Genomic DNA, 330,196 nt, shown 5'->3' with positions numbered 1-330,196 from the left:
GTAGGTGTCCAGCGCCAGCCGGTCGCTGAAGTTCGGCTTGCGCTGCAGCCGCCCCAGCAGGTCGGTCCAGTACTGCTTCTGCGGGTAGTACGTCACCAGCTTCTCGACCGCCCACACATACGCGTTGGTGTCGTTCATGCGCTGCGTCGCATTGGCCAGCAGCTTCAGCCGGTCTTCGGCCGGGGCCTGCCCGGCCTTCTCCGACGCATTGATCTCCACCTGCAGCTCGCGCGCCGCACCGGCGAAGTCACCGCCCAGGTACTGGCTCTGGATCAGCAGCGTGCGCACCGTGCCGCTGGTGCCACCTTCCTTGAAGTAGCGCTGGCCCCACTGCATCGTCTTCGCGTAGTCCTTGGCCCGATAGGCCGTGCCCGCCAGCGATTCGAGCATGCGCTGCTTGTCGGCCTGCGCCAGCTTGCCGGTGGCCGCCAGCGCCTCGAACGACTTGCCCGCGGTGTCGGCATCGCCCGCGCCCGAGGCCGCTGCGATGCGCATGCGCTCGATCGTGTAGCTCTCGCTCGCGTTCTTGTTCGGCACCGCGTCGGCGTCGCGCACCTTGGCCAGCGCTTCCTTGTACTTGCCGGCCTTGATCAGGTCGCCCGCCGCCTGCAGCGGCTTGCCCACGTCGGGGCGCACCGCCTCTTGTGCGTTCGCGCCGAGTGCCGCGCCCAACACGAGCGCAGCCACCAGGGGTTTCAACTTCATGGCCATGCTCACTTGATGAACTGCTCGTTGCCCACCATGCCCAGCTTGCTCACCCCGAGCCGCTGCGCACTGGCCAGCACNCCAGGGGTTTCAACTTCATGGCCATGCTCACTTGATGAACTGCTCGTTGCCCACCATGCCCAGCTTGCTCACCCCGAGCCGCTGCGCACTGGCCAGCACCATCGCCACCGACTTGTACTCCACCAGCTTGTTCGGGCGGATGTGCACCTCGGGTTGATCCGCGACCGCCGCSGTCGCCGCCAGCTTCGTCTCCAGCACCGTGCGGTCGGGCACSACTTCACCGTTCCACAGGATCGTGCCGTCGAAGTCGATGTCGATCGTCACCACCACCGGGTCGCGCAGCGGCGGCGGCGGACTGCCCGTGGGCATGTTCAGGTTCACCGAGTGCAGCTGGATCGGGATCGTGATGATCAGCATGATCAGCAGCACCAGCATCACGTCGATCAGCGGCGTCGTGTTCATCTCCACCATCACGTCGGGGTCGCCACTGCCGCCCCCGGAGCCTACGTTCATTCCCATTTGCTTGGTCCTTCTCTTGGGTTCGTCGGCTCTAGCCGCGCGGCGGCGGCTCGGTCACGAACGAGATCTTCTGGATGCCCGCGCGCTGGCACGCGAACACCACCCGACCCACCGATTCGTAGCGGCTCTTCTCGTCGCCGCGGATGTGGATCTCCGGCTGCGGCGTCAACACCGACACCTTCTTCAGCCGCTCCACCAGCGCGTTGTTGTCCGCCACCGCCTGCGCGTTCCAGAACACGTCGCCGTCCTTCGTCACCGAGATCTCGATGTTCTCCGGCTTCGTCACCCGCGCGATGTTGGTCTCCTTCGGCAGGCTCACCGGCGCCGTCTGCGTCACCACMGGCACCGTGATCAGGAAGATGATCAGCAGCACCAGCATCACGTCCACCAGCGGCGTCGTGTTGATGCTGGAGACGACCTCGTCGTCGTCCCCGTCGCCACTACCCACGTTCATCGCCATTGCGTTCTCCTTCGCTCAGGAGTCAATGCGCGATCAGCGGCTGCCGCCRCGCAGCGTCGAGCGGCTGCCCAGCAGCACGCCGTGCAGGTCCGCGCCGAAGCTGCGCACCGACTCCATCGTCACCTTGTTGCGGCGCACCAGCCAGTTGTAGCCCAGCACCGCCGGCACCGCGACCGCCAGGCCGATGGCCGTCATGATCAGCGCCTCGCCCACCGGGCCGGCCACCTTGTCGATCGACGCCTGCCCCGCAATGCCGATCGCCGTCAGCGCGTGATAGATGCCCCACACCGTGCCGAACAGGCCCACGAACGGCGCCGTCGARCCCACCGTCGCGAGGAAGGCCARGCCGTCCTGCAGGCGGCTTTGCACGTTGTCGATCGCGCGCTGCACGCTCACGCCCACCCAGGTGTTGCGGTCGATGTTGGCCGTCAGCTCGCCCTCGTGGTGGTCGCCCGCCTCGATCGCCGTCTCGGCGATGAAGCGGAACGCGCTGCCGTCCTTCAGCGTCGCCACGCCGTCGTTCAGGCTCGCCGACTTGAAGAAGCTCTTGCGTGCCGCGCGCGCCTCGCCGCTGATCTTGAAGCTCTCGAACAGCTTGGTCACCAGGATGTACCAGCTGCCCATGCTCATGATCACCAGGATGATCAGCGTGCCGCGCGCGACGAAGTCGCCCTGCGCCCACAGTGCGCTCAAGCCATACGGGTTGTCCACGGACTCCTTGGTCACCGCCCCCGGCACGGCCACCGGGGCCGGCGCGGCCGCAGGSGCCGGTGCCGCCGGCGCTTCGGCCGCCGGGGCCGACGCCTGGGCGTGCACGACTTCAGGGGCCACGAACGCGGCGGAGGCAACGGCCAGGCTCAGCATGGCGGTCAGCGAGCGCAGAGAAATCAAAGACATGGTGTTTCCAATCTCTAGAGAAATAGATGCGAGTTCACGGCCCGGGTAGGGCACCGACTCGATGAAAGCAATGAAAGGTGTGACGGGGCGGATCGACGCAGGGCTCAGTCCATCTTGTAGCCAAACGGCACCTGCACCAGCACGTCGCGGCCCTGGCCCTGGCACTTGTATTCGCTGACCAGCCGCATGCTGTTGCGCGCAAAGATCGGGTGCGACGACCTCAGCACCTTCACGTCCTTGACCTCGCCGTTGGCGCTCAGCGTGAACTGGATCAGCGCCTCGCCCTTCTCGATGCCCTGGCGCACCGCTTCGCGCGGGAACACCGAGTCGCCCATCACCGTCGAGAAGTTCGAGCACACCACCGCGGCCGACACCGGCGCSGGCGGCGCTGCCGGCGCGGGCGCCGCTGCAGGCGGGGCCACCGGCGCCATCGGCGCCGCAGGCGGRGGCACCGGCGTGCTCGCCGTGATCGTCGGCTGCRCCGGCGGCGGCACCGCCACCTGCACCTCCGGCGGCGGAATGAACGGCGGCGGCGGCGCCTCCAGCTTCGGCGGCGGCGGCACCACCACCTCCGGCGGCGGCGGCGGCTTCTTGATCTCCTCGATCACCTTCGTCTCGATCGGCGCGCGAACCACGTCGACCACCTTCTTGGCCAGCCCGGTCAGCAGCGCATACACGATCGCCGCGTGAAACAAAATGACAAAGCCGATCCCGACGACATGCCGCCGGGGATCGCGTTGTCGCTGCGAAAAATTCATCGGTCGCGAACTCCTGTGCAGATAAAGGGCCCCGTTGACGCAATGCTGGATGCCCAGCTTCNCGACTGCCGGACCTCGGGCGGGATCACCTTCGTCTCGATCGGCGCGCGAACCACGTCGACCACCTTCTTGGCCAGCCCGGTCAGCAGCGCATACACGATCGCCGCGTGAAACAAAATGACAAAGCCGATCCCGACGACATGCCGCCGGGGATCGCGTTGTCGCTTGGAAAAGTCCATACGCTGGGATCTCCAGTGTGGAAACGCAAACGTTCGAGGTTAACAAAAATGCCCGCCGGCTTGTGGCCTGCGGGCAATGGGGAAGAGACCCTCGTGCGAGGGTCTCTTTCAGTCGACGACTTCGTCTATCGGATCAACCGGTGGGTCGATCAGAAGGCGTACGCGGCGCGCACGTACACGAAGCGACCGCGCGGGTCGGCGTACTGCGGGTCGTAGCCCGACTGGAACGAGAAGCTCTGGTTGGTGTACGGGGGATCCGAATCCATCAGGTTCTTCGCGCCCAGCGTCAGGCGCAAGCCCTTGATGCCCGACCAGGTGACTTGTGCGTCATAGATCTCGTACGGGCTCACGCGGCGCGGCAGAGGGTCGCCGTTTGCGTCCGAGCCCGGCACGTCGTGGTAACCACTCTGCCAGTTCAGGCCGAGGGTCACATCCCACGGACCATTCGCCCAGTTCACGAACTGGTAGGTCTTCAGGCGCGGGATCACGCCGCCGGTCGTCGCGTTCTCCAGGTTGCCGACGTTCGGCGAGAACGTGCCGTCCGGGTTCTGCGTGTCGTACTTGATGAAGTACGTGCCGCTGAAGCCCAGCGTGACGCGACCGTAGCTCTGCGTGGGCAGGCGCCATTTCAGGTCGATGTCCACACCCGACAGCTTGGTCTCGCCGGTGTTCAGGTTCGTCTGGTCGATGTTGATGATCGCGCCCGGGATCGTCACACCGTTGACGACTTCGTCCGGACCGCGGGTGACGTAGCTGCCGTACTTGGCGAGGTTGCCGAGGATGACCGCTTGCGGCAGGCCGTTGGAGATCGTGTCCTTCAGCTTGATGTGGAAGTAGTCCAGGCTGGCGGAGAAGTTCTTCGTCGGCTCGAGCACGATGCCCGTCGTGAAGTTGGTCGACTTCTCGGAAGACAGCGTGGTCTTGCCGCCGTTGGTGGTCGGGAATTGCGTCTCGCAGTCCTTCACGCCGTCGCCGGTGACTGGGCAGCGCACCGGGTCGGTCAGGCCAGTCTGCGAGACACCCGTCGTGGACGGCGAGTACAGGTCGGCCAGGCTCGGGGCACGGAAGCCCTTGCTGACGGAGCCGCGCATCAGGAACTGGTTGCTCGGCTGCCACCGCAGGCTGAGCTTCGGCGTTGTCGAATTGCCCGAGCCTTCGTACTTGTCGTAGCGGACCGCTGCGTCGGCTTCCAGGTTCTTGACGATCGGCAGCACGAGTTCACCGAACACCGAGGTCACGTTGCGCGACTTGTCGACCGCGCCCAGGTTGCCACCGTAGCCGGAGATGTCGCCTTGCGCGATCTCCTGGCTCGGGTCGAACTTGTACTTCTCCTTGCGGAACTCAGTGCCCACGGCGATCGCCACCGGACCGGCGTCGAGTTGCGCAATTTCACGCGAGGCATGGCCGCTCAGGCTCTGCAAGGTCGACGTGACCTTGAACGCATCGCCATTGAAGTTGGCGGCACGAATCTGTGCCAGCGTGTCGGCACTGTTGGGGCCGAAGAAGTTCACGGTGCCGCTGTTCAGCAGCGGCAAGATCTTCGAGTAGATCGGGTAACCGTCGTTGATCGTCTCGCGCACCTTGCTCTGGCTGTGCAGTGCAGCAACATCGAAGTCCCACCCGGCGGCCGACCCCTTGACGCCGAAGGTCAGGCGCGGTGCTTCGGCGGTGTCGGTGAGGTCACGGTTGCCGCTAAGCGCAGCGCGGTAGCGAACGCGCAGGTCCGGCAGGACGGCCCCGACGCCAATCTTGCTCTCCACCCAATCCTTAGGGTAGTTCGGATTTGCCACGCCGTTCAACAACGGCTTCAGGATGATCGTCGACGACGGGAAGGTCGTGTACTGGTTGTACGGCGCTTGGTTGGCCAGCGGGTTGCTCAGCGGAATCGTGAACTGGTCCGACAGCGGCACCGGCTGGATGATGGTGTTCGTCTTGTTCTTGTTGAACGACGCTTCGACGAAGCCTTCGATGTTGTCGCTCAACTGGAACTTGGCCGAACCGAAGATGCTGGTGCGCTCGCTATCAGGCAGCAGGGCCACCATCGACGCTGGGTCGAAACGGCACACCCCCGGACCGAACACCGGGTCGATCGACGAGTAAGGCGCCACGCAGCCTTGTGCGTTGGTCGGGTTGCCCGACACCGCGTTCACTGAACCAGGAACCGAAGAAACGTTCGCCGGGAAGGTGTTGCCCGAGGTCGTGGTGACCTGGTTGGCCTCGTTGTACGAGTGGCTCGCGAAGCCGCGGTCACGACCGTAGATCGCCGATTCCTTCTGGACCGAACCGACCAGCATCACGTTGTAGCGATCGGTCGCCAGGTTGCCCATGCCCCAGCTGATGCTGGCGCGCTTCGAGTCGCCGGCGCTGCCGCGGGTCGGGGTGCCGTACTCGGCGCTGATTTCAGTGCCCTGGAAATCGCGCTTCAGGATGAAGTTGATCACCCCGGCAATGGCGTCGGAGCCGTAGACGGCGGAGGCGCCGTCCTTCAGCACTTCAACGCGCTCGATCGCCGACAGCGGGATGCTGTTCACGTCGACCGACACCGAGTCGTTCGTGAAGCCGATGCCGTACGGCGCAATGCGGCGGCCGTTCAACAGCACCAGCGTGCGGGTCGACGACAGGCCACGCAGCGAGGTCGACGAGATGCCGCCGGTGGTGGCGCCGGAACCCGACGAGGCCGTCAGGCCGCCCGAGCTGCTCACCGCGCTGACGGTCTGCAGCAGCTGCTCGACCGTGGTGGCGCCGGTGCGTGCGATGTCTTCACGCGTCAGCACCTGGACCGGCAGTGCCGTTTCGGCATCGATCCGCTTGATCGACGAACCGGTGATCTCGACCTTTTCCATCTGCTGTTGTGCGAGAGCGGGCAACGAGCTGAGCGCGAGGCTGCCGCCGAATGCCAACATCAGGCCGGTGCAGACCTTCGTTCTTCTAAACATGTGATCTCCTAAAACACTGAAAGGTTGATCGATAAACCCACTCTCACAGCAAGTCATGTGCCGGCTTCATGAACCTGCCATGACCTGTCTGCTAAGACATGTAAAAGAATTGTCACTTAAGGGATAAGTGGTCCCTTTAGGGTATTCCTTGATCGCTTCAGAAGGCTCGCGCGTGCAGGTGCCGCGCGTGCTCGTCGCGCGCCAAGGCCCTTGTCAGAAAACCCAGCATCCATGCGGGTTTGCGGGCGGTGCATCGAGAGTCGTTCGCTCATGCGGTGACACACTTCGACGCGCGCTTAGGCGCACATCCCTAGCTTCGAATCGCGCAGTCGTTGGCCCTGTGCAACAGCCTCCGGTCGTCGATGAACGTGGCTCCGCCCGGCCCGCTGAAAGCGGGCTCTTCCTCATCGATGGCGCGATGCCATCGATGTGCGTCGACGACGAATCAGGCGCTGAGTTCGGCCCTGATCCGGGGCACCGCCGCGAGCAAGGTGCGCGTGTAGCTCGATTGCGGTGACGAGAGCACCGATTCGGTGGTGCCCGCTTCCTCGATGCGCCCCTTCTGCATCACCGCGACGTGGTCGGCGATGTACTCGACGACACCGATGTTGTGGGTGATGAAGAGGTACGACACACCCAGCTCGCGCTGCAGCTCGCGCAGCAGGTTCAGGATCTGCGCCTGCACCGACACGTCGAGGGCCGAGGTCGGCTCGTCGCAGACGATCAGCTTCGGGTTGACCGCCAGGGCCCGCGCGATCGCGATGCGCTGGCGCTGGCCGCCGGAGAACTCGTGCGGGTAGCGCTGCAGCGCATCGCGCCGCAGGCCGACCTGGTCGACCAGCTTCTCGAGCAGCGCGCGCCGCGCGCTCGGGTCGAGCTCGGGGCGCAGCGCCAGCAGGCCTTCTTCGAGCACGTCGAACACCCGCATGCGCGGGTTCAGCGACGCGAACGGGTCCTGGAAAATGATCTGCACCGCACGCCGCGCATCGCGCAGCGCATCGCCCTGCAGCGTGAACAGGTCGTGGCCCTGGAACACCGCCTGGCCCTCGATCACCGCCTGGTGGCGCAGCAGCTGCACGATGGCCTTGCCGGTGGTCGTCTTGCCGCAGCCCGATTCGCCGACCAGCGCCAGCGTCTCGCCGGGACGGATCGCGAACGAGATGCCGTCGACCGCATTGAAGTGCCCGTGCGCACGCTGCAGCAGGCCGCGGCGGATCGGGAAGCGCACCGCCAGCTGCTTCACATCCAGCAGCAGTGGCTGGTCTAGACCAGTCTCGGTGCGCTTTTCAGGCAGCGCAGCGACCGGCTCGCCCTGGATCGGGGCGGCATCGAGCGGCATCGCACCATCGCGATACAGGATGCAACGCACGTTGCGCCGCGCGCCGAGGTCGATCAGCTCGGGGATCGTCGTGTGGCACTCGGGCATCACGCGGTCGCAGCGCGGCGCGAAGCGGCAGCCGGTGAACTCCTGCCACAGCGGCGGCACGGTACCGGGGATCGCCGCGAGCCGGCCGCCGCGCTTGTCGGCGTCGGGCAACGCGCGCAGCAGCAGCTTCGCGTACGGATGCTTGGGCGCGCGGAAGAACTCGTCGCTGGTGGCCTCTTCGATGATCTGCCCGGCGTACATCAGCGCCACGCGGTGCGCCATGCCGGCCACCACCGCGAGGTCGTGCGTGATCAGCAGCAGGCCCATGCCCTGCTCGCTCTGCAGGCGCTTCAGCAGGTCGAGGATCTGCGCCTGGATCGTCACGTCGAGCGCGGTGGTCGGCTCGTCGGCGATCAGGAAATCGGGCTCGGCCGCCAGCGTCATCGCGATCATCACGCGCTGCTTCTGGCCGCCGCTCAGGCGGAACGGGTACTCGTCGATGCGGCGCTCCGGCTCGGGGATGCCGACCTTGCCGAGCCACTCGATGGCCTTGGCGCGCGCCGCGGGGCCGCGCAGTTCGGTGTGCGCCTCGATCGCCTCGACGATCTGCTCGCCGACGCGCTTGACCGGGTTCAGGCTGGTCGACGGCTCCTGGAAGATCATGCCGATCTTGCCGCCGCGCACGCTGCGCATGCGCGACTCGGGCAGCGCGAACACGTCTTCGCCTTCGACGTGCAGCGAGCCTTCGGTCACGCGGCCGTTGTCGGGCAGCAGGCGCATCAGCGCGAGCGCCGTCATGCTCTTGCCGCAGCCGGACTCGCCGACCAGCGCGAAGGTCTCGCCGCGCGCAATGGTCAGGCGCAGCCCGTCGATGGCCTTCACCAGGCCGGCCTCGGCGTCGAGCGCCACCTTCAGATCATGGACTTGCAGCATGGCGGCGGCTCAGCGGGAGGAACGGTCCACGCGGGCCAGGCGGCCCAGCGGGTTGCGGCGCGGACGGAAGCTGCGCGCACGCGGATCGAAGGCATCGCGCACGCCGTCGGCGAACAGGTTGGCCGCCAGCACCAGCGCGACCATGAAGCTGAACGCCGCGGCGAACGACCACCAGACCACCGGGTCGCGCGACATCTCGTTGCGCGCCAGGTTGATCATGCCGCCGAAGCTGTTCATCGACGGATCGACGCCGACGCCGACATACGACAGCACCGCTTCGTAGAGGATCAGCGCCGAGAAGTCGAGCACCGTCGTGATGATGATCAGGTGCACGACGTTCGGGAAGATGTGGCGCACCATGATGCGCCACGAGCTGACGCCGAATGCGGTGGCGGCCTGCACGTAGTCGAGCTCGCGCAGCTTCATCGTCTCGGCGCGCAGCAGCCGGCACAGCGTGGCCCAGCCGGTCAGCCCGAGGATCACGCACAGCAGGAAGAGGCGCACGTCGGCCCGCTCGGCGCCGGTCTCGAACAGGTCCGGGTGGGTGTCGATGAAGACCTGCATCATCAGCACGCAGGCGGCGATCAGCAGCACGTTGGGCACCGACGACAGCGTGGTGTAGAGGTACTGGATCACCTCGTCGATCCAGCCCTTGAAATAGCCGGCCAGGATGCCGAGCGCGACCGCGAGCGGGAGCGTTGCCACCGTCGACAGGCTGCCGATCACGAATGCGGTGCGGATGCTCTTGAAGGCCTGGTACAGCACGTCGTTGCCGGTGCGGTCGGTGCCGAACACGTGGTACTGCGTCGCCAGCGCGAACACCGGCCCGAAGACCGCGCACAGCGCGAGCACGGTGGTCAGCCCGGCGCGCAGCGGCAGGTCGGTGTGGTTGTGCAGCAGCTGGTGCCATGCCTGGCGCCAGGTCCAGCCGTTGACGCGCGCCACCACCGCCGCCACCGCCGACACGATGGCCAGTCCGACCAGCAGGCCGGCCGCCAGCCCGAGCAGCGCACGCGCCACCACGTCGCCGGCCCACTCGGCCGCGTCGTCCTTCAGGTGCGCGCCGCCATGGTCGAGCCGCGGGAAGATGCGCTCGGTGCGGCCGTTGACCTCGCGCGAATCCTTCGTGAAGGCGCGCGTCGCGAGCGGCGCCGAGTAGGTGGTCTCGCGGCCGTCGACCTGGGTCGCGAGGATCACGTCGAGCAGCGATTCGGTGCGCGTGCCGTAGGCCTGCGCCTGCTGTGCGCCGGCGCCAGCGGCATTCTGCAGCGCACGCCGGAAGTGCACGCTGTCGACCACCGCGACGCCGAGGAACACCAGCAGGATCACCGCCGAGCACATCGCCGGCGGGTCGCGGAACACCTTCAGCCACGACGCGCGCAGGTTCGGGCTGCGGTGGATGCGCCAGCCGTACACCAGCAATGCCAGCACGAGCAGCATCACCACCACGTCCGACCACAGGAAAACAATCTTGGGCATGATCAGCTCAGGCGGACCCGGGGATCGACCCAGGTGTACGCGATGTCGATGAGGATGTAGGTGCCGATGTACAGCAGCGAGCCGATGAAGACGATGGAGCGCAGGATCGCGAAATCCTGGCCCGAGATCGCATCGATCACGTAGGCGCCGAGGCCCGGGATGCCGAAGAAGCTCTCGAACACCAGGCTGCCGAGGAACACGTAGGGCAGGTAGCTGCCGGCGCTGGTGATGATCGGGATCAGCGCGTTCGGCAGCACGTGGCGGAACAGCACGCGCGGCTCGCTCAGGCCCTTCGCGCGCGCAGTGCGCACGTAGTCGCGGCCGATCTCCTCGAGGAACATCGCGCGGTACAGGCGCCCTTCCCCACCCAGGCGCGACAGCAGCGACAGGATCACCGGCAGGATCAGGAAGCGCACTGCGTCGAGCCCCGGTGCGAAGCCCGAGATCGGCACCAGCCGGAACATGCGCGAGAACAGGAACTGCCCGACGATGATGTAGAACAGGCTGCTGATGGACAGCATCAGCACGCAGGCCACCACGCCCCAGAAGTCGATGCGCGAGTTCTTGAAGAACACCAGCAGCAGCGCGAAGCCGACGCTCGCGAAGACCTGCAGCAGGAACAGCGGCACCGCGAGCTGCAGGCTGACCCACATGCGGGTGCGGATCTCGTGGCCGATGTCGGTCGCGCTGCGCGCATCCGAGCGGCCGAACTTCAGCGCCAGCAGCGAGACCGAGCGGTCCCAGAACACCGTGTCGGTGAAGCGCTCGACGCCGCTCGCCTTGTCGTTGACGTACAGCGGCTTGTCGTAGCCGCGCTCGGTCTTCCACTTCTCGATCTGCTCCTGCGTGACGCGCTTGCCGCCGATGTTCAGGCGCGCCATGTCGTCGGGCGTGTTGACGGTGAAGAACAGCAGGAAGGTGAACAGGTTGACCCCGAGCAGGATCAGGAAGCCGTAGAAGCCACGGCGGATCACGTAGTTCAGCATCGGTCAGGCTTTCGCGGGACGGGTGGCGACGCCGGCCAGGGCGTTGGCGCGTTCGCGCGCGATGAAGCCGCGCCGCGCGATCCAGGCGAGCAGCGCGAGCGCCGCCGCGATCAGCAGCAGCGGCCAGTACACCGGGTGGTTCCACTCGACCTGCTTCTCGGCGCGCAGCGCCGGGTCGAGCCGGTGGTAGCGCACCATGTCGCGGATCATGATGGTCGGCTTGCCGTTGTAGACCCACTGCTGGTAGGCACCGGCGGCATACGGGTAGTAGCCGAACGACCACACCGCATCCTTGCGCACGATGTCGACCATCTCGTCGATCACCTTCTGCTTCTGCGGGCCGTCTTCGAGCAGCTGCAGCTGCTTGTAGCGCTTGTCGTACTCGGGGTTCTCGTAGTTGGCGATGTTCTCGCCCTCGTGCCGGCTCTTCGAGTTGGGGCCGTACAGCAGGAACAGGAAGTTCTCCGCATCGGGGTAGTCGGCGAGCCAGCCTGCCCAGAAGATCTGGTGCTTGCCCTTCAGCGTCTTGTCCTGGTACTGGTTGAAGTCGGTCGCGCGGATCTCGAGCTGCACGCCGATCTTCGCGAACTGCTTGACCATCCAGTCGAGCTCGGCGCGGAACTCGGGCGTGATCGCGCGCTGGAAGTCGTAGTTCAGCACCAGCGGGCGCCCGGTCTTCGCATCGCGGCCGTCGGGGTAGCCGGCCTCGGCCAGCAGCTGCTTCGCCTCGTCGATCGAGCGGCGCACCGGCTTGCCGTCGACCATCTTGTGGGTGATGGGGTTGTAGCCGTCGGGCTTGCCGTGGCGCGAGCCGAACAGGCCACTCGGGATCGGGCTGTGCGCCGCGACGCCGCCCTTCTGGATGAAGATGCGGCCGTAGCCTTCTTCCCAGTCGATCGCGATCGAGACGGCCTGGCGCAGCTTGCGGTGGCGCTCGTCCTCTTCCGGCGTGGCGCCCTTGCCGACCACCGGGTCGAGCATGTTGAAGCCCAGGTACCAGATCGAGATGTCGACCGTCTGCGGGAACTGGAACGCACGCTCCTCGTAGCGCTTCTTCACCTCGTCGGAGTCGTTCGCATCGGCCAGGAAATCGGGGCCCCAGTCGACGCGCTCGACCTCGGGGATGTCGAGGTAGCCCTGCACGAACTTGGCCTTGTACGGCACCTTCTCCTTCTCGCTCGTGAAGACGACCTTGTCGATGAAGGGCATCGGCTTGCCGCAATCCTTCAGCAGGCCGGCGGCCGCATCCTGCGGCTCGCCTTCGCAGGGGTACAGGTCCTGGCGGTAGTTCGGGTTGCGCGTCAGCACGTGGCGGCGGTCCTGCACGTACTCGGTCAGCATGTACGGCCCGGTGCCGACCGGCCAGCGCGTCATCGCCAGGCCGTTCTTCGCCATGCCGGGCTGAGCATAGAACTTGTCGGCCTCCCACGGCACCGGCGCGATGAAGGGCATCGCCATCCAGTACTTCCACTGCGGGTACTTGCCCCTCACACGGATGCGCAGCGTGTGGTCGTCCAGCGCGGTGGCGCCGGCCAGCGGCCACTTGCGGAAATCGAGGAACGGCTTGTCGAGCGAGGCCGGGTCCAGGCCCTGGCGCAGCTTCGCGTCCTCGGACTTGATCAGCGTGCTGTATTCCTTCAGGCCGATCACGTACTCGGAGAAGATGCCGTAGATCGGCGCCTCGATGCGCGGGGTGGTGTGGCGCTTCAGCGCATAGACGAAGTCGTCGGCGACCAGTTCGCGCGTGCCGGTCTTCGCGAAGTCCCACGGCGAACGCTTGCCCTCGGTGTCGGCCGCCTTCAGGTCGTGGTACAGGTAGGCGCCCTTGTCGTCCTTGGCGAACGCCGGGTGCGGCGCATACAGGACACCGTGCTTGATCTTGACGTCGTAGATGCTCTCGGCCACCAGCTCGCCGGGTGCGTCATCGGGCAGCGGCTGGCCGTTCTTGTCGAGGAACTTCGGTTGCGCGATTTCCTCGGCCAGCTTCGGCACCAGCTGGAACGGGCGCTTCAGGTAGTCGTAGCCGTACAGCGGGTCGTAGACCTGGAAGACGATCGGCGTCTCGTTGTTGGCGTACGAGGCGGTCGGGTCCAGGTAGCGCGGCGAGCGTTCCTGGTACGCGGTGAACATCGTGTTCGTCAGCGCGGCACCCTTGGGCTGCGGGCTGTTGTCGCAACCGGCCAGCACGGCGCAGGTGGTGAGCAGGGCTGCAAGCCCACGGCCCAGCCACGATCCAGATCCCCGCATCCCGCGCACTCCTTCGACAGCAGACAAGCGGCGCGTGCGGGTAAGCACGGGCCGGACAAAAAACAAGAGCCTCACACAACCCGGCTTGTGGCCAGGTCGCCGCGAGGCAGTCGGCAATGATAAAGCCCGGCGAGCGGCCGGTTTGCCAGGGGTTTCCACAGGCATTCCCTGCGCAAGGCCGCAGGGCATTCGGTGCTAGCAAGAAACTTGCCGGATCACCACCCGATGAGCACGTTGCGGCCGTCGACCAGCAAGGTGACCTTGCGGCCGACCGGGAGTGTCAGCTTGGTCGGCACGTGTCCGAAGGGCAAACCGGTCAGGATCGGGACTTTCGTCACGCTTCGCAGGTGCTCGACCATGCTTTTCAGCGAGTAGCCCCGGTCCAGCGGCGACTTGCGGAATTCGGTGAAGGCGCCGAGGACAACCGCTTTCTGGGCGCCGAGCACACCGGCCTGGTGCAGCTGCAGCAGGCTGCGCTCGATCCGGTACGGGTGCTCGTTGACGTCCTCGACGAACAGGATGCCACCCTTGACCTTCGGGAAATGCGGCGTGCCCAGCAGCGCGTTCAGCACGCACAGGTTGCCGCCCCACAGCGTGCCTTTGAGCTCCAACCCGTCGAAGCCGGCTTCGGTGCGGAAGCCGACCGCCTCCAGTTCGCCGGTCATTGCTTCGGAGAAGCAGTCGGGCGTCACCTCGTCGAGCACGTCGGCGCCGAAGTCGCCGCAGGCCATCGGGCCGGCCCAGCTGGCGGCCTTGGCGTGCGCCAGCAGGCCGAGCTGCAGCGCCGTCATGTCGCTGTAGCCGACCCAGCGGGTGCCGTGCTCGACGCTGTGCGCGAGCAGCTTCCAGTCGATGCGGTCGAGCAGCCGCGTGAGGCCGTAGCCGCCACGCGCCGCCATCGCGATCGACGGCGCCTGGCGGGCCACGCGGTGCATCGCGGCCAGGCGCAGGTCGTCGTCGCCGGCAAAACGTTGATGCTTCGCGAGCGCCGATTCGTCGACGCTCACCTCGAAGCCGAGCGCCGTCAGGCGCTTGACCGCGCGACGCAGCGGTGCCGCGCTCGCGACCACGCCGGCCGGCGACAGGATCGTCAGCGAGCGGCCTGCCGGCTCATCATCGTGATGGTGATGATGGTGCGAGTGGAGGTGTGAAGGATGGTGCTGGTGTTGGGGCTGGTGCGGGCTCAATCTCGAGTACCTCTCCGGTGGGGATGCCGGACGGCTCGTCAGCCGGCTCGGGGGATGGGATCTGCAGGCCGGCGCGACGCTGCCGGTACAGCTCGCGGCGCTCGGCGAAGAACTCGCGCAGCACGCCGCCGCAGTCGTCGGCCAGCACGCCGCCTTCGACCTGCGTGTGGTGGTTCAGTTTCGCTTCGGCAAACAGGTCGATCACCGACCCGGCCGCACCGGTCTTCGGGTCGCGCGCGCCGAACACCACGCGCTTGAAGCGCGCATGCATCAGGGCCATCGCGCACATCGCGCAGGGCTCGAGCGTCACGTAGAGCTCGCATTCGGGCAGGCGGTAGTTCGCGAGCAGCGTCGCGGCATGGCGCAACGCGACGATCTCCGCATGCGCGGTCGGATCGTGCTCGGTGATCGGCCGGTTGTAGCCGGTGGCGATGACCTGGCCGGCGCGCATGATCACCGCGCCCACCGGCACCTCGCCGACCAGCCACGCATTGCGGGCCTGGTCGAGCGCGATGCGCATCGCGTGTTCGTCGGCGGCCGACGCGGTGGGCGAGATCACTTGGCGGAATCGTCCTGGCGGGCGGCGCCTTGTGCGCCCTGCTCCAGCGCCTTGGCGACGTCGTTGCGCACCTTCTGCTGCAGCTGCTGCGATTGCTCGCGCGCCGTGCCGCTCGCGGCGCCGCCGCCCTGCGACACGCTGCCGTCGGCGGCCACCACCGGCACCTTGCCGACGGCCTTCAACTGCTTGTTGATCACGATGCCGATGATCGCCAGCGCGATCAGCAACGACACGAATCCGAAGGTGGCTTTCATCTGTCATCCCCGCCCGATGCCAGTCCGGGCCTGCGGGCCGCAGGGTAGCCGGGTTCGGGGCGGTCGGCATCGTACCTCAGCGGGCGGCGCGTACCGGTGGTCGGGCGGGAGCGACAGCCGGGTGTCGTGGAACGGCGCCCGGTGACGGCATTCACGCGAGCGGCCAGGCGGCCAGCGTCTCGTGGCGGCCGAAGCCGACGTGGCTGCGAACCAGCACGAACTCGCCAGCGCGCCAGCCGATCGGTTCGATCGGATGCTCGGCGATGCTGTGCTTGTCGTACAGCAGCGTCATGTGCGGTGTGGCGCTGCGCGAGGCCTGAGCCTCGGTGTCGCCCATCGCGAGGTTCAGTTGGCGGCGGAACGCGCCGAGCGCCGGCAGGTTGTCGCTGCTGCGCAGCACGAAGGCGCCGCTGCCGGGAAAGCTGATCGCGCGGTCGAATGAAACATCGAGGCCTGCATGCACCAGGCTGGCGCCGGCGCGCATCGCCGATTCGAGCTGCGCTTCGTCGTCGACCATCGGGCGCAGCGTGACGTGCAGGCGCTCGGGCGCCAGCAGCTTGCCGGTCAGGCCGTGCTCGCCGCGCAGGCGTGCCGCGAGTTCGCCGATGCGCGCTGCGACTTCGGGCGGGGGACGCAGCGCGAAGAACAGGCTCAGGTGGGGCGCTTCGGGCGAGCTGCGGCCGGGTTTCGCGGGCGGAGGTGTCGGCGGCTCGTCGAATCCCGGCAGGCCGATTTGCTCCGGTCCGGTCTCAGTCATCTTCTTCGTTCGCATCTGCCGCTCATCTCCATCGGGATCGATCCGCCGACGATACAGGCTTCTGCGCTCGCCTTCGCCAACTGCAGCCTGCGCTGGCGGTGCGCCCATCGACTCCGGGCAGGCCGGAACTCCGCGCGGCGGCCGAACTCAGCCAGGCCGCGCAAGGCCACCTGACCGGCCGCCACCACCTCGCCTTCCAGGCGCGCGACCGCAAGATGGTGGAGGCGTTCTACCGCGCGGGCCTGGAAGCCGGCGGCCGCGACAACGGCAAGCCGGGCGAGCGGCCGTACCACCCCGGCTACTACGCCGCGTTCCTGCTCGACCCCGACGGCAACAACATCGAGGCGGTGTTCCACGGCGAGGCGAAACGCAGCGCGGAGTCGGTGGTGGTCACGTTCTAGGATGCGTCGGCCGGTCGGAACGCCTGCGCCATTCGCTGCTGCTCACTCGCTGATCCGCGTGTACGTCTGCGGATAGTTCGCTTGGAACTCCTTCGCGCGCGTGGCCCACACGTCGTCCCACAGGAACCAGACATTGGCCCAGAACGCATCGCCGCGCGGCGCGGCGTTGTTGACCTGGTTCATGATCTCGCCGTCGTTGCGGGTCTTGAAGCTCGCGCTGCCGAAGTTCGAGTTCTCCAGCGCGATGCGGTAGTTGCGGTTGGCCTGGTAGCGCGTCCACTCGTCGCCGTTCCACTGCGCGACGGCGCTGTAGTGGCTGATGATGTCCGGCGCGTAGAACTCGCCCCAGTTGCCGATGAACTCCACATGCGCATGGTCGTCGGCATTGGCGAAGCGGAAGGCGTGCGTGCCGGCGCCGTCCTTGTGGTACACGACCAGCGGGTGGCCCCAGTGGTTCTCCAGCCCGGCCATCGGACGGGTGGTGTAGTTGCCGTGGGCGCTGACCGACACGTGCGAGATGAAGTCGCCGCCGCCGTTCTTCTTGCCGGTCCAGACGATCACCGTCTCGACATCGTGCCGGTGGCCACCCAGGAAGCTCAGCCCGATCGCCTGGTCCTTCTCGAAGTACAGCTCGTACAAGTGCGCGCAGCGCTCGATGCGGTCGCTGCCCTCCACCGTCTCGCGGCAGAGCTGGCGATGGAGGGTGTTGGCATGGTTTCCCCAGCCGCCGTCGCGGCAGGCGCCCTGCACCGTGCCGGTGGCGTTCAGGCCCGGGTTCTGGCTCAGGTTGTTGTTGCGGTTGAACGGCGTCGCCGGGTAGCAGCCGTCGGAATCGAAGTCGAACATCGGATGGAAGTCGCGGACCTGCTTCTCGTTGTACTTCGTGATGGCGGTGTCCCAGCGCGGCAGCTCGTCGGCGCGGGCCGCGAGCGCGTTCACCGCGATGAGGGCAATGGCAACGACCTTCAGGGGGGCCGCAGAGAAGAAACGGTGCGTCATGGTTGGACACGGAGTGGATGGCCGGCGGACTGTGCGGCTCGCCCATGACGGCGTGTTGACGCTACAGGCGCGCCACGCCGTCGATCCAGCCTTCGAAGCGGCCATCGACATAGAGCCGCAGGCTGTCGCCATCGGCCTCGGCTTCGCGTTGAGCGGCAGCGCCCCAGCAGTGATCCATCGCGAAGCGCGATGGTGTCGATCGGCGCGAGAGCGTGCGGATCATGGTCGTGCGTTTCGTGGCAGCGCTCGGCCGTTACTGGACCTTTGCCGGCCCGCTCGATGCGGGCTACCGCCTGGGCACCATCGCGCTGGCACGGGGTGCGCAGGGACTCGACGACGCAGTGCGCGGCAAGGCGCTGCTGGCGATGTCGCACGTCGCCTACAAGCGCGGCTTCTACGACGAGGCCTTGCGCTGCGCCGACCAGGGCGGCGAGCTCGCCGCATCGGCCGACGACGCCGAGCGCACCGCGGTGGCCCTGAGCCTGCGCGCCAACGCATGGCATGCGCTCGGGCGCGCCGACGAGGCCTTGTCCGCCTATAAGCAGGCGACCGAGCTGCTGCGCTCGCGCGGTGTGCCCGACATCCGCCTGGTGGTCAGCCTGAACAACATCGCCGAGATCCACCGGGGCGTCGGCCGCCATGCGCAGGCGCAAGCGCTGTACGACGAGGCCATCGCGCTGGCGCAGCGGCTCGGGCTGCCATCGTCGGTGATCGGGCAGCTGCAGTGCAACCTGGCGCAGGTGCAGGTCACCACCGGGCAGTTGCAGGCGGCACGCGAGACGCTGCGGGTGCTGTGGCCGCTGGTGCTGCGCGATGGCCTGCCGAAGATGGGACCGCGGCTGGCGGAAGCGGCCGCGGGCCTGGCATCGGCGCTGGGGGACCATGCGCAGGCGGCCAGGCTGTTCGGGGTGGCGTTGGCGGCACGGCGCGAGGATGGAGAGCGAGCCGACCCGGTGGACGAGGCGTTCATCTCGCCGCTGATGGCGGCGTCCCGGGCAGCGCTGGGGGTGGCGCGGTTCGAGGCCGAGCAGGCTGCGGGCGAGGCGATGACGAGTGGCCTGCCGACCGAACCATGGGACACACTGGCTGCTTCATTTCCCCGCAACGGTCTGCCGACCCCCACACCATGATCTGGAGACAACCGATGTTCACACGAGCCATCGCTGGCGCCACCGTCTTCCTTGCGCTGACCGGGACCGCGCACGCGCAGCTTTCAGAAACCGAGCAGCGGATCGTCGCTGCGGTCAAGCAGCGCACGACCGCGGCGCTGGAGTTGCTCGAGAAATCGGTGCGCATCAACAGCGGCACGCTGAATCCCGACGGCGTGCGTGCCGTCGGCGAGATCTACCGCGGCGAGCTGGATGCCCTGGGCTTCAAGACCCGCTGGATCGACATGCCGCCCGCGATGAAGCGCGCGGGGCACCTGGTCGCGGCGCACGAAGGCGGCCAGGGCAAGCGCGTGCTGCTGCTGGGGCACCTGGACACGGTGTTCGAGCAGGGCAGCGCCGTGCCGCTGTGGGAACGCCGTGGCGACCGGGTGCGCGGCCAGGGCGTGAACGACATGAAGGGCGGCGACGTGATCCTGATCGAAGCCCTGCGCGCGCTGCAGAGCGTGGGTGCGCTGGAGCGTGCCAACGTCGAGATCATGTTCACCGGCGACGAGGAGCGTGGCGGCAAGCCGCTGCAGACGGCCCGTGCCGACATGGTGGCGATGGGCAAGCGCGCCGACTACGCGCTGTCGTTCGAGGGCAGCAACAAGCACGACGGCGTGGACACCGCCAGCATCGCGCGCCGCTCGTCGGGCGGCTGGACCTTGCACGTCAAGGGCAAGGCAGCGCATTCGATGGGCGTGTTCTCGCCGCAATCGGGATACGGCGCCATCTACGAGACGGCGCGCATCCTCAACGCGTTTCGCGAGCAGGTGATCGAACCCAGCCTGACGTTCAACCCAGGCCTCGTCTTCGGCGGCACCAATGTCTCGTATGCCGACGACACGGCGACGGCGAGCGCCTTCGGCAAGTCGAACGTGATCGCGCGCGACGCGGAGGTGTTGGGCGACCTGCGCTACCTGTCGCCCGAGCAGGGCGAACGCGCCCGCCAGAAGATGCAGGCCATCGTGTCGTCGGGCAACCTGCCCGGCACCTCGGCGACGATCAGCTTCAGCGAGAGCTACCCGCCGATGCCGCCGACCGAGGCGGGCCGCCAGCTGGTCGAGCTCTACTCGACCGCCAGCGTGGACGCCGGCCTGGGTCGCATCGACACGCTGGATCCGTCGCTGCGCGGCGCGGGCGACGTGCAGTTCGTCGCGCCCTACACCGTCGGCATCGACGGTCTCGGCGCGCAGGGGCGCGGCGCGCACACGGACGACGAAGACCTCGAAATCGCATCGATCGAGCGGGGCGCCATCCGGGCGGCCCTGCTGATCTACCGGCTCACGCAAGCGGCGTCGCGGTGAGACTGCGCAGGCCTGCATCGATGCGGGGATCCATCGAAAGGCGCGCGGGACCGGTCACGCCATGTCGCCCTCGATGAAGGGATTCTCGGCCTCGTAGTCGGCGCGGCTCTTCCGGCGGTGGTCACCGAGGAGAGGGACCGAGGCCATCGCACGGTCCACGTAGATCTCGGATCGAAGCGGCCAGCTGCGAGCCGCATCGAAAAGGCCGGGCATCAACTCGTAGCGCCGAGGCTCGGCCCCCTCTTCCACGTCGTTGAACCACAGGTGCGAGCCGCAGCGCGGGCAGAAGGCGCGCTCCGCGAACGCGGAAGATCGGTAGCGCGCGACCTCGCCGGCGACGGTCACGGCCGCCGCGTCGGCCTCGAAGCACAGGAACAGTCCTCCCGTCCATCGCTGGCACATCCTGCAGTGGCACGCTCCGACGCGCTCGTCGTGTTCGCCCGCCACCGTGATCGTCACGGCGCCGCAGAGGCAGTGACCGGTGATCGCAGAGCGGTCGGCTTCGGTTGTCGGTTCCATGTTCTCAGCTCCTGAATGGATGCCGGGAAGCGGCAATCGGCGTTCCCGTGCACCGATCGAGCCACGCTTCACTTCAAAAGCGTGGACGTTCCAGCCGGCGAAGCCGGTGGGCCGGGCAGGTGCGTCATCAGCCTGGCACGTGCATCAGCGGCTGCAGCGAGATGCCCATCTTCATCGCCTGCAACGGGGCGGTGTCCACGTAGACGATCTCCTCCCGGATCCGCCCGTTCTCGAGCGTCATCCTGTCCACGCCGCACCAGGAGACCACCCGCTCGCCGTAGCGGTTCGAGCTTTTCCATTCGATGTGGACGACGTCGCCCTGGCAGGTCCACGACAACAGCTCCCACACGAGGGCGGGCGTGGCCTTGCGTTGCAGCTCGTTCAGCCGCCCGAGTTCGCGGCCGTGGATCACCCGGTCGTAGATCGGCGAATGCAACTTGCCATCCGGATGCCACAGGGCCAGGAATGCATCCCCGTCCTTCGTGGCCCACGCGCGGGCAAATCGCGCCACGAAGTCTTCGGCTTCATCCTGCTGCATCGGTTTCTCCCGTTGGAAGCCGCGGATGATGAACGGCGTCCGCACAAGCGCTGGCCGCTTTCGGACATGTTCATCGGCGTGCATTGCGAACGAATGACGATGTGCTCAGAACCGCCCCGTGAAATGGTGAAAAAGGAACCTGGGGCCCAGCACCAACAGCGCGCAAAGCGAGAAGAGAAGCACGCCGAATGACAGAAGATGCAGAAGCATCGTCACCCACGTTCCAAACAGGTTCTCGGGGGCAAACACGATTGAATGCATCGCCGCTCCCGGTGTCCTTGAATAGAAGGCCTCCCCAGGCGAGTAGCTTGCCGCAAAGGCAGCAGACCGCAGTCCGGGGAATGGAAGCGGTACCACCAGATTGCCGTTTTCAGGCTCGCCTGTGACGGGCATGCCCTGTCCGCCATACTCGACCACCAGGGATTGCCGGATGACCGAGTATCCAAGCACGGAGACCAGCACGGCGCCGAGCAGCCAGCCGCGCGCACGTCGAGCCGTCTTCAGATCCGGTATGCGGATCCCGACGCCGAACCCCAGCGCGACGGCCAGCAGGATCCCCACCGTGTACAGCAGCCCGTATCCGGATGGATACGCCACGATCGCAATCGGATCGAAGCCGAGGAACCTTTCGACGATGCCCGCCTCGCTCATGACTCACAACTCAGATTGAACTTGTTGGCACCTTCTGCCAAGACCTGGACCAGGCGAATCTTGAACAACGACGTGCACTCGACGATCAAGGCGAAGTCTCCCGTCTGGTGCAGAAAGCCCGAGCCATTGGCGCGATCGCTGACCTGGGTGGCAAGAACCTTGCGCAAACCCGCCGCCTGCGCCATCGGCACGTCTGAACTTCCGGGGCGCACGAGCCCCTCCAACTTTGCCAGAGGAACGACGTAGTACGTTTTCCCTGGCGGCAGGGTCGTGACGAGGACGGTCGACTGCTGCATGGCATGTCCATAGCGAGTGGAGCAAGCTTGCAGACCGCCGAACAGCGCGATCCCGAGACTGACGAGAAGAGCGCATCTCATCGGGGGTGATACATGCTGAACAAGAACTGCGATTTCAAGAGGAACTCGTCGCCGCTGATCTTGTACGGCGATCGATCCAGTCGTGCCGGATCGACGACTTCCACCCATTCGATGTAGGTGTTGTCGTCGGGGACGTGTCCAGCTTGCTCGCGCCCGACGAGATGGTCCAGCTTGCCGCCATGGAAGCTGACGCCCGACACCAGCACGACGTGCCCATAGCCGTCATCCTTGAGTCCAGCCAGAACCGGAACGTTCATTGCCACTTCGTGCGCCAGGTGACCGCTGTGGCGAATAGGATAGATGCCACCCACCTTTCCTTTTGGTTGACCGCTGTTCTGCCACTCGACGCCTCGGTACAAGTCCATCTTCAACAGTTCGTAGATGTCACGAGAGACCGGCAGGCCTGCCCAATGGAAGACCTGTTGCGGCTCGGCCTCCGATGCGGCCCAGAACCCGATCTTCGACTTCACCATGGCCGCGAGGTTGAGATTGAGTTGCGACCAGTTCCACGACTTCGACCACCCGTCGCTGCCCTGGCACACCTCCACGTGGCGGTACAGCGCTCCGTTGTCGACGCTCGCGTTCGGATCAACTTGAACCACCGGCGCTGCGCGAGTCGCCAGCATGTTGAGAAATCGGGACTGAGGCGCGCCGTCGAGATCGACGTACCAGACTCCTCCACTGTTGAGGTGAACCTTCGTCGCCGCAAAGACGATCTGCGAAAAGGTCAGCGGCAGCGATCCTTGTCCGAAACACTCGTCCGATATGGCCTGGCGAAACTGCGCTTGGCGATACTTCACCTCCAGCGCGGCAAATGACGACACGAGCGCAGCGGCATAGCAAGAGTTCTCGTCGCCCTGTGCTTCTGCCGTTCCGGAAACCCACTCGTGGTGAATCCGTCGAAACTCGACAGGTCCGCCATTCGCAATGCCCGGATGAGGTGGATTCCGGTAGCTGTACACCACATCCAGGGTTCCCATGCATCGCTCGAGCGCCGAAGTCAGGCGGGTCTGGACGATGCATGCGCGGTTGCCATGCTCCGCAGGTGAGGTGGCGCAGCCGACCAGGCCGAGCGCCACGGCACCGATGGCTCGCAGAGATCGCACGCGGCTCATGGCCGAGAGACTTCGCAACCGGACGCAGACGGGACCGGATCGATGAGATCGGGCCTCATCGGATGGATGGAAACCGCATGGCCACATGCATCTCCTCGTCAGAGCCTTGGCTTTGCCCAGTAGAGCACCTCGACGACGAGATCGGCATCATCCACTTGGTGGACGGCATGCCGAACGGCGCGTCAAGCCGGACTCGCCTCCTCGACCACGGCCCAGAAGCGTTCGGCCGCCCGCGGCAACGGCGCGCGCGGCCGGAACAGCCGGATCTCGACCTCGATCGCCCACGGCACGCCGCCGGCGGCGACCAGGCGGCCGGCGGCCAGGTCGTCGGCGATCAGGCTGCGCGGCAGCCAGGCCACGCCGCGGCCGTCCAGCGCCATCGTCTTCAGCACGCTGGCCAGGTGCGCCGTCAGCGCCGACTGCGTTGGGGCGTCGGCCAGCGCGCCGCCCCGCAAGGCACGCACCAGGCGGCCGATGCCGGACTCGGCGCTGTACTCGAGCAGCGGCACCGGTCGGCCGGCGGCGCCGTCCAGCGAATGGCGCGGCCGGCCGGACGCATCGGGCGCCGACACCGGCAACAACGCGTCGTGACCGACCACGGCCCAGTGGTGCGATGCCGGGTCCAGCCGGCTCGGCACCTGCTCATGGCCATGGCACAGCAGGAACTGCACGCGACCCTGCTGCATCAGCGCCTCGCATTGCTGCATCACGTCGGAGATCAGCTGCACCGGACCCGGCCCCTGCCCCGATCCCTGCCCTGACCCCTGCCCTGGCCATGTCGCCAGCCGCGACTCCAGCCCCCTCAGCCAGCCCGGCAGGAAGCTGAACGACAGCGCATGGGTGGACGCGATGCGCAGCGTGGCCGAGCTCGCATCGGCCACCGCGCGCGCCTGGTCCGGGATGCCCGCGACGCGCGTGAGCAGTTCCTGCGCCACCGCGCGAAACCATTCGCCGGCCTCGGTCAGCGTGGCCGGCTGGGTGCTGCGGTCGAACAGCACCACGCCCAGCCAGTCTTCCAGCGCCCGCACGCGGCGGCTGAAGGCCGGCTGCGTCATGTGCCGCTCCTGCGCCGCGCGCGAGAAGTTGCCGCTGGCCGCCAGGGTCAGGAAATCGTCGAGCCAGATCAGGTTCATGGGTGGTGCTCACAAGGCATGGAAGAAGACCCAAGCGGCATTGGTCACGGACGGCCTCGGCGCGCAAGATCCATGGCGATTGTTCAACAAACAACAGGAGACACGACCCATGCGCACGATCCAGAACTACCGCGGCCTCATCCCCGCGATCGCCTGCCCGTTCACCAGCGACCACCGCATCGACGAGCCCGCGCTGCGCAAGCATGCCTCGTGGCTGGCCACGCAGCCCGGCGTGGTGGCGGTGATGACCAACGGCCACACCGGCGAGGTGTTCTCGCTGCTGCCGCGCGAGCGCGCCGAGGTGACGCGCATCGTCGCCGACGAATTGAAGGGCCGGCTGCCGGTGATCTCGTCGATCGTCTGCGAAGGCACGCGCGACGCCACCGAGCAGGCCGCGATGGCACGCGAAGCGGGCGCCAAGGCGCTGGACGTGATGCCGCCGCACCACTGGCTGCGCTTCGGCTTCCGGCCGGATCACGTGACGCGCTACTTCGAGGCCATCGCGTCGGTCGGGCTCGACCTGGTGGCGCACGTCTACCCGGCGTGGACGCGCGCGTCGTACTCGTCGGCGACGCTCGCGGAACTGGCCCGCCTGCCCGCCGTCGCCGCCTTCAAGGTCGGGCAGCGCGACATGAACAAGTACGCCGCCGACATCGCCGCGATCCGCCAGGCCGATGCGAGCAAGGCGATCCTCACCTGCCACGACGAATACCTGCTGGCCTCGATGGTGCAAGGCGTCGATGGCGCGCTGGTCGGCTTCGCGACCTTCATCCCGAGCCTGATCAACGACCTGTGGGAAGCCGTGAAGGCCGGCGACCTGAAGCGGGCCGTCGCGGTGCAGGCCGTCATCACGCCGCTGAAGGATGCCGTCTACGGCGGCGGCGAACCGACCGGCGAGGCCCACGCGCGCATGAAGATGGGGATGTACCTGGCCGGCGTGCTGGACTCGCCGACCGTGCGCCCGCCCACCGAAGCGCCCAACGAGGCCGAGATGGCCGCGCTGCGCGCCGCTGTTGCCCAGGCCGGCCTGCTCAAGCGCTGAGGAGACGAACATGAACCGCCAACGTTTCCTCCTGTGCGCCGCGACCGCCGCGCTGCTCGCCCTTGGCACCAGCACCGGCGCCCGCGCCGAACCCTGGCCCGCCAAGCCCATCACGATGATCATCCCCTTTCCGCCCGGCGGCACGCTCGACGTGGTGGGCCGCCTGCTGGCGCAGAAGCTGGGCCAGCAGCTCGGCCAGACGGTCATCGTGGACAACCGCGCGGGCGGTGCCGGCACCATCGGCGCCTCGGCGGTGGCCCGCGCGCCAGGCGACGGCTACACGCTGCTGTTCAGCGCGTCCACCTTCACCACCACGCCGATGACGCAGAAGACCGCGGCCTACGACGTGGTGAAGGACTTCGCGCCAGTGGCGTTGGTGGCGAAGGCGCCGCTGGCGATCGCGGTCAACAAGAACCTGCCCTTCAACGACGTCAAGGGCCTGCTGACCTATGCGCGCGCCCACCCGGGCAAGCTGACGTTCGCGATCGGCTCGACCGGCTCGGCCGGGCACCTGAGCACCGAGATGCTGCGCCGCGCCGGCCAGATGGAATACCTGATCGTGCCGTACAAGGGATCGGCACCGGCCTACCAGGACCTGATCGGCGGCAGCGTCGATGCGTTCATCGACCCGATCCTCGGCTCGGCCTCGTTCGCGAAGGCAGGCCAGCTGAAGGTGCTGGCCGTCACGTCGAAGAACCGCGTGCCCAGCCAGCCCGAGCTGCCGACCGTCGGCGAGACGGTGCCGGGCTACGAGTTCTACAGCTGGTACGGCCTGTGGGGTCCGGCCAGCCTGCCGAAGGAGATCGCGGTGCGCCTGAACGCCGAGGTCAACAAGGCGCTGGGCACCGACATGCGCGAGCAGCTGACGCCGCAGGGGCTGCTGCTGACGCCGGGTTCGATCGACGACTTCGTGCGCTTCCAGAAGGACGACATGGCGCTGTCGCAGCGCATCGTCACCGAGGGGAAGATCCGTGCCGAGTGAACGCCATGCGGTCGTGACCGGCAGCAGCTCCGGGATCGGGCGGGCCATCGCGCAGGCCTTGCTCGAAGACGGCTGGCTCGTCAGCGGCCTCGACCTCGGGCCGGCCACCCTCGACCACCTGCATTTCCACGCACTGCGCGTCGACCTGGCCGACGGTGCGGCGACCGACGCCGCGCTGCAGCACCTGGCCGTCGCCCAGGCCTTCGTGCATGCCGCCGGCGTTCTGCGCGTGGGCAGCCTCGGCAGCCTGCAGCCGGCCGACGGCGAACTGATGTGGCGACTGCACGTCGATGCCGCCGAGCGCATCGGCAACCGGCTGCTGCCGGCGATGGCGGCCGCGGGGCACGGCCGCGTCGTGCTGATCGGCAGCCGCGTCGCGCAGGGCAAGGCCGGCCGCAGCCAGTACGCGGCGACCAAGGCGGCGCTGGCCGGCCTGTCGCGCAGCTGGGCTGCCGAGGTGGTGGCGCACGGGGTGACGGTCAACGTGGTGTCGCCCGCGGCCACGCAGACCGCGATGACCAACGACCCTGCCCGGCAGGCCGCCGCGCCGGTGCTGCCGCCGATCGGCCGGCTCATCCGTCCCGACGAGATCGCGGCGATGGTCGGCTTCCTGCTCTCTCCCGCTGCGGCCGCCATCACCGGCCAGGACATCCAGATCTGCGGTGGCGCCTCGCTGCCGCGCTGACACTCCCCAGGAAACCACCATGAAGATCATCGAGATCCGCGAACAGACCAAGCCCATCCAGTCCAGCATCCGCAACGCGTACATCGACTTCTCGAAGATGACGCTGAGCCTGGTCGCCGTCGTCACCGACGTGGTCCGCGACGGCAAGCCGGTGATCGGCTACGGCTTCAATTCCAACGGCCGCTACGGCCAGGGCGCGCTGATGCGCGAACGCTTCCTGCCGCGCATCCTCGAGGCCGATCCGGCGAACCTGCGCGATGCGGAACGCGACAACATCGATCCGCACAAGGTGTGGGCCACGATGATGACCAACGAGAAGCCCGGCGGACATGGCGAACGCTCGGTGGCGGTCGGCACCATCGACATGGCGGTGTGGGACGCGGTCGCGAAGATCGAGGGCAAGCCGCTGTTCCAGCTGCTGGCCGAGCGCTACGGCACCGGCCACGCCAACCGCAAGGTGTTCGTCTACGCCGCCGGCGGCTACTACTGGCCGGGCCAGGGCCTGGAAGGGCTGGAGCGCGAGATGCGCAGCTACCTCGACCGCGGCTACTCGGTGGTGAAGAAGAAGATCGGCGGCGCGTCGCTGGCCGAAGACTGCAAGCGCATCGAGGCCGTGCTGCGCCTTCTCGGGCCGGGGCAGAAGCTGGCGGTCGACGCGAACGGGCGCTTCGACCTGAAGACCGCGATCGCGTATGCGAAGGCGCTGTCGCAGTACGACCTGTTCTGGTACGAGGAAGCCGGCGACCCGCTCGACTATGCGCTGCAGGCCGAGCTGGCGCAGCACTATGCCGGCCCGATGGCCACCGGCGAGAACCTGTTCTCGATGCAGGATGCGCGCAACCTGATCCGCTACGGCGGCATGCGGCCCGACCGCGACTGGTTGCAGTTCGACTGCGCGCTGAGCTACGGGCTGGTCGAATACCTGCGCACGCTGGAGATGCTGAAGGCGCACGGCTGGTCGGCATCGCGCTGCGTGCCGCATGGCGGGCACCAGATGTCGCTGGCCATCGCGGCCGGGCTGGGGCTGGGCGGCAACGAGTCGTACCCGGACCTGTTCCAGCCCTATGGCGGCTTCCCCGATGGCGTGAAGGTCGACAACGGGTATGTCACCCTGCCGGAGCTGCCGGGGATCGGCTTCGAGGGGAAGGCGGACCTGTACGCGCAGATGAAGGCGCTGGCGGGCTGAGCTGTCGATTCGGCCGGTCCCCGTTCGTCGTGGAGGTGAGGCGGCGGAATCGTTCCGCTGCCCACCCACCGACAAGGGGCCGAACCATGCCTTCCTGGACCGACGCGCTGCGCGCTCATTACCGCTGGATCATCGTGGCCGCCGGCGGCGTGCTCGGTTGCGTGGCGATCGGCGGGCTGTTCTCGCTGCCGGTGTTCCTGCGGCCGATCGCACAGGACGCGGGCTGGTCCACCACCGGGATCTCCGCCGCGATGACGCTGGCCTTCGCGGCGCTCGCGGTCGGCAGCATCGCCTGGGGCCACCTCAGCGACCGCGTGGGTCCGCGCAGCGTGGTGCTGGCCGGCGCCTTGCTGCTGGCCGCCGGTCTCGCGCTGTCCAGCCTGGCGACATCGCTGCTCGCGTTCCAGCTGTCGTTCGGCGCGGTCGTCGGCTTCGGCGCGGCGGCGATCTTTGCACCAATGATGGCCTGCGTCACCGGGTGGTTCGACACGCGGCGCAGCCTGGCGGTGTCGCTGGTGTCGGCCGGCATGGGCATGGCGCCGATGACCATGTCGCCGCTGGCGGCCTGGCTGGTGCAGGGGCACGGCTGGCGAACCTCGCTGCAGCTCATCGCGGCCCTGGCCGTGGCGATCATGGTGCCGGTGGCGTTGCTGGTGCGTCGCCCGCCGGCGCTCGCGCCGGCCGCATCCGCCGCGGCACCGGGCGCGACGCCCGAACCGGCCACGTCCGTCGGGAAGGCCATGCGCTCCGCGCCGTTCCTGATCCTGGTCTCGACCAGCTTCCTGAGCTGCGCCACCCACTCCGGGCCGATCTTCCACACGGTGAGCTACGCCGTCACCTGCGGCATCCCGCTGATGGCGGCGGTGTCGATCTACAGCCTGGAAGGACTCGCCGGCCTGGGCGGCCGCCTCGTGTTCGGGCTGCTCGGCGACCGCTTCGGAGCCGCGCGCGTGCTGGTGCTGGCGCTGCTCGCCCAGGCGCTCGTGGTGCTGGGGTATGTGTTCGCGCGCGAGCTCGGGAGTTTCTACACCGTCGCCGCGCTGTTCGGCTTCACCTACGCGGGCGTGATGCCGCTGTTCGCAGTGCTGGCGCGCGAGAATTTTCCGTTGCGCATGATGGGCACGGTGATCGGCGGCATCACGATGGCCAGCAGCCTCGGCATGGCGCTCGGGCCGGTGCTGGGCGGGCTGATCTACGACACGTTGTCGAGCTACCTGTGGCTCTTCGTCGGCGCGTTCTCGCTGGGCATCGGGGCCTTCCTGTCGGCGCTGGCATTCACGCGGCTGCCGCAGCGCCAGGCGATCGGCGCAGCGGCCTGAGCCTGCGCGCGGCGGGCCCTGCAGCCGTGAGTCCGGCGGTGCCGTGCCGGCCGACAGGGGCTTCGCATGGCCGCACGGCACTTCGCGCCGCCGCCCTCGCGAGGGACGTGGCGGGCCGAGCATCGCGGACACCACCACACCGCTTGCCAGCCTGAAGGAGATCCCCATGAGCGTAGGCGTCATGTCGCCGATGTCCCACTTCGGACCGATGGGTCACTATGGTTCGATGGGCCACATGGGATCTCCGGGCGCCACGCATGCCGGTGGCTGCCATCCTGTCGACGAGTCGGCCGACCTGCAACTGAGCACCGAGCTGCCGAGCGAGGATCCGTCGGTCGAAGGCGCCTGCGGTGCCGACGGCCAGGATGGCGAGATGGACCCGAACGCCACCACGATGAACCCGCAGCTGCTGGAGATGCTGGCGTACATGATGATGCAGTTCATGGCGGCCTTCCAGCAGAACCCCTCGCCGGACGGCGGCGGCGGAGAGGGCGGCGGCAGTCTCTCGGGCCTCGGCGGCGTGGGGGGTGGCGGGGGCGGCGGGTGGGGCGGCGGCGAGGCCGTGGCAGCCGCACCGGTGGAAGGGGCAAACCCCGGTGCGCAGGCGATGCCGCAGCCCGAGCAGGGCCCTGCCGCGGTGACCGAAACGCCGGCCCAGGCGGCCCAGCCGGCCAGCGGCGGCGGCGATGCCGGCCCGCTGAGCGGCGCCGCCCAGACCCAGGCGCTGCAGCCGGGCGAGAGCCTGCAGGTCGCGCAGCAGTGGAAGGACAACCTGAAGAAGGACTTCGGCCTCAACGACGCCCAGGCCGCCGGCATCGTCGGCAACCTGTGGCACGAGAGCGGCGGCATGAATTCCGGCATCACGCAAGGCGGCGGCATCGGCGGGCCGAACGGCAACATGGCCGACGACAACGGCAACGGCTACGGCATCGCCCAGTGGGGCGGGGTGCGCAAGCAGGGCCTGATCGACTTCGCCAAGGCCAACAACATCGATCCGTCGAGCCAGGCCGCCAACTACGGCTACCTGAAGCAGGAGCTGCAGGGCGACTACAAGGGCGCGATCGACGCGGTGAAGGGCACGAACGACGTGGCCGGCGCCACCGCGGCCTTCTGCAACAGCTTCGAGAAGCCGAGCGATCCGCAGCTGGCGTCGCGGGTGGAGTACGCGATGAAGCTGGGCTGAGCGGACATCAGCCCGCCTGCGTCTGCAGCAACGAACCTCGACGTCTCGATCGGCCCTCGCCTACTCGCCGCGCCGGCTGGCCGGATGCCCCGCCACCATCGTGGTGCCGCCCGAGCGCACGCAACGGCGCATCTTGTCCACATACCTGGCTCGCTGCGCTTCGCAGAGCATCGTCCGGTAGTGCCTCGCATCGAACCAGAGATCGTAGGCGTGGTGGGGCAGGTCGAGGTCGACGACGTCCCCCACCTTCCACGCGACGTACTTCGAAAGCGTGCCGAAACGCTGCTTGAGGTCTTCGATGACGGCGGCGGATCGTTCGACGACCGTCAGTTCCACATCGCATTCCATCAGCAGGTCTTCAAGATCCGCCCTGCTCTCCCCTCCGATGGCAATCACGGACAGGCGGGTCGGGCGAAGCCTCATGGCGCGGCCGCCCTCGCCGTGCTCCCACATGGCCACGGAGAGAAACCCCCATCCCGGCGTAAAGGCGCGAGCCTGGGAACGCGAGTCGTTTGCTTTGGTGTGCGGCATCGTTGCGGGATTCAGGGGAATGTGAAATTCAACTCTGCGACGGGGACCGATGTGTCCACCGCCTGCGTCTTCGAGACGCCGAAGGACGTGGCCTCCACGACGTAGTGACCCGCGGCGCCCGCGTCCGCCTTGAAGTTCAGCGACAGGGGATCGGCGGCGTAGGGCGATGCGACGGGCGCGCCGTTGGGCAGCAGCAGCTGGAAGGCGCCCGTGAGGCCATCGACGTTGCCGCCGCGGACTTCGACGGTGGTGGTGCCGCCGAGCGTTTGAAGCGCACGGACCGTGGCCGGTGCCGGCGTCACCGTTCCGCCCACCGGCCGGTCGGCCGGCGTGGAGACCGGCGGAGCAATCGGTGCACTGGCACTGGCGACGTACGTGTACGCGGCGACGGTCACGGGCACCCCCGTCATCACCGCCGTCACGCGGCCCGTGGCGCTGACCACGAGGTCGTAGCTTCCGACAGGGACGGGGTACAGCACGAACTTTCCGGTCGCGTCCGGCGCAGCGGCCTTCACCACGGTGCCGCCGCTTTGCAGCGACACCGTCGTTCCGGCGATCGACGCGGCGGGGTCCACGTAGCCGACAACCCGCTGCCCGGCGTCCGACAGGACCGTCGTCGCGGAGAGGACGGGCTTCAGGTTGTAGCGGCCGGAGTTGCCGAGTCGAACGATCGACCTGCACGCGTCGAAGTCGAGAGCCACGTCGACGACCTTCCCGACCGGGACGTCCACGTCGAGGTTCAGCTTGAGACCGCTCTGCTCAGCGCTGGGCGTCTCGAGCGCCGTCTCGTGGCCACCCGACGGCACCACCGAGTTGGCGAGCGGATGCGTCGCATCGTTGGTCGCCAGCACCAGCCGAAGCTGGGTGTACCGGCCGGCCGGCAACGTGGTCTGCCCGAGGTCTTCCAGTACGCCGTTGGTGAGCGTGAGCAGGTCGATGCGACGGGCTGGCGACAGCACCACCTCCGACCAGCCTGCGTCGCCTTCACCGGCAGTCGGGCTCTTGTTCACCCGAACCCGCTCGATGGTCACGTTCACCGCTTCGTACCCGCACGCCGGGGCGTCGCCGATCGACACCCGCATCGTGCCTGCGTCCTGTCCCGTCCCGCCGATGCCGCCGCCACCGCCACAGCCCGCAGCGATCAGGACGGACGCCACAAGACTGGCACCGGCGATTCTGAGTGTCTTCATGTCGAACCTCTTGGCGTGTCGGGAGCCGTCACCGGCTCCTCGAAGTAATAGATGCCCAGCCCGACGCGGGATCGAGGGACGGGGAGCTGGCCCGGCACGTCGTCGACGTCATGCGCCGCAAGCCAGCCGTCCAGGGTCTCGAGCAAGGCTTGAGCCTTCGCGGCACTGAGCTTGCGGAACGCCCCCAGATCGCGCGACGGGATGCTGTCGTACATCACCTTGCGCTGGTACCGCGGGTCGGTCGAGCCGTGCTGGATGTTGTGATCGATGGTGTCGATCAGGTCGGAGGTGTCGCGCCCCAGGATGCTCAGCTTTTCCAGCACGCCGGCCTGGGGCACGTAGGCGCGCTGCAAGGGCTCGATGAGCCCGTCTTCGCGCCGGCCGATCGCGCCGACGCGCAGCAATTCGTCGAGCACGGCCCGGGCAGGCATGTCGCCGCTGTACCGTTTGACAAGCGTCGCAAAGCTGCGCTCGCCGTCGAATTGAACCGGCAAGGGCTCACCGGAGGGGTCGAGGTAGTCCGCATCGCGGATCCATCCGGTGAGGACGCGGGCCGCGCGGTTGTACTCCTGCGCGGTGGCGGCGCTGTCGAGGCCTTCGCCATCCAGCAAGCGTTGAACATCCTTGCGGGAGAGGCCGGTCCTGCAAGACGACTTCGGAAATCTCGTCGCCTAACCCGGTGGAGAGACCACGGCTCTCCGGAGGGAATCCAGGTAGCCGGGTTGCATGCGTGCATCCCCGGCGAATGCCGTGTCGATCGCATCCATGACCAGGCGCGTACGCTTGGCGATCAATCTGCGGTCTGGATAGACCAAGTGGACGTCGCCGGCAGGGAGCGGATGGTGTGGCAGCAAGGCTTTGACGCGCCCAGCTCGAAGATCTTCTTCGAAGACCCAGGCCGGTGCGAGGCCGATGCCGACCCCCTGGCGCACTGCGCTCACGATCGCTTCGTGGTTGTTGAGGCGGTAGCGACCCTGCACGGTGACCTCCTCACCGAGGAAAGGCCAGAGACCCCCGGTTGGCAGTCGCGTATTCAGTATGCAGTCGTGGAGCATCAAGTCTCGTGGCGTTGCAGGCTCACCTCGGCGTTCGAGGTATTCAGTGCTCGCGAACACGGCACGCTCGGAAACGCCAACTTGTCTCGCGACCAGCATGCTGCTTTTCAAGGCGCCGACGCGTACGGCCAGGTCGAAGCGCTCTGCGACGAGATCGACGTATTCGTCGGACAGATGCAATTCGACTTCCAGTTGCGGATGTCGCATGAGCAGAGGCGCAATCAATGGCTGCACATGCAGCAAACCAACGACCATCGAGCAGCTGACGCGCAGAAGGCCACGCGGCTCGTCTTCACCCCGAGCCACCGATTCGGCCTCGGCGATCGTGTCGAGCGCGCGCCGGGCTTCGATGTAATAGCGCTCCCCCTCGATCGTCGGCGACAGCTTGCGCGTGGTCCGATGCAACAGCCGCAGACCGAGATGCGATTCGAGCGAGCCGATGTGTCGACTGACGTTGGGCTGCCCGATGCCCAATTCACGCGCCGTCGCGGAGAAGCTGCCGGTTTCGACCGCTCGCACGAAGCACTGCATCCACAGCAGCTTGCCGGTCTGCCGACCTGCATCGCCGCCCTGAACTTCATGCAGTGAGGCGCGGGTGGGCCGCGCGGGCGCCGTTGGCTCTTTTCCGTGCATTTTGATGCCGCCTCAGCATAGATGGTTGTGATCAACGTGAATTCATTCGAGATTCCGTTCGATTGAAGCATAGGCCCTATGCGGCGACCCTGGCTTCTGGCGGTCCTGACGAGGCGGGACACTGCGGCCCTCGCTGCCGAGCAGTGATCACCCAGAGAAAGCTCATGAAGATCGAACTCACTGGCCGCAAGGCCCTCGTCACTGGATCCACCGCGGGCATCGGCCGAGCAATTGCCGAGGGGCTTGCCCGTGCCGGCGCTTCCGTTGTCATCAACGGTCGTACTGAAGAGCGCGTGCAAGCCGCCATCAAGGAGCTGCGGTCCCTGCTGCCAACCGCTGAATTCGTCGGCGTTGCGGCGGATGTTTCGACAGCTGAAGGCTCTGCCTACCTGGCAGCCCAGGTCAAGGACGTCGACATCCTCGTCAACAATGCGGGCACGGCGTATCCGAAGGGCTTTTTCGAGCAGAACGATGCCGACTGGCTGGACCTGTACCAACTCAACGTCATGAGCGGAGTTCGCGCTTCACGGTTCTACATGCCCGGCATGATGCAGCGAGGCTGGGGACGCGTGGTGTTCATCAGCAGTGAGTCTGCCATCGCCGTGCCCAAGGAGATGATCGACTACGGCGTCACGAAGACGGCTCAGCTCGCCTTGTCGAGAGGGCTGGCCGAACTGGCCAAGGGGACGGGCGTTACCGTCAACGCCGTCCTGCCCGGCCCCACTCGCTCCGAGATCATGGGCAACTGGATGAAGTCGGCCGCGAAGGAGCAGGGCATCACCCAGCACGAAGCCGAGCAGAACTTCCTGGATACGACCCGTCCCTCCACCTTGATCAACCGCTTTGCAACAACCGAAGAAGTAGCAAACCTGGTGGTCTACGTGTGTTCGGCGCAGTCTTCCGGCACGACCGGCTCTTCGCTGAGAGTCGATGGGGGGGTTGTTCGCTCGATCGTGTGACCGCCCTGCAGGATGCGCGACAACGTACCGGCGCCATGCTGCCTGGCCAGGCGCTCCGCTTCAGGTCGCGGACAGAGAACGCTTTCAGGCCGTCGGGAATGCCGACGTTGAGGGCCAGTTCAGGAGGGCCACCGATGAACGATCAACGCACATGAGCCCTTGATATCACTCGGGAAACCCAACGGATCGCGAGCAGCCGAAGACCGCTCCGATCCGCTCCGGATCACGCCCACTCGATGATCAATCGGCTCGGCGTTTCCCTCTGAACATAGGAGGCCGGTACAGCGCCACAGCGACCAATGCCGTCGCGCGTACCGTCCATGACTGAAGCCCAACCTCTTCGGCTGCGCTACATGTCGACGTCCACCTCAACGAAGAGTGTTGTCCGCCTCGACGACGCATCGAAACGGATGCCCGGCCTGCCTCGCCGCGGCGCGCAGTCGCTCGGCCTTGTCCATCGACACATCGACAGGGAAACGGCCGGCGATCGCGCGGCCTTCGTGATGTACCTGGAGCATGACCCGAACGGCAGATTCGCGGGCCAGGCCTAGGTGCTCCTGCAACACTTCAACGACAAATTCCATCGGGGTGAAGTCGTCGTTCTCAAGCACGATCGCCATCGACGCCGTTCCATCCACCTGGAGCGGCGACGTCGCGTCGGGATCGGTGCCCGTGATGCCGTGGGCAATGACACGGGTCACGGTCAGGCGCGTCACGCCGTGTCGTTGCAGTTCCTCCACGGCTCCGCCTTCGGGCTCTTCCAGAAGCGCCGCCAGGACATCCCTGCCATCGACGGCCGGCCGGCCGGCCGACTTCCGAAGGAAGGCAGGAACCCATGAAGTGGCCTTCGACGCGTTGGGGCGCTGCCCCGGCGATCGCCTGAGCGCCAGGACGCGGGCGATTGCGCGTTGGAGCACACGCTGGAGCTCAGGCGACGCCGCAGGCTCGACGGCCCCAGTGCCTGGGGCGACGGGACTTGAGTCCCGAACGATCGCCGAAATGTCGGCGCGAATGGCCTCAATGTCGACCGCGCACGAGCGCAGCACGTCCGCGGCGCGCGGGTTATCGAGCAGCGCGAGCAGCAACTGCTCCAGCGAGATCGTCTCGTAGCGCAGCTTGCGGGCAGCGACGAAGGCCATGTGCAGGCTGACCTCCACGTCGAGCGCGACCATGCCACGTGCGTTCGGGCGGCGAAACCTGAACCAGAGAAAAAACGGAAGGTAAAGCACGAGGCCGACTGCCAGCGCGCCGATGATGAAACCGAGGGCGATCATTACTTGTCGATTCTTTTGCAACTGTGGTCAGGATCTGTGGGGTAGCTGGCTGCGGCCTGCTTCGAACCTGCCGTTTGCGGCCGACTGCATGTGGCCGAAGACGCTCGTCGACCACACGCTCCATCCGTGGGCGCGCTTCGTCTCCGGACTTCAATGATGTTGTCCGTACCGCGGGTGCCGATCGGTCGGCAGGTAAGGCCAGTCCGTCTTGTTCTTCAGAGAGGCCTTTGCCTGCTCAACCTGGCTCGCCGTCAGAAACATTCCTCCAAGATCGTTGCCGCCGTTGATAGCGTAAAGCCGCACCGAGGAGTTCTCCAGCTGGCTGTTGACGATGGAAAATAGAGCCCACGTAGCGCGCCCCCAGCTTCGGCCCTCAGAATCGTCAAGCTCTGGGGCATAGATCAGGTACTCGGTCCCTAGAGCCTTGATTGCGTAGCGCCCGGTATCGCCGTCAGCGTGCTCCTCCAGTTGCGCCGGATTGCTCACCAACCGCGCAAGCCCTGGAAGGATTGTCTCGTAGGCTTGTCCGATGCCCGCCTCGGCCAGATTCTCGGCGTCCAGCAGGATCATCTGTTCATAGTCGAGCGTCGAAGATGTCATGGCTTTGCCCAGAGAGAACAGCACTGAAATTGCGCACGGCATCCGCTGTGACCTGGCGGACGTTTGATGAACAAGAGGCTGCTCGAAACCCGCCATTCGTGACCGTCTGCTCGTGGCCGACCTCAGCTGGTCGCGTCATGGGCGTTGGGCGACAGCATGACTCGGCTGACCCAAGGTGTCATCCCCAAAGGGTTGCGCATGGCACCCCAGCAAACACCAGTTCCGAATCTTTGCTGCCTTCAAGGCCCCCATCCGGGCCCACGCTCCAGATGATGCCGGTTGTCAAACCATGCCATTCTGATGGCCCATGGCGTACTACCTCCTGCCCCTCGGTCCCTCCAAACGGCTGACCTTCGTTGTCGGTTGTGCGTGCGACGATGAAGGCCCTGTCTCCCACGTACTCCAGCGATCGCGTTCCATTGACGGGCGGCATGGTCAATCGCCATGTCTGGACGACAATCCGTTCAGAGAGCGGCGGAAGGGATTCAAGGTTGAACATGGTCCTGTTCTCCTGCGCGATCACATGACGGGCGCCAAACCCTAACCTTCGCTTTCGGCATTCATCAGCCTGCCTAGATGCGGTCGTTCCTGAACGGCTGAAAGTGCCCGGCTAGCGACGTTCGGGCTCAGCTCAGTGTCCGTCGCGCATCAGCCTCAACGCCATCGATCGGAATCCCATCGACCGTCCCTCGATACGAAACAGGTCGACGAGCTCTCCAGTATCGACAAAGCCCGAGCGCCGGTACAGGCGGATCGCCGAATCGTTGGAGGACAGAACCTGCAAGTCGATCCAGTCGAGCGCAGGCTGCGACCTTGCCCAATCGCGCGCATGCGCCAGAAGTCCGGCGCCGACACCCGCGCGGCGCCGCGCAGGGTCGACGCCCATGCCCAGAATGCAGCGGTGGGTCGTATGGGCTTCAGGTCGGGCGCGGAGATCAACATGGCCGATGATGAGGCCGTCGGCGAGGCGTGCCACCCAAGCACGTCGCCAGCCAGGTTCGAACAGTGACACGTCGAGTGCGTCCCGAAAGGCCCGCGCACGTTCGCCGTCGAAGCGCGACTCCGCTCGGGCCAGCGGCTGGAACAGAGGCAACCCGTCGCGGCCGTTGTCGGCGACATGATCGGCGAGGTAGGCTGCGAACGGATCAAAGGCATCCGAGTGCAGCGGGTCGATCGAGAACGGCAGGCTCATCGAACGGAGTGTCTCATCCCAAAGTACGCCTTGGCGTGGCGCTATATGCATCTCGACGTGCGTCTACCTCTTCGACGCTCCAGGCGGCATCGAAGCCGCTCAACGTGTTGCTCGAATGCGGACGCCTCCGAAAGACAACTTCTGCCGACAGTGAATGTTCGCCGTATCGCCCGCGAGCAGTCGGTCGGAGGCCCTGCCGCCTCGGGCGACCGCTTGCAGGGCCACGAACGAAGGGCCACAGCCGGTCAGGCTCTGACATTGCATCCTCACCTCACCTCATCTCTTCGCGGCATGGGTGGCTGCATGTGAGGCGGCGGCGCCTTCGCGCCCGTTTCGAGCCAAGCTATTTTGCGTTCGAGGAAGGTGAGCATCGCCTGCAATTCCAGAGCCCTGCCGCGCAACTTGTCACGCTGCGCGGTCAAGGCCTTGAGCATCCGCGCCTGTCCGCTCCCTGAACGCCGCTCCCCGATGAGCAGCTTGATCTCCTGGAGTGAGAGGCCCAGAGCCTGGCCCGCGCGGATGGCCGAGAGCAGGCGCAGCTCGGATTCGGTGAACTCCAGGTAAGGCCGCGCCCCGCCAGCGGGCCCTGTGCGCGGAGACAGGAGGCCTTCCCGCAGGTAGTGCCTGACGGTCGTCTGCCTCACTCCTGCGCGGCGCGCGAATTCAGCGATCCACATCTGTCGGGTACCCCGTATTGACTATGCATCCAACTGCATAGTTATAACCTTGGCCATGAACCACGCGACGCCCCTACTTCTCCTTCCCGGGCTGATGAACGATGCCCGAGTCTGGAATCCCCTGACGACCGCCATCGCCGGAGGGCGCACGTTGCATGTCGCTCCCACGCAGCTGCACGACAGCATCGCCGAGTCGGCTCGCGATGCGATAGCGGCCATGCCAGCCGGCTCATTCGCGGTCGCAGGGTTCTCGCTGGGTGGGTACGTCGCGCAGGAGGTCTGCCGCCAGGCGGGCGGCCGCATTGCCGGGCTGGGCCTCCTGGACACGGGCGCCCGCGCCGACACCGAGGAAGTGAAGCAGACCCGAGAAAGGATGATCCAAGCCGTGGACGGGGCCGAAAGCGCGGGCACCGCCACCTTCGGCCAGGTCGCCCAAGGGTTTGCCGCGCGGATCGTTCACGCGTCGAGGCTGCAGGACCGGGAACTGTTGTACCTGCTGTTCGACATGGCCTCCAGCGTGGGGAGCAAGGGCTTTGTCCGGCAGCAACGGGCCGCAATGAACCGGGTCGACACCCGTGACCTGCTGCCTCGCATGCACGTTCCCGCCGTAGTGGTGTGTGGGCGTGAGGACCAAATCACACCCTTCAGCCTGAGCCAGGAGATGGCGTCACTTCTGCCGGACGCCGAGCTTGTGGCGGTGGCCGGGGCGGGTCACATGTCGATCCTGGAGCAGCCTGCAACAGTCGTTGCGGCTTTGGTGCGTTGGCTGCGACGTGTCGACGCTGCAACCGCGCGCCACGGCCAAAGGCCGGCGTCGATCGCACAAGCTCAATGACCGCTGATGGGTTCGCTGCTGGCATCGCGGGCGCGCCGAGGATTGATGGGGTCGCGCACGACCGCTGTCTCGACAGGAGAACTGGTGCACCCGCCCCAAAGCGCCTTTCGGTCGGTCAGAAGTTGGCTCGCTCCGATGCCGGGTGCTGACCGAGCCTCTCGGCGACGAAATCGACAAAGGTCCGGATCTTGGCGCTCGGCCGAGGTTCGGGCAACCGCACGATGTGAACCTGCCGTGTGGGCAACTCCCAGTCGGGCAGGAGTTGCACGACTTGCCCCGAGGCCAGGGCGAAATCCAGCAGCGCATCGGACTGGACGATCACCCCGACGCCGGCCATCGCCGAGGCCAGCAGCGCCTGGCCGTTGTTGGTGGTGAGCGGGCCACGCACTGGCACGTGCACCGTCTGGCCATCGCGGGTGAAGCGCCACGAATGGCTCGAGCCCCAGGCCGCGAAGCTCAGCAACGCAAAGGCTTCGAGCTCGGACGGGTGCTTCGGCTGACCGTGGCGCGCGACCCAGCCGGGGCTGGCCACGGCGAACATGCGGGCCAGCGCCAGCGGTCTCGCAATGAGTCTCTCGTCAACCGCAGCGCCCGAGCGGATGCCGCAGTCAAAGCCCTCCTCGACGATGTCAATCACGCGGTCGTTGAGGTGGAGGTCCACCTGCACCTGCGGATACGTGGCGATGTAGTCGCCGATCACCGGCGTGAGCTTGTGTGCGCCGTAGGCGACTGGCGCGGTGACACGCAGCACACCCTGCGGCACGCTGCGCAGCGATTCGGCCACGCCGTCGGCCGCGTGCACGCCCGCGAGCACGTCGCGGCAACGATCGAGGTAGGCAGCGCCGATCTCGGTCAACGCATGGCGCCGCGTGGTGCGTTCGAGAAGGCGGGCGCCGAGCTGTTTTTCGAGCGTGCGGATGTGCTTGCCGACCATCACGGCCGACAGGTCGAGCAACTCTGCAGCGGCCGCGAAGCTGCCCGTGTCCACCGCCGCCACGAAGACTTCCATCGCGCGAAGCTTGTCCATATTGAGAACCTGTAGTTTCGAATTAACGAACTGACGGGCACTTTATCAAAGCATGGGTTCGCAAAAACAATGAGGTCCTCTTTCACTGAACGGTGTTTCTCCATGAGAGTTCTTGTTGTGGGCGCCACGGGCGCCGTGGGCAGCGCGGTGGCGCAAACGCTGGCCGACCGCGGTCACGAGGTGGTGCGCGTGGGCCGCACGCGCGGTGAGCACCGGGTCGATCTGACCAGCGATGCCAGCGTGGAGGCGTTGTTCGGTGTCATCGGGACGGTGGACGCGATCGTCTGCACATCGGGCGGCATGCACTTCGGACATCTCGCCTCGATGCGTCCGGCCGATTTCGATGTGGGCCTGCAAGGCAAGCTGCTGGGCCAGGTTCGCCTGGCGCTGATCGGCCAGCACGCGCTGACCGACGGGGGATCGATCACGCTGACAAGCGGCATCGACGAGCCGATTCTTCAGGCTGTCAATGCGAGTGCCGTCAACGCAGCCGTCGAAGGCTTCGTGCGCGCCGCGGCGATCGAGTTGTCGCGCGGTGTCCGGATCAATGCGGTGAGTCCCACGGTGATGACGGAGTCGTTGCCGACCTTCGGCCCGTTTTTCCCCGGCTACCCGTCGGTGCCGGCGGCGCGCGTGGCCCAGGCCTATGTGCGCAGCATCGAGGGGCCACAAACAGGGCGCGTCTATCGCGTATGGGAATGATGAGGCGCGCTTCTTCGCTGGCCGGAGTCCTGTTCGCACTGGGTGCATCCGTGTCGATGGCCGCGCCGCGCGCCCCCCAGGCCCTGCCTGAGGACTGGTATCCGGAAAGTGTTGCCATCGGGGCAGACGGTTCGTTCTACATCGGCAGCTGGCGCCAAGGCGCGATCGCACGGCTCAAGCCAGCGGTGGCATCGAAAGCCGAGGTGCTCGTGAAGCCCGGTGCCAACGGCCTGGCGAACGCTCAGGGTGTGCTGGTCGACGCGAAGCACCGGGCCCTGTGGGTCTGCTCGGGCAACAGCGGCTTCACCACGACGCCGCAGACGCCGAGCGCGCTCAAGCGCTACGACCTGACCACCGGCGCGCCGCGCGCGAGCTACCGGATGCCCGACCAGGGCTACTGCAACGACTTGGCGCAGGACGCACGCGGCAACATCTACGTGACCGACTCCTATCACCCGCGTGTGCTGCGGCTCGCGCCGGGCACGAGCGCGTTCACGGTCTGGAAGGAGGATTCGGCGCTGACGGGATCGGGACCCTACCCGGGGCTGAACGGCATCGCCATTGATGGCGGGCGCGAGGTTTACGTGAGCCTTGTGGCTGCAGCCTCCTACCTCCTGCGCATCGACCTTCGTACCGACGGACAAGCCGGTGAGGTCACGCGCATCGAGGCGCCACGCACGATGAAAAACGTCGACGCGATTCGTGCGTGGAGGCCGGGCCGACTGGTGCTGTTCGAGAGCAATGCCTTCGGCGACAAGCCCTATGGTGGACAGATCACCGTGGCACGCATCGAGGGCTCGAAGCTTGACCTGTTGACCGTGGTGACGGGGCTGAACGACCCGTCATCCGGTGCGGTGCTGGATGACCGCGTCTACTTCATCGAATCGAAGTACGGATTGCTGACGAAGCGCCGGGATGAAGACGGGCCGGTGCCGACGGGCGTACCCTTCGACATCCAGTCGCGCGCGTTGCCGCGGGACTGAGCACCCGCTCAGCCTCGCAGACACCGCGGTCACGACCTTCACCAAACTCACCCTCTGGCAGACCTGGATGACATCGGCTATCTCGTGGTCTTGTTTGCAATCTCGTCCAGCATGATCTGGTACAGGATGCGTGCGCTGAGCTGCAGGTCTTCGATCGGGGCGCCCTCGTTCAAGCCGTGGTAATTGATCGGTGGCCCGAACGCCAGGGTGAAGAGCGGGCCGGCCGCGACGAGATTGACCTGCCCTTTTGCATCGGTGCCCCCGCCGATGGCCGCCAACGGCATCGGCGCGCCCACCGCCCGCTCATAGGCGCCGCTGATCCGTTGGAACCGCGGACTCTGCGGGTCGCGCACGTCGGGTGAAGCGCCGTTCACGGTCGCCACCGTGACGGCCTGACCCGGCCGGTCCTGCTGAAAGCGGTTGACCAGTTGTTCGAAGGCATCGGGGAAGACGCTGGTGCCTGGCAACTGCCCCTCGGTCTTGCCGTCCCACGCCACGCCGTGATGGCCGAGGGCATAGCGGATGTCGATTCTGAGGGCCACGTCTTGGGGGCTGGTCGTGACGCGCGTCAGCGCGTAGGTCGTGCCGTTGCCTTGCTCGAAGACCTGATCGTGGCGTTCGAGCAGGTCGGGATGCTTCTCGCCGAAGACCGTCGTGCCCCAACCCCAGGCCATGAACTGCAGCATCCGCCCGACGCCGTTCGGCGCGAGCATCGCGTCGTCCACCAGGTGGGCGAGGAAGTTCGCGAGCGAGACGACCGGGCTCGCTCCGTTCGCGCGGTTCTGATCCGGCACCGACCCGTGTTGCGCGCCGATGACCTTGGTGGTCAGGACCACCGCCTTTGCGTCGCGCGAAACCTCGAGCGGCGCGCGCCGATACAGCGGATCGTCGAAGCCGTATTGCTGGTAGAGATCGGCGACGTTGGCCGCCAGGCGGTCGAGCGCGGCCTCATCGTTGCCGTTGATGCGCGCGGTCACCGTGTCCGGGATCTGATTCGTGGCTCCGGGGGCGCTGTTGAATGCCTCGACGAAGATGCCGTTGCTCGGCGCCGCACCGAGCGGGACGGTGAAGACCGGCCGCTCGATCCCCTTCTCCGCGCGGACCGTCCAGACCGCATCGAAAACAATGCCGAAATCGGGAACGCCGACCTCCTGGAAGTAGTACGCGGTCGAGAAGTCGGTCTCCTCGGAGGTGTCGAAGATCAGTTCAACCGTCAGCCCGTCGAGTGCGTTGGTTCCGTCGTAACGGTTCGCCAGTGCCCGCATCACGATGAGCGCGAGGACGGCCGGGCCCTTGTCATCCGCCGCGCCTCGGCCCACCAGGAAGGGCTGCGCCGCGCCGCGGTAGTCACGCGCCTCGACCCGCGGCTCGAAAGGCCGCCAATCCGCATTGCCGGGGGGCACGGTGTCCAGGTGCGCCAGGATCGCGACCTTCTTCGGCCCGCTGCCGAGACGGAACCCGAACACCCATTGGGTCTGGGTCGGGCCCGCCCGGCGCCACTCGAACGGCTCGAGCTTCAGGGTGCGCTGCCCCAGGTTGAACTCCTGGGCCAGCCCCATCAGGTAGTCGCGCGAGCGCGCCAGGTTGTCGACCACCAGTTGCTCGCTTTGCGGGTCTTCCGTGCGGAACGTCTGCAGCGTGACGAGGTGGCTCGTCTCGGAGACGAATCGCTGCGCCAGCGTCCGCTCCAAGTACGAGCGGGTATCGTCGCCATCCGAACTGCCGCAGCCAGCGAAGAGCACCAGGGCAGCGACGGCCAAGCGACCGTGATGCACAAGGTCGCGTTTCATGCAGCTAAGCATAGACATAGGAACCTCCGCCGTGTTCACGTATCGTGCCGGTCAAACCCCGACGGCTCCGGGCGGTATGTATCGCCATCGCGATCACCTCTCGTTGCCGTGGCAAAGGATCGCGGGCAATCCGTGTGCCATGACGGTGGCTGCCAAGGCTGAGTCAGCGCGAAGTGGTGCCCGCTTCGCCTCCTCGATGAACCGGCCACGACTGCCCGCGTCTCCACGCGCCAGGACCACTCACCGACAGTGCATGTGCGGCGGAAGCAGCCTCAGAACAGCAAGCACATCGCGCATCTCCACGAACCCATCCTGATCCAGGTCGGCGTTGCGGAGATAGCCATGCTGATCCGCACGCTTCCAGAGCGAGCTTGCCGCGGCCGATGCATCGGCGCACGTCAACTGGCCGTCACCGTCCACATCGCCCGGAAGGTACGGCTGGATCTCGAAGGCGTACAGCTTGACGCCGCTGCCCTGCTGCGGACTTCCCGCCTGCAGGGCGACGAACCCGCCCACCGAGCCCTGCCGTTGGCTGATGGCGTTGTTCGCGTCGCGGTTCGGCGTGGTGCCGTCCACCACTTCGTTCAGCACGTAGTGCTGCGGGCTGGCGCTGCTGCCGGCGTACTGGAACATCTTCATCTCACCGGTTCTCGGGTCGACGGGCGTGTTGAACCACACCGCCTGGTCCAACACCCGTTCGGCGATCTGCGAACCCTCCTGGCCGTTCGTCTGTCGAGTGATCAGCGAATACTGGCCCGCCACCACCGTGCCAGTGGCGCCGTTGCCCCTGAACAGGAGGTGCGGGTACACGTTGGAGCCGTGGATGTAGCTTTCCATCGTGTGACCGGTCTCGGCCGCATACGGTTTGGCGGCGGGGCTCTTCGACTCCTCGAAGACGAACTTGTGGTTATCCTGGGCCAGCGCCGGCTCGCTCGTCGGCGCATTCGAGTTGCGCAACGGAAGCAGCGTGTCGCCACGCAGCACGACGGGCGTGCGGGACAGCGATTCGGGCGAGGTGCCCGTCGCCGGCTTGCTCCTGTTCGTCAGCACGTTCGTCCGGAGCTCCCCGGTGTCATGCGGTGCCGTCGTCGCGGACGCCACCATGTAGGTCCTGCCGGGTTCGAAGCGCGTCACGAGCCGCCATGCCTTCTCGGTCGACGGGTCCTTGGCCAGGCGAAGTCCCAGGGGCCCGGAGATGGGATCCTGCGGCGACAGGATGAGCGTCTCGCGACCGTGTTTCTGCACCACTTTCATGTCGCGCGCACCGGATGCCCGTGCCATGCCGTCGGCTGCGTAATAGGTCTTGTACTGCTTGAACCGGGTGTCGCCATCGCTGAACCGGACTTCGGCATAGGACAAGGGCGACGCCAAGGCGTTCGGCGCGTCCATCCACGAAACGGTCATGTGCCCGAAGGACAGGACGAAGATGGCGGTGTTCTCCACCCCCACGTTCCGATAGGCAGCGGCTGGCGCCGGGCCCCGCGCGGTCACCGTCACATGGCAAGGCTTGCCGGGCACCACGGCGCAGTCGGTCGGGTTGAAGCTCATGTTCTCGACGGCGTACCCAGGAGGCAGGGAGACATCGTTCGCGCCGAAGGCGACGTGCCGCGTTCCCACCGGCACGTGGATGTCGAGCATCGCGTGCGCGCTCTTGCCGCCCCAGGTCCTGGCCTTGAAGATCTCCCCGCCGTAGCGGAAGGTCGCCTTCACACCGCTCGGCGGCAAGCCTGCATCGATGAGGTACTGCTCCGGGTTCGTGGTGGCCCAGTACGCTTCCTTGGGCTGGCCGACGGCCGACCACGGATAGCCGTTGGTGTGGTACCCCGGGTCCGTCATGCCCCACCACGTGACCCGGTGCACGCCGCCCTTGTAGTGCGGGTGGCGACCGCCCGGGCCGGCGGCGTACTCCTTGAGCAGGCTGAAGAGCTTCGCGTACTGCACGCCCTGCTCAAGAAACAGAGCGTTCATCTCGGGGCCGTTCTGGATGCGCTGGGCCTTGTCCAGGCCCAGGGTCGGCGCCAGGTCGAGTTCGGTCAGGTCGACGCTCACGCCGAGCTCGAGATAGGTCTTGAGGGTCCTCTCGAAGGCGTCCAGGTTGAGCCTCATGTCCCAGTGGCCCTGGGTCCCGATGACATCGACCAGCGGCCTGGGCTTGCCCCTTTCGTCGTACAGGACCCGGCCCCTGCCGGCAGCCGACTCGGCGGCGTAGCGTTCGTTGAACTCCTTGACCATCGACGCGATCGCGGTGGCCTTCGAGGCCCGCTCGTTGTCGTTGAAGTCGTTGTAGTTCAGCAGCGCCGTCGTGTTCTGGCGGGCGTGGAAGAACGCGTCGTACATGTAGTCCCAGCTCTTGCCGCCCTTGGCGTAGGCCTGGGCCCAGCGAGAAGGCCGCTCTTCCGGGTTGTAGCCGGTGCGCAGCGCGTTGCGCCAGTCCGCCGGGTTCTCGGGGTTGTCCTTGAACGCCTCGTTGACGACGTCCCAGGCGTAGGTCTTTTGGGGCGGCCGATCGAAATGGCCGGCCACGATCCGGATGTAGTACTCCAGGCTCGTCCGGGCCATGGCGTAGTCCCACGGTGTCTCCCAACCACCGTTCGGGGTCGGGACGTTGGCGGCGGGCCATTGCGCCGACTGGTTGTGCCACAGGAGCGTATGGCCGGTCACCTTGACGCCGCGCGTGTTGGCGGCACCGATGTCCACGTTGATGCCCGAGGTGAAGTTGGTCAGGAAACCCGGGGCGGGGTCGGCGATGCCGCCACTCCAGAACTCAGGCTTCATCGCGTTGCTGGGCGTCACCGCGTTGAAGTGCTTCACGGTCATGGCCGCGACCGAATCCTCGCCCGGCACGACGTTCGCGCCGAAGTTCGCGGCGTTGAGATTCGTGCTGCCGATGAGGAAGTGGTTCTTGTAGACCTCCTTCAGCGCCGGCCAGTCCGCGGGATTCGCGGGTCGGTCAGCCGCCAGGGCGGCGGCCGCCATCGTCAGTGCCGCCGGGAAGGCCGCGAGGCCCTTGAAGATCAGGCTGCTGGAGTTCATTCCCATCCTTTCAATGGTTCGGTGGAACGGGGAAGCGCTCGTGCGAGCGCAGGGTTGAACCAGGACTTCAATAGAACCAGCGCAGCGGCACGAGCACCGTCTGCGGGAAGAGGACCATGACGAACAGCATCGCGAACTGGGCCACCATGAACGGCAGCACCCCGCGCGTGACCTCGTCCATCTTCATGCGGCCGACACCGGCCACGACGTTGAGGATGGTGCCCACCGGCGGCGTCACCAGGCCGATGGAGTTGTTGATGATGAAAAGCACGCCGAAGTAGACGGGGTCGATGCCGGCTGCCTTGATCAGAGGCATCAGCACCGGCGTCAAGATCAGGATGGTGGGCGTCATGTCCATGGCCGTGCCCACCAGCATCACCAGCAGCATGATGGCGATCAAGAGCAGCGTCTGGTTGTCCAGCAGCGGGCGCAGCAGGTCCACCACCTGCGCGGGCAGGTTGGCCACCGTGATCAGCCAGGCCGACACCATCGCCGACGCCACCAGGAACATCACCACCGCCGTGGTGCGGGCCGCCGTGACGAAGATGCGCACCAGCGCCTGCAGCTCCAGCTCGCGGTACACCACCGTGGAGACGAACAGGGCGTAGACGGCCGCGACAACCGCCGCTTCGGTGGGCGTGAACACGCCCATGCGCAGGCCCACCAGGATGAACACGGGCAGCATCAGCGCCCACAAAGACTCGCGTGCCGCCGTCAGCATCTCGGCCCGGGTCTTTCGCTGGGGGAGCACCAGCGCCTCCTTGCGGCCCACCCACCACCAGGTCAACGCCAGTGCCAGGCCGATCATGATGCCGGGGACGATCCCGGCGATGAACAGCTTGCTGATCGACACGTTGGCGGCAACGCCGAAGATGACGAAGCCGATGCTCGGCGGAATGATGGGACCGATGACACCCGCCGCCGCGATCAGCCCGCCCGAGACCCGCTTGTCGTGCCCCGCCTTGATCATCATGGGCAGCAGCAGCGCCGTCAGCGCGGCTGCGTCGGCCACGGCCGAGCCTGACAAGGCCGACAGCAGGCAGGCCGCGAGGATCACCACGTAGCCCAGCCCGCCCTTGACGTGGCCGACGAGCGCCAGCGCGAAGTTGACGATGCGCTGCGACAGCCCGCCGACGTTCATGATCTCGCCGGCCAGCATGAAGAAGGGCACGGCCAGCAAGGGAAAGCTGTCGGCACCGTTGATGAAGTTCTGCGCCAGGATCTGCGCGTCGAACAGGTCCAGGTGCCACATCAGGGCCACGCCGCTGGCCAGCAAGGCGTAGGCGATGGGAATGCCGAGCGCCATCGCGCCGAGCAGACTGCCGAGGAAGATGAAGACGGTCATGCGCGTGGCCCGTGGGGTACGTCACCAGGACGGGGGTGCGCAGGCTGCGCGTCGTTGCGCGCCAGCTCGGCCTGCAGCGTCTCGAGCTCGGCCTGCTCTTCCGACTCCTTGATCCTCACGAGCTCGCCCTCCGAGAGGTGGCCCGTCAGCAGGCGCGCGAGCTGCAACAGCAGCAGGATGCCGGCGCAGACCGAGAAGATCACGCCCGAGGCATAGAAGACCGCCATCGGGGTACCGGTCACGGGCGCTGCCACGTCGAGGTTGATGCGGGCCTGCTGCCAGCTGCCGTCGAGGAACAGCCAGGTCACGTACAGCATGAGCAGGTGTCCCAGCAACAGGCAGGCCTTCTTGCCAGCCACCGGCAGTCGCGACACCAGCATGTCGGTGCCGAGGTGCCCACCTTCCTTGAGCGCCACCACCGCGCCCATGAAGCACAGCCACACGAAGAGCCAGCGCGAGACTTCCTCGCTGATGGCGATGCCCGAGTTGAAGGCGTATCGCAGCACGACGTTGCCGAACACGAGCACGACCATCACCGCGAGTGCCGCTGCGATCAGCAGGTCCAAGGCGCGGCAGAACCGATCGATGGTGCCGTCGATCATGGCGCCGTCCCGAGGTGCAAGGCGGCCATCACAACCGGGCCCCCTGCAGCAGGCCGCGAGCGGCCAGGTTGCCGAAGAGCGCGCGCAGGCCGAAGCGCCAGGGCGGCGCGGCCTCGCAGTGCGTCACCCGGTTCTGCAAGCCGCCCAGCCAGTGGCTGTGGATGGTGACCACGTCGCCCAGCTTGTGGGTGAAGCCGCCGCCCGGCTCATCGCGGTCTTCCGTGGGCGCGAACAGCGTGCCCAGGAACAGCATGAAACCGTCGGGGTACTGGTGGCAGGCCGTCGTCTGCGCCACCAGGTCGACCGGGTCACGGCTGATGCTGGCCATGGTGTTGATGCCGCGCAGCGTGAAGCCGTCATCACCCGCGACATGCAGGTGGACGGTCTCGCGGCGCAGCTGGTCCAGGCCGAAGCTGTCGTCGAACAATCGGATGAACGGGCCGATGGCACAGGACGCGTTGTTGTCCTTGGCCTTGCCGAGCAGCAGCGCGCTGCGGCCCTCGATGTCGCGCAGGTTGACATCGTTGCCAAGCGCGGCCCCGGCGATGCCGCCGCGGCCGTTGACGGCCAGCACCACCTCCGGCTCCGGGTTGTTCCATCGCGAATCGGCGCGGATGCCGATGTCCTGGCCGTGTCCCACCGCCGCGAGCACCGGGGCCTTGGTAAAGACCTCGGCATCGGGCCCGATGCCGACTTCCAGGTACTGCGACCACAGCTTCTTCTGCTGCAGGAGTTGCTTCAGCGCCTGCGCCTGCGGCGAGCCGGGGCGGATGTCGGCCAGGCTGGTGCCGATCAGCGCCAACACCTGGCTGCGCAGGCCCTGTGCACGGCTGGGGTCGCCACCCGCCTGCTCCTCGATCACGCGCTCGATCATGCTCGAGGCGAAGGTGACGCCAGCGGCCTTGATCACCTGCAGGTCGCACGGCGCCAACAGCCAGGGCGCCGAGTCGTCCCGGCGAGCGGAACCGCTGTTGTCGAGCAACCCCTCGACGCTGCAGAGCAACTCCCCGGGCACCGACCGGACGGCTTGCGCCGGCTGGGCCGTGTCGAGCAGCGTGCTCATGGTGGGGAAGTGCCGGCTCAGGTCGAAGACACCCTCCGGCCGCAGCACCACCACGGACGGGCCGGCCGGCGCGCCAGCGCGCCAGACACGCCCTACCAGCGTGCCGGCCAGGCCGTCCTGCGGCAGCACGGCGTGCAGGCCATCGGCGCGCACCGGCAGCGCCGTTGTCGTTGAACTCATTCTGGTTTCCTCGGCGTTGTCAGTGGAGGGCGGCCGCGCCGCCCCCACGAGGTACGGGCTACTTCGCGGCAGTCGTGCCGCCGCGAACCTTGGCCAGCTCACCGTTCAGCTCGGCCGTCGTGTCCTCGCCGAACTCCTTGCTGAACTTGGCCAGCACGGGCTGCAGCTTGGCCTGCATCTTCGCGTGTTCAGTCGGCGGCAGCTCGGTGACCTGCATGCCGGCCTTCTTGAGGTCGGCCAGGGCCGTCTCGGAAAATGCGCGGATGGTCTTGCGCTCATGCAACGTGGCGTCTCGGGCCGCGTCCTGCACGATCTTGCGTTCGTCGGCCGAGAGGCCGTCCCAGGTTTTCTTGGACAACAGCAGCACCCAGGCGCTGTACATGTGGCGCGACAGCACCATGTGCTTCTGCACCTCGTAGAACTTGCTGGCGAGGATGGTCGCTGCCGGGTTCTCCTGCCCATCCACCGCCGCCTGCTCCATCGCGGTGTACAGCTCCGTGAAGGGCATGGGGGTTGCATTGGCACCCAAGGTGTTGAAGGTGTCCAGGAACAGCGGGCTCTGGATGACGCGCAGCTTCAGGCCAGCGAGGTCCTCCGCGCGCAGCACCGGGCGGCGCGAGTTGGTGACGTGCCGGAAGCCGTTCTCCCAGAAGCCCAGACCGATCAGTCCCTTGTCCGGCAACGTGGCCAGCAGCTTCTGGCCGAAGGGTCCGTCCAGCACCGCATCGGCCTCCTTCTCGTTGTTGAAGGTCAATGGCAGGTTCAGCACGCCGAAGGGCTTGATCAGCGACACCAGCGTGGAACTGTCGGGGATGGTCATCTCGAGCGTGCCGCCCCGCAACGCGGACGTCATGCTGATGTCGTTGCCCAGCGAGCCGCTGGTGAAGACCCTCGCCGTCATCTTGCCGCCGCTCCTGGCCGCCAGCTGGTCCGCGAAGTACTTGAGCGCCTTTGCCTGGGGGTGGTCTTCGCTCAGGCCGGTACCAACCTTGAACACGTGGTCCTTGACCTGTGCCGAAGCGGGGCCCGCCAGCGTGGCCAGCAATGCTGCGGCCACGCAAAGTGATTGCATTTTCATGATGTCTCCGAAAGGTTGTACGTCAGGCGCGCCCACCTTGCTGTGACGCGCCGGCCCTCTGTTGGGCGGTTCTTGATGGGGCTGAAGGCTAGGAGAGTCCCCGTTCACGGTCCACTGACTTTTTCGCTAGCATTCATTCCAAATGCTGATGAGTTCGGACAAGCCTTCTGGGAAACCCTTGGCGCTGGCGCAGGTCTCGCGACTGCGTTTCCGGCACCTGCAGTTCCTCGACATCCTCGGAAAGACGCGAAATCTGCGCCTGACGGCCGAGCAGATGCACATCACCCAGCCGGCCGCGACCAAGGTGTTGATGGACATCGAGGAGATGCTGGAGTCGCGCCTGTTCGATCGCCTGCCGCGCGGCATGCGGCCGAATGAGCTGGGCCTCTTCACCTTGCGCTATGCGCACGCGGCCCTGGACGGCCATCGCAAGTTCGTCGACGAGTTCAGCACGCTCAAGCAGGGTGGCCATGGCCACTTGTCGATCGGCGCCATCTCGGGTTCGGCCGCACACCTGCTGATTGCCGCGGTTGCCGAGCTTCAGCGCCTGAGGCCGCTGCTCGTCGTGAAGGTGCTCGAGCAGAGCAGCGACCAGCTGATCACCTGGCTCGCCGAACGCAAGATCGACATCATGATCGGCCGCTTCACCGACGAGTCGCAGCGCGCCCAGTTCCAGTACGAGAAGCTCTCCGACGAGGGCCTGCAGATCACGGCGGGTGTGCACCACCCGCTGCGCGGAAACCACGCACCTGGGTGGGTGGAACTGTCGCACTGGCCCTGGATCCTCTATCCGACGTCTACGGCGCTGCGCAAGGTGTCGGATGACATCTTCAGCAGCACCGGCCTGTCGCTCACCTCCGGGATCGTGGAGACCCCGTCATTCCTGTTCGCGCTGGAGCTCCTGCAGAGCACGAACATGCTGTCGCTGCAGCCCGCAGCGCTTGTCGACAAGTACGTGCGGCGTGGGCTTCTTGCGCGCATCGCCTCAGAGCTTCCAGACCGCATGCCCGACTTCGGGATGATCACACTGCAAGGTGAGCAGCCCAGCACCTCAGTGCAGGCCTTCATGCACGTCATCCGCACCCTCGCAGGCCAGGCTGCAGGCAGCGTGTAGGGCGCGGCCTCGAGGTCCGGGTGGGATCTCAGGTCACGCGGGTCAGCCTTGAACTCAAAGTACTTGTCGGCCCAGCGCCGAAAGTGGGCGCGCCAGCAGCCTTGGCTCGCTTCTCGACCTTGACGCGCGATGGTGACTGACCGCGCTCAACCGATCCGCCCCGGATCACTCCCACTCGATGATCAATGGGGGCAGCCCGCACCTCTGTGGAGAGGTGGTCGGCATCGCTCACCTGGAGAGAATACCGTCGCGTGTACCGCCACGACTCGACCACCGTTTTCCGTGTCCAGAACGCATGAGCAACGCCCCCAGTACTAGTCCGCTAGGCCTGCCGCCGTAGCTTCCCCTTGCCAGCGGCTGCCTGCGGTTCCACGAGTCCGTCGTCGTTTGACGTTGCCGCAGACCCGCGGATAGGCGAGAGGAGCGGCAGCGCGATTTGTGCACCTGCTTGACGTTGAGCTCGCTGAAGATTCTCCGCGAGCAGGCGTCTCAATATTTCCTCGTCAGGCATCTTCGGCGAGTAGTCGTTCCATCCATATGCAACCGCCACAGCTACGTCCAATGCCTGATGAGCCTGCACAAGCCACATCGGCATTTGGTTGTAGAGCTTGGTGAGCGTCCGCGATGCCAGCTGTGCCTCGAAGCCGGCCCTCGCCCTGACGCGATCTGGATATGGAGACCGTGTGAAACCGATCGGCGCTATCTCGGCTTCCTTCTCCGTCCAGTCCGATGGGTTGAGCCATGCATCACGCAGCAGAACAAGACGACGCGCCGCGCTCGCAATGACTTCCGCCGTTGAGCGCACGGCGCCCTGCAGCATCGCGGGAATCAGTGCATTGGATTCAAGAACTCTCTCCGTCTGCTGGTGCGAAGTATCGGCAGGCGTAAAGCCAATCGGGAAGGGGAACGTTCGAAACGTCGAGATGGACGTGTAGCGCGGCCGATCCTCCAAACTGGTTCCAAGCTTGAGTGACCATACGGTATGCAGTCGACTTTGCAATACACCAAAGGTTGTGTCGTCCTCTCTTGCAATGACCACCAAATTTTTGTCTGCGGCAACTGTGCAGGGCAACCAAACGAAGATGCGATGCTTTGATACCTCAGGCGTCGCCAAGTACCGCCCTAAGTTCTGGATCGCCACCTTGTAGTCGGACCCTGATCGCTTGAACAGCCAGTACCGCTCTCGCGTTCCCTTCTCCGCGTTGCTCAATCGCTCCGGCCGAACCACCTCGTGAACGTGACGAAACGGCCCCTCGTGAACAGCAGCCTGAGTCAGGTCTCGCTCGCCGAAGTCGATGATCCAACGATCCGGCCAGCGGCCCGTGACCGCCGCCCCATTCGCCCAAGGCAGAAGCACGCTGGAATTTGACGCACTGTCAAGCGCCGGCTCGCTCAGCCACTGCCGAGCAAGGGCTCCAGGCACATCAAAGCTTCCGCCCTTTGTTGGGCCCTGAAATGCACAGGCATTGTTCTCAAGCAGGGCCCGCGCTGCGGGAGCCCCAGAGTCAACTTTGCCCGCGAGTGGAGAGAGGTCAGAGCCAATATTCTCAACGGGCTTCCCGTTCAGACTGGCAAGGCCACCATCTCGCCCAAACGCGATGAGGGACACACGAACGGATGCGCCTTCGTTGACCCACGGCTCGTCACTCCACGCCTCGAATATCCTGGTGGTGCGCACAACGTTTCCCAGCACCTCTCGATTCTTGCCTCCACGGATGGAGTTCGTTGCAACTAGTCCTGCCGCACCGAGGCCAGCACGCTCAATTTGCCCACGAGCCTTTTCAAACCAGTAGCAGACCAGATCGGCACCGCCAGGAACACGGCCAGCGTAGACCCGACGGAGATTAGTTGTTTCCGTATCTCCTAGCTCACCACGCATTTTCTTGTCTCCAACGAATGGAGGATTTCCAACAATCACGTTTGCAGTAGGCCACTCCGCCTCACTCCCATCGGGGTTGACTAGCGCGTCTCGACATTCGATCTGATCGAGCGGATCAAGGATTGGATTCGATTTCCAACCAAAGCCGCGCTGCATCCGCCATTGCAGCTCGCCGATCCAAATAGTAACTCGTGACAGTTCAGCGGCATACGCATTGACCTCAAGACCTAAAACGTTCTGCGGACCGGTAAAAGGCAGCTGGCGGTGCAAGCCCAAGCCTTCAGCCTCCAAGTTCACACGGTGCTCGATGTCTTTTAGCGTTCGAAGTGCTACGTAAAGAAAGTTTCCGCTTCCACATGCAGGATCGAGTACACGAAAATCACGAAGATGCTCCAGGTACTCATTGAATAGGCTCTGAGCTTGTTCTTCTGCCACTTTGGCAAGCCCGCGCGTGCGGGAGTGCTTCGCCTGCTCAGCTCTAGTCGTACTAGGGATTCTCTCCGCAGCTTCTCGCAGAGAATCGCGACTCCCCATGAGCTGCTCAATTTCAACCTTGACCGTCGACCAGGCCGCCAGCAACGGTCGCTCAACAACCGGGATCACCAGCTTCGAGATGGTGGCAGGATCTGTGTAATGTGCGCCGAGTTGCCTGCGTTTGCGTGGATCAAGGCCCCTCTCGAACAGAGTACCAAAGATGCCGGGATCCAAGCCTCGCCAATCTAGACATGCTGCGGCCCGTAATGCGCTCAAATCCTCCTCCGTCAGCACAGGAACGTCCACGACCTCGAACAACCCACCGTTGAACCAAGCAATATTCTCTATGCCAAAGTCGCCTCCGGTGCGCATAACCGCAAACAGGCGATCAAGGCCTCGACGCAACCCTTCGGGATCATGCTTGTTTTCCGTCAGCGATTTGAACAAGTCTGTTCTCAGCAGGCCGGCATCCTGAGCAAACATGCAGAAGAGGCATTGCGTTAAGAAATGGGCTGCTTGATGTGGAGGAGTTCCTCGCGCTTGCATCCGCTCAGCAATGGCCGCGAAACTCTTCGCCGCATCTTGTGTGATCTCGATACTCGAACGATTAGGCCTGAAGCTATACGGATCAGAGAAAACCGCGCGAAGTGTTCTCCGCGTTTCGGGCTGAATAATTTCGTTGTGCCCGAAGGCAATGCACTCGCTGGCATAGCCCGTAAAGTGCGTGTGGATCTGAAAAAAAATGCGATCGCTCACGACCAGCAGCGGAGGGTTCTCCAGGGGCATCGCATACTGCATCAACTGGTCGAGCGCATCGCTTAGCGATGCGCCTGGAGATTTGTACTCCCACGCAAAGAATCCCCGCTTCCAAACGTCGGCGAAGCCAAGAGCTGTATTCGTACGATGGAAACTGCGCTCGAAGCAATAGCTATCTGGATCGGTAGGCTCTGAGACGCCGAGCACGCGACAAAGATCTAAGAAATGTGGCTGCGCGCCGGCCCGCTCATTTAACCGGTGCGCCTGTCCGCGCGGCCCCCATTTTTGGAGGAACTCGCTTGGATCCATCGCGGGTATCGACTGGTACTGCGACATGCGCCCCCCTGTCGGGATGAGTCAGGGCATGAAGTCTGCTCGTACCTGATTGAGCTGAACAGCCCAATGACATAGGTACTTTCGTGAACAAATGACACCATGGCGACGCAACGCCGCAGCGGGCTGGCTGTGCTGGGACTAGGCTCGGCTTAGCTTGTGCAATACGAGGACCAGATGGAATATCCCAAAAGATCTGCCAATGGCGACGCCGGCGAGTACCTTGCAGCGTACTCCCTCACGAAAGCGCTGGGCTGGCCCTGCCGCCTCTATGGTGTCGACTTGGGTGTCGATGCTGAACTCGAAATCCTTGATGACCAGGGCGTCTCACGTGGGGACATCGTCAAGGTACAGATCAAAACGATGCAGCCGGAAAAGACCAAGCCCGAGCTTGCCATTTATGTTGATGAACGACACATCGATTATTGGCAGCGCTTCTGTCTACCGGTAATCGTATGCTGCGTCGACCTCTCTCAGGAGAAGGTCTACTGGAGGCAGATCACCGCGACCGAAGCATTTCGCTCGCGTGGCCAATCGCGAAAGGTGACCTTCGATCGTGAAGTGGACTTGATTTCTCCGCAGGCAAGACCGTTGCTGGAGAAGCTCGTTCACCCAGCGGAGTCGAAAGAGATACTGCCACTGTTTCAGGAACTCGAGCGCCGCTTCGCGAGGCTACCGCAGGGCATCGTCCGATTCTTCGACTTGGACCAGATCGTTGAGATCGATTCGCTGTGTGAGGATGTCTCAGAGGTCCTTCAGAAGTTAGAGCGGATCCTCGCCTTCTTTCCTTGGCGGGTCAACGCGTTCGAGAATGCGCGACTAGGCGCCATCCGAGACGATGTTCTCGCACTAAAGCGCGACGGTGCCATGGCTGCTGCGGACATCCTCAATGGCGGCTAGGGAACTGCTGATCAATGCACGTGACGAAACCGGTTCATGAACACGGTGCCGCTGACCGATGCCGAACTGGAGGCCTACAGGCAGCACCCCTGCACCTTCTTCGGCACGATCGACCGGAACGCCGGGCGAAAGCAGGTCGTCACAGCCATGGACCACTTCGATTTCCTGTGGGAGAGCTACCGGAAGACCGACAGGGACAAGCTCCTGGACTGGATGCAGGCGGCACCGAACAGCGATGAGCTGAGGACGATCGACCAGACCGAACTCGCGACCCGGTACTGCGTCGGGATGGCCGGGTCGATGATGCGCGAACTGGAGGTTCGCCGCGCGGCTGCAGCCGCCGCCGATGCGGATGGCCACGCGGTCGCTGAGCGTTCCGAGCCCATCCAGGGCTAGCCGTCAGGCGAGCGTCTTGAGGTAGGCCCGGAAGGTCTCGGGGGCTTCGAAGTTGGGAATAAGAATCGCGAACGGCTGAAGGTTGGCCGGCGCCAGCAGCGCTTGGCCGCTGGAGATCGCCGCCGCGGCGCTGTCGAGCTTCTGCTCGATGCGGCCCACCCACTTCGACCAGCGGCTCAGCTCGGTGGATTTCATCGTGTCGACGTCGAGCGGCTCGAACTCCTTGATGCCTTCCTCAAGGTCGACCACCATGATCTGTCGCAAGTCGTTCTGGCTCTGCAGCGCCTCCAGCCCGCGGATGTCGGCGACCTTCTCGACGATTACGCGTGGTGGCCGACTACCTTGCACGCGAGCGAGGTCGATCTCGCGCTCGGTGGGCTCACGCTCGGTCGTGAGTACGCTGTCGCCGGTCCGCAGCAGATCAGCGATTCGTCGGATGACGACGCCGGGCACGCCCTTGCCGCTTTCTACGAGCGGCCGGGAGTTCTTGTACACCCAGTCAGCCCCGCGCTCACCGGTGCGCAGCGCCTTGATGCGTTGCTTGAGTTCGTCCAACTTGAACGTGAAGTCCCACAGCCGCTCGCGCGCCTGCTTGTCCCGCATGTCTCGGTCGAACTGCGTGGCCATCGTCTCGAAGTCCACACCGAAGTAGTTCTTCCCGCAGTCCTTGCCGATGTTGGTCTCCACCCCGGATTTCGTGACCACCAGGTAGCCGCGACCGTGCGGTCTGTGGCAGTCCGACAGGCCGCAGCGGATCCTGTCCGCGAACGCGTACTGACCAATGATTCCGCTCAGCACGTGCTCGGCCGGGTTGAGGTTTCCGTTGAAGCCGGGCCTGCCCACGATGTCGTCCCACGACTCGACGCGGACAAGCTCCTTGCCTTGATTCAAAACGATCACTTAGCAGCTCCTCGTGCAGCGAGGGGGGCAGTTTACAGACGCAGGCGCAACGACCCGCGCCGATCGATCCCCTTGATTCTTTCGGCGGCTGAGGGCGGGGGTCTCGTTGATCGAATCTTGGTGAAGCTTTTCGCAAGAAGCGGGGGCGGAGGGCAGCCTGCGCCCTCTCAGGCGAGAATGGAAGAACCAACCTTTCCTCCGTTCCAAAATGGCCATTTTCGGCAAAGACAGCGGAATCGCAGTCACCACCGTTCGGGTGCTGAACTTCCGTTCCCTCGCGAACGTCGAAGTCGAGCTGGGCGACCTCACGGTCGTCATCGGGGCCAACAACGCCGGCAAGACGAGCTTCTTGGATGCGCTGTTCGCCGCGATCGGTGCCGGGAGGAAGCTTCTATCCGTGGACGACGTGAGGTTGGAGCCCGCCGAGGCCACGGCCCCCAAGACCCGGGAGATAGTGATCGACGTGAAGCTCCGCCCGGTAGGCGACGACGGCAAGGTCCTCGACGCCTACCCCGCCGGCAGCTTCTGGACGGGTCTTTGGGGGACGCCGGGCATCGCGGTAGACGCGGAGTTCAAGGAGTTCACCCCCATCCGCACGACGCTCAAATGGAGTGCGGTGAAGGGTGAATACGTGATGGAACGCAAGTTCTTGAAGGAGTGGCGCGACTTCGCGGACTGGACCAACGCGGCAGTCCACGACCGGCTGGTCAGCGCGGCCCAGATGGAGCCCATCGCCCTGCACTACGTGGACGCCAAGCGGGACCTTGACGACGACTTGCGCCGCCCCGGGTCGTTCTGGAGGCGGCTCACGGAGGACCTGGGCCTGAGCGCGACGGACATCGCCGCGATGGAGACGACGCTGTCGGAGATCAACCAGACGATCGTCGACAAGAGCGAGATCCTCAAACACCTCAAGGAAAGTTTGGCGGGCTTGCAGAACGTGGTGTCGTCCGACAGCGGCAGCGTGGACATCGCGCCGGTCGCTCGCAAGCTTCGGGACCTGTCGAAGGGCGTGGACGTGTCGTTCAGCACGGCTGGGGCCCAGTCCTTCCCGCTTGCGCGGCATGGCATGGGCACTCGCAGCCTGGCGTCTCTGCTCGTGTTTCGCGCCTTCGCCTCCTGGCGCAACAAGCAGGCGACCAAAGGCGGCGACAAGGTGCACTCGCTTCTGGGGCTCGAAGAACCCGAATCGCACCTGCACCCGCAGGCTCAGCGCTCGCTCTTCTCCCACATCAAGCAGATTCCCGGTCAGCGCATCGTCAGCACGCACTCGCCTTACTTCGCGGGGCAGGCGCAACTCGAAGAGCTGCGTCTCTTCATGAAGAAGGGTGGCGACACGATTGTCACGCGGATCGACTTGACTCCGCTCACCGACCCCAACGACGTGCGCAAGCTGCAAGAGACGGTCATCGACACTCGCGGCGACATCCTTTTCTCGCGCGGGGTGGTCCTCTTCGAGGGCCAGACCGAGGAGCAAGCCCTGCCGATTTGGGCGCAGGAGTATTGGGGCAGCACGATTCACGAGCTGGGCTTCTGCTTCGTGCGGACCAATGGCACCGACTACTTCCCTTTCATCTGGCTCGCCAAGGCGCTGAGCATTCCTTGGTACGTCTTCGCCGACGGGGAGGAGCAGCCTGTGAAGGACCTCGACAGCGCGTTGAAGAAGGCGGGGGAAGCGGATTCGGCCAGCCACCCCAATGTGGTCGTCCACCCGAAGGGCAAGAATTTCGAGTCGCAACTCATCGACGAGGGTTACATGGCCGAGATCGAGATGGCTTTGGACGAGATGAGCGGACGGATGGGCTATCTTGACGAATACATCAAGGAGAAGCACGGGCAGAAGGGCAAGAAGGGGGTCGTTCGTGACTACCAGTCCGCCGGAGGACGCGAGCGCGCGGCGTTCGACGCGTTGTCCGCAGCGAAGACCAGCGTGTCCAAGCACCTTGGGTACGTCATCACCGCCCACAAGGACCCCGTGCGCCGATTCCCGAAGACCATCGAAGCGCTGTTCAAAATTGTCGGGGATGCGCACAAATTGAAGATTGCGGAGGCCAAGAAATGAATGCGCCGTTCAATGCCAGGCTCTCCGCGGAGCAGAGGGAAGTTGTCGAGCATGTAGATGGCCCGCTGCTGGTCGAGGCCGGCCCCGGGTCGGGCAAAACCCGCGTTCTAACCGAACGCATCCGCAATCTCCTCACGAGCGTTCGCGGACACTTCCGCGTGTTGGCTCTGACCTTCACCAACAAGGCGGCCGACGAGATGAAGGATCGGCTGCAAGATCTGGGCGACGAGCGCGAGCGCGCCTTTATCGGCACGTTGCACAGCTTTTGCCTGGACCTGCTCACCGAGCGGGGCAGGCTCGTCGGCATCGAAGGCGTCCCCAACATCTTCGAGCAGTTCAAGGACCGCAAAGACGTGTTGCTCAAGGCGATCGACGAAGACCCGTTCCTTTCGGACGCGATCGGACAAATCGAAGACGCCAAAGAGCGGAACCGACAGGTCGACAAGTGGCTGACGGGCATCTCCCACGTGAAGTCACACCCGATTACTTGCGCTGTGATCGAAGATGAGCTGGTCAAGCGTGCTCTCGACGCATACGAGGCGGGCATGCGAGCGTGCAACGCCTACGACTTCGACGATCTTCTGCTCCTGACGTATCGCCTCTTGGTCGGAAATCCAAAGCTCGCGGACTTGTATCGGCGCCTCTATCGCTTCGTTTGCATCGACGAGGCCCAAGACATGAATGAGGCCCAATACGCCGTGATTTGCGCGTTGTGCGGCAACGGATACAAGAACGTGATGTTGGTTGGTGATCCGCGCCAATCCATCTACGGCTTCAACACGTCGAGCCCGGAATACATGGAACGCTTCGGCGTCGAGTTCGGGGCCAAGCGGGTCGCGCTCACGGCGAACTACAGGTCGTCCAAGGCGGTCGTCGGGCTGGCTCAGAGGCTCGATCCCAACTACATGGTGGCGATGCAGCTTCCCATTGAGGGAGCGGTCCAAATCATCATGGGGCTCGACGAGCAGGACGAAGCGCGACAGGTGGCCAACGAGTTGCAAAGGCTCTTCGCCGAAGGACACCCCGATGTCGAGGGCGGCGTCGAGCCGTCGAAGTGCGCCATCCTGGGCCGCACTCGATTCGCGCTGTTGGCGATTGAAGCCGAGCTCAAAGAGCGCAGCATCGCCCACTACAAACGCCTATCGGCCAATCACGAGAACGAGTCGGCCTTGGTCGAGGAGTTTCAACTTGCGCTGCGCGTGCTGGCCAACCCGAAGGACCGCCTTCACATGTCGGCGTTGGCGAAAAAGTGGAAGGCTGCGGAGCCGTCATCGACCCCCGACGGCTACCTGCAATCGCTCCGAGCCATCGCGCAGGCGACGCAGTCGCGGAACGCCGTGACGGTCTGCGAGGCCCTCGACACGATGAGCGCGGGCCAAGCGCGTTTGGACCTAATGCCCGCGCTCAAGCGTCTGGAAGATCACGCAGACAACTTGGACGAGCCCGATCGACTGGCGATCTACGAAGACACCGTCGTGTTCCGACATGAGTGGGATCAGTATCTCAGGGCGGCAAGCGGGTCGATTTCGCTCACGGCATTTCTTAGCAGCAAAGCGCTGGGCAACACGCAGAAGGCGGCTCGCGAAGGCGTTGCTCTTCTCACGGTCCACTCTTCCAAGGGCCTGGAGTTCGACGTGGTGTTTCTGGCTGGGATGGCCGAAGGAACGTTCCCCGATTGGAGAGCCTCAGGCGCGAAAGAACAGGCCGAGGAGGTCCGCAACGCGTTCGTGGCGGTCACCAGATCCAAGCGTCTTCTCTATCTGAGCTACCCCGCCACGCGTGTAATGCCGTGGGGCGGAACGCGCAGGCAGGCTAGATCTCGGTTTCTGGCGAACCTTTCTTGAAAGCGATGCCTAACGTCGAGCGAACAGTAGTTCAGCGTCAAAGGTCCGATGCGAAGTTCGCGATTGAGCGTGGCCAAGTGCCAGTCAGACGCGTGGCGGGCAAGAAGACCCAAGCGGACGGACTGCGACTGTTCAGAAGCTGGTTGCCAAGGGCGCAAACACCTTGCCCCTCTTTGCGGATCGATAAGTCGAGAGCGACGGCGATCTTAGGCGCTGGATGATCGGCGCGCCACGAGACGATTATCGCTGCAGTGTCGGCGATGTTATCCAAACGACCTTCCTTTGGTTGTTCGGGTTGACTGCTTGTTTGACCAACTAGACCGACTGCCGACCGTGTTATTCGTCCTTTGCATCTCGGTGCGAGGCAGGTCGCACAGTCCCTGCAGCAGAAGCTGAATTGAATGACCGGTTCCTCTGCAAGCGGTCTTCTGATGGCTGGGTCGCCTCCTACGGCTTGCAGTCTGAAGTGATCATCATCGCCAGCACCAACGAGCTCGCACAGAACAACGCAGATTCGATGCTGGCTCGCGATACCTCAGTCCGGGGTCGACACTAGGGCCGTCGGAATGGTGAGGCAACGTCTCCAGTGTCCTCGGTAGCATCCCACTCATGGCGAACTCGACAGCTCTCCCAGCCCTTCGTGGTGGGCTTTTTGCATTGACTGCTGCTTTCCTCTTCGGCGTCAGCACGCCGATGGTGCAGCGCTTTGGGGCCGGCGTGGGCAGCTTCTCGACTGCGGCGCTGCTCTATGCCGGCGCGGCGCTTGTCGGCGCGCTCGTCCGCAAACCCGCAGAGCAGGAAGCGCGGCTTCAGAAGAGCGACGCGAAGCGGATCGTGCTGATGGCGCTTTCCGGCGCGGTGATCGGCCCGGTGGCGCTGGCCTGGGGCCTGCAGCAAACAAGTGGAACCAGTGCCTCGCTGATGCTCTCGTTGGAGGCCGTCTTTACCGCCATTCTCGCCCGCTTCTGGTATCGCGAGACACTCGATCGACGCGTGATGCTTGCGATGACGCTGCTGACGCTCGGCGGCATGGCGCTGGTGCTCGACCGCGCTCAGACGGGTGCAACGCAGGTGATCGGCCTGCTCGCCGTCACGGCCGCGACGGTGGCCTGGGGCGTCGACAACATGCTTTCGCGCAGCGTCGCCGAGCGCGACCCCGGCCAGGTCGTGATGGTCAAAGCTGCATTGGGCGCGTGCGCGACGAGCCTGCTGGCGCTCGCGTTCCGCGAGCCACTGCCTCAGCTTTGGGCCGCGGCCGCACTACTGGGCGTCGGTGCAACGGGCTACGGGTTGAGCTTGCGCTTCTACCTGGTGGCGCAACGCGCATTTGGCGCAGCCAGAACCGGCTCCGTGTTCGCGTTCGCTCCGTTCGTGGGTGCGGCGGTCGCCGCGGCACTCGGCGAGCGCGGCTCAACAGCATGGATGTTCGGCGGCGCGTTGCTCATGATTGCCGGGATCGTGCTGCACCTGGTCGAAGGGCATGAGCATGTCCACGAGCACGAAGAAATTGAGCACGAGCACGCGCACTCGCACGACGATGGCCACCATGACCACGGCCACGATCCCGAGCTGCACGATTCGCACAGCCACGTCCATCGCCATGTGGCCGTTCGTCACACGCATGCTCACGTCCCCGACGAGCACCATGCGCATCGGCATTGATAGCGAGCTTCCGAACTGCGGCAGCGAATACCAACGCCTCGACCAGCCCCCTGTCTACTTGCCGCGACAGGTGGCTGGATGCCCTGCCACCATGGTCGTTCCACCCGCACGCACGCAGCGGCGCATCTTGTCCACATACTTGGCTCGCTGCGTTTCGCAAAGCATCGTTCCGTAGTGCCTCGCATCGAACCAGAGATCGTAGGCGTGATCGGGAAGATCGAGGTCGACGACGTCACCCACCTTCCACGCGACGTACTTGGAAAGCGTGCCGAAACGCTGCTTGAGGTCTTCGATGACTGCGGCTGACTTTTCCACGACCGTCAGTTCCACGTTGCATTCCATCAGCAGGCCTTCGAGGTCCGACCTGTTCTCCCCTCCGATGGCAATCACGGAGAGGCAGGTCGGGCGGTACCTCATGAAGTCGCTGTCCTTCCCGTCTTCCCACATCGCGGTGGAGAGTGGACCCCACCCCGGCGTGAAGGCTCGGGATTGCAATCGCTGGGCGGTTGTCTTGGGCTTCGACATCTTTGCAGGCTTCAGGGGAATGTGAAGTTCAAGTCAGCGACGGGTGCGGACGTATCCACCGCCTGTGTCTTCGAGACGCCAGAGGAAGTGGCTTCCACGACGTAACGGCTTGCCGCTCCTGCGTCCGCCTTGAAGTTCAGCAAAAGGGGATCTGCGGCATACGGCGACACGACAGGGGCGCCGTTGGGCAACAGCAGTTGGAAGCCACCGTTGAGACCGTCGACGATGCCGCTGCGCACCTCGACGGTGACGTTGCCGCCGAGCGTCTGGAGCGCGCGAACGGCGGCCGTGGCCGGCGTCACCGTTCCGCTCACGAGCCGGTCTGCGGGCGTCGAGACGGGCGGAGCAAGCGGGGCACTGGCGCTGCCGACGTAGGTGTATGCCGTGGTGCTCACGGGCACGCCGGTCATCACTGCCGTCACACGTCCCGTGGTGCTGACCACGAGGTCGTAGCTTCCGGTGGGGACGGGGTACAGCACGAACTTTCCGGTCGTGTCCGCCGCGGTGGCCTTGACCACGGTGCCGCCGCTTTGCAGCGACACGATCGTCCCGGCGACCGAGATGGTCGGGTCCACGTAGCCCACCACCCGCTGCCCGGCGTCCGACAACACCGTCGTCGCGGACAACACAGGCTTCAGGTTGTAGCGGCCGGAGTTGCCGAGTCGAACGACGGACCTGCATGCGTCGAAGTCGAGGGCGACGTCGACCACCTTCCCGGCGGGAACATCCACATCGAGGTTCAGCTTGAGGCCGGTCTGCTGGGCGCTCGGCGTCTCGAGCGCGGTCTCGTGGCCACCTGTCGGCACCACCGAATTGGCAAGCGGAAGCGCCGCGTCGTTCGACGCCAGCACCAGCCGAAGCTGGGTGTACTTGCCCGCCGGCAACGAGGTCTGCCCAAGGTCTTCCAGCACGCCGTTGGTCAGCGTGAGCAAATCGATGCGGCGTGCCGGCGACAGCACCACCTCCGACCAGCCGGCATCGTCATCCCCTGCAGTTGCGCTCTTGTTCACCCGAACCCGCTCTATGGTGACGTTCACCGCGTCGTACCCGCACGCCGGTGCATCGCCTATCGACACCCGCATCGTGCCCTCGTCCTGTCCCGTTCCGCCGATGCCACCGCCACTGCCGCCACAGCCCGCGGCGATCAGGACAGATGCCACAAGACTGGCGCCAGCGATTCTGAGTGTCTTCATGTCGAACCTCTTTGCGTGTCGGGAGCCGTCAGCGGCTCCTCGAAGTAGTAGATGCCCAGCCCGACGCGAGATCGAGGGACGGAGGGTTCCCCGGGCTCATCGTCGACGTCGTGCGCGGCGAGCCAGCTGTCCAAGGTCTCGAGCAAGGCTTGCGCCTTCGCCGCACTGAGCTTGCGGAACGCCCCCAGGTCGCGGGACGGAATGCCGTCGTACATGACCTTGCGCTGGTACCGCGGGTCGGTCGAGCCGTGCTGGATGTTGTGGTCGATGGTGTCAATCAGGTCGGACGTGTCGCGCCCGAGGATGCTCAGTTTTTCCAGCACGCCGGCCTGCGGCACGTAGGCGCGCTGCAACGGCTCGATGAGCCCGTCTTCGCGCCTGCCGATCGCACCGACGCGCAGCAGCTCATCGAGCACGGCGCGGGCCGGCATGTCGCCGCTGTATCGCTTGACCAGCGTGGCAAAGCTACGCTCTCCCTCGAATTCGATGGGCAAGGGCTCGCCAGAGCGGTCGAGGTATTCCGCATCCCGGATCCACCCTGTGAGAACGCGGGCCGCGCGGTTGTATTCCTGCGCGGTGGCGGCACTGTCCGGGCCGTCGCTTTCCAGCAGCCGCTGGACATCCTTGCGGGAGAGGCCCGTCAGGATCGACGCGCGAGAGATCGACGCCTTCTTGCCCGGCAGCGCGAACTCCTGGAGTACCACCTCGACGTAGACGTGCTTCGCCAGCTCCTGGAAGGCCGCAAAGGGGATCGAATGGCGAAGCAGCAGCCGCACCAAGGGCCGCAAGACGCGGGTGATGGCGCTGGCGACCGCGTTCTGCACGGCAATCGTCTGGTTCATATTTGGGATTTTTATCCCAAATCTCAAATGAGTCAATCGAATCCGATGCGGTCATGCAAGAGAAAAGCGGCGCTTTGTCTCGACTACTCGCCGGGTCATGCCTCCAGGCCACGGGACATAGTGCCGATATGCCCATCGGCACGTCGCGGTTCTTCGCGCCGTGCACGCTGCATGCGATACGGGTTCGTGTGTGGCGGCTGCCAGCCCGGGCCAGCCCACCAGATCCTGCATGAACATCCGCGCCTGTATCCTGCCTGCCCTCTTCCTGCAACTGGGAATCCTGTCCGCTTGCTCGACGCCGCCGGCCCGCCTGGAACCTCTCGACCTCGCCCAGACCAGCCGCGCTGACCGCCAGGCGATTCGACAGGACGTCGAACCCCTGGGCAGCCGTCTCGGCCTGGACGAAGCCATTGCGCGCGCACTCAAGTACAACCTGGACCGCCGTGCCCGCCAGTTCGAGGAAGCCCTCGCACTGCGCCAATTCGAGGAGGCCGGACATGACCGCCTGCCCAAGCTCGTGGCCGCGGCGGGCTACACGTCGCGCGACAAGGACCGTGTCGCCAACAGCATCGATTCCGTCACGGGTGCTCCGTCGCTGGCCAATCCGTCGATCTCGCAGGATCGCAACCACACGCTGAGCTCCCTGACGCTGAGCTGGAGCCTGCTCGACTACGGCCTCGCGTCGTACAACGCGCGCCAGGCCGGCGACCGGCTGCTGGCCGCCGCCGAGCGCCGGCGCAAGGCCACGCACCTGCTGGTGCAGGATGTGCGTGGCGCCTACTGGCGTGCCGCAAGCGCGCAGAAGCTGCGCCAGGACGTGCGGGATGCATTGACGCTCGCTGACGAGGCGATGAGCGACTCGCGCGCCGCCCAGCAGGAAAACCTGCGCTCTCCGCTGGACACCCTGCGCTACCAGCGCCAGCTCACCGAGAACATGCGTCTGCTCGAATACATCGAGCAGGACCTGGCAACCGCCCGCTTCGAGCTGGCCGCGCTGATCAACGCGCCGATCGGGCAGGAGGTCGAACTCCTCGCCGACGAGATGCCGTCCGCCAAGGATCCGCTGTCGGTGCCGGACGAGGAGATGGAAGACCAGGCACTGGCCCAGAACCACGAGCGCCCATCCTCCGTTCACTGGCCGGGACGCATTGGCGCAGTCGATCTACACGCAGCGGCAGCAGGCCGCGTCCCAACCACTGCGTGCGATCCGACGGCGCGAGGTCATGAGCAAGACAGGGCTCAGCCGCACGACGCTCCACAACCTCGAAGCCGCCGGCAAGTTCCCTCAACATCGACTCCTCACCCCGCGTTGCGCAGTTTGGATTGAGAGCGAAGTGGACCAGTGGTTGCTCGATCGCCTGGCCTCACCTGCGGCATATGCCCCGCTGCCGAACGTTGCGCTGCGACGATCCACGCCGGGCCGCGGCAAGAGCATGTGAGTAGAGGGGTGGTGCATGGGAATGCACCACCCCGATTGCCTTGATACGGCCCGTCAGGCCATCTCCAACTCAGCGTCGAGCGCTGCACGCCGGCCTTTGATCCGGATCTCGTCGGCAGACCTGCCAGCGATCCATGCATCGAGCATGTCGGCCCAGCACTGAAGCATCACACGCCTCGGCGCGAGATATTGCGCGTGGTTGTAGACCCCGGCAATCGTGTTCTTGCGGCTGTGTGCGAGGGACATCTCGATCCACCGCTCGTCAAACCCGGCCTCATTCAGCAGCGAGGAGGCAGTCCGCCGCAGGTCGTGCACCGAGAATGCCGCGAAGGGCTCAGCCCCTTCAGGCATTGACTTGTTGATCCGCTCGATCGTTGCATCGATCACCCTGTTGAGCGTCGCATCGGAGATCGGCACTTCCGTCTCATAGCGTCCGGGGTGCAGGTGTGTGCTGGACGCGAAACAGGTCTTGAACGTCGTCAAGATGTCGAGCGCTTGCTGCGACAGCGGAATCGCATGGGGAACATCGGCCTTCATGCGCTCCTTGCCGATGAGCCAAGTCTCCGTCTCCCAGTCAATCTCGCTCCATTGGGCACCCGTGAACTCGCTCTTGCGCACCATCGTGAGGAGCACGAACTTGACTGCAAGTCGCAGCGTTGGTGTGGTCGCTGTGGCATCCAGCGCATTGAAAAACGTGCGCAGCTCTCCCGGACCAAGACAACGATCCCGCGGCTTGAAGGTTGCGATGTCCCCTGGCCTGATTTTCTCGGCCGGGTTGGAGACATCCGCGCCCTTACTGATCGCGAAGCGGTAGACGAGAAGGACGATCTCACGGGCATGCACCGCCACAGCAGGTCCTCGCTCAGCCTTCAGCTTGTCGCAAAGGGCCGCCAACCGCTGATGCGAGATCTCATGGAGCAGCTGCTTGCCAAACGGCTCAGAGAGCGCGCGGCGGTAGGTGGACTTTCGCATCGTCAGCGTGCTATCCGCCAGCTGGAGTCCCCCACTCTTTGGATCGGCCTTGAACTCGAAGTACTTGTCGGCCCACGCGCCGAAAGTGAGCGCGTCAGCGGCCTCGGTCCGCTTTTCGACCTTTGCACGCGACGGTGATTCACCATGCTCGACAAGGCGCCTGGCGCGCGCGAGCAACAGCCGCGCTTCCGCCAGTGACAAGCTCATGCCGTAGTCGAGGTCGTCGGGATCGCGACCGCGCTTCGCGCCGATGTCAGGGTCGTATCGACCGATCGTGAGCGTCTCGCGTCGACCGCTCATCCGGTAGTCGTATCGAAAGGACAGTGCGCCGGCAGGGGAGACGGCGACGTACATCCCATCTCGGTCCGTCACCTTGTATGTCTTGTCGCGCGGCCTCAACCCTCTGAGCTTGAGATCGGTGAGGTCTGTCCTTCGAGCTGCGCCGCCCGCAGCGGATTCAGTGGTGGCTGCTATGTTGGTCTCCGTGCCATCGATAGATACCGTCAGCCCCTCTGACGGTACATTCTCAAGCGGCGCAGAGTACCAACTTTTAGACCGTCGCCAATACCGACTTCAAGGCACCGCTCAAGCCGGCCTTCGATGAACGATCAACGCACATAAGCCCTTGATATCACTCAGGAAATCCAACGAATCGCGAACAGTTCAAGAGCACACCAATCCGCCCCGAATCACTCCCACTCGATCGTCGCCGGCGGCTTGCTCGACACGTCGTACGTCACCCGGTTGATGCCGCGCACCTCGTTGATGATTCGCCCCGACACCTTCTTCAGCAGGCTGTACGGCAGCTCGGCCCAGTCGGCCGTCATGAAGTCGCTGGTCTGCACCGCGCGCAGCGCCACCACGTAGTCGTAGGTGCGGCCGTCGCCCATCACGCCGACGCTCTTCACCGGCAGGAACACCGTGAAGGCCTGGCTCGTCAGCTCGTACCAGGTCTTGCCGGTCTCGGCATCGCGCGCGTTGCGCAGCTCTTCGATGAAGATCGCGTCCGCCCTGCGCAGCAGGTCGGCAAACTCCTTCTTCACCTCGCCGAGGATGCGCACGCCCAGCCCCGGCCCGGGGAACGGGTGGCGGTACACCATCTCGGGCGGCAGGCCGAGCGCCACGCCCAGCTCGCGCACTTCATCCTTAAACAGCTCGCGCAGCGGCTCCAGCAGCTTCAGCCCCAGCGTCTCGGGCAGCCCGCCGACGTTGTGGTGGCTCTTGATCGTCACCGCCTTCTTCGTCTTGGCGCCGCCGCTCTCGATCACGTCGGGGTAGATCGTGCCCTGCGCCAGCCACTTGGCGCTCTTCAGCTTCTTCGCCTCGGCCTGGAACACCTCGACGAACTCACGGCCGATGATCTTGCGCTTGGCTTCGGGGTCGGTCACGCCCTTCAGGTGGCCGAGGAACTGCTCGCTCGCATCGACATGGATCACCTTCGCATGCAGCCGGCCGGCAAACATCTCCATCACCATGCGGCCTTCGGCGAGCCGCAGCAGGCCGTGGTCGACGAACACGCAGGTCAGCTGGTCGCCGATGGCACGGTGGATCAGCGCCGCGGCCACGCTCGAATCGACACCGCCCGACAGCCCGAGGATCACCTCTTCGCGGCCGACCTGCTCGCGGATGCGCGCCACCGCTTCGGTGATGTAGTCGCCCATCACCCAGTCCTGCTTCGCCTTCGCGATGTCGAGCACGAAGCGGTTCAGCAGCTCGCGGCCCTGCACGGTGTGCGTGACCTCGGGGTGGAACTGCACGCCGTAGTAGCCGCGCGATTCGTCGGCCATGCCGGCGATCGGGCAGCTCGGCGTCGACGCCATCAGCTTGAAGCCGGGCGGCAGCGCGGTGATCTTGTCGCCGTGGCTCATCCACACCTTCAGCATGCCGTGGCCTTCGGGGGTGCTGAAGTCCTCGATGCCCTTCAGCAGTGCGGTGTGGCCATGCGCCCTCACCTCGGCATAGCCGAACTCGCGGTGCGTGCTGGCCTCGACCTGGCCGCCCTGCTGCACCGCCATCGTGAACATGCCGTAGCAGATGCCCAGCACCGGCACGCCCAGGTCCCACACCGCCTGCGGCGCGCGCAGCTCGTGCTCTTCGTAGGTGCTGGCGTGGCTGCCCGACAGGATGATGCCCTTCGGCGCGAACTCGCGGATGAACGCGTCGCTGACATCGTTCGGGTGGATCTCGCAGTACACGTGGGCCTCGCGCACGCGGCGCGCAATCAGCTGCGTGACCTGGGAGCCGAAATCGAGGATGAGGATCTTGTCGTGCATGGTGAAGCGGATGTCGGGTGTCTTCAGGTGGCATCGGCCGGCGCGGCGGTGGCCGGCGCGGTCGACAGGGTCTGGCGAGAGAAATGGCGGATCGCGACGACGGTGGCCGCGGCCAGCAACGCGCTGCAGAAGAAGAACGGCGCACCGACGCGCCAGTCGTTGTGCGGCAGGTGCGACACGACGCCCAGCAGCGGCGCGCCGATCACCGGTGCGATCACCGCGGTCAGGCTGGTCAGCGCGGCCATCGCGCCCATGGTCTGGCCTTGCGTGCGCTGGTCGGCCGCGTTCGAAACGATGCTCTGGATGGCCGCCGCCACCGTGAAGCCGAACAGGTTGAAGCCGATCACCGCGTACATCATCCAGCCCTCGGTCGCGAGCGCCCAGCCCAGGTTGGCCAGCGTGCTCGACACCAGGCCGATGGTGGCCAGACGCGTCGCGCCGAAGCGCTTCAGCAGCCGCTGCAGCAGCATGCCCTGCACGATGGCCGACGCGACACCGACGGTGAACAGCGACCAGCCGTTCTCGCGCGGGCCCCAGTCGAAGCGCAGCCCGGTGTACAGCACCCACGAGGTGTGCAACACGAACTGCGCCAGCGTGCACAGGCCCGACACCGCGATCAGCCCGCCGACGCCCTTCAGGCTGCCCAGGTGCATCAGCGCGGCCACCGGGTTCAGCGAGCGCATCGACGCCTTGTTGCGGCGCTCCGGCGGCAGCGATTCCGGCAGCACGAAGTACCCGTAGACCAGGTTCACCAGCGCCAGCGTGCCGGCCGCGAAGAACGGGTAGTGGATGTCGATGGCACCGAGCAGCCCGCCCATCACCGGCCCGAGGATGAAGCCGATGCCGAACATCGCGCCCAGCTGGCCGAAGCGCTTCGCGCGGTCTTGCGGCGCCGTGATGTCGGCCACGTAGGCGTTGGCGACTGCCGCGTTGGCCTGCAGCGCGCCGCTGACCAGCCGCACCGCGACCAGCACCCACAGCTGCGTCGCGAGCGCAGTCGCGAAGAAGCTGAACGCGAAGCCGCAGAAGCCGAGCAGCAGCACCGGCCGGCGGCCGTAGCGGTCGGACAGCGCCCCGAGCACCGGCGAACTGAAGAAGTTCGCGAAGCCGAAGGTGAACGCGACCGCGCCGTACCAGAACGCCTGCTCGGCCGGGTTGGCGGTGAAGCCGCCGACCAGCACCGGCAGCACCGGCACGATCAGGCCGATCGCCATCATGTCGATCAGCACCGTCAGCAGGATGAAGCGCATCGCCGCCGGGCGGCCGACGGGCGGCTGCGCAGGCGAAGTCGTGGGACTCGTCGTCAAGGGTGCTGGCGCCCGGGGTGCGGGCGTCACTCCATGCGGTAGTTGGGGGCTTCCTTCGTGATCTGCACGTCGTGCACGTGGCTCTCGCGGATGCCGGCCGACGTGATCTCGACGAACTCGGCGCGGTCGCGCATGTCGTCGATCGTCGGGCAGCCGCAGTAGCCCATCGAGGCGCGCAGGCCGCCGGCCATCTGGAACACGATGCTGACCATCGAGCCCTTGTACGGCACGCGGCCTTCGATGCCTTCCGGGACCAGCTTGTCGGCGTTGGGGTTGGCGCCGGTGTTGTCCTGGAAGTAGCGGTCGGCCGAGCCCTGCTGCATGGCACCGATCGAGCCCATGCCGCGGTAGCTCTTGTAGCTGCGGCCCTGGAACAGCACGATCTCGCCCGGCGCCTCTTCGGTGCCGGCGAACATGCCGCCCATCATCACGGTGCAGGCGCCGGCCGCGATGGCCTTCGCGATGTCGCCCGAGTAGCGCACGCCGCCGTCGGCGATCAGCGGAACGCCGGTGCCCTTCAGCGCGGTGGCCACGTTGTCGATCGCGGTGATCTGCGGCACGCCGACACCGGCGACGATGCGCGTGGTGCAGATCGAGCCCGGGCCGATGCCGACCTTGACGCCGTCGGCACCGGCTTCGACCAGCGCCAGCGCCGCCGCGCCGGTGGCGATGTTGCCGCCGATGACGTCGATCTGCGGGTAGTTCTTCTTGACCCAGCGCACCCGGTCGAGCACGCCGGCGCTGTGGCCGTGCGCGGTGTCGACGACAACCGCGTCGACGCCGGCCTTCACCAGCAGCTCGAGGCGCTCGTCGGTGTCTTCGCCGACGCCCACCGCCGCGCCGACGCGCAGCTTGCCGTGCGAATCGCGCGCGGCATTCGGGAAGTTGGTCTGCTTGGTGATGTCCTTGACGGTGAACAGGCCGCGCAGCTCGAAGGCGTCGTTGACGACCACCACGCGCTCGAGCTTGTGCTTGTGCATCAGCGCCTTGGCGTCGGCGAGCGAGGCACCGTCGCGCACCGTGATCAGGCGCTCGCGCGGGGTCATGATCTCGCGCACCGGGATGTCCATGCGTGTCTCGAAGCGCAGGTCGCGGCCGGTCACGATGCCGACCACCTTGCCGTCTTCGAGCACCGGGAAGCCCGAGATGCCGTGCTGGCGCGACAGGTTGATCACGTCGCGCACCGGCACGCCGGGCGAGATGGTGATCGGGTCGCGCAGCACGCCCGACTCGTAGCGCTTGACGCGCGCCACCTCGGCAGCCTGCTGCTTCGGCGAGAGGTTCTTGTGGACGATCCCGATGCCGCCTTCCTGCGCGATCGCGATCGCGAGGCGAGCCTCCGTCACGGTGTCCATCGCAGCGGACACGAGCGGAAGGTTCAGGCGGATGTTTCGGGAGAGCTGGGTCGCGAGCGAGGTGTCGCGGGGAAGGACCTGGGAGAAGGCTGGCACCAACAACACATCGTCGAAGGTGAGCGCTTTGCCAAGAAGGCGCATGAGAAAAACTCCTGACGCAAAAGCGAATTATACGGATGTCAGACGGACCGTTCACGGCGCGGGTCTCGCCGCGAGCGATCGGGGCGGCCGGAGCGAGTCGCGCCAAAGCGGTAATAGTTCACGGCCATCTTCGGCCAACCGGGCGTCGCCATACAAAAGGTGACAGAGCACCGCGCCTGCACACATGTCAAGGCAACTACACTTTCGGCCATGCAATTTCTTCCTTCCCGCACGTCCGCCAGGCTCGGTGCCTGCGCCCTCCTCGCGCTGTTGTCGATCGGCCTGCACAACGCCGCATTCGCCCAATGGAAGTGGCGCGACGGCAAAGGCCACGTGCAGTACAGCGACATCCCGCCGCCGGGCAACGTCGCCGACTCGGACATCCTGCAGCGCCCGGCCGGCAGCGCCCGCCGCGCGCCGATGCAGGGCGCGCCGGCCGAAGCTGCACCGGCCTCCGGCGCGGCCAGCGGCCCGAAGCTGGTCGATCCGGACCTCGAAGCCAAGCGCCGCAAGACCGAGCAGGACGAAGCGGCCAAGCGCAAGGCCGAAGAGGACAAGGTCGCTGCCGCGCGCGCCGACAACTGCAACCGGGCCAAGGGCCAGTTGAAGGCGCTCGAAGACGGCATCCGCATGTCGCGCACGTCGGCCAGCGGCGAGCACGAGATCCTCGACGACAAGGCCCGCGCCGAAGAAACCAGGCGCACCCGCGACATCGTCGCGTCGGACTGCAAGTAAGGCGGACTGCAGCTCGGGTTCACCCCCGGCGGGAACGCTGCCGCCGGGCCTCCTTCGGATCGACGCGCAGCGCGCGCCAGACCTCCACCCGGTCGCGGTCCCGCAAGCCGTCGGACAGCTCGCGCAGGTGCCCCCACACGCCGACGCGGCATTGCGTCAGGTCCAGCCCCGCACTCGCTTCCAGCACCCCGGCCTGCCGCAGCGCCTCGCGCACCGTGCTGCCGGCGGGCAGTTGCAGCGGCACCACCCTCACCTCGCCTGCCTGCGGGCTCCAGGCCACCTCGATCGCGAGCATGGCAGCGGGTCCGGCAGGTTCAGCGGGCGCCATGCACCTGTTCCGCCCGCTTGACGAAGGAATCGACCAGCGTGTTGGCGATGCGGTCGAACACCGGGCTGATCACCAGCTCGAGCGCGCCGTTGGCGAACTCGTAGCGCAACTCGAACTCGATCTTGCAGGCCGCCTGCCCGTTCTGGCCCGGCGCGGCCAGCGGCAGGAAGCGCCAGGTGCCGTCGAGGGTCGAGAACGGGCCGTCGACCAGCGTCATGTGGACGCTTTCGTCGGGCACGTGCTCATTGCGGGTGGTGAACGCCTGGCCGACACCGGCGAACGACAGCTGGAGCCGGGCGGTCACGCCGCCGGCGTCCTCGCTCAGCACCTCGGCGCGTTCGCACCACGGCAGGAACTGCGGATAGCTCGGAATATCGGTCACGAGCGAATACATCTCGTGCGGCGAATACCAAAGGAGGACGGACTTCTTGACATGCTTCATACAATCGCCGGATTGTATTGAGCGCCACGCGCCTCATCTGGACGCCATGTCGATTGCCGAAAACCGCCGAGCCCATCACGACTACCACCTCGAGGAACGCTACGAGGCCGGCATGGTGCTGCACGGCTGGGAGATCAAGGCGATCCGCGCCGGCCAGGTCCAGCTGACCGACGGCTACGTGCTGATCCGCGACGGCGAGCTCTACCTGATCGGCTGCCGCATCAATGCGCTGCGCAGCGCGTCGACCCACGTGAACCCCGAGGCCGACCGCACGAAGAAGCTGCTGATGCGCAAGGAAGAGATCAAGCGCCTGGTCGGCAAGGTCGAGCAGCGCGGCTTCACGCTGGTGCCGCTGAACCTGCACTACAAGGGCGGCCTCGTGAAGGCCGAGATCGCGCTGGCCAAGGGCAAGGCCGAGCACGACAAGCGCCACGCCGAGAAGGAAAAGGACTGGGAGCGCGAGAAGGGCCGGCTGATGCGGCACAAGGTCTCGTCGCCCAGGGACTGAGCGTCGGTTCGCCAGTCCGTCAGTCGGTCTTCAGCGCCGCGAGCGCCTGCGCGCAGTCGGCGATCAGGTCGTCGACCGCCTCCAGCCCCACCGAGAAGCGCAGCAGGGCGCCCTGCCAGGCCGGCTTCGCGCGGATCGCCGCCAGGTCGTACGGCACCACCAGGCTGACCGGCCCGGCCCACGAATAGCCGATCTTGTGCAGCCGCAGCGCATCGGCCACCGCCTCGACCTGCGCGATCGAATACCGCGCGTCGAACACCACCGAGAAGAGCCCCGCCGCCCGCGTGCACAGCGCCTGCCAGGCCGCGTGCCCGGGCGACCCCGGCAGCGCCGGGTGCAGCACCTGCGCCACCTCCGGCCGCGCCGCCCACCAGCGCGCGAGCGTGCGGCTCGCCTGGTCCTGCGCGTCGTAGCGCAGCGCGAGCGACGGCAGCGCACGCAGCACGAACTCCACATCGTTCGCGCCGACGCCCCAGCCCATGCGCATGTGCGCGAACTTCAGCTTCAGGTGCAGCGGCTCGTCGCGGGTGGTGACCGAGCCCATCAGCACGTCGGCCCCGCCGGACGGGTACTTGGTCAGCGCCTGGATCGAGATGTCGACGCCGAGCGCGAACGGATCGAAGGCCAGCCCGGCGCCCCAGGTGTTGTCGAGCGCGCACGGCACGCCGGCGTCTCGCGCGATGCCGATCAGCGCCGGCAGGTCCGGGAACTCCATCGTCACCGAACCGGCGGCCTCCAGCCACACCAGTTTCGTCGCCGGGCCGATCGCGGCCTTCAGCGAGGCCGGGTCCATCGCATCGTAGAAGCGGTGCGCAATGCCCCAGCGCGCCAGCTCGTTGCGCGCCAGCTCCTTGCTGGGCCCGTAGGCGTTGTCGGGGATCAGCAGCTCGTCGCCGGTCTTCAGCAAGGCCAGGTCGACCAGCGTGATCGCCGCGAGGCCGCTCGGCACCAACAGCGTCTGCAGCCCGCCTTCGAGCGTCGCGATGCGCTCTTCCAGCGTGAAGCTGGTCGGCGTGCCGTGCAGGCCATAGGTGTAGCCGGTCTTCTCGCGCCAGGTGCGTGCATGCAGCGCCGCGGTGCTCGGGAAGATCACCGTCGACGCCTTGTGGACGCCCGGCGCCACCGCGTCGAAGCCGGCCGGCGGCGTGTACGGGTGGTGGATCAGCGCGGTGCGTTGATCGAGCTTGCTGTCGTCGCCGGCCATCTCAGATCGGTTGCGCGACGAGGTCGTGGCCCTGCGTGCCGACGATGCGCGCCTTCGTGAACTCGCCGACCTTCAGCGTCTTCGACGCCTTCTCGGGCGGCAGCAGCTTCACGACGCCATCGATCTCGGGCGCATCGGCATAGCTGCGGCCGACACCGCCCTTGCGGCCGAGCGCCGGCGCCGAATCGACCAGCACCTGCATCGTCGCGCCGACGCGCTCGCGCAGCTTGGCGGCCGACACCTCCTCGGCCACCGCCATGAAGCGGGCGCGGCGCTCTTCGCGCAGCTCGGCCGGCACCGCGTCGGGCAGCGCATTGGCCGTCGCGCCCTCGACCGGCGAATAGGCGAAGCAGCCGGCGCGGTCGATGCGCGCTTCTCGCATGAAGTCGAGCAGGTGCTCGAACTCGGACTCGGTCTCGCCCGGGAAGCCGGCGATGAAGGTGCTGCGCACCACCAGCTCGGGGCAGATCTCGCGCCAGCGCTGCAGGCGGTCGAGGTTCTTCTCGCCGTTGGCCGGGCGCTTCATGCGCTTCAGCACGTCGGGGTGCGAATGCTGGAACGGCACGTCGAGGTAGGGCAGCACGCGGCCCTGGGCCATCAGCGGCAGCACCTCGTCGACATGCGGATACGGGTACACGTAATGCAACCGCACCCAGGCCCCGTGGCGCTCGGCCAGCTCGCCGAGCTTCTCGCACAAGTCGAGCATGCGGGTGCGCACCGGCTTGCCGTCCCAGAAGCCGGTGCGGTACTTCACGTCGACGCCATAGGCGCTGGTGTCCTGGCTGATCACCAGCAGCTCCTTGACGCCGGATTCGAACAGCCGCTGCGCCTCGCCGAGCACATCGCCGACCGGGCGCGAGACCAGGTCGCCGCGCATGCTCGGGATGATGCAGAAGCTGCAGCGGTGGTTGCAGCCTTCGCTGATCTTCAGGTAGGCGTAGTGGCGCGGCGTCAGCTTGATGCCTTGCGCCGGCACCAGGTCGATGAACGGGTCGTGCGGCTTCGGCACGTGCAGGTGCACCGCGTCCATCACCTCGTTCGTGGCATGCGGCCCGGTGACGGCCAGCACGCTCGGGTGCATCTGGCGCACCAGGTTGCCGCCGCCGTCGCCGGCCTTGGCACCCAGGCAGCCGGTCACGATGACCTTGCCGTTCTCGGCCAGCGCCTCGCCGATGGTGTCCAGGCTTTCCTTGACGGCGTCGTCAATGAAGCCGCAGGTGTTGACGATCACCAGGTCGGCGCCGGCGAAGGTCTTCGAGGTGTCGTAGCCCTCGGCGCGCAGTTGCGTGAGGATCAGCTCGGAATCGGTCAGCGCCTTCGGGCAGCCGAGGGAGACGAAGCCGATCTTGGGGGACGCAGCGGCCGAAGGGGTGGCTGGCGCCAGGGTGTCTTGTGTCATCCGCGGATTTTCGCCGATTGGCGAAGGCCCGCGGGCCCGGACGGGCTCGAATCAGCGCTTCGGGGGCACGAAACCGGGCATTCCCGGGAACAAGGCCTCGGCTTGCTTGGCCATCTGCTCGAACATGTGGCGCGATTGCTCCAGGTAGTTGCCCATCACCCCCTGCATGCCCGGCGCCTGGCCGTTCAGGAACTGCGTCCACAGCTCGGGGTTCAGGCCCTTCGACTGCTCGGCCACGCGGGCCTGCATGTCGGCGAAGGCCTGCAGGTTCTTCTCGAGGTAGCTGCCCATCATCCCCTGCATCGAGTGGCCGTAGAACCGGATGATCTGCGCCAGCATCTGCGACGAGAACATCGGCACGCCGCCGGTCTCTTCCTCGAGGATGATCTGCAGCAGGATGCTGCGCGTCAGGTCTTCGGAGGTCTTCGCGTCGCGCACGACGAAATCCTGCGCGGCCAGCACCATCGCCTTCACGTCGGCCAGCGTGATGTAGCTGCTGTTCTGCGTGTCGTAGAGGCGGCGGTTCGGGTACTTCTTCAGCACGCGCGTCGTGCTGCCGGCCCCCTTGCCGGCGGCCTTGGCGGACTCGTCGGCAGCGTCGGGAGAGGCGCCTTCCGTCTTGGCGGAAGGGCGGCGAGTCGGGGCCATTCGGCAAACTCCTTGTGGGACCCGGTGGGGTCGCGTGATGGGTCATTGTGCGGGTGCACAACGATTCTAGGAGCGCGCTGCCGGGGGCCGCGAAGGGTTTTCCCGCTCGAAGGCACGACCATGTCCTACGGCCCGCCACGCCCTGCCCTACAGACGCCACGCGGTGTGCAGCCTAGTCTGGACCCATGGGTGGCGCACCCCGCGCCACCGCTTCGAAAGGACCCCATGTCGAACAGCAGCATCCTCGGCGGCGAACGCGCCGCCCCCCGTGCCATCGGGCGCGACGTGGACGCGCTCGGTCCGAGCGACAGTTCCGACAGCGGCAGCGACGTGCAAGGCGAACGCACGATGCCCACCGATGCCGACAACCCGGGCGAACTCGGCGCGCTGCCGGTGAACCGCGACAGCGACAGCGACAGCGATGCGAGCGGCACCGGCGAGCGCGGCTCGGCCACCGGCGACGGTCGCGACGATGCGGCCGACATCCTGCCCGACCACCTGGTGGCGAATCCGACGTGGGACACCAATGCGGCGGGCCGGCCGTTCGCCTCCGACGACGTCGAGGGGATCGCCGACGACGCCGAAGAGGACGAAGACGAAACCGCGGAGGATGACGCGCGGCGCCATTGACGCCGGCGCGATGCGCGGTGCTCAGCCGCCGCGCGTCGCGCGCATGAACTCGTCGAGCAGCGCCTGCGCGCCGACCGGCTTGCCGAGCACGCGAAAGCCCGCTTCGGTCGCGTCGTGCACGCGCGTCGCGTAGCCCGTCAGCAGGACGACCGGCAGTGCGGGCCAGCGGCGGCGGATCTCGTGGGCGAGCTGGATGCCGTCCATCTCGCCGGGCATCGAGACATCGGAGAACACCAGGTCGGGCGGCTGCGACGCGCCGGCAAGCGCATCGAGCGCGGCAATGGCCGAGCGCACGCTGTGCACCTGCAGCCCGCAGGCCTGCAGCATTTCGGCGGTGGCGTCGACGACTTCGGCGTTGTCGTCGACCAGCAGCACCCGGCCGCTGACGACCGCCGGCTCGGCCAGCGACGCCGGCACCGTGTCCGACGGGGTACCGGGCCGCGCCGGCAGCCGCATCAGGATCGACGTGCCCTGCCCCGGCTCGGAGCGCACCTCGACGCTGCCGCCCGCCTGCACGCAGAAGCCATGCACCTGGCTCAGGCCGAGGCCGCTGCCCTTGCTGGCCGGCTTGGTCGTGAAGAAGGGTTCGAGCACCTTGCCGAGCAGCGCCGGGTCGATGCCGGTGCCGGTGTCGGTGGCCCGGATCAGCACGCGTTCCGGCTCGCCGTCGCCCACCGGCTCCCGGCTCGCCTCGATCGTCAGGCGGCCACCGCCCGGCATCGCATCGCGCGCATTCGACGCGAGGTTGATCAGCGCAAGCTCCAGTTCGCCGACATCGACGCGGATCGGCGGCACCTCCGGCGCCACTTCGAGCGACAGCGCGACGCTGCTGCCCAGCGTCGCCTTCAGCAGCTCCTCCACCGCCGGCAGCCAGGTCGCGAGGTCGACCCGCTCAGGCTTCAGCGCCTGGCGCCGCGAGAACGACAGCAGCTGGCGCGTCAGCCGCGCGCCCGAGCCGACCGCGCGCGAGATCGCGCCGATCTGCTTCATCTCGGCCACATCGGGCCGCAGCTTCTTCACGACGTGCAGGTTGCTGTTGACGATCGCCAGCAGGTTGTTGAAGTCGTGCGCGACGCCGCCGGTCAGCTGGGCCAGCGCCTCCAGCTTCTGCGATTGCAGCAGCGCCTTCTCGGCCAGCGCCCGCTTGCGCGCCTCGGCATTGAACTCGTTCGCCATGCGCTGTTCGAGCTGCGTCTTGCGCAGCGCCAGCCAGGCCACCGACACCAGGCCGATCGTCACCGGCAGCGTGATCGCCGCGAGCAGCATCACGAAGCGTTTCCAGTCGGCCAGCACCGCGTCGTTGCGCAGCGAGCTGCTGACGTAGACCGGCAGGTCGTGCACCTGCTGGAAGCTCACCGTGCGCAGCATGCCGTCGAAGCTGGAACGAAAACTCAGCACGCCCGCATGCTCACCGCGCCGCACCGCGGCCAGCACCGGGCTGTCGTCCGGCAGGCGCGCCCGGCCGTCCGGCAGCACCGGCCAGCGCGTCAGCAGCGTGCCGTCGGCCTTGAACAGGTTGAAGGTGCTGACACCCGCCTCCTCGAGCGAGATCGAGCGGTAGAACTCCTCGAACACCGCCGGCTGCAGCGCGATCACGACCGCGCCGCCGAAGCGGCCGTCGGGCAAGGTGCGGCGCACCGCGATGCTCAACGCCGGCATGCCGGAGGCGCGGCCGAGCACGATGTCGCCGATCACCAGCGGCGCCTGCGTGGCCTTCATCTGCTGGAAGTAGTTGCGGTCGGCGATCGAGACATCGCCCGACCCGACCGGGAAGCCGGTGCCGACCAGGTGGCGCCCCTGCGCATCCCACAGCGAGATCGAGCGCACGCCGGTCATGCCGATGACGATGTCTTGCAGGCGCACGCGCAGCGCGGCTTCGTTCGCCCGCACCTCGTCGTCGGATACGCCGAGGAAGGCCAGCGATTTCTCGCCCACCCGCTGCGACGACTCGAACACCCGCAACGCGTGCCGCGCCGCGACATCGCTGGTGCGCACCAGAGTGTCGTGCACGTCGTCATCGGCGTGCCGCCAGGCCCACCAGCTGGCGGCGATGAAACCCGCCAGCGGCAGGATCGCGGCGCCCCACAGCACCGCGCGCAGGAAACGCGTCAGCGGCGTTTCCGGCAGCGTCGACGGGGATGCGTTGCCGGGCTCGGCACTCTCGTGGGGGACGTCCATGCGGCGCGAATGTTACCGGCGGGGCCGCGACCGCGCAGCACGGCCTGAAGGTACGGCGGCAACGGCACCACCACCTTCAACCTGCCGGACCTGCAGGGCCGCAGCCCGGTCGGCGTCTGCAACGCGATGGAAGGCCTCTACCCGTCGCGGCCCTGATCGAGCAGGAAGCCGCGCGCATGCAGCAGGTCCAGCACCGCCGATGCCGCCGCCGCGGGGCTGGCGCTGCCGGCATCGATGCGCAGGTCGGGCTGCTGCGGCGGCTCGTACGCGGCCCCGATGCCGGTGAAGTCCGCGAGCCCGCCGGCCATCGCCTTCGCGTACAGCCCCTTCGGATCGCGTCCGGCACACACCGCCAGCGTGGTGCTGAGGTGCACCTCGACGAAGCGTTCGCCGCCGACGATGCCACGCGCCAGCGCGCGCTGCGCGGCCAGCGGCGAGATCAGCGCGGCCAGCACCAGCAGCCCGGCCTCGTTGGCGAGCCGCGCGACCTCGGCGACGCGGCGGACGTTCTCTTCGCGGTCGGCGGTCGAGAAGCCGAGCCCGCGGTTCAGCCCTTCGCGCACGACATCGCCGTCGAGCACCAGCACCGGCCGGCCGGCCAGCAGCAGCGCGTGTTCGAGCGCGGCCGCAAGCGTCGACTTTCCGGCACCGCTCAGCCCGGTCATCCACACCGTGGCCGGGCGCTGGCCGAAGCGGCGTTCGCGCAGCGCCGCAAGTGGCGAGGGGTCTGGCAAAGAGCTGGCCCGAACCGTCAGGACGCCGCTGGCGTCGAGGTAGTCACCGCCTTCGGCGGCTGGGTGCCGTCGGACTTGCGGCGCTTCCTGCCGCTTGCCGTCTTCCTGACCTGCTTGGCAGAAATGGTTCTCTTGCCCACGCGCTTCTTCTTTGACAGTGCCATGTCGATCCTTTGGAGTAAAGAGGGCGAGGATACCGCGGGTTCATGCGGCCCTTCACGCACGCCGGCGCCGCTCAACCCGCCGGCACGTCGTCCTGCGCCGGCGCTTCCGGATCGAAGGGCTGCACGCCCAGCCGCGCTGCGGCCTGGTCGACGCGCGCGGTCAGCTTCGCGAGCTTGCGCTGCAGGTCGCGCCAGTTGCGGATGCCCTCGTTCACCGGGTCCATCGGGTAGTAGACCTTGTTGCCCTTCGGCTTCGCAGCCGACAGCGTGAAGCGCACGAGGTCGTTCAGCTCGAATGCCAGCTCGGTCATCTGCGCGTGCGTGTCGGCGACGTGCGCATCGATCAGCTCGCGACGGCGGGGAGTCATCTCCATGACGGATTCTCCTGGGGCAGATTGGAAAAACCCATGGAAAAAGGGCCTGTCCCTTTCGAGACAGGCCCTGATTTCCAGACGTTTTTGGTGGGCGATGAGAGGGTCGAACTCCCGACATCCTCCACGTCAAAGAGGCGCTCTACCACTGAGCTAATCGCCCGAGCCTGTGACTATAGCATTACTTTTTTCGGGTTCAGTCCGGCCGCGCAATTTTCTTCATCGAGCGGCTCACTTCCGGCGTGCGCTTCGCACGCCGCCGATGCGGTCCACCGCGACCAGCACCTGGCTCAGCCGCGCCGAATCGGCGACCTCGACCGTGAAGGTCATCCACGCGGTGCCGCCGCGCGCGTCCTTCACCGTCTGCGTGTTGACGCCGGTCACGTTCATCTTCTCCTTCGCGAACACCTCGGAGATGTCGCGCAGCAGGCCCTGCCGGTCGGCCGCCTCGACCAGCACGTCGACCGGGTAAAGCGAGGGCTTGTCGCCGCGCCGCTCGCCCCACGCGACGGGGATCACCCGCTCGGGGCTGCGCGCCGCCATCTGCCGGAAGTTGCTGCAGTCGCCGCGGTGGATGGCCACGCCGCGGCCGCGCGTCACGTAGCCGCCGATCGCGTCCGGCGGCGCCGGCCGACAGCAGCGCGACAGGCTGGTCATCAGCGACTCGACCCCGACCACCAGCACGCCGCCCTTCGGCGCCTCGCCCTCGGGGCGCGTCAGGCGCTGCGTGATCACCGCATCGGGGTCGGGCTGCGGCTCGGGCGGGCGCAGCAGCGCCTCGATGTTGCGCAGCGAGAACTCGTCCTTGCCGACCACCTCGAACAGCGCCTCGGCATGGCGGAAGCCGAGCTGCGCCGCCAGGTCGTCGAGCTTCATCGACGTGCGGCCTTCGCGCTGCAGCAGCTTCTCGACCGCCTCGCGGCCGCGCGCGATGGTGTCGCGCAGCGCGAGCGCGTTGAACCAGGCCCGCACCTTGGCCTTCGAGCGCGAACTCTGCAGGTAGCCGAGGTTGTCGTTCAGCCAGTCGAGCGACGGCCCGCCTTCCTTGATCGTCGTCACCTCGACGGTCTGGCCGCTCTGCAGCGGGGTGTTCAGCGGCACCATCGTGCCGTCGACCTTGGCGCCGCGGCAGCGGTGGCCGAGGTCGGTGTGCACGGTGTAGGCGAAGTCGATCGGCGTCGCGCCGGCCGGCAGCTCGATCACCGCGGCATCGGGCGTGAAGACGTAGATGCGGTCGTCGAACACCGCACCGGGCGCCGCCCGCTCGCTGCGCTGCTCGACACCGCCCTCGTCGCCGCTTTCGACGAACTCGCGCTCCCACGCCAGCAGCTGCCGCAGCACCGCCTTGCGCGCCTCGGCCACCTGCGCATCGAAATCGCCGCTCGCGCTGACGCCGGCATAGCCCTTGGTGCCGGCCTCCTTGTAGGCCCAGTGCGCCGCCACGCCGTGCTCGGCATGCTCGTGCATCGCGCGGGTGCGGATCTGCACCTCGACCGCCCGCCCCTGCTCGTCCTGCACCACGGTGTGCAGCGACTGGTAGCCGTTCACCTTGGGCCGCGCAATGTAGTCGTCGAACTCGCCCGGCACCGGCGGCCACAGCTCGTGCACGCGGCTCAGCACCGCATAGCAGTCGGGCACGTCGGCGACGATCACGCGCATCGCGCGCACGTCGAACACCCGGTCGATGTCCAGCCCCTTGCCGCGCATCTTCTTCCAGATGCTGTACAGGTGCTTGGGCCGGCCCTGCACCTCGGCGCGCAGCCCGGCGGCGGCCAGCGCGTCGCCGAGCCGGCAGCGGAAGGCCTCGACGCCCTGCTCGCGCTCGACGCGCTTCTCGTCGAGCAGGTGCGCGACGGTCTTGTACTGCACCGGCTCGAGGAAGCGGAACGACAGGTCTTCCATCTCCCACTTGATCTGCCAGATGCCGAGCCGGTTGGCGAGTGGCGCGAACACCTGCAGCGATTCGCGCGCCAGCACCGCCGGGCACGGCTGCTTGCTGCTCGCGAAGTGGCGCAGCGTCTGCAGCCGCGACGCCAGCCGCAGCAGCACGACGCGCAGGTCGCGCGAGAACGCCAGCAGCATCTTGCGCACCCGCTCGGTCTGCTCGGCGCGCTGTTCGGCATGCACCCGGGCCTCGCGCGCCGCGCGCTGGATCTGCACCAGCTTGCGGGTGTGCAGCACCAGGCTGGCGTACGACGCGCCGAAGGCCTTGCTGACGACCTCTTCCGGCTTGCTGAGGTAGTCGCTCGCGTAGACCAGGTAGGCGGCGGCGCGCATCGACGGCGCCGCGCCGATGCCCTGCAGGATCGCCGCCACGCCATCGGCATGCACGAGCGCGTCCTCGCCGGTGTCGAGGCCCTGGCCGTCGAGCAGCGGCTCGGCGAAAGCGCGCGCGCGGGCGAGCTGCGCGAGTTCGGCGTCGCGGTCGTCCTGGCGGCCGGACTCGTCGGCCAGCTGGACGATGGGTGCCGCGTCGTGCTGCGGGTCCGGTGTCGAAAGCAGTCCGGTCTTCATGCCGCGAGCAGGAACTCCCGGACGGCCGCGATCTGCTCCGGCGAGGTCAGCATCGGCGCATGGCCCACGCCGGCAAACTCGCGCAGCAGCGCGCGCGGGCCGCGCTGCGTCATCGCCTGCGCGGTGGCGCGGTTCAGCAGGTCGGAGTCGGCGCCGCGCAGCAGCAGCGTCGGGCACGCGATGGCGTCGTACATGCCCCACAGCACCGCCTCGCCGGCGCGCGCCGCCTCGGGCGTAATCGCGCGGAACGGCAGCGCGATCTGCGGGTCGTAGTGCGGCACGAAGCCGCTGCCGCTCGCGTCAGGGTCGGGGCGCAGCATCGGCCGCGTCAGCGCAAGCCATTGCTCGCGGGTGTGCGGGCCGAAACCCTGCGAGATGCTCCACAGCGCATCGGCCGCCTCCTCGAGGCTGCGCCAGCGGGCCGGCTGGCCGAGGTAGGTGCCGATGCGCGCCAGCGCCGACGGCTCGATGCTCGGACCGACGTCGTTCAGCACCAGCTTCGACACCGGGGAATTCTTCAGCGCCGCGAGCCCGAGGCCGATCAGTCCGCCCATCGAGGTGCCGACCCAGTGCAGCGTGCCGGCGTTCAGCCGCGCCAGCAGCGTGACCATGTCGGCCACGTAGGCGGGGATCTGGTAGCCCATCGGGTCGGCGAGCCGGTCGGATTCGCCGCGGCCGACGACGTCGGGGCACACCACGCGGTAGTCGCCCTGCATCGCCTGCGCGAAGGTGTCGAAGTCGCGGCCCTGGCGCGACAGGCCGTGCACGCAGACCAGCACGCGCGGGTTGGCGGCGTCGCCCCACTCCCACCACGCCATGCGGTGCAGGCCGCGGGTGTCGAGGCATTGCACGTGGTTCAGGCGGGGTTCATGCATGGGCCGGGCTTCCTCTTCGATAATGGACTGTATCAACCTGGAGGTCTCCACCGTGCTCAAAGGAAAAACCGCCCTCGTCACCGGCTCCACCAGCGGCATCGGCCACGGCATCGCGCTGTGCCTGGCGCGCCAGGGCGCCAATGTGGTGCTCAACGGCTTCGGAGAAGCCGAGGCGGCGCGCGCCGAGGTGGCCGCGCTGGGCGTGAAGACCGGCTACCACGGAGCCGACATGAGCAAGCCGGCCGAGATCGAGGCGATGATGGCCTATGCGCAGGCCGAGTTCGGCGGCGTCGACATCCTGGTCAACAACGCCGGCATCCAGCACGTGGCCGCGGTCGAGGAATTCCCGGCCGCCAAATGGGACGCGATCATCGCGATCAACCTGAGCTCGGCCTTCCACACCACGCGGCTCGCGATCCCCGGCATGCGCGCGCGCAACTGGGGCCGCATCGTCAACATCGCGTCGGCGCACGGGCTGGTCGCGTCGGCGCAGAAATCGGCCTACGTGGCGGCCAAGCACGGCATCGTCGGCTTCACCAAGTCGATCGCGCTGGAGACCGCGCAGACCGGCATCACGTCGAACGCGATCTGCCCGGGCTGGGTGCTGACGCCGCTGGTGCAGAAGCAGATCGACGACCGCGCGGCGCGCGAAGGCATTGCGGTGGAGCAGGCGCAGCGCGAGCTGCTCGGCGAGAAGCAGCCGTCGCTGCAGTTCGTCACGCCGCAGCAGCTGGGCGACCTGGCGGTGTTCCTGTGCTCGGCCGCCGCCGACAACGTGCGCGGCGTGGCCTGGGCCGTGGACGGCGGCTGGACGGCGCAGTGACTATTTGGTCATCTATTTGGTCATCTGCACCGAGCCGTTGACGCTGACCGTCACGCTGCCCTTGCCCAGCTCGACCGGCAGCGACTCGTCGGCCGCGCCCATCGTCTTCATGCGGGCCATCGGCGCGGCGGCGTACATCACCGGCTCGTTGCTGCCGATGTTGACCTCGCGCAGCATGTAGCTGCTGAAACCGAACTGCTTCGCGTATTCGGCCGCCTTCGCGCGGTAGCGCGCGATGGCCTGCGCGGCGACGTCGGCCTCGACCTTCTCGCGCTGCTCGCGCGACAGGTTGCTGCCGACGCGGGCGATCGTCAGCGTGCTGATCTTCGCGGTCAGCGCGGCGATGCCGGGGATGTCCTTGCCCTCGACCACCAGCTCGGCCGTGCCCTGCCAGCCGTTGATGCCGCCCTTCTGGCTGTAGCGCGGGAACAGCGAGAAGTTGCCGGTGTGCACCTCGATGTCGCCCGGCTTCGCGACGCGCTTGGCTTCGGCCAGCGCGGCGTCGAGCGCCTGCTTCAGTTGCGCCTGCACGGCGCCGGCATCGGTGCCCTCGCGGGTGGTGCTGAGCGTCACGTTCAACAAGTCCTTGTTGACCTCGACGGTGGCGCTGGCCGACAGGCTCACCACGTTCTGCAGCGGCGGCTCGTTGGCGAGCGCGGGTTCGGCCGCCAGCGCGGCGGCAAAGGCCGCCACGGCGGCCAGGGGCGAGAGCTTCGATTGAATCGTCATGGATCCTCCTTGTGAGTGGCGCGCCGTCGGCGTGTCGTCGTTCAGGCAGCAATGAACGGCAGCGCATCGAAGCGCCCGTTCAGCACCGCCTGCGCGTCGACACCCCACCAGCGCTGCGCGATGGTCGCATAGACCTGGCGGAAATCGGCTGTGTGCACCAGGTTCTGGCTCTCGTCGAGCCGCTGCAGGTCGGGCATGCGGCCGATCACGCCGCCGCGCACCGCACCGCCCAGTGCGAAGTGCGGCGCCGCGGTGCCGTGGTCGGTGCCGCCGCTCTGGTTCTGGCGCGCGCGGCGGCCGAACTCCGAATACGTCAGCACCAGCGTGCGGTCCCACGCGCCGGCCTCGACCAGGCCTTCGCGCAACGCGGCCAGGCCTTCGGCCAGTTGCTTCAGCAGCGCCGCATGCGTCGGCAACTGGCCGCGGTGCGTGTCGAAGCTGCCGTGCGTCAGGTGGAACACCGGCACGCCGCCGCGCCCGGCCTGGCCGGCGACGATCGCGCAGCAGGCGCGCACCGCCTGGCCGAAGCCGTGCGTCGGGAACTCGGTGCGCAACGCCGGCGCGCCCGGGTTGCGCAGGCCTTCGGCCGCCTGCAGCACGCCGGCCTCGACCTTCAGCACATGCGCGAGCGCCGCATTGCCCTGCAGCGCCGCCGGCCGCGCCAGCCGCGATTCGTTGACGAAGGCCTCGGCGCTGGTCAGCGACACCGCGCGCGCGCCGCTCAGCGCGCCGAGCCCCGCGGTGCCGACCGCGACGCCCTCGGCGGTGAAGCGGCCGCGCTCGCGCAGCCCGGCATCGAAGGCGCGCGCGACCCAGCCTTCGTCGAGGTACTCGCGCGACGCCGACGCGGTGTCCCAGATCTCGATCGAGCGGAAGTGCGACAGGTTGGGCTGCGGATAGCCGAGACCGAGCAGCAGCGCGAGTTCGCGCTTCTCCCACAGCGGCAGCAGCGGCGCGAGCGACGGGTGCAGCCCGAGCGCGCCGTCGAGCCGCAGCAGGTCGGTGGCCGGCAGCGCGAGCGTCGGCCGCAGCGCCGCATAGGCCGGGTCGGCATACGGCACGACGGTGTTCAGCCCGTCGTTGCCGCCCTTCAGCTCGACCAGCACCAGCACGCGGTCGGCGGCCGATGCGGCGGGCTGCAGCAGCCCGTTGCGGCCCTGCGCCCACGCGGCGCCCGGGATGCCCGGCAGCGCGAGGCCGCTGCAGGCGGCGACCGCGCCCGACAGGCGCATGAATTCTCGGCGGGTGGATTGCATCGTGGCCTCCGGGTCACTTCAGTTGAAACGCAGGGTCCAGGCTCAGCGCCCGCAGCATCGACAGCCCGACCGTGCCGGCCGGCAGCGGATTGACCGGCGGCGCGGCCAGCACCGCCATCTCGATGCGCACCTTCGTCGCGGCATCCGGCTCGCGGTCGGCATGCGCGCCGAGCGGCGACAGCCAGGCATCCGCATCGAAGCGCAGTCCGCCGTTCCCCATCTCGACCCCGCGGAACAAGCGCTCGGTGAAGCGCTTGCGCTCGAGCAGCGTCGTGCTGTCGATCCAGTTGGTGTAGCCCGGCCAACCCTTCACGTTCGGTGGCACGAACAGGCTCTGGCCGAGTTTCGCGCTGGCGCGTGCGATCGGCAGCATCGAATCGAGCTGCACGTCGAACTGGCGCAGCGTGCCGACCGTCAACTCCACCGGCGACTTGATCAGCGCCGCGCGCGTGGCCGGCGCCCAGAATGCATCGGCCAGCAGCAGCTCGCGCAGCGCCGCGTCGATGCGCCAGCCGCTGTCGCGCAGCCGGGCCGCCACGCGATCGAGTGCCGCCGCCTCCGGCACCGGCGAGACGAACTCGCGCCACAGCTTGCCGGCGATGAAGCGCGCCGCGGCCGGCTGCGCGAGCATCTGGTCGAGCGCGCCGTCGCTGTCGAAGGCCGCGCTGCGGCCGAGCAGCGTCTTGCTGCCGCCGTCATGCAGCCGCGGGCGCGGCCGGGCACTCCAGTCGGCGCGGTCGACGGTCCAGCCCGAGAAGGCCCGCGCCGCTTCCTTGATGTCCTGCTCGCGGTACTGCCCTTCGCCGAGCGTGAACAGCTCCATCACCTCGCGCGCGAAGTTCTCGTTCGGCGCCTGCGCCTTGTTGGCCGCGCCGTCGAGGTAGATCAGCATCGCCGGATCGCGCGCGATGCCGTGCAGCAGCTCGGAGAACGACCCGAGTGCATGCGTGCGAAACAGCTGCTGCTGGATGAACATGCCCTGCGGGTTCTGCACCTTCTGCACCGAGGTCGCGAAGTGGTTGTGCCAGAACAGCACCATGCGCTCGGCCAGCGGCGCCGGCGTGTCGCGCATCTCCTGCAGCCACCAGGCCGCGAGGTCGAGCGTGTCGCGCCGCGCCTGCTGCCGCGCGGCCTTGCGCGCATCGTCGTCGGGCAGCTGGCCGAGCGGCGTGCGGATCGGCTCGCGGGTGAAGTCGGGCGGCGGGTGCATGAAGCGGGCCGCGCGCGCCGCATCGATCAGCCGGTCGACCGCGGCCTCGGCACTCAGGCCGACCCACGGGGCGAGCTGCTGCGGCGACGGCGCGAAACCGGTGCGGGTCAGCAGGTGGCGGGCATCGCTTTCGTTCAACGTCATGCGTGTCTCCGAGGGCGCTCGGTCCCCAACGAACCGGCCGCGAGCTTCGCCGACAACTCTTGCCGCCCTTCACAAACCTTCACTTGCCAAACCGGAAAAGGCGTGTCGCAAGATTTGTAACAGATGGTCCCGGCGCTCGAAATCCTCGACCGAACCTGCGCACAATCTCGGCTGTTACAAATCAACGGAGCCGTCGATGACGCCCACTGCCACTGCCCGTCCCGACCGTGTTGTCGTGGTCGATGACGATGCCCGGATCCGCGACCTGCTGCGCCGTTATCTGACCCAGGAAGGCTTCGAAGTCCTGCTGGCGGAAGACGCGAAGGCCCTGAACCGCGTGCTGACGCGCGAGACCGTCGACCTGATCGTGCTGGACCTGATGCTGCCGGGCGAAGACGGCCTGTCGATCTGCCGCCGGCTGCGGGCCGCGAGCGACGTGACGCCGATCATCATGCTGACGGCCAAGGTCGAAGACGTCGACCGCATCGTCGGCCTGGAGGTCGGTGCCGACGACTACCTGCCGAAGCCGTTCAACCCGCGAGAACTGCTGGCCCGCATCCACGCGGTGCTGCGCCGCCGCCCGGCGATGGAAGCCCCGGGCGCCCCGGCGAAGGACGCGCAGACCGTCACCTTCGGCCCGTTCGAGTTCGACCTCGCGCTGCGCCGCCTGTCGAAGGACGGCGAGCAGATCGCGCTGACGACCGGCGAGTTCTCGATGCTGAAGGCGCTGGTCCGCCACCCGCGCCAGCCGCTGTCGCGCGACAAGCTGGCCCAGCTGGCCCGCGGGCGCGAATTCGAACCCTTCGACCGCAGCCTCGACGTGCAGATCTCGCGCCTGCGGAAAATGATCGAACCCGATCCGGCCCAACCGCGCTACATCCAGACCGTGTGGGGCGTCGGCTACGTCTTCGTTCCGGACGGCACGGCCTGATACTGGATGGCGCGCAATGCGGTAGCGCTGAGCCTTTTCTGGCGCACCTTCTTCCTGCTGGCCGTGCTGCTGACCGGCGGCATCTTCGCGTGGGTGCAGACCTTCCGCGCGCTCGAATTCGAGCCGCGCGCGGTGCAGGCGGCGCAGCAGATCGCGAGCCTGGTGAACCTGTCGCGCGCCGCGCTGCGCTATGCCGACGGCATCAACCGCGTCACGCTGGTCAAGACCATGTCCGACCAGGAAGCGGTGCGCGTGCTGCCGCGCGAGCCCGGCGACAAGTGGGAGGCCTTCGAGGTCGACCGCTTCTCGCGCGCGATCGGCCAGGAGCTGCGCACCCGCCTCGGCCCCGACACCATCGTCGCGACCTCGGTCAACGGCAACGGCGGCCTGTGGGTCGGCTTCTCGATCGAGAAGGATCCGTACTGGCTGCAGGCCGACCCGACCCGCGTGCGCCCGCTGGCTGGCAGCACCTGGCTGCTGTGGGTCAGCATCGCGCTGCTGGCCACCGTGGTCGGCTCGGCCGCGATCGCGCGGCTGATCAACCAGCCGCTGCGCGATCTGTCGTTCGCCGCCAGCCGCATCCGCGACGGCGAATACGAATCGCAGCTCGACGAGAACACGCTGACCAGCGAGATCCGCCAGGTCAACATGGGCTTCAACCGCATGGCGCGCGAACTGGCCAAGGTGGAAGAAGACCGCGCGGTGATGCTCGCCGGCATCTCGCACGACCTGCGCACCCCGCTCGCGCGGCTGCGGCTCGAGGCCGAGATGAGCGTGCACGATGAGGAAGCCAAGCGCAACATGGCGCTCGACATCGACCAGCTCGACGCCATCATCGACAAGTTCATGGACTACGCCCGCCCCGGCGAGACCAAGCTGGTGCCGGTGCACGTCAGCAGCCTGGTCGAGCGCGAGATGCAGGGCTTCCGCGACCCGAGCCAGATCCGCATCGTCTCGCGGGTGGCGATCGACACCAAGGTGATGGCCGACGAGATCGAGCTCGGCCGCGTGTTCCAGAACCTGTTCGAGAATGCACGCCGCTACGGCCGCTCCACCGACTCCGGCGTCGCCCGCGTGCATGTCAGCTACGCGCGCACCGGCCCGTGGGTGATCCTGAGCGTTCGCGACCATGGACCCGGCGTCTCGCACGACAAATTGAAGCAGCTCACCACCCCCTTCTTCCGCGGCGATGCCGCGCGCACCGCCGCCACCGGCGCCGGCCTGGGCCTGGCCATCGTCGAGAAAGCCGTGCAGCGCATGGGCGGCAACTTCGAGCTGTCGAATGCGTCCGACGGCGGCCTCGTCGCGCACGTCAGGCTGAAGCGCGCGCCATGAAGCTCGGGTTTCCGATCGCCCGCGCCGGCAGCCGCGGGTGGCGCGTGCTGTCGGGCGTCGCCATCGTCGTGCTGTTCGGCGCGCTGGTGGCGCACGATTTCCAGGGCGCGTGGTACGAAGAAGGCGACCGCCATCGCGTGATCGCCAAGCTCGCGATCTACTGGTTCTCGTGGCTGCTGTGGCCGGCGCTGCTGCTGCTCGCGCGCGAGACCTGGCGCACCGCGCGCCGCCGCAAGCCGGCGGCCACCGTCGCCGGCATCGTCGCCGTCGCTCTGTGCGGCTGCTTCACCTGGGCCCGCTTCATCGAGCCGAACGCGCTGCAGGTGCGCGAGACCACGCTCGGCACCGCCTGCGGCGTGCGGGTCGCGCTGATCTCCGACCTGCACGTCGGCCTGTTCGTGCGCGAACCCGACCTGCAGCGCCTGGTCGACCGCCTCAACACGCTGCAGGTCGACGCGGTGCTGGTGGCCGGCGACTGGACCTTCGAGCCGGACCACGACCTGCGCAGCACCTTCGCGCCGCTGGCCGGGCTGCGCCACCGCACGCTGTCGGTGCTGGGCAACCACGACGAGCAGCGGCCCGGCCCGCCGCTGCGCGATGCCCTGCAGCAGGCGCTGGCGGCCGCGCATGTCGAGCCGATCGACGGCAGGCGCGTGCCGCTCGGCCGCTGCGAGCTGCAAGGCCTCGGCGACCGCAGCGCCGGTTCGGCCGAGCGCGACCTCGCCGGCTCGCGCCGCGAGCCGTGGCGCGTCGACCGCGCGCACCGCGTGATGCTGACGCACAACCCCGACACGGTGTTCGACCTCGAACCCGACGAGGCCGCACTGCTGCTGGCCGGCCACACGCACGGCGGGCAGATCGACATCCCGGTCTTCACGGCGCACCTGCTGGCGCATGCCACCGACGGCGGTTTCCGCCAGGGCCTGTACGAGCTGAAGAACGCCCGCGTCTACGTGACCCCGGGCGTCGGCATCGACAAGCTGCCGATCCGCTTTCGCGTGCCGCCGACCATCGACGTGCTGAGCTTCTGACATCCCGCGCGCGGCCCATCCGACGGATGGTGGCCGCATGCCCCTGCGCTTCTCGCGGGTGTGCGTGAAAACGACATCAAACGTCACACAGCGGCCGTACAAAAGCTGCGTCGACGGTTCTCGTCGCATGCCAGGGGGACACCATGAAGACTCGCATCGCACGCGCCCTCGCGGCGCTGGGCACCAGCGCCTGCCTGTGGGGCGCCCTCGCTCCCGCCCACGCCACCGAGTACAGCCTCACCGACCTCGGCCTGCTCGGCAGCGGTTGGAGCAACACCTACGCGACCGGCATCAACGCCAGCGGGCAGGTGGTCGGCCATGCCTTCAACGACGGCTACAACGGCACCTCGTTCACCGACCGCTACCAGGCCTTCGTCACCGGTGCCGACGGCCACGGCATGACGGCGATCCCGACGCTCGGCGGCAGCTGGAACAAGGCGACCGGCATCAACGACAACGGCTGGGTCGTCGGCACCTCGGCCACCACCACCTCGACACCGGGCGGCGACACCCGCGGCTTCGTGATGGAACGCGCCGGCGCGGCGCCGCGCAGCCTCGGCACGCTGGCCGGGCCGAGCACCGCGAACGGCATCGGCGCCGACGGCCGCATCGTCGGCGCCTACACCAGCCCGGCCAGCACGCAGCGCGCCTACCTGACCGATGCGAACGGCGGCGCGATGCACGACATCGGCACGCTGGGCGGCTCCAGCTCGACCGCCTACGGCGTCAACCAGGCCGGCCAGGTGGTCGGCAGCGCCGAGTACCGCAGCTACAACAGCGTCGACACGCCACGCGAACGTGCCTTCATGACCGGCCGCGCCGGCGACGTGATGATGCCCATCGCGGTGGCCGGCTACGACATGACGGACCGCGACACCAATTCGGTGGCCTACGCGATCAACGAGGAGGGCACGGTGGTCGGCCGGTCGTCCGCGTTCGTCGGCGACGCCGGGCGGGCGTTCATCGCCGGGCGCGACGGCATCGGGCGCGTGCTGAACCTGTACGACATGGGCACGTTCGAGATGCATGGCGCGTGGCAGCTGACGAGCCAGGCGCTCGGACTCAACCGCCTCGGCCAGGTCGTCGGCAGCTACTACTTCACCAGCAACATGATGAGCCATGCGTTCATCACCGGCGCCGACGGCTTCGGGCTGGTCGACGTCAACACGCTGAGCTTCACGAACCTCGCGGCCGGTGCGCGCGACTGGCTGTTCTTCGACGCCACCGGCATCAACGATTCGGGCCAGTTCATCACCAACGGCAGCAACGGCCACGCCTACCTGGTGACGCCGGTGCCCGAGCCGGCGGCGGTGCTGATGATGGTGTGCGGACTGGGCTGGCTCGTGTGGCGTCGCCGCGCGAGCATCCATGGTTGACCGAAGGAGTCGAGCATGGACAAGACACTGATGCGCTTCTTCGCGGCGCTGTGCGCCGTTGCGGGCCTGGCCGGCACGCCTGCGGTGGCGAACGCCACCTTGTACACGCTGTTCGACCTGGGCACGCTGGGCCCGCCCGGCCAGTGGCAGACGCTGCACGCCACCGGCCTCAACAACAGCGGCCAGGTGGTCGGCTATGCGTCCCACTTCTCGATGGACGCCCAGGGCGAATGGATCGAGACGACGCAGGCCTGGGTCACCGGTGCCAACGGCATCGGCATGACCGCCATCCCGACACTGGGCGGCGCCTGGAACCGGGCCACCGGCATCAACGATGCAGGGTGGGTGGTCGGCACGTCGCTGAACGCCGGCGGCAACGAGCGTGCGTTCGTGACGGGTCCGGGCAGCACGTCGCCGCGCGAGCTCGGCACGCTGGGCGGTACCACCAGCACCGCAGCGGCCATCAACGCCAGCGGCCAGGTGGTGGGCACCAGCACGACGGCCGCTGGCCTGCAGCGCGGCTACATCAGCGATGCGCAGGCCGGCAACCTGCACGACCTGGGCAGCCTGCACGAAAGCAGCCCCACCGCGATGAGCGTCCCCACGGCCATCAACGCGGCCGGGCAGGTCGCCGGGATGAGCCGCGCGACCAACCAGGGGCTGGACGACACGGAGCGCCCCTTCATCACCGGACCGAACGGCACGTCGATGCGCGAGATCACCGTCGCCGGCGCGGATCCGGGCACCCCCGGCCAGGTCTTCGCCATCAACGCGCGCGGGCAGACGGTCGGGCAGATGACGCCATTCCACTACTACCGCGATGCGTTCTTCGCCGAGGCCGACGGCAGCGGCCGGCTCCTGCATCTGCCCATCGCGCCGCCGGGCGGCGAGGCACCGCCCTACCTGAACAGCTGGGCCACCGGGCTGAACGCGTCGGGCCAGGCCGTCGGCTACTACTTCATGGGTCTCGAGATGGGGCTGTTCGTCACCGGACCCGACGGCAGCAACCCGATGCTGCTGGACCAGCAGGCCTTCACCGGGCTCGGCGCGCCGCTGCCGCAGTTCGGCGATGCGCTCGCCATCAACGATGCGGGGCAGATCATCGCGAGTGCCAGCAGCAATGGCCACGTCTACCTGATCTCGCCGGTGCCCGAGCCGGCCGTCGTCTCGATGCTGCTGGCAGGCCTGGGCCTGCTGGCCTGGCGGCAGAAGCAGTCCCCACGAAAGGAGATCCCATGAAGCACACGATGAAGCACCACCTGGTCCGCCTGCTGGCGGCACTGGGCACCTCCGGCGCCTTGCTGGCCGCCGCGCCGCTCGCGCAGGCCGTCGAATACAAGCTCACCGACCTCGGCGGCTTCGGCGGCGACTGGATCGGCATGGTCGCCGCCGGCCTGAACAACAGCGGCCAGGTGGTCGGCTATGCCTATGCGCGCGGCAACAACGGCTGGTCGTCCGACGACACCTACATGGCCTTCGTGACCGGCGCCAACGGCGTCGGCCTGACCAGCATCCCGACGCTGGGCGGCAGCTGGAACAGGGCGACCGCCATCAACGACCAGGGCTGGGTCGTCGGCACCTCGTCGATCAGCCCCGACAACGGCGACGCACCGGACGACACCCGCGCCTTCGTGATGCCGGGCGCCGGCGCCACGCCGCGCAGCCTCGGGTCGGCCGGCAACAGCACGGCGTCGAAGATCAATGCCGGCGGCCAGGTCACCGGCAGCTTCATCAACGCCGACGGGCTGCAGCGCGGATTCGTCACCAAGCCGGGCGCCGGCGCCCTCCAGCCGATCGGCACGCTGGGCGGCGCGACCTCGACGGCCAACGGCATCAATGCCGCCGGCACGGTGGCGGTCAATGCAGAGAACCGCATGCGCGGCGACCCGACGGAGCCGGTGCGCTCGCGCGGTGCGCTGGCCGACGCGAGCAACCAGGCGCTGACCGAGGTGAAGGTTCCCGGCTACGACTACGACAACATCGACACGATCTCGGGCGTTGCGGACATCAACGACCGCGGTCAGGTGCTGAGCGGTGCCGCGCGCTTCTATGGCCCGGACGGTGGCGTCTACCTCACTGAAGCCAGCGGTGCCGTGAAGAAGATCGAGCTGGGGCAGCTGGTCAAGTTCCCCACGGGGGGAGAGCGAACGGAGTTCTATGCCGGAGCCAGCGCGATCAACAACCTCGGCCAGATCGCGGGCAGATTCACGTACTCGCCCAACCTCTTCTCCCACGCCTTCATCACCGGCCCGAACGGCAGCGACCCGGTCGACGTCAACGACCTGACGTTCGTCAATGCCGATCCGTCGTTCAACGACCTCTTCCTGTACGCGAGCGAAATCAACGACCGCGGGCAGTTCGTCGTCACGACGCTCGGCAGCCGCGCGTTCCTGGTGACGCCGGTGCCGGAGCCGGCCGTCGTGCTGATGATGGCGTGCGGGTTGGGGTGGGTGGTGTGGCGCCGCCGCGCCAACCTCAAGGCTTGACCAGCAGGCAGACGGCGCGCGCCTCGATGGCTTCGAGGCGGCCGACCGGGCCCATCTTCTCGGCCGTCTTGGCCTTCACGTTGACGCGGTCGACGTCGAGGCCGAGCGCGCCGGCCAGCCGCTGGCGCATCGTCAGGATGTGCGGCGCCATCTTCGGCTGCTGCGCGACGATGGTGCTGTCGACGTTGGCGATCTCCCAGCCGGCCAGCCGCACGCGGCGCGCCGCCTCGGCCAGCAGCGCCAGCGAATCGGCGCCGTGGAATTGCGGATCGGTGTCGGGGAAATGCTTGCCGATGTCGCCCAGCGCGGCCGCGCCGAACAGTGCATCGGTCAGCGCATGGCACAGCGCGTCGGCATCGGAATGGCCGAGCAGCCCGTGCGTGTGCGGGATCTCGACGCCGCCCAGCACCAGCTTGCGGTCGGCCACCAGCTGGTGCGTGTCCCAGCCTTCGCCGACGCGCATCTCCGGCAGCTTGTTGCGGTTCGGGTTCATCAGCGCGTCCTCAGCAGTCGTTCGGCCAACGCGAAGTCGTCCGGGTAGGTGATCTTCAGGTTCTCCAGCGCGCCGCGCACCAGCAGCGGCGAGCGGCCCAGCGCCTCGATCGCGCTCGCTTCATCGGTGACATGGTCGCCGGCCTGCGCCAGCGCGTCGCGCAGCCGGCCGATGCGGAACATCTGCGGCGTCTGCGCCTGCCACTTGTGGCGGCGCTCGAGCGTGGCCTCGCTGCGGCCCTGCACCTCGTGCTTCAGCGTGTCGGCCAGCGGCAGCGCGAGCAGCCCGCCGACGGCATCGTGCAGGCACACGTCGATCAGCCGGTCGATCCATTCCGGGCGCACCAGGCAGCGCGCGGCGTCGTGCACCAGCACCCAGTCGTCGGCATGAGCACCGCGCGCCAGCAGTTCGGCCAGGCCGTTGGCAACGGTCTGCGCGCGGGTCTCGCCACCGACGCGCGCGGCCCAGCCGGTGAAGGCCGGCGCATGCGATTCGAACGCGTCGTCGGACGGGCTCAGCACCACCAGCACCTGCGTGAGCCGCACCACCTGCGCGAGTGCCGCCAGCGTGTGCGAGACGACGCTCGCACCGGCCAGCGCCGCGTACTGCTTCGGCCCGTTGGCCGCGGCGCGTTCGCCGACACCGGCGCAGGGCACGAGGGCGAACAACCTGGAGGGAGATGAAGTCGGCATGGGGCGCGAAAAAGTGGCCGAATTCTATAATCGGCACTGCTTGATCGCCCCGCCGCCACGCCGCGCGGGGCGATTTGATTTTGTCGCGCCGCCCGCGCCGCCCGTGTTGCCTGTGTCCATGCACCTTCCCAGCCTGTCTCCCGGAAAACGCTTCACGCTGCCCCGTCCGATCGGTTCGGCTGATGCGCTGCTGCTGGCCCGCTTTGCGCAGGCACGCACGGCCCAGAAGCAGCTCACCGCGATCGTCAGCGCGGAGCCGGCCGACACGCAGCGCCTCGAAGGCGAGCTCGCGTTCTTCGCGCCCGAGCTGCGCATCGCGGTGTTCCCCGACTGGGAAACGCTGCCCTACGACACCTTCTCGCCGCACCAGGACCTGATCTCCGAGCGGCTGGCCACGCTGTGGCGCATCCAGCGCGGCGAGGTCGACGTGGTGCTGCTGCCGGCCTCGACCGCGCTGGTGCGGCTCGCGCCTCCCAGCTTCCTCGCGGCCTACACCTTCAATTTCCGCCAGAAGGAAAAGCTCAACGAAGCCGCGCTGAAGGCCCAGCTCACCTTGGCCGGCTACACCCATGTGAGCCAGGTGGTGTCGCCCGGCGAGTACGCGGTGCGCGGCGGGCTGATCGACCTGTTCCCGATGGGCTCGCTGGTGCCGTACCGCGTCGACCTGTTCGGCGACGAGGTCGACAGCATCCGCACCTTCGACCCCGACAGCCAGCGCAGCCTGTTCCCGGTGCCCGAGGTGCGGCTGCTGCCGGGCCGCGAGTTCCCGATGGACGAGGATTCGCGCACCGCATTCCGCGCCCGCTGGCGCGAGAAGGTGGACGGCGACCCGACCAAGGTGCGGCTCTACAAGGACATCGGCAGCGGCATCGCCACCGCCGGCATCGAGTACTACCTGCCGCTGTTCTTCGACAGCGTCGCGACCATCTTCGACTACCTGGGCGAGCACGCCGCGATCGCGCTGCACGGCGAGGTCGACGACGCACTGAAGCGCTTCTGGGTCGACACCCGCGAACGGCACCGCTTTCTCCAGCACGACAAGGAACGGCCGATCCTGCCGCCGGAAGACATCTTCCTGCGCGCCGAAGACTTCTTCGCGATCGCGAATGCACACCCGGTGCTGTCGGTGCGCGGCAAGGAAGAGACAGACTGGGCCCGCCCGCTGCCCGACCTGAGCGTCGACCGCGGCGCGCCGGAACCGCTGAAGAAGCTGCAGCTGCACGTCGGCACCACGGCCCACCGCGTGCTGATCGTCGCCGAAAGCGAAGGCCGGCGCGAAAGCCTGCTCGAGTTGCTGCGCGACAACCGCATCGAGCCACCGTCGGTCAAGAGCCTGGTGGAGTTCGAGCAAGGCGACGAGCGCTTCGCGATCGCGGTCGCGCCGCTGGCCGAGGGCTTCTTCTGGCACGACACCGAGCACGGCAAGGCGATCCAGTTCATCACCGAGACCGAGCTGTTCGCGACCTCGCCCACCGGCCGGCGCAAGCGCAAGCAGGAGCAGGTCAGCGACGTCAATGCGCTGATCAAGGACCTGTCGGAGCTGAAGGTCGGCGACCCGGTGGTGCATGTGAACCACGGCATCGGGCGCTACGTGGGGCTGATGAACATCGACCTCGGCGAGGGCCCGAGCGAATTCCTGCACCTCGAATACGCCGACAAGGCGACGCTGTACGTGCCGGTCGCGCAGCTGCACCTGATCAGCCGCTACACCGGTGTCAGCGCCGAAGAGGCGCCGCTGCACCGGCTCGGTTCCGGCCAGTGGGACAAGGCGAAGCGCAAGGCCGCCGAGCAGGTGCGCGACACCGCGGCCGAGCTGCTGAACCTGTACGCCCGCCGCGCCGCGCGCGAGGGCTTCGCGTTCCGCTTCTCGCCGCACGACTACGAGGCCTTCGCCGCGAGCTTCGGCTTCGAGGAGACGCCCGACCAGAAGGCCGCGATCCATGCGGTGATCCAGGACATGGTGAGCCCGAAGCCGATGGATCGCCTCGTGTGCGGCGACGTCGGCTTCGGCAAGACCGAAGTCGCGTTGCGCGCGGCCTTCGTCGCGGTGACCGGCGGCAAGCAGGTGGCGATCCTCGCGCCGACCACGCTGCTGGCCGAGCAGCATTTCCAGAACATCTCCGACCGCTTCGGCAAGTGGCCGGTGAAGGTGGCCGAGCTGTCGCGCTTCCGCTCGCCGAAGGAGGTGAAGGCGGCGCTCGAAGGCATCGAGGACGGCACGGTCGACATCGTGATCGGCACCCACAAGCTGATCAGCCAGAGCGTCAAGTTCAAGCGCCTCGGGCTGCTGGTGATCGACGAGGAGCACCGCTTCGGCGTGCGCCACAAGGAGGCGATCAAGGCGATGCGCGCCGAGGTCGACGTGCTGACGTTGACGGCCACGCCGATCCCGAGAACCCTGGGCATGGCGCTCGAAGGCCTGCGCGACCTGAGCGTGATCGCGACCGCCCCGCAGCGGCGCCTGGCGATCAAGACCTTCGTGCGCAACGAGAGCACCGGTACCATCCGCGAGGCGGTGCTGCGCGAGCTGAAGCGCGGCGGGCAGGTCTACTTCCTGCACAACGAGGTCGAGACGATCGAGAACCGGCGCGAGAAGCTGCAGGAGCTGCTGCCCGAGGCGCGCATCGCGGTCGCGCACGGCCAGATGGCCGAGCGGCAGCTGGAACACGTGATGCGCGATTTCGTCGCGCAGCGCCACAACGTGCTGCTGTGCTCGACCATCATCGAGACCGGCATCGACGTGCCGAGCGCGAACACCATCGTGATCAGCCGCGCCGACAAGTTCGGCCTGGCGCAGCTGCACCAGCTGCGCGGACGCGTCGGCCGCTCGCACCACCAGGCGTATGCCTACCTGCTGGTGCCCGAGGTCGAAGGCCTGACCAAGCAGGCGGCGATGCGGCTGGAGGCGATCCAGAACATGGAGGAGCTCGGCTCGGGCTTCTACCTCGCGATGCACGACCTGGAGATCCGCGGCGCCGGCGAGGTGCTGGGCGACAACCAGAGCGGCAACATGATGGAGGTCGGCTTCCAGCTCTACAACGAGATGCTGAGCGAAGCGGTGCGTTCGCTGAAGGCCGGGCGCGAGCCCGACCTGCTGTCGCCGCTGTCGGCCACCACCGAGATCAACCTGCACGCCCCTGCCCTGCTGCCCGACGCCTACTGCGGCGATGTGCACACCCGCCTCAGCCTGTACAAGCGCCTGGGCACGGCCGAGAAGCCGGAGCAGATCGACACCATGCTCGAGGAGATCACCGACCGCTTCGGCAAGCTGCCGCCGCAGGGCCAGACGCTGTTCGACGTGCACCGGCTGCGCGTGCTGGCCAAGCCGTACGGCGTGATGAAGATCGATGCGGCGCCGGGGTTGATGGTGATCAGCTTCCGGCCCAACCCGCCGGTCGACGCGATGCGCATCATCGAGCTGGTGCAGAAGAATCGCCACATCAAGCTGGCCGGCAACGACAAGCTGCGCATCGAGCGCCAGACCCCCGAGCCGAAGGACCGCGCGCAGCTGATCCGCGACGTGCTGCGTTCGCTCGGCACCCCGAAGCAACCTGCCTGACCCATGACCTCTGAATTCGCCCCCGGCCTCGTCCTCCAGCGCTTCACGCCGCCGCTGCGGCTCGCGGACTTCAAGCTGATCGCGTTCGACATGGATTCGACGCTGATCAACATCGAATGCGTCGACGAGATCGCCGACGCGGCCGGCCGCAAGGCCGAGGTGGCGGCGATCACCGAGGCCGCGATGCGCGGCGAGATCGCCGACTACAAGGACAGCCTGCGCCGGCGCGTCGCGCTGCTGAAGGGCGTGCCGGTGGCCGCGATGCAGCTGGTGCTCGACCAGCGGCTGCAGCTGAACCCCGGTGCCGCGTCGCTGGTGCAGGCCTGCCAGGCGGTGGGGATGAAGACGCTGCTGGTGTCGGGGGGCTTCACCTTTTTCACCGACCACGTGCGCGACCGCCTGAAGATCGACTTCACCCGCTCCAACGTGCTGGAGGTCGCCGACGGCGCGCTGACCGGCCGCATGGTTGATCAACCGTGGGGCGACATCTGCGACGGCGACGAGAAGCGCCGCATGCTGCTCGCGACCTGCGCGCAACTGGGTATTGCGCCATCACAAGCCATCGCGATGGGCGACGGCGCAAACGACCTGCCGATGATGGGCGTGGCCGGGCTCTCGGTGGCCTACCACGCGAAGCCGGCGGTGCGGGCGCAGGCGATGGTGGCGATCAATGCGGGCGGATTGGACCGGTTGCTGGAAGTTTTCTGACTCATGTCGCTGAAAATCGATTTCAGCGACGCGTTTCGTTGACGTGTCGCTGCCAGCGACATATCCTCAAAACATGTCGCAAGAATCGAGTTTTGAGTACACGTGGCAGGCAGATCAGCCTTTCAACGGTCTGCCGCCACTGCCTCCAGCGGTCGAGCTTGAAACCAAGCCGGTCCTGAAGCAGTGCGTGCTGGCACGGTCGGCGCTGGCGGCCTTGAAACAGGCTGCGGCGTTGATCCCGAACCAGACGATGCTGATCAACACGTTGCCGCTGCTGGAGGCAAAGGACAGCTCGGAGATCGAGAACATCGTCACCACAGCCGACCGCTTGTTCCAGTACGCCCAGGGCGGCGACGCAGGCGCCGATCCAGCAACGAAGGAGGCATTGCGCTATCGCACCGCGCTGTATGCGGGCTTCAAATCGCTGGCGATACGTCCTCTGTCGACGGCAACTGCAGTCGAGATCTGTCAAACCATCAAGGCAGCCGACATCGACGTGCGCCGTGTGCCCGGGACCAAGCTGGCCCATGCGAATTCTGGCGCCGTCGTTTACACACCGCCCGATGGCGAGAGCCGGCTGCGCGACCTGCTGGCCAATTGGGAACGCTTCCTGCACGAGCAGCGCGATCTCGATCCACTGGTTCGCATGGCCGCGGGCCACTACCAATTCGAAGCCATCCACCCGTTCAGCGACGGCAACGGCCGGACCGGGCGCGTACTCAACATCCTGTTCCTGATCCAGGAGGAGCTGCTGACGTTGCCGATCCTCTACCTGAGCCGCTACGTCATCAGGAACAAGGCCGACTACTACCGGCTGCTGCTCGATGTGACGCGGAAGCAGGCCTGGGAGCCGTGGCTGCTGTACATGCTGCGTGCCGTCGAAGAAACGGCGAACTGGACGACCGCCAAGATCGCGGCGATCCGCGCGCTGTCGGAAGTCACCGCAGCCCATGTGCGAGCGCGGCTCCCGAAGATCTACAGCCGAGAGTTGGTCGACGTCATCTTCGAACAGCCGTATTGCCGCATCGCCAACCTGATCGACAAGGACGTCGCGCAGCGCCAGGCGGCGTCTCGCTACCTGAAGGCCCTCGTCGACATCGGTGTGCTGAGAGAGGTTCACGCCGGCAAGGAACGGCTGTTCATCCACCCACGCCTGATGCGCCTGCTCGCCGACGACACCAACCGCGTCGACCCCTACGCCGGCATCACCACGATCCCGTCCGCATCCGCATAAAGCCACTCGCCCGGCCGCACCCACACACCCTGCACCTGCACCGCGACGTCGCGCTGCCCTTCGTTGCGCTTCTCGGTCGGCAGCGGCATAGGCGCCAGCGCGCGGATGCCGACATCGCAGGCCGCCAGTTCCGCCACGTCGCGCACGCAACCGTCGACCACCAGCCCGGCCCAGCCGTTGCGCGCCGCGGCCGCCGCGAGGTTGCCGCCGACCAGCGCGCGCCGCAGCGAGCCACCGCCGTCGACCACCAGCACCCGGCCCTGCCCCGGCGAATCGACCGCCGCCTTCACCAGCGAGTTGTCCTCGAAGCACTTCACCGTGCTGACCAGCCCGCTGAACTTAGCCCGGCCGCCGAAATCGCGGAACACCGGCGGCAGCACGCGGAACGCGCCGTCGGTGTCGTTCTTGTGCGCATCGCACAGGTCGCAGGTGGCGAAATCGATCGTGTGCTCGGTGCTCATGCAGTGACCTTCTTGATCGGGGGTTTCACATCTTCGCGCCGCGGCGGCAGCATGGTCTGGTGCTCGCGCGGGGTGTTCAGGATGATCGCGGTCGAGGTTTCGGTCAGCAGGCAGAACTTGGTGACGACGGCGTCGAGGTGGGCCACGTCGATCACCGCGATCTCCAGCATCCAGCTGTCCTCGCCGGTCACGTTGTAGGCATTGACGACCTCGGGGCTCTGCTGCACCAGCTTCACGACCCGCGCGTACTCGGCGCGCCCGACCCGCATCACCGCGCGGATGCCGTAGCCGAGCTTGCCGAGGTCGACCGTCGCGCGGTAGCCGGTGATCACGCCGGCCGCCTCCAGCTTGCGCACCCGTTCGGTCACCGCCGGCTGGCTCAGGTGCACGCGGCGGCCCAGTTCGGCCATCGTCAGCCGCGCATCGGCCTGCAGTTCGGCGAGGATGCGCGTGTCGTGGGCATCGATTTCAGCGTTCAAGGCAAAACCTCCGAAAGTCCTTCAAACATAGCATGCGGCGCATCGGACGACATTGCTTTTCGCATTCCATTGCAGCGCTTGCCTTCGTACGATGTCGAGCTGATTTTTCATCGAGCCTGCCATGTCCGCCTCTTCACCCACCGTCGCGATGCAGCCCGACCGCGGCCCGCAAGCGCTGATCCTGCTGTGCCTGGCCGCCACCTGGCTGGTCTGGGGCTCCACCTACCTCGCGATCAAGTTCGCGCTGGTCAGCTTCCCGCCCTTCCTGCAGATGGGCTCGCGCTTCCTGTTCGCCGGCGTGCTGCTGATGGCCTGGATGCGCTGGCGCGGTGCGCCGTGGCCGAGCCGCGTGCAATGGCGCAATGCGCTGGTCGTCGGCGCGCTGATGCTGGGCGGCGGCATGGGCTGCACCGCCTACTCGGAACAGACGGTGGGCTCGGGCCTGGTGGTCGCGTTCATCGCGGTGGTGCCGCTGATGATCGCCGGGCTGAACCTGCTGTGGCGCGTGGTGCCGAGCCGCATCGAACTGCTCGGCATCGCCGTCGGCCTGGCCGGCGTGCTGATGCTGACGCAGGGCGCCGGCTTCCAGGCCTCGCCGATCGGCCTGGCCGCCATCGCCACCGCCTGCCTGACCTGGTCGATCGGCAGCGTGCTGAGCCAGCGCAGCCTGCCGCTGGCCCCGGGCGCGACCGGCTTCGCGAGCGAGATGATCTGCGGCGGCGTGGTGCTGTTGCTGCTGGCCGCCGTGACCGGCGAGCAGATGCAGTGGCCGCCCGAGCCGAAGGCGGTCGGCGCCTGGTTCTACCTGGTGGTGTTCGGCTCGCTGATCGCGTTCAACGCCTACATGGTGCTGCTGTCGAAGGCGAGCGCCGGGCTCGCGTCGAGCTACACCTTCGTCAACCCGGTGATCGCGATGCTGCTGGGCGTCGCGGTGGCCGGCGAGACCGTCACGCACTACGAGTGGGCCGCGGCCGGCGTGGTGCTCGCCGGGGTCGTGCTGCTGCTCTGGAAGAAGGCAAGGTGACGAGACGCGCCGCCTTGCCATCAGGCGGGCGCCCCGTTTGCCCGCCGTGACGGCATGTTCCTGGAACAGGAGAGCCGACATGGCCAAGTTCATCACGATCGGATATGGCGATGAAGCCGGCTACGACCGGACCGCCGCCGCGGTGAGAGACGCGGCGCACGCTCACGACGCATCGATGCGTGCCGGTGGTGCATTGATCGGCGTGGCGGGCACGCCGGTGCAGGTGCGAAACCACGACGCCGCGGGTGTTCAGACGACTGCCGGCCCCTTCCTGCGAAGCGACCTGCCGATTGCGGGGTTTGCCGTGATCGACGCGACGAGCCTGCAGGAAGCCATTGCGTTGGTGTCGAAGACGCCCTGCGCCGTTGCACACGGCGTCGTTGAAGTCTGGCCCCTTCAGGACATGCCCTGACGCCGGCTAGCGCTGCGCGATGGCAGCAGCCTCGCGCCGCCACAGCGTGAACCGCTTCAGCTCGCGCGTGCTGACGGCCTTCAGCAATTGCGCCTGGTCCAGCGGCCCGAGGTGCTGCGCCATCGCATCGAGCAGCCTGGTCGGCACCGCCTGCGCGTTCGAGACGGCCAGCGCATCGGCGTCGCTGTCGGGCTGCGTCATCAGCACGAAGAACAGGTCTTCGCCGAGCGGGCCGTCTTCGGTGGTCAGCACGTCGACCTGACGGATGTCGGACCAGGCCAGGCGCCGGGTCGACGGCTCCTGCGGATCGTCGGGCAGGCCGCTGCGGTGCACCAGGCCCCACGGACCGACGTCCAGCGTGTCGTAGCCCGGCATCGCCACCTGGCGGCGCTGCGATCGCAGCAGCGGCGGCAACAGGCTCAACGCGAGCAGCAAGGCCCCCGGCCACCAGCGCGCCTGCCCGGCCCAGGCCGCCGCCAGCCACACCAGCGACACCGCGAGGCAGGCCCGCCACACCCAGCGCTCTGCCGGCGTCGGCGCCGGCACGGGATTGACGGGAAGCACTTTGTTCATCGTCGGCAATATATCGTTGGTACGACACCGCGGGGATGACATTGTCTTGAACAAGTCATCCGACGGCACCCTTCGGCCTGCAGGGCGATCCGGTCTGTCATGCCTGGCCCAGCCGGCGCTTTGCCGCGTCGCGGATCGCCTGCAGGCTGCTGCGGCTGGTGCTGACGTCGGCATCGAGCTTCAGGTGCAGCAGCGTCGGGCGGCCGCTGTCGAGCGCGGCGGCAAACGCCGGCTCGAAGCCGGCAGTGTCCGAGACACGCGCCGCGCGCCAGCCGAAGGCTTCGGCCAGCGCCGCGAAGTCCGGGTTGAACAGGTCGCTGCCGCTGACGCGCCCGGGGTACTCGCGCTCCTGGTGCATGCGGATCGTCCCGTAGGTGCCGTTGTCGACGACGACGCTGATCAGCCGCTTCGCGCCGTAGCCGGTGGCGGTCGCGAGCTCCTGCCCGGTCATCAGGAAATCGCCGTCGCCGGCAATGTTGACGACGGTGCGCTCGGGGTACAGCAGCGCCGCGGCCACCGCCGCCGGCACGCCGTAGCCCATCGCACCGGCGGTCGGCGCGAGCTGCGTGCGGCCGGCGTGCTGCAGGCCGTGGTAGCGGCAGAAGCGGTGCAGCCAGCCGCTGTAGTTGCCGGCGCCGTTGGTGTAGACGGTGTCGGCCGGTGCGAGGCGCTGGATGGTCTTGATGACCTCGGCCATGTCGAGCGGCTGCACCGCGGCGGCGACGTGATTCGCTTCGTAGTCGGCATGCGCGGCGGCCGTCCAGTCGCCCCAGGCGGGCCGGGTGGGCGCGGCCAGCGCTTCGAGCGCCTTCGCCGCGGCGGCCATCGACGACTGCAGCAGCAGGTCGGCGACATAGACGCGGCCGAGTTCCTCCGGCCCGGCGTGGATGTGCACCAGCTTCTGCAGCGGCCGCGGCGCCTTCAGCAGCGTGTAGCCCCCGGTCGTCATCTCGCCCAGCCGCGCGCCGACGGCGATCACCAGGTCGGCTTCGCCGATGCGCCGCGCGAGCGCTGGGTTGATGCCGATGCCGACATCGCCGGCGTAGTTGGCATGCCGGTTGTCGAACAGGTCCTGGAAGCGGAACGCGCAGCCGACCGGCAGGTTCCAGTTCTCGGCGAAGCGCTGCAGCGCGGCGCAGGCGGCCGCATCCCAGCCGCTGCCGCCGGCGATCACGAACGGCCGCTCGGCGGCCATCAGCAACGCCCGCAGGTCGCGCAGGCCGCCCGGCGCGGGCCAGGCGTGGGCCGGCTCGGCGCGCGGCAGCACCGGTGCGTCGGTGGCCTGCGTCAGCATGTCTTCCGGCAGCACCAGCACCACCGGCCCGGGCCGGCCCTGCAGCGCGGTGTGGAAGGCGCGCGAGATGTATTCGGGCAGCCGCGCCGGGTCGTGCACCTCGCCGACCCACTTCGCGAACCCGAGCGTGCCGGGGCCGAACACCTGCCGGTAGTCCAGCTCCTGGAAGGCCTCGCGGTCGCGCTGGTCGCTGGCCACCTGGCCGATGAACAGCACCATCGGCGTGCTGTCCTGGAAGGCCGTGTGCAGCCCGATGCTGGCGTTGGTGGCGCCGGGGCCGCGCGTCACGAAGCAGACGCCCGGGCGGCCGGTCAGCTTGCCCTGCGCCTCGGCCATGAAGGCGGCACCGCCCTCCTGCCGGCAGGCGATGAAGCGGATCTTGTCGGCGTGCTCGTGGAAGCCGTCGAGCACGGCCAGGTAGCTCTCGCCGGGCACGCCGAAGACGGTGTCGATGCCTTGCGCGATCAGCGCTTCGACCAGCACGTGGCCGGCCAGTCGTTGCGGGCGTGGCGAATGGGACGGAGAGTCGGTCATGTCGGCGCGGCACGGGAAGCGGAATGAAGCGCCCAGTGTGCCTCGTGCGCTGACGATTCGCGGCAGCGTCGAACAGGAAGTGTCCGTCGGCGACGCAATCGGCGTCTGCGTTGGCACGAATGGTGGGCATGCGCCGCGCCGATGGGTCGCGCGAACGCAGCGCCGGTGCGGGCTGACGGCACGCTCCCGGGCCGCGCCATCACACGGTGGCGGCCCACCGGGATGGTCCGCAACTTGCCCGTTTCGCGGCATGACAAAGACCTCCCTGCTGGCCGCCCTCTTCGCGACCGCTGCCCTCGCCGCCTGCAGCGGCAGCGGCAGCGGTGGCGACAGCGCCGCCCCTTCGCCCGTCGGGGCCGCACCCTCGCCGGCCCCGGCTCCCGCGCCGGCGCCCGCACCGAGCCCGTCACCCAGTCCTGCACCCGCGCCGAGCCCGGCCCCGGCACCCAGTCCCGCACCGAGCCCGGCGCCCTCCCCGGCACCGGCCCCCGCCCCCGCACCCAGCCCGGCCCCCGCACCGGCCCCGTCGGCCAACACCTGGCCCGACCTCGGCAACACCCAGGCGCCGGCCCACACCGCGTCGCCGACGAGCAACAACGGCACGCCGACGCTCGGCGGCACGCTGACCTTCACCAACATCGGCGCCAAGGGCTACTGGGGCCGCCGCATCGAGGCGCAGGCCGGCAGCGCGAGCTGCAACGTGCAGTCGGAGGTCATCAAGTTCCCGTGGGGCGACGAATCCTGCTGCCGCACGAAGCACGAGGTGACCAGCGACAGGATCAGCCCGTTCAACGAAGAGCTCGGGCTGGTGCTCGACGGCCCGTTGCGCATCAAGCAGCTGGTCGTCTACCAGCCGCTGACCACCACCGACGGCAACTGGGCGATCCGCTCGTTCTGGGACCGTCGCACGCCCGACAAGCCGTACAACTTCCACTTCTCCGGCCCCAACAAGTCCTTGGTGCTGCCCAGTGAGCTCGGCAACAGCTGCACCGTCTTCGCTTCGCAGGAGAAGCCGTTCAAGTGCGGCCCCGGCAGCGACCCGTACTGCCCCGGCTCCGACCTCGACTTCGTCGGCTGGAAGGGCTCGAAGCTGGTCGTGATGCTGGCCGGCATGCCCTACGCCGACGACCCGTCGATGAAGCCGCTGAGCTGCGTCACCGACGGCAAGGACGAGAAGGCCGAAGACTCGCCGTGGCTGGCCGTCGCTCCGTCGGAGCTGTACCGCGACGGCTGGTCCGGCTACAGCCCCTGCCACTGCTTCAGCAACACCCCGGGCAACGCCGGGCTCGGCGACGGCTGCGGCCAGATCAACATCCTCGAGGTCGTCTCCGAATCGCAAGGCACGCAGTACGGCAACCGCGACATCATCAGCACCGGCATCCGCTCGTACCAGGTGGGCTCGCTGGGCGGTTCCACCTGCGGCGTCAAGGGCTGCACGATGGACCACTTCGCGGCCGATGCCGACCTGCTCGACGCCAACAGCCTGACGGTGATGAAGCAGGGTGCCGTGATCGACGCCAACAACCGCGGCAGTGCCGGCCCGGTGTGGCGCCGGCCGGTGGACGACCGCTACTACCTGGTGCTGCTCGACGAGCAGTCGCGCGCGGTGCAGGTGGCGATGGTCCACCCCGGCGCGATCCCGGCGGCGTTGAAGGCCATCGTGCCGGCACTGCCGAACACCATCGGCCGCAGCGCGATCGACAGCCTGATGGGGCTGCGCCTGCCGAAGTGAGACCGCCATCCAGGCTCGCAATACCATCTAGGGGTTCAACCGGATGCCCATAATTCACCGTCCGTTGAATTATGGGCGCCATGCCGTCGCCTGCCACCAACGTCGTCGAGCTGCGCACGCGTGACGCCGAGCGCACGCAGCAGGAGATCCTGCGCGCCGCGATGCACGAGTTCGCCGAGCGCGGCCTGGGCGGCGCCCGCATCGACGGCATCGCCGAGCGCGCCGGCGTCAACAAGCGACTGATCTACTACTACTTCGGCGGCAAGGACGAGCTGTTCCTCGCGGTGCTCGAGCAGACCTATGCCGACATCCGCGACGCCGAGCGCGAACTGCACCTCGAACGCCTGAGCCCGCCCGACGCGGTGCGCCGGCTGGTGTCGTTCACCTGGGAACACTACCTCGCGCACCCGGAATTCCTGACGCTGCTGAACAGCGAGAACCTGCACCGCGCCCGCCACCTGAAGGCGTCGAAGCGCATCCTCGAGATGAACTCGCCGCTGGTGCAGACGCTCGGCGAGGTGCTCGAGCGCGGCCGCCGCGACGGCGTGTTCCGCGGCGGCGTCGACGCGGTGCAGCTCTACATCTCGATCGCCGGCCTCGCGTACTTCTACCTGTCGAACAACCACACGCTGTCGACCATCTTCGGGCGCGACCTGATGGCGCCGAAGGCCTTGTCGGAGCGCCTGTCGCACATCACCGAGGTGGTGATGGGCTATGTCCTGCGGGACTGACTGCAGGCCCACACAATTCACCAACTGGTGAAGAAGGACGGCACGATGAAACGCTGGCTCCTGTCTCCCGCGCTGCGCCCGGCCTGGCTGCTGCTGGCGTTGCTGGTGCTGTGGGACCTGGCGGTGCGGGTGTTCCGCATCCCGCCCTACCTGATCCCGACGCCGTGGTCGGTGGCCCACCAGCTGGTCGCCGAAGGGCCGATGCTGCTGCGCGAGACGCTGCCGACATTGGCCGCCACGCTGGCCGGCTTCGCGCTGTCGGCGCTGTTCGGCGTGCCGATCGCGATGTGGATCGCGTCGTCGCGGCTGGTCGAGAGCTTCGTGTACCCGCTGCTGGTGTTCTCGCAGTCGATCCCGAAGGTCGCGGTGGCGCCGCTGTTCGTCGTGTGGTTCGGCTTCGGCATCGTGCCCAAGGTGATCGCGGCCTTCCTGCTCGGCTTCTTCCCGGTGGTGGTGGCCACGGTGCAGGGCTTCAAGTCGGTCGAGGCCGACGTGATCGACCTGGCGCGCTCGATGGGCGCGAGCCCGTGGAAGGTGTTCATCAAGTTCCGGCTGCCGACCGCGCTGCCGTCGATCTTCAGCGGCCTGAAGGTGTCGGTGACGCTGGCGGTGGTGGGCGCGGTGGTCGGCGAGTTCGTCGGCTCGAACTCCGGCATCGGCTACGTGCTGCAGAAGGCCACCGGCAGCTTCGACCTGCCGCTGATGTTCGCCGCGCTGGTGCTGCTGTCGCTGGTCGGCGTGCTGCTGTTCCTCGCGATCGAAGGGGTCGAACGCTGGCTGATGCCGTGGCATGCGTCGCAGCGCAGCGGGCAGCAGCCGATGCACTGACGCTACACACACAACGAAGGAGACACGCATGAGACGACGCACCCTGGCCCGCGCTGCAGCACTTTCCGCGCTGGGCGCCACGCTGGCGCTGCCGGCCTTCGCCCAGTCGCGCGACAAGGTCGTGCTGCTGCTGAACTGGTACGTGTACAGCGAGCACGCGCCCTTCTTCATCGGCAAGGAGAAAGGCTTCTACGAGGCCGAGAACATCGACCTGGAGATCCAGGAAGGCCGCGGCTCGGCGGTGTCGATCCAGGCGGTGGCGGCGGGCTCGGCCACCTTCGGGTATGTCGACGTGCCGACGATGATGAAGGCCGCCGCCAAGGGTGCGCCGGTGAAGGCGGTCGGCGTCGCGCTGCAGGTGAGCCCGATGTCGGTGATGGGCTTCGCCGACAAGGGCGTGAAGGCCGCGAAGGACATCGCCGGCAAGACCGTCGCGATGACGCCGGGCGATTCGATGAGCCAGATCTGGCCGCTGTTCCTGAAGAAGACCGGGCTGCAGGAAGGCCAGTTCAAGACCGTCTCGGGCGATGCGCAGACCAAGCTGAACGCGGTGATCAACGGCCAGGCCGACCTGCTGCTCGGCTATGTGATGGACCAGAACATCAAGCTGCAGGACGCGACGAAGAAGCCGGTGCAGCTGGTGCGCTTCGCCGACTACGGCGTCAACCTGATCAGCTCCGGCATCGTCGCCCACAAGGACACGCTGGCCGCCAAGCCCGACCTGGTGAAGCGCTTCCTGCGCGCCACCACGCGCGCGCTCGAAGAGGCCGAGAAGAACCCCGAGGCCGCGGTCGACGCAACGCTGAAGGCCAACCCGAAGTCGGGCCAGCGCGACACGATGCTGGTGGGCCTGAAGCTGACGACCGCGCTGTACCACACCGACGACACGCGGGCGCTGCGGCCGCTGCGGGTGTCGATGAAGAACGTCGGCGAATCGCTGGACCTGCTGGTGCAGTACGGCGGCATGGACCCGGCCACCCGCGGCAAGCCGGAAGACTACGTCTCGCTGGACCACCTGCCGTGATGTGCCGCCGATGAGCGCCGTGCTGAAACCCGTCGAGTCGGCCGCAACGTCGCCGGTGCTGATCGAGGTGCGCGGGCTGCGCAAGACCTACCGCACGCAGGATGGCGACGTCGAGACGCTGCGCCCGCTCGACCTCGCGATCCGCGCCGGCGAGTTCGTCTCGGTGGTCGGCCCGTCGGGCTGCGGCAAGAGCACGCTGATGAAGCTGGTGGCCGGGCTGCTGCCGGCCAGCGGTGGTGAACTGACGCTGTCCGGCCGCGCGGTGCACGGCCCGCAGACCGATGTCGGCATCGTGTTCCAGAACGCGCTGCTGCTGCCGTGGCGGCGCGTCATCGACAACATCCTGCTGCAGGCCGAGATCCGCGGCCTGCCGATGGCGGCGGCCCGCGAGCGCGCGCAGCAGCTGATCGAGATGGCCGGGCTGCGCGGCTTCGAGAACAAGTACCCGTGGCAGCTGTCGGGCGGCATGCAGCAGCGGGTGGCCATCCTGCGCGCGCTGCTGCACGACCCGCCGGTGCTGCTGATGGACGAGCCCTTCGGCGCGCTCGACGCGATGACGCGCGAGCGCATGAACCTCGAGCTGCAGCGCATCTGGGGCGCGTCCGGCAAGACGGTGCTGCTGATCACGCACAGCATCCCGGAGGCGATCTTCCTGTCGGACCGGGTGGTCGTGATGACCGAACGGCCGGGCGCCATCGCCGCGGTGTACGACATCGCGCTGCCGCGGCCGCGCTCGCTCGACGTGATGGGCAGCGAGGCCTTCGCCGCGTACGCGAAGACGCTGCGCGCGCACTTCTACGCGCAGGGGTCGCTCGATGCGCATTGAACCCGGAAAGCGCGCGTGAGAAGCGAAGGCATCCTGCTGGTCGTGCGGGCGGTCGACTGCGGCGTGCGGCCGGTGTCGCTGCGCCTGCCGTTCCGCTTCGGCGCGGTCACGCTGGCACGCTGCCCGCAGCTGTTCGTGCGCGCCACCGTCGAGGTGGCCGGCCGCGGCAGCTGGCAAGGCCATGCAGCCGAGCTGATGGTGCCGAAGTGGTTCGACAAGCGCCCTGGCCTGACGCATGCCGACAACGTCGGCCAGCTCGCCGCCGCGGTCGAGCGCACGGTGCAGGCCTATGCCGGCGATGCGTCGGCCAGCGCGTTCGAGCTGTTCCAGCGCCATGCGACCGCGCTGGCGGAGGCCGGCCGCCGCGCCGGCGCGACCGAGCTGGCGAGCGCCTTCGGCCCGGCGGTGGTCGATCGCGCGGTGATCGACGCGCTGTGCCGTGCGCTCGGCCTGTCGATGTTCGATGCGGTCGCGCGCAACGCAATCGGCCTGCAGCCGAGTCCGCTGCTGCCCGACCTGCGCGGCTTCGACTGGAACGGCTGGCTGCCGACGCTGGTGCCGCGGCAACACATCGAAGCCCGCCACACCGTCGGCCTGCTCGATGCACTGCAGCCCGTGCCCGACGACGCCGGCGCGCTGCCGGTGAGCCTGCCGGCGGTGATCGCGCGCCACGGACACCGCGTCTTCAAGATCAAGCTCGGCGGCGATCCGCAGGCCGATGTGCAACGCCTGGCCGAGGTGCTGTCGGTGCTCGACCGCGACGCGCCCGGCCACCGCTACACGCTGGACGGCAACGAGCAGTACGGCGATGGCGCGGCGCTGTCCGACCTGTTCGCGCGGCTCGCGTCGCTGCCGGCCTACGCCGCGCGGCCGGATGCGCTGCTGTACCTCGAACAACCGCTGCCGCGCGACCGCTCGTTCGACGGCCCATTGCCCTCACTGCCCTGTCCCTTGTTGATGGACGAGGCCGACGGCACGCTCGATGCCTTCGTGCGCGGCCGCGACGCCGGCTGGCACGGCGTGTCGAGCAAGGGCTGCAAGGGCTTCTACAAGTCGCTGGTCAACCGCGCGCGCTGCGAGCGCTGGAACCAGGCGGCACAGCGCGACGGCCAGGAGCCCGCATGGTTCATGTCGGCCGAGGACCTGACCTGCCAGGCCGGCCTCGCGGTGCAGCAGGACCTGGCGCTGGCCGCGCTGCTCGGCCTGTCGCATGCCGAGCGCAATGGCCACCACTATGCCGATGGCTTCGGGGCCGCACCCGACGTCGAACGCCAGGCCTTCGTGCGGGCCCATCCCGACCTGTACGACGCCGACGGCCGCCTGCGCATCGCCGGCGGCCGCATCGACCTCCATTCGCTCGCCGCGCCCGGCTACGCGCACACCGCCACGCCGGACGGGTCGGCGATGCAGCCGCTGTCGCAAGCCACTTCACTCGTCTGACCCGCAAGGATTTCCATGGCCACCCAACGACTCGGTCTGATCATGCACGGCGTCACCGGCCGCATGGGCATGAACCAGCACCTGATCCGCTCCATCGTCGCGATCCGCCAGCAGGGCGGCGTGGCGCTTGCCAACGGCGACCGGCTGATGCCGGACCCGGTGCTGATCGGCCGCGATGCCGGCAAGATCGAGGCGCTCGCGAAGGCGCACGGCATCGCGCGCTGGGGCACCAACCTCGACGGCGCGATGGCCGACCGCAACGACACGGTGTTCTTCGACGCCGGCACGACGCAGATGCGCCCGACGCTGCTGGCGCAGGCGATCCGCGCCGGCAAGCACGTCTACTGCGAGAAGCCGATCGCGACCAACCTGTCCGAGGCGCTGGAGGTGTGCCGGCTCGCGCAAGCGGCCGGCGTGAAGCACGGCGCCGTGCAGGACAAGCTGTTCCTGCCCGGGCTGCGCAAGCTCGAGATGCTGAAGCGCGCCGGCTTCTTCGGCCGCATCCTGTCGGTGCGCATCGAGTTCGGCTACTGGGTGTTCGAAGGCGACCTGCAGCCGATCCAGCGGCCGTCGTGGAACTACCGGCAGGAAGACGGCGGCGGCATCATCCTCGACATGGTCTGCCACTGGCGCTACGTGCTGGACAACCTGTTCGGCGAGGTGCAGTCGGTGTCGTGCCTCGGCACCACGCACATCCCCGAGCGCTTCGACGAAGCCGGCCAGCCCTACCGCGCGACGGCCGACGACGCCGTCTACGCGACCTTCCAGCTGGCCGGCGGCGTGATCGCGCAGGTCAACAGCTCGTGGGTGACGCGGGTGCGGCGCGACGACCTGGTGACCTTCCACGTCGACGGCACGCACGGGTCGGCGGTGGCCGGGCTGACCGATTGCCGCAGCCAGGCGCGCGTCAACACGCCGCGCCCGGTGTGGAACCCGGACACCCGCCAGACCATGCCGTTCCTCGATCAATGGCAGGAGGTGCCCGACACCCAGCCGTACGACAACGGCTTCAAGCTGCAGTGGGAGCAGTTCCTGCGCCACGTGGCCGAGGACGCGCCGTACCGCTTCACGCTGCCCGAAGGGGCCAAGGGTGTGCAGCTGGTGGAGGCGGCGCTGAAAAGCTGGAAGGAGCGGCGCTGGGTCGACGTGCCGGCGCTGGCGCTCTGACGACAAAAGGCAACGCAATGAGCCTGACCCCGAACTTGACCCTGCAGCTGCCGCAGCCCGACGGCGGCCTCGCGCGTTACACGCTGTCGGCGCGCGAGCCGTGGCGCGCGCCGGAGCAACCGGCCTTCAACCGCATCGCGTACTCGGCGGCGCATGTGGTGGCCGATGCGCTCGCGCCGGTCGACCCGTGGCTGCAGTGCGCGATCGACTGGGACCGCACCATCGCGTACCGCCAGCGGCTGTGGCGCATGGGGCTGGGCGTGGCCGAGGCGATGGACACCGCGCAGCGCGGCATGGGGCTCGATTGGCCGACCTCGCTGGAACTGATCGCGCGCTCGCTCGATGCAGCGCGCGACGTGCCGGGCGCGCGCGTCGCGAGCGGCTGCGGCACCGACCAGCTCGCGCCCGACGCGGCGCGCGGCGTCGACGACGTGGTCCGCGCCTACGAGGAGCAGATGGCCGCGATCGAGAAGCTCGGAGGCCGGCTGATCCTGATGGCCAGCCGCGCGCTGGCCCGCGTCGCGCGCGGCCCGGACGACTACCTGCAGGTCTACGGCCGGCTGCTGCGCCAGGCGCGCGAGCCGGTGATCCTGCACTGGCTGGGCGACATGTTCGATCCGGCGCTGGCCGGCTACTGGGGCAGCGCCGACGTCGACCGCGCGATGGACACCGCGCTCGCGGTGATCGAGGCCAACCCGGCCCAGGTCGACGGCATCAAGATCTCGCTGCTCGACAAGGACCGCGAGATCGCGATGCGGCGCCGCCTGCCGCCCGGCGTGCGCATGTACACCGGCGACGACTTCAACTATGCGGAGCTGATCGCCGGCGACGGTGTCGGCAGCGCGCCGACGCAGCGGCAGAGCGATGCGCTGCTCGGCATCTTCGACGCGATCGCGCCGGCCGCGAGCGCGGCGCTGGCCGCGCTGGCCGCGCACGACCGCAGTCGCTTCCACGCGATCCTCGCGCCGACGGTGCCGCTGTCGCGCCACATCTTCAAGGCGCCGACCCGCTTCTACAAGACCGGCGTCGTCTTCATGGCGTGGATCAACGGGCACCAGGATCATTTCGCGATGGTCGGCGGGCAGCAGAGCACGCGTTCGCTGCCGCACCTGGCGGAGCTGCTGCGGCTGGCGGACGCGGCCGGGCTGGTCGAGCAGCCGGAGCTGGCGGCGCGGCGCATGCGGTATCTGCTGGGCCTGCATGGCGTGGATGCCTGAGGTGAACACCGCATGAGGGACTTCAGCGCCGACCACCGCTGGCTGTCGATCAACACCGCGACGGTGCGGGCGCAGTGGCCGCTCGACCGCATCGTGCTGGAGTGTGCGACCCGGGGCATCCGCGCGATCTCGCCATGGCGCGACCAGGTGGCCGCGGCGGGGCTCGACAAGGTCGCGGGCCTGGTGCGGGACACCGGCATCGAGTTGTCCGGGTACTGCCGCGGCGGCATGTTCCCGGCGGAGGACGCGCCGGGGCGGCAGCGCGCGCTGGACGACAACCGGCGTGCCATCGACGAGGCCGTGGCGCTGAACGCCCGCTGCCTGGTGCTGGTGGTCGGCGGGCTGCCGGGCGCGCTGGCGGGCCGGGCCGCGCACAAGGACCTCGGCGCCGCGCGGGCCGAGGTGCACGACGGCATCGCCGCGACGCTCGAGCATTCACGCCGTGCCGGCATGCCGCTGGCGATCGAACCGCTGCACCCGATGTACGCGGCCGACCGCGCCTGCGTCAACACGATGGAGCAGGCGCTGGACCTGTGCGATGCGCTCGACCCCGACCGCAGCGGCGCGCTGGGGGTGGCGCTCGACGTCTACCACGTGTGGTGGGACCCGAAGCTGCAATCGCAGGTCGAACGCGCCGGCCGCGAGCGGCTGATGGCCTTCCACGTCTGCGACTGGCGGTTGCCGACACGCGACCTGCTGAACGACCGCGCGATGATGGGCGACGGCGTGATCGACATCCCGCGCATCCGCGGCTGGGTCGAAGCCGCCGGCTACGCGGGCTACAGCGAGGTCGAGATCTTCTCCAGCGAGGACTGGTGGAAGCGGCCGGGCGGCGAGGTGCTGGACACCTGCATCGCGCGGCACCGCAGCGTCGTCTGAAAACCCGGATCGAAAGCCCGGGCGCGTGCCCTAGACTCGCGCCGTCTGCACTGACGGTTGCGTCTTCATGAACAAAACGGCCAAGCTCCTGGTCACGCTCGCACTGCTGGGAGGTTTTGGCGCTGCACTCTGGTTCTCGCTGCGCGGCCACCCGGCGCAGCAGGCCACCGCCGAGGCGGTCGCGGCGACCGAGCTGAACGGGCTGATCGCGGTCGACGTCGAGGACTTCTTCAAGAATCCGCGCGTCGTGCAGGTGCTGGCCGCGCACCGCTTGCCGGTGCAGGTGACCCGCATCGGCAGCCGCGACATGGCCGCCCGGGTGCTGCCCGGCGCCACCCTCGATTTCTTCTTCCCGTCCGGCGTGGTGGCGGCGACCCAGGTGACCGAGGCGGGCCGCAAGGCCGGCATCGCCACCGCGTCGTACTCGCCGTTCCACACGCCGCTGGTGATCGCTTCCTGGGAGCCGATCGCGAAGATCCTGGTCGACAACGGCATCGCCCGCCCGCTGCAGCCGCAGGTGTACGGCGTCGACATGGACAAGCTCACGCAGCTGATGCTGGCGCGCAAGCGCTGGAAGGACCTGAAGCACGCCGCGGCCTACGACGTGAGCCGCAGCGTGCTGGTATCGACCACCGACGTGCGGCGCAGCAACTCGGCGGCGATGTTCCTCGCGCTGGCCAGCAACGCCGTGAACGGAGACACCGTCAGCGACCGCGACACCGCGCGCCGCACCGCGCTGCGGCTGGCCGAGCTGTTCAAGCGCCAGGGCTACCAGGAGAACTACGTCAATGGCAATTTCGAGGACTACGTGTCCCAGGGCATCGGCAAGACGCCGCTCGCGTGGATCTACGAGAACCAGATCGTCGGCCATGCGCTTGCCAAGGGCGGCATCGGCGGCGGCATGGTGCTGCTGTACCCGCAGCCCACCATCACCAACAAGCTGGTGTTCGTCGCCACCAGCGAACGTGCCAAGGCGCTCGGTGCGCTGTTGTCGAACGATGCCGAGTTGCAGGGCATCGCACTGCAGCACGGCTTTCGCATCGCCGATGCCGAGCGCTTCGCGAAGGCCGTGCAGCCGACCGGCCTGGCGGTGGAGACCCGCCTCACGCAGGTGGTGGATCCGCCCTCGTTCGAACTGATGGCGGAAATGATCGACGTGGTGACCAAGGAGATGGGTCAATGAGGTTTGCCCTGCGAGTTTCGCTTCTGGCGCTGTTGTGCATGGCGCTGGCCGGCTGCGACCGGCCCGCGGTCGACACGGCGGCCGCGCCGCCACCACCACCACCCGCGGCCCCGGCGCTGCAGGTGCTGGCCACCACCGACCTGCGCGACATCGAGCCGCTGCAGCAGATGGTGCTGAAGGCGACCGGCGTGAACCTGCAGTTCCGCTTCGGCGGCACGATGGAAAGCACCGAGGCGGTGCTGAACGGCCAGTCGGGTGCCGACCTCGCGTGGTTCGCCAACGCCAAGTACCTGCTGTCCGACGCGCAGGGCCAGTCGCGCGTGAAGCTGCAGGAGAAGATCATGTTGTCGCCGATCGCGCTCGGCCTCAGCGAATCGGCGGCCCGCCAACTGGGCTGGGACCGGCCGGAGCGCGCCGCCAAGGTGACCTGGAAGGACATCGCCGCCGCCGCGAAGGCCGGCAAGCTGAGCTACGCGCTGTCCAACCCGGCCACCTCGAACCAGGGTTTCATGGCCTTGCTGGGCGTGGTGGCGAGCGCCGCCCAGAAGACCGACGGACTCGGCGCGGCCGACGTCGACCGCGGCGCCATCGCAGCCTTCCTGAAGGGCTACCGGCTGCCCGGCGACAACTCCACCTACCTCTCGGAGAAGTTCATCGAGCGCCAGGGCGTCGACGTCAACGCCTTCATCAACTACGAGAGCTGGCTGCTGGGCCTGAACCAATCGGGCAAGCTGCGCGAGAAACTGCTGCTCGTCTACCCGCACGAAGGGGTGAGCACCGCCGACTACCCGCTGCTGCTGCTGAACGATGCCCGGCGCGACGACTACCTGAAGGTGGTCGCGTACCTGAAGGGCGAGGCGGCGCAGACCTGGCTCGCGCGCCAGACGCTGCGGCGGCCGGTGGTGCCCGAGGTGGCCGAGAAAGTGGCCGACATCCTGCCGCGCGACGCGATGCGCATCGAGCTGCCGTTCTCGCCCGACCGCGCGCTGGCCGACGGCCTGATCGACGCCTACCTGAACGAGTTCCGCCGGCCGATCGCGTCGACGTTCGTGCTGGACACCAGCGGCAGCATGGAGCGCGACGGCCGCCAGCAACAGCTGATCCAGGCGCTCGACTACATCGCCGGCGTCGACCGCTCGCTGACCGGGCGCATCGCGCGGCTGACGAACCGCGAGCGGCTGTGGATGCAGCCGTTCTCGGACAACCCCTACGACCTGCAGCGCTTCGAGATCCCGGCCGGCGCCCCGGCGGCCCGCGGCGTGCAGGTGATCGAGGACAGCGAGGCCAAGCAGAAGGCGCTGGCGCAGGTGCGAGCCTTCGCGGCCGGCTTGAACATGCGCGGCGGCACCGCCTTGTTCGACGCGGTGCTGAAGTCGCTGAAGAACATGGCCGACGAGAAGCAGAAGCACCCCGGCTACCAGTATTCGGTGGTGGCGTTCACCGACGGCGAGAGCAACAAGGGCCGCACCTTCGAGGAGTTCAGGCGCGACTACGAGCAGTTGCCGGAAGACGCCCGGTCGATCCCGGTCTTCATGGTGCTGTTCGGCGACGCCAACGAGAAGCAGCTGCGCGAACTGGTGAAGGTGACCGGCGGCCGGCTGTTCGATGCGCGCAAGACGCCGCTGTACGGCGTGTTCAAGGACATCCGTGCCTACCAGTAGCTCGCTCGGCAACCGCCTGCTGGGCGTGCTCGCGTCGGCACCGAACTGGATCGGTCTCGGGCTCGCAAGCATCGCGCTGGTGCTGAAGGGGCTCGGCCTGCTCGGCCATGCCGCGCTGCCGCTGGCGGTGCTCGGCTACGCAGCCGGGTTCGTGGCCGGCGGGCTGTGGCTGGGGTTCCCGTCGCTGTCGCGGCCCGGCTGGGAGGCCCTGCAGTTCAGCGACGACGGTGATACGCGCGAGGCGATGGAGCGTGCGCTGCAGGGCGTGCGCGGGCTGACGCAGTACAACCCCGACGACCGCCTGCCCGCGAGCCTGCAGACCCGCGTGCTGGAGCTGTGCAAGGCGCTGGACGCGCTGCGCCGGCAGTGGGAGCGCTCGCGCGGCCACCTGTCGCTCGACGACGGCTTCGACGCACGCCGCATCGCGATCGTCCACCTGCCGGAGGCGTTGAACGCCTACCTGTCGATCCCACCGTCGTATGCCCGCACGCGCGTGTTGTCGAACGGCAAGACCGCGCTCGACACCTTCGCGCAGACGCTGGCGCAGCTGGAGGCGAACGTGGCGCAGCTCGCGGACGACCTGGCATCGCAGGACGCGCAGGCCTTCCTCACGCACTCGCAGATGCTGTCGCGCGAGCTCAGGCCGCCGCCAGCACCGTCCGCCGAACCCGCCGCACGTTGAACGCGCTCGCGATCAGCACGCCCTGCACCACCGCGATGCCCAGCCACACCTGCGCCGGCCGGTGCAGGTCCATCAGCGTGCCGAACAGCAGCGGCGCAATCGCCTGGCCGATGTCCAGGCCCGAGTAAACGACGCCATAGACGCGGCCGGTCGCGTTGTCGGGCGCCGAGCGCTTGACGATCAGGTCGCGCGACGGCCCGGCGATGCCGGCCGCGAAGCCCATCGCACCGAACAGCACCGGCACCGCCAGCGCCGGGATCGTCGCGAAGCCCAGCACCAGCGCGAGCGCCGCCGCGACGCCGAAGCCGGCCCCGACGATGCGCTCGCAGCGCGCCGGGTCGGTCACCAGGAAGCCGCCGACCACCATGCCGCCGGCACTGCACACCATGTAGACCGTCAGGCAGATCGCCGCCAGCTGCGTCGGCACGTCGTGCAGCAGCCGGGCCGCCTCGGGCGCGAAGGCCTGCACGCCGCTCAGCGCCATCGCATAGAAAAAGAAGAACGCGAAGCACATCCAGACCGCCGGGATCTGCAGGAAGTCGAGGCTGCCGCCCACCGGCTGGGCTGCGGCCGCCTTCGCCGGCGCCACCGTGTCGAGCGCCAGCTTCTCGCGGTTGAACCACAGCACGATCAGCACCGCGAACGCCAGCACGCCGGCACAGGCCAGCGCGACGCGCCACGAGTACGCCAGCGTCAGCGGCACCAGCATCGCCGGCGCGAGCGCCCAGCCCAGGCTGCCGGTGATGCCGTGCACGCTGAACGCATGGCCGAGCCGCGACGGGTGCACCTTGCGGTTCAGCAGCGTGAAGTCGACCGGGTGGAACACCCCGTTGCCGATGCCCGCCAGCACCGAGAACGCCGCCAGCATCCACCAGCCGGTGCTGATCGAGAAGCCGAAGGCCGCCAGCCCCAGCAGCGCCAGCCCGGCGAACAGGATCGGCCGCGGCCCGAAGCGGTCGACGATGAAGCCCGACAGCGCCTGCGTGATGCACGAAACGACGAAGAAGATCGACATCAGCAGCCCGAGCTCGGCATAGCCGACGTTGAAGGCGTCCTTCAGCCACGGGAACAGCGGCGCCAGCAGCAGCTGGCTGAAGTGACTGATGCTGTGCGCCAGGCCGACGAGGCCGATGACGGTGGCGTCCTTGCGCAAGGCGGGTGCCGGGGCGGCCAGGGTGTTCATGCAGGAGTTCGGCAGGTGGAGTCGAGCCCCGATGGTAGGCAGTGACGAAGCGGCCGGATTGCGATAGCCTGTCAATCCCTGTCGAGATCCTGCCAACCCGGGCCGCTCACCCATGTCCACCCCCACGCCGCCGATCGGTCCGCTGACGCCGCACCTCTACACGCCGACGCCGCAGCGCCCGCTGCGCGCGAAGAAGCACCACCTGAGCACCGACACCCGGGTCGTGCCGCACGACCACCCGTGGGCGCAGGTCGCGCTGTCGTCGACCGGCGTCGTGCGGCTGACGATGGAGCACGGCACCTACCTCGTGCCGCCGTCGCGCGCGCTGTGGATCCCGGCCGGCATGGAGCATGCCGTCAGCGTCGTCGAGGATGCCGACCTGCGCACGCTGTACCTGCTGCAGCCGCGCGGGCGCAGCGGCCCGGGCGTCGCGCCAGCCGAGCAGGCGCCGTGGCGGCAATGCCGGGTGCTGGAGGTTTCGGAGCTGCTGCGCGCGCTGGTGCTCGAGATGAACGTGCAGCCCGACGGCGGCGGCCCGCCGCTGGGCCCCGACGCGCTGCGGCGCGAACAGCGGATCAGCGCGCTGGTGCTGGACGAGCTGCGGCGCGCCCGCCCGGTGCGGCTGGGCGTCGACCTGCCGGCCGACAAGCGGCTGCGCACGCTGTGCGAGGCGGTGCTCGACGATCCGACCCGCCATGCCACGCTCGACGGCTGGGCGCGCGACACCGGCGCCAGCCCGCGCACCGTCGCGCGGCTGTTCCGCCAGCAGCTCGGCACGACCTTCGTGCAGTGGCGCCAGCAGGTGCTGCTGGCCAAGGCCTTGTCGATGGCGGCGCGCAAGCAGCCGATGGGCGTGATCGCCGCCGAACTGGGCTACGCGAGCGCGAGCGCCTTCAGCGCGATGGTGCGGCGCTCGGTCGGCGCGCCGCCGAGCCGTTTCTTCAGCTGACGCCGGCGACGGGCGGGCAATCCCTGCCCTCGAAAGGGGTAGTCAATGTGGGGATGCCCGCGGGCAGGCAGCACCCTAGACTGCACAGCACTCAACTGCCGGGAGCACCCATGTTGTCATCGCTGTTCGGAGACCTGCGAGACCTCAAGGGCGACGGCCGGGACGAACCCGCGCTGCCCGGCCAGGTGGTGGCGTCCGACGGCGGCGAGCCCCGTTCCCCCGGTTTCGCCGCCACGTCGATCATGGAGACCATCGCGACCGAGGTGAACGACCAGGGGCAGATGGTCGACCGCCACCTGCGCGACCTGGTCGTCACCGGCTCGTCGGCCCAGGCGATCCGCGAGCACTTCGCGGCCACCCGCGCCGACCTGGAGACCGCCTCCCGCCACATCGCGCTGCACGACCCGACCGGCGTCTGGGCCAGCGCGGTCGTGAAGGCGCTGTCGGACGCGAGCGGCCGGCCCATCGAGCGGCTGCACCTGCGCGAGCACACCACGCTGCGCACGCTGGCGATGATCGAGCGCACCACGCTCGAACGGCGCGACGAAGGCCTGCTGCGCATCTACCACGCCGACGTGCGCGCGCCGGGCCCCGACAACGCGGCGATCCCGATCGCGCTGATGGAGCGCAGCCACATGACCGCGGTGATCGTCGGCGCGATGCAGCCGCACGCGGTCGACGGCATGCTGAACACGCTGTACGGCGCGGTGAACCAGCCCGGCTGGCGCTGCCCGACGCTGCTCTTCATGCTGCCGCCGAACGGCGTCTGGATCGCCAACAAGATCGGCATGATCCAGTGGCCGCAGCGGCTGAAGGTGCAGGTGCTCAACGAATCGCTGTCGAGCGCGTCGGCGGTGTGGAACGCGCTGCTGGGCCAGTGGAACCGCGTGAAGACCGAGCCGGTCTGGGGCCCGCCGCCGGTCGCCGCGCTGGCATCGGTACAGGGACCGGACGGCTTCCCGATCAAGGTGGCCGACCTCGACGCGGCTGCCGCGGCGGCCGCAACGAGCGAGGCGACCCGCAGCAATGCAGTGCTGAAGGCGCCGGTGCGCCCGCTGCTCGACCCGCAGCGCGCGGCGCATGCGCTCGACGCGATGCTGCTGGTCGACGGCCTGATGGGCTGCGCGGTCGTCGACACCGCGACCGGCCTGGTCGTCACGCACAAGGTGCGCGACGAGCACCCGGTCGACATCGAGCTGGCCGCCGCCGCCTGCACCCAGGTGCTGCGCGTGCACGACCGCCACGCGCGCGACATGGGCCTGTCCGATGCGGTGCACGAGATCATGACCAGCACGCCGACGCGCCACCACCTGATCCGCTCGCTGTCGCGGCACGGCGGGCTGTTCCTGTTCGCGCTGCTCGACAAGCAGCGCAGCAACCTGGCGCTGGCGCGCTACAAGCTGATGGAGGCGGAGCAAAGCCTGTCCTGAGAAGGGTTGCGGGGCTTCGATAACATCCGGGGATGAGCCAAGACGTCCTCTTCGACTACCCGCTGCAAGACGCAGCCGGCGCCACCTGCACCGCCCACGCCTGGGCCAAGGTGCCCGAACCGCTGACGCCCGCCGGCCGTGCCGATTACAAGGCCCGCGCGAAAGCGCTGCTGGCCCAGCACGACGCGGTGCTGGTCGCCCACTACTACGTCGACGGCGACCTGCAGGACCTGGCACTCGAAACCGGCGGCCTGGTCGCCGATTCGCTCGAGATGGCGCGCTTCGGCCGCGACCACCCGAGCAAGACGCTGGTGGTCGCCGGCGTGCGCTTCATGGGCGAGACCGCGAAGATCCTGAGCCCCGACAAGCGCGTGCTGATGCCCGACCTCGACGCGACCTGCTCGCTCGACCTCGGCTGCCCGCCCGACGACTTCGCCCGCTTCTGCGACGCCCACCCCGACCGCAAGGTCGTCGTCTACGCCAACACCAGCGCCGCGGTGAAGGCGCGCGCCGACTGGATGGTCACCAGCTCCTGCGCGCTCGCGATCGTGCGCCACCTGAAGGACCGCGGCGAGAAGGTGCTGTGGGCGCCCGACCGCCACCTCGGCCGCTACATCCAGGAAGAGACCGGCGCCGACATGCTGATGTGGAACGGCGCGTGCATCGTGCACGACGAGTTCAAGGGCCTGGAACTCGACCTGCTGAAGGCCGAATACCCCGGCGCGAAGGTGCTGGTGCACCCGGAGTCGCCGAAGTCGGTGGTCGAGCAGGCCGACGTGGTCGGCTCCACGTCGCAGCTGCTGAACGCGGTGCTGCAGATGGATGCGAAGCACTTCATCGTCGCCACCGACAACGGCATCCTGCACCGCATGCGCCAGCTCGCGCCCGGCAAGGTGCTGGTCGAAGCGCCGACCGCCGGCAGCAGCGCCACCTGCAAGAGCTGCGCGCACTGCCCGTGGATGGCAATGAACGCGCTGCAAGGCGTTGTCGCGTGCCTGGAGCACGGCAGCGGCGAGATCCATGTCGACGAGCCGGTGCGCAGCCAGGCGCTGGGCTGCATCGACCGCATGCTCGACTTCGTGAAAGCCAACCCGTCGAGCACGCAGAAGCTCGGCATGGTCAAGAACATCGGTGCCGCATGACGATCGCCTTCGAATCCGACGAAACGCTGGAACAGGCCCGCGCCCGCAACATCCGCGATGCGCTGGCCGAAGACATCGGCCGCGGCGACTGGACCGCGCAGCTCGTGCCGGCCGGCCGCCGCGTGCGCGCCCGCGTGCTGGTGCGCGAGGACGCGGTGCTGTGCGGCCGCGACTGGTTCGACGGCTGCGTGCGTGCGCTCGACCCGCAGGCCGCGATCGACTGGCACGTCGACGAAGGCGCGCGCATGGCGCCCGACACGCTGGCCTGCCACATCGAGGCCGACGCGCGCGCGCTGCTGTCGGCCGAGCGGCCGGCGCTGAACTTCCTGCAGCTGCTGTCGGCCACCGCGACGGTCACGCGCCGCCATGTCGACGCGATCGCCGGCGCGTCGCCGAACCCGCGCGGCTGCGCGATCCTCGACACCCGCAAGACGCTGCCCGGGCTGCGCCTGGCGCAGAAGTACGCGGTGCGCATCGGCGGCGGCCAGAACCAGCGGCTCGCGCTGTGGCACGGCATCCTGATCAAGGAGAACCACATCGCCGCGGCCGGCGGCGTGGCGGCCGCGTTGCGCAATGCGCAGGCGCTGAAGGCCGGCGTCGACATCCAGATCGAGGTCGAGGACATCGCACAGCTGCGCGAGGCGCTGGACGCCGGCGCGGTCAGCGTGCTGCTCGACAACTTCGACGAGGCGCTGATGCGCGAGGCGGTGGCCGTGACGGCCGGGCGCGCGCTGCTCGAGGTCTCGGGCAACGTGCAGCTCGACCAGGTGCGCGGCATCGCCGAGACCGGCGTCGACCGCATCTCGATCGGCCGGCTGACCAAGGACGTGCGGGCCACCGACTACTCGATGCGGGTGCTGGAGCGGATCTGACTGCGGGTGAGAGTCCGCGTCGGCGCGGACTTTTGCCGCACTCTCGGGATGGCCGGCGCGGCCCGCACTGACTACAGTCGATGGGACATCCTGACCGAACGGCGGACCCCATGAGCGCAGACTTCGACACGATCTTCAACTACCACGAGCGCGCCGTCTTCGAGGCGGTGGCCGCGGCCGCCACCCAGCACCCGCACCTGCATGGCAGCGAGCTGCTCGCCGACATCGCCTGCGTTGCGCTGAACCGGCTGCCGCCGCGCTACATCCGGCATGCGGTCGATTTCTCGTTCTACCTGAGCGAGAAGGAGCGCCACGTGATCGAGGTGGCGATCACCGAGGCAGTCGATTTCGCGTTCCAGTTCGTGCTGGCCCGCACCGCGATGAAAGCGCGGAACTAGCTTCGGCTGGCCGCGGGGCGCACCAGGATCGACGGGAAGCTCACCGGCAGCGTGCGCGGGAAATCGCGGCTGAAATGCAGCCCGCGGCTTTCGTGCCGCATCAGCGCCGAGCGCACGATCAGCTCGGCGCAATCGACCAGGTTGCGCAGCTCCAGCAGATCGCGGGTGACGCGGAAGTTCGCGTAGTAGTCGTCGATCTCGCTGCGCAGCAGGTCGATGCGGTGCAGCGCCCGCTCCAGCCGCTTGGTGGTGCGCACGATGCCGACGTAATTCCACATCAGCAGGCGCAGCTCGTCCCAGTTGTGCGCGATCACCACCTGCTCGTCGGCGTTCTCGACCTGGCTCTCGTCCCAGGCCGGCAGCCCCGGCTGCTCGCTCGGTGCGTGTTCCAGGATGTGGTCGGCGCAGGTCTTGCCGAGCACCACGCATTCCAGCAGCGAATTGCTGGCCAGCCGGTTCGCGCCGTGCAGGCCGGTGTAGGTGGTCTCGCCGACCGCATACAGCCCCGGCAGGTCGCTGCGCCCGTGCAGGTCGCTGACGACGCCGCCGCAGGTGTAGTGCGCCGCCGGCACCACCGGGATCGGCTGGGTCGTGATGTCGATGCCGAGCTTCAGGCAGCGGGCGTAGATGGTCGGGAAGTGCTCCTTCAGGAACTCGGCGCCCAGGTGGGTCGCGTCCAGCAGCACGTAGTCGACCCCGTGCTTCTTCATCTCGAAGTCGATCGCGCGGGCCACGATGTCGCGCGGCGCCAGCTCGCCGCGCGGGTCGTGCGCCTGCATGAAGCGGGTGCCGTCGGGCAGCAGCAGGTGGCCGCCCTCGCCGCGCAGCGCCTCGGTGATCAGGAAGCTGCGCTCCTGCGGGTGGTACAGGCAGGTCGGGTGGAACTGGATGAACTCCATGTTGCCGACGCGGCAGCCGGCCCGCCAGGCCATCGCGATGCCGTCGCCGGTGGAGGTGTCGGGGTTGGTCGTGTAGCGGTACACCTTGCCGGCACCGCCGGTGGCCATCACGACCGCCGACGCCGCCAGCGTCTCGACGCGCTGCTGGTCGATGTCGAGCGCGTAGATGCCGTAGCAGCGCGGCAGCTCGTCGCGCTTCAGGTGGCGGGAGGTGATCAGGTCGACCGCCATCCAGCGCTCCAGCAGGCGGATGTTCGGGTGGCGCTTCACCTCGTCGAGCAGCACGTCGTGGATGGCCTTGCCGGTCGCGTCGGCGGCATGCGCGATGCGGCGCACCGCATGGCCGCCTTCGCGCGTCAGGTGCAGGCCCAGCGGGCCTTCCGGGTCGGGCGAGAACGGCACGCCGCGCTCGACCAGCCATTCGATCGCCTTCGCACTGTGCTGCGCGATGAAGCGCGCGGTGTGCTCGTCGACCAGCCCGGCGCCGGCGTCCTGCGTGTCGCGCACGTGCGACTCGATGCTGTCGTCGGTACCGAGCACGCCGACGATGCCGCCCTGGGCCCAGGCGGTCGCGGCCTCGTCGAGGTTGCGCTTGGCGAGCACCACGACCGGCCGGCTCTGCGCGATGTGCAGCGCGACGGTCAACCCCGCGAGGCCCGCGCCGACGATCACGACCGGCAGGGAAGAAACAGCTTCAGCGCGCGACGGGGCCATGAGGCGGACGCAAAGTGGGAGGTGGGCGATTCTATCGGCGCGCCCCTGCACCCGTCGCGCGCATGGCAAAGGGCCGTCCGCGCGTCAAGCCCCGAAGTTGACGGAGGAAGGAGCGGTTTTTTGCGACGTTTGCCCCTGTCACATCCTGAAACAAGCTCCTACACTGCCACGCACGCCTGTTGACGTCGACGGGCCGTTGGTGAAACACAGAGCAGGCCCATGTCGAGCATTCCCCCCTTTTCCACCGGCAGCGATCCCCAGGGTGGAGGCGCCGACGACGGCTGGCAGGCGACGCGGGCGCAGACCTCGGTGGCCACCGAGCTGCTCGCCGACGCCGACGACGAGTCGCCCGACGAACAGCGCGACATCGGCCGCCAGGTCGGCGCCGACCAGCGCGAGCTGTTCGTCTCGTGCGATCCGGCCGAGGCGCTGCAGCAGCAGTTCGAGCTGCTGCAGCCCGACTACATCGCACTGCACGACGTGGGCACCGTGTCGTCGCGCAAGCTGCTGGCCGGCGTGGCCACCGCGAGCAACCGCACGCTGCAGAAGCTCGTGATCCGCCGCCAGGGCTACGGCACGCCGCTCGCGACGCTCGAGTTCGTCGATTTCCCCGGCGCCGACGGCAGCCTGCTGCGGCTGTACACCACGCAGGCCGATGCCGACACCGTGGCGCGCCAGGCGCTCGCGCGCGTGCTGATGGGCTACAGCCAGCTGGCGGTGCTGATGGTCGGCGCGCTGCCGGCCCACCTGCTCGAATCGACGCTGAAGCCGCTGCACGAGGCGATGGTCACCGGCCCGTGGTTCAACCGGCACATGCTGCTGCTGCCGCTGACGGCGGCCACCGCCACGCTGACGAGCTTCGCCACCGACATGGGCCGCGGCACCGGCGTGAACGTGCGCACGACGCCGCAGGTCACGCGACCGGCCGACGCCTGGGGTTTCATCAGCGGCACCTGGAACAAGCTGCGCGAGCAAGGCGTCGGCGCGCGCCCCGCCCGGCCGGCACCGGCGCCCGGGCCGACGTCGATGTCGCCGATGGCGCCGCGGCCGATCGGGTCGTTCTCGCCGTCGGTGCCGCCGCCGCCGGCCGCACCGACGCCGACCTTGCCGCTGGCCACGCCGCCCGCGGTGGCCTACCCGACCTCGTACGCGCCGATGCCGCCGACCCGGCCGGTCGCGTCGACGCAGGCCGATTCACCGCTGCAGCGCTACGTGAACCAGCTGATCGAGCTGACCGGCATGGTCAGCTGCTGCGTGTTCGACATCGCCAGCGGCCGCGACCTGGTGCACGCCGGCGCGCGGCCTTCGGCCGACACGCTGGCCCAGCATGGGGCAGCGCTGCTCGGCGCGATGACGGCGACCGCACGCACGATGGGCCTCGGCCATGCGATGCCGGAGGCCGCGATCACGCTGGGGTCCCACCACCTGCTGCTGCGCGCGGTGCCGAACCATCCCGGCCTCGCGCTGCATGCGGTGCTCGACAAGACGCACGCGAACCTGACGCTGGTGCGGCTGCAGGTCGTGCGAATGGACAACCTGCTTGAGGGTTGACGGCCCCCCAGTCGCTTTCGCTCCTGCCCCCGAGGGGCGCCACCCGGCGGCCCGGCAAAGCCGGTTCCGCGGGCGTTGCTTGATCAATGCACGACTCGTTCGAAGCTGAACTCGGTGCCGGCAACATCAACCGGGATCACGTCCTTCGGCCCGAACCGGCCCTCGAGGATCAGCTTCGAGACCGGGTTCTCGATCTTCTGCTGGATCGCCCGCTTCAGCGGCCGCGCACCGAACACCGGGTCGAAGCCGACCTGGGCCAGCGCGGCCAGCGCGGCCGGCGACACGTCGAGCTTCATCTCCAGCTTGTCCAGCCGCAGCTCCAGCGTCTTCAGCTGGATGCGCGCGATCGCCTCGATGTTCTTCGCGTCCAGCGAATGGAACACCACCGTCTCGTCGATGCGGTTCAGGAACTCCGGGCGGAAATGCTGCTTCACCTCGGCCCACACCGCCTCGCGGATGGCCTCGGGGTCCTGCCCGGCCATCTGCATGATCTGGTGCGAGCCCAGGTTGGACGTCATCACGATCACCGTGTTCTTGAAGTCCACCGTGCGGCCCTGGCCGTCGGTCAGGCGGCCATCGTCGAGCACCTGCAGCAGCACGTTGAAGACGTCCGGGTGCGCCTTCTCGACCTCGTCGAGCAGCAGCACGCTGTAGGGCTTGCGGCGCACCGCCTCGGTCAGGTAGCCGCCCTCGTCGTAGCCGACGTAGCCGGGCGGCGCGCCGATCAGCCGGCTCACCGAATGCTTCTCCATGAACTCGCTCATGTCGACGCGGATCAGGTGGTCTTCGCTGTCGAACAGGAAGCCGGCCAGCGCCTTGCACAGCTCGGTCTTGCCGACGCCGGTCGGCCCGAGGAACAGGAACGAGCCGGTCGGCCGGTTCGGGTCCGACAGGCCGGCACGCGAACGGCGGATCGCATCGGCCACCGCGGTGATCGCCTCGTCCTGCCCGACCACGCGCTCGTGCAGCTTGCCTTCCATCTGCAGCAGCTTCTCGCGCTCGCCCTGCATCAGCTTGGACACCGGGATCCCGGTGGCGCGCGCGACCACCTCGGCGATCTCCTCGGCGCCGACCATCGTGCGCAGCAGCTGCGGGCGGCTCGCGTCGGCGCCCTTCTTCACTTCGGTGGCCTGCGCATCCTTCAGCGCCTTCTCCAGCTCCGGAAGCTTGCCGTACTGCAGCTCGGCGACCTTGTTGAAATCGCCCTTGCGCTTGAACTCCTCGATCTGGAAGCGGATGCGGTCGATCTCTTCCTTCACATGGGCCGAGCCCTGGGCCGCGGCCTTCTCGGCCTTCCAGATCTCCTCGAGGTCGGCAGCCTCGCGCTGCAGGCGCTCGATCTCTTCCTGGATCAGCCCGAGGCGCTTCTGCGAGGCTTCGTCCTTCTCGCGCTTGACGGCCTCGCGCTCGATCTGCAGCTGGATCAGCCGGCGGTCGAGCTTGTCCATCGCCTCCGGCTTGGAGTCGATCTCGATCTTGATCTTGGCGGCTGCCTCGTCGATCAGGTCGATCGCCTTGTCGGGCAGGAAGCGGTCGGTGATGTAGCGGTGGCTCAGCTCGGCCGCGGCGACGATCGCCGGGTCGGTGATCTCGACGCCGTGGTGCACCTCGTACTTCTCCTGCAGCCCGCGCAGGATCGCGATGGTGGCCTCGACCGTCGGCTCGCCGACCAGGATCTTCTGGAAGCGGCGCTCCAGCGCGGCGTCCTTCTCGATGTACTTGCGGTACTCGTCCAGCGTGGTCGCGCCGATGCAGTGCAGCTCGCCGCGCGCGAGCGCCGGCTTCAGCATGTTGCCGGCGTCGATCGCGCCTTCGGCCTTGCCGGCGCCGACCATCGTGTGGATCTCGTCGATGAAGACGATGGTCTGGCCTTCGTCCTGCGCGACTTCCTTCAGCACCGACTTCAGCCGTTCCTCGAACTCGCCGCGGAACTTGGCACCGGCCAGCAGCAGCGCCATGTCGAGCACCAGCACCCGCTTGCTCTTCAGCGAATCGGGCACCTCGCCGGCGACGATGCGCTGCGCCAGGCCTTCGACGATGGCGGTCTTGCCGACGCCCGGCTCGCCGATCAGCACCGGGTTGTTCTTGCTGCGGCGCTGCAGCACCTGGATCGCGCGGCGGATCTCGTCGTCGCGGCCGATCACCGGGTCGAGCTTGCCGTTGCGGGCGCGCTCGGTCAGGTCGAGGGTGTACTTCTTCAGCGCCTCGCGCTGGCCTTCGGCATCGGCGTTGTCGACCTTCTGGCCGCCGCGCACCGCGTCGATCGCGGCTTCGAACGCCTTGCGGGTCAGGCCGTGCTCCTTGACGAACGGGCCGATCGACGACTTGGCGTCGGTCGCGGCCAGCAGGAACATCTCGCTGGCGATGAACTGGTCGCCGCGCTTGGTGGCCTCTTTTTCAGACGCCTGCAGCAGTGCGCCGAGCTCGCGGCTGGCCTGCACCTGCTCGCCGCCCTGCACCTGCGGCAGCTTGCGCAGCTCGGTGTCGAGCGCGGCCTGCAGACGGCCGGTGTTGACGCCAGCGCGGTCGAGCAAGGCCTTCGGCCCGTCGGTCTGGGCGAGCATCGCGGCCAGCAGGTGGGCCGGCTCGATATAGGGGTTGTCGCGGTTCAGCGCGAGGCTCTGGGCCTCGCCGAGCGCTTCCTGGAACTTGGTGGTGAGCTTGTCGAGTCGCATGGGACGAATCCTCCGATTGCAGGGGATTTGAGGGGATCGTCCCGGATTTCAAGCTAAGCGAGAACAACCCTCGCCAGCTTGTATCCGATGCCCGCACAGGCCAGCGACCCCAGGACATGGGCCAGAGTGTGGCCGACGGCGAGCACCCATTCGTTGCGCTGGATCAGCGCGAGCGATTCGCCGGAGAACGACGAGAAGGTGGTCAGCCCGCCGAGAAAGCCGGTCACCGCCAGCAGCCGCAGCAGTTCGTTCGGGCTGCGCTGGAACCAGTACAGCGCGACGCCGATCAGCAGCCCGCCGGCACAATTGACGAGCAGCGTGCCGAGCGGAAACCCCGCCCATTGCGCGTTCAGCCACAGCCCCGCCCACCAGCGCAGCAGCGCGCCGAAGACGGCGCCGGTCGCGACCGCCAGCACCTGCAGCCCGGTGATGCCGGCCGTCATGGCGCAAGGTTCCCGCTGTCGATGCCCCAGCGCCGCAGCGCGGCATCGTCGTGGCTGCGGGCATCGACCCAGCGCGCGCCTTGCGGCGTGTGCTCCTTCTTCCAGAACGGCGCTTGCGTCTTCAGGTAATCCATCAGGAACTCACAGGCTTCGAAGGCTTGGCCACGGTGGGCCGACGTGACCGCCACGAGCACGATCTGGTCCTGCGCATCGAGCATGCCGACGCGGTGGATCACGCGCGCGGCGCGGATGTCGAAGCGGGCCGTCGCGGCATCGATCATCGCGTCGATCGATGTCTCGGTCATGCCGGGGTAGTGCTCGAGCTCCATGCGGCTGACGTCGGCGCCGTCGCTGCGGTCGCGCACCGTGCCGACGAACGCGACCACCGCGCCGACGCCACCATCGCCGGCACGCAGCCGGGCCACCTCGGCGCCGAGGTCGAAGTCGTCGGTCTGGATCGAGACACGCGCAGCGCTCATGTCAGCCTCCGGTCACCGGCGGGAAGAACGCGAGTTCCGCATCGTCGTGCAGCAACGTGGCTTCGTCGCACAGCGCCTGGTCGAGCGCGCAGCGCAAGGCCCGCGTGCGCGCCAGCGCCGCCGCGTGGCGCTCGCTGCGCGCGATCAGCGCATCGCGCGCCGCCGCCACGTCGGCACCGGCCGGCAGCTCCAGCGACTCGCTGCTGCCCAAGGCTTCGCGCAACGATGCGAAATAGCGGATCCGCAGCTTCATGCGAGCCACTCCGAGAACGGCACGTAGCGCACCGTGTCGCCGGCCGCGATGGCCTGGCCGGGCGGGTTGTCGACCACGCCGTCGCCCCACACCGCCGAGCTCAGCACGCCCGACCCCTGGTTCGCGAACAGGTCCAGCCCGCCGTCGGCATTGCGGCGCACGCGCAGGAACTCGCGCCGCCGGTCGGGCTTCGGCCAGGCGAAATCGGCCCGCATCGGCAGCCCGCGCGGCAGCTCGGCCGCGACGCCCTGCAGCCGCAGCAGCACCGGACGCACCGCGAGCAAGAAGGTGATGAAGCTCGACACCGGGTTGCCCGGCAGCCCGATGAACCAGGCCGCGGAGGAATCGCCGCGGCGCACGCTGCCGAACGCCAGCGGCTTGCCCGGCTTGACCGCGATCTGCCACAGGTCGAGCTGCCCTTCGGCCTGCACCGCCGGGCGCAGGTGGTCTTCTTCACCGACCGACACGCCGCCGCTGGTGACGATCAGGTCGTGGCCTTGCGCCGCCCGCATCAGCGCATCGCGCGTCGCGTCGAGCCGGTCGGGCACGATGCCGAGGTCGGTCACGTCGCCGCCCAGCGCCTGGATCAGCGCCCGCAGCGTGTAGCGGTTGGAGTTGTAGATCGCGCCGGGGCGCAGCGGCTCGCCCGGCATCACCAGCTCATCGCCGGTGGAAAACAGCGCGACGCGCGGCCGGCGCATCACCGACAGCGTCGCCGCGCCCACCGAGGCGGCCAGGCCGAGCGCCTGCGGGGTCAGGCGCTGACCCTGCGTCAGCACGACGCTGCCGTGCCGCACGTCCTCGCCGCGGCGGCGCACCCATTGGCCGGCCTTCGGCACCTCGTCGATGCGCACCTGGCTGCCGATGGCCTCGCACTGCTCCTGCATCACGACCGCATCGGCACCGGGCGGGATCGGTGCGCCGGTGAAGATGCGCGCCGCGCTGCCCGGTTGCAACGCGACCGGCAGGCTGCCGGCCGGAATGCGCTGGCTCACCGGCAGCAGCGTGCTGGCCGCCGGCACGTCGGCGCTGCGCAGCGCATAGCCGTCCATCGCGGTGTTGTCGAGCGGCGGCACGTCGAGCTGCGCGTGCACGTCGGTGGCCAGCACGCGGCCGAGTGCGTCGAAGGTCGACAGGCTTTCGGCCTCGGTGGCCGGCAGCGGCTGCACCGCGGCCAGCAGGCGCGCCAGCGCGTCGTCGAGCGACAGCAGCGGCGAACGCGCAGGCGCCGGACGTTCAGGGGAAAGCGGGAGGCTGGTAGTCATAGCGCGAAGCATCGGCCAGCAGGAAAGCGGCTGCCGCCGCAGGGTCATTCAGGTCGAGCACCGGGCGCGAGGTCGGTTCGGGCAAGCGATCGGCACTGTCGGTCGCGATCGCGACGATGAACGGATCGGTCGGGTAGTTCGCCTGCTTGCCGGTGGCCGCGCGCCAGACCTCGATCTTCGGCAGGTCGGCATGCTTGAAGCCTTCGACCAGCACCCAGTCGCAGTCGACCAGCTCGGCGATCAGCTGGTGCACCGTCGGCTCGGCCAGCTGCTCGTACTCGCGGATCTTGGCCAGCCGCCGGTCGGAGGCGATCACGATCTCGAACGCGCCGGCCTGGCGGTGGCGGTACGAATCCTTGCCCGGCTGGTCGATGTCGAAATCGTGGTGCGCATGCTTGACCACCGACACCCGCTGGCCGGCCGCGCGCAGCAGCGGGATCAGCTGCTCGACCAGCGTGGTCTTGCCAGCGCCCGAATACCCGCTGAAGCCGATGACGTTCACGGGTGCGCGGTGATGTACTGCTTGACCGCGTCGGCATCGACCGGCATCACGACGAAGCGCTTCGGCAGGTCTTCGATGCCTTGCAGCTGGTACGGCCGAGCCGGCTCGCGGTTCAGCGCCTCGATGATGGTGTCGGCGAACTTGGCCGGCAGCGCCGTCTCGAGCACGATCATCGGCACCGCCGGGTCGAGGTGCTCGAGCGCGACCTTCAGCCCGTCGGCGGTGTGCGTGTCGATCATCGCGCCGAAGCGCTCGTATGCGAGCCGGATCGTCGCGAGCCGGTCGGCATGCGTGCTGTGGCCCGACACGAAGCCGTAGCCGGCGATGCGCGCGAATTCATCCGGCGTGATCTCGAAGCGGCCGTGCTGCTCGATCGCGGTCTTGAACAGCGCGCGGGTGCGCTCGCCGTCGCGCCCCAGCAGGTCGAACACGAAACGCTCGAAGTTCGACGCCTTCGAGATGTCCATCGACGGGCTCGAAGTCTCGAAGGTCTCGCTGCCGGCACGCACCCGGTAGGTGCCGCTGCGGAAGAACTCGTCGAGCACCCGGTTCTCGTTGGTGGCCAGCACCAACTGCCGGATCGGCAGCCCCATGCTGCGCGCGACATGGCCGGCGCAGATGTTGCCGAAGTTGCCCGACGGCACCGCGAAGCTGACTTCCCTGGCGCCATCGCGCGTGGCCTGGAGCCAGCCGGCGAAGTAGTACACCACCTGCGCCAGCAGCCGCGCCCAGTTGATCGAGTTGACGGTGCCGATGCGGTTCGCGCGCTTGAACGCGAGGTCGTTGGACACCGCCTTGACGATGTCCTGGCAGTCGTCGAACACGCCTTCGATCGCGATGTTGTGGATGTTGGCGTCCTGCAGGCTGAACATCTGCGCCTGCTGGAACGGGCTCATGCGGCCGTGCGGGCTCAGCATGAAGACGTTGATGCCTTTTTTCCCGCGCATCGCATGCTCGGCCGCGCTGCCGGTGTCGCCCGAGGTCGCGCCGAGGATGTTCAGCGTCTCGCCGCGGCGGCCCAGTTCGTACTCGAACAGGTTGCCGAGCAGCTGCATCGCCATGTCCTTGAACGCGAGCGTCGGGCCGTTCGACAGGCCTTGCAGGTACAGGCCGGGGCGCAGAGCGGTGATCGGTGCGATCTCGGTGCTGCCGAACACCGCGGGGGTGTAGGTCTTCGCCGCCAGGCCGCGCAGGTCGGCGGCCGGAATGTCGTCGATGTAGAGCGACAGGATCTCGAACGCCAGCTCGTGGTACGGCAGCTCGCGCCAGCGCGCGAGCGTCGGTGCATCGACCTGCGGGTAGTGCGTGGGCAGGTAGAGCCCGCCGTCGGGCGCGAGGCCTTCGAGCAGGATGTCGGAGAAGCCGCGCTGGGTGGCATCGCCACGGGTGCTGATGTATTTCACGACAGCTCTTCCTTGCGGATGCGCACGATCGGCGCCAGCACGGTGGGCAGTGCCTGCATCTGCGCCAGCGCCTTGTTCATCTCGCCCTCGACGGTGTCGTGGGTCAGGATGATCACGTCGGTGTGGGCTTCGCCTTCGGCAGACTCCCGTTGCAGCAGTGCGTCGATCGAGATCGCGTGCTCGGCCAGGATGCCGGTGATGCGCGCCAGCACGCCGGCCTGGTCGGCCACCTGCAGCCGCAGGTAGAACGACGTGACGACCTGCCCGATGTCGAGGATCGGCGTGTCGGAGAGCTGGTCCGGCTGGAAGGCCAGGTGCGGCACGCGGTGGTCGGGGTCGGCGGTGTGCAGCCGCGTGATGTCGACCAGGTCGGCGACCACCGCCGATGCGGTCGGCTCGGAGCCGGCTCCCTTGCCGTACGACAGTGTCGTGCCGACCGCGTCGCCGTGCACGACGACGGCGTTCATCGCGCCTTCGACGTTGGCGATCAGCCGCTTGGTCGGCACCAGCGTCGGGTGCACGCGCAGCTCGATGCCGGCGTTGCGGCCGAGGTCGTCGCGCCGCTTCGTGATGCCCAGCAGCTTGATGCGGTAGCCCAGCTGCTCGGCATAGGTGATGTCGGCCGCCTGCAGCTTCGTGATGCCCTCGACGTGGGCGCGCTCGAACTGCACCGGCGTGCCGAACGCGATCGCGCTCATGATGGTCAGCTTGTGCGCGGCGTCGACGCCTTCGATGTCGAAGGTCGGGTCGGCCTCGGCGTAGCCCAGGCGCTGCGCTTCCTTCAGCACCGCGTCGAAATCGAGGCCCTTGGCCCGCATCTCCGACAGGATGAAGTTGGTGGTGCCGTTGATGATGCCGGCGATCCATTCGATGCGGTTGGCCGACAGGCCTTCGCGCAGCGACTTGATGATCGGGATGCCGCCGGCCACCGCGGCCTCGAACGCGACCATCACGCCCTTGGCATGCGCGGCCGCGAAGATCTCGGTGCCATGCACCGCGAGCAGCGCCTTGTTGGCGGTGACCACGTGCTTGCCGGCCGCGATGGCCTCCATCACCAGCGTCTTCGCGACGTCGTAGCCGCCGATCAACTCGACGACGATGTCGATCGCCGGGTTCGCGATGACTTCGCGCGCATCGGCCACCACCCTGGCCGCATCGCCGACGATGCCCTTCGCACGTTCGACGTTGCGGGCCGCCACCATCGTGATCTGAATGCTGCGGCCGGCGCGACGCCGAATTTCCTCCTGATTGCGCTGCAGCACGTTGAACGTGCCGCTGCCGACGGTACCGAGGCCGAGCAAACCGACTTGGATGGGTTTCATGGTGGGAGAACGCCCTGCACGGGCTGGAGTGAAAGCGAAGGGATCAGGAACTCAGTGCGAATGACGCTTGCGGTAATGGTCGAGGAAACGCGCGATGCGGCCGATCGCGTCGGAAAGATCGTCGGAGTTCGGCAGGAACACCAGCCGGAAGTGATCCGGCTGCAGCCAGTTGAAGCCGGTGCCCTGCACGATCAGCACCTTCTCGTCGGCCAGCAGGTCGTAGGCGAACTGCTGGTCGTCGGCGATCGGGTACAGCTTCGGGTCGAGGCGCGGGAACATGTACAGCGCCGCCTTCGGCTTCACGCAGCTGACGCCGGGGATCTGCGTCAGCAGCTGGTGCGCGAGGTCGCGCTGGCGGCACAGCCGGCCGCCGGGCGCGACCAGGTCCTTGATGCTCTGGTAGCCGCCGAGCGCGGTCTGGATCGCGAGCTGGCCGGGCGTGTTCGAGCACAGGCGCATCGACGCGAGCATGTTCAGCCCCTCGATGTAGTCGCGCGCATGGCGCTTCTCGCCGGAGACGATCATCCAGCCGGCCCGGTAGCCGCACGAGCGGTAGTTCTTGCTCAGGCCGTTGAAGGTGACGAACAGCACGTCGGTCGCGAGCGACGCGATGCTGGTGTGGGTGTTGCCGTCGTACAGCGTCTTGTCGTAGATCTCGTCGGCGAAGACGATCAGCTGGTGCTGGCGCGCGAGCTCGACGATCTCCTGCAGCAGGCTGTCGGGGTACAGCGCGCCGGTCGGGTTGTTCGGGTTGATCACGACGATGGCCTTGGTGTTCGGCGTGATCTTCGCCTTGATGTCGGCGATGTCGGGGTACCAGTCGCTCTGCTCGTCGCAGACGTAGTGCACCGCGGTGCCGCCCGACAGCGCGACCGACGCGGTCCACAGCGGGTAGTCGGGCGCCGGCACCAGCACTTCATCCCCATCGTTGAGCAGCGCGTTCATGCTCATCGCGATCAGCTCGGACGCGCCGTTGCCGAGGTAGACGTCGTCGACGGTGACGCCGGCGATGTTCTTCTCTTGCGAGTAGTGCACCACCGCCTTGCGCGGGGCGAACAGGCCCTTCGAATCGGTGTAGCCGGCCGAATGCGGCAGGTTGCGGATCATGTCCTGCACGATCTCGTCCGGCGGTTCGAGGCCGAACACCGCGAGGTTGCCGATGTTCAGCTTGATGATCTTCTGGCCCTCTTCCTCCATCTGCCGGGCCTTCTCGAGCACGGGCCCGCGGATGTCGTAGCAGACGCTGGCAAGCTTGCTGGACTTGGCGATGGGTTTCAACGGGGGCTCCGGGTCGGGGTCGCAGGGGCCGTGCGAAGCGCTGCACGGCACGCTGCGGTGGCGGGACGGAAATTTTCGCACAGGCATCGCGGCGGTCGCTCAAACCGGGTTGTCATTCGAAGAACATCGCGAGGATTCAACGGAGGCCGGTGAAACGGATTCATCGGATCGGGGCGGCGTGCGCGGCGTCCATGCATCGAGCTTGCGCCTGATCGGCTTCTCGCGCGGCGTCATCGGCTTGTCGTCGAGGTCGAGGCTGGGGACGCTGCCGCCGGAGAGGCTGCGCATCGATGTCCGCAGGCTCTTCACCGCCCGGGAGCCCACGCCCGGGCCGCGGCGTTTCGGACTTCTCCTCCCAGTACGCGAGGTAGCGTGCCCGGGCGGCGCAGACGGTTCCGGTCCAGACCGTGCCTGCGGCCCGAACCACGTGCCCCGGCCATTTGACGCCCGTCAGGTCCAGCAATGTCGCCAGCACGCTCGGCACGTCGGCGCCGGCCGCCCCGGTGGTCAGGCGCGCGCTGGTGTGCCGCTTGAAGTCGTCGATGAAGCCTTGCAGGCCGTCGACGATGCCGGGCTGGCGCTCCACCCGGCAGCGAATCATGTGCGCCGTCTCCGGCGTTGCCCCGAACCACTGCGGAAAGTTGCTGAACAGCAGGCCGGAGAGAACCGGGAAGGCGCCGTCGAAACCTTCGTTGACGGAGCCCCAGACCGGGCTGTCCAGGTCCAGGCCCAGCTCGATCATCTCGGCGCACAACGCGGTATCGATGGCGTTGGACAAGCCCTTGGCCCACATCGAGAAGCAGTACAGGAAGACGAAGGTCGACACCACGTACTTCGAATCCCTCAGCGTGTTGAGCATCTCCTGGTCGTGGTCGGTCAGGCGCAAGAAGCTTCCGTCCGGAAACTCGTAGCCCACGACACACCCCGACGTGATCGGCGAGCGACTGAGCGACTGGATCAGCTGGCGCAGGATCCGCGCGAACTTGCCCACGAGGATGGGCTGAAGCACGACGGTCATCGCGAGGTGCGCTCCGTAGGCCCAGGGGCCGCCGGAGACGCCGTACTTCTGCGCGCACTCCGGCCCGACGGCCGTGAGGTTCCAGATCATCTCGTCGCTCAACTCATTCGCGCTGGCGTAAGCGGCACCACCCAGGAACACCGGAACGGCCGTCAGGGGCAGCGCGATCGCCATGACCCGAACGCACCGGAAGGTCAACGAGTCGCCCGGCAGCTGCACGGCCTGCCGTGTGTCGTCCGACACCGAGTCTTCGTCGTCGGCCGCGGGATCGGCGCGGCCCTGGCGCCGCGTGAGGTACCAGTGGTTGCCCACGGTGAATGCCATGTCGACCGCACCGCATGCAGCCAGGGTCCCGATCGGGGACAGCTGCATGCATTCCCGCGCCGCCCAGCCGAGACCCCAGACGACGGGGAGCCGCCCCGCGAACTGGCTGCCGCCTTCGCGCACGAAGTTGAACGCCGCGTGCAACCCCAGCGGGATCGAGTCCGCCACCGAACGAGCCGCAGGCGCTTCTCGCAGCACGGGGCCGCTCTCGCTCGACCCCTCGGAACTCGCGTTGCCATCCGCCGACTCGATGTCGGACCGGCTTTCGTGCTCCGAACCGGGCTGCGTCTGCGTGGACCTCGTGGACCTCGTCCGGCCGGATCCGCCGGATGCCCGGCTCGTGCACCCCAGGATCCACGCCAGCGGATTGCCGAGCACACGGGCGTGCGCTGCGGCGCCACGCGGCCCGTCGTGCTCATGGGAAGGTGCCGGTTCCGGCTCGAGCTGCGGTCGGTCTCGGTCGAAGCGCCCGGAAAAGCGCGGCGCGTCCGATTCGCCGCATGGCGGACATGGTGCATCCCTGTCTCCCGGCGGCAGCGTCAGACGTGCGCCACGTGGGGGCTTCCGGCGCCGGGCGCAGGTCCTGCAGGGGCGTGCCGAAGAAGCACTGCACGACCAGCGAACCGGCGTCGAGTGCCGGATCGTGTCCGATACGGAACCGCACGCCTCGCAACGCCAGTTCCACCTGGACCGGCCCGCACGGTGGGGCCGGAAACCCGTCGGGCATCGGCAACGCCAGGCAGTCGTGCAGATCGGCGATCAACCTGTTGAAGCGGCGGCATGCCACCCTCACCTGCTTCATTGCGCGTTCGGCTTGCTGGGTCGTCATTGCTGGCGTAGGGATGTGGCCTTGGACCTTCGCTTCGTGACGTTCGCGACGCAGTCGTCCCATGCAATTTCGAGATACCGCCATCTTCAAAAGCGAGCCAGATAGAAGAGAATTTCCACATGAAGCTTCAACCTGACCGCATCGAAGGCGTCAACGCCGTCTCCGGGCTGATCCCGGGAGCCATCTCGATCAACGGCGTCGTGCATCGGCGCAGCATCGTCGTGCCCTGGCAGGGCGAGGTCGTCGAATGGAACGTCGAGCGCTTCGAAGACCTGACGGCCGAACATTTCGGCGCGATCGCGGCGCTGTCGCCCGAGCTGGTGATCTTCGGCAGCGGGGACCGCATCCGCTTCCCGTCGCCGGCGCTGCTGCGCCCGTTGATCGACCAGCGCATCGGCATCGAGACGATGGACACCGCGGCGGCCTGCCGCACTTACAACGTGCTGGTCTCGGAAGGGCGCCGCGCGGTGGTCGGCCTGCTGCTGGGTGGCTGATGGGGCGCCGGAGCGCAATGGCCGTGGCCTTATAATCAACGGCTACGCCTCCCGCGGCGCAACTCCCCAGAATTCTTCATGACGCCAGCCCTCAACAAACCCCTCCCGGAATTTGAAGCGCTCGCAACCGGTGGCGTGAAGTTCACGCCCGCCGCCTTCGCGGGGCAGATCGTCGTTCTCTACTTCTACCCGAAGGACAACACGCCCGGTTGTACCACCGAGGCCATGCAGTTTCGCGATCGGCACAAGGATTTCGTCAAGGCCGGCGCGGTGGTTTTTGGCGTCTCGCGCGACAACATGAGTTCGCACGACAAGTTCAAGCAGAACCTTGAACTGCCGTTCGAGCTGATCGCCGACACCGAAGAGAAGTTGTGCCACATGTTCGGCGTCGTCAAGAACAAGATCATGTACGGCAAGAAGGTCAAGGGCATCGAGCGCAGCACCTTCCTGATCGACGCCGAAGGCGTGCTGCGGGTCGAATGGCGCGGCCTCAAGGTCGCCGGCCACGTCGACGAAGTGCTGAAGGCGGTCAAGGGCCTGAAGAAGGCAGGCTGATCCGCGAAATCCACGACGACGGGAGTTTTGTTGAGGTGTCGTCGTGGATGTGCATAATGGGTCATGCCTGTGAGTTGTGAATTCAGACAGCCAGTCATCATCAAGCCGCTCGGGCAACCGCGCGGCTTTTTTGTTGCCCTCGCCTCCCCCACCTGACCTCCAAGCCCACCCGACACACACCCATGCCACTGCCCAAGCCGCCTGCCAAACGCGCCGCCCTCCTCACCCCCGCCGATTTCGAATCGCAGGCCGCTCCCAAACCCGGCAAACGCACGCAGAGCAAACGCAGCGAGGAGCCCGCCTCGCCGGCGGTCCTCGACCTGTTCGATGCCCCGCGCGAAGCCGCGCCGGTGGTCACGGCCAAGGCCAAGCCCATCGCGCCGGTGATGCCGCCTTCGGCCCCGGCCCCGGTCGCCACCGCGGCACGCCGTCCGAGCCCCGAGCCGAAGCTGCGCAAGCCGCGCGGCACCGGCCCGGCCAAGCTGTTCGTGCTCGACACCAACGTGCTGATGCACGACCCGACCTGCCTGTTCCGCTTCGAGGAACACGACGTCTACCTGCCGATGATCACGCTCGAGGAGCTCGACGATCACAAGAAAGGCATGTCCGAAGTCGCCCGCAACGCACGCCAGGTGAGCCGCGACCTCGACGCGCTGGCCGGCGGCCTGTCCGACCAGCCCGGACGCGACATGGCCGAAGGCCTGCCGCTGGCGGGCACCGGCCACCGCGAGGCCGGCGGCAAGCTGTTCTTCCAGACCACGCTGGTCAACGTGACGCTGCCGCAAGGGTTGCCGCAGGGCAAGGCCGACAACCAGATCCTGGGCGTCGTGCAGGCGCTCCGCGACCAGCAGCAAGGCCGCGAGGTGGTGCTGGTGTCCAAGGACATCAACATGCGCATCAAGGCGCGCGCGCTGGGCCTGGCCGCCGAGGACTACACCAACGACAAGACGCTGGAAGACGGCGACCTGCTCTACACCGGCGTGCTGGCGCTGCCGGCCGACTTTTGGGACCGCCATGGCAAGACCATGGAGAGCTGGAACCAGGGCGGCCTCACCTACTACCGCATCAGCGGGCCGATGGTGCCGGCGCTGCTCGTCAACCAGTTCGTCTACCTCGAAGCCCCGGGTGCCGCGCCGCTGTACGCCAAGGTCACCGAGATCACCGGCAAGACCGCGGTGCTGCGCACGCTGCGCGAGTACACCCACCAGAAGAATGCGGTGTGGGGCGTCACCGCACGCAACCGCGAGCAGAACTTCGCGCTGAACCTGCTGATGGACCCCGACTGCGACTTCATCACGCTGACCGGCACCGCCGGCACCGGCAAGACGCTGATGACGCTGGCGGCCGGGCTGTCGCAGGTGATGGACGACCGCCGCTACACCGAGATCATCGTGACCCGCGTGACGGTGCCGGTGGGCGAGGACATCGGCTTCCTGCCGGGCACCGAGGAAGAAAAGATGTCGCCGTGGATGGGCGCGCTCGACGACAACCTCGAGGTGCTGTCGAAGACCGACGGCGCGGCCGGCGAATGGGGCCGCGCGGCCACCAACGACCTGGTGCGCAGCAAGATCAAGATCAAGAGCCTGAACTTCATGCGCGGGCGCACCTTCCTGAACAAGTTCGTGATCATCGACGAGGCGCAGAACCTGACGCCCAAGCAGATGAAGACACTGATCACCCGCGCCGGCCCCGGCACGAAGATCGTGTGCCTGGGCAACCTCGCGCAGATCGACACGCCGTACCTGACCGAAGGCAGCTCCGGGCTGACCTTCGCGGTTGACCGCTTCAAGGGCTGGCCGCACTCGGGGCACGTCACCCTGGCGCGTGGCGAGCGTTCGCGCCTCGCGGACTTCGCGTCCGAGGTGCTCTGACGCTCCCCCGCTCGCCCTGAGCTCGTCGAAGCGCTGCTCGCAGGCTTCGCCAGGCTCAGCCCGAACGGGGTTCCACCCGCTCGCGGATCTGCTGCAGCGCGGTCGGGTCCTCGATCGTCGTCAAGTCGCCCGGGTCGCGGTGCTCGCACACCGCCTGGATCGCGCGGCGCAGCAGCTTGCCGGAGCGTGTCTTCGGCAGCGCGCCGACGACGTGCACGCGCGACGGCCGCGCGATCGCGCCGAGCCCCTGCTCGACCGTCTTCATCACCTCGCCTTCCAGCCGCAGCCGGCCGGCTTCGTCGCCCGCGAGGCCGGCATCGCGCAGCACGACGAAGGCCATGGCCGCCTGGCCCTTCAGCGGGTCGGCCACACCCACCACCGCCACCTCGGCCACCGCCGGGTGGCTGCTGATGCTCTCCTCGATCTCGCGCGTGCCGAGCCGATGCCCGGCCACGTTGATCACGTCGTCGGTGCGGCCGAGGATGAAGTAGTAGCCGTCCTCGTCGCGCACGCCCCAGTCGAAGGTGCTGTAGACCATGCGCCCGGGAATCGTCTTCCAGTAGGTCTCGACGAAGCGCGCATCGTCGCGCCACACCGTCTGCATGCACCCGGGCGGCAGCGGCCCTTCGATGACCAGCACGCCCTTCCGGTTCGGCTGCGTCAGCTCCTCGCCGCTCAGCTCGTCGACCAGCTTCACGTCGTAGCCGTACATCGCGACGCCCGGGCTGCCGAAGCGCCCCGCCGTCCGCTCCACGCCGTTCGCGATCGTCAATATCGGCCAGCCGGTCTCCGTCTGCCAGTAGTTGTCGATGACCGGCTTGCCGATGCCGTCGGCGATCCAGTGCGCGGTCGGCTCGTCGAGCGGCTCGCCGGCCAGGAACAGTGCGCGCAGGCTCGACAGGTCGTGCCGCTTCAGCAATGCGGCATCGTGCTTCTTCAGCACCCGCACCGCGGTCGGCGAGCTGAACATCACGCTGACGCGGTACGTCTCGACCAGGCGCCACCACACCGCCGCGTCCGGCCGGACCGGCAGCCCCTCGTACATCAGCGTCGCCATGCCGGCGATCAACGGTCCGTAGACGATGTAGCTGTGGCCGACCACCCAGCCGATGTCGCTGGTGCAGAAGAAGGTCTCGCCGGCACGTCCCTGGAAGATGTGCTTCATGCTCGCGGCCAGGGCCACCGCGTAGCCGCCGGTGTCGCGCTGCACGCCCTTGGGCCGGCCGGTGGTGCCGCTGGTGTACAGCGTGTAGCTCGGCTGCGTGGACTCGACCCAGGTGCAGGGCACGGCCGCCTCGAAATGCTCGGCCCGCAGCGCCTCGTACGACGCATCGCGCTGCGCGTCGAGCTGCATCGGCGCGAGCCCGCGGTCGATCATCAGCGTGCGCGGCGTCTTGTGATCGGCCAGCCGCATCGCCTCGTCGAGCAGGGGCTTGTACGCGACGAGCTTGCCACCGCGGCTGCCGGCATCGGCGCTCACGATCAGCGTCGGCTGCGCGTCGTCGATGCGGCTGGCCAGGCTCGCGCTGGCAAAGCCGCCGAACACCACCGAATGGATCGCGCCGATGCGGGCGCAGGCCAGCATCGCGAACGCCGCCTCCGGAATCATCGGCAGGTAGACCAGCACGCGGTCGCCCTGCTTCACGCCGAGCGACAGCAGGATGGCCGCCATGCGCTGCACCTCGGCATGCAGTTCGCGAAAGGTGTAGCGCCGCTCGTCGCCGGTCTCGCTCGACACGTAGATCAGCGCGGGCTGGTCGGCGCGCGCAGCCAGGTGGCGGTCGACCGCGTTGTGGCACAGGTTGGTCCGCCCGCCGACGAACCAGCGCGCGAATGGCGGGTGACTGGCATCGCAGACCTGCTCGAACGGCCGCTCCCAGTCGATCAAGGCCGCCTGTTCGGACCAGAAGCCGTCGCGGTCGGTCAGCGAGCGCGCGTGAAAATCTCGGTAGGAACCCATACCTCGGTTACACCACAGAAACACCTCCGCAACAACCCAGGAAAAGCCTGAAAAGAACGTGCTAAGTGCCGGTTTTGAAAGGACTTTTGCCGTTGACGCTGCCCGTTGACTCTTTTATGCTGCGCGCCATGTTGCGGTTGGTCGTCCCCTTTTTCGTGCGCGCTTCCCTGGTGGCGCTGGCTGTGGCCGGCGGCAGCGCCTGGGCCGACACCGACCAGATCACCCGCCTGCTGAGCGACAAGGGCCTGATCGCCCCGGGCGGTGCCGCCAGCACGCCGGCCGCAGCGCCGCCCGCCGAACCGACGCCTGCCGCCACCGCGGCGCCGGTCGCGACACCCCCTGCAGCCGCCCCCGAAAGCTTCACGCAGCACGTCCGCCAGAAGGCGTCCGACATGGTGCTGACCGCGATGAACTTCCTGGGCGTGCGCTACCGCCGCGGCGGCAACGATGCCGATTCCGGCTTCGACTGCAGCGGCTTCACCCGCCACATCTTCGAGAGCAGCCTGGGCCTGGTGCTGCCGCGCCGCGCCGACGAGCAGGCCCGGGCCAAGGGCTTGCTCACCGTCAAGCGCGATGACCTGAAGCCCGGCGACCTGGTGTTCTTCAACACGCTGCGCCGCACCTTCTCGCACGTCGGCATCTACATCGGCGAAGGCAAGTTCATCCACGCGCCGAAGCCCGGCGGCGAGGTGCGGGTCGAGGACATGCGCTTCGCCTACTGGGCCAAGCGCTTCACCGGCGCCCGCCGGGCCGAGCAGGCCGAGGCACCGGCGTCCGACGCGGCGACCACCGTCGAATCGCTGCCCGACGGCGGCGCGGTGACCTCCGCGGTCGACAACGTCGCGACGGCCGCCGCCACCGCGGCAGCGCCCCTCGCCGCCGCGGTGCCCGAGGTGCTGAAGCCGGCCAGCCCGCCGGCGACGCGCAAGGCCGCGCACAAGACCCGCCGCAAGCCCGCCGCGAAAGCCGTCAAGGCCTGAATCAACAGAACGCGCGATCGAATCGCCCCACGCCCATCCGACACATACCGGCCGGGCACAATCCGCCCATGGCCGACAAAGTGATCCCGCTGGCAGACCTCCGCTACGCGTCCAGCGTGCCGGCGGTGCCCCAGCATTCGACGGCCCCGACCGGCCTGCTGGCCGACACGCTCGGCCGACCGCTGCGCGACCTGCGCATCTCGGTGACCGACCGCTGCAACTTCCGCTGCAGCTACTGCATGCCGAAGGAAGTCTTCGACAAGCACTACGAGTTCCTGCCGCACAGCTCGCTGCTGAGCTTCGAGGAGATCGCGCGGCTGGCCGGCGTGTTCGTCGCGCACGGCACGCACAAGATCCGCCTGACCGGCGGCGAGCCGCTGCTGCGCAAGAACCTGGAGCGGCTGGTCGGGATGCTGGCAGCGTTGCGCACCGTCGACGGCACCCCGCTCGACCTGACGCTGACCACCAACGGCTCGGTGCTTGCCCGCAAGGCGCAGGCGCTGAAGGATGCCGGCCTGCAGCGCATCACCGTCAGCCTCGACGCGCTCGACGACGCGGTGTTCCGCCGCATGAACGACGCTGATTTCCCGGTCGCCGACGTGCTGGCCGGCATCGACGCCGCGCAGCGCGTGGGGCTCGGCCCGATCAAGGTCAACATGGTGGTCAAGCGCGGCACCAACGACGACCAGATCGTCGCGATGGCACGGCACTTCCGGCACACCGGCGTGGTGCTGCGCTTCATCGAGTACATGGACGTCGGCGCCACCAACGGCTGGCGCATGGACGAGGTGCTGCCGTCGGCCGAGGTCGTCGCGCGCGTCGCCGCGGCCTTCCCGCTGCAGCCGCTCGATGCACAGCAGGCCGGCGAGACCGCGCAACGCTGGCGCTATGCCGACGGCGGCGGCGAGATCGGCGTGATCTCGAGCGTGACGCAGGCCTTCTGCAGCGACTGCAACCGCGCGCGGCTGTCGACCGAAGGCAAGCTCTACCTGTGCCTGTTCGCGAACCGCGGCCACGACCTGCGCGCGCTGCTGCGCGAGGGCCGCACCGACGCCGAGATCTCGGCGGCGATCGGCGGTGTGTGGAACCGCCGTGCCGACCGCTATTCCGAACTGCGCAGCGAAGCCGGTGCGCAGCCGTCGTCCGCGCCGGCCGAGCGCCGCGTCGAGATGCACTACATCGGCGGATGAACCCGGCGCTGATCACCGGCCTGGTGCTGGCCGGCGGGCAAGGCCGACGCATGGGCGGGGTGGACAAGGGCCTGCAGGCCTTCGCCGGCGCCACGCTCGCGCAGCATGCGCTGCTGCGGCTCGCGCCGCAGGTCGGCCGCACGATGCTCAGCGCGAACCGCCACCTCGACGACTACCGCAAGCTCGGCGTGCCGGTCTGGCCCGATGCACGGCCCGCTGCGCTGCCCGAGTACGCCGGGCCGCTGGCCGGCGTGCTGGCCGGACTGCTGCACTGCGAGACACCGCTGCTGGCGACCGTGCCCTGCGACACGCCGCACTTCCCGCTCGACCTGGTGCTGCGCCTGTCCGACGCGATGACCGCCGCCGATGCCGAGATCGCGATGGCGGTGAGCCGCGACGGTGATAGCCTTCAGCCCGAGCCGACCTTCTGCCTGATCCGGGTCGGCCTTGCCAACAGCCTGCGGGCGTTCATGCAGTCCGGCCAACGCCGGGTGCGCACCTGGGCTGCACAGCACCGCCTCGCCGAGGCGGTGTTCGATGAACCCGGGGCCTTCGCCAATGCCAACACCCTCGATGACCTTGACCGACTCCGCGCGCCGCGCGGCCCCTGAGCTGCTGGTGATCCGTGCGCTCGGCGTCGCCGACCTGCCCGCCTACAAGGCCTTGCGCGACGGCATGCTGCACGCCTTCCCCGACGCCTTCACCTCCGACGCGCTCACCGAATCGCGCAAGCCGGCCGAGGTCTACCTGCCGCGGTTCGGGCTGGGCCACGCCGGCGGCGGGCAGTTCACGCTCGGCGCCTGGGACGACGGCGAGCTGCTGGGCGCCCTCACCTGCGAGCGCGAGAACCGCAGCAAGGTGCGCCACATCGGCCACGTGGTCGGGATGATGGTGCAGGCGCAAGCGGCCGGCCGCGGCATCGGCCGCGCGCTGCTGGCGGCGTGCATCGAGCAGGCGCAGGCGGCCGACGGCATCGAGCTGCTGACGCTGTCGGTCACGTCGAGCAACCAGCGCGCGGTGCGGCTCTACGAAGGCGCCGGCTTCGAGCGCTACGGCACGCTGAAGCGCGCGATCAAGCTCGACGGCGTCTACCATGACAAGGACCTGATGTCGCTGACGCTGCCGCTGCCGACCTCGACCGCGCCGCGCTGACGCCCCTCCCCATGCCGACACTGAACGACCTCGCCCTCGGGCTGCCGGGCTACGACGCCGACGACCTGCCGGTCGACGTCGCGCGCGCCTTCATTGCGCGCATGCTGCCGCGCGTGCAGGCGGTGGAGCACCTGTCGCTGCGCTCGAGCCTCGGCCGCGTGCTGGCGCAGGACATCGTCTCGACGATCGCCGTGCCGCCGCAGGACAACGCGGCGATGGACGGCTATGCCTTCCGCGGCGACGAGCTGCGCGCCGGCGAAGCCACCGTGCTGACGGTGGCCGGCGTCGGCCTGGCCGGCCAGGTCGTCGGGCACGCCATCGGCGCCGGCCACTGCGCCCGCATCATGACCGGCGCGGTGATGCCGGCCGGGCTCGACACCGTCGTGCCGCAGGAACTGGTGCAGCGCGACGGCGACCGCATCGCCATCCCCGCCGGCGCGGTGAAGCCGGGCGCGAACCGCCGGCTGGCCGGCGAAGACCTGGCGCGCGGCAGCATCGCGCTGCACGCCGGCCGCGCGTTGCGGCCGGCCGACCTGGGCCTGGTCGCGTCGCTCGGCCGCGGCGAGCTGCCGGTGTGGCGCCGCCCGCGCGTGGCCTTCTTCTCCACCGGCAACGAACTGCGCTCGGTCGGCGAGGCGCTCGACGAAGGCTGCGTCTACGACAGCAACCGCTACACGCTGTGGGGCATGCTGCAGCGGCTCGGCGTCGAGGTGCTCGACCTGGGCATCGTGCGCGACGAGCCCGCGGCGCTCGAGGCCACGTTGCGGCATGCGGTCGAGAACGCCGACGTGGTGATCACCTCCGGCGGCGTCAGCGTCGGCGAGGCCGACCACACGCGCGCGGTGATGGCGCGGCTCGGCGAGGTGCTGTTCTGGCGCATCGCGATGCGGCCGGGCCGGCCGATGGCGGTGGGCCGCATCGCGAGCCAGGGCCGCGAGGCGGTGCTGTTCGGGCTGCCGGGCAACCCGGTCGCGGTGATGGTCGGCTTCTACACCTTCGTGCGCGACGCGCTGCTCGCGATGTCGGGCGCGGTGGTCCGGCCGCTGCCGATGCTGCAGGCGCGCTGCACGGCGGCGATCCGCAAGCGGCCGGGGCGCACCGAGTACCAGCGCGGCATCGTGTCGCGCGCTGCCGATGGCACGTGGCAGGTCGCGATCACCGGTTCGCAGGGCTCGGGCGTGCTGCGCAGCATGAGCGAGGCGAACGGGCTGGTGGTGCTGGCGCACGAGCAAGGTGACGTGCCGGCGGGCAGCGTGGTCGAGATCATGCCGTTCGACGGCTTGGTGTGAACGGCCCCCCGGATCGGCGTCCGGGATCTCACCTCACGCTCTCGACGCCCTTGTTCGCGAGCTGGTCTGCCCGCTCGTTGCCCGGGTCGCCCGCGTGGCCCTTCACCCAGCGCCAGTCGACGTGGTGCAGGTTGCGCAGCCCGTCGAGCCGCTGCCACAGCTCGGCGTTCTTCACCGGCTTCTTGTCGGCGGTCTTCCAGCCACGCGTCTTCCAGCCGTGGATCCACTCGGTGATGCCTTTGCGCACGTACTCGCTGTCGGTGTAGAGGATCACGTCGCAGGTGCGCTTCAACGACGCCAGCGCCTCGATCACCGCCGTCAGCTCCATGCGGTTGTTGGTGGTCTGGCGCTCGCCGCCGAACATCTCTTTCTCGTGCTCGCCGGTGCGCAGCCACGCGCCCCAGCCGCCGGGGCCGGGGTTGCCCTTGCAGGCACCGTCGGTGTAGATGAGGACCTGCGGGCGCTTGATCTGCGGCGGTGCGGCGGGTGCGGCGGGAGAGGCGTCGGTCATGGGGTCTCGGAAGAAGAATGGGCGCCCTGCTGGGCTTGCTGGTGCGCACGGTGGCTCGCGACCGTCGCGGCGCGCTGGCCCGCGGTGCGCTGCTGCCGGATCAGGCCGACCAGCCGCATGCCGCGCACGCGCTTCACCGCGACCAGCAGGTAGACGCTGCCGAGCACCGGCCACCAGCGTTCGCCGATGCGTTCGGTCCAGCCATAGCGCGCCAGCCACGCATCGGTCTTGAGGGGCGGACGATAACAGCCGAAGCGACCGCCCTCCACCTCGAAGCTGAGCAGCCGCAACCAGTCGCGCAGCCGCCAGTACCCGAGGAACTCGCCGGCGCTCGGCAGGAAAAGCGGCTTGTTGCGCGAGAAGCCGATGTAGCGCAGCAGGCGGCCGAGCCGCTGGCGCAGCCCCCACAGGCTGGTCGGGTTGAAGCCGAGGATCACGATGCGCCCTTCGGGCCGCAGCACGCGCTCGACCTCGCCGAGCGCCAGGTGCGGGTCGCGGGCGAGTTCCAGCGTGTGCGGCAGCACGACCAGGTCCAGGCTTTGCGAATCGAACGGCAGCGCATCGAAATCGCAGCGCAGCACCACGGCCACGCGATCGGCGGGAACTTCTGCGGCCGGATCGCCCTCCACCACCGGCCTTGGCGCGTCCACGCCGTGCGCGTCGAGGGCGAGCCAGCGGTGCGGCATGCGGTTGGCACGCAGGCCGTCGAGTTCGGTCATGCCGAGCTGCAAAGCGTGAAATCCGAACACATCGGCCACGCTTCGATCCGTCTGGGCCTGTTCCCATGCCAGCAGGTAGCGCCCCGGGGGGCTCTCCAGCCACTGTGCCAAACCTATAATCCCGCCGACTTGTGTCATGAAACTGCTTGCCCTGCCGGCCTTCGCCGATAACTACATCTGGATGCTTCACGACGGCCGGCAGGCTCTCGTCGTCGATCCGGGGGAATCGGCACCGGTGGAGCAAGCGCTGGACGCACAGGGCCTGAAGCTGTCGGCGATTCTAGTGACCCATCACCATGGCGACCACGTCGGCGGCGTCGATGCGCTGCGGCCCCGGCTGCAAGGTCCCGTCTACGGACCGGCGCGCGAGAAGATCCCGAACCCGTTCACCCCGTTGCACGACGGCGATGCCGTCGACTGGCTCGGCCAGCGCTTCGACGTGATCGACGTGCCGGGCCACACCGCCGGCCACATCGCGTACTTCAGCGCGGCACGCGACGGCGAGGCGCCGATCCTGTTCTGCGGTGACACGCTCTTCTCCGGCGGCTGCGGGCGGCTCTTCGAGGGCACGCCGGCGCAGATGCACCGCTCGCTGTCGCGCCTGGCCGCGCTGCCCGGCGACACGCGGGTGTGCTGCGCGCACGAGTACACGCTGTCGAACCTGAAGTTCGCGCGGGCCGTCGAGCCGCACAACGCCGACCTGCTCGACTACACCGCGCGCTGCGAATCGTTGCGCGCCGACGGCCGTGCGACGCTGCCGAGTTCGATCGCGCAGGAGCGCCTCATCAATCCCTTCATGCGCTGTGCGCAACCCGAGGTGGCCACTGCCGCCGCCACCCACGGCGCCCGGCCCGACGACGAAGTCGACGTGCTGGCTGCGCTGCGCCACTGGAAAAACAACTTCTGATGATTGACCTGAGTTCGACGCTGCCCTTGTCCTTGACCCACACCGTGCGACGAGGCTGCAGCCTCGGCCTGATCGCCTTGCTGACCCTGCTGGCCGCCTGCGCGACCACCACCGATGGCGGCGTGGCCGGCGCGGCCTCGGCGGCTTCGGCCCCCGAGGCGTCGGCCGCGGCCAGCGCGCCGGCCGGCGCGGCATCGGCCGCCTCGGCCCCGGACAGCACGGTCGCCGAAGGCCCGGCCGTCGCGCCGCCGATCGATCCGCTGCGTCCCGAAGAGAAGGTCGACCTGGACGCGCCCACCGCGACCATCGACCTGTGGGCGCGGCTGCGCCACGGCTACGCGATGCCCGACCTCGACACCGACCAGGTGCGCACCGCCGAGCGCTGGTATGCGTCGCGACCCGACTACGTGCAGCGCATGACCGAGCGCGGCAGCCGCTACCTGTTCCACATCGTCGAAGAGGTCGAGCGCCGCGGCATGCCGACCGAGCTGGCGCTGCTGCCTTTCGTCGAGAGCGCGTTCAACCCGCAGGCGGTGTCGTCGGCCAAGGCCTCGGGCATGTGGCAGTTCATGCCGGCCACCGGCAGCACCTTCTCGCTGAAGCAGAACGTGTTCCGCGACGACCGCCGCTCGGTGCTCGATTCGACGCGCGCCGCGCTCGACTACCTGGCCCGCCTGCACGACATGTTCGGCGACTGGCACCTGGCGCTGGCCGCCTACAACTGGGGCGAAGGCAACGTGCAGCGCGCCATCGCGCGCAACCGGCGCGCCGGCAAGCCGACCGACTACCTCAGCCTGAAGATGCCGAACGAGACGGCGTACTACGTGCCCAAGCTGCAGGCGGTCAAGAACATCGTGCTGCACCCGGAGGAATACCTGCTGACGCTGCCGTCGCTGGACAACCACCCGTACTTCCTCAGCGTGCCGATCGAGCGCGACATCGACGTCGCGCTGGCGGTGCGGCTGGCCGGCGTGTCGCACGACGAGTTCCAGACGCTGAACCCGCAGATGAACCGCCCGGTGATCCTGGCGGCCGGCACGCCGCAGTTGCTGCTGCCGTACGACAACGCGGCGCAGTTCGTGCGCAGCATCGGCGAGCACCGCGGCCCGCTGGCCACGTGGACCGCCTGGGTCGCGCCGCGCACGCTGCGTCCGGCCGATGCGGCCAAGCAGGTCGGCATGACCGAGGCGCAGCTGCGCGAGGTCAACAACATCCCGCCGCGCATGCTGGTGCGGGCCGGGTCGACGCTGCTGGTGCCGCGCGCCGAAAGCCGGCTGACCGATGTGTCGGAGCACCTGGCCGACAACGCGATGATGTCGCTGGTGTCCGAATCGCCGCCGTTGCGTCGCATGGCGCTGAAGGCCGGCAAGCGCGAGAGCGTGGCGACGGTCGCGCAGCGCTACCGCGTGAGCGCGGCGCAGGTCGCGCTGTGGAACAAGACGACGGTCGGCGCGAACTTCAAGCCGGGGCAGACGGTGTACGTGTTCGTCGCGAGCAAGTCGACGACGGCGCGCAAGTCGTCGGTGCGCACCGCATCGAAGGCACACCGGCCGGCGGCGAAGCGGAGTTCGCGGGTCGCGAAGCGCTGACCCGCAGCCCCTATCGCCGATCGCTCAGCGCATGCGCGATCGTGCCCAGGTCGACGTATTCGAGTTCGCTGCCGATCGGCACGCCACGCGCCAGCCGCGTCACGCGCAATCCACGTGATTTGAGCGTCTCGCCGATCACGTGCGCGGTGGCTTCGCCTTCGGCGGTGAAGTTGGTCGCGACGATCACTTCCTCGACCGACCCATCGCCCGCGCGCTCGATCAACTGCGCGAGGCCGATGTCGCGTGCGCCGACGCCGTCGAGCGGGCTCAGCCGCCCCATCAGCACGAAGTACAGCCCCTTGTAGCTGCCGGTGCGCTCGAGCGCCGCCTGGTCGGCCGGCGTCTCGACGACGCACAGCAGCCGCGCATCGCGCCGCTCATCGGCGCAGGTGCTGCAGACCGGGCCTTCGGTGAAGGTGTGGCAGCGCTCGCAGTGGCGCACATTCGCCATCGCCCGTTGCAGCGATGCCGCGATGCGCGCCGCGCCGTCGCGGTCGTGCTGCAGCAGGTGGAAGGCCATGCGCTGCGCAGACTTCTGCCCGACGCCGGGCAGCCGGCGCAGCGCTTCGATCAGTCCGTCGAGTGCAGGTTCGGCCATCACGCCCGCCGCCGGGCCGCCCCAAGGCGGGCGAGCCCCCTCGGGGGGTGGAGAAGCGGCGCAGCCGCAAGCCTGGGGGTCAACATTCCTAGAAGGGGAACTTCATGCCCGGGGGCAGCGGCATGCCGGCGGTCAGCTTGCCCATCTTCTCGGCCGACACCTCTTCGGCACGGCGGATGCCGTCGTTGAAGGCGGCGGCGACCAGGTCTTCGAGCATGTCCTTGTCGTCGGCCAGCAGGCTCGGGTCGATCGCGATGCGCTTCACGTCGTGCTTGCAGGTCATCGTGACCTTCACCAGGCCGGCGCCGGACTGGCCTTCGACCTCGATGTGCGCGAGCTCGTCCTGCGCCTTCTTCAGGTTGTCCTGCATCGCCTGGGCCTGCTTCATCAGACCGGCGAGTTGGTTCTTCATCATGGTGTGGGGTCCTCGTGTTTCAGTGGGGTTTGACCGAGCCGGGCACGATGCGCGCCGTCTTGAACTGCTGCATCAGGGCCTGCACCAGCGGGTCGTTGTGGATGATCTGTTCGGCTTCGGCCTGGCGGCGCGCGCGCTCGGCGGCGGCGCGCAAGGCCGGCGAATCGGTCGGCACGCCGGGTTCGACCTCGATGCGCACCGGCCGGCCGAGCTGCGTGGCCAATGCGGCCTGCAGCTTGTTGCGCTGCACGTCGGCGCGCAGCGTCTCGCGCTCGACGCGCAGGCGCCAGACCTGCTCGGCGCCCTGCTCGTCGACCGCGATGCACTGGCCTTGCAGCGCGAGTTCGCGCACCAGCGCGCCGATGGCGTTGGCCTGCACCATCTGCACGACGGTGTCGTTCCAGCGGTCGCCGAGCGGCGTGCGGTCGAAGCCCGGTACCGGCGACGCGGCCATCGGCACCGGAACGGGCGCGGACGGCGCGCTGCGCGCACGCGGCTCGTCGTCGGGCTCGGGCATCGGGGCCGACGACCCGGCGGGATCGTCGTCGAAGGGCACATCGAGCCACGGCGGCGGCTCGCTGTCTCGAACCTCGGGGCGCGCTGCCGGGCGTGCCTGCACCGGCGCTGGCGCGGCAGGCGGCCTTGCAACGGATGACGGGACCGGCGGCGCAGCCATGGGCCGCGCAGGCGGTGCCGCGACGATCGGCGGCGGACGCCGCACAGGCGCCGCGGCCGCTGCCGCCGGCACCGCGGCCGCGCTGCTGCGGCCGCTGACCATCGCCGGCGCTTCGCGGCGCGGGGCCGGCGTGCCGCCCGGCTTGAAGGCCAGCAGGCGCAGCAACACCATCACGAGGCCGCTGTATTCGTCGGGCGCCAGGCCCAGCTCGGCGCGGCCATGCAGCACGATGCTGTACAGCAGCTGCGTCTCGTCGGGCGCCAGCAGCCCGGCCAGGCGCTGCACGGCCGGCGTGTCGGGATCGCTCTCGTCGGCGGCGCCCGGCACCGCCTGCAGCACCGCCATCTGCTGCAGCAGCGTCGCGATCTCTTCGAGCGTGCCGCTGCACGACAGGCCGAGCGAGCGCAGCCCGTCGACCGTGGCGACCACCTCGGCGCCGTCGCCGGCGGCCAGCGCCTCGACCAGCCGCACCGCATGGCTGCGGTCGACCGCGCCGAGCATCTGGCGCACTCCGGCCTCGAGCAGCGCGCCGGCGCCGAACGCGATGGCCTGGTCGGTGAGCGACAGCGCATCGCGCATCGAGCCGCGGGCGGCACGCGCCAGCAGGCGCAGCGCGCCGGGCTCGGCTTCGATCTGCTCGGCGTTCAGCACCGTCGCGAGGTGTTCCTGCACCGTCTGCGGCGCCATCGGCCGAAGGTTGAACTGCAGGCAGCGCGACAACACGGTCGGCGGCACCTTCTGCGGATCGGTCGTCGCGAGGACGAACTTCAGGTAATCGGGCGGTTCCTCGAGCGTCTTCAGCATCGCGTTGAACGCGGTGTTCGACAGCATGTGGACTTCGTCGATCATGTAGACCTTGAAGCGGCCGACCACCGGCTTGTAGACGGCCTGGTCGAGCAGCTGCGAGATCTCTTCGACGCCGCGATTGGAGGCCGCATCGAGCTCGACGTAGTCGACGAAGCGGCCGCTGTCGATGTCGCGGCAGGCATCGCAGACGCCGCAGGGGTGGGCGGTGATGGTGCCCTGCCCGTCGGCACCGGTGCAGTTGAGCGATTTGGCGAGGATGCGCGAGACGGTGGTCTTGCCGACGCCGCGCGTGCCGGTGAACAGGTAGGCGTGGTGCAGGCGTTGCTGCGTCAGCGCGTTGGCCAGCGCCTGCACGACGTGCTCCTGGCCGACGAGGCCTTCGAAGTCACGCGGGCGGTATTTGCGGGCCAGGACGAGGTAAGACATCGGGGCATTCTACGGGGGCCTGACAGCCCCGGCCGGGGGTCGGACGAGTGCGGGCCGGTGGTATCCGATAATCGCGGTTTCGGCCCTGCGGCCGACCCGCGACCGACCTTGCTGCCCCGATGAAATCCACCCCTGCTTCCCCCGACACGCTCAGCTACGAACAGGCCGGCGTCAACTACGACCTGATCGACCCGCTGAAGGTGGCCGCCCAGCGCGCCGCGAAGGCGACCGGCGCCCACCTGGCCGCCCACGGGTTCACCGAGGTCGAGGCCTCGCGCGGCGAATCGGCCTATGTGGTCGACGTCGGGCCGTTCTATCTGGCATCGATCGTCGAATGCCTGGGCTCGAAGGCGCTGGTGGCCGACGAGATGAAGGCGCTGACCGGCAAGAGCTACTACGCCGGCATTGCGCAGGACACGATCGCGATGGCGATCAACGACCTGATCACCGTCGGCGCGACGCCGCTGGTGGTGCAGGCCTACTGGGCCGCGGGCGGCTCCGACTGGTTCTCCGACGCGCAGCGCGCGCAGGCGCTGGTGGAAGGCTGGAAGGCCGCGTGCGACACCTGCCAGGTGGCCTGGGGCGGCGGCGAGACGCCGGCGCTGGCCGGCATCGTGGCCGAAGGCCGCATCGACCTGGCGGCGAGCTGCACCGGGCTGATCAACCCCAAGGAACGGCTGTCGGTCGGCGACAAGCTGGCGCCGGGCGATGCGATCGTGCTGCTGGCGTCGAGCGGCATCCATGCGAACGGGCTGAGCCTGGCGCGCAAGCTGGTGGAGCGGCTGCCGCAGGGTTACCTGACGGAAGTGTCGCCGGGGCTGAGCTACGGCGAGGCGCTGCTGGCCCCGACGGTGCTGTATTCGCCGGTGACCGAGGCGCTGTACAAGGCCGGCATCCAGCCGCACTACTGCGCCAACATCACCGGCCACGGCTGGCGCAAGCTGCTGCGGCACCCGGCGACGCACACGTACCGCATCCACAGCGTGCCCGAGGTGACGCCGGTGCTGAAGTTCATCCAGCAGCATGCGAAGCAGGACGACCAGGAGGCGTACAGCACGCTGAACATGGGCGCGGGCTTCGCGATCTTCGTGAAGGCGGAAGATGCGCAGCGCACGGTGGAGGTGGCCGAGGCCGCAGGCGTGAAGGCGATGGTGGCGGGCGCGGTCGAAGCCGGGCCGAAGCGGCTGCTGATCGAGCCGCTGAACATCGAGTTCGGCGACGATTCTTTGCAGCTGCGCTGAGAAGGCCATTCCCCGTCGCCTACAATCCGCCGCGACGGGCCTCCCCGCATGGAAGCACGGCCAACCGGGTCAGGTCGGGAACGAAGCAGCCCTAACTGTCGCGACCAGTGCCGGGGGTAAGGCTCGTCACCCTCCCCATCCCCAAAGCCAGTCTCCACGCGGGTTCCTGCAGGAATGCGAGTCTGCGGCGGTTCCGTGTGTCAGTGTCGCAAGCGCAGCATGCTCGCCATGGCGCGCATCGGCGCAAACCTGCATCGCCGCTTCCCGGCGTCGCACGGAGCTCAGTGCGAATGCCCGTGCCGGTGGTGGATGTCAGGAAAGTGCGCGTGCCTGTGCGACAGAACGCCATGCCGATGTGGGTGCACATGCGGCTCGCTCCCGTCCCACGGAAAGTCATGCTCGTGCTCATGGTGCGCGTCGTGTCGATGCGGATGCGCGTGCTCGAGCGGCTCATGCGTGTGTTCGTGTTCGTGCCGTTCGCGAACATGCAGCCAGACGCCGACACCCATCAGCGCTGACGCTGCCCAGAACGATGCGGACGGAGGCTCCGGCCAAAGCACCAGCGAAATGACGACGCCGAACAGTGGCGCTATCAAGAAGCTCTTACGTAGAGAAGCCCTGCCAGCAACAACGGCTGCATGTTCCCGATCAGCACCTTGGCGAACGGCGTGCTGGCGCCGAACAGCAAGGCTGCGGCCAGGGCGGGCAAGGCGGAGCGGAGGGACACGGGCATCAGTGGAGCACATCTGCGAGGGCCAGGACGTCCAGCGAAACAGTCCTTGTAGCAATCATCGCCATGTGTGATATTTGCTTCATGATCAATTGGCTGATCCTGACCGCGACACTTCCGACCAAGCCCAGCGCTTTGCGCGTCAGGGTCTGGCGCGCCCTGAAGGCCACGGGCGCCGGCACGCTGCGCGAGGGCGTCTACATCCTTCCGGAACACGCGTCGACCGCGCAGGCGCTGTGGGACCTGGAACGAACGATCTCCGGGGCAGGCGCCGAGGCCCACATGCTGGTGGTGCCGGCCCGTGACGAGGCACAAGACAAGGCGTTCCGCGGCTTGTTCGACCGGTCGGACCTCTACGCAGAGCTGCTCCAGTCGATCAAGGAGGATCGCGGCAGCATCAAGAGGGCAACGGAGGCAGAACTGCACAGGGGCCTGCGGACGCTGGAACAGCAGCTGCAGACCATCCAGGCTGGCGATTTCTTTGCCGGCACCGGCAGCCGGAAGGCCGCCGACGCCCTCACCGCATTGCGGCGCGAGGTCGAACTGCACTTGTCGCCCGACGAACCGGCGCCGACGCAGGCAGCGGTTGCATCGCGTCTCATCGTCGACTACCAGGGCCGCACCTGGGCGACCCGCAAGCGGCCATGGGTCGACCGCCTCGCGACGGCCTGGCTCGTGCAGCGCTTCATTGACCGATCGCCCACATTCACCTGGCTGGCCAACACGAAGAAGTGCCCGAAGACCGCCCTCGGGTACGACTTCGACGGCGCGACCTTCACCCACGTGGGCGACAAAGTGACCTTCGAGGTGGTTGCCGAGAGTTTCGGCCTGATGGCGGATCCAGCCGTTCGGCGTTTCGCCGGGCTCGTCCACTGCATCGACATCGGCGGCACTGCCGTCGACGAGGCCGCGGGCGTCGAGATGCTCGTGCGTGGCCTGCAGGCCACGCACGACACCGACGACGCGCTGCTTGCCGCAGCGATACCGTTGTTCAACGCCATGCATGCAGCCATGCAGGAGTCCCATGACCGCTGAAGCCCCGACGCTGCAGGCGCCCGAGCCACCGACTCGCGCCCAGGCCTTCTCCTACTGGTTCAAGCTGGGCCTCATCAGTTTCGGCGGGCCCGCCGGGCAGATCGCCCTGATGCACGAGGAACTCGTCGAGCGACGGCGTTGGATATCGGAAAGCCGATTCCTCCACGCGCTGAACTACTGCATGCTGTTGCCCGGCCCCGAAGCGCAGCAGCTGGCGACCTACCTCGGATGGCTGATGCACCGCACCGTCGGCGGCATCGTGGCGGGCGGCCTCTTCGTGTTGCCGTCCCTGTTCATTCTCATCGCGCTGTCCTGGGTCTACATGGCCTTCGGCAATGTGCCGGTCATCGCTGGCCTCTTCTATGGCATCAAGCCTGCCGTCACGGCGCTGGTCGTCCATGCCGCGTACCGGGTGGGATTGCGTGCGCTGAAGAATCGCTGGCTGTGGGGCATTGCCGCGGCGGCGTTCATTGCCATCTTTGCCGCGAGGGTTCCCTTTCCGATCATCGTCCTGGCTGCGGGTCTCGTCGGCTACGTCGGCGGCAGGTACGCGCCCGACAAGTTCAAGGCCGGGGGTGGCCATGGCAAGGCCGCCGCGGGGTTCGGCCCGGCACTCATCGACGACGACACGCCCACGCCCCACCACGCGCTGTTCACCTGGGCGCGGTTTCGCAGGGTGCTGGTCGGCTTCCTGGCCCTGTGGGCCGCGGCGATCGGCGCCCTCACCGTGGCCTTCGGGTGGGACGCGGTGCTCACGCAGATGGCCTGGTTCTTCACCAAGGCAGCACTGCTGACGTTCGGGGGCGCGTACGCGGTGCTGCCGTATGTCTACCAGGGCGCGGTCGACACCTTCCACTGGCTCACGCCGACGCAGATGATCGACGGGCTGGCCCTGGGCGAGACGACCCCCGGGCCGCTCATCATGGTGGTGTCCTTCGTCGGCTTTGTCGGTGGCTGGACCGGGGCCATCTTCGGCACCGACTCGCTGCTGCTTTCCGGCGCGGTGGCTGCGGTCGTGGTGACCTTCTTCACCTTCTTGCCGTCGTTCTTCTTCATCCTGCTGGGGGCGCCGTTCATCGAGTCGACACACGGCAACCTGAAGTTCACGGCGCCGTTGACCGGCATCACCGCCGCCGTCGTCGGCGTCATCGTGAACCTGGCGGTCTTCTTCGCGTACCACGTGCTGTGGCCCCACGGACTTGCCGGGCCCTTCGAGTGGCCTTCGGCAGTCATCGGCCTCGCTGCGGCCGTGGCGCTGTTCCGCTTCAAGCTTGGCGTCATTCCGGTCGTGCTGGGGTCGGGCATCGGCGGCCTGGCCTACCGCCTGGCGCATGCCGCCATGTTCACCACCGTCTGAGGAATCAACATGGATTCAAGAATTCAAGAGCTGTGCTTCGATCCCTCGGCCTTGCGCGGCATTTCCGAGAAGCTGCTGCGCAGCCATCATCAGAACAACTATGGCGGCGCGGTCAAACGCCTGAACGCCATCCGCTCGCAACTGTTCGATCTGCCGTTCGCGTCGGCACCGGGTTACCAGGTCAACGGCCTGAAGCGCGAGGAACTCGCCGCAGCCAACTCGATGCTGCTGCACGAGTTGTATTTCGGCTGCCTCGGCGGCGACGGCCACGCGATGACGCCGGCGATGGCCCTGGCGCTCGACGCGAACTTCGGCAGCGTCGCTCGCTGGCGCGAAGAGTTCGTGGCGATGGGCAAGGCCCAGGGCGGGGGTTCCGGTTGGGTGTTGCTCGCCTTCCAGCCGCGCGACGGGACGCTCGTCAACCAATGGGCGGCCGACCACCTGCACGCGCTCGCGGGCGCCATCCCCATCCTCGCGCTCGACATGTACGAGCACTCGTACCACATGGACTTCGGTGCGAACGCCGCGGCCTATGTCGACGCGTTCATGGACAACATCAACTGGACGCCCGTGTACGAGCGATATCAGTTCGCAGTGCATGGCGCGAGCGAGCCGTTCGGCGCCTGCCTGGACGACGCGGCCGGCGCCGTGTTGATGGACGTGCGGCGCGCCGGGGTGTTCGAGCAAGCTGACGCGCTGCTTCCCGGTGCCCGCTGGAGAGATCCCGCGAAAGTCGCCACGTGGGCAGGCGAACTGCCTGCCGACCGCGAGGTCATCGTCTACTGCGTCTACGGTCATGAGGTGGGACGCTCGACGGCGATGAGGCTTCGTGCAGCCGGTCTGAAGGCGCGCTTTCTGCGTGGCGGCATCGACGCATGGAAGGCGTCGGGAAGGGAGCTTCAACCCAAGGAGACGGCATCCTGAAGTGGCTCGCCCGCGAGCGCCCCGAGATCGATCGCATGGAAATCCGGGCTGCGAAGGTCGAGCTAGGATTTCCGCCCACCCCGAATCAGCCCAGCGCTGATTCCCCCAGGCTCCCTTCACTGGTCTGATCCCCATCACGCCAGCCCAACAGCCAGCAGTACCGCCAAGGGCGGCACCCACCACCAGGGAGCCCCCATGCGAATCACCCACCGACTGCTCGCCGCCGCCATCGCGGCATTCACGCTGGCCCCCGCCCAGGCCCAGGTCCGCGCCTTCCCCGCCAACCTGCAATACCCCAACGGCGCCTGCTCGCTCTCCCCGAAGGAACTGAGCCACTGGTTCGCCTCCGGCCGCATCACCAAGGGCGGGCTCGTCACCTTCGCCAACAGCATCGGCTTCCCGCAGCAGAACACCACCTGCGACTTCTACAAGTGGGCGCACCAGATGTTCCTGTGGATCTCGTCGCCGGCCGCGGGCGGCATCGTGCTGGAGTCACCCACCTTCTTCGACATCAACTTCGACAACTCGGGCGGTCACTACATTCCCAACGCGGCAGGCGTCGTGCGCCACAGCTTCGCGGTGCGCGGCACCAAGCCGCAAAGCATCCAGCCGGGCGGCCAGGCCGGGGGCGGCGACACCGTGCTGTCGATGAACGGCTCGCTGGTCTACTTCGGCGTGCACGCGAACGACGTCTACGCCTGGTTCAACACCGCGGTGTCGAACAAGGCCATCCCGACGACCGCGCCCTTCCCCAACACGCAGTCCGGGCTCGCATCGGTGGTGAGCTACGCATCGAGCCAGGGCGCTTCGCTGCCCGATGCCAACGCCCTCGGCCTGGAGCTGAAGACCGCCTGGGTCGATGCCGCCACCGTGCCCAACGCGGCCGACTACGTCACCATCGACGCCACCGTGCCCAACTACGTGAAGACGAGCAGCACGCTGTGGACGATCAACAAGCAGTCGCCCACGGTCGCGAAGACGCTGGCGCTGGTCGGCATCCACATCGTCGGCGCGGTGCAGGGCCACCCCGAGATGGTCTGGGCCACCTTCGAGCACCGCAACAACGCGCCGGACAATTCCTTCTACTTCAACACCCTCTTCGGCAGCACGGTGCAGGTGCCGTACAACTCGACCGGCACCTGGTCCTTCATGACCAGCGGCGGCTCGCAGAGTGGCGCGCTGGTGCCGCAGATGACGATCGATCCGGCCACCGGCAACGTCGTCGCGACCAATGGCAACTCGATCCGCCAGAACAACGTCTACCGCGTCAACCCATGGGGCAACGCACCCACCGCAGCCTCGGCCGTCAACAACAGCCAGCTGATCTCGCTGAACCTCGACATCGACGTGATGCTCGGCCTGGTGGGCGACGTGCGCGGCAACTACACGCAGATCGGCGCGGTGTGGACCAGCGACGGCTCCATCCCCTCCGGCCCGACCTCGCCGGCACTGCGCGGCTCGCTGCTGCTGGCCAACACCACGATGGAGACCTACCACCAGGTGGTGATCCCGAACAAGTCGGCGTCGATGGGCTGCTTCGGCTGCCATTCGTCGACCACCAGCACCGGCACCAGCCACCTGTTCCCGATCAACCCGCTGCCCACCAAGTGACAGAACTGTCACGCCGCCGCATCAGCACACGAACACGAAACCGCCGAAGAAAATCGCGAGTCCCCCGGTCCAGACAGCCAGCATCGCAGCCACACCCAACAGCAGCGCGGGAAGCCGGTGCCGGAGTTTCCAGCCGCGCGTGCGCTTGACCACGAGGTACATCAGCGCAACGCCAGCCACCAGCGCCAGCAGCAGCAAGCTCCAACCGACCGCCATGAACCCGTCGGACTTCTTGCCGAATTCGGGTGGGCACTGCCTGGTGGCAAACGCCGGCGCCATGACGCTCATCGCGACAATGCCGATGACGAGCCTGGAAATGCCGGCCCACGGCGCAGCGACCATATCAGGCGGAAGCGGATTCGAAGCGCCCTTCATCGTGATCGCCTTCTGCTCGGCGTGAGCAGCGTCACCAGCAGAGGCAACAGCGCCAACGTGAACAGCGTGCACAAGCAGGCGACCCAGAGCGGATACCCGTCCGGGTTGCCCAAGGCGAAGTACTTGAGCGCCGCGTAGCCCAGGGCCAGCATCATCAGCAACGTGATGCCGGGCAGCAGAGCGCGGAACACGAATGCCATGCCGAAGGCCGCCACGCCGGCCATCGGACGCCCCATGGCGTACCAGACCGCGGCCCACAGACAGTAGCCGAGCATGAACAGCATGACGCTCGCCCCAAGCCACAACCCGACGCTGCGGGCACTGAGCTCGGCGGCCACCCGATCCCCCGGTGCGTACACCACCGTCACCTGTGCCCCCTCGACCGGGATCTCGCTCGATGCCACCGAGCTGGGCAACTCCACCGGCTCACCATCGGGACCGACGAACCGCACGTGGGCGGTGTGCATCAAGCGCTGCCGGACGACGGTGCGGTCCCGGGAGTCCTTCTCCTGATAGTCACGGTATTCGGAGGTGTACCCCACCACCGTCGCGCTGTACCTCGGTTTGGTCGCAAGGGAGTAAAGCGCCTGGCCGGCCCAATAGCTGAAGGGCACGAACAAGGCAATCACCGCAAAGAGGATGACCACCACCAGCACGTTGGTTCCTGTCCCGGGCCGTATGCGCCGCGAGACGCCCCGCCCCAGCCAGATCGCAGCCCCGAGAAAGACCGCGCTGCTGGCAAGCAGGATCTGGCCCGCAGCCGTCAGCGCCATGGGCCTGCCTCCGAAGCGGATGCATGCAAGGCAGCAGTGAAAGGGGTGCCGGTATCGGCGGGATGCGCGTGGTCAGTCATGGTCGCGCAGTCTACGGTCGCGGTGCAGCGAACCAGCGCCTGCTCAACGCTGAATTGCAATGGCAGCGCCACTTATCATGCGTTCTTTTTTCAGGCGCCCCTTCATGTCTTCAACTGCATCCACCGCGTCATCCCTGGTGCGCACCGGCGCCAAAGCGGGTGTGGCGTTTGCCAGCTCTGTCGCCATGGGCGGTTTGATGGCATTGCTGCTGGGTGGCGGCGTGTTCTTCTTCTACCTGAGCCGGCTGTCGGGCCCGGGCATGCCCGCCGGGGCGCATGCGGGCGGCGCCGGTGCCATCCTCGCCTTGCTGTTCTCACCGTCGTTGCTGGTCGGCATGCTGCTGCTGGCCTTCGTGCCGATCTACCTGATGCTGGGCGTGGCACGTGGCCGCAGCCGCGCCATCCAGCAGGTCGTGGCAGGCCATGGAGAGGCCCTGTCGCAACGCCTGACGGACGCGATTGCCGGACGCATCGAAGCCATGCCGCGGACCAAAGGCGCGCTGGAAAAAGTGTCGGAGGCGGTGTCCGCCGATGCCATCAGTCAGCAGCTGGCGCCGGTGCTGGGCCAGGGCCGGGCTGTGCGCGGCATGGTCAAGTTCGCGGTGAACCGCCTGCCGCTGGCCGACCTGATGGCGCAATGGCAGCAGGGCCGCGCGACCGAAGCGGCCGTCGAACCCGGAGCACCTGACCCAGCCTTGCGCGCCCTGCTCGGGCAGCGCATCGACCAGACGCTGAAGCAGGCCGCCACGCCTTCGCGCACCCCGCTCTACGTGGCAATGGCCGCCCAGGCGGCCCTGCTGGCAGTGGGCCTGTGGCTGACGCGGTAGCCGGAGCTCGGCAGCTGGCCGCGAGCCCGGTGCACGCGCCCATCGAGACCCATCTCACTGCACCAGCTTCACGTTCCTCACCTTGAAGCTCACGCCCTGCTGGTCGTCCCACACCGGGAAGATCCCGAACGGCACGGTGATGTTGTCGAGCGTGAAGCACGGTGCGTTCTTCACCGCGATCACGTCCGCCACGTTCAGCGTGACCGCGTGGAAGGCGCCATCGGCCGGCGGCTTCATCGCGTCGGGGATCAGGTAGTCGACATTGCGGCAGCCGTCGCCGGGGCTCTCCATCTTGATCGCCAATCCCTTGGTGTTGGTCCCGTAGCTGCTGACCGCCAGCTCGAACTGCAGCGTGCCGCCGGCATAGCCGCTCAGGTTCAGCCCGCTGCCGGTGAAGTAGAACGTGCCGTTGCCGCCGTCGGCCGCGAACTGCAGGTCGGCCTCGCCGTTCGCCACGCTCGCCACCACGTGCGTCGGTGTCGACGTGTACATGCCGGTCGCCAGGCCGGCGCGCAGCCCCTCCGTGCCCAGCAGCGTCGCGCTGGTGCCCGGCAGCGGCTCGATGGTCTGCGGCGGCGGGGGTGCCAGCTCGGCGCAGGTGTGCGTGTCGGCATCGCCGCTCGCATTCACCAGCCAGCGGATGTTCGCAAAGCTCGCGCTGAACGGCTTGTCGGTCTGCACCAGGAACGCGGTGTCGATCGCCGAGAAATCCGCGCCGGCATCTGCAAAGCACGACAGCGGGATCTTCACCGTCGCCTTCGTGCCCAGCGGCAGCGCCGCCAGCACCGCGGTGCCGTCGAGCTCGCCGCGGCATGGGTAGCCGCAATCGATGCGGATCTTCACGCTGCCCTGCGGCGCCTGGTCGACCACGACGTCGAAGGCCAGCACCGCCTTCGCATCGGGGTGCACATAGCTCTCCAGGTTCTGCGGGTTGCGCACGCTGGTGCTGGCCGGGTCCGACGCGATCGCCTTGAACTCGCCGAGGCCGGTCCAGGTCAGCTTCTTGCCGTCCTGCTGCACGTTGACCTGCGCGGTCTGCAGCGTCAGCGTGCCGTCTTGCGTGACCACGGTCGCGTTCAGGTCGGCGCCGACCGGGATCATCCAGTTCGGCGACGAGCCGATGAACAGCGGGAAGGTCGAGTCCTCGACGAGGTTGAACACCTCCAGCGGCTCGGTCGCGGCCGGACCGGTGTTGGCGCCCTGCCCGCAGCCGAGCGTCGGCGTGGTCTCGTCCAGCGTGTTTCCCAGCGGCGTGCCCGCCGCCGCATAGCCCAGGCCGTAGCCGTAAGCGAACAGCGGTGCATAGGTCGCGTCTCCGCGGTTCAGCACCGTCTGGCAGGCCTCCTTCGGCCACGAGAACGACAGCCGCCCCTGGAAGTCGAAGTTCACCGAACCATCGGCCTTGCGGAACAGCACGTCGGCCACGCCCTTGCCTTCAGTGCCCGGCAACCAGGCCGCGACGAACGCATCGCTGCGGTTCAGCTCCTTGTTGACCCACAGCGGCCGGCCGCTCATCAGCACCGTCACCACCGGCACGCCCTTGCCCTTCACCGCCTCCAGCACCGCCAGGTCGGCCGGGTAGCGCCTGGCGTGTTCCAGCGTGCCGGTCTTGCCGATGTCGCCGGCGCCTTCGGCATACGGCGTTTCGCCGATCACCGCGATCACCGCCTTGTAGTCGGCCACGTTGACGTTGGCTGCATCGACCGAGAAGGTCACATTGCCATCGCCCGCCGCCTCGCGGATCCCGGCCAGCACGGTGTCGCCGTTCGGGAAATCGGCGTTCGTGTTCGACGTGCCCTGCCAGGTCAGCGACCAGCCGCCCGTCTGGTTCGACATGCTGTCGGCGCTGCGGCCCACCACCAGCAGCTTCTCGCCGCGCTTCAGCGGCAGCACGCCACCATCGTTCTTCAGCAAGACCAGCGATTTGCGGGCCGCCTCGCGCGCCAGTTCGCGGTGTTGCAATGCGGCCGGGTCGCCGGCGCCAGGGCGCAGCGAAGGCCTGGTCGAGACCGTCGCGCCGCCCTCCAGCGTCATCAGCCCGGAGCGCAGCTTCACGCGCAGGATGCGCGTCACCGCGTCGTCGATGCGGGCCATCGGGATCTCACCGGCGTTCACCGACGCGATGGTGTTGTCGATGAAGGCCTTCCAGTCGTCCGGCACCATGATCAGGTCCATGCCGGCGTTGATCGACGGCGGGCACGACGAGTTGGTGCAGGTCTTCGTCACGCCGTTGGCGTCGGTGTACTTCACCTGGCCGATGCCGTTCCAGTCGGAGACGATCAGGCCGTCGAAGCCCATCTTCGTCTTCAACACGTCGGTCAGCAGGTACTTGTTGCCATGCATCTTCGCGTTGGCGAAGTCCAGCGCCAGGCCGTCCTTCGTGGTGCCCTGGAAGGTCCAGCTGTTGAACGAGGCCATCACGGTCTGCGCACCCGCCGCCAGCGAGGTGTAGTAGCCCGCGCCGTGGATGTTGATCATCTCGGCCAGCGTCGCCTTGTTCTCGCCCTGGTCCTTGCCGAGGTCGGTGCCGCCGTCGCCCATGAAGTGCTTGGCGGTGGCCACCACGGTCGGCCGGCCCGAGGCCGCGAAGCTGCCCTGCAGCCCGGTGGTGTAGCGCCCGCCGTAGCTGGCGACGATGGCCGGATCTTCGGAAAAGCCTTCGTAGGTGCGGCCCCAGCGGTCGTCGCGCACCACCGCGAGCGTCGGTGCGAAGGTCCAGTCGATGCCGGTCGCGTGGACCTGCATCGCGACGGCTTCGCCGATGCGCTCGATCAGTTCCGGGTCGTTCGCCGCACCCAGTCCGATGTTCTGCGGAAACAGCGTGGCGCCATGGACGTTGCCGTGGCCATGCACCGCATCGGTCCCCCAGATCACCGGGATCTTGACGGCCAGGTCGGTGTCCATCGACGCCTGCCAGTAGGCATCGGCCAGCGCGAGCCAGTCGGCCACGCTCGCATCCTTCTTGTTGCCGGGCCAGGCGCCGCCGCCGTTCAGCACCGAGCCGATGCAGTACTGCCGCACCTCGTCGGGCGTGATGCTGCGGATGTCGGGCTGCGTCATCTGCCCGACCTTCTGTGCCAGCGTCATGTTGGCGACCAGGCCCTTGATCTGCGCTTCCTGCGAAGCGTCCTGCGGGATCGCGCTGTGAATCGCGGGCCAGTCGTCCAGTGGCTTGTTCTCAGGGGGAGACGGCGGCGGTGCGGGCGGTGCATCGTCGTCACCACCACCGCAACCGCTCAGGCCGAGCGTGAGCGCCGTCAGCCCCATCGTGAGCCACCGTTTCATCTTGTCGTCTCCTTGATATGTCTCTTGTATGCAGGGAATGGAACCGTTTCCATTTCAATGCTGCGCGGACTCTAGGAGATCTTGACGACATATTTCACTAGGTTAAATACTCATTACGGCGGGCATGGCCGTTGCCCGCCACGAGCTCACTTGCTGATGAAGTCGCGCACCAGCTTGCCCGTTGCGGAGGGGTTCTCTTCCATGATCCAGTGGCCTGAGCCGGGGACGACGCCTTCGGTGACGTCCTCGGCGCCGGCGCGCATCACGGCGGCCATCTGCAGCCCGAACGATTTCTCGCCGCCCAGCGCCAGCAGCGGCATCTTCAACCGGTTGTTGGCAACGAACGCGCGGTTGTCGACGGCATCCTGGTCGAACGCGGCGAACTGCGCAAAGCCGGAATGCATCGCACCGGGGCGTGCATAGAGCTTCGCGTAGTGCTGGCGCGCGGTCTCGCTGAAGCGCGCGGGCGTGGCCGAGAACTCGTTCCAGAAGCGATCGAGGTAGATCCGTTCGCGACCGGCGACGAGGCGCTCCATGTCCGGCCCGCCGAAGCGGAAGTGCCACAGCAGCGGGTTCTTCAGGATCTCTTCCCACGGGCCGACACCGGGCACCGGCGCGTCGATCAGCACCAGGCGACGCACCTGCTCCGGGTGCTGTGCCGCGAACTGGAAGGCGACCATGTTGCCGATGTCGTGCGCGACGACGTCGGCCTGTTGCACGCCGTAGGCCGCCAGCACGCCGCTGACGTCGCCGGCCTGCGTCTTCTTGTCGAAGCCGCCTGCCGGCTTGGACGACAGCCCGAGGCCACGCAGGTCCGGCACGATCACCGTGTGGTCGCGCGCCAGGTCTGCCGCGAGCGGTACCCACATGTCGCCGGTCTCGCCGTAGCCGTGCAGCAGCACGACGGCTGGGCCCTTGCCGCCGGAGCGGACGTGGATGGTCGCGCCGTTCGTCGTGACCTCGCGGGTCGAGAACGTCGCCGGGTACTTGAGGGCCTGGGATTGGGCCGAGGCCGATGCGGGAACGGCCATCAGCGTGAGGGATGCCAGGGCAAGGGAAAGCAGGGTTCGCATGGTGATCTCCGTGGGGTGGATGAGGAACAGCTGTCGCCAGTGTCTTGAAACCGGCTTGAACCGACTAGCCGGAAACGGACGCAATCAGCTTCAACCATCGGTTTAAGATCGGACATGACCTACCTGCAGCACCTGGTGTCGTTCGTTCACACGGCGGAGCACGGCAGCTTCTCGGCCGCGGCGCGGGTGCTGGGGTTGACGCCCGCCGGCGTCAGCAAGAACGTGGCGCGGCTCGAAGCCGATCTCGGCGCGCGGCTCTTCCACCGCAGCACGCGCCGGCTGGCGCTGACCGAAAGCGGCGAGCGCTTCCTGCAGCAGGTGAACGACCCGCTGACGTCGCTTCAAGCGGCCATCTCCAGCGTTCAGCGCGGCGATGAAGCGCCGGCCGGCACGTTGAAGGTCAGCATGGGGCAGGCGTTCGGGCGGCACTTCCTGGTGCCGCTGCTGGGAGACTTCCTCGCGCGGTATCCGGCGGTGCTGCCGGACTGGCATTTCGACAACCGGCAGGTCGACATCGTCGGCGAGGGCTTCGATGCGGCGATCGGCGGCGGCTTCGAACTGGCGCCCGGCGTGGTGGCGCGCGAACTGGCGCCGGTTCACATTGTCGCGGTCGCTTCGCCGGGCTACCTGGGCGGGCGACAGGCGCCACGCACGCCGGAGGACCTGGCCGCGTTCGACGGCATCATGCGGCGCTCGTCACCGACCGGCCGGGTGCGGCCATGGACGCTACGGACGAAGCGCCATGCCGAGCAGGCGGTGCCTTGCAAACCGCGGCTGATCTTCAGCGACCCGGAGGCGATTGCCGAGGCCGCCAAGTTGGGACTCGGCGTCGCGCTGCTGCCGATGCCGTTCGCCTTTGCGCCGATCGCCAGCGGGGAGCTCGTGCGGCTGCTGCCGGGGTGGTACAGCGACGCGGGCCCGCTGTCGCTGTACTACCCGAGCCGCAGCCAACTGCCGGCAAAGACGCGGGCGTTCGTCGATTTCGTGACGGAGCGGTTTCGCGCGGCGGAGTTTGCGAAGCTGGTCGACGGGCGCTGACGCGGTCGCGCGCCCCTGCACCGTCAGCCGTGCGGGTCTTCGCCCTTCGAGCGCGACTTGCCGATCTCCTCGGCTTTCTGCATTTCCTGCTGCTCGCGGGGCGACTTCGGGTGCGCGTTGCGCGCCGCGTCCTCGACCTTGCCGGACTTGACGAACTCGCGGGTCTTCTCGTCGTAGTGGCGACCGGCTTCGTAGTCGCCTTCGCCTTGGACTTGGGTCAGGTCGGCTTGGGGTGACGGCTTGCTCGTTTGTACCGGCTTCTGCTGCTTGCTCATGGAAGGCTCCTTCGTCAACGTGAATGAAAGGTAGCCGTGCCGGATTGCATGTCACCTCGGTGCCTTGCGCAATCTTCCGTCGTCAGATCCCGCGCCATGCAGTAGGACACCTCTGACCCATGTTGCCCAGGATTCAGCGCAACGCGTGGCAACCATCAATTGGATTCATCGGAAACCCGCTCAGGCTTTGAGCCGTTTCCCAATCATCGTCTGATGATTTCGCAGAGGCCTCCTCCTTTGCGCTTCACCAGACCAAACTGTGCCAGTGGATATACGGTGAAGGCGAGCCTTCCCTTCCTTCTCTTTTCCGGCCACCAGAGAAAACAAGGAACTCTCAAGCACCTTCTCTATTGTGATCCTCTCCTTCGGATCAGGGTTCAACATGGAATTTATCAGCACCTCTGCGTCTTGCCTCACGTCATCCGTCAAGCAATCGAACAAGGCCGAATTCAAAGCACCAGCTCTATGCCCCCCGATTTCAGCTTCAATATCTGTACCAAACGGTGTCCCATCTCGATCGAATGGATTTGTGCCAAGCAAAAGCTCGCAGAACATGATCCCCAGCGACCACACATCGACTGCGGGGGTGATGGTAAATTTCTGCGGATGTTTCCAATCCAACACTTCGTTCTCGGCAAGCACGATTTCAGGCGCCTTGAGTCTCGGATTGTCACGGAGCCTATGTCCTTTAATCAAATCCTCCGTCGTCAATTTGGCGAGCTCCAGATCCGTGACGCAAGTCTTGCCGTTGCCGTAGAGAATGTTCTCCCATTTCATGTCGTTATGAACGATGCCCTGATCGCTCAGAGGACGAACCGACCGAACGGCCATCTGACACAAGAGGATTTTGTCTTTCAGGTACGCCTGCTTGATCTCCTTCGTGCGGGTTTCCCGCAGCCGGTGCGTTCCGAGTGACATCAGAAGCCCTCGGGCGCCGACCCGGGAAAGCTCTCTCGCTTCCTGCCGTTGCAGTTTCTCAATGAGTTTGGAACAGTCGGGCCCGTCCATGTACGGCATGACAACGTACAGATCCTTGCCGCTGATCCCGACCTGCTGGAAAGTGACGATATGGGTGCCGGTCTTCCGGTTTTCGTGCAAACCCCGAATCAATCCGATCTCATTTCGTGCACGTGTTCCATCCGGCATTTTTTTCAGGACATATTTTTTTCCATTCGAGCCGATAATCAACTTGAGTTCGTTGGAGGCAGCAGAAAATCCACCCCCGTCACTGAAGGAAAATTCCTTCAAGCCGAATTTTATTCCATTGCCTGTAAACCGGACCTTTTGAAAAGAAGAAATTCCATATCTTGGGGGATCGACTAAATCTGCGTGCTTCTGAGCTTGAATCCTCTGCGCCTCACGAATCATTGGCTCTGTCTTCGCACGGATTTCAGTAATTTGACCTGCGACAGATCCGGTGGCCGGATATTCAATATTTATTATATTACTGATGTATTCCTTCGCTTTGGAGCTGGCCAGCTTGTGCAATAATCCAGGCCTGAATATTCGTCGCTCGATCGAGTTGCTTTTGCGATCAACAAGATAAAGCACTTTTATATGTTGCGTGCCATTGATCTGCACGCTCATGACATCCAACTTCTGGTTTGGCTTTCGCTGCCTCAAAAGACGGTTAAGAGACTCTGCAAGCACAGCCTCAGAAATTGCCTCGCCGGCGCGTTGACGCTTGAGAAGTGCGCAATCGAAATACGTTCGACGTTGCCCTGCCGTCTGCTTTCCGCTGATCTGAGTAAGCTTGCTATGTACTGGGTCAGGCTGCACTTTTAACCTCAAACAACAATTTAATTTCCCGTGCTTGAGTGACAGTCGACGAAGCTCCGTTCCTTCTCTCGCTCAGATTTTTGTACCGTGTCGCGGTGCTTGGTATCCTCACCCAGGCCGCATGGAACACAGACGGGCGACGCCCGCCGACAACGCTCCAACCAGCGCTCCCCACCCCATGTCCACCGCCGTGATCCCGACCGGCCACCCCCTCAACGTCGCCAAGTTCGTCAAGTCATACGTCGCATAGCAAAGCAATCCCAGCAACCCGCCCAGCCTCGCCGCATGCCACGCATCCCGCGCCGGCATCACCGCGAACACCACGATCCCGACCGGAAACAGCAGGTAGAACAGCCCCGCCGCCACGACGTTGACCTGCTGCGCCATCAGGTGCCCGATCCCCGCGCGGTACCAATCCATCGCGATCAGTCCGAGCCACAGGCCATCGAGCGCCAGCAGCACGACAAGCGCTGCCACATACGGAACGAGGTAAGTACGCATGCGGCCGATGCTACGTCGCACCGGCCACACCGTTCAAGCCACCCTCACCGCGACTGCTTGAACGCCATCACCGCTTGGTTCCGCAGCGTGCGCAGCAGCGAGAGCTCCCGCTCTCCCAGCTCGATGCCGCCCGGCTGCGCCTTGTCGGCATAGATCAGCGCGAACGGCGCGCCCTTCATCAGCAGCGGCAGCAGCAAGAACGCCGGGGCATTCACCTGCTGCCGGTACCACGCCGGCAAGCGCGCCGCGATGTTCGGCACCGTCGCGTCCGAGATCAGCGTGTCCGCCCCCTTCAGGCACACCGCGCTGAACAGGTCGGGCGCACTGCCCGGCGCCGGCTTCAGCGCCACCTTGAACTGCTTGCTCGCGCTGTCGACGTCTTCGCCCATGCCGAAGCGGCCGGTCAGCGTCTCGGTCTTCGGGTCGCGCAGGCAGAACACGATGCGCCGGAACCCCAGCGCACGCAGCATCGTCTCCAGGATCATCCGCAGCACGTCGTTGAGCTTGAAATCCTCGACCATCGTGTTCGTGATGTCCTGGATCCCCGCGCCCAGCATCGCGGCCGCGGCGTCCTGGTCGAACGGCTTCTCGGCCGGCCTCTCGAGCGGAATGGTCATGTCGATCGCGATCGTCGCCTGCAGCTCATGCCCCGCCAGGCTGTCGGCATCGCTCGCGATGGTCTTCGCGGTGCCGTTGCCGCCCGGCTGCTCCAGCAGGCGCCGCACCGGCGAGCCGGGCTGCACGCTCAGGCTCATGGCCTGGGCCAGCCCCGCCAGCCGCTGCTGCGCCAGCAGCGCAGCGGCCTGCATGTCGCGCGGGCTGATCTCCAGCACGCGCGCATAGCGCTGCGCCACCGCGGCGATCGCGCTGCTCGCGCGGCCCGGCTCGGCCTGCAGCATCGCATCGGTCACGTCGTTGGCGGCCAGCGCGATCCAGCGCATCCGGTCGGCCTTCTCGCAGGGCCGCGACGGGAAATCGCCCACCGGCCGGCGCATGCAGCGCTGCAGGCTCTCGGGGAACCCCCAGGCCTTCGCGATGCCCAGCCCCAGCTCCTCGAAACTCAGCCCCAGCACGCTGATCGACGCCGCATGCTCGCCCATCGTCGAGCCGCCGACGCCCTTGGTGCCGGTCAGCTTGCGCACCTGGCGCGCTTCGTCCGGAAAGTAGAACTCCGTCAGCAGCCGGCCGAGGTTCTGGAACATCGCGCCGATGAAGGCCTCCTCGCCGTCCTTCGACGCCGGCAGCAGTTCGTTGGCCAGCGAGCCGGCCATCAACGAGCGCAGGAACTCTTCCTTCAGCTGGTTCGCATGCCCCTTGTCGTGCATGTGCTCCAGCAGCACCAGGCTCAGCGCGATGTTGCGGATGCCGGCGAAGCCGATCAACGCGACCGCGCGCGACACGGTGCTGATGCTGCCGCCGCCCGACTGCGTGTAGTGCGCGGTGTTCACCAGCCGCAGCAGCTTGTTGGTCAGCGCGACGTCCTTCAGGATCTCGCTCGACAGGCTGGCCAGGCTCTCGGTCTCCGAATTGGCGACGCGCTGGATGCGCACCACCGAATCCGACATCGCCGGAAAGTCGCTCTTGTGGCGCATGCGGCGCAGCAGGAACTCCAGCGTGCCGCTGCCCGACTGGGCCGGCTGCGCGGCCTGCCCTGCCGGCGCGTCGGCCGCCGGGACCAGCCACTCCTGCAAGGCCTTGCGGAACGCCGCCACATCGGCATGCCGCTGCCCCGGATCCCGCGCCAGGCTGCGCATCACGATCGCGCGCAGCGCATCGTCGGCATCGCCGGCGCCATCCTTCGGCCACGCCATGTCTTCGTGCGCCACACGGTACATCGCGCGGAACGGATCCTTCTCGATCAGCAGCTGCCGCCCGCACAGCATCTCGGCCAGCACCAGCGCGGCCGAGAACAAGTCCATCGCCGGCGCCGGCTTCAGCCCGTGCGTCGCCTCGGGCGACATGTAGCCCGGCGTGCCGACCACCTGCTGCACATGCTGCGCATCGACGCTCGCGGCAATGCCGAAGTCCATCACGCGCGCCCGCCCCTCGGCGTCGACCAGGATGTTCGATGGCTTCAGGTCGCGGTGGATCACGCCGGCGGCATGCGCTGCGCTCAGCGCGTCCAGCACGCCCAGCATCATCTCGACCGCATCGCGCGCCGGCATCGCGCCCTTCGCGCGCAATTGCTCGGCCAGCGTCGGGCCGGCCACGTATTCGAAGACCAGGTACGGCTGCTGCTCGTGCACATCGGCCTCGAACACCGGCACGATGTGCGGGTGCGTCAGCCGGCTGACGCTGCGCGCTTCCTGCAGCCAATGGCCAACCTCCACGGTGTCGGCCCCGGGGCGCATCAGCTTGACGGCGACCTCGCGCTCCAGCCGCGGGTCGTGGGCCAGCCACACGGTGGCCTGCGCGCCCTTGCCGAGCATCCGCCGCAGTTCGAAGCGGCCCAGGGTGGCGGGGCGCGTGGCCATGGCGGCAGCGGGCATCGATCCGGATCGGGCTTACTGAGGACGCGAACGCGCCGCGGCCAGGCCGCGCAGCCCACCCGCAGGCGTCGGCGTCGCATCGTCGGTGGCCACGTGGCGCGACGATGCCGCCACGCCGCCGGTGGTCATCGCCTGGCGCGCGTTCTGCAGCGCTTCGCCGATGTCGCGCGCCGTCACCTCGAGCGGCCGCGCGTAGCGCTGCGCCACCACGGCCAGGCCGGCGGCCACGCGCGCCGGCGGCGACTGGTTCACCACGTCGACCGCCTCGTTGGCGGCGCTCGCGGTAATGCGCAGCACGTCGCCGTCGCTGTCGGCGGTGCGCACCGGCCGGCCGACAGGCAGCCGGCGCGCCATGTGCAGCACCTCGTCGTTCAGGCCCCAGTGGCGCGCCACGGCCGCGCCCAGCAGTTCGCTGTCGACGCCGAGCACCGCCAGCGATGCGCCCTCTTCGGTCATGCCCGGCTGCTCGGCCTCGCCCGGCTCGGCGGGCGGAATCGGCTGCATCAGCTGGCGGATCTGTTCGGCTTCATCGGGGAAGTGGTACTGCACCATCAGCCGGCCCAGGTTCTGCAGCGTCGCGATCAGGTAGACCACCTCGGGGTCGTAGCCGGCCGGGCGCAGCACCTGCGCGGCGTGGCCGGCCAGGCGCACGCGGTCCATCAGCTTCTGCAAGGCGTCGGCATGCGCCGGCGCCAGCGGCCCGGGCCACGGCCGCAGCACCGCGGCGGCACTGCGCACGCCCTTCAGCCCGACCAGCGCGACCGCGCGGCGGATCGTCAGCACCGGGCCGTTGCCCGAAATCTGCGTGCCCTGCACCTGCGCCGAATTGACGGTGCGCAGCAGTTCGAAGCTGAGCGCCATGTCCTGCAGGATCTGCTGCGCGATCTCGTCGGTGCGCTGTCCCTCGGCCATCGCGAGCCGGCCGACGCGCTGCGCGACGCCGGGCGCGGCCGGCAGGTGGCCGATGCTGCGCATGCGGTCGATCAGCAGCGCGATCGCGCCGCCGCTGTCCTGCGCATCGGTCTCGCGCCAGCCCGACATCGCGCGCAGCATCGTGCGGGCACTGTGGTAGCGCTGGCGCTCCTGGCGGTCGGTGGCGCGGTTGGCGATGGCGCGCAGCGCGTCGGGAATCGGCTTCGGCGTGCCCCAGGGCAGGCGGATGATGTCGCGGCCGACCGGCGGCAGGCGATCGATGACGCGGGCGGTGTCGGGTTCGTCGAGCGCCGGCTGGCCCGACAGCAGCTGGTGCAGCACCAGGCCGGCACACAGCACGTCGCGTTCGGCCGCGACGCGGGCGGCGCGCAGCTGGTTCGGGTCCATCGGCATCGCGCGGTCGTGGGCCCGGTCATGGGCGCGGTCGGCGGGCGCCGGTTCGCCGGCCGCCGCGGCCACCGTCGACGCGACGGCCAGCGCCATCACGCGCACCGTGCCCTGCTCGCTGAGCAGCACATGGTGCAGTTGCAGGTCGCGGTGCGCCACGCCGGCTTCGTGCGCGAAGGCCAGGCCTTCGAGCGCCTGGATCATCCAGCCGACCGCTTCGTTCGCGGTCAGCCCGGGCGTGGCGGCCAGCCGCTCGGCCAGCGTGCTGCCGAGCGCGCGATCGACCGCGACATACGGCCAGTGGTCCTGCACGCCGACCTCGATCACGTGGGCCAGGTTCGGGTGGTCGAGCCGGGCGGCGAGCTTGGCGTCACGCGTCCAGGCTTCCAGACCGGCCGCATCGGCCGGCTGCACGCGCGGCAGTGTCAGCATCACCTCCTGCGACGCGCGCGGATCGAAGGCCAGCCAGACCATGCTGCGGTCGCTCTTGCCCAGCAGCTGGCGCAGCTGGTAGCGCCCGAACGCACGCGTCGGCGCGGTCTTGGCGGCAGGAGTCTCCGGAACGGACATGGGCGAAGGGCGCGATGTGACGAAGTTGCCTTATTGGACGACCGAATGCTGCATCGTGGTGCGCAGATGAACCCGGAAAAGCCGTGTCATTTTCAGCCGGGGTGGCTGCTTTTCGCGCGTCAGATGTCGAGCTCGACCACCTCGCCGGTGCCGGCGATCAGCGCGCAGCGCACGCGCTCGCCGGGCTGCAGCGCCTGCACCGCGTCGCGGTAGCGCTGCATCTGCTGCCGGTACTCCTGCTGCGCCTGCGGCTTGTGGGCCAGCTTGTAGTCGAGCACCCACCAGACGCGCCGGCCGCCTTCGTCCAGCGCCACCAGCCGGTCGATGCGCAACGCCTGCGCGCCCTGCGCCACCGCCACCTCGTTGCCGGCCCACAGCAGCCCGGCGCGGTCGAAGAAGCGACGGCCGCTGGCATGCTGCAGCATCGTCGACGCGATGCGCAGCACCTCGCGCGGCGGGCTGTCGAACGCGCTGGCAGCGGCGGTGGCGAGTACTTCCAGGGCTTCGCCGGTCGCTCGATCCGCGGTCGCCCATTCCAGCGTGCGGTGCACCGCCTGGCCGAGGCGCGACGCGCGGTCGTCGCGGGCCGCGAACGCGGCCGGCGCCGGATCGGCCACAGCGACCGGCGGCAGCGCCGGCAGGCCCGGCAACGCGAACGCCCCCTGCCCCGCCGCCGCCGAGGCCACGTCGGCCGGCAGCCACGGCTGCGCGAGCGCCTCGACCCGCTGCCACCACGACGCACCGGGCGCAGCGATGTGCGGTTCGGTGCGGCTGAACACCACCTGCTCGCGGGCCCGCGTCATCGCGACGTACAGGCCGTTGAGCTCCTCGCGCTGCCGCGCCGCCAGCTCGGCCAGCATCGCCGGCGCGAGCGACGGCGGCACGTCGCCTTCGGAGTAGACGAAGGCGCAGCGCGCCGGCCGGTCCAGCTCGACCGGCCAGTCGACCAGCACGGTCGCGGTGTCGGTGCCGGCCCGCTCGGGCGAGCTGTCCATGATGAAGACGACACGCGCCTCCAGGCCCTTGGCGCCGTGCACCGTCAGCAGCTGCACCGCGTTGCGCTGCGCCGGCGGCGCCACCTTCAGTGCGCGGCGCTTCAGGGCCCGCACGAAGTTGTACGGCGTCGCATAGCGCGCGCCGTCGAGCGTCAGCGCCTGCCCGAGCAACGCGTCGATCGCGTTCAGCGCCGCGGCACGCTGCTCCGGCGGCACGGTCGCTGCGACACGCTCGCGGTAGGCGCTTTCCGCGACGATGCGGTCCAGCAGGTCGTGCGGCGGCAGCTCGCGCGCGGCCTGCAGCCACGCCGGCAGCAGCCGCTGCGCCCGCTGCAAGGCCGGCCGGCCATCGTGCGACCCGCGCAGCAGCGCACCGAACCAGTCGCCACCGTCAGCGGCCTGCGCCAGCGCGATCAGTTCGTCGTCGGCCGCACCGAACAGCGGGCTGCGCAGCGCCTGCGCGAGCGACAGCCGGTGCTGCGGCGAGGCCAGCGCATCGAGCATCGCGATCAGGTCGCGCACCTCGGGCGCGTCCATCAGCGACTGGTCTTCGACCGCGGCGGCCGGCAGGTGCCGCGCCTGCAGCGCCTGCGCGACCAGCCGCAGCGAGGCGCGCTTGCGGCACAGCACGAAGATCTCGCCCGGCGCGACGCTGCCGCCCGCGACCAGCTCGCCGGCCGCCTGCGCGACCCAGCGCGCCTCCTGTTCGCGCAGCACCTCTTCCGGCTCGTGGCGCGGCGTGACCAGGCTGTCGCGCCACAGCAGCCGGCCTTCGTCACGCGCCGCGGATTCGCGCGGCGGGCGCGGCACCGGCGGCAGCGCGCGCACGCCGGCGCCGGCGAGCGGCGCGATCTCGGTGCTGTGCGCGCGGTAGTCGCTGTAGTCGCCGTCGCGCTGCGCCGCCTCGAACACCCGGTTCAGCGCGGCAATCACCTCGGGCGCATTGCGCCGCGTGTGGTCGCAGGCCAGCACGTGGCCGCCCAGCCCGTCGGCCACGAAGTCGCTCGCCGCGGCGAACACCCGCGGCTCGGCGCGGCGGAAGCGGTAGATGCTCTGCTTCGGGTCGCCGACGATGAAGACCGACGGCGGCCGCTGACCGCTCGCGCCGCCGCCGGCGCCGGCATAGGCCGACAGCCAGCTGTGCAGCGCATGCCACTGCAGCGGGCTGGTGTCCTGGAACTCGTCGATCAGCACATGGCGCACGCGTGAATCGAGCCGCTCCTGCACCCAGCCGGAGAGGTCGGCATCGCGCAGCAGCGCGAGCGCGCAGCGTTCCAGGTCGGCCATGTCGGCCAGCCCGCGCAGGCGCTTGAACGCAGCGAACTGCGCGAGCAGCACGCGCGACAGCCGCGCCATGCGCAGGTGTTCGTCGTGCGCCGCCTGCTGGCGCGCGGCATGGTGGATGGCGTCGAGCAGCGCGACCGCATCGTCGAGCTCGGGTGCGGCCAGGTGCGCGCGCAACTGGCCGCTGCTGTTGAGCAAGGCGCTGCGCGCGGCCTGCAGCGCAGCCTCGACATCTTCGAGCGCGAGCGCCTGCTCGAGCAGGCTGCCCTGCTTGCGCGGCGTCGCCTTGGCCTGCGCACCGAGCGCGGCGGCCACGCGCAGCAGCAGGCCGCGCGCCTCGGCGTCGTGCAGCCGGTGCGCCGGATGCGGCAGCGCCGCCAGCGCCGGCCACAGCTGCGCGGCCGACGGCACGCTGTCGTCGAGCACGCCGGCCTCGTCGGCCAGCTCGATCTCGACGCGCTTGTCGAGCACCGTCGCCAGCCACTTCGCGGTCTGCGAACGGCCGCGCCGCTCGATCAGCGCGCGGTAGTCGGCGTGCAGCGCCGCGTCGTCGAGCAGGGCCGCATGGAAGCGCCGGAAGATCTCGCCGAGATGCTCGTCGATGTCCTCGATCAGGCTCATGCCGGGCTGCAGCCCGAGTGCCGCCAGCAGGTCGAGCGGCGCGGTCTTCAGCAGCTGCGAGAACCAGGCGTGGAAGGTGCGGATCTCGACCGGCCGGCCGCTGGCCAGCACCTGCTCGTGCAACCCGGCCAGCCTGGCGGCGAGCCCGGCCGCCTGCGCCGGCGGCACGCCGCGCGCGACCAGCTCGGCAGCGCGCTTCGCATCGTCGGCCTGCGGCGACGCGAAATCGGCCAGCCACTGGTTGAGCCGCTCCCGCATCTCGCCGGCCGCCTTGCGGGTGAAGGTGATCGCGAGGATCTCCTGCGGGCGCGCGCCGTCGAGCAGCGCGCGCACGATGCGCGACACCAGCATCCAGGTCTTGCCGGCGCCGGCGCAGGCTTCGACGGCAACGCTGCGCTGCGGGTCGCAGGCGATCGTGTAGAACGCCTCGCGAGAGACCGGTGCGCCGTCCGCCTGGTAAGCCGGGGCGTTCAACGCGAACTCCATTGGTCCTTGCGGCACAAGCCGCGCGCCTCGCAGAAATCGCAGACGCGGCCCTCGCCGAGCGCCGGCAGGCCCTCGCCGGCGCGGATGCGGGCCAGTTCGCCGGACAGGCCCTCGACCAGCGCCTGCGCGCTCGCCTCGACCTCGGGGTGCGGCACCTGGCGGATCTCGTGGCCGGCGTCGAGCAGCAGGTAGACGGCCTGCAGGCCGGCATCGGTGTGCGGGCGCATCAGCGCGGCGTAGAACGCGAGCTGCGTGTCTTCGAGCGGCTGGCGCACCTGCTGGCGCAGCGCGGCTTCGCTGCCGGTCTTGTAGTCGATCAGCTCCAGCACCTCGGCACCGTCGTCGCGGCGCTTGTCGGCGCGGTCGATGCGGCCATGCAGCGTGACCGCCGCCGGCGCCGGCAGCTCGATCTCGTGCGCCTGCTCGCCTTCGGCCCAGGCGATGCCCTGCGCATCGCGCTCGTGCAGCCATGCGATGTAGCGCGGCGCGAGCTGCTCGAAGCTGGCGTCGTACGGCAGGAACTCCTCGTCGGCCAGGCCGGCGCGGTCCTGCATCGTGCGGCCCAGGTGCAGCAGGCGGGTGGTCTCGTCGGCCGGCGTGCCGGGCTCGCTGCGCGTCTCGTGGAAGGCCTGCAGCACCGCATGCAGCCAGTTGCCGTAGTCCCGCTTCTCGACCTCTTCGTCGAGCTCGCCGGGCTCGCGCAGCTTCAGCATGTGCAGCGCATGGAAGCGGTACGGGCAGGCGCGCAGCGCTTCGCAGGCGCTCGCCGACAGCCGGTCCGGCAGCAAGGCGCCGGCCGACGGTGCCGGCATGAAGACCGGCTGCGGCTCGACCGCCTGCGACGAGCGCGGGTCGGTCCACGCTTCGAGGCCGCGCGACACCTTCTGCAGCGCGAGCGACAGCCGCTCGACCAGCGGGCTGGCCGACAGCGGCTCGCTGCCGTCGACATGGCGGCGCAGCAGCGTGACCTGCGCCGCATGCATCGCATGCGCGAACGACAAGGCCTCGCGCTCGCGGCGGCTGGCCGCGCTGGGCAGGCCGAGCGCCACCGCCTGCGTGTCGCTGATGAACGGCAGCGGGTCGACGCCGGCGCCCAGGTGGCGCTCGTCGGCCCCGGGCAGCACCAGCGCGGCAAACGGCCGCAGCGTGGCATGCGCAAGCGGCGTGATCACGACCGCCGGCTGCGCCGGCGCCGGCGGCACGAACGACGATTCTTCGAGCACGCCGTCGACCCACTGGCGAAACTGGTCGAGCGTCATCGAGGTCTGGCCCGCCTGCGCCGGCCAGCCGCGGCCTTCGGACAGCCACAGCGCGGCCAGCACCTGCGCACCGGCCGCATCGTCGGCCAGTGCATCGGCCAGGCCGGCCGCGCCGAGCAGGCCTTGCAGGGCGCCGCACCAGTCGCGCAACGGGCGACGGCCGGGCTCGGCGAGCGGCGCCAGCGCGTCGCTCAGCGCGGCCCACAGCCGAGCTTCTCCGGGCTGCAGCCGTTCGGCATCGATCTGCGAAGTGCGGCGCCACCCCTGGCGGCGGCAGGTCGCTTCGAGCGACTGCGTCAGCGCGGCCACCGGGCCGAGGCCCGGCCACGGCGCGGTCAGCGATTTCAGCGCGTCGAGCGTCGCATCGGCGCTCGACGCACCGACCGCGCGCAGCAGGCCCATCAGTTGCGCCGCGGCACGGGTGGTCGACAGCTTCCAGCCGGTTTCGTCGAGCACCGCGACCGACTGCCGCGCCAGCAGCGCATGCACGCGGCGCACCAGCAGCCGGTCCTGCGCAACCAGCGCCACCGGCAACTCGCCGCGCTGCACATGCGCCAGCACCTGCGCGGCGGTGCACTGGGCCTCGTCCTCGAAGCCTTCGCACAGCGCGACGGCCGGCGAGCGCGACGGCAGGCGCAGCGCGGCCGCATCGGTGTCGATGACGACCGCGGGCACGCGCGCGGCGCGCAGCAGCGCGTCGGTCAGCGGGTCGCTGCCGCCGACACGGACGGCGATCCAGGCCGCGGGCCGCAGCGCGAACAGCGCATCGGTGTGCGGCGGCGCGGCGGCGGCAGCCCATTCGACCGCGATCGCCGCGATCTGACGCTCGGTGAGCCCGGGACCGTCGCCAGCCGCCAGTAGTGCGCGCGCCTGTCGCCAATGCGCCTCGCGGCCGGACGGCTCGATGGCCGCCGCGGCCCGCGCCAGCCCGTGCGAGAGCCGCACGAAGCCGGCCACCGCATCGTCGAACGCCCGCGGATCGCTGCGGCCCCAGGCCTGCAGCCGCGCCTGGCTGCGCAGGAGGCGCGCGGCCGCGAGCCGGTCGAGGTGGACGTCGAACGTGATCTGGGCTTCTTGCGCGATGGGCGGCGGCCCGAGGCGCTGCGCGAGCGTCTGCGTCGTCTCGATCTCCGGCATCCAGCCGCCGGCCTGCGCCCAGGCGGCCCGTGCCGGGCCGAGCTGCTGCGCGAACGGCACCAGCACCACGCAGCCGCGTGCCTCGATGCCCGCGCGCACGATCCACGCGCGCACCTGCGCGACGAGGCCCGGCCCGTCGAGCGCAGCGGCCGGCATGGTGTCGATCACCGGGGTTTCAAGGTCGCTCAAGGTGGCTTTGCGAGGGCGTTGCGGCTATCGAAGCCATAGCCGTGGTGAGGTCGAGGGGCGCCGCGCGAACAGGGGCTTTGTGTCAGAATCATTGTGCCTTGCCACTCGCAACGGGTGGCACATGTCCAAGGACAAATCCCATGAGCAGCGAACTGATCAAGCACACCACCGACGCGTCGTTCGACAGCGACGTCCTGCAGGCCGACAAGCCGGTCCTGGTCGATTACTGGGCCGAGTGGTGCGGTCCCTGCAAGATGATCGCCCCGATCCTCGACGAAGTGTCGAAGGACTACAGCGGCCGCCTGCAGATCGCCAAGCTGAACGTCGACGACAACCGCGACGTGCCTGCCAAGTTCGGCATCCGCGGCATCCCGACCCTGATGCTGTTCAAGGGCGGCCAGCTCGCCGCCACCAAGGTCGGCGCACTTTCGAAGGCCCAGTTGACGGCCTTCCTCGACGGTCATCTATAATCCGCCGAATCGTGGTGGCCTCGGGCCCCGTTCTCCCCGGACGGACTGAAGCCACCACCTGAAGATTGCCACCTCACCCAAAGCCGCCAAGGCTGCGGCGCGCAGGTCCGGCCCAAAACCCCAGCGTATTTGTCGTCGCGAAAGCGGTGCCAAGTGATCTTGCAGCCTGATGTCGGGTTGCTCGCGAAACTTGTCGCAGCGATCGATTTCGGTCCGTCTTCAGGGACCCTGCTTGCACTCTTTCCAGGGGCACTGCCCATGCATTTGTCTGAACTGAAAGCGCTCCACGTTTCCGAGCTCATCACGATGGGCGAGGCGCTGGAGATCGAGAACGTCGCCCGCATGCGCAAGCAGGAGCTGATGTTCGCGATCATGAAGAAGCGCGCGAAAGGCGGCGAGCAGGTGTTCGGCGACGGCGTGCTCGAAGTGCTGCCCGACGGCTTCGGCTTCCTGCGCGCCCCCGACGCCAGCTACATGGCCTCGACCGACGACATCTACCTGTCACCGAGCCAGATCCGCCGCTTCAACCTGCATACCGGCGATGCCGTCGAAGGCGAAGTGCGGGTCCCGAAGGACGGCGAACGCTACTTCGCGCTCGTCAAGGTCGACCGTGTCAACGGCCTGACGCCCGAGGAGAGCAAGCACAAGATCATGTTCGAGAACTTGACGCCGCTGTTCCCGAAGGAACAGTTCAAGCTCGAACGCGACATCAAGAGCGAAGAGAACGTCACCAGCCGCATCATCGACCTGATCGCGCCGATCGGCAAAGGCCAGCGCGCGCTGCTCGTCGCGCAGCCGAAGACCGGCAAGACGGTGATGATGCAGCAGCTGGCGCATGCGCTGGTCGCGAACCACCCCGAGATCTACCTGATCGTGCTGCTGGTCGACGAGCGCCCCGAGGAAGTGACCGAAATGGTCCGCACGGTGCGCGGCGAGGTCATCAGTTCCACCTTCGACGAGCCGGCTGCGCGCCACGTGCAGGTCGCCGAAATGGTGATCGAGCGCGCCAAGCGCCTGGTCGAGATGCGCAAGGATGTGGTCATCCTGCTCGACTCGATCACCCGCCTGGCCCGTGCGTACAACAACGTGCTGCCCTCGTCCGGCAAGGTGCTCACCGGCGGCATGGACTCGAACGCGCTGCAGCGCCCGAAGCGCTTCTTCGGCGCGGCCCGCAATGTCGAGGAAGGCGGCTCGCTGACCATCATCGGCACCGCGCTGATCGACACCGGCAGCCGCATGGACGACCTGATCTACGAAGAGTTCAAGGGCACCGGCAACTGCGAAATCCACCTGGATCGCCGCATGGCCGAGAAGCGCGTCTACCCGTCGATCCTGATCAACAAGAGCGGTACGCGCCGCGAAGAACTGCTGCTGCAGCCCGAGATCCTGCAGAAGACCTGGATCCTTCGCAAACTGCTGTACCCGATGGACGAGATCGAGGCGATGGAATTCATCCTCGACAAGATGAAATCCACGAAGAACAACCACGATTTCTTCGACATGATGCGTCGCGGCGGTTGAGGCCTGCGCAAACCACGCTATAATCCGCGGTTTTCCGCATTCCGGAAAGTGCGCCAAGTGGTTTGGCGTGGCTCCCGGTATCACAGCGCTGAAGAGGTTTCTCATGGCCAAAGAAGGCATCCACCCGAACTACCGCGACATCTGCTTCGTGGACCTGTCCAACGGTTTCAAGTTCGTCACGCGCTCGTGCGCGCAGACGCGTGAAACCATCAAGATGGAAGATGGCCGTGAGCTGCCGCTGATCAAGCTGGAAACCACCAGCGAATCGCACCCGTTCTACACCGGTACCCAGAAGAGCATCGACTCACTGGGCGGCCGCGTCGAGAAGTTCCGCAACAAGTTTGCGCACCTCAAGTCGAAGTAAGCCGCACTGTCACGCCCTGGCGTGATGCGACACGAAGGCAGCCCACGGGCTGCCTTTTTCATGGGCGCGCACGAACTTCGTGCGCAAGTTGCTGCATCATCGTCGCCGTCCCGAGACCCGCGCCTGCGCCACCGCCCCTTGAACTCGCCCACCCCTGCCCTCGTCACCCAGCGTGCGGCCCAGCGCCTGCCGCGCCTGGCGCTGCTGCTGTTCTGCGCGGCCTACCTGCTGCCCGGCCTGTTCGGCCGCGACCCGTGGAAGGCCGCCGACATGACGGCCTTCGGCTACATGGTCGACATCGCGCAGGGCAGCACCAGCTGGTGGTCGCCGACCGTCGCCGGCATCCCGAGCGATTCGGCGCTGCTGCCGTACTGGCTGGGCGCCGTCTTCATCAAGCTGCTCGGCGGCCTGCTCGGCCCGCCGCTTGCGGCCCGCATCCCGTTCACGCTGCTGCTGGGCGTCACGCTGCTGCTGACCTGGTACAGCACCTACCACTTCGCACGCACCGAGGCCGCCCAGCCGGTGCCGTTCGCATTCGGCGGCGAGGCCAGTCCGATCGACTACGCGCGCGCCGTGGCCGATGGCGCGCTGCTCGCGCTGATCGCGAGCCTCGGCCTGCTGCAACTCGGCCACGAGACCACGCCCGAGCTCGCACAGCTGGCCAGCGTGTCGCTGTTCCTCTATGCGCTGGCGGCCTGCCCGTTCCGCGGCTGGCAGAGCAAGGCGGCGGTGATGGTCGCGCTGCCGGCGCTCGCGGCCAGCGGCGCGCCGATGATCGGTGCCCTGCTCGCCGTCACCGGCGGCATCGTCTGCGGCCGCTCGAGCTACGAGCCAGCGCGGCGCTTCGCGCTGTGGATCGCCGCCGGCGGCGTGCTGGGGCTGCTCGTCGCGACGCTGCTTGGCGCGTGGGGCTGGCGGCTCGACGGGTACGTCGAGGCGAGCGATTTCGTCAGCCTCGGCAAGCTCTTCGTCTGGTTCATGTGGCCGGGCTGGCTGCTGGCGTTCTGGACGCTGTGGCGCTGGCGCGCGCAGTGGCTGAACCGCCACATCACCGCGCCGCTCGGCTGCGTGCTGGTCAGCGTCATCGCCTGCCTGGCGATGGGCGGCTCCGATCGCGCGCTGATGCTCGGCCTGCCGCCGCTCGCGGTGCTGGCGGCCTTCGCGCTGCCGACGCTGCACCGCGGCACCTCGGCCGCGATGGACTGGTTCTCGGTGTTCTTCTTCAGCGTCTGGGCGCTGGCGATCTGGGTCGTCTACGCGTCGGTCTACACCGGCGTGCCGGCCAAGCCGGCGGCCAACGTCGCACGGCTGGCACCGGGCTTCATCCCGAACTTCTCGCTGCTGGCGCTGCTGACCGCGATCGCCGCGACGCTGGCCTGGCTGTGGCTGGTGAAATGGCGCACCGGGCGGCATCGCCATCCGCTGTGGAAGAGCCTGGTGCTGCCGGCCAGCGGCGTTGCGCTGTGCTGGTCGCTGCTGATGACGCTCGGCCTACCGCTGTTCGACTACGCGCGCAGCTACCGTCCGCTGGTGACCCGCATCGCGCGCAACGTGCCGAGCGACGTCTGCATCGCGGCACCCGGCCTGAGCCGCGCGCAGCTGGTGGCGCTGGAGTATTTCGGCGGCTACCGCGTCGACGCGACGCAGATGCCGGACCGCACGCTGTGCGAGTTCCTGGTGGTGATGGAGACCCTGCGCCGCCAGGCGCCTGCGCCGCAGGGCTGGCAGCTGGTCACGCGGGAGCTGCGGCCGTCGGACAGCGATGAAGTGGCCGCGGTCTACCGCCGCACCGCGCCGCCGAAGCCGTAGCCCGGATGCCAATCCGGGAGCGGTCGTCGAAGTCAACCCGGATTGGCATCCGGGCTACGCCCTAGCTCGACGAGATGGTCTGGTCGTTCAGCAGCGGCGCGGCGCGGCGCGGATCCGGCGCGGGCTCGAGGAAGCGCACGCGCGCCGCCGGCAGCACCAGGCAGAAGCGCGAGCCCTTGCCGATCTCGCTGTGGATGTCGAGCTCGCCGCCATGCCGCTGCACCACGTGCTTGACGATCGACAGCCCGAGCCCGGTGCCGCCGGTGTCGCGCGAGCGGCTGCCGTCGACACGGTAGAAGCGCTCCGTCAGCCGTGGCAGGTGCTCGCGTGCAATGCCGGGGCCGCTGTCACTGACCGAGACCTCGCCGGCGCCGTCGTCGCGGACGCGCCAGTTCACCGCGATGCGCCCGCCTTCGGGCGTGTAGCGCACCGCGTTCGTCACCAGGTTGCCGACCGCGCTCATCAGCTCGCTCTCGCTGCCGGCCAGCTGGGCCGCATCGGCGCCGGCAAAGCTCAGCTGGTGGCGGCCCATCGACAGCGCGGTCGCATCGGCCTGCGCCTGGCCGAACAGCTTGCTGACGGCCACCCAGCGGTCGCTCGGCGGACGCGGGCTGCCTTCGAGCTGCGCCAGCGTCAGCAGGTCGGCCACCAGCGTCTGCATGCGTTGCGTCTGCTGCCCCATCAGCGTCAGCACGCGGCGGCGCTCGACCTCGGTCAGCGGCAGGTTGCTCATCGTCTCGATGAAGCCCGACAGCACCGTCAGCGGCGTGCGGATCTCGTGCGAGACGTTGGCGACGAAATCGCGCCGCATGCCCTCGGAGCGCTCGCGCTCGGTGATGTCGAGCGACAGCACCAGCTTCAGGCCGTCGCCATACGGGCGGATGTAGACCGACAGCGTGCCGCGGCTGCGCAGGTCGGGGATCGTCACCGATTGCTCGAAGGCGCCCGCCTGCAGGTAGCTGACGAAGGCCGGCGCGCGCACCAGGTTGGTCACGCGCTGGCGGCGGTCGCGCACCGGGTCGAGCCCGAAGTGATCGGCGGCGACCGAGTTGCACCATTCGATCTGGTCGTTCTCGTCGAGCAGCAGCACGCCGTTCGGCGAGGCTTCGATGGCCGACAGGAAATGGGCGAGACGCCCCTGCTCGCGGCTCAGCGTGCGGTCGCGCGCCACCACGGCGCGTTCGATGCGGTAGCCCATCTCGCCCCAGAAGCCGGTGTCGCGCGGCGCCGAGCCTTCGAGCGCGCCGCTGAGCCAGCGCATCAGCCGGTAGCCGCGCACCGCGTCGATCAGCGCGACGGCGCTGGCGCCGACCAGCGTGCCGAGCCACAGCCCGACCAGCGGCGCATGCGCCATCTCGCCCAGCACACGGCCGAGCCCACCGCCGATCGCCATCGCGACGACGCCGGCCAGGAAGCGCGGCAGCAGCCAGTTCATCGCATCGGGCCCGTGTCCGGTCGCAGGAAAGGCAGGCTCAGGCCGACAGCGACTGCGACTGCACCTGCTGCGTCAGCCGGTAGCCCGCGCCACGGACCGTCTCGATCATCTGCGAGCAGTTGACCGGGCTCAGCGCCTCGCGCAGGCGCTTGACGTGCACGTCGACCGTGCGCTCCTCGATGAAGACGTGGTCGCCCCACACGCGGTCGAGCAGCTGCGAGCGGCTGTGCACGCGCTCCGGGTGCGTCATGAAGAAATGCAGCAGGCGGAATTCGGTCGGGCCGACCCGCACTTCCTGGCCTTCGCGCGACACGCGGCGCGTCGCCGGGTCGAGCTTCAGCGGGCCGACCTCGACCGCCGAATCGAGCGCCTCGGGCGCCTTGCGGCGCAGCACCGCTCGGATGCGCGCCATCAGCTCGTGCGTCGAGAACGGCTTGGTCAGGTAGTCGTCGGCGCCGGCATCCAGGCCCGAGATCTTGTCGGATTCGGCCGCGCGCGCGGTCAGCATGATGATCGGCAGCTCGCGGGTGCGCGGCTGCGAGCGCCAGCGCTTCGCGAGCGTGATGCCCGATTCGCCGGGCAGCATCCAGTCGAGCACCACCAGGTCGGGCAGCACGCGGTCGACCTGCAACAGCGCCTCGTCGGCCGTGGCCGCCACCACCACCTCGTAGCCGGCATGGCGCAGGTTGATGGACATCAGTTCGGCAATCGCCGATTCGTCTTCGACCACCAGCACCTGGCTCATCGCTTGTTTCCTTTTCCGGCTGCTTCAGTGCGCGTCATCGCACCATGGACTCGACGTTCTCGAGCGAGTTGTGGCGCACGTCGGTGCCCATCACCACGTAGATGATGACCTCGGCGAGGTTCTTCGCGTGGTCGCCCACGCGCTCGATCGCCTTCGCGACGAACACCAGGTCGATGCTCGACGAGATGGTGCGCGGGTCTTCCATCATGTAGGTGATCAGCTTGCGCATCAGGCCGTCGAACTCCTGGTCGATCTGGTCGTCCTGCTTCAGCACCTCGAGGGCCTTCGCGGTGTCGAGCCGCGCGAACGCATCGAGCGCCTTGCGCAGCTGGGCCACCGCCAGCTCGGCCTCGAAGGCCAGGTCGTTGACCGGCAGGCGCAGCCGGCTCGACACGCCGGTGTTGATCAGCCGCTGCACGGTGCGCGCGATGCGGGCCGCCTCGTCGCCGACGCGCTCCAGGTTGGCGATGGTCTTCGAGATCGCGATCAGCAGGCGCAGGTCGCGCGCGGTCGGCTGGCGCCGCGCGATGATGCTGGAGAGGTCGCGGTCGATCTCCATCTCCATCGCGTTGACGCGCTCTTCGTTGCGCAACACGTCGCTCGCGATGTCGCCGCTGAAGTTCGTCAGCGCATAGACCGCCTGCGCGACCTGCGACTCGACCAGCCCGCCCATCTCGAGCACGCGCGTCGAGATGCCGCTGAGTTCGGTGTCGAACTGGGTGGAAAGGTGCTTGTCCGTCATGGTGCTTCCTCCGCTCAACCGAACCGGCCGGTGATGTAGTCTTCAGTGTCTTTCTTCTTCGGCTTCATGAACAGGTCCGACGTGACGCCGAATTCGATCAGGTCGCCGAGGTACATGTAGGCGGTGTAGTCGGAGCAACGCGCCGCCTGCTGCATGTTGTGGGTGACGATCACGACGGTGTAGTCGGTCTTCAGTTCGTGGATCAGCTCCTCGATCTTGCCGGTGGAGATCGGGTCGAGCGCGGAGCACGGCTCGTCGAGCAGCAGCACCTCGGGCTTGATCGCGATGCCGCGCGCGATGCACAGCCGCTGCTGCTGACCCCCGGACAGGCCGGAGCCGCTCTGGTTCAGCTTGTCCTTCACTTCGTTCCACAGCGCGGCCTTCTTGAGCGCCCACTCGACGCGCTCGTCCATCTCGACGCGCGGCAACGTCTCGAACAGCTTCACGCCGAACGCGATGTTGTCGTAGATCGACATCGGGAACGGGGTCGGCTTCTGGAACACCATGCCGATCTTGGCGCGCACCAGCGAGACGTCCTGCTTGCTCTTCAGCACGTTCTCGCCGTCGACCAGGATCTCGCCTTCGGCGCGCTGCTCGGGGTAGAGCTCGAACATGCGGTTGAAGGTGCGCAGCAGCGTCGATTTGCCGCAACCCGACGGCCCGATGAAGGCGGTGACCTTCTTCTCGGGGATGTCGAGGTTGATGCGCTTCAGTGCGTGGAAGCTGCCGTAGTAGAAGTTCAGGTTGCGCACCGAGATCTTGGCCTTCTCGGTCACCGGGAGTTCGACTTTGACGTCCATGTCGTGCTTTCTGGTTTTCTAGTGCTTGTTGCGGAAGACCACGCGCGCAAAGATGTTCAGCGCGAGCACGCCGAGGGTGATCAGGAACACGCCGGCCCAGGCGAGCTTCTGCCAGTTCTCGTACGGGCTCATCGCGAACTTGAAGATCGTGACCGGCAGGTTGGCCATCGGCCCCGACAGGTTGCTCGACCAGAACTGGTTCGACAGCGCGGTGAACAGCAGCGGCGCGGTCTCGCCGGCGATGCGGGCGAAGGCGAGCAGCACGCCGGTCATCACGCCGGCGCGAGCGGCCTTCAGCGTGACGCTGGAGATCACCTTCCACTTCGGCGTGCCGAGCGCGTAGGCCGCCTCGCGCAGCGCATGCGGGATCAGCGACAGCATGTTCTCGGTGGTGCGGATCACCACCGGGATCACGATCAGCGCCAGGGCCAGCACGCCGGCATAGCCGGAGTAGGTCTTGAAGCGCGCGACGATCACCGCGTAGATGAACAGGCCGATCACGATCGACGGCGCCGACAGCAGGATGTCGTTGATGAAACGCGTGACGCTGCCCAGCCAGGTCTTCTGGCCGTACTCGGCCAGGTAGATGCCGGCCAGCACGCCGATCGGCGTGCCGACCAGCGTGGCCAGCGACACCATCAGCAGCGAGCCGTACAGCGCGTTGGCGAGGCCGCCGACCTCGGCCTGCGGGGCCGGCGTCATCTCGGTCAGCACCGTCCAGGTGAGGCCGCCGACGCCGAGCCGGAAGGTCTCGATCAGGATCCAGATCAGCCAGAACAGCCCGAAGGCCATCGCGGCCATCGACAGCGTCAGCGCGACCGCGTTGACGCGGCGGCGGCTGCGCGCCTTGGCCAGGCGGCCGGCATCGATCACGGCACTCATGAGCGGCCCCCTTCACCCTTCTTGAGCTGCGCGAGCAGCAGCTTGGACATCGACAGCACCACGAAGGTGATGAAGAACAGCACCAGCGCGAGGTACAGCAGCGAGGCCTGGTGCAGGCCTTCGCTCGCCTCGGCGAATTCGTTGGCCAGCACCGAGGTGATGCTGTTGGCCGCTTCGAACAGCGACGGGCCGTTCAGCTGGTTCGCGTTGCCGATCACGAAGGTGACCGCCATCGTCTCGCCGAGCGCACGGCCGAGGCCCAGCATGATGCCGCCGATGACGCCGGTCTTGGTGTACGGCAGCACGACCCGGAACACCACCTCCCAGGTGGTGGAGCCGAGCCCGTAGGCCGATTCCTTCAGCATCGCCGGCGTGACCTCGAACACGTCGCGCATCACCGCGGCGATGAACGGGATGATCATGATCGCGAGGATGATGCCGGCCGACAGGATGCCGATGCCCACCGGCGCGCCGGAGACCAGGCCCTTGAAGAACGGCACGTCGCCGAGCACGCGCTGCAGCGGCTGCTGCACGTATTCGGACAGCACCGGGCTGAACACCAGCAGTCCCCACATGCCGTAGACGATGGACGGCACCGCGGCCAGCAGTTCGATCGCGATGCCGAGCGGGCGGCGCAGCCAGTTGGGCGACAGCTCGGTCAGGAACAGCGCGATGCCGAAGCTCACCGGCACCGCGATCAGCAGCGCGATCACCGAGGTGGCGAGCGTGCCGTAGATCATCACGAGACCGCCGTACTGGTCCTTCACCGGATCCCATTCGCTGCGCCACAGGAAGCTCAGCCCGTACTCGCGGATGGCCGGCGCGGCGCCGATCACCAGCGAGACGATGATGCCGGCCAGCAGCAGCAGCGTGAGGATGGCGGCGCCATGCGCCAGCAGCGAGAAGACCGTGTCGGCCCACGGTTTGGCACGGCGGACCGAGGGCGGCTGCCCCAGGGGGTCGGAGCGTTGCATCTCGTCTTTGTTGTAGTGCGATGCGGGGAGTGTAGCGGCCACGTTTCCTCCATCCAGGCGAGGGCGGCGAGGCCCGAAGGCGCTCGCCGCGTCAGTTGCTAGCAGGGAATCACTTGAACGCGACAGCCTTGCCCGAAGCGTCCTTGATCTCGCCCCATTGCTTGCGCACCAGTGCCTTCACCGCGTCGGGCAGCGCGACGTATTCGAGTTCGGCGGCCGCCTTGTCGCCATTGGCGTAGGCCCAGTCGAAGAACTTCAGCGAGTTGCTCGCCTGCACCGGCTTGTCCTGCGACTTCTGCATCATGATGAAGGTCGCGCCGGTCAGCGGCCACGCGTCCTTGCCGGCCTGCTCGGTCAGCACCTGGTAGAAGCTCTTGCTCCAGTCGGCACCAGCGGCGGCGGCTTTGAAGTTGGCATCGTCCGGCGACACGAAGTTGCCGTCCTTGTTCTTCAGCTGCACGTACGACATCTTGTTCTGCTTCGCGTACGCATATTCGACGTAGCCGATCGAGTTCGGCAGCCGCTGCACGTACGACGAGACGCCCTCGTTGCCCTTGCCGCCGGCACCGGTCGGCCAGTTGACGGCGGTGCCTTCACCGACCTTGTCCTTCCACTCGGCGTTCACCTTCGACAGGTAGTTCGTGAAGATGAAGCTGGTGCCCGAGCCGTCGGCGCGGCGCACCACCGAGATCGCGGCGTCCGGCAGCGGCACGCCGGGGTTCAGCGCGGCCAGCGACGGGTCGTTCCACTTGGTGACCTTGCCGAGGTAGATGTCGCCGAGCGCCTGGCCGGTCAGCTTGATCTGGCCGGGCTGGATGCCCTTGATGTTGACGACCGGCACGACGCCGCCAATCACGGTGGGGAACTGCACCAGTCCGTCCTTGGCGAGTTCGTCGTCCTTCAGCGGCATGTCGGATGCGCCGAAGTCGACCGTCTTCGAGCGGATCTGCTTCAGGCCTGCGCCCGAGCCGACCGACTGGTAGTTGATGCGGGCGCCGCTGGCCTTGTTGTAGGCCTCGGCCCACTTGGCATACAGCGGGGCCGGGAACGTGGCGCCGGCGCCGGTGATGTCTTGGGCGAAGGTCAACGAGGAGACCGCGCTGACGGCCACCAGGGTGGCGACGGACCGGAACGACTTGAGATTCATTGGGCGCACCTTTCAGGTACTGGCTGGAGGAATGCCCGGGACTGTAAAAGTGCTGTGTGACAGGGCGGTGACACCGCTGTCATCGAATCGGGATCGCGACCCCGGAAACCATGCCGACGCCCGGCAGATCGGGCTGTCATGAAGGGTTCACGGCCCTGTCACATGCGCTCCATATGCTGCCGGCCAGCCATCCCAACCCCTGAAGGACCTTCGATGAACAAGAGAACCTGGCTGATCGCCGCCACCTCCGCCCTGACGCTGCTGGCCGCCGGCTGCGCCACCACGCCGGCCCCGAAGACCATCGCCGAAGTCGCCGCGACGACGCCGGAGCTGTCGACGCTGAACAAGCTGATCGGCGATGCCGGCCTGACCGCCACGCTGAGCGGCCCCGGCCCGTACACCGTGTTCGCGCCCAGCAACGACGCTTTCAAGTCGGTGCCGGCGAAGACGATGGAGGCACTGTCCAAGGACAAGGCGATGCTCGTCGCGGTGCTGAACTACCACGTGGTGCCCGGCCAGCTGACCTCGGCCGACATCAAGAACGGCCCGGCCAAGACGCTGCAGGGCGGCAACCTCGCGCTGTCGAAGTCCGGTACGTTCGTGACCGTCGAAGACGCCGTCGTGACACAGGCCGACCTGAAGGCCACCAACGGCGTCGTTCAGATCGTCGACCGCGTGTTCATCCCCGCAAAGTAAGCCCACCCCCGAAGCGCTCACGCGCCTCCCCCTCAAGGGGGCAACCCCAGTGGCCCGGCAAAGCCGGTTCCACGGGGTTCGTTGGGTCTTCAAGTGCGCAAGGTGTCCGCCAAGCGTTCAGCGCAGGCCTTGGCCTGAGCAGCGTCTCGCGCTTCCACCATCACGCGCACCAGCGGTTCGGTGCCGGAGGGTCGGATCAGCAGGCGGCCGTTGTTGCCCAATTCGCGCTGCACGGCAGCCTGCGTCTCGGCCAGCTTCGGTGCGGACTTCCAGTCCTGCCCGGGCTTCAGCCGCACATTCACCAGCACCTGCGGGAACAGCGTCACCGCCTCGACCAGCTGGGCCAGCGACTTGCCGCTGCGGCTCACTGCTTGCAACACCTGCAGCGCGCTGACAATGCCGTCGCCGGTGGTGTGCTTGTCGAGCGCCAGCAGGTGGCCCGAGCCCTCCCCGCCGAGCAGCCAGCCGCGCGCGGCCAGCTCTTCGAGCACGTAGCGGTCGCCGACCTTGGCGCGCACGAACTCGATGTCCTGCGCCTTCAGCGCCACCTCGACCGCCATGTTGGTCATCAGCGTGCCGACCGCGCCGGGCACGCGCTGGCCCTGTGCCAGCCGGTCGGCCACCATCACGTAGAGCAGTTCGTCGCCGTTGTAGAGGCGGCCGTCGGCGTCGACCAGCTGCAGGCGGTCGGCATCGCCATCGAGGGCGACACCGTAGTGCGCCTTGTGCTCGCGCACCGCCTGGACCAGCGCGGCCGGCGCGGTGGCGCCGAAGCCGGCATTGATGTTGACGCCGTCCGGCGCACAGCCGATGGCGACCACTTCGGCACCGAGCTCGTGGAACACGTCCGGCCCGGATTGGTAGCCCGCCCCGTGCGCCGCATCGACGACGATCTTCAGCCCCTTCAGCGACAGGTCGTTGCTGAAGGTGCTCTTGCAGAACTCGACGTAGCGGCCGCGTGCGGCCTCGAGCCGGCGGGCCTTGCCGAGCTGGGCCGAATCGACCCATTGCGCCGGCTCCAGCAGCGTGGCCTCGACGCGCTGCTCCCATTCGTCGGGCAGCTTCTCGCCCCGCGCCGAGAAGAACTTGATGCCGTTGTCCGGGTAGGCGTTGTGCGACGCGCTGATCACGACACCGAGGTCCAGCCGCAGCGCGCGGGTGAGGTAGGCCACGCCCGGCGTCGGCAGCGGGCCGGTGAGCAGCACGTCGACGCCGGCCGACGCGAAGCCGGCTTCCAGCGCCGATTCGATCATGTAGCCGGAGATCCGCGTGTCCTTGCCGATCAGCACCGTCGGCTTGGCGATGCCGGCCTTCAGCACGCGTCCGACGGCATGGCCGAGGCGCAGCATGAAGTCGGGGGTGATCGGCGATTGGCCGACGGTTCCGCGAATGCCGTCGGTGCCGAAATAGGTTCTGCTCATTCGCTTGTCTCCACGCCCAGGATCAGTCAGGACGGGATTTTGCGGCAACTATCGGCCATCGCCGTCGATCAGGCCGGCGGCACCCCACACCTTGAGGGCGTCCACCGTGGGGCCAACGTCGTGGACCCGCAACACACGGGCCCCGTTCCGGACGGCCGCCAGCGCCGCGGCCAGGCTGCCCGCCAGCCGCTCCTCCACCGGGCGCCCGGTGACGGCACCGAGGCTGCTCTTGCGCGACCACCCCGCAAGCACCGGATACCCCAGCGCCAGCAGCTCGCGCTGGCGCGCCAGCAGCGTGAAGTTGTGCGCGACCGTCTTGCCGAAGCCGATGCCCGGATCGATCACGATGCGCTCGGCGGCGACACCCTGCTGCACGAGCGCGGCGCAGCGGGCGGCGAGAAAACCGCGCACGTCGGCGACCACGTCGTCGTACTGCGGCGCCGCCTGCATCGACTTCGGCTCGCCCTGCGCGTGCATCAGGCAGATGCCGCAGGACGGATGCGCGGCGACCGCCGCCTCCGCGCCCGGCGCCTGTAACGCGAAGATGTCGTTCACGATGTCGGCGCCCAGGTCCAGCGCGGCGCGCATCACCTCGGCCTTGTACGTGTCGATCGACAGCGGCACCTGCAGCCGCAACGCCTCCCGCAGCACCGGCAGCAGCCGCGCCAGTTCGTCGGCCAGCGGCACCGCATCGGCGCCCGGACGGCTCGACTCGGCCCCGAGGTCGAGGATGTCGGCGCCCTCCTTCAGCAACTGCTCGCAGTGCGCCAGCGCGGCGCGGGTCGTCGCATGCTGCCCGCCGTCGGAGAACGAATCGGGCGTGAGGTTGACGATGCCCATCACGCGCGGGCGCGTCAGGTCGATCGGGAAGCGCGTGGTCTGCCAGTGCATCGCAAGGCTCGCAGGATTCGATTCAAGCATTCCGTTCCGCCATGGAAAACGGGGCCGAAGCCCCGTCCTCTGGATCCGTCAGTGCGCTCAGGCCGCGGCCGGTGCACCGTCCGTCTTGACGGGCGGCGTCGGGCCGGTCGGCTTGCCGGAGCTGGGGCCCCAGTCCTTCGGCGGGCGCGGCGGGCGGTTGTCCATGATGTCGTCGATCTGGTCGGCGTCGATGGTTTCCCATTCGAGCAGCGCCTTCGCCATCGCGTGCATCTTGTCCTGGTTGTCCTCGATCAGCTTGCGGGCGACCGCGTACTGCTCGTCGATGATGCGGCGGATCACGTCGTCGACCTTCTGCATCGTCTGCTCGGACACGTTGACCTGCTTGGTCACCGACCGGCCGAGGAAGACCTCGCTCTCGTTCTCGGCATACACCATCGGGCCCAGCTCGTCGGTCATGCCGTAGCGGGTGACCATGTCGCGTGCCATCGAGGTCGCACGCTCGAAGTCGTTCGACGCGCCGGTGGTCATCTGGTGCATGAACACTTCTTCGGCGATGCGGCCGCCGAACAGCATGCTGATGCTGTTCAGCATGTACTCGCGGTCGTAGCTGTAGCGGTCCTTCTCGGGCAGCGACAGCGTGACGCCCAGCGCACGGCCGCGCGGGATGATGGTGACCTTGTGCACCGGGTCGAGCTTCGGCAGCATGCGGCCGATCAGCGCGTGGCCGGCCTCGTGGTACGCGGTGTTGCGGCGCTCTTCTTCGTCCATGACCATCGACTTGCGCTCGGCGCCCATCATGATCTTGTCCTTGGCCCGCTCGAAGTCGATCATCTCGACGACCCGGCCGTTGCGGCGCGCGGCGAACAGCGCGGCTTCGTTCACCAGGTTGGCAAGATCGGCACCCGAGAAGCCCGGGGTGCCGCGCGCGAGGATGTCGGCCCGGATGTCGGCGCCGACCGGCACCTTGCGCATGTGCACGTTGATGATCTGCTCGCGGCCACGGATGTCCGGCAGCGTCACGTAGACCTGGCGGTCGAAACGGCCCGGGCGCAGCAGCGCCGGATCGAGAATGTCGGGCCGGTTGGTGGCCGCCATCACGATGACGCCGAGATTGGTCTCGAAGCCGTCCATCTCGACCAGCATCTGGTTCAGCGTCTGCTCGCGCTCGTCGTTGCCGCCGCCGAGGCCGGCACCGCGGTGGCGGCCGACCGCGTCGATTTCGTCGACGAAGATGATGCAGGGCGCGCTCTTCTTCGCCTGCTCGAACATGTCGCGCACGCGGGCCGCGCCGACACCGACGAACATCTCGACGAAGTCGGAGCCGGAAATGCTGAAGAACGGCACCTTCGCCTCGCCGGCGATCGCCTTGGCCAGCAGCGTCTTGCCGGTGCCCGGAGGGCCGACCAGCAGCACGCCGCGCGGAATGCGGCCGCCGAGCTTCTGGAACTTCTGCGGGTCTTTCAGGAAGTCGACCAACTCCTTGACCTCTTCCTTGGCCTCGTCGCAACCGGCGACATCGGCGAAGGTGGTGGTGTTGTTCGCTTCATCGAGCATGCGCGCCTTCGACTTGCCGAAGCTGAACGCGCCGCCCTTGCCGCCGCCCTGCATCTGGCGCATGAAGTAGATCCACACGCCGATCAGCAGCAGCATCGGGCCCCATGAGCCAAGGATGCTCAACAGGATCGACGGCTCTTCGCGCGGCTTCACGTCGAACTTGACGTTGTTGTTGATCAGGTCGCCGACCAGCCCGCGATCGAGGAAGGTTGCGGTGGTGCGCAGGTCCTTGTCGTCGGTGGTCTTGGCCTTGATCTCGGTTCCGGAAGGCCCTTCCTGGAGCTGGACGCTCTTGATCCGCTTGCTGCGAACTTCCTCGAGGAAGTCGGAGTAGCCGATCTGGTTGCCTTGCATTGCACCCTTGTCGAACTGCTTGAACACGGTGAACAGCACGAGTGCGATCACCAGCCAGACAGCGACTTTGGAGAACCATTGATTGTTCACCGCGGCTCCTTCTTGCGATAAATCCTCAGCGCGAGCACAGGACGTGCCCAGCATCCACGGCATCTGGGGGCGATTCTAGTCCACGCAACCCACGTCGCTTCACGAACGCTTATCGACCTGAACGCCAGGGTTCTTGAGACCGATCCCCACCAGGAAGGTTTCGGCCGATTTGTCGCGGGATGCCTTCGGCTTGATCGGCTTCACGACCCGGAAGGTTTTCCTGAACATCTCGACCAATTGGCTGTGGCCGCTGCCATGGAAAACCTTGCTGACCAGTGCCCCATTCGGCGTCAGATGGTTCTGCGCGAATTCGACCGCGAGTTCCACCAGGTGCTCCATGCGGGCGGCGTCGGAACTCTCGATGCCCGACAGGTTGGGCGCCATGTCGGAAATCACCACGTCGACCGGGCGGCCATTCACCAGGTCGTGCAGCTGCGCCAGCACCGCCTCCTCGCGGAAATCGCCCTGGAAAAAGACGACGCCTTCAATCGGCTCGATCGGCAGGATGTCGAGCGCGATGATGGTGCCGTTCAATGCCCCGGCCGCGGCGCCTCCGCCGACAACGTCCTTCGGTGCGAACTTGCGTCGCACATACTGGCTCCAGGCCCCGGGCGCCGCGCCGAGGTCGACCACCAGCTGGCCCGGGCGGATCAGCTTCAGTTCCTCGTCGATTTCCTTCAGCTTGTAGGCCGCACGCGCGCGATAACCCTCTTTCTGGGCCAGCTTGACATACGTGTCGTTCAGGTGGTCGTGCAACCACGCCTTGTTGACCTTCTTGCTTTTTGTCTTGATTTTCATTGGCTTACGCTCACTGCAACCGATAATACCGGGATGCCTGCCATCGAACTGACTCCCGCCCAGCGCAAGGACAAGCGCGCCGAAGCCCACCACCTGAACCCGGTCGTCCTGATCGGCGGTGACGGCCTGACCCCTGCCGTGACCAAGGAGGCCGATGCCGCGCTGAATGCCCACGGCCTCATCAAGATCCGCGTCTTCTCCGACGAACGCGCCACCCGCGAGGCCATCCTCGCCCAGCTGAGCGACCAGCTGAACGCCGCCCCGATCCAGCACATCGGCAAACTGCTGGTGTTGTGGCGTCCGATGCCGCCGAAGGAAAAGGCCGAGCGCGAAGACCGCATGCCGGGTCCGCGCACCGTCAAGATCCTGAAGTTCTCGAAGAGCGGCAACCACCGCCCGCAGGTCAAGAAGCTCAAGGTGCTGGGCAACCAGCGCGTCGCCGCCGGCGGAGAGATCAAGCGTGCCAGGAAGCGCATCACCAGCCTGAAGAAGACCGCCGCCGACTGAGTCGACGTCCAACCGTCAGGCCGTCAGGCCCGGTTCCCTTGGAGGCGCCAGGCCAGCACCAGCAGCAGCGCAGCCTTCACTGCATACAGCGTCATCGACAAGGCGTGCAACGCGCCGAACGACATCGCGCTCTGCCCGGCCCGTGCCGCGGTCATCGCCGGCTGCAGCCCGAACCAGCCGAGCACTGTGCAGAATGCGACCGCGAGCAGCATCAGCGCATCGGCGCCCAGCACGCTGCCGCGGGTTTCGGTCTGCTGCCAGATCCGGCGCAGCATCATCAACAGCAGCACGGCCAGGCCGAGGCTCAGGTAGGCCTCCTGCATGAACATGCGGCCGGCGATGCGCCCCGCGGTCTCGGGAAAGGTGCTGGCGAATCCCGCCGGCGCGCCGATGAAGCCGACGCCCAGCAGCACGCCGGCCCACAGGCCGGCCAGCCAACCCGCCGCGCGCTGCAGCTTGTGGGGTGTCATCGCGTCAGACGTAGCGGACTTCGATGATCTCGTAGCTCTTGATGCCGCCGGGGGCCTGCACTTCGGCCACATCGCCGGCCACCTTGCCGATCAACGCGCGGGCGATCGGCGAGCCGATCGAGATGCGGCCTTCCTTCAGGTCGGCTTCGTCCTCGCCGACGATCTGGTACGTGACCGGGTTGCCGGTCTTCTCGTCTTCGAGCTCGACGGTGGCACCGAACACCACGCGGCCCTCGGCGTTCAACGACACCGGATCGATGATCTGCGCGGCGGCCAGCTTGCCTTCGATCTCGAGGATGCGGCCTTCGATGAAGCCCTGCTTGTCCTTGGCCGCCTCGTATTCGGCGTTCTCCGACAGGTCGCCCTGCGCACGCGCCTCGGCAATCGCCTGGATGACCGAATGGCGTTCCACCGTCTTCAGCCGATGCAGCTCTTCCTTGAGTTTTTCGGCACCGCGCACGGTGATGGGAATGGTCGTCATGGTGAAACCCTGGAGGCAAAAATGAAGCCGCCGCCCTCTCCCTTGCGGGAGGCCCGGCGGCGGCCGATGTGTTGCAGAAAGTTTAGTGCAGTTCGCGGTGCAGCTCTTGCAGGGAAAGCACGACCAGATCGTCCTGGTGCTTCATGCCTTCGACCGCCGCTTCGCAGCCTGCCATGCTGGTGTAGTAGGTCACCCGGTTGGCCAGCGCCGCCTGGCGGATGTGGCGCGAATCGGCGATCGCCGTGCGCGTCTCGTCGACCGTCGTGAACACCAGCTGGATCTCGCCGGCCTTCACCATGTCGACGATGTGGGGGCGACCGTCCTTCACCTTGTTGACCGCCTTGACAGGCACGCCGCCCTCGGCGATGGCCGCGGCCGTGCCCTTGGTCGCGACGACCTGGAAGCCGAGCGCGTGCAGGTCGCGCGCCACCACCACCGCACGCGCCTTGTCGCCGTTCTTCACGGTGATGCAGACGGTGCCGCGGTCGGGCAGGCGCGAACCCGCGCCGAGCTGGCTCTTCAGCATCGCTTCGCCGAAGGTGCGGCCTGCGCCCATCACCTCGCCGGTGGAGCGCATCTCCGGGCCGAGGATCGGATCGACGCCGGGGAACTTGTTGAACGGGAACACCGCTTCCTTCACCGAGAAGTACGGCGGGATCACCTCGCGCGGCAGCTTGCCGTGGCGGTCCTTCTGGCTCGACAGCTTCTGGCCGACCATGCAGCGCGCGGCGATCTTCGCGAGCGCCTGGCCGGTGGCCTTCGAGACGAAGGGCACCGTGCGCGACGCGCGCGGGTTGACCTCGAGCACGTAGACCACCGCATCGGCGCCCTCGCCCTGGATCGCGAACTGCGTGTTCATCAGGCCCTTGACCTTCAAGGCCTTGGCCATCAGCACCGTCTGGCGGCGCAGTTCGTCCTGCAGCGCCTTCGGCAGCGAATACGGCGGCAGCGAACAGGCCGAATCGCCCGAGTGGATGCCCGCCTGCTCGACGTGCTCCATGATGCCGCCGATCATCACTTCTTCACCGTCGCTGATGCAGTCGACGTCGACCTCGATCGCGTCGTCGAGGAAGCGGTCGAGCAGCACCGGCGACTTCTCCGACACCTTCACCGCTTCGCGCATGTAGCGCTCCAGGTCTTTCTCGCCGTGCACGATCTCCATCGCGCGGCCGCCCAGCACGTAGCTCGGGCGCACCACCAGCGGGTAGCCGATCTCGGCGGCGAGCGTCTTCGCGGCCTCTTCGGTACGCGCGGTGCGGTTCGGCGGCTGCTTCAGGCCGAGCTCGTGCAGCAGCTTCTGGAAGCGCTCGCGGTCTTCGGCGATGTCGATGCTGTCGGGCGAGGTGCCGACGATCGGCACGCCGGCGCGTTCCAGGTCGAGCGCCAGCTTCAGCGGCGTCTGCCCGCCGTACTGCACGATCACGCCGACCGGCTTTTCCTTCGCGACGATCTCCAGCACGTCTTCCAGCGTCACCGGCTCGAAGTACAGGCGGTCGGAGGTGTCGTAGTCGGTCGACACGGTCTCGGGGTTGCAGTTGACCATGATGGTCTCGTAGCCGTCCTCGCGCATCGCGAGCGCGGCATGCACGCAGCAGTAGTCGAACTCGATGCCCTGGCCGATGCGGTTCGGGCCACCGCCCAGCACCATGATCTTCTTGCGGTCGGTCGGCTCGGCCTCGCACTCTTCGTCGTAGGTCGAGTACATGTACGCGGTCTGCGTCGAGAACTCGGCCGCGCAGGTGTCGACGCGCTTGTAGACCGGGCGCACGTTCTGCGCCCAGCGGGCCTCGCGCACCTCGTGCTGGTGCGTGCCGAGCAGCTTGGCCAGGCGCTTGTCGGAGAAGCCCTTCTGCTTCAGGAAGCGCAGCTCCTCGGCCGACAGGCTCGCGACCGTGCGGCCGGCGAGCGCCTGCTCGAGCTTGACCAATTGCTGGATCTGCGCGAGGAACCACGGGTCGATCGCGGTCTCTTCGAACACTTCCTGCAGGCTCATGCCGATGCGGAACGCGTCGCCGACGAACAGGATGCGCTCCGGGCCGGCCTCGCCGATCTCGGCAATGATCTCGTCGCGGTCTTCCTGCTTGCACGAGGTGCGCTCGGTCAGCCCGTCGATGCCGGTCTCGAGGCCGCGAAGCGCCTTCTGGAAACTCTCCTGGAACGTGCGGCCCATCGCCATCACCTCGCCCACCGACTTCATCTGCGTCGTCAGGCGCGAATCGGCGGCCGGGAACTTCTCGAACGCGAAGCGCGGGATCTTCGTGACGACGTAGTCGATGCTCGGCTCGAACGACGCCGGGGTCGCGCCGCCGGTGATGTCGTTGCGCAGCTCGTCGAGCGTGTAGCCGATCGCCAGCTTGGCCGCGACCTTCGCGATCGGGAAGCCGGTGGCCTTCGAGGCCAGCGCCGACGAGCGGCTGACGCGCGGGTTCATCTCGATCACGACCATGCGGCCGTTGGTCGGGTTGATCGAGAACTGCACGTTCGAGCCGCCGGTGTCGACGCCGATCTCGCGCAGGATCTGGATGCTGGCGTTGCGCAGCAGCTGGTATTCCTTGTCGGAGAGCGTCTGCGCCGGTGCGACGGTGATCGAGTCGCCGGTGTGGATGCCCATCGGGTCGAGGTTCTCGATCGAGCAGACGATGATGCAGTTGTCGGCGCGGTCGCGCACGACTTCCATCTCGTACTCTTTCCAGCCGATCAGGCTTTCCTCGATCAGCAGTTCCTTGGTGGGCGACAGGTCGAGGCCGCGCTTGCAGATCTCTTCGAACTCTTCCGGGTTGTAGGCGATGCCGCCTCCGGTGCCGCCGAGCGTGAAGCTCGGGCGGATCACCATCGGGAAGCCCGTGCCGCCGATCTCGGTCGTGATGCGCTTCTGCACTGCGAGCGCTTCTTCCATCGAGTGGGCGATGCCCGAACGCGCCGAATGCAGGCCGATGCCGGTCATCGCGTCCTTGAACTTCAGGCGGTCTTCCGCCTTCTCGATGGCCTTCTCGTTCGCGCCGATCATCTCGACGCCGTACTTCGCGAGCACGCCGTGCTTGTGCAGGTCGAGCGCGCAGTTCAGCGCGGTCTGGCCGCCCATCGTCGGCAGCACCGCATCGGGGCGCTCCTTCGCGATGATCTTCTCGACCACCTGCCAGGTGATCGGCTCGATGTAGGTGACGTCGGCCATCTCCGGGTCGGTCATGATCGTCGCCGGATTGCTGTTGACGAGGATGACCTTGTAGCCCTCTTCGCGCAGCGCCTTGCAGGCCTGTGCGCCGGAGTAGTCGAACTCGCAGGCCTGGCCGATGATGATCGGACCGGCCCCGATGATGAGGATGGATTTGAGGTCGGCGCGCTTAGGCATTGTTCTTCTCCATCATGGCCGTGAAGCGGTCGAACAGGTAGCCGATGTCATGGGGTCCCGGGGAGGCCTCTGGATGGCCCTGAAAGCAGAAAGCGGGTTTGTCGGTGCGCGCCAGGCCCTGCAGCGTGCCGTCGAACAGGCTGACGTGCGTGGGGCGCAGGTTGGCAGGCAGGGTCTTCTCGTCGACCGCGAAGCCGTGGTTCTGGCTGGTGATGCTGACGCGGCCGTTGTCGAGGTCCTTCACCGGGTGGTTCGCGCCGTGGTGGCCGAACTTCATCTTGAAGGTCTTCGCGCCGGAGGCGAGCGCGAGGATCTGGTGGCCCAGGCAGATGCCGAAGGTCGGGATGCCGGTGTCGATCAACGTGCGCGTCGCGGCGATCGCGTAGTCGCAGGGCTCGGGGTCGCCGGGGCCGTTGCTCAGGAAGATGCCGTCGGGCTTGTAGGCCAGCACGTCGGCGGCCGGGGTCTGCGCCGGCACCACGGTGACCTTGCAGCCGCGTGCCGCGAGCATGCGCAGGATGTTGCGCTTGACGCCGAAGTCGTACGCAACGACATGGAAGCGCGGATCCTTCAGCGCGCCGTAGCCCTCGCCGAGCGTCCACTCGGTCTCGGTCCAGTCGTAGGGGCGGGTTTCGCTGACGACCTTGGCCAGGTCGAGGCCGGCCATGCTGGGGGCTGCCTTGGCCTTCGCGATGGCGTCGTTGCGGATCTCGTCGGTGACGGCCTGGCCGACGGCCAGCGTGACGATGCAGCCGTTCTGCGCGCCACGGGTGCGCAGCACGCGCGTCAGGCGGCGAGTGTCGATGTTCGCGATGGCGACCGTGCCCTCGCGCTGCAGGTACTGCGACAGCGTCATCGTCTGGCGGAAGTTCGACGCGAGCAGCGGCAGGTCCTTGATGATCAGGCCGGCCGCGAACACGCGCTTGGCTTCCACGTCTTCATCGTTGACACCGTAGTTGCCGATGTGCGGATAGGTCAGCGTGACGATCTGGCGGCAGTAGCTCGGGTCGGTCAGGATTTCCTGGTAGCCGGTCAGCGCGGTGTTGAACACCACTTCGCCGATGGTCTCGCCGGGCGCGCCGATCGAGACGCCCTGAAAGACCGTTCCATCCGCGAGTGCCAGCAGAGCCTGTCCTGGGTTTGTCAGCAGTTGGGGCGGCACACGTATCTCCGTTGGTGCGCGCCCAGCTCTGCTCCATCGAGCGTCGGACCGGGGAGAAAACTGGGGGAGTTTTCGACAGGAAACGGCGAGGGTTTCGCTGGGGCGGGCGGGTTGCAGGTAAACCGCGGGATTATAGACGAGCTTCGAGGGTTGACCCTGAGCAACGCATGGGTCTCGTGAATGCGAGCGATTGCCGCTTGCAACGCGAGCGCAGGAGTCGGATTTGCGTTTCGCGGCGCGCCGATCGACTCCGATAATGCGCGCTGATCCGACCTCTCACCCGAACAAGAAGGAGCCACACATGAAGGGCGACCCGAAAGTCATCGAACACCTGAACGCGCAGCTGAAGAACGAGCTCACCGCGATCAACCAATACTTCCTGCACTACCGGATGCTCAAGCACTGGGGCCTCGACAAGCTGGCCGCCAAGGAATACGCCGAGTCGATCGGCGAGATGAAGCATGCCGACAAGCTGATGACGCGCATCTTCACGCTCGACGGGCTGCCGAACCTGCAGGACCTGGGCAAGCTGATGGTCGGCGAAGACACCGTCGAGATCCTGCAGTGCGACCTGAAGTCCGAGCAAGGCGCCCAGGCCACCATCAAGGACGGCATCGCCCACTGCGAGACGGTGCGCGACTACGTCTCGCGCGACCTGCTGCAGGAAATCCTCGACGACACCGAGGAGCACATCGACTTCCTGGAGACGCAGCTCGACCTGGTCGACAAGGTCGGCCTGCAGAACTACCTCCAGTCACAAATGGGTGAAGTCGAGGCCTGAGCCCCCGTGACCGATTCCTCGCACCCCCGCGGTGCGGGGATGCCCCCAAGCTTGAAGTGCGAATCGTTCTTGTTTAAGATGCCCCCATCGGCCCTCGCTCGGCGGCCGGGAGTGCATCTGATGATCGTGTGTGTCTGCGAACGCGTTTCCGACCGGGACATCGAACGGCATGTCCAGGGCGGTTGCGACAGCTTCGATTCGCTGCAGCTGGAAACCGGCGTCGCCACCTGCTGCGGGCGATGTGAAGACTGCGCACGCGAGGTGTTCGAAACCTCCAGTGCCGCACAGGGCGGGATCATCATCCCGCTGAAGATCGCCGCCTGACGATTGCCAGCGCCGGACGGCGACCCGGCAACGACTCAGAGTGCCGCGATGCCGGCCTTCGCGATCTGCACGTCCTCGCTCGACTTCACCCCGCTGACCCCCACCGCTCCGACACACTGGCCCTGCGCCAGGATCGGCACGCCGCCTTCCAGCATGCCTTCGAGCGTCGGCGCGCTCAGGAACGCGCTGCGGCCCTGGTTGATCATGTCTTCGTAGACCTTGCTCTCGCGCCGGCCGACCGCCGCGGTGCGTGCCTTGCCCGGGGCGATGTGCGACGAGATCGGCGCCGCGCCGTCCAGCCGCTGCAGCCACAACAGGTGCCCGCCGTCGTCAACGATGGCGATCGTCACCGCCCACTGGTTCTTCAAGGCCTCGGCCTCGGCGGCGGCGGCAATGCGCTTCACGTCGTCGAGGGTCAACACGGGTTTGCTGTTCATGCGCAGGGGCAGGAGTTGGGAAAGCCGCACTGTAGTGCGACCGTGACGACCCGGCCAAGGCCCGCCGGCGCAGGACACCCCTGCGCCGGCGCAACCCAATCCGGTGCCGGGGCCCATCTCCGCCCATGTCAGTTGTTACCGGGAACTACAATGCGCCGTCCGGGTCCACACCCGTGGTTCGACTCTCTGGAGGATTCATGAACGACCACCTGCAAGCTGCCTACGGCGGCTACATCGGCTCGGTTCCGAGCGCTGAACAGCGCAACCGGGTCCTTCGCAACACCTACTGGCTGCTCGCACTGTCGATGGTGCCCACCGTCCTCGGCGCGTGGCTCGGCGTCGCGATGAATTTCGGCGCCCTGCTGGTCGGCAGCCCGCTGCTCGGGTTCATCGCGGTCCTGGCCGTCGCCTTCGGCTTCATCTTCGCGATCAAGCGCACGCAGAACTCGGCCCTCGGTGTCGCGGTCCTGCTGGGCTTCACGTTCTTCATGGGCCTGATCCTGTCGCTGACGATCGGGCGCGTGCTCGGCAGCTATCGCAACGGCGCCCAGCTCATCGTGCTGGCCTTCGGCGGCACCGGCCTCGTGTTCTTCGGCATGGCCACGCTGGCCACCACGATCAAGCGCGACATTGCCAGCTGGGGCAAGTGGCTGTTCGTCGGCGTGATCGGGCTGATCATCGCGAGCCTGGCAAACATCTACTTCCAGATGACCGCGATCTCGATGGTGGTCTCGACCCTCGCGGTCGTGATCTTCTCGGCGTACATGCTGTACGACATGAAGCGCGTGATCGATGGCGGCGAGACGAACTACGTGTCGGCAACGCTCGCGATCTACCTCGACGTGCTGAACGTGTTCGTGAATCTGCTGAACCTGCTCGGCATCTTCGGCGGCGACCGCGAATAAGCGGATCCGTTGACCGAACCGAAAAGGGGCCCTCGGGCCCCTTTTTCTTTGTGGCGCCCGATCGGCGCCGCCCTCAGCCCCGCTCGAACACCGCCATGCTCTCCACATGCGCCGTGTGCGGGAACATGTTCACCGCCCCCGCCGCCGTGCAGCGGTAGCCGCCCTGGTGCACCAGCAGCCCGGCATCGCGCGCGAGCGTCGCCGGGTTGCAGCTCACGTAGACGATGCGCTTCGGCGGCACATAGCCCGGCGCCGCCGACGGGTTCTCGTGCAGGTCGGCCAGCGCCTTCGCGAGCGCGAACGCGCCCTCGCGCGGCGGATCGACCAGCCACTTCTCGGCATTGCCGTAGCCGGCCAGCTCGGCCGGCGTGATCTCGAACAGGTTGCGCGCGACGAACGAGGTCTTGCCCGCCAGCCCGTTGACCTGCGCGTTCTCGCGCGAGCGTGCGACCAGCGACTCGCTGCCTTCGATGCCGAGCACCTCCCGCGCCTGCGTCGCGATCGGCAGCGTGAAATTGCCGAGCCCGCAGAACCAGTCGATCACCCGCTCGTCCGGCCGGGCCGCGAGCAGCTTCAACGCCCGCGACACCAGCACCTGGTTGATCTGGTGGTTGACCTGCGTGAAGTCGGTCGGCTTGAACGGCATCGTGATGCCGAATTCCGGCAGCCCGTAGGCGAGCGGCGGGCCGCCTTCGTCGAGCAGGTGCACCGTGTCCGGCCCCTTGGGCTGCAGCCACCACTGGATGGCGTTCGCCGCAGCGAACTCGCGCAGCCGTTGCAGGTCGCCGTCGCTCAGCGGCTCGAGGTGCCGCAGCACCAGCGCCGTGACCTCGCTGCCGATCGCCACCTCGATCTGCGGCAACCGGTCGCGCTGGTCCATCGCGGTGATCAGCGTGCGCAGCGGCAGCAGCAGGTCGCTCAGGTGGCGCGGCAGCACTTCGCAGCTGTCCATGTCGGCCACGTAGCTGGACTTGCGCTCGTGGAAGCCCACCAGCACCGTGCCCTTCTTGACGACATGCCGCACCGACAGCCGCGCCCGGTAGCGGTAGCCCCACGCGGGCCCCTCGATCGGCCGCAGCACGCGCTCGGCCTTGGTCTTGCCGAGGTGCCACAGCGCGTCTTCGAGCGCCCGCTGCTTGGTCGCGACCTGCGCGCCGACGTGGAAGTGCTGCATCTTGCAGCCGCCACAGGTGCCGAAATGCCGGCAGCCCGGCGTCACGCGCTGCGAGCTCTCGCGGCGCAGCGCCGTCATCGTCGCCTGCTCCCAGTTGTTCTTGCGGCGCCCCACGCTGACCTGGACCTGCTCACCGGGCAAGGCGCCCTCGATGAACACCACCTTGCCTTCGGCGTTGTGCGCCACACCGTGCGCTTCGAGGTCGAGGGACTCGACCGTCAGCCATTCATCGCTTGCTGTCATCCGGCGATTGTCTCAGGCCGCCAGCACCGTTTCCGGCGCCGCGGTCAGAAGATCGAATCGCGGTCGACCCCGCTGCGCGCCATGCGGCGCTTCAGCTTCACCAGCGCCTCCTGCTGGATCTGGCGGATGCGCTCGCGCGTTAGGCCGAGCCGCTCGGCCAGCACCTCCAGCGTCTCGGGCTCGCGGTCGCGCAGGCCGTAGCGGCCCGACAGCACCTCGCGCTCGCGGTCGTTCAGCTCGTCGAGCCCGTGCTGCAGCAGCACGTCGATCTCGTGGTTCAGCGTCGTCGACAGCGGATCGCTCGCGCCCTCGTCGGCCACGCTGTCGATCATCGATTCGGAGTTCTCGCGGTCGATCGGCGCGTCAAGCGAGGCCGGCAGCTCGGCGAATTTCAGCAGGTCGCTGACCTCCTGCACCGGCCGGCCGACACGCAGCGCGATGTCCTCGACCCGCACCGGCTTGTCGGTGCCGTCGCCATGCAGGCCGTCGGCCTCGAGCGCGCGGCGCGCCTTCACCACGTGGTTCAGCTCGCGCACCACGTGCACCGGCAGCCGCACCAGCCGGGCCTGGTGCATGATCGCGCGCTCGATGCTCTGGCGGATCCACCACGACGAGTAGGTCGAGAAGCGGAAGCCGCGCTCCGGCTCGAACTTGCCGATGGCGTGCATCAGCCCGAGGTTGCCCTCCTCGATCAGGTCGGTCATCGGCAGGCCGCGGCCCAGGTAGTTCTTCGCGATGCTGACCACCAGCCGCAGGTTGCGCTCGATCATCAGCTGGCGCGCGCCAAAGTCGCCGGCACGCGCCTTGGTGGCGGTGTCGAATTCTTCCTGGGGCGTCAGCAGCGGCGCGCGCCGGATGTCGCGCAGGTAGGTCTGCAGCGTGTTGCCGACCTCGCCATCGCCGACGGCGATCTCGATCGCCGGACGCGCGTCATCGGACGAGGCCTCGGCCTGCTCGTGCGTGTCGCCGTCGGGTGGGGGTTCGGTGGGTTCGGTGGGCTCGGCAGCCCCCACCGGCGGTGTGTCGTCCATCCTCAGCGCCGGCAGCGGCGGCCTCACCGCGGCCTCCTGCCCCAGCGCATGCCCGTTCAGTGTGCTGCGCTTCTTGGCCATGCTGTTGTCCGGGCGGGAGGAAGGTGGGCCGCGCCTCAGCGCGGCGGCAGCAGTTTGGCCGGATCGATCGGCCTGCCGAGCTTGCGGATCTCGAAATGCAGCAGCACCCGATCGGAATCGGAAGAGCCCATCTCGGCGATCTTCTGGCCGCGGCGCACGGTCTGGTCTTCCTTGACCAGCAGCGCCTGGTTGTGCGCGTAGGCCGTCAGGAAGGTGCTGTTGTGCTTCAGGATCACCAGGTTGCCGTAGCCGCGCAGGCCGGAGCCGGCGTACACGACCCGCCCGTCGGCGGCCGCCAGCACCGGGTCGCCGGCCTTGCCGGAGATCGACAGGCCCTTGCTGCGCACGTCGTCGAAGCCGGCCACCACCGCACCGGTGGCAGGCCACTGCCAATTGACGTCGTCGTCATCGCGCGGCGTGGCCGCTGCCGCGGGCGGCAGCGCAACCGGCGTCGAGGTTGCCGACGCGACCGACACCCCCGATGCACCCGACGCGGCGCGCGGCGCATCGAGCGGCTTCACGTCGACCTTCGCGGCGGTCACGCCGCGCGTCGCCACGGCGTTCGGGTCCGCACCCGGCGGCACGACGCGCAGCACCTGGCCGACCTCGATGACGTTCGGGTTGTCGAGGTTGTTCCACTTGATCAGGTCTTTCCAGTTCTGGCCGGTCTCGAGCCCGACGCGGATCATCGTGTCGCCCGGCTTCACCGTGTAGAAGCCCGGCTTGCCGGCGTTTTCGGCACCCGGCAGCGGCTTCACGCCTTCGGGCATGCCGAGCGGTGCGGGCGTGGCGCCCGGCGTGCCCTGCGCACCCTGCGTTCCACCGGCCGTCGCGACCGGCGCGCGCGGACCACCGCGGTCCTCGACCGGTGCCTTGATCTTCGGCGACGAACAGGCCCCGAGGACGAGCGCCGCCAGCACGATGGCGATCGATCGGGGGCGGGCCGGGCGGCGACGCGTTGCCGCAGGAGTCGAGATGCTTGCCATCACTGCCACTGTCATCAATCCGTTCCTGATTTTAGGGGGACGAACAACACCGCCTCATGGACCGTGCGCTCGTAGCCACCCTCTGTTCTGTCGACCACCACCAGCACCTGGCCCTGCCCTGCGGCCCGCTGCACCGGGGCCACCAGGCGGCCCCCGACCGCCAGTTGATCGAGCCAGGCCTGTGGCAGATTGTCGCCGCCGGCGGCCGAGATGATGCTGTCGTACGGCGCGTTCGGCGGGTGTCCCCGCATCCCGTCACCATACACCAGCCTGATGTCCGTCAGACGCAGCGGCGCGAGCAACTCGCGCGCCTTGTCGTGCAGCGGCTTGAGCCGCTCGACCGACAGCACCTGCCGCGACAACTGCGCGAGCACCGCCGCCTGGTAGCCGCAGCCGGTGCCGATCTCGAGCGTGCGGCCCAGCGTGCGACGCGTGCGCGCGGCGGGGCTGGCCATCAGCAGCTCGATCATGCGGGCTACCACCGACGGCTTCGAGATGGTCTGCCCGAGGCCGATCGGCAGGCTGGTGTCTTCATACGCCTGGTTGACCAGCGCGCTGTCGACGAACGCGTGGCGCGGCACGCGACTCATCGCACCGAGCACCAGTTCGTCGCGCACGCCGCCGCTGCGCAGCCGGTCGACCATGCGCTGGCGCACGCCGGCCGAATCGAGGCCGAGCCCGGTGGGCACCACGCTGCGCGCCGAAGCGGTGCCGGCCGCGGCCGCCTGCTGCACCGGCCGCTGCGGCCGCAACGGCTCGCGGCCCTTGGCGGGTGGCGCGAGCCGGTCGAGTTGCAGCGGGAACTTCGGTCGCTTCGGGGCTTCGCTCATGTACCCGCCGCTTGCGACCACTGCCGCCACGCGGGCAGCCGGGCATGGTCGGTCAGGTCGACCTGCAGCGGCGTGATCGACACGCAGCCGTTCGCGGTGGCATGGAAATCGGTGCCCTCGCCCGCTTCGCGGACATCGCCGGCCGGCCCGATCCAGTAGATGGGTTCGCCGCGCGGGTTCTGCTGGCAGATCACCGGCTCGCTCGCATGGCGGCGGCCCAGCCGCGTGACGCGGCGCGGCAGCTCGACCGCATCGGGCCGGTTCGGAATGTTGACGTTGAGCAGCCAGGCGCCGGGCGCCGGCGGGTTCGCGAGCACCTGCTCGACCAGCGAGCGTGCGAGCCGGGCGGCGGCATCGACCTGGGCCCAGCCCTTGTCCACCTGCGAGAACGCGATCGACGGGATGCCGAACAGGAAGCCCTCCATCGCGGCCGCGACGGTGCCCGAATACAGCGTGTCGTCGCCCATGTTGGCGCCGTTGTTGATGCCCGACAGCACCAGGTCGGGCTTGCGCGGCAGCAGCCCGGTCAGCGCCACGTGGACACAATCGGACGGCGTGCCGTTGATGTAGCGGAAGCCGTTGGCCGCGGTGAAGGCCGACAGCGGCCGGTGCAGCGTCAGCGAGTTCGAGGTGCCGCTCGCGTTCTGCTCCGGGGCCACCACGTCGATCTCGCCCAGCCCTTCGCAGGCTTTCACCAGGGCCGCGAGGCCGGGGGCGAGGTAGCCGTCGTCGTTGGCGATGAGAATGCGCATCGGGCGATTGTAGGGATGTAGGGACGCGTCACCTGCGCGACGCATGCAGGCGGCCGGCCTGCCTATCATCCGGCGCCCACCCCCCGCGTCACCCAAGGAGACGACACGATGCAAGCCTGGTTGTGCGAGAACCCCGTCGGCCCCGAAGCGCTGACCTGGACCGAGCTGCCGACACCGCAGCCGGCCGCCGGCGAGGTGCGCGTCGCGATCCGCGCCGCGAGCCTGAACTTCCCGGACCTGCTGATCGTCCAGAACAAGTACCAGATCAAGCCGCCGCCGCCCTTCGTGCCGGGCGCCGAATACGCCGGCGTGGTCGATGCGGTCGGCGAAGGCGTCAGGCACCTGAAGGTCGGCGATGCGGTCGCCGCGTTCGCCGGCACCGGCGGCTTCGCGACGCATGCGTGCGTGAACGCGGCGCTGCTGATGCCGCTGCCGCCGGGCTTCGCGTTCGACGACGCGGCGGCGTTCCTGTGCACCTACGGCACCACCCACCACGCGCTGATGGACCGCGCAGCGCTGCAACCCGGCGAGACGGTGCTGGTGCTGGGCGCGGCCGGCGGCGTCGGCAGCGCGGCGATCCAGATCGCGAAGGCGGCCGGCGCGCGGGTGATCGCCGCCGCATCCACCGACGAGAAATGCAGCTTCTGCAAGCAGCTCGGTGCCGACGAGACCATCAACTACAGCCGCGGCCAGCTGCGCGAGGAACTGAAGGCGCTGACGAAGGGCCTGGGGCCCGACGTGGTCTACGACCCGGTCGGCGGCGACCTCGCCGAGCCGGTGTTCCGTTCGATCGCGTGGCGCGGCCGCTACCTGGTGATCGGCTTCGCGCAGGGCAGCATCCCGGCGCTGCCGCTGAACCTGGCGCTGCTGAAGGGCGCCTCCATCGTCGGCGTGTTCTGGGGCGAGTTCGCCCGCCGCGAGCCGAAGCACAACGCCCGCGCGCTGGCCGAGCTGGCCGGCTGGTATGCGCAGGGCAAGATCAAGCCGGCCATCGACTGCAGGCTGCCGATGAGCGGGCTGTCGGATGCCTTCGCCCGCATGGGCAGCCGGCAGGTGCAGGGCAAGATCGTGCTGCTGACATGAATGACGACCCCTCGGTCGACGGGTACGTCGACCGATCCCCCGAGGGGAACGATGGCCGCGGCTCCAAGCCCGCCTGCGCGGGCTTGGACGGCCAGAGTGCAAGCCGCGTCTCGCGGCTTGCGCGGGCCGGCCCTTCGACAGGCTCAGGACAGGCTTGGGGCGGCCCGGCGCTCGGCCCGCCGCGCCTGCCACCGCCCCCCAACCGAGGGGCCCCAGGACCGTGTGATACACCGCTGGACACAGCTTGTTGCAGGGCGAGTGCGCTACGATCGCAGGTCGCGCACGCTCTCCGGCACATGGCATGGCAATCAAGGTCCTGATCGTTGAAGACAACCCGGTCGCCCGCAGCTTCCTGTGCCGTGTGGTGCGCGAAAGCTTCAGCGACACGATCGCGATCACCGAAGCCGGCGACCTCGAGAGCGCCCGCCGCCACATCGGCTTGCCCGACCACCAGAAGGTCGACGCAGCGACCGACCCGTTCAAGCTGATCCTGGTCGACCTCGAACTGCCCGACGGCAACGGCATGGAACTGCTGGCCGAGCTGGCCCGCTACCCGGCCACCAAGATCGTCACCACGCTCTACTCCGACGACGACCACCTGTTCCCCGCGCTGCAGTGCGGTGCCGACGGCTACCTGCTGAAGGAAGACCGCTTCGAGGTGCTGGTCGAAGAACTGCAGAAGATCGTGCGCGGCCAGCCGCCGCTGTCGCCGGCCATCGCGCGGCGCCTGCTCGGCCACTTCCGGCAGGGCCCGGGCGGCATGGGCGGGCTGTCCGAGCCGGCACCGTCGGGCTTCCAGAGCAGCCGGCCGATGCCGCTCGGCCGCGGCGCGCCGCTCGACCACGAGCGCCTGACACCGCGCGAGAGCGAGGTGCTGACCTACCTCAGCAAGGGCTTCACGATCAAGGAGATCGCGAACCTGATGGGCATCAAGTGGTTCACCGTCAACGACCACATCAAGTCGATCTACAAGAAGCTCAACGTGTCCAGCCGTGCCGAAGCTGCCGTGCTGGCCAGCAAGCAAGGCCTGGTCTAGAACTCCGGCCCGCCGGGGCTGACCACCGCGCATGGACAACCCCGCGACGCGGCCGGCGAGCCTGCACACCGACTCCGCACTCGATTCCGGGCTGATCGACCACGCGCTGGGCGACGACCAGCGCCTGTCTCGCTGGATGGGCTGGCGGCTGCGGCTGCTGGTGGTGGCTGCGCTGCTCGGCTGCGTCGCGCTCGTGATGACCGCCCGCTGGCTGGCCGCGCAACCGCACCTGCCGGCCGACTGGCGCGTCGGCGCGCAGGGGGAGATCGAACTGGTGCGCACCGACGACGCGGCACTGAAGCCGCTCGAAGGCCGCGCGCTGGTCGGCCTGCTGAACGACAACGGGCAGGTCGCGATCGTCGATGGCCTGGCGCTGCAGCGCTCGCCGCGCTGGATCACCAGCGACGCGCAGCGCGAGCGGCAGGTCGACCAGCACCAGCAGGTCGCCGCGGTGATGGGCGGCAGCACGGTGCGGGTGTTCTTCATCGGCGGCCGGCAGGTCGAGCTGGCGCTGCAGCCGCGCGGGCTGACGCGGCTCGGCACGATGTTCTGGGTGCTGTCGGCACTGAGCCTGACGCTGTACCTGGTGGCGATGGTGGTGCTGCTGGCCAAGCCGTCGATGCGCAACCTGCTGTATGCCGTGGCCTCGCTGTGCCAGGCGGGCAGCCTCGCGTTCATGGCCGTCGAGTCGACGCTGCAGCTCGGGCTGCCGCTCGGCCTCCTGCGCTGGGACATGCCGCTGCGCCTGGCCTTCGACCTGCTCACCGCCGCCGCGCTGGTGCACGCCGCCTGCCCCGCGCAACAGCCACCGGCCGGCGGGCGGCGCATCGCGTGGGCCGGCTGGGGCATCGCGCTGCTGCTCGCAGTGCTGTGCGCCGGTGGGTCGCTGCGCGGCGCATGGTGGTGGGCACAGGGCGGCGTCCTGCTGCTGGGGCTCGCAGCGCTCGGGCTGCTGAGCTGGTCGTACCGGCGCGAGCCGCATCCGTTCGCGGTCGTGATGCGCCGCTTCGGCGTGATGGCGATCAGCACCTGGCTGCTGCTGACGATCGCGATCGCCGCCGGCCACCGGATGCCGGCGGTGCACCAGCAGGTGGCCAGCATCGGCCCGGCGGTCTGGTACGTGTTCTTCGCGTCGCTGCTGCTGTTGGTGCCCTTCCTGTCGAAATCGCAGCAGGTGATGCGCGAGTTCTCGCTGCTGGCGGCGGTGAGCACCATCGCGACCTCGCTCGACCTGCTGTTCGTCGCGGTGTTCTCGCTCGGCCAGTTCGCTTCGGTGACGCTGGCACTGTTCCTGTCGCTGGGCATCTACTCCGGCGCGCGGCAGTGGATCCTGAACCAGCTGCTCGGCAGCAACGTGCTGACGACCGAGCGCATGTTCGAGAAGCTCTACCGCATGGCGCGCGAGGTCGAGACGCATCCCGAGCGCGCCTCCGACATGCTGATGCAGCTGCTGCGCGAGCTGTTCGAGCCGATGGAGGCGGTGGTGGTCGAGAAAGCGACGCGCAGCGCGCGCGTCGCCGGCGACGGCTCGACGCTGGTGGTGCCGGTGCCGCAGCTGCCCGGCGTCGGCGACGGCCTGCCGTGCTCGGTGGTGCTACGTTTCGCGCACCGCGGGCGGCGGCTCTTCACGTCGGAAGACGCGCGGCTGGCCGAGCGCATCCTCGAGCAGTTGCGCCGGGCGATCGCGTTCGACAAGGCCGTCGAACAGGGCCGCAGCGAGGAGCGGCTGCGCCTCGCACAAGACCTGCACGACGACATCGGCGCCCGGCTGCTGACTCTGATGTACAAGGCGCAGTCGCCGGAGATGGAAGAGTACGTGCGGCACACGCTGCAGGACCTGAAGACGCTGACGCGCGGGCTCGCCGCGCCGAACCATCCGCTGTCGCATGCGGCGGCCGAATGGAAGGCCGACCTGACGCAGCGCCTGACCGCGGCCCACATCGAGCTCGGCTGGAACCTGAGCTTCGACCGCGACATCTCGCTGACGGTGGTGCAGTGGTCGGCGCTGACGCGCGTGATGCGCGAGCTGGTGAGCAACGCGATCGCGCATGCGAAGGCACGCCGCGTCGACATCGAGTTTCACCTGCTGCAAGACCGGCTGGAGCTGACCATCACCGACAACGGCATCGGCCGCAACCCGCAGGCCTGGGCCCACGGCCTCGGGCTGGGCGGCGTGCGCAAGCGGGTGAAGCAACTGGGCGGCGAGGTCGAATGGAAGGAGGCCGGCGCGCTCGGGATCCGCTGCCGGGTGACGATCCGCCAGCTGTCGGAAAGGCATTGACGCCAGGCCGCTGATCGTTACATGCTGCGACGAGAACGGACGGATCGTCCGGCGGCTGGCAGACGGGTGAAGACCAAGGTCGACCGCCTCGGCAACTGCCCGAAGGGCGCGGCGCTCGATCGCTGTGCTAGGGTTGAGGGATGACCGCCGACCCGCCTGCGGACCCCGAACATCACAGCGAAGAACGTTTCCGGTTGCTCGTCGAGAGCGTCCGGGATTACGCCATCTTCATGCTGAGCCCCGAGGGCCGGGTGATCACCTGGAACGCCGGCGCGGAGCGCTTCAAGGGTTACCGCGCGCACGAGATCATCGGCGAGCACTTCTCGCGCTTCTATCCGGCAGACGCCCTCGCGCGCGGCCTGCCCGCCCACGAACTCGAGGTGGCCGCCGCCGACGGCTCGTTCGAGGACGAAGGCTGGCGTGTCCGCAAGGACGGCTCGCTGTTCTGGGCCAACGTCGTCATCACCGCGATGCGCACGCCCGACGGCCGGCTGGTCGGCTTCGCCAAGGTCACGCGCGACCTCACGCAGCGCCGTGGCCACGAGGAAGCCCTGCGCCGCAGCGAGGAGCGGTTTCGCCTGCTGGTCGAGGGTGTGGCCGACTACGCCATCTTCATGCTCGATGCCAACGGCATGGTCGCCACGTGGAACGTCGGTGCCGAACGCATCAAGGGCTACACCGCCGCGCAGATCATCGGCAAGCACTTCTCGGTCTTCTACCCCGACGAGGCGCGCGCGAGCGGCTGGCCCGACCACGAACTGCTGGTGGCCAGCGAGAAGGGGAGCTTCGTCGACGAGGGATGGCGAGTGCGCCGGGACGGCTCGATGTTCTGGGCCAACGTCACGATCACCGCGCTGCGCGACGACGACGGCCGGTTGCTCGGCTTCGCGAAGCTGACGCGCGACCTAACCGAGCGCCGGCAGGCCGAGGCGGCCGAAGCGGCCGGCCGGCAACGCGACGAACTGCTGCAGGCCGAACGCGGCGCCCGCATGGAAGCGCAGCGCGCGACCCGCATGAAGGACGAGTTCCTCGCGACGCTGTCGCACGAACTGCGCACGCCGCTGAGCGCCATCCTCGGCTGGACGCAGGTGCTGCGGCGGGCCGGCGGCAGTGGCAGGCCGGTCGACCTGGAACGGGCCGTCGACGTGATCGAGCGCAACGCGCGCGCGCAGGTCAAGCTGATCGACGACCTGCTCGACCTGAGCCGGATCATGGCGGGCAAGGTGCGGATCGATGCGCAACCGACCCCGCTGCTGGACGTGGTGCAGGCGGCCGTCGATTCGGCCCGGCCAGCGGCGGAGGCCAAGAACCTGCGCCTCGCTGCGCGGCTCGACCCGGCCGCGTCGACCGTGCTCGGCGACAGCGGGCGCCTGCAGCAGGTGGTGTGGAACCTGCTCACCAACGCCATCAAGTTCACGCCGGACGGCGGCCAGGTGCAGGTCGACCTCAAGCGGGTCGGGCCGCGGGCGGAGCTGACCGTCAGCGACACCGGCATCGGCATTCCGGCGAGCTTCCTGCCGCATGTGTTCGACCGCTTCTCGCAGAACGACAGCTCGACCACGCGGGCCTTCGGTGGCCTGGGCCTCGGGCTCGCGATCTGCAGGCAGCTGGTGGAACTGCACGGCGGCACGATCAAGGCGGCCAGCGCCGGCGAAGGGCTGGGGGCGACTTTCGTGGTCGACCTGCCGATGGCCCATGTGCAGCTGGAAGCCGAAGCGGCGCAGTGCGAGCCACCGGCCATGCAGCCGGCGCCGGCGGATTCGCAGGCGCTGCCCCGGCTCGGCGGCGTGCATGCGTTCATCCTCGACGACGAGGCCGATGCACGCGAGCTGCTGCGGCGCGTGTTCGAGGACCAGGGCGCGCAGGTGACGGTCTTCGCGTCGGCGCACGACGCGCTGGCGGCGCTTCAGCAGAGCCGCCCGGCCGTCATCGTCAGCGACATCGGCATGCCGACGATGGATGGCTACCAGTTCATGCGCTCGCTGCGTGCCGGCGAAACGCGCAACGACCGCATTCCGGCACTCGCGCTGACGGCGTTCGCGCGCGCCGAAGACCGCAAGAAATCGCTCCTCGCCGGTTACCAGGCCCACCTGGCCAAGCCGTTCGACGTGACCGAGCTGGTGCTGGTGGTGGCGAACCTGGTGGGGCGTTGAGCGCGCCAGCCGCCCTCAAGGGCGCCGCACCTTACTTCACCGCCAGCGCGGTGCCCAGGCGGAAAGCCCCCAATGACGCGTCCCAGGCCTGCCGGCTGGCTGCGTTGTCTGCATTGGCCGGCCGCACTGCATAACGTGCGTCGCTGCCGAGCTGCCCCGCGCCATCGGGCAGCGCGATGTAGACGTCGTGCTCGCCGGTCGGCGTGCCCGCCGGGACGGTCAGCGACACCTCGTGGGTGAAGGTGTTGCCCGCGGTCCAGGTACGGGGATCGACGGATGTCGCCAGCTTCACGACGTTGCCGGTGCTTCGATGCTTCAGCAGCAGGCTGACCGGGCGGGCCTTGAACGGCCTGGCCCAGCCGACGTTGCGCACGGTGAATCTCACCGACCACGCGGCGCCCGCCGTCGCGCTGGCTGCGTGTTCGGCCGAGACGAACTCGAGCCGATAGCCCATCAGGCGCTTGACCTCGTCGTAGCAGCCGTCCTGCTTCCAGCGGGAATGGAAGGCTTCGGTGTAGTAGTCGTTGTTCAGGTAGGTCAGTGAGAACTGCCTGCCTTCGGCGAGGATGTCTGCGCAGCTGGTCCGCGGCTGCGCACCGGCGTCGTCGGCCGGGTTGCAGGTCTCGCCGCCGAACGGCGTCACCCTGGCGAGGGCCATCGTGTAGTTGCGCTGCTGCTGCCTCGTCGTGACGTTGTCGCTGTAGGTGCCGACGTCGGTTGCGCTGGCCAGGAAGCAGTCGTTGTGCACGCCCGAGCGCGATCCGGCCGATCCGTCGAAGGCGGTCGATTCCGTCGGCGGCGCCGCGAACCACTCCATCACGTACGGCGGGTAGCGGAACTGGACGAACTGCTCCCGAGGCAATGCATCGAGCAAGGCATCGCGGATGCTCGTGCGGCTGCTCGCGCTGGTCAGCCCGTTCGACGAGGTGTGCCACTCGCCCCAGGCCCCGATGAAGCCCGCCTGCAGGTAGGCGATGACATCGGCGTTCTCCTGCAGCACCGGCTTGAGCTGGGCGATGTGGGCGAGCACGCGGCTGAGCGATGCATCGGTGGCATTGCGGTACTCGGTCTCGCCGTCGGGGTAGTTGTAGACGAAGCGCGGGATGAGCTTCACGCCCGATTGCCTGGCGTTGGCGAAGCCGGCGCGCAGCCCGTCCAGCAGGCTGGCGGGCAGCGCCGCGTCCTTGTAGGCGTCGAGCCGGACCATCGCGTACAGCACGCGGAAACCGTTCGCGTACGCGTCGGCACCGTCGGCCTTGCTGAACTGGCTCAGGTCCGACCAGGCCCAGCGGTAGAAGCCGCGCTCGGGGTTCGGTATCTCGGCAGTGGTCGCGGTGAATTGCGCGGACGCCGTGGGCGCGGGCGCGGGCGCGGGCGCAGGTGCGGGTGCGGGTGCGGGTGCGGGTGCGGGTGCAGGTGCAGGTGCAGGTGCAGGTGCAGGTGCAGGTGCAGGTGCAGGTGCTGGCGTCGCTGCCGGTGAGGGAGCAGGGCCGCTCTGTTGCGGAGCGTCATCCGTGCCGCCACCGCAGCCCGCGACGAACACGCTGTTGGCACACAGCGCCACCAAGGCCATCAGCCTCCGGACATTCCTTGTATTTCTCATGAGGTGCACGGCACTTGCCAATGGCTGGGGAGGCTCGAATTATCGAGACACGCCACTTGCGGATTGCCAGCCATCGGTGAGGCTTGGCAACTTGCTTTTCACAACGTGTCGTGGCGAAATTCTTCCCCGGAGGTCCGGGCTTGCGCGTGCCTGAGGGTGAAGGGAATCGAGCCCGCTCCACGGTATAGCTCAGCATTTCGGCGCCCTATTCCCCCTTGGGAGGCCCTGTGCCGGCTGGAGCTTGATCGAGTGGATTCATCCCACCCATCTTCCCAACAGCCTCGCCGGCAATGAGCCCTTGAGACGACGGGCAGCGGAGACCATCGTCCGACCGAGCCCTGCTGCCCAGACACCAGAAGGAAGTCGACAACAGCTGTGCAGCGTTTGCTGCCGGTCGATCGCAATCGACGAGTGTCCGCTTGATGCGGCAAAGCGGCCGGTGCGCTGCGCCGGCGACAGCACGGCAAACTGCCGCGGCGCCATCGCGCGGCTGACGCCCGCGATCTTCCCCGTCCAAACTCCGTTGAACGCCCGCTCTCACGAGCTGCGAAGCGGAGCTATCGACCCGTTGCCATCCTTCAATCCTTCGAACTCGACGCCCGAAATCCGACGTTCGACAGAAGCGTCTAGCATCACGGGATATGGCCAAACACACCCTTTACGCCTACGCACTACCGACAGCAGCACCCCTCGATGTCGACCGCTTGATAGTGGCCATGCAGAGTTTCATTGCTAGCCGCAAGTGGACTTGTCCGGAGGTTTGGCCCGTTAACCAAGGCACTGGCGATACCGCTGATGTTGGACTGAACATGGTGCTTCCAGACCCAGGCTCTGAGCTTCCGGGGTGGTTCGAAGATGTAGCAGCGGTTGCCATGTTCTGCGCCCGTTCACGGCCTCTGTTCAGCTGTAACTTTGTCATCGGTGCTGGTGACGGCAAGCAGGCTGACGAAATCACCGAGATCGACTCCGACAATCCGAGAATCGACTTCATCAGGCGCTTTCTCGGCTGACCCGAAGCCGCCCTTCGCGGCCGTCGGCTTGTGGCAGAGGACCTCGTTTCACCGATCAATCGACTTCCGCAGGTACTCCGCTAGAAGAGCAATGCGGTCTTCTCGGCCGCTGTAGTACTCAGTCTCCAGGCTGGCAAATCTGGACGATTCCGCAATCTCTTCGAGCTTCACGATTCGCTCCTCGCGGTCGTCCGGCAACGGAAGGATGGGAACGTCTTTGTTCGCAGCCTCAAGCAAAGATGCTGCTTCACCGGCTCCAATGGCGCGGAGCGCTTGCACTGTCTTGAGAGCGAGCACGCCGCGAGTGTTGAAGTAATACTGATCAAACCCACCGTTGTTGACCTCGGCATCGAGCAGCCAGACGCCTACACCTACTGCCTCCACCTGTGAAAGTGATTCCGCGCCATGGCTAAGGTACTTGCTGATCCACGGCTTGATGACCTCCAGGAGGTAGTCCAAGTCTTCCATGATGCGTAGAGTACCCGCAAGCCGTCGTTGGTGGTCGGCCGGTTGTGGCCGGCTGAAGACGCTCGGACTCAGTTCCCGGTAGCCTAGAAACGCCGCCATCCCGACATCCATGCAGCAGGTCTTGACGCAGGAGACTATCTCCCGTTGTCTGGAATGAGCGATGGCGCAAGAACGCCATCCCCACGAATTCCTCTCACTGAAACCATCAGGCCACAAGCAATCGCTGCAATTCAGCGTCGGCACCCGGCTCACCAAGCGCGATGGCAAAGTGATACCACTCCACAGCAGCCTCGAGATCTGCTGGAATGCCTATGCCTCCGGTGGCGTAAGTTCTTGCGACGGAGATGACCGCAGCCGCGCTGCCGGTTATCTTGGCGAATGCCTCGAGGTGTTTGAGGGCACGACGTGACTTTTCCTCGTAGTCGCAGGTCCCCAATCGTAAATCGTAGGCACCTCGAAGAGCCCAGTGGACAGTCTCGTCGTCATCGACAGCCGCGGCCGTAGCCCTCTCAATGATGAGATCTGCCTGTTCGGCCGTGATGCCAGCTTCTCCCCCAAAGATTGCGAGCCTGACACTTGCGGCAAGGTCACCGTTTGCCGCGATTCGACGCGCGAGTTCGATTGCCTCGCTACGCCGACCGCTCTGAAGTAGTTCGACAGTTGTATGCCACCAAGCCTGCATTCGCGACGTCTGCCCTGCCCGACAAGCCGATAGCCTATCCGAAAGCTGCCGTTGGCGACCGGCAGCTGGTGGCCGACAGGGCATGTTCGCCGCCTCGCTTGCGAGCAGTCGGTCGGAGGCTGTGCCGCCTCACTGGGCGACCGCTTGCAGGGCCGCGACCGAAGGGGCACTGTCGGCCAACATCTGCCGGTCGCCAACGTCCGTTTCTAGGAAAGCTGAACGCGACATGCCTGCACCGGAAGGCCTATGATTTCGACCTCATGAACGCCGCCGCTTGGTCAGAAACTGTCGCCGCCCTCAAAAGTCGAGATGCCGAAACATGCGTGGCTGCTGCGGCGCGTCTTCAAAAGGACTCGACTCTTGAGGATGTGCCGGCCCTTCTAGGACTGCTGGAGACTGGGGACTTTTTTGAGCGTGAAGCAGCTGCCTGGCCGCTTGCAGAGATTTCCGGCGCCGGTCACCTGAGGGAGTTGCTTTCTGCGTACCAGAAGGGCTTTGAGGAGGGGCATGACAACGATGGGTTCACCGCGGCCCTCCTTGAGATTCCCGCCCTGTTCCCATTCGAGGCCAGGTCGGAACTGACTAAATTGGCGAACGCGGCGAATGATCCGATTCGAGCGCATTGCCTCTGGCTGCTTGAATTCTGCGTGACGGCCTGAGCTGTCCATGGTTCGGTGCACAGCTCGGATGGGGATTGAACGTTGCCATCTGGGCCGAGGTCGCTGATCGGCCACAAGCAGACGCGCGCGGGTGACCGCTCTGCAGCATGGCGGGCAGAATGAGGGCTCTGCGGTCGACCCCGGCACTGACGACGCAATCAACAGCCGCATCTAGTAGCGCCGACGCCCCTCGAGCACCATGTTCTCCGACCCTTGGAATCCATCGAGCACTGAAGTACGAGCCTGGGCGTACACAGCAGGCGCGATAGCGCCCTGCGAGGATTGGGATCTTTCCCTGTTGTGGGCCAGACACGAGCGAGATTATCTTGAGTTTGCTGCAGACCCACGCTGCCCGAACTCCGACTACTTTCTTCATATCCTCTACTTCATCGTCGGCAATGCTGTGCGCAGCAAGTACCGGTCAGTCCCCGAGCCCGTGATCCGCGGCTTCATAGATCTTGCCTCCGAGGCCAAGAGCCAGCGGCTGCAATCGTGGCGCGTTCGCTCTCTTCGTCTACTCAAGCATCCCGATGAATTTCAGTACGCCGCGTGGTGTGGCGGTGGCCTGGCTCGCGAGCCAAGTTGATCCCAAGTGTTCCTGACCGACAACAGTCGGCCACTACCTGCCTGTCGCGAGCGTCAGCTTTCGGTAGACCAATGAAGCGCAAACCACTCACTTTTCCGTGCGACAAGCATCCGTTGAGACCAGTGCCCGGGTATCGGGGTCGGCGTCGAACATCGGTTCTTCCAGCACCCAAGCTGGAGCGGTGTTCATCTCCGTCAATGCCCTCACGGCCCGTCTGCGGCACGCCGAGCACGGCGATAGCTCGTAGACGTAAAGAAGGCAGTCGAGCGCATCGTCGCCCGGGTGTGCTTCACACAAGTCCAGCAGTTCCCCGACGAGATGGTGGGCTTCGTCCGGGTCGTCTAGCTGTTCCAGATGCTCGGCACACAACGCGAAATCGCTCCCCTCAAAGTTGTTAACGAGAAGTGCGATACCGTTCGCCATGTTGCCATCGGCGATCAGGCGCATGGCCATTTGCCGCAATTCGATGTGCTTGGTGGGCGCCACTGCTTTCACCGCGGCCCACTGAACCTGTTCATCAGGATGGTCAAGCCATCGAAGCAGTCGACTGTCGAATCGAGGGACGCCCGTCTTCGCAAAGCATCTGAACAGCCGCTTGACAAGCTCGGGCTCTTCCGACGACAGCAGCGCCGCGAAGACCGTCTCACGCTGCTCGCTGGCCGCTTGCGCGCCCCACCGCTTGAACCAATGGCAATGATCCTTCGGACTCTTTTTGACGTGCGCCACGATCTCGGCGCCTGTATAGGCCGTGACGTCGAAACGACTCGATGAGGCGCTCTGGCTCTCGCGTGTCCTGCGCATACCTGCAAGGTAGCTTGCGACATCCGGATCGACCTGGGCTTCGCGTTCCAACGTCGCAAGTCCACCCTCAATTCCCGTGGCTGCATCGAACTGCGCACCGAGCCAATCATCAACCCAGAAATCTGGATCGTCCTGCAACCAGCGTCCGAGTTGGCCAGCAACGCGTATCAGTCCATCTACGCCGTCCAGGGCCACGATCTGTTCGGCTCCGATCACATCCGACGTATGCGACAAGCGCACCAACGACGAATACAGCAACCGCCTCGCGTCGCTCGAGCCAGCGGCAGCGAGCTCTTTCAGGATCGCACTGCGCTGATCCATGTCGCGATGGACTTCGGGAGGCCGCTCCTGAATTGTCGACTCGATCGCTTGCACCACCTTCGCATTGAGCTTCGCGTGTTCAACGATTGAGAACAGCCACGGCGCCCGCTCCGCCTCGCACTGGGGATCGTAGGTGAGGCACGACAAGCACGCCTTGATGATCTCCTCTTCTAGGCCTTCGGTTCCATAACTATCAATTTGCTGCCTTGCACGGCCATGCCCTGTCCGCAGAGCGGCGGCAAAGGCATTCCTGGTTAGCGGGAACGTGGGCTCTTTTATTCGCATTTCGCGTCCTGTGCACGGTCGCCGTACGAAAGGCTGCTCTCTGGCGACGAATTCTTCGATACGAGTGTCGCAGAAGGGTCGTTAGCTCCGACTCGCGGCTCGCAAGAGCAGCCTTTCGACTAGGTCATCGCCGGCATGGCGACCGCATCCGATGGGCCGATGCTGAACGAACGACCCGGCGTGTTGCGAAGGCTCGACGCGAGGTGAGACGAAGGTCTCCTTTCGCTGAGAGCCGACGGCCCTCCGCTCGGTGCCGACCGATCGCAACCAGCCTGAAGCGGGCTTCCAGTGAAGCTCGACCGTCCATGCATAAGCCGGCACCGCCGGTGCAACGGATTGATCCCTCAGGTCGTGGACGAAAGTCTGCATCTGTACTTGCCTACCGACCGCTCAGCCCAATTTCGGCGCGCTCTCGGCGCGCCTCCGGACAAAATATCTCGCGCACGGCACTCCGGGCCCGCCCGATCGACACCTCATCCTAGGGCCAGCCGACACCGGGTGCCGGAGCCTCGACGGTGAGGACCTGACCCGTGCGCGGCTCGGCGAACATGCCGGCGGGCCCCTTCCATGTGGTCGCCATCATGAACAAGGTGCGCCTGTCCGCCCCGCCCAGTGCGCAGGCGAAGCAGCCTCTGTCGGTCTCGACGCGCTGCAGCACCTCACCGCCTTCTCGAACGCGCACGCAACGTTGGTTGGGGACATCCGCGTACCAGACGGCACCGTCGGCGTCGAGGCAGATGCCGTCCGGGACGCCATCGCCGAGATCCGCCCACACACGCCGCCTGGACAGGCTGCCGTCCGCGCCGATGTCGAAGGCAGAGAGCCGTTTCGCGTACGACTCGGCGACGATCAGCGTCGCGTTGTCGGGCGTGACGAGCATGCCGTTCGGAAACGCGAGGCCCTCCGCCACCAGGCGCGCCGATCCATCAGGGCGGACCAGCGCGACGATGCCGGGCGCGAAAGGCTCGCCGGCCATGAGGTCGAAGCCGATACCGTTGACATAGGCATGGCCGCGGCCGTCCACGACCAGTTCGTTTCCCGGTGGAACCCTTGAGACCTGGCTCATGTCTCCGTGCGTCACCAGCGTGCCATCCCGCTCCCTGCGGAGCAGTAGGCCGTCTCGTGCCGAAACAACGAGCAGACGCCCATCCGGCAACCAGTCGACACAGCATGGAAACGAGGGCGCCCGCAGGACGACCTCGCTGTTGCCGTCGAGGTCAACGGCAATGACCTCGCGCGAGCCCCAGTCGGAGAACCACAGACGGTCCTCGTGCCAGCGCGGCTGCTCGCCGAAGACGATGCCGGTCATCAGGATCCTGGGTTCAGTCACTGAAGACTCCTTCGACCGCAAGGACGGTGTCCGTCCAGGCGGCCACCGTGAGCGCCGTCTCGTCGGACGGGGCCGGGAACCAGGACGCCAGCACGGCCAGCGTCATGACGACCAGTACGAGGCTCGTGCGGCGGTTCATCGCGGCCTCACTTGCCGTCGAAGGCGGCTTGCAGGGCCGCGATGTCGAGCTTGGTCATCTGCATCATCGCGGCCATTGCGCGCTGCGCCCCGGCACCGTCGGGGCTCTTCAGCATGTCGATCATGGCGCGCGGCACGATCTGCCACGAGAGACCGAACTTGTCCTTCAGCCAGCCGCACTGGCCGGTGGAGCCGCCTTCGCTCAGGCGGGCCCACAGGCGGTCGACCTCGGCCTGGTCGGCACAGTCCACCGAGATCGAGATCGCCTCGGTGAACGGAAACTGCGGGCCGGCGTTGAGGGCCAGGAACTCCTGCCCCTCGATGACGAAGCGCATCGTCAGCACCTTGCCCTTGAGCGAGGGCACGGCGTCACCATAGTGCGACACCTCGAGCACCTTGCCGTTCTTGAAGACGGACAGGTAGTGCTCGACGGCTTCGTCGGCGTTGAAATTGAACCAGAGGCAGGGGGTCAGCTTTTGCATGGATGTCTCCTTGGGTGGTTGAAGGCTCAGGCGCGAACGCGCCGTGCAGCCGGGCGGGACGGACGGGAACGGGACGTGCTCACAAGGGCCGCTGCGGGGAGCAGCGACGCCACGTACTGGTGGAGGTGCGCGATGGCGCGCCGCGCCGCGTCGGCATCGTGCTGGGCCTTGGCCAGGATGAAGGCGCCCTGGATGGCGGCTTGCGCGAAGAGCGCGACATCCAGCGGATCCCACTTCGCCTTGGGTGCATGCAGGCGCTTGGCCTCGGCCAGGTCGGCTGCAACGGTTCGAGCGTGAAAAAGGATGGCCCGGTTGCAGGCATCGCGGATGTCGGGGTGCGTGCTGAAGGTCTCCTGCACCATGGTGCCCAGCAGGCAGGTGAAGTCGGGCAGATCGCCCTGGATCAGCGAAGCGCGGAAATCAATGTAGGCCAGCACGCGCTCACGCGGATCGGCCACGCTGCGGAACGGGGCAGTTTCGAAGAGGTTGCCGGTGACGCCGGTCCAGTGCTCGGTGGCGGCGACGGCCAGGTCGTCCTTGCCCTTGAAGTGGTGGAAGAAGCTGCCCTTGGTGACGCCTGCTTCGCGGCAGATGTCATCGACCGAACTGCCGGCATACCCCTGCAGGCGAATCACGTGCAGAGCCGCGTCGAGCAGCTTTCTCTTGGGGCCTTCGGCGAGTTCCATCATCTTGCGCTCCATACCGATTGGTCGGTATCTAGACAATACCAACCAGTCGGTATGGTGTCAAGCCGATTTGCGAGGGCCCCCTAGTTCGCAGGCTTACGGCCCGCGACCCACGACCCTACTCTGCGCTGCAAGTGCCCTGCCCCGTCAAGCCAGCAGCGGCGGCACAGAGTCGCCGGCCTCTTCACGAGAAGCAGTTCATGCCGGTGGATGCGGAGCGACAGCTGGAATGCCGGCGAAGGAGTGGTATGCCTCAATTGCAGGTTCGCTTCGTCGTGGAAGCGACGCTCGCCGCCGTCAGTGCCTGTGCGCTTGCGCTGACGCTTGCCTGGCCTCAGTGGATCGAGGACGTCTTCGGATTCGAGCCGGACGGAGGCGACGGCAGCAGCGAATGGGGGCTTACCCTGGCACTCGCCATCGCGACTCTCGCAGCTGGTGCCGCCGCGACGCGGGACTGGCGCCGCCTGCGGCTTTCCAGGCAGGCCTGAGCGCACAGGCGGCATGGGTTCGGAGCAGGCATGGACACCAACTGTGTGTTGTGTCGGCGCGTGGCAAGGCCCGAGGTTCTTGCCCTGCTGGCACTGCTGCTGCTCGTTTCGCTGTGGGCAGGGCGAGCGTGGCTGTGGGTCCTGCTTGCCGCCTATCTCGGGTTGATCGGTCTTCTCGGCATCGCCGCATTGGCGCTTCTTCTGCGGCGCGTGCTCATCAAGTTGTGCTGGAAGTGGCGGGCAGACCCCAAGGGTTCCGGATCGGCCGGCCATCCCGCCGGGGGACCGGTGCGGGTACCGGCCACGATCTACAAGCGGCCCGATCCGCTGCTCTACAGCCAGGCCTGGTTGCTCGCGCGCGGCTTCTCGGTCACGTGGGACAACCCCGACATCGCCTTGCTCGAATTGCAAGGGGCAGGCCTGCCGCCCAAGCCCGCGCAGGCGCATGCGCTCGTGCCAAATCGCCCGCACCTCATCCGCGCGCGCATCTGGAATGGCTCGGTGGAGGCGCCGGCTGTCAATCTGCTGGTTCGTTTTTCATACCTGTCGTTCGGCATTGGAGCCCGGCGCAACATCATCGGCGAGGTGCTGTTGCCAGACCTGCCGGTAAAGGGTGCCAGCGGATTGCCGCGCATTGCCGAGATGACCTGGACGACGCCGCCAACGGCGGGCCACTATTGCGTGCAGGTCGAGCTGGTCTGGAGCGACGATGCCGACCCCGGCAACAACCTCGGGCAAACCAACCTCGACGTGAAGGCACTGAACTCGCCGAATGCGAGCTTTACCTTCGCCCTGCGCAACGACGGCCTGCACCCGGCACGCATCCGCCTGGCTGCGGACGCCTATCGCCTGCCGGCGCTCGAACCCTGCAGCACCGACGCCGCGCGGCCTCCGACGGATCGGCTGCAAAAGCACTTGCCCGCATCGAACGCACTGCCCCCTGGTTGGCGCCTGGCGATCACCGGCCACGACGACAACGCGATGAAGCCCGATGAAGAACGCGCCGTGACGGTGAAGGTCACGGCTGCCGACGGTTTCATCGGCGAGCAGGACATCAACGTCAATGCATTCGATGGCGAGCGCCTGATCGGCGGCGTGACCTTGCGAGTGCACAGCTGAGGCGCCGAGCATGGGTCCGCAATACACCTCCTGCGTCGAAGAGAAGGACTACAGCGGGCTGAACTACGCCTACATCGCACTGCTGCTGGCCGTGACCAGTGGTGGCGGAATCTTCGCAGTGCTGTCGGCCGGTTTCGGTGGCCTGGTCGCGCTCGCTGCATTTCTCGAGGCACTGCGGTACGTGCTGAACTGGCTCGTCCACGGCAAGCTCATCTGCCTGCACCGTCAGGCCAATGCCGACTGCGCCTGTGGCGGAGCTCCGGCACTCACGGTGTGCGCCATCGGCGAGATCGTCGATACCGAAGCGGTCGGTCAGGACAAGAATCCGATCGAGGACATCGACGACGACTTCGCCATCAACCTCGCACTGTTTCCGCTGCAGATGGGCGACTTCGCTGCGCGTGGCTACGTCGCGCCCGAGACGGTTCTGCGAGGCACCAAGCGCACCTATTCCGATGGCTTTCGCACGTACCTCCAGGGTTTGATGGCCATCGCCACGCTGCCGACCCGTGTCCAGGCCGACCTGCTGACCCGACGCCAGAACGCCCACGGCGAACTGGCGGAGTTCGGCTACTTGCGGACCATGGTGATGCATTCGAACGGCAGCTACCTGCCATGGACGGAGGTCGTGGGCCGCGATTCTGGAACGCCTCTGGCGGGCCCCGACGAGCACGCTCGCTGGCTGGACTACGTACTCAAGAACGCGGCCCTCCGTCCTGAGAAGTTCTCAGCCCCGGTACTGCACTGCGAGTTCGAAGGCTCACGCCCTCACGACATGCTGGCCGCCCTGGAAGGCTTTCCGTTCGGCGGGTCGTTCTGCAAGAAGAACTGGTTCACGAAGTTGGTCTGCCGCATCGTGTCAGCGATCCTGGCGCCGGTGGTACTCGCTGCCGTGGCGCTGGCCTGGGCGCGCAACACGGAAGGCTCGACGGACGGCGCGCTCGTCGATGGCGGCACCATCGGACCCAAGGACAGAGTGATCGTGCGCGGGGCGTGGGTCTACGACACGGGTCACCAAGGTTGGAACGAGATCCACGGCGTGCGCATCGTGCAGCGCGTCGATGCAGTGCCGACCGATCCCGCGGATTTCAAGGCGTTCCTGCATCGCTGGTGCGAGCGTCTGGCCGAAACACCGATGGACGAGGGCGCACCGCGACGCGGCCCACCGTCGGTGGGCACCAGCCGGCCGCAGGATGTTCCGGCCGCAGCGGCGACACTGGCGGCACAGAACGAACCGCACAACCTGTGGACGCTGCATCCGGCCGTCGACGGGTGCCGTCCTGTCGACCGGTCGCCGCCTGCTCCAACGGTACCACCGCCGCTGCACTGAATGCGTGCGCCTCGGAGCGAGCCGGATAGCGACTCAAGCCGCTCTGCGACGCCGGCCACGCGGCCAGCGCCATCCGAATGGCAACACCAGCGCCACGCCGAGGCCCAGGTGCAGGGCGAGCGGGAAGTCAACGCATTCGAAGACTGGCTCAACCGCTCGGGGACAAGGTCGCTCCGACCTCTCGGGATCGAATACTTCCCCGATACTTCCCCAAAAGCAAAATAGGAGCCTCGCGGCTCCTATGAAATTGGGTGGGGTGGCTGATGGGACTCGAACCCACGACGACAGGAATCACAATCTTGGGTGAGAAGTGAGCGTTGGCGCGGCCGGCCAGCTCAATCGTGGGAAAAACTCTAGCCCACTGAATCGCTCCAGCGTTCGCATCCAGCGGAGCGCTTCCCGCGCCAGTTGGGTCTTGCCATGCCATCGCTCAGCTGACCAACTGCTTAGAAGTCTGGCCGTCGATTCAGTGCGAGAGCGGGCGCGCCGGCCAGTTGTCTAACTTTGGGCCAGGGCGAACGCCCAAGCCTCGCGCGGGGTGCGAGACCTCGGTTAGACGCATCGGCACGCCGGTCATGCTCCGGATTTCGGCCTCGGCGGGCTGCACTGCGACCATTGCTCACATTCGCGCCTCGTGGTCGAATGCCTGCAGCCTCGGCCCGGGACCGGGGTTCCCGGGGTGCGGCTGCAGGCTGCCGTGGTCGGGGGCAGCCTCATCCGCCCCGCCTTTTTAGGGGGCTCAATGCAGTGACCGGACGCCGAGTCAGTCCACGGGCCCTCTCTGCGGCCGCAGCTGCCGAAAGAAGAACCTCACCGCGTCGGACGGGGGCAGATTCTGCGACGACCGCTGCAACTCTTCCGCCAATGCCGACGCATCGCACGGATGGAAGTTCGGCATTGCAGGATGTGCTCGGTAGCTTTGGCGATGCATGAGCGCTTTTCTCGCGAGATGTCGTTGAAGCGCCCGGACAAGACGCGGTTGATCGCCTTGAAGGAGTTGCATTTCGCCATCTACAGCCAGGCGGGTATGCCCCATGCTGCGGATGATCGAGTCACTTTGGCTTCGAATCGGGCCAATCTTGAACTACGACCTGCGCTTAGAGTCAGCCAGAGTGACGCATCGCGAGCAAGACGACCACCACAGGGGGCGGATGGATGCCCTCAAAGGAACGACGCGACTGCAGCGGCCATCATGGTCCAGCGGCACCGCCCCCCTTCTCGGCTTGGCGGCGCTATGTGCCCCCTCGTTCGGCGGGCACGAAGCCGCGGCGTGCCGGCCCATCGGGCAAGGTGCTCAACGCCGTTGGCTTGTTAATGAGCGATGCACGGATGAACGGATGGGTTTCAGTTGCTGTAAATCAAGCCTCTGCCGGTGCCGCTGACGTAGATCCTGCCATAGACGTTCTGATCGGCCGCCATGACGCCCATGCCGCCGAACTGGTGAGCGTCGTCGTTGAAGCGTGTCCAGGTCACGCCGGCGTCGTCGGAGCGGTACACACCCCACACGCCCTTCACCACGCCCACCACGTAAACCGCTGCCGAGTACGCAGCGCCGGGCTTGGCCTTGCCCGATGCCACCAGGGTGGCACCCTGCACGTCAGGCCACGGGTTGCTGCTCGTGATCGACGCAAACTGGCTCAGCTTGGTCCAGGTCGCCCCCGAATCCAGCGAGTGGTACACGGCATTGCCATCGGCCAGCCAAAGGTCGCCCTCGGCGTTGGGGTTGACCGCGAGCGACGTGTTCCCGAAGTAGGTCGGCGCCAGCCCTGCGTTCACCGAGCCCTGGCTCAGCGTGAAGGTGTGGCCGCCATCCGTGGACACGTACACCTTGCCCGGCGTGCCCCACCAGTGGCCACCGGAATCGTAGGCATAGACCTTGTTCGGGTTCTTGCGATCCGCGACCAGGTGGTAGGCGCGGGGGAAGACGCTGTTGATCGCCGGCAGATTGGTGGGCACCCAGGTGGCGCCGTTGTCCGTCGTGTACGAGGGCACCGAATAGCCGGGCGCCCAGATCGCCTTGTTGCGCCCGGTGATGGCGATGCTCGCTTCCCCACCCGTGTTGTCCGCGACGCCCGTCGGGTAGCTGGCGAACTTCGCCCAGGTCTTGCCGCCGTCACCAGACCACATGCCAAAGCCCGTGTTGTTGCCCAGGTACACGCCGATGGTGGCCATGTACTGCGGATCGGACCACGCCATGTCGGCGGCGAAGCTGTTGCTCCAGTCGGTGGCCGGCGTCAGCGTCGGCTTGGTCGCGAGGTTGGTGTGCACCCAAGCGCCGACGTCGCCCGAACTGTTGATGACGGTGTAGGTGGCGCCGGCCGGCGACGTGGCCAGGCCCAGGACGGCGGTCTCCTCGATGCCGTTGACCGTCATGGCCCAGGTTGGCGTGGCCGAGGAGGCGTCGCGTGTCTCCATGACGCCGCCGGAGACGTGCAGGATGTGATTGCGGTCGAAGGGATCGATCTCGACATCGTCGATCCAGCCCCAGGAGACCTCGCCCGGCGTCATCGCTTCGATCTCGCGCCAGTTCCGGCCTGCATCGTCGGACAGCTGGAGGATTTGCTGGCCGGGGAAGTTGCCCCAGGTGTTGGTCACCCCCAGCGCAATGCGCGTCGTCGCGCCGGTGCCTGAGACGGACACGCCACCGTAGCCGACCGAGTCGTCGCTCCTGAGCAAGGTCCAGTTGCTGCCGTCGAACTTGTACAGACGGGCGGGACCGGCGGAGCCGGGACCGGCGTCCTTGGTGAAGACCACATAGAACATGCCGTCTGCGGCGCGCACCATGTGCGGGATGTGATATCCGGAGATCGGCACCGAGACCTGCGTCCACGTGACGCCGCCGTTGGTCGACCTGTACAGGTTCGAGGCCAGGCCGGCTGTCTGGACGTAGTCCGGCGCGATGGGCGCGTAGATCGTCTGCGTGGCCGTGCCGCTGCCCTTGGTGCCGGTGTCATAGACGACCGTCTCGACGCCTATTGCGCTGCCCCCGCCCAAGGCATTGACCTGGTCCTGGGTCAGCTTGGCGCTGGACAGCGACGTGACTTGCGCCCAGGTGAGGCCGGAGTCGGCGCTCTTCCACAGGCCGGCCGTGCGCGAGCCGTAGAACAGCGTGGACGGCTTGTTGGGATCGGCCATCAGACGTTCACCGATGGCCCGGCCTGGGTTGTTGCCGCCCAGGGGAAAAGGCAGGGCGACGTGGGTCCAGTGGTCACCCCGGTCGCTGGAGATGGACAGGCGGCCGTTGGCCCCGGACGTGTACATGCCGGCGGCCAGGTAGACGAGCTGGTCGTTGTTCGGATCGACGGCGATGCTTTCGATGCCGTGGAACCGTTCCTCGCCTCCGCCGAACCCCAGGCCGTCGGTGATGGGCGTCCAGGACGTCGTGCCTTGGTTCCAGCGGTAGGCGCCGCCGACATCGGTGCGCGCGTACAGCAGGTTGGCGGTGGTTGGATGGAGGACGAGGCCGGTGACATAGCCCCCGCCGCCCCACTTCACGCTCCTCCAGGTGGTGGCCTGGGCTGGAGCTGGAGCTGGAGCTGGAGCAGGTGCAGGTGCTGGTGCTGGTGCAGGTGCTGGTGCAGGTGCTGGTGCTGGTGCTGGTGCAGGTGCTGGTGCAGGTGCAGGTGCTGGTGCTGGTGCTGAGCCGACGGGCGGCGATGGGGTGCCCGAGTCATTGCTGCCCCCACAGGCTGACAACATCAGTGCGCACAGAAGTGCGCTTGCTGCAGCGGTACGTGTCGGGCGTTGGCTTGGCATGCTCATCGAGAAGTTCCTATTGCGTCAAAGTGCGGCGCGCGCATCTCGTTCGACGTGCCACGCTCTCGTATCCCGGTGAGATTGTGTGGGGCGCGACACGAGGCGAAACTGATGAAGTTGTGACGAACCGACGAAAGCCACGTGCAGAGTTGGCGCGGCGAGACGCTATGCAACTGGATGCAAGTTCAGACCGATTCGAGTGACATCTCGTAGCGAGTTGTCCGGCGCTCAGGTCCGGAGCCATAACGTCGCAGGCGTCTCGGTGATGAGTTCAGCAATGCAATGGCGCATCGCCGTGCGCAAGCGTCTAGGAGACCGCCGGAGTGCTCCAACACAACGGCGGTCGCCCTGTCTTTTTTAAGGCTGTGCAGACGCCTGCACTGCCCGGGGATGGCGGCCGGCGACTACTTCACAGCCGGCGCCCGAGCCAGAAGCTCGGTCTTCTCGGCCGAGCCACGGCTCGATCCGAATTCGAACTGGTGCGCATCGCGCAGGCCATTGGCGAACTGCTGGGTCAGCATGCCGAGCGGTCCATTGAGCGCCATGATCAGCGGGTTCACGTCGCCCCCCTTCGTCACGCCCAGCCAGGTCACGAAGACCATCGCCGACAGGCAGGCGAGCATGCCCACCACGTCCCCGACAATCATCAGGTCCGCGCGCTTGGTCGTCCTACCGAGCTGGGCGAGCTGCACGTCGCGCTTGCGGGCGTCCTGCCGATCGGCGAGGAAGGCCTTGTCGAGATCGGCCTCGGCCGCGATCACCGCCTGGCGGAAGGCAAGCAGAGCGGCAGGATCGGCCTGGATTGCGCTCAGCGCGGCTTGGCTGGTGTCCTTGCCGGTGACCTGCTTGGCGATGTCGATGACGACGCTGGCGGCCTGCTCGGCCTGGTCGCTGCCGGTGATCCACTTCAGGATGCCCGGCACGAACTGCGCGAGCGCGAAGGCGGTGCTGATCGGATCCATCAGGCCTTGCCTCCCGCCGCGGCAGCGATCTCCACGCGGTTCAGCAGCCAGCCGTAGACGAAGGCTTTATCCTTCGCGCGGCGCTCGGCCAGCTCAACGTAGAAGGCCCCCTGCAGCGCGTTGAGCGCGCGCAATAGCACCACTTGCCCCTCGGCGCCGCGGCGGCGCATGTACTCCCGCAGCGCGGCGATCGTCATCGGGCCGATGCGACCGTCGGCCTTCACGTCGGGGGACCAGGCGCCTTCCTTGTTCAGCACGTTCAGCGTGCGCTGTAGGAAGGTGGCCGCCTGGTCGGTGCCCTGATTCACCGCGGTGTCGAACAGCTCGCCGGCCACGGCCGGCGCTGCACTCGCAATCTGGTCGAGCTGCAGCGCGTCCCAGTACCGGCTGCGATAGATCGCCTTGGCTTGGTCGAGACTGAGCAGGTTCATCGGGCCGGCGTAGCCGAACGCACGCGCCACCGCCTCGGTGATGCCGTATTTCGTCTGGCCGCCACTGTCGCGCGGGTCGTCGCTGAAGCCGGCTTCCTTGCCGAGCACCTGGTCGAATGCGGTCTCAAAGCTCATTGTTGCGGTCCTTCCGGTTGTCATCGTGAGGAGTGCGGAGCCGGGCTGCCGGTCACTTGCTGAGCAGGCGGCTGAACCAATCAAATTTGATAGCCCCCAGTCCGAGCAACGCCATCACCGCGTACATCGCAAAACGCCGCAGGCCCTTGCCGAGCTGGCGATCGACGTAGCCGCCCCAGACATCGACCAGGCGCTGCGCGGTGCGCTCGTCACCGAGCTGGGTCACGAGCTGGGCAGCGAGCTTCTCGGCGATGCGCTGCATGTCGGCATCGGTCAAGGTGCGGGTGTCACTCATCGGCGTTGTCCTCCTGGTCGTCGTTGTTGGATTGGGTTGGCGCGGCACTCTGCTTCGGTGGACTGGGCAGGCCGCTCGCGTTCTGGTTCGTCACGTCGCTGCTGAAGCGCAGGTCTTTCTCCTTGACCTTGCGGCGCCACTCGGCGACCTGCTCCAGCACGGTGTCGGGGTTGCGGCCGGCCTTGCGGATCACCTCGACCTCGCTGATGAAGCCGGCTTGGCTCAACGTCAGCCAGGCGGTGGCCTCCTTCGCCATGTCAATCCAGGGCATGGACGGGGCGACATAGAGCACGTCGTCCTCCGTGCCGGCCAGTACATCCTTTGGCCTCGGCACCACCTGGTAGGCCTCGGCCGTCTTGATGAAATCCTCCACGGTAGGCTGCACCGCCATGGTCACGAAGTCGTCGGTCAAGCAGGCGTAGTGCACCCACTGCTCGACGAGCTCCTGCCGCTGGCTGCTGTACGTCCCATCGTAGTTGCGGCTGACGCTGGAATAACTCGCGCTGATGCCCGCGGCGAAGGCCCGCAGCTGGCCGTTGCGGAAGGTGATCAGGTTCGGGTTCGGCCGCTTGCTGTCGATGAGGCCGATCTCTTCGCCCACGGCGAGCGTGTCGATGATGGTGCCCGGCGACAGCGACACTTGGCGCGGCAAATCGTTGCCGTTGTCGTCCTTCAGCGGGCCCTCGTAGCCGCCGCCGTCGGGCGCCTGGCGCTTCACGTAGCCGGTCAGCATCGCTGCCACCTTCGCCGCGATCCGCTCGGACTCCTCGTAGTCCTTTATGTCCTCGATGCGACCGATGACGCTCGCGAAGCGCGTCACGCCACGCAACTGACCGATGCGTGACAAGTGAGCCAGGTGCAGCATGTCCTCGGCGAGGATCACCTTCAGATTGGGCTGGAGGCGGGTGGCCTCACCCGGGTGATCCTTGTGCACCCAGTAGCCGGTCGGGCGGCCCCACGCGTTGCGCTGGATGCCTTGACGGATACCGCGGGCCTCGTCGACCAGATCCATCGGGACCATGTCCGGCTCCAGCAGCTCCAACGAGTAGGGTACCTGCGTGCCGTGGTCGAGGCCCGGAACCCGGCCCCGCAGGCGTTGTGCGAAAGCCTCTCCATCACGGTACAACGTCCGCGCGAGCAACCGCTGGCAGCGCGGATAGCTGTACTGCCAACGCACCTCAGGTCGACGCTGCCAATCCCGCCAAGCCGCAGACAGCGCCGCCGCGTACTCGGTGTGAATCTCGCCGGTCGCGGTGCGGGGTTGGAACTCAACACCGATACCTTGTGCCCCCACCGTGTTGTTGACCAGCACGTCAAGCGCGCCGACAACCAGGTCGTGGTTGCGATCCAGGTATCTGCGGGTGGAGCGGGTCCAGTCGCCCGTCCGAGCCAATCGTGAGATGGCGCTTCTCTCGAACCTGATGAACCTCGCCATCAACCGCGGTGACATCGATGTGAACCCCTGCAAGCAGGTACGCCGGAACAAGGAGCGTCCTCGGGACGTAGTGCCGGAGACCGCGGACCTGACGCGCTTCCTGGAGTGGGCGCGTGCGCGAGGCGGGCAGTCGGCGGTGTTGGCGGCGATGGCAGAGTACGCAGCGCTGGCCGGCAATCGACGCATCGAGTTCAGGCAGCTGCACTGGACTGATGTCGAAGCTGAGGTGGTGCGCCTGAAACGCGCGAAGCAACGAGGTCGAGTGACCATCGAGGCCGTCGGTATCAGCGTACGCCTCGCCGATCTTCTCCAGAGGCTACGAGGCTTGGCCCTCGACGCCGAAGTCGGCGCCGTCTTTCCCAATCGCGACGGGAACCCCCATACGGAGCGAGGATTCAAGTCGGCCTGGTCGCGATTGATGGCTGCGGCGCTGAAGGCCGGCGTGTTGCACACGCGCATCACATTTCACGACCTGCGGGCTTACTACACGACGCATTACAAGCTGGAGCACGGGGTGTTGCCGGATCTGCATGCGAACCCGGCAACCACGGCGCGGGTATATGACCGGTCGAAGGAAGTGAAGCGCGGCGCGCTGTAGTGCTCGGGCTCGCGAGGGGATAAATGGTGACGTGATCGCGGAAGACCCGGGCAGCAGCGCAAGAATTGCGACCTGGGCGGCATCACTGCCGCCATCCGTCTCCTCAGCCCGTGATCGTCGGCCACGCCCGCACCACCTCATAACCCGCGGCCTCACGCCGCGACCAGACCAGAGCCACTTCGCGCGGCGCCCAGAGGATCGGACCGATTGCTGCCGGCGCCTGCGCCGCACCTGCGTGCCTGGCCAGCGTCATGTGAGGCGTCCACCGAGGCTCGGTCGCCAGGCCGGCGGCGGCCACCGCAACGCCGGTGTCGCGCCGCAGGTCGTCTAGCGCCGGCGTGCCTTCGGCCAGCAACACCACGGTGCCGTCGTTCCAAATCGCGTTCGACTGCATCGAGAGTTGCAGTTCGGGCACCGGCACGGCGGCGAGCGCCTCGACCAAACTCGCCTCGTCGATCAGGTCGACGTCCCCGAGGAAGTGCAGCGTTAGGTGGAGATTGTGCCGTGGCACCATGTGCGCGCCAGGCGGCCAGACCCACGTCGACCGCAGCGCGTCCACCGCATCGCGCATGCGGTCGTCGGCCATGAGGCCCACGAACAAGCGACGGCTAGACATCAAAGCCGGCGCCCCGCGGAGGCGCAATCTCGGCGAGAGTTCATCTTCGTGAGTATGCGCCCGTCAGGGAGTGCTGGAGCGCTGTAGCGCCAGCTGCGGGTTGGCCCCCATTTCCCACCGTGGGAAATAAGGAGCCTCTGCAACATGTGCTCGTTAGCGGGCGCTACAAAGAAAAAGCCCGCTGCAAGCGGGCTTCATGTGGGGTGGCTGATGGGACTCGAACCCACGACGACAGGAATCACAATCCTGGACTCTACCAACTGAGCTACAGCCACCGCAGAATCTCGGAGTATAGCCTCATCCGCAGGCCATTCGATCAGTTGGCGGCGTTGCTCGCTGCAGCTTCTTCGGCCGCACCGGCCGCCGGGTGCACGTCGACCTTGAAGCGGCTCTTCAACGCGACGTAGTACGCCTGCGCCTCGGCCGCGGCCCACGCCTGCGCGTACTGGCTTTGCGAGCGTGCGGGATCAGCGGCCACCGGGTCGCGACCCAGCACCTTGGTGACCTTCACGACCACGTAGCCCTGGTCGCCCAGGTCGACACCTTCGACCGCCGGCAGCTTGGTGGCCGGTGCCTTCAGAACGGCATCGATCAGCGGCTTCGGCAGGTCGCGCGATTGCGCGCGCGACACCAGTTGCGCCGGATTGGCCAGCGCCGTCTCGGGCGCCTTGCGCAGCTCGGCCAAGCGGGCCTCGCCTTCCTTGCGCGCCAGTGCCGCAGCCTGCCGTGCCACCAGCTTTTCCTTCACGCTTGCAGTGACGTCGGGCAGCGGCTTCATCGCGGCCGGGCTGTAGGTCACGATGCGGCCCGAAATCAACTGGCTCGAACCGGCATCGACCGCTTCGGTGTTCTTCTTGTTGCGCAGCGCGTCGTTGCCGAACAGCGCTTCGAGGAACTTCGGCGATGCGAGCGGGCCCTTGGCCGCCGGGCCGGCCGTGCGGGTCACGCCCTGCGCGGTCTGCACCGTCAGCTTCAGCTTGTCGGCCACCGGCTTCAGGCTGTCCGGCTGCTCGTAGACCGTGTTGGTGAACTCGACCGCCGCCTCGGAGAACCTGGCCTGCGCGAGCTGCTTCTTGACCTCGTCCTCGATCTCGGGGCGCACCTGCTCGAAGCTCTTCGTCTCGCCGCCGCGGGCCTGCGTCACCTGGATGATGTGGTAGCCGAAATCGCTTTCGACCACACCGCTGATGCCGCCCGGCTTCAGCGCGAATGCCGCGTCCTCGAAGGGCTTGACCATCGCGCCGCGGCCGAAGAAGTCGAGGTCGCCACCGTTCACCGCCGAGCCGGTGTCCTGCGAATTCTTGCGGGCCACGTCGGCGAAGCTCGCCGGGTTCTTCTTGACCTCGGCCAGCAGGGCTTCGGCCTTCGCCTTGGCCTGCGCACGCTCGGCGGCCGGCGCCGACTTGTCGGCCTTGATCAGGATGTGGCTCGCGCGGCGCTCTTCGGCGACGGCAAAGCGCTTCTCGTTTTCCTTGTAGTACTCGCGCAGCTTGTCTTCGGGCACCGTCAGCGTCTTCTTGATCGCGTCGACGTCGAGCACCACGTACTCGATGCTGGCCTGCTCCGGCGACATGAACTGCGAGGCGTTCGCCGGATCCTTGTAGTAGGCCTGGATCTCGGCATCGGTCGGCGACACCTTCGCGAGGTAGTCCTTGGTGTCGAAGCGCTGCTGCTGGAACTCGCGCTGCTGGAACATCGCGTCGATCGCGCTCGACGCCGCCGCGGCCGGTGCGAACACCGTGCCGCCGATGCCGAACATCACCTGGCGCATCTCCAGTTGCTGGCGCAGCGTCTGCTCGAAGCCGGCCACCGTCATGCCCTGCGCCGACAGTGCGACCGTCAGCGCCTCCTTGTCGAAGCCACCGCCGGGGCCGCGGAACTGCGCGAACTGCGGATCGTTCATGTAGACGTTCAGCACGCGATCGGGCGTGGCGGTGAAGTTCGCCTTCGCGGCCGCGGTCTGCAGCACGCGTTCGCGCACCAGGTTGTCCAGCGTCTGCAGGCGCATCGCCGGCGTGTCGAACATGCGGATGTCGACGTTCGGGGCCTGGCGGCGGATGCGGTCGACCTGCTCGCGTTGCGCGGCATCCCACTCGACTTGTGTGATCTTGTGACCGTCGACGCTCGCGACGCCGCCGCTGCCGGCCATCGATCGATAGCCCTGGTAAGCCCCGGTCAGCACGAAGGCGGGGACGACCAGTATCAGCAGCAGGAACTGGAACAGGCGGTTGTGCGTGCGAACAAATTCAAACATCGATGGCCTCGAACGGTGATCGCTGTGCAGCCGGACGGCGCTGCTTCAAATGCAACAAAGGCGAACCTGGGTTCGCCTTTGGGGGTGGACACGGCGCGGATTCTAGCGTTTGCGCAACGGTGTTCCGTGGTGGGTGCTGAGGGGCTCGAACCCCCGACCTACGCCTTGTAAGGGCGCCGCTCTACCAACTGAGCTAAGCACCCGGATGCTTCCGGTCGCCCGCGGTCTTCAGTTGACCGCGTCTTTCAGGGCCTTGCCCGGACGGAACTTCGGCACCTTGGCGGCCTTGATCTTGATGGTGGCGCCGGTGCGCGGGTTGCGGCCGGCACGTGCGGCACGCTTGCTGACGCTGAAGGTGCCGAAGCCAACGAGCGACACGCTGTTGTTTTTCTTCAGCGTGGATTTCACGCCGCCGATCAGAGCTTCGAGCGCGCGCGTCGCTGCTGCTTTGGAGATGTCGGCCTGCTTGGCGATGTGCTCAATCAGTTCGGATTTGTTCACGAAGGTACCCCCTCAAAAAAAGGTGTCTTGAAAAGAATCTGGATGGGTGTGGAGCCTGGATCCGGGCCGCGCGGTATGGGGCCATCGGCTCGAACGATTACAGCCTCAGGCACCGACAGTGTCAAGCGCGGAAGCGGATTCTATGCGTAATCAGCTGCATCCGAAGGCAGCGTCCGCGAGCGTGCTTCCTCGCTTGACAATAGGCTGTCCGCGTCATATTCGGCGCGGGTTCCAGCCGTGTCGGCCGCCCCGCCTGTCATGCGGTGTCACATGCTTTCGGCGATCGCGCGGCCCAGGTCGGCGGTGCGGGCCGCACCGCCCAGGTCGGGGGTGCGCGGCGCACCGGACGACGGCTCGAGCACCGTCTCGATCGCGCGCAGCACCGCATCGTGCGCGTCGCGGTGGCCCAGGTGGTCGAGCATCATCGCACCCGACCAGATCTGCCCGATCGGGTTCGCGATGCCGCGTCCGGCGATGTCGGGCGCCGAGCCGTGCACCGGCTCGAACAGCGACGGGTGCGTGCCCGCGGGGTTCAGGTTGGCCGACGGCGCGATGCCGATGGTGCCGGTGCAGGCCGGTCCGAGGTCCGACAGGATGTCGCCGAACAGGTTGCTCGCGACCACCACGTCGAACACCTCGGGGCGCTGCACGAAGTGCGCCGTCAGGATGTCGATGTGGAAGCGATCGACCGCCACGCCGGGATAGGTGCGGGCCATCGCCTCGACGCGCTCGTCCCAGTAGGGCATCGTGATCGAGATGCCGTTCGACTTGGTGGCCGAGGTCAGCTTGCGGCGCGGCCGCGACTGCGCCAGGTCGAACGCGAACTTCAGCACGCGGTCGACGCCGACGCGCGACATCACCGTCTCCTGGATCACGATCTCGCGCTCGCTGCCTTCGTACATGCGCCCGCCGATGCTGGAGTACTCGCCCTCGGTGTTCTCGCGCACGATCATCATGTCGATCTCGCCGGGCGCGCGCGGCCGGCCGTCGCGACCCACCAGCGGCGAGCGGATGCCGGGCATCAGCCGCGCCGGCCGCAGGTTCACGTACTGGTCGAACTCGCGGCGGAACTTCAGCAGCGAGCCCCACAGCGAGACGTGGTCGGGGATCTTCTGCGGCCAGCCGACCGCGCCGAAGAAGATCGCATCGTGACCGCCGATCTGGTCCTTCCAGTCGTCCGGCAGCATCTGGCCGTGGCGCTCGTACCAGTCCCAGCTCGCGAAATCGAAATGGTCGAACTGCAGCCCGATGCCGAAGCGGCCGGCCACGGCCTCGAGCACGCGCAGCCCTTCGGGCACGGTCTCCTTGCCGATGCCGTCGCCGGCGATCACGGCGATGCGGTGGGTCTTCTTGTGCGGCGCGTTCATCGTTCAGTCCTTCAGGAAATCGTTCATCTCGGCGAGCAGCAGCTCGGGCAATTCTTCGGCGATGTAGTGGCCGCAGGGCACGGCCCGGCCACTCACGTCTCGCGCGGCATCGCGCCACAGCGCGAGCACGTCGAAGCAGCGCCCGACGGCACCGTGCTCGGCCCACAGCACGCGCAACGGCACCTCGATGCGGCGCCCCGCCGCGCGGTCGGCGCCGTCATGGTCGAGGTCGATGGTGGCGGAGGCCCGGTAGTCTTCGCAGATCGACGCCACGCTGCCCGGCAGCGCGATGCAGCGCTCGTATTCGGCGAGTGCCGCCGCATCGAACGCGGCCAGCCCGGCATGGCGCCGCCCCATCACGCTGCGCAGGTAGAACACCGGGTCGTGGCCGATCATCCGCTCCGGCAGCGGCGCCGGCTGGATCAGCGTGAACCAATGCCAGTAGGCGCGTGCGAAGGCATCGGTCGTGCCTTCGTACATCGCAAGCGTCGGCGCGATGTCGAGCAGCAGCAGCCGCGACACCGCTTGCGGATGATCGAGCGCGAGCCGGTGCGCCACGCGTGCGCCGCGGTCGTGCGCGCACACCGCGAAGCGCGTGTGGCCGAGTTGCGCCATCACGTCGACCGCATCGCGCGCCATCGCGCGCTTGCTGTGCATCGCATGCGCGTCGTCGGGTGCGGGCCGCGACGAATCGCCATACCCGCGCAGGTCCATCGCGACGACGCGAAACCGCTGCGCGAGCTGCGGCACCACGCGGTGCCACATCGCATGCGTCTGCGGATGGCCGTGCAGCAGCAGCAGCGGCGCGCCCTGCCCGCCCACCCGCGCCTGGATTTCGGCCCCATCGACGGCGAAACGCCGGCTCTCGAATGCTTCGAACATGCGGCGCATTCTGGTGCGGTCGCCCGGCGTCAGCAAGCAATAATCCGGAAACCCATTCGTTCCCTGGAGGCATCAATGATCGAGCGCTCCGACCTGCTGCTGGTGAGCAGCGCGGCCGAGCTGGGCAGCCTGGCCGCCGCGGCACGCCAGCTCGACCTGGCGCCGCCGGCGGTGTCGAAGCGGCTGGCGGCGCTGGAGTCGCGGCTCGGGCTGCGGCTGTTCCACCGCAGCACGCGCCGGCTGCAGCTCACGCCGCACGGCGAGGCCTTCGTGGCGCAGGCGCGGCCGTTGCTGCAGGGCTTCGAGCAGCTGCAGGCGCAGCTGACCGAGCGCCACGACGAGCCGCGCGGCCTGATCCGGCTGTGCAGCTCGTTCGGCTTCGGCCATGCGTGGCTCGGGCCGCTGCTGGCGCAGTTCCATGCGGCGTACCCGCAGGTGCAGGTGCAGCTCCACCTCCGCGAGCAACTGCCCGACCTGCGGGCCGCCGGCTTCGACGCCGCGGTGTGGCTGTGGGCGCCGCGCGATCCGAACGTCGTCACGCGCCGGCTGGCATCGAACCGGCGGATCATCGTCGGCGCGCCGGCCTACCTGCAGCGCGCCGGCGTGCCGCAGGCGCTCGACGAGCTCGCGCAGCATGCCTGCCTGGTCGTCAGCGAGAACGACGACCAACCCGCCACCTGGCGCCTGCAGGACCTGTCGCCGCGCGGTGCCGCGGTGACGATGCGGGTGAACGGCCCGCTCGCGAGCAACAGCGGCGAGGTGGTGCGCGACTGGGCGCTGGCCGGCCACGGGCTGATGCTGCGCTCGCTGTGGGATGTGCACGAGCACCTGCGCAGCGGCCGCCTGCAGCAGGTGCTGCCGCGCTACGCGATGCTCGATGCCGACGTGCACTGGGTGCTGCCGCCGCGCGCGCCGAACAGCAGCGTGCCGCGCCGGGTGCGCCTTCTTCAGCAGCAGCTCATTCAGGCCTTGGCGACGCCGCCGTGGCTGGCACCGCCGCAGCGGCCGGGGCCGGCGAGCGCACCACCAGCGCCACGCCGACGGCGGTGAGCGCCATGCCCAGCACCATCGTCGGCGTGATCGACTCGCCGAACAGCAGCCAGGCCATCAGCGCGGTGGTCGGCGGCACCAGGTAGAGCAGGCTGGTGACGCGCGTGGCGGCGCCGCGCTGGATCAGCAGGTACAGCAGCGAGCTGCCGCCCAGCGTGAGGCCGATCACCGACCAGGCCATCGCGCCGATCAGGTGCGGATGGAACACGATCGCCTCGTGCTCGACCAGCGCCTCCCACAGCGCGACCGGCAGGCTGACCGCCAGCGCGGCCAGCAACTGCACGGTGTTGGCGGTGCGCACGTCGCAGGGGGCGACGAAGCGCTTCTGGTACAGCGTGCCGACCGTGATGCACACCAGTGCGAAGGCGGCAAGCGTCAGGTTCCAGGCCGTCAGCTCGCCGGCACCGAGCTTGCGCCACACGACCAGCAGCAGCCCCGACAGGCCGAGCACCAGACCGAGCCATTGGCGCGACGAGACGCGCGATTCGCCGTCGCCCGCGGTCGACGTGACGCTGAGCCACACCGCCGTCAGCACCGGCTGCAGGCCGACCAGCAGCGCGATCGTGCCGGCGCCCATGCCGGACTTCACCGCCGCCCACACGCCGCCCAGGTAGCCGGCATGCATCAGCACGCCCGACACGGCAAGGTGCAGCCATTGCGCGCGGCCGCTCGGCCAGGCCGCTCGCGAGATCGCGATCCAGGCACCGAAGCACAGCACCGACAGCGCATAGCGCATCGACAGGAACGAGATCGGCGGCGCATGCGGCATGCCGTAGCGCGCGACGATGAAGCCGGTGCTCCAGATCAGCACGAACACCGGCGGCATCGCCTGCAGCAGGCGGTCGCGCGCGCTGGTGGAGTTCATCGCACCTTGGCTCGGATCTCCGGCAGCGCCTTCTGCAGGTAGTACACCATCGACCAGATCGTCAGCACCGCCGATGCATAGATCAGCCAGGTGCCCCACAGCTGCGTGTCGATCAGGCCGAACAGCGTGCCGTGGTACAGCAGAAAGGGGATCGCGATCATCTGCACGGTGGTCTTCAGCTTGCCGAGCATGTGCACCGCGACACTGCGGGAGGCGCCGATCTGCGCCATCCATTCGCGCAGCGCCGAGATCGCGATCTCGCGGCCGATGATCACCAGCGCGATCAGCGCATGCAGCCGGCCCAGGTGCACCAGCACCAGCAGCGCGGCGCAGACGAGAAACTTGTCGGCCACCGGATCGAGGAAGGCGCCGAACGACGACGTCATGTTGAGGCGGCGGGCCAGGTAGCCGTCGGCCCAGTCGGTCAGCGCGACGACGATGAACAGCACCGTCGCGATCAGGTTCTGGTGCGGTTCCTTGACGTCGAGGTAGAACACCCCGACGACCAGCGGAATCGAAACGATGCGCGCCCAGGTCAGCAGCGTCGGGAGATTGAAGAACATGGGCGGCATTGTGCCCAAGTTCTTCAGGGATCCAGCGTGCGCGGCTTGAAGCGCTTGTCGTCGTCGAACAGGAAGGTCTCGACGAACTTCCAGGGCTTGGGCAGCTTCGACACATCGCCGAACGGCGCGGCGCGCTTGATCGCGTCGATCGCGATCTGCGTGGTCTCGGGTGCCTGGCCCGGGTAGCGCAGCACATCGATGCGGCGCACGCTGCCGTCGGAGTTCAGCTCGACCTCGAGCACCGGGATCGCCAGCAGGATGTCGGGCGGGCGGCTCATGTAGGTGCCGTTCGGGTTCGACGCGACCATGCGCCGCGCGGCCTGCAGGCGCACTTCGTTCCAGTTGCGCACCGGGCCCGGCGCCGTCAGCTTGACGAAGCCGCCGGGTGCGGGGGCCGGCGCAGCGGTTGCGGGTGCGGGAGCCGGCGCAGGCCGCGACACAGGCGCGGGGGCAGGCGCTGGAGAGGGTGCGGGAGTCGATCCGCAGCCCGCAAGCAACAGAGCAAAGCCGCAGGCCAGCGACAACCAAGCGGACGCCGCGGAACCGGCTTTGCCGGGCCGCCGGCGGCGCCCCCTTGAGGGGGAGACGCCGCAGGCGTCTCGGGGGTGGTCAGTCCGATCAATGCAACGCACGATAGATCTCCTCCGCCAGTTCTCTGGAGATCCCCTCGACGGTGACGAGATCTTCCACGCTCGCATGGCCCACGCCACGCACGCCTCCGAAGCGCTGCAAAAGTTTCGCACGTTTCTTCGGCCCCACGCCGGGTATGTCTTCGAGCCGGCTGCCGCCGGTGCGCACGCTGGCACGCCGCGCGCGCATGCCGGTGATCGCGAAGCGGTGCGCCTCATCGCGGATCTGCGCCACCAGCATCAGCGCCGCCGAATCCTTGCCGAGGTAGACCTTCTGGCGGCCATCGGCGAACACCAGTTCCTCGAGGCCGACCTTGCGGCCTTCGCCCTTCTCGACGCCGACGATCAGCGACAGGTCCAGGCCGAGCTCCTCGAACACCTCGCGCGCCATGCTGACCTGGCCTCGCCCGCCGTCGACCAGCACCAGGTCGGGCATGCGCACCGTGGCAGGCGCGGCCGGTGCGTCGGCCAGCACCGCGGCGATCTTGCTGTAGCGCCGCGTCAGCACCTGGCGCATCGCGGCGTAGTCGTCGCCGCCGGTCACGCCCTCGATGTTGTAGCGACGGTACTGCGCGTTCTGCATCTTGTGGGTCTCGAACACCACGCACGAGGCCTGCGTCGATTCGCCGGCGGTGTGGCTGATGTCGAAACACTCGATTCGGAATGTGTCCAGGTTCTCCGGCGACAGGTCCAGCGCCTCGACCAGCGCGCGCGTGCGCGCCTGCTGCGAGCCTTCCTCCGACAGCAGCCGCGCGAGTTTCAGCTGCGCGCCCTGGATGCACATGTCCAGCCAGGCCCGGCGCGCGTCGCGCGGCTGGTGCTGCGCAGTCACCCGGGTGCCGCTGTGCTCGGTCAGCGCATCGATCAGCGCCTTGCCGACCGGGTGGCTCAGCACCAGCAGCGGCGGCACCTCGCTGTCGAGGTAGTGCTGCGCGATGAAGGCCTCCAGCACCTGCACCTCGGGCGACGAGCGCGCGGCAGCGTCGGCGGCCTCGCCTTCCGCGGCATCGGCCGCGATCTCGGTGCCGTCCTCGACGTGCGCCGGGAAGTACGGCCGGTCGCCCAGGTGCCGCCCGCCGCGCACCATCGCGAGGTTCACGCAGGCACGTCCGCCCTGCACCTTCACCGCGAGGATGTCGGCGTCCTTCGTCGACACGCCGGTGTTGTCCTCGACCGACTGCTGGTGCAGCACCTTCGACAACGCGCCGAGCTGGTTGCGGATCTCGGCCGCCTGCTCGAACTGCAACGCCTCGGCGTGCGCCATCATCTGCGCCTGCAGCCCGTCCATCACCTCCTGCTGCTGGCCGAGCAGGAAGCGCTCGGCGTTCGCCACGTCGCGCGCGTAGTCGTCGGCGGCGATGTAGTCGACGCACGGGCCGGAGCAGCGCTTGATCTGGTACAGCAGGCAGGGCCGCGTGCGGTTGTTGAAGACGGTGTCTTCGCAGGTGCGCAGGTGGAACACCTTCTGCAGCAGCTGGATCGATTCCTTCACCGCCCACGCGCTCGGGTACGGCCCGAAGTAGCGGTGCCGGCGGTCGACCGCGCCGCGGAAGTACGCCATGCGCGGGAATTCGTGCGAGACGATCTTCAGGTAGGGGTAGCTCTTGTCGTCGCGGAACAGGATGTTGTAGCGCGGGTTGAGCGTCTTGATCAGGTTGTTCTCGAGCAGCAGCGCCTCGGCTTCCGAGCGCACGACCGTGGTCTCCATCCGCACGATCTTGCCGACCATGTGGCCGATGCGCGTGCCGCCATGGTTCTTCTGGAAGTAGCTCGAGACGCGCTTCTTCAGGTCGCGTGCCTTGCCGACGTACAGCACCGCGTCCTGCGCGTCGAAGTAGCGGTAGACGCCCGGCAGGCCGGGCAGCGCCAGCACCTCGGCGAGCAGGCGCTCGCGGCCGGCATCGGCGGACAGGCTGGAATCCGCGGGCGCGGCAGGCTCTTCTTCGGGCAACGACGTCGTCTCGTTCATCGCCCGGGATTGTGCCGCTGCCGATAATGCCGCGCATGCCGCAGCTGCAATGGGATCTCTTCTGCCGCGTCGTCGACAACTTCGGCGACATCGGCGTGTGCTGGCGCCTTGCCGCCGACCTGGCCGCGCGCGGCGAACGGGTGCGGCTGTGGGTCGACGATGCGCGCGCGCTCGCATGGATGGCGCCGGGCGGCGCGGCCGGCGTCGAGCTGCGGGCCTGGCCCGAGGCGGAAGACGACACCCGGCCGATCGGCGACGTGGTGATCGAGGCCTTCGGCTGCGAACTGCCGCCGGCGGTGCTGGTGCGCATCGCCGAAAAAGCGGCCGAAGCGCCGCGCAAGCCGGTGTGGATCAACCTCGAATACCTGAGCGCCGAAGGCTATGTCGAGCGCAGCCACCGCCTGCGCTCGCCGCAGATGCACGGGCCGGCGCGCGGCTTCGGCAAGTGGTTCTTCTACCCCGGCTTCACGCCCGCCACCGGCGGGCTGCTGCGCGAGCCGGACCTGATGGCGCAGCGCGAGGCCTTCGACCGCGACGCCTGGCTCGCGGCCCACCGGATCGCGCCGCAGCCGGGCGAGCAGCTGGCCAGCCTGTTCTGCTACCAGGTGCCGTCGGCCGATGCCTTGCTCGGCAGCCTGGAGCACGCCGGCCATCGGCGAACGCTGCTGCTGGTGCCCGGCACCGCGCCAGCGTTGCCGGCACTGCCGGCGTCGGTGCGGGTGCAGTCGCTGCTCTATCTCACGCAGCCGGAATTCGACCGGCTGCTGTGGGCCTGCGACCTGAATTTCGTGCGCGGCGAGGATTCGCTGGTCCGCGCGCTCTGGGCCGGCCGGCCGTTCATCTGGCAGATCTACCCGCAGCACGACGGGGTGCACGCGTTGAAGCTGCACGCCTTCCTGGATCGCTTCGACGCGTCGTCCGACATCCGTGCCGCCTGGCGCGCCTGGAACGGCCTGCAGGCGGCGCCGGCGGCCGGCCCGGACCGCACATCCTGGCAGGCGCAGTGCCTGATTTGGCGCAAAGCGCTGCTCACCCAGGCCGACCTCGCCAGTCAGTTGCTGTCCTTCGTCGCCGAATCGCTATAAAATCGCCGGCTTTGCGCGTTCTGGGTGGATCGATTCCGGCGCGCGCTGATGTTGCTGATACAGATAGCTGATACAGATAACTGATACAGATAACTGATACAGCCCGATCGACACCGCCCCACGGAAACCGTTATGAAAATCGCACAGGAAATTCGCGCAGGCAACGTGATCATGCACGACAAGAACCCGATGGTCGTGCTGAAAACCGAATACAGCCGCGGTGGCCGCAATGCCGCCACCGTCCGCATGAAGCTCAAGAGCCTCTTGAACAACTCGGGCACCGAAGTCGTCTTCAAGGCCGACGACAAGATGGACCAGATCATCCTCGACAAGAAGGAGTGCACCTACTCCTACTTCGCCGACCCGATGTACGCGTTCATGGACGCCGAGTACAACCAGTTCGAGGTCGAGGCCGAGAACATGGGCGACGCGGTGCAGTACCTCGAAGACGCGATGCCGGTCGAAGTGGTGTTCTACGACGGCAAGGCCATCTCGGTCGAACTGCCGACCAGCCTGGTGCGCGAGATCACCTACACCGAGCCGGCCGTCAAGGGCGACACCTCGGGCAAGGTGCTGAAGCCGGCGAAGCTGGCCACCGGCTTCGAGATCTCGGTGCCGCTGTTCGTCGAAACCGGCGACAAGATCGAAATCGACACCCGCACGCACGAGTACCGCAAGCGCGTCTGATCGCGCCTGCCGCACTCTCCCCACAAAGGGCACCCTCGGGTGCCCTTTTTGCTACCGTCCGTGACCATGAGCCCTGCTGCCGGCTTCGACTTCGCCACCGTCACTGCGCCGTTCCGGATGCAGCCCGGCCTGCGCCGGCTCGCGCCTGGCGCGCCGCAGCTGACGCCATCGCGGCCCGGCGATCCGACGCTGCGCGAAAAGCTGGAGGTGCTGCGCGATTTCCCCACGCAGGCCCTGCTCGCCACGCCCGGCTTCGAGGCCGCCGGGGCCTTGCGGGCCTTGTGCGAGCACGCGGCGGCAGAGCATCCGGCGGCATGGCAACACGGCAGCGATGGCCGTTGGCATGCGCGATGGCTCGGGTGGTCGCTGCTGGGCGACGAGCCGGTGCCCGAAGCCGACCCGGTGCCCGGGATCGGCCCCTGCCTGCACGCCCTGCCCGGCCGGTGGCGGCTGCCGGCGCTGCTGAGCCTGGCCTTCGCCGAAGACTTCGCGGTCATCGACGGCGACAGCGCCCGCATCCCATGGCTCGCGGTCTGCCTGCCATCGAACTGGGCGCCCGAAGACAAGGTCGGCCGGCATTTCGCCGAGGTGCACGCGCCGGTCGCCGACAACCAGTTGCTCGTCAACGCCAGCGACCACCTCGCGCGGCTCGTCACGCAGGCCGACCGCTGGGAGCGCTTCGTCTGGACGATCACGCGCCATCCGCGGCTGCACGCCCACCCCGATCGCGTCGACCCGGCACCGTGGCCGCCGACCGCGACGGCCGACGAGCTCGCGTCGCGCGCCTTCTTCCGCACCGAGCACCAGACCTTCATCCCGGTGGCCGGCGGGCACCAGGCGGTGTTCACGATCCGCGTCGGCGTGGCGCCGCTGGCCCAGGCGCTGGCCGACCCGGCGCAGGCCCGCCAAGTGCACGACGCGCTGTCGACGATGAGCCCGGCGGTGCTGGCCTACCGCGGCCTGACCGACGCGCGCGCGCGCCTGCTCGACTGGTTGTCGCGCCGCGCCGCATGAACACGCGCCCGATCGTTCCGGCGGAGCTCGGCTGGTCGCCGCAGGGGCTGCCGTTCTCGCCGCGCCATGGCGACGTCTACCACCCGCTCGCCGGCGCGGCACAACAGGCCTTGCATGTGTTCCTCGGCGGCAACCAGCTGCCGCAACGCTGGCAGCAGCGCCCGCGCTTCGTCGTGCTGGAGACCGGCTTCGGCCTGGGCAACAACTTCCTCGCCACCTGGGATGCCTGGCAGCGCGACCCGCAGCGCTGCGACACGCTGCAGTTCATCTCGACCGAGCTGAACCCGCTGCGGCGCGACGACCTGCGGCAGGTCCCACGCGAGCCGCAATGGGCCGCGCTCGCGCGCCAGCTCGAAGCCGCCTGGCCCCCGCTGACGCCGAACCTGCACCGCCTGTCGTTCGACGGCGGCCGGGTGCAGCTGCTGCTGGCGCTGGGCGACACGCGCGCGTGGCTGCCCGAGCTGGTGGCCGAGGTCGATGCGTTCTACCTCGACGGCTTCGCCCTCGCACGCAACCCCGAGGCCTGGGACAGCCGGCTGCTGAAGACCCTGGGGCGGCTTGCCGCACCGGGCGCGACGGCGGCCACCTGGAGCGCCGCGCGCCCGGTGCGCGACGGGCTGGTGACGGCCGGCTTCGCGGTCGAACGGGTGCCGGGACGCGGCGGCAAGCGCGACATCACGATCGCCCGCTACGCGCCGGCCTTCGTGCCGCGCCGTGCGCCGGCCCGCGCCGCCGCCCCGTCGATGCGGCGCCGCGCGATCGTCGTCGGTGCCGGGCTGGCCGGCAGCGCCACCGCCGCCGCGCTCGCCGCGCAGGGCTGGCAGTGCGAGCTGATCGACCGGCACGCGCAGCCGGCGCAAGAGGCGTCGGGCAATCCGGCCGGGCTGTTCCACGGCATCGTCAATGCGCAGGACGGCACGCATGCGCGCTTCAACCGCGCGGCGGCGCTGGAGATCGCGCGCGTGCTCGCCGGCGCGTTGCGCGACGGCGTGCCCGGTGCGCTCGACGGCCTGCTGCGGCTCGAGACCACGCTGCCCAGCGCGGCCGCGATGCAGGCGGTGATCGATCGGGTCGGCCTGCCGGCCGACTACGTGCAGGCGCTCGATGCCGATGCGGCTGCGCGCCTCGCCGGCCTGGCATTGCACCAGCCGGCCTGGTTCTATCCGCAGGGAGGCTGGGTGCGGCCCGACGCGCTGGTGCGCTGGTTCATCGCGCAGGGCGGCGAGCGGGTGCAATGGCGCGGCGGGCTGCGGGTCGAGTCGATCCACCGCGCGGAGGCAGACGGCGAAGGCGAAGGCGACGGCGACTGGCAGCTGCGCGATGCGCAAGGCGCCACGATCGCCCGTGCGCCGGTCCTCGTGCTCGCCAACGCCGGCGACGCGCTGCGGCTGCTCGGCCACCCCGAGTGGACCGTCGACGCGGTGCGCGGGCAGCTGAGCTTCGCACCCGCCGACGCGGGCTGGGCGCTGCCGCGCCTCCCGGTGGCCGGCGCAGGCTACCTGCTGCCGTCGGTCGGTGGCCAGGCGGTGTTCGGCGCCACCAGCGCCGCCGGCGACATGGCGCCCGACGTGCGGGAGACCGACCATGCCCTCAACCTCGCGCAATACGAGCGGCTGACCGGCCAGGCCGCGCCGGTCGCGGCGGGCACGCTGCAAGGCCGCACCGCATGGCGCTGGGTCGCGGGCGACCGCTTGCCGGTCGTCGGCGCGGTACCCGACCTGCAGGCTGCCATTGCGCGGCCGATCGACCAGGTTCGCTTCGTGCCGCGCGTGCCGGGCCTGTTCGTGTTCACCGCACTGGGGTCGCGCGGCATCACCTGGTCGGCGCTCGGTGCCGACGTGCTGGCGTCGGCGATCACCGGCGCACCGGCGCCGCTGGAAAGCAGCCTGCTCGACGCGATCGACCCGGGCCGTTTCGTCGTCCGGCAGGTCGCTCGCCGGGCGCGCCGCGACGCCCGCTGATCAGGGCCAGGTCGTGCGCAGCCAGCGCCGCAGCGCGGCCGCGACGCGTGGGTGGTTCAGCAATGCCATGTGGCCGATGCCGTCGATCTCGACGCGCTCGACATCGCCGGCCAGCGCCGGGTCGCCCGCGCTGCCCGGCCGCACCAGCCCGTCGCCGAGCCCTGCGACAAGCCGCATCGGCACCGCCACCGTGCCCGGCCCCGCGCCATCGCGCAGGTCGCGGATGCCACGGCTGCGCGCATCGGCCAGCCGGCTCAGCGGCCGCGTCATCGCCGACGCGTCCAGCACCGACGACAACACCTGCCCGGCCCGCTCCAGCGGCGCGCCTCGGTGCGGCGTGCCCAGGCACACCAGCATGCGGATTCGTTCGAGCCACGGGCTGCCATCGGCGGCCGCCTGCTCGCAGGCCGCGCGCGCGACCAGCCCGCCCATGCTGTGGCCGACCAGCACGAGGCTGCCGGCGCGCCCCGGCGCCGATGCGATGAACGTCGTCAGCAGCGCCGACAGCGCGCGGCCGTTGTCGGCGATCGACAGCCCGCTGTTGTAGCGCAGGAAAAGCGGTGTCGCGCCGAACTCGCGCGCGACCATCGCCGGGTAGGAATCGCCGTCGGAAGCACGGCGCTCGACCGTCCAGCTGCCGTCGTCGCAGGCCAGCCCGTGGATGAACAGGCAGACCCGCTCGCCCGGCGCCACGCCCGCGGGCAGCAAGGCCATGCGCACCGCCAGCGGGTTGCCGGCGGCTTGCAGCGCGTCGCCGGCAACGCCGTTCAGCGCGCTGCGCAGCGCCAGCTCGCGGGTGCCGGGCTGGCGTGTCGGATCGGTGAAGCGCTGCTCGGCATGGCCGGCCAGCGTGAGGACGGTAGCGCCGGTCTGGCGCACCGTCGCGTGGACCGCGGTGCTGAGGGTGTCGTGCACCCGCTGCACCCAGCGGGCCGGCGCGGCGACGACGGGCACCTGCTGCACCGTCGCGAAGGCCTGGTCCGCGATCGCCTGGTGCATCTGCTGCACCTGGGTGGAGGTGGCCTCGAAGCCGGCCTTCAGCGCAGCCGCCCAGGCGCCGGGCGCCGGCGGCTTGCTGCGGCGAGCCATCGCGGGGGCGGCGCTCAGGGCGCCGGCTGGTCCCCGGCGCCGGCTTCCTGAGGCTCGCCGTCGGCCGGCTCGTCGCCCTGCCCGTCGCCCGAACCCGGGCTGGTCTTGCGAAGCTCCTTCTCCTTCAGCTTCTCTTCCTTCTTCTTCTTCTTGGCCAGCTCGCGCTGGCGCTTTTCGAACGAGTAGTTGGGTTTGGCCATGGGCCGTCCTTTTCAGCGGATTCGGAACAGGCCCGAGGTTACGCCCTTTTTGGGGGCGCCAGACACCCGGGAGTGGATCAGAACGTCAGCGTCTTCACGCCCTGCGAGGTGCCCAGCAGGCACACGCCGGCCCGGTGGCGCGCGAAGATGCCGACGGTGACGACGCCGGGCCACTGGTTGATCTCGCGCTCCATCGCCAGCGGATCGATCAGCGCCATGCCGCGCACGTCGAGGATGCTGCAGCCGTTGTCGGTGACCACGCCGGCACGCAGTTGCGCGTCGCCGCCCAGGCCGCGCAGCCGCCGCGCGATCTGCGCCGCCGCCATCGGGATCACCTCCACCGGCACCGGGAAGCGGCCCAGCGTGTCGACCAGCTTCGATTCGTCGGCGATGCAGACGAAGGTCTTCGCGATGTCGGCGACGATCTTCTCGCGCGTGAGGGCCGCGCCGCCGCCCTTGATCATGAAGCCGTGGTGGTCGATCTCGTCGGCACCGTCCACGTAGACGGGAATGCTGTCGACCGCATTGCTGTCGAGCACCGCGATGCCGTGGGCGCGCAGCCGCTCGGAGCTTCGCTCGCTGCTGGAGACCGCGCCGACGATGCGGTCCTTGATGCCGGCCAGCGCGTCGATGAAGCAGTTCACCGTGGAGCCGGTGCCGACGCCGACGACGCTGCCGGGTTGCACGTAGGCCAGCGCGGCCTGGCCGACGAGGGCCTTCAGTTCGTCCTGGGTCATGGGCAGGGTCGTGCGCAGGCACGCGTTTGAGACAATCCGCGATTATCCAAGACACACGCCCCCGATCTCCATGGCCCTGGTTCCGTACGCCCTCACCCGCCCGTTCCTGTTCGGTCTCGATCCCGAGCAGGCGCACGACCTGACGCTCGGCGCGCTGGCGCGCCTCCAGCGCACGCCGCTGATCTGCGCGGTCGCGCAGCCGCGGGTCGACGATCCGGTCACGCTGGCGGGCATCCGCTTCCCGAACCGCATCGGGCTGGCCGCCGGACTCGACAAGAACGGCCGCTGCATCGACGGGCTGGCCGCGATGGGGTTCGGCTTCATCGAGGTCGGCACCGTGACGCCGCTCGGCCAGCCGGGCAATCCGAAGCCGCGCATGTTCCGGCTGCCGCAGGCGAACGCGCTGATCAACCGGCTCGGTTTCAACAACCACGGGCTCGACGCCTTCATCGCCAACGTGAAGCAGGCGCGCTTTCGCTCGCAGGGCGGCGTGCTGGGGCTGAACATCGGCAAGAACGCCGCGACGCCGATCGAGCGTGCGGTCGACGACTACCTGCTGTGCCTGGACGGCGTGTACCCGCATGCCGACTACGTGACGGTCAACATCTCGTCGCCGAACACGAAGAACCTGCGTGCGTTGCAGAGCGACGAGGCGCTCGATGCGCTGCTGGCGGCGGTGCAGGCGCGCCGGCAGCAGCTGGCGCAGCAGCACGGCCGCAGCGTGCCGGTGTTCGTGAAGATCGCACCCGACCTCGACGAGGCACAGGTCGGCGTGATCGCCGCCACGCTGAAGAAGAACGCCATCGACGGCGTGATCGCCACCAACACGACGATCGCACGCGATGCGGTGAAGCACCTGCCGCATGGCGAAGAGGCCGGAGGCCTGAGCGGCGCGCCGGTGCTGCAGGCGTCGAACCGGGTGATCGCGCAACTGCGCGCGGCGCTCGGCGCGGGCTACCCGATCATCGGCGTCGGCGGCGTGCTGAGCGGTGCCGACGCGCAATCGAAGATCGCGGCCGGTGCCGACCTGGTGCAGCTCTACACCGGGTTCATCTACAAGGGCCCGGCGCTCGTCACCGAGGCCGCGCGGGCCCTGAAGAAGTAGGCGTCAGAGCAAAGGCACGCCGGTCTTCGCCTGCAGTTCTTCGCGGCTGACGCCCGGCGCAACCTCGACCAGCTTCAGCCCCTTCGGCGTCACGTCCATCACCGCGAGGTCGGTGATGATGCGGTTCACCACGCCGACACCGGTCAGCGGCAGCGTGCAGGCCGGCAGGATCTTCAGGTCTTCGGTGCCGTCCTTCTTGCGCGCGACGTGCTCCATCAGCACCAGCACGCGGGCGACCCCGGCCACCAGGTCCATCGCGCCGCCCATGCCCTTGACCATCTTGCCGGGGATCATCCAGTTGGCCAGGTCGCCCTTGTCGCTGACCTGCATCGCGCCGAGGATGCTCAGGTTGATCTTGCCGCCGCGGATCATCGCGAAGCTGTCGTGCGAACCGAAGATCGACGAACCGGGGATGGTGGTGACGGTCTGCTTGCCGGCGTTGATCAGGTCGGCATCGACCTGGTCGGCGGTCGGGAACGGGCCGATGCCGAGCATGCCGTTCTCGCTTTGCAGCCACACCTCGATGTCGCTGCGCACGTGGTTGGCGACCAGCGTCGGCAGCCCGATGCCGAGGTTGACGTAGAAGCCGTCCTGCAGTTCGGCGGCGGCCTTGGCGGCCATTTGATCGTGGGTCCAGGCCATGGTCAGCTCCCTGCCTTTTCAGTCGCTTTTTCGGTGATCGTGCGTTTCTCGATGCGCTTCTCGGGGTGTGCGTTCAGCACCAGCCGGTGCACGTAGATGCCCGGCAGGTGCACCGCATCGGGATCGATCGAGCCGGTCTCGACGATCTCTTCGACCTCGACCACGGTGATCTTGCCGGCCATCGCGACCGCCGGGTTGAAGTTGCGCGCGGTGCGGCGGAACACCAGGTTGCCGCTGCGGTCGGCCTTGTGCGCCTTCACCAGGCTCACCTCGGGCAACAGCGCGCGCTCCATCACGTAGACGGCGCCGTCGAACTCGCGGGTTTCCTTGCCTTCGGCCACCAGCGTGCCGACGCCGGTCTTCGTGAAGAAGGCCGGGATGCCGGCGCCGCCGGCGCGCAGCTTTTCGGCCAGCGTGCCCTGCGGCGTGAACTCGAGCTCCAGCTCGCCGGCCAGGTACTGGCGCTCGAACTCCTTGTTCTCGCCGACGTAGCTGGAGATCATCTTCCTGATCTGCCGCGTCTCGAGCAGCTGGCCGAGGCCGAAGCCGTCGACGCCGGCATTGTTCGAGATCACCGTGAGGTTCTTCGCGCCGCTGTCGCGCAGCGCGGCAATCAGGGCCTCGGGGATGCCGCACAGCCCGAAGCCGCCGACGGCCAGCAACTGGCCGTCGCGCACGATGCCTTTCAGGGCATCGGCGGCACTGGCGTACACCTTGTTCATGGAGCGTCTCCTGCGCAGTGGAAATCAGCCGGGGAGCGTACTACGTAACGCGTTACGTAGGCCGGGCGGGCGTTACGTAGAAATGACTAGGGTCAAGCGCTATGACACGGCGCAACGAACCCTGTCCGGGCACGCCGTTTGCCCAGCGGACTCTTGCCTCCGGCACCCACTCAGCTTCGGGAGATCAACGCGATGAAGATCCATGCACTCGTCATCATGCTGGCCGCACTGGGGCTGCAGGCCACCGCGCCGGCGGCAGAGCACGGCTCGGCCGGGTTCACGCTGGACCCGATCACCACCATCGCGGCGAGCCGCGATGCGCCGCGCCAGCCGGGCGACGTCGGCCACTGGCTGACCGGCAACTACATCAACAGCACGATGTACACCGCGCCGGACCAGAGCGGCACGACGCAGCGCTACGACAACTTCGTCGGCCCGAACGGCCTGGAGTTCAGCACACCGTTCGGCGAGTCGAACCGGCAGTTCCCGGCACTCGGCGGATCGCAGCTGTCGACACGCGCGAACAGCACGACGAACAGCCTGGGCGTGAGCTGGGCGACCGATGTGCCGACCGACAACGCCAGCGCGAGCATCCAGTGGCAACGCTTCGTGAAGGTGGATCCGCATGGGTCGCTCACGCTGTCGGGGCTGGCGACGCTGGACCGGAGCAACCCGCACCCGCTGTCGACGCACTACGAGTTCGCGCCTGACGGCAACTACAACCTCGCGACGCTGACGCTGAGCGACGAGCATGTCTACCAGCACGCCGTCAGCCTGCACGCATGGATCCTGGACGACGATCCGACCGTGTGGGGCGACGCCTCGCAAGCCCACGCCGGCGGCCCGGAGGCCTTCAGCTACAGCGCCGACTCTTTCGGGGCACTCTCGTTGACGCTGCACAACGACTCCAGCGTGCCGATGTTCGCGAGCCTGGAGGTGTTCGCTTTCAGCGCGGTCGAGGCGATTCCGGAGCCGGCCACCGTGCTGATGATGGTGTTCGGTGTCGGGCTGGTGGCATGGCGGCTGCGCCGGCGCGGCATGGCCCGCCTGGCGCCGCTGTTGCTTGCAGGGTTTGCCACCTCGGGCCTGGTCCACGCCGAAGAGCACGGCAGCGCGTCGTTCACGCTGGATCCGATCGTCACGCTGGCGCCGACGCCCGATGCACCGCGCGTGCCCGGCAGCGTGGGCACCTGGTGGACGGGCAACACGGTCCGCTCGTCGTTGTCGAGCGGGCATGCGAACGGCGACAACGTGCGCCACGACCTCATGTACCCGATGCAGAACGGGCTGGACTTCAGTCCGCCGTTCGGCGTGGGGGCCAGGCAGCAACCGCCGCTGCCGGGCTCGGTGCTGTCGACCGAGGCGCATTCGGGACCGAACACGCTGGGCGTCAGCTGGCACACCGACCTGCCCACCGACTCCGCCGATGTCGAGATCGGCTGGAACCGCGCGTTCAAGCTGGATCCGTACGCGTCGCTGACGCTGTCCGGCATCGCGACGCTCGATCGCAGCGACGCCCACCCGCTGTCGACGCACTACCAGACCGATTCCATCAACGACGAGTACTACCACGTCGCGACGCTGACCTTGCGCGACGAGCAGGCCTATCGGCACGAGGTCTCGTTGCGCTCGACGATGCTGAACCGCGATCCGTTCGACTATGCCGCGGGATCGCAGGGGCGCGTCGCCAGCCCCGACGACTTCACCTACAGCGCCGATTCCTTCGGCGTGCTGTCGCTGACGGTGCACAACAACAGCAGCCTGCCGCTGTTCGCATGGTTCGAGGTGATCGCCCTCAGCAACCCGATGGCGGCCGTTCCGGAGCCGGCGGCCGCGCTGATGATGGCACTGGGCATCGGGTGGGTGGGATGGCGGCTGCGGCCCCGAGCGTCGCCCATGCGCGCGCCCGCCGCCTGACGCCCGGCCCCGGGGGCTCGGGTCTTCGCGCAGGGCGCCGGCCGTTCGCATCGCAGGACGTCGGCGAGGAGCGGCTCCAGCACAGTGGCTGGAGTGCCATGACTCCTGCCCGCCATGCTCCCCATCGTCCCTTCACTTGACCGGCGCCCGTCCTACCTCGGCTACACGCAGATCAGCCAGTGGATCGACAGCATTGGCGACGAACTGCGCGCCGAAGAGTTCGTGGCCGTCGCGGCGGTGCTCCGCGGAGGATTGTTCCCGGCGCAGTGCGCGGCGTTCGCCACCGGCGCACCGCTGTCCTTCATCCGATACGACCGCGCTCGACAAGAGGCGTCGTGGCACGGCGAAGCGCCCCCGCCGGGTCGGCTGCTGCTGTGCGAGGACATGGCCGGCCACGGCCACACGCTGGTGAACTGCCGAGCGCTCGTTCAGCGCACCCACGCCGATCATCGGGTCCTGACGGTCGTCTCCGATGAGTTGTCGAGGATCCGGCCCGACTGGTCGATGCACCGCCCCCATGTCCAGACGGTGCTGCCGTGGGAGCGCGAGGTCGTCTCCACGCAGTTTCGCCGCGCCTACTGGCATGAGGATGGCGCCCACGGCCACCATCCGATGGAGCCGGACCACTGCTATCGCAGCTGGGGCATCGACCTCGACGGGGTCCTCTGCGACGACCTTCCCGCGCAACGGTACGACATCGGCATGGAGGGCGCGCTGAACGAGCGGGACGCGCTGCCCCGCGCGGCGAAGGCGCCGCGCCTGTCGAAGCGGCAGCACTGTGTCGTCACCGGGCGGCCGCACACCGACCATGCCCGCACGCGTGCGTGGCTCGACCGTCGCGGCTATGCCGGCATCGACGTGCATCTTCGCGATCCGGCCCGGCACGATCACGACGATGGCTCCATCGCCGCCCACAAGGCCCTGGCGGCCGAACGGCTCGGCGTCACCGACTTCATCGAGTCCTGCGTGCACCAGGCCGTCCTGATCTCTGCGCACGCACCCCACATGCGGGTCTTCTGGTGGCGAGGCGGCGATCCGGTCCTGATCAACGCCCACCCGTCCAAGGCGACGCTCGGCAGGTTCGAAACCGGCCTGCCGGCCGGGTGACGCGGGGCACGGGACTCCGCAAGCCGGCCGGCACCCACGCCGTACCATCCTCGCATGCCCACCCTCGCTCCCGCCCTCGACTACCGCACCGCCTTCGACCTCGCCCCGGTCGGCCTGGTGCTGTCGCGCAACCGGTTGATGGTCGACTGCAACCAGCAGGTGCTCGCGATGTTCGGCGCGGCGCGTGACCAGTTGGTCGGCCAGTCGTTCGAGATGCTGTACCCGACGCACGAGGAGTTCGAACGCACCGGCGAGCGCATCGTCGCGGCGCTCGATGCCAGCGGCTGGTATGCCGACGAACGCGTGATGAAGCGCGTCGACGGCCCGCAGCGCGGCGAGCTGTTCTGGTGCCACGTGTCGGGCCGCGCGCTCGATCCGGCGCAGCCGCATGCGGCCGGCATCTGGAGCTTCGAGGACCTGTCGTCGCGCCGCAAGCTGAAGGCCGAGCTGACCGCCCGCGAGCGCGAGATCGCCGCGCTGCTGATCGAGGGCCTCACCAGCAAGCTGATCGGCAGGCGCCTCGGCATCAGCCCACGCACCGTCGACGTCTACCGCGCGCGGCTGATGCGCAAGTACGGCGCGGCGACGACGCCGGAGTTGATCTACAAGCTGCTGGCTGCGTGACCTGACCCGGATTGGCATCCGGGCTACGTCAGGCGGATACCACCGTCGCGCTGACCCGGAACACCGCCCCGCCGCCCGGCGCCGCCTCGGCGCTGATCCGCCCGCCCATCGCGTCGACGATCTGCCGCGTGATCGCGAGGCCCAGCCCGGCGCCCTGCCGCAGCTTCTGCCCCTGCACGCCCTGCGCATATGGCTGGAACAGGCGCAGCCGATCTTCATCGGTCAGCCCCGGCCCGGTGTCGCACACGTCGAGCTCCAGCTGCACCGCGGTGCCCTCGCCTTTCAGCCGGCCCTGCACCGTCACCTCGCCCTCGCGCGTGAACTTGATCGCGTTGCCCACCAGGTTGTTGACGACCTGGCGCAGCCGCTGCGCGTCGATCAGCACACGGGCCGCGCTGTCGGCCTCCAGCGTCGCGCGGAAACCCAGGCCCTTGCCCTGCGCGCTCAGCTCCAGCGGCGCGATCATCTGCGACCACAGCGCCGCGAACTCGGTCGGCGCCAGCTGCAACTCCACCTTGCGCTCCAGCTGCTGCTCGTACTGCAGCGTCGTCTCGAGCAGGCTGCGAAAGCCCTCGGCCGATTCGCTGATTGCATCCGCCAGCCGCTGCCGGCGCTCGGGCGGCAGGGTCTCCTTCAGCATCTGCGCACCGGTGCCGATCGCGCCGATCGTGCCGCGCAGCTCGTGCGTCAAGTAGCTGATGAAGCGGCCGCGCGCCGCGGTGCTCTCTTCGGCCAGCCGGCGCGCATCGCGCTCGATCTGCCGCGCCTGCCGCAGCCGCCGGTTGCCGCGCCGCAGCAGCAGCAACCAGGTCAGCAGCACTCCCAGCATCGCCAGCAGCAGCACCCCCAGGCGCACAGCCTGCTCGCGGCTCATGCTCAGCGTGCCGCTGCCCAGCAGCCAGCGGCGCTCGATGTCGTTGGCCTCGCTCGCGCTCACCGCGTCGAGCCCCTTGCGCAGCACGTGCGACAGCTCCGGCAGGTCGCGCCGCACCGCGAAATACAGCTCGCTGTCGGCATCGCCCAGCGTGCCGGTCACGCGCACGCGGCCGGTCAGGCCGTCGTTGATCAGCTGGTTCACCACCTTCAGGTTGCCGATCGCGAGGTCGGCCCGGCCGTCGGCCACCGCCTTCATTGCGCCTTCCTGCGTCTGGAACAGCAGCAGCCGGATCGCCGGGTAGCGGGTGCTCAGCTGCGGAATCAGGAAGTGATCCTGCAGCAGGGCCATGCGCATGTGGCCGACCTCGCCGAGCCGGGTCACCAGCGGCCCGTCCGGGCTGCGCGTGACGATGCCGGTGGGCACGCGCAGGAACGGGCCGACGAAATCGAAATCCTCGCGCCGCTGCGCGGTGCGGGCGGCCCCGACCAGCACGTCGATCTCGCCGTTGACGCCGCGCTGGTACATCTCGGCGAAGCTGCCGCCGGTCTCGCTCTCGATTGTCAGGCCGACCTTGCCGGCGGCCAGGCGGATGAAGTCGGCGCCCAGCCCGCGCAGCTGCGCCAGGTCGTTGCGCAGCGTGATCGGCGCGAAGGCCGCGTCGTAGCCGACGCGGATGCGGCCATGCGCATCGACCCAGCGGCGCTCGGCATCGGTCAGCACCGCGCTGCCCGGCATGCCGTCGGCATCGTCGGGCAGCCAGCGCCGCGCCAGCTGCGCCTGCTCGCTCTGCGTCACCGAGGCCATCGCCTTGTCGAGCACCGCGTGCAGCAGCGGCAGGTCGCGCCGCACCGCCGGACCCAGCGCCGTCAGCCCCGGCCCGAAGCCGCCACGCACCTGCACGTTGGCCAGCAGGTTCTTCTCGATGTAGTGCACCGCGACGTGGCGGTAGCCGATGTAGACATCCGCATCGCCCGACGCCACGGCCCGCAGCGCGGCCTCGGCGCTGTCGTGGCGCTGCACGTTCGCGCCGGGGAAGCGCGACGCCAGCAGCCCGTCGGCCGCCGACGCCGCTTCGACCGCGACGCGGTAGCCGCCGAACTCGGTGGCCGGCGACACGTCGGAGATGTCGCGGCGCACCGCCAGCACCATGTTCGCGCCGAGCATCGGCCGGGTGTGCAGGAAGACGCCGGCGCCATCGGCCGGCGCCGGCATGAAGGCCACCGCATCGAGCTCGCCGCGCGCCAGCGTCTGCATCAGCACGGCCTGGCTTGGCGAGCGCTGGTAGTCGAAGCGCAGCCCGGTGCGCTCGGCCAGCAGGTCCATCAGCTCGATCACGTAGCCCTGCGGCCGCGCGGCGTTGGCATCGAAGGTGAAATACGGCGGCAACCCGGGCGAGGTGCCGACGCGCACCACCGGGTGCTCGGCGACCCAGGCGCGCTCGGCGTCGGTGAGCTTCAGCGTGACGGCTGGCGGCTGCGGCTGGGCCGCCGCCGGCAGGCTGAACGCAGCGGCCAGGCCCATCACGGCCGCCCACCGGTGACACCAGGTCCTCGCTCCGCTCATGAGACTCCGCTCAGTTCGTCGATCAGTTCGCCGCCGCTGCGTCGCCGGCGCAGGTTCGTCGTGTCAGTCCTGCCGGCTCACGCCCAATTCCTGGTACAGCCGCGCCACCAGCGCCCGCAGTTCGTCGACCTCGCGCTTCAGGCTCAGCTGCTGCGCCTTCAAGGCCGCCAGTTCGCTGGTGGCGACGAAATCGTCGTCGCTGGCCGCCACCGGCATCGCCGAGACATCGACGGCGCCGCTCAGCAGGTGCGTCCAGCGTGCCTCGCGCGCACCCGGCGCGCGCGGCAGCTTGACCACCAGCGGCCCGCCCTTCTCGTCGGCGCGCGTCGCCAGTTCGTCGAGGAAGGCCTCGACCGACGACGTGTCGGCGAAGCGGTGCAGCCGCTCGCAGTTGCCGCGCAGCTCGGACGCCGTCTGCGGTCCGCGCAGCATCAGCACCGCGAGCAGCGCGACCGATTGCGACGGCAGCGCGAGCGCGCGGCCGAGGTTGTGCTCGTAGCGGCTGACGCGCGAGCCGCTGGATTCGAACGCGAGGCTCAGCGCCTTCAGCGCGTCGGCGGCGGCCTGCACTTCGGCGTCGGTCGCGTTCATCACCGGATCGCGCGCGGTCTTCTGGTTGCAGCCGGCCACCAGCGAATTCAGCGACAGCGGGTAGCTGTCGGGCACGGTGGCGGCCTTCTCGATCAGCACGCCGAGCGCGCGCGCTTCCAGCAGGGTCAACGGCCGCAGGCTCACACCGCGAACCCGTCGTCGGCCTGCACCACCGCGCCGTTGACGAAGTGGCTCTCGTTCGCGCACAGCATCATCAGCACGGCGTCGAGGTCCTGCGGCTGGCCGATGCGCTTGCGCGGCATCATCTCGATCAGCTTCTTGCCCTGCTCGGTCTTCCAGTGGTGGTGGTTGATCTCGGTGTCGATGTAGCCGGGGCAGATCGCGTTGACGTTGATGCCGTAGCGGCCCCATTCGAGCGCCATCGCACGCGTCATGTGGATGACGGCCGATTTGCTCATGCAGTAGACGCCGATCTGCCCGAGCACCTTGAGCCCGGCCATCGACGCGATGTTGACGATGCGCCCGCCGGTGAAGGTGCCGGGCGCCGAGCCCTGGGCGCGCGCCAGCATGCGCTTGGCCACCTCTTGCGCGACGAAGAACGCGCCTTTGGTGTTGGTGTCCATCACGTAGTCGTAGTCGTCGGGCGTCACGTCGGTGAGGCGCTGCGTGGTGCTGACGCCGGAATTATTGACGAGGATGTCGAGGCTGCCCATCTCGGTCTCGGCATGGGCGACGGCCGCCTTGATGCTGCCGTGGTCGGTGACGTCGAGCTTGACGACGTGGGCATCGCCGCCGTCGGCCTCGATTTCGGCGCGCAGCGCCTTCAGGCGTTCGACGCGCCGACCGGCCAGCACGACGGCGGCGCCGGCCTTTGCAAGGGTCTTCGCGAACTGGGTGCCCAGCCCGCTGGAGGCACCGGTGACCAGCGCGACGCGGCCGGCGAGATCGATGCTGTAGCTCATGTTCCTGGCTCCTGGATTTGTTTGGTGTGGCATGCGGCCACCAAAGACCCGGGGTCTGCGGCGGCCGGAGGTGTCGGGCAAGATAGCACGAACCCTTTCCCGAACTGCCGCCAGGAGTCCGATGAACCCGACCTTGTTCCGCCCGCTCGCACTGCGCGAACTTCAACTGCCGAACCGCGTGATCGTCGCGCCGATGTGCCAGTACTCGGCCGTCGACGGATCGGCCACCGACTGGCACGTGATGCACCTTGGCGCGATGACGCAGGGCGGTGCCGCGCTGACGCTGATCGAGGCGACCGGCGTCAGCCCCGAGGGGCGCATCACGCCCGACTGCCTCGGGCTGTGGAGCGATGAAAACGAAGCCGCGCTGGCCCGGGTGCTGGCGGCGATCCGTCCGCATGCGAAGGGCGCCATCGGCATCCAGCTGGCGCATGCCGGCCGCAAGGCGTCGAGCGCCCCGCCGTGGAAGGGCGGGCAGTTGATCACGCCGCAGGACGGCGGCTGGACGCCGTGGGCGCCCTCGGCGGTGCGCCAGCGGCCCGAGGAGGCGCCGCCGCACGCGATGAGCGAGGACGACATCCACACCGTGATCGCGCAGTTCGCGAAGGCGGCCGAGCGCGCGCAGCGGCTCGGGCTCGACGTGATCGAGCTGCACTGTGCGCACGGCTACCTGCTGCACCAGTTCCTGTCGCCGATCAGCAACCAGCGCACCGATGCGTGGGGCGGCAGCCTGGAGAACCGGATGCGCCTGCCGCTGGCGGTGTTCGATGCGGTGCGCGCGGTGTGGCCGGCGCACAAGCCGCTGGGCGTGCGGGTGTCGGCGACCGACTGGATGGAGCACGACGTCGCGCCGAGCTGGACGCTGCCGCAGACGGTGGAGTTCGCGAAGGCGTTGAAGACGCATGGCTGCGATTTCATCGACGTGTCGTCGGGCGGGATCACGTCGCAGCAGCAGATCAAGCTGGGGGCGGGTTACCAGGTGCCGTTCGCACGGGCCGTCAAGGAAGCGACCGGGCTGCCGACGATGGCCGTGGGGCTGATCACCGAGCCGGCGCAGGCGGAGCAGATCCTCGTCGACGGGGATGCGGACATGGTGGCGCTGGCCCGGGGGATGCTGTGGAACCCGCGCTGGGTGTGGCATGCGGCGGCGGCGCTCGGCGGGCAGGTTGCGCCGCCGCCGCAGTACGGGCGGGCTGCGCCGCGGGGGCATGCGGAGGTGCTGGCGGGGGTGCCGTTCGGCGGACGGTAGGCCGCGCTTCCCTCTTTCCCCTTCCGGGGGGTGGTTCACTGCGTGAGGCTGCTGCCGGGTCTCGCCCCGGCGGGCGAGTCACTTTCATTTGAGCCCAAATGAAAGTAACCAAAGCAAAGGGCCTCAACACACACCATACGGTTCGTTCTGTGGGATTGTTGGCCGTTCTTCTCCACCCGGCTCGCTGCGCTTCGCCTCATGACCTGATGGTCGCGGGGGCGAGACGAAGCGACGAGCGCGAGTCGAGTGGAGAGGGAGAACAACAATCCCGACGAACGGGGATGTGCAGCCGAGTGGCAGTGTTGTCCGAAGCGGGCCAGAACGAACCGTATGGTGTGTGTTGAGGCGCTTTGCTTTGGTTACTTTCATTTGAGCCAGCAAATGAAAGTGACTCGCCCGCCGGGGCGAGACCCGGCAATGCCAGAAAAGAACGATCGTTCTTTTCCGCACCAACCGTCGATACAATGCCGCGCACCGAGACAAGCGCAGCGCCGCCGCGCAGCGACACAAGGAACGACATGACCCCTGACGCCATCCTCGAGCAACACGGCCCGCGTGAATCCATGGAGTACGACGTCGTGGTCGTCGGAGGCGGCCCCGGCGGCCTGGCGACCGCCATCAAACTGAAGCAGCTGGCCGCCGCCCAAGGCAAGGAGATCTCGGTCGTCGTGCTGGAAAAGGGCTCCGAGCCCGGCGCCCACATCCTCAGCGGCGCCATCATGGACCCGCGTGCCCTCACCGAACTGTTCCCCAACTGGAAGGAACTCGGCGCCCCGCTGAACCAGCCCGTCGCGCACGACGAGATGCTGTTCCTCAGCCAGACCGGCACGCTGCGCACGCCGCAGTTCCTGATCCCCAGCAGCCTGCACAACGCGGGCAACTACATCGTCAGCCTCGGCAACGTCGTGCGCTGGCTCGGCCAGCAGGCCGAAGCACTCGGCGTCGAGATCTTTCCCGGCTTCGCCGCCACCGAAGTGCTCTACAACGCCGATGGCTCGGTCAAGGGCATCGCCACCGGCAACATGGGCGTCGGCAAGGACGGCGAGCCGACCGGCGAGTTCCAGCTCGGCATGGAGCTGCACGCGAAGTACACCGTGTTCGCCGAAGGCGCGCGCGGCCAGCTCGGCCGGCAGCTGATCGCACGCTTCAAGCTCGACGACGGCCGCGATCCGCAGACCTATGCGCTCGGCATCAAGGAGCTGTGGGAGATCGACCCCGCCAAGGCGAAACCCGGCCACGTGATCCACTCGCTCGGCTGGCCGATGGACAACAGCACCTACGGCGGCGGCTTCCTCTACCACGCGGAAGACAACAAGGTCACGCTGGGCTTCATCACCGGGCTCGAGTACAGCAACCCGTGGCTCAGCCCGTTCGAGGAGATGCAGCGCTGGAAGACGCACCCCGCGATCCGCGCCTGCCTCGAAGGCGGCAAGCGCATCGGCTACGGCGCGCGCGCGATCACCTGCGGCGGGCTGATGAGCCTGCCGAAGTTCGTGTTCCCCGGCGGCGCACTCGTCGGCTGCGAAGCCGGCTTCCTGAACTTCTCGCGCATCAAGGGCAGCCACGCCGCGATCAAGACCGGCATGCTGGCCGCCGAGGCGGCGTTTGCCGCCGTCACCGCCGGCCGCCAGCACGACGAACTGAGCGCCTACCCGCAGGCCTTCGAGAAGAGCTGGCTCTACGAAGAACTGCAGGCCTCGCGCAACACCAAGCAGTGGATGAAGAAGGGGCTGTTCCTGTCGTCCATCATGAACGGCATCGAGCTGTGGCTGCTGCCCAAGCTCGGCTTCAAGGCCCCGCCGTGGACGATCCACAGCACGGTGCCCGACAACCTGCGGCTGAAGCCGGCCGCCGAGTGCCCGAAGATCGACTACCCGAAGCCCGACGGCAAGCTGACCTTCGACAAGCTCTCCAGCGTGTTCATCAGCAACACCAACCACGGCGAGAACCAGCCTGCGCACCTGACGCTGAAGGACGCGGCCGTGCCGGTGGGCATCAACCTCGCGAAGTACGCCGGCCCCGAAGCCCGCTACTGCCCGGCCGGCGTCTACGAGTTCGTCAAGACCGAGGCCGGCCAGGACCGCCTGCAGATCAACGCGCAGAACTGCGTGCACTGCAAGACCTGCGACATCAAGGACCCGACGCAGAACATCGTGTGGGTCGCGCCCGAAGGCGGCGGCGGCCCCAACTACGCGAGCATGTAGCCCGGACGCCAGTCCGGGGCCCCAGGTTGACACCCGGGCACCAGGCAGCAATACACCGGCAACGTTGGCAGGTTGGAATGCGGGCACGCCAAGTGCCAACCGCACTCGGCCGCCGACTGACCGCAGCGCTCCGGCGCGTGGCACAGTCGCCCATCGCCGACGCGCCCCCTCATTGCCCTCGCCCATGCCCATGGACCACACGCCGAAAGACGCCGCCACGCCCTCGCTTTCCGCCAAGCCGCGCCGACGCTGGCTGGGCACGCTGATCGCGCTGATCGGGCTGGCCTTGCTCGGTGGCGTCGCCTGGTACCTGACCCACCGCCCGGCCGCCGCCCCGTCGGGCGCGATGGCCGGCGGCCCGGGCGGCCCCGGTGGGCCGGGCGGAGGCCCCGGTGGCGCCGCCGGTCGCCGCGGTGCCGGTGCCACCACCGTCGGCGTCGCCACCGCCGCGCAGGCCGAGTTGCCGGTGCTGATCGAAGCCCTCGGCACCGTCACGCCGGCCGCCACCGTCACGGTGCGCCCGCAGGTCTCGGGCGTACTGACCAAGGTGGCGTTCAAGGAAGGCCAGGTCGTCAAGAAGGGCGAGCTGCTCGCCACCATCGACGCCCGCCCGTTCGAGATGGCACTGCTGCAGGCCAGCGGCCAGCGGCTGCGCGACGAAGCCCAGCTCGATGCGGCACGCGTCACGCTGAAGCGCTATCAGACCCTGCTGTCGCAGGACTCCATCGCCCGCCAGGACGTCGACACGCAGGCCGCGCTCGTCAAGCAGCTCGAAGGCACCGCGATGACCGACAAGGCCGCCGAAGGCACCGCGCGCCTGAACCTGGCGTACACCCGCATCACCGCGCCGGTGGGCGGGCGCATCGGGCTGCGCACCGTCGACGAAGGCAACCTGGTGTCGTCCGGCGACGCCACCGGCATCGCGGTGATCACGCAGACCGAGCCGATCGACATCGCGTTCTCGATCCCGCAGGACCGCCTGCCCGCGATCCAGGCCCGCGTGGCCAGCGGCGCGCAGCTGCCGGTCGCCGCCTACGACCGCACCCGCACCACCAAGCTCGAGAGCGGCGCGTTCTCCACCTTCGACAACCTCGTCGACACCACCACCGGCACGGTGCGCGCGAAGGCCCGCTTCCAGAACGCCGGCGGCGCGCTGTTCCCGAATCAGTTCGTCAACGTGCGCCTGCTGCTCGACACCGTGAAGGGCGCCGTCGTCGTGCCGATCACCGCACTGCGCAACGGCCGCGACGGCGACTACGTCTACGTGCTGCAGCCCGACCGCACCGTGCAGCAGCGCACCGTCACCCGCGGCCAGGCGACGGTCGACAAGGTGTCGATCACCGCCGGGCTCGAGGCCGGAGAGCAGGTCATCACCGAAGGCGCCGACCGGCTGAAAGATGGCGCGCGCGTGACGCTGTCGGCCGACCGTGCCGCGTCGGGTGCGCAAGGCGCCTCCGGCCCGGCCGGCGCCTTCCCGCCGGGCCGGCGCGCGTCGGGTCCGCGCGGCGAGCGCGGCCCGCGCGCCGCGGCCGATGGCGCGTCGGCGCCGGCCGGCTTTGCATCGGGTGCCTCCGGCGCCTGGGGCGAGCGCCGCCGCCAACGCCGCGAACAAGCCGAACAGCAGTAAGCCATGAAGCCGTTGCCGAAAGACGCGCGGGCCGGAGCGCCGGGCCGCCCCAAGCCCGGCCCGACCCTCTCGGAGGGTCGATCGCCGTACCCGGCGATCGGGGTGTCGTCATGAGTCCGTCACGTCCCTTCATCGAGCGACCGGTAGCGACCTCGCTGCTGATGGTCGCCATCGTGCTCGCCGGGCTGGTGGGCTTCAAGTTCCTGCCGCTGGCGGCGCTGCCGCAGGTCGACTACCCGACCATCCAGGTGCAGACGCTGTACCCCGGCGCCAGCCCCGAGGTGATGACGAACACCGTCACCGCGCCGCTCGAGAAGCAGTTCGGCCAGATGCCCGGGCTGCAGCGCATGAGCTCGTCGAGCGCCGCCGGCGTGTCGATCGTCACGCTGCAGTTCTCGCTCGGCCAGACGCTGGACGTCGCCGAACAGGAAGTGCAGGCCGCCATCAACGCCGGCGGCTCGCTGCTGCCGGCCGACCTGCCGGCCCCGCCGGTGTACGCCAAGGTCAACCCGGCCGACGCGCCGGTGCTGACGCTCGCGATCACCTCCGATTCGCTGCCGCTGACCGAGGTGCAGAACCTCGTCAACACCCGGCTCGCGCAGAAGATGTCGCAGGTCAGCGGCGTCGGCCTGGTGTCGCTCAGCGGCGGCCAGCGCCCTGCGGTGCGCATCCAGGCCGACACGCAGGCGCTCGCGTCGTACGGCATCGGCATCGACACGCTGCGCACCGCGATCACCGGTGCCAACGCGAACAGCGCCAAGGGCAGCTTCGACGGCCCGACCCGCACCTACAGCATCAATGCCAACGACCAGCTGCTGACGGTCGACGACTACAAGTCGCTGGTGGTCGCGTGGCGCAACAACGCGCCGGTGCGCATCGCCGACGTGGCCCAGGTCGTCAACAGCGCCGAGAACGTGCGGCTCGGCGCCTGGGCCGGCATCGACTGCGCCGATTGCGCCGCCCACCCCGACGCGCGCCCGCTGGTGCCGGCCATCATCCTGAACGTGCAGCGCCAACCCGGCGCCAACGTGATCGCCACCGTCGACGGCATCAAGCAGCGCCTGCCCGAGCTGCAGGCCGGGCTGCCGCCGAGCGTCAACGTCAGCATCCTCAGCGACCGCACCACCGGCATCCGGGCGTCGGTCAAGCATGTCGAGTTCGAGCTGCTGCTGGCGGTGCTGCTGGTGGTGATCGTGATCTTCGCGTTCCTGCACAGCGTGCGCGCCACCGTGATCGCGAGCCTGGCGGTGCCGATCTCGCTGATCGGCACCTTCGGCGTGATGTACCTGCTCGGCTACAGCCTGAACAACCTGAGCCTGATGGCGCTGACCATCGCGACCGGTTTCGTCGTCGACGACGCGATCGTGATGATCGAGAACATCGCCCGCTACATCGAGGAAGGCGAGCCGCCGATGCAGGCCGCGCTGAAGGGCGCGACGCAGATCGGCTTCACGATCATCTCGCTGACCGTCTCGCTGATCGCGGTGTTGATCCCGCTGCTGTTCATGGGCGACGTGGTGGGACGGCTGTTCCGCGAGTTCGCGGTGACGCTCGCGATCACGATCCTGATCTCGGCCGTGGTGTCGCTGACGCTGGTGCCGATGATGTCGGGCCGCTGGTTGAAGGCGCAGGACACCGCGCACGGGGACCCGCAGCACGCGAAGGGCTTCGGCGCCGCGTTCCAGCGCCTGTTCGACCGCTTCATCGCGCGCTACGACGTCTGGCTCGGCTGGGTGCTCGACCGCCAGGCGCTGACGCTGCTGGTGGCCGCCGCGACGCTCGCGCTGACCATCGTGCTGTACCTGGTGATCCCGAAGGGCCTGTTCCCGACGCAGGACACCGGCCAGCTGAAGGCCCGCCTCGAAGCCGCACAGGACGTCTCGTACAGCCGGATGGCATCGCTGCAGCAGCAGGCCGCGCAGGCCGTGCTGGCCGACCCCGACGTCGCGAGCCTGAGCTCGTTCACCGGCGTCGACGCGGCCAACAACACGATGCTGAACACCGGCAGCATGCTGATCAACCTGCGCAGCAAGCGCAGCGGCACGCAGGCGCAGATCATGGACCGGCTGCGCGAGCGCGTGCAGCAGGTGGCCGGCGTCACGCTGTACCTGCAGCCGACGCAGGACCTGACGATCGATGCCGAATCCGGCCCGACCGAATACCGCGTGTCGCTCGAAGGCGTCAGCAGCCAGGTGGTCGCCGAATGGGCGCACAAGCTGGCCGACCACCTGCGCACCGTGCCGCAGGTGCGCAACATCGTCACCGACGCCGGTGCGCAGGGCATGTCGGCCTACATCGACATCGACCGCGACACCGCATCGCGGCTGGGCATCACCGCCAGCGCGATCGACGACGCGCTGTACAGCGCGTTCGGCCAGCGCATCGTCTCGACCATCTTCACCGAGACCAACCAGTACCGCGTGATCCTCGAGGCCCAGCCCGGCCTGGTGAACAGCGCGCAGACGCTGGGGCTGCTGAACCTGCGCACCAGCTCGGGCGAGGCGACGCCGCTGTCGGCCATCGCCACCATCCGCGAACGGGCCGCGCCGCTGCAGGTGACGCACGTCGCGCAGTACCCGGCCACCACGCTCGGCTTCGACACCGCCAGCGGCGAATCGCTCGGCCATGCGGTCGATTCGATCAAGCAGGCGGCCAAGGACATCGCGCTGCCCGCCTCGGTGACGATGACCTTCCTCGGCGCGGCCGGCGCCTACCAAGCCTCGCTCGCCAACGAGCTGTGGCTGATCCTCGCGGCGCTGGTCTGCGTGTACATCGTGCTGGGCGTGCTGTACGAAAGCTACATCCACCCGCTGACGATCCTGTCGACGCTGCCGTCGGCCGGCGTCGGCGCGCTGCTGGCGCTGATGCTGTCGGGCAACGACCTGGGCGTGATCGGCATCATCGGCATCATCCTGCTGATCGGCATCGTCAAGAAGAACGCGATCATGATGATCGACTTCGCGATCGACGCCGAACGCCACCAGGGCAAGTCGCCGCGCGAGGCGATCCACCAGGCCGCGCTGCTGCGCTTCCGGCCGATCCTGATGACCACGCTGGCGGCGCTGTTCGCCGCGCTGCCGCTGATGTTCGGCGGCGGCGAAGGCTCCGAGCTGCGCATGCCGCTCGGCCTGTCGATCTTCGGCGGTCTGATCGTCAGCCAGGTGCTGACGCTGTTCACCACGCCGGTCATCTACCTCGGCTTCGACCGGCTCGGCCGGCGCGTGCGCCGGGCGGCCGCCGTGCCGGACGGAGCGGCCGGATGAACCTGTCCCGGCCCTTCGTCACGCGGCCGATCGCGACGGTGCTGCTGACCATCGGCATGGCGCTGGCCGGCATCGGCGCGTTCTTCGTGCTGCCGGTGGCGCCGCTGCCGCAGGTCGATTTCCCGACCATCTCGGTCAGTGCGTCGCTGCCGGGCGCGAGCCCCGACACGATGGCCAGCAGCGTCGCGACGCCGCTGGAGCGCCACCTCGGCACGATCGCCGGCGTCAACGAGATGACCTCGTCGAGCTCCAGCGGCTCGGCCCGCGTGACGCTTCAATTCGACCTGAGCCGCAACATCGACGGCGCCGCGCGCGAGGTGCAGGCGGCCATCAACGCATCGCGCGCCGACCTGCCGTCGACGCTGCGCAGCAACCCGACCTACCGCAAGGCGAACCCGTCGGACGCGCCGATCATCATCCTCGCGCTGACCTCGAAGACCCGCACGCCGGGGCAGATCTACGACGCGGTGTCGAACATCGTGCAGCAGAAGCTGGCGCAGGTCGACGGCGTCGGCGACGTCGAGCTCGGCGGCGGCTCGCTGCCGGCGGTGCGCGTCGAGCTGCTGCCGTTCGCGCTGAACCGCTTCGGCGTCAGCTCCGAAGACGTGCGCGCCGCGATCCAGGCCTCGAACGCGAACCGCCCCAAGGGCGCGATCGAGGACGGCGAGCGCCGCATGCAGATCTACACGCCGCCGCCGGGACGCAGCGCGGCCGACTACCGCGGGCTGGTGGTGGCCTGGCGCAACAACGCGGCGGTGCGACTCTCGGACGTGGCCAAGGTCAGCGACGGTGTCGAGAACGTCCGCACGCTGGGCCTGTTCAACGGCCAGCCGGCCGTCATCGTGCTGCTGACGCGCCAACCCGGCGCCAACGTGATCGAGACGGTCGACGGCGTGCGCGCGCTGCTGCCCGAGCTGCAGGCGCAGCTGCCGAGCGACATCGCGCTGCAGGTGGCCTCCGACAGCACCAACTCGATCCGCGCGTCGCTGCGCGAGATCGAGGGCACGCTGGTGATCTCGGTGCTGCTGGTCGTCGTGGTCGTCAGCGTCTTCCTGCGCAGCCTGCGCGCCACCATCGTGCCGGCGGTGGCCACCGTGGTGTCGCTGCTCGGCACCTTCGGCGTGATGTACCTGCTGGGCTACAGCCTGAACAACCTGAGCCTGATGGCGCTGACGGTGGCCACCGGCTTCGTCGTCGACGACGCGATCGTCGTGCTGGAGAACACCAGCCGCCACATCGAGGCCGGCATGGACCGCTTCGAAGCCGCACTGCTCGGCGCGCGCGAGGTCGGCTTCACGGTGCTGTCGATCAGCCTGTCGCTGGTGGCGGTGTTCATCCCGCTGCTGTTCATGAGCGGGCAGATCGGCCGGCTGTTCCGCGAGTTCGCGGTGACGCTGTCGGTCGCGGTGCTGATCTCGCTGGTGATCTCGCTGACCACCACGCCGATGATGTGCGCCTGGCTGCTTCAGCGCGGCGGCCATGCCGAGAAGCCCCCGGGTCGCATCGCGCGCTTCTCCGAGCGCGTGTTCGCCGGCGTGCTGCGCGGCTACGAGCACAGCCTGGACTGGGCGCTGCACAGCAAGGCGCTGGTGATGCTGATCCTGCTGGCGGTGATCGGCCTGAACGTCTACCTGTTCCAGGCGACGCCGAAGGGCTTCTTCCCGCAGCAGGACAACGGCCAGCTGAACGGCGGGCTGGCTGCCGACCAGAGCATCTCGTTCGAGGCGCTGCAGGGCAAGCTGAAGCAGCTGGTCGACATCATCCATGCCGACCCGGCGGTCGACACGGTGGTCGGTTTCACCGGCGGCGGGCGGGCCGGCGGCGGCTTCATGTTCATCAACCTGAAGCCGGTCGGCCAGCGCAAGGACGGCGGCCAGGCGGTGATCGCGCGGCTGCGCCCGCAGCTCGCCACCGTGACCGGCGTGCAGCTGTTCCTGAACCCGGTGCAGGACCTGCGGGCCGGCGGCCGCGCGAGCAACTCGACCTACCAGTACACGCTGAAGAGCGACAACATCGCCGACCTGCGCAGCTGGGCGCTGAAGCTGGCCGACCAGATGCGCACCAAGGAAGAGCTCGCCGACGTCGACACCAACCAGCAGGACAACGGCGTGCAGAGCTTCGTCGACATCGACAAGGCGACCGCGGCGCGGCTGGGCATCACGACGCGCGATGTCGACAACGCGCTCTACGACAGCTTCGGCCAGCGCCAGGTGGCCACCATCTACGGCGAGCTGAACCAGTACCACGTGGTGATGGAGGCGGCGCGCAGCCTGACGCGCAGCCCGACCTCGCTGAACGACGTGTACATCCCGCGCAAGGCCGGCAACGGTGCCGCGACCACCGCGACGCTGTCGGTGAACCCGGCGCTGCGCGACGCGTCGGGCGGCTCGGCGCTGAGCAACACCGCGGAGACGATGGTGCCGCTGCAGACGCTCGCGCGCTTCACCGAAAGCGCGACGCCGACCTCGATCAACCACCAGGACGGCGAGCTCGCGACCACAGTGTCGTTCAACCTGCCCGACGGCGTCAGCCTGTCGGACGCGCAGGCGGCGGTGAAGCAGTCGGAGGCCGACATCGCGATGCCGGCCAACGTGCGCGGCAGCTTTGCCGGCACCGCGCGCGGCTTCCAGGATTCGCAGGCGCAGCAGCCGCTGTTGATCCTGGCGGCGATCGTCGTGATCTACATCGTGCTCGGCGTGCTGTACGAAAGCCTGGTGCACCCGATCACGGTGCTGTCGACGCTGCCGTCGGCCGGGGTCGGCGCGGTGCTGGCGCTGCTGATGTTCCGCATGGAGTTCTCGATCATTGCGCTGATCGGCGTGTTCCTGCTGATCGGCATCGTCAAGAAGAACGCGATCCTGATCATCGACTTCGCGCTCGAGGCCGAGCGCTCTCGCGGGCTGTCGCCGCTCGACGCGGTGCGCGAGGCCTGCCTGCTGCGCTTCCGCCCGATCCTGATGACGACGCTGGCCGCGGGCCTGGGCGCGCTGCCGCTGGCGATCGGCTTCGGCGAGGGCTCCGAGTTGCGCCAGCCGCTGGGCGTGGCCATCATCGGCGGGCTGATCGCCAGCCAGTTGCTGACGCTGCTGACGACGCCGGTCGTCTACCTCCTGCTCGACAAGCTGCGCCGCCGCGGCGCCGACGAGCGCCACCTGAGCCGCGGCACCGACCCGGCCTTGACCGCATGACCTCGCGCATGACCTCACGACTGACCCCCTTCGCTGCGGCCTTGTTGTTGCTGGCCGGCTGTTCGGTGACGCCGCGCTACCAGGTGCCGGACACCGCGCTGCCCGCCGGCTACAAGGAGGTGCCGGCCGCGGCGGAAGGCTGGCTGCCGGCCGCACCGGCCGATGCGCTCGACCGCGGCCCCTGGTGGACGCTGTTCGGCGACGAGACGCTGAACACGCTGGCCGCGCAGGTCGAGGTGTCGAACCAGAACATCGCGGCCGCGGTGGCCGGCTATGCGCAATCGCAATCGCTGGTGAAGGAGGCGCGTGCGTCGTTCTTCCCGAGCGTGAGCCTGAGCGGCGGCGCCACGCGCTCCGGCGGCAACGCGCGAACCTCGACCGGCACCACCTACCAGGCGGCGCTGGGCGCGAGCTGGGAGGCGCCGCTGTGGGGCAGGCTCGAAGCCGGCGTCGACACCGCCACCGCGACCGCGCAGGCGAGCGAGGCCGACCTGGCCTCGGCACGGCTGTCGGCGCAGGCGGCGCTGGCCACCAACTACTTCTCGCTGCGCGAGGCCGATGCCGAGATCGACGTCGTGACGCGCACCGTCGAGAGCTTCACCCGCTCGCAGACGATCACGCAGAACCGCTACGACGCGGGTGTCGCACCGAAGAGCGACCTGCTGCAGGCGCAGACGCAGCTCGCGAACGCGCAGGCCGACCTGGCGACGCTGCGCCGCCAGCGTGCGGTGCTCGAGCATGCGATCGCGGTGCTGGTGGGCAAGGCCCCGGCGCAGTTCTCGCTGCCACCCGCCGCCTGGCAGATGACGGTGCCGGCAGTGCCGCTGGTGGTGCCGTCGGAGCTGCTGCAGCGCCGGCCCGACATCGCCGGTGCCGAGCGCAGCGTCGCGTCGGCCAATGCGCAGATCGGCATTGCGCGCAGCGCGTACTTCCCGAGCCTGTCGCTGAGCGGCTCCTACGGGCAGCAGAGCAGCGCGGCAAGCCAGCTCTTCAACGCGAGCCAGAACCTGTGGTCGCTCGGGCTGTCGGTCGCGCAGACGATCTTCGATGCCGGCGCGACGCGCGCCCGGGTGGAAGGTGCCGAGGCGAGCCGCGATGCCGCCATCGCCCGCTACCGCCAGACGACGCTGGCCGCGCTGCAGGCGGTGGAAGACCAGCTGTCGCTGGTGCGGATGCTGGCCGAGCAGGCGTCGCTGCGCGCGCAGGCGTCGAAGGCGGCGGACGACACCGAGGTGCAGACGCTGAACCGCTACCGCGCCGGGCAGGTCAGCTACCTCGAAGTGGCGAGTGCGCAGTCGTCGGCGCTGAGCGCACGGCGCGCGCTGGTGCAGTTGCAGGTCGACCAGCAGCTGGCGGCGATCGGGCTGATCCAGGCGATGGGCGGCGGCTGGCATTCGAGCTGGACGCCGCCGCGCTCCTGAGGACCGGCTGGCGCGGCAGCCGCCCACTCGAAACCGGGGGGCCGCCGGGATTGCCCGGGGATTGCATTTGCCCCACTTCGGAGCAAGATCGCTGCAGGGAGTACGCAACACGAGCCGGCTTTGCGGCGAGTGCTGGAGATCTGCCGTGATCATGCGTCGATGGCGTCGGTGCAGGAACTTGTGGCCGCTGGCCGCAAGCCTCTGGGCCTTTGGCCTCGCGCAGGCCGGCGATCCGCTCGGCCGGCTGAAGGGATCCGACTCGGTCGTGGTCCGGCCCGGCGAGCAGACACCGCCCCGCGTCGCCCCGCCGTGCGCGCCCGGCCACTGCCCGTTCGCGGGACAGCACGTCAACCTGCTGGTGACCGATGGCCTGGCCATCGGCGCACCGATCGAAGAAGTCAAGCCCGAATTCGAGGCCGCCACCGGCGCGACGCTGACGATCGTGCGGCGTCCGATCGAAGAACTCTTCAGCACCCTGACCGCCGACCTGACCGCCGGCAGCGGCACCTACGACGCCTGCATCGCCGGCGCGTGGTGGCTGGGTGAGCTGGTCGAAGGCAACTACCTGCTGCCCTACGACCGCTTCTACAAGGACCGGCGCTTCCCGGCCTGGGACATCGAACAGGTGCTGCCGGCGCCGCGCAGCCTGCTGCAGTACGACGGGCACAAGTACATGGTGGCCAACGACCACGACGGCCAGGTGATGTACTACCGCCGCGACCTGCTGGAGGATCCGCTGCACCGGGCGGCCTTCCAGAAGGCCTACGGCCGGCCGCTCGGCGTGCCGGCCACCTGGGACGAATTCCGCGACGTCGCGGCCTATTTCAACGGCAAGGACCTGAACGGCGATGGCCAGCCCGACCACGGCGTCGTGCTGCCGCTGATGGCCGGCGTGCAGGGCATGTTCCAGTTCATGTCGCTGTCGGCGCCCTTCGTCATCGGGCCGGCCAACCCCGGCCTGTACTGGTTCGACCCGCAGACGATGAAGCCGCTGATCGACAGCCCCGGCCACGTGCGTGCGCTGACGGTGCTGGTCGGCCTGGTCGAGTTCGGCCCGAAGGAGATGCTGCGCTGGGACCTGGGCCGCGGCTGGGACCATTTCCTGGCCGGCCGTGCCGCGCTGGCCGTCACCTGGGGCGACCTGGGCGCGCTGGCCCAGCAGGCCGGCAGCAAGGTGCGCGGCAAGGTGGGTTCGGCCCAGCTGCCCGGCGTGCCCGAGTACTACGGCATCGCGCAGCGGCAGTGGCTGCGCACCGCCACGCCGAACCGGGTGGGCAACACCACCGGCGGCTCGTGGGCCGGCGTGATCTCGCGCTTCTCGAAGGCGCCGGAAGCCACCTACTACCTGCTCGCGCTGATGGCCACGCAGGCCAAGTCCGAGGTCTATGCCGCACGCGGCTGGGACGGCGTCGACCCGGGCCGGCGCTACCACTTCCTGCCGCCGATGGGCACCGCCAAGATCGAGACCTATGCGCGCGCCGGCTGGGACACGGCCGACGTGCGCGACTTCCTGCGGGCCTACCACGACACCTACACCAACCCGCTGCAGCTGCCCTACCTGCGCATCCCCGGGGCCTTCAGCTACTGGCTGGCGCTGGACCTGCACCTCGCGGAGGCGACGTCCGGGCAACTGAGTCCCGAAGCGGCGCTGAAGGCCGCGGCGGTGGACTTCGAAGAGATCACCATCCGGCTCGGCCGCGACAGGCAACGGCGAGCGTACCGCTCGTCGCTGGGGCTGTGAGCGCGGCTGCAACCGGCAGCAGGAGGACAGGCGCATGGACACGATCGTGGGCTGGTTCGCCGCAGCGGCCGCTGCAGCGTTCGCACTGGCGGCCTCGGCACAGGACGCCAAGCCGCCGAAATCGGAGGAGTACAAGACCTCGGTCGTGAAAGCCGGCGCGATCGTGCCGCCGCGCGTCGTGCCGCCGTGCAAGCCGGGGGCGTGCCCGTTCGCCGGCCAGCGGGTGACGGTGCTGATGGTGAAGGAACGCGACGCCGGCTCGCTGGGCGAACTGAAGGCCGAGTTCGAGGCCGCCACCGGCGCCACGTTGAATTTCGCGCAGGTCACCCACCAGGAGCTGTTCCCGCACTTCATGGCCGACCTGACCAACGGCACCGGCCAGTACGACGCCGCGTATGCCGGCGCGTGGTGGCTGGGCGAACTGGCGGCGGGCGACCACATCGTCTCGTACGACAAGCTCTACAAGGACCCGCGCTTCCCCGCCTGGGACATCGACGAGGTGCTGCCGGCGCCACGGCGGCTGCTGAGCTATGCGGGCAAGAAGTACATGATCGCCAACGACCACGACGGCCAGGTGATGTACTACCGCCGCGACCTGCTGGCCGATCCGCGGCACCGCGCCGCCTTTGCCACCCGCTACGGCTACCCGCTGGTCGTGCCGGCCACCTGGGCCCAGTTCCGCGACGTGGCCGAGTACTTCAACGGCCAGGACCTGAACGGCGACGGCGTGCCGGACCACGGGCTGACGCTGCACCTGAAGGTCGGTGCCCAGGGCATGTTCCATTTCATGTCGTTCTCGGCGCCGTTCGTGATCGGCCCGGACAACCCCGGCCTCTACTGGTTCGACCCGAAGACCATGAAGCCGCTGATCGAGAGCCCGGGCCATGTGCGCGCGCTCGAGGCGCTGGTCGACCTGGTGCAGTTCGGGCCGAAGGACATGCTCAGCTGGGACCTGGGCAAGAGCTGGGACCTGTTCCTGTCGGGCCGCGCCGCGCTGGCTTTCACCTGGGGCGACCTGGGCGCGCTGGCGCAGGACGAGGGCAGCAAGGTGCGCGGGCGGATCGGCTCGGCGCCGATGCCCGGCACGCTGTCGTACTACAGCATTCCGGCCGGCCGCTGGATCAAGACCGCGAAGCCGAACCTGGTCGGCAACACCACCGGCGGCTCGTGGGCCGGCGTGATCTCGAAGTACGCCAAGGCCCCGGAGGCGGCCTACTACCTGTTCGCGCTGATGGCGACGAAGGAGAAGTCGAAGGTGTATGCGGTGCGCGGCTGGGACGGCATCGACCCCGGGCGCAGCTTCCACTTCCTGCCGCCCGACGGCACGGCCCGCATCGAGACCTACCTCGACGCCGGCTGGAACGAGGCCGACGTCCGCGACTACCTGCATGCGTATTTCGAGAACTTCAGCAACCCGCTGCAGTTCCCGTACCTGCGCATCCCGGGCGCCTTCAGCTACTGGCAGGCGCTGGACGTGCACCTGGCCGAGGCCGCGGCCGGCCAGCTGAGCCCGCAGGCGGCGCTGAAGGCGACGGCCGTCGACTTCGAGGAGATCACGATCCGCCTCGGCCGCGAAGCCCAGCGGCGCGTCTACCGGGCCTCGCTCGGCCTGCCGCGGTGATGGACTGGCGCCGGCGCGTCATCAGCCCGGGCGTCGGCGACAAGCTGACGATGGGCTTCGGCGCGCTGGCCGGCGTCACCCTGCTGGTGATCGCGCTGGGCTGGATCGGCGGGCAGCGCCTGGCCGACGACATCGCGCTGGCCGAGAACCTGCGGCGCCCCGCGCTGCTCGCGTCGACCCAGGCGCAGGCCAGCCTGCTGAGCATGCAGCTGCACGTGCGCGGCTACCTGGTGCTGAGCGATCCGCAGGACGTGCTGCAGTACCACGCGGCTCGCCGCAGTTTCGAGAACAGCCTGGCCTTGCTGCAGGCGATGTCGAACCGCTGGCCTGAAGCGGAGGCGGCCCGCTCGCTCGAGGCGCTGACCGCCGAGTACGACGCCTGGGTGCAGTTGCCGCAGCGCCTGTTCGCATTGCACGACGACCCGCTGAAGAACCGGGCGGCGCTGCGGCTGTCGCGCCTGGAGGTGCAATCGCGGCGCGTGCAGGCGCTGGATGCGCTCGGCCGCATCGTCGAGGCGCAGAAGGCGCGCGCGGCCAGCGCCGAGCACCGCGCGCTGGTCGAGGACCTGCTGCGCTTCCAGACCTCGTTCGACGCGATGGTCACCAACCTGATCGCGTTCGGCGCGTCGGGCGAGTTGAACTTCAAGCTGGCCTACGGGCCGCAGCTGTCCACCAATGCGTCGGCCTGGACGGCCGTGTCGGCACGCCGCGGCCTGCTCGATGCGCAGCAGAGCCGGCTGCTCGACGACATCGCCCGGCTGCGCTCGGAGATCGCCCAGCTCGCGCTGCAGATCGGCGCCATCGTCAACGGCGAGCATGCCTACGAGGACCTGTACCTCTACCGCACCGAGGTCGCGCCGCAGGCCGCCGCGATGCTGCAGCGCCTGGCCGAGCTGACGCGCATGCAGGAGGGCCAGCTGGACGGCGCGCTGACCGGCCTGGTCGGCGGCATCGCACGCGCGCGGGCGGTGGCCGGCGCGGTCGGGCTGATCGCGGTGCTGGCGGCGATCGCGCTCGCCTGGGGCTTTCGCCGCAACATCGTCGGGCCGGTGCACCGCCTGACCGGCGTGGCCGAACGCGTGGCGGCCGGCGACCTGCTGGCGCGGGCCGAGCCGGAATCGCAGGACGAGATCGGCGTGCTGGCGGCAAGCTTCAACACGATGACGCAGCGGCTGGCCGACACCATCGCGCACCTGGAGCGCGTGTTCGCCGAGGCCCGGCACGCGCGCGACGCGGCCGAGGAGGCCAACCAGGCGAAGAGCGAGTTCCTGGCCAACATGAGCCACGAGATCCGCACGCCGATGAACGCCATCCTCGGCATGTCGCACCTGGCGCTGCAGAGCGGGCTGGACCCCCAGCAGCTCAACTACGTGCAGAAGGTGCACCGGGCCGCCGAGTCGCTGCTGGGGATCATCAACGACATCCTCGATTTCTCGAAGATCGAGGCGGGGCACCTGGACATGGAGCAGGTGCCGTTCGAGCTCGGTGCGGTGCTCGACGACCTGGCCACGCAGGTGGGGATGCATGCCGAGGAGAAGGGGCTGGAGCTGGTGTTCGCGCTGCCGCCCGATCTGCCGGCCACCCTGGAGGGCGACCCGTTCCGGCTCGGGCAGGTGCTGCTGAACCTGGGCAACAACGCCGTCAAGTTCACCGAGCGCGGCGAGGTCGTCGTCAAGGTCGACGCGATCGAACGCACGGCCGACGACGTGCTGCTGCGCTTCGAAGTGCGCGACAGCGGCATCGGCATCACCGCCGAGCAGCAGGCGCGGCTGTTCAAGCCGTTCTCGCAGGCCGACAGCTCGACCAGCCGGCGCTATGGCGGCACCGGGCTCGGGCTGGTGATCTCCAGCAACCTGGTGCGCATGATGGGCGGGCAGATCGGGCTCGACAGCGCGCCCGGCCGCGGCAGCCGCTTCCATTTCAGCGCCCGCTTCCGGCTGCCGCCGCAGGGCGCGACCGACGACGACCCGCGCCGGGTCGAGCGCGTGCGCGGGTTGCGCGTGCTGGTGGCCGACGACAACGACGTGGCCCGCGAGCTGTTGGCGCAGATGACGGCCGCGTTCGGCATGCTGCCGTCGACGGTGGGCGACGGCGAAGCGGCGCTGCGGGCCATCGCGGAGGCGGACCGCAGCGACGCGCCGGTCGAACTGCTGCTGCTCGACTGGAAGATGCCGGGGCTGGACGGCGTCGACTGCCTCGTTCGGCTGGCAGGGATGGGGCTGCGCCATGCGCCGCCGACGGTGCTGATGCTCACCGCGTTCAGCCGCGACGAGGTGACGCGCCGGCTGACGGCGGAGCGCCTGTCGGCGGCGGCGACGCTGAGCAAGCCGGTGACGCCGTCGACGCTGCTCGACACCTGCCTGGCCGTGCTGCACCTGCCGGGGCGGCACGCGCTGCGCGCGCAGCGCCGCGACGATGCGCTCGTGAACCAGCGGGCCGCGCTGGTCGGGGCGCGCATCCTGCTGGTCGAGGACAACCCGATCAACCAGGAACTCGCGTGCGACCTGCTGAACCGTGCCGGCGTGCAGCTCGCCACCGCCGACAACGGGCGGGAAGCGCTGGAGCGGCTGGCGCACGGGCGCTTCGACCTCGTGCTGATGGATTGCCAGATGCCGGTGATGGACGGCTATGCGGCGACGCGCGCGCTGCGCGAGCAGCCGCGCTGGCGCGACCTGCCGGTGATCGCGATGACGGCCAACGCGATGGTGGGCGACCGCGAGAAGGTGCTGGCCGCCGGCATGAACGACCACATCGCGAAGCCGATCCGGGTGGAGGAGCTGTTCGCCACCTTGGCGCGCTGGATCGGGCGGCCGGCGCTGGAACCGGTGCAGGAACCGCTGCACCCACCGGTGCCGAACGGTGGGACGGGTCTGGCGCTGCAGGACGCACTGGAGGCCCTGGGTGGCAACCGCACGCTGTACGCGCGGGTCGCGCACATGTTCGTCGAGAGCGAGACGAGCTTCGTCGAACGCTTCGCCGAAGCGCGTGCCGCCGCGGACGACGCCGGCATGGTGCGCATCGCCCACGACCTGAAGAGCGTGGCGGGAACGCTCGGCGCCACCGCCTTGTCCGGCGCGGCCGCGGCGCTGGAGCATGCGGTGTCGGAGCCGGCGCTGCAGGACGACCTCGACGAACTGATCGAGCAGGTCGAGGTGCGGCTGGAGCCGGCGCTCGCGGCGCTGCGGGCGATGGCGGCTGGAGAGCCCGAGTCCGCGCTGGACATGGGCAACGGCCGCGCCTGAGCCCGTCCTGCAGACTTGTTGATCATCAGGACAACTGAGCCAACCCTTGAAATTCGAGCTTAGGCTCCCGCTCGGAATCGTCATACAGAAACACCGCCATATCGCAGTTCCCCGCATAGGGCACCTTATCTCTGTCACCCCCTTCCGTTCTATTTTTGTCATTTGCCTCCAAAATACATGCCCGCATGAGGGTGTTGATTACCCTGCCATGATTGATGAGGAGCACCTCTCTCTCGTTTTCTGGGGTGTTTTTTACAATCCCATGCACCTCACGTAAAACCCTTTCAAGTAGCGCATTGTATTTTTCAGCGTTTGGGATGACAGGAAGATGGTCCCAGAGCTCCAACAGCCGCGAATATTCATGCATCAAAATATCCTCTTGACTCCCCCACTGCTCGTTGCGAGCCTTGTCGGAATACCCTGAGGCATCGCCCCAATCAATTTCCCTCAATCCCTCATGTGTCTGGATATTAAAGCTTGTTTTCTGACCAATTATTTTGCCAGTATGGAAGGCGCGTACCAAAGGAGAACAATGAATGGAAGAAATGCTTATTTTTTTCTGCTCCTGCAATTGATTAATACTTGAAGCGAGAGCATTTGCATCAACGATCCCCTTCTCCGTCAAATCCTCATCCGGAACTTCTGAACCGATAATTTTACCTTGCAGATTTGAGGGTGTTTGACCATGCCTCCCCATCATGACCAGAGTACCGTTCCGAGACTTGGCATCCCACGAAGAAAAATCAAATTCCATCTGACCAGGGCTGGCACCTATTAAATCAGGCGCCACTGAAAACTCGACCCTCTCAAGAAACCGACCGCCTCCTTGAGTTCGCAAGTTGATTTTTTCAACATCATTGACACCATCATAATTTCTGGGTGAATAGATAAAAGGCCTGCCAGAAGTTGGTCTCATGTTTCACTTTCCGTGTTTTCCAATCCTTCGAAGGTGGAAGTCGCCCCACACGACAACCAGCGCGAACGCGATCCATTGGATTGATCTTGCCGCGTGAGTGACCGGACACGCCAGATCGTTCCTCGTCGACCTCGACGGGCAACGACTCGATGTCCAGAAGAGCGCGGACTGACAGGTTGGGCACGGTGGTCGAGCGCGCCTTACAATTTTCCCAACAGTAAGGAGTCATTCGATGACGGAATCCACGATCACCTCCAAAGGCCAGACAACGGTGCCGGCCGAGATTCGCGAGCGTTTGGGGGCCGTCGCCGGCACGCGGCTCGTGTGGCACCTGCTGGCTGACGGCAGCCTCATCGTGAGGGCCAAGACGCGCTCGCTGCGCGACATGGCCGGCATGCTGAAGGCGCCGAAGGGCAAGAGGGTCAGCATCGACGACATGAACCCCTGGCGCTGATGGCCGCGATCGACACCAACGTCCTGATCCGCTACATCATCCAGGACGAAGATTCGCAATTCGCGATCGTGATGCGGTTGCTGGACGACTGCGCGCGCGATGGGCGACCCTTGTTCGTACCGATCACCGTCGTGCTCGAACTGGAGTGGGTCCTGCGATCGAACTTCCAGGTCGCCAAGCCCGATCTGGTCAGCACGCTGTCGCAGTTGTTGTCGGCGACCGAACTGTCGTTCCAGTCGGAGGCCGCCCTGGAAGTGGCAGTGGCCCACTACCGTGACGGCACGGCAGATTTTGCGGATTGCGTCCATGCTGCGCTGGCCGCACAGGCTGGGGAGGAGCCGCTGTGGACCTTCGACAGGAAAGCGGCGAAGGTCGACGGCGCCAAGCTGCTGATGCCGTAGCACATTCGCCGTTTCGAGGACGGCAGCCGGGCGTCAAGGCTGGCGCTTGCCCGGCTTGGTCGAGTACGGTGTTTCCTGCGCGCAGCCCGACCCGGTATCCTTGCGGATCCTGCATCGCGCCCGCGCGATGCATCGTCGACAACCTCCCAGCCCCCCCACCTCACCATGATGCGACTGATTCCCCTGGCAGCCCTGTGCGCGCTGCTGGCAGCCTGTGCTTCCGACCCGGCGCCGAAGCCGCCGGGCCAGCAAGTGGCCGCCGCCCCTGCAAAGTGCCCTGCCGACACCTCGCTCGGCAGCAACATCGCGCGCCGTGGCACCTGCCGGCCGATGACGCCCGAAGAAATCGATGCGGCCCGCGCCGATGCCGAGCGCATCCGCGACGGCGCCAGCCGCATGATGACGCCGACCGGCACCACCGGCCGCTGACGAAACGGGCTCTTTCCGGGCTAAACTCGCGCCGCCAGGAGAGAGCTTCCACGCGAAGCCGCCGAAGGCGCAGGACCGGCAGCGATGCCGGCTCGAACGCTCAGGCAAAAGGACTGGCAAGCGCCCCGCAAGGGGCGTTCCTCGCTGGAGAGAGGCTCACCCCGAGTGAGTCCACCGAAGGGGCAAGCGGTCGACCGGGATCCGGAGGCCGCCAATCTCTCAGGTAAAGCGGACAGAGAGGGCATCCCCAACGCGTCGGCCGTCATGGCGACACGTTGGATCGGTGAATGCCCTCGGAGAAGAACATGTCCGCTGCCGAACTGCTGAAGACCCCGCTCTACGCACTCCACCTCGAACTCGGCGCCAAGATGGTGCCCTTCGCCGGTTACGAGATGCCGGTGAACTACCCCGGCGGCATCATTGCCGAGCACCGGCACTGCCGCAGCGCCGCTTCGCTGTTCGACGTCTCCCACATGGGCCAGGTCCGCCTGGTCGGCCCCGACGCCGCGAAGGCCCTCGAATCGCTGGTGCCGGTCGACATCGTCGACCTCGCGGTCGGCAAGCAGCGCTACGGCTTCTTCACCAACACCAGCGGCGGCATCCTCGACGACCTGATGATCACGCGCCGCGAGACGGACCTGCTGGTCATCGTCAACGCCGCCTGCAAGGACGCCGACATCAGGCACATGGTGACCCACATCGGCCACAAGTGCACCGTGCAGCCGCTGCCCGACCGCGCGCTGCTCGCGCTGCAGGGCCCGCAGGCCGTCAAGGCGCTCGCGCGTCTGAATGCCGATGCCGCCTCGCTCACCTTCATGACCGGCCGCGCGCTGACGCTGGCCGGTGCCGACTGCTTCGTGACCCGCTCCGGCTACACCGGCGAAGACGGCTTCGAGATCTCGGTCGCCGCCGACCAGGCCGAGGCGCTTGCCCGCACGCTGCTTGCGCAGCCCGAGGTCAAGCCCTGCGGCCTCGGCGCGCGCGACACGCTGCGCCTGGAAGCCGGGCTGTGCCTGTACGGTCACGACATCGACGAGAAGACCACGCCGGTCGAGGCCGGCCTGACCTGGGCGATCCAGAAGGTGCGCCGCGCCGGCGGCGCGCGCCATGGCGGCTACCCCGGTGCCGGCGTGATCGACGGCCAGCTTGCCCACGGCCCGACCAACAAGCGCGTCGGCCTGCTCGGCCTCGAGCGCGTGCCGGTGCGCGAAGGCGCCACCATCGTCGACGGCCAGGGCCACAAGCTCGGCCACGTGACCAGCGGCACGCTGTCGCCCAGCGTCGACCAGCCGATCGCGATGGCCTACCTCGCCGGCAACCACGCACTGCCGCACCACGAGGTGTTCGCCGAGGTGCGCGGCAAGCGGCAGCCGATGCGCGTCGCGCCGATGCCGTTCTCGCCGCACCGCTATTTCCGCGGCTGATCGCCGCCGTCGATCGCGCTGCCGGTCAGCGTCCCTTCCCCTTTTTTTCGACTTCGTCCCCCAAGGAGCTTTAGATGACGACCATGTACACGCCCGACCACGAGTGGATCAACATCGAAGACCACGAGGCCGCCACCGTCGGCATCACGATCCACGCGCAGGACGCGCTGGGCGACGTGGTCTTCGTCGACCTGCCGGAAGTCGGCCGCAGCTTCAAGAAGGGCGAAGTCGCCGGGGTCGTCGAATCGGTGAAGGCCGCAGCCGACCTGTACATGCCGGTGGCCGGCGAGATCGTCGAGGTCAATGAAGCGCTGCGCGCCGACCCGTCGCTCGCCAACAGCGACCCGCTGGGCAACGGCTGGTTCTTCAAGGTGCACGTCACCGACATGGGCGAGTTCGACCAGCTGATGGACCAGCCGGCTTACGACGAGCTCGTGAAAAACGCCTGAGGCTTGCCGCGGTCCCGGATCGACATCCGGGCGACGACTTGCCCAACCTCTCTTCATCCGGAACTGCCATGCTGATGTCCGCCGCCACGCCTTTGGGCGCCCTCGAGAACCCCACCGAATTCGTCGCCCGCCACATCGGCATCGAGGCCGAGGACGAAACGCTGATGCTGTCGGCGATCGGTGCCGCGTCGCGCCGCGCGCTGATCGACGCGATCGTGCCGCGCGCGATCGCCCGCCCGGCGCCGATGCAGCTGCCGGCCGCGCTGACCGAGGCGCAGGCGCTGGCCGAACTGAAGGGCATCGCCGCGCGCAACCAGGTGCTGAAGAGCTTCATCGGCCAGGGCTACCACGGCACCCTCACGCCGGGCGTCATCCTGCGCAACATCCTCGAGAACCCGGCCTGGTACACCGCGTACACGCCCTACCAGGCCGAGATCTCGCAGGGCCGCATGGAAGCACTCGTCAACTTCCAGACCATGGTCTGCGAGCTGACCGGGCTGGCCATCGCCGGCTCGTCGATGCTCGACGAAGCCACCGCCGCGGCCGAGGCGATGACGCTCGCGTTGCGCGTCGGCAAGAGCAAGAGCACCACCTTCTTCGTCGCCGACGACGTGCTGCCGCAGACGCTCGAAGTGGTGCGCACGCGCGCCGAGCCGCTCGGCCTGACGGTCGTCACCGGCCCGGCCGCGGAAGCCGCGAAGGCGCAGGCCTTCGCCGCGCTGTTCCAGTACCCCGGCGTCAACGGCGTCGTGCAGGACCTGGCCCCGGTGATCGCCGCGCTGCATGCGGCCGGCGGCCTGGCCATCGTCGCCGCCGACCTGCTGGCGCTGACGCTGATCACGCCGCCCGGCGAGATGGGGGCCGACATCGCGGTCGGCAACACCCAGCGCTTCGGCATGCCGATGGGCAACGGCGGCCCGCACGCCGCCTACATGGCGACGAAGGACGAGTTCAAGCGCTCGATGCCGGGCCGGCTGGTCGGCGTCAGCGTCGACGTGCACGGCAACCCGGCCTACCGCCTCGCGCTGCAGACGCGCGAGCAGCACATCCGCCGCGAGAAGGCCACGTCGAACATCTGCACCGCCCAGGTGCTGCCGGCGGTGATCGCCAGCATGTACGCCGTGTACCACGGCCCGCAAGGCCTGAAGCGCATCGCCGGGCGCGTCGCCAGCTACACCGCGGTGCTGGCGGCCGGGCTGAAGGAAGCCGGCTGCACGCTGGCGCACGAGAGCGCGTTCGACACGCTCGAGGTGCAGACCGCCGCCCGCACCGATGCCGTGCTGCAGGCCGCGCGCGAATCGGGCTTCAACCTGCGCCGCGCGTCGGCGACGAGCGTCGGTATCTCGCTCGACGAGACCACCACGCGCGGCGACATCGACGCGCTGCTGCGCATCGTGCCGGCCAAGCCGCTGGACACCGCCGCGCTGTGGTCGCGCAGCGAGAAGGGCGTGGCCGCGCTGGTGCCGGCCGAGCTGGCGCGCCGCAGCGCGTTCCTGTCGCACCCGGTGTTCAACACGCACCACAGCGAGACCGAGATGCTGCGCTACATCCGCAGCCTGTCCGACAAGGACCTTGCGCTCGACCGCAGCATGATCCCGCTCGGCTCGTGCACGATGAAGCTCAACGCCACCAGCGAGATGATCCCGATCACCTGGCCGGAGTTCGCCAACATCCACCCGTTCGCCCCGCGCGACCAGCTGGCCGGCTACGCATTGCTCGACCAGCAACTGCGCGACTGGCTGTGCCAGGCCACCGGCTATGCCGGCATCAGCCTGCAGCCCAATGCCGGCTCGCAGGGTGAGTACGCCGGGCTGCTGGTGATCAAGGCCTTCCACAAGTCGCGTGGCGAGGGCCACCGCAACATCTGCCTGATCCCCGAATCGGCGCACGGCACCAACCCGGCCAGTGCGCAGATGGTGGGGATGCAGGTGGTCGTCACGAAGTGCGATGCCGACGGCAACGTCGACCTCGCCGACCTGAAGGCCCGCTGCGAGCAGCACAGCGCGAACCTCGCGTGCGTGATGATCACCTACCCGTCGACCTACGGCGTGTTCGAGACGCGTGTGAAGGAGCTGTGCGCGCTGGTGCACCAGCACGGCGGCCGGGTGTACGTGGATGGCGCGAACATGAACGCGCTGGTCGGCATTGCCGCGCCGGGCGAGTTCGGCGGCGATGTCAGCCACCTGAACCTGCACAAGACCTTCTGCATCCCGCACGGCGGCGGCGGGCCGGGCGTCGGCCCGGTGTGCGTCGCGGCCGACCTGGTGCCGTTCCTGCCGGCGCACCGCGCGGCCGGCATCGGCACTGAGCAGCAGGTGGGCGCCGTCTCGGCCGCGCCGCTGGGCAATGCGGCGGTGCTGCCGATCAGCTGGATGTACGTGCGGATGATGGGCTCGCAGGGTCTGCAGGCCGCGACCGAGACCGCGATCCTGAGCGCCAACTACGTGGCGGCGCGGCTGGCCGACCACTACGACATCCACTACAGCGGCAACATCGCCGGCGTGAAGGGTGGCGGCGTGGCGCACGAGTGCATCCTCGACCTGCGCCCGCTGAAGGAGACCTCGGGCATCAGCGCCGAAGATGTGGCCAAGCGCCTGATCGACTACGGCTTCCATGCGCCGACGCTGAGCTTCCCGGTGGCCGGCACGCTGATGGTCGAGCCGACCGAGAGCGAGCCGCTGGTCGAGCTGGACCGCTTCTGCGACGCGATGATCGCGATCCGCGACGAGATCCGCAAGGTCGAGCAAGGGCAGTGGCCGCAGGACGACAACCCGCTGAAGGCCGCGCCGCACACCACCGGCGCGCTGATGAAGACCGAGTGGCCGCATGCGTATTCGCGCGAAGAAGCGGCGTTCCCGGTCAAGAGCCTGAAGCGGCAGAAGTACTGGTCGCCGGTCGGCCGAGTCGACAACGTGTATGGCGACCGCAACCTGTTCTGCAGCTGCCCGCCGTTGACGGACTATTGACGGCAGGCAAACCGAAGATGGCAAAGCGCCCGTTCGGACTGAGCTTGTCGAAGGCCTGCCGGCCACGCTCAGGTCGAACGGAGTGAAAGGAGCACCTTGATGGCCGTGTCGGTCTTCGACCTGTTCAAGATCGGCATCGGTCCGTCGAGCTCCCACACCGTCGGGCCGATGCGGGCCGCGCGCCTCTTCGCGCTGCGGCTGCAGCACGACGGCCTGCTCGGCCGCACGCAGCGCGTGCAGGCCGAGCTGTACGGCTCGCTCGGCGCCACCGGCAAGGGGCACGGCACCGACAAGGCGGTGCTGCTCGGGCTGGCCGGGCATGAGCCCGACCGCGTCGATCCGGACGCGATCCCTGCGCACCTCGATGCGATCCGCGGCGGCAAGCAACTGAAGCTGCTCGGCGAGCACGCGGTGGCCTTCAACGAGAAGACCGACCTCGTCTTCTACCGCCGCCAGACGCTGCCCTTCCATGCGAACGGCATGCGCTTCATCGCGTTCGACGGCGACGGGGCCGAACTCACGGCGCGCACCTGGTACTCGGTGGGCGGCGGCTTCGTCGTCAGCGAGGAGCTGGCGGCCGACGGCAGCAAGCAGAAGGTGCTGGCGCCGGACACCACGGTGCTGCCGCTGCCCTTCCATTCGGGCGCCGACCTGCTGGCGATCGCCGCACGCGAGCGCTGCAGCATCGCGCAGATCATGCGGCGCAACGAGCGGCACTGGCGCAGCGATGAAGAGATCGACGCCGGGCTGCTGCACATCTGGCAGGTGATGCAGGACTGCGTTGCGCGCGGCTCGCGCACCGATGGCGTGCTGCCTGGCGGCTTCAAGGTGCGCCGGCGCGCGGCCGACCTGCACCGGCAGCTGTCGTCGAACCCGGAGGCGGCGCTGCGCGACCCGCTGCAGGTGCTGGACTGGGTGAACCTGTATGCGCTGGCCGTCAACGAAGAGAACGCGGCCGGCGGGCGCGTCGTGACGGCACCGACCAACGGCGCGGCCGGCATCGTGCCGGCGGTGCTGCACTACTACGCGCGCTTCGTCGCAGGCGCCACGCCGGCCGGCATCGTCGACTTCCTGCTGACGGCCGCGGCGATCGGCATCCTCTACAAGGAGAACGCGTCGATCAGCGGCGCCGAGGTCGGCTGCCAGGGCGAGGTCGGCGTCGCGTGCTCGATGGCGGCGGGCGCGCTGTGCGCGGTGCTGGGCGGCACGCCGGAGCAGGTGGAGAACGCCGCCGAGATCGGCATGGAGCACCACCTGGGCCTCACCTGCGACCCGGTCGGCGGACTGGTGCAGATCCCGTGCATCGAGCGCAACGCGATCGCGTCGGTGAAGGCGATCAACGCGGCGCGCATGGCGATGCGCGGCGACGGCACGCACCACGTGAGCCTCGACAAGGTCATCAAGACGATGCGCGACACCGGCGCGGACATGATGACGAAGTACAAGGAAACGGCGCGGGGTGGGTTGGCGGTGAACATCGTGGAGTGCTGAACACCCTGCTGCACGCACGTCCAGCCGCATGACCGATCACCCCAAAGGCGTGCTCTATGCCCTCGCAGCCGCCGCCCTCAATGCCAGCATCGGCGTGCTGACCAAGACACTCGTCGCGCTCGGCTTCGCGCCGAGCAGCATCGCGGGGCTCAAGACCGTCATCGGCTTCGTGATCCTGCTGGCCATCGTGCTCGTGCAAGCCCCTCGGCAGCTGCGTGGCCATTGGTGGCAGGCTGGCGCCTGCGCGTTCTTCGGCATCTTCGTGCTGTTCCACTTCGAGACGGCCGCTTATGCGCACCAGACTGCGGCCAACGTCGTCGTGATGCTGATGGCCTGCGCGGCGTTCTCGGCGATGGCACTGGGCTGGCCGGTGCTGGGCGACCGGCCGCGGCGCCGGCAGGTCCTCGGCCTGCTGGTGGCCGTGGCAGGGGTCGCTCTGATCTGCGGCGCGAGCCTTGGTGGCGACCTGCAGGGCCTGCTGCTGGCTGCCATCGCCGGCACCGGTTACGGCATCTTCTCGGTGCTCGTGAAGAAGCTCGGCCTGCAAGGCGGTTTCGCGCTGACGACGCGGTTGCTGTTCTTCGGCAGCCTGTACCTGGGCGTCACCGTGCAGCCGGACAACCTGGCCCAGGCGCACTGGAGCGCCACCGCTCTGCTGCTGCTCGTGCTGCTGGCGGTCTTCCCGACGGTGCTCGGCTTCGTCTGCACGACACGCGCGATCCAGCACCTTTCACCCGGTCGCGTGCAGACGCTTGAACTGGCGGAGCCGGTGTTCGCGGCGCTGTTCGCGCTCGCGATGCTCGGCGAAGTGCCAACGCCAGGCGCGCTTGCGGGCGGCGCGGTGGTGATGCTCGGCCTGTACCTGAGCGCGTCGTAAATCGTCAGTCATTTCTTGAGGCACGAACCCGTCACGACCGCGCCGGGCTGATCTGGTAGGTCATCAATTCGTCGGTGATGCTCGCGTCGCTGCCCTGCAGCACGCTCCTGACCCGACCGACGCCGGGCGCGTACCAGGTGTCGATCACGTAGTCGTTCACCTGCTGGCCTGAACCGCTGAGATGGAACGTCCGGCGCACCGTCTGGCGCTGGTGCAGGCACTTGGCGAAGCTGCCGGCCGGAAGAGCCAGGTCCTCGTAGCCGACCACCAGCAGCCGCGAGCTCTCGCCCACCTCGTCGTGGATGCCGTCGGCGTCGTAGTCGATGCCACTGTCGACGGAGACCTCGTACTGCGGATAGCTGTCGCCCGCCACAGCCGGCAGCACCATCACGTAGGTCCCATTGAATGCGGTGGAGACCCGATCCGTGGGGTCGCCCTCGAAGACGCGGATGCCGGTGACCGAGCGCGCATAGATGTTCTCGTCAGCGACATCGGGGCCACTCGAGCCGGCCGTCTCGATCAGCGTCTGCAGGCGAGCGCCCTGCATACCGTCGACCTCCTGGCTGCCGGTGATGCGCGCCGTCACATCCGCTGTCTGCTGGCTGCCCTGGACCACCGTCGTTCGCCGGTAACCCCAGGTGCTGCCGATCGACAACGGGAAATACGCATCCGCCGCCGGCACGACCACGCCGCCGGCGCCCTCCGACGTGTCACCGCTGCCACCTCCGCCGCATGCGGCCAGCGCACACGCGGACAACAGCACCGCGGCCAGCTGCCGCATCGGGAACATGCACGTCACCATTTCTCCTCCCACCATTTCTCCTCCTCGGCCCCTGCGGGCTACCCGTCATCTTGATATCGGACCTGCGGTCCGGACTTGCTAGCCGCGGTACTGGAACGGCGGCAATCGCCTCACGCGCCGCCAGGCCAGCACCGGCAGCCGCAGCAGGAACTCCAGCATCAGCCGCGCATGCATCCACGTCAGCAGCACGTTGTCGCGCACATACCGGAAGTGCGAGACGCCGCCCTCCTCCGCCGTCAGGTACTTCACCGGCGCCGGCAGGTTGATCGGCGCGACGCCGCGCCATGCGAGCCGCACCACCGCTTCGGTGTCGAAATCGAAGCGCCGCATCCACGGCTGGCGGCGCATCACCGCGATCAGCGGCTCGATCGGGTACACGCGGAAGCCGTACAGCGAATCGCCGATGCCGGCGCCCAGCGTCTCCAGGTCGGTCCAGCCGTTCGAGATGCGCCGCCCGCGCACGCGCAGCAGCGGCGCCGACGCGTCGAACACCGGCTTGCCCAGCACCATCGCATCGGGGTGCTGCTGCGAGGTCGCCATGAACTGCGGGATCAGCCCGGCCGGGTGCTGCCCGTCCGAATCCATCGTCAGCACGTGCGTGAAGCCCGCGGCCTGCGCCGCCTTCAGTCCGGTCAGCACCGCCGCACCCTTGCCCTGGTTGTGCGGCAGCACGATCACGTGCAGCTGCGCATCGGCCTCGGCCATCCGCTGCAGCCCTTCGGCGGTGCCGTCGGTGCTGCCGTCGACCACCACCCACACCGGCGACCACTGCGCGCGTGCCGCACGCACGGTGTCGTACACCGTCGCGCCGGTGTCGTAGCTCGGGATCAGCACCGCCTGCCGGATTGCGTTCACGTCCGCTCTTTCAAGGCCAGTTCCTTCTTGCACAGCTCATTGCGAAAATAGGCCTCCAGCTCGTCCAGCGGCAGCGCCGCCCCGTCGCGCGGCTCGAAGCGCTCGCCCAGCCGCAACGTGAACGCCATCGGGAACGGCGGCACGCGCCAGATCGGCCAGCCCTTGCGCAGGTACGGCGAATCGGTCTCGATGAACACCGTCTGGATCGGCACGCCGGCCTTGTGCGCGATCGCCGTCACGCCCGGGCGGAAGCGGTTCAGCATCGCGCCGGCCTCGGTGCGCGTGCCTTCGGGAAACATCACCAGCTGCGCGCCTTCGCGCAGGTTCGCGATCGCGTGCCGCAGCATCGTGCGCGGCGAATCGTTCGGGATGTAGCGCGCAATCCGCGCGCCGGCCCCGAGGAACACGTTGCGCATCAGGTCGCCCTTCATGATGCACACGCCGCGCCGCAGCCGCGCGACGATCAGCAGCGCATCGACCATGCTCGGGTGGTTGGCCACCACGACCAGCCCGGTCGCGCCGTCATTGAGCCGGTCGAGCGACTGGCTGTCGACCTCCATCAGCCCGAAGCCGGCCGCCAGGTTCCAGAACACGCGGTACGAACTCGCGACCACGTGCCGGCCGATCGCCTGCGCGCGCCGGCGCGGCACCACCGGCAGCATCAATGCGGCGACCAGGTTCCAGCCCAGCGACGCCAGGCCCAACCCGAGCAGCAGCAGGTAGAAACACGCGAGCTGCCAGGCGCGCCGGATCATGGGGGCGACAGCGCTGCTGCCGACGCGATGCCATGCGCTTCGATCTCGACCAGCAGGTCGGCACGGCACACGTCGGCGCGCAGGTAGATCGCGTTGCGCAGCGCCGGCGCGTCGGCACCGAGCCGCCGCGCCAGCACCTCGCGCACGGTCGGCAGGTCCTGCGCATGGCGGACGTAGACGGTGCAGGCCAGCGTGTCGACGCGGTGCGCTCGCGGCCCGATCGTGCTCAGCGCATTGGCCGCATCGACCACCGCGGCCACGTTGGCGAGCGTCTCCTCGGTCTGCCGGGCCACGTCGCCCGGGTGCAGCGTCTGGTGCCCGACGATGCTGGCGGTGCCCGACAGGAACAGCGCCTCGCGCCCGCCGCCGATCGATGCCAGCGCACCGCGCGAGAAGGTCGGCGCGCGCGGGCCGTATTGCGACGGGTAGCGGTAGGCGCTGACCTGGCGCGGGTTCTCGACCGCCCGCGGCGCCTCGCGCCCCGCGAGGAAGTGCACTGTCAGCGGACCGCGCGTGGTGCCCAGCGCGCAGGCGGCCGGCGCGCCGTCGAAGGCGCTGCGCCGCGCGGCCAGGAAGGCATCCTGGCGGCCGATGTTGAACTGCCGGTAGCGCTCCAGCGGGTCGCCGCCGGCATCGTTGCCGTTGATGTCGGCCACGTAGTTCCACAGCCGCAGCAGGTGCGGGAAGCCTTCGTCGTGCAGCAGTTGGAACAGCGCGTCGTAGACCTGCCGCGCCGCGGCGCCGATGCCGCCGGGCAGCGCCGCGTCGTCGATGCACAGCGTGCCCATCAGCCAGTGGCCGTCGCTCGCGAAACGCGCGATGCCGCGGCGCTGCTCGCGCAGCGTGCCGGGCACGCTCCAGGTCTCGGTGACGGGGCCCGCGGGGTACAGCAGCGCGGGCGAGGCGATGTCGCGCGGCTCGTCGGCGGTGTGGAGGCGGCGGTCGAGCGCCGGCGCCGTGTCGGTCGATTCGAAGGCGCGACGGAACTGCAGCGGGGACGACAGGGGAAGCGGCGGAGAGGACAACGGCAGGTCGCGCATCGGCCGAATTTTAGGGGAGCGCGGTGGCGTTTCCGGGCCGGGTTTCCCGCCCGGTACAACGTCCTACAGCGGATCGGCCTGGGGGCGATCCAGCCATTTCTCGAAATCGTCACGCAGGCGTTCGCTTTCGTGCACCGCGCGGGTCCAGGCGGCCTGCCGCCCGGCCACGTCGTCGCCCCAGGCCTTGAAGTCGGCCCGGTCGGGCAGCTTGCCGTTCGGCAGCGTCGCGATCCACGCCGGGTTCGGGTACAGCACGATCAGCTTGTCGAGCTTCGCGCTGGCGCGGTGGCGGCGCTTGAAGCCCTTGTCGAGCCAGCCCGGCACCACCGTCTTCTGGAAGTGCGGATACAGCGCGAGCCCGTCGTGCATCGACGCGTAGTCGAGGTGCAGGTGGTAGTCGGTGATGCCGCCGTCCCAGTAGGCGCCGGCGGGTCCGCCGGGAATGTCGTGCACCGCGTCGAGCCAGAACGGGATCGAGCAGCTCGCGAGGATGCTCGCGCGCAGGTTCGACGCGTCGAGCGCGGCCGTGTGCGTGCGGTAGTCGGTGAGCGACAGCGGCAACGCATCGCGCGGATCGGAGAACACCACGCGCTCCAGCCAGCCCCCCATCGCACGGCGGCTCAGCGCATTGGCCGCGAACGCGCCCAGGTAGCCGACGGGCGTGCGCAGCCGTCCCTGCCGGCCCAGCACATGCCGGCCGCGGCTGGTGAACACATGCAGCCGGAAGCGCCGATGTTGCAGCACCTGTGCCTCGCGCGCGCCGAACTGGCGCACGAGGTTGTCGGCGAACACCTGGCTCACATGGGTCGCGGCCGGCTGCTTGCCGGGTGCGTGCTCGTAGTGCTGGCCGATGTAGTCGGCGGCCATCTGCGCCAGTTCGCGCGCCGGGTCGTCGAGGCAGCCGGTCGCCATGCGCCACGCGCCGATCGACGCGCCGAGCAGATGCACCGTGTGGTCGCTGCGCGGCAACCAGTCGCCGAACAGGAAGCGGTCGAGGTGGTTCAGCGCCAGGCCCTTGGGACCGCCGGCCGCTGCCGGGATCGCGCGCACGTCGAGCGGGCGCAGGCCGTCGCGGCGCAGGTGTTCGCGCGCTTTCGGGCCGGCAGCGACGAGCAGGGCTTTCATCGGGCGTCGTTCGGCGGTGAAACCCGGATCGGCATCCGGGCTGCGGTCAGTGCGGGTCTCTCTTGATGACGCCGCAGGCGATGCGGGCGCCGGAGTTGCCGGTCGGCTGCGTCGCGTAGTCGTCCTGGCTCGCATGCACGATCAGGCCGTGGCCGACCAGGTCGGTCGGGCCGGAGCCGATGGTCACGTCGCTCAGCATGAACTCGAAGTCGGCGACGCCGTTCGCATCGGCGGTGATCGCCGGCATGTCGCCTGCATGGTGGTCACCCAGCGGAGAGCCGTGCGGCTTGCCGGTCGGGTTGAAGTGGCCGCCGGCGCTCATGCCGTCGCCGCTGGAGCAATCGCCCTTCTCGTGCGCATGGAAGCCGTGGTCCTGGTTCGGCTTCAGGCCGCGCACCTTGCCCTTGACGAGCACCCGATCGCCGACCATCTGGAAGGTGACGACGCCGACCGCGGCATTGCCGGTGGTGGGCAGCAGGGTCGCCGTGGCGCTCGGGCCGGGCGCGTGGGCGCAGGCGCCGAGCAGCGCGGCGCTGCCGAGCATCAGGGCGAGCGCGAGAGGTCGAAGGCGTGTGTTCATCGCTGGGTTCCTCAGTGAAGTGTCTGAAGCGTCAGATCGCGCATGGTGCCCTGATTCGCCGGCCGCGGCTCAGCCCTTGCCTTGCAGCTTCGCAAAGGCAGCCGCCATCGCGGATTGCTGCGACGAGGCTTGCTGCTGCGGTGCGCGGTGACCACCTCCGCCACCACCGCCGCCGCTGCGCTCGCCCCGCCCCGCCGGCCGGAAACTGTTGTCGCCCTGGCGCTCGCCGCGCGGTGCGACCACCGCATCGAGTTTCATCGTCAGCGAGATGCGCTTGCGCGCCAGGTCGACCTCGAGCACCTTGACCTTGACGATATCGCCGGTCTTCACGACCTCGCGCGCATCGTTGACGAACTTGTTGCTCAACTGGCTCACATGCACCAGCCCGTCCTGGTGCACGCCCAGGTCGATGAAGGCGCCGAACTGCGCGACGTTGCTGACGGTGCCTTCGAGCGTCATGCCCGGCTGCAGGTCCTTCAGGTCCTCGACGCCGTCGTTGAAACGCGCCACCTTGAAGTCCGGCCGCGGGTCGCGGCCCGGCTTCTCCAGCTCGGCGAAGATGTCCTTCACCGTGATCGCGCCGAACTTGTCGCTGGCGAAGGCCTCGGGCTTCAGCGCGCGGATCACGTCGCTGCGGCCCATCACCTCGGCCGCCGGCTTGTTGACCGCGGCCATGATCTTCTCGACCACCGGGTAGGTTTCCGGGTGCACGCCCGACTGGTCGAGCGGGTTGTCGCCGCCGCGGATGCGCAGGAAGCCGGCACTCTGCTCGAAGGTCTTCGCGCCGAGCCCGCTGACGTCCAGCAACTGCTGGCGGTTGCGGAACGCGCCGTTCGCATCGCGCCAGCGCACGATGCTCGCGGCCACCGCGCTGCTCAGGCCCGACACGCGCGACAGCAGCGGTGCCGACGCGGTGTTCAGGTCGACGCCGACCGAGTTCACGCAGTCTTCGATCACCGTGTCGAGGCTGCGCGCCAGCTCGCTCTGGTTCACGTCGTGCTGGTACTGGCCGACACCGATGCTCTTCGGCTCGATCTTCACCAGCTCGGCGAGCGGGTCCTGCAGGCGCCGCGCGATGCTGACCGCACCGCGCAGGCTGACGTCGAGGTCGGGCAATTCCTTGCTCGCGTATTCGCTGGCGGAGTAGACCGACGCGCCGGCCTCGCTGACCACCACCTTCTCGATGTGGGTGCCCGGGGCGAGCTGCTGGATGCGCTTGATCAGGTCGGACGCGAGCTTGTCGGTCTCGCGGCTGGCGGTGCCGTTGCCGATCGCGATCAGGTTGACGCCGTGCGTCGCGCACAGCCGGCCCAGCGTGTGCAGCGAGCCTTCCCAGTCGTTGCGCGGCTCGTGCGGGTAGACGGTGTGGGTGTCCAGCACCTTGCCGGTCGCGTCGACCACCGCGACCTTCACGCCGGTGCGGATGCCGGGGTCCAGCCCCATCACGACGCGTGGGCCGGCCGGTGCGGCCAGCAGCAGGTCGCGCAGGTTCTCGGCGAACACCTTGATCGCGACCTTCTCGGCCTCTTCGCGCAGCCGGCTGAACAGGTCGCGCTCCAGGCTCAGGCTGAGCTTGACCTTCCAGGTCCAGCCGATGGTCTTGCGGATCAGGTCGTCGGCGGGGCGCTTCTTGTGGCTCCAGCCGAGGTGCACCGCAATGCGGCCTTCGGCGATCGTCGGCTGGCCGGGCACGACCTCTTCATCGAGCACCAGCTTCGCATCGAGGAACTCGAGCGTGCGGCCGCGGAACACCGCGAGCGCGCGGTGCGACGGCACGCGGTTGATCGGCTCGTCGTATTCGAAGTAGTCGCGGAACTTGGAGACGTCCGGGTGGTTGACGTCCTTGCCGTCCATCAGCTTCGAACGCAGCAGGCCTTCGTCCCACAGCCAGCTGCGCAGCTTGCCGACCAGCGCGGCGTCTTCGGCCCAGCGCTCGCTGAGCAGGTCGCGCACGCCGTCGAGCACCGCGAGTGCATCGGCAAAACCGCCTTCGGCGTTGATGAAGGCGACCGCTTCGGTGGCCGGGTCGAGCGACGGGTCGGCGAACAGCTTGTCGGCCAGCGGCTCCAGCCCGGCCTCGCGGGCGATCATGCCCTTGGTGCGGCGGCGCGGCTTGAACGGCAGGTAGAGGTCTTCGAGCTCCTGCTTGGTCGGCGCGGCCTCGATCGCGGCCCGCAGCGCGGGTGTCAGCTTGCCCTGCTCGTCGATGCTCTTCAGCACGGCCTCGCGGCGGTCTTCGAGCTCGCGCAGGTACGCCAGGCGGGATTCGAGCTCGCGCAGCTGGATGTCGTCGAGGTTGTCGGTGGCTTCCTTGCGGTAGCGGGCGATGAAGGGCACCGTGGCCCCGCCGTCCAGCAGTTGCACCGCGGCGTTCACTTGCACCGGCCGAACCTTCAGCTCGGCGGCGATCTGCAGAAGAATCTTGTCCAAAACGAGGGGGCCTGCCAGAGGCCTGTAGAGCACGAAAGCGGCGGAGTTTGCCACACGGTCATCGCCGGGCCGGCGGGCGGATTTGTCACCGTTTGCTATGCTCGCGGCCTTCGCGCCCTCCCATGCTGTCCCATCCCATCGCCCTCACCCGTGCCTCGCGCCGCATCGCCTTCGCGGTCGTGCTGCTCGTGTCGCTCGTGCTCGCGCAGGCGCTGGGGCTGATGCACGGGATCGCGCACATGCGGCACGCGCCAGGCACGGTGTCGACCGCCACGGTGGCGAAGGCGGCCGATTCCGGCTGGGTGGCCAAGCTGTTCGCCGGCCACCAGCACGGCGGCGATTGCGACGTCTACGACCAGTTGAGCCATGGCGACGCCATGCACGGCGCAACGCCGGCCTTCGCCGCCGTCGAGTTCACGCAGACGCCGGTGGCGCTGCACAGCGGCTGGCACATCGCCGCGCAATCCTCGGGCTTCCTCGCCCGAGGGCCCCCTTCCCTGAGCTGATCCGCCTCTCGAGGTTCGTCACCGGGCCCGGCTGCGCATGCGCACGCCGGCCCCGGCTTCATCAGCTTTGCCGGAAGTTTCCCCATGAATTCGCTCGTCTCGAAGCGCCACGCCGTGTCCGTGGCCATCTCCCTCGCCTTCTCGTCTGCCGCGTTCGCGCAGTCCAGTCCGGACGCCTCCACCCCGGCGGCATCCGCAGCCCCGGCGGCGGCCCTCGCTCCCGCTGCCGCGGCCAGCGCCCCCACCCGGCTCGACACGGTCGTGATCACCGGCAACCCGCTCGGCCGCAGCGAAGTCGCCGTGCCGGTCTCGGTGCTGACCGGCGATGAACTGACGCTGCGCCGCGGCAGCTCGATCGGCGAGACGCTGAACGGCACGCCCGGCGTGTCGTCGACGTACTTCGGCCCGAACGCGAACCGGCCGGTGATCCGTGGACTCGACGGCGACCGCGTGCGCATGCTCAGCAATGCCGGCGGCTCGCTCGATGCGTCGAGCCTGAGCTTCGACCATGCGGTGCCGATCGATCCGCTGATCGCCGACCGCATCGAGGTGCTGCGCGGCCCGGGTGCGCTGCTGTATGGCGGCAGCGCGGTCGGCGGGGTCGTCAACACGCTGGACAACCGCATCCCGTCGAGCCCGATCACCGGGCTGGGCGGCTCGGCCGAAGTGCGTGTGGGCGGTGCCGATGCCGAGCGCGGCGGCGCGGCGTTGCTGGAGACCGGCAACGGCCAGTTCGGGCTGCATGTGGACACCTTCGGCCGCAAGACCTCGGACCTGCACGTGCCGAGCTTCACGCCGCGCGCCGACGGCGAGGACCAGCCGGAGACGAAGCGCGTGCGGGCATCGGCCAGCGACACGCATGGCGGCTCGGTCGGCGGCTCGGTGTTCTTCGACCAGGGCTACGTGGGGCTGTCGGTCGACACCTACCGCAGCACCTACGGCGCGGTTGCCGAGCCGGACGTCGACATCGACATGAAACGCGACCACGTCGGCCTGGCCGGCGAAGTGAAGCGGCTCGACGGCCCATTCACCGGGCTGCGCGCGAGCTTCAACCACACGCGCTACCAGCACCAGGAAGTCGACACCGGCACCGGCGCGGTCGGCACCACCTTCAAGACCTCGGGCGACGAACTGCGGGTGGAAGCCACGCATGCGGCGATCGGGCCGGTGCAGGGCGTGGTCGGGCTGCAGGTCGAGGACTTCGATTTCTCGGCACTCGGCGATGAAGCGTTCGTGCCCAGCACGCGCACGAAGCGGCAGGCGCTGTTCGCGCTGGAGGACCTGGCCTGGAGCGGCGGCACGCTGACCGCCGGGTTGCGCGTGGAGCATGCGCGGATCACGTCGGACGGCGACGCCGCTGATGCGGCCGAGCCGAAGTTCGGTGCGGCGGATGCGCGCAGTTTCCCGGTGCGCAGCGCGTCGCTCGCGAACGTCTACAAGCTGACGCCGACCTGGTCGCTGAGCGGCTCGCTGAGCTACACCGAGCGCGCGCCGACCTCGTTCGAGCTGTATGCGAACGGCGTGCATGCGGCGACCGGCGCGTTCGAGCGCGGCGACGTGAACCTTGGCGTGGAACGCGGCAACAACATCGACGTGGCGCTCGCATGGAAGGACGACGGCAACGAACTGCGCCTGGGCGCGTTCAGCACGCGCTTCTCGCGCTTCATCTCGCTGGAGGCAACCGGCCAGCAGATCGAGGCCGAGGGCGATGACGGCCCGGAATCGTTCCCCGAGTACGCGTTCCGCGCGGTGCGGGCGCGGCTGAACGGCATCGAGATCAACGGCAAGCACCGCCTGCTGCGGCAGGACGGCTGGACGCTGGGGCTGGACGGCAAGCTCGACTACACGCGTGCGACCAACCTCGACACCGGCGAGGCGCTGCCGCGCGTGGCACCGCTGCGCACGTTGGTGGGGCTGGATGTCGACAGCGGGCCGTGGAGCGCGCGCCTGGAGGTGGACAGCGCGGCGAAGCAGAACCGCGTACCGTCCACCGACGTGTCGACCGACGGCTACACGATCGTCAACGCGTCGCTGGCGCGGCATTTCGCGATCGGCACCAGCGATGCGCTGTGGTTCCTGAAGCTCGGCAACCTGGGCGACAAACTGGCGTACAGCGCGTCGACGGTGCAGACGGTGCGGGACCTGTCGCCGTTGCCGGGGCGGTCGGTGAAGACCGGCGTGCGCGTCAGCTTCTGAGCGGTCCGCTCACCTGAGCGACGGCGGACGCGGCGTGCCCCACGCTGCGTCCGCGACGCTGCCGTTGCACGTGGTAGCCAATTGGAACTTATTGGTATTTAAATGGTTATACGATCAGTTTCCGATCGAAAGGCAGTCCGCTTTCTCGGCCCTGAGCATGGGTCATGGCGCTGCCGCAGTCGATGTCGTGACTCGTGCTTTTCCGACAACCGCTTTTGCAGTTTGAAAGGAAAACGATGAGTTCGACCTCCCTCCAACGTTCGCGCGTCTTCGACCTGGTACTCGCGGCCAGCGCGATCTTCGCCGCCGGCGCCGCGGCAGCCGCGAACCCGGTGTGCGCACCTGCGTGGGACCGCAGCACCTCGTACGCTGGCGGCAGCCACGTCAGCCAGAACCTGACCAACTACACCGCGGCCTACCGCACGATCGACGAGAACCCGAACCCGCACAGCGGGCCGCCGGGCAGCGGGCAGCCGTGGGTGACCGACGGGCCCTGTGGGAACGCACCGGCGCCTTCGCCCGCCCCTGCTCCGGCACCGGCCCCTGCGCCGGCTCCCGCACCGGCTCCGGCGCCCTCTCCCGCACCGGCGCCCGCGCCTGCAGCGAGTGCCATCGTCGGCGGCTACTACCCCTGGTGGGTCGGCTCGCCGATCCGGCTGCGCGACATCGATCCGCACTTCAACCTCGTCTACCTGTTCGCCGCGACGCCGCCGGGTGGCGACACCTCGGGCAACGTGCGCTGGCAGGCCCCGGCCGACGGCAACGGCGCCTGGACGCACTGGGTCGAGGACATGCAGTACGCGCGCAGCGTGCAGAAGCGAAAGATCATCCTGTCGGTTGGTGGGGCCGGCTTCGGCATGTCCTTCCCCGACCGCGCCAGATCGACCACCTTCGTCGACAGCATCGATGCGCTGTACACGCAGTGGCAGGGCTTCGACGGACTGGACTTCAACACCTTCGAGGGTTCGCAGTCGCCCGACACCGGCGAGATGATCTGGATAGCGAAGGAGTTGAAGCGCCGCCACCCCGGCTTCATCATCTCGGCGCCGCCGGCCCCGTGGAACCAGGTCGACCAGGCCTTCTGCAAGGCGATGCTGGACGCCGGCGCGCTGGACTACTGTGCCCCGCAGTACTACGACGGCCCGAACCTCGCGGACCCGAACTGGATATTGCCGAACGTGGACCTGTGGATGACGCTGCTCGGTCCGGAGCACGTGGTGATCGGCTTCGGCGTCGACCCGCAGGCGTACAACTACGAGACCATCGAGACGGCGGTCAGCGTGTGGACGCAGATCAAGGCACGCTACCCGAAGGTGCGCGGCGCCTTCGACTGGCAGATCAACAACGACGCGCTGCAGGGCTACCCGTTCGCGAAGCAGTTGGGACCGCTGGTGCCTTGATGACAGGCTGAGGCCGGCCGTTCGCGTCGCGCCGGCGACGCTTCGCGACCGCGGCGAGCCCCTCGTCGCATCGCGGTGTCGCCGGCGGCGCCGCACCGCCACAGTTCGCTCCATCGACGACAGGTCGCCGTCGAACCCACCCGATGGAGTGAACCATGAACCGCATTGCCACCCGCCACGCCCTCCCCGTTCTCGCCACCCTGCTGCTCGCCGTCGGCAGTGTTGCCGTGATGGCCCAGGACACCGCCGCGCCGAAGACCCGCGCACAAGTGCGTGCCGAACTGATCGACGCCCGCGCCCAGGGCACGCTGCCGATGGGCGGCGAGTTCGCCGGCACGATGCGCCACGACGCGCCGGCATCCGCCGAGACCCGCACCGCCGAGCGCAACCCGAAGCGCGCCGAACCGAATCGCGACTCGAAGGCGCCGATCGCCACCGGCGGTTGAACTGCTGAGCGAACGCGTTCACGTCAGGTCTTTGCGAACTTTCAAGCTCGCTTTCACCTAACGGCGCGAAACCAAGTGCTACCGTCGTAAGGCCCGGCAACGCCCGCTTCAGCCTTCGCTTCACTTCGTCGAAATCCGATCACGTCGCCATGACGTGGTCTCAGGGAGAGATGAACATGAAGCGCAGAAACCTGTTGCTGGCCGCCTCCGGGGCTGCCGGCGTGAGCCTCCTGCCGCTGGCGCCGTCGCGCGCCGCCGGCGCCCGCACCATCAGCTTCGGCCAGTCGGCCTCGCTGACCGGTGGCCAGGCCAGCTACGGCCGCGACGTGCAGAACGGCATCGCCGCTGCCTTTGCCGCGGCGAACACCACCGAAGCCGCCACCGGGCTTCACTTCGACCTGCAGACGCTCGACGACGGCGGCGTGCGCAGCCGCTGCATGAAGAACGTGATGCAGCTGGTCGAGAGCGGCTCGACCGCGCTGATCGGCCTGACCAGCGGCGCCGGCGCCGAAGCCTGCGTGCCGGTGATCGAGGATGCGCAGATCGCGATGCTCGGCACCGCCAGCGGCAACATGGGCATCCGCGGCAGCAACATCAGCGGCGCCTTCCACGTGCGCGCCGGCTACGACGCCGAATACAAGCGCATGGTCGGCTACGTGAAGGACTTCGGCATGCAGCGCATCGGGGTCGTCTACCTGAACGACACCTCGAAGGCCAACATGGAGGCGATGAACGCCGCGCTGTCGGCGCTGTCGATCCAGCCCAAGGTGTCGATCGGCATCGACCGCAACGCCACCTCGTTCGATGGCATCGCCAACGAGCTGCTGGCCGCCCGCCTCGACTGCGTGCTGTTCACCGCCAACGCCGGGCCGGTCGGCAAGATCATCGACCACCTGGTGCGCGGCAAGTACGCCGGGCTGTTCTATGCGTCGTCGTTCGCCGGCCAGGACCTGATCGACACGCTGACCTCGCGCAAGCAGAGCTGCGTGATGAGCATGGTGGTGCCGCGCCCGACGCAGATGGGCGTCAACGTGGTCGCGCAATGCCAGCGCGACCTGGCACTGCTGAACAACGGCGCGCGGCTGGGCATCACGACGCTCGAGGGCTACATCAGCGGACGCATCGCGGTCGAGGCGGCGCTGGCGGCCGCGAAGGCCGGCACGCTGAACCGCGCCCGCATGAAGGATTCGCTGGCCGGGCTGCGCAGCGACCTGGGCGGCTACAAGGTCGAGTTCGCCGGCACCCCGCACGGCTCGCGCTATGTCGACCTGATCGCGATCGACCGCTACGGCCGTCTCGTCGGCTGAAGGGGCAGCGCATGAAACGCCGCGACCTTCTGATGGGCGGCGCTGCCGCCTGCGCGGGCTTCCCGCGCCCCGCATTCGCCTCCAACACCATCGTCACGCTCGGCCAGAGCGCCTCGCTGACCGGCGCCCAGGCACGCTATGGCGCCGACGTGCGCGACGGCATCCTCGCCGCGTTCGCCGCCGCCAACCGGGCCGATCCCAAGGGACCGCGCTTCGAGCTGCAGGTGTACGACGACGGCGGCAACAAGGACCGCTGCATCGCCAACGTGCAGCAGCTGATCGGCGATGGCGCCGCGGCCCTGGTCGGCCTGACCAGCGGCGCGGCGGCCGAGGCCTGCATGCCGCAGGTCGAGAAGAACCAGATCGCGCTGATCGGCACCGCCAGCGGCAACATGGGCATCCGCAGCGCGGCGTCGTCCGGTGCGGTGCACGTGCGTGCCGGCTACGACGTGGAGTACCGCCGCATGGTGGGCTACGCGAAGGAGTTCGGTTTCAAGCGCGTCGGCTACGTGCACCTGAAGGACACCTCGAAGGCCAACCTGCTGGCGATGGAGGACGCGCTGAGCCGGCTCGGCGTGCAACCCGTCGCCGTCGTGCCGATCGACCGCAACGCCGGCTCGCTGCTGCCGGTGGCGCAGCAGCTGCTCGACCTGAAGCTCGATTGCGTGATGTTCACCACCAATGCGGCACCGGTGCTGTCCATCATCGAGCACATGCACACCGGCGCCTACCCGGGCATGCACTTCTCGTCGTCGTTTGCCGGGCAGGACCTGATCGACGGCGTGGTCGCGACGCGGCGCAGCGTGGTGATGAGCCTGGTGGTGCCGCGGCCGTCGGCGCTGGGCGTCGGCGTGGTCGGCCAGTGCAAGAGCGACCTGGCCGCCCTCGGCGGCACGGCCACGCTCGGCGTCACGACGCTGGAGGGCTACATCGCGGGCCGCGTCGCGGTCGAGGCAGCGCGCACCGCGGTCAAGGGCGGCGGCGCGACGCGCGGCCGGATGCGCGACGCGCTGGCGACGCTGCGCACCGACCTGGGCGGCTACCGCGTCGCCTACGCGCCCGACAACCCGCACGGCTCGCAGTACGTGGAAACGGTGGTGATCGACCGCTACGGCCGCATCGTCGGCTGAACACCGAGGGAGGACCTCATGGCTGCATCCTGGACGCGCGGGCTGGCCTGGCTCGCATTGTTGTTCGCCGGCATGCCGGCGTGGGGAGCCGGCAGCGAGCCGAGCCCGCAGCAGTGGGCCGAGGCGCGCGCCACGGCCGCCGACATCGCCGCCGCGCTGGCGCGCCATTGCCCGGTGGCCGGCCCCGGCGACCAGCCGGCTTTCGAGCAGTGCAAGCGCGGGCTGTTCGGCGATGGGGCACTGCGCGATGCGCTGGACGCAATCGTGCTGTGGGGCCGCCAGCGCGACCCGGCGCTGTCGCTGCAGGCCAGCTCGCTGACGCAGTTCGCGCCCGACGTGCTGACGGGGCTCTACCTGCCGCTGTTCATGTTCGACGGGCAGCACAGCGTGCGCTATGTCGCTTCCGAAGGGCTGTTCCAGCTGCGCTTCGCGACTGCGTTCCGCAACCGGCTCGCGCCGGGGCAGTTCCCGTACCCGTTCTGGCACGACGCCGAGAAGTGGGCGATGTACCAGGGCGCGAACGAGGTGCTGCTGTGGTGGGAGCCGATGCGCGGACGCGTGAAGGTGGCCCAGTTCACGGTGCACGGCGCGCAACCGCCGATCGCCGCGGTCGGCAAGGTGCCCGCACCGGCGGGCTTCGGCGGGCAGTGGATGTGGACCGATGCGCAAGGGCAGACGCAGCCGAAGGCGACGCTCTTCGACGGCCTGTACCGCCGCGACAACCCGTGGCTGGGCCGGCTCGAAGGCGCCTACAAGCAACTCGCGCTGCGCCTGCGCCAGGGCGAGTGCGATTCGTGCCACGTGCCGAGCAACCCGGACAAGAGCAAGCGCCTGGTGCTGCTGCAGACGCCGGCGCATGCCGCCGGCGAGATCGAGCGGCTGCTGAAGGCGGTGCGCGAGGACCGCATGCCGCGCGACGAGACCGGCATCGAGAACCCGCTGGACGCGACGACCAAGCGGGCGCTGCTGGAAGATGGCGAGGCCTTCGCGGCGATGCTGGACGCGGCGCGGCGCTGGGAGGCGCAGGCGCGCCTGGCGGGCGCCGCCGGCACGCCGGCCGCGCTTCGCTGATCCGCCGTTGTCAGGCGCCGGGTCAGGCGCCGGTCGTGGCCGGGCGCGCGCTCGCCAGCCAGTCGAGCGCGCCCTGCGCCGCCACGCGCGCGCTCGCCATCGTGGCCGTCAGCAGGTAGCCACCGGTCGGCGCTTCCCAGTCGAGCATCTCGCCGGCGACGAACACGCCCGGCACGGCCCGCAGCATCAGCGCGCCATCCAGCGCCGCGGCGGACACGCCGCCGGCGCTGCTGATCGCCTCGTCGATCGGCCGCGTGGCGCCCACGGCGATGCGCAGCCCCTTGATGTGCGCGGCCAGGCGCTGCGGGTCGGCCAGGTCGGCCTTCGGCACCAGCTCGTGCAGCAGGCTGGCCTTGACGCCGTGCAGCCCGAGGCGCGACTTCAGGTGCGTCGACAGCGAGCGCGGCCCGCGCGGGTGCGCGAGCTCGGCGGCCACCCATTCCAGCGTGCGGGCCGGCAGCAGGTCGAGCGCGAAGCTCGCCTGCCCGTGCGCCTCGATGCCGTCGCGCAACCGCGCCGACGCGGCATACACCAGGCTGCCTTCGACGCCGGTCTGCGTGACGACGAACTCGCCCGCCTGCCGCCAGCCGTCGTCGAGCGCGATCGCGACCGACTTCAGCGGCTCGCCGGCGAAGCGGCTGCGGAAATACTCGCTCCACGCCGGCGCCACGTCGAAGCCGCAGTTCGACGGCCGCAGCGGCGCGACATCGACCGCGCGCTGCGCGAGCCACGGCACCCAGGCGCCGTCGGAGCCGAGCCGCGACCAGCTGGCGCCGCCCAGCGCCAGCAGCACCGCGTCGGCACGCACGCGGTGCTCGCCGTCGGCCGACGAGAAGCGCAGCGCCCCGTCATCGCCCCAGCCCAGCCAGCGCTGCCGCATGTGGAAGCGCACGCCGGCCGCGCGCAGGCGCTGCAGCCACGCCCGCAACAGCGGCGCGGCCTTCATGTCGGTCGGGAACACGCGGCCGGAGCTGCCGACGAAGGTGTCGATGCCGAGCGCGCCCACCCATTCGCGCAACTGCTGCGGGCCGAAGGCGTCGAGCCAGCGCGCCACCTGCTCGCGCTGCGCGCCATAGCGCTCGACGAAGGCCGGCAGCGGCTCGCTGTGCGTCAGGTTCAGCCCGCCCTTGCCGGCCAGCAGGAACTTGCGGCCGACCGACGGCATCGCGTCGTACAGGTCGACCTGCACGCCGCCGGCGGCGAGGCGCTCGGCCGCCATCAGGCCGGCCGGCCCCCCTCCGATGATCACGACGTTGGCAGCGGGGGCGATGGCAGGCATGGGAGGGGACACAGCGAGAAGGGCCCGCATTGTCCCCCCTGCGGAACCTGCCTGACGCTTCAGCGCCTCACTCGCCTGGAACAGCACCACCGGCCCGCTTGCCTTGTGCCCCGGCGGCAGCCAGGCCGGCCGCGCAGCACGAACCACAGCATGGGCGGACGCGTCTCTCGCCGTCACGCGGCTGAAGTATCGGAATGCTTCGACAAAGAGTTGTGGAAGGCGCACAAACGACGCGATGCGCCGCACAGACGCATCAGGTTCCATTCGATGTCGGTATGGACCAGCGGGTGGTCCAGTGCTGCCAGTTGGCGGGTGCAGGTCCCTCGTGATCCGTTTGGTAGATTCGCCCGCCTGGGAGAACACCATCAATGACCGACAACGACACGACCACCCCGCTCGACCCCCACGACCCGCTCCCCGCAGCGCCTGGCGCGGCACCAGCCGCCCTGACGCCTTCATCCGACCCGCTGCCCCGGCAACTGCCGCGCGGCGCGCTCGGCGCCTGGTGGCTGCAGGGCTTCCGCACCGCGCTGCTGATGCGCGCCGACTGGACCGGCCTGCAGGCCACGCCGGCGATTGTCGCCTGCCTGTTTCTGGTGCCCTTCGCGCTCGCGGTGCTGCTGGAGCGGCTCGTCGTTGTCGGTGCGGCGTCGTTCTACTGGCCCACGCTGCTGTCGTCGCGCTGGGCGGGCACCGTGCTGCTGATCCTGGCCTGCTGGCTGCTGATGCGCGGGCCGCGCCGCATCGATGTCGGCGAGACCAGCTCGCCAGACTCGCCGGCGCTGTTCGCGATGCTGTGCGCGCAGGGCCTGCCGACGATGCTGATGCTGGCGCTGCTGTTCGTGCCGATGGCCCGCGGCGGCGCGTATGGCGGCGGGGCCGGCAACAGCACCGAAATGGCCTGGCTGGCCTGGGGCAGCTGGTGGCTCGCGTTCGGCTGGGTGCTCCTGATGCAGGCGACGCTGCTGTGGCGTGCCGGCACGCGGCTCGCGCCGCGGCTGGGCGCCTTGCTGATGGTCGCCGCCGCGCTGGTGAGCAACCAGTGGCTGAACCGCGGGGCCTACTGGTACCCCGCACGCGCCGAGACGGCCGAAGGCGAGGACGATGCGGCGCCGCGCTTCAAGCTGACGCAGGAACTCGTCGAGCAGCAATCACGGCTGCTGCAGACCCGGTTGCAGGCGCTTGCGCCGCAGCGCAAGGGCACGATCGACGTCTACACGCTGACCTTCGCGCCGAACGCCGAAGAAGAGGTGTTCCGCCGCGAGAGCGCGATGGTGGCCGACGTGATGACGACCCGCTTCGACGGCGCCGGCCGCGCGCTGCAGCTGGTCAGCCACCATGACGACCCCGCCTCGTTCGCGTGGGCCACGCCGGTCAACCTGCAGCGTGCCATCGCTCGCATGGCTGCGCTGATGGACCGCGACGAAGACGTGCTGTTCCTGCACCTCACGTCGCACGGCGCGCGCGACGGGCAGCTCGCGTCGTCGTTCTGGCCGCTGGAGGTCGATTCGGTCACACCGGCGATGCTGAAGGGCTGGCTCGACGCCGCCGGCATCCGCCACCGCGTGATCTCGGTGTCGGCCTGCTACTCGGGCAGCTGGATCGCGCCGCTCTCGGACGCCGACACGCTGGTGATGACCGCGGCCGATGCCGACCACACCTCGTACGGCTGCGGCCGCCGTTCGCCGCTGACCTTCTTCGGCCGCGCGATGTACGACGAAGGCATGCGCACGACCTGGTCGTTCGAGCAGGCGCATGCCGCGGCGCGCAAGCTGATCGAGCAGCGCGAGAAGGAAGCCGGCAAGACCGACGGCTACTCGAACCCGCAGATCGCGGTCGGCGAGCGGATGCGCGGGACGCTGGCGGCGCTCGCGAAGCAGCGCGCCGCGGCGGCCGGTCAGTAGCCGGGCCGTCGCGACAGCCGGCCGCTCACGAAGAGTGCGCGGCCGAGTCCTTGATCTCCATCGCCTTGTTCACGCTCAGCGCGATCAGCGTGGCCGCCGAACCCGACAGCAGGTAGACGCTGACGTACGCCAGCCCGAAGTGGGCCGACAGCCCCAGCGCCACCAGCGGCGCGAAGGCCGCGCCGATCAGCCAGGCCAGGTCGGAGGTGAGCGCGGCGCCGGTGTAGCGGTGCTGCGTCTCGAAGTTGGACGTCACCGCGCCGGACGCCTGGCCGTACGACAAGCCGAGCAGCGCGAAGCCGACCAGGATGAAGACGTCCTGCCCGAGCGGCCCGCCGCCCAGCAGCGTCGGCGCGAAGCCGCTGAACACCCCGATCGCCGCGGCCAGCGTGCCCAGCGTGGTGCGGCGCCCGAAGGTGTCGGCGATGCGGCCCGACGCGATGATGCCCAGCGCGGCAATGCCGGCGCCGACCATCTGCACCGCGAGGAACTCGCTGATCGATTGCGTGGAATACAGCTTGATCCACGACAGCGGGAACACCGTGACGATGTGGAACAGCGCATAGCTCGCGAGCGCCGCGAACGCACCGATCACGACCGTCGAGCCCTGCGTGCGGGCCAGTTCGCCGACGCTGGTGGGCTCGAGTTCGTGCGCGTCGAGCAGCTTCGCGTACTCGTTGGTGGCCACCAGGCGCAGCCGGGCGAACAGCGCGACCACGTTGATCGCGAAGGCCACGTAGAACGGGTAGCGCCAGCCCCACGACAGGAAGTCTTCGGAGCTCAGGCTCGCGTACAGGAACGCGAACAGCCCGCTCGCGAGCGTGAAGCCGATCGGCGCGCCCAGCTGGCCGAGCATCGCGTACCAGCCGCGGCGGTTGCTCGGCGCGTTCAGCGCCAGCAGCGACGGCAGGCCGTCCCAGGCGCCGCCCAGCGCCAGCCCCTGGCCGACGCGGAAGATCGACAGCAGCACGATCGACGTGAAGCCGATGCTCTGGAACCCCGGCACGAAAGCCATGCCGGCGGTGGATGAACCGAGCAGGAACAGCGCGATCGTCAGCTTGGCCTCGCGCCCGTAGCGCTTCTGGATCGCCATGAAGATGATGCTGCCGATCGGGCGCGCGATGAACGCGAACGAGAAGATCGTGAAGGCCCACAGCGTGCCTTCGAGGCCTTTTTCGAACGGGAAAAACACTGCCGGGAACACGAGCACTGCCGCGATCCCGAACACGAAGAAGTCAAAATACTCCGACGACCGGCCGATGATCACGCCGATGGCGATCTCGCCGGGCGCGACCTTCGCGTCGTGGGCGGCATGCAGGCGGCGGGTGTCGCGGCCGATGTCTTCGGTCGTCGGATGCGGATGTTTGGGGTCCAGGGAGGAGGTCGTCATGAAGCTTCGGTCCGCTGTCTTGAACAATGTCGGGGGCAGCCTGGAGGTTCCCACGCCCCGGCGGCGCAGGCGATAGGACAAAACGTCCAATCCCCGAAGCGCGCCGTTGAACGTAGATTCTCTGCCCATCGGGCGCCGGTTGGAAGCATTTTGCGCGCCCCTCCTACACAGACCTGGCATGCCACCCCACCACAAGCCCCTGAGCCGACCGCTCCTGCTGGCCCCCGCGCTGCTCCTCACCGGGCTGCTGGCCGGCTGCAACACCGTGCTGCTGAACCCGTCGGGCGACATCGCCGCCCAGCAGGGCAAGCTGATCGTCGTCAGCACCTGGCTGATGCTGCTGATCATCATCCCGGTGATCGCGCTGACGCTGACCTTCGCATGGCGCTACCGCGCTTCCAACCGCGACGCCCGCTACGAACCCGACTGGGACCACTCCACCCAGCTCGAGCTGGTGATCTGGGCGGCGCCGCTGCTGATCATCATCGCGCTCGGTGCCATCACCTGGATCAGCACCCACACGCTCGACCCGTACCGCCCGCTGAGCCGCATCGACGCCGCCCGCCCGGTCACCGCCGACGTGAAGCCGCTGGTCGTCGAGGTGGTCGCGCTCGACTGGAAGTGGCTCTTCATCTACCCGGAACAAGGCATCGCGGTCGTCAACGAACTGGCCGCGCCGGTCGACCGGCCGATCCAGTTCAAGATCACCGCGTCGTCGGTGATGAACGCGTTCTACATCCCCGAGCTGGCCGGCATGATCTACGCGATGCCGGGCATGCAGACCCAGCTGCACGCGGTGATCAACAAGCCGGGCGACTATGAAGGCTTCTCGTCCAACTACAGCGGCGCCGGTTTCTCGGGCATGCACTTTCGCTTCCACGGGCTGGACAACGCCGGTTTCGACAAGTGGGTGCAGGCGGCCAAGGCCGATGCGAAGGAACTGACCCGCGCCGACTACCTGCAGCTCGAGAAGCCGAGCGAGCGCGAACCGGTGCGCCGCTACGCGAGCTTCGCGCCGGGCCTGTACGACGCCATCCTGAACCGTTGCGTCGACAGCTCGAAGATGTGCATGTCGGAAATGATGGCGATCGACGCCGGCGGCGGCCTCGGCCGCCAGGGCATCGACGGCGTCAAGGAGAAGGACGGCCACACCTCCGACGCCAATGGCGCCACGCCGCGCACGTACTACGTGGCCGCGGCGCTGTGCACCGTCGCCGACCCCACCGGCACGCAGCCCGTGCTGCGCACCGCGCAGAACACAAGCCTCCAGAACTGAGTCGCACCGATGCTCGATCACCTCGATTTGACGAAGCTCGTCTTCGGCCGCCTGTCATGGAACGCGATCCCGCTCCATGAACCCATCCTGCTCGTCACCTTCGCCGCGGTCTGCCTCGGCGGCCTCGGCATGGTGGCGCTGCTGACCCGCTACCGCCTGTGGGGCTACCTCTGGCGCGAGTGGTTCACCAGCATCGACCACAAGAAGATCGGGATCATGTACGTGATCCTGGGTCTCGTGATGCTGCTGCGCGGCTTCGCCGACGCGGTGATGATGCGGGCCCAGCAGGCCGTGTCGTTCGGCGAGAACCTCGGCTACCTGCCGCCGCACCACTACGACCAGATCTTCACCGCCCACGGCGTGATCATGATCTTCTTCGTCGCGATGCCGCTGGTCACCGGGCTGATGAACTTCGTCGTGCCGCTGCAGATCGGTGCGCGCGACGTGGCCTTCCCGTTCCTGAACAACTTCAGCTTCTGGATGACCACCTTCGGCGCCGGCCTGGTGATGGCCTCGCTGTTCGTCGGCGAATTCGCGCGCACCGGCTGGCTGGCCTACCCGCCGCTGTCGGGCATCGCGTACAGCCCCGACGTGGGGGTCGACTACTACATCTGGTCGCTGCAGATCGCGGGGGTCGGCACGCTGCTGTCGGGCGTGAACCTGATCGCCACCATCGTCAAGATGCGCGCGCCCGGCATGTCGATGATGAAGATGCCGGTCTTCACGTGGACCTCGCTGTGCACCAACATCCTGATCGTCGCCGCCTTCCCGGTGCTGACGGCCGTGCTGGTGCTGCTCTCGCTCGACCGCTACGCCGGCACCAACTTCTTCACGAACGACCTCGGCGGCAACGCGATGATGTACGTGAACCTGATCTGGATCTGGGGCCACCCCGAGGTCTACATCCTGGTGCTGCCGGCCTTCGGCATCTTCTCGGAAGTGGTGTCCACCTTCAGCGGCAAGCGGCTGTTCGGCTACGCGTCGATGGTGTACGCCACGGTCGTGATCACCATCCTGTCGTACCTGGTGTGGCTGCACCACTTCTTCACGATGGGCTCGGGGGCGAGCGTCAACTCGTTCTTCGGCATCACGACGATGATCATCTCGATCCCGACCGGCGCGAAGATCTTCAACTGGCTCTTCACGATGTACCGCGGCCGCATCCGCTTCGAGGTGCCGATGCTGTGGACGGTCGGCTTCATGATCACCTTCGTGATCGGCGGCATGACCGGCGTGCTGCTGGCGGTGCCGCCGGCCGACTTCGTGCTGCACAACAGCCTGTTCCTGATCGCGCACTTCCACAACGTGATCATCGGCGGCGTGCTGTTCGGCCTGATGGCCGGCATCACCTACTGGTTCCCGAAGGCCTTCGGCTACAAGCTCGATCCGTTCTGGGGCAAGTGCTCGTTCTGGTTCTGGCAGATCGGCTTCTTCTTCGCGTTCATGCCGCTGTACGTGCTGGGCCTGATGGGCGTGACCCGCCGGCTGAGCCACTTCGAGGACCCGTCGCTGCAGATCTGGTTCGTGATCGCCGCGTTCGGTGCGTTCCTGATCGCGCTGGGCATCGGCAGCTTCCTGATCCAGCTGGTGGTGAGCTTCATGCGCCGCGAGCAGCTGCGCGACGTGACCGGCGACCCCTGGGACGGCCGCACGCTCGAATGGTCGACCGCGTCGCCCCCGCCGGCCTACAACTTCGCGTTCACGCCGGTGGTGCACGACAACGACGCCTGGTACGACATGAAGGCCAACAAGTTCGACCGCCCGACCGACGGCTTCATCCCGATCCACATGCCGAAGAACACCGGTGCCGGCTTCATCATCGCCGGCCTCGCGGCGGCGGTCGGCTTCGCGATGATCTGGCAGATGTGGCTGCCGGCCGTCCTCGGCTTCGTCGCGATGATGGCCGCGATCATCGTCCACACCTTCAACTACAAGCGTGACTTCCACATCGGCGCCGACGAAGTCGTCCGCACCGAGAACGCACGCACCCAGCTGCTGGCCGCCCATGTCTGACCTGACCCTGAACCCCTCGGCCGGCGCTGACGCGCCGCGCTACTACCTGCGCGAAGAACACCATCCGGAGAACGGCACCCTGCTCGGGTTCTGGCTCTACCTGATGAGCGACTGCCTGGTCTTCGCGTGCCTGTTCGCGGTGTACGGCGTGCTGGGCCGCAGCTACGCGGCCGGCCCGTCGGGCGCCGACCTGTTCGACCTGCCGCTGGTCGCGGTGAACACCTCGCTGCTGCTGCTGTCGTCGATCACCTACGGCTTCGCGGTGCTCGAAATGCAGCGCAAGCACCTGCGCGCCACGCTGGTGTGGCTGGGCGTCACCGGCCTGTTCGGCCTCGGCTTCCTGAGCCTGGAGCTGTACGAGTTCGCGCACCTGATCCACGAAGGCGCCGGCCCGCAGCGCAGCGCCTTCCTGTCGTCGTTCTTCACGCTGGTCGGCACGCACGGGCTGCACGTCACCTTCGGCATCGTCTGGCTGGTCACGCTGATGTTCCAGCTCGGCAAGCACGGGCTGACCGCGCCGAACCGCCGCCGCATGATGTGCCTGTCGATGTTCTGGCACTTCCTGGACGTCGTCTGGATCGGCGTCTTCACGTTCGTCTATCTCATGGGAGTGCTGCCGTGAGCGCACAAGAAATCGACAGCCTCGCCCACGGGCGGGACCACGGCCACGGGCACGACGACCACGGTCACGACCACGATGGCGGCCACCCGCCGAGCACGCTGAAGGGCTACGCCACCGGCTTCATCCTGTCGGTGATCCTGACCGCGATCCCGTTCTGGCTGGTGATGGGCAAGGCCTTCAACAATTCCAGCACCACGGCGCTGGTGATCCTCGGCTTCGCGGCGGTGCAGATCGTCGTGCACATGGTGTACTTCCTGCACATGAACGCCCGCTCGGAAGGCGGTTGGACCATGCTGGCGCTGATCTTCACGCTGGTGCTGGTGGTGATCACGCTGAGCGGATCGCTCTGGGTGATGTTCCACATGAACAGCAACATGATGCCGACGATGCACGACATGCGGGTCCGGCCGTGAGGCCGCGCAGGGCAGCGCTGATCGCAGCGGCCGCCCTGCTGTTCGCAGGCTTCGCCGCGCTCGGCACCTGGCAGGTGCAGCGGTTGTCCTGGAAGCTGGACCTGATCGAGCGGGTCGAGCAACGGGTTCGCGCGGCGCCGGTCGACGCGCCTGCCGGGCCGGTCAGCGCGGCGGCCGACGAGTACCGCCACGTCGTGCTGCAGGGCCGCTTCCTGCATGCGCACGAGACCCTGGTGCAGGCCGTCACCGAGCAGGGGCCCGGCTGGTGGCTCGTGACGCCGCTGCAGCAGGCCGATGGCCGCAGCGTGCTGGTCAACCGCGGGTTCGTCACCACCGAATCGAAAGCGCTGGCCTCGCGCCCGGACGGCGAGGTCACCGTCACCGGCCTGCTGCGCCTGACCGAGCCGGGCGGCGGCTTCCTGCGCCACAACGATCCGGCTGCCGGTCGCTGGTTCTCGCGCGACGTGCAGGCCATCGCCGCCGCGCGCGGGCTGACGACGGCAGTGCCCTATTTCGTCGACGCCGATGCCGACGCCACGGCACGCCAGGGCGCCTGGCCCATCGGCGGCCTGACCGTGGTCAGCTTCCACAACAACCACCTCGTCTACGCCCTCACCTGGTTCGGCCTCGCCGCGATGGTCGCAGGGGCGGCGTGGATGCTGCGGCCGGGGGGCCGCTGGTCGGGCGAGAATCCGCCCTTCCCGGCCTCCGCCTCTGCCGTCCCCCACGATGCCCCCCACGGCTGACACCCTCCCGCTCCAGCACACGACCATCGGTCCGCCCACCACCTGGGCCGGCACCGTGGGCGTCGCCGACGCCGGATTGAAAAACATGCAGCAGCTGATCCAGCTGCGCTGGATCGCGGTGGTCGGGCAGATCGTCACCATCGCGGTCGTTCATTTCGGCTTCGGCATCCGGCTGCCGCTGGAGCACATGCTCGCGGTGCTGTACTGCCTGGTGGCGTTCAACCTGGTCAGCGTGCTGCGGCTGCGCAACCGCCGGCCGGTGCTGCATGTCGAGCTGCTGGTCGCGCTGCTGGTCGACGTCGGCATGCTGACCTCGCAGCTGTACCTGAGCGGCGGCGCGACCAACCCGTTCGCCTTCCTGTACCTGCTGCAGGTGATCCTCGGCGCGGTGCTGCTGAAGCCGCGCTTCACCTGGGTGCTGGTGGTCGTCACCAGCCTGTGCTTCGCCGGGCTCGGGCTGTACTACCGGCCGCTCGATATCCCGCTCGACCACGGCAGCGGCCTGTCGAGCCCGTTCGTGCTGGGGCTGCTGCTGTGCTTCGCGTTGAACGCCGCGCTGCTGGTCACCTTCATCACCCGCATCCAGCGCAACCTGCGCGCCCGCGATGCACGGCTGGCCGACCTGCGCCAGCGCGCCGCCGAAGAGGAGCACATCGTCCGCATGGGCCTGCTGGCGTCGGGCGCCGCGCACGAGCTGGGCACGCCACTCGCGACGCTGGCGGTGATCCTCGGCGACTGGCGCCGGCTGCCGCACTTCAGCTCCGACCCCGAGCTGCTCGAGGAGGTGGTCGAGATGCAGACCCAGCTGGAGCGCTGCAAGGCGATCGTCAGCGGCATCCTGCTGACGGCCGGCGAGGCGCGCGGCGAATCGTCCGAGGCGACGACGCTCGCGACCTTCCTCGACGAGCTGGTGCACGACTGGCGTCGCACCCGGCCGGTCAAGGCCTTCGCGTACGAGAACCGCTTCGGCGACGACCTGCCGATGGTGTCCGACTCGGCCATCCAGCAGATGATCTGCAACGTGCTCGACAACGCGCTGGAGGCGTCGCCGCAGTGGCTGCGGCTCGACGTGGAGCGCGCCGGCGACGCGCTGAGCCTGACCGTGACCGATGCCGGCAAGGGCTTCGCACCGGGGCTGCTGGAAACGCTGGGCCAGCCCTACCGCTCGACCAAGGGACGGCCGGGCAGCGGGCTCGGGTTGTTCCTGGTGGTCAACGTCGCGCGCACGATCGGCGGCACGGTCGAGGCGGCGAACCGGCCCGAGGGGGGCGCGATGGTCAAGATCACGCTGCCGCTGTCGGCAATCGTGCTGGAGCCGCAGGCCGCCGACGAGGCCGCCGAGGATGATCCCGAAGACGACGAGGAAGTGACCGCCACCGATGGACAACGCTGAACGCCGCCTGCTGATCGTCGAGGACGACGCCTCGTTCGCGCGCACGCTCGGCCGCTCGTTCGAGCGGCGCGACTACCGCGTCACGCTGGCCGCCAGCCTGGCCGACGTGACCACCGTGCTGCAGACCGAATCGCCGGGCTTCGCGATCGTCGACCTGAAGCTCAACGGCGAGGCGTCCGGCCTGGCCTGCGTGCAGGCGCTGCATGCGCACGACCCGAAGATGCTGATCGTCGTGCTGACCGGATTCGCGAGCATCGGCACCGCGGTCGAGGCGATCAAGCTCGGCGCCTGCCACTACCTGGCCAAGCCCTCGAACACCGACGACATCGAGGCCGCGTTCGGCCGCGCCGCCGGCACCACCGAGGTCGAGCTGACGAACCGGTCGAGCTCGATCAAGACGCTGGAGTGGGAACGCATCCACGAGACACTGGCCGAGACCGGGTTCAACATCTCCGAGACGGCCAGGAGGTTGGGGATGCATCGGCGCACGCTGGCGCGCAAGCTCGGCAAACAGCAAGTGAAGTAGCACTGCCCCGGACGCCAATCCGGGCCCCCCGCCCGATCAAGGCGCCCGGAACGTCCAGCGCGCGTTGTCCCCGCCGCAATCCCACTGCTGGATCGCCGCGCCATCCAACGTCGACACGTTCGTCACGTCCAGGCACTTGTTGCTGTGCGAGGCGCGCAGGTAGTACGCACCGCCGCCCTGGTCTTCCAGCTTGAACAGCTGGTTCGCGCCGCCGGTGCAGGTCCATTGCTGCACCGCCGCGCCGTTGGCAGTGCTGACACCGGTGATGTCGACGCACTTGCCGCTCGCCACCGAGCGCAGCTGCCACAGCCCGTTGCCGTTGCCCTGCGCGACCCACTGCTGGTTGCTGCTGCCGCCGTAGCTCCACTGCTGCAGCACCGCGCCGTCGGTGGTGGCGCGCTCGCGCACGTCGAGCGCACGGCCGCTGTGCTTCGCGACGATCGCATAGGTCTGGCCGGCGACCGGGCCGGTGGTCGGGTTGGTGGGCGGATTGGTCGGCGGGTTCGTCGGCGTGTTGGTGCCGGTCGAGTCCTCGAACCGCAGCCAGTCGAGGTTGGCCACGCCCAGCCCGCCCTTCGCGACGAGGTAGACGTTGTGCACGCCGCTGCTGCGCTGGATCGGCGTCGTGACCTCCTGGAACGTGGTCCAGCCGCCTGTGTTCGGCACCGTGACGGTGCCGATGTGCGCGCCGGTCGGGCTGTCGAGGTGCAGCTCGATCTGCTTGCCGGCATAGGCGGCATCCACCGCCAGCCGCAGCTTCAGCCGGTCCACGCCGCTGCCGAAGTCGACGTCGATGTAGCGCAGCCAGTCGCCGGCATCGAAGCTGCCGACGCCGGCCGCGTCGAAGCTGACGCCGCTCTGCGCATAGAAATGCTCGGCTTCGAGCTTGTCGATCGCGCGCCAGCTGCCTTCGTACGGCAGGTTGCGGACCAGGCTGTTCCTGCCGGTCAGCGCCGCCTTGAACACGCCGGTCAGCATCGTGTTGGGCGCCATGTTCTTCTCGACGTCCCAGCTGCGCCACTTCGATTCGATCGTCGCGTACGAATCGGTCGCGACGTTCGGCGTGTTGGCACCGGCATTGGTGCTGTTGTAGAGCGCCCAGTTGCCGACGTTGGTGCCCTTGTAGGTCCAGCTCGTCCAGTGCCAGCCGGCCGCGTTGTACTTGCCCAGCGCGTACTCCCAGCTGCTCTGCAGGTTGAACAGCATGAACTCGCCGACGTAGTGCGGCACGTTGTACGACAGGTACTGCTTCTCCTGCGCGACCTTGCTGTCGACGAAACTTGCCTGCGCCTGGTAGTTCGAGTCGTTGCCCCAGTTGTAGTAGTGGAACTCGTAGATCACGTTGGTCCAACCGTAGTCCGACGGCCGGGTGATCGCGGTCCAGTCCCAGATGCCTTCCATGATCACGATGTGGTTCGGGTCGACCGCACGGATCTCGTTGTAGAAGCGGTTGTACATGTCCAGCACGGGCCGCGTCGCCGGGGCCGGGTAGCTCAGCGACGGCTCGTTCAGCAGGTCGTAGCCGGCCACCGTCGGTTCGTTGCGGAAGCGCGTGGCCAGCTCGCGCCAGAAGGCCAGCGCCTGGTTCTGGAAGCTGGTGTTGTTCCACAGCTGACCCGAGCCGCCGATGCGCCCGCTGTGGTCGGCACCGTTCTGCGAACCCGGTGCGCCATGCAGGTCGAGGATCACGTACAGGCGGTACTTCCTCGCCATCGCCACCACCCATTCGATGCGGCGGAAATCGATCTTGCCAGCGGCGTCGCGCTTCCAGCTGCCGTCCTCGTTCATGTGGTTCAGGTAGTAGATCGGCAGGCGCACCGCGCTCATGCCGAGCTCGCTGAGGATCTTGAAGTCCTTCTCCTGCAGGTAGCTGTCCTGGTAGGCGTTGATCAGCGCGTCGCGGCCCGCATCGCCGAAGCGCTGGCTCAGCGTCTTGCGCATCGTGTAGTCGTCGCTCGCGCCGGCCAGCGGCGACATCCAGGTCTCGTGCACCTGCCAGCCACCGAGGTTCACGCCGCGCAGGTAGACCGGGTCGCCGGTGCCATTCTGGTTGCGCACCAGCCGGCCGTCGACCTTCAGGAAACTGCTGTGGGCGGCGGCGGTGCCGGCCAGCACGAGGGCCGCCAGTGGCAGCAGGGCAAAGCGTGAAAGGAGGTTCATGGTCGGACTGGCATCGATGTGGAAACGGTTCCAGTCCGTGATTCTTCGAGCACCTGGGCATGCTGCCACTTCGGGCAAACCCGCAATCGAGCGGCGGGGTTGTCACCGCCTGCAACCGCGGCATCGGCGCTGCGCCAGCGTCGGCATGCCGGCCGGTCCGGGCATCGGTGACCTGGTCGTCGTCCGGCACCCGGGGATGCAGTGTTTCGATTGGATGCGACTGCCCCGAGGTCACGCGCAGGTCCGGACGGAGGGATGGGCGAGAAAGATCCCCCTCACCGTTCGCCCTGAGCCTGTCGACGGGCCTGCGCGCAAGGCACAGGCTTCGACAAGCTCAGCCCGAACGGTTGGGGCATCAAGCTCCCAGCGCGCGCTCCACCAGCGCCTGCTGCTGCCGCTGGTGCACCGCCTGCGACGACACCGCGCCCGCCGCCGTCACCGCGCGCGACACCTCGCGCAGCGCCACGCCATGCGGGCAGGCGTCGGCCAGGTCGTCGCGCACGAAGGCCCAGGCGCCCTGGTTCCGCGTCTCTTCCTGCACCCACACGAGGTCGCGCAGCTGCGGGTAGCGCTGCAGCACGGCGCGCAGCCCGGCCTGCGGGAACGGGTACAGCTGCTCGAGCCGCACGATCGCCACGTCGGCCAGGCCTTGCGCCACGCGCGCGCAATGCAGGTCGTAGTACAGCTTGCCGCTGCAGACCAGCACCCGCGTCACTCGCGATGCATCGACGCATTCCGCATCGTCGAGCACCGGCTCGAAGCCGCCGGC

General features: G+C 68.2%; 289 protein-coding genes, 3 tRNA genes, 1 other RNA gene, 7 pseudogenes and 2 riboswitches (1 of these 302 only partly in view). Of the genes and pseudogenes, 135 read left to right on the top strand and 165 right to left on the bottom strand.

The features are described 5' to 3' along the window. From ASC98_RS19225 to ASC98_RS19160, 14 genes and pseudogenes are all read right to left on the bottom strand, one after another. Nucleotides 1-705, bottom strand: a pseudogene (locus ASC98_RS19225) (hypothetical protein); the annotation flags it as partial. Between the two features lie 108 nt (nt 706-813). Then, complete coding sequence (locus ASC98_RS19220; protein ID WP_200957065.1) at nt 814-1,245, bottom strand: biopolymer transporter ExbD; 432 nt, start codon at nt 1,243-1,245, stop codon at nt 814-816. Between the two features lie 31 nt (nt 1,246-1,276). After that, nucleotides 1,277-1,705 (bottom strand): biopolymer transporter ExbD, encoded by a 429-nt coding sequence (locus ASC98_RS19215; RefSeq protein WP_056814785.1) that lies wholly within the window; start codon nt 1,703-1,705, stop codon nt 1,277-1,279. A gap of 33 nt (nt 1,706-1,738) precedes the next feature. Further along, nucleotides 1,739-2,602 carry a MotA/TolQ/ExbB proton channel family protein gene (locus ASC98_RS19210; protein WP_056814782.1) on the bottom strand — a complete coding sequence of 288 codons (864 nt, stop codon included), beginning with the start codon at nt 2,600-2,602 and terminating at the stop codon, nt 1,739-1,741. A gap of 104 nt (nt 2,603-2,706) precedes the next feature. Beyond that, nucleotides 2,707-3,279: an energy transducer TonB gene (locus ASC98_RS19205; RefSeq protein ID WP_235581316.1), complete on the bottom strand. Its 573-nt coding sequence runs from the start codon at nt 3,277-3,279 to the stop codon at nt 2,707-2,709. A 469-nt stretch (nt 3,280-3,748) separates the two neighbouring features. Next, a complete protein-coding gene (locus tag ASC98_RS19200) occupies nt 3,749-6,535 on the bottom strand; it encodes a TonB-dependent receptor (protein ID WP_162249239.1) in 2,787 nt (928 codons plus the stop codon). 445 nt (nt 6,536-6,980) lie between these two features. Continuing rightward, complete coding sequence (locus tag ASC98_RS19195; RefSeq protein WP_056814776.1) at nt 6,981-8,834, bottom strand: dipeptide ABC transporter ATP-binding protein; 1,854 nt, start codon at nt 8,832-8,834, stop codon at nt 6,981-6,983. Nucleotides 8,835-8,843: 9 nt separating this feature from the next. Next, nucleotides 8,844-10,313 (bottom strand): ABC transporter permease, encoded by a 1,470-nt coding sequence (locus ASC98_RS19190; RefSeq protein WP_056814773.1) that lies wholly within the window; start codon nt 10,311-10,313, stop codon nt 8,844-8,846. Between the two features lie 2 nt (nt 10,314-10,315). After that, the gene (locus tag ASC98_RS19185; RefSeq protein WP_056814770.1) at nt 10,316-11,299 is read right to left on the bottom strand and encodes an ABC transporter permease; all 984 of its coding nucleotides are present in this window, start codon (nt 11,297-11,299) and stop codon (nt 10,316-10,318) included. A 3-nt stretch (nt 11,300-11,302) separates the two neighbouring features. Next, the gene (locus ASC98_RS19180; RefSeq protein WP_056814767.1) at nt 11,303-13,546 is read right to left on the bottom strand and encodes an ABC transporter substrate-binding protein; all 2,244 of its coding nucleotides are present in this window, start codon (nt 13,544-13,546) and stop codon (nt 11,303-11,305) included. A 215-nt stretch (nt 13,547-13,761) separates the two neighbouring features. Next, a complete protein-coding gene (locus tag ASC98_RS19175; RefSeq protein WP_369820418.1) occupies nt 13,762-14,733 on the bottom strand; it encodes an LD-carboxypeptidase in 972 nt (323 codons plus the stop codon). Further along, complete coding sequence (gene tadA, locus ASC98_RS19170; protein WP_369820422.1) at nt 14,660-15,289, bottom strand: tRNA adenosine(34) deaminase TadA; 630 nt, start codon at nt 15,287-15,289, stop codon at nt 14,660-14,662. The genes ASC98_RS19175 and tadA overlap by 74 nt, the downstream gene beginning before the upstream one ends. Continuing rightward, nucleotides 15,289-15,546 (bottom strand): hypothetical protein, encoded by a 258-nt coding sequence (locus ASC98_RS19165; protein WP_056814764.1) that lies wholly within the window; start codon nt 15,544-15,546, stop codon nt 15,289-15,291. The genes tadA and ASC98_RS19165 overlap by 1 nt, the downstream gene beginning before the upstream one ends. Before the next feature lie 151 nt (nt 15,547-15,697). Beyond that, nucleotides 15,698-16,303, bottom strand: a complete 606-nt coding sequence (locus ASC98_RS19160; protein WP_082541703.1) for a 2'-5' RNA ligase family protein — start codon at nt 16,301-16,303, stop codon at nt 15,698-15,700. A gap of 149 nt (nt 16,304-16,452) precedes the next feature. Here ASC98_RS19160 and ASC98_RS19155 point away from each other — a divergent pair. After that, a pseudogene (locus tag ASC98_RS19155) lies at nt 16,453-16,704 on the top strand (VOC family protein); the annotation flags it as partial. Nucleotides 16,705-16,746: 42 nt separating this feature from the next. Here ASC98_RS19155 and ASC98_RS19150 read toward each other — a convergent pair. Together ASC98_RS19150 and ASC98_RS30605 are read right to left on the bottom strand one after the other, a co-directional pair. After that, the gene (locus ASC98_RS19150) at nt 16,747-17,703 is read right to left on the bottom strand and encodes an NPP1 family protein (protein ID WP_056820345.1); all 957 of its coding nucleotides are present in this window, start codon (nt 17,701-17,703) and stop codon (nt 16,747-16,749) included. A 61-nt stretch (nt 17,704-17,764) separates the two neighbouring features. After that, nucleotides 17,765-17,926: a hypothetical protein gene (locus tag ASC98_RS30605; protein WP_157597754.1), complete on the bottom strand. Its 162-nt coding sequence runs from the start codon at nt 17,924-17,926 to the stop codon at nt 17,765-17,767. On the opposite strand from ASC98_RS30605, the gene ASC98_RS19145 reads away from it, so the two are divergent. Then, nucleotides 17,925-18,833, top strand: coding sequence for a tetratricopeptide repeat protein (locus ASC98_RS19145; RefSeq protein WP_057480016.1), 909 nt, complete (start codon nt 17,925-17,927; stop codon nt 18,831-18,833). The two genes, ASC98_RS30605 and ASC98_RS19145, sit on opposite strands and share 2 nt — an antisense overlap. A 14-nt stretch (nt 18,834-18,847) precedes the next feature. Further along, nucleotides 18,848-20,158, top strand: coding sequence for a M20/M25/M40 family metallo-hydrolase (locus ASC98_RS19140; RefSeq protein WP_056814754.1), 1,311 nt, complete (start codon nt 18,848-18,850; stop codon nt 20,156-20,158). A gap of 54 nt (nt 20,159-20,212) precedes the next feature. Here the strand turns inward: ASC98_RS19140 and ASC98_RS19135 are convergent, their stop codons facing one another. The 6 genes from ASC98_RS19135 to ASC98_RS19110 form a co-directional block, all read right to left on the bottom strand. Further along, nucleotides 20,213-20,677: a GFA family protein gene (locus ASC98_RS19135; protein WP_056814751.1), complete on the bottom strand. Its 465-nt coding sequence runs from the start codon at nt 20,675-20,677 to the stop codon at nt 20,213-20,215. Between the two features lie 127 nt (nt 20,678-20,804). After that, nucleotides 20,805-21,215: a nuclear transport factor 2 family protein gene (locus tag ASC98_RS19130; protein ID WP_056814747.1), complete on the bottom strand. Its 411-nt coding sequence runs from the start codon at nt 21,213-21,215 to the stop codon at nt 20,805-20,807. Nucleotides 21,216-21,320: 105 nt separating this feature from the next. Beyond that, nucleotides 21,321-21,866: a hypothetical protein gene (locus ASC98_RS19125; protein ID WP_056814745.1), complete on the bottom strand. Its 546-nt coding sequence runs from the start codon at nt 21,864-21,866 to the stop codon at nt 21,321-21,323. Next, nucleotides 21,863-22,162 (bottom strand): hypothetical protein, encoded by a 300-nt coding sequence (locus ASC98_RS19120; RefSeq protein WP_157597753.1) that lies wholly within the window; start codon nt 22,160-22,162, stop codon nt 21,863-21,865. Before ASC98_RS19120 ends, ASC98_RS19125 begins: the two co-directional genes overlap by 4 nt. Nucleotides 22,163-22,239: 77 nt before the next feature. Beyond that, entirely contained in the window at nt 22,240-23,358 is a 1,119-nt protein-coding gene (locus tag ASC98_RS19115) for a hypothetical protein (RefSeq protein WP_157597752.1), read from the bottom strand. Nucleotides 23,359-23,540: 182 nt separating this feature from the next. Further along, the gene (locus ASC98_RS19110) at nt 23,541-24,491 is read right to left on the bottom strand and encodes a LysR family transcriptional regulator (protein ID WP_056814736.1); all 951 of its coding nucleotides are present in this window, start codon (nt 24,489-24,491) and stop codon (nt 23,541-23,543) included. A 109-nt stretch (nt 24,492-24,600) separates the two neighbouring features. Between ASC98_RS19110 and ASC98_RS19105 the strand changes: the two genes are divergently transcribed. From ASC98_RS19105 to ASC98_RS30600, 6 genes are all read left to right on the top strand, one after another. Continuing rightward, on the top strand, nt 24,601-25,533 hold the full coding sequence (locus tag ASC98_RS19105; protein WP_056814733.1) for a dihydrodipicolinate synthase family protein: 933 nt from the start codon (nt 24,601-24,603) through the stop codon (nt 25,531-25,533). A gap of 10 nt (nt 25,534-25,543) precedes the next feature. Next, nucleotides 25,544-26,515, top strand: a complete 972-nt coding sequence (locus tag ASC98_RS19100) for a tripartite tricarboxylate transporter substrate binding protein (protein WP_056814730.1) — start codon at nt 25,544-25,546, stop codon at nt 26,513-26,515. Then, nucleotides 26,505-27,200, top strand: a complete 696-nt coding sequence (locus ASC98_RS19095; RefSeq protein WP_056814727.1) for an SDR family NAD(P)-dependent oxidoreductase — start codon at nt 26,505-26,507, stop codon at nt 27,198-27,200. The genes ASC98_RS19100 and ASC98_RS19095 overlap by 11 nt, the downstream gene beginning before the upstream one ends. Before the next feature lie 19 nt (nt 27,201-27,219). Beyond that, on the top strand, nt 27,220-28,386 hold the full coding sequence (locus tag ASC98_RS19090) for a mandelate racemase/muconate lactonizing enzyme family protein (protein ID WP_056814723.1): 1,167 nt from the start codon (nt 27,220-27,222) through the stop codon (nt 28,384-28,386). A gap of 86 nt (nt 28,387-28,472) precedes the next feature. Further along, nucleotides 28,473-29,705 (top strand): MFS transporter, encoded by a 1,233-nt coding sequence (locus ASC98_RS19085; RefSeq protein WP_056814720.1) that lies wholly within the window; start codon nt 28,473-28,475, stop codon nt 29,703-29,705. A 166-nt stretch (nt 29,706-29,871) separates the two neighbouring features. Continuing rightward, on the top strand, nt 29,872-30,888 hold the full coding sequence (locus tag ASC98_RS30600; protein ID WP_157604830.1) for a phage tail tip lysozyme: 1,017 nt from the start codon (nt 29,872-29,874) through the stop codon (nt 30,886-30,888). A 60-nt stretch (nt 30,889-30,948) separates the two neighbouring features. Here the strand turns inward: ASC98_RS30600 and ASC98_RS19075 are convergent, their stop codons facing one another. From ASC98_RS19075 to ASC98_RS29625, 4 genes and pseudogenes are all read right to left on the bottom strand, one after another. Beyond that, complete coding sequence (locus tag ASC98_RS19075; RefSeq protein WP_056820342.1) at nt 30,949-31,419, bottom strand: class I SAM-dependent methyltransferase; 471 nt, start codon at nt 31,417-31,419, stop codon at nt 30,949-30,951. A gap of 11 nt (nt 31,420-31,430) precedes the next feature. After that, nucleotides 31,431-32,609: a DUF4382 domain-containing protein gene (locus ASC98_RS19070; RefSeq protein ID WP_056814708.1), complete on the bottom strand. Its 1,179-nt coding sequence runs from the start codon at nt 32,607-32,609 to the stop codon at nt 31,431-31,433. Then, nucleotides 32,606-33,241 (bottom strand): annotated as a pseudogene (locus ASC98_RS19065) (DUF6502 family protein); the annotation flags it as partial. The pseudogene ASC98_RS19065 and the gene ASC98_RS19070, both read right to left, overlap by 4 nt. A gap of 39 nt (nt 33,242-33,280) precedes the next feature. Then, nucleotides 33,281-34,297, bottom strand: a complete 1,017-nt coding sequence (locus ASC98_RS29625; protein WP_082541680.1) for a LysR family transcriptional regulator — start codon at nt 34,295-34,297, stop codon at nt 33,281-33,283. Nucleotides 34,298-34,461: 164 nt separating this feature from the next. Here ASC98_RS29625 and ASC98_RS19055 point away from each other — a divergent pair, with 164 nt between their 5' ends. After that, nucleotides 34,462-35,256 (top strand): SDR family NAD(P)-dependent oxidoreductase, encoded by a 795-nt coding sequence (locus tag ASC98_RS19055; RefSeq protein ID WP_056814699.1) that lies wholly within the window; start codon nt 34,462-34,464, stop codon nt 35,254-35,256. Nucleotides 35,257-35,624: 368 nt separating this feature from the next. Here ASC98_RS19055 and ASC98_RS19050 read toward each other — a convergent pair whose 3' ends face one another. The 5 genes from ASC98_RS19050 to ASC98_RS19035 form a co-directional block, all read right to left on the bottom strand. Next, on the bottom strand, nt 35,625-36,530 hold the full coding sequence (locus tag ASC98_RS19050; RefSeq protein WP_056814696.1) for an ATP-dependent Clp protease adaptor ClpS: 906 nt from the start codon (nt 36,528-36,530) through the stop codon (nt 35,625-35,627). Between the two features lie 150 nt (nt 36,531-36,680). Continuing rightward, nucleotides 36,681-37,130 carry a hypothetical protein gene (locus tag ASC98_RS19045; RefSeq protein WP_157597751.1) on the bottom strand — a complete coding sequence of 150 codons (450 nt, stop codon included), beginning with the start codon at nt 37,128-37,130 and terminating at the stop codon, nt 36,681-36,683. 178 nt (nt 37,131-37,308) lie between these two features. Then, on the bottom strand, nt 37,309-37,629 hold the full coding sequence (locus ASC98_RS30595) for a hypothetical protein (protein WP_157597750.1): 321 nt from the start codon (nt 37,627-37,629) through the stop codon (nt 37,309-37,311). A gap of 132 nt (nt 37,630-37,761) precedes the next feature. Beyond that, complete coding sequence (locus ASC98_RS19040) at nt 37,762-38,322, bottom strand: N-acetyltransferase (protein ID WP_056814691.1); 561 nt, start codon at nt 38,320-38,322, stop codon at nt 37,762-37,764. A 266-nt stretch (nt 38,323-38,588) separates the two neighbouring features. Next, nucleotides 38,589-38,999, bottom strand: a complete 411-nt coding sequence (locus tag ASC98_RS19035) for a MerR family transcriptional regulator (RefSeq protein ID WP_056814688.1) — start codon at nt 38,997-38,999, stop codon at nt 38,589-38,591. Between the two features lie 55 nt (nt 39,000-39,054). Between ASC98_RS19035 and ASC98_RS19030 the strand changes: the two genes are divergently transcribed. Then, nucleotides 39,055-39,834: an alpha/beta fold hydrolase gene (locus tag ASC98_RS19030; RefSeq protein WP_056814687.1), complete on the top strand. Its 780-nt coding sequence runs from the start codon at nt 39,055-39,057 to the stop codon at nt 39,832-39,834. Nucleotides 39,835-39,949: 115 nt separating this feature from the next. On the opposite strand, the gene ASC98_RS19025 is transcribed toward ASC98_RS19030, so the two are convergent. Next, complete coding sequence (locus tag ASC98_RS19025; protein WP_056814686.1) at nt 39,950-40,861, bottom strand: LysR family transcriptional regulator; 912 nt, start codon at nt 40,859-40,861, stop codon at nt 39,950-39,952. A gap of 102 nt (nt 40,862-40,963) precedes the next feature. On the opposite strand from ASC98_RS19025, the gene ASC98_RS19020 reads away from it, so the two are divergent. Further along, nucleotides 40,964-41,563, top strand: a complete 600-nt coding sequence (locus ASC98_RS19020) for a short chain dehydrogenase (RefSeq protein ID WP_056814683.1) — start codon at nt 40,964-40,966, stop codon at nt 41,561-41,563. Between the two features lie 56 nt (nt 41,564-41,619). Continuing rightward, entirely contained in the window at nt 41,620-42,546 is a 927-nt protein-coding gene (locus tag ASC98_RS19015) for a hypothetical protein (protein ID WP_157597749.1), read from the top strand. A 77-nt stretch (nt 42,547-42,623) separates the two neighbouring features. Here the strand turns inward: ASC98_RS19015 and ASC98_RS19010 are convergent, their stop codons facing one another. From ASC98_RS19010 to ASC98_RS18985, 6 genes are all read right to left on the bottom strand, one after another. Next, nucleotides 42,624-44,336: a M20/M25/M40 family metallo-hydrolase gene (locus tag ASC98_RS19010; RefSeq protein ID WP_082541679.1), complete on the bottom strand. Its 1,713-nt coding sequence runs from the start codon at nt 44,334-44,336 to the stop codon at nt 42,624-42,626. A 240-nt stretch (nt 44,337-44,576) separates the two neighbouring features. Beyond that, entirely contained in the window at nt 44,577-47,369 is a 2,793-nt protein-coding gene (locus ASC98_RS19005) for an endo-1,4-beta-xylanase (RefSeq protein WP_056814678.1), read from the bottom strand. 67 nt (nt 47,370-47,436) lie between these two features. Continuing rightward, complete coding sequence (locus ASC98_RS19000; protein WP_056814675.1) at nt 47,437-48,714, bottom strand: TRAP transporter large permease subunit; 1,278 nt, start codon at nt 48,712-48,714, stop codon at nt 47,437-47,439. After that, nucleotides 48,711-49,316, bottom strand: a complete 606-nt coding sequence (locus tag ASC98_RS18995) for a TRAP transporter small permease (RefSeq protein WP_056814671.1) — start codon at nt 49,314-49,316, stop codon at nt 48,711-48,713. Before ASC98_RS18995 ends, ASC98_RS19000 begins: the two co-directional genes overlap by 4 nt. Nucleotides 49,317-49,344: 28 nt before the next feature. Beyond that, nucleotides 49,345-50,559 (bottom strand): fumarylacetoacetate hydrolase family protein, encoded by a 1,215-nt coding sequence (locus tag ASC98_RS18990; RefSeq protein WP_056814670.1) that lies wholly within the window; start codon nt 50,557-50,559, stop codon nt 49,345-49,347. Nucleotides 50,560-50,617: 58 nt separating this feature from the next. Further along, nucleotides 50,618-51,637, bottom strand: a complete 1,020-nt coding sequence (locus ASC98_RS18985) for a TRAP transporter substrate-binding protein (RefSeq protein WP_157597765.1) — start codon at nt 51,635-51,637, stop codon at nt 50,618-50,620. Nucleotides 51,638-51,785: 148 nt separating this feature from the next. Between ASC98_RS18985 and ASC98_RS18980 the strand changes: the two genes are divergently transcribed. After that, complete coding sequence (locus ASC98_RS18980; RefSeq protein ID WP_056814835.1) at nt 51,786-52,751, top strand: LysR family transcriptional regulator; 966 nt, start codon at nt 51,786-51,788, stop codon at nt 52,749-52,751. Nucleotides 52,752-53,073: 322 nt separating this feature from the next. Here the strand turns inward: ASC98_RS18980 and ASC98_RS29620 are convergent, their stop codons facing one another. Next, nucleotides 53,074-56,196 (bottom strand): class I SAM-dependent DNA methyltransferase, encoded by a 3,123-nt coding sequence (locus ASC98_RS29620; protein WP_200952969.1) that lies wholly within the window; start codon nt 56,194-56,196, stop codon nt 53,074-53,076. 174 nt (nt 56,197-56,370) lie between these two features. Here ASC98_RS29620 and ASC98_RS18975 point away from each other — a divergent pair, with 174 nt between their 5' ends. Together ASC98_RS18975 and ASC98_RS18970 are read left to right on the top strand one after the other, a co-directional pair. Continuing rightward, nucleotides 56,371-57,093: a DUF4365 domain-containing protein gene (locus ASC98_RS18975; protein ID WP_157597746.1), complete on the top strand. Its 723-nt coding sequence runs from the start codon at nt 56,371-56,373 to the stop codon at nt 57,091-57,093. Between the two features lie 36 nt (nt 57,094-57,129). After that, nucleotides 57,130-57,489 carry a hypothetical protein gene (locus tag ASC98_RS18970; protein WP_056820336.1) on the top strand — a complete coding sequence of 120 codons (360 nt, stop codon included), beginning with the start codon at nt 57,130-57,132 and terminating at the stop codon, nt 57,487-57,489. Between the two features lie 3 nt (nt 57,490-57,492). Here ASC98_RS18970 and ASC98_RS18965 read toward each other — a convergent pair whose 3' ends face one another. Further along, nucleotides 57,493-58,389: a hypothetical protein gene (locus tag ASC98_RS18965; RefSeq protein ID WP_056820331.1), complete on the bottom strand. Its 897-nt coding sequence runs from the start codon at nt 58,387-58,389 to the stop codon at nt 57,493-57,495. A 208-nt stretch (nt 58,390-58,597) separates the two neighbouring features. On the opposite strand from ASC98_RS18965, the gene ASC98_RS18960 reads away from it, so the two are divergent. The 3 genes from ASC98_RS18960 to ASC98_RS18950 all read left to right on the top strand — a co-directional run bounded on the left by ASC98_RS18960 (nt 58,598) and on the right by ASC98_RS18950 (nt 63,957). Next, nucleotides 58,598-60,451, top strand: coding sequence for an ATP-dependent endonuclease (locus ASC98_RS18960; RefSeq protein ID WP_056820329.1), 1,854 nt, complete (start codon nt 58,598-58,600; stop codon nt 60,449-60,451). Continuing rightward, complete coding sequence (locus ASC98_RS18955; RefSeq protein WP_056820326.1) at nt 60,448-62,295, top strand: ATP-dependent helicase; 1,848 nt, start codon at nt 60,448-60,450, stop codon at nt 62,293-62,295. The genes ASC98_RS18960 and ASC98_RS18955 overlap by 4 nt, the downstream gene beginning before the upstream one ends. 609 nt (nt 62,296-62,904) lie before the next feature. Continuing rightward, on the top strand, nt 62,905-63,957 hold the full coding sequence (locus tag ASC98_RS18950; RefSeq protein ID WP_056814661.1) for a DMT family transporter: 1,053 nt from the start codon (nt 62,905-62,907) through the stop codon (nt 63,955-63,957). Nucleotides 63,958-64,011: 54 nt separating this feature from the next. Here the strand turns inward: ASC98_RS18950 and ASC98_RS18945 are convergent, their stop codons facing one another. The 3 genes from ASC98_RS18945 to ASC98_RS18935 are packed head-to-tail and all read right to left on the bottom strand — an operon-like array spanning nt 64,012 to nt 66,517. Continuing rightward, on the bottom strand, nt 64,012-64,482 hold the full coding sequence (locus tag ASC98_RS18945; RefSeq protein ID WP_157597745.1) for a class I SAM-dependent methyltransferase: 471 nt from the start codon (nt 64,480-64,482) through the stop codon (nt 64,012-64,014). Nucleotides 64,483-64,493: 11 nt separating this feature from the next. After that, complete coding sequence (locus tag ASC98_RS18940) at nt 64,494-65,675, bottom strand: DUF4382 domain-containing protein (RefSeq protein ID WP_056814655.1); 1,182 nt, start codon at nt 65,673-65,675, stop codon at nt 64,494-64,496. After that, on the bottom strand, nt 65,672-66,517 hold the full coding sequence (locus ASC98_RS18935; protein WP_056814653.1) for a DUF6502 family protein: 846 nt from the start codon (nt 66,515-66,517) through the stop codon (nt 65,672-65,674). The genes ASC98_RS18940 and ASC98_RS18935 overlap by 4 nt, the downstream gene beginning before the upstream one ends. A 229-nt stretch (nt 66,518-66,746) precedes the next feature. Here ASC98_RS18935 and ASC98_RS18930 point away from each other — a divergent pair, with 229 nt between their 5' ends. After that, nucleotides 66,747-67,844 carry a TolC family protein gene (locus ASC98_RS18930; RefSeq protein WP_056814650.1) on the top strand — a complete coding sequence of 366 codons (1,098 nt, stop codon included), beginning with the start codon at nt 66,747-66,749 and terminating at the stop codon, nt 67,842-67,844. Further along, a complete protein-coding gene (locus ASC98_RS32380) occupies nt 67,741-67,956 on the top strand; it encodes an AlpA family phage regulatory protein (RefSeq protein WP_082541677.1) in 216 nt (71 codons plus the stop codon). Before ASC98_RS18930 ends, ASC98_RS32380 begins: the two co-directional genes overlap by 104 nt. 53 nt (nt 67,957-68,009) lie before the next feature. On the opposite strand, the gene ASC98_RS18925 is transcribed toward ASC98_RS32380, so the two are convergent. The 4 genes from ASC98_RS18925 to guaB all read right to left on the bottom strand — a co-directional run bounded on the left by ASC98_RS18925 (nt 68,010) and on the right by guaB (nt 74,003). Beyond that, entirely contained in the window at nt 68,010-69,401 is a 1,392-nt protein-coding gene (locus ASC98_RS18925; RefSeq protein ID WP_056814647.1) for a site-specific integrase, read from the bottom strand. Nucleotides 69,402-69,616: 215 nt separating this feature from the next. Then, on the bottom strand, nt 69,617-71,200 hold the full coding sequence (gene guaA / locus ASC98_RS18920) for a glutamine-hydrolyzing GMP synthase (protein ID WP_056820322.1): 1,584 nt from the start codon (nt 71,198-71,200) through the stop codon (nt 69,617-69,619). Between the two features lie 23 nt (nt 71,201-71,223). After that, on the bottom strand, nt 71,224-72,507 hold the full coding sequence (locus ASC98_RS18915) for an MFS transporter (protein WP_235581314.1): 1,284 nt from the start codon (nt 72,505-72,507) through the stop codon (nt 71,224-71,226). Between the two features lie 26 nt (nt 72,508-72,533). After that, the gene (gene guaB / locus ASC98_RS18910; RefSeq protein WP_056814637.1) at nt 72,534-74,003 is read right to left on the bottom strand and encodes an IMP dehydrogenase; all 1,470 of its coding nucleotides are present in this window, start codon (nt 74,001-74,003) and stop codon (nt 72,534-72,536) included. Between the two features lie 210 nt (nt 74,004-74,213). Between guaB and ASC98_RS18905 the strand changes: the two genes are divergently transcribed. Next, entirely contained in the window at nt 74,214-74,738 is a 525-nt protein-coding gene (locus ASC98_RS18905) for a DUF4124 domain-containing protein (protein WP_056814633.1), read from the top strand. Between the two features lie 19 nt (nt 74,739-74,757). Here ASC98_RS18905 and ASC98_RS18900 read toward each other — a convergent pair whose 3' ends face one another. Both ASC98_RS18900 and ASC98_RS18895 read right to left on the bottom strand, forming a co-directional pair. Next, nucleotides 74,758-75,033, bottom strand: coding sequence for an RnfH family protein (locus ASC98_RS18900; protein ID WP_056814630.1), 276 nt, complete (start codon nt 75,031-75,033; stop codon nt 74,758-74,760). A gap of 19 nt (nt 75,034-75,052) precedes the next feature. Beyond that, nucleotides 75,053-75,508 carry a type II toxin-antitoxin system RatA family toxin gene (locus tag ASC98_RS18895; protein ID WP_056814627.1) on the bottom strand — a complete coding sequence of 152 codons (456 nt, stop codon included), beginning with the start codon at nt 75,506-75,508 and terminating at the stop codon, nt 75,053-75,055. A 46-nt stretch (nt 75,509-75,554) separates the two neighbouring features. On the opposite strand from ASC98_RS18895, the gene smpB reads away from it, so the two are divergent. Beyond that, nucleotides 75,555-76,016 carry an SsrA-binding protein SmpB gene (gene smpB / locus ASC98_RS18890; RefSeq protein ID WP_056814622.1) on the top strand — a complete coding sequence of 154 codons (462 nt, stop codon included), beginning with the start codon at nt 75,555-75,557 and terminating at the stop codon, nt 76,014-76,016. A 19-nt stretch (nt 76,017-76,035) separates the two neighbouring features. Here smpB and ASC98_RS18885 read toward each other — a convergent pair whose 3' ends face one another. Genes ASC98_RS18885 through phaR form a run of 3 tightly spaced genes read right to left on the bottom strand, consistent with a single transcriptional unit; the run spans nt 76,036 to nt 79,267 of the window. Next, nucleotides 76,036-77,220 (bottom strand): PLP-dependent transferase, encoded by a 1,185-nt coding sequence (locus tag ASC98_RS18885; protein WP_056814619.1) that lies wholly within the window; start codon nt 77,218-77,220, stop codon nt 76,036-76,038. A gap of 1 nt (nt 77,221) precedes the next feature. Beyond that, nucleotides 77,222-78,619 (bottom strand): 30S ribosomal protein S12 methylthiotransferase RimO, encoded by a 1,398-nt coding sequence (gene rimO, locus ASC98_RS18880; protein WP_056814616.1) that lies wholly within the window; start codon nt 78,617-78,619, stop codon nt 77,222-77,224. A 51-nt stretch (nt 78,620-78,670) separates the two neighbouring features. After that, nucleotides 78,671-79,267, bottom strand: a complete 597-nt coding sequence (gene phaR, locus ASC98_RS18875) for a polyhydroxyalkanoate synthesis repressor PhaR (RefSeq protein WP_082541676.1) — start codon at nt 79,265-79,267, stop codon at nt 78,671-78,673. A 225-nt stretch (nt 79,268-79,492) separates the two neighbouring features. On the opposite strand from phaR, the gene ASC98_RS18870 reads away from it, so the two are divergent. Next, complete coding sequence (locus ASC98_RS18870) at nt 79,493-79,897, top strand: hypothetical protein (protein ID WP_056820319.1); 405 nt, start codon at nt 79,493-79,495, stop codon at nt 79,895-79,897. Nucleotides 79,898-79,918: 21 nt separating this feature from the next. Here the strand turns inward: ASC98_RS18870 and ASC98_RS18865 are convergent, their stop codons facing one another. Then, complete coding sequence (locus ASC98_RS18865; RefSeq protein WP_056814609.1) at nt 79,919-82,075, bottom strand: hybrid sensor histidine kinase/response regulator; 2,157 nt, start codon at nt 82,073-82,075, stop codon at nt 79,919-79,921. A gap of 51 nt (nt 82,076-82,126) precedes the next feature. Here ASC98_RS18865 and ASC98_RS32375 point away from each other — a divergent pair. After that, nucleotides 82,127-82,231 (top strand): annotated as a pseudogene (locus ASC98_RS32375) (tail fiber protein); the annotation flags it as partial. On the opposite strand, the gene cysC reads toward ASC98_RS32375, so the two are convergent. The 6 genes from cysC to ASC98_RS18840 form a co-directional block, all read right to left on the bottom strand. Next, nucleotides 82,213-82,809 carry an adenylyl-sulfate kinase gene (gene cysC / locus ASC98_RS18860; RefSeq protein WP_235581313.1) on the bottom strand — a complete coding sequence of 199 codons (597 nt, stop codon included), beginning with the start codon at nt 82,807-82,809 and terminating at the stop codon, nt 82,213-82,215. The pseudogene ASC98_RS32375 and the gene cysC overlap by 19 nt on opposite strands. 17 nt (nt 82,810-82,826) lie before the next feature. Beyond that, nucleotides 82,827-82,973, bottom strand: coding sequence for a hypothetical protein (locus ASC98_RS30590; protein ID WP_157597744.1), 147 nt, complete (start codon nt 82,971-82,973; stop codon nt 82,827-82,829). Nucleotides 82,974-83,044: 71 nt separating this feature from the next. Continuing rightward, entirely contained in the window at nt 83,045-83,347 is a 303-nt protein-coding gene (locus ASC98_RS18855; protein WP_056814604.1) for a hypothetical protein, read from the bottom strand. 85 nt (nt 83,348-83,432) lie between these two features. Continuing rightward, nucleotides 83,433-83,507: transfer RNA gene (locus tag ASC98_RS18850), tRNA-Val, on the bottom strand. A gap of 68 nt (nt 83,508-83,575) precedes the next feature. Further along, the gene (locus ASC98_RS18845; protein ID WP_056814601.1) at nt 83,576-85,858 is read right to left on the bottom strand and encodes a bifunctional (p)ppGpp synthetase/guanosine-3',5'-bis(diphosphate) 3'-pyrophosphohydrolase; all 2,283 of its coding nucleotides are present in this window, start codon (nt 85,856-85,858) and stop codon (nt 83,576-83,578) included. Beyond that, complete coding sequence (locus ASC98_RS18840) at nt 85,855-86,733, bottom strand: alpha/beta fold hydrolase (RefSeq protein ID WP_056814598.1); 879 nt, start codon at nt 86,731-86,733, stop codon at nt 85,855-85,857. The genes ASC98_RS18845 and ASC98_RS18840 overlap by 4 nt, the downstream gene beginning before the upstream one ends. Before the next feature lie 22 nt (nt 86,734-86,755). On the opposite strand from ASC98_RS18840, the gene ASC98_RS18835 reads away from it, so the two are divergent. Further along, nucleotides 86,756-87,556, top strand: coding sequence for a 3-hydroxybutyrate dehydrogenase (locus ASC98_RS18835; protein WP_200952968.1), 801 nt, complete (start codon nt 86,756-86,758; stop codon nt 87,554-87,556). 12 nt (nt 87,557-87,568) lie between these two features. On the opposite strand, the gene ASC98_RS18830 is transcribed toward ASC98_RS18835, so the two are convergent. From ASC98_RS18830 to ASC98_RS18820, 3 genes are read right to left on the bottom strand one after another with little or no spacing between them, the layout of a single operon-like run. Beyond that, on the bottom strand, nt 87,569-88,285 hold the full coding sequence (locus tag ASC98_RS18830; protein WP_056814595.1) for an SIMPL domain-containing protein: 717 nt from the start codon (nt 88,283-88,285) through the stop codon (nt 87,569-87,571). Between the two features lie 41 nt (nt 88,286-88,326). Further along, complete coding sequence (locus tag ASC98_RS18825) at nt 88,327-89,541, bottom strand: DUF1501 domain-containing protein (RefSeq protein WP_056814592.1); 1,215 nt, start codon at nt 89,539-89,541, stop codon at nt 88,327-88,329. Between the two features lie 13 nt (nt 89,542-89,554). After that, on the bottom strand, nt 89,555-90,895 hold the full coding sequence (locus tag ASC98_RS18820; RefSeq protein ID WP_056814588.1) for a DUF1800 family protein: 1,341 nt from the start codon (nt 90,893-90,895) through the stop codon (nt 89,555-89,557). Between the two features lie 196 nt (nt 90,896-91,091). Here ASC98_RS18820 and ompR point away from each other — a divergent pair, with 196 nt between their 5' ends. The 6 genes from ompR (at nt 91,092) to ASC98_RS18790 (ending at nt 98,054) form a co-directional block, all read left to right on the top strand. Continuing rightward, nucleotides 91,092-91,826, top strand: a complete 735-nt coding sequence (gene ompR / locus ASC98_RS18815) for a two-component system response regulator OmpR (RefSeq protein WP_047512077.1) — start codon at nt 91,092-91,094, stop codon at nt 91,824-91,826. A 6-nt stretch (nt 91,827-91,832) separates the two neighbouring features. Next, nucleotides 91,833-93,161, top strand: coding sequence for an ATP-binding protein (locus ASC98_RS18810; protein WP_056814584.1), 1,329 nt, complete (start codon nt 91,833-91,835; stop codon nt 93,159-93,161). After that, the gene (locus ASC98_RS18805; RefSeq protein WP_056814581.1) at nt 93,158-94,192 is read left to right on the top strand and encodes a metallophosphoesterase; all 1,035 of its coding nucleotides are present in this window, start codon (nt 93,158-93,160) and stop codon (nt 94,190-94,192) included. The genes ASC98_RS18810 and ASC98_RS18805 overlap by 4 nt, the downstream gene beginning before the upstream one ends. A gap of 143 nt (nt 94,193-94,335) precedes the next feature. Continuing rightward, entirely contained in the window at nt 94,336-95,568 is a 1,233-nt protein-coding gene (locus tag ASC98_RS18800; RefSeq protein WP_056814579.1) for an HAF repeat/PEP-CTERM domain-containing protein, read from the top strand. Nucleotides 95,569-95,583: 15 nt separating this feature from the next. Beyond that, nucleotides 95,584-96,807: an HAF repeat-containing PEP-CTERM protein gene (locus ASC98_RS18795; RefSeq protein ID WP_056814577.1), complete on the top strand. Its 1,224-nt coding sequence runs from the start codon at nt 95,584-95,586 to the stop codon at nt 96,805-96,807. Beyond that, nucleotides 96,804-98,054 carry a PEP-CTERM sorting domain-containing protein gene (locus tag ASC98_RS18790; protein WP_056814568.1) on the top strand — a complete coding sequence of 417 codons (1,251 nt, stop codon included), beginning with the start codon at nt 96,804-96,806 and terminating at the stop codon, nt 98,052-98,054. Before ASC98_RS18795 ends, ASC98_RS18790 begins: the two co-directional genes overlap by 4 nt. Here ASC98_RS18790 and ispF read toward each other — a convergent pair. After that, nucleotides 98,044-98,547 carry a 2-C-methyl-D-erythritol 2,4-cyclodiphosphate synthase gene (gene ispF / locus ASC98_RS18785; RefSeq protein ID WP_082541675.1) on the bottom strand — a complete coding sequence of 168 codons (504 nt, stop codon included), beginning with the start codon at nt 98,545-98,547 and terminating at the stop codon, nt 98,044-98,046. The genes ASC98_RS18790 and ispF overlap by 11 nt on opposite strands. Then, a complete protein-coding gene (gene ispD, locus ASC98_RS18780; protein ID WP_369820417.1) occupies nt 98,547-99,215 on the bottom strand; it encodes a 2-C-methyl-D-erythritol 4-phosphate cytidylyltransferase in 669 nt (222 codons plus the stop codon). The genes ispF and ispD overlap by 1 nt, the downstream gene beginning before the upstream one ends. A gap of 22 nt (nt 99,216-99,237) precedes the next feature. Between ispD and mfd the strand changes: the two genes are divergently transcribed. The 3 genes from mfd (at nt 99,238) to fic (ending at nt 104,740) form a co-directional block, all read left to right on the top strand. Then, the gene (mfd, locus tag ASC98_RS18775; RefSeq protein WP_369820416.1) at nt 99,238-102,798 is read left to right on the top strand and encodes a transcription-repair coupling factor; all 3,561 of its coding nucleotides are present in this window, start codon (nt 99,238-99,240) and stop codon (nt 102,796-102,798) included. 3 nt (nt 102,799-102,801) lie between these two features. Next, complete coding sequence (gene serB / locus ASC98_RS18770) at nt 102,802-103,506, top strand: phosphoserine phosphatase SerB (RefSeq protein WP_056814560.1); 705 nt, start codon at nt 102,802-102,804, stop codon at nt 103,504-103,506. A 73-nt stretch (nt 103,507-103,579) separates the two neighbouring features. Further along, complete coding sequence (fic, locus tag ASC98_RS18765) at nt 103,580-104,740, top strand: protein adenylyltransferase Fic (protein WP_056814558.1); 1,161 nt, start codon at nt 103,580-103,582, stop codon at nt 104,738-104,740. Here the strand turns inward: fic and rraA are convergent. Next, nucleotides 104,701-105,201: a ribonuclease E activity regulator RraA gene (gene rraA / locus ASC98_RS18760; protein ID WP_056814555.1), complete on the bottom strand. Its 501-nt coding sequence runs from the start codon at nt 105,199-105,201 to the stop codon at nt 104,701-104,703. The two genes, fic and rraA, sit on opposite strands and share 40 nt — an antisense overlap. Continuing rightward, the gene (locus ASC98_RS18755) at nt 105,198-105,680 is read right to left on the bottom strand and encodes an Lrp/AsnC family transcriptional regulator (RefSeq protein WP_056814554.1); all 483 of its coding nucleotides are present in this window, start codon (nt 105,678-105,680) and stop codon (nt 105,198-105,200) included. The genes rraA and ASC98_RS18755 overlap by 4 nt, the downstream gene beginning before the upstream one ends. A 121-nt stretch (nt 105,681-105,801) precedes the next feature. On the opposite strand from ASC98_RS18755, the gene yedA reads away from it, so the two are divergent. Together yedA and ASC98_RS18745 are read left to right on the top strand one after the other, a co-directional pair. Further along, complete coding sequence (yedA, locus tag ASC98_RS18750) at nt 105,802-106,704, top strand: drug/metabolite exporter YedA (protein WP_056814550.1); 903 nt, start codon at nt 105,802-105,804, stop codon at nt 106,702-106,704. Between the two features lie 79 nt (nt 106,705-106,783). Next, nucleotides 106,784-107,116, top strand: a complete 333-nt coding sequence (locus ASC98_RS18745; RefSeq protein WP_056814546.1) for a YciI family protein — start codon at nt 106,784-106,786, stop codon at nt 107,114-107,116. Between the two features lie 6 nt (nt 107,117-107,122). On the opposite strand, the gene ASC98_RS18740 is transcribed toward ASC98_RS18745, so the two are convergent. Both ASC98_RS18740 and ASC98_RS18735 read right to left on the bottom strand, forming a co-directional pair. Then, a complete protein-coding gene (locus ASC98_RS18740; RefSeq protein ID WP_056814538.1) occupies nt 107,123-107,689 on the bottom strand; it encodes a hypothetical protein in 567 nt (188 codons plus the stop codon). A gap of 97 nt (nt 107,690-107,786) precedes the next feature. Further along, the gene (locus tag ASC98_RS18735; RefSeq protein ID WP_056814535.1) at nt 107,787-109,517 is read right to left on the bottom strand and encodes a thiamine pyrophosphate-binding protein; all 1,731 of its coding nucleotides are present in this window, start codon (nt 109,515-109,517) and stop codon (nt 107,787-107,789) included. Between the two features lie 250 nt (nt 109,518-109,767). Between ASC98_RS18735 and ASC98_RS18730 the strand changes: the two genes are divergently transcribed. The 12 genes from ASC98_RS18730 (at nt 109,768) to ASC98_RS18675 (ending at nt 122,887) form a co-directional block, all read left to right on the top strand. Further along, nucleotides 109,768-111,249, top strand: coding sequence for a DUF2403 domain-containing lipoprotein (locus ASC98_RS18730; protein WP_162249238.1), 1,482 nt, complete (start codon nt 109,768-109,770; stop codon nt 111,247-111,249). An 80-nt stretch (nt 111,250-111,329) separates the two neighbouring features. After that, nucleotides 111,330-111,980 (top strand): TetR/AcrR family transcriptional regulator, encoded by a 651-nt coding sequence (locus ASC98_RS18725; protein WP_157597743.1) that lies wholly within the window; start codon nt 111,330-111,332, stop codon nt 111,978-111,980. Between the two features lie 45 nt (nt 111,981-112,025). After that, on the top strand, nt 112,026-112,808 hold the full coding sequence (locus tag ASC98_RS18720; RefSeq protein WP_056814820.1) for an ABC transporter permease: 783 nt from the start codon (nt 112,026-112,028) through the stop codon (nt 112,806-112,808). A gap of 28 nt (nt 112,809-112,836) precedes the next feature. After that, nucleotides 112,837-113,832, top strand: coding sequence for an ABC transporter substrate-binding protein (locus tag ASC98_RS18715; protein WP_056814529.1), 996 nt, complete (start codon nt 112,837-112,839; stop codon nt 113,830-113,832). 10 nt (nt 113,833-113,842) lie between these two features. Continuing rightward, nucleotides 113,843-114,658: an ABC transporter ATP-binding protein gene (locus ASC98_RS18710; protein WP_056814817.1), complete on the top strand. Its 816-nt coding sequence runs from the start codon at nt 113,843-113,845 to the stop codon at nt 114,656-114,658. Between the two features lie 15 nt (nt 114,659-114,673). Next, entirely contained in the window at nt 114,674-116,098 is a 1,425-nt protein-coding gene (locus tag ASC98_RS18705; RefSeq protein WP_056814525.1) for a hypothetical protein, read from the top strand. Nucleotides 116,099-116,113: 15 nt separating this feature from the next. Then, nucleotides 116,114-117,265: a Gfo/Idh/MocA family protein gene (locus tag ASC98_RS18700; RefSeq protein WP_056814522.1), complete on the top strand. Its 1,152-nt coding sequence runs from the start codon at nt 116,114-116,116 to the stop codon at nt 117,263-117,265. A gap of 17 nt (nt 117,266-117,282) precedes the next feature. After that, nucleotides 117,283-118,482, top strand: a complete 1,200-nt coding sequence (locus tag ASC98_RS18695) for a dihydrodipicolinate synthase family protein (protein ID WP_056814518.1) — start codon at nt 117,283-117,285, stop codon at nt 118,480-118,482. Nucleotides 118,483-118,494: 12 nt separating this feature from the next. After that, nucleotides 118,495-119,361 (top strand): sugar phosphate isomerase/epimerase, encoded by an 867-nt coding sequence (locus tag ASC98_RS18690; protein ID WP_056814515.1) that lies wholly within the window; start codon nt 118,495-118,497, stop codon nt 119,359-119,361. A 67-nt stretch (nt 119,362-119,428) separates the two neighbouring features. Further along, on the top strand, nt 119,429-120,544 hold the full coding sequence (locus tag ASC98_RS18685; protein WP_056820315.1) for a substrate-binding domain-containing protein: 1,116 nt from the start codon (nt 119,429-119,431) through the stop codon (nt 120,542-120,544). Then, nucleotides 120,541-122,205 (top strand): VWA domain-containing protein, encoded by a 1,665-nt coding sequence (locus tag ASC98_RS18680; protein WP_082541674.1) that lies wholly within the window; start codon nt 120,541-120,543, stop codon nt 122,203-122,205. Before ASC98_RS18685 ends, ASC98_RS18680 begins: the two co-directional genes overlap by 4 nt. Then, nucleotides 122,192-122,887: a hypothetical protein gene (locus tag ASC98_RS18675; RefSeq protein ID WP_056814504.1), complete on the top strand. Its 696-nt coding sequence runs from the start codon at nt 122,192-122,194 to the stop codon at nt 122,885-122,887. The genes ASC98_RS18680 and ASC98_RS18675 overlap by 14 nt, the downstream gene beginning before the upstream one ends. On the opposite strand, the gene ASC98_RS18670 is transcribed toward ASC98_RS18675, so the two are convergent. Beyond that, nucleotides 122,844-124,070: an MFS transporter gene (locus ASC98_RS18670; protein ID WP_056814501.1), complete on the bottom strand. Its 1,227-nt coding sequence runs from the start codon at nt 124,068-124,070 to the stop codon at nt 122,844-122,846. The two genes, ASC98_RS18675 and ASC98_RS18670, sit on opposite strands and share 44 nt — an antisense overlap. A gap of 112 nt (nt 124,071-124,182) precedes the next feature. On the opposite strand from ASC98_RS18670, the gene ASC98_RS18665 reads away from it, so the two are divergent. The 5 genes from ASC98_RS18665 (at nt 124,183) to ASC98_RS18645 (ending at nt 128,861) form a co-directional block, all read left to right on the top strand. Next, nucleotides 124,183-125,019: a helix-turn-helix domain-containing protein gene (locus tag ASC98_RS18665; protein WP_056814496.1), complete on the top strand. Its 837-nt coding sequence runs from the start codon at nt 124,183-124,185 to the stop codon at nt 125,017-125,019. Nucleotides 125,020-125,129: 110 nt separating this feature from the next. Next, nucleotides 125,130-126,449 carry a hypothetical protein gene (locus ASC98_RS18660; RefSeq protein ID WP_056814494.1) on the top strand — a complete coding sequence of 440 codons (1,320 nt, stop codon included), beginning with the start codon at nt 125,130-125,132 and terminating at the stop codon, nt 126,447-126,449. Between the two features lie 32 nt (nt 126,450-126,481). Beyond that, entirely contained in the window at nt 126,482-127,591 is a 1,110-nt protein-coding gene (nadA, locus tag ASC98_RS18655) for a quinolinate synthase NadA (RefSeq protein WP_056814492.1), read from the top strand. After that, on the top strand, nt 127,588-128,463 hold the full coding sequence (gene nadC / locus ASC98_RS18650) for a carboxylating nicotinate-nucleotide diphosphorylase (protein WP_056814489.1): 876 nt from the start codon (nt 127,588-127,590) through the stop codon (nt 128,461-128,463). The genes nadA and nadC overlap by 4 nt, the downstream gene beginning before the upstream one ends. A gap of 110 nt (nt 128,464-128,573) precedes the next feature. Continuing rightward, on the top strand, nt 128,574-128,861 hold the full coding sequence (locus tag ASC98_RS18645) for a late competence development ComFB family protein (RefSeq protein WP_056814486.1): 288 nt from the start codon (nt 128,574-128,576) through the stop codon (nt 128,859-128,861). Here ASC98_RS18645 and nadB read toward each other — a convergent pair. After that, entirely contained in the window at nt 128,858-130,474 is a 1,617-nt protein-coding gene (gene nadB / locus ASC98_RS18640; protein ID WP_056814483.1) for an L-aspartate oxidase, read from the bottom strand. The two genes, ASC98_RS18645 and nadB, sit on opposite strands and share 4 nt — an antisense overlap. 219 nt (nt 130,475-130,693) lie before the next feature. Here nadB and ASC98_RS18635 point away from each other — a divergent pair, with 219 nt between their 5' ends. Next, on the top strand, nt 130,694-132,025 hold the full coding sequence (locus ASC98_RS18635) for a hypothetical protein (protein ID WP_056814481.1): 1,332 nt from the start codon (nt 130,694-130,696) through the stop codon (nt 132,023-132,025). 83 nt (nt 132,026-132,108) lie between these two features. Here the strand turns inward: ASC98_RS18635 and clpB are convergent, their stop codons facing one another. From clpB to ASC98_RS18580, 11 genes are all read right to left on the bottom strand, one after another. Then, on the bottom strand, nt 132,109-134,700 hold the full coding sequence (gene clpB / locus ASC98_RS18630) for an ATP-dependent chaperone ClpB (RefSeq protein ID WP_056814478.1): 2,592 nt from the start codon (nt 134,698-134,700) through the stop codon (nt 132,109-132,111). A gap of 53 nt (nt 134,701-134,753) precedes the next feature. Further along, nucleotides 134,754-135,143, bottom strand: a complete 390-nt coding sequence (crcB, locus tag ASC98_RS18625) for a fluoride efflux transporter CrcB (RefSeq protein ID WP_056814476.1) — start codon at nt 135,141-135,143, stop codon at nt 134,754-134,756. Continuing rightward, entirely contained in the window at nt 135,140-135,622 is a 483-nt protein-coding gene (locus ASC98_RS18620; protein ID WP_056814474.1) for a molybdenum cofactor biosynthesis protein MoaE, read from the bottom strand. Before ASC98_RS18620 ends, crcB begins: the two co-directional genes overlap by 4 nt. A gap of 1 nt (nt 135,623) precedes the next feature. Further along, nucleotides 135,624-135,875: a MoaD/ThiS family protein gene (locus tag ASC98_RS18615; protein ID WP_056814471.1), complete on the bottom strand. Its 252-nt coding sequence runs from the start codon at nt 135,873-135,875 to the stop codon at nt 135,624-135,626. Beyond that, the gene (gene glp, locus ASC98_RS18610) at nt 135,872-137,140 is read right to left on the bottom strand and encodes a gephyrin-like molybdotransferase Glp (RefSeq protein ID WP_056814468.1); all 1,269 of its coding nucleotides are present in this window, start codon (nt 137,138-137,140) and stop codon (nt 135,872-135,874) included. Before glp (ASC98_RS18610) ends, ASC98_RS18615 begins: the two co-directional genes overlap by 4 nt. Next, the gene (gene mobB, locus ASC98_RS18605) at nt 137,112-137,642 is read right to left on the bottom strand and encodes a molybdopterin-guanine dinucleotide biosynthesis protein B (RefSeq protein WP_056814465.1); all 531 of its coding nucleotides are present in this window, start codon (nt 137,640-137,642) and stop codon (nt 137,112-137,114) included. Before mobB ends, glp (ASC98_RS18610) begins: the two co-directional genes overlap by 29 nt. After that, nucleotides 137,639-139,045, bottom strand: a complete 1,407-nt coding sequence (gene thrC, locus ASC98_RS18600) for a threonine synthase (RefSeq protein ID WP_056814462.1) — start codon at nt 139,043-139,045, stop codon at nt 137,639-137,641. The genes mobB and thrC overlap by 4 nt, the downstream gene beginning before the upstream one ends. Beyond that, a complete protein-coding gene (locus ASC98_RS18595; protein ID WP_056814460.1) occupies nt 139,042-140,367 on the bottom strand; it encodes a homoserine dehydrogenase in 1,326 nt (441 codons plus the stop codon). The genes thrC and ASC98_RS18595 overlap by 4 nt, the downstream gene beginning before the upstream one ends. Nucleotides 140,368-140,418: 51 nt before the next feature. Next, entirely contained in the window at nt 140,419-141,645 is a 1,227-nt protein-coding gene (locus ASC98_RS18590) for a pyridoxal phosphate-dependent aminotransferase (protein ID WP_056814457.1), read from the bottom strand. Nucleotides 141,646-141,805: 160 nt separating this feature from the next. Continuing rightward, nucleotides 141,806-143,185 carry a hypothetical protein gene (locus tag ASC98_RS18585; protein ID WP_162249237.1) on the bottom strand — a complete coding sequence of 460 codons (1,380 nt, stop codon included), beginning with the start codon at nt 143,183-143,185 and terminating at the stop codon, nt 141,806-141,808. Between the two features lie 217 nt (nt 143,186-143,402). After that, a complete protein-coding gene (locus ASC98_RS18580; RefSeq protein ID WP_056814450.1) occupies nt 143,403-143,816 on the bottom strand; it encodes a hypothetical protein in 414 nt (137 codons plus the stop codon). A 119-nt stretch (nt 143,817-143,935) separates the two neighbouring features. On the opposite strand from ASC98_RS18580, the gene ASC98_RS18575 reads away from it, so the two are divergent. The 3 genes from ASC98_RS18575 to ASC98_RS18565 all read left to right on the top strand — a co-directional run bounded on the left by ASC98_RS18575 (nt 143,936) and on the right by ASC98_RS18565 (nt 146,736). Next, the gene (locus ASC98_RS18575) at nt 143,936-144,310 is read left to right on the top strand and encodes an Mth938-like domain-containing protein (protein ID WP_056814448.1); all 375 of its coding nucleotides are present in this window, start codon (nt 143,936-143,938) and stop codon (nt 144,308-144,310) included. Between the two features lie 78 nt (nt 144,311-144,388). Next, on the top strand, nt 144,389-144,865 hold the full coding sequence (locus ASC98_RS18570) for a peroxiredoxin (RefSeq protein WP_056814445.1): 477 nt from the start codon (nt 144,389-144,391) through the stop codon (nt 144,863-144,865). Between the two features lie 182 nt (nt 144,866-145,047). Then, complete coding sequence (locus tag ASC98_RS18565; protein WP_056814440.1) at nt 145,048-146,736, top strand: PhoH family protein; 1,689 nt, start codon at nt 145,048-145,050, stop codon at nt 146,734-146,736. A gap of 55 nt (nt 146,737-146,791) precedes the next feature. Here ASC98_RS18565 and ASC98_RS18560 read toward each other — a convergent pair whose 3' ends face one another. Continuing rightward, nucleotides 146,792-148,696, bottom strand: a complete 1,905-nt coding sequence (locus ASC98_RS18560) for a propionate--CoA ligase (RefSeq protein WP_056814437.1) — start codon at nt 148,694-148,696, stop codon at nt 146,792-146,794. 116 nt (nt 148,697-148,812) lie between these two features. Between ASC98_RS18560 and ASC98_RS29600 the strand changes: the two are divergent. The 5 genes and pseudogenes from ASC98_RS29600 to glp (ASC98_RS18535) form a co-directional block, all read left to right on the top strand. Next, nucleotides 148,813-149,481: pseudogene (locus tag ASC98_RS29600) on the top strand (C40 family peptidase); the annotation flags it as partial. 263 nt (nt 149,482-149,744) lie between these two features. Further along, nucleotides 149,745-150,866 carry a GTP 3',8-cyclase MoaA gene (moaA, locus tag ASC98_RS18550; protein WP_056814433.1) on the top strand — a complete coding sequence of 374 codons (1,122 nt, stop codon included), beginning with the start codon at nt 149,745-149,747 and terminating at the stop codon, nt 150,864-150,866. Next, nucleotides 150,863-151,477 (top strand): molybdenum cofactor guanylyltransferase MobA, encoded by a 615-nt coding sequence (gene mobA / locus ASC98_RS18545; protein ID WP_056814430.1) that lies wholly within the window; start codon nt 150,863-150,865, stop codon nt 151,475-151,477. The genes moaA and mobA overlap by 4 nt, the downstream gene beginning before the upstream one ends. Beyond that, nucleotides 151,440-152,018 (top strand): GNAT family N-acetyltransferase, encoded by a 579-nt coding sequence (locus tag ASC98_RS18540; protein WP_056814427.1) that lies wholly within the window; start codon nt 151,440-151,442, stop codon nt 152,016-152,018. The genes mobA and ASC98_RS18540 overlap by 38 nt, the downstream gene beginning before the upstream one ends. Continuing rightward, nucleotides 152,015-153,307 carry a gephyrin-like molybdotransferase Glp gene (glp, locus tag ASC98_RS18535; RefSeq protein WP_157597741.1) on the top strand — a complete coding sequence of 431 codons (1,293 nt, stop codon included), beginning with the start codon at nt 152,015-152,017 and terminating at the stop codon, nt 153,305-153,307. The genes ASC98_RS18540 and glp (ASC98_RS18535) overlap by 4 nt, the downstream gene beginning before the upstream one ends. 28 nt (nt 153,308-153,335) lie before the next feature. Here the strand turns inward: glp (ASC98_RS18535) and rnhA are convergent, their stop codons facing one another. Both rnhA and ASC98_RS18525 read right to left on the bottom strand, forming a co-directional pair. Beyond that, nucleotides 153,336-153,818 carry a ribonuclease HI gene (rnhA, locus tag ASC98_RS18530; protein WP_056814423.1) on the bottom strand — a complete coding sequence of 161 codons (483 nt, stop codon included), beginning with the start codon at nt 153,816-153,818 and terminating at the stop codon, nt 153,336-153,338. Further along, nucleotides 153,815-154,675 (bottom strand): class I SAM-dependent methyltransferase, encoded by an 861-nt coding sequence (locus ASC98_RS18525; RefSeq protein ID WP_056814420.1) that lies wholly within the window; start codon nt 154,673-154,675, stop codon nt 153,815-153,817. The genes rnhA and ASC98_RS18525 overlap by 4 nt, the downstream gene beginning before the upstream one ends. Between ASC98_RS18525 and gloB the strand changes: the two genes are divergently transcribed. Beyond that, nucleotides 154,674-155,444, top strand: a complete 771-nt coding sequence (gloB, locus tag ASC98_RS18520; RefSeq protein ID WP_056814417.1) for a hydroxyacylglutathione hydrolase — start codon at nt 154,674-154,676, stop codon at nt 155,442-155,444. The two genes, ASC98_RS18525 and gloB, sit on opposite strands and share 2 nt — an antisense overlap. Further along, nucleotides 155,444-157,033 (top strand): transglycosylase SLT domain-containing protein, encoded by a 1,590-nt coding sequence (locus tag ASC98_RS18515; protein ID WP_082541673.1) that lies wholly within the window; start codon nt 155,444-155,446, stop codon nt 157,031-157,033. The genes gloB and ASC98_RS18515 overlap by 1 nt, the downstream gene beginning before the upstream one ends. 10 nt (nt 157,034-157,043) lie before the next feature. On the opposite strand, the gene recR is transcribed toward ASC98_RS18515, so the two are convergent. The 3 genes from recR to dnaX form a co-directional block, all read right to left on the bottom strand. Next, nucleotides 157,044-157,631: a recombination mediator RecR gene (recR, locus tag ASC98_RS18510; protein ID WP_056814415.1), complete on the bottom strand. Its 588-nt coding sequence runs from the start codon at nt 157,629-157,631 to the stop codon at nt 157,044-157,046. Nucleotides 157,632-157,719: 88 nt separating this feature from the next. Next, a complete protein-coding gene (locus ASC98_RS18505) occupies nt 157,720-158,046 on the bottom strand; it encodes a YbaB/EbfC family nucleoid-associated protein (RefSeq protein ID WP_056814413.1) in 327 nt (108 codons plus the stop codon). Nucleotides 158,047-158,065: 19 nt separating this feature from the next. Beyond that, nucleotides 158,066-159,955: a DNA polymerase III subunit gamma/tau gene (dnaX, locus tag ASC98_RS18500; RefSeq protein WP_056814409.1), complete on the bottom strand. Its 1,890-nt coding sequence runs from the start codon at nt 159,953-159,955 to the stop codon at nt 158,066-158,068. A 119-nt stretch (nt 159,956-160,074) separates the two neighbouring features. Between dnaX and ASC98_RS18495 the strand changes: the two genes are divergently transcribed. Both ASC98_RS18495 and ffs read left to right on the top strand, forming a co-directional pair. Further along, nucleotides 160,075-161,196, top strand: a complete 1,122-nt coding sequence (locus ASC98_RS18495; protein WP_056814406.1) for an AIR synthase-related protein — start codon at nt 160,075-160,077, stop codon at nt 161,194-161,196. Between the two features lie 33 nt (nt 161,197-161,229). Continuing rightward, an RNA gene (gene ffs, locus ASC98_RS29595) (signal recognition particle sRNA small type) lies at nt 161,230-161,327 on the top strand. Nucleotides 161,328-161,477: 150 nt separating this feature from the next. On the opposite strand, the pseudogene ASC98_RS31760 reads toward ffs, so the two are convergent. After that, nucleotides 161,478-161,795, bottom strand: a pseudogene (locus ASC98_RS31760) (EamA family transporter); the annotation flags it as partial. Beyond that, on the bottom strand, nt 161,789-161,929 hold the full coding sequence (locus ASC98_RS31125; protein WP_157605025.1) for a hypothetical protein: 141 nt from the start codon (nt 161,927-161,929) through the stop codon (nt 161,789-161,791). The gene ASC98_RS31125 and the pseudogene ASC98_RS31760, both read right to left, overlap by 7 nt. 81 nt (nt 161,930-162,010) lie before the next feature. Between ASC98_RS31125 and ASC98_RS18485 the strand changes: the two genes are divergently transcribed. From ASC98_RS18485 to ASC98_RS18470, 4 genes are all read left to right on the top strand, one after another. After that, the gene (locus tag ASC98_RS18485; protein ID WP_056814400.1) at nt 162,011-162,961 is read left to right on the top strand and encodes a chromate resistance protein ChrB domain-containing protein; all 951 of its coding nucleotides are present in this window, start codon (nt 162,011-162,013) and stop codon (nt 162,959-162,961) included. Next, a complete protein-coding gene (chrA, locus tag ASC98_RS18480) occupies nt 162,951-164,318 on the top strand; it encodes a chromate efflux transporter (protein WP_056814396.1) in 1,368 nt (455 codons plus the stop codon). The genes ASC98_RS18485 and chrA overlap by 11 nt, the downstream gene beginning before the upstream one ends. A gap of 9 nt (nt 164,319-164,327) precedes the next feature. Beyond that, complete coding sequence (locus ASC98_RS18475; protein WP_056814393.1) at nt 164,328-165,242, top strand: Fe-Mn family superoxide dismutase; 915 nt, start codon at nt 164,328-164,330, stop codon at nt 165,240-165,242. Between the two features lie 195 nt (nt 165,243-165,437). Beyond that, nucleotides 165,438-166,853, top strand: coding sequence for a hypothetical protein (locus ASC98_RS18470; protein WP_056814390.1), 1,416 nt, complete (start codon nt 165,438-165,440; stop codon nt 166,851-166,853). A gap of 21 nt (nt 166,854-166,874) precedes the next feature. On the opposite strand, the gene ASC98_RS18465 is transcribed toward ASC98_RS18470, so the two are convergent. Together ASC98_RS18465 and ASC98_RS18460 are read right to left on the bottom strand one after the other, a co-directional pair. Next, the gene (locus ASC98_RS18465; protein ID WP_157597740.1) at nt 166,875-167,228 is read right to left on the bottom strand and encodes a hypothetical protein; all 354 of its coding nucleotides are present in this window, start codon (nt 167,226-167,228) and stop codon (nt 166,875-166,877) included. Next, nucleotides 167,225-168,001: a hypothetical protein gene (locus ASC98_RS18460; RefSeq protein ID WP_056814384.1), complete on the bottom strand. Its 777-nt coding sequence runs from the start codon at nt 167,999-168,001 to the stop codon at nt 167,225-167,227. The genes ASC98_RS18465 and ASC98_RS18460 overlap by 4 nt, the downstream gene beginning before the upstream one ends. Before the next feature lie 184 nt (nt 168,002-168,185). On the opposite strand from ASC98_RS18460, the gene ASC98_RS18455 reads away from it, so the two are divergent. Further along, on the top strand, nt 168,186-168,908 hold the full coding sequence (locus ASC98_RS18455) for a hypothetical protein (protein WP_056814381.1): 723 nt from the start codon (nt 168,186-168,188) through the stop codon (nt 168,906-168,908). A 54-nt stretch (nt 168,909-168,962) separates the two neighbouring features. Here the strand turns inward: ASC98_RS18455 and ASC98_RS18450 are convergent, their stop codons facing one another. Then, complete coding sequence (locus ASC98_RS18450) at nt 168,963-172,193, bottom strand: glycoside hydrolase family 3 N-terminal domain-containing protein (protein WP_082541670.1); 3,231 nt, start codon at nt 172,191-172,193, stop codon at nt 168,963-168,965. 146 nt (nt 172,194-172,339) lie between these two features. Next, on the bottom strand, nt 172,340-173,266 hold the full coding sequence (locus ASC98_RS18445) for an alpha/beta fold hydrolase (RefSeq protein ID WP_200952967.1): 927 nt from the start codon (nt 173,264-173,266) through the stop codon (nt 172,340-172,342). A 114-nt stretch (nt 173,267-173,380) separates the two neighbouring features. On the opposite strand from ASC98_RS18445, the gene ASC98_RS18440 reads away from it, so the two are divergent. Next, a complete protein-coding gene (locus ASC98_RS18440; RefSeq protein ID WP_056814375.1) occupies nt 173,381-174,304 on the top strand; it encodes a LysR family transcriptional regulator in 924 nt (307 codons plus the stop codon). A gap of 23 nt (nt 174,305-174,327) precedes the next feature. On the opposite strand, the gene ASC98_RS18435 is transcribed toward ASC98_RS18440, so the two are convergent. The 7 genes from ASC98_RS18435 to ASC98_RS18405 form a co-directional block, all read right to left on the bottom strand. After that, a complete protein-coding gene (locus ASC98_RS18435) occupies nt 174,328-174,579 on the bottom strand; it encodes a hypothetical protein (RefSeq protein ID WP_056814373.1) in 252 nt (83 codons plus the stop codon). A 180-nt stretch (nt 174,580-174,759) separates the two neighbouring features. Continuing rightward, the gene (locus ASC98_RS18430; RefSeq protein ID WP_082541669.1) at nt 174,760-176,166 is read right to left on the bottom strand and encodes a protein kinase; all 1,407 of its coding nucleotides are present in this window, start codon (nt 176,164-176,166) and stop codon (nt 174,760-174,762) included. A 300-nt stretch (nt 176,167-176,466) separates the two neighbouring features. Next, entirely contained in the window at nt 176,467-176,859 is a 393-nt protein-coding gene (locus ASC98_RS18425) for a DUF2177 family protein (protein WP_056814367.1), read from the bottom strand. 44 nt (nt 176,860-176,903) lie between these two features. Next, nucleotides 176,904-179,333: a serine/threonine protein kinase gene (locus ASC98_RS18420; protein WP_157597739.1), complete on the bottom strand. Its 2,430-nt coding sequence runs from the start codon at nt 179,331-179,333 to the stop codon at nt 176,904-176,906. 30 nt (nt 179,334-179,363) lie between these two features. Further along, nucleotides 179,364-181,238 (bottom strand): HDOD domain-containing protein, encoded by a 1,875-nt coding sequence (locus ASC98_RS18415; RefSeq protein WP_056814362.1) that lies wholly within the window; start codon nt 181,236-181,238, stop codon nt 179,364-179,366. 119 nt (nt 181,239-181,357) lie between these two features. Then, nucleotides 181,358-184,612, bottom strand: coding sequence for an exodeoxyribonuclease V subunit beta (locus ASC98_RS18410; RefSeq protein WP_082541699.1), 3,255 nt, complete (start codon nt 184,610-184,612; stop codon nt 181,358-181,360). Further along, nucleotides 184,609-187,209 (bottom strand): PD-(D/E)XK nuclease family protein, encoded by a 2,601-nt coding sequence (locus tag ASC98_RS18405; RefSeq protein ID WP_157597738.1) that lies wholly within the window; start codon nt 187,207-187,209, stop codon nt 184,609-184,611. The genes ASC98_RS18410 and ASC98_RS18405 overlap by 4 nt, the downstream gene beginning before the upstream one ends. Before the next feature lie 140 nt (nt 187,210-187,349). Here ASC98_RS18405 and trxA point away from each other — a divergent pair, with 140 nt between their 5' ends. The 4 genes from trxA to ASC98_RS18385 all read left to right on the top strand — a co-directional run bounded on the left by trxA (nt 187,350) and on the right by ASC98_RS18385 (nt 191,373). Beyond that, complete coding sequence (gene trxA / locus ASC98_RS18400; protein WP_047511552.1) at nt 187,350-187,679, top strand: thioredoxin TrxA; 330 nt, start codon at nt 187,350-187,352, stop codon at nt 187,677-187,679. 258 nt (nt 187,680-187,937) lie between these two features. Then, nucleotides 187,938-189,200, top strand: a complete 1,263-nt coding sequence (gene rho / locus ASC98_RS18395; RefSeq protein ID WP_056814355.1) for a transcription termination factor Rho — start codon at nt 187,938-187,940, stop codon at nt 189,198-189,200. 103 nt (nt 189,201-189,303) lie between these two features. Further along, nucleotides 189,304-189,564: a type B 50S ribosomal protein L31 gene (locus ASC98_RS18390; protein WP_056814352.1), complete on the top strand. Its 261-nt coding sequence runs from the start codon at nt 189,304-189,306 to the stop codon at nt 189,562-189,564. 138 nt (nt 189,565-189,702) lie between these two features. Next, nucleotides 189,703-191,373, top strand: a complete 1,671-nt coding sequence (locus tag ASC98_RS18385; protein ID WP_056814349.1) for a hypothetical protein — start codon at nt 189,703-189,705, stop codon at nt 191,371-191,373. Between the two features lie 61 nt (nt 191,374-191,434). Here the strand turns inward: ASC98_RS18385 and phoR are convergent, their stop codons facing one another. The 7 genes from phoR to pstS form a co-directional block, all read right to left on the bottom strand. After that, nucleotides 191,435-192,808: a phosphate regulon sensor histidine kinase PhoR gene (gene phoR, locus ASC98_RS18380; protein ID WP_056814347.1), complete on the bottom strand. Its 1,374-nt coding sequence runs from the start codon at nt 192,806-192,808 to the stop codon at nt 191,435-191,437. A 37-nt stretch (nt 192,809-192,845) separates the two neighbouring features. Continuing rightward, nucleotides 192,846-193,553, bottom strand: coding sequence for a phosphate regulon transcriptional regulator PhoB (phoB, locus tag ASC98_RS18375; RefSeq protein ID WP_056814344.1), 708 nt, complete (start codon nt 193,551-193,553; stop codon nt 192,846-192,848). Nucleotides 193,554-193,587: 34 nt separating this feature from the next. Continuing rightward, nucleotides 193,588-194,295: a phosphate signaling complex protein PhoU gene (phoU, locus tag ASC98_RS18370; protein ID WP_047511540.1), complete on the bottom strand. Its 708-nt coding sequence runs from the start codon at nt 194,293-194,295 to the stop codon at nt 193,588-193,590. Nucleotides 194,296-194,309: 14 nt separating this feature from the next. Continuing rightward, nucleotides 194,310-195,095 carry a phosphate ABC transporter ATP-binding protein PstB gene (pstB, locus tag ASC98_RS18365; protein ID WP_056814342.1) on the bottom strand — a complete coding sequence of 262 codons (786 nt, stop codon included), beginning with the start codon at nt 195,093-195,095 and terminating at the stop codon, nt 194,310-194,312. A gap of 18 nt (nt 195,096-195,113) precedes the next feature. Continuing rightward, nucleotides 195,114-195,977, bottom strand: a complete 864-nt coding sequence (gene pstA / locus ASC98_RS18360; RefSeq protein WP_056814339.1) for a phosphate ABC transporter permease PstA — start codon at nt 195,975-195,977, stop codon at nt 195,114-195,116. After that, the gene (gene pstC, locus ASC98_RS18355; RefSeq protein WP_056814336.1) at nt 195,974-196,951 is read right to left on the bottom strand and encodes a phosphate ABC transporter permease PstC; all 978 of its coding nucleotides are present in this window, start codon (nt 196,949-196,951) and stop codon (nt 195,974-195,976) included. Before pstC ends, pstA begins: the two co-directional genes overlap by 4 nt. A gap of 109 nt (nt 196,952-197,060) precedes the next feature. Continuing rightward, nucleotides 197,061-198,098, bottom strand: a complete 1,038-nt coding sequence (gene pstS / locus ASC98_RS18350) for a phosphate ABC transporter substrate-binding protein PstS (protein WP_056814333.1) — start codon at nt 198,096-198,098, stop codon at nt 197,061-197,063. 213 nt (nt 198,099-198,311) lie between these two features. On the opposite strand from pstS, the gene ASC98_RS18345 reads away from it, so the two are divergent. Further along, nucleotides 198,312-198,794 carry a fasciclin domain-containing protein gene (locus ASC98_RS18345; RefSeq protein ID WP_056814331.1) on the top strand — a complete coding sequence of 161 codons (483 nt, stop codon included), beginning with the start codon at nt 198,312-198,314 and terminating at the stop codon, nt 198,792-198,794. A gap of 89 nt (nt 198,795-198,883) precedes the next feature. Here ASC98_RS18345 and glmM read toward each other — a convergent pair whose 3' ends face one another. The 4 genes from glmM to ASC98_RS18325 form a co-directional block, all read right to left on the bottom strand. Next, the gene (gene glmM, locus ASC98_RS18340; protein ID WP_056814328.1) at nt 198,884-200,215 is read right to left on the bottom strand and encodes a phosphoglucosamine mutase; all 1,332 of its coding nucleotides are present in this window, start codon (nt 200,213-200,215) and stop codon (nt 198,884-198,886) included. Nucleotides 200,216-200,263: 48 nt separating this feature from the next. Continuing rightward, a complete protein-coding gene (folP, locus tag ASC98_RS18335) occupies nt 200,264-201,106 on the bottom strand; it encodes a dihydropteroate synthase (RefSeq protein ID WP_056814326.1) in 843 nt (280 codons plus the stop codon). 87 nt (nt 201,107-201,193) lie between these two features. Next, nucleotides 201,194-203,095 carry an ATP-dependent zinc metalloprotease FtsH gene (gene ftsH, locus ASC98_RS18330; RefSeq protein WP_056814324.1) on the bottom strand — a complete coding sequence of 634 codons (1,902 nt, stop codon included), beginning with the start codon at nt 203,093-203,095 and terminating at the stop codon, nt 201,194-201,196. 99 nt (nt 203,096-203,194) lie between these two features. Then, a complete protein-coding gene (locus ASC98_RS18325; RefSeq protein ID WP_056814321.1) occupies nt 203,195-203,893 on the bottom strand; it encodes an RlmE family RNA methyltransferase in 699 nt (232 codons plus the stop codon). Between the two features lie 33 nt (nt 203,894-203,926). Between ASC98_RS18325 and ASC98_RS18320 the strand changes: the two genes are divergently transcribed. Then, nucleotides 203,927-204,400 (top strand): YhbY family RNA-binding protein, encoded by a 474-nt coding sequence (locus tag ASC98_RS18320; RefSeq protein ID WP_056814318.1) that lies wholly within the window; start codon nt 203,927-203,929, stop codon nt 204,398-204,400. Nucleotides 204,401-204,423: 23 nt separating this feature from the next. On the opposite strand, the gene ASC98_RS18315 is transcribed toward ASC98_RS18320, so the two are convergent. The 4 genes from ASC98_RS18315 to carA form a co-directional block, all read right to left on the bottom strand. Continuing rightward, a complete protein-coding gene (locus tag ASC98_RS18315; RefSeq protein WP_056814314.1) occupies nt 204,424-204,870 on the bottom strand; it encodes a DUF4149 domain-containing protein in 447 nt (148 codons plus the stop codon). Nucleotides 204,871-204,874: 4 nt separating this feature from the next. After that, entirely contained in the window at nt 204,875-205,351 is a 477-nt protein-coding gene (gene greA, locus ASC98_RS18310) for a transcription elongation factor GreA (RefSeq protein WP_056814311.1), read from the bottom strand. Between the two features lie 82 nt (nt 205,352-205,433). Beyond that, entirely contained in the window at nt 205,434-208,700 is a 3,267-nt protein-coding gene (carB, locus tag ASC98_RS18305; protein ID WP_056814308.1) for a carbamoyl-phosphate synthase large subunit, read from the bottom strand. Continuing rightward, nucleotides 208,693-209,862 carry a glutamine-hydrolyzing carbamoyl-phosphate synthase small subunit gene (gene carA, locus ASC98_RS18300; protein ID WP_235581312.1) on the bottom strand — a complete coding sequence of 390 codons (1,170 nt, stop codon included), beginning with the start codon at nt 209,860-209,862 and terminating at the stop codon, nt 208,693-208,695. The genes carB and carA overlap by 8 nt, the downstream gene beginning before the upstream one ends. Before the next feature lie 301 nt (nt 209,863-210,163). Here carA and bfr point away from each other — a divergent pair, with 301 nt between their 5' ends. Both bfr and ASC98_RS18290 read left to right on the top strand, forming a co-directional pair. After that, nucleotides 210,164-210,643 (top strand): bacterioferritin, encoded by a 480-nt coding sequence (gene bfr, locus ASC98_RS18295; protein WP_056814305.1) that lies wholly within the window; start codon nt 210,164-210,166, stop codon nt 210,641-210,643. A gap of 120 nt (nt 210,644-210,763) precedes the next feature. Next, a pseudogene (locus ASC98_RS18290) lies at nt 210,764-210,928 on the top strand (bacterioferritin-associated ferredoxin); the annotation flags it as partial. A gap of 74 nt (nt 210,929-211,002) precedes the next feature. Here ASC98_RS18290 and ASC98_RS18285 read toward each other — a convergent pair. Continuing rightward, nucleotides 211,003-211,404 carry a heme-binding protein gene (locus ASC98_RS18285; protein ID WP_056814298.1) on the bottom strand — a complete coding sequence of 134 codons (402 nt, stop codon included), beginning with the start codon at nt 211,402-211,404 and terminating at the stop codon, nt 211,003-211,005. Nucleotides 211,405-211,601: 197 nt separating this feature from the next. Between ASC98_RS18285 and ASC98_RS18280 the strand changes: the two genes are divergently transcribed. Next, on the top strand, nt 211,602-212,309 hold the full coding sequence (locus tag ASC98_RS18280) for a Bax inhibitor-1 family protein (protein ID WP_056814296.1): 708 nt from the start codon (nt 211,602-211,604) through the stop codon (nt 212,307-212,309). A gap of 73 nt (nt 212,310-212,382) precedes the next feature. Here ASC98_RS18280 and rlmD read toward each other — a convergent pair whose 3' ends face one another. From rlmD to surE, 5 genes are read right to left on the bottom strand one after another with little or no spacing between them, the layout of a single operon-like run. Further along, nucleotides 212,383-213,726, bottom strand: a complete 1,344-nt coding sequence (rlmD, locus tag ASC98_RS18275; protein WP_056814294.1) for a 23S rRNA (uracil(1939)-C(5))-methyltransferase RlmD — start codon at nt 213,724-213,726, stop codon at nt 212,383-212,385. 44 nt (nt 213,727-213,770) lie between these two features. Then, nucleotides 213,771-214,838, bottom strand: a complete 1,068-nt coding sequence (gene rpoS / locus ASC98_RS18270) for an RNA polymerase sigma factor RpoS (protein WP_082541668.1) — start codon at nt 214,836-214,838, stop codon at nt 213,771-213,773. Nucleotides 214,839-214,873: 35 nt separating this feature from the next. Then, nucleotides 214,874-215,839, bottom strand: a complete 966-nt coding sequence (locus tag ASC98_RS18265) for a peptidoglycan DD-metalloendopeptidase family protein (protein WP_082541667.1) — start codon at nt 215,837-215,839, stop codon at nt 214,874-214,876. Further along, a complete protein-coding gene (locus ASC98_RS18260; RefSeq protein WP_056814286.1) occupies nt 215,839-216,654 on the bottom strand; it encodes a protein-L-isoaspartate(D-aspartate) O-methyltransferase in 816 nt (271 codons plus the stop codon). The genes ASC98_RS18265 and ASC98_RS18260 overlap by 1 nt, the downstream gene beginning before the upstream one ends. After that, on the bottom strand, nt 216,651-217,406 hold the full coding sequence (gene surE / locus ASC98_RS18255) for a 5'/3'-nucleotidase SurE (RefSeq protein ID WP_056814282.1): 756 nt from the start codon (nt 217,404-217,406) through the stop codon (nt 216,651-216,653). Before surE ends, ASC98_RS18260 begins: the two co-directional genes overlap by 4 nt. Before the next feature lie 108 nt (nt 217,407-217,514). Here surE and ASC98_RS18250 point away from each other — a divergent pair, with 108 nt between their 5' ends. The 4 genes from ASC98_RS18250 (at nt 217,515) to ASC98_RS18235 (ending at nt 223,959) form a co-directional block, all read left to right on the top strand. Then, a complete protein-coding gene (locus tag ASC98_RS18250) occupies nt 217,515-218,489 on the top strand; it encodes an NADPH:quinone oxidoreductase family protein (protein WP_056814279.1) in 975 nt (324 codons plus the stop codon). Between the two features lie 301 nt (nt 218,490-218,790). Continuing rightward, nucleotides 218,791-219,525 (top strand): response regulator transcription factor, encoded by a 735-nt coding sequence (locus ASC98_RS18245; protein ID WP_056814276.1) that lies wholly within the window; start codon nt 218,791-218,793, stop codon nt 219,523-219,525. A 31-nt stretch (nt 219,526-219,556) separates the two neighbouring features. After that, on the top strand, nt 219,557-221,806 hold the full coding sequence (locus ASC98_RS18240; RefSeq protein ID WP_056814273.1) for an ATP-binding protein: 2,250 nt from the start codon (nt 219,557-219,559) through the stop codon (nt 221,804-221,806). Nucleotides 221,807-221,946: 140 nt separating this feature from the next. After that, nucleotides 221,947-223,959 (top strand): PAS domain S-box protein, encoded by a 2,013-nt coding sequence (locus ASC98_RS18235; protein ID WP_056814270.1) that lies wholly within the window; start codon nt 221,947-221,949, stop codon nt 223,957-223,959. 31 nt (nt 223,960-223,990) lie between these two features. Here ASC98_RS18235 and ASC98_RS18230 read toward each other — a convergent pair whose 3' ends face one another. Then, nucleotides 223,991-225,532 carry a DUF4832 domain-containing protein gene (locus ASC98_RS18230; RefSeq protein WP_162249236.1) on the bottom strand — a complete coding sequence of 514 codons (1,542 nt, stop codon included), beginning with the start codon at nt 225,530-225,532 and terminating at the stop codon, nt 223,991-223,993. A 671-nt stretch (nt 225,533-226,203) separates the two neighbouring features. Here ASC98_RS18230 and ASC98_RS30580 point away from each other — a divergent pair. Continuing rightward, a complete protein-coding gene (locus tag ASC98_RS30580) occupies nt 226,204-226,572 on the top strand; it encodes a hypothetical protein (protein WP_157597737.1) in 369 nt (122 codons plus the stop codon). Nucleotides 226,573-226,620: 48 nt separating this feature from the next. Here the strand turns inward: ASC98_RS30580 and ASC98_RS18225 are convergent, their stop codons facing one another. Then, nucleotides 226,621-227,151, bottom strand: coding sequence for a DUF4375 domain-containing protein (locus ASC98_RS18225; RefSeq protein ID WP_056814264.1), 531 nt, complete (start codon nt 227,149-227,151; stop codon nt 226,621-226,623). A 94-nt stretch (nt 227,152-227,245) separates the two neighbouring features. Further along, on the bottom strand, nt 227,246-227,722 hold the full coding sequence (locus ASC98_RS30575) for a hypothetical protein (RefSeq protein ID WP_157597736.1): 477 nt from the start codon (nt 227,720-227,722) through the stop codon (nt 227,246-227,248). A gap of 260 nt (nt 227,723-227,982) precedes the next feature. Between ASC98_RS30575 and ASC98_RS18220 the strand changes: the two genes are divergently transcribed. Both ASC98_RS18220 and ASC98_RS30570 read left to right on the top strand, forming a co-directional pair. Further along, a complete protein-coding gene (locus ASC98_RS18220) occupies nt 227,983-228,381 on the top strand; it encodes a hypothetical protein (protein WP_157597735.1) in 399 nt (132 codons plus the stop codon). Nucleotides 228,382-228,580: 199 nt separating this feature from the next. Further along, nucleotides 228,581-228,967 carry a hypothetical protein gene (locus tag ASC98_RS30570; RefSeq protein ID WP_157597734.1) on the top strand — a complete coding sequence of 129 codons (387 nt, stop codon included), beginning with the start codon at nt 228,581-228,583 and terminating at the stop codon, nt 228,965-228,967. 87 nt (nt 228,968-229,054) lie between these two features. On the opposite strand, the gene ASC98_RS18215 is transcribed toward ASC98_RS30570, so the two are convergent. From ASC98_RS18215 to ASC98_RS18200, 5 genes are all read right to left on the bottom strand, one after another. Next, nucleotides 229,055-230,374: a hypothetical protein gene (locus ASC98_RS18215; RefSeq protein WP_056814258.1), complete on the bottom strand. Its 1,320-nt coding sequence runs from the start codon at nt 230,372-230,374 to the stop codon at nt 229,055-229,057. Between the two features lie 478 nt (nt 230,375-230,852). Further along, nucleotides 230,853-231,683 (bottom strand): SMP-30/gluconolactonase/LRE family protein, encoded by an 831-nt coding sequence (locus ASC98_RS18210; RefSeq protein ID WP_056814256.1) that lies wholly within the window; start codon nt 231,681-231,683, stop codon nt 230,853-230,855. Nucleotides 231,684-231,696: 13 nt separating this feature from the next. Beyond that, nucleotides 231,697-231,843 (bottom strand): hypothetical protein, encoded by a 147-nt coding sequence (locus ASC98_RS30565; protein WP_157597733.1) that lies wholly within the window; start codon nt 231,841-231,843, stop codon nt 231,697-231,699. A gap of 7 nt (nt 231,844-231,850) precedes the next feature. Next, nucleotides 231,851-232,324 carry a VOC family protein gene (locus ASC98_RS18205; RefSeq protein WP_056814253.1) on the bottom strand — a complete coding sequence of 158 codons (474 nt, stop codon included), beginning with the start codon at nt 232,322-232,324 and terminating at the stop codon, nt 231,851-231,853. A gap of 26 nt (nt 232,325-232,350) precedes the next feature. Beyond that, a complete protein-coding gene (locus tag ASC98_RS18200) occupies nt 232,351-233,013 on the bottom strand; it encodes a TetR/AcrR family transcriptional regulator (protein WP_056814802.1) in 663 nt (220 codons plus the stop codon). Between the two features lie 245 nt (nt 233,014-233,258). Between ASC98_RS18200 and ASC98_RS18195 the strand changes: the two genes are divergently transcribed. The 3 genes from ASC98_RS18195 to ASC98_RS18185 are packed head-to-tail and all read left to right on the top strand — an operon-like array spanning nt 233,259 to nt 235,947. Continuing rightward, nucleotides 233,259-233,498, top strand: coding sequence for a hypothetical protein (locus ASC98_RS18195; protein ID WP_056814250.1), 240 nt, complete (start codon nt 233,259-233,261; stop codon nt 233,496-233,498). 30 nt (nt 233,499-233,528) lie between these two features. Beyond that, nucleotides 233,529-234,617, top strand: coding sequence for a hypothetical protein (locus ASC98_RS18190; RefSeq protein ID WP_157597732.1), 1,089 nt, complete (start codon nt 233,529-233,531; stop codon nt 234,615-234,617). Between the two features lie 10 nt (nt 234,618-234,627). Then, nucleotides 234,628-235,947, top strand: a complete 1,320-nt coding sequence (locus ASC98_RS18185) for a hypothetical protein (RefSeq protein WP_056814243.1) — start codon at nt 234,628-234,630, stop codon at nt 235,945-235,947. 1,344 nt (nt 235,948-237,291) lie between these two features. Here ASC98_RS18185 and ASC98_RS18180 read toward each other — a convergent pair. Continuing rightward, nucleotides 237,292-239,442, bottom strand: coding sequence for a dockerin (locus ASC98_RS18180; RefSeq protein WP_082541664.1), 2,151 nt, complete (start codon nt 239,440-239,442; stop codon nt 237,292-237,294). 50 nt (nt 239,443-239,492) lie between these two features. Between ASC98_RS18180 and ASC98_RS29585 the strand changes: the two genes are divergently transcribed. Beyond that, nucleotides 239,493-239,906 carry a hypothetical protein gene (locus ASC98_RS29585; protein WP_157597731.1) on the top strand — a complete coding sequence of 138 codons (414 nt, stop codon included), beginning with the start codon at nt 239,493-239,495 and terminating at the stop codon, nt 239,904-239,906. 201 nt (nt 239,907-240,107) lie between these two features. Here ASC98_RS29585 and ASC98_RS18175 read toward each other — a convergent pair whose 3' ends face one another. From ASC98_RS18175 to ASC98_RS18160, 4 genes are read right to left on the bottom strand one after another with little or no spacing between them, the layout of a single operon-like run. Beyond that, the gene (locus ASC98_RS18175; RefSeq protein ID WP_056820302.1) at nt 240,108-240,665 is read right to left on the bottom strand and encodes a hypothetical protein; all 558 of its coding nucleotides are present in this window, start codon (nt 240,663-240,665) and stop codon (nt 240,108-240,110) included. Beyond that, nucleotides 240,665-241,231 (bottom strand): glycoside hydrolase family 108 protein, encoded by a 567-nt coding sequence (locus ASC98_RS18170; RefSeq protein WP_056820299.1) that lies wholly within the window; start codon nt 241,229-241,231, stop codon nt 240,665-240,667. The genes ASC98_RS18175 and ASC98_RS18170 overlap by 1 nt, the downstream gene beginning before the upstream one ends. A gap of 52 nt (nt 241,232-241,283) precedes the next feature. Next, a complete protein-coding gene (locus ASC98_RS18165; protein WP_056820296.1) occupies nt 241,284-241,526 on the bottom strand; it encodes a hypothetical protein in 243 nt (80 codons plus the stop codon). Continuing rightward, a complete protein-coding gene (locus tag ASC98_RS18160; RefSeq protein WP_200952966.1) occupies nt 241,519-242,961 on the bottom strand; it encodes a phage portal protein in 1,443 nt (480 codons plus the stop codon). Before ASC98_RS18160 ends, ASC98_RS18165 begins: the two co-directional genes overlap by 8 nt. Here ASC98_RS18160 and ASC98_RS29580 point away from each other — a divergent pair. Beyond that, nucleotides 242,927-243,559 carry a tyrosine-type recombinase/integrase gene (locus tag ASC98_RS29580; protein WP_157597730.1) on the top strand — a complete coding sequence of 211 codons (633 nt, stop codon included), beginning with the start codon at nt 242,927-242,929 and terminating at the stop codon, nt 243,557-243,559. The genes ASC98_RS18160 and ASC98_RS29580 overlap by 35 nt on opposite strands. A 103-nt stretch (nt 243,560-243,662) precedes the next feature. Here ASC98_RS29580 and ASC98_RS18150 read toward each other — a convergent pair whose 3' ends face one another. From ASC98_RS18150 to ASC98_RS18120, 7 genes are all read right to left on the bottom strand, one after another. After that, a complete protein-coding gene (locus ASC98_RS18150) occupies nt 243,663-244,145 on the bottom strand; it encodes a 2'-5' RNA ligase family protein (protein ID WP_162249235.1) in 483 nt (160 codons plus the stop codon). Between the two features lie 229 nt (nt 244,146-244,374). Beyond that, nucleotides 244,375-244,450, bottom strand: a tRNA-His gene (locus ASC98_RS18145). 41 nt (nt 244,451-244,491) lie between these two features. Beyond that, nucleotides 244,492-246,429 carry a SurA N-terminal domain-containing protein gene (locus tag ASC98_RS18140; protein ID WP_056814241.1) on the bottom strand — a complete coding sequence of 646 codons (1,938 nt, stop codon included), beginning with the start codon at nt 246,427-246,429 and terminating at the stop codon, nt 244,492-244,494. A 127-nt stretch (nt 246,430-246,556) separates the two neighbouring features. Then, nucleotides 246,557-246,632: transfer RNA gene (locus tag ASC98_RS18135), tRNA-Val, on the bottom strand. A gap of 25 nt (nt 246,633-246,657) precedes the next feature. After that, on the bottom strand, nt 246,658-246,930 hold the full coding sequence (locus ASC98_RS18130; RefSeq protein ID WP_047485758.1) for an HU family DNA-binding protein: 273 nt from the start codon (nt 246,928-246,930) through the stop codon (nt 246,658-246,660). Nucleotides 246,931-247,196: 266 nt separating this feature from the next. Next, on the bottom strand, nt 247,197-248,297 hold the full coding sequence (locus ASC98_RS18125; RefSeq protein ID WP_056814240.1) for a tartrate dehydrogenase: 1,101 nt from the start codon (nt 248,295-248,297) through the stop codon (nt 247,197-247,199). A 3-nt stretch (nt 248,298-248,300) separates the two neighbouring features. Then, nucleotides 248,301-249,179: an alpha/beta fold hydrolase gene (locus ASC98_RS18120; protein WP_200952965.1), complete on the bottom strand. Its 879-nt coding sequence runs from the start codon at nt 249,177-249,179 to the stop codon at nt 248,301-248,303. A gap of 75 nt (nt 249,180-249,254) precedes the next feature. Between ASC98_RS18120 and ASC98_RS29575 the strand changes: the two genes are divergently transcribed. Then, nucleotides 249,255-250,229: a LysR family transcriptional regulator gene (locus tag ASC98_RS29575; RefSeq protein WP_235581310.1), complete on the top strand. Its 975-nt coding sequence runs from the start codon at nt 249,255-249,257 to the stop codon at nt 250,227-250,229. Here ASC98_RS29575 and ASC98_RS18110 read toward each other — a convergent pair. The 4 genes from ASC98_RS18110 to uvrC all read right to left on the bottom strand — a co-directional run bounded on the left by ASC98_RS18110 (nt 250,138) and on the right by uvrC (nt 254,255). Then, nucleotides 250,138-251,094: a DMT family transporter gene (locus tag ASC98_RS18110; RefSeq protein WP_056814233.1), complete on the bottom strand. Its 957-nt coding sequence runs from the start codon at nt 251,092-251,094 to the stop codon at nt 250,138-250,140. The genes ASC98_RS29575 and ASC98_RS18110 overlap by 92 nt on opposite strands. Next, a complete protein-coding gene (pgsA, locus tag ASC98_RS18105; protein WP_056814230.1) occupies nt 251,091-251,657 on the bottom strand; it encodes a CDP-diacylglycerol--glycerol-3-phosphate 3-phosphatidyltransferase in 567 nt (188 codons plus the stop codon). Before pgsA ends, ASC98_RS18110 begins: the two co-directional genes overlap by 4 nt. A 23-nt stretch (nt 251,658-251,680) precedes the next feature. Continuing rightward, nucleotides 251,681-252,097, bottom strand: coding sequence for a hypothetical protein (locus tag ASC98_RS31120; RefSeq protein ID WP_235581309.1), 417 nt, complete (start codon nt 252,095-252,097; stop codon nt 251,681-251,683). 178 nt (nt 252,098-252,275) lie between these two features. Continuing rightward, nucleotides 252,276-254,255 carry an excinuclease ABC subunit UvrC gene (gene uvrC / locus ASC98_RS18095; protein ID WP_082541660.1) on the bottom strand — a complete coding sequence of 660 codons (1,980 nt, stop codon included), beginning with the start codon at nt 254,253-254,255 and terminating at the stop codon, nt 252,276-252,278. Between the two features lie 26 nt (nt 254,256-254,281). Between uvrC and earP the strand changes: the two genes are divergently transcribed. The 4 genes from earP (at nt 254,282) to mnmC (ending at nt 259,002) form a co-directional block, all read left to right on the top strand. After that, a complete protein-coding gene (gene earP, locus ASC98_RS18090) occupies nt 254,282-255,340 on the top strand; it encodes an elongation factor P maturation arginine rhamnosyltransferase EarP (protein ID WP_157597728.1) in 1,059 nt (352 codons plus the stop codon). A gap of 132 nt (nt 255,341-255,472) precedes the next feature. Continuing rightward, nucleotides 255,473-256,027 carry an elongation factor P gene (efp, locus tag ASC98_RS18085; protein WP_056814225.1) on the top strand — a complete coding sequence of 185 codons (555 nt, stop codon included), beginning with the start codon at nt 255,473-255,475 and terminating at the stop codon, nt 256,025-256,027. A 66-nt stretch (nt 256,028-256,093) separates the two neighbouring features. Further along, the gene (locus tag ASC98_RS18080; RefSeq protein ID WP_056814221.1) at nt 256,094-257,041 is read left to right on the top strand and encodes a heme-dependent oxidative N-demethylase subunit alpha family protein; all 948 of its coding nucleotides are present in this window, start codon (nt 256,094-256,096) and stop codon (nt 257,039-257,041) included. After that, complete coding sequence (mnmC, locus tag ASC98_RS18075; protein ID WP_056814218.1) at nt 257,038-259,002, top strand: bifunctional tRNA (5-methylaminomethyl-2-thiouridine)(34)-methyltransferase MnmD/FAD-dependent 5-carboxymethylaminomethyl-2-thiouridine(34) oxidoreductase MnmC; 1,965 nt, start codon at nt 257,038-257,040, stop codon at nt 259,000-259,002. Before ASC98_RS18080 ends, mnmC begins: the two co-directional genes overlap by 4 nt. Here the strand turns inward: mnmC and ASC98_RS18070 are convergent, their stop codons facing one another. The 3 genes from ASC98_RS18070 to rpiA form a co-directional block, all read right to left on the bottom strand. Further along, complete coding sequence (locus tag ASC98_RS18070; RefSeq protein ID WP_056814215.1) at nt 259,003-260,091, bottom strand: alpha/beta hydrolase; 1,089 nt, start codon at nt 260,089-260,091, stop codon at nt 259,003-259,005. It lies immediately after the preceding gene. Between the two features lie 14 nt (nt 260,092-260,105). Further along, on the bottom strand, nt 260,106-260,291 hold the full coding sequence (locus tag ASC98_RS18065; protein WP_056814213.1) for a hypothetical protein: 186 nt from the start codon (nt 260,289-260,291) through the stop codon (nt 260,106-260,108). 77 nt (nt 260,292-260,368) lie between these two features. Beyond that, complete coding sequence (gene rpiA / locus ASC98_RS18060; RefSeq protein ID WP_056814210.1) at nt 260,369-261,028, bottom strand: ribose-5-phosphate isomerase RpiA; 660 nt, start codon at nt 261,026-261,028, stop codon at nt 260,369-260,371. A 70-nt stretch (nt 261,029-261,098) separates the two neighbouring features. Between rpiA and ASC98_RS18055 the strand changes: the two genes are divergently transcribed. Then, nucleotides 261,099-262,133 carry a quinone-dependent dihydroorotate dehydrogenase gene (locus tag ASC98_RS18055; RefSeq protein WP_056814207.1) on the top strand — a complete coding sequence of 345 codons (1,035 nt, stop codon included), beginning with the start codon at nt 261,099-261,101 and terminating at the stop codon, nt 262,131-262,133. 3 nt (nt 262,134-262,136) lie between these two features. Here ASC98_RS18055 and ASC98_RS18050 read toward each other — a convergent pair whose 3' ends face one another. Both ASC98_RS18050 and ASC98_RS18045 read right to left on the bottom strand, forming a co-directional pair. Further along, nucleotides 262,137-262,775, bottom strand: a complete 639-nt coding sequence (locus tag ASC98_RS18050) for a 3-oxoacid CoA-transferase subunit B (protein WP_056814205.1) — start codon at nt 262,773-262,775, stop codon at nt 262,137-262,139. Between the two features lie 2 nt (nt 262,776-262,777). Next, nucleotides 262,778-263,497 carry a CoA transferase subunit A gene (locus tag ASC98_RS18045; RefSeq protein ID WP_056814201.1) on the bottom strand — a complete coding sequence of 240 codons (720 nt, stop codon included), beginning with the start codon at nt 263,495-263,497 and terminating at the stop codon, nt 262,778-262,780. 192 nt (nt 263,498-263,689) lie between these two features. On the opposite strand from ASC98_RS18045, the gene ASC98_RS18040 reads away from it, so the two are divergent. From ASC98_RS18040 to ASC98_RS18030, 3 genes are all read left to right on the top strand, one after another. After that, entirely contained in the window at nt 263,690-265,414 is a 1,725-nt protein-coding gene (locus ASC98_RS18040) for a PEP-CTERM sorting domain-containing protein (RefSeq protein WP_056814199.1), read from the top strand. Between the two features lie 114 nt (nt 265,415-265,528). Further along, complete coding sequence (locus tag ASC98_RS18035) at nt 265,529-266,521, top strand: phosphoribosyltransferase (protein WP_056814195.1); 993 nt, start codon at nt 265,529-265,531, stop codon at nt 266,519-266,521. Between the two features lie 54 nt (nt 266,522-266,575). Beyond that, nucleotides 266,576-267,145: a LuxR C-terminal-related transcriptional regulator gene (locus tag ASC98_RS18030; protein WP_056814193.1), complete on the top strand. Its 570-nt coding sequence runs from the start codon at nt 266,576-266,578 to the stop codon at nt 267,143-267,145. 28 nt (nt 267,146-267,173) lie between these two features. On the opposite strand, the gene ASC98_RS18025 is transcribed toward ASC98_RS18030, so the two are convergent. From ASC98_RS18025 to ASC98_RS18015, 3 genes are all read right to left on the bottom strand, one after another. Beyond that, complete coding sequence (locus tag ASC98_RS18025; protein WP_082541659.1) at nt 267,174-269,585, bottom strand: transporter substrate-binding domain-containing protein; 2,412 nt, start codon at nt 269,583-269,585, stop codon at nt 267,174-267,176. Nucleotides 269,586-269,648: 63 nt separating this feature from the next. Further along, nucleotides 269,649-270,314 (bottom strand): YceH family protein, encoded by a 666-nt coding sequence (locus tag ASC98_RS18020; protein WP_056814796.1) that lies wholly within the window; start codon nt 270,312-270,314, stop codon nt 269,649-269,651. A 2-nt stretch (nt 270,315-270,316) separates the two neighbouring features. Then, nucleotides 270,317-271,099 (bottom strand): SDR family oxidoreductase, encoded by a 783-nt coding sequence (locus tag ASC98_RS18015; protein ID WP_056814187.1) that lies wholly within the window; start codon nt 271,097-271,099, stop codon nt 270,317-270,319. Between the two features lie 121 nt (nt 271,100-271,220). Here ASC98_RS18015 and ASC98_RS18010 point away from each other — a divergent pair, with 121 nt between their 5' ends. From ASC98_RS18010 to ASC98_RS17970, 9 genes are all read left to right on the top strand, one after another. Next, nucleotides 271,221-272,348 carry an NADH:flavin oxidoreductase/NADH oxidase gene (locus ASC98_RS18010; RefSeq protein WP_056814184.1) on the top strand — a complete coding sequence of 376 codons (1,128 nt, stop codon included), beginning with the start codon at nt 271,221-271,223 and terminating at the stop codon, nt 272,346-272,348. A 518-nt stretch (nt 272,349-272,866) separates the two neighbouring features. Next, complete coding sequence (locus ASC98_RS18005) at nt 272,867-274,552, top strand: electron transfer flavoprotein-ubiquinone oxidoreductase (protein WP_056812049.1); 1,686 nt, start codon at nt 272,867-272,869, stop codon at nt 274,550-274,552. 190 nt (nt 274,553-274,742) lie between these two features. After that, entirely contained in the window at nt 274,743-276,179 is a 1,437-nt protein-coding gene (locus ASC98_RS18000; RefSeq protein ID WP_056810941.1) for an MdtA/MuxA family multidrug efflux RND transporter periplasmic adaptor subunit, read from the top strand. A 110-nt stretch (nt 276,180-276,289) separates the two neighbouring features. Next, on the top strand, nt 276,290-279,442 hold the full coding sequence (locus ASC98_RS17995) for an efflux RND transporter permease subunit (RefSeq protein WP_056810944.1): 3,153 nt from the start codon (nt 276,290-276,292) through the stop codon (nt 279,440-279,442). After that, entirely contained in the window at nt 279,439-282,630 is a 3,192-nt protein-coding gene (locus tag ASC98_RS17990; protein WP_056810948.1) for an efflux RND transporter permease subunit, read from the top strand. Before ASC98_RS17995 ends, ASC98_RS17990 begins: the two co-directional genes overlap by 4 nt. An 8-nt stretch (nt 282,631-282,638) precedes the next feature. Continuing rightward, the gene (locus ASC98_RS17985) at nt 282,639-284,051 is read left to right on the top strand and encodes an efflux transporter outer membrane subunit (RefSeq protein ID WP_235581308.1); all 1,413 of its coding nucleotides are present in this window, start codon (nt 282,639-282,641) and stop codon (nt 284,049-284,051) included. A 178-nt stretch (nt 284,052-284,229) separates the two neighbouring features. After that, nucleotides 284,230-285,792 carry an ABC transporter substrate-binding protein gene (locus tag ASC98_RS17980; RefSeq protein WP_200952964.1) on the top strand — a complete coding sequence of 521 codons (1,563 nt, stop codon included), beginning with the start codon at nt 284,230-284,232 and terminating at the stop codon, nt 285,790-285,792. Between the two features lie 34 nt (nt 285,793-285,826). Then, the gene (locus ASC98_RS17975; protein WP_082541658.1) at nt 285,827-287,413 is read left to right on the top strand and encodes an extracellular solute-binding protein; all 1,587 of its coding nucleotides are present in this window, start codon (nt 285,827-285,829) and stop codon (nt 287,411-287,413) included. Then, complete coding sequence (locus tag ASC98_RS17970) at nt 287,413-290,655, top strand: response regulator (protein ID WP_056810953.1); 3,243 nt, start codon at nt 287,413-287,415, stop codon at nt 290,653-290,655. The genes ASC98_RS17975 and ASC98_RS17970 overlap by 1 nt, the downstream gene beginning before the upstream one ends. 25 nt (nt 290,656-290,680) lie before the next feature. Here the strand turns inward: ASC98_RS17970 and ASC98_RS29570 are convergent, their stop codons facing one another. Further along, on the bottom strand, nt 290,681-291,571 hold the full coding sequence (locus ASC98_RS29570; protein WP_082541657.1) for a histidine phosphatase family protein: 891 nt from the start codon (nt 291,569-291,571) through the stop codon (nt 290,681-290,683). A 232-nt stretch (nt 291,572-291,803) separates the two neighbouring features. Between ASC98_RS29570 and ASC98_RS17965 the strand changes: the two genes are divergently transcribed. From ASC98_RS17965 to ASC98_RS17930, 8 genes are all read left to right on the top strand, one after another. After that, a complete protein-coding gene (locus ASC98_RS17965) occupies nt 291,804-292,025 on the top strand; it encodes an AbrB/MazE/SpoVT family DNA-binding domain-containing protein (RefSeq protein ID WP_056810956.1) in 222 nt (73 codons plus the stop codon). After that, nucleotides 292,025-292,426, top strand: a complete 402-nt coding sequence (locus ASC98_RS17960) for a PIN domain-containing protein (protein ID WP_056810959.1) — start codon at nt 292,025-292,027, stop codon at nt 292,424-292,426. The genes ASC98_RS17965 and ASC98_RS17960 overlap by 1 nt, the downstream gene beginning before the upstream one ends. 168 nt (nt 292,427-292,594) lie before the next feature. Continuing rightward, nucleotides 292,595-292,855, top strand: a complete 261-nt coding sequence (locus ASC98_RS17955; RefSeq protein ID WP_157597727.1) for a hypothetical protein — start codon at nt 292,595-292,597, stop codon at nt 292,853-292,855. 33 nt (nt 292,856-292,888) lie between these two features. After that, nucleotides 292,889-292,973: riboswitch (glycine riboswitch) on the top strand. Nucleotides 292,974-292,989: 16 nt separating this feature from the next. Beyond that, nucleotides 292,990-293,101: riboswitch (glycine riboswitch) on the top strand. Nucleotides 293,102-293,160: 59 nt separating this feature from the next. Beyond that, the gene (gcvT, locus tag ASC98_RS17950) at nt 293,161-294,279 is read left to right on the top strand and encodes a glycine cleavage system aminomethyltransferase GcvT (protein ID WP_056812059.1); all 1,119 of its coding nucleotides are present in this window, start codon (nt 293,161-293,163) and stop codon (nt 294,277-294,279) included. Between the two features lie 74 nt (nt 294,280-294,353). Beyond that, a complete protein-coding gene (gene gcvH / locus ASC98_RS17945; RefSeq protein ID WP_047594784.1) occupies nt 294,354-294,728 on the top strand; it encodes a glycine cleavage system protein GcvH in 375 nt (124 codons plus the stop codon). A 68-nt stretch (nt 294,729-294,796) separates the two neighbouring features. After that, complete coding sequence (gcvP, locus tag ASC98_RS17940) at nt 294,797-297,694, top strand: aminomethyl-transferring glycine dehydrogenase (RefSeq protein ID WP_056820284.1); 2,898 nt, start codon at nt 294,797-294,799, stop codon at nt 297,692-297,694. 99 nt (nt 297,695-297,793) lie between these two features. After that, complete coding sequence (locus ASC98_RS17935) at nt 297,794-299,185, top strand: L-serine ammonia-lyase (RefSeq protein WP_056810966.1); 1,392 nt, start codon at nt 297,794-297,796, stop codon at nt 299,183-299,185. Nucleotides 299,186-299,213: 28 nt separating this feature from the next. Next, a complete protein-coding gene (locus ASC98_RS17930; RefSeq protein ID WP_056810969.1) occupies nt 299,214-300,062 on the top strand; it encodes a DMT family transporter in 849 nt (282 codons plus the stop codon). Nucleotides 300,063-300,093: 31 nt separating this feature from the next. Here the strand turns inward: ASC98_RS17930 and ASC98_RS17925 are convergent, their stop codons facing one another. From ASC98_RS17925 to ASC98_RS17895, 7 genes are all read right to left on the bottom strand, one after another. Then, nucleotides 300,094-300,852 (bottom strand): hypothetical protein, encoded by a 759-nt coding sequence (locus tag ASC98_RS17925; protein WP_157597726.1) that lies wholly within the window; start codon nt 300,850-300,852, stop codon nt 300,094-300,096. Between the two features lie 90 nt (nt 300,853-300,942). Beyond that, nucleotides 300,943-301,719 (bottom strand): glycosyltransferase family 2 protein, encoded by a 777-nt coding sequence (locus ASC98_RS17920; protein ID WP_056810974.1) that lies wholly within the window; start codon nt 301,717-301,719, stop codon nt 300,943-300,945. Continuing rightward, complete coding sequence (locus tag ASC98_RS17915; protein WP_056810976.1) at nt 301,716-302,474, bottom strand: lysophospholipid acyltransferase family protein; 759 nt, start codon at nt 302,472-302,474, stop codon at nt 301,716-301,718. The genes ASC98_RS17920 and ASC98_RS17915 overlap by 4 nt, the downstream gene beginning before the upstream one ends. Beyond that, on the bottom strand, nt 302,471-303,514 hold the full coding sequence (locus ASC98_RS17910; protein ID WP_056810980.1) for a hypothetical protein: 1,044 nt from the start codon (nt 303,512-303,514) through the stop codon (nt 302,471-302,473). Before ASC98_RS17910 ends, ASC98_RS17915 begins: the two co-directional genes overlap by 4 nt. A gap of 63 nt (nt 303,515-303,577) precedes the next feature. Next, nucleotides 303,578-304,639, bottom strand: a complete 1,062-nt coding sequence (locus tag ASC98_RS17905; protein WP_056810983.1) for a hypothetical protein — start codon at nt 304,637-304,639, stop codon at nt 303,578-303,580. Between the two features lie 46 nt (nt 304,640-304,685). Continuing rightward, entirely contained in the window at nt 304,686-305,219 is a 534-nt protein-coding gene (locus ASC98_RS17900) for a superoxide dismutase family protein (RefSeq protein ID WP_056810986.1), read from the bottom strand. Nucleotides 305,220-305,288: 69 nt separating this feature from the next. Then, nucleotides 305,289-307,649: a Tex family protein gene (locus ASC98_RS17895; RefSeq protein ID WP_056810989.1), complete on the bottom strand. Its 2,361-nt coding sequence runs from the start codon at nt 307,647-307,649 to the stop codon at nt 305,289-305,291. A gap of 122 nt (nt 307,650-307,771) precedes the next feature. Here ASC98_RS17895 and ASC98_RS17890 point away from each other — a divergent pair, with 122 nt between their 5' ends. The 7 genes from ASC98_RS17890 (at nt 307,772) to ASC98_RS17860 (ending at nt 315,705) form a co-directional block, all read left to right on the top strand. Next, the gene (locus tag ASC98_RS17890; RefSeq protein ID WP_056810992.1) at nt 307,772-308,155 is read left to right on the top strand and encodes a hypothetical protein; all 384 of its coding nucleotides are present in this window, start codon (nt 307,772-307,774) and stop codon (nt 308,153-308,155) included. Between the two features lie 84 nt (nt 308,156-308,239). After that, nucleotides 308,240-310,351: a TonB-dependent receptor gene (locus ASC98_RS17885; protein ID WP_082541656.1), complete on the top strand. Its 2,112-nt coding sequence runs from the start codon at nt 308,240-308,242 to the stop codon at nt 310,349-310,351. Nucleotides 310,352-310,587: 236 nt separating this feature from the next. Continuing rightward, nucleotides 310,588-311,751 (top strand): glycosyl hydrolase family 18 protein, encoded by a 1,164-nt coding sequence (locus tag ASC98_RS17880; protein ID WP_056810994.1) that lies wholly within the window; start codon nt 310,588-310,590, stop codon nt 311,749-311,751. A gap of 155 nt (nt 311,752-311,906) precedes the next feature. Continuing rightward, nucleotides 311,907-312,197, top strand: coding sequence for a DUF4148 domain-containing protein (locus ASC98_RS17875; protein WP_056810997.1), 291 nt, complete (start codon nt 311,907-311,909; stop codon nt 312,195-312,197). Nucleotides 312,198-312,373: 176 nt separating this feature from the next. Beyond that, complete coding sequence (locus ASC98_RS17870) at nt 312,374-313,504, top strand: ABC transporter substrate-binding protein (RefSeq protein WP_162249233.1); 1,131 nt, start codon at nt 312,374-312,376, stop codon at nt 313,502-313,504. An 11-nt stretch (nt 313,505-313,515) separates the two neighbouring features. Then, nucleotides 313,516-314,634, top strand: coding sequence for an ABC transporter substrate-binding protein (locus ASC98_RS17865; RefSeq protein WP_082541654.1), 1,119 nt, complete (start codon nt 313,516-313,518; stop codon nt 314,632-314,634). 18 nt (nt 314,635-314,652) lie between these two features. Beyond that, nucleotides 314,653-315,705: a hypothetical protein gene (locus tag ASC98_RS17860; RefSeq protein WP_056811006.1), complete on the top strand. Its 1,053-nt coding sequence runs from the start codon at nt 314,653-314,655 to the stop codon at nt 315,703-315,705. Between the two features lie 22 nt (nt 315,706-315,727). On the opposite strand, the gene ASC98_RS17855 is transcribed toward ASC98_RS17860, so the two are convergent. Beyond that, nucleotides 315,728-316,984, bottom strand: coding sequence for a TIGR03862 family flavoprotein (locus ASC98_RS17855; RefSeq protein ID WP_056811009.1), 1,257 nt, complete (start codon nt 316,982-316,984; stop codon nt 315,728-315,730). Nucleotides 316,985-317,352: 368 nt separating this feature from the next. On the opposite strand from ASC98_RS17855, the gene ASC98_RS17850 reads away from it, so the two are divergent. Continuing rightward, nucleotides 317,353-318,888: a C13 family peptidase gene (locus ASC98_RS17850; RefSeq protein ID WP_056811012.1), complete on the top strand. Its 1,536-nt coding sequence runs from the start codon at nt 317,353-317,355 to the stop codon at nt 318,886-318,888. 25 nt (nt 318,889-318,913) lie between these two features. On the opposite strand, the gene ASC98_RS17845 is transcribed toward ASC98_RS17850, so the two are convergent. After that, complete coding sequence (locus ASC98_RS17845) at nt 318,914-320,278, bottom strand: MFS transporter (protein ID WP_056811016.1); 1,365 nt, start codon at nt 320,276-320,278, stop codon at nt 318,914-318,916. Between the two features lie 178 nt (nt 320,279-320,456). Between ASC98_RS17845 and cyoA the strand changes: the two genes are divergently transcribed. From cyoA to ASC98_RS17810, 7 genes are read left to right on the top strand one after another with little or no spacing between them, the layout of a single operon-like run. Then, complete coding sequence (cyoA, locus tag ASC98_RS17840; RefSeq protein ID WP_082541653.1) at nt 320,457-321,554, top strand: ubiquinol oxidase subunit II; 1,098 nt, start codon at nt 320,457-320,459, stop codon at nt 321,552-321,554. Nucleotides 321,555-321,563: 9 nt separating this feature from the next. After that, on the top strand, nt 321,564-323,567 hold the full coding sequence (cyoB, locus tag ASC98_RS17835; RefSeq protein ID WP_056811019.1) for a cytochrome o ubiquinol oxidase subunit I: 2,004 nt from the start codon (nt 321,564-321,566) through the stop codon (nt 323,565-323,567). Continuing rightward, nucleotides 323,560-324,189 (top strand): cytochrome o ubiquinol oxidase subunit III, encoded by a 630-nt coding sequence (gene cyoC, locus ASC98_RS17830; RefSeq protein WP_056811022.1) that lies wholly within the window; start codon nt 323,560-323,562, stop codon nt 324,187-324,189. The genes cyoB and cyoC overlap by 8 nt, the downstream gene beginning before the upstream one ends. After that, nucleotides 324,186-324,602, top strand: a complete 417-nt coding sequence (gene cyoD / locus ASC98_RS17825) for a cytochrome o ubiquinol oxidase subunit IV (protein WP_056811026.1) — start codon at nt 324,186-324,188, stop codon at nt 324,600-324,602. Before cyoC ends, cyoD begins: the two co-directional genes overlap by 4 nt. Then, entirely contained in the window at nt 324,599-325,348 is a 750-nt protein-coding gene (locus ASC98_RS17820) for an SURF1 family protein (protein WP_157597725.1), read from the top strand. The genes cyoD and ASC98_RS17820 overlap by 4 nt, the downstream gene beginning before the upstream one ends. After that, complete coding sequence (locus ASC98_RS17815) at nt 325,332-326,741, top strand: ATP-binding protein (protein WP_056811029.1); 1,410 nt, start codon at nt 325,332-325,334, stop codon at nt 326,739-326,741. Before ASC98_RS17820 ends, ASC98_RS17815 begins: the two co-directional genes overlap by 17 nt. Then, nucleotides 326,728-327,267 (top strand): response regulator transcription factor, encoded by a 540-nt coding sequence (locus ASC98_RS17810; protein ID WP_056811031.1) that lies wholly within the window; start codon nt 326,728-326,730, stop codon nt 327,265-327,267. Before ASC98_RS17815 ends, ASC98_RS17810 begins: the two co-directional genes overlap by 14 nt. 36 nt (nt 327,268-327,303) lie before the next feature. Here ASC98_RS17810 and ASC98_RS17805 read toward each other — a convergent pair whose 3' ends face one another. Further along, complete coding sequence (locus ASC98_RS17805; RefSeq protein WP_056811034.1) at nt 327,304-329,427, bottom strand: RICIN domain-containing protein; 2,124 nt, start codon at nt 329,425-329,427, stop codon at nt 327,304-327,306. A gap of 355 nt (nt 329,428-329,782) precedes the next feature. Next, nucleotides 329,783-330,196: the end of a 2-oxoglutarate dehydrogenase E1 component gene (locus ASC98_RS17800; protein ID WP_235581307.1), read on the bottom strand. The gene runs 2,142 nt beyond the window's last position; the window shows 414 of its 2,556 coding nt (coding positions 2,143-2,556); its start codon lies off the right edge, out of view; the stop codon is at nt 329,783-329,785.

This window comes from Rhizobacter sp. Root1238, assembly GCF_001425825.1.
GTDB lineage: Bacteria > Pseudomonadota > Gammaproteobacteria > Burkholderiales > Burkholderiaceae_C > Rhizobacter.
The sequence above is the reverse complement of the archived record's forward strand: the minus strand, read 5'-3'. Positions and strand labels throughout refer to the sequence as shown.

Bases quoted from the DNA above. Each gene is read 5' to 3' on its own strand.
- ASC98_RS18245 (WP_056814276.1), top strand. From the start codon at position 218,791: ATGGCAATCAAGGTCCTGATCGTTGAAGACAACCCGGTCGCCCGCAGC.
- ASC98_RS17810 (WP_056811031.1), top strand. From the start codon at position 326,728: ATGGACAACGCTGAACGCCGCCTGCTGATCGTCGAGGACGACGCCTCG.
- ASC98_RS18390 (WP_056814352.1), top strand. From the start codon at position 189,304: ATGGCCAAAGAAGGCATCCACCCGAACTACCGCGACATCTGCTTCGTG.
- ASC98_RS30600 (WP_157604830.1), top strand. From the start codon at position 29,872: ATGAGCGTAGGCGTCATGTCGCCGATGTCCCACTTCGGACCGATGGGT.
- ASC98_RS18575 (WP_056814448.1), top strand. From the start codon at position 143,936: ATGAAGCTTCAACCTGACCGCATCGAAGGCGTCAACGCCGTCTCCGGG.
- ASC98_RS18425 (WP_056814367.1), bottom strand. From the start codon at position 176,859: ATGCGTACTTACCTCGTTCCGTATGTGGCAGCGCTTGTCGTGCTGCTG.
- ASC98_RS18565 (WP_056814440.1), top strand. From the start codon at position 145,048: ATGCCACTGCCCAAGCCGCCTGCCAAACGCGCCGCCCTCCTCACCCCC.
- ASC98_RS18885 (WP_056814619.1), bottom strand. From the start codon at position 77,220: ATGGCCGGCGACGACAGCAAGCTCGATCAACGCACCGCGCTGATCCAC.
- ASC98_RS18955 (WP_056820326.1), top strand. From the start codon at position 60,448: ATGAATGCGCCGTTCAATGCCAGGCTCTCCGCGGAGCAGAGGGAAGTT.
- ASC98_RS18150 (WP_162249235.1), bottom strand. From the start codon at position 244,145: ATGGCCGACGACCGCATGCGCGATGCGGTGGACGCGCTGCGGTCGACG.
- ASC98_RS18980 (WP_056814835.1), top strand. From the start codon at position 51,786: ATGAGTTCGGACAAGCCTTCTGGGAAACCCTTGGCGCTGGCGCAGGTC.
- ASC98_RS17910 (WP_056810980.1), bottom strand. From the start codon at position 303,514: ATGCGCGACCTGCCGTTGTCCTCTCCGCCGCTTCCCCTGTCGTCCCCG.
- ASC98_RS29620 (WP_200952969.1), bottom strand. From the start codon at position 56,196: ATGTCGCAGTACCAGTCGATACCCGCGATGGATCCAAGCGAGTTCCTC.
- ASC98_RS18315 (WP_056814314.1), bottom strand. From the start codon at position 204,870: ATGACACCCCACAAGCTGCAGCGCGCGGCGGGTTGGCTGGCCGGCCTG.
- ASC98_RS18470 (WP_056814390.1), top strand. From the start codon at position 165,438: ATGCGAATCACCCACCGACTGCTCGCCGCCGCCATCGCGGCATTCACG.
- rpiA (WP_056814210.1), bottom strand. From the start codon at position 261,028: ATGACCCAGGACGAACTGAAGGCCCTCGTCGGCCAGGCCGCGCTGGCC.
- ASC98_RS18450 (WP_082541670.1), bottom strand. From the start codon at position 172,193: ATGAAACGGTGGCTCACGATGGGGCTGACGGCGCTCACGCTCGGCCTG.
- ASC98_RS18475 (WP_056814393.1), top strand. From the start codon at position 164,328: ATGGATTCAAGAATTCAAGAGCTGTGCTTCGATCCCTCGGCCTTGCGC.
- phoU (WP_047511540.1), bottom strand. From the start codon at position 194,295: ATGACGGACAAGCACCTTTCCACCCAGTTCGACACCGAACTCAGCGGC.
- ASC98_RS19055 (WP_056814699.1), top strand. From the start codon at position 34,462: ATGAAGATCGAACTCACTGGCCGCAAGGCCCTCGTCACTGGATCCACC.
- ASC98_RS18810 (WP_056814584.1), top strand. From the start codon at position 91,833: ATGGCGCGCAATGCGGTAGCGCTGAGCCTTTTCTGGCGCACCTTCTTC.
- ASC98_RS19020 (WP_056814683.1), top strand. From the start codon at position 40,964: ATGAGAGTTCTTGTTGTGGGCGCCACGGGCGCCGTGGGCAGCGCGGTG.
- ASC98_RS31125 (WP_157605025.1), bottom strand. From the start codon at position 161,929: ATGCCCGTGTCCCTCCGCTCCGCCTTGCCCGCCCTGGCCGCAGCCTTG.
- ASC98_RS18865 (WP_056814609.1), bottom strand. From the start codon at position 82,075: ATGGACGTCCCCCACGAGAGTGCCGAGCCCGGCAACGCATCCCCGTCG.
- ASC98_RS18110 (WP_056814233.1), bottom strand. From the start codon at position 251,094: ATGAACTCCACCAGCGCGCGCGACCGCCTGCTGCAGGCGATGCCGCCG.
- ASC98_RS18690 (WP_056814515.1), top strand. From the start codon at position 118,495: ATGAGGGACTTCAGCGCCGACCACCGCTGGCTGTCGATCAACACCGCG.
- ASC98_RS18485 (WP_056814400.1), top strand. From the start codon at position 162,011: ATGATCAATTGGCTGATCCTGACCGCGACACTTCCGACCAAGCCCAGC.
- ASC98_RS17890 (WP_056810992.1), top strand. From the start codon at position 307,772: ATGCTGTCCCATCCCATCGCCCTCACCCGTGCCTCGCGCCGCATCGCC.
- chrA (WP_056814396.1), top strand. From the start codon at position 162,951: ATGACCGCTGAAGCCCCGACGCTGCAGGCGCCCGAGCCACCGACTCGC.
- ASC98_RS18970 (WP_056820336.1), top strand. From the start codon at position 57,130: ATGAACACGGTGCCGCTGACCGATGCCGAACTGGAGGCCTACAGGCAG.
- ASC98_RS18040 (WP_056814199.1), top strand. From the start codon at position 263,690: ATGAAGATCCATGCACTCGTCATCATGCTGGCCGCACTGGGGCTGCAG.
- ASC98_RS18995 (WP_056814671.1), bottom strand. From the start codon at position 49,316: ATGATCGACGGCACCATCGATCGGTTCTGCCGCGCCTTGGACCTGCTG.
- ASC98_RS17975 (WP_082541658.1), top strand. From the start codon at position 285,827: ATGGACACGATCGTGGGCTGGTTCGCCGCAGCGGCCGCTGCAGCGTTC.
- ASC98_RS18710 (WP_056814817.1), top strand. From the start codon at position 113,843: ATGAGCGCCGTGCTGAAACCCGTCGAGTCGGCCGCAACGTCGCCGGTG.
- ASC98_RS18595 (WP_056814460.1), bottom strand. From the start codon at position 140,367: ATGAAACCCATCCAAGTCGGTTTGCTCGGCCTCGGTACCGTCGGCAGC.
- crcB (WP_056814476.1), bottom strand. From the start codon at position 135,143: ATGACGGCCGGCATCACCGGGCTGCAGGTGCTGGCGGTCGCGACCGGC.
- ASC98_RS29625 (WP_082541680.1), bottom strand. From the start codon at position 34,297: ATGCACGGAAAAGAGCCAACGGCGCCCGCGCGGCCCACCCGCGCCTCA.
- mobA (WP_056814430.1), top strand. From the start codon at position 150,863: ATGAACCCGGCGCTGATCACCGGCCTGGTGCTGGCCGGCGGGCAAGGC.
- ASC98_RS17935 (WP_056810966.1), top strand. From the start codon at position 297,794: ATGGCCGTGTCGGTCTTCGACCTGTTCAAGATCGGCATCGGTCCGTCG.
- ASC98_RS18895 (WP_056814627.1), bottom strand. From the start codon at position 75,508: ATGAAGCATGTCAAGAAGTCCGTCCTCCTTTGGTATTCGCCGCACGAG.
- ASC98_RS18190 (WP_157597732.1), top strand. From the start codon at position 233,529: ATGGACACCAACTGTGTGTTGTGTCGGCGCGTGGCAAGGCCCGAGGTT.
- cyoB (WP_056811019.1), top strand. From the start codon at position 321,564: ATGCTCGATCACCTCGATTTGACGAAGCTCGTCTTCGGCCGCCTGTCA.
- ASC98_RS18685 (WP_056820315.1), top strand. From the start codon at position 119,429: ATGAACAAAACGGCCAAGCTCCTGGTCACGCTCGCACTGCTGGGAGGT.
- ASC98_RS18570 (WP_056814445.1), top strand. From the start codon at position 144,389: ATGACGCCAGCCCTCAACAAACCCCTCCCGGAATTTGAAGCGCTCGCA.
- efp (WP_056814225.1), top strand. From the start codon at position 255,473: ATGAAAATCGCACAGGAAATTCGCGCAGGCAACGTGATCATGCACGAC.
- glp (WP_056814468.1), bottom strand. From the start codon at position 137,140: ATGACTACCAGCCTCCCGCTTTCCCCTGAACGTCCGGCGCCTGCGCGT.
- ASC98_RS18840 (WP_056814598.1), bottom strand. From the start codon at position 86,733: ATGCATGAACCCCGCCTGAACCACGTGCAATGCCTCGACACCCGCGGC.
- phoB (WP_056814344.1), bottom strand. From the start codon at position 193,553: ATGAGCCAGGTGCTGGTGGTCGAAGACGAATCGGCGATTGCCGAACTG.
- ASC98_RS18835 (WP_200952968.1), top strand. From the start codon at position 86,756: ATGGACTGTATCAACCTGGAGGTCTCCACCGTGCTCAAAGGAAAAACC.
- ASC98_RS19115 (WP_157597752.1), bottom strand. From the start codon at position 23,358: ATGAGCCGCGTGCGATCTCTGCGAGCCATCGGTGCCGTGGCGCTCGGC.
- ASC98_RS19075 (WP_056820342.1), bottom strand. From the start codon at position 31,419: ATGCCGCACACCAAAGCAAACGACTCGCGTTCCCAGGCTCGCGCCTTT.
- ASC98_RS30575 (WP_157597736.1), bottom strand. From the start codon at position 227,722: ATGCAGGCTTGGTGGCATACAACTGTCGAACTACTTCAGAGCGGTCGG.
- ASC98_RS17925 (WP_157597726.1), bottom strand. From the start codon at position 300,852: ATGTTCCCGATGCGGCAGCTGGCCGCGGTGCTGTTGTCCGCGTGTGCG.
- ASC98_RS19070 (WP_056814708.1), bottom strand. From the start codon at position 32,609: ATGAAGACACTCAGAATCGCCGGTGCCAGTCTTGTGGCGTCCGTCCTG.
- rlmD (WP_056814294.1), bottom strand. From the start codon at position 213,726: ATGACAGCAAGCGATGAATGGCTGACGGTCGAGTCCCTCGACCTCGAA.
- ASC98_RS18030 (WP_056814193.1), top strand. From the start codon at position 266,576: ATGCCCACCCTCGCTCCCGCCCTCGACTACCGCACCGCCTTCGACCTC.
- ASC98_RS29575 (WP_235581310.1), top strand. From the start codon at position 249,255: ATGATCGAGCGCTCCGACCTGCTGCTGGTGAGCAGCGCGGCCGAGCTG.
- ASC98_RS18175 (WP_056820302.1), bottom strand. From the start codon at position 240,665: ATGGATCCGATCAGCACCGCCTTCGCGCTCGCGCAGTTCGTGCCGGGC.
- ASC98_RS18720 (WP_056814820.1), top strand. From the start codon at position 112,026: ATGAAACGCTGGCTCCTGTCTCCCGCGCTGCGCCCGGCCTGGCTGCTG.
- folP (WP_056814326.1), bottom strand. From the start codon at position 201,106: ATGCACTGGCAGACCACGCGCTTCCCGATCGACCTGACGCGCCCGCGC.
- ASC98_RS18125 (WP_056814240.1), bottom strand. From the start codon at position 248,297: ATGAACGCGCCGCACAAGAAGACCCACCGCATCGCCGTGATCGCCGGC.
- ASC98_RS18000 (WP_056810941.1), top strand. From the start codon at position 274,743: ATGGACCACACGCCGAAAGACGCCGCCACGCCCTCGCTTTCCGCCAAG.
- ASC98_RS32380 (WP_082541677.1), top strand. From the start codon at position 67,741: ATGAGCAAGACAGGGCTCAGCCGCACGACGCTCCACAACCTCGAAGCC.
- ASC98_RS18665 (WP_056814496.1), top strand. From the start codon at position 124,183: ATGTCCACCCCCACGCCGCCGATCGGTCCGCTGACGCCGCACCTCTAC.
- ASC98_RS19135 (WP_056814751.1), bottom strand. From the start codon at position 20,677: ATGGAACCGACAACCGAAGCCGACCGCTCTGCGATCACCGGTCACTGC.
- ASC98_RS18795 (WP_056814577.1), top strand. From the start codon at position 95,584: ATGGACAAGACACTGATGCGCTTCTTCGCGGCGCTGTGCGCCGTTGCG.
- rnhA (WP_056814423.1), bottom strand. From the start codon at position 153,818: ATGACCGACGCCTCTCCCGCCGCACCCGCCGCACCGCCGCAGATCAAG.
- ASC98_RS19145 (WP_057480016.1), top strand. From the start codon at position 17,925: ATGGTCGTGCGTTTCGTGGCAGCGCTCGGCCGTTACTGGACCTTTGCC.
- carB (WP_056814308.1), bottom strand. From the start codon at position 208,700: ATGCCTAAGCGCGCCGACCTCAAATCCATCCTCATCATCGGGGCCGGT.
- ASC98_RS18445 (WP_200952967.1), bottom strand. From the start codon at position 173,266: ATGCGAACCCTGCTTTCCCTTGCCCTGGCATCCCTCACGCTGATGGCC.
- rraA (WP_056814555.1), bottom strand. From the start codon at position 105,201: ATGAGCACCGAGCACACGATCGATTTCGCCACCTGCGACCTGTGCGAT.
- ASC98_RS18930 (WP_056814650.1), top strand. From the start codon at position 66,747: ATGAACATCCGCGCCTGTATCCTGCCTGCCCTCTTCCTGCAACTGGGA.
- ASC98_RS30580 (WP_157597737.1), top strand. From the start codon at position 226,204: ATGGCCAAACACACCCTTTACGCCTACGCACTACCGACAGCAGCACCC.
- ASC98_RS18265 (WP_082541667.1), bottom strand. From the start codon at position 215,839: ATGACAGTGGCAGTGATGGCAAGCATCTCGACTCCTGCGGCAACGCGT.
- ASC98_RS18975 (WP_157597746.1), top strand. From the start codon at position 56,371: ATGGAATATCCCAAAAGATCTGCCAATGGCGACGCCGGCGAGTACCTT.
- ASC98_RS18055 (WP_056814207.1), top strand. From the start codon at position 261,099: ATGGCCCTGGTTCCGTACGCCCTCACCCGCCCGTTCCTGTTCGGTCTC.
- ASC98_RS18320 (WP_056814318.1), top strand. From the start codon at position 203,927: ATGCCTGCCATCGAACTGACTCCCGCCCAGCGCAAGGACAAGCGCGCC.
- ASC98_RS18935 (WP_056814653.1), bottom strand. From the start codon at position 66,517: ATGAACCAGACGATTGCCGTGCAGAACGCGGTCGCCAGCGCCATCACC.
- ASC98_RS18215 (WP_056814258.1), bottom strand. From the start codon at position 230,374: ATGCGAATAAAAGAGCCCACGTTCCCGCTAACCAGGAATGCCTTTGCC.
- gcvT (WP_056812059.1), top strand. From the start codon at position 293,161: ATGTCCGCTGCCGAACTGCTGAAGACCCCGCTCTACGCACTCCACCTC.
- ASC98_RS17885 (WP_082541656.1), top strand. From the start codon at position 308,240: ATGAATTCGCTCGTCTCGAAGCGCCACGCCGTGTCCGTGGCCATCTCC.
- ASC98_RS19045 (WP_157597751.1), bottom strand. From the start codon at position 37,130: ATGACATCTTCGACGCTCGACTATGAACAGATGATCCTGCTGGACGCC.
- nadA (WP_056814492.1), top strand. From the start codon at position 126,482: ATGAGCCAAGACGTCCTCTTCGACTACCCGCTGCAAGACGCAGCCGGC.
- greA (WP_056814311.1), bottom strand. From the start codon at position 205,351: ATGACGACCATTCCCATCACCGTGCGCGGTGCCGAAAAACTCAAGGAA.
- ASC98_RS18170 (WP_056820299.1), bottom strand. From the start codon at position 241,231: ATGAGCTTTGAGACCGCATTCGACCAGGTGCTCGGCAAGGAAGCCGGC.
- ASC98_RS19185 (WP_056814770.1), bottom strand. From the start codon at position 11,299: ATGCTGAACTACGTGATCCGCCGTGGCTTCTACGGCTTCCTGATCCTG.
- ASC98_RS17860 (WP_056811006.1), top strand. From the start codon at position 314,653: ATGGCTGCATCCTGGACGCGCGGGCTGGCCTGGCTCGCATTGTTGTTC.
- ASC98_RS18620 (WP_056814474.1), bottom strand. From the start codon at position 135,622: ATGAGCGCTGCGCGTGTCTCGATCCAGACCGACGACTTCGACCTCGGC.
- moaA (WP_056814433.1), top strand. From the start codon at position 149,745: ATGGCCGACAAAGTGATCCCGCTGGCAGACCTCCGCTACGCGTCCAGC.
- ASC98_RS18525 (WP_056814420.1), bottom strand. From the start codon at position 154,675: ATGACACAAGTCGGCGGGATTATAGGTTTGGCACAGTGGCTGGAGAGC.
- ASC98_RS18660 (WP_056814494.1), top strand. From the start codon at position 125,130: ATGTTGTCATCGCTGTTCGGAGACCTGCGAGACCTCAAGGGCGACGGC.
- ASC98_RS30565 (WP_157597733.1), bottom strand. From the start codon at position 231,843: ATGAACCGCCGCACGAGCCTCGTACTGGTCGTCATGACGCTGGCCGTG.
- ASC98_RS17995 (WP_056810944.1), top strand. From the start codon at position 276,290: ATGAGTCCGTCACGTCCCTTCATCGAGCGACCGGTAGCGACCTCGCTG.
- ASC98_RS30605 (WP_157597754.1), bottom strand. From the start codon at position 17,926: ATGATCCGCACGCTCTCGCGCCGATCGACACCATCGCGCTTCGCGATG.
- ASC98_RS19180 (WP_056814767.1), bottom strand. From the start codon at position 13,546: ATGCGGGGATCTGGATCGTGGCTGGGCCGTGGGCTTGCAGCCCTGCTC.
- ASC98_RS29580 (WP_157597730.1), top strand. From the start codon at position 242,927: ATGGCGCTTCTCTCGAACCTGATGAACCTCGCCATCAACCGCGGTGAC.
- ASC98_RS18725 (WP_157597743.1), top strand. From the start codon at position 111,330: ATGCCGTCGCCTGCCACCAACGTCGTCGAGCTGCGCACGCGTGACGCC.
- ASC98_RS19030 (WP_056814687.1), top strand. From the start codon at position 39,055: ATGAACCACGCGACGCCCCTACTTCTCCTTCCCGGGCTGATGAACGAT.
- ASC98_RS18260 (WP_056814286.1), bottom strand. From the start codon at position 216,654: ATGAGCGAAGCCCCGAAGCGACCGAAGTTCCCGCTGCAACTCGACCGG.
- dnaX (WP_056814409.1), bottom strand. From the start codon at position 159,955: ATGTCTTACCTCGTCCTGGCCCGCAAATACCGCCCGCGTGACTTCGAA.
- fic (WP_056814558.1), top strand. From the start codon at position 103,580: ATGTCGCAAGAATCGAGTTTTGAGTACACGTGGCAGGCAGATCAGCCT.
- ASC98_RS18205 (WP_056814253.1), bottom strand. From the start codon at position 232,324: ATGCAAAAGCTGACCCCCTGCCTCTGGTTCAATTTCAACGCCGACGAA.
- ASC98_RS18825 (WP_056814592.1), bottom strand. From the start codon at position 89,541: ATGCAATCCACCCGCCGAGAATTCATGCGCCTGTCGGGCGCGGTCGCC.
- ASC98_RS19165 (WP_056814764.1), bottom strand. From the start codon at position 15,546: ATGAAAGCCACCTTCGGATTCGTGTCGTTGCTGATCGCGCTGGCGATC.
- serB (WP_056814560.1), top strand. From the start codon at position 102,802: ATGACCTCTGAATTCGCCCCCGGCCTCGTCCTCCAGCGCTTCACGCCG.
- ASC98_RS18870 (WP_056820319.1), top strand. From the start codon at position 79,493: ATGTCGAACAGCAGCATCCTCGGCGGCGAACGCGCCGCCCCCCGTGCC.
- ASC98_RS18830 (WP_056814595.1), bottom strand. From the start codon at position 88,285: ATGACGATTCAATCGAAGCTCTCGCCCCTGGCCGCCGTGGCGGCCTTT.
- pstS (WP_056814333.1), bottom strand. From the start codon at position 198,098: ATGAATCTCAAGTCGTTCCGGTCCGTCGCCACCCTGGTGGCCGTCAGC.
- smpB (WP_056814622.1), top strand. From the start codon at position 75,555: ATGTCGATTGCCGAAAACCGCCGAGCCCATCACGACTACCACCTCGAG.
- ASC98_RS18560 (WP_056814437.1), bottom strand. From the start codon at position 148,696: ATGGGTTCCTACCGAGATTTTCACGCGCGCTCGCTGACCGACCGCGAC.
- earP (WP_157597728.1), top strand. From the start codon at position 254,282: ATGCCGCGCATGCCGCAGCTGCAATGGGATCTCTTCTGCCGCGTCGTC.
- ASC98_RS18460 (WP_056814384.1), bottom strand. From the start codon at position 168,001: ATGGCGCTGACGGCTGCGGGCCAGATCCTGCTTGCCAGCAGCGCGGTC.
- ASC98_RS18250 (WP_056814279.1), top strand. From the start codon at position 217,515: ATGCAAGCCTGGTTGTGCGAGAACCCCGTCGGCCCCGAAGCGCTGACC.
- ASC98_RS17965 (WP_056810956.1), top strand. From the start codon at position 291,804: ATGACGGAATCCACGATCACCTCCAAAGGCCAGACAACGGTGCCGGCC.
- mnmC (WP_056814218.1), top strand. From the start codon at position 257,038: ATGAACACGCGCCCGATCGTTCCGGCGGAGCTCGGCTGGTCGCCGCAG.
- ASC98_RS18220 (WP_157597735.1), top strand. From the start codon at position 227,983: ATGAACGCCGCCGCTTGGTCAGAAACTGTCGCCGCCCTCAAAAGTCGA.
- ASC98_RS18415 (WP_056814362.1), bottom strand. From the start codon at position 181,238: ATGTCCGTTCCGGAGACTCCTGCCGCCAAGACCGCGCCGACGCGTGCG.
- ASC98_RS17970 (WP_056810953.1), top strand. From the start codon at position 287,413: ATGGACTGGCGCCGGCGCGTCATCAGCCCGGGCGTCGGCGACAAGCTG.
- ASC98_RS18050 (WP_056814205.1), bottom strand. From the start codon at position 262,775: ATGGCCTGGACCCACGATCAAATGGCCGCCAAGGCCGCCGCCGAACTG.
- ASC98_RS17960 (WP_056810959.1), top strand. From the start codon at position 292,025: ATGGCCGCGATCGACACCAACGTCCTGATCCGCTACATCATCCAGGAC.
- ASC98_RS18515 (WP_082541673.1), top strand. From the start codon at position 155,444: ATGATTGACCTGAGTTCGACGCTGCCCTTGTCCTTGACCCACACCGTG.
- ASC98_RS18905 (WP_056814633.1), top strand. From the start codon at position 74,214: ATGCAATTTCTTCCTTCCCGCACGTCCGCCAGGCTCGGTGCCTGCGCC.
- ASC98_RS18010 (WP_056814184.1), top strand. From the start codon at position 271,221: ATGAACCCGACCTTGTTCCGCCCGCTCGCACTGCGCGAACTTCAACTG.
- ASC98_RS19025 (WP_056814686.1), bottom strand. From the start codon at position 40,861: ATGGACAAGCTTCGCGCGATGGAAGTCTTCGTGGCGGCGGTGGACACG.
- ASC98_RS17955 (WP_157597727.1), top strand. From the start codon at position 292,595: ATGCGACTGATTCCCCTGGCAGCCCTGTGCGCGCTGCTGGCAGCCTGT.
- ASC98_RS18730 (WP_162249238.1), top strand. From the start codon at position 109,768: ATGACAAAGACCTCCCTGCTGGCCGCCCTCTTCGCGACCGCTGCCCTC.
- ASC98_RS30570 (WP_157597734.1), top strand. From the start codon at position 228,581: ATGTTCTCCGACCCTTGGAATCCATCGAGCACTGAAGTACGAGCCTGG.
- recR (WP_056814415.1), bottom strand. From the start codon at position 157,631: ATGGCCGAACCTGCACTCGACGGACTGATCGAAGCGCTGCGCCGGCTG.
- ASC98_RS19105 (WP_056814733.1), top strand. From the start codon at position 24,601: ATGCGCACGATCCAGAACTACCGCGGCCTCATCCCCGCGATCGCCTGC.
- ASC98_RS19190 (WP_056814773.1), bottom strand. From the start codon at position 10,313: ATGCCCAAGATTGTTTTCCTGTGGTCGGACGTGGTGGTGATGCTGCTC.
- pstC (WP_056814336.1), bottom strand. From the start codon at position 196,951: ATGCAACGCTCCGACCCCCTGGGGCAGCCGCCCTCGGTCCGCCGTGCC.
- ASC98_RS18195 (WP_056814250.1), top strand. From the start codon at position 233,259: ATGCCTCAATTGCAGGTTCGCTTCGTCGTGGAAGCGACGCTCGCCGCC.
- surE (WP_056814282.1), bottom strand. From the start codon at position 217,406: ATGCGCATTCTCATCGCCAACGACGACGGCTACCTCGCCCCCGGCCTC.
- ASC98_RS17870 (WP_162249233.1), top strand. From the start codon at position 312,374: ATGAAGCGCAGAAACCTGTTGCTGGCCGCCTCCGGGGCTGCCGGCGTG.
- gloB (WP_056814417.1), top strand. From the start codon at position 154,674: ATGAAACTGCTTGCCCTGCCGGCCTTCGCCGATAACTACATCTGGATG.
- guaA (WP_056820322.1), bottom strand. From the start codon at position 71,200: ATGCACGACAAGATCCTCATCCTCGATTTCGGCTCCCAGGTCACGCAG.
- ASC98_RS18670 (WP_056814501.1), bottom strand. From the start codon at position 124,070: ATGAACACCCTGGCCGCCCCGGCACCCGCCTTGCGCAAGGACGCCACC.
- ASC98_RS18540 (WP_056814427.1), top strand. From the start codon at position 151,440: ATGACCTTGACCGACTCCGCGCGCCGCGCGGCCCCTGAGCTGCTGGTG.
- ispF (WP_082541675.1), bottom strand. From the start codon at position 98,547: ATGAACCCGAACCGCAACAAGCTGCCGGAGATGCGCGTCGGCGAAGGC.
- ASC98_RS18045 (WP_056814201.1), bottom strand. From the start codon at position 263,497: ATGAACAAGGTGTACGCCAGTGCCGCCGATGCCCTGAAAGGCATCGTG.
- ASC98_RS19130 (WP_056814747.1), bottom strand. From the start codon at position 21,215: ATGCAGCAGGATGAAGCCGAAGACTTCGTGGCGCGATTTGCCCGCGCG.
- ASC98_RS18240 (WP_056814273.1), top strand. From the start codon at position 219,557: ATGGACAACCCCGCGACGCGGCCGGCGAGCCTGCACACCGACTCCGCA.
- ASC98_RS18285 (WP_056814298.1), bottom strand. From the start codon at position 211,404: ATGAACAGCAAACCCGTGTTGACCCTCGACGACGTGAAGCGCATTGCC.
- pgsA (WP_056814230.1), bottom strand. From the start codon at position 251,657: ATGTTCTTCAATCTCCCGACGCTGCTGACCTGGGCGCGCATCGTTTCG.
- ASC98_RS19100 (WP_056814730.1), top strand. From the start codon at position 25,544: ATGAACCGCCAACGTTTCCTCCTGTGCGCCGCGACCGCCGCGCTGCTC.
- ASC98_RS19010 (WP_082541679.1), bottom strand. From the start codon at position 44,336: ATGAAACGCGACCTTGTGCATCACGGTCGCTTGGCCGTCGCTGCCCTG.
- ASC98_RS18465 (WP_157597740.1), bottom strand. From the start codon at position 167,228: ATGAAGGGCGCTTCGAATCCGCTTCCGCCTGATATGGTCGCTGCGCCG.
- ASC98_RS18740 (WP_056814538.1), bottom strand. From the start codon at position 107,689: ATGAACAAAGTGCTTCCCGTCAATCCCGTGCCGGCGCCGACGCCGGCA.
- ASC98_RS18435 (WP_056814373.1), bottom strand. From the start codon at position 174,579: ATGAGCAAGCAGCAGAAGCCGGTACAAACGAGCAAGCCGTCACCCCAA.
- ASC98_RS18015 (WP_056814187.1), bottom strand. From the start codon at position 271,099: ATGAGCTACAGCATCGATCTCGCCGGCCGCGTCGCGCTGGTCACCGGT.
- bfr (WP_056814305.1), top strand. From the start codon at position 210,164: ATGAAGGGCGACCCGAAAGTCATCGAACACCTGAACGCGCAGCTGAAG.
- cyoA (WP_082541653.1), top strand. From the start codon at position 320,457: ATGCCACCCCACCACAAGCCCCTGAGCCGACCGCTCCTGCTGGCCCCC.
- ASC98_RS19040 (WP_056814691.1), bottom strand. From the start codon at position 38,322: ATGAGCCTGCCGTTCTCGATCGACCCGCTGCACTCGGATGCCTTTGAT.
- ASC98_RS18715 (WP_056814529.1), top strand. From the start codon at position 112,837: ATGAGACGACGCACCCTGGCCCGCGCTGCAGCACTTTCCGCGCTGGGC.
- rho (WP_056814355.1), top strand. From the start codon at position 187,938: ATGCATTTGTCTGAACTGAAAGCGCTCCACGTTTCCGAGCTCATCACG.
- ASC98_RS19000 (WP_056814675.1), bottom strand. From the start codon at position 48,714: ATGACCGTCTTCATCTTCCTCGGCAGTCTGCTCGGCGCGATGGCGCTC.
- ASC98_RS18635 (WP_056814481.1), top strand. From the start codon at position 130,694: ATGTCGAGCATTCCCCCCTTTTCCACCGGCAGCGATCCCCAGGGTGGA.
- ASC98_RS18080 (WP_056814221.1), top strand. From the start codon at position 256,094: ATGAGCCCTGCTGCCGGCTTCGACTTCGCCACCGTCACTGCGCCGTTC.
- pstA (WP_056814339.1), bottom strand. From the start codon at position 195,977: ATGAGTGCCGTGATCGATGCCGGCCGCCTGGCCAAGGCGCGCAGCCGC.
- ompR (WP_047512077.1), top strand. From the start codon at position 91,092: ATGACGCCCACTGCCACTGCCCGTCCCGACCGTGTTGTCGTGGTCGAT.
- ASC98_RS18580 (WP_056814450.1), bottom strand. From the start codon at position 143,816: ATGACGACCCAGCAAGCCGAACGCGCAATGAAGCAGGTGAGGGTGGCA.
- ASC98_RS17865 (WP_082541654.1), top strand. From the start codon at position 313,516: ATGAAACGCCGCGACCTTCTGATGGGCGGCGCTGCCGCCTGCGCGGGC.
- ASC98_RS19005 (WP_056814678.1), bottom strand. From the start codon at position 47,369: ATGAACTCCAGCAGCCTGATCTTCAAGGGCCTCGCGGCCTTCCCGGCG.
- ASC98_RS18455 (WP_056814381.1), top strand. From the start codon at position 168,186: ATGTCTTCAACTGCATCCACCGCGTCATCCCTGGTGCGCACCGGCGCC.
- ASC98_RS19120 (WP_157597753.1), bottom strand. From the start codon at position 22,162: ATGCAGCAGTCGACCGTCCTCGTCACGACCCTGCCGCCAGGGAAAACG.
- ASC98_RS18645 (WP_056814486.1), top strand. From the start codon at position 128,574: ATGAGCGCAGACTTCGACACGATCTTCAACTACCACGAGCGCGCCGTC.
- ASC98_RS18495 (WP_056814406.1), top strand. From the start codon at position 160,075: ATGAAATCCACCCCTGCTTCCCCCGACACGCTCAGCTACGAACAGGCC.
- ASC98_RS18700 (WP_056814522.1), top strand. From the start codon at position 116,114: ATGGCCACCCAACGACTCGGTCTGATCATGCACGGCGTCACCGGCCGC.
- pstB (WP_056814342.1), bottom strand. From the start codon at position 195,095: ATGGACGTCAAAGTCGAACTCCCGGTGACCGAGAAGGCCAAGATCTCG.
- ASC98_RS18070 (WP_056814215.1), bottom strand. From the start codon at position 260,091: ATGGCTCGCCGCAGCAAGCCGCCGGCGCCCGGCGCCTGGGCGGCTGCG.
- ASC98_RS17815 (WP_056811029.1), top strand. From the start codon at position 325,332: ATGCCCCCCACGGCTGACACCCTCCCGCTCCAGCACACGACCATCGGT.
- ASC98_RS18990 (WP_056814670.1), bottom strand. From the start codon at position 50,559: ATGAGTTCAACGACAACGGCGCTGCCGGTGCGCGCCGATGGCCTGCAC.
- ASC98_RS18680 (WP_082541674.1), top strand. From the start codon at position 120,541: ATGAGGTTTGCCCTGCGAGTTTCGCTTCTGGCGCTGTTGTGCATGGCG.
- ASC98_RS17905 (WP_056810983.1), bottom strand. From the start codon at position 304,639: ATGAAAGCCCTGCTCGTCGCTGCCGGCCCGAAAGCGCGCGAACACCTG.
- uvrC (WP_082541660.1), bottom strand. From the start codon at position 254,255: ATGAACGAGACGACGTCGTTGCCCGAAGAAGAGCCTGCCGCGCCCGCG.
- ASC98_RS18235 (WP_056814270.1), top strand. From the start codon at position 221,947: ATGACCGCCGACCCGCCTGCGGACCCCGAACATCACAGCGAAGAACGT.
- ASC98_RS18745 (WP_056814546.1), top strand. From the start codon at position 106,784: ATGGCCAAGTTCATCACGATCGGATATGGCGATGAAGCCGGCTACGAC.
- ASC98_RS17985 (WP_235581308.1), top strand. From the start codon at position 282,639: ATGACCTCACGACTGACCCCCTTCGCTGCGGCCTTGTTGTTGCTGGCC.
- ASC98_RS18505 (WP_056814413.1), bottom strand. From the start codon at position 158,046: ATGATGAAGAACCAACTCGCCGGTCTGATGAAGCAGGCCCAGGCGATG.
- trxA (WP_047511552.1), top strand. From the start codon at position 187,350: ATGAGCAGCGAACTGATCAAGCACACCACCGACGCGTCGTTCGACAGC.
- yedA (WP_056814550.1), top strand. From the start codon at position 105,802: ATGTCCGCCTCTTCACCCACCGTCGCGATGCAGCCCGACCGCGGCCCG.
- ASC98_RS18140 (WP_056814241.1), bottom strand. From the start codon at position 246,429: ATGTTTGAATTTGTTCGCACGCACAACCGCCTGTTCCAGTTCCTGCTG.
- cyoC (WP_056811022.1), top strand. From the start codon at position 323,560: ATGTCTGACCTGACCCTGAACCCCTCGGCCGGCGCTGACGCGCCGCGC.
- ASC98_RS18430 (WP_082541669.1), bottom strand. From the start codon at position 176,166: ATGAGCGTGCAGATCAATGGCACGCAACATATAAAAGTGCTTTATCTT.
- ASC98_RS17805 (WP_056811034.1), bottom strand. From the start codon at position 329,427: ATGAACCTCCTTTCACGCTTTGCCCTGCTGCCACTGGCGGCCCTCGTG.
- ASC98_RS17855 (WP_056811009.1), bottom strand. From the start codon at position 316,984: ATGCCTGCCATCGCCCCCGCTGCCAACGTCGTGATCATCGGAGGGGGG.
- ASC98_RS19125 (WP_056814745.1), bottom strand. From the start codon at position 21,866: ATGAGCGAGGCGGGCATCGTCGAAAGGTTCCTCGGCTTCGATCCGATT.
- ASC98_RS17915 (WP_056810976.1), bottom strand. From the start codon at position 302,474: ATGATCCGGCGCGCCTGGCAGCTCGCGTGTTTCTACCTGCTGCTGCTC.
- mfd (WP_369820416.1), top strand. From the start codon at position 99,238: ATGGGGCGCGAAAAAGTGGCCGAATTCTATAATCGGCACTGCTTGATC.
- ASC98_RS18845 (WP_056814601.1), bottom strand. From the start codon at position 85,858: ATGAAGACCGGACTGCTTTCGACACCGGACCCGCAGCACGACGCGGCA.
- ASC98_RS18420 (WP_157597739.1), bottom strand. From the start codon at position 179,333: ATGGCCACGCGCCCCGCCACCCTGGGCCGCTTCGAACTGCGGCGGATG.
- ASC98_RS19090 (WP_056814723.1), top strand. From the start codon at position 27,220: ATGAAGATCATCGAGATCCGCGAACAGACCAAGCCCATCCAGTCCAGC.
- phaR (WP_082541676.1), bottom strand. From the start codon at position 79,267: ATGGCCCCGACTCGCCGCCCTTCCGCCAAGACGGAAGGCGCCTCTCCC.
- ASC98_RS18945 (WP_157597745.1), bottom strand. From the start codon at position 64,482: ATGTCGAAGCCCAAGACAACCGCCCAGCGATTGCAATCCCGAGCCTTC.
- ASC98_RS30595 (WP_157597750.1), bottom strand. From the start codon at position 37,629: ATGTTCAACCTTGAATCCCTTCCGCCGCTCTCTGAACGGATTGTCGTC.
- ASC98_RS18280 (WP_056814296.1), top strand. From the start codon at position 211,602: ATGAACGACCACCTGCAAGCTGCCTACGGCGGCTACATCGGCTCGGTT.
- guaB (WP_056814637.1), bottom strand. From the start codon at position 74,003: ATGCGCCTTCTTGGCAAAGCGCTCACCTTCGACGATGTGTTGTTGGTG.
- ASC98_RS18345 (WP_056814331.1), top strand. From the start codon at position 198,312: ATGAACAAGAGAACCTGGCTGATCGCCGCCACCTCCGCCCTGACGCTG.
- ASC98_RS18325 (WP_056814321.1), bottom strand. From the start codon at position 203,893: ATGAAAATCAAGACAAAAAGCAAGAAGGTCAACAAGGCGTGGTTGCAC.
- ASC98_RS19035 (WP_056814688.1), bottom strand. From the start codon at position 38,999: ATGTGGATCGCTGAATTCGCGCGCCGCGCAGGAGTGAGGCAGACGACC.
- ASC98_RS18225 (WP_056814264.1), bottom strand. From the start codon at position 227,151: ATGGATGTCGGGATGGCGGCGTTTCTAGGCTACCGGGAACTGAGTCCG.
- ASC98_RS18025 (WP_082541659.1), bottom strand. From the start codon at position 269,585: ATGAGCGGAGCGAGGACCTGGTGTCACCGGTGGGCGGCCGTGATGGGC.
- ASC98_RS19195 (WP_056814776.1), bottom strand. From the start codon at position 8,834: ATGCTGCAAGTCCATGATCTGAAGGTGGCGCTCGACGCCGAGGCCGGC.
- ASC98_RS18200 (WP_056814802.1), bottom strand. From the start codon at position 233,013: ATGATGGAACTCGCCGAAGGCCCCAAGAGAAAGCTGCTCGACGCGGCT.
- ASC98_RS18615 (WP_056814471.1), bottom strand. From the start codon at position 135,875: ATGAAGCTGCGGATCCGCTATTTCGCATCGTTGCGCGAAGCCTTGGGC.
- ASC98_RS19015 (WP_157597749.1), top strand. From the start codon at position 41,620: ATGGCCGCGCCGCGCGCCCCCCAGGCCCTGCCTGAGGACTGGTATCCG.
- phoR (WP_056814347.1), bottom strand. From the start codon at position 192,808: ATGAACTGGCTGCTGCCGCGCTTCCTGGCCGGCGTCGTCGCGATGGCG.
- ASC98_RS18820 (WP_056814588.1), bottom strand. From the start codon at position 90,895: ATGACGTTGAACGAAAGCGATGCCCGCCACCTGCTGACCCGCACCGGT.
- ASC98_RS18900 (WP_056814630.1), bottom strand. From the start codon at position 75,033: ATGCTCGCGATCGAGGTGGCCTGGAGCCCGCAGGCAGGCGAGGTGAGG.
- ASC98_RS18035 (WP_056814195.1), top strand. From the start codon at position 265,529: ATGCTCCCCATCGTCCCTTCACTTGACCGGCGCCCGTCCTACCTCGGC.
- ASC98_RS30590 (WP_157597744.1), bottom strand. From the start codon at position 82,973: ATGGCACTGTCAAAGAAGAAGCGCGTGGGCAAGAGAACCATTTCTGCC.
- rpoS (WP_082541668.1), bottom strand. From the start codon at position 214,838: ATGGCCAAGAAGCGCAGCACACTGAACGGGCATGCGCTGGGGCAGGAG.
- ASC98_RS17850 (WP_056811012.1), top strand. From the start codon at position 317,353: ATGACCGACAACGACACGACCACCCCGCTCGACCCCCACGACCCGCTC.
- ASC98_RS19110 (WP_056814736.1), bottom strand. From the start codon at position 24,491: ATGAACCTGATCTGGCTCGACGATTTCCTGACCCTGGCGGCCAGCGGC.
- ASC98_RS17990 (WP_056810948.1), top strand. From the start codon at position 279,439: ATGAACCTGTCCCGGCCCTTCGTCACGCGGCCGATCGCGACGGTGCTG.
- ASC98_RS18985 (WP_157597765.1), bottom strand. From the start codon at position 51,637: ATGAAAATGCAATCACTTTGCGTGGCCGCAGCATTGCTGGCCACGCTG.
- ASC98_RS18005 (WP_056812049.1), top strand. From the start codon at position 272,867: ATGACCCCTGACGCCATCCTCGAGCAACACGGCCCGCGTGAATCCATG.
- nadB (WP_056814483.1), bottom strand. From the start codon at position 130,474: ATGGCCCCGTCGCGCGCTGAAGCTGTTTCTTCCCTGCCGGTCGTGATC.
- ASC98_RS19085 (WP_056814720.1), top strand. From the start codon at position 28,473: ATGCCTTCCTGGACCGACGCGCTGCGCGCTCATTACCGCTGGATCATC.
- ASC98_RS18160 (WP_200952966.1), bottom strand. From the start codon at position 242,961: ATGGCGAGGTTCATCAGGTTCGAGAGAAGCGCCATCTCACGATTGGCT.
- ASC98_RS18855 (WP_056814604.1), bottom strand. From the start codon at position 83,347: ATGGAGATGACTCCCCGCCGTCGCGAGCTGATCGATGCGCACGTCGCC.
- ASC98_RS18790 (WP_056814568.1), top strand. From the start codon at position 96,804: ATGAAGCACACGATGAAGCACCACCTGGTCCGCCTGCTGGCGGCACTG.
- ASC98_RS18940 (WP_056814655.1), bottom strand. From the start codon at position 65,675: ATGAAGACACTCAGAATCGCTGGCGCCAGTCTTGTGGCATCTGTCCTG.
- ASC98_RS18695 (WP_056814518.1), top strand. From the start codon at position 117,283: ATGAGCCTGACCCCGAACTTGACCCTGCAGCTGCCGCAGCCCGACGGC.
- ASC98_RS17845 (WP_056811016.1), bottom strand. From the start codon at position 320,278: ATGACGACCTCCTCCCTGGACCCCAAACATCCGCATCCGACGACCGAA.
- ASC98_RS19200 (WP_162249239.1), bottom strand. From the start codon at position 6,535: ATGTTTAGAAGAACGAAGGTCTGCACCGGCCTGATGTTGGCATTCGGC.
- ASC98_RS29570 (WP_082541657.1), bottom strand. From the start codon at position 291,571: ATGAGACCAACTTCTGGCAGGCCTTTTATCTATTCACCCAGAAATTAT.
- nadC (WP_056814489.1), top strand. From the start codon at position 127,588: ATGACGATCGCCTTCGAATCCGACGAAACGCTGGAACAGGCCCGCGCC.
- rimO (WP_056814616.1), bottom strand. From the start codon at position 78,619: ATGACACAAGACACCCTGGCGCCAGCCACCCCTTCGGCCGCTGCGTCC.
- ASC98_RS17875 (WP_056810997.1), top strand. From the start codon at position 311,907: ATGAACCGCATTGCCACCCGCCACGCCCTCCCCGTTCTCGCCACCCTG.
- ASC98_RS18230 (WP_162249236.1), bottom strand. From the start codon at position 225,532: ATGGCCTTGGTGGCGCTGTGTGCCAACAGCGTGTTCGTCGCGGGCTGC.
- ASC98_RS18065 (WP_056814213.1), bottom strand. From the start codon at position 260,291: ATGGCCAAACCCAACTACTCGTTCGAAAAGCGCCAGCGCGAGCTGGCC.
- ASC98_RS19150 (WP_056820345.1), bottom strand. From the start codon at position 17,703: ATGACGCACCGTTTCTTCTCTGCGGCCCCCCTGAAGGTCGTTGCCATT.
- ASC98_RS19050 (WP_056814696.1), bottom strand. From the start codon at position 36,530: ATGATCGCCCTCGGTTTCATCATCGGCGCGCTGGCAGTCGGCCTCGTG.
- ASC98_RS17900 (WP_056810986.1), bottom strand. From the start codon at position 305,219: ATGAACACACGCCTTCGACCTCTCGCGCTCGCCCTGATGCTCGGCAGC.
- ASC98_RS18950 (WP_056814661.1), top strand. From the start codon at position 62,905: ATGGCGAACTCGACAGCTCTCCCAGCCCTTCGTGGTGGGCTTTTTGCA.
- ASC98_RS19160 (WP_082541703.1), bottom strand. From the start codon at position 16,303: ATGACTGAGACCGGACCGGAGCAAATCGGCCTGCCGGGATTCGACGAG.
- ASC98_RS17880 (WP_056810994.1), top strand. From the start codon at position 310,588: ATGAGTTCGACCTCCCTCCAACGTTCGCGCGTCTTCGACCTGGTACTC.
- ASC98_RS18165 (WP_056820296.1), bottom strand. From the start codon at position 241,526: ATGAGTGACACCCGCACCTTGACCGATGCCGACATGCAGCGCATCGCC.
- clpB (WP_056814478.1), bottom strand. From the start codon at position 134,700: ATGCGACTCGACAAGCTCACCACCAAGTTCCAGGAAGCGCTCGGCGAG.
- ASC98_RS18185 (WP_056814243.1), top strand. From the start codon at position 234,628: ATGGGTCCGCAATACACCTCCTGCGTCGAAGAGAAGGACTACAGCGGG.
- ASC98_RS19140 (WP_056814754.1), top strand. From the start codon at position 18,848: ATGTTCACACGAGCCATCGCTGGCGCCACCGTCTTCCTTGCGCTGACC.
- gcvH (WP_047594784.1), top strand. From the start codon at position 294,354: ATGACGACCATGTACACGCCCGACCACGAGTGGATCAACATCGAAGAC.
- gcvP (WP_056820284.1), top strand. From the start codon at position 294,797: ATGCTGATGTCCGCCGCCACGCCTTTGGGCGCCCTCGAGAACCCCACC.
- glmM (WP_056814328.1), bottom strand. From the start codon at position 200,215: ATGAGCAGAACCTATTTCGGCACCGACGGCATTCGCGGAACCGTCGGC.
- ASC98_RS17930 (WP_056810969.1), top strand. From the start codon at position 299,214: ATGACCGATCACCCCAAAGGCGTGCTCTATGCCCTCGCAGCCGCCGCC.
- ASC98_RS18735 (WP_056814535.1), bottom strand. From the start codon at position 109,517: ATGACCGACTCTCCGTCCCATTCGCCACGCCCGCAACGACTGGCCGGC.
- ASC98_RS18805 (WP_056814581.1), top strand. From the start codon at position 93,158: ATGAAGCTCGGGTTTCCGATCGCCCGCGCCGGCAGCCGCGGGTGGCGC.
- ASC98_RS18960 (WP_056820329.1), top strand. From the start codon at position 58,598: ATGGCCATTTTCGGCAAAGACAGCGGAATCGCAGTCACCACCGTTCGG.
- ASC98_RS18210 (WP_056814256.1), bottom strand. From the start codon at position 231,683: ATGACCGGCATCGTCTTCGGCGAGCAGCCGCGCTGGCACGAGGACCGT.
- ASC98_RS18440 (WP_056814375.1), top strand. From the start codon at position 173,381: ATGACCTACCTGCAGCACCTGGTGTCGTTCGTTCACACGGCGGAGCAC.
- ASC98_RS18800 (WP_056814579.1), top strand. From the start codon at position 94,336: ATGAAGACTCGCATCGCACGCGCCCTCGCGGCGCTGGGCACCAGCGCC.
- ASC98_RS18120 (WP_200952965.1), bottom strand. From the start codon at position 249,179: ATGTTCGAAGCATTCGAGAGCCGGCGTTTCGCCGTCGATGGGGCCGAA.